At 63.6% G+C, this 459,708-nt stretch carries 414 protein-coding genes, 2 pseudogenes and 4 riboswitches (2 of these 420 only partly in view); of the genes and pseudogenes, 201 read left to right on the top strand and 215 right to left on the bottom strand.

The genetic code is table 11. From position 1 onward, the window contains the following. The 13 genes from IB279_RS16430 to IB279_RS16370 all read right to left on the bottom strand — a co-directional run. Window positions 1-545, bottom strand: the beginning of a protein-coding gene (locus IB279_RS16430) for a DNA translocase FtsK (protein WP_060601668.1). Its footprint begins 2,323 nt before the window's first position; 545 of the gene's 2,868 nt are visible here — the first part of the coding sequence; its start codon is at window positions 543-545; the stop codon falls past the left edge of the window. A 341-nt stretch (window positions 546-886) separates the two neighbouring features. Next, on the bottom strand, window positions 887-1,963 hold the full coding sequence (gene repB, locus IB279_RS16425) for a plasmid partitioning protein RepB (protein WP_192339356.1): 1,077 nt from the start codon (window positions 1,961-1,963) through the stop codon (window positions 887-889). Between the two features lie 5 nt (window positions 1,964-1,968). Next, window positions 1,969-3,228, bottom strand: a complete 1,260-nt coding sequence (gene repA, locus IB279_RS16420; RefSeq protein ID WP_034805794.1) for a plasmid partitioning protein RepA — start codon at window positions 3,226-3,228, stop codon at window positions 1,969-1,971. Between the two features lie 250 nt (window positions 3,229-3,478). Continuing rightward, a complete protein-coding gene (locus IB279_RS16415; RefSeq protein ID WP_060601676.1) occupies window positions 3,479-4,918 on the bottom strand; it encodes a M20 family metallopeptidase in 1,440 nt (479 codons plus the stop codon). A gap of 113 nt (window positions 4,919-5,031) precedes the next feature. After that, complete coding sequence (locus IB279_RS16410) at window positions 5,032-6,576, bottom strand: ABC transporter substrate-binding protein (protein WP_192339355.1); 1,545 nt, start codon at window positions 6,574-6,576, stop codon at window positions 5,032-5,034. 37 nt (window positions 6,577-6,613) lie between these two features. Continuing rightward, the gene (locus tag IB279_RS16405) at window positions 6,614-7,471 is read right to left on the bottom strand and encodes a serine hydrolase (RefSeq protein ID WP_060530444.1); all 858 of its coding nucleotides are present in this window, start codon (window positions 7,469-7,471) and stop codon (window positions 6,614-6,616) included. A 1-nt stretch (window position 7,472) separates the two neighbouring features. Further along, window positions 7,473-9,101 carry an ABC transporter ATP-binding protein gene (locus tag IB279_RS16400; RefSeq protein WP_192339354.1) on the bottom strand — a complete coding sequence of 543 codons (1,629 nt, stop codon included), beginning with the start codon at window positions 9,099-9,101 and terminating at the stop codon, window positions 7,473-7,475. Next, window positions 9,098-9,916 carry an ABC transporter permease gene (locus IB279_RS16395; RefSeq protein WP_034805777.1) on the bottom strand — a complete coding sequence of 273 codons (819 nt, stop codon included), beginning with the start codon at window positions 9,914-9,916 and terminating at the stop codon, window positions 9,098-9,100. The genes IB279_RS16400 and IB279_RS16395 overlap by 4 nt, the downstream gene beginning before the upstream one ends. Continuing rightward, window positions 9,913-10,857 carry an ABC transporter permease gene (locus tag IB279_RS16390; RefSeq protein WP_034805773.1) on the bottom strand — a complete coding sequence of 315 codons (945 nt, stop codon included), beginning with the start codon at window positions 10,855-10,857 and terminating at the stop codon, window positions 9,913-9,915. Before IB279_RS16390 ends, IB279_RS16395 begins: the two co-directional genes overlap by 4 nt. A gap of 215 nt (window positions 10,858-11,072) precedes the next feature. After that, complete coding sequence (locus tag IB279_RS16385) at window positions 11,073-12,191, bottom strand: NAD(P)-binding domain-containing protein (protein WP_113187107.1); 1,119 nt, start codon at window positions 12,189-12,191, stop codon at window positions 11,073-11,075. A 57-nt stretch (window positions 12,192-12,248) separates the two neighbouring features. Beyond that, window positions 12,249-12,737: a GAF domain-containing protein gene (locus IB279_RS16380; RefSeq protein WP_034805770.1), complete on the bottom strand. Its 489-nt coding sequence runs from the start codon at window positions 12,735-12,737 to the stop codon at window positions 12,249-12,251. Window positions 12,738-12,826: 89 nt separating this feature from the next. Continuing rightward, window positions 12,827-13,729: a LysR family transcriptional regulator gene (locus IB279_RS16375; protein WP_034805970.1), complete on the bottom strand. Its 903-nt coding sequence runs from the start codon at window positions 13,727-13,729 to the stop codon at window positions 12,827-12,829. Between the two features lie 157 nt (window positions 13,730-13,886). Continuing rightward, entirely contained in the window at window positions 13,887-14,273 is a 387-nt protein-coding gene (locus IB279_RS16370) for a hypothetical protein (RefSeq protein ID WP_034805768.1), read from the bottom strand. 396 nt (window positions 14,274-14,669) lie between these two features. Here IB279_RS16370 and IB279_RS16365 point away from each other — a divergent pair, with 396 nt between their 5' ends. Both IB279_RS16365 and IB279_RS16360 read left to right on the top strand, forming a co-directional pair. After that, window positions 14,670-15,887: an SfnB family sulfur acquisition oxidoreductase gene (locus tag IB279_RS16365; protein ID WP_060522015.1), complete on the top strand. Its 1,218-nt coding sequence runs from the start codon at window positions 14,670-14,672 to the stop codon at window positions 15,885-15,887. Window positions 15,888-15,966: 79 nt separating this feature from the next. Continuing rightward, a complete protein-coding gene (locus tag IB279_RS16360) occupies window positions 15,967-17,364 on the top strand; it encodes an LLM class flavin-dependent oxidoreductase (protein ID WP_113187108.1) in 1,398 nt (465 codons plus the stop codon). 79 nt (window positions 17,365-17,443) lie between these two features. On the opposite strand, the gene IB279_RS16355 is transcribed toward IB279_RS16360, so the two are convergent. The 3 genes from IB279_RS16355 to IB279_RS16345 form a co-directional block, all read right to left on the bottom strand. Then, window positions 17,444-18,670 carry an acyl-CoA dehydrogenase family protein gene (locus IB279_RS16355; RefSeq protein WP_113187109.1) on the bottom strand — a complete coding sequence of 409 codons (1,227 nt, stop codon included), beginning with the start codon at window positions 18,668-18,670 and terminating at the stop codon, window positions 17,444-17,446. A 145-nt stretch (window positions 18,671-18,815) separates the two neighbouring features. Next, entirely contained in the window at window positions 18,816-19,391 is a 576-nt protein-coding gene (locus tag IB279_RS16350) for a class I SAM-dependent methyltransferase (protein WP_113187110.1), read from the bottom strand. 57 nt (window positions 19,392-19,448) lie between these two features. Next, window positions 19,449-20,075, bottom strand: a complete 627-nt coding sequence (locus IB279_RS16345; protein ID WP_192339353.1) for a Crp/Fnr family transcriptional regulator — start codon at window positions 20,073-20,075, stop codon at window positions 19,449-19,451. A gap of 51 nt (window positions 20,076-20,126) precedes the next feature. On the opposite strand from IB279_RS16345, the gene IB279_RS16340 reads away from it, so the two are divergent. Next, window positions 20,127-20,840, top strand: coding sequence for an SDR family NAD(P)-dependent oxidoreductase (locus tag IB279_RS16340; RefSeq protein ID WP_113187111.1), 714 nt, complete (start codon window positions 20,127-20,129; stop codon window positions 20,838-20,840). Window positions 20,841-20,912: 72 nt separating this feature from the next. On the opposite strand, the gene IB279_RS16335 is transcribed toward IB279_RS16340, so the two are convergent. The 6 genes from IB279_RS16335 to urtA form a co-directional block, all read right to left on the bottom strand. Continuing rightward, entirely contained in the window at window positions 20,913-21,371 is a 459-nt protein-coding gene (locus IB279_RS16335) for an Rrf2 family transcriptional regulator (RefSeq protein WP_060522010.1), read from the bottom strand. 307 nt (window positions 21,372-21,678) lie between these two features. Next, the gene (gene urtE / locus IB279_RS16330; protein ID WP_029742910.1) at window positions 21,679-22,374 is read right to left on the bottom strand and encodes an urea ABC transporter ATP-binding subunit UrtE; all 696 of its coding nucleotides are present in this window, start codon (window positions 22,372-22,374) and stop codon (window positions 21,679-21,681) included. Window positions 22,375-22,409: 35 nt separating this feature from the next. Then, complete coding sequence (urtD, locus tag IB279_RS16325) at window positions 22,410-23,174, bottom strand: urea ABC transporter ATP-binding protein UrtD (protein ID WP_060522009.1); 765 nt, start codon at window positions 23,172-23,174, stop codon at window positions 22,410-22,412. Window positions 23,175-23,178: 4 nt separating this feature from the next. Next, a complete protein-coding gene (urtC, locus tag IB279_RS16320) occupies window positions 23,179-24,339 on the bottom strand; it encodes an urea ABC transporter permease subunit UrtC (RefSeq protein WP_034805744.1) in 1,161 nt (386 codons plus the stop codon). Beyond that, the gene (urtB, locus tag IB279_RS16315) at window positions 24,336-25,952 is read right to left on the bottom strand and encodes an urea ABC transporter permease subunit UrtB (RefSeq protein ID WP_060530434.1); all 1,617 of its coding nucleotides are present in this window, start codon (window positions 25,950-25,952) and stop codon (window positions 24,336-24,338) included. Before urtB ends, urtC begins: the two co-directional genes overlap by 4 nt. Window positions 25,953-26,122: 170 nt before the next feature. Then, the gene (urtA, locus tag IB279_RS16310) at window positions 26,123-27,415 is read right to left on the bottom strand and encodes an urea ABC transporter substrate-binding protein (protein WP_113187112.1); all 1,293 of its coding nucleotides are present in this window, start codon (window positions 27,413-27,415) and stop codon (window positions 26,123-26,125) included. A gap of 326 nt (window positions 27,416-27,741) precedes the next feature. Between urtA and IB279_RS16305 the strand changes: the two genes are divergently transcribed. Further along, window positions 27,742-29,052, top strand: coding sequence for an adenylate/guanylate cyclase domain-containing protein (locus tag IB279_RS16305; protein ID WP_060522005.1), 1,311 nt, complete (start codon window positions 27,742-27,744; stop codon window positions 29,050-29,052). Here IB279_RS16305 and IB279_RS16300 read toward each other — a convergent pair. Both IB279_RS16300 and IB279_RS16295 read right to left on the bottom strand, forming a co-directional pair. Beyond that, window positions 29,039-30,973 carry a DUF5054 domain-containing protein gene (locus IB279_RS16300; RefSeq protein WP_113187113.1) on the bottom strand — a complete coding sequence of 645 codons (1,935 nt, stop codon included), beginning with the start codon at window positions 30,971-30,973 and terminating at the stop codon, window positions 29,039-29,041. The two genes, IB279_RS16305 and IB279_RS16300, sit on opposite strands and share 14 nt — an antisense overlap. 11 nt (window positions 30,974-30,984) lie before the next feature. After that, window positions 30,985-32,025 (bottom strand): LacI family DNA-binding transcriptional regulator, encoded by a 1,041-nt coding sequence (locus IB279_RS16295; protein ID WP_029742798.1) that lies wholly within the window; start codon window positions 32,023-32,025, stop codon window positions 30,985-30,987. Between the two features lie 232 nt (window positions 32,026-32,257). On the opposite strand from IB279_RS16295, the gene IB279_RS16290 reads away from it, so the two are divergent. The 7 genes from IB279_RS16290 to IB279_RS16260 all read left to right on the top strand — a co-directional run bounded on the left by IB279_RS16290 (window position 32,258) and on the right by IB279_RS16260 (window position 42,477). Beyond that, window positions 32,258-33,619 carry an extracellular solute-binding protein gene (locus tag IB279_RS16290; RefSeq protein ID WP_029742799.1) on the top strand — a complete coding sequence of 454 codons (1,362 nt, stop codon included), beginning with the start codon at window positions 32,258-32,260 and terminating at the stop codon, window positions 33,617-33,619. Between the two features lie 116 nt (window positions 33,620-33,735). Next, window positions 33,736-34,644, top strand: a complete 909-nt coding sequence (locus IB279_RS16285; protein WP_057251755.1) for a carbohydrate ABC transporter permease — start codon at window positions 33,736-33,738, stop codon at window positions 34,642-34,644. Then, window positions 34,644-35,474: a carbohydrate ABC transporter permease gene (locus IB279_RS16280; protein WP_029742802.1), complete on the top strand. Its 831-nt coding sequence runs from the start codon at window positions 34,644-34,646 to the stop codon at window positions 35,472-35,474. The genes IB279_RS16285 and IB279_RS16280 overlap by 1 nt, the downstream gene beginning before the upstream one ends. A 13-nt stretch (window positions 35,475-35,487) precedes the next feature. After that, window positions 35,488-36,591 (top strand): ABC transporter ATP-binding protein, encoded by a 1,104-nt coding sequence (locus tag IB279_RS16275; RefSeq protein WP_029742803.1) that lies wholly within the window; start codon window positions 35,488-35,490, stop codon window positions 36,589-36,591. 7 nt (window positions 36,592-36,598) lie between these two features. Continuing rightward, the gene (locus tag IB279_RS16270; protein WP_192339352.1) at window positions 36,599-38,002 is read left to right on the top strand and encodes a CehA/McbA family metallohydrolase; all 1,404 of its coding nucleotides are present in this window, start codon (window positions 36,599-36,601) and stop codon (window positions 38,000-38,002) included. Between the two features lie 172 nt (window positions 38,003-38,174). Next, window positions 38,175-41,561, top strand: a complete 3,387-nt coding sequence (locus IB279_RS16265) for an ATP-binding protein (RefSeq protein WP_192339351.1) — start codon at window positions 38,175-38,177, stop codon at window positions 41,559-41,561. Next, window positions 41,554-42,477: a response regulator transcription factor gene (locus IB279_RS16260; RefSeq protein WP_060601704.1), complete on the top strand. Its 924-nt coding sequence runs from the start codon at window positions 41,554-41,556 to the stop codon at window positions 42,475-42,477. The genes IB279_RS16265 and IB279_RS16260 overlap by 8 nt, the downstream gene beginning before the upstream one ends. 141 nt (window positions 42,478-42,618) lie before the next feature. Here the strand turns inward: IB279_RS16260 and IB279_RS16255 are convergent, their stop codons facing one another. Together IB279_RS16255 and IB279_RS16250 are read right to left on the bottom strand one after the other, a co-directional pair. Beyond that, window positions 42,619-43,521 (bottom strand): hypothetical protein, encoded by a 903-nt coding sequence (locus tag IB279_RS16255; protein ID WP_309142283.1) that lies wholly within the window; start codon window positions 43,519-43,521, stop codon window positions 42,619-42,621. Window positions 43,522-43,785: 264 nt separating this feature from the next. Further along, window positions 43,786-43,956, bottom strand: a complete 171-nt coding sequence (locus tag IB279_RS16250) for a hypothetical protein (RefSeq protein ID WP_192339350.1) — start codon at window positions 43,954-43,956, stop codon at window positions 43,786-43,788. A gap of 68 nt (window positions 43,957-44,024) precedes the next feature. Here IB279_RS16250 and IB279_RS16245 point away from each other — a divergent pair, with 68 nt between their 5' ends. Beyond that, on the top strand, window positions 44,025-44,525 hold the full coding sequence (locus IB279_RS16245) for a hypothetical protein (RefSeq protein ID WP_034805724.1): 501 nt from the start codon (window positions 44,025-44,027) through the stop codon (window positions 44,523-44,525). Between the two features lie 63 nt (window positions 44,526-44,588). On the opposite strand, the gene IB279_RS16240 is transcribed toward IB279_RS16245, so the two are convergent. Continuing rightward, window positions 44,589-45,200 (bottom strand): glutathione S-transferase family protein, encoded by a 612-nt coding sequence (locus IB279_RS16240; RefSeq protein ID WP_034805722.1) that lies wholly within the window; start codon window positions 45,198-45,200, stop codon window positions 44,589-44,591. A gap of 92 nt (window positions 45,201-45,292) precedes the next feature. On the opposite strand from IB279_RS16240, the gene IB279_RS16235 reads away from it, so the two are divergent. Next, a complete protein-coding gene (locus tag IB279_RS16235) occupies window positions 45,293-46,012 on the top strand; it encodes a YafY family protein (protein WP_089042836.1) in 720 nt (239 codons plus the stop codon). Between the two features lie 78 nt (window positions 46,013-46,090). On the opposite strand, the gene IB279_RS16230 is transcribed toward IB279_RS16235, so the two are convergent. Next, complete coding sequence (locus tag IB279_RS16230; protein WP_034805703.1) at window positions 46,091-47,416, bottom strand: dicarboxylate/amino acid:cation symporter; 1,326 nt, start codon at window positions 47,414-47,416, stop codon at window positions 46,091-46,093. 228 nt (window positions 47,417-47,644) lie between these two features. Between IB279_RS16230 and IB279_RS16225 the strand changes: the two genes are divergently transcribed. The 4 genes from IB279_RS16225 to IB279_RS37680 all read left to right on the top strand — a co-directional run bounded on the left by IB279_RS16225 (window position 47,645) and on the right by IB279_RS37680 (window position 54,010). Further along, the gene (locus tag IB279_RS16225) at window positions 47,645-49,513 is read left to right on the top strand and encodes an ATP-binding protein (protein ID WP_083523548.1); all 1,869 of its coding nucleotides are present in this window, start codon (window positions 47,645-47,647) and stop codon (window positions 49,511-49,513) included. A 3-nt stretch (window positions 49,514-49,516) separates the two neighbouring features. Next, entirely contained in the window at window positions 49,517-50,881 is a 1,365-nt protein-coding gene (locus tag IB279_RS16220) for a sigma-54 dependent transcriptional regulator (protein WP_060581032.1), read from the top strand. A gap of 97 nt (window positions 50,882-50,978) precedes the next feature. Then, window positions 50,979-51,107, top strand: a riboswitch (TPP riboswitch). Between the two features lie 90 nt (window positions 51,108-51,197). After that, a complete protein-coding gene (gene thiC, locus IB279_RS16215; RefSeq protein ID WP_034805694.1) occupies window positions 51,198-53,021 on the top strand; it encodes a phosphomethylpyrimidine synthase ThiC in 1,824 nt (607 codons plus the stop codon). Between the two features lie 455 nt (window positions 53,022-53,476). Further along, window positions 53,477-54,010 carry a hypothetical protein gene (locus IB279_RS37680; RefSeq protein ID WP_113187116.1) on the top strand — a complete coding sequence of 178 codons (534 nt, stop codon included), beginning with the start codon at window positions 53,477-53,479 and terminating at the stop codon, window positions 54,008-54,010. Window positions 54,011-54,182: 172 nt separating this feature from the next. Here the strand turns inward: IB279_RS37680 and IB279_RS16205 are convergent, their stop codons facing one another. The 3 genes from IB279_RS16205 to IB279_RS16195 are packed head-to-tail and all read right to left on the bottom strand — an operon-like array spanning window position 54,183 to window position 57,834. Next, complete coding sequence (locus IB279_RS16205) at window positions 54,183-55,421, bottom strand: Zn-dependent hydrolase (RefSeq protein WP_113187117.1); 1,239 nt, start codon at window positions 55,419-55,421, stop codon at window positions 54,183-54,185. A 29-nt stretch (window positions 55,422-55,450) separates the two neighbouring features. Continuing rightward, window positions 55,451-56,626, bottom strand: coding sequence for a M20 aminoacylase family protein (locus IB279_RS16200; RefSeq protein ID WP_113187118.1), 1,176 nt, complete (start codon window positions 56,624-56,626; stop codon window positions 55,451-55,453). A 2-nt stretch (window positions 56,627-56,628) separates the two neighbouring features. After that, entirely contained in the window at window positions 56,629-57,834 is a 1,206-nt protein-coding gene (locus IB279_RS16195; RefSeq protein WP_192339349.1) for a diaminopropionate ammonia-lyase, read from the bottom strand. A gap of 155 nt (window positions 57,835-57,989) precedes the next feature. Here IB279_RS16195 and IB279_RS16190 point away from each other — a divergent pair, with 155 nt between their 5' ends. After that, the gene (locus tag IB279_RS16190) at window positions 57,990-58,472 is read left to right on the top strand and encodes an Lrp/AsnC family transcriptional regulator (RefSeq protein WP_034805679.1); all 483 of its coding nucleotides are present in this window, start codon (window positions 57,990-57,992) and stop codon (window positions 58,470-58,472) included. Window positions 58,473-58,524: 52 nt separating this feature from the next. Here IB279_RS16190 and IB279_RS16185 read toward each other — a convergent pair whose 3' ends face one another. Then, window positions 58,525-59,337 carry an anti-sigma factor gene (locus IB279_RS16185; protein ID WP_192339348.1) on the bottom strand — a complete coding sequence of 271 codons (813 nt, stop codon included), beginning with the start codon at window positions 59,335-59,337 and terminating at the stop codon, window positions 58,525-58,527. Then, window positions 59,334-59,876: an RNA polymerase sigma factor gene (locus IB279_RS16180; RefSeq protein ID WP_034805673.1), complete on the bottom strand. Its 543-nt coding sequence runs from the start codon at window positions 59,874-59,876 to the stop codon at window positions 59,334-59,336. Before IB279_RS16180 ends, IB279_RS16185 begins: the two co-directional genes overlap by 4 nt. 133 nt (window positions 59,877-60,009) lie before the next feature. Between IB279_RS16180 and IB279_RS16175 the strand changes: the two genes are divergently transcribed. After that, on the top strand, window positions 60,010-61,416 hold the full coding sequence (locus tag IB279_RS16175; protein ID WP_162765869.1) for a S8 family serine peptidase: 1,407 nt from the start codon (window positions 60,010-60,012) through the stop codon (window positions 61,414-61,416). Window positions 61,417-61,440: 24 nt separating this feature from the next. On the opposite strand, the gene IB279_RS16170 is transcribed toward IB279_RS16175, so the two are convergent. The 3 genes from IB279_RS16170 to IB279_RS16160 form a co-directional block, all read right to left on the bottom strand. Beyond that, on the bottom strand, window positions 61,441-62,148 hold the full coding sequence (locus IB279_RS16170) for a class I SAM-dependent methyltransferase (protein WP_113504686.1): 708 nt from the start codon (window positions 62,146-62,148) through the stop codon (window positions 61,441-61,443). Between the two features lie 140 nt (window positions 62,149-62,288). Beyond that, window positions 62,289-63,461 (bottom strand): glycerate kinase, encoded by a 1,173-nt coding sequence (locus IB279_RS16165; RefSeq protein WP_113504687.1) that lies wholly within the window; start codon window positions 63,459-63,461, stop codon window positions 62,289-62,291. 172 nt (window positions 63,462-63,633) lie between these two features. Then, complete coding sequence (locus IB279_RS16160) at window positions 63,634-65,112, bottom strand: SLC13 family permease (RefSeq protein WP_246801958.1); 1,479 nt, start codon at window positions 65,110-65,112, stop codon at window positions 63,634-63,636. A 228-nt stretch (window positions 65,113-65,340) separates the two neighbouring features. Between IB279_RS16160 and IB279_RS16155 the strand changes: the two genes are divergently transcribed. Then, window positions 65,341-65,790, top strand: a complete 450-nt coding sequence (locus tag IB279_RS16155) for a pyridoxamine 5'-phosphate oxidase family protein (RefSeq protein ID WP_113504688.1) — start codon at window positions 65,341-65,343, stop codon at window positions 65,788-65,790. Window positions 65,791-65,836: 46 nt separating this feature from the next. Here IB279_RS16155 and IB279_RS16150 read toward each other — a convergent pair whose 3' ends face one another. From IB279_RS16150 to IB279_RS16120, 7 genes are all read right to left on the bottom strand, one after another. Continuing rightward, the gene (locus IB279_RS16150) at window positions 65,837-66,673 is read right to left on the bottom strand and encodes a universal stress protein (RefSeq protein ID WP_090296811.1); all 837 of its coding nucleotides are present in this window, start codon (window positions 66,671-66,673) and stop codon (window positions 65,837-65,839) included. A gap of 250 nt (window positions 66,674-66,923) precedes the next feature. Next, entirely contained in the window at window positions 66,924-68,168 is a 1,245-nt protein-coding gene (locus IB279_RS16145; protein ID WP_060521983.1) for a Gfo/Idh/MocA family protein, read from the bottom strand. An 81-nt stretch (window positions 68,169-68,249) separates the two neighbouring features. Continuing rightward, window positions 68,250-69,269 carry a LacI family DNA-binding transcriptional regulator gene (locus IB279_RS16140; protein WP_113504689.1) on the bottom strand — a complete coding sequence of 340 codons (1,020 nt, stop codon included), beginning with the start codon at window positions 69,267-69,269 and terminating at the stop codon, window positions 68,250-68,252. Continuing rightward, window positions 69,266-70,222, bottom strand: a complete 957-nt coding sequence (locus tag IB279_RS16135; RefSeq protein WP_192339347.1) for an ABC transporter permease — start codon at window positions 70,220-70,222, stop codon at window positions 69,266-69,268. The genes IB279_RS16140 and IB279_RS16135 overlap by 4 nt, the downstream gene beginning before the upstream one ends. Continuing rightward, window positions 70,219-71,211, bottom strand: a complete 993-nt coding sequence (locus IB279_RS16130; RefSeq protein ID WP_034805955.1) for an ABC transporter permease — start codon at window positions 71,209-71,211, stop codon at window positions 70,219-70,221. Before IB279_RS16130 ends, IB279_RS16135 begins: the two co-directional genes overlap by 4 nt. Further along, window positions 71,211-72,716 (bottom strand): sugar ABC transporter ATP-binding protein, encoded by a 1,506-nt coding sequence (locus tag IB279_RS16125; RefSeq protein WP_034805659.1) that lies wholly within the window; start codon window positions 72,714-72,716, stop codon window positions 71,211-71,213. Before IB279_RS16125 ends, IB279_RS16130 begins: the two co-directional genes overlap by 1 nt. A gap of 164 nt (window positions 72,717-72,880) precedes the next feature. Next, window positions 72,881-73,906, bottom strand: a complete 1,026-nt coding sequence (locus IB279_RS16120; RefSeq protein ID WP_034805952.1) for an ABC transporter substrate-binding protein — start codon at window positions 73,904-73,906, stop codon at window positions 72,881-72,883. A gap of 451 nt (window positions 73,907-74,357) precedes the next feature. Here IB279_RS16120 and IB279_RS16115 point away from each other — a divergent pair, with 451 nt between their 5' ends. From IB279_RS16115 to IB279_RS16090, 6 genes are all read left to right on the top strand, one after another. Continuing rightward, the gene (locus tag IB279_RS16115; protein WP_034805657.1) at window positions 74,358-75,176 is read left to right on the top strand and encodes a DUF3100 domain-containing protein; all 819 of its coding nucleotides are present in this window, start codon (window positions 74,358-74,360) and stop codon (window positions 75,174-75,176) included. A gap of 15 nt (window positions 75,177-75,191) precedes the next feature. Continuing rightward, window positions 75,192-75,704: a hypothetical protein gene (locus IB279_RS16110; protein WP_034805654.1), complete on the top strand. Its 513-nt coding sequence runs from the start codon at window positions 75,192-75,194 to the stop codon at window positions 75,702-75,704. Window positions 75,705-75,809: 105 nt separating this feature from the next. Beyond that, window positions 75,810-76,967, top strand: coding sequence for a M20 aminoacylase family protein (locus IB279_RS16105; RefSeq protein WP_060530416.1), 1,158 nt, complete (start codon window positions 75,810-75,812; stop codon window positions 76,965-76,967). 24 nt (window positions 76,968-76,991) lie between these two features. Further along, window positions 76,992-77,909, top strand: coding sequence for a LysR family transcriptional regulator (locus IB279_RS16100; protein ID WP_244495306.1), 918 nt, complete (start codon window positions 76,992-76,994; stop codon window positions 77,907-77,909). Between the two features lie 179 nt (window positions 77,910-78,088). Further along, window positions 78,089-78,973 carry an NAD(P)-dependent oxidoreductase gene (locus IB279_RS16095; protein ID WP_113504691.1) on the top strand — a complete coding sequence of 295 codons (885 nt, stop codon included), beginning with the start codon at window positions 78,089-78,091 and terminating at the stop codon, window positions 78,971-78,973. An 18-nt stretch (window positions 78,974-78,991) separates the two neighbouring features. Continuing rightward, window positions 78,992-80,533, top strand: coding sequence for an aldehyde dehydrogenase family protein (locus tag IB279_RS16090; RefSeq protein ID WP_060530414.1), 1,542 nt, complete (start codon window positions 78,992-78,994; stop codon window positions 80,531-80,533). A 75-nt stretch (window positions 80,534-80,608) separates the two neighbouring features. Here IB279_RS16090 and IB279_RS16085 read toward each other — a convergent pair whose 3' ends face one another. The 4 genes from IB279_RS16085 to IB279_RS16070 form a co-directional block, all read right to left on the bottom strand. After that, window positions 80,609-82,891 carry a TonB-dependent siderophore receptor gene (locus tag IB279_RS16085; RefSeq protein WP_371814115.1) on the bottom strand — a complete coding sequence of 761 codons (2,283 nt, stop codon included), beginning with the start codon at window positions 82,889-82,891 and terminating at the stop codon, window positions 80,609-80,611. A 671-nt stretch (window positions 82,892-83,562) separates the two neighbouring features. Further along, window positions 83,563-84,522 carry a 3'-5' exonuclease gene (locus IB279_RS16080; RefSeq protein WP_192339346.1) on the bottom strand — a complete coding sequence of 320 codons (960 nt, stop codon included), beginning with the start codon at window positions 84,520-84,522 and terminating at the stop codon, window positions 83,563-83,565. A 253-nt stretch (window positions 84,523-84,775) separates the two neighbouring features. Further along, window positions 84,776-86,677 (bottom strand): methyl-accepting chemotaxis protein, encoded by a 1,902-nt coding sequence (locus IB279_RS16075; protein WP_060530412.1) that lies wholly within the window; start codon window positions 86,675-86,677, stop codon window positions 84,776-84,778. A 292-nt stretch (window positions 86,678-86,969) separates the two neighbouring features. Continuing rightward, window positions 86,970-90,590 carry a hydantoinase B/oxoprolinase family protein gene (locus tag IB279_RS16070; RefSeq protein ID WP_113504692.1) on the bottom strand — a complete coding sequence of 1,207 codons (3,621 nt, stop codon included), beginning with the start codon at window positions 90,588-90,590 and terminating at the stop codon, window positions 86,970-86,972. A gap of 121 nt (window positions 90,591-90,711) precedes the next feature. Between IB279_RS16070 and IB279_RS16065 the strand changes: the two genes are divergently transcribed. The 9 genes from IB279_RS16065 to IB279_RS16025 all read left to right on the top strand — a co-directional run bounded on the left by IB279_RS16065 (window position 90,712) and on the right by IB279_RS16025 (window position 101,455). Next, a complete protein-coding gene (locus IB279_RS16065) occupies window positions 90,712-91,296 on the top strand; it encodes a winged helix DNA-binding protein (protein ID WP_034805630.1) in 585 nt (194 codons plus the stop codon). 13 nt (window positions 91,297-91,309) lie between these two features. Beyond that, complete coding sequence (locus tag IB279_RS16060) at window positions 91,310-93,142, top strand: dipeptide ABC transporter ATP-binding protein (protein WP_309142282.1); 1,833 nt, start codon at window positions 91,310-91,312, stop codon at window positions 93,140-93,142. Window positions 93,143-93,232: 90 nt separating this feature from the next. Continuing rightward, window positions 93,233-94,720 carry an ABC transporter substrate-binding protein gene (locus IB279_RS16055; protein ID WP_370689612.1) on the top strand — a complete coding sequence of 496 codons (1,488 nt, stop codon included), beginning with the start codon at window positions 93,233-93,235 and terminating at the stop codon, window positions 94,718-94,720. A gap of 63 nt (window positions 94,721-94,783) precedes the next feature. Next, on the top strand, window positions 94,784-95,707 hold the full coding sequence (locus IB279_RS16050) for an ABC transporter permease (protein ID WP_060581038.1): 924 nt from the start codon (window positions 94,784-94,786) through the stop codon (window positions 95,705-95,707). Window positions 95,708-95,711: 4 nt separating this feature from the next. Beyond that, window positions 95,712-96,566: an ABC transporter permease gene (locus tag IB279_RS16045; RefSeq protein WP_060644790.1), complete on the top strand. Its 855-nt coding sequence runs from the start codon at window positions 95,712-95,714 to the stop codon at window positions 96,564-96,566. Further along, the gene (locus IB279_RS16040; protein WP_113504694.1) at window positions 96,563-98,302 is read left to right on the top strand and encodes a peptidase M14; all 1,740 of its coding nucleotides are present in this window, start codon (window positions 96,563-96,565) and stop codon (window positions 98,300-98,302) included. The genes IB279_RS16045 and IB279_RS16040 overlap by 4 nt, the downstream gene beginning before the upstream one ends. Window positions 98,303-98,617: 315 nt before the next feature. Next, complete coding sequence (locus tag IB279_RS16035; protein WP_060521968.1) at window positions 98,618-99,292, top strand: response regulator transcription factor; 675 nt, start codon at window positions 98,618-98,620, stop codon at window positions 99,290-99,292. After that, window positions 99,289-100,626: a HAMP domain-containing sensor histidine kinase gene (locus IB279_RS16030; protein WP_060521967.1), complete on the top strand. Its 1,338-nt coding sequence runs from the start codon at window positions 99,289-99,291 to the stop codon at window positions 100,624-100,626. Before IB279_RS16035 ends, IB279_RS16030 begins: the two co-directional genes overlap by 4 nt. 202 nt (window positions 100,627-100,828) lie before the next feature. After that, window positions 100,829-101,455: an outer membrane protein gene (locus IB279_RS16025; RefSeq protein WP_051659706.1), complete on the top strand. Its 627-nt coding sequence runs from the start codon at window positions 100,829-100,831 to the stop codon at window positions 101,453-101,455. Window positions 101,456-101,530: 75 nt separating this feature from the next. On the opposite strand, the gene IB279_RS16020 is transcribed toward IB279_RS16025, so the two are convergent. From IB279_RS16020 to IB279_RS15985, 8 genes are all read right to left on the bottom strand, one after another. Continuing rightward, window positions 101,531-103,060: an FGGY-family carbohydrate kinase gene (locus IB279_RS16020; RefSeq protein WP_090296791.1), complete on the bottom strand. Its 1,530-nt coding sequence runs from the start codon at window positions 103,058-103,060 to the stop codon at window positions 101,531-101,533. A gap of 119 nt (window positions 103,061-103,179) precedes the next feature. Next, entirely contained in the window at window positions 103,180-103,998 is an 819-nt protein-coding gene (locus IB279_RS16015) for a class I fructose-bisphosphate aldolase (RefSeq protein ID WP_180316482.1), read from the bottom strand. Then, on the bottom strand, window positions 103,995-105,743 hold the full coding sequence (locus IB279_RS16010; RefSeq protein ID WP_192339344.1) for a glycerol-3-phosphate dehydrogenase/oxidase: 1,749 nt from the start codon (window positions 105,741-105,743) through the stop codon (window positions 103,995-103,997). Before IB279_RS16010 ends, IB279_RS16015 begins: the two co-directional genes overlap by 4 nt. Before the next feature lie 12 nt (window positions 105,744-105,755). Then, window positions 105,756-106,751: an aldo/keto reductase gene (locus tag IB279_RS16005; protein ID WP_090296784.1), complete on the bottom strand. Its 996-nt coding sequence runs from the start codon at window positions 106,749-106,751 to the stop codon at window positions 105,756-105,758. Beyond that, window positions 106,748-107,758 (bottom strand): sugar-binding transcriptional regulator, encoded by a 1,011-nt coding sequence (locus IB279_RS16000; protein WP_034805596.1) that lies wholly within the window; start codon window positions 107,756-107,758, stop codon window positions 106,748-106,750. Before IB279_RS16000 ends, IB279_RS16005 begins: the two co-directional genes overlap by 4 nt. A 2-nt stretch (window positions 107,759-107,760) precedes the next feature. Beyond that, window positions 107,761-108,750, bottom strand: coding sequence for an ABC transporter permease (locus tag IB279_RS15995; protein ID WP_060521961.1), 990 nt, complete (start codon window positions 108,748-108,750; stop codon window positions 107,761-107,763). A gap of 28 nt (window positions 108,751-108,778) precedes the next feature. Next, a complete protein-coding gene (locus IB279_RS15990) occupies window positions 108,779-110,320 on the bottom strand; it encodes a sugar ABC transporter ATP-binding protein (RefSeq protein WP_060581047.1) in 1,542 nt (513 codons plus the stop codon). Window positions 110,321-110,379: 59 nt separating this feature from the next. Continuing rightward, window positions 110,380-111,408, bottom strand: coding sequence for a substrate-binding domain-containing protein (locus IB279_RS15985; protein WP_034805587.1), 1,029 nt, complete (start codon window positions 111,406-111,408; stop codon window positions 110,380-110,382). Window positions 111,409-111,643: 235 nt separating this feature from the next. On the opposite strand from IB279_RS15985, the gene IB279_RS15980 reads away from it, so the two are divergent. Beyond that, window positions 111,644-112,630 carry a LacI family DNA-binding transcriptional regulator gene (locus IB279_RS15980; RefSeq protein WP_060521959.1) on the top strand — a complete coding sequence of 329 codons (987 nt, stop codon included), beginning with the start codon at window positions 111,644-111,646 and terminating at the stop codon, window positions 112,628-112,630. A gap of 64 nt (window positions 112,631-112,694) precedes the next feature. On the opposite strand, the gene IB279_RS15975 is transcribed toward IB279_RS15980, so the two are convergent. The 6 genes from IB279_RS15975 to IB279_RS15950 form a co-directional block, all read right to left on the bottom strand. Continuing rightward, a complete protein-coding gene (locus tag IB279_RS15975) occupies window positions 112,695-113,960 on the bottom strand; it encodes an ABC transporter substrate-binding protein (protein WP_113504696.1) in 1,266 nt (421 codons plus the stop codon). A gap of 24 nt (window positions 113,961-113,984) precedes the next feature. Continuing rightward, a complete protein-coding gene (locus tag IB279_RS15970; protein ID WP_113504697.1) occupies window positions 113,985-114,818 on the bottom strand; it encodes a carbohydrate ABC transporter permease in 834 nt (277 codons plus the stop codon). Further along, window positions 114,815-115,777 (bottom strand): carbohydrate ABC transporter permease, encoded by a 963-nt coding sequence (locus tag IB279_RS15965; protein WP_083523550.1) that lies wholly within the window; start codon window positions 115,775-115,777, stop codon window positions 114,815-114,817. Before IB279_RS15965 ends, IB279_RS15970 begins: the two co-directional genes overlap by 4 nt. A gap of 106 nt (window positions 115,778-115,883) precedes the next feature. Further along, a complete protein-coding gene (locus IB279_RS15960) occupies window positions 115,884-117,050 on the bottom strand; it encodes an ABC transporter ATP-binding protein (RefSeq protein ID WP_060581051.1) in 1,167 nt (388 codons plus the stop codon). Continuing rightward, the gene (locus tag IB279_RS15955; RefSeq protein ID WP_060581052.1) at window positions 117,047-117,889 is read right to left on the bottom strand and encodes a metallophosphoesterase; all 843 of its coding nucleotides are present in this window, start codon (window positions 117,887-117,889) and stop codon (window positions 117,047-117,049) included. Before IB279_RS15955 ends, IB279_RS15960 begins: the two co-directional genes overlap by 4 nt. 192 nt (window positions 117,890-118,081) lie before the next feature. After that, entirely contained in the window at window positions 118,082-119,008 is a 927-nt protein-coding gene (locus IB279_RS15950; RefSeq protein ID WP_060581053.1) for a LysR substrate-binding domain-containing protein, read from the bottom strand. A gap of 63 nt (window positions 119,009-119,071) precedes the next feature. Here IB279_RS15950 and IB279_RS15945 point away from each other — a divergent pair, with 63 nt between their 5' ends. From IB279_RS15945 to nrdF, 7 genes are all read left to right on the top strand, one after another. Further along, a complete protein-coding gene (locus IB279_RS15945) occupies window positions 119,072-119,452 on the top strand; it encodes a hypothetical protein (RefSeq protein ID WP_162731770.1) in 381 nt (126 codons plus the stop codon). Window positions 119,453-119,470: 18 nt separating this feature from the next. Further along, a riboswitch (cobalamin riboswitch) is annotated at window positions 119,471-119,690 on the top strand. Between the two features lie 99 nt (window positions 119,691-119,789). After that, window positions 119,790-122,144, top strand: coding sequence for a 5-methyltetrahydropteroyltriglutamate--homocysteine S-methyltransferase (gene metE, locus IB279_RS15940; protein ID WP_113504698.1), 2,355 nt, complete (start codon window positions 119,790-119,792; stop codon window positions 122,142-122,144). Further along, window positions 122,141-122,941 (top strand): acyl-CoA thioesterase, encoded by an 801-nt coding sequence (locus IB279_RS15935; protein WP_113187132.1) that lies wholly within the window; start codon window positions 122,141-122,143, stop codon window positions 122,939-122,941. Before metE ends, IB279_RS15935 begins: the two co-directional genes overlap by 4 nt. Before the next feature lie 150 nt (window positions 122,942-123,091). After that, a riboswitch (cobalamin riboswitch) is annotated at window positions 123,092-123,318 on the top strand. 387 nt (window positions 123,319-123,705) lie between these two features. Beyond that, complete coding sequence (gene nrdH / locus IB279_RS15930; RefSeq protein ID WP_034805557.1) at window positions 123,706-123,927, top strand: glutaredoxin-like protein NrdH; 222 nt, start codon at window positions 123,706-123,708, stop codon at window positions 123,925-123,927. 12 nt (window positions 123,928-123,939) lie between these two features. After that, entirely contained in the window at window positions 123,940-124,356 is a 417-nt protein-coding gene (nrdI, locus tag IB279_RS15925) for a class Ib ribonucleoside-diphosphate reductase assembly flavoprotein NrdI (protein WP_060644618.1), read from the top strand. Further along, the gene (gene nrdE / locus IB279_RS15920) at window positions 124,326-126,479 is read left to right on the top strand and encodes a class 1b ribonucleoside-diphosphate reductase subunit alpha (RefSeq protein ID WP_060601750.1); all 2,154 of its coding nucleotides are present in this window, start codon (window positions 124,326-124,328) and stop codon (window positions 126,477-126,479) included. Before nrdI ends, nrdE begins: the two co-directional genes overlap by 31 nt. 129 nt (window positions 126,480-126,608) lie before the next feature. Then, window positions 126,609-127,583, top strand: a complete 975-nt coding sequence (nrdF, locus tag IB279_RS15915; RefSeq protein ID WP_113504700.1) for a class 1b ribonucleoside-diphosphate reductase subunit beta — start codon at window positions 126,609-126,611, stop codon at window positions 127,581-127,583. Between the two features lie 80 nt (window positions 127,584-127,663). On the opposite strand, the gene IB279_RS15910 is transcribed toward nrdF, so the two are convergent. Continuing rightward, window positions 127,664-128,860, bottom strand: coding sequence for a multidrug effflux MFS transporter (locus IB279_RS15910; RefSeq protein ID WP_060521947.1), 1,197 nt, complete (start codon window positions 128,858-128,860; stop codon window positions 127,664-127,666). A gap of 189 nt (window positions 128,861-129,049) precedes the next feature. Between IB279_RS15910 and IB279_RS15905 the strand changes: the two genes are divergently transcribed. Next, window positions 129,050-129,718: a TetR/AcrR family transcriptional regulator gene (locus IB279_RS15905; RefSeq protein WP_192339343.1), complete on the top strand. Its 669-nt coding sequence runs from the start codon at window positions 129,050-129,052 to the stop codon at window positions 129,716-129,718. 30 nt (window positions 129,719-129,748) lie between these two features. On the opposite strand, the gene IB279_RS15900 is transcribed toward IB279_RS15905, so the two are convergent. Continuing rightward, on the bottom strand, window positions 129,749-130,033 hold the full coding sequence (locus IB279_RS15900) for an acylphosphatase (protein WP_060530400.1): 285 nt from the start codon (window positions 130,031-130,033) through the stop codon (window positions 129,749-129,751). A gap of 259 nt (window positions 130,034-130,292) precedes the next feature. Between IB279_RS15900 and IB279_RS15895 the strand changes: the two genes are divergently transcribed. The 6 genes from IB279_RS15895 to IB279_RS15870 all read left to right on the top strand — a co-directional run bounded on the left by IB279_RS15895 (window position 130,293) and on the right by IB279_RS15870 (window position 137,153). Next, window positions 130,293-131,183 carry a substrate-binding domain-containing protein gene (locus IB279_RS15895; RefSeq protein WP_192339342.1) on the top strand — a complete coding sequence of 297 codons (891 nt, stop codon included), beginning with the start codon at window positions 130,293-130,295 and terminating at the stop codon, window positions 131,181-131,183. A gap of 111 nt (window positions 131,184-131,294) precedes the next feature. Further along, window positions 131,295-132,806: a sugar ABC transporter ATP-binding protein gene (locus IB279_RS15890; protein ID WP_192339341.1), complete on the top strand. Its 1,512-nt coding sequence runs from the start codon at window positions 131,295-131,297 to the stop codon at window positions 132,804-132,806. Continuing rightward, window positions 132,803-133,765 (top strand): ABC transporter permease, encoded by a 963-nt coding sequence (locus tag IB279_RS15885; protein ID WP_192339340.1) that lies wholly within the window; start codon window positions 132,803-132,805, stop codon window positions 133,763-133,765. Before IB279_RS15890 ends, IB279_RS15885 begins: the two co-directional genes overlap by 4 nt. Window positions 133,766-133,787: 22 nt before the next feature. Then, window positions 133,788-134,729 (top strand): sugar kinase, encoded by a 942-nt coding sequence (locus IB279_RS15880; protein ID WP_192339339.1) that lies wholly within the window; start codon window positions 133,788-133,790, stop codon window positions 134,727-134,729. A gap of 5 nt (window positions 134,730-134,734) precedes the next feature. Further along, entirely contained in the window at window positions 134,735-136,015 is a 1,281-nt protein-coding gene (locus IB279_RS15875) for a D-tagatose-bisphosphate aldolase, class II, non-catalytic subunit (RefSeq protein ID WP_192339338.1), read from the top strand. Between the two features lie 121 nt (window positions 136,016-136,136). Beyond that, a complete protein-coding gene (locus IB279_RS15870; RefSeq protein ID WP_034805926.1) occupies window positions 136,137-137,153 on the top strand; it encodes a LacI family DNA-binding transcriptional regulator in 1,017 nt (338 codons plus the stop codon). Between the two features lie 79 nt (window positions 137,154-137,232). Here IB279_RS15870 and IB279_RS15865 read toward each other — a convergent pair whose 3' ends face one another. After that, the gene (locus IB279_RS15865) at window positions 137,233-137,850 is read right to left on the bottom strand and encodes an isochorismatase family protein (protein WP_192339337.1); all 618 of its coding nucleotides are present in this window, start codon (window positions 137,848-137,850) and stop codon (window positions 137,233-137,235) included. A gap of 125 nt (window positions 137,851-137,975) precedes the next feature. Between IB279_RS15865 and IB279_RS15860 the strand changes: the two genes are divergently transcribed. Beyond that, the gene (locus tag IB279_RS15860) at window positions 137,976-138,947 is read left to right on the top strand and encodes a GlxA family transcriptional regulator (protein WP_113504707.1); all 972 of its coding nucleotides are present in this window, start codon (window positions 137,976-137,978) and stop codon (window positions 138,945-138,947) included. A 21-nt stretch (window positions 138,948-138,968) separates the two neighbouring features. Here the strand turns inward: IB279_RS15860 and IB279_RS15855 are convergent, their stop codons facing one another. The 5 genes from IB279_RS15855 to IB279_RS15835 form a co-directional block, all read right to left on the bottom strand. Continuing rightward, the gene (locus IB279_RS15855; RefSeq protein WP_113504708.1) at window positions 138,969-140,231 is read right to left on the bottom strand and encodes an MFS transporter; all 1,263 of its coding nucleotides are present in this window, start codon (window positions 140,229-140,231) and stop codon (window positions 138,969-138,971) included. Next, on the bottom strand, window positions 140,231-142,588 hold the full coding sequence (locus IB279_RS15850; protein WP_246801956.1) for a TonB-dependent siderophore receptor: 2,358 nt from the start codon (window positions 142,586-142,588) through the stop codon (window positions 140,231-140,233). Before IB279_RS15850 ends, IB279_RS15855 begins: the two co-directional genes overlap by 1 nt. Before the next feature lie 211 nt (window positions 142,589-142,799). Beyond that, window positions 142,800-143,750, bottom strand: coding sequence for a FecR family protein (locus IB279_RS15845; RefSeq protein ID WP_060581063.1), 951 nt, complete (start codon window positions 143,748-143,750; stop codon window positions 142,800-142,802). Window positions 143,751-143,847: 97 nt separating this feature from the next. Beyond that, a complete protein-coding gene (locus IB279_RS15840; protein ID WP_034805502.1) occupies window positions 143,848-144,354 on the bottom strand; it encodes a sigma-70 family RNA polymerase sigma factor in 507 nt (168 codons plus the stop codon). Between the two features lie 213 nt (window positions 144,355-144,567). Next, entirely contained in the window at window positions 144,568-145,485 is a 918-nt protein-coding gene (locus IB279_RS15835; protein WP_192339336.1) for a LysR family transcriptional regulator, read from the bottom strand. 91 nt (window positions 145,486-145,576) lie between these two features. Here IB279_RS15835 and IB279_RS15830 point away from each other — a divergent pair, with 91 nt between their 5' ends. From IB279_RS15830 to IB279_RS15810, 5 genes are all read left to right on the top strand, one after another. After that, window positions 145,577-145,984: a glyoxalase gene (locus tag IB279_RS15830; protein WP_113504711.1), complete on the top strand. Its 408-nt coding sequence runs from the start codon at window positions 145,577-145,579 to the stop codon at window positions 145,982-145,984. Continuing rightward, entirely contained in the window at window positions 145,971-146,642 is a 672-nt protein-coding gene (locus IB279_RS15825; RefSeq protein WP_060644787.1) for an SDR family oxidoreductase, read from the top strand. The genes IB279_RS15830 and IB279_RS15825 overlap by 14 nt, the downstream gene beginning before the upstream one ends. 59 nt (window positions 146,643-146,701) lie before the next feature. Beyond that, complete coding sequence (locus IB279_RS15820) at window positions 146,702-147,802, top strand: alkene reductase (RefSeq protein ID WP_192339335.1); 1,101 nt, start codon at window positions 146,702-146,704, stop codon at window positions 147,800-147,802. Window positions 147,803-147,843: 41 nt separating this feature from the next. Next, the gene (locus IB279_RS15815; RefSeq protein ID WP_060581068.1) at window positions 147,844-148,860 is read left to right on the top strand and encodes a zinc-binding alcohol dehydrogenase family protein; all 1,017 of its coding nucleotides are present in this window, start codon (window positions 147,844-147,846) and stop codon (window positions 148,858-148,860) included. Between the two features lie 349 nt (window positions 148,861-149,209). After that, window positions 149,210-150,016: an arginase family protein gene (locus IB279_RS15810; RefSeq protein ID WP_268088223.1), complete on the top strand. Its 807-nt coding sequence runs from the start codon at window positions 149,210-149,212 to the stop codon at window positions 150,014-150,016. A 28-nt stretch (window positions 150,017-150,044) separates the two neighbouring features. Here the strand turns inward: IB279_RS15810 and IB279_RS15805 are convergent, their stop codons facing one another. Continuing rightward, window positions 150,045-151,094: a serine hydrolase gene (locus IB279_RS15805; protein WP_034805481.1), complete on the bottom strand. Its 1,050-nt coding sequence runs from the start codon at window positions 151,092-151,094 to the stop codon at window positions 150,045-150,047. 97 nt (window positions 151,095-151,191) lie between these two features. Then, complete coding sequence (locus tag IB279_RS15800) at window positions 151,192-151,764, bottom strand: TetR/AcrR family transcriptional regulator (protein WP_112985521.1); 573 nt, start codon at window positions 151,762-151,764, stop codon at window positions 151,192-151,194. An 89-nt stretch (window positions 151,765-151,853) separates the two neighbouring features. Between IB279_RS15800 and IB279_RS15795 the strand changes: the two genes are divergently transcribed. From IB279_RS15795 to IB279_RS15780, 4 genes are all read left to right on the top strand, one after another. Then, window positions 151,854-152,762: an SDR family oxidoreductase gene (locus tag IB279_RS15795; protein WP_034805465.1), complete on the top strand. Its 909-nt coding sequence runs from the start codon at window positions 151,854-151,856 to the stop codon at window positions 152,760-152,762. Window positions 152,763-152,891: 129 nt separating this feature from the next. Continuing rightward, the gene (locus tag IB279_RS15790; RefSeq protein WP_034805462.1) at window positions 152,892-153,146 is read left to right on the top strand and encodes a hypothetical protein; all 255 of its coding nucleotides are present in this window, start codon (window positions 152,892-152,894) and stop codon (window positions 153,144-153,146) included. A gap of 333 nt (window positions 153,147-153,479) precedes the next feature. Further along, window positions 153,480-154,469 (top strand): murein L,D-transpeptidase family protein, encoded by a 990-nt coding sequence (locus tag IB279_RS15785; protein WP_060530479.1) that lies wholly within the window; start codon window positions 153,480-153,482, stop codon window positions 154,467-154,469. A gap of 83 nt (window positions 154,470-154,552) precedes the next feature. Beyond that, entirely contained in the window at window positions 154,553-155,392 is an 840-nt protein-coding gene (locus IB279_RS15780) for a L,D-transpeptidase (RefSeq protein ID WP_082566580.1), read from the top strand. 48 nt (window positions 155,393-155,440) lie between these two features. Here IB279_RS15780 and IB279_RS15775 read toward each other — a convergent pair whose 3' ends face one another. Together IB279_RS15775 and IB279_RS15770 are read right to left on the bottom strand one after the other, a co-directional pair. Next, window positions 155,441-156,157 (bottom strand): L,D-transpeptidase, encoded by a 717-nt coding sequence (locus IB279_RS15775; protein ID WP_060530387.1) that lies wholly within the window; start codon window positions 156,155-156,157, stop codon window positions 155,441-155,443. 184 nt (window positions 156,158-156,341) lie between these two features. Continuing rightward, a complete protein-coding gene (locus tag IB279_RS15770; protein ID WP_060581085.1) occupies window positions 156,342-157,100 on the bottom strand; it encodes a L,D-transpeptidase in 759 nt (252 codons plus the stop codon). A gap of 115 nt (window positions 157,101-157,215) precedes the next feature. On the opposite strand from IB279_RS15770, the gene IB279_RS15765 reads away from it, so the two are divergent. After that, complete coding sequence (locus IB279_RS15765; protein WP_034805456.1) at window positions 157,216-157,878, top strand: response regulator transcription factor; 663 nt, start codon at window positions 157,216-157,218, stop codon at window positions 157,876-157,878. Next, window positions 157,878-159,251, top strand: coding sequence for an ATP-binding protein (locus IB279_RS15760; protein ID WP_113187141.1), 1,374 nt, complete (start codon window positions 157,878-157,880; stop codon window positions 159,249-159,251). The genes IB279_RS15765 and IB279_RS15760 overlap by 1 nt, the downstream gene beginning before the upstream one ends. A 66-nt stretch (window positions 159,252-159,317) precedes the next feature. On the opposite strand, the gene IB279_RS15755 is transcribed toward IB279_RS15760, so the two are convergent. The 10 genes from IB279_RS15755 to IB279_RS15710 all read right to left on the bottom strand — a co-directional run bounded on the left by IB279_RS15755 (window position 159,318) and on the right by IB279_RS15710 (window position 171,478). After that, the gene (locus IB279_RS15755) at window positions 159,318-160,988 is read right to left on the bottom strand and encodes an ABC transporter ATP-binding protein (protein WP_113187142.1); all 1,671 of its coding nucleotides are present in this window, start codon (window positions 160,986-160,988) and stop codon (window positions 159,318-159,320) included. Next, the gene (locus tag IB279_RS15750; protein WP_113187143.1) at window positions 160,985-161,929 is read right to left on the bottom strand and encodes an acetamidase/formamidase family protein; all 945 of its coding nucleotides are present in this window, start codon (window positions 161,927-161,929) and stop codon (window positions 160,985-160,987) included. The genes IB279_RS15755 and IB279_RS15750 overlap by 4 nt, the downstream gene beginning before the upstream one ends. Window positions 161,930-161,989: 60 nt before the next feature. Then, window positions 161,990-163,609 carry an ABC transporter substrate-binding protein gene (locus tag IB279_RS15745; protein ID WP_034805443.1) on the bottom strand — a complete coding sequence of 540 codons (1,620 nt, stop codon included), beginning with the start codon at window positions 163,607-163,609 and terminating at the stop codon, window positions 161,990-161,992. Between the two features lie 29 nt (window positions 163,610-163,638). Then, window positions 163,639-164,559, bottom strand: a complete 921-nt coding sequence (locus IB279_RS15740; RefSeq protein WP_034805440.1) for an ABC transporter permease — start codon at window positions 164,557-164,559, stop codon at window positions 163,639-163,641. Between the two features lies 1 nt (window position 164,560). After that, window positions 164,561-165,409 carry an ABC transporter permease gene (locus IB279_RS15735; protein WP_034805438.1) on the bottom strand — a complete coding sequence of 283 codons (849 nt, stop codon included), beginning with the start codon at window positions 165,407-165,409 and terminating at the stop codon, window positions 164,561-164,563. Next, on the bottom strand, window positions 165,409-165,990 hold the full coding sequence (locus IB279_RS15730; protein ID WP_060581078.1) for an ANTAR domain-containing response regulator: 582 nt from the start codon (window positions 165,988-165,990) through the stop codon (window positions 165,409-165,411). The genes IB279_RS15735 and IB279_RS15730 overlap by 1 nt, the downstream gene beginning before the upstream one ends. Continuing rightward, a complete protein-coding gene (locus tag IB279_RS15725; RefSeq protein ID WP_060581079.1) occupies window positions 165,987-167,123 on the bottom strand; it encodes a transporter substrate-binding protein in 1,137 nt (378 codons plus the stop codon). Before IB279_RS15725 ends, IB279_RS15730 begins: the two co-directional genes overlap by 4 nt. A gap of 305 nt (window positions 167,124-167,428) precedes the next feature. Continuing rightward, window positions 167,429-169,921, bottom strand: a complete 2,493-nt coding sequence (locus IB279_RS15720; protein ID WP_192339334.1) for a TonB-dependent receptor — start codon at window positions 169,919-169,921, stop codon at window positions 167,429-167,431. Between the two features lie 94 nt (window positions 169,922-170,015). Beyond that, the gene (locus IB279_RS15715) at window positions 170,016-170,957 is read right to left on the bottom strand and encodes a FecR family protein (protein WP_162741114.1); all 942 of its coding nucleotides are present in this window, start codon (window positions 170,955-170,957) and stop codon (window positions 170,016-170,018) included. Then, complete coding sequence (locus IB279_RS15710) at window positions 170,954-171,478, bottom strand: RNA polymerase sigma factor (protein WP_113187172.1); 525 nt, start codon at window positions 171,476-171,478, stop codon at window positions 170,954-170,956. The genes IB279_RS15715 and IB279_RS15710 overlap by 4 nt, the downstream gene beginning before the upstream one ends. A 280-nt stretch (window positions 171,479-171,758) precedes the next feature. Here IB279_RS15710 and IB279_RS15705 point away from each other — a divergent pair, with 280 nt between their 5' ends. After that, on the top strand, window positions 171,759-172,193 hold the full coding sequence (locus tag IB279_RS15705; RefSeq protein ID WP_034798487.1) for a GFA family protein: 435 nt from the start codon (window positions 171,759-171,761) through the stop codon (window positions 172,191-172,193). 59 nt (window positions 172,194-172,252) lie between these two features. Here IB279_RS15705 and IB279_RS15700 read toward each other — a convergent pair whose 3' ends face one another. Continuing rightward, the gene (locus IB279_RS15700) at window positions 172,253-173,923 is read right to left on the bottom strand and encodes a SulP family inorganic anion transporter (RefSeq protein WP_192339333.1); all 1,671 of its coding nucleotides are present in this window, start codon (window positions 173,921-173,923) and stop codon (window positions 172,253-172,255) included. Window positions 173,924-174,230: 307 nt separating this feature from the next. On the opposite strand from IB279_RS15700, the gene IB279_RS15695 reads away from it, so the two are divergent. Next, window positions 174,231-174,548, top strand: a complete 318-nt coding sequence (locus tag IB279_RS15695) for a potassium channel family protein (RefSeq protein WP_034798484.1) — start codon at window positions 174,231-174,233, stop codon at window positions 174,546-174,548. Between the two features lie 43 nt (window positions 174,549-174,591). Here IB279_RS15695 and IB279_RS15690 read toward each other — a convergent pair whose 3' ends face one another. From IB279_RS15690 to IB279_RS15680, 3 genes are all read right to left on the bottom strand, one after another. Further along, window positions 174,592-175,194: a nitroreductase family protein gene (locus IB279_RS15690; RefSeq protein ID WP_060521914.1), complete on the bottom strand. Its 603-nt coding sequence runs from the start codon at window positions 175,192-175,194 to the stop codon at window positions 174,592-174,594. Window positions 175,195-175,256: 62 nt separating this feature from the next. Continuing rightward, window positions 175,257-175,520, bottom strand: a complete 264-nt coding sequence (locus IB279_RS15685; RefSeq protein WP_309142281.1) for a hypothetical protein — start codon at window positions 175,518-175,520, stop codon at window positions 175,257-175,259. A gap of 165 nt (window positions 175,521-175,685) precedes the next feature. Further along, window positions 175,686-175,880, bottom strand: coding sequence for a hypothetical protein (locus IB279_RS15680; RefSeq protein ID WP_034798505.1), 195 nt, complete (start codon window positions 175,878-175,880; stop codon window positions 175,686-175,688). A gap of 106 nt (window positions 175,881-175,986) precedes the next feature. Between IB279_RS15680 and IB279_RS15675 the strand changes: the two genes are divergently transcribed. The 4 genes from IB279_RS15675 (at window position 175,987) to IB279_RS15660 (ending at window position 180,776) form a co-directional block, all read left to right on the top strand. Then, the gene (locus IB279_RS15675; RefSeq protein ID WP_192339332.1) at window positions 175,987-176,886 is read left to right on the top strand and encodes a LysR substrate-binding domain-containing protein; all 900 of its coding nucleotides are present in this window, start codon (window positions 175,987-175,989) and stop codon (window positions 176,884-176,886) included. A 129-nt stretch (window positions 176,887-177,015) separates the two neighbouring features. Continuing rightward, window positions 177,016-177,840 carry an N-formylglutamate amidohydrolase gene (locus tag IB279_RS15670; protein ID WP_113135650.1) on the top strand — a complete coding sequence of 275 codons (825 nt, stop codon included), beginning with the start codon at window positions 177,016-177,018 and terminating at the stop codon, window positions 177,838-177,840. Beyond that, on the top strand, window positions 177,837-179,720 hold the full coding sequence (locus IB279_RS15665; protein WP_113504718.1) for a flavohemoglobin expression-modulating QEGLA motif protein: 1,884 nt from the start codon (window positions 177,837-177,839) through the stop codon (window positions 179,718-179,720). The genes IB279_RS15670 and IB279_RS15665 overlap by 4 nt, the downstream gene beginning before the upstream one ends. A 9-nt stretch (window positions 179,721-179,729) precedes the next feature. Beyond that, entirely contained in the window at window positions 179,730-180,776 is a 1,047-nt protein-coding gene (locus IB279_RS15660) for a glutathione synthetase (protein WP_060529375.1), read from the top strand. Window positions 180,777-180,794: 18 nt separating this feature from the next. On the opposite strand, the gene IB279_RS15655 is transcribed toward IB279_RS15660, so the two are convergent. From IB279_RS15655 to IB279_RS15640, 4 genes are all read right to left on the bottom strand, one after another. Then, a complete protein-coding gene (locus IB279_RS15655; protein ID WP_060644571.1) occupies window positions 180,795-181,271 on the bottom strand; it encodes an RbsD/FucU family protein in 477 nt (158 codons plus the stop codon). Window positions 181,272-181,416: 145 nt separating this feature from the next. Further along, the gene (locus tag IB279_RS15650; protein ID WP_192339331.1) at window positions 181,417-182,430 is read right to left on the bottom strand and encodes an ABC transporter permease; all 1,014 of its coding nucleotides are present in this window, start codon (window positions 182,428-182,430) and stop codon (window positions 181,417-181,419) included. Between the two features lies 1 nt (window position 182,431). Next, on the bottom strand, window positions 182,432-183,994 hold the full coding sequence (locus IB279_RS15645; RefSeq protein WP_060529386.1) for a sugar ABC transporter ATP-binding protein: 1,563 nt from the start codon (window positions 183,992-183,994) through the stop codon (window positions 182,432-182,434). Between the two features lie 117 nt (window positions 183,995-184,111). Continuing rightward, complete coding sequence (locus tag IB279_RS15640; RefSeq protein ID WP_192339330.1) at window positions 184,112-185,044, bottom strand: sugar ABC transporter substrate-binding protein; 933 nt, start codon at window positions 185,042-185,044, stop codon at window positions 184,112-184,114. Between the two features lie 297 nt (window positions 185,045-185,341). Here IB279_RS15640 and IB279_RS15635 point away from each other — a divergent pair, with 297 nt between their 5' ends. Continuing rightward, complete coding sequence (locus IB279_RS15635) at window positions 185,342-186,343, top strand: LacI family DNA-binding transcriptional regulator (RefSeq protein ID WP_089042872.1); 1,002 nt, start codon at window positions 185,342-185,344, stop codon at window positions 186,341-186,343. 51 nt (window positions 186,344-186,394) lie between these two features. Here the strand turns inward: IB279_RS15635 and IB279_RS15630 are convergent, their stop codons facing one another. From IB279_RS15630 to bioB, 5 genes are read right to left on the bottom strand one after another with little or no spacing between them, the layout of a single operon-like run. Next, complete coding sequence (locus tag IB279_RS15630) at window positions 186,395-187,384, bottom strand: beta-ketoacyl-ACP synthase III (protein WP_113135648.1); 990 nt, start codon at window positions 187,382-187,384, stop codon at window positions 186,395-186,397. Then, window positions 187,381-188,649 carry an adenosylmethionine--8-amino-7-oxononanoate transaminase gene (locus IB279_RS15625; RefSeq protein WP_113135647.1) on the bottom strand — a complete coding sequence of 423 codons (1,269 nt, stop codon included), beginning with the start codon at window positions 188,647-188,649 and terminating at the stop codon, window positions 187,381-187,383. The genes IB279_RS15630 and IB279_RS15625 overlap by 4 nt, the downstream gene beginning before the upstream one ends. Beyond that, window positions 188,646-189,284, bottom strand: coding sequence for a dethiobiotin synthase (gene bioD / locus IB279_RS15620; protein WP_113135646.1), 639 nt, complete (start codon window positions 189,282-189,284; stop codon window positions 188,646-188,648). Before bioD ends, IB279_RS15625 begins: the two co-directional genes overlap by 4 nt. Then, window positions 189,281-190,426 (bottom strand): 8-amino-7-oxononanoate synthase, encoded by a 1,146-nt coding sequence (locus IB279_RS15615; RefSeq protein ID WP_113187146.1) that lies wholly within the window; start codon window positions 190,424-190,426, stop codon window positions 189,281-189,283. The genes bioD and IB279_RS15615 overlap by 4 nt, the downstream gene beginning before the upstream one ends. Further along, a complete protein-coding gene (gene bioB, locus IB279_RS15610) occupies window positions 190,423-191,439 on the bottom strand; it encodes a biotin synthase BioB (protein ID WP_192339329.1) in 1,017 nt (338 codons plus the stop codon). The genes IB279_RS15615 and bioB overlap by 4 nt, the downstream gene beginning before the upstream one ends. Before the next feature lie 425 nt (window positions 191,440-191,864). After that, a riboswitch (TPP riboswitch) is annotated at window positions 191,865-191,985 on the top strand. Between the two features lie 161 nt (window positions 191,986-192,146). Here bioB and thiO point away from each other — a divergent pair. From thiO to IB279_RS15590, 4 genes are read left to right on the top strand one after another with little or no spacing between them, the layout of a single operon-like run. Continuing rightward, window positions 192,147-193,118 carry a glycine oxidase ThiO gene (gene thiO, locus IB279_RS15605; RefSeq protein WP_060521900.1) on the top strand — a complete coding sequence of 324 codons (972 nt, stop codon included), beginning with the start codon at window positions 192,147-192,149 and terminating at the stop codon, window positions 193,116-193,118. Further along, the gene (thiS, locus tag IB279_RS15600; protein WP_034798454.1) at window positions 193,115-193,312 is read left to right on the top strand and encodes a sulfur carrier protein ThiS; all 198 of its coding nucleotides are present in this window, start codon (window positions 193,115-193,117) and stop codon (window positions 193,310-193,312) included. Before thiO ends, thiS begins: the two co-directional genes overlap by 4 nt. A gap of 3 nt (window positions 193,313-193,315) precedes the next feature. Then, window positions 193,316-194,089, top strand: coding sequence for a thiazole synthase (locus tag IB279_RS15595; protein ID WP_060521899.1), 774 nt, complete (start codon window positions 193,316-193,318; stop codon window positions 194,087-194,089). Further along, entirely contained in the window at window positions 194,086-194,691 is a 606-nt protein-coding gene (locus IB279_RS15590; RefSeq protein ID WP_113504720.1) for a thiamine phosphate synthase, read from the top strand. The genes IB279_RS15595 and IB279_RS15590 overlap by 4 nt, the downstream gene beginning before the upstream one ends. Before the next feature lie 34 nt (window positions 194,692-194,725). Here IB279_RS15590 and IB279_RS15585 read toward each other — a convergent pair whose 3' ends face one another. Next, the gene (locus IB279_RS15585; protein WP_090296652.1) at window positions 194,726-196,456 is read right to left on the bottom strand and encodes an amidohydrolase family protein; all 1,731 of its coding nucleotides are present in this window, start codon (window positions 196,454-196,456) and stop codon (window positions 194,726-194,728) included. Between the two features lie 126 nt (window positions 196,457-196,582). Here IB279_RS15585 and IB279_RS15580 point away from each other — a divergent pair, with 126 nt between their 5' ends. The 3 genes from IB279_RS15580 (at window position 196,583) to IB279_RS15570 (ending at window position 203,484) form a co-directional block, all read left to right on the top strand. After that, window positions 196,583-200,698: an AAA family ATPase gene (locus tag IB279_RS15580; RefSeq protein ID WP_162741115.1), complete on the top strand. Its 4,116-nt coding sequence runs from the start codon at window positions 196,583-196,585 to the stop codon at window positions 200,696-200,698. Further along, window positions 200,695-202,254, top strand: a complete 1,560-nt coding sequence (locus IB279_RS15575) for a radical SAM protein (RefSeq protein WP_113187149.1) — start codon at window positions 200,695-200,697, stop codon at window positions 202,252-202,254. Before IB279_RS15580 ends, IB279_RS15575 begins: the two co-directional genes overlap by 4 nt. A gap of 168 nt (window positions 202,255-202,422) precedes the next feature. Then, window positions 202,423-203,484 carry a GH25 family lysozyme gene (locus tag IB279_RS15570; protein WP_034798446.1) on the top strand — a complete coding sequence of 354 codons (1,062 nt, stop codon included), beginning with the start codon at window positions 202,423-202,425 and terminating at the stop codon, window positions 203,482-203,484. A gap of 43 nt (window positions 203,485-203,527) precedes the next feature. Here IB279_RS15570 and IB279_RS15565 read toward each other — a convergent pair whose 3' ends face one another. After that, on the bottom strand, window positions 203,528-205,006 hold the full coding sequence (locus IB279_RS15565) for a patatin-like phospholipase family protein (protein ID WP_113187151.1): 1,479 nt from the start codon (window positions 205,004-205,006) through the stop codon (window positions 203,528-203,530). Between the two features lie 225 nt (window positions 205,007-205,231). Here IB279_RS15565 and IB279_RS15560 point away from each other — a divergent pair, with 225 nt between their 5' ends. After that, entirely contained in the window at window positions 205,232-205,906 is a 675-nt protein-coding gene (locus IB279_RS15560) for a response regulator transcription factor (protein ID WP_034798445.1), read from the top strand. Further along, window positions 205,903-207,273 (top strand): HAMP domain-containing sensor histidine kinase, encoded by a 1,371-nt coding sequence (locus IB279_RS15555; protein ID WP_113187152.1) that lies wholly within the window; start codon window positions 205,903-205,905, stop codon window positions 207,271-207,273. The genes IB279_RS15560 and IB279_RS15555 overlap by 4 nt, the downstream gene beginning before the upstream one ends. Window positions 207,274-207,387: 114 nt before the next feature. Here IB279_RS15555 and IB279_RS15550 read toward each other — a convergent pair whose 3' ends face one another. The 6 genes from IB279_RS15550 to IB279_RS15525 form a co-directional block, all read right to left on the bottom strand. Beyond that, a complete protein-coding gene (locus IB279_RS15550; protein ID WP_113187153.1) occupies window positions 207,388-208,761 on the bottom strand; it encodes an alpha-glucosidase/alpha-galactosidase in 1,374 nt (457 codons plus the stop codon). Between the two features lie 23 nt (window positions 208,762-208,784). After that, on the bottom strand, window positions 208,785-210,458 hold the full coding sequence (locus IB279_RS15545; RefSeq protein WP_113504723.1) for an ABC transporter ATP-binding protein: 1,674 nt from the start codon (window positions 210,456-210,458) through the stop codon (window positions 208,785-208,787). Between the two features lie 12 nt (window positions 210,459-210,470). Then, entirely contained in the window at window positions 210,471-211,598 is a 1,128-nt protein-coding gene (locus tag IB279_RS15540) for an ABC transporter permease (protein ID WP_090425958.1), read from the bottom strand. After that, on the bottom strand, window positions 211,595-212,605 hold the full coding sequence (locus IB279_RS15535) for an ABC transporter permease (RefSeq protein WP_192339328.1): 1,011 nt from the start codon (window positions 212,603-212,605) through the stop codon (window positions 211,595-211,597). Before IB279_RS15535 ends, IB279_RS15540 begins: the two co-directional genes overlap by 4 nt. A 69-nt stretch (window positions 212,606-212,674) precedes the next feature. Continuing rightward, on the bottom strand, window positions 212,675-214,759 hold the full coding sequence (locus IB279_RS15530; protein WP_113187155.1) for an ABC transporter substrate-binding protein: 2,085 nt from the start codon (window positions 214,757-214,759) through the stop codon (window positions 212,675-212,677). A 110-nt stretch (window positions 214,760-214,869) separates the two neighbouring features. Continuing rightward, window positions 214,870-216,333 carry an alpha-glucosidase/alpha-galactosidase gene (locus tag IB279_RS15525; RefSeq protein ID WP_090425966.1) on the bottom strand — a complete coding sequence of 488 codons (1,464 nt, stop codon included), beginning with the start codon at window positions 216,331-216,333 and terminating at the stop codon, window positions 214,870-214,872. 188 nt (window positions 216,334-216,521) lie between these two features. On the opposite strand from IB279_RS15525, the gene IB279_RS15520 reads away from it, so the two are divergent. Beyond that, on the top strand, window positions 216,522-217,463 hold the full coding sequence (locus IB279_RS15520) for an AraC family transcriptional regulator (RefSeq protein WP_034798432.1): 942 nt from the start codon (window positions 216,522-216,524) through the stop codon (window positions 217,461-217,463). Between the two features lie 12 nt (window positions 217,464-217,475). Here IB279_RS15520 and IB279_RS15515 read toward each other — a convergent pair whose 3' ends face one another. The 3 genes from IB279_RS15515 to IB279_RS15505 form a co-directional block, all read right to left on the bottom strand. Further along, entirely contained in the window at window positions 217,476-217,973 is a 498-nt protein-coding gene (locus IB279_RS15515) for an EVE domain-containing protein (RefSeq protein ID WP_159415747.1), read from the bottom strand. Between the two features lie 126 nt (window positions 217,974-218,099). Continuing rightward, a complete protein-coding gene (locus IB279_RS15510; RefSeq protein ID WP_113187156.1) occupies window positions 218,100-218,819 on the bottom strand; it encodes a GNAT family N-acetyltransferase in 720 nt (239 codons plus the stop codon). Between the two features lie 188 nt (window positions 218,820-219,007). After that, the gene (locus tag IB279_RS15505; protein WP_112946222.1) at window positions 219,008-219,154 is read right to left on the bottom strand and encodes a DUF1127 domain-containing protein; all 147 of its coding nucleotides are present in this window, start codon (window positions 219,152-219,154) and stop codon (window positions 219,008-219,010) included. Window positions 219,155-219,414: 260 nt separating this feature from the next. Here IB279_RS15505 and IB279_RS15500 point away from each other — a divergent pair, with 260 nt between their 5' ends. Beyond that, window positions 219,415-220,125 carry a GntR family transcriptional regulator gene (locus IB279_RS15500; protein WP_034798498.1) on the top strand — a complete coding sequence of 237 codons (711 nt, stop codon included), beginning with the start codon at window positions 219,415-219,417 and terminating at the stop codon, window positions 220,123-220,125. Window positions 220,126-220,238: 113 nt separating this feature from the next. Then, window positions 220,239-221,201 carry a dihydrodipicolinate synthase family protein gene (locus tag IB279_RS15495; protein ID WP_034798428.1) on the top strand — a complete coding sequence of 321 codons (963 nt, stop codon included), beginning with the start codon at window positions 220,239-220,241 and terminating at the stop codon, window positions 221,199-221,201. 102 nt (window positions 221,202-221,303) lie between these two features. On the opposite strand, the gene IB279_RS15490 is transcribed toward IB279_RS15495, so the two are convergent. After that, window positions 221,304-222,341 carry an Ldh family oxidoreductase gene (locus IB279_RS15490; protein ID WP_034798426.1) on the bottom strand — a complete coding sequence of 346 codons (1,038 nt, stop codon included), beginning with the start codon at window positions 222,339-222,341 and terminating at the stop codon, window positions 221,304-221,306. A 156-nt stretch (window positions 222,342-222,497) separates the two neighbouring features. Between IB279_RS15490 and IB279_RS15485 the strand changes: the two genes are divergently transcribed. The 11 genes from IB279_RS15485 to IB279_RS15435 all read left to right on the top strand — a co-directional run bounded on the left by IB279_RS15485 (window position 222,498) and on the right by IB279_RS15435 (window position 236,529). Then, window positions 222,498-224,015 (top strand): aldehyde dehydrogenase (NADP(+)), encoded by a 1,518-nt coding sequence (locus IB279_RS15485; RefSeq protein WP_112986007.1) that lies wholly within the window; start codon window positions 222,498-222,500, stop codon window positions 224,013-224,015. A 223-nt stretch (window positions 224,016-224,238) separates the two neighbouring features. Then, window positions 224,239-225,045 (top strand): transporter substrate-binding domain-containing protein, encoded by an 807-nt coding sequence (locus tag IB279_RS15480; RefSeq protein ID WP_034798420.1) that lies wholly within the window; start codon window positions 224,239-224,241, stop codon window positions 225,043-225,045. 71 nt (window positions 225,046-225,116) lie between these two features. Next, window positions 225,117-225,782 (top strand): amino acid ABC transporter permease, encoded by a 666-nt coding sequence (locus tag IB279_RS15475; RefSeq protein ID WP_034798417.1) that lies wholly within the window; start codon window positions 225,117-225,119, stop codon window positions 225,780-225,782. Window positions 225,783-225,795: 13 nt separating this feature from the next. Beyond that, the gene (locus tag IB279_RS15470) at window positions 225,796-226,446 is read left to right on the top strand and encodes an amino acid ABC transporter permease (protein WP_034798414.1); all 651 of its coding nucleotides are present in this window, start codon (window positions 225,796-225,798) and stop codon (window positions 226,444-226,446) included. Then, window positions 226,439-227,161 (top strand): amino acid ABC transporter ATP-binding protein, encoded by a 723-nt coding sequence (locus tag IB279_RS15465; RefSeq protein ID WP_034798411.1) that lies wholly within the window; start codon window positions 226,439-226,441, stop codon window positions 227,159-227,161. The genes IB279_RS15470 and IB279_RS15465 overlap by 8 nt, the downstream gene beginning before the upstream one ends. A 7-nt stretch (window positions 227,162-227,168) precedes the next feature. After that, on the top strand, window positions 227,169-228,416 hold the full coding sequence (locus IB279_RS15460) for an FAD-binding oxidoreductase (RefSeq protein ID WP_034798409.1): 1,248 nt from the start codon (window positions 227,169-227,171) through the stop codon (window positions 228,414-228,416). Window positions 228,417-228,429: 13 nt separating this feature from the next. Next, on the top strand, window positions 228,430-229,431 hold the full coding sequence (locus tag IB279_RS15455) for a 4-hydroxyproline epimerase (protein ID WP_034798407.1): 1,002 nt from the start codon (window positions 228,430-228,432) through the stop codon (window positions 229,429-229,431). Continuing rightward, window positions 229,428-231,119: an aconitase X gene (locus IB279_RS15450; RefSeq protein ID WP_113187157.1), complete on the top strand. Its 1,692-nt coding sequence runs from the start codon at window positions 229,428-229,430 to the stop codon at window positions 231,117-231,119. Before IB279_RS15455 ends, IB279_RS15450 begins: the two co-directional genes overlap by 4 nt. Before the next feature lie 555 nt (window positions 231,120-231,674). After that, window positions 231,675-233,624, top strand: a complete 1,950-nt coding sequence (locus IB279_RS15445) for a PrkA family serine protein kinase (protein ID WP_034798403.1) — start codon at window positions 231,675-231,677, stop codon at window positions 233,622-233,624. A 25-nt stretch (window positions 233,625-233,649) separates the two neighbouring features. Further along, the gene (locus IB279_RS15440; protein WP_060521878.1) at window positions 233,650-234,969 is read left to right on the top strand and encodes a YeaH/YhbH family protein; all 1,320 of its coding nucleotides are present in this window, start codon (window positions 233,650-233,652) and stop codon (window positions 234,967-234,969) included. A gap of 12 nt (window positions 234,970-234,981) precedes the next feature. Beyond that, window positions 234,982-236,529 carry a SpoVR family protein gene (locus tag IB279_RS15435; RefSeq protein WP_034798401.1) on the top strand — a complete coding sequence of 516 codons (1,548 nt, stop codon included), beginning with the start codon at window positions 234,982-234,984 and terminating at the stop codon, window positions 236,527-236,529. A 132-nt stretch (window positions 236,530-236,661) separates the two neighbouring features. Here the strand turns inward: IB279_RS15435 and IB279_RS15430 are convergent, their stop codons facing one another. Next, window positions 236,662-237,579, bottom strand: coding sequence for a LysR family transcriptional regulator (locus tag IB279_RS15430; RefSeq protein ID WP_051659435.1), 918 nt, complete (start codon window positions 237,577-237,579; stop codon window positions 236,662-236,664). A 321-nt stretch (window positions 237,580-237,900) separates the two neighbouring features. Between IB279_RS15430 and IB279_RS15425 the strand changes: the two genes are divergently transcribed. Then, a complete protein-coding gene (locus IB279_RS15425) occupies window positions 237,901-240,357 on the top strand; it encodes a penicillin-binding protein 1A (protein ID WP_113187158.1) in 2,457 nt (818 codons plus the stop codon). A gap of 1 nt (window position 240,358) precedes the next feature. After that, window positions 240,359-242,095 (top strand): penicillin-binding protein 2, encoded by a 1,737-nt coding sequence (locus IB279_RS15420; protein ID WP_051659434.1) that lies wholly within the window; start codon window positions 240,359-240,361, stop codon window positions 242,093-242,095. 52 nt (window positions 242,096-242,147) lie between these two features. Here IB279_RS15420 and IB279_RS15415 read toward each other — a convergent pair whose 3' ends face one another. Further along, on the bottom strand, window positions 242,148-242,834 hold the full coding sequence (locus IB279_RS15415; protein WP_113187159.1) for a TetR/AcrR family transcriptional regulator: 687 nt from the start codon (window positions 242,832-242,834) through the stop codon (window positions 242,148-242,150). A 144-nt stretch (window positions 242,835-242,978) separates the two neighbouring features. Here IB279_RS15415 and IB279_RS15410 point away from each other — a divergent pair, with 144 nt between their 5' ends. From IB279_RS15410 to IB279_RS15400, 3 genes are read left to right on the top strand one after another with little or no spacing between them, the layout of a single operon-like run. After that, window positions 242,979-243,989, top strand: a complete 1,011-nt coding sequence (locus IB279_RS15410) for an efflux RND transporter periplasmic adaptor subunit (RefSeq protein ID WP_113187174.1) — start codon at window positions 242,979-242,981, stop codon at window positions 243,987-243,989. A 7-nt stretch (window positions 243,990-243,996) separates the two neighbouring features. Then, entirely contained in the window at window positions 243,997-245,238 is a 1,242-nt protein-coding gene (locus IB279_RS15405) for an ABC transporter permease (RefSeq protein ID WP_113187160.1), read from the top strand. Further along, the gene (locus IB279_RS15400; protein WP_060521876.1) at window positions 245,235-245,957 is read left to right on the top strand and encodes an ABC transporter ATP-binding protein; all 723 of its coding nucleotides are present in this window, start codon (window positions 245,235-245,237) and stop codon (window positions 245,955-245,957) included. Before IB279_RS15405 ends, IB279_RS15400 begins: the two co-directional genes overlap by 4 nt. 11 nt (window positions 245,958-245,968) lie before the next feature. Here IB279_RS15400 and IB279_RS15395 read toward each other — a convergent pair whose 3' ends face one another. The 5 genes from IB279_RS15395 to IB279_RS37675 form a co-directional block, all read right to left on the bottom strand. Next, window positions 245,969-248,017, bottom strand: coding sequence for a calcium-binding protein (locus IB279_RS15395; protein WP_113187161.1), 2,049 nt, complete (start codon window positions 248,015-248,017; stop codon window positions 245,969-245,971). Window positions 248,018-248,336: 319 nt separating this feature from the next. Beyond that, the gene (locus tag IB279_RS15390) at window positions 248,337-248,732 is read right to left on the bottom strand and encodes a cupin domain-containing protein (protein ID WP_244546757.1); all 396 of its coding nucleotides are present in this window, start codon (window positions 248,730-248,732) and stop codon (window positions 248,337-248,339) included. A 187-nt stretch (window positions 248,733-248,919) separates the two neighbouring features. Next, window positions 248,920-249,324 carry a DUF1236 domain-containing protein gene (locus tag IB279_RS15385; RefSeq protein ID WP_060521874.1) on the bottom strand — a complete coding sequence of 135 codons (405 nt, stop codon included), beginning with the start codon at window positions 249,322-249,324 and terminating at the stop codon, window positions 248,920-248,922. Between the two features lie 607 nt (window positions 249,325-249,931). Then, a complete protein-coding gene (locus IB279_RS15380; RefSeq protein WP_034798488.1) occupies window positions 249,932-250,117 on the bottom strand; it encodes a hypothetical protein in 186 nt (61 codons plus the stop codon). Between the two features lie 77 nt (window positions 250,118-250,194). After that, window positions 250,195-250,317 (bottom strand): hypothetical protein, encoded by a 123-nt coding sequence (locus IB279_RS37675; protein ID WP_255381169.1) that lies wholly within the window; start codon window positions 250,315-250,317, stop codon window positions 250,195-250,197. Between the two features lie 128 nt (window positions 250,318-250,445). Between IB279_RS37675 and minC the strand changes: the two genes are divergently transcribed. The 3 genes from minC to minE all read left to right on the top strand — a co-directional run bounded on the left by minC (window position 250,446) and on the right by minE (window position 252,386). Then, window positions 250,446-251,198: a septum site-determining protein MinC gene (gene minC, locus IB279_RS15375; protein ID WP_060521873.1), complete on the top strand. Its 753-nt coding sequence runs from the start codon at window positions 250,446-250,448 to the stop codon at window positions 251,196-251,198. A 115-nt stretch (window positions 251,199-251,313) separates the two neighbouring features. Beyond that, window positions 251,314-252,129: a septum site-determining protein MinD gene (gene minD, locus IB279_RS15370; RefSeq protein WP_113187162.1), complete on the top strand. Its 816-nt coding sequence runs from the start codon at window positions 251,314-251,316 to the stop codon at window positions 252,127-252,129. Continuing rightward, window positions 252,126-252,386: a cell division topological specificity factor MinE gene (minE, locus tag IB279_RS15365; protein WP_034798387.1), complete on the top strand. Its 261-nt coding sequence runs from the start codon at window positions 252,126-252,128 to the stop codon at window positions 252,384-252,386. The genes minD and minE overlap by 4 nt, the downstream gene beginning before the upstream one ends. Before the next feature lie 100 nt (window positions 252,387-252,486). On the opposite strand, the gene IB279_RS15360 is transcribed toward minE, so the two are convergent. The 10 genes from IB279_RS15360 to IB279_RS15315 form a co-directional block, all read right to left on the bottom strand. Next, a complete protein-coding gene (locus IB279_RS15360; RefSeq protein ID WP_192339327.1) occupies window positions 252,487-253,338 on the bottom strand; it encodes a cupin domain-containing protein in 852 nt (283 codons plus the stop codon). Window positions 253,339-253,406: 68 nt separating this feature from the next. Continuing rightward, on the bottom strand, window positions 253,407-253,973 hold the full coding sequence (locus IB279_RS15355; protein ID WP_043618747.1) for a TetR/AcrR family transcriptional regulator: 567 nt from the start codon (window positions 253,971-253,973) through the stop codon (window positions 253,407-253,409). Between the two features lie 34 nt (window positions 253,974-254,007). Beyond that, window positions 254,008-255,093, bottom strand: coding sequence for a Gfo/Idh/MocA family protein (locus tag IB279_RS15350; RefSeq protein WP_060521871.1), 1,086 nt, complete (start codon window positions 255,091-255,093; stop codon window positions 254,008-254,010). A 34-nt stretch (window positions 255,094-255,127) separates the two neighbouring features. Continuing rightward, window positions 255,128-255,967 (bottom strand): carbohydrate ABC transporter permease, encoded by an 840-nt coding sequence (locus IB279_RS15345; protein WP_060521870.1) that lies wholly within the window; start codon window positions 255,965-255,967, stop codon window positions 255,128-255,130. A gap of 1 nt (window position 255,968) precedes the next feature. After that, entirely contained in the window at window positions 255,969-256,877 is a 909-nt protein-coding gene (locus IB279_RS15340; RefSeq protein WP_246801952.1) for a carbohydrate ABC transporter permease, read from the bottom strand. Window positions 256,878-256,881: 4 nt separating this feature from the next. Beyond that, window positions 256,882-257,955 (bottom strand): ABC transporter ATP-binding protein, encoded by a 1,074-nt coding sequence (locus IB279_RS15335; RefSeq protein WP_060521868.1) that lies wholly within the window; start codon window positions 257,953-257,955, stop codon window positions 256,882-256,884. Further along, window positions 257,952-258,878, bottom strand: a complete 927-nt coding sequence (locus IB279_RS15330) for an ROK family protein (protein ID WP_060521867.1) — start codon at window positions 258,876-258,878, stop codon at window positions 257,952-257,954. Before IB279_RS15330 ends, IB279_RS15335 begins: the two co-directional genes overlap by 4 nt. Further along, window positions 258,878-259,675 carry a 6-phosphogluconolactonase gene (locus tag IB279_RS15325; RefSeq protein WP_060521866.1) on the bottom strand — a complete coding sequence of 266 codons (798 nt, stop codon included), beginning with the start codon at window positions 259,673-259,675 and terminating at the stop codon, window positions 258,878-258,880. The genes IB279_RS15330 and IB279_RS15325 overlap by 1 nt, the downstream gene beginning before the upstream one ends. Further along, complete coding sequence (locus IB279_RS15320) at window positions 259,672-260,547, bottom strand: sugar phosphate isomerase/epimerase (protein ID WP_162741116.1); 876 nt, start codon at window positions 260,545-260,547, stop codon at window positions 259,672-259,674. Before IB279_RS15320 ends, IB279_RS15325 begins: the two co-directional genes overlap by 4 nt. Window positions 260,548-260,613: 66 nt before the next feature. Then, on the bottom strand, window positions 260,614-261,873 hold the full coding sequence (locus IB279_RS15315; protein WP_060522064.1) for an ABC transporter substrate-binding protein: 1,260 nt from the start codon (window positions 261,871-261,873) through the stop codon (window positions 260,614-260,616). A gap of 194 nt (window positions 261,874-262,067) precedes the next feature. Between IB279_RS15315 and IB279_RS15310 the strand changes: the two genes are divergently transcribed. Then, window positions 262,068-262,403, top strand: a complete 336-nt coding sequence (locus IB279_RS15310) for a MurR/RpiR family transcriptional regulator (protein WP_226020779.1) — start codon at window positions 262,068-262,070, stop codon at window positions 262,401-262,403. A gap of 5 nt (window positions 262,404-262,408) precedes the next feature. On the opposite strand, the gene IB279_RS15305 is transcribed toward IB279_RS15310, so the two are convergent. Beyond that, window positions 262,409-263,500 carry a citrate synthase/methylcitrate synthase gene (locus tag IB279_RS15305; protein WP_060522061.1) on the bottom strand — a complete coding sequence of 364 codons (1,092 nt, stop codon included), beginning with the start codon at window positions 263,498-263,500 and terminating at the stop codon, window positions 262,409-262,411. 75 nt (window positions 263,501-263,575) lie between these two features. Between IB279_RS15305 and IB279_RS15300 the strand changes: the two genes are divergently transcribed. The 3 genes and pseudogenes from IB279_RS15300 to IB279_RS15290 form a co-directional block, all read left to right on the top strand. After that, window positions 263,576-264,706: a citrate synthase gene (locus tag IB279_RS15300; protein WP_060522062.1), complete on the top strand. Its 1,131-nt coding sequence runs from the start codon at window positions 263,576-263,578 to the stop codon at window positions 264,704-264,706. Between the two features lie 327 nt (window positions 264,707-265,033). Beyond that, a complete protein-coding gene (locus tag IB279_RS15295; protein ID WP_060521864.1) occupies window positions 265,034-265,480 on the top strand; it encodes a hypothetical protein in 447 nt (148 codons plus the stop codon). Window positions 265,481-265,675: 195 nt separating this feature from the next. Then, window positions 265,676-266,854, top strand: a pseudogene (locus tag IB279_RS15290) (Do family serine endopeptidase); the annotation flags it as partial. 81 nt (window positions 266,855-266,935) lie between these two features. On the opposite strand, the gene IB279_RS15285 reads toward IB279_RS15290, so the two are convergent. Continuing rightward, complete coding sequence (locus IB279_RS15285) at window positions 266,936-267,967, bottom strand: AraC family transcriptional regulator (RefSeq protein ID WP_192339326.1); 1,032 nt, start codon at window positions 267,965-267,967, stop codon at window positions 266,936-266,938. Window positions 267,968-268,149: 182 nt separating this feature from the next. Here IB279_RS15285 and IB279_RS15280 point away from each other — a divergent pair, with 182 nt between their 5' ends. Beyond that, on the top strand, window positions 268,150-269,211 hold the full coding sequence (locus IB279_RS15280) for an alpha/beta fold hydrolase (protein WP_089042894.1): 1,062 nt from the start codon (window positions 268,150-268,152) through the stop codon (window positions 269,209-269,211). A 126-nt stretch (window positions 269,212-269,337) separates the two neighbouring features. Here the strand turns inward: IB279_RS15280 and IB279_RS15275 are convergent, their stop codons facing one another. Continuing rightward, window positions 269,338-269,979 carry a dihydrofolate reductase family protein gene (locus tag IB279_RS15275; protein ID WP_060521862.1) on the bottom strand — a complete coding sequence of 214 codons (642 nt, stop codon included), beginning with the start codon at window positions 269,977-269,979 and terminating at the stop codon, window positions 269,338-269,340. Between the two features lie 107 nt (window positions 269,980-270,086). On the opposite strand from IB279_RS15275, the gene IB279_RS15270 reads away from it, so the two are divergent. After that, window positions 270,087-270,410, top strand: a complete 324-nt coding sequence (locus IB279_RS15270; protein WP_060521861.1) for a helix-turn-helix transcriptional regulator — start codon at window positions 270,087-270,089, stop codon at window positions 270,408-270,410. Window positions 270,411-270,419: 9 nt separating this feature from the next. Continuing rightward, on the top strand, window positions 270,420-270,899 hold the full coding sequence (locus tag IB279_RS15265; protein WP_034801716.1) for an SRPBCC family protein: 480 nt from the start codon (window positions 270,420-270,422) through the stop codon (window positions 270,897-270,899). 141 nt (window positions 270,900-271,040) lie between these two features. On the opposite strand, the gene pcaD is transcribed toward IB279_RS15265, so the two are convergent. From pcaD to IB279_RS15220, 9 genes are all read right to left on the bottom strand, one after another. Further along, entirely contained in the window at window positions 271,041-271,826 is a 786-nt protein-coding gene (gene pcaD / locus IB279_RS15260; protein WP_060584584.1) for a 3-oxoadipate enol-lactonase, read from the bottom strand. A gap of 165 nt (window positions 271,827-271,991) precedes the next feature. After that, a complete protein-coding gene (locus IB279_RS15255; RefSeq protein WP_082566574.1) occupies window positions 271,992-273,326 on the bottom strand; it encodes an MFS transporter in 1,335 nt (444 codons plus the stop codon). A 36-nt stretch (window positions 273,327-273,362) separates the two neighbouring features. Further along, window positions 273,363-274,151 (bottom strand): benzoate diol dehydrogenase BenD, encoded by a 789-nt coding sequence (gene benD, locus IB279_RS15250; protein ID WP_034801719.1) that lies wholly within the window; start codon window positions 274,149-274,151, stop codon window positions 273,363-273,365. Then, window positions 274,148-275,176 (bottom strand): benzoate 1,2-dioxygenase electron transfer component BenC, encoded by a 1,029-nt coding sequence (gene benC, locus IB279_RS15245; RefSeq protein WP_060584586.1) that lies wholly within the window; start codon window positions 275,174-275,176, stop codon window positions 274,148-274,150. The genes benD and benC overlap by 4 nt, the downstream gene beginning before the upstream one ends. A 34-nt stretch (window positions 275,177-275,210) precedes the next feature. Then, window positions 275,211-275,699, bottom strand: coding sequence for a benzoate 1,2-dioxygenase small subunit (benB, locus tag IB279_RS15240; protein ID WP_034801721.1), 489 nt, complete (start codon window positions 275,697-275,699; stop codon window positions 275,211-275,213). Continuing rightward, window positions 275,696-277,054 carry a Rieske 2Fe-2S domain-containing protein gene (locus IB279_RS15235; RefSeq protein WP_060529334.1) on the bottom strand — a complete coding sequence of 453 codons (1,359 nt, stop codon included), beginning with the start codon at window positions 277,052-277,054 and terminating at the stop codon, window positions 275,696-275,698. Before IB279_RS15235 ends, benB begins: the two co-directional genes overlap by 4 nt. Before the next feature lie 100 nt (window positions 277,055-277,154). Continuing rightward, window positions 277,155-278,093, bottom strand: coding sequence for a catechol 1,2-dioxygenase (catA, locus tag IB279_RS15230; RefSeq protein ID WP_034801723.1), 939 nt, complete (start codon window positions 278,091-278,093; stop codon window positions 277,155-277,157). Between the two features lie 75 nt (window positions 278,094-278,168). Continuing rightward, complete coding sequence (catC, locus tag IB279_RS15225; protein ID WP_034801725.1) at window positions 278,169-278,459, bottom strand: muconolactone Delta-isomerase; 291 nt, start codon at window positions 278,457-278,459, stop codon at window positions 278,169-278,171. 10 nt (window positions 278,460-278,469) lie between these two features. Then, window positions 278,470-279,651, bottom strand: a complete 1,182-nt coding sequence (locus IB279_RS15220) for a muconate/chloromuconate family cycloisomerase (RefSeq protein ID WP_060584588.1) — start codon at window positions 279,649-279,651, stop codon at window positions 278,470-278,472. Between the two features lie 152 nt (window positions 279,652-279,803). Between IB279_RS15220 and IB279_RS15215 the strand changes: the two genes are divergently transcribed. Continuing rightward, the gene (locus IB279_RS15215) at window positions 279,804-280,745 is read left to right on the top strand and encodes a LysR family transcriptional regulator (RefSeq protein ID WP_113187164.1); all 942 of its coding nucleotides are present in this window, start codon (window positions 279,804-279,806) and stop codon (window positions 280,743-280,745) included. On the opposite strand, the gene IB279_RS15210 is transcribed toward IB279_RS15215, so the two are convergent. From IB279_RS15210 to IB279_RS15185, 6 genes are all read right to left on the bottom strand, one after another. Next, window positions 280,738-281,619, bottom strand: coding sequence for a xylose isomerase (locus tag IB279_RS15210; protein WP_089042900.1), 882 nt, complete (start codon window positions 281,617-281,619; stop codon window positions 280,738-280,740). The genes IB279_RS15215 and IB279_RS15210 overlap by 8 nt on opposite strands. Beyond that, window positions 281,619-282,824 (bottom strand): NAD(P)/FAD-dependent oxidoreductase, encoded by a 1,206-nt coding sequence (locus IB279_RS15205; protein WP_034801729.1) that lies wholly within the window; start codon window positions 282,822-282,824, stop codon window positions 281,619-281,621. The genes IB279_RS15210 and IB279_RS15205 overlap by 1 nt, the downstream gene beginning before the upstream one ends. A 222-nt stretch (window positions 282,825-283,046) precedes the next feature. Beyond that, a complete protein-coding gene (locus tag IB279_RS15200) occupies window positions 283,047-283,991 on the bottom strand; it encodes a substrate-binding domain-containing protein (protein WP_060529331.1) in 945 nt (314 codons plus the stop codon). A gap of 79 nt (window positions 283,992-284,070) precedes the next feature. Further along, window positions 284,071-284,382: a MocE family 2Fe-2S type ferredoxin gene (locus tag IB279_RS15195; protein WP_034801776.1), complete on the bottom strand. Its 312-nt coding sequence runs from the start codon at window positions 284,380-284,382 to the stop codon at window positions 284,071-284,073. An 8-nt stretch (window positions 284,383-284,390) separates the two neighbouring features. Beyond that, window positions 284,391-285,425 (bottom strand): sterol desaturase family protein, encoded by a 1,035-nt coding sequence (locus tag IB279_RS15190; RefSeq protein WP_060584590.1) that lies wholly within the window; start codon window positions 285,423-285,425, stop codon window positions 284,391-284,393. Window positions 285,426-285,571: 146 nt separating this feature from the next. Continuing rightward, window positions 285,572-286,573, bottom strand: coding sequence for a LacI family DNA-binding transcriptional regulator (locus IB279_RS15185; RefSeq protein ID WP_060521854.1), 1,002 nt, complete (start codon window positions 286,571-286,573; stop codon window positions 285,572-285,574). Between the two features lie 150 nt (window positions 286,574-286,723). Between IB279_RS15185 and IB279_RS15180 the strand changes: the two genes are divergently transcribed. After that, on the top strand, window positions 286,724-287,449 hold the full coding sequence (locus tag IB279_RS15180; protein WP_060584592.1) for a glutathione S-transferase: 726 nt from the start codon (window positions 286,724-286,726) through the stop codon (window positions 287,447-287,449). A 12-nt stretch (window positions 287,450-287,461) separates the two neighbouring features. Here IB279_RS15180 and IB279_RS15175 read toward each other — a convergent pair whose 3' ends face one another. Beyond that, window positions 287,462-287,704, bottom strand: coding sequence for a hypothetical protein (locus IB279_RS15175; protein WP_060521852.1), 243 nt, complete (start codon window positions 287,702-287,704; stop codon window positions 287,462-287,464). 150 nt (window positions 287,705-287,854) lie between these two features. Further along, complete coding sequence (locus tag IB279_RS15170; RefSeq protein WP_060521851.1) at window positions 287,855-288,814, bottom strand: MBL fold metallo-hydrolase; 960 nt, start codon at window positions 288,812-288,814, stop codon at window positions 287,855-287,857. A gap of 91 nt (window positions 288,815-288,905) precedes the next feature. Between IB279_RS15170 and IB279_RS15165 the strand changes: the two genes are divergently transcribed. Continuing rightward, entirely contained in the window at window positions 288,906-289,817 is a 912-nt protein-coding gene (locus tag IB279_RS15165; protein ID WP_060529329.1) for a LysR family transcriptional regulator, read from the top strand. 61 nt (window positions 289,818-289,878) lie between these two features. Here IB279_RS15165 and IB279_RS15160 read toward each other — a convergent pair whose 3' ends face one another. Together IB279_RS15160 and IB279_RS15155 are read right to left on the bottom strand one after the other, a co-directional pair. Then, window positions 289,879-290,259, bottom strand: a complete 381-nt coding sequence (locus tag IB279_RS15160; RefSeq protein WP_060521849.1) for a DUF427 domain-containing protein — start codon at window positions 290,257-290,259, stop codon at window positions 289,879-289,881. A 78-nt stretch (window positions 290,260-290,337) separates the two neighbouring features. After that, complete coding sequence (locus IB279_RS15155; RefSeq protein ID WP_082566573.1) at window positions 290,338-291,090, bottom strand: DUF599 domain-containing protein; 753 nt, start codon at window positions 291,088-291,090, stop codon at window positions 290,338-290,340. A 200-nt stretch (window positions 291,091-291,290) separates the two neighbouring features. Here IB279_RS15155 and IB279_RS15150 point away from each other — a divergent pair, with 200 nt between their 5' ends. The 11 genes from IB279_RS15150 (at window position 291,291) to leuB (ending at window position 302,507) form a co-directional block, all read left to right on the top strand. After that, the gene (locus tag IB279_RS15150; RefSeq protein WP_034801749.1) at window positions 291,291-291,974 is read left to right on the top strand and encodes a GntR family transcriptional regulator; all 684 of its coding nucleotides are present in this window, start codon (window positions 291,291-291,293) and stop codon (window positions 291,972-291,974) included. After that, complete coding sequence (locus IB279_RS15145; RefSeq protein WP_060529327.1) at window positions 291,971-293,416, top strand: aldehyde dehydrogenase family protein; 1,446 nt, start codon at window positions 291,971-291,973, stop codon at window positions 293,414-293,416. The genes IB279_RS15150 and IB279_RS15145 overlap by 4 nt, the downstream gene beginning before the upstream one ends. Before the next feature lie 80 nt (window positions 293,417-293,496). After that, window positions 293,497-294,243, top strand: a complete 747-nt coding sequence (locus IB279_RS15140; RefSeq protein WP_060584596.1) for a glucose 1-dehydrogenase — start codon at window positions 293,497-293,499, stop codon at window positions 294,241-294,243. Between the two features lie 56 nt (window positions 294,244-294,299). Beyond that, complete coding sequence (locus IB279_RS15135) at window positions 294,300-295,775, top strand: ABC transporter substrate-binding protein (protein ID WP_113187165.1); 1,476 nt, start codon at window positions 294,300-294,302, stop codon at window positions 295,773-295,775. Window positions 295,776-295,912: 137 nt separating this feature from the next. Beyond that, complete coding sequence (locus IB279_RS15130) at window positions 295,913-296,863, top strand: ABC transporter permease (protein WP_034801757.1); 951 nt, start codon at window positions 295,913-295,915, stop codon at window positions 296,861-296,863. Beyond that, on the top strand, window positions 296,863-297,723 hold the full coding sequence (locus IB279_RS15125; protein ID WP_060584597.1) for an ABC transporter permease: 861 nt from the start codon (window positions 296,863-296,865) through the stop codon (window positions 297,721-297,723). The genes IB279_RS15130 and IB279_RS15125 overlap by 1 nt, the downstream gene beginning before the upstream one ends. Continuing rightward, window positions 297,720-298,736 (top strand): ABC transporter ATP-binding protein, encoded by a 1,017-nt coding sequence (locus IB279_RS15120; protein ID WP_113080354.1) that lies wholly within the window; start codon window positions 297,720-297,722, stop codon window positions 298,734-298,736. Before IB279_RS15125 ends, IB279_RS15120 begins: the two co-directional genes overlap by 4 nt. Continuing rightward, window positions 298,733-299,707 carry an ABC transporter ATP-binding protein gene (locus IB279_RS15115; protein WP_082566572.1) on the top strand — a complete coding sequence of 325 codons (975 nt, stop codon included), beginning with the start codon at window positions 298,733-298,735 and terminating at the stop codon, window positions 299,705-299,707. The genes IB279_RS15120 and IB279_RS15115 overlap by 4 nt, the downstream gene beginning before the upstream one ends. A 10-nt stretch (window positions 299,708-299,717) precedes the next feature. Further along, entirely contained in the window at window positions 299,718-301,106 is a 1,389-nt protein-coding gene (locus IB279_RS15110) for an amidase (RefSeq protein WP_060521842.1), read from the top strand. Window positions 301,107-301,117: 11 nt separating this feature from the next. Beyond that, window positions 301,118-301,333: a hypothetical protein gene (locus IB279_RS15105; RefSeq protein ID WP_162741117.1), complete on the top strand. Its 216-nt coding sequence runs from the start codon at window positions 301,118-301,120 to the stop codon at window positions 301,331-301,333. A gap of 64 nt (window positions 301,334-301,397) precedes the next feature. Beyond that, entirely contained in the window at window positions 301,398-302,507 is a 1,110-nt protein-coding gene (leuB, locus tag IB279_RS15100; RefSeq protein WP_192339325.1) for a 3-isopropylmalate dehydrogenase, read from the top strand. Window positions 302,508-302,623: 116 nt separating this feature from the next. On the opposite strand, the gene IB279_RS15095 is transcribed toward leuB, so the two are convergent. The 10 genes from IB279_RS15095 to IB279_RS15050 all read right to left on the bottom strand — a co-directional run bounded on the left by IB279_RS15095 (window position 302,624) and on the right by IB279_RS15050 (window position 312,649). Then, window positions 302,624-303,373: an SDR family oxidoreductase gene (locus tag IB279_RS15095; RefSeq protein ID WP_060517845.1), complete on the bottom strand. Its 750-nt coding sequence runs from the start codon at window positions 303,371-303,373 to the stop codon at window positions 302,624-302,626. Between the two features lie 20 nt (window positions 303,374-303,393). Next, window positions 303,394-304,236 (bottom strand): fumarylacetoacetate hydrolase family protein, encoded by an 843-nt coding sequence (locus IB279_RS15090; protein WP_060517844.1) that lies wholly within the window; start codon window positions 304,234-304,236, stop codon window positions 303,394-303,396. A gap of 42 nt (window positions 304,237-304,278) precedes the next feature. After that, the gene (locus tag IB279_RS15085; RefSeq protein WP_034787909.1) at window positions 304,279-305,301 is read right to left on the bottom strand and encodes a hypothetical protein; all 1,023 of its coding nucleotides are present in this window, start codon (window positions 305,299-305,301) and stop codon (window positions 304,279-304,281) included. Continuing rightward, window positions 305,298-306,191: an SMP-30/gluconolactonase/LRE family protein gene (locus tag IB279_RS15080; protein WP_060517842.1), complete on the bottom strand. Its 894-nt coding sequence runs from the start codon at window positions 306,189-306,191 to the stop codon at window positions 305,298-305,300. Before IB279_RS15080 ends, IB279_RS15085 begins: the two co-directional genes overlap by 4 nt. A gap of 9 nt (window positions 306,192-306,200) precedes the next feature. Next, window positions 306,201-307,313 (bottom strand): mannonate dehydratase, encoded by a 1,113-nt coding sequence (locus tag IB279_RS15075; RefSeq protein ID WP_192339324.1) that lies wholly within the window; start codon window positions 307,311-307,313, stop codon window positions 306,201-306,203. Between the two features lie 19 nt (window positions 307,314-307,332). Further along, window positions 307,333-308,118: an SDR family NAD(P)-dependent oxidoreductase gene (locus IB279_RS15070; RefSeq protein WP_034787900.1), complete on the bottom strand. Its 786-nt coding sequence runs from the start codon at window positions 308,116-308,118 to the stop codon at window positions 307,333-307,335. A gap of 108 nt (window positions 308,119-308,226) precedes the next feature. Beyond that, entirely contained in the window at window positions 308,227-309,219 is a 993-nt protein-coding gene (locus tag IB279_RS15065) for an ABC transporter permease (protein WP_034787896.1), read from the bottom strand. Continuing rightward, window positions 309,216-310,760 carry a sugar ABC transporter ATP-binding protein gene (locus tag IB279_RS15060; RefSeq protein WP_082566297.1) on the bottom strand — a complete coding sequence of 515 codons (1,545 nt, stop codon included), beginning with the start codon at window positions 310,758-310,760 and terminating at the stop codon, window positions 309,216-309,218. The genes IB279_RS15065 and IB279_RS15060 overlap by 4 nt, the downstream gene beginning before the upstream one ends. A 74-nt stretch (window positions 310,761-310,834) precedes the next feature. Beyond that, entirely contained in the window at window positions 310,835-311,794 is a 960-nt protein-coding gene (locus IB279_RS15055; RefSeq protein WP_051659114.1) for a substrate-binding domain-containing protein, read from the bottom strand. A gap of 111 nt (window positions 311,795-311,905) precedes the next feature. Next, window positions 311,906-312,649 carry a FadR/GntR family transcriptional regulator gene (locus IB279_RS15050; protein WP_051659113.1) on the bottom strand — a complete coding sequence of 248 codons (744 nt, stop codon included), beginning with the start codon at window positions 312,647-312,649 and terminating at the stop codon, window positions 311,906-311,908. A 201-nt stretch (window positions 312,650-312,850) separates the two neighbouring features. Here IB279_RS15050 and uxuA point away from each other — a divergent pair, with 201 nt between their 5' ends. Together uxuA and IB279_RS15040 are read left to right on the top strand one after the other, a co-directional pair. Beyond that, window positions 312,851-314,041, top strand: a complete 1,191-nt coding sequence (gene uxuA / locus IB279_RS15045; RefSeq protein WP_034787871.1) for a mannonate dehydratase — start codon at window positions 312,851-312,853, stop codon at window positions 314,039-314,041. Window positions 314,042-314,049: 8 nt separating this feature from the next. After that, window positions 314,050-314,742, top strand: a complete 693-nt coding sequence (locus IB279_RS15040; RefSeq protein WP_034787868.1) for an RraA family protein — start codon at window positions 314,050-314,052, stop codon at window positions 314,740-314,742. A 33-nt stretch (window positions 314,743-314,775) separates the two neighbouring features. Here IB279_RS15040 and IB279_RS15035 read toward each other — a convergent pair whose 3' ends face one another. After that, window positions 314,776-315,258: an Lrp/AsnC family transcriptional regulator gene (locus IB279_RS15035; RefSeq protein ID WP_034787865.1), complete on the bottom strand. Its 483-nt coding sequence runs from the start codon at window positions 315,256-315,258 to the stop codon at window positions 314,776-314,778. Between the two features lie 100 nt (window positions 315,259-315,358). On the opposite strand from IB279_RS15035, the gene IB279_RS15030 reads away from it, so the two are divergent. The 6 genes and pseudogenes from IB279_RS15030 to IB279_RS15005 all read left to right on the top strand — a co-directional run bounded on the left by IB279_RS15030 (window position 315,359) and on the right by IB279_RS15005 (window position 321,968). Next, window positions 315,359-316,855: an aminotransferase class V-fold PLP-dependent enzyme gene (locus tag IB279_RS15030; protein ID WP_082566296.1), complete on the top strand. Its 1,497-nt coding sequence runs from the start codon at window positions 315,359-315,361 to the stop codon at window positions 316,853-316,855. After that, entirely contained in the window at window positions 316,848-317,723 is an 876-nt protein-coding gene (locus tag IB279_RS15025) for an MBL fold metallo-hydrolase (protein WP_060517836.1), read from the top strand. The genes IB279_RS15030 and IB279_RS15025 overlap by 8 nt, the downstream gene beginning before the upstream one ends. A 28-nt stretch (window positions 317,724-317,751) precedes the next feature. Continuing rightward, complete coding sequence (locus IB279_RS15020; RefSeq protein ID WP_034787855.1) at window positions 317,752-318,513, top strand: sulfite exporter TauE/SafE family protein; 762 nt, start codon at window positions 317,752-317,754, stop codon at window positions 318,511-318,513. A 157-nt stretch (window positions 318,514-318,670) separates the two neighbouring features. Further along, window positions 318,671-319,657 (top strand): SLAC1 anion channel family protein, encoded by a 987-nt coding sequence (locus IB279_RS15015; RefSeq protein WP_192339323.1) that lies wholly within the window; start codon window positions 318,671-318,673, stop codon window positions 319,655-319,657. An 8-nt stretch (window positions 319,658-319,665) separates the two neighbouring features. Beyond that, on the top strand, window positions 319,666-320,625 hold the full coding sequence (locus IB279_RS15010) for a GlxA family transcriptional regulator (RefSeq protein ID WP_060517832.1): 960 nt from the start codon (window positions 319,666-319,668) through the stop codon (window positions 320,623-320,625). 45 nt (window positions 320,626-320,670) lie between these two features. Next, window positions 320,671-321,968, top strand: a pseudogene (locus IB279_RS15005) (amidohydrolase family protein). A gap of 17 nt (window positions 321,969-321,985) precedes the next feature. On the opposite strand, the gene IB279_RS15000 reads toward IB279_RS15005, so the two are convergent. Both IB279_RS15000 and IB279_RS14995 read right to left on the bottom strand, forming a co-directional pair. Next, window positions 321,986-322,843: a MurR/RpiR family transcriptional regulator gene (locus tag IB279_RS15000; protein ID WP_034787843.1), complete on the bottom strand. Its 858-nt coding sequence runs from the start codon at window positions 322,841-322,843 to the stop codon at window positions 321,986-321,988. Between the two features lie 76 nt (window positions 322,844-322,919). Further along, window positions 322,920-323,999 (bottom strand): spermidine/putrescine ABC transporter substrate-binding protein, encoded by a 1,080-nt coding sequence (locus IB279_RS14995; protein WP_234852724.1) that lies wholly within the window; start codon window positions 323,997-323,999, stop codon window positions 322,920-322,922. Window positions 324,000-324,161: 162 nt separating this feature from the next. Between IB279_RS14995 and IB279_RS14990 the strand changes: the two genes are divergently transcribed. The 4 genes from IB279_RS14990 to IB279_RS14975 are packed head-to-tail and all read left to right on the top strand — an operon-like array spanning window position 324,162 to window position 328,119. After that, complete coding sequence (locus tag IB279_RS14990; protein WP_113189127.1) at window positions 324,162-325,253, top strand: ABC transporter ATP-binding protein; 1,092 nt, start codon at window positions 324,162-324,164, stop codon at window positions 325,251-325,253. A gap of 1 nt (window position 325,254) precedes the next feature. Next, window positions 325,255-326,154 carry an ABC transporter permease gene (locus IB279_RS14985; protein ID WP_113189126.1) on the top strand — a complete coding sequence of 300 codons (900 nt, stop codon included), beginning with the start codon at window positions 325,255-325,257 and terminating at the stop codon, window positions 326,152-326,154. After that, window positions 326,105-326,992 carry an ABC transporter permease gene (locus IB279_RS14980; protein WP_234824461.1) on the top strand — a complete coding sequence of 296 codons (888 nt, stop codon included), beginning with the start codon at window positions 326,105-326,107 and terminating at the stop codon, window positions 326,990-326,992. The genes IB279_RS14985 and IB279_RS14980 overlap by 50 nt, the downstream gene beginning before the upstream one ends. 2 nt (window positions 326,993-326,994) lie before the next feature. Further along, window positions 326,995-328,119 (top strand): P1 family peptidase, encoded by a 1,125-nt coding sequence (locus IB279_RS14975; protein ID WP_113189144.1) that lies wholly within the window; start codon window positions 326,995-326,997, stop codon window positions 328,117-328,119. A 36-nt stretch (window positions 328,120-328,155) separates the two neighbouring features. On the opposite strand, the gene IB279_RS14970 is transcribed toward IB279_RS14975, so the two are convergent. Then, the gene (locus IB279_RS14970; RefSeq protein WP_060517825.1) at window positions 328,156-329,034 is read right to left on the bottom strand and encodes a helix-turn-helix domain-containing protein; all 879 of its coding nucleotides are present in this window, start codon (window positions 329,032-329,034) and stop codon (window positions 328,156-328,158) included. Between the two features lie 94 nt (window positions 329,035-329,128). On the opposite strand from IB279_RS14970, the gene IB279_RS14965 reads away from it, so the two are divergent. From IB279_RS14965 to IB279_RS14955, 3 genes are all read left to right on the top strand, one after another. Then, on the top strand, window positions 329,129-330,691 hold the full coding sequence (locus tag IB279_RS14965; RefSeq protein WP_192339322.1) for a 4-hydroxyphenylacetate 3-hydroxylase N-terminal domain-containing protein: 1,563 nt from the start codon (window positions 329,129-329,131) through the stop codon (window positions 330,689-330,691). Between the two features lie 8 nt (window positions 330,692-330,699). Further along, window positions 330,700-331,212 (top strand): flavin reductase, encoded by a 513-nt coding sequence (locus IB279_RS14960; RefSeq protein WP_034787824.1) that lies wholly within the window; start codon window positions 330,700-330,702, stop codon window positions 331,210-331,212. 148 nt (window positions 331,213-331,360) lie between these two features. Next, the gene (locus IB279_RS14955) at window positions 331,361-332,614 is read left to right on the top strand and encodes a sensor domain-containing diguanylate cyclase (protein WP_113189124.1); all 1,254 of its coding nucleotides are present in this window, start codon (window positions 331,361-331,363) and stop codon (window positions 332,612-332,614) included. Window positions 332,615-332,698: 84 nt separating this feature from the next. Here IB279_RS14955 and IB279_RS14950 read toward each other — a convergent pair whose 3' ends face one another. Together IB279_RS14950 and IB279_RS37940 are read right to left on the bottom strand one after the other, a co-directional pair. Then, entirely contained in the window at window positions 332,699-333,406 is a 708-nt protein-coding gene (locus IB279_RS14950) for a YitT family protein (RefSeq protein ID WP_034787819.1), read from the bottom strand. A 165-nt stretch (window positions 333,407-333,571) separates the two neighbouring features. Beyond that, a complete protein-coding gene (locus tag IB279_RS37940) occupies window positions 333,572-335,299 on the bottom strand; it encodes an amidohydrolase family protein (RefSeq protein ID WP_210187446.1) in 1,728 nt (575 codons plus the stop codon). A 176-nt stretch (window positions 335,300-335,475) separates the two neighbouring features. Between IB279_RS37940 and IB279_RS14940 the strand changes: the two genes are divergently transcribed. Further along, entirely contained in the window at window positions 335,476-336,378 is a 903-nt protein-coding gene (locus tag IB279_RS14940; RefSeq protein WP_060582286.1) for a LysR family transcriptional regulator, read from the top strand. 45 nt (window positions 336,379-336,423) lie between these two features. Here IB279_RS14940 and IB279_RS14935 read toward each other — a convergent pair whose 3' ends face one another. Together IB279_RS14935 and IB279_RS14930 are read right to left on the bottom strand one after the other, a co-directional pair. Continuing rightward, a complete protein-coding gene (locus IB279_RS14935) occupies window positions 336,424-337,902 on the bottom strand; it encodes an aldehyde dehydrogenase (RefSeq protein ID WP_113189123.1) in 1,479 nt (492 codons plus the stop codon). 71 nt (window positions 337,903-337,973) lie between these two features. Beyond that, window positions 337,974-339,425, bottom strand: a complete 1,452-nt coding sequence (locus IB279_RS14930; protein ID WP_090296560.1) for an APC family permease — start codon at window positions 339,423-339,425, stop codon at window positions 337,974-337,976. A gap of 297 nt (window positions 339,426-339,722) precedes the next feature. Here IB279_RS14930 and IB279_RS14925 point away from each other — a divergent pair, with 297 nt between their 5' ends. The 6 genes from IB279_RS14925 to IB279_RS14900 are packed head-to-tail and all read left to right on the top strand — an operon-like array spanning window position 339,723 to window position 346,092. Continuing rightward, complete coding sequence (locus tag IB279_RS14925) at window positions 339,723-340,505, top strand: IclR family transcriptional regulator (protein WP_089042919.1); 783 nt, start codon at window positions 339,723-339,725, stop codon at window positions 340,503-340,505. Next, window positions 340,505-341,758, top strand: a complete 1,254-nt coding sequence (locus IB279_RS14920) for a Tm-1-like ATP-binding domain-containing protein (RefSeq protein ID WP_089042920.1) — start codon at window positions 340,505-340,507, stop codon at window positions 341,756-341,758. The genes IB279_RS14925 and IB279_RS14920 overlap by 1 nt, the downstream gene beginning before the upstream one ends. Next, window positions 341,755-342,429: an HAD family hydrolase gene (locus tag IB279_RS14915; protein WP_371589957.1), complete on the top strand. Its 675-nt coding sequence runs from the start codon at window positions 341,755-341,757 to the stop codon at window positions 342,427-342,429. Before IB279_RS14920 ends, IB279_RS14915 begins: the two co-directional genes overlap by 4 nt. A 2-nt stretch (window positions 342,430-342,431) precedes the next feature. Next, window positions 342,432-343,787: an aspartate aminotransferase family protein gene (locus IB279_RS14910; protein ID WP_113135784.1), complete on the top strand. Its 1,356-nt coding sequence runs from the start codon at window positions 342,432-342,434 to the stop codon at window positions 343,785-343,787. Window positions 343,788-343,790: 3 nt separating this feature from the next. Next, complete coding sequence (locus IB279_RS14905; protein WP_113189122.1) at window positions 343,791-345,074, top strand: aspartate aminotransferase family protein; 1,284 nt, start codon at window positions 343,791-343,793, stop codon at window positions 345,072-345,074. Between the two features lie 10 nt (window positions 345,075-345,084). Next, window positions 345,085-346,092, top strand: coding sequence for a phosphotransferase enzyme family protein (locus IB279_RS14900; protein ID WP_090296678.1), 1,008 nt, complete (start codon window positions 345,085-345,087; stop codon window positions 346,090-346,092). A 20-nt stretch (window positions 346,093-346,112) separates the two neighbouring features. Here the strand turns inward: IB279_RS14900 and hpaR are convergent, their stop codons facing one another. Next, window positions 346,113-346,601, bottom strand: a complete 489-nt coding sequence (gene hpaR / locus IB279_RS14895) for a homoprotocatechuate degradation operon regulator HpaR (RefSeq protein ID WP_034787802.1) — start codon at window positions 346,599-346,601, stop codon at window positions 346,113-346,115. 108 nt (window positions 346,602-346,709) lie between these two features. Between hpaR and IB279_RS14890 the strand changes: the two genes are divergently transcribed. The 14 genes from IB279_RS14890 to IB279_RS14825 all read left to right on the top strand — a co-directional run bounded on the left by IB279_RS14890 (window position 346,710) and on the right by IB279_RS14825 (window position 361,511). Further along, entirely contained in the window at window positions 346,710-347,102 is a 393-nt protein-coding gene (locus IB279_RS14890) for a 5-carboxymethyl-2-hydroxymuconate Delta-isomerase (RefSeq protein ID WP_034787798.1), read from the top strand. 64 nt (window positions 347,103-347,166) lie between these two features. Beyond that, window positions 347,167-348,684, top strand: coding sequence for a 5-carboxymethyl-2-hydroxymuconate semialdehyde dehydrogenase (gene hpaE, locus IB279_RS14885; RefSeq protein WP_113189121.1), 1,518 nt, complete (start codon window positions 347,167-347,169; stop codon window positions 348,682-348,684). Window positions 348,685-348,717: 33 nt separating this feature from the next. After that, entirely contained in the window at window positions 348,718-349,698 is a 981-nt protein-coding gene (gene hpaD / locus IB279_RS14880) for a 3,4-dihydroxyphenylacetate 2,3-dioxygenase (RefSeq protein WP_113135787.1), read from the top strand. Window positions 349,699-349,748: 50 nt separating this feature from the next. Then, window positions 349,749-351,185, top strand: coding sequence for a pyridoxal-dependent decarboxylase (locus IB279_RS14875; RefSeq protein ID WP_113506015.1), 1,437 nt, complete (start codon window positions 349,749-349,751; stop codon window positions 351,183-351,185). Continuing rightward, window positions 351,182-352,051: a fumarylacetoacetate hydrolase family protein gene (locus IB279_RS14870; RefSeq protein ID WP_060643624.1), complete on the top strand. Its 870-nt coding sequence runs from the start codon at window positions 351,182-351,184 to the stop codon at window positions 352,049-352,051. The genes IB279_RS14875 and IB279_RS14870 overlap by 4 nt, the downstream gene beginning before the upstream one ends. Window positions 352,052-352,054: 3 nt before the next feature. Continuing rightward, window positions 352,055-352,858, top strand: coding sequence for a 2-oxo-hept-4-ene-1,7-dioate hydratase (hpaH, locus tag IB279_RS14865; protein WP_090296585.1), 804 nt, complete (start codon window positions 352,055-352,057; stop codon window positions 352,856-352,858). An 8-nt stretch (window positions 352,859-352,866) separates the two neighbouring features. Beyond that, entirely contained in the window at window positions 352,867-353,673 is an 807-nt protein-coding gene (hpaI, locus tag IB279_RS14860; protein ID WP_113135789.1) for a 4-hydroxy-2-oxoheptanedioate aldolase, read from the top strand. A 134-nt stretch (window positions 353,674-353,807) separates the two neighbouring features. Continuing rightward, window positions 353,808-355,040, top strand: coding sequence for a peptidase T (gene pepT / locus IB279_RS14855; protein WP_060517793.1), 1,233 nt, complete (start codon window positions 353,808-353,810; stop codon window positions 355,038-355,040). Window positions 355,041-355,136: 96 nt separating this feature from the next. Beyond that, the gene (locus IB279_RS14850; protein WP_113189119.1) at window positions 355,137-356,069 is read left to right on the top strand and encodes an AraC family transcriptional regulator; all 933 of its coding nucleotides are present in this window, start codon (window positions 355,137-355,139) and stop codon (window positions 356,067-356,069) included. Window positions 356,070-356,296: 227 nt separating this feature from the next. After that, complete coding sequence (locus IB279_RS14845; protein WP_082566294.1) at window positions 356,297-357,574, top strand: sugar ABC transporter substrate-binding protein; 1,278 nt, start codon at window positions 356,297-356,299, stop codon at window positions 357,572-357,574. A 90-nt stretch (window positions 357,575-357,664) separates the two neighbouring features. After that, window positions 357,665-358,525 (top strand): carbohydrate ABC transporter permease, encoded by an 861-nt coding sequence (locus IB279_RS14840; RefSeq protein WP_060529313.1) that lies wholly within the window; start codon window positions 357,665-357,667, stop codon window positions 358,523-358,525. Then, window positions 358,525-359,346, top strand: coding sequence for a carbohydrate ABC transporter permease (locus IB279_RS14835; RefSeq protein WP_060517787.1), 822 nt, complete (start codon window positions 358,525-358,527; stop codon window positions 359,344-359,346). The genes IB279_RS14840 and IB279_RS14835 overlap by 1 nt, the downstream gene beginning before the upstream one ends. A 32-nt stretch (window positions 359,347-359,378) precedes the next feature. Further along, on the top strand, window positions 359,379-360,425 hold the full coding sequence (locus tag IB279_RS14830; protein ID WP_060529311.1) for an NAD(P)-dependent alcohol dehydrogenase: 1,047 nt from the start codon (window positions 359,379-359,381) through the stop codon (window positions 360,423-360,425). Between the two features lie 3 nt (window positions 360,426-360,428). Then, window positions 360,429-361,511: an ABC transporter ATP-binding protein gene (locus tag IB279_RS14825; RefSeq protein WP_060643622.1), complete on the top strand. Its 1,083-nt coding sequence runs from the start codon at window positions 360,429-360,431 to the stop codon at window positions 361,509-361,511. 40 nt (window positions 361,512-361,551) lie between these two features. Here IB279_RS14825 and IB279_RS14820 read toward each other — a convergent pair whose 3' ends face one another. Next, complete coding sequence (locus IB279_RS14820) at window positions 361,552-362,859, bottom strand: hypothetical protein (protein ID WP_246801951.1); 1,308 nt, start codon at window positions 362,857-362,859, stop codon at window positions 361,552-361,554. Between the two features lie 276 nt (window positions 362,860-363,135). On the opposite strand from IB279_RS14820, the gene IB279_RS14815 reads away from it, so the two are divergent. Then, entirely contained in the window at window positions 363,136-363,594 is a 459-nt protein-coding gene (locus IB279_RS14815; protein ID WP_034787769.1) for a hypothetical protein, read from the top strand. A gap of 53 nt (window positions 363,595-363,647) precedes the next feature. Here IB279_RS14815 and IB279_RS14810 read toward each other — a convergent pair whose 3' ends face one another. Together IB279_RS14810 and IB279_RS14805 are read right to left on the bottom strand one after the other, a co-directional pair. Further along, on the bottom strand, window positions 363,648-364,289 hold the full coding sequence (locus IB279_RS14810; RefSeq protein ID WP_034787767.1) for a response regulator transcription factor: 642 nt from the start codon (window positions 364,287-364,289) through the stop codon (window positions 363,648-363,650). A gap of 5 nt (window positions 364,290-364,294) precedes the next feature. Beyond that, on the bottom strand, window positions 364,295-365,680 hold the full coding sequence (locus IB279_RS14805) for a sensor histidine kinase (protein ID WP_034787765.1): 1,386 nt from the start codon (window positions 365,678-365,680) through the stop codon (window positions 364,295-364,297). Window positions 365,681-365,958: 278 nt separating this feature from the next. On the opposite strand from IB279_RS14805, the gene IB279_RS14800 reads away from it, so the two are divergent. The 7 genes from IB279_RS14800 (at window position 365,959) to IB279_RS14770 (ending at window position 372,447) form a co-directional block, all read left to right on the top strand. Beyond that, window positions 365,959-366,711 carry a hypothetical protein gene (locus IB279_RS14800; protein ID WP_176960302.1) on the top strand — a complete coding sequence of 251 codons (753 nt, stop codon included), beginning with the start codon at window positions 365,959-365,961 and terminating at the stop codon, window positions 366,709-366,711. A gap of 75 nt (window positions 366,712-366,786) precedes the next feature. Next, on the top strand, window positions 366,787-367,554 hold the full coding sequence (locus tag IB279_RS14795; protein WP_089042932.1) for an EAL domain-containing protein: 768 nt from the start codon (window positions 366,787-366,789) through the stop codon (window positions 367,552-367,554). A gap of 355 nt (window positions 367,555-367,909) precedes the next feature. Continuing rightward, window positions 367,910-368,218 (top strand): hypothetical protein, encoded by a 309-nt coding sequence (locus IB279_RS14790; RefSeq protein ID WP_051659110.1) that lies wholly within the window; start codon window positions 367,910-367,912, stop codon window positions 368,216-368,218. 244 nt (window positions 368,219-368,462) lie between these two features. Further along, a complete protein-coding gene (locus tag IB279_RS14785) occupies window positions 368,463-368,843 on the top strand; it encodes a hypothetical protein (protein WP_060517777.1) in 381 nt (126 codons plus the stop codon). Between the two features lie 66 nt (window positions 368,844-368,909). Then, entirely contained in the window at window positions 368,910-369,584 is a 675-nt protein-coding gene (locus IB279_RS14780) for a response regulator transcription factor (protein WP_034787757.1), read from the top strand. Next, the gene (locus IB279_RS14775; protein WP_090296593.1) at window positions 369,581-371,050 is read left to right on the top strand and encodes a HAMP domain-containing sensor histidine kinase; all 1,470 of its coding nucleotides are present in this window, start codon (window positions 369,581-369,583) and stop codon (window positions 371,048-371,050) included. The genes IB279_RS14780 and IB279_RS14775 overlap by 4 nt, the downstream gene beginning before the upstream one ends. 143 nt (window positions 371,051-371,193) lie before the next feature. Beyond that, window positions 371,194-372,447 carry an adenylate/guanylate cyclase domain-containing protein gene (locus IB279_RS14770; RefSeq protein WP_089042934.1) on the top strand — a complete coding sequence of 418 codons (1,254 nt, stop codon included), beginning with the start codon at window positions 371,194-371,196 and terminating at the stop codon, window positions 372,445-372,447. A gap of 64 nt (window positions 372,448-372,511) precedes the next feature. On the opposite strand, the gene hutC is transcribed toward IB279_RS14770, so the two are convergent. After that, a complete protein-coding gene (hutC, locus tag IB279_RS14765) occupies window positions 372,512-373,291 on the bottom strand; it encodes a histidine utilization repressor (RefSeq protein WP_192339378.1) in 780 nt (259 codons plus the stop codon). A 140-nt stretch (window positions 373,292-373,431) separates the two neighbouring features. Next, window positions 373,432-373,623: a hypothetical protein gene (locus IB279_RS14760; protein ID WP_087510694.1), complete on the bottom strand. Its 192-nt coding sequence runs from the start codon at window positions 373,621-373,623 to the stop codon at window positions 373,432-373,434. Between the two features lie 287 nt (window positions 373,624-373,910). Between IB279_RS14760 and repA (IB279_RS14755) the strand changes: the two genes are divergently transcribed. The 4 genes from repA (IB279_RS14755) to IB279_RS14740 all read left to right on the top strand — a co-directional run bounded on the left by repA (IB279_RS14755) (window position 373,911) and on the right by IB279_RS14740 (window position 379,438). Continuing rightward, window positions 373,911-375,107 carry a plasmid partitioning protein RepA gene (gene repA / locus IB279_RS14755; protein WP_034787965.1) on the top strand — a complete coding sequence of 399 codons (1,197 nt, stop codon included), beginning with the start codon at window positions 373,911-373,913 and terminating at the stop codon, window positions 375,105-375,107. Window positions 375,108-375,110: 3 nt separating this feature from the next. Then, window positions 375,111-376,112 (top strand): plasmid partitioning protein RepB, encoded by a 1,002-nt coding sequence (gene repB / locus IB279_RS14750; protein ID WP_034787738.1) that lies wholly within the window; start codon window positions 375,111-375,113, stop codon window positions 376,110-376,112. A gap of 155 nt (window positions 376,113-376,267) precedes the next feature. Next, the gene (repC, locus tag IB279_RS14745) at window positions 376,268-377,536 is read left to right on the top strand and encodes a plasmid replication protein RepC (RefSeq protein ID WP_090296596.1); all 1,269 of its coding nucleotides are present in this window, start codon (window positions 376,268-376,270) and stop codon (window positions 377,534-377,536) included. Between the two features lie 735 nt (window positions 377,537-378,271). Then, window positions 378,272-379,438, top strand: coding sequence for an RHE_PE00001 family protein (locus IB279_RS14740; protein ID WP_090296598.1), 1,167 nt, complete (start codon window positions 378,272-378,274; stop codon window positions 379,436-379,438). Between the two features lie 43 nt (window positions 379,439-379,481). Here IB279_RS14740 and IB279_RS14735 read toward each other — a convergent pair whose 3' ends face one another. The 9 genes from IB279_RS14735 to IB279_RS14695 form a co-directional block, all read right to left on the bottom strand. Beyond that, window positions 379,482-379,697 (bottom strand): hypothetical protein, encoded by a 216-nt coding sequence (locus IB279_RS14735; RefSeq protein WP_034787730.1) that lies wholly within the window; start codon window positions 379,695-379,697, stop codon window positions 379,482-379,484. Window positions 379,698-379,752: 55 nt separating this feature from the next. Next, window positions 379,753-380,448, bottom strand: a complete 696-nt coding sequence (locus IB279_RS14730; RefSeq protein ID WP_159415707.1) for a helix-turn-helix domain-containing protein — start codon at window positions 380,446-380,448, stop codon at window positions 379,753-379,755. Between the two features lie 89 nt (window positions 380,449-380,537). Beyond that, window positions 380,538-380,933 (bottom strand): hypothetical protein, encoded by a 396-nt coding sequence (locus IB279_RS14725; protein WP_113189117.1) that lies wholly within the window; start codon window positions 380,931-380,933, stop codon window positions 380,538-380,540. Window positions 380,934-381,113: 180 nt separating this feature from the next. Further along, window positions 381,114-382,619, bottom strand: coding sequence for a tripartite tricarboxylate transporter permease (locus tag IB279_RS14720; RefSeq protein WP_113189116.1), 1,506 nt, complete (start codon window positions 382,617-382,619; stop codon window positions 381,114-381,116). 10 nt (window positions 382,620-382,629) lie between these two features. Next, window positions 382,630-383,091, bottom strand: a complete 462-nt coding sequence (locus IB279_RS14715) for a tripartite tricarboxylate transporter TctB family protein (RefSeq protein WP_034787711.1) — start codon at window positions 383,089-383,091, stop codon at window positions 382,630-382,632. A gap of 219 nt (window positions 383,092-383,310) precedes the next feature. After that, the gene (locus IB279_RS14710; RefSeq protein WP_034787709.1) at window positions 383,311-384,288 is read right to left on the bottom strand and encodes a tripartite tricarboxylate transporter substrate-binding protein; all 978 of its coding nucleotides are present in this window, start codon (window positions 384,286-384,288) and stop codon (window positions 383,311-383,313) included. A gap of 228 nt (window positions 384,289-384,516) precedes the next feature. Further along, window positions 384,517-385,302, bottom strand: a complete 786-nt coding sequence (locus tag IB279_RS14705; protein WP_090426128.1) for a pseudouridine synthase — start codon at window positions 385,300-385,302, stop codon at window positions 384,517-384,519. A gap of 78 nt (window positions 385,303-385,380) precedes the next feature. Further along, window positions 385,381-386,943, bottom strand: coding sequence for a D-aminopeptidase (locus IB279_RS14700; protein WP_113189114.1), 1,563 nt, complete (start codon window positions 386,941-386,943; stop codon window positions 385,381-385,383). Between the two features lie 97 nt (window positions 386,944-387,040). Continuing rightward, window positions 387,041-388,759: an ABC transporter ATP-binding protein gene (locus tag IB279_RS14695; RefSeq protein WP_034787702.1), complete on the bottom strand. Its 1,719-nt coding sequence runs from the start codon at window positions 388,757-388,759 to the stop codon at window positions 387,041-387,043. Between the two features lie 335 nt (window positions 388,760-389,094). Between IB279_RS14695 and IB279_RS14690 the strand changes: the two genes are divergently transcribed. Continuing rightward, window positions 389,095-389,388 carry a DUF6074 family protein gene (locus IB279_RS14690; protein ID WP_034787698.1) on the top strand — a complete coding sequence of 98 codons (294 nt, stop codon included), beginning with the start codon at window positions 389,095-389,097 and terminating at the stop codon, window positions 389,386-389,388. A gap of 10 nt (window positions 389,389-389,398) precedes the next feature. On the opposite strand, the gene IB279_RS14685 is transcribed toward IB279_RS14690, so the two are convergent. The 3 genes from IB279_RS14685 to IB279_RS14675 all read right to left on the bottom strand — a co-directional run bounded on the left by IB279_RS14685 (window position 389,399) and on the right by IB279_RS14675 (window position 393,425). Further along, window positions 389,399-390,619 (bottom strand): adenylate/guanylate cyclase domain-containing protein, encoded by a 1,221-nt coding sequence (locus IB279_RS14685; RefSeq protein ID WP_034787961.1) that lies wholly within the window; start codon window positions 390,617-390,619, stop codon window positions 389,399-389,401. A 68-nt stretch (window positions 390,620-390,687) separates the two neighbouring features. Then, window positions 390,688-392,754 (bottom strand): pyridoxamine 5'-phosphate oxidase family protein, encoded by a 2,067-nt coding sequence (locus IB279_RS14680; protein ID WP_113189113.1) that lies wholly within the window; start codon window positions 392,752-392,754, stop codon window positions 390,688-390,690. A 59-nt stretch (window positions 392,755-392,813) separates the two neighbouring features. Further along, a complete protein-coding gene (locus IB279_RS14675; protein WP_090426137.1) occupies window positions 392,814-393,425 on the bottom strand; it encodes a glutathione S-transferase family protein in 612 nt (203 codons plus the stop codon). A 147-nt stretch (window positions 393,426-393,572) separates the two neighbouring features. On the opposite strand from IB279_RS14675, the gene IB279_RS14670 reads away from it, so the two are divergent. Beyond that, entirely contained in the window at window positions 393,573-394,466 is an 894-nt protein-coding gene (locus tag IB279_RS14670; protein ID WP_090426140.1) for a LysR family transcriptional regulator, read from the top strand. Window positions 394,467-394,476: 10 nt separating this feature from the next. Here IB279_RS14670 and IB279_RS14665 read toward each other — a convergent pair whose 3' ends face one another. From IB279_RS14665 to IB279_RS14655, 3 genes are all read right to left on the bottom strand, one after another. Further along, window positions 394,477-395,280 carry a LytTR family DNA-binding domain-containing protein gene (locus IB279_RS14665; RefSeq protein WP_034787682.1) on the bottom strand — a complete coding sequence of 268 codons (804 nt, stop codon included), beginning with the start codon at window positions 395,278-395,280 and terminating at the stop codon, window positions 394,477-394,479. Then, entirely contained in the window at window positions 395,277-396,365 is a 1,089-nt protein-coding gene (locus tag IB279_RS14660; protein ID WP_060517863.1) for a sensor histidine kinase, read from the bottom strand. The genes IB279_RS14665 and IB279_RS14660 overlap by 4 nt, the downstream gene beginning before the upstream one ends. Window positions 396,366-396,487: 122 nt before the next feature. Then, on the bottom strand, window positions 396,488-397,582 hold the full coding sequence (locus tag IB279_RS14655) for a sensor histidine kinase (RefSeq protein ID WP_210338644.1): 1,095 nt from the start codon (window positions 397,580-397,582) through the stop codon (window positions 396,488-396,490). A gap of 229 nt (window positions 397,583-397,811) precedes the next feature. Here IB279_RS14655 and IB279_RS14650 point away from each other — a divergent pair, with 229 nt between their 5' ends. Both IB279_RS14650 and IB279_RS14645 read left to right on the top strand, forming a co-directional pair. Continuing rightward, entirely contained in the window at window positions 397,812-400,865 is a 3,054-nt protein-coding gene (locus IB279_RS14650) for an autotransporter domain-containing protein (RefSeq protein ID WP_192339321.1), read from the top strand. After that, the gene (locus IB279_RS14645; protein WP_034787678.1) at window positions 400,865-401,401 is read left to right on the top strand and encodes an invasion associated locus B family protein; all 537 of its coding nucleotides are present in this window, start codon (window positions 400,865-400,867) and stop codon (window positions 401,399-401,401) included. The genes IB279_RS14650 and IB279_RS14645 overlap by 1 nt, the downstream gene beginning before the upstream one ends. 168 nt (window positions 401,402-401,569) lie before the next feature. Here the strand turns inward: IB279_RS14645 and IB279_RS14640 are convergent, their stop codons facing one another. Next, entirely contained in the window at window positions 401,570-402,148 is a 579-nt protein-coding gene (locus tag IB279_RS14640; RefSeq protein ID WP_192339320.1) for a flavin reductase family protein, read from the bottom strand. Window positions 402,149-402,367: 219 nt separating this feature from the next. Here IB279_RS14640 and IB279_RS14635 point away from each other — a divergent pair, with 219 nt between their 5' ends. From IB279_RS14635 to IB279_RS14625, 3 genes are read left to right on the top strand one after another with little or no spacing between them, the layout of a single operon-like run. Continuing rightward, complete coding sequence (locus tag IB279_RS14635) at window positions 402,368-402,691, top strand: helix-turn-helix transcriptional regulator (RefSeq protein WP_034787670.1); 324 nt, start codon at window positions 402,368-402,370, stop codon at window positions 402,689-402,691. Further along, entirely contained in the window at window positions 402,688-403,098 is a 411-nt protein-coding gene (locus IB279_RS14630) for an SRPBCC domain-containing protein (RefSeq protein ID WP_113189111.1), read from the top strand. The genes IB279_RS14635 and IB279_RS14630 overlap by 4 nt, the downstream gene beginning before the upstream one ends. Before the next feature lie 42 nt (window positions 403,099-403,140). After that, window positions 403,141-403,356: a hypothetical protein gene (locus IB279_RS14625; RefSeq protein ID WP_034787664.1), complete on the top strand. Its 216-nt coding sequence runs from the start codon at window positions 403,141-403,143 to the stop codon at window positions 403,354-403,356. Window positions 403,357-403,375: 19 nt separating this feature from the next. Here the strand turns inward: IB279_RS14625 and IB279_RS14620 are convergent, their stop codons facing one another. Together IB279_RS14620 and IB279_RS14615 are read right to left on the bottom strand one after the other, a co-directional pair. Further along, window positions 403,376-403,630, bottom strand: a complete 255-nt coding sequence (locus IB279_RS14620; protein ID WP_034787662.1) for a helix-turn-helix domain-containing protein — start codon at window positions 403,628-403,630, stop codon at window positions 403,376-403,378. 65 nt (window positions 403,631-403,695) lie between these two features. Next, window positions 403,696-404,589: a LysR family transcriptional regulator gene (locus IB279_RS14615; protein ID WP_034787658.1), complete on the bottom strand. Its 894-nt coding sequence runs from the start codon at window positions 404,587-404,589 to the stop codon at window positions 403,696-403,698. A 122-nt stretch (window positions 404,590-404,711) separates the two neighbouring features. Between IB279_RS14615 and IB279_RS14610 the strand changes: the two genes are divergently transcribed. Continuing rightward, window positions 404,712-405,407 (top strand): type 1 glutamine amidotransferase domain-containing protein, encoded by a 696-nt coding sequence (locus tag IB279_RS14610; RefSeq protein ID WP_113189140.1) that lies wholly within the window; start codon window positions 404,712-404,714, stop codon window positions 405,405-405,407. Between the two features lie 241 nt (window positions 405,408-405,648). Here IB279_RS14610 and IB279_RS14605 read toward each other — a convergent pair whose 3' ends face one another. Then, window positions 405,649-406,122: a VOC family protein gene (locus IB279_RS14605; protein WP_090296625.1), complete on the bottom strand. Its 474-nt coding sequence runs from the start codon at window positions 406,120-406,122 to the stop codon at window positions 405,649-405,651. Between the two features lie 254 nt (window positions 406,123-406,376). Here IB279_RS14605 and IB279_RS14600 point away from each other — a divergent pair, with 254 nt between their 5' ends. Continuing rightward, window positions 406,377-407,039: an SDR family NAD(P)-dependent oxidoreductase gene (locus IB279_RS14600; RefSeq protein WP_246801950.1), complete on the top strand. Its 663-nt coding sequence runs from the start codon at window positions 406,377-406,379 to the stop codon at window positions 407,037-407,039. Window positions 407,040-407,319: 280 nt separating this feature from the next. Next, window positions 407,320-408,057 (top strand): glutathione S-transferase family protein, encoded by a 738-nt coding sequence (locus tag IB279_RS14595; RefSeq protein ID WP_060582312.1) that lies wholly within the window; start codon window positions 407,320-407,322, stop codon window positions 408,055-408,057. A gap of 75 nt (window positions 408,058-408,132) precedes the next feature. Here IB279_RS14595 and IB279_RS14590 read toward each other — a convergent pair whose 3' ends face one another. The 3 genes from IB279_RS14590 to IB279_RS14580 all read right to left on the bottom strand — a co-directional run bounded on the left by IB279_RS14590 (window position 408,133) and on the right by IB279_RS14580 (window position 409,983). After that, window positions 408,133-408,510, bottom strand: coding sequence for a hypothetical protein (locus IB279_RS14590; RefSeq protein WP_034787648.1), 378 nt, complete (start codon window positions 408,508-408,510; stop codon window positions 408,133-408,135). A gap of 10 nt (window positions 408,511-408,520) precedes the next feature. Beyond that, window positions 408,521-409,435, bottom strand: coding sequence for a glutathione-dependent disulfide-bond oxidoreductase (gene yghU, locus IB279_RS14585; protein WP_089042952.1), 915 nt, complete (start codon window positions 409,433-409,435; stop codon window positions 408,521-408,523). A 128-nt stretch (window positions 409,436-409,563) separates the two neighbouring features. After that, window positions 409,564-409,983: a GNAT family N-acetyltransferase gene (locus IB279_RS14580; RefSeq protein ID WP_090296628.1), complete on the bottom strand. Its 420-nt coding sequence runs from the start codon at window positions 409,981-409,983 to the stop codon at window positions 409,564-409,566. A gap of 238 nt (window positions 409,984-410,221) precedes the next feature. Between IB279_RS14580 and IB279_RS14575 the strand changes: the two genes are divergently transcribed. After that, entirely contained in the window at window positions 410,222-411,190 is a 969-nt protein-coding gene (locus tag IB279_RS14575; protein ID WP_210333184.1) for a TerC family protein, read from the top strand. Window positions 411,191-411,326: 136 nt separating this feature from the next. Here IB279_RS14575 and IB279_RS14570 read toward each other — a convergent pair whose 3' ends face one another. Further along, window positions 411,327-412,742, bottom strand: a complete 1,416-nt coding sequence (locus tag IB279_RS14570; RefSeq protein WP_090296631.1) for an aldehyde dehydrogenase family protein — start codon at window positions 412,740-412,742, stop codon at window positions 411,327-411,329. Between the two features lie 96 nt (window positions 412,743-412,838). Here IB279_RS14570 and IB279_RS14565 point away from each other — a divergent pair, with 96 nt between their 5' ends. From IB279_RS14565 to IB279_RS14520, 10 genes are all read left to right on the top strand, one after another. Then, entirely contained in the window at window positions 412,839-413,780 is a 942-nt protein-coding gene (locus IB279_RS14565; RefSeq protein WP_090296633.1) for a LysR family transcriptional regulator, read from the top strand. Window positions 413,781-413,897: 117 nt separating this feature from the next. After that, a complete protein-coding gene (locus IB279_RS14560; protein ID WP_034787638.1) occupies window positions 413,898-414,440 on the top strand; it encodes an RNA polymerase sigma factor in 543 nt (180 codons plus the stop codon). A 165-nt stretch (window positions 414,441-414,605) separates the two neighbouring features. Beyond that, entirely contained in the window at window positions 414,606-415,604 is a 999-nt protein-coding gene (locus IB279_RS14555) for a FecR family protein (RefSeq protein WP_090296636.1), read from the top strand. Window positions 415,605-415,721: 117 nt separating this feature from the next. Further along, window positions 415,722-418,028: a TonB-dependent receptor gene (locus IB279_RS14550; protein ID WP_192339319.1), complete on the top strand. Its 2,307-nt coding sequence runs from the start codon at window positions 415,722-415,724 to the stop codon at window positions 418,026-418,028. A 110-nt stretch (window positions 418,029-418,138) separates the two neighbouring features. Beyond that, the gene (locus IB279_RS14545) at window positions 418,139-418,429 is read left to right on the top strand and encodes a DUF2218 domain-containing protein (protein ID WP_192339318.1); all 291 of its coding nucleotides are present in this window, start codon (window positions 418,139-418,141) and stop codon (window positions 418,427-418,429) included. Between the two features lie 102 nt (window positions 418,430-418,531). Beyond that, window positions 418,532-420,316: an IucA/IucC family siderophore biosynthesis protein gene (locus IB279_RS14540; RefSeq protein WP_090296642.1), complete on the top strand. Its 1,785-nt coding sequence runs from the start codon at window positions 418,532-418,534 to the stop codon at window positions 420,314-420,316. Further along, window positions 420,300-422,036 (top strand): IucA/IucC family siderophore biosynthesis protein, encoded by a 1,737-nt coding sequence (locus tag IB279_RS14535; protein WP_192339317.1) that lies wholly within the window; start codon window positions 420,300-420,302, stop codon window positions 422,034-422,036. The genes IB279_RS14540 and IB279_RS14535 overlap by 17 nt, the downstream gene beginning before the upstream one ends. Further along, window positions 422,033-423,313 carry an AMP-binding protein gene (locus IB279_RS14530; RefSeq protein WP_090297140.1) on the top strand — a complete coding sequence of 427 codons (1,281 nt, stop codon included), beginning with the start codon at window positions 422,033-422,035 and terminating at the stop codon, window positions 423,311-423,313. The genes IB279_RS14535 and IB279_RS14530 overlap by 4 nt, the downstream gene beginning before the upstream one ends. Beyond that, window positions 423,310-424,620 (top strand): DUF6005 family protein, encoded by a 1,311-nt coding sequence (locus IB279_RS14525; protein WP_090297137.1) that lies wholly within the window; start codon window positions 423,310-423,312, stop codon window positions 424,618-424,620. Before IB279_RS14530 ends, IB279_RS14525 begins: the two co-directional genes overlap by 4 nt. After that, window positions 424,617-425,462: a sugar phosphate isomerase/epimerase gene (locus IB279_RS14520; RefSeq protein WP_060529013.1), complete on the top strand. Its 846-nt coding sequence runs from the start codon at window positions 424,617-424,619 to the stop codon at window positions 425,460-425,462. Before IB279_RS14525 ends, IB279_RS14520 begins: the two co-directional genes overlap by 4 nt. Window positions 425,463-425,519: 57 nt before the next feature. Here the strand turns inward: IB279_RS14520 and IB279_RS37935 are convergent, their stop codons facing one another. The 5 genes from IB279_RS37935 to IB279_RS14495 form a co-directional block, all read right to left on the bottom strand. Beyond that, window positions 425,520-427,343, bottom strand: a complete 1,824-nt coding sequence (locus IB279_RS37935) for an adenylate/guanylate cyclase domain-containing protein (RefSeq protein WP_162766018.1) — start codon at window positions 427,341-427,343, stop codon at window positions 425,520-425,522. Between the two features lie 117 nt (window positions 427,344-427,460). Next, complete coding sequence (locus IB279_RS14510) at window positions 427,461-428,645, bottom strand: glycoside hydrolase family 5 protein (protein ID WP_090297133.1); 1,185 nt, start codon at window positions 428,643-428,645, stop codon at window positions 427,461-427,463. Between the two features lie 232 nt (window positions 428,646-428,877). After that, entirely contained in the window at window positions 428,878-429,633 is a 756-nt protein-coding gene (locus IB279_RS14505; protein ID WP_060517720.1) for an alpha/beta fold hydrolase, read from the bottom strand. A gap of 161 nt (window positions 429,634-429,794) precedes the next feature. Continuing rightward, complete coding sequence (locus tag IB279_RS14500; RefSeq protein ID WP_113506013.1) at window positions 429,795-432,182, bottom strand: 1-deoxy-D-xylulose-5-phosphate synthase N-terminal domain-containing protein; 2,388 nt, start codon at window positions 432,180-432,182, stop codon at window positions 429,795-429,797. Between the two features lie 50 nt (window positions 432,183-432,232). After that, on the bottom strand, window positions 432,233-433,252 hold the full coding sequence (locus tag IB279_RS14495; protein WP_113506012.1) for a 1-aminocyclopropane-1-carboxylate deaminase: 1,020 nt from the start codon (window positions 433,250-433,252) through the stop codon (window positions 432,233-432,235). Window positions 433,253-433,394: 142 nt separating this feature from the next. Between IB279_RS14495 and IB279_RS14490 the strand changes: the two genes are divergently transcribed. Next, entirely contained in the window at window positions 433,395-433,871 is a 477-nt protein-coding gene (locus IB279_RS14490; protein ID WP_034787587.1) for an Lrp/AsnC family transcriptional regulator, read from the top strand. Between the two features lie 93 nt (window positions 433,872-433,964). On the opposite strand, the gene IB279_RS14485 is transcribed toward IB279_RS14490, so the two are convergent. Both IB279_RS14485 and IB279_RS14480 read right to left on the bottom strand, forming a co-directional pair. Further along, window positions 433,965-435,800, bottom strand: coding sequence for an ABC transporter ATP-binding protein (locus IB279_RS14485; RefSeq protein WP_112771509.1), 1,836 nt, complete (start codon window positions 435,798-435,800; stop codon window positions 433,965-433,967). Between the two features lie 47 nt (window positions 435,801-435,847). Next, on the bottom strand, window positions 435,848-437,047 hold the full coding sequence (locus tag IB279_RS14480; protein ID WP_113506011.1) for an aminotransferase class V-fold PLP-dependent enzyme: 1,200 nt from the start codon (window positions 437,045-437,047) through the stop codon (window positions 435,848-435,850). A gap of 202 nt (window positions 437,048-437,249) precedes the next feature. Between IB279_RS14480 and IB279_RS14475 the strand changes: the two genes are divergently transcribed. Further along, window positions 437,250-438,056 carry an IclR family transcriptional regulator gene (locus IB279_RS14475; protein ID WP_034787939.1) on the top strand — a complete coding sequence of 269 codons (807 nt, stop codon included), beginning with the start codon at window positions 437,250-437,252 and terminating at the stop codon, window positions 438,054-438,056. A gap of 15 nt (window positions 438,057-438,071) precedes the next feature. Here IB279_RS14475 and IB279_RS14470 read toward each other — a convergent pair whose 3' ends face one another. The 5 genes from IB279_RS14470 to IB279_RS14450 form a co-directional block, all read right to left on the bottom strand. Next, window positions 438,072-438,587, bottom strand: a complete 516-nt coding sequence (locus IB279_RS14470) for a RidA family protein (protein ID WP_051659103.1) — start codon at window positions 438,585-438,587, stop codon at window positions 438,072-438,074. 22 nt (window positions 438,588-438,609) lie between these two features. Next, window positions 438,610-439,821 (bottom strand): amidohydrolase/deacetylase family metallohydrolase, encoded by a 1,212-nt coding sequence (locus tag IB279_RS14465; protein WP_112771508.1) that lies wholly within the window; start codon window positions 439,819-439,821, stop codon window positions 438,610-438,612. 3 nt (window positions 439,822-439,824) lie between these two features. Beyond that, complete coding sequence (locus IB279_RS14460) at window positions 439,825-440,694, bottom strand: ABC transporter permease (protein WP_034787571.1); 870 nt, start codon at window positions 440,692-440,694, stop codon at window positions 439,825-439,827. Continuing rightward, entirely contained in the window at window positions 440,694-441,635 is a 942-nt protein-coding gene (locus tag IB279_RS14455) for an ABC transporter permease (RefSeq protein WP_162766017.1), read from the bottom strand. The genes IB279_RS14460 and IB279_RS14455 overlap by 1 nt, the downstream gene beginning before the upstream one ends. Window positions 441,636-441,750: 115 nt before the next feature. Continuing rightward, the gene (locus IB279_RS14450) at window positions 441,751-443,280 is read right to left on the bottom strand and encodes an ABC transporter substrate-binding protein (protein WP_060517714.1); all 1,530 of its coding nucleotides are present in this window, start codon (window positions 443,278-443,280) and stop codon (window positions 441,751-441,753) included. Window positions 443,281-443,502: 222 nt separating this feature from the next. Between IB279_RS14450 and IB279_RS14445 the strand changes: the two genes are divergently transcribed. Continuing rightward, window positions 443,503-444,201, top strand: a complete 699-nt coding sequence (locus IB279_RS14445; RefSeq protein ID WP_060517713.1) for an aspartate/glutamate racemase family protein — start codon at window positions 443,503-443,505, stop codon at window positions 444,199-444,201. Between the two features lie 36 nt (window positions 444,202-444,237). On the opposite strand, the gene IB279_RS14440 is transcribed toward IB279_RS14445, so the two are convergent. Both IB279_RS14440 and IB279_RS14435 read right to left on the bottom strand, forming a co-directional pair. Then, window positions 444,238-444,531 carry a hypothetical protein gene (locus IB279_RS14440; protein WP_034787562.1) on the bottom strand — a complete coding sequence of 98 codons (294 nt, stop codon included), beginning with the start codon at window positions 444,529-444,531 and terminating at the stop codon, window positions 444,238-444,240. Between the two features lie 233 nt (window positions 444,532-444,764). Next, window positions 444,765-445,712, bottom strand: a complete 948-nt coding sequence (locus tag IB279_RS14435; protein WP_034787561.1) for a LysR substrate-binding domain-containing protein — start codon at window positions 445,710-445,712, stop codon at window positions 444,765-444,767. A 140-nt stretch (window positions 445,713-445,852) separates the two neighbouring features. On the opposite strand from IB279_RS14435, the gene ycaC reads away from it, so the two are divergent. Then, window positions 445,853-446,479: an isochorismate family cysteine hydrolase YcaC gene (gene ycaC / locus IB279_RS14430; protein WP_034787558.1), complete on the top strand. Its 627-nt coding sequence runs from the start codon at window positions 445,853-445,855 to the stop codon at window positions 446,477-446,479. Window positions 446,480-446,556: 77 nt separating this feature from the next. Here ycaC and IB279_RS14425 read toward each other — a convergent pair whose 3' ends face one another. Further along, window positions 446,557-447,738 (bottom strand): MFS transporter, encoded by a 1,182-nt coding sequence (locus IB279_RS14425; protein WP_113506019.1) that lies wholly within the window; start codon window positions 447,736-447,738, stop codon window positions 446,557-446,559. Between the two features lie 309 nt (window positions 447,739-448,047). Then, window positions 448,048-448,464, bottom strand: coding sequence for a DUF2000 domain-containing protein (locus tag IB279_RS14420; protein ID WP_113506010.1), 417 nt, complete (start codon window positions 448,462-448,464; stop codon window positions 448,048-448,050). A 142-nt stretch (window positions 448,465-448,606) separates the two neighbouring features. Between IB279_RS14420 and IB279_RS14415 the strand changes: the two genes are divergently transcribed. Then, window positions 448,607-449,092: an Lrp/AsnC family transcriptional regulator gene (locus IB279_RS14415; protein ID WP_192339315.1), complete on the top strand. Its 486-nt coding sequence runs from the start codon at window positions 448,607-448,609 to the stop codon at window positions 449,090-449,092. A 12-nt stretch (window positions 449,093-449,104) separates the two neighbouring features. Here IB279_RS14415 and IB279_RS14410 read toward each other — a convergent pair whose 3' ends face one another. Then, window positions 449,105-450,010: a LysR family transcriptional regulator gene (locus tag IB279_RS14410; protein WP_034787550.1), complete on the bottom strand. Its 906-nt coding sequence runs from the start codon at window positions 450,008-450,010 to the stop codon at window positions 449,105-449,107. A 130-nt stretch (window positions 450,011-450,140) separates the two neighbouring features. Here IB279_RS14410 and IB279_RS14405 point away from each other — a divergent pair, with 130 nt between their 5' ends. The 3 genes from IB279_RS14405 to IB279_RS14395 are packed head-to-tail and all read left to right on the top strand — an operon-like array spanning window position 450,141 to window position 451,891. Further along, window positions 450,141-450,620, top strand: a complete 480-nt coding sequence (locus IB279_RS14405; RefSeq protein ID WP_034787548.1) for a carboxymuconolactone decarboxylase family protein — start codon at window positions 450,141-450,143, stop codon at window positions 450,618-450,620. 56 nt (window positions 450,621-450,676) lie between these two features. Beyond that, entirely contained in the window at window positions 450,677-451,429 is a 753-nt protein-coding gene (locus tag IB279_RS14400) for an SDR family oxidoreductase (RefSeq protein WP_113506018.1), read from the top strand. Window positions 451,430-451,483: 54 nt separating this feature from the next. Continuing rightward, complete coding sequence (locus IB279_RS14395) at window positions 451,484-451,891, top strand: cupin domain-containing protein (protein ID WP_113506008.1); 408 nt, start codon at window positions 451,484-451,486, stop codon at window positions 451,889-451,891. 135 nt (window positions 451,892-452,026) lie between these two features. On the opposite strand, the gene IB279_RS14390 is transcribed toward IB279_RS14395, so the two are convergent. Beyond that, window positions 452,027-452,515, bottom strand: a complete 489-nt coding sequence (locus tag IB279_RS14390) for an Rrf2 family transcriptional regulator (protein WP_034787539.1) — start codon at window positions 452,513-452,515, stop codon at window positions 452,027-452,029. Between the two features lie 113 nt (window positions 452,516-452,628). Between IB279_RS14390 and IB279_RS14385 the strand changes: the two genes are divergently transcribed. Together IB279_RS14385 and IB279_RS14380 are read left to right on the top strand one after the other, a co-directional pair. Further along, entirely contained in the window at window positions 452,629-453,531 is a 903-nt protein-coding gene (locus IB279_RS14385; RefSeq protein ID WP_113506007.1) for a M23 family metallopeptidase, read from the top strand. An 85-nt stretch (window positions 453,532-453,616) separates the two neighbouring features. Further along, on the top strand, window positions 453,617-454,261 hold the full coding sequence (locus IB279_RS14380; RefSeq protein WP_060517700.1) for a LysE family translocator: 645 nt from the start codon (window positions 453,617-453,619) through the stop codon (window positions 454,259-454,261). Between the two features lie 59 nt (window positions 454,262-454,320). Here the strand turns inward: IB279_RS14380 and IB279_RS14375 are convergent, their stop codons facing one another. Beyond that, a complete protein-coding gene (locus IB279_RS14375; protein WP_192339314.1) occupies window positions 454,321-455,592 on the bottom strand; it encodes a GGDEF domain-containing protein in 1,272 nt (423 codons plus the stop codon). 203 nt (window positions 455,593-455,795) lie between these two features. On the opposite strand from IB279_RS14375, the gene IB279_RS14370 reads away from it, so the two are divergent. Further along, complete coding sequence (locus IB279_RS14370; RefSeq protein WP_375292947.1) at window positions 455,796-456,353, top strand: methylated-DNA--[protein]-cysteine S-methyltransferase; 558 nt, start codon at window positions 455,796-455,798, stop codon at window positions 456,351-456,353. Between the two features lie 128 nt (window positions 456,354-456,481). Here IB279_RS14370 and IB279_RS14365 read toward each other — a convergent pair whose 3' ends face one another. Beyond that, entirely contained in the window at window positions 456,482-457,747 is a 1,266-nt protein-coding gene (locus tag IB279_RS14365; protein ID WP_082566288.1) for an alkyl sulfatase dimerization domain-containing protein, read from the bottom strand. A 122-nt stretch (window positions 457,748-457,869) separates the two neighbouring features. After that, on the bottom strand, window positions 457,870-459,708 hold the 3' portion of the coding sequence (locus tag IB279_RS14360) for an AsmA family protein (protein WP_192339313.1). 1,218 nt of this gene lie beyond the right edge of the window; the window shows 1,839 of its 3,057 coding nt (coding positions 1,219-3,057); its start codon lies off the right edge, out of view; the stop codon is at window positions 457,870-457,872.

Below are 459,708 nucleotides of genomic sequence, written 5' to 3'. Positions count from 1 at the left end.
TCAGCAGCAACGGCCGAAGCTTCCGTCTGTACCGGCTCGACCGTGGCCGTCGCGACGGGCTCAACGGTTTCCACCAAGACCGGAGCAGGCTCCGCCGCCACCGCGACGATCGCCTCTTCGACTTCGGTTGCCGTTTCGCCTTCTTCGACCTGCGGCGCGCGTCGCTTCATGAATTCGCGCTCGGGCGTGCGGGTGAAGCGCACGTTCGGCGCCAGGAAGAAATGGCTCTCCCAGGTGGAATCGCCGTAGTGGCCGGCAATCTCCGAAAGGGTCGGCAAGGGTTCGCTCATCGTCGACGTCACCTGTGCAGGAGCGTAGGCGGAACCCTGTCCATAGAGGCGGGTCGCACGGCTCGTGGTTTCAGCCTGCTGGTTCGCCGGCCGGCGAGGCGCCGCCGGCGCCTCGTACAACTGATAGGGGTCGGCGGGTTCCGCCTCATGGGTGGGCATACCGCTCAACGCATCATCCTGCGGACCATCGAAATAATCCGCCTGGTTTGCATCATGCAAAGCAGCCTGTGAGAAGTTTGTCCTGGGAATACGCATGGGTCCTGGAAGAGCTAGAGACATCGCCGCGGGGCCTTCTAAGCGATAGGAAATGAAGGTTAACAAGTCCCTTCCAACGCCCCGTTTCGAACCGGGATCCGTGGTCGATTGCTGCCTTTCTGTGGGCTCCATGCAACGGCAATGCCCGACGCCCCAAGGCCGCCGCGACATCCCGTCGCCGGCCTCACACGGCCGAAAATATTTCTTGGATGGGGGCGACAGCGGCGATCGCACGGGGATGCTCGCGGCGGCCTACCATCGGCTCCGCCGGGAAAACGAATCGGGCCTGCGTGAGAGCGTCACGCAGGCCCGATTGGAACTTTCAGAAGGGCAGACTTCGTTCAGCCTTCGCGGCCCGCCGCGAACACCGCATGCTGCTTGGCAAGCAGTTCGACGACCTCGTCGATGAAGGCTGGATCGACATCGACTGAGAACTCGATGCGGGCATTCTTGCCGTCGCGCTTCAGCTTGGCAAAGGCGCGTCCGCCGGCGTCGACCAGCGTCTCCGGCTTGGCCGCTGCGTCCGGCTTCGGTTTGCGCGACAGGCGCGCGAAGACGATCTGGAACCGCTGGTCGCTTTCGGCTTCGAGGAAGCGGCGCGAGCGGCACTCCTCCTGCGCCAGTTCGACGGTCACCATGTCCTCAAGCAGCGCGCCGAAGGCCATCCAGCGTTCGCGGCCGACCTTCGGTGCCGGGCCGATCGCGCGGGCAATCGCCGGCGGCACGCCTTCGGCCACCTGCAGGAGGCGCGACAGCTCGCTCTTCTGCACGGCGAGCGCCTCGCCGATCACCTTCCGGTGGAAGCCGCGGTCGGCGAGCGCCGACGCAAACATGGCACGCTCGATGAAGGACAGGTTGCGCCGCTCGGCGTTTTCCTTGCCCTGCGCCAGCACCAGCTCGTCGTCAGTCAGCGGCCGGACGATGGCCTTGACCTTGGTGCCGAGGCTGCGCACGGCATTGAGACGACGATGGCCGTAGGCGGTCTGGTAGCGGCCTTGCTTCTGCGGGTGCGGGCGCACGAGGATCGGCGACTGCTGGCCGCTGTCGCGGATACTGTCGGCGAGCGCCAGGAATTCCGGATCGTCGGTCTCGCCGTCGGTCAGGCGGTCGCCGACGAAAGACGCATCGATCAGCTCCGGATCAAGCTCGACGACGCGCTCGCCCTGATGCAGGGCCTCGCGCAGCGCGCGGGCCTCTTCCGCCTCGCGGGTGATACTCCCAAGCGAAAGCCCCATGGCCTTGATCGCGCCGGAGGCGGCCCGCGGCACGTCGGCCTGGGCGGCGGGGACCACGACTGGCTTTGCCGGCTGCACGCTTGGTGCGGCGGGCGCCTTGTCATCCGCTTCCGCGGCAGGCGCCGCCGGGGCGACATTGCCGGAAAAGAGTGCGCGCAGTTCGTTCTTGCGGTTGCCAGCCATGTCGGTCAGCGCCCCCAGGCCGCGTGAATGAGCGTTTCGATCTCGCCGTTGACGGCGTTCAGCGATTCGATCGCGCGGTCATAGGTGGCGCGGGTAAAATTCTCGCGTCCGACCTCGTAGAGCGTCTGCTTCGTCAGGCCGGCATCGGAAACCGCGGTGGACTTCACCATGGCCGAGGTCAACACCCGGTCGCCGAAGAGCGAACGCATGAAGCCGACAATCTGGGCCTGCGGCCCGTCGTTCGGCTCGAAGCGGGTGACGAGGTAGCGCAGGAAGTCGAAGTTGAGTTCGCCACCGGCCTCGCGCACGACGCTCAGGAGGTCCGACGTCATGTAGAGAAACTGGTTCATCGAGGCGACGTCGAGCATCTGCGGATGCACGGTGACGACGACGGACGTCGAGGCGCAGAGCGCTGACAGCGTCAGATAGCCGAGCTGCGGCGGGCAGTCGATGATGACGACGTCATAGTCGTCGGCGACGCTCGCAAGGGCGGCCTGCACGCGGGCGAAGAACAGCGGGCCAGCGTCCGTGCCATTGTGACGGGCGCTCAGTGCCTGCGGCGTCGTGTGCTCGAACTCCTGCAGTTCGAGATTTCCCGGCACGAGATCGAGACCGTCGAAATAGGTCTTGCGGATGATGTCCTTCAACGGCCGCGCCTCGGCGTCGTAGCGGATCGCGCCATAGAGCGTGTCGTTGCCGGTTAGGTCGAGTTCCGGCTGGTAACCGAAGAGTGCGGACAGCGAGGCCTGCGGGTCGAGGTCGACGGCGAGCACGCGGTGGCCGGTCAACGCCAGATATTGCGCGATATGCACCGACGATGTGGTCTTGCCGGAGCCGCCCTTGAAGTTGGTGACCGAGATCACCTGCAGGTGTTCGCCTGCTTCCGCATCGCGCCACTTGAGATAGCTGCGCGCCTTGGCGGCGTTGCCCTTGGCAAGCGCCTGTTCGGCCAAGTGCCGGCGAAGCGCATTGATGTCGGAGAGTGAATAGGAGCGGCGGCCGCCAAGCCCGGTATCGGGCTGCGGGCCTTCACCGGCAAGCGAGAGCTGGCGCAGATAGCCGTCAGAAACGCCGATCAGCTTGGCCGCCTCGCCCGAGGTGAAGCTGCGCAATGTCTTCATCGCCGTCGGCGCGAACAGGCGCTCGCGCATCGCCTTCAACTGTTCGGAAAGCGCGCGGGCATCGGCCGCGATCGCTTCGTCGGCCGGACGGCGTGCCTGGGAGTGACCCGCGTCCTGTCTTGCCTGGGTTGCCGTCATATTCATTCTGCCATACTCCTTGCGCGTGTCAGCGGCCCAACGGCGCCACATCACGCTAACAGAGATTCAATTCAAATACGGCCAATCGGCACTTATTCGGAAAACTCCGTAACAGAGATGCCGGAGCCTGCGATTCGCGTCAAGAGTCTGGCGCCATTCAAAGGCGCGTGCACTCGCCGGGCAGACGTTCCGGACGCCGACAAAACGAAACGCCCGCGGGGTGGCGCGGGCGTTTGCAGGCATCGAAAAAATGATTTCAGAGTTTCGGACCGATATGATCCGGGATCGGGCATTGGTAGGGCTTGCCCTCGGTCTTTTCACGCCACTCGGCCTTTGCCCGTGCCAAAAGATCGGCATCGAGGATCAGGTCGAGGCCGGTCGTGGCCAGTGATTTTGCCGCGTGGGCGAAAGCCTTGTGGGCGGCCGGGCTCTTGCCCTGCGCCACCACCTGCCAGGTGTGCGGCGCCGTGCCGATCGCCCAGGCGGGCGCCCAGCATTGCGCGGTCGGCGTGATCCAGCTGACGTCGCCGACATCGGTCGAGCCGGCGCGGAAATGCGACTGGCCCTCGAAATCGCGAAGGCCGAGATGCAGACCGGTCGAACCGTCCATGCGGCTGTTCGCAAAAACATCGCCCTTGATTTGGTAAAGCCGGATGCTGCTCGAGATTGCTTCCTGCGTCAGCGTCTTCTGGATGTCCTTGGCAAAGGCGATATCGGCCTCGTCGAAGGGAACCGGCCCGAGCGCCACCATGTTGTCGTGGATCGCCGTTTCCAGCGCGATGTTGGGCAGCAGGTTGGTCGCCGCCCGGTCAAAGACGATCTCGACCTCGGTTTCGGTCATCATCGCCGCCCCCTTGGCGATCTTGTCGATGCGGGCAGCGAGCGCTAAGGCCTCCGGCATCTGCGGCGCCCGCACGAGATAGAGCGCCTCGGCGCGGGCCTGGACGACGTTTGCCGCCTTGCCGCCGGCATCGGTGATCGCATAGTGCACGCGGCAATCCTGCGGCATATGCTCCCTCAGGAAGTTGACGCCGACATTCATCAGTTCCAGCGCGTCGAGCGCGCTGCGGCCGAGATGGGCACCGTTCGATGCGTGCGCGGCGACGCCCTTGAAGCGGTAATAGATTTCAAGAACGGCGAGATTGTTGGTCGAGCGTACGCCGTTGAAGGGTGCCGGGTGCCAGGTCAGCGCCGTATCGACATCAGCGAAGATGCCGGCGCGTGCCATGAAGGTCTTGCCGGAACCGCCCTCCTCGCCGGGGCAGCCGTAATAGCGCACCGTACCCGGCAAGTCGTTTTCCTTGAGGTAGCGGGCAAGCGCGACGGCAGCGAGCAGCGAACCCGTGCCGAGCAGATTGTGACCGCAACCATGGCCCGTACCGCCCTCAGTGAGCGCTTTCGCCTCGGCGACGCCGGCCACCTGGCTCAGACCCGCAAGCGCGTCGAACTCACCAAGAAAGGCGATCACCGGCAGGCCCTGCCCGCTCTCGCCGACGAAGGCGGTATCGATGTCCGCCAGTCCGCGCGACACGCGAAACCCATGCTTCTCCAGCATGGCGATCTGCGTCGCTACCGACTTTTCCTCATGAAAACTCAGTTCCGCATGGTCCCAGATCGCGTCGCTCATTTCGGCGAATTCGGGCTTCAGCGCTTCGATCGTGTCGACAAGGGCGGTCCGGGCGGCTGGATTTGGCATCAATCATCCTTTTGCGACGGCGCGGGGCGCGGTCGCATCAGCAGTTTTGTCTAAGGAGGTGCGGAGGGCGACAAACGGCCGCCATCCGCTGGAGAGAAAGGACTACGCCCGCATCAGTCGTCGAGCGTCACTTCCCAGAGGCGGGTGTTGGACTGCCAGACCGGCTGGCCGTGCAGCTTCTTGGTGGCGCCCCAGATGTCGACCATGTCGTACATGAAGATGCCGGGGACCTCGTCGAGCATCAGCTGGTGGAACTCGTCGAAGATCGCCTGGCGCTTGGCCTGGTCGGCCTCGACATAGGCTGCCTTCATCAGTTCAACCGCCTTCGGGTTGTCCCACATCAGCGAGGCGTTCTTGTCCTTGTTGCCGACATAGAAGCTGTACATCAGCGCCGGATCGAGACGCGGCGACACCGACTGCGAGATCACCTGATAGTTGCCGGAGCGGCGGCGATCGACCTGGGTCGCATAGTCGAGCACTTCGATCTGCACGTTGAGGCCCACCTGCTGCATCATCGCCTGGGCGACGACGGCAGCGGGGAAGCTCGGCACGTTGCCGCGCTTGTTGGCGATGATGGTGATCGGCTCGCCGTTGTAGCCGGCATCAGCCAGGTTCTTCTTCGCTTTTTCGAGATCCATCGGGATCTTCTTCTTCTGGACGTCGGAGTAGAAGATCGAGTCGGCCGAGACCATCGATGCGTTGGCTTCGCCGGTGCCGTTGGAAACAGCGGCGACGAGCTGGTCGAGGTCGAGCGCTTCGGCCATCGCGCGGCGAACCGCAACGTTGCTCAGGATCTTGTCGCGGGTCTGGAAGTAAAGCAGGTTCTTGCCGTTGTTGCGCTTGACGATGAGTTGCATCGTGTCGCTGTCCTTGAACTCGGCAATGAGATCGGCCGAGACTTCGGCGGTGTCGAGCGCGCCCGAAAGCAGGCCGGTCTTCACGGTCGAGGCGTCCGGGATCACCATGAACTTGATGCCGTCGACGAGCGGCCGCTTCGAGCCGACCATGCCATCGGGCTTGCCGTCATTGGCGGGTGAGACGTAGTCGGCGTTCTTTTCGAGCCGGACATATTCGCCCTTCTTCCATTCCGCCCACTTGAACGGGCCGGTGCCGATGGGCGCAGTGTAAGCGCCGTCTGCGCCGACGGAATCTTGGGAGACGATGCCGGTGTAGCCGCATTCCGGCCGGGCCATCAGGCCGAGAAAGACGGCCGAAGGCTTCTCGATACTCATGGTGACGGTGGAGGCGTCGGCTGCGGCGACGCTCGTCACCTTGATCGACTTGCTGCCGTCGAAGTCGCCGGCGCAGGTCCACTTGGTCTCCGGCTTCATGTAGCGGTTCCAGTTCCAGACCACGTCTTCCGCGGTCAGCGCCTTACCGTTGTGGAACTTCACGTCGTCTCGCAGCTTGAACGTATAGGTCAGGCCATCGGGCGAAACCTCGAAGCTTTTCGCGAGCAGCGGCTTCACTTCGCCGTTCTCGGCGTAGCCGACCAGACCTTCGACGATGTGGAAGATCACCGAGTCGGTGTTGCCGTCGCGGTTGACGCCGGGCTCGTTGCTGCGGATGTCCGAGCTCTGGGCGACCGTCAGGTCACGCGCATGGCCGAACGCGATCGCGCTCATCAGCATGGTTCCGGCAAGAAGTATGGTTTTCATGGTTCCTCTCTCTTTTCTGATTGTTGGTGTTGTCGGTTCAAAAGGCGCGCCAGCAGGCCTGTGACAGCTTGCCGATGGTTTCGAGCGCGATGGTGTAGCCGGGCGTGCCGTCGGGCATCAGCGCGGGTACGCCGTCGGTGAAGGCGGCGATCGCATAGAGCGGCTTGCCGTCGCGATAGACGACGCCGGCATCCATGCGGCCGCGTTTGCCGCGACCACCCTTGCAGGCGGCGACCGTATCGAAGGGCAGCCGCGAGCGGATGCCATAGCGCAAAACCTGGTTCTTCAGCGTCTGCACAGCGAAGGCGGCGAGCTCGACCGTGATGCCAAGCCTGGCGGCAGCAGCGGCATCGTGCTCGGCGGCGAGGATCAGTTCCAGCAGCATCACCTGGTCGGCAGCCGTCGTCGTCGTGACGTCGGCCAGCGAATGATCGGGTTTGAGCGCCAGCGGCGGAATGAGGAAGCGATGGTGCGTGCCCACCATGCCGAGCGCCTTGCAATAGCCGTCGACCTCTTCAAGCGTCAGCCGCTCGAACACCATCTTGGTGCAGACATTGTCGCTCAGAACCATCATGCCGACGATCGCGTCGCGCAGCGAAATGACGATTCCAGGCGTCAGGTAGCGGAACATGCCGCTCGCCACTTCCTGGGCGAGCCGTGCTTCGTAGGTGATGCGCTCGTCAAGATGAAGCCGGCCTTCTGCCACCGCCTTCAGCGCCGCCATCATGATCGAGGTTTTGCGGGTGCTGGCAGATGGTGTTTCCTCACCCTCGCCACGGCCGATGGTTTCACCGGTCTGGAGATTGCGCACGAGGAAGCGGGTGACGAAGGGCTCCGCGTCGGCGATCGCGTGGAGTTCGGCCGCGATCGCACCGGTCTTGATTTCCGTGCTCATCTCAGGCCTCCAGCCGCCATTTGAGGGTGACGCCACCGGTCTGGTTGAGATCGAGCGCCGGGATCGCCGAAAGCAGCTTGCGGGTATAGGCATCCTTCGGCGCATCGAAGATCCGGTCGCGGTCGCCTTCTTCGATGATGCGCCCGTCCTGCATGACGATGACGCGGTCGGCGACCTGCTCGACGACGCCGAGGTCGTGGCTGATGAACAGGCACGAGAAGCCGTAGCGCTTCTGCAGGTTCGAGAAGAGTTCCAGCACCTGCGCGCGAACGGTTACGTCGAGCGCCGACACCGGCTCGTCGGCGATCAGGAATTTTGGCCGCCGTGCGATGGCGCGGGCGATAGCCACACGCTGGCGCTGGCCGCCCGAGAGCTCATGCGGATAGCGATTGGCGAAATCGGCGCTGAGCCCGACTTCCTCAAGCGTTTCGAGCGCACGGCGACGCTTGGCCGGCGTATCGAGGTCCGGCACCAGCCGCAGCGCTTCCTCGACGAGCGCCTGAATGGTCATGCGCGGATCGAGCGACGAATAGGGATCCTGGAAGACCATCTGGCAGTTCAGCCTATAATCGCGCCAGTCGGCGCTGCGCTCGCGGCCCTGGAACAGGATGTCGCCTTCGGCCTGCTGGACGAGGCCTGCGATGGTGCGGCCGAGCGTCGTCTTGCCAGAGCCGGAACCGCCGACCAGTGCCACGACCTCGCCGACATGGATATCGACGCTGACGCCGTGCAGCGCGCGCTTCGGCTCGTGCCTGCGGAAGAGACCCTTGCGGCCGGGATACTCGACGACAATATTGCGCGCCGAAACCATCGGCGTGCGGGTCATGTCGAGCTCACGCGCAGCACCACGGAACGGCAGCGACGAAAGCAGCTTGCGGGTATAGGGATGCTGCGGTGCTTGCAGGATCTCCTCGGTCAGCCCCTGCTCGACGACGACGCCCTTTTCCATCACCACGAAACGGTTGGTGTAGCGGGCGACCATCGGCAGGTCGTGGCTGATGAGCAGCACTGCAGTGCCCTCGGCCTGGGTCAACTCGACCATCAGCTCCATGACGTCGCGCTGGACGACGGCATCGAGCGCGGTCGTCGGCTCGTCTGCGATCAGCAAGGCTGGCTTCAACAGCATCACCGAGGCGAGCATGATGCGCTGGCGCATGCCGCCGGAGAACTCGTGCGGATAGGCGGTCAACGCCCGCTCCGGCTCGCGTATGCCGACGCGACCAAGCATCGAGAGGATCACCGTGCGGCGCTCCTCGACCGACATCTTTGTGTGCAGGATCAGCCCTTCCTCGAGCTGCCGGCCGATGGTCATCGACGGGTTGAGCGAGGTCATCGGCTCCTGGAAGACGACGCCGACCTCCCCGCCGCGAAGCTGGCGGAGATCCCGGTCCTTCATGCCGAGCACATCCTTACCCCGGTAGAGGATCGTGCCGCCGATACGGCGGACGGCCGGCGGAATGAGCCCGATGATCGCGCGTGTCGCCAGTGTCTTGCCGGAGCCGCTTTCGCCGACGATGCCGACGATTTCGCCGGGCGCGACGTCAAAGCTGACGTTCTTCACTACCTGGTTGCCGGAGTGAGTGACGGCAAGCGAAAGGCGCTGGACACTGAGAAGAGGATTGCCGGTCATTTCAGGCCTCGCATGCGGGGGTCGAGACGGTCGCGTAGCGCGTCGCCCAGAAGGTTGATGCCGAGCAAAGTGAGAGCGATGCAGAGACCAGGGAAGAAACCGAGCCAGACGGCCTGTTCTATGAAGGGGCGGCCGGCGGCGAGCATGTTTCCCCAGGTGGGTGCCGGTGGCGGCACGCCGAGACCGAGGAAGGAAAGCGCGCTTTCCGAGAGGATCGCCCAGCCGAACATCGAGGTGGCAAGCACCGTGATCGGCGCGACGCAGTTCGGCAGGATATGGCGCAGCATCGTATATATCTCGCCATTGCCCATCACCCGCGACGCCTCGATGAACTCGCGTTCGCGCAGCGACAGCACCGCTCCGCGCACCACGCGGGCCATTGACGGCGTATAGGCGATGCCGAGCGCGAAGATGATGCCGTACTGGTTGGCGCCGAAGACGGCGAGCAGGCCGAGCGCCAGCAGGATGCCGGGGAAGGCCAGGAGCGCGTTGTTGATCGCCATGATCACGCCATCGACCCAGCCGCGCGCATAGCCGCTGACGATGCCGATGAAGGTGCCGAAGACGACGGCGAAGGTGACGGTCAGGAAGCCGATCCAGACGCTGGCACGGGCGCCGACCATCAGGCGGCTGGCGACATCGCGGCCGAACTCGTCGGTGCCGAGCCAGTGCGCTGCACCGGGTGCGGCAAGCCGCGCGGTGAAGCCGAGCGCCATCGGATCATAAGGCGTCCAGAAAAGGCCGATGAGGGCGGTGATGACCAGCAGGCCGATCAGGCCGCCGCCGATGGCGCCGTTGAAAGTGAGCTTTCTCATTCTGCCACCACCCGCGGATCGAAGAGAGGATAGAGGAGGTCGACCACCAGATTGACGACGACATAGGAGAAGGCGACGAGCAGCAGGCAGCCCTGGATCACCGGATAGTCGCGCTGGAAGATCGCATCGACCATTAGACGGCCAAGACCCGGAATGGTGAACACCGTCTCGATGACGGCGATGCCGCCGAGCAGGTTGCCGAGGATCAGGCCAATCATCGTCCAGGTCGGGCCGAAGGCGTTCTTGAAGGCGTGGCGCCAGAGAACGGCACTTTCCGAAAGCCCCTTGGCACGGGCATGGGTGATGTAATCGAGCCGCAGCACTTCGAGCGTAGAGGCGCGGGCCATGCGGATGATCACGCCCATCTCGTGGATGACAAGCGTCATGACCGGCAGCACCAGATAGAGAAGGCCGGCCTTCCAGTTCTCCGAGATCGGCACGTAGCCAAGCACCGGCAGCCAGCCGAGCTTCAGGCCGAAGGCGAGCAGCAAGAGAAGACCGAGCCAGAAGGTTGGGATCGACAGAAGCACGGTCGCCGAACCGACAAGCGCCAGGTCGGTCAGGCTGTTCTGCCGCCAGGCGGCGATGACGCCGGCCGGAACCGCGATCAGGCTCGCGAGAAGCACGGCGATGACGACGATTTCGGCGCTGACGAAGAAGCGGCTGACGACCAGATGCAGCACCGGCTCGCCGGTGACGATCGAGGTGCCGAAATCGCCGGAGAGGATGTTGCCGGCCCAGATGACGAATTGCTCCGGGATGCTGCGGTCGAGACCGAGCTCCGCGCGCAACGCGGCAATCTGCTGCGGTTCGGCCATATCGCCGAGCATCAGCGCTGCCGGATCACCGGGAATGAGGCGGATAAGCGTGAAGACGGCAACCGAGACGATCACGATCGTCGGTATCGCCATCACGAGACGATTGAGAATGAATTTGATCATGGGTTCCCCGTACTGAGGCAGGCCGCACGCGTTACCGCGATTCTCCTGCCCGTCGGCTCTCTTGTTGCAGGGACTATGATCGATTGGAAAAAATCGTGCAATATTATGAGTAAATGTCATACCTCTATGAAAAGGGCATGCAACTTCATCGCGACCGGGTGGGCGCTGCCCGGCTGCTCGCTGGCGAGGAAGCCGGCGCGATCGCGCCGGCTTCCTCAGGTCAGATGAAGAAAATCGGCCAGTTCGCGGGCGGCAGCGCCTCCTGCCCGGTTCGCACCGATGGTGGAAGCCGACGGCCCGTAGCCGACGAGATGGATGCGCGGGTCTTTTGCCACCTGAGTCGCCAGCCGACCGGTCATCAGGATACCGCCGTCAGCATTGCGCAGTTGCAGCGGCGCCAGGTGATCGAGCGCGCTTCTGAAGCCGGTGCTCCAGAGGATGACGTCGACGGCCAGTTCGCGCCCGTCGGACCAGCGCACGCCGTTTTCGGTCATTTCGGCAAACATCGGCTGGCGCTCAAGCGCGCCGCGTGCACGTGCGGCCATGATCGCAGGTGTCACCGGAATGCCCGTCACCGAGACGACCGAGCCCGGCGGCAGGCCGCGGCGAACCCGGTCCTCGACCATGGCTACGGCGGCGCGTCCAACCTCTGGCGTAAACGGTTCGTCGCGGAAGGCCGGCTCCTCCCGCGTTACCCACGTGGTCGATGTCACCTGCGATAATTCATCGAGCAGCTGGATGGCGGAGATGCCGCCGCCGACGACCAGCACATGCTGCCCCGCGAATTGCGCTGCCGACTGATAATCCTTCGTGTGCAGCTGGTGCCCCTTGAAGCGCTCCGCTCCCGGATAGGGCGGGATATAGGGGGCCTCCCAGGTGCCGGTCGCGTTGATGATGCCGCGGGCAGCATAAGCCCCGTCGTCCGTCTCGACCCTGAAGCGCTCGCCCCGGTCACACACGACCTTGACGGCCACCGGCCGGCGGACCGGCAGACCGAATGCCTTCTCATAGGCGCCGTAATACTGCGGCACGGCGACGGCCGCGTGAACCTCGCCCTTGCTGGTATCGACCGCTTCGGAAAATCTCATGCCGGGAAGATCGTGAATACCGTTGACCGTATTCAAGGTCAGCGACGGCCAGCGAAACTGCCAGGCCCCGCCCGGCTGCGGCGACCGGTCGATGACGACATATTGCCTGTGAGGCGCCAGCCCGAGCCGGCCCAGGTGATAGGCCGAAGACAATCCCGCCTGCCCGGCGCCGATGACGACGATGTCGATCTTGCGGGCCACGCGCGCATGCGTTTCGACATCGACAGGCTGAGCCGCATCCGTCATGGTGCGGCCCGAAGCAAAAGCCTGTCAGTCCTTGCCAGATCATCCACGGCGGCGGCCCTATGCAATTGCCGCTGCGAAGATCGCCGCAAGTTTTTCGATGCCGATCTGGTCGTCGCGGTCGAAGCGTGCAGGCTCCGGGCTGTCGAGATCGATGACGCCGATCACCCGGCCGTCACGCCGCACCGGAACCACGAGTTCCGAGCGCGAGGCCGCATCGCAGGCGATGTGCCCCGGAAAGGCATGGACGTCTTCCACAAGGATCGAGCGGTCTTCCTTGACGGCCGTTCCGCAGACCCCGCGGCCGACGGCGATGCGCACACAGGCAGGCTTGCCCTGGAACGGTCCCAGCACGAGTTCGTCGTCGGTTTCGAGGAAATAAAACCCCGCCCAATTGAGGCTCGGCATGGTCTGGAACATCAGCGCCGACGTATTGGCCGCGTTGGCGATCAGGTTCGGCTCGCCATGAAGCAGCGATTCGAGCTGCTGGGCCAACTCCGCATAGAAAGCGCGCTTGTCGCCTGTGTCGATGGTGGCTGCCTGAAACATGATCTTATCCGCTCTAATGTTCGTATCGGCCGGCAATGTAGTGTCGCGCCCGTCCCATTGCCAATGGCCGCAACCTTGAGGCCATTGTCTCACGGCTGCTGCGAAGCGGCGACCTGCCTTTTGAGGCAGTCAATCATGGCTTGGGCTGCAAGCGACAGCGGTACGCCAGCCGCCGTCGCGACGCCGAAATCCTGGGTGAGGTGCGGCGAAAACGGACGGATCTCGATCGGTAGGTGCCGGTGCAGATTGGCAAAGAAGCTGCTGATGATCGCGACCCCAAGGCCGTAGGCCGCGTAGGCGCAGGCCGAGCTGTTGCTGTGGGTCTCGATCTTGACCTTTTGCGGCACGCCGGCCTTGCGGAAGATCTCGTCGAGCATGACCCGCGTCGGCCGGCGGCGGCCGATCAGGATCAAGGGCACGCCGCGCAGTTCCTTCGGCGTCACGGTTTCGTGCTGCGAAAGCGTGTGCCCCTTTTCCATGACGCAGACGCTGAGGCCGGTTGCGACCGGCTGCATTTCGAGGCCGGCACTCAGCTGCCCCTCATAACGCAGGAAGCCGAAATCGATGATGCGCTGCTCGACGAGGCGGGCGATCGCAACGGTCGTGTCGAAGAAGGTTTCGACGCGCACGCCGGGAAAATCCTTGGCATAGTCGGCGAGCATCGCCGGGGCGAAGGTCTCGGACATGCTGTTCGGCAGGCCGATGCGCACGACCTCTGGGCCGACTGCGCCGCTGCGCAGGTCCTGCGCCAGATTGGTGAACCGGTCGATGCCGAGCAAGATATGCTCCGCATCCTCGGCGAGCTTCATCGCCTCGGGCGTCGCAATCAGCCGGCCCTTGTCACGGGCAAAAAGCGTCAGCGACAGCTCTTCCTCGAGCTGCTGCAACAGCCGGCTGACGCCGGACTGGCTGAGCCCCATCGTCTTGGCGGCCGCAATCGTCGATCCGGTCGCCAACAGCGTGCGCAGCACTTCCAATTGTCGAAAATTCACGCCGCCCCCGGTCCGCTCGAACATCCGCTTGCTCTCCCCTCGTGTTTACGGGAAGGCGATGCTTCAAGGAAGGGGTCGGCAAGGTGCGGGGAAATCCGTGACGGATACCCGCCGGGAACGAGGAGCGCGCACGCGCGCTCCTCTGAGGTCACCGGTCTCACGCGCTGGCGTGGACCGGATGGTTGAAGCGGTCGGCGAAGATCTCGATCGAGCCGCGACCGAAGCTGCGCAGCTGCCGCCGCGTCAGCACCGACATGACACGCGCGGCCGTCGAGACGGTCATGGCGTCGAGCGGCCCTTCACCGCTCCACGGCTTGTTCAGTCGGTCGGTTACGATGCCGATGAGGTTTGCCGGCATGATGTCGCTGCAAGGTTTCATCCAGTCGAAGACCTCGCTGATGGGAATGCGCTTGCCTTCGAACGCAACGATGGGCTCGGGCATGTTGGCGCCCCAGTCATCATAGGCCTCCAGAGCATCACGAAACAGGTTCTGCAGCGTGATGGAGGCGTGCCCTTCATGGAGAGCAGGCAGGAAATTCGTCATTTGTGTCTCCTTCAGTGGTTAAGGCCGGGAAACGCGAATGGCCAATTCTGTCAGCATATGTTTGTGTTCGTGCCGGGTGGCCGATACTCTGGGGCCACACGACGGGTCAAACTGCAGGCGATGAGGCAAATGCACAAATCGGGCGATGGTTCCCTGAGCCGCAGTCAATTTTGGCGGGAAATCGGTGAGCATACACGCCGCCGACCGTCACCAGGGTCCTCTTCCCTGGCCTTCCCCCGAATCGATCTTACCCATCCCGACCCGAAGGTAAACACCAAGTCGCCATCAAGGCCGAAACGAAATACTCAAATCGATAATTTCTATAGAATATACTATCTTACCCGATCAGGCCAGATAATTCACTGATATGCACCTCAATCGACAGGGAGCAGTCACATGGGAACGATCTCGCGGCTTTCCGAGAAAACTAGAGCCCCGGCGCACCGGATCGAAAGCGAAGAGGAAGCGCTGTCGATCGCGCGTGAGCTGGCGGCGGAATTTGCAGGGAGTGCCAACGAGCGGGACACGGATCGCATTCTGCCCTTCGACGAGCTCGATGCGCTCGCCCAATCCGGCCTGCTGGCGATCACCGTGCCGCCGGAGTATGACGGCATAGACGTCTCCAATGCCGTTCTTGCCGAAGTCACCGCCATCCTTTCGGAAGCGGATTCCTCGATCGGCCAGATCCCGCAGAACCATTTCTACATTCTCGAGGCGCTGCGCACCGATGGCACCGAGGAGCAAAAGGCCTTTTTCTTCGGCCGGGCGCTTGCCGGCGACCGTTTCGGCAACGCCCTTTCGGAGCGTGGCACGAAAACCGTCGGCGACTATGAGACCCGGCTTTCCTCCGACGGCCCCGGCTTCCGTCTGAACGGGCGCAAATATTATTCGACCGGCGTGCTGTTTGCCGAATGGATCGTCATCTTCGCCCTTGATCCGAACGACAAGCTGACCATGGCCTTCGTGCCGCGCGGCGCGGAGGGCTTGCAGATCATCGACGACTGGGACGGCTTCGGCCAGCGCACGACCGGCAGCGGCACGACCGTGCTGCAGAACGTCTATGTGGCCGCCGATGCGGTGGTGCGCCATCACCGCGGCTTCGAAAGGCCGACGACGATCGGTAGCGTCGGCCAGATCATCCATGCCGGCATCGATCTCGGCATTGCCCGGGCAGCCTTTGCCGAAACCCTCGACTTTGTCCGCAATCATGCGCGCCCCTGGATGGACAGTGGCGCCGAACGGGCGGCCGACGATCCGTTGACGATCGCCCGCATCGGCCAGCTTGCCATCCGCCTGGAGGCGGCAACGGCCACGGTGGAGCGTGCCGGCAAAAAGGTCGACGTCGCCCAGATCAACGGTACCGAGGAAAGCGTGATCGAAGCGACGCTTGCCGTTGCCGCGGCAAAGGTCCTGACGACCGAAATCGCCTTGGAAGCGAGCAACACGCTCTTCGAACTCGCCGGCACCGCATCGACGAAGATCGGCCTCAACCTCGACCGCCATTGGCGAAACGCCCGCACCCACACGCTGCACGACCCGGTGCGCTGGAAGCATCACGTTGTCGGCAACTACCACCTGAACGGCATCAAGCCGCCGAAGAACGGCGCACTCTGAGCCCATCGACCGCGCGCGATCGTCCCGAGGCGTGACCGGCGCTTTGGGCAACGCCCAACCTTGCCCGAAGGAGAGCCCCATGAGCCGCGAAATCCGGCTGAATGCCTTTGACATGAACTGCGTCGGCCACCAGTCGCCGGGGCTCTGGACCCATCCGCGCGACCAGTCCTGGCGCTACAAGGATCTCGATTACTGGGTGCATCTGGCAAAAACGCTCGAGCGCGGCAAGTTCGACGGCCTGTTCATCGCCGACGTGCTGGGCGTCTATGACGTGCTGAACGGCAATGCGGATGCAGCCCTTCGGCATTCGGCCCAGGTCCCGGTCAACGACCCGCTGCAACTGGTGCCGACCATGGCCTACGAGACCGAGCATCTCGGCTTCGGGCTGACGGCGTCGCTCTCCTTCGAGCATCCCTATACCTTCGCCCGCCGCATCTCGACGCTCGACCATCTGACCCGGGGGCGTGTCGGCTGGAACATCGTCACCTCCTACCTCAACAGCGGCGCGCTCAACATCGGCCAGGCGCAGCAGGCGCGCCACGACGACCGCTATGATCTCGCCGAGGAATATCTGGAGGTCTGCTACAAGCTCTGGGAAGGAAGCTGGGAGGACGGCGCCATCGTGCGCGATCGGGCAAGCGGTATCTTCACCCATCCGGAAAAGGTGCATCCGATCAACCATCACGGCCGCCACTTCACTGTTCCCGGCATTCACCTGAGCGAACCGTCGCCGCAGCGCACGCCCGTGCTCTACCAGGCCGGCTCTTCGAGCCGCGGCAAGGACTTTGCCGGGGCGCACGCCGAATGCATCTTCGTCGCCGCGCCATCCAAAACCGTATTGAAGCGCTATGTCGCCAATGTCCGCGAGGCAGCCGCGCGCGCCGGCCGCAACCCACGCGAAATCCTCGCCTTCAATCTGCAGACGGTGATCCTCGGCGAAACCGACGCGGAGGCGAAGAAGAAGTTCGACGAATACCGCAGCCACGTGTCCTACGAGGGTGCCCTGGCGCTGATCTCCGGCTGGACAGGCATCGATTTCGGCCAGTTCGCCCCGGACGAGCCGCTTCGCCACCGTTACACCAACGCGGTGCAATCGGCCGTCGAGACCTTTACGACCATCGACCCGGACCGGGTGTGGACCGTGCGCGAAATGGCCGACTGGGTGGGTATCGGCGGCTTCGGCCCCGTCTTCGTCGGCTCGCCCTCGACGGTCGCCGATCTCCTGCAGGAATGGGTCGAGGACACCGATGTCGACGGCTTCAACCTTGCCTATGCCATCACGCCCGGGACCTTCGAAGACGCCGTCGACCTGCTGGTGCCGGAACTGCAAAGACGCGGCGTCTACAAGACCGGCTACCGCGAAGGCACGCTCCGCGAAAAGCTCTTCGGCGCCGGTCCGAGACTTGCAGCGCCGCATCCGGGCGCCGGCTATCGCGACCTCGCCGGCCAGCGGCAGACGATCGCGGCCTCCGCTTAAGCGAAGACATCAAAGAAACGCCGCCGGAACCTTTGTTCAGGCGGCGTTTTTCTACGCACAGTCACCCTATGCGTCAGGTTCAGCTGTAGAGGCTTATCGGCGGGATCCGTCCGTTGAGCGCAAAGTCGCCGACCTCGCGCGCCTTGTAGGCGACCGGGTCATGCAGCGTGTGGGTGCGGACATTGCGCCAGTAGCGGTCGAAGCGATAGTGCCCAGCCGTGGCGCGCGCGCCCATCAATTCGAACACCCTTGCCGTCACGTCGAGCGCCACGTGGGTGGAATGCACCTTGGCCGCATAGGCCTCGATCGCCGCCGCGCCCCGCGCCTCGGCCGTTACCGAGCTGCCCTCGGACAAGGCCGCTTCGACCGCTGCCGCAGCCGCATCAGCCAGCGCGACCGACGCCTTCAGGTTCGTCTGGAGCTCGCCGATCGCCTCAAGGATATAGGGGTCGTCGCCGGCACGCTCGACGCCGGACGTCACCCAGGGACGCGTTGTGCTGCGGACGTAGTCGAGCGCTGCTGCCAGCGCCCCCTGCGCCGTGCCGAGATAGAAATTGACGAAGACGAGCTGGATCAGCGGCGTGTTGAAGGTCGCCTGCACCGGTGGCGGATCTAAGGGTTCGGCAAGCGCCTGGATGAAGTCTCGCCCATAAACCGGAAAGTCGCGGAACTCGACGCTGCCGCTGTCCGACAGGCGCTGGCCGATATTGTCCCAGTCGTCGTTCGCGATATAGCCGGGACGGTCGGTGGGCACGACGAAATTGGCGATCTTGCCGTCGAGCGTGGCATTGACGTTGATGCGGTCGGAGACATGCGCGCCGGTCGAAAACGTCTTGCGGCCGTTCAAGACGTAGTGCGCGCCGCGCCGCTCGAGCGTCAGGCCGGGGTCGCGCGGGTTGACAGCTGCACCCCAGTAGAGCTGCCGCTCGACCGTTTCGGCGCCCAGCACCCAGGCTTGCCGGGGATCGGCGGCGGCCCAATAGACGTATTGGCTGTTGACGTAGTGGTAGCCCAGCAATTGCCCGATCGAGCTTTCGCCGCGCGCGACGACGCGCACCAGCCGCAGCCCGTCGATCCAGCTCAAGCCGGCCCCACCGATCTCCGGCGAATGCAACGCCGTCAACAGACCAGCCTGGCGGAGCGCCTCGATCTCCTCGCGCGGCGGCGCGCCCACCCGGTCGAGTTCGGCGCCCCGACGGGCAAGATCGATTGACAGCGCCTCGGCACGGGCAAAAAGCTCCCGTCGCCTTTCGTCATGTTCGGCGTTCACCGGCGCCGGTTCTCTGAGGAAGTGTACGTTGCTCATCCGCCTCTCCTTGGTTGAGGCGTAATAATGAACTTATTCTATAGACAATGACAGCAAATGGATTTTGACTTGGGCGGAAGCCCGAGAAAGTCTTACCTGCCACCCGGTGCCGCCCACGCGCCGGCGGGAAACGGGGCCATCGCGCTCAGGCACTATTCCGGGAAATGCGATAGACGCTGGCAGGCGGCAGGTTGAGCGGCACCCAGCGCCGAAAGGAGGCCTTGAGCCCAAGCTCGCCCAGAACCTGGAGCGAGATCGGGCATCGCGGTCCATAGGTGAACTGGAACAGGCTTCCATCCTCGGCAAGGTGATGAAAGACCGAGGCGAGGATCGCCCGCACAGTCTGCGCCGGCATGGACAGAAGTGGCAGGCCGCTGATCGCCGCCCCGACGGACTTCGCCGCCGGCAGGGCCAGGTGCCGGGCGTCGCCCTCGATCAGCGTCGCGCTCGGGAACCGCTCCCGCAGCAGCATAGCGAAAGCCGGATTGCGCTCCACCAGGATGAGATTGTCCTCGTAAACGCCGTTGCGAAGCAGTGCTCGCGTGAAGGCTCCGGTGCCAGGCCCAAGTTCGAGCACATTGCCGGAGAGCGGTCCGATCTCGGTGGTCATGGCGACCGCCAGCCGTCTGCTCGAAGGCGCGATCGCCGCGACCTCCAGCGGTCTCGCCGCCCAGGATCTGAGGAAGAGCAGGAAATCCGATGCCGTTTTCTGTTTGGTCAAGTCGCGCCTCCGTTGTTGCAACGGTGCCTGGTATCGCTCCTTGTCGGATGCCGCGCATTAACCCGGGTTAAGCCTGGTGTCGGCCTCCGCCCGCACTCGCTTGGCGATGCGGCTGAGGCCGACCGGGGTGATGCCGAGATAGCCGGCGAGGTCCTTCTGCGGCACCCGTGCGACCACCTCCGGTTCCTCGACGAGCAGTGCGCGATAGCGCTCCTCGGGATCAAGCGTCAGGAACTGGCGTTCACGGCGCTCCTTGCGCTCAGCAAGCATCATCAGCGCACTTCGGATCATCCGCGACCAGCCAAGGTCGGTGTCGGCCAGCGCCTGCAGCGTCACGAACGGAAGTCTCTCGAGGCGGCTCTCCTCGACCGCAATTGCCGAAAAGCTCGCCCGCCCGGCGGGCACCAGCGCCGAGAGGCTCGCAAAGAACCGCCCTTCGATGGCGAAGGACTTGATCCACTCCTCGCCATTGGCACGCAGATAGGTGAGCTTCACCAGGCCGCGCTCGATCACATAGACATAGGGATGCGGCTCATCCTGATGGAAGACCGTTTCGCCAGCCCTCACGCTGCGCACCTGCATCGCCTCGGCCAGGCGCTCCGCCTGCGCCAGCGGATGCCGGGCGATGCGCTCGAACAGCGAAATCGCAGCGCCCTCTCCGCGCTTAACTTCGGTTAATGCCATCCCCGTCCTCCCGTTGCAGATTCGACTGCGCAACAACGGGAAATAGATCACATGGCACACTACGTCGTCACCGGGGCAAGCTCGGGAATCGGCAGGGAGATCGCACTGCAACTGGCCGCGAGGGGGCACGATGTCTTAGCACTTGGCCGCGACCGGGAGCGACTGGAGGACTTGACGCTGCGAAACCGGAGGATCGAAACGCGGGTGCTCGATCTCTGCGATCGGGCCGCAACCATCGCCTGCGGAGCCAAGATGGCGGGCGATCCGATCGACGGTCTCATCAACAACGCGGCCATCCAGCACAATGTCCGGTTCGACGACCCGCATTACGACGCCGGACAAATCGCGGACGAAGTCGATACCAATCTCGTCGCGCCGATGCTGTTGTCGCGGCTGCTTCTGCCGAAGACGCCCGGGCGCCCCTTCGTCATCGTCAATGTCGGCTCAGCACTCGCCCGTTATCCGAAAACGACGGCGGCGGTCTACAGCGCCACCAAGGCGGGGCTGCGCATGTTTTCGGATGCACTTTCCGTCCAGCACCAGGCAGGCGCAGTCAAAGTGGTTGATGTGTTGCTGCCGCTCGTCGATACCCCGATGACATCAGGGCGGGGAAAGGACAAGGTCAGCGCGGCCTATGCGGCGAAGGAAATCCTGCGTGCGCTCGAGCCGGGCGCAACCCGCATCCATGTCGGCAAGGCGCGATTGCTGCGCCTGCTCGAAATCATAGCGCCGCCTGCAGCCGCCGCGATCATCAGAAAGCTGTGACGCTGCAGTTCCGCGATTGTCCCGCCGCGTCTCGCGATCTCAGGCACCCAGTAAAGAACGGATGCGCGGAGGTCAGCCGGCCTCAGCGTCCCTCAAGGCGACGATCTCGGTCGCGTTGTCGTTGGCGGCGAACTGCTCCAGCGTCATGTTGTCGAGGATCGAGGCGATCGCGTCGCGTACGTTGCTCATCGACTTGCGCACATGACAGTTGACCGGATCGGCACAGTCGTCGCAGGCCTCGAACGCGGTGCGGCTGGCGCAGCGGATCGGTGCCAGGGGACCGTCGAGCGTGCGGATGACCTGGCCGATGCGGATGTCGGAGGCTGGCCTGGAGAGCGAATAGCCGCCGCCCGGGCCCTTCTTCGAGCGCAGGATGCCGGCATTGCGCAGTTCGAGCAGGATCGCGTCCAGGAACTTTTTCGGAATATTGTTCCGCGTGGCGATCTCGGTGATGAAGGCGGTCTCTCCGGGCTCCAGTTGAGCCAGGTCGACAAGGGCCTTGAGCCCGTATTTTCCTTTTTTGGTCAACATGTCACTTCACTTTCCTGAACAAGGAAAGCCGCCACAACGCCCCTTCCCGCGGCATTTACCGGGGGTAACGGGTTGTGACGGCCGCACTCTTTCGCTTAGGATGTCCTACACCCAAACTGCACCATTCTCAATAAAATACGTCAGTTACTGCATAGATTTAGTGATTTTAGAAGGCGCTTTTATGGCAGGGGGGAGAATTTCCGCTCCCTTGAGAAGGTGGTTTTGCCTCAAGAGCCAGCAGTCGCTTGCCTCGGACGCCGCGAAACCCGACGCCGGAGCACCGCAGGTGTAACTGTTCAGGATGCGATCACACCGTCAGATGGCGGCGCGCCTCTGATGTGTCCAGTGTTTCGGCTGCGCCCTCGTGGACCACAGCGCCCCGATCGAGGATGTAGACGTGGTCGGCGAGTTCGCGGCAGAAATCGAGATACTGCTCGACCAAGAGGATCGCCATGCCGGTCGAATCCCTGAGATAGCGGATAGCCCGGCCGATATCCTTGATGATCGAGGGCTGGATGCCCTCTGTTGGCTCGTCGAGCACAAGGATCTTCGGTCGCGTCACCAGTGCGCGGCCGATCGCCAGTTGCTGTTGCTGCCCGCCAGAGAGGTCGCCGCCACGGCGACCAAGCATCGAGCGCAACACCGGAAAGAGGTTGAAGACGTCCTCGGGTATCGAGCGGTCGCCGCGCTTCAGGGGCGCATAGCCGGTCTCCAGGTTCTCCTTGACCGTCAGCAGCGGGAAGATTTCACGCCCCTGGGGGACGTAGCCGATGCCTTCTTTTGCCCGCCGATAGGGCGCCATGCCGGCGAGTGCTGCGCCGTTGAAGTCGATCGCGCCGGCGCTGACCGGATGCTGACCGGTGATCGCCCGAAGCAGGCTCGACTTGCCGACGCCATTGCGCCCGAGCACGCAGGTTATCTTGCCCATCTCGGCCGTGATCGACACGTTTCGCAGCGCCTGCGCGGCGCCGTAGTGAAGATTGACGTTTTCGACGCTGAGCATGGCGCGCCCTCCTTTTGGATTTTCGGTGTGGGTCATCACCGGCCAAGGTAGTTCTCGATCACCTTCGGATCGCTGCTGACAAAGTCGATCGAGCCTTCCGCCAGCACCGCTCCTTCGGCAAGGCAGGTGACCTTGACGCCGAGTTCACGGATGAAGCCCATGTCGTGCTCGACAACCACGACCGATCGGGTCTTGGCGATCTCCTTCAGCAGGATGGCTGTCTCGGCAGTTTCCGCGTCGGTCATGCCGGCGACCGGTTCGTCGACCAGCAGCAGTTCCGGCTCCTGGGCAAGCAGCATGCCGATCTCCAGCCATTGCTTCTGCCCGTGCGAAAGGTTGGCGGCGAGATCGCTGCTGCGCGACGACATGCGGATGGTCGCAAGGATCTCCTCGATCCGAGCCTTGTCCTCTGCCGTCAGTCGGTAAAAGAGTGTCGGAAACACGCCGCGCTTGCGGTTGAGCGCCAGCTCGAGATTGTCCCAGACCGTGTGGCTTTCAAACACCGTCGGCTTCTGGAATTTGCGGCCGATGCCGAGCGAAGCGATCTCCGCCTCGTCCTTTTTCGACAGGTCGATCTCGCCCTTGAAGAACACCTGCCCTTCGTCCGGCCGCGTCTTGCCGGTGATGATGTCCATCATCGTCGTCTTGCCAGCGCCGTTCGGGCCGATGATCGCTCGTAGCTCGCCGGGTTCGATGACGAAGGAGAGCGCATTCAACGCCTTGAAGCCGTCGAAGGAGACGGAGACGCCGTCGAGATAGAGAAGGCTGGTCGGCTTGGTCTGCCCGATTGTCTGGTTCATGTCGTTACTCCGCCGCCATGGGTTCAACGGCCAGATTGTCCGGTGTTTCAGCCGCCCGCGTCTGACGCTCCGCACGCCGGCGGGCGAAGTACGCGCCAGCCGTTCCGACGACGCCCTTCGGCAGGAACAGGGTGACGAGCACGAAGAGGCCGCCGAGCGCAAAGAGCCAGAATTCCGGGAACGCTGCCGTGAAGATGCTCTTGCCGCCATTGACGAGAATGGCGCCGACGATCGGGCCGATCAGCGTGCCGCGCCCGCCGACCGCCGTCCAGATCACCACTTCGATCGAATTGCCGGGCTCGAACTCGCCGGGATTGATGATGCCGACCTGGGGCACATAGAGTGCGCCGGCAATGCCGGCCATCATCGCCGATAGGGTGAAGGCAAAGAGCTTGATGTGCTCGACCCGGTAGCCGAGGAAGCGCGTCCGGCTTTCCGCGTCGCGGACTGCCACGAGCACCTTGCCGTACTTGGAACGCACGATCGCCGACGTCAGGATCAGGCAGAGCGCCAGCATCAGCGCCGAGGCAGCGAACAAGGCGGCGCGCGTGCCGTTAGCCTGGATGTTGAAGCCGAGGATGTCCTTGAAGTCGGTGAGGCCGTTGTTGCCGCCGAAGCCCATGTCGTTGCGGAAGAACGCAAGCAGCAGCGCGTAGGTCATCGCCTGAGTGATGATCGAGAGATAGACGCCGTTGACCCGCGAGCGGAAGGCGAACCAGCCGAAGACGAAGGCGAGCAGCCCCGGGACAAGTACCACCATGAGCGCGGCAAACCAGAACATGTCGAAGCCATGCCAGAACCACGGCAGCTCCTTCCAGTTGAGGAACACCATGAAATCCGGCAGCAGCGGGTTACCATAGGAGCCGCGCGCCCCGATCTGGCGCATCAGGTACATGCCCATGGCGTAACCGCCGAGCGCGAAGAAAGCCGCATGCCCGAGAGAAAGGATGCCGCAGAAACCCCAGACGAGATCGAGCGCCAGCGCCAGCAGCGCATAGGTCAGATACTTGCCGAACAGCGACACAAGATAGGTCGGCACGTGCAGTGGATGATCGGGCGCGGTCAAAAGGTTGAGCGCCGGGACAAGCATGGCGAGGCCGACAAGGATCGCAACGGCGATCAGGATGCTGCGGTCGAACGACCGCATCAGAAATGACGTGATCATGCTTCCACCGCCCTTCCCTTGAGCGCGAAGAGGCCGCGCGGTTTCTTCTGGATGAAGAGGATGATCAGCACCAGCACGAGGATTTTGCCGAGCACCGCGCCGGCATAGGGTTCCAGGAACTTGTTGAGGATGCCGAGCGAGAAGGCGCCGACGAGCGTGCCCCAGAGATTGCCGACGCCGCCGAAGACGACGACCATGAAGCTGTCGATGATGTAGCCCTGGCCGAGATTGGGCGAGACGTTGTCGATCTGCGAGAGCGCCACGCCCGCCATGCCGGCGATGCCGGAGCCGAGCGCGAAGGTGAGCGCGTCCACCCAGGGGGTGCGGATGCCCATCGACGACGCCATGCGCCGGTTCTGGGTTACGGCCCGCATCTTAAGGCCCATCGACGTCCTCTTGAGCAGGAACAGCAGCGCCGCAAATACCGCCAGCGCGAAAACGATGATCCACAGGCGGTTCCAGGTGATGGTCAGCCCGCCAAACTCGAAGGCGCCGGACATCCACGAGGGATTGCCGACCTCTCGATTGGTCGGCCCAAAGATCGAGCGCACCGCCTGCTGCAGGATCAGCGAGATGCCCCAGGTGGCAAGCAGCGTTTCGAGCGGTCGCCCGTAGAGAAAGCGGATGACGCCGCGCTCGATTGCAAGGCCAACCGCGCCGGTCACGAGAAAGGCGAGCGGCAGCGCGATCGCCAGCGACCAGTCGAAGAGGTCAGGATAGGAATTGCGCACCACCTCCTGCACCAGGAAGGTCGTGTAGGCGCCGAGCATGACCATCTCGCCATGGGCCATGTTGATGATGCCCATGACGCCGAAGGTGATGGCAAGGCCGATCGCCGCCAGCAAGAGGACCGAGCCGAGCGACAGGCCGTACCAAATGTTCTGGCCGGCGCTCCAGAAGGCCTGGGTCTGCTCGATCCGGGCGATCGCCGCCTCGATATCGGGTTTAAGGGAAGCATCGGCTGTGGCCAGAGCGGAGGTCAGAACGGCAAGGCCGTTTCGCCCGTTACCTTCGGCAAGCAGCGCGATCGCCTGACGCTTCTGATCGTCCGGGCGATCCGAGACGAGCAGCGTCACCGCGCGGGCCTCATCGAGAACCTTGCGCACGGTCCCGTCTTTCTCGGCCGCGATCGCCGTTTCGATCGCCTCGAGCGCATCGGCATTCGGCGTCTGCAGCATGGATTGCGCCGCCTTTATGCGCGCACTGGTATCGTCGCTGAAGAGCGTGAGACCTCCGAGCGCGCTGCGAACCGCGCGACGCACCGCATTGTTGACCTTGACCTTCTGCATCGCCGCCTTCGGTGCCGCTCCGGCGTCAGCCCCGGTCACGGGATCGACGAGCAGCAGGTCTGCGCCCTGCGCCTTGACCAGAAAGACCTTGCCGTCGGACTTGCGCTGATAAAGTTCCCCCTCGCCCAGCGCCTCAAGCACCGGAATGACCTTCGCGTCGCCGGTCTTGGCCAGCGCCGTTATGTGGTCGTCCATTTCGGAAAGCTTAGCGCTGCCCAGCTGATCGATCAGCGGGCCGAGGTCTTCGGCTGCGCGAGAACCGACCACATGGGCCGATATCACCAGACACAGCGCAACGAACAGGATCTGCAGAATTCGGTACATGGCCCCCTCATCCGGGTCGGTCATGCGGCGCATGCACAAACCCGTCATAGCCCAAGCAAGCTCCCTTCGCTCGTGCGCGCCGCCGAACGAAGGGCATGCTTGCCTCAAGTTTTCGTCATGCAATCACTGTCCGGGCGGCAAGCCGCCCGGTCTATGACTAGGTGATGAAATCAGGAACCCTTGCCGCCGCACTTGCCGGTGGCGACGTTGAAGTTGCCGCAGGACATCGGCGCGCGCCAATCGGAGATCAGGTCCTTGGAGTCCGGCAGATAATCGGACCATTCGTCGCCGACGACGAGGCCGGGTGTTTCCCAGACGGTCTCGAACTGGCCGTCGCCCTGGATCTCGCCGATCAGCACCGGCTTGGTAATGTGGTGGTTCGGCATCATCGTCGAGTAGCCGCCCGAAAGATTGGGGACGGAGACGCCGATCATCGCGTCGAGAACGGCGTCCGTATCGGTCGTGCCGGCCTTTTCGACCGCCTTCAGCCACATGTTGAAGCCGATGTAATGCGCTTCCATCGGATCGTTGGTCACGCGCTTGTCGTTCTTGGTATAGGCCTTCCAGGTCTTGATGAACTCGGCATTGGCGGGTGTGTCGACCGACTGGAAATAGTTCCAGGCCGCCAGATGCCCCACGAGCGGCGTGGTATCGAGCCCGGCGAGTTCCTCTTCGCCGACCGAGAAGGCGACGACCGGAATATCCTCCGCCTTGACGCCCTGGTTCGCCAGTTCCTTGTAGAACGGCACGTTGGCGTCGCCATTGATGGTCGAGACCACGGCGGTCTTCTTGCCGGCCGAGCCGAACTTCTTGATGTCAGAAACGATGGTCTGCCAATCGGAATGACCGAAGGGCGTGTAGTTGATCATGATGTCCTCGGGCTTCACGCCCTTGGAGATCAGATAAGCTTCGAGGATCTTGTTGGTCGTGCGCGGATAGACATAGTCGGTGCCCGCGAGCACCCAACGCTCGACGCTCTCGTTTTCCATCAGATAGTCGACGGCCGGGATCGCCTGCTGGTTCGGCGCCGCCCCGGTGTAGAAGACGTTGCGCTGGCTTTCCTCGCCCTCATACTGGACGGGATAGAAAAGGATCGAGTTCAACTCCTCGAACACCGGCAGAACCGACTTGCGCGATACCGAGGTCCAGCAGCCGAAGACCGCCGAGACTTTGTCGACCGAAACCAGTTCGCGCGCCTTTTCAGCAAAGAGCGGCCAGTCGGACGCGGGATCGACGACGACGGCCTCGAGCTTCTTGCCGAGCAGGCCGCCCTTCTTGTTCTGCTCGTCGATCAGCATCAGCATGGCGTCCTTCAGCGTCGTCTCGGAGATCGCCATGGTGCCGGAAAGCGAATGCAGGATGCCGACCTTGATCGTGTCGTCAGCGGCGAAAGCGCCGCCGAAAGCCGTCGTCGACAGGATGGCGGCCAGGAATGCGCCGGTCACGCTTGTCTTGATAGTCATCTGATGGAACCCCTCTCGTTCTGGAGCAACTGGCCTTTCGGTGCTTCTGGCCGCTGCTTAAGGGGATCATCGGACAGCCACGCTGCACTGCACATACGTCATTCTACGTAGGCGCCGGGGGCAAAGAGGAACGCGATTGATAACCTGGTCGCGGGCGGCTGCAGCGCAGCGATGGTACCTTTCTTGACCTTCCCATCGTTGGAAGCCCTAGAACCTAATCTGGCCGCAGGTCAGCGGGCTTGCGGCCGCGCCACATATTCGACGCGAATCGACTGGTAGCAGAGCGGCTATCGCCGGCCGTCGACGCAGGGGGAATGCCGAAAGACATGACGTCCTCACTTCATCCGCATTGGGATACGGCCCGGGAGAAGCGTTCGCTCACCCTGCGCTTCGTTGCTTTCGCAATCCTGCTGGCAAGTCTGCTGCTCGGCGGCAACGCGGGCGCGGAACGCATGCACGCGGTCGTTGTCGTCAGCTATCTCGCCATCAGCGTGGCGTCGGTGGCAACGGCGCGCTATCTGCCCGGCCGCTCCTGGCTGACGACCCTCTTCGTCGTTCTCGATGCGCTCTTGGTCGCGCTGCTGCTCTACGCCCATATTCTGGCCGGCCCGGTGACAGCGAACCACAATCTGACGACGACCAGCCTCGTCGTCGCCTTCATCCTGCTCGTCCATGTCGGACTCAAGCTGGAGCGACGCCTGGTCCTCCTCTTTTCCGCCATCGTGCTCATAGCCTGGGTGACGATGCTGGCGATGACGGCTGCAAGGCATGATGCCTCCGGACCGCTTTCGCTGCTCGGGGCATTCTTCAATCAGGATCTCGGCCTGACCGTGAGCTTCGGCTTCACCGCCTTTGCCATCTATCTTCTTGCGCGCGACCACGACCGGACGCGCAAGGAAGCCTTGAAGGCCGACCAGCGGCGACAAAATCTCTCGCGCTTCTTCTCGCCGCTAGTCGTTTCCGCCCTGCAGGAGAAAGGCGATGTGCTCGGGCTGGAGCGACGCAGCGCCGCGATCATGTTCGTGGACCTTCGTGATTTCACCCGTTTTGCCGAGGCGGCACCGGCGCCTGAGCTCGCCTTCGTGCTCGCCGAATATCGCCAACTCGTCTCGCAGACGATCTTCGAACACGGCGGCACCGTCGACAAGTTCATCGGCGATGGGGTGATGGCGGTCTTCGGCCAGCCGAGACCGAAGGAAGACGACGCCGACAGGGCACTTGCCTGCGCGCTCGATCTCGTCGACATCCTCACGGACTGGAAGAACCACAACGCGCGCAACAACCACCCGGCCCTCGATGCCGGCATCGGCCTGCACTATGGCACGGTCGTCGGCGGCGTTCTCGACAGCGGCTGCCACAGCGAGTTCACCGTCATCGGCGACGCCGTCAACGTGGCCCAGCGCCTGGAATCCATGACCAAGACGCTGCAGGTGCCGCTTGTCGTCTCCGCCTCGTTGATGTGCCGGCTTCAAGCTCCAGCACCTGAAGCCGCATGGATATCGCACGAGGCGGTCGTGCTGCCAGGTCGTCGCCTTCCGGTCGACATCTGGTGTCTTCACCGGGAGACCGGCTCAGCCCACCCGAACGAGGACGAGCCTTCCGTCGCTCCGCAGCCGCTGACGATCACCGACCGCTGAAGCTAAGCTTGAAGCGCGTGGTGAAATCACCGCCCCACCACATGGGGAAGTTGGTGCCCCATTTGTTGTTGTGGATGTTGAAGCGGACACCGGCGGAATAGTCAGGCAGGTCCTTGCAGAAGGCCATGAACGGCCAGGACTGCGGCGCCACCAGCGGCGTGTCGAGGTTTTCGACCATCAGCTCGACGCCCGGTTCCGAGCGCCCCCTCACCGCCGTGACCGCCTGCAGCTGTGCACCGCCCGCGCGGGCGAAATTGTCGGTGGCGTGCCAGTGCCCCATCTTGCACACATCCCAGGCGGAACGTCCCTCGGGCGTGAACGACAGAAAACTCGCTTCCGGCATACGGTTGGCGTTCTTGCCATAGAGGGACAGCCGGATATCGAGCCCGTCCTTGCCGGCGGAAAATTCGATGGCGATTTCGGCAGGCGCGCCCAATTGCTCCACCGCTTCTGCCGGCATGACTGCAAGGACGGATGTTGCGGTCGTGCCGTAGAGCTTGGGCGCGTAGGCCTGCGAGCGCGCTTCCGCAACCTTCGCAAGCCCGGGCTTGTCGTGGTCGAGCACCGCCCAATCCATCCAATGTGTAAGGTACGTATCCATGTGGCGGCGAACGTCGCCGGCGTCATAGCTTTCGTAGCGATAGGCGATCAGCGAACCGTTGGCGCCACGGACCGTCCGACCGTCGGGCGCAGTCAGCGCGGAAACGTCGCCGGTTACCGGATCAAGCTCGATGATCCAGCCGCCGACATCGAGCCGCGTAGCAGCCTCGGTCGCCTCGGGCCGTGATGGAACGGCAATCTCGGCAAGGGCCGCCTCGGCGCGGACCGCATCCTCGCCGTCCAGCTCTGCAACCGCCTGGTCGAGATAGGCCCGCTGCTCCGCCCAGGACGCTTCGGTATAGTGGAAGCGAGGATCAGTCTTTCGCGCCGCCTCGAAGGCGGGGCGTGCCCAGGCCTTCTCGTCGCGCAGGAAGGATTTGATGTCGACGCCGCAGGTGTGTTCGGCGACCAGCGCCAGCTTGCGGCCGAAGGCCTGGCGGCTTGTGGTCATCCGCTCGCCGGCAAATTGGTCGTAAAGCCGCTGCAGCGCCAGATAGCGGGCGATCTTTTCCGGATCGGTGCCGCTGCCGTGGATCCAGCTGTCGCCGAGTTCCTTTTCCACCACCGGGAAACGCTCGCGCGCCTCCCAAATAAGCTTGCCGTAGTCCTCCAGTGTCGCCGCGCGCACGGCGGCACCTGGCTCGTGTTTCAGGATCTCGCGATAGGCTTCGGCCGTCTGCGACACGCTCTGCGGGCCGATGTTGTCGCTGGTATGCGCGAAGCTCAGGCCGTCGGAGAGACCCTCGGGGAAATAGGTCTCGCCATAGGAGCGCTGGTACATGACGACGATTTCCTCGCCGCCCGCCGCTCGCCAGCGAAAAATATCCGGGATTTCCGGCGGCGGCGAAGCGGAGTTCACGCCGATATGCAGGAAGCGCACGCCGGCTTCGGCCAGCAGCGGCACCATGCCGAGCGTATGGCCGGGCACATCGGTCATCTTGGCGGCGATCGTCTTCAGACCGAAGCGATGGTCCAGCTCCTGCGCATAGGAAAGCCCCGCCTTGAAAAGATCCGGCGACATCAGCTCCGTATGGGTGGTGAAGGGCAGCGCGTGCCAGCGGATCAGGCCGCGCTCGATCGCCTGCTCAAGGCGGGCGACCTCTTCCTTCGAGCGAGAATTCAGGTGATCCCAGATCAGCCAGGCGCCCGTCGTCCAGACGAACAGCGGCTCGTGCGGGTTCTCGTTGTAGAAGTGCGCGCCGGTCTCGATCGCCTGCGGGATGAAGCGCTCGTGATACTGCTTTCGGATCTTCTCGGCGTGATCGGTAAAGCCGATGTCGAGATGGGTCTTGAAGACGACGTGGATGCGTTTTTCGGTCATGTTCGCTACCTTCAGCCGACGGTGCCCCGCACGATCAGGCGGGTGTTGAGTGTCTCGGTAAACGGCTCGGCATCGGGCGCACGAAGCCGCATCAGGATGAGGCGGACGAGCGCACGCACGCGCTCTTCGAGGTCGATGCGCACGGTGGTGAGGTTGTAGCTCTTCCAGTGCGCCTGCGGGATGTCGTCGAAACCGACGACCTTGACGTCCTCAGGCACCGAAAGCCCGAGCTCGTGGCGCAGCGCGTCGATCGCGCCGAAGGCGCCGACGTCATTGGCCGCAAAGATCGCATCGGCACCTTCGCCGATGCGGAACAGATCGAGCGTCGCCTGGTAGGCGGTGTCGTAGGTGTAATCGCCGGCAAGCACGATCGGCGCATCCATGCCGCGCTCCGCGAGCGTCTCCTTCAGTGTGCGCTCGCGCTCGGCATTGGCGAGCGACTGCGCCTTGCCGCCGAGATAGGCGATGCGGCGCGCGCCATAGCCCTGAAGCAGGGCCACCGCCTGCTCGATGCCGTTTTTCTGCCGGACGAGCAGGCGGTCATAGAGCGTACCGGATGCGGCGCCTGCAAACTGCTTCACGTCGTCGTAGATCACGTAGATCGGCACCGCGCGGTCGAGAAAGCCGCAGAGCACATCGGGCAGGATGTTCTCGGTAAAGGCGATCACGGAATCCGGATTGAAGCCGCGCATGTAGGTGAGCAGGCGCGGATCCATGCTGAAATCAGCCTTGGCCTTGAAGAGCAGCGTCGCGAAGCCCTCCGCCTGCAGCGCCGTCGTCAACGCGTCGATCTCCTGGCTCTCCCAGGGGCTGCAAACGTCGGGCACGATCATGCCGACGAGATGCGAGCGACCGGTCACCAGCGAGCGTGCCGCCATGTCGGGCGTGTAGTTCAGCTCCCGCGCCACCTGCAGGATGCGGTCGCGCTTTTCCGGCTTCAGCGACGCATTCGGATTGAAGGCCCGCGAGACCGCCACACGGGAAACATTGGCCTCGCGCGCCACCTGGTCTGCGGTGGCTCGGGCAGCTTTCTTGTCGGCGCGCTCGTTCATCTATCCGTCACAAAATGAAAACGTGTTCATTCACAAAAGAGAGCAACGCGACTATTTCGTCAAGCGGAATAGGTATTCCGCCGATTTTTACCAACGGAACACATGATCCATGTTGACAAAGATGAAAGCGTGTTCATTCTTGACCGTCGTCGAGACGCCGGACCTGGAGGAGGGACGGACTGTCGCAGCCAGACACATAGGTCCTTGAGTGGATCGACCGGGAGGAGAAAACATGCGTACCAGGTTTCATTCCCTATTGCTCGGCGCAGCCGCGGCCATCGCCTTTGCAGCACCAGTGAGCGCCACCGAACTCAACATCACCTGCCGCTGCATCATCGGCGGCGTAAACAGCGGCATGGCCGAGTGGATCGAAAAGAAGGTCATTCCGGCCTTTACCGAGAAGATGAAGGCCGAAGGCAAGGACGTCACCGTCAAGCTCACCCAGTTCGGCGGCGAGGACGAGCAGCTGACGCAGCAGCTCGCGCTCGATTTCTCCACCGGCGCCGGCCCTGATGTCTCCGGCTTCGACGGCTTCCTGATCCCGAGCTTCGTCCAGGGCAATCTCCTGAAGTCGCTCGAGGAAGTGGCCGGCCCAGACGTTCCGAAGTGGGAGGGCTGGCAGCATATCTCCGACGGCACCAAGGCGCTGATGAGCTACCAGGGCAAGCCCTATGGCATCGCGCTCGGCACCGACGCCCGCATGATCTTCGTGCGCAAGGACCTCTTCAAATCGGCTGGGCTCGATGCCGACAGCTGGCAGCCGAAGTCCTGGGATGAGTTGCTCGACGCCGCCCGCAAGATCAAGGCGGCCGCCCCCGACAGCTTCCCGTTGCAGCTCAACGCCGGCGTCTCCATGGGCGAGGCGACCACGATGCAGGGCTACTGGATGGCGCTGCTCGGCACCGGCGAACAGGTCACCGACGACAGCGGCAAATATATCGTTTCGAGCCAGGGCATCCTCGACACGCTGAAGCTCTACAAGACCATCTATGTCGACGACAAGCTCGGCGACCAGCGCGCGCAGCTGCTTGCCGACGGCCGCAACCGCACCTTCGCCAATTTCCGCGATGGCAAGACGGCGATGCTCGTCGAGGGCGACTGGTTCTATCGCTCGGTCACAGCGCCCGGCGCCGAATTCGCCGTCGCCGATCGCGACAACACCATGACCTGGAAGAAGATGCCCGCCGCCGCACCCGGAAAGGGCTTACGCGGCCAGGATTTCGTCACGATGTCCGGCGGCACCGGCTTCGTCATCAATCCGCATACGGACGCGCCTGCCGAATCCTGGGCGCTGCTCTCGTTCATGAACAGCAAGGAGCAGCTCGACGCGTTCCAGGAAATCCAGCCCGCCATCCGCATCCGCGACGACGTGGCGATCCCGAACTCGCCGTTCCTGACGGAAACGGCAACGACGCTGCTGCCGATCACCACGGCCCGTCCGAACGACGCCAATTACAACAAGGTCTCGACCGAGATCCAGCGCATGACCGAAAGCGTTGTTTCCGGCGAGCTCTCGCCTGAGGACGCGATGGCCCAGTACAAGGCGGCCGTCATCGCCATCGTCGGTGAAGAAAACACCGTCAGCACGCTCTAAAGCCAATGCGGGATGTGGCCGCAACGGTGCCCTCATCCCGCTTCGATCCAACGACAGAGCGCCCGGCTGCCATCCGTGGCCGGGCTCCCGATCCAGGATATGGGCATGAAACGCGCATGAAGAAATTCTCCCTGCTTTCGACGCGCGCCGGCGCGCTTTTTCTGGCACCGGCCACGGCCCTCGTCGGGGTCTTCGTCATCGTTCCCTTCTTCTGGGTGATTTTCGTTTCCTTCACCAACCGCACACTGCTCGGCCGCACGGCCGTCGACCCCGATTTCGTCGGCCTGCAGAACTATTTCGCGCTCTTCAATCCGGCGACCTTCTTTACCCGCGGCCAGTTCGGCTTTTCGCTGATCTTGACGATCCAGTTCGTGCTGCTCTCGGCGCTGATCGGCCAGGCGTTGCTCGGGCTGCTGCTCGCCTGGCTCAGCCAGACGGTCACGCCGACGCTCAAATCCTTCCTGCAGACCGCGGTCATCGCCGCCTGGATCCTGCCGGAGGTGGTGATCGGCTTTGCCTGGTTCGCGTTCCTCGATTACGACAACGGCACGCTCAACATGATCCTGCGCGGCCTCGGCCTGCCTCCGGGCGACTGGCTGCTGCAACAACCGTTCTGGGTGATCGTGTTCTTCAACACCTGGCGGGGCGCCGCCTTCTCGATGATGCTGTTCAACTCGGCCTTCCAGTCGATCCCGCCGAGTTATTTCCAGGCAGCTGATGTCGCGGGCGCCACCTCGTGGCAGAAGCTGCGCGACATTGCGCTGCCGCTGATCCGCGGCCATGTCGTCACCGATCTGATCCTCATCACTATGTGGACCTTCAACGTCTTCACGCCGTTCCTGCTCACCCATGGCGGGCCGTCCTATCGCACCGAGATCCTGTCGATCTACACCTACCGCATCGCGTTCAAGGATTTCGAGTTCGGCAAGGGCGCTGCCGTCGGCGTGGTCATCATGCTGATCAATCTCGCCTTCGCGCTCGTCTATCTTCGCCTTGCCCACAAGAAGCCGGTGGAGGCGGAATGATGCAGAAGACTCAGAATATCTTCGTGCGGCGCGCGATCTTTGCCGCCGCCGCCACCTTCCTCGGCACGATCTTCGCACTGCCGCTCGTCTGGTTCATCTTTGCGCCCTTCAATGCCCGTGCCGAACTCGGCCTTGCCATCCCCTCGCCCTTCACGCTTTCTAATTTTGCCACCGTCTTCCAGAACACCTTCGCGATGCAGGCGCTGCTGAACAGTCTCATCCAGGCGGCGGGCGGCGTGGTGCTGGTCGGCGCGGCGGCGACGCTTGCGGCCTATGCCCTCTCGCGCTCACCGATCCCGGGCAAAGGCGCCGTCACCTATATCCTGCTGCTCTTCTCGTCGGTCGTTTCAGGCTCGGCGGCGATGGTGCCGATTTTCCTCATCATCTCCGCGGCAGGCCTGATCGACACCCATCTTGCCGTCATTCTCGTCTTTGCCGGCGGGCTGTTGCCGACGGCGATGTTCATTCTTCGTGATTTCATCGACGCCATCCCGCGCTCCTATGAGGAGAGTGCGATGGTCGCCGGCGCCTCTCCGCTCCAGGCCTTCTTCGATGTGGCGCTGCCGGTCATCCGGCCGGGCATCGTCGTGGTCGTCGTCTGGGCCTTCGTCAACATCTGGGGCAGCTTCCTCATCCCCTTCATCCTGTTGCGCAGCGACAAGCTGATGCCGGCATCCGTCGCGATCTACTCCTTCTATTCGGAGGCCGGCACGCCGATCGTCACGCTGCTGGCTGCCTATTCGCTGATCTATTCGCTGCCGGTCATCGCCCTCTATCTCTTCGTGAATTGGAAATTCGGTTTCCGGTTCTTTGGTGGCATCAAGTCGTAATCGGAAACCCGTCATGGCCTCTGTCGAATTCCAGAACATTTCCAAGACCTTCGGCGCCTTCGTCGCCGTGCCCGACATCAGCTTCCAGATCGCCGACGGCGAATTCATCTGCCTGCTCGGCCCGTCGGGCTGCGGCAAGACGACGAGCCTGCGCATGATCGCGGGTCTCGAAACGCCAACCTCTGGCCGGGTGATGATCGGCGGTCGCGACGTCACCTACCTGCATCCTAAGGACCGAGGCATCTCCATGGTGTTCCAGGACTATGCGCTCTACCCGCACATGAACATCGCCGACAACATCGCCTATCCCTTGAAGGTGCGCGGCGAGCAGGAGACCAAGCGCCACGCCCGCGCCAAGGAAGTGGCCGACGTCCTCAAGATCGGCGACCTGATGAAGCGGCTGCCGAGCCAGATCTCCGGCGGCCAGCAGCAGCGCACGTCGCTGGCACGTGCGCTCGTCTATCCGAGCGAGGTCTATCTTTTCGACGAACCGCTTTCGAACCTCGATGCCAAGCTGCGGCTCGAAGCGCGCGGCTTCCTCAACCACCTGCAGCGCGACATGGGCATGACCGCCGTCTATGTCACGCACGACCAGGCCGAAGCCATGGCGCTCGCAACCCGCATCGCCGTCATGGACAAGGGCCGGATCGTGCAGTTCGCGCCGCCGATCGAGATCTACCGCCGGCCGGCAACGACCTTCGTCGCCAACTTCGTCGGCAATCCGCCGATGAACCTCGTCCCCGTCGAAGCATCGATCGGCGATGGCGCCCTGCACCTGCGCGCCGATGGCCTGAAGCTCGCACCGATCGCGCTCACCGACGCCATCGCCAAGGCGGCGAAATCAGCCAGGATGACCCTCGGTGTCCGCCCCGAACATTTGCGTATCGCGGCCGCAGGCGACCTGAACGTGGTTTCCGGCGAACTCTTCGCCAACGAGAACATGGGGCCGGAGAGCCTCGTCACGTTGGAGCGCGGCGACAATGGTCGCGTCACCGCGCGCATCTTCACCGACGACGAGATCAAGGTCGGAACCTCAGTCCACCTCGCCTTCGACGCCAGGCACATCACCCTCTTCGATGACAGCAGCGCCCGCATTCCCGCGGCAGACGAACGCTGAGGCCGCCATGCAGGAATTTGCCCTGCGCATCACCCGTAAGCATCAGGCGGCCGATCCGTATTTCTATCTGCCCTTCGAGGTGCCCGAAGGTGTAACGCGCATCGACGCGACGCTCAGCTATCCGAAGTCAGAGGCATGCATCATCGATCTCGGCGCGCTTGATCCGCGGGCGACCGAGTATCCGACCGGCCAAGGTTTTCGCGGCTGGAGCGGTGGCGCGCGTGACCGTTTCTTCATCGCCACCGACGACGCCACGCCCGGCTACATTCACGGCGAGATGCCGCCCGGCCAGTGGAAGGTAATGCTCGGCCTCTACAAGATCCCCGAAGAAGGCGCCGAGGTTCGCGTGACGGTCGATTTCGACAGAAGCCCGCGCTCCATCGTGCCGCAGCCGGAAAGAACGTTCCCCGTTCGCAAACAGTCCGGATGGTATCGCGGCGATCTGCACTGTCACACCTTCCACTCGGATGCGGCTGGCTCGCCCGAACTGCTGCACGCCGCCGCCAAACAGGCCGGTCTCGATTTTCTTGCGGTCGCCGACCACAACACCATCACCCAGCGGCGCTACTTCCATCCGCATTCCTCCGCCGACCTCATTTTCATCCGCGCCATGGAAATCACCACCGCCGTCGGCCACGCCAATGTCTTCGGCGTCGACGATTGGGTCGATTTTCGCATGACGAAGCCGGAACATGCCCACACGCTCGCGAGCATGGTGCATGAGCGCGGCGGCCTGCTCTCGGTCAACCACGACAAGCCGACCATCCCCTGGGACTACGAACTGCCTGAGATCGACTGCATGGAGGTCTGGCAATCCCATTGGCTCGCCTGGAACTGGGTGTCGCTCGAGCGCTACCAGCAGCGCCTCGCCTCAGGCCTGAGGATCTCCGCCATCGGCGGCAGCGATTTCCACCAGCCCGCGCGGCTAATGCCGGAGGGACCGCTGGTGCTCGCCCGCCCGACGACGGTGCTCTGGCTCGATGAACTCTCCGAAGACGCCGTGCTCGCCACGATGAGATCGGGCCACGGCTACGTGACGGAAAGCCCGACCGGCCCGCATCTCGAACTGATCGCCAACGGCCAACCGATGGGATCGACCGTGGTTGGCCCAGTGACCGCAGAGGCCTTAGTTCGCGGCGCCAAGGGCGACCGGCTGCTGTGGCTCGACGCTTCCGGCATCGTCGGTGAAGAGACCATCGAAGCTGACGACTGGACCGCCCACTATGCCGGTTCGCCCGATCGGTTCCTGCGGACCGAAATCGCCGCGGCCGCCAACCGGAGCGCGATCGTCGAGACATTCCGGGAGGCCCTCCACGGCAAAAATTTGCCCTGGGCGCTCTCGGAGGACGATCTCTCGAAACAGACGATCCGCCGGGCCATCAGCAATCCGATCTATTGCCGGCCCAACTGACGGCCGCTGCACTCCGCAACTGATCTCATTCTCAAAGTATGGGGCATCCGATTTCGGCACGCTCATATTTTCCGCTTTACCGACACATTTTACGATTGCAGCAATTTTAAGCAGAAAATTTCCGTGCTAAGAAAAAAGGCAGAAACTACCGCGACAGCACGTTAGGACCCCCATGGCGGCACGCCAGCGCATCATTCCCGTCCGGCGGGAATACAATCGTTGGGTCGCCAACCAGACGCTTGAAGACTATGCGCTGCGCTTCACCGCCAAGAGCGCCCGGCGCTTTTCTTCCGAACGCATTTCCCAGACCGCCATCGGCGCGATCTCCTTTCTGGCGCTGGAAGCGATCGGTGGCGCCATCACCATGTCCTATGGCACCACCAATGCGATCGTTGCGATCGTCGTCGCCAGCCTGATGATCCTGACCGTGGGCCTGCCGATCAGCCGCTATGCGATCCGCCACGGTGTCGACATCGATCTGCTCACCCGCGGCGCCAGTTTCGGCTATATCGGCTCGACGGTGACCTCGCTGATTTATGCCAGCTTCACCTTCATCCTCTTTGCGATCGAGGCCTCGATCATGTCGGGCGCACTCGAACTGGCGCTCGGCATACCGCTCTGGATCGGCTACATCCTGAGCGCCGTCGTCGTGATCCCGCTCGTCACCCATGGCGTGCGGCTGATCAGCAAGTTCCAGTTGATCACGCAGCCGTTCTGGATCGTGCTCAACGTCCTGCCCTTCGTCTTCATCGCCTTTGCCGATTGGGAGAAGGTCGGCGCCTGGCTCGCCTATGCGGGCATGCATCACGCCTCGGGTCCTCCGGGTACCTTCGCGCCTTTTGACCTCGTCGAATTCGGTGCGGCCTCTGCCGTCATCTTCGCGCTGATGGCGCAGATCGGCGAACAGGTCGACTTCCTGCGCTTCCTGCCGCCGGACGGACAGCGCAAGCTGCACCACCGCATCGCCGTCTTTCTCGCCGGTTCCGGCTGGGTGATCGTCGGCGCGCCCAAACTGCTCGCCGGCTCGTTCCTGGTGGTGCTGGCGCTTTCTGCCGGTGTGCCTTCGACCAAAGCCGCCGATCCGGCCCAGATGTACTACACCGCCTTCGGCTACATGATCCCCTCCGATACGGCAGCACTTCTCCTGATGGTCGCCTTCGTCGTCGTGTCGCAGTTGAAGATCAACGTCATGAACGCCTATGCCGGGTCGCTCGCCTGGTCGAACTTCTTTTCACGATTGACCCACAGCCACCCGGGCCGCGTCGTCTGGCTGGTCTTCAACGTAGCGATCGCGCTCCTTTTGATGGAGCTCGGCATCTACCGGCTGCTTGAGGAAACACTCGGCGTCTTCTCGATTATCGCCATGGCCTGGCTTTGCACGATTTCGGCCGACCTCTTCGTCAACAAGCCGCTCGGCCTGTCGCCTCCCGGCATCGAGTTCAAGCGCGCGCATCTCTACGACATCAACCCTGTCGGCCTCGGCGCGATGGCGATCTCGGCGACCGTGGCGCTGACGGCGCATTTCGGCGCCTTCGGCGAGATTGCCGCCTCGCTCGCGCCATACATCGCGCTGGTCGTCGCCTTCATCGCCTCGCCGCTGATTGCCTGGGGCACCGACGGCAAGTTCTATCTCGCGCGCAAGCCGCGCAGGAGCTGGGCCAACCGGACGGACATCACCTGCTCGATCTGCGAGCATCCGTTCGAGCCGGAGGACATGGCCTGGTGCCCCGCCTATGCAGCGCCGATCTGCTCGCTCTGCTGCTCGCTCGACAGCCGCTGCCACGACATGTGCAAGCCGAAGGCCCGCTTCAACGCCCAGGTCGCGACCGTCGCCAACACGTTGCTTCCACGCACCGTCACGGAAAAACTCGCGACGCGGCTCGGCCGCTACGCGATCTCTGCGGTGCTGTCGATCGCCGGCATCGGCCTCATCCTCGCGATGATCGCCCACCAGACGGCCGGCACATCCCCCGAGATCGCTGCGGTCGTCGAACGCACCGTCGCCATCGTCTTCTTCGTCTTTGCCGTGCTCGCTGGTATCGTCTCCTGGTTCTACGTGCTCGCCCATGACAGCCGCGTGGTCGCCGAGGAAGAATCCTCGCGCCAGAACACCTTGCTTCTGAAGGAAATCGCCGCCCACAAGAAGACCGACGCCGCGCTCCAGCAGGCAAAGGAAACAGCGGAAGCAGCCAACCGCGCCAAGAGCCGCTATGTCGTCGGCCTCAGCCATGAGCTTCGAACGCCGCTCAACGCCGTGCTCGGCTACGCCCAGGTTCTGGAGCGCGACGAGACGATCCCCCCGGCGCGTCAGGGCGCGATCAAGGTGATCAAGCGCAGCGCCGACCATCTTTCCGGCCTGATTGACGGCCTCTTGGATATCTCGAAGATCGAGGCCGGCAAGCTGCAGGTCTATTCCAATGAGATCAACATTCATGACTTCCTCGACCAGATCGTCGAAATGTTTCGGCCGCAGGCATTGGCCAAGGGCATCAGCTTCGAGCACGAGCGCGCTAGCGGCGTGCCACGCTATGTGAAGACCGACGAAAAGCGCCTGCGGCAGATCCTCGTCAATCTCCTATCCAACGCATTGAAGTTCACCGAGCGTGGCGGCATCCGCCTGGATGTCGCCTATCGCAGCCAGGTGGCGACCTTCACGATTGCAGACAGCGGCCGCGGCATTGCCGACAAGGATCTGCCGCGCATCTTCGATCCGTTCCAGCGCGGCGAGGCCGAACATCTCGGTAGTATGCCGGGCCTCGGCCTCGGCCTGACGATCACGCGGCTCCTGACGCAGACGCTCGGCGGCGAAATCGCAGTCACCAGCACGCCTGGGCAAGGCACCACCTTCCGCGTCCGGCTGATGCTGTCGGCGGTAGATCGTCTGCTACCTCCCGCAGCCCCGCGCCGCATCACCTCCTATCTCGGCCCGCGCCGCACCATCGTCATCGTCGACGACAATGCCGACCATCGCGACCTCATGCGCGAGATCCTCGGGCCGATGGACTTCACGGTGCTGACGGCCGCGTCCGGAGCCGATTGCCTGGCGCTGCTTCAAGACCTCGGCGCCGACCTCTTCCTGATCGATATCTCGATGCCGGGCATGAGCGGCTGGGAGCTTGTCGAGCGGCTGCGCCAGGGCGGGCAGATCGCGCCGATCATCATGCTTTCGGCCAATATCGGCGATGGCTCGGCGACCGGAGCATTCCGCGGCCACAACGACACGCTCGCCAAGCCCTTCCCCGTCGGGCAACTCGCCGACAAGCTCGCCGTGCACCTTGGCCTCACCTGGGTTCACGAGGGAGAGGAGAAGCAAGCACACCCGTCGCCGGCGGCCGAACCGTTGACGCGCCCCGACGCCTATCACGTAGAAGAGCTGATCCGCCTTGGAGAGATCGGCTATGTCAGGGGCATCGAAGCCAAGCTGACGGAAATTGCCCTGCAGCCCGAACACCAGCCCTTCGCCGAGCGCGCCCGCGCCTATGTGCAGGCCTTCGACCTCTCGGGCTACGACGCTTTCCTCAAGAACAACGCAGCCAACGGAGACGACGCCCATGGCTGAGGCCAACGACCGCCGCGACATCGTGCTTCTCGTCGACGATTCCCCGGAGGCGCTCGGTTTCTTGACGGAAGCGCTGGAGCAATCCGGCTTTTCCGTGCTGATCGCGACCTCCGGCAGCGCCGCCCTTTCGATCGCCGAGCGCATCACGCCCGACGTCATTCTGCTCGATGCCGTCATGCCCGGGATCGATGGCTTCGAGACCTGCCGACGCCTCAAGGGCAACGCCGCCGTCGGCCAGACGCCGGTGCTGTTCATGACCGGGCTGACCGAGACCGAACATGTGGTGCGTGCGCTCGAGGCCGGCGGCGTCGACTATCTGACCAAGCCGATCAACATCGATGAGCTGAGGGCGCGCATTCGCGTCCATCTCTCGAACGCGCGTTCGGCCCAGAGCGCACGGGTCGCACTTGACGCGGCCGGCCGCCATCTGCTCGCGGTGCGCAGCGACGGAAGCGTCTGCTGGTCGACGCCGCAGGCGACGCGTCTCGTCAACGCCGCAACCGGCCGCGACGATGGCATGGCGATCGTCACCCGGCGCATCGCGGGCTGGATGGCAAACCGCCTGCGCACCGGAGCGCCCGACGACGGCACCTTCACGCTCGACCAGCCCGAGCAGTCGTCCCTGCAGATATCCTTCCTCGGCTCGATCGGCCCGAATGAACATCTCTTCCGCCTCACCGCCGAAAACCGCCGCTCCGACGATGCGGTGTTGCGCCAGCACTTCGCATTGACCCCAAGGGAATCGGAGGTGCTGCTGTGGATCGCCAAGGGCAAGGCGAACCGCGACATCGGCGAGATCCTCGGCTTGAGCGCGCGCACGGTCACCAAGCATCTGGAGCAGATCTATGTGAAGCTCGGCGTCGAGAACCGGGCGTCTGCCGCGGTGAAGGCGACGCAGGTTCTGCACAGTCTGTAGGCAGGCTGCGGTCCGATTTCCGTCCCGCTTCTTGCTGCCGCACGTCCAGCGTCATGGGCGGGTCAGCACCTGCTGAAAGCGACAGCCGACCGGCACGCGTCGCAAGCAGCAATCTGCACGCGCTCAGGCCGCGCCCGCCGTTCACCTTGCCTGCAACGCTGCCCAGGCGAAGGCCTCATCGAGTGCGGCAAACTTGACCGCTTGCCAATGGCGGTAATCGTCGACCAGGTCACGCGAAATCCAGAGCGGACCGCGGCTGCCGGAACTCTCCCAGCCGAGAACGCCGAGATCACCGGCACGCGCGAAAACCCTCTGCGCATGGGTGCGCGAGATGATGTAGCGGCTGGAGATCTCACCTGGCTTCAGGGGCCCGATCCAAATCCGCTGATCGGGCAGGACGCCCGTCGGCAGCCGCGCCACCAGGTCGTGCAGGATGTTGCTGCCTGACTCCGTCGAGACGAAAGCGGCGATGCTTTCGGGTGGCTCGCACCAGGCGCGATCCGCGATGAGCCGCCGCATCGCACGCGGGAGCGCATGATGCATCAAGGTCGGCTCGGTTTGCGACTGCGCCAGCCTTGTCCCCTCGTCGAGCCTGTCGAGCGACGAAAGGTGCCCCTCGAACCACTGCCGGATCAGGCCCTCGGCGACATCGGAAAGGATCAGGGGCCTGATCCGCTTGTCGCCGCCCTGTTCCGCATCGAGAAGCAGTCGATAGTTGCGCATATCGGCCAGGTGCGCCGCTGCCGTGTTCTTGCTGGCTACGTTGTTGCCGGCGATAAAGTCGATCAGCCTTGCCGCCGTCAGCTCCGCGCGGGATGGGTCGGTCAGACGCTCGAAATGCAGCGTCAGGATGGCCTGGGTGAGCAGCCATTTTCTCAGGCTGGCGGTGTAGCGCACGATGCGCGGAGCGGCGTCATGGATCGCAACCATATGAAGGGCCGCCTGACGCAACGCCTCCCCAAAGAGCGGATCGCCGACGAACCGCTCAGGCGTGAACGGCGTTTCGCCGTCCGGAGATCGGACACATTCGGATCGCGCCGTCACGGGCAGTCTCCAGACAGCGTAACCGCTGTTCGTTGCTTGCGACCGCGTGAAATGAACCGGTGGCTGGCGGGTGCCTTTAGGCGGACCCGGGCACCCGGATCGGTTGAAAAAGGCAAAAAGCGCGTAACACCGAACATAAACCAGTCCCCCTCCCGCCCCGGCGGCCAATAGCTAAATCGGACAGACAGCGCAGATCGAGGTCTATACTTACAAGGTAACGAAGTCTTTACCCGTTTTTACGGATGGGGACGACGAGACGCTGTTTCAGAGAACAACGTTAATACGGGAAATTGAAAACAGCACCGCACGTGCAGGCAAATCTGATACAACAGCGCCAGGGATCACATTTTGATGGCTGCCCGGATGCGTGCCCGGTTGTTGATCGATCGTAAGATCCGGCCAGATAAAGAAGCCAATGAGGAACTTCGCCGCCACATGTTGCGTTGACGCTCATGTGCGGCAACGGGGTGTTGCAGCATCCACGCAAATGGGAGGTGCAAGGCATGTGGCGATGGCTCCTGATGGCCGCACTCATCTTGCCGTCCACGAGTGCCTCACGGGCAGACGAGGGCGCGTTCTTGAAGACCCTTGGCGGCAACTGGGCAGGCACCGGAACGGTGCGCATCCGTGCTCACATGTCGCCGATGAACATTTCCTGCAACTTCAGTTCCAAGGCGAGCGACGCGGCTCTATCGATGGAGGGCGTCTGCCGCGGCATGCTGCTGATCTCGCGATCCATCGACGCGAAGCTGCGCTTTACCGGGTCCACCTATAGCGGCTCCTATCTCGGCCCCCGCGGCGGCCGCGCCGGGCTCAACGGCACACGACGCGGCGATGCGATCAACCTCACCATTCGATGGGCGAAGGAAGTCAATGGCGACCGCAGTGCCGACCTGACCTTACGCAAGGTCGGCACCAACGGGATGCAGTTGAAGACGATCGACGTCGATCCCGCTTCCGGCAAGCGGATCGTCACGAGCGAGATCAATCTCAAGCGAAAATAGCCTTGGGCCACCATGCCCCCTTCGGACCGGAACCGGGGCGGAGTTGGCGCGTTGCCGGCGCCGTCAGGCTACCGCTGCCACCCGGGCATCGAAATCCGCGGTCCATTGTAGCGACGGCCGCGCGCCACAGCGCTCGACCCAGTCCTTGATGACGGCGCTATCCGGTGTTGCCGCGGGATACCAGGCGAAGGGCGAATGCAAGAGCAGGTCGGCCGCCGAGTAGTGCTCGCCCATCAGATAGGGACTGTCCTTCAACGCGTTTTCCAGGCGTGCCGCCATCTCTGTCGGGCCGCGGAAGGTGGCGTCGAAATAGGGGTGCGAAACCCCCGCGGCTTGCGCGATCAGCACCGGCTCGACCACACCGGCATACCAGGCAAGCCAGCTGAGATAACGGCCACGCTGCGGATCGCCAACATGCGGCGCCATCCTCTTTTCCGGGAAGAGGTCGGTCAGGTATTGGATGATCGCAATGGTTTCCCAGAGCACCACACCGTCATGAACGAGCAGCGGCACCTTACCCTCCGGGTGCGGGTTCGCCGGATCCTTTCGACCGCTGCCGTCACCGCGAGTGATGTCGACGATCTCGACTTCCACCTTGTCGAGAGCATCGAGTTCGCGAAGCAGGGTGATGATGCGCGACGAGCGCGAGCGCGGGGCGTGAAAGAGTGTCAGCATAGTCTGGATCCTCGGTTGCGTTTGGCGATGCGGATCTTATACAGTCGGCCAACTGCCAGTTTTCGTCAGTAGGGTTCGTCTATCTTTCATCCATGGCCCGTAGTGATCGTCTGTTCTGCCTGCTCCAGGCGCTGCGCACACTCCCCTCCCCGGTAACGGCGGCCCGCCTTGCCGAGGAAACCGGCGTGTCGTTGCGCTCGCTCTATCGGGACATCGACAGCCTGCGCGCCGCCGGCGCCGTCATCGATGGCGAGCGCGGCTTCGGCTACCGGCTGACGGAGGATATCGCCTTGCCGCCGCAAACCTTTACCCGCCTGGAGATCGAGGCGCTGGTGCTCGGCCTTGCCGAGGTGCAGCACATGGGCGAGCCGGATCTCGCGGCCGCAGCGGGCGCCGTGCTTTCGAAGATAACGGCGACACTGCCCGACAGGCTGCAGCGTCAGGCATTGCATGCCGCTTCACAGGTCTATCGCTTCGAGCGCCGCAACCCGCCTGTCACCGATGTCAGCCTTCTGCGCGAAGCCTGCTGGCAGGAACGTGCAGTGGTGATCGCCTATGTCGACGCGGACCAGCAGCGGACAGACCGGAAGATCCTGCCGTTGGCGATCGTGTATCTCGAGCGGATGCTGGTGTTGCTCGCCTGGTGCTGCCTGCGCCAGGACTACCGCAAGTTCCGCGTCGATCGCATCGTCGATGTCACGATGACGGAGGAAAGCTTCCGCCCGCGCCGAGTTCCGATGCTCCGGGACTTCGTGGCCTACCTGAACGCCGGTGCGCCTGAAACGTCGAAGATGACGTTGAGCGGCCAATAGCTAAAACGACGACGCGGCCCGTGTTGCCACGGACCGCGTTCGGACTGCTTTTTTGCAGTCATGCCTTGGGAGGCAAACTTATTCCGCCGGCTGCAAGGCCGGCTGCGGCAGCGCCTCCGGCGCACGGCCGCCAAGGACCGCGGCCATCTGCGCTTCATCCAGTTCGCCTTCCCACTTCGCAACGACGATCGTGGCGACCGCATTGCCGACGAAGTTGGTGAGCGCGCGGCATTCCGACATGAAGCGGTCGATGCCGAGGATCAGCGCCATGCCGGCGACCGGCACCGCCGGGACGACCGAAAGCGTCGCAGCCAGCGTGATGAAACCGGCGCCGGTGATGCCGGCAGCACCCTTGGAGCTCAACATCGCGACGAGAAGCAGCAGCACCTGATCGCCGAGCGACAGCGGGATATCCATCGCCTGGGCGATGAAGAGCGCGGCCAGCGTCATGTAGATGTTGGTGCCGTCGAGGTTGAAGGAATAGCCGGTCGGGATGACCAGACCAACGACCGAGCGCTTGCAGCCGGCCTTTTCCATCTTGCTCATCAGACCCGGAAGAGCGGCTTCCGACGAGGACGTGCCGAGCACCAGGAGCAGTTCTTCCTTGATGTAACGGATCAGCGCAACGATCGAGAAGCCATTGTAGCGGGCGACCGCGCCAAGAACGACGAACACGAAGAGGAAGGACGTGATGTAGAAGGTGCCGATCAGCATCGCCAGGTTGGCGATCGAGCCGACGCCGTATTTGCCGATGGTAAACGCCATCGCGCCAAAGGCGCCGATCGGGGCGGCCTTCATCAGGATGCCGACGAGCTTGAAGACCGGCAGCGTCAGCGCGTGCAGGAAGTCGACGACGGGCTCTGCCTTCTTGCCGACCATGGCAAGCGACAGACCGAAGAGCACGGAGATGAACAACACCTGCAGGATGTCGCCATCGGCAAAGGCGCCGACGAGCGTCGTCGGGATGATGCCCATCAGGAAGCCGGTGATCGTCTGCTCATGCGCCTTTTCGGCATAGGTGGTCACCGCCTTGACGTCGAGCGAGGCCGGATCGATGTGCATGCCGGCGCCCGGCTGGACGACATTGGCGACGATCAGGCCGATGATCAGCGCGAGCGTCGAGAAGGTCAGGAAATAGATCATCGCCTTGCCGGCGACGCGGCCGACCTTGGCAAGATCGGTCATGCCGGCGATGCCGGTCGCGACTGTCAGGAAGATGACCGGCGCGATGATCATCTTGACGAGACGGATGAAGGCGTCGCCGAGCGGCTTCAGCTCGGTGCCGAGCGACGGATAGAAATGGCCGAGCAGGATGCCGGCGGCGATCGCCACCAGAACCTGGACATAGAGATGGCGATAGAAAGGTGTCTTGCCGCGCGGTTCCGCGGATTGTTCGATAATCATGAGATCCTCCACTGGACCCAGTCCGGCGTCATGCCGGGCCTCCCGGGTCAATTTCCGATGCGCGACAGCGCGGGCTGTCATGAGGATGTCATTTGCAACGGTCGTGCCAGTTGGCCGCGGCAGGAACCAAGCCTTTGAATTGATGAGGATGTTTTGTGCAGGCGGCTCGGTGCGCACAAAGAGTTGAGCGGATTTCCGCACAAGCCATCTGGAAGACTGAGCGAAAAAATGCACAATTGGGCCATGTTCAACGCCCTGTCCGCCCCCCTCAATCTGGCAGATCTCGACCAGTCGATGCGCCGCACCTGGCTGGTCTTTGCCGGCCTTGCCGTCGCGCTGCTTGTCGCCGCGCTCCTGCTTGCCGGCGAGTACGGCCGAAGCCAGGCGCTCGAAACTGTCGATGCCCAAAGCCGGATCGATGCCAATCTGAAGGCCTCGCTGCTGCGCGCCGTACTCGAACGCCAACGCTCGACGCCGCTGGTGCTGGCCGACGATGTCGAGGTGATGGCAGCCCTTTCGACCCGCGGCACAGAGGCGCTGCAACGGCTGAACGAGAAGCTGCAGGCGCTGGCGACCAACACGGACGCCGCTGTCATCTACGTGATCGGCCCCGATGGCGTCGCCGTCGCTGCCAGCAACTGGCGCGAGCCGACGAGTTTCGTTGGCAACGACTATGCCTTCCGCGAATATTTCCGCATGGCGATGCGCGACGGCAAGGCCGAGCATTTCGCCATGGGCAACGTCAGCAAGCGGCCGGGCCTCTACATTTCGCGTCGGGTCCAGGGTCCTGACGGCCCGATCGGCGTCGTCGTCGCCAAGCTCGAATTCGACGATGTGGAAGCCGAATGGCTCGCCTCCGGCAAGCCGGTCTACGTCACCGACCGGCGCGGCATCGTGCTGATCACCAGCTTCCCCTCCTGGCGCTTCATGACGACCAGAACAATTCCACGCGACCGCGTCGCCGCCATCCGCGACAGCCTGCAATTTGGCGATGCCTCGCTGCTGCCGCTGCCCTTCCGCGACATCGAGCCGACCAGCGATGGCTCCAGCGAGTTGCGCGCACTGTTGCCGGGCGACAGCGAACGTCGGTTCCTCCGGGTCGAAACCATGGTTCCGACCACCAGCTGGCGGCTGGAGCAGCTAGCACCGCTCGATGGCGCGATCTCGGCGGCAACCCGCGAGGCCCGGCTGATTGCCCTGGCCCTCCTCGCACCGCTGCTCGCTTTTACCGCGGTCCTCCTGCGCCGCCGCCAGACGCTGGCGCTGGTGTCTGCGCGCGATCGCGCCGCGCGCGACGAGCTGGAGACCCGCGTGGCGGAGCGCACACATGACCTCAGCCTTGCCCGCGATCATCTCGAAACGGAGATCGCCGACCACCGGCGTACTGGCGAGAAGCTGCAGGCGGTGCAGCAGGAACTGGTTCAGGCGAACCGGCTGGCGATCCTTGGCCAGGTGGCGGCCGGCGTCGCCCACGAGATCAACCAGCCGGTCGCGACCATCCGCGCCTATGCCGACAACGCCCGCACCTTCCTCGAACGCGGCCAGCAGCAGACCGCGGTCGAGAACCTTGTCAGCATCGCCGAACTGACCGATCGGGTCGGCACCATCACCGACGAACTCAGAAGCTTCGCTCGCAAGGGCCGCTTCGTCGCCGAGCCGACGCCCATGCGCGACGTGATCGAGGGGGCGATGATGTTGCTGCGCAGCCGCTTTGCCGGCCGCATGGATGCGATCGTCATCGACCTGCCGGAAAATGGCCTCAGCGTCCTCGGCAGCCGCATCCGGCTCGAGCAGGTGCTGATCAACCTTTTGCAAAATGCCCTGGAAGCGCTCGGCACGCGCAGCGGCGCCGAGATCCGCGTGCGCTGCGAGGACGGTCCCTCGGGTACGGTTTTGCTCGTCGTTGCCGATAACGGCCCAGGCATTCCCCTGCACATCCACGAGGATCTGTTCACGCCGTTCAACACCTCGAAGGATGAAGGGCTCGGCCTCGGCCTTGCCATCTCCAAGGAGATCGTCGCCGACTATGGCGGCGATATCACCGTCGAAACCAGCGACAGGGGCACCGTCTTCACGGTTCGCCTGAAGAGGGCCTGAGCGATGCAGCCGACCGTCTATCTCGTCGACGACGACAACCACCTGCGCAAGGCGATGACGCAGACGCTGGAACTCGCCAGCCTCGCCGTTACCCCTTTTGCCAGCGCTGCCGAAGCGTTGAAGACGCTGGATGCGAATTTCGACGGAGTCGTCGTCAGCGATATCCGCATGCCGGGCATCGACGGCCTCGCCTTCTTCCGCCGCATCGAAGCTTTCGACGCGGATCTGCCGGTGATCCTGGTGACCGGCCATGGCGACATCCCGATGGCAGTGCAGGCGCTGCAGGATGGCGTCTACGACTTCATCCCCAAACCCTTTGCCGCCGACCGGCTGGTGCAGAGCGTGCATCGCGCGCTGGAAAAACGCCGGCTCGTGATGGAAAACCGCGCGCTGAAACGGGCCGCCGAGACGGCCGGCGACAGCCTGCCGCTGATCGGCCAGACGCCGGTCATGGAACGTTTGCGCCAGACGATCCGGCACATTGCCGATACCGATGTCGACGTGCTCGTCGCCGGCGAGACGGGCAGCGGCAAGGAGGTGGTGGCGACGCTGCTCCACAATTGGAGCCGACGCCGCAACGGCAACTTCGTGGCGCTGAATTGCGGGGCGCTGCCCGAAACGGTGATCGAAAGCGAACTCTTCGGCCACGAACAGGGCGCCTTCACCGGCGCCTTGAAGAAGCGCATCGGCCGGATCGAGCATGCGAGCGGCGGCACGCTGTTCCTCGACGAGATCGAGGCGATGCCACCGGCGACTCAAGTGAAGATGCTGCGCGTTCTGGAAGCGCGCGAAATCACGCCGCTTGGCACCAACCAGGTTCGTCCGGTCGATATCCGCGTCATCGCGGCTGCCAAAATCGATCTTGGCGACCCGGCGCAGCGCGGCGATTTCCGGGAAGACCTCTACTTTAGATTGAATGTCGTAACGCTGTCGATCCCACCGCTGCGCGAACGCCGAGACGATATCCCGCTGCTCTTCTCGCACTTCCTGACCCGGGCGGCCGAGCGCTTCAAGCGCGACGCGCCTGTGGTCACATCGGCCGTGCAGAGACATCTGATGACGCATGCCTGGCCGGGCAATGTGCGCGAGCTCTCGCACTTTGCAGAACGCGTGGCGCTTGGTGTCGAAGGTCCGCTGGGACAGCCGATTGCGCCCGCCGAACAGCCTGGATTTGCGCTCCCGGAACGGCTCGAACGCTACGAGGCGGAGATCCTGAAAGAGGTGTTGCGGGCTCAGCGCGGCGACGTCAAGGCGACGATCGAGGCGCTCGGCATTCCGCGCAAGACATTCTACGACAAGCTCCAGCGCCACGGCATCAACCGTGCCGATTACGCCGAGCGGGCCGCACCGGAAAAGGCCGGCCGCTAGCGTCAAACCCGAATCCGTCACCACACGCAATAGGTGCATCTTTGTCGGCAGGCGAATTCACGCTTGACGACCCGGGCCGATCGATGGCTATGATCTAGGCATTCACCAGGGGGGTCCCGCAAGGGGCTGAGATTCTGCTGGATGGCCGGCTTGCCGGCTGTGGCGCAGTGACCCGTTGAACCTGATCCAGTTCATACTGGCGTAGGGACGGTGCAGATATCGAAGCCAGGATTCCGTGCGTCCAGCATCTGGCGGAGCGTCTTTCATCTTTCCGGCATCAGAACTGGGTCTCCAATTGCAAACTTGGAGCCTCGTCATGAATATTGCCACCAAACCCGCAGCCCTCACGGTCACGCAAGGACCGCTTCCCGCCTCCCGCAAGATCCACAAGCCGGGCGTGCTTCATCCGGATATCCGCGTGCCGATGCGCGAGATTGCGCTCCACCCGACGTCGGGCGAGCAACCGGTTACGGTCTATGATTCCTCCGGCGCCTACACCGCCGACGACGCCGAGATCCGCATCGAGGACGGCCTGCCGCGGCTGCGCCGCAACTGGATCGTCGACCGCGGCGATGTGGAAACCTATGAGGGACGCGTGGTCCGCCCCGAGGACAACGGCTTTGTGAGCGGCGACAGGCTGACACCGACCTTCCCGTTCCAGCATGCGCCGCTGAAGGCCACGGGCGGCCGCGCAGTGACCCAGCTTGCCTATGCCCGCGCCGGCATCATCACGCCGGAAATGGAGTTCGTGGCGATCCGCGAAAATCTCGGCCGCGACGCGGCGCGTGCGAAAGTCCGCGACGGCGAGAGCTTCGGCGCCCACATCCCCGATCACGTGACACCCGAATTCGTGCGCCAGGAAATTGCCAGCGGCCGCGCGATCCTGCCTGCCAACATCAACCATCCGGAATCCGAGCCGATGATCATCGGCCGTAATTTTCTGGTGAAGATCAATGCCAATATCGGCAACTCCGCCGTCACCTCGTCGATGGCGGAAGAGGTCGAAAAGATGGTCTGGGCGACGCGCTGGGGCGCCGACACCGTCATGGACCTTTCGACCGGCCGCAACATCCACAACATCCGCGAATGGATCATCCGCAACTCACCGGTTCCGATCGGCACCGTGCCGCTTTACCAGGCGCTGGAAAAGGTCAACGGCATTGCCGAGGACCTCACCTGGGAAGTCTATCGCGACACGCTGATCGAGCAGGCTGAACAGGGCGTCGACTATTTCACCATCCATGCCGGCGTCCGGCTGCACTACATCCCGCTCACCGTCGATCGCGTCACCGGCATCGTTTCGCGCGGCGGCTCGATCATGGCCAAGTGGTGTCTGCATCACCATCGCGAGAGCTTCCTTTACGAGCATTTCGAGGAAATCTGCGACATCTGCCGCGCCTATGACGTCTCCTTCTCGCTCGGCGACGGCCTGCGCCCCGGCTCGATCGCCGATGCCAACGACGCGGCACAATTCGCCGAACTCGAAACGCTCGGCGAGCTCACCAAGATCGCCTGGGCCAAGGATTGTCAGGTGATGATCGAAGGCCCCGGCCACGTGCCGATGCACAAGATCAAGGAGAACATGGACAAGCAACTCGCCGTCTGCGGCGAGGCGCCGTTCTACACACTCGGACCGCTGACGACGGACATTGCGCCCGGCTACGACCACATCACGTCGGGCATCGGCGCGGCGATGATCGGCTGGTTCGGCACCGCCATGCTCTGCTACGTCACGCCGAAGGAGCATCTGGGTCTTCCCGATCGCAACGACGTCAAGGTCGGCGTCATCACCTACAAGATCGCCGCCCATGCCGCCGATCTCGCCAAGGGCCATCCGGCCGCCCAGGTGCGCGACGACGCGCTGTCGCGCGCGCGCTTCGAATTCCGCTGGGAGGACCAGTTCAACCTCTCGCTCGACCCGGAGACGGCCCGTAACTTCCACGACGAGACACTGCCGAAGGAAGCGCACAAGGTCGCGCATTTCTGCTCCATGTGCGGCCCGAAATTCTGCTCGATGCGGATCTCGCACGACATCCGCGCAGAAGCGCAGAAGGAAGGCCTGGAGGCAATGGCCGCGAAATACCGCGAGGGCGGCGACCTCTATATGCCGGTGGAAGGGGCGGCTGGCGCGGCCGAGTAGACGACAGAGACTCGTTGAAGGGGCCAGTCACGGCCCCTTCAGTTCACTCAGGGCTGCGCCTCCCGCCTCGGAAGCGGAAGCGGCGATCGCCAAGGCTCTCCTCCTCCGTCATGCTTGGGCTTGAGCCGAGCATGACGGAGGGTGGGAGGCGCGCCAACGACACCGTTCAATCAACAAACATGCAACGTCCTCTGTCCCTCTCGCGACGCCTCAGCGATGAGGGCGATCATCTGTATGTCGTGGCCGCCGCCAGAGGCCCGCACCTTGCGCTCCGTGTCGCCCGTCCCCCCAATAGCTTGTCCCCACATCGATTGAACGATATGCAAGGCGCACGCAAAAGTCGCTGTCGGCGAAATTCATTCGCTGCGGGCAGCCGAACTGTACCCGCGCAAAAGTCCTGCAGGACGACGCAAGAACGCCGTTTGCACAAGGAGAATGACTTGAGGACATGCCTGTTGAGACTGACGGCCTTGTCCATAGGAGCCCTTGCAGCATTCGGCGGAGATCTGCCGCGCCTCAACGGTGACCGGGGCTTTGCCGCGGGCCTTTCCTGGATTTCCGCTGCCCATGCGGACGACGCCGATGCCGGCGGCACGAATGGTGAAGGTGCCGCGGGCGGCAGCGACCAAGGTAGCGAAAACGTCGGGAGCGGCGGAAGCAACGGCACAGAGGGTGGCGGCGATTGGGGCTCCGGCGATGGTAGCGGCGTGGGCGGCGAGCCCGGCGGGACCGGGGCTGGCGGCGGAGGCGGCGCCATCGACGGAAGCGGCCTGAGCGGCGGAGACAGCGAGCGCCACTCATCCTCCTCGCGCGACGGGCGGGATTACGGACCAACCGGCAGCGTATGGCACGGCGGCAGCAGTTTCCTCAATCTTTTCCGCCGGACACCGGAAGAGCCTCCCGAGGGAAGCGGGCCAGAGTCTTCCACCCGGCAGAAGAGCGATGCGGGATCCCGCAAAAGCGCGGGTCACACCAGAACAGAGCCCTGAAGAGATGTCTGCTTCGTCGCGCCGAAGGATGCCGTGTGCTGTTTATCGCGGACATAGAAGCGTCTGCGCCTGGATGCTTGGGCCAAGCCCTGGCGTGACGGAGCAGCGGGAGGCGCGCTATCGATCCCGTTCGATCAACGAACGCGCAACGTCCCTATAGCCCTATAGCCCTCTAGCGACCACTCACCATCCGCTCGACCACATCGAGCAGCACGTTGGCGCCGGCGACCAGATCATCCGGCTCCGTGTGTTCGCGCGGATTATGGCTGATGCCGTCGCGGCTCGGAACGAAGATCATCGCCGTCGGCGCGATGCGGGCGATCATCTGGGCATCATGACCGGCGCCCGAGGTCATGCGCCGGCTCTTGAGGCCTCGCGCCTTCGCCGAAGCCTCGACCGCTGCGACGATGCCCTGATCGAAGGCGACCGGCTGGAAGCGTGCCAGCCGCTCGACCGAGATCGTTACCCCCTCTTCCGCGCCGATGCGCACCAGAAAGTCCGCAAGCGCCGCTTCGAGCGCCTGCAGCCGATCCTCGTCCGGATCGCGCAGATCGACGGTGAAGGCGGCACGCGATGGGATGACGTTGATCGCGTCGGGCTCGAAACGCATGGTACCAATGGTCGCGACACTCGGCGCGTTCGACCGGGCAATATGCTCGCGCAGGAAGAGGCCGACACGCGCGGCCGCGAGACCGGCGTCGGAACGCATTGCCATCGGCGTGGTGCCGGCATGGTTGGCGATGCCATCGATCGTCACGCGCTGCCAGGAAATGCCCTGCAGGTTCTCGACGGCACCGATCGCAAAGCCCTCGCGCTGCAGCACCGGCCCCTGCTCGATATGGAGCTCGACATAGGCTTGGGGCTTGAGGAACCCCGGCTCGATGTTGCCGGCATAGCCAATCCGCTCGAGTTCCGCGCCCAGCGACGAGCCATCCGTGCCGATGGTCGCGAACGCTGCGTCCAGCGGCAGGCCGCCGGCATAGACGAGCGAGCCGAGCATGTCGGGCGCAAAACGCACGCCCTCCTCATTGGTAAAGGCGGCAACGACGATCGGTCGGGCCGGCGTCACGCCACGGTCCTTCAGCGTCTCGATCACTTCGAGCGCGGCGAGTACGCCGTAACATCCGTCATAGATGCCGGCATTGATGACCGTATCGATGTGCGAGCCGAGCATGATCGGCGCTTCGCCGCTGTTCTCCTCGCTGCGCCAGATGCCGAAGATGTTACCAATCTGGTCCACGGCCACATCGAGGCCCGCCGCCTCGATCCAGGCGACGAGGCGGTTGCGGCCGGCCTTGTCGTTGTCGGAGCCGGCCAGCCGGGTCAGTCGCCCTTCTGCATCGCGACCGATTTCGCCAAGCTCGCGGATGCGCCCGATGAGGCGCGCGGCGTCGATGGAAGGAAATGACATGTTAGTCCTGCTTTCATGCGGATTTTGGTTCATGGCCGGCTATCAGCCAACGCCAGTCTCTGCCGGATAATCTCGGCGTGATAACGCGCGCCGAAGATCAGGGCGTCGTCGTTGAAGTCGTAACGCGGATTGTGCAGCGGCGCCGATGTCTCGCCATTGCCGATGAAGACGAAGCAGCCCGGAACGTGCTCAAGGAAGCGTGCGAAATCCTCCGAGCCGGTCATCGGCTCGGCGGCCGTTGCGACATTCCCGGTCCCGAACACCGTTTCTGCTGCGGCAAAGGCGTGGCCGGTCAGGGCCGGGTCATTGATCAGTGGCACGAACTCGCGCGTGTAGTTGACCTCGACCTCGCAGCCATAGGCATCCGCCGTACCCTTGGCGATCACCCGCATCTCCGCTTCGATCTTGGCGCTGACCTCCGGGCGGAAGCTGCGGGCATCGCCGAGGATGCGGGCGAGACCGGGCAGCGCGTTGCGCGTGCCGTCGGTCAAAAGCTCGGTGACCGAAACGACACCGATATCCGTCGGCGAGAGGCGGCGCGACACGATCGTCTGCAGATTGACGACGGTGGCGCAGGCGGCGACCAGCGTCTCGTTACCCCAGTGCGGCCGCGCCGCGTGCCCGCCGACGCCTTTGAGCACGATCTCGAAATTGTCCTCCGCCGACATGATGGCGCCGACGCGGGTTTCGAAACGGCCGACCGGCAGCCCCGGCATGTTGTGCAGGCCGTAGATTTCGTCGAAGGGAAAACGTTCCATCAGTCCGTGGTCGAGCATCGCCAGCGCGCCCTTGCCCCACTCCTCGGCCGGCTGGAAGATAAAGCATGCGGTACCATCGAAGCCGCCGTCTTCGGCGAGCATCTTGGCGGCGCCAAGCAGCATGGCCGTGTGACCGTCATGGCCGCAGGCATGCATGGTGCCGGGCTTCGTCGAGCGATAGGGAAGCTCTCCCTGTTCCGGTATCCGCAGCGCATCCATGTCGGCCCGAAGCGCTATGGCGCGGTTGCCGCTGCCGCGTTTCAGCCGACCGACGACGCCGGTACCACCGACACCTTCCACCACCTCGTCGAGCCCGAATTCCCTGAGCTTTGCCGCAACGAAGGATGAGGTGCGTTGTTCCTCGAAACCGAATTCCGGGTGCGCGTGCAGGTCGCGGCGCCAGGAGGTCATGTCCTTCACAAGCCGGTCAAAATCCATTCCCGCCATGGTCATCCTCTTTCGTTCGATGTGTTGGCGACGGTCTCGGGCGACAGGCCGACCAGGGCAGCATAACGCTCTGGGTCCGTCGCACCCTCGGTATTGATGACGAAGACGCGCGACTGCGCGGTCAGTCCGAGCGTTTCCCGCAGCGCTGGATCGCGGGCAACCGAAAGCAGCCCGGCCAGGCCGACGCCGCCGCTTTCGCCGGACACGATCGCCGGGTCAGAGCCTGTCGGCCGCGCAAGCCGGTTCATCACCGAAACGGCATCCTGCTCGTCGACGGTCATGAAGGCATCGGCGACGCGCGACAGGATACGCCAGGCGACAAGCGACGGCTCGTAGCATTCGAGCATCGCCATGATCGTCGGCTCGCCATGCGCCACCTTGACCGGATGTCCGGCTCTGGCGCTTTCGTAGAGGCAGGCGGCGCGCGCCGGATCGACGACGACGAAACGTGGACGCTCCGCGCCATAACGTAGCGCCAGATGCCCCGCGGTCGCCGCCGCAATGCCGCCAACGCCCGCCTGCACGAACACATGCGTCGGAGGCTCTTCCATCTGCCGCAGCGCCTCGCTCAGCAGCGCCGTGTAGCCCTGCATCACCAGGCCGGGAATGTATTCGTAGCCCGGCCAGGTGGTGTCCGAGACGACGGTCCAGCCATTTTCGTCACAGACCCGCGCGGCCTCCCGGACGGAATCGTCGTAGGTCCCGGCAACGCGGACGATCTCCGCGCCATAGGCCGCGATCGCCTCGATGCGCGTTTCGCTGACGCCTCCGTGCACGAAGATCACCGCTTTCGCGCCGACAAGCCGGGCGCCCATGGCAACCGAGCGGCCGTGATTGCCATCGGTGGCGCAGCCGAAGGTCTGGGCGGCGGCAATTGCCCGAACCTCTGGCCGGTCGAGATCGTCGAGATCGATGCTGCGACCGAGACGCCGTTCCGCCTCCTCGACCACCAGCCGGATCACCGCATAGGAACCGCCAAGCGCCTTGAAACTGCCGAGACCCAGGCGATGGCCTTCGTCCTTGACGAAGACGCCCGCAATACCGAGTTCGTCCGCCAATGCGGGCAAGGCATGAAGCGGCGTCGGCCGATGGTCGGGGCGGCGCGCAAGCTGCTGCTCGACACGGGCGGCGGCGGCAAGCGACAGCATGTCGGCATCCGCGGGCAGTAGCGAGTGGCCGAAATCGGCATGGGAATTGGCGAGAAACATGGTGCAATCTCCGTGGACCACGAAAATCTATTTCATCGTTGCCGAGAAATGCGCTCTAAATGGCCGTCGAGAATGCAAGTTTGTAAAGTTAATGGGGTGCCGTGGCGTGGGGTTCCACCTTCAGGGCCCGGAGAGCAGGAACCGAAAGGCACTGGATGGCACCGTCGAAAAAGCCACAGGTCGAACTGGATCGCTTCGATCTTGCGATTCTCGCCATCCTGCAGAAGGACAATACGACGCCGCAGCGCCAGATCGGCGAGGCGGTCAATCTGTCGGCGCCCGCCGTCCAGCGGCGGATCAAGCGCATGGAAGAAACCGGCGTCATCCGCGCCAATGTCGCGCTGATCGATCCGGTCAGCGTCAATCAGGCGCTGACGATCCTGGTGGAGGTGGAGGTCGAAAGCGAGCAGATCGCCCTGCTCGATGCGGCCAAGGCGGCATTCACGGCGGCACCCGAGGTGCAGCAATGCTACTATGTCACCGGTGACGTCGACTTCATGCTCGTCGTCATCGTGCCGACCATGGCCGACTACGAGGCCTTCACCCGGCGCATGTTCTTCGGCAATGCGAACATCAAGCGCTTCCGCACCTTCGTGACGATGGATCCGGTGAAGGTCGGGCTTTCGGTTCCGCTCTAGGATAAAGCCGGAAGCGCGCAGCGATTGCCCGACGGACGTTGGAATTCACGGTCTATTTCGTGCCGGAGAGCGCCTTCTTCTCGGCGTCCGCATCGAGCGGCTGCCCGGCGCCGATCGACGTCAGAAAAGCATCGACGGTCTCAAGCGAAGAGGCGGGCGCATAGCCGTCTCCGCCTTCCGGTCTGGCCACGGCGAGCCGCGTCTGCCAGGTCGACGCCTTGCGGCAGGCGACCGACACCAGACCGGGCTCACCGGGCTGGGCGAGTTCGTATTCGCGGCAGAGCTGCCCCGAACCGAGCTCGAATGCCGATACCAGCCGGACCGTCCCCTGCCCTTCACCAACGGCGACTTCGTCTCCCGAAGCCGCCTTGTCGAGGATGGCGGAGAGCGCCGGGCCGACAGTGCCGGCCACCTGCATCGCGCCCGGCACCCCGCCTGGATCCGCCAACCCACCGCCGCGAAGCAGGTAGCCGCCAGCGCCGCCGACGACCACCAGCAGCGACGCTGCCATCGCCATCAGAAACCGCGAGGGGCTACCGTTCGGCGACGCCGGCTGATCCGCAGGGCGCCGGAAGGCCACGACATTATCGCCGGCTGCAGCCGGTGCGTCCGCCGCGCGCGCTGCGTCGCCTGCGGCCGCCGCCATGGCCCGCACCTTAGCGACCAGTTCGTCCGGCACCGGCTCGTCGAGCACCGGCTTCAGCGCCTCGCTTGCGGCGGCGCGCGTTTCCATGAACATTGCCACGCGCGCCATCAATTCGTCGTCCGTTTCCAGCGCCGCCTCGACACGGCGCATCGTCTCCTCGTCGAGTTCGCCGTCGGCGAACGCCATCAAGATTTCATCGCTGAATTCCGTGTCGCTCATCTTGTCCCGCCTCTCATGTCCTGTGAACGCGCGACCGGCGGTTCTATTCCCGTTGCCTCCGCAAGATTCTTACGCGCCCGGGCGAGCCTGCTCATGACGGTTCCGATCGGAATGCCGAGAACCTCGGCTGCCTCCTTGTAGGAAAGCTCCTCGACGCAGGTGAGGATCAGTACCTCGCGCTGTTCGAGCACCAGGCCGTCGATCGCAGCCGCCACGCTCTTCAGCGCCATGCGCGCCTCGCTCCCGGCCTCGCCCGAAGGAACGGCGAGTTCGGCCTGCGCCTCGATCTCCTCCGTCGGGCCGGCGGTCTTCTGCCGGCGCAGCTGGTCGATCCAGAGGTTGCGCAGGATGCGGAACATCCAGGCGTCAAAGCGCGTGCCTTCCTCGAAGCGGTCCGAACCGGCAAGCGCCTTTTCGCAGGCCGCCTGCACCAGATCGTCGGCCACGTCGCGCGACCGGCAAAGCGAAATGGCAAAGCGGCGCAGGTTCGGCAGAAACGCGACCAGGCGCTCGCCGAAGACGATGGTCGGATCCGTCATCGGGCGTTCCTTTTGGCGCTACCCTTCGTCACCGGTGGAATAATTTGTCCATTCATCCGTTGAGCGTTATGGGAACTACACCCGAAAGTCACCACTTATGGTCCGTCCGTTCACGGTAAGCTTTCGTTTTCGGATGCCGCTACACAAGGAGAAAACCTTGAAAAAACGCCTGTTTCGACTGACCGTCCTGTCGTTGTGCGGCCTGGCAACCGGTGCTGGGGATCTCTCCTTTGGCGGTAGTAACGATGGCAATTCAACCGTTCGCTTTGCCTCAATCAGTCAGGCCCAGGCGGACGACGACGATGACGATGGTGGCGGTGGCGGTTCGTCCCGCGGCTCAGGCGATCGCGACTCAAGCAACACCTGGCGGGGAGGCGGCAATCTGCTCGATCTCTTCCGCGGAACGCCGGAGCGCCGCGTCGTGCGCCAGCGTCCGGCAGCGCGTCGGGCAACCCATGTTCCCGGTGAAATCATCGCGCTCGGTCTCAACGATGCCGCCATCCAGCGCCTTGCGGAAAGCGGCTTCACAGTGCGTGCACGAAAGCCGCTCGGGCTTTCGACGACAGAGATCGTCAAGCTCGGCGTCCCCCGCGGCATGACGCTCGAGGATGCCCGCCGGCAGGTCGCGGGTGCGACGCCCGGAGCAATCGCCGATCTCAACCACTATTTCGAGCCGAACGAAGGCACCGCCTCACCGGCTCCCTGTGCCGACGGCGGTTGCGCGCTCGTTCGCACCGCCATCGGCTGGCCCGACGCCGGCGCCGCGTGCACGGCTGCCGGCCCGATCGGGCTGATCGACACGGCGATCAACCCCGCCCATCCCTCACTGAAAGACGTCAGGCTCGACATCGTCAGGCTGGCGGAGGAAGAGGCACCGGAATCCGGCCGCCAGCACGGGACTGCGGTCGCAGCTCTCATTGCCGGGCGGAAGGACAGTCGCGCGCCGGGCCTGCTCGGCAATGCCCACCTGATCGCCGTCGACGCCTTCCAGCGAAAGGGCGGCGAGAGCGATATCGCCGAGACCTACGATCTCGTGCGCGCCATCAATCTCCTGGCTTCGCGCAAGGTCGCGGTCATCAACATGAGCCTCTCCGGGCCACACAATCTGCTGCTCGAAAAGACCGTCGCGCTTGTCGCCGAGCGAAACATCATCCAGGTGGCGGCGGCCGGCAACGACGGCCCGCGGGCAAAACCCGTCTATCCGGCCGCCTATCCGGCGATGATCGCGGTCACCGCGGTCGACCGCAACTTCAAGCCCTATCGCCGCGCCGGGCGCGGCGAGCATATCGATGTCGCAGCACTCGGCACGAGTGTCTGGACGGCAGCCTCGATCGAGGGGGCAGCGCCCAAGACCGGCACATCCTTTGCCGCCCCCTTCGTCACGGCTGCCTCCGCCATTCTCAGGGCCTCGCATCCGTCGCTGTCGGCCCAGGAAGTTGCAAAACTCGTCACGGAGACGGCGCAGGACCTCGGCGCGCCGGGCAAGGATCCCGTGTTCGGCTGGGGCGTTCTCAATGCCCGCGAGCTCTGCCGCTCGTAGCAGCGTCGAGCGGGCGGCACTGAACTACGGCTTTTGCCAATCCATGACCAGGAACGGGGGGACCCTTCTAAAGAGGTCCCTTTGTTCCGGTTCGCCGCCACGCGGCAGTGGTTCGTCGAAATAGCGCAACTGCAGGCCCGCTCCCAGCAACAGCGACATGTAGGTGCTGAGCGGCCGGTGCCAGTTCATGACCCGAAGATCGCCCCAGCCGATCCAATCGGACCGTTCATCCATGTAGTGGTCGATCATGAAACTGCGCTTGCCATCGCCGCCATCGCGCCAGCCGGTCGGGTTGCTGGCGCTGTAAAAGCTGGTCAGGTTCGCGATCAGCAGATGACCGCCCGGGCGGAGAACCCGGTTCATCTCGCCAACCGCCCCATCCAGATCGGCGATGTCGATGAGGCTGAGATAGGCAACGACCAGATCGAAAGTCTTCTCGGCGAAAGGCAGTCCTTCGGCCTGTGCGATGCGATAGTCACCATCCGGATGCAGACGCCTCGCCTGACTAACCAGCGACCCGGCGGGATCGATGCCGACGGTGCTCAGCCCCTCCGCCGTAAGCAGCCGGCAGAACCGCCCCTCGCCGCACCCGACATCGAGGACAGCCCTTGCCCCGCTTTGCCGCGCCCTTTCGAGCATGGGCGCATCGAGGACGAAGCGCCGCGCAAAATCCCCCTCGGCGCCCAGCCCGGAAATCCAGGCAGCCGCCGACTCCTCCCATCCATTTGACATTTTACGTTTGGTCCTCGTGATCCGTCCTGCGTTTACGAAGACTGAGAGGACAACCTTGGCGATTGCATGACGATAGCCGCCGCGCGGCTCCGGCGGGAGGCGGTAACGCCACCATCCCGCCAGACCGGTAGATGCGTCAATCAGGCAGCCAGTCCGCGTTCGTTGAGCAGCATGCCGACGCGCACCATGCGCACGGCGTCTTCCGCGGCGCGCACGAGCAGTTTCGGTGCTGCGTTGATGGCATCGTCGAGGGTGCAGGGCGCCTTCAGGATCGAGGCGAAAGCGTCGATGCCGTGCTCGAAATTGAGGGTCACGCCCTTGCCGATCGTGCCGGCGAGAGCGATCACGGGACGGCCCGCCTCCTTGGCCCTGTGCCCGACCTCGGCCGGCACCTTGCCGAACGGCGTCTGCCCGTCGAGGCTGCCTTCGGCGGTGATCACCAGATCGGCCCTGGCGATCATGCTGTCGAGATCGAGATAGCGCATCACGATGTCGTAGCGCGGATGCAGCGCGCCGCCGAGCAGCCCCATGACCGCCGCCCCGAGACCACCGGACGCGCCCGCGCCCGGTGCGTCGCCGACCGCGATGCCGGTTGCCGTCTCGATGGCTGCGGCATAGGTCTCCATCGCGGCCGCGAGCAGTTCCACCTGCTCCGGCGTCGCGCCCTTCTGCGGTCCGAAGACGCGGGCGACGCCGCGCTCGCCGAGCAGCACATTGTGCCAGTTGACGGCCGCGTCGATGCGAACCTCGGCGAGGCGCGGATCGCGGCCCGAAATGTCGATGCGCGCCAGCGACGCCAGCGCCGCACCGCCGGGCGCAAGCGGTTTGCCCTTCCGGTCGAGCAGCTTCACGCCCAAGGCTGCGGCCATGCCGGCGCCGCCATCGTTGATGCCGCTGTCGCCGCAGCCAAGCAGGATACGGCGGGCACCGGCGTCGAGGGCCGCCCGGATCAACTCACCGACGCCGCAGCTGGTGGTGATGCAGGGGTTGCGGCGATCGCGCGGGACCAGCCGCAAACCGGCAGCCGCGGCCATTTCGATGACGGCCGTTCGTTCGGACTGCCCGCCGAGAAACCCGAAATGCGAGGCGACGGGCTCGCCGAGCGGACCGGTCACGGTCAGTTCGTGCAGGCTGCCGCCGGTGATAGCGACGAGCGCTTTGGTGAAACCTTCACCACCGTCGACCATGGGCACCTTGAGGACCTCGGCGCTCGGGCAGGCGCGCAGCACGCCCTTCTCGATGCAGTCGGCAGCTTCTTCCGCCGACAGGCTTTCCTTGAAACCGGACGGTGCAACCAGAATGGTAAGTGACATGTGACAATCTCCTTGCACTTTTGTGACAATGCGGATGCAAGGGAGAAACGGCGGCTCGCCACGTTTATTCCGGCCGAAATGCAGAATTCTTTCTTTTACGAAAAGAAAAAGAAAAAAGCCGAAGCGACAGACGCTTCGGCTCTTAAAATGACATTATATCAGATGCTTATCGTCATGTTGCCAACCCGACTGCCGGCCAGATCAAAAGCGCGAAGAGGGCAAGCAGCGCGATAAACGGAAGGGCCAGCATCAAGGCCAAGCGCAGGAGATCGGAAGGGCTGAAAGCGGGTGGCTCCATACCTCCGAACAGCGCTACGGGCTTCGCCGAAACCATCAGCGTCTGGCAGAAGCCACTACCTATGGCTGTGACCATGATGAGGCTGGCGGGGCTGACCCCGAAGCCCGCCAGCGGCAGCGCAACGGCCGGAATGAGCACCGTCGCGCGAGCCGTTCGCGAGGCAAGGACGACATGGGCAAAGGTCGCGACCGCAATGGCGAGAAGCACGACCAGCCACGCCGGCGGCTTGCCGATCTGGCCGAAGGCACCGATCAGGCGATCGGCAAGTTCCGTCGCCGTGCCGGTCGACAGCAGCGCTTCGCCGATGACGAGCGTGCCGGCAAGAAACAGAAGCAGGTTCCACTCGACACCTTTCAGCGCCTTGCGGAACGGCATGCCGGAGATCTTTTCCGACGCAAGGACAAGAGCGCCGACGAGTGCCACCACCGGCAGCGCGATGCCGTGCAGGTCCGAGGTCGCGAGTGCTGCGACGATCGCAGCGGTCACGGCAAGGATTGCCTTGTCGCGCGCCGAAAACGGACGTTTCTCCGTAGGCGCGGCCGGCAGGTCGAGGCGCGAGTTCCGGTCGGCATCGTCGAGGAAGAAGCGCAGGATCAGGCCGCAGGCAAGGAGGCTCGTCAGCAGCGCGAAGGGCGCGGCAAGCAAGGCCCAGCCGAGAAAACCCGGCGCCTCACCGCCGCTGCGGCGAATGAAATCGACGGCAACGAGATGGGCGCCAGCGCCGGTCAGCGAGGCGGCCGCCGAAAGCAGGATCACCGACGGGAACAGGAGGGCCAGCGCGCGGGTGACGCCAGGGCGGCCGATGGTCGAGGCAAGCCCCAGGAAGACCGGCATGAAGATCGCCGCCCGCGCCGAGGTCGAGGGGATGACGAAGGCAGTCACGAAGATCGTCAGCGTCACCACCCAGAACAGCCGGCTGACATCGCGGAAACGGGCAAGCAGCCGGAAGGCGAGCCGCTCAACGAGACCAGATGCCTGCAGCACCGCCGCGATCACCGATGCCGCCATCATCAGCCAGACGATGTCGTTGCCAAGCGCGGCATAAACCGCCTCTTCGCCGACGGCGCCGGTCACGGCCAAAGCCGCCGCCCCGGCAAGCGCCACCGGCGTTTCCGGCAGGTCGAAGATCGTCCAGCAGATCAGCGTCGTCGCAAACACCATCAGCGAAAGGCGCATCGGCAGCGCCAGGCCGTCGGCCGCGAGAAAGATCAGGACGGCGGCAAAGGCGACGAGCATTGCGCCGACGAGCAGGCGCACCTGGCTCACCGGCATATGGCCGTCAATGCGTTCGGCTACCACCGCGTTCAGGGTGACGAGGTCTTTTTCCGAAGCGATCACCGGGCTGATGGTCATAGCTACGCTCCCTTTTTGCTGGCCCAGGCTCGCGCGGCAACCGCGCCGCACGAAAGCCACCGGGCTGATTTCGTGGGAGGGCAAACGGGGTGTCGGGCGGTTTATTCCGCTCGTGCCCGACAATTTTCGGCGCTGGAGGCCCGAAAGCCCGAATTGAGCGAGATCAATGCCTGTTCTCCTGACAGGCAGAGACTGGTGCCAGATGACCTCTTTCAAAAGGAGAGTTTCATGTTGATCAGGGAAATGTCGCGGCAGGAATGCATCGACCTCGTCGCCGAGAACCACATCGCCCGCCTCGGGTGCGTCCGGGATGGCCAGCCCTATGTCGTGCCCATCCAATATGCTTTTGCCGCCAACAGGCTCTACGGCTTTTCGATGCCCGGGCAGAAGATCGACTGGATGCGGTCCAATCCCCGCGTCTGCATTCAGTTAGACACGGCAACGGACCGGAAGCACTGGCGAAGCGTCGTCATCTACGGCCGCTATCAGGAACTGCCGGATACGAAACAATGGCATCGCGAGCGCATGAACGCCTGGTCGCTTCTCGAACAGCGCGTGAACTGGTGGGAACCGGGCGGTCTGAAGCCTGGCGATCAGGCAATTACCGGCGCCTCGCCGCATCTCTTCTTCGAAATCGAGATCGATGAGGTGACCGGGCGGGCAGCCACTGCGGGGTGATGACCGTCGGCGCGCAGTCAGATGGCTGCGCGCTCGGCCCTGCCGGTCAATGGGCCATCAGCACGGGAACCACTGCGTTTTCGAGCATCGACCGGGTGACGCCGCCAAAGACGCGTTCGCGCATTCTGGAGTGGCCATAGGCGCCCATGACGATCAGATCGGCGGCCACGTCGGAAGCGAACCTATTGATCACGTCATCGACCCGATGCCCGCCGCTCGGCAGCCGCTCGACGGAAACCGAAACGCCGTGCCGGGCAAGGTAGCCAGCGATATCGGCACCGGGTTCCTCGCCGTTCTTGCCGTAGGCGGAACGCGGGTCGACCATCGTCACGTGGACGATCTTGGCGCCCTTCAGCAGGTCGAGCGCTTCGCGCACCGCACGGGCCGCTTCCAGCCGGGAGTTCCAGGCAAGCACCACCGTCTTCGGATCAAGCCGCGCGGGCTTGCCCTTGGGCAGGACGAGGACCGGTCGCGCGGAGTTGAACAGCGTCCCGTCGATGGTGCGCGAGCGCAGCTCCGGGTCCAGCATCAGGCCGTCGCCGACGAGCGTCAGGTCGGCATAGCGTGCGCGCTCGCCGATCTCGTCATCGGCCCAGGCAGCCTCGGTGTATTTCGTTTCGACGCTGAACGAGATGCCTTCCCGGGTGAGAACGTCGGTTGCGCTTGCCACGCAGGATTCGAGCTTGTCTACCTCGCGCTGACGTTCGTTCAGCCAGTCAATCGAGATGGCGGCGGCAAAATCGCCGATCGGCGGAGAAGCGGCGAGCTTGACGATCAACAGGGAGAGGTGAGCGTTTGCCGAAACGCAGACCTGTGCCGCGGCACGCAGATCGTCTGCGGAATGATCGACGCCGACCACGGCGAGAATTGTCTTGTATGTCATCGCGTTTCCTCCTCGCGACCGGACCTAAGAACTGAGTCAGCCTAGGCAACTGCGCACCCGGCGACATTGATCCCCGTCAACCGGGATCATGGAGGAAAGCGTATAATTATTGGGGGGCTCTACGCGCAGGCGTCTAAGCCGACCCCCCTCGTTGCGGGCGGGCCGGCGAGGACGGTCATTGCCTCCGCCGCCCAATTGCTCCGCAATCTCGGCCTCACGGCCTCGACCGCGCGGGCCTGAACTTCAGTCGTCAGGCACCCCGGCGCGCGACGACCGGCACGTAATGTTCGAGCTCCGGCGCCGGGAAGTTGAGCGTCGCGTTGATTTCTGCCGACCGGTAAAGCCCCATCAGCATCTCGACGACAGCAAGGCCGTCCTCGAAGGTTTCGAGCGGCTTTTCGCCCTTGCGGAAGCACTCGACCATGTGGCGGTTTTCGTCGGTATAGCCGTAGACGCCGGCCTCGTCCTCGAGCACCGGCATCAGGCCCTGCTCGGCATTCTGCTTTTCGACGAGATCCTCGCCCTCCGAGCCCTTGACCTCGCGCGACATGAAGATCTTCAGGCCGGTAGAGAGCGAATTGTATTCGAGCGCATATTCCGGTCCGAGCAATTCGAGCTGGATGCGCAGCCCGGCGCCGACATAGGCCCAGGAGGTGGTCGCCTCGATCATCAGCTCGTTGCCGTCCTGGTCTTCGAGCGTCACCGTGGCGCGGGCAAAATCCTCGGACGGCCGGTTGCGATAATCGACCTCGTTGCCGAAGCGATTGCGCAGTTGTTCGGCATAGTGGGGACGCGTCCATTTGAGGTTGGCGACGGTGCCGTTTACCGCCTTGATCTTCAGCGAATTGCGCGGCGCACCGGGCGCCGTTAGCAGGTAGCGCGCGACCTCGACGCTGTGGCACATCATGTCCGAAAGCACGCCGCCGCCCTGCTTGTCGCCCTGCCAGAACCAGGGTTCGTGCGGGCCGGAATGTTCCTCGGCCGCGCGCGCCAGATAGGGGCGCCCGGTGGTCGACGCCGCGCGCCGCCAGATGATTTCCTTGCCACGCAGCACCGGCGTGCAGAAAACCTGGTTTTCCAGATAACCGTGGTTGAGGCCGGCATCCTCGGCCAGCGACAGCATCTCGCGGGCTTCGGCAACCGTGCGGGCAAGCGGCTTTTCGCAGGCAACGGCGAAGACCTTGCTGCGGCCGTCCTTGACGGCCTTGTGCAGCGAACGCATGACGTCGATGCGGGTGTAGTTGGGCGAAAGGATCCAGACCGCGTCGACGTCATCGGCGGTCAGCAGCGCTTCCAGGCTTTCATGCGTGCGGCAGCTGCCGAGACCAAGCGCCTCGACCTCATTTGCAAATTTCTCGCGGTTCTCGGCCTTGCGGCTGAAGACGCCGGTGACCTCGACATTACGCACGCCGATCATCGATTTCAGATGGAAATGGGCGATGAAGCCCGATCCGACGAAACCCACGCGCAGCGTCTGCTTCGGTAGCTGTGTCATTCTCTTCTCCCATTTATCGATTTTGGTAACGGCGGGGTGCGGGCGGAAAACCGCACGCGGCTTTCCGCGTCCCACCTCCGGCTATTTACGTGGCGGCGCGGTGCTGCCACGGATGTTGAGCGTGGTCGGCAGGACGATGGCCGGCTCTGCGGCGACGTCACCATCCGAGAGGACGTTGAGAAGCTGCGACATCGCCGTGCGACCGATGTCGGCGCGCGGCTGGCTGACGGTCGTCAGCGGCGGATAGAAGGCCTTGCTGAGATAGAGATCGTCGAAGCCGACGACCGAGACGTCGCCGGGCACGTCGCGGCCAAGCCGCCGTAGCGCATGGATTGCGCCGTAGGCCATCTCGTCGTTGGCGGCGAAAATCGCGGTCGGCGGCTCCGGCAGGGCGAAAAGGTCCGAGGCACAGGCCTCGCCGCTTTCGAGCAGGTAGTCGCCGCGCACCTCGTACCCCTCGGGGATCGCAAGGCCGGCCGCTTTCATGGCGGCCCTATAGCCGTCGCGGCGGTGGAGCGCCATGACCTCCGGCAGGGGACCAGCGATATGGGCGATGCGGCGATGGCCGAGCGCGATCAGATGGTCGACCGCAGCCTCAGCGGCGGCGACGTTGTCGATCTGCACATGCGGGAAGCCGGACCCCTCGATCATTTCGAGCGCGATAACGACAGGCAGATGCGAGAGATCGGCGCTTTCGCCCGGCTCAGGCGGCGGCAGCTTGCCGGTCATCAGGATCATGCCGTCGGCATGGCCGTCGCGCAGCATGTTGAAATACTCGACCTCGCGGTCCGGGTCGTTCTCGGTGTTGCCCATGAGGACGGCGTAACCGGCCTCGCGCGCCGTCGCCTCCACGCCCTTCAGGATCTCGAGGTAGAAGGGGTTGCCGACGTCGCGCACGACAAGCAGTACCGACATCGACCGGCGCGTTCGCAAGTTGCGGGCGCTGACATTCGGGCGGTAGTTGAGCTCACGCGCCAGCGCGTTGATGCGCTGGCGTGTCTCGTCCGTCACCAGCGACGAGCCGCTCAGTGCCCGCGAAACGGTCGCAACCGAGACACCGGCGCGTTCTGCGATATCTTTGATCTTCGGCCGCTCGCTCATGCGCGCATCGCCCTCCCGCGGCCGTAGGACAGCATGAGCAGCAGCAGCGTCGCGCCGAACACCATCTGACGGCCGGACTCGTCGATGTTCACCGTCGTCAGGATGCCCTGGAGGATGACAAGCAGCAGCGCGCCGGCCATGGTCCCGGTGTAACCGCCCTTGCCGCCGGCAAGCGACGTGCCGCCAAAGACGACCGCGATGATCGACGACAGCATGTATTGCTCGCCGACATTGGCGAAGGACGATCCGGAATAACCGAGCAGGCAGAGCCCGGCGATCGCGGCGAACATGCCCGAGATCATGAAGAGACCGATGCGCATGAGCCGAACCGGCACGCCGGCCATATAGGCCGCGTGCTCGTTGGAGCCGATCGCGTAGATCCGATGACCGAAGACGGTGCGGTTCAGCATGAAGGCCATGAACAGGCCGATCACGATCCAGAGCCAGATGATGCCGGGAATGCCGAGCGCCAGCGGCTGGGTCACGAAGGCGGAGAGGCCGGGCGCGGCGCGACCCGAGGGAATGCCCTGGCGGATGACCACCAGCAGGCCCTGCAGCACGCCCAGCATGCCGAGTGTCATCACCAGCGGCGGGATGCGCAGAAGCGTGACGCCGAGGCCGTTCAAAAGGCCGAAGAAGGCGCCAGCCGCCAGGCAGGCGAGCACCGCCGGCAGGATGCCGCCATCGGCACCGTTCATGACATTGCCGGCGATGATCGCCGAGAGCGACACGACGCCACCCACGGAGAGGTCAATGCCCTCGCGGCCGCCGAGAATGACGACGTTCTGGCCGGCGGCGACGATGCCGAGCAGCGAGGCGACGATCAAGAGCCGCAGGATCTGATCGGCCGAGGCAAACCCCGGCGACAGGCTTTGGCCAAGATAGAGCAGCGCGACGATGAGGATGAGCGCCACGACCAGCGGCTGTTTGAAGAACGACGTAATCCAGCTCATGCGCGTGCCCTCCGACCGGCGAGCACGCCGGCCATCAAGACGATCAGAATGGCGAGGCCCTGGACGAAGTTCTGCCATTCCGACGGCGTGCCCATGAAGAAGACCAGGGAATTGACGAGGCCGATCGTCAGGGCGCCGAGCAGAGAGCCGACCACCGTCGTCCAGCCGCCGGCAAGCGCACTGCCGCCAAGCACGACGGCGGCGACGCTGTAGAGCGTCATCTTGCCGCCGACCAGCGGATCGCCGCTCGCTGTATCACCCGTGAGGCAGAAAGCGGCAAGCGCCGAGAACAGCCCGCACAGAAGGTAGCCCTTGATGCGGACGGCGACGACCGGAAGCCCGGTCTGATAGGCGGCCTGCTGGTCGTCACCGACGGCCAGCAGTTCGGTGACGATGCGCGTGCGCGACAGGAAGTAAAGCAGGACAGCCAGCGCCGCGAGCACGTAGAAGACGAAGGGCAGGCCCAAGAGGCGGCCGCCATAGGTGCGCCAGAACAGTGCCGGCGCCGGCGTACCGGCAACGGGCATGACATAGAGCGCCAGCCCGGTGAAGAAGATGCTGGTCGCAAAGGTGGCGACGATCGCCTGCAGCCGAAGTGCTGCGACGACCAGTCCGTTGACCAGCCCGCAGGCAAGTCCGATGAGGACGCCGAGCGCAAGTGCGAGCAGCACGGCACCGGCGCCGCCGCCCCAGCGCTCCATCAGGACGACGATCGCGACATTGACCAGCGACAGCGTCGCGCCGGCGGAAAGATCGATATCGCCGGCGGAGACGACATATGTCTGCGCGATCGCCAGCATGATCAGCGCCATATAGGTGCTGAGCAGACCCGTCAGCGAGCGGTAGCTCAGGCTGTTGGGTGAAAAGAGGCCGTTCAGCGCCAGCAGCACGATGAGGATGACCAGTGCCGGCAGGAAGGGGTAGCGCTCGAGCCAGGAGCGCAGCCCACCGCTCCTTGGAGAGGAAATGTCTGTCGCGGTCGATGTCATCATGCGGCCTCGTATGCAGCCTGGTAGAGATTGTAGCGGGTGCGATCGTCACCGATCAGCTCGCGTGTCACCGAGCCGCCGTTGAAGACGAGGATACGGTTGGCGTTGCCGAGCAGCTCGGCGTCCTCGGACGAATAGAGCAGGATGCCGAGGCCTTCGGCCGCAAGCTGGCGAATGAGCGCAAAGAGATCGGCCTTGGCCTGGAGGTCGATGCCCTTGGTCGGGTCGTCGAGCAGCAGCACGTCGGGCCGATCGATCAGCCATCGGGCGATGATCACTTTCTGCTGGTTGCCGCCGGAAAGCGAATTGATCGGATGGAAGAGGCTCGCAAACTTGGTGTGCATCGCTTCGAGCGCCGGCATCGCCTTGTTTTTGAGGCTCGAGGGCCGCGCGAGCATCAGCCGGTCGCGAAGATAATGGATCGGCGTGACGTTCTCTATGATCGGACGGCCGCTGATGACGCCGTCGCGACCGCGGTCGCCGGAGACATAGGCGCAGCCACGGCGAATGGCGTCGCGCGGGCTTTTGGCATCATAGCGTTCGCCGCCGATCGTCACCTCGCCGGATGAAACGGTGCTTGCGCCGAAGATGGCCCGCAGCAGCGCCGATTGCCCCTGCCCGTGCAGCCCGCCGAGCCCGAGGATCTCGCCCTTTGCCACCTCGAAGCTGACATCGCGAAAGCCCTTGCCCGAGAGGCTACGTACGGAGATCGCCGTCTGCGCGCCAGTTTCCACCACCGCTGGTGCCGATGACCTTGCAGCCGGCATGTCGCTGGCGCCGCCGACCATCAGCCGGATGACCGTTGCCGGGTCGGTCTCGGAGAGTTTCAACGTCTCGATGGTCTCGCCGTCGCGGATGATCGTCACGCGATCGCCGATCGCGGTGATTTCGTCCATGCGGTGCGAGATGAAGATGATGCCGCGACCCTGGCCTTTGAGATCGCGCAGGATCTCGAAGAAGCGATCGACCTGGGCGCGGTCAAGTGCGGAGGTCGGCTCGTCGAAGATCAGGATCGGCGCTTCGCTGGCGAGCGCCTTCATGATCTCCACCAGTTGCCGCTGGTCCGCCCGAAGGTTGCCGACCAGGGCCTCCGCGTGGAAACCTTCGCCGGAGACCTCCGAGAACAAGGCGATGTAGCGCGCCGCGCGCGCCTTCATTGCCGCCCGGTCGATGAAGAGGCCGGCCTTCACCGGCAGGGCGGAAAGGCAGATGTTTTCCTCGACCGACCGGTGGCTGGCGAGGCTGAGTTCCTGGTAGAAAATGCCGATGCCGGCGGCGCGTGCGGCTTGCGGCCCGGAGATCGTCACGCGCTTGTCGTTGATCAGGATCTGGCCGCCATCCGGCCGCACGCTGCCGGCGATGATCTTGCACAGCGTGCTCTTGCCGGAGCCGTTGGAGCCCATCAGCACATGCACTTCGCCGGCAGCGATCTCAAGGTCGCCGCGGCGTAGCGCCAGCGTTGCGCCGTAAGCCTTGCTCACGCCGTTCAGTCTCAGTTTCGACATCGGCTGTCGTCCATTTGGTTGCTTGCCGCATCTTCAGGGATGCTCGCGCTCGGCACCGGCTCCACTGCAGCAATCTTTCACGCCCGATCGGCCTTGGTCGGTGGCCATCGGCGGCATCGGTCGCCGGGCGGCTCAAGACAAGAGCCGCCCGGCGAAACCCGAACTTACTTGAACAACGCCGTGGCGTCGTCGATCGAAAGCGCGTTGGTGTAGGAGTAATAGCCCGGCTTGCCGTCGAGTTGCTTGGCGGCGTCGCCAAGGTTCTTGCTGTCGATGAACGGGATCGGCAGATACATGGCGTTCTTGTACTGGCCAGCCGTTGCCGGCTCCTTCAGTTCCTTGCCCTGCAGCATCAGCACCGCAACGTTGAGCGCGCTTGCCATGACGCCCGGCGGGTTGACGGTCGCGCCGGAATTCAGCTTGTCCTTGACCCAGAGGTCGATGAAGTCCTTGCGGATTTCGCCGGTTGCGGCGATCTGGCTGGTCTTGCCCGCATCCATGATCGACTTCCAGGCGCCGGCCGCCATGCCGTCCTGAACAACGACGCCGTTGATATCAGGATAGGTTGCAAGGATGTTCTGCATCGCCTGCTGGCCCTGGGCCTGATCCCAATTGGCGTTGACCTCGTTGACCACCTGCAGGTCCGGATAATCCTTGAAGACACTCTTGTAGCCGGCGACGCGCATTTCATTGGCCGGATGGCCGGCGACGCCGTTGATGGCGACCACCTTGCCCTTGCCGCCGAGCGTGTCAGCCAGCCACTTGGCGCCGGCAGCGCCCCAGGCCGTCTGGTCGATGCCGACATAGGTCGCATCCGGCGAGGAAACCTCGGCGTCCGTCGCGATCACCAGGATGCCGGCTTCCTTCGCCTGGGCGAAGATCGGATCGAAGGCCGTCGGGCTGTTGGGGTTGATGATGATGGCATTCACGCCCTCGGCGATGAAGTTGCGCACATGCGCGATCTGCCCGGGCACGTCGACATTGGCGCTCTGGACGGAGACTTCGACGTCGACGCCCTTCTCTTTCCACTTCGCCGCGGCCTCCTTGGCCTCGTCGATCATCTGCGTGCGCCATTCGCTGCCGACCCAGCCGTTGGACAGGCCGATCTTGAAGGTCTCGGCATTGGCGAAAGAAGCGGAAATGGCAATGGTTGCGACAGCGCCAAGCGCTGCGGCGATAAATTTCTTCATCAGATCCTCCCAAATCTTGCGAAAACCATGAAGCCAGAAAATGTAATCGATTTCAATGGGCATTTTCAGGGAATTTTGTGCGGTTTCGTTTTCCGCCGCCGGGAGGATCAAGGAGATAACGGAAAGCGTCGGGCGCGGGCAGAATAGACTTCGGAAAGTGTCTCACCGAGAGAAGCCAATAGTGCTTGGTTCCCCCTCCCCGCTGTGCGACAGCAAGGGCAGAGGCGGTGACGATTCGTCGTTGCGCCAACTGGAATGAACTGCAGGAATGACGCCATGACATGAAGGCGCTGCGGGATTGATCCCAATGGCCGCCCGAACAGCGGCCCGCCCGTTGCTCAAATCGCAACACTTCGTTGCTTGCCGGCCGGCTAGCCGCAATTTGCCCTCACCGCCTACTCTGAACGCTGGGCAAAGAACAACAACTGGCTCCCAACCAGAGGAGAACATCATGACCGGGAAAACCGGAGCCGCCTCGGGCGCGCTCTATCTGCATATCTTTGTGCTGGCGATCGTCATCGCCTCCGAGCTGATCGGCATTCAGCGTCTGCCGATCGGTATCGGCACCGTCATCTTCCTGCCGATCCTTTACGCCTTCGCGCTTGGCATCGCCTTCAATCCGGCCATTTTCAAGGCGACCGGCAAGTTCTTGTCGCGCGATGCGGTCAAGCTTTCCGGCGCGATGATCACCGTTGCCATCATGCCGTTCATCGCCAAGTTCGGAACGACGGTCGGCCCGCAGATTTCGCAGATCATCGAGGCCGGCCCGGCGCTGGTTCTGCAGGAGCTCGGCAATCTCGGCACGATCATCGTCGCCTTCCCGGTCGCAGTGTTCCTTCTAAAGATGGGTCGTGAAGCCGTCGGCGCCACCTATTCGATCGACCGCGAGCCGAACATCGCGCTGATCGCCGACAAATATGGCCTCAACTCGCCGGAAGGTGCCGGCGCCATGGGCGTTTATGCGACCGGCACGCTGATCGGCACCTTCGTCTTCGCCATCATGCCGCCGATCGTTCACGGCCTCGGCATCTTCGACGTGCGTGCGCTCGCCATGTCCTGCGGCGTCGGCTCCGGCTCGATGCTGGCGGCCTGCACCGGCGGTCTTGTCGCGGCGGTGCCGGACCAGAAGGACATCATTCTCGCGCTCGCCGCCGCCAGCAACATCCTGACCTATGCCACCGGCCTCTATGTCGGCATGTTCGTGGCGCTGCCGTTGACGGAGTGGCTCTACAACAAGGCGCGCCCATCCGAGCGTCGCACCGCAGCCTGACCGGGAAAAAGAACCATGACCAACCAGAACACCTCCGCCAACTACGCCGACGATCTCCCGCTGAACCCCGAGGACGAACGCAAGCTCGACGTGATCGGCCATGCCGGCCTGCTGATCATCGCCTGTGCGATCGGCCTTGTCGCCAACTGGGTCGGCACCGGAACGTCGCCGCTCACCGCATTGCCGGGCATGGCGACGCTATATGCCGCCTGTATCGTCGGCCTGGCGCTCGCCCGCTTCGTGCCCTTCTACCTGCCAAGCGTCGCCTGGGTTTCGCTGATCGCGATCCTCATCACCATCCCGGGCGTTCCGGGTGCAGCCTGGGTCAGCGAACAGGTCGAGCACCTCAACTTCCTCGCATTGGCGACCCCGGCGCTTGCCTATGGCGGCCTTGCCTTGACGGCGAACGAGTTCGCGATCGCCCGCCGCTCGGGCTGGAAGATCGTCATCGTCGCGATCTGCGTGATGGTCGGCACCTATATGGGCTCGGTCGTCGTCGCCGATCTCTTCCTGCGTCTCGGCCAGTAACGCGGCACGCAATTCCAGGAAGCGGTTTTCCGTCCGGAATTGTGTAAGAGAAACAGGTCGGCCGCTCTGCGGCCGGCCATCCCCTCAAACGACAGGAAGCACGCCATGACACGCCACGACATCAGCCCCGAGCGCATCGAGGAAACGATCCGCTGGCGTCATCACCTGCATGCCCATCCCGAGCTTGCCTTCGAGGAACGCCAGACCGCGGCCTTCATCGCCGGCCGGCTTGCCGAATGGGGCATTGCCGTGAAGGACGGTTATGGCGGCACCGGGCTTGTCGGCACGCTCAGGCGTGGCACATCGAACCGATCGATCGCCATTCGCGCCGACATGGACGCGCTGCCGATCATCGAGACGAGCGGCGCTGCCTACGCCTCGAAGACGACGGGCAAGATGCACGCCTGCGGCCACGACGGCCACGTCGCCATGCTGCTGGCCGCCGCCCGGCAGGCGAGCGAGATGGACTTCGACGGCACCGTGCATTTCATCTTCCAGCCGGCCGAAGAGGCCGAGGGCGGTGCCCGCGTCATGGTCGCCGATGGCCTCTTCCGTGATTTCCCGGCCGATGCCGTCTATGCGCTGCACAACTGGCCGGCGCTCGACGTCGGCTCGGTGGTGGCCCGCGACGACGCGATGATGGCCGCCTTCGGGGTCTTCGAAATCACCATCACCGGTCGCGGCGCCCATGGGGCGATGCCGCATGAGGGTGCTGACCCGCTCGTCGCTAGCGCCCAGATCGTCACGGCCTTGCAGACGATTGCCAGCCGTAACGTCTCGCCACTCGAAGCGGCCGTCGTCTCCGTCACACAGATCCACGGCGGCGACGCCTGGAACGTGATCCCGGAAAAAGCCGTGATCCGCGGCACCACGCGCTGGTTCGACAAGGCGGTCGGTGACACGCTCGAAAACCGGATGCGCTCGCTCGTTTCGGCCCTTGCCGAAGGGCTCGGCTGCACGGCCGAGCTCGATTATCAGCGCCGCTATCCGGCGACGATCAACGATCCCGCAGCCGCCGCGCTCGCACGCTCGGTCGCCGCGGCAGACCCGGCCTTGACGGTCATCGACGCGCCACCAAGCATGGCGGCCGAGGACTTCGCCTTCATGCTCGACGAACGTCCCGGCTGCTATCTCTGGCTCGGCGCAAGACGCGAGGGCGTTAACCCCGGCCTGCACTCGCCGCACTACGATTTCAACGATGCGATCATCGGCCAGGGCGTAAACCTCTGGACACGCCTGATCGCGACCTCGCTTGGTCGTTGACCCCAAGGGGATTCCGTCGCATCCATGACCACCATGGACGTCCTCGACGCGAAAGCGCTCAGGATCTTTATGGCGGTTGCGCGCATCGGTTCGATCCGGGGCGCTGCGGAGCATATGGGGCTGGCGCCATCGGTCGTCAGCCGCCAGATCGCCGATACTGAACGCGACATCGGCCTGTCCCTCTTCGAGCGCACCGCCCGCGGCACGGTCCTGACCGACGCCGGTGAACTGGTGCTCGAACACGGCAAACGCGTGCTCGAGGACAACGGGCTGCTTGCCGAGCAGCTCGACCAGATCCGCGGCGTGCAGCAGACCCGCATCCGCATTCGCTGCGGCGAAGGTTTCATGGCCGACCTGGTGGAGCACGGGTTATCGTCGTTCTCAAAGGCACATTCCTATGTGCGCTACATCGTCGAACTCGGCAGCACCGAAGACGTCGTCGACGCCATCGCCAACAGCGACGCCGACATCGGCATCGCCTACAATCCCCTGACCGAACCGCGCATCCGGGCGCTGGCGATTGCGCGCCAGCCGCTCTGCGTCATCGTGCCGGCAGGCCATCCCCTGTCCGAGCGCAGCGACCTGAAACTTGCCGATTGCCTCGCCTTCCCGTGCGCGCTGCTCGGCAAGGGCAATGGCGTGACACAACTGGTGGCGCGGGTGGCGGCGGATGCGGGGCTGGCGCTGGCGCCGTTGCTCGAAACCCATTCGATCGAGGTGCTCCGCCGCTTCGTTGCAGCAAGCCTTGGCGTCACCTTCCTGCCGCGCACGTCCGTAACCGTGGAAATTACGCGCGGGTCCATGCAGGCGATCGACCTCGCCGATCCGCTGCTGAGCGAGGCGAGCGCGCATCTGATGGTGCGGGCGCACCGCCGCCTGCCGCTGTCGGTCGAAAAACTCGGCCAGCACCTCGCGCGCGAAATGCAGTCCTTCCAGACTTAGAAGACCGTCCTCGGCTCCATGAAAACCGCGCGCCGCTAACGCTCGTCTGTCCCATCACCGACGGTCGAGCAGACGTTGCCACGCCAGCAACGCATTGTACCAGGCGCGCCGTCTACCCGCTCGCCAGCCCGCATGCCACCTTCGCCGGATCATTCTGATCATACGAGGGTAAGCGGATCATGACGGCGGAACGAACGACAGTGGGCGTGGTGGGTTTGGGCGCCATGGGTCTCGGCATGGCGACGACGCTCGCCGGCAAAGGGTTTGTCGTCAAGGGCTTCGACCTCTCCGGGGCCCGGCGCACGCTTGCCGCCGAAGGCGGGGTGACCCCGGTCGAGGCTCTGACTGACGTCTTCTTCGACACCAACTTCATCGTCTTCTCGCTGCCAACCGCCAAGGACGTGGCAGCCGTCGTCGAGGCCAATCTAGAAGCGCTGAAGGCGGCCGGCCGCCGCGTCGTCATCATCGACACCTCGACCTCCGAGCCGGATGTCTCGCGCGATCTCGCAGCAGCCCTTGCCGGCCTCGGCCACGGCTTCATCGACGCGCCGGTCTCCGGCGGTCCGGCAGGTGCCGCAAGCGGCAAGCTGACGATGATGATCGGCGGCAGCGATCAGGACGTCGCCCTTGCCGGCCCGGTCATCGACGCGATGTCGGCCAAGGCCCTCCATGTCGGCCCGAGCGGCGCCGGCAACGTCGCCAAGCTCGTCAACAACCTGCTCGCCGCCGCCCATATGGTGACGACGGGCGAAGGGCTGAAGCTGGCGCTTGCCGCCGGGCTCGATGCGGACGAGGCGCTGAAGGTGCTCAACGCCGCCTCCGGCAAATCGATGATCAGCGAGGTGCATTTCCCGACCTGGGTGATGAACGGCCGCTTCGACAGCGGCTTCACCATGGGCCTGATGCGCAAGGACGTGCGGCTTGCCAGCGAGCTTGCGGCCCGCACCGGCGCCGATCTGCCGCTCTCGGGCGCGGTCGCCAAGCTCTGGGCCGAGAGCCCGCTCGAAAACGCCGAGGACTTCACCCGCATGGGCGCCTTCCGCCCGGTGGCCAACGACAACTGAGACTTGAAGGGAACGACGATGAACGACATGACCATGCCCGCCAAGGCCGAGCGCATCCGGGCGCTGTTCCACGGCATCATTCCCGGCACCGAGATCGGCAGCTATGTCGACGGCACGCTGGTGCCCGGTTCCGGCGACGAGCAGGCGCTCACCGATCCGGCGACCGGCGAAGTCTTCGCCACCTTCAAGGACGCCGGCGCTGATATCGTCGACGCCGCCATGCAGGCGGCAGCGCGCGCCCAGCGCGAATGGATCTCGATGACCGCTTCGGCGCGCGGCCGGGTGATGAACGAGATCGCCCGCAAGATCCGCGAGCGCGCCGGCGAGATTGCCGAGCTCGAAAGCCGCTCGGCCGGCCGGCCGATCCGCGACATCCGTGGCGAGGCTGTCCGGGTCGCCGAGATGTTCGAATATTATGCCGGCTGGTGCGACAAGCTGCACGGCGAGGTCATCCCGGTCCCGACCTCGCATCTGAACTATACCCGCAACGAGCCGGTTGGCGTCGTCGCCCAGATCACCCCTTGGAACGCGCCGCTCTTTACCGGCGGATGGCAGATTGCGCCTGCGATCTGCGCCGGCAACGGCGTCGTCATCAAGCCGTCGGAACTGACGCCGCTCAGCACGCTCGTGCTCGGTGCGCTCTGCGAGGCGGGCGGCGCGCCCCGTGGCCTCGTCAACGTCATCGCCGGCCAGGGCGTAACGGCGGGCCAGGCGATGGTCGCCCATCCGAAAACGGCACTCGTCGTCTTCGTCGGCTCGGCGCTTGCCGGTTCGGCCATTGCGGCAGCGGCTGCGAAGAACGTCGTGCCCTGTATCCTCGAACTCGGCGGCAAGTCCGGCAACATCGTCTTTGCCGATGCCGATATCGACCGCGCCATCGTCGGCGCCCAATCGGCGATCTTCTCTGGCGCCGGCCAGAGCTGCGTTGCCGGCTCACGCCTGCTCGTCCATCGCTCGGTGCACCAGCAGTTCGTCGAGCGTTATGCCGAGGCTGCCGCGCGCATCCCCGTCGGCGATCCCTATCTCGACAGCACGCAGATCGGCCCGATCAACAATGCACGACAATGGGCGAAGATCGAGGAAATGGTGCGCCAGGGCGTTGCCGAAGGTGCAACGCTTGCAACCGGCGGCGCCAAGCCGGCTTCTCTTCAAGCCTCCGGCGGCTTCTATTTCGCGCCGACCATTCTCGACAACGTCAAGCCGGACATGACGATCGCCCGCGAAGAGGTCTTCGGCCCGGTCGTCGGCGTCACCGTCTTCGATGACGAGGACGAGGCGGTCACCCTCGCCAACGACAACCCGTACGGCCTGGCAGGCGCCGTTTGGACCCGTGATGTCGGCCGCGCACACCGGGTCGCTTCAAGGGTGCGGGCCGGGACCTTCTGGATCAACGGCTACAAGACGATCAGTGTCATGTCGCCCTTCGGCGGCTTCGGCCGCTCCGGCTATGGCCGCTCCTCCGGCCGTGATGCACTGATGGCCTATACACAGACGAAGAGCGTCTGGGTCGAGACCGCGGAAAACCCGGCCGTCGTCTTCGGTTATTCGCCGGAAGCCTGATCGGCACGCCCCCCGAAACGAGAAACGGCCGGCAGAATGCCGGCCGTTTCTTTTTGTGACTGAAGCTCCTCTGGCTCAGAATTCAAACGCAGTCGACACCATGAAGGTGCGCGGCGCGCCGGCGGCAAGGAAGCCACGGGCGGACGAGGCCCAGTAGTTCTCGTCGAACACGTTCTGGACGGTCGCCCGGATTTCCACCGGCTTAGCATTTTCACGCTCGAAGGAGTAACGCGCACCGAGATCGACCCGCGTCCAGTCCGAGACCTTCTGCGTGTTCCTCTGGTCGTAGTAGGTGCTGCCGGTATAAACGAGGCGACCGGTGAGCGTCAGGTCCTCGACCCAGGGTGTGTCGTATTCACCATAGAGGCTGATCGCGGTCGTCGGGACGCCGGGCACACGGTTGCCATCGAACCGCTCTCCTGTTCTCGAGTTCTCTGCCTTATCGAGCTTGGCGTCCATGAAGGTGATGCCACCAAGCAAGCGAACGCCGTCAACCGGTTCGCCATAGGCTGAAAGCTCGATGCCACGGTTCACCTGCAGGCCGTCGACGGCGAAGACGCCGCCGGTTGTCAAACCGTTTGGCTGCCTGATCTCGAACAGCGCTGCGCCGAGCATTACTTCGCCGAGGTCGTATTTGAAGCCGATTTCCTTCTGCTTGCTGACAACAGGAGGGAAAATCTGGTCGCTGTTCAGAGCGTTGGACGGCGCTGACGGCCCTTCGGTCAGAGCTTCCACGTAGTTGCCGTAGACAGAGAAGCTGTCGGTGACGTTTACGAGTGCCGCGACGGCAGGGCTGAACCGGCCTTCCTCGTAATAGTAGGTCTGTTGACCGAGCGGCACGGCGCCGGGACGCGTATTGTACCCTCGTACACGCATTTCCTGATAGCGCCCGCCGACCGTCAGCTGGAAACGGTCTTCGGCAAAGGAAAGCGTATCGGAGATCGCGACGCTGGTCGCGAGCAGGTCCGAAAACGCATGCAGGTCGTTCGAGCGCGGAAGCCCGCCCGTATTGACCCAATCGCTCGGCACATAGATCGGATTGTAGATGTTGGTCATGTAGCTTCTGAAGCCGAGCCTGCCCGGATGGAAGTAGCCGCGGTTGTTCTCGTTGAGCGCTCGGCTCACAGAGACGCTGAGCTGGTGACCGACGGGTCCGGTATCGAACTCCGAGCGGAGACCAACCTCACCCGAGACCCCCTGGATCTCCTGCGGATTGTAGCCGAACTCGGCCAGCGCATCGCCATTGGGATTTTGAATGGTGTAGGACGTGCTCAGGAAGTCCTCGCGGTAGCGGCTGATGCCGCCGGCGGCGTAAACAGTGGTGTTCTCCAGCACGTCGAACTCGACGCGGCCAGCGACCATATTGTGTTCACTGTCATGGTATTCGAACGGGTTGGACGTGTTGATCCGGCCGTCCGGCGCTTCCGGGATCTTGATGCCCGGCGCTGCCGCGTTGAACAGCGAGGCCGGCGCATTGATGTTCTGCTTGGAATGATTGAGGTCGAGCGAGGCACGCACCCGATCGCCGCGATAGTCGAGCCCGAGCGACAGCACGCCGATCTCGTTTTCGTTGTGGTCAAGCGCCGTGTCGCCGCCACGATAGGAACCGTTGAAACGGACGCCCCATTCGCCCTCGGGCCCGAAACGGCGACCGACATCGAGGTGCGACCACAATTGCGAGTCCGACATATAGGTGGTCGTCAGTCGCGTCAGCGGCTCGTCGGTGGCGCGCTTGGGCACCAGATTGATAGTCCCACCGACGCGGCCGACGCCGCCGTTGACCAGCGCGCTCGGGCCTTTCAGGACCTCGACGCGCTCGATACCCTCAAGGGGGCTGCGGCGCGGGTTGGTGATGTAGAAGAGGCCGTCATAGGCCGTATCCAGATTGGTGACCGAGAAGCCGCGAATGAAGAACGAATCACGCTCGCTGAACGCCGGCGCATCCATGCGTACCGAGGGATCGTTGAGGGTGACATCGGCGACCGTTCGCGCCTGCTGATCGCGGATCAGCTTATCCGTGTAGCTGGTGACGCTGAACGGGGTTTCCTTGACAGGACGGTTGCCGAGCGCGCCAAGCCGCGCACCGGTCGCCATCTGACCGCCCGCATAGGGAGCTGACGGCTGGCCGATGGTGCCGGTCTCAGGCGGCTGACCGCCCGCTTGCCCGACGGCCACGATGGGGGCCAGCTGCGTCGCGCCGCCCGAACTGCGTTCAGCCTGGGCCAGGCTTTCGACCCGGTTGGTCTTGCGTGCCTCCTGGGCCGACGCCGCCACGGCGGACATTGCCAGCAGCGACACGCCCGCCAGCACGACTTTGGCTCGCCGACGCGAAACCGAATTGAACCTGCCCCTTGCCATTCTCTTACCCCTGTAACTTCGATTAAGGTGAATTCCGTATCCGCCACTGTCGCCGGCCGAACCCAGCCGCTCAGAACGCGACGCACGCGCCTTGCCCGTTGAACAACGGTGCAGGGCGAGCCCCGGACATTACGTTCAGTTGCGGCTATTTCGACCGACAGACGGGTCTCGTGCGCAGCAGCTCGCTTCGGCAAAGCGGGTGCGTAACCGGCCCTTCGGTCACGGCGCGTTCGGTTGCGCCCATGCAGACTGGCTGCCAGACAAAGTGTCGGCGATCGCGGGTCATCCCACGCTTGGGAGCACTCTCAAAACTGGACGAGATTGCGAACACCGACATTGAAACATCAACTATAACAACAGCATAAAACTTGAATTTCAAAGTCAAGTCTGCGCACGTATAGTCGGATTCGGTCGGGCGTCCACGCTTTTTGTGCGTGAATTCAGCGGTTAACGGTAAACCGGGCGTTGTTTGCCAGATGTGGAAAGACAGGCAAATCGGGGCGTAGCGGGCCGTCAGCCCGCGTCCGGCGCAGGACAGCCTCAGCCTGGCGCCTGCGCTACGATCGGTGGGCCGCGTCATGCAAAGATCGGCGGGAAAAGGATGTTTTAATCGAGCGACGCCCGCGTCACCGAAGGGCTTGCCCTGTCGGCCGCAGCGGCTCGTTCGCGTGTCAGGCCCGAAAGCGGTCGAAAGCGGTCAAGCGCTTGATCGGCGGATCGGCTTCCTTCCAGCGATAGATCTCCGAGCGGAGGTAGCCGAGTTCGTCTTCAAGTGCGGTTTCGGCGACTTCGACCCACCAGGATTTCGGACGGCCGTCACTTCCGTCAGACCAGCGGTAGCCGCGAGCTTTCAGATGATCCTTCATGTCGAAGGGGCTGTTTTCCGCAAAAATGCGGACGCGTGATCGCTGGCTCGCCTCGTAGAGTTCGGCAAAGGGCGTGCTGCCGGAGCCGCCATCCTTGGCAAGGACTTCGAGCAAAGCGAAACAGTCGTCGACCGCCCGGTGGCCGTCGTGGAAGTAACCGGCTAGCCCGATCAGGTAACCGAGCTTGGTGCCTTCGAAGCCGCGGGAAGACCAATCGATCTCGGAGACGGAACAGGCCCATGCCTTTCCTGCAAAAACGGGCGAGAAGGCCTCGCAGAAGGGACGGTCGAAGCCGGCATTGTGGGCGATGACAAGGTCGGCCTTTTCCATCAGCGCCCGCACTTCGTCGAGGTCGATCGTCTTTCCCGCGACCATCTCGTTGGTGATGCCGGTAAGACGAGTGATTTCCGCAGGGATCGGATTGGACGGCTGGCGCAAGCCGCCGAAAACGCCAGTCACGTCTCCCAGGTTTCCCTTCTCATCGAAGGTAAAGGCGATCAGGCCGATCTCGATGATCTCATCCTTGCGATGGTTGAGCCCTGTGGTTTCGGTATCGAGAATGACGCCATGCAGGGGGAAGCCGGGACGCGCAACAGGCACCACAGCGCGCGGCACAAGCCGCTGCAACAGGCGATAGCGACCCGTCGCCTGAAGGTGACGGACCATATCGTCCTCGGTCAGCGATGCCCGCTTGACCGCCGGTCCACCGCCCGCCTTTTTGGAAGTTGCCTCGTCCGAAACAAAGAGGTCGAACTGCTGCGTCATTCGGTTGTCCCGCAAATTAACGACTCACACGTCTGCGTTCCAGAATAGCGGCTAACAGGCATGCTTCCCAGCAAATCGGGAAGAAGGCGCAGGAGCGCCTGGATTTTCAGGCGCAAAAGATGGGGAAACGGTCTCGCGCTTCAATATGCTGCGGCGGCACTGTTGTCCCCGTCCCCGTCAACACGGGGTGCAGAAACGACAGTGCCGCCGCAGCAAGAACTTCACTTGAAGTCGTGGCGATTACGCCGCTCGATCAGGCGGCGCGGCTCCAGCCTTCGCGGGCTGCAGCACCTTCCAGCTTGAACTTCGCCAGCATCGTGCGCAACTGACGGCTCTCTTCGGCGAGCGTGCCGCTGGCGGCTGTCGTCTCTTCCACCATCGCCGCGTTCTGCTGGGTCATCTGGTCCATGTGGTTGACGGAGGTGTTGATCTCCTGCAGTGCGGTCGCCTGCTCGCGCGCCGCCGTCGCGATCGTGTTGACGTGGCCGCTGACATTGTTGACCAGTGTCTCGATCTCCAGCAGCGCCTCGCCGGTCGAGCGCACCAGCGCCACGCCGTTTTCGACTTCCGACGCCGAGCTGTGGATCAGCGTCTTGATTTCCTTGGCGGCGTTGGCCGAGCGTTGCGCCAGCTCGCGCACTTCCTGGGCGACGACGGCAAAACCACGGCCGGCTTCGCCCGCGCGTGCCGCTTCGACGCCGGCGTTGAGCGCCAGCAGGTTCGTCTGGAAGGCGATTTCGTCGATGACCGAGATGATCTGGTTGATGCGGTTGGACGAACCCTCGATGCGGCCCATGGCATCGACGGCGCTGCGCACGATCGCGCCGGAACGGCCGGCGCTTTCCTTGGTGGCGCGCACCATCTCATGCGCCTCATTCGCCCGCTCCGAGGCGGTGCGCACGGTCGAGGTGATTTCGTCGAGCGCCGCTGCGGTTTCCTCAAGCGCTGCCGCCTGCTGTTCCGTGCGCTTCGACAGATCATTGGCAGCCGAGCTCAGTTCGGCGGAGTTGTCGTTGATGGTGCTGGCCGCGGTGCGCACGTTCTGCATGGTCGACCGCAGCGTCACCATCGTCTGGTTGACGTTCGTCTGTAGCTCGGCGAAGGCACCGTGGAATTCGCCGCGCATGTTCTGCGTCAGGTCGGCGTCGGCAAGCGCCGCAATCACGCGGCGGACTTCGGTGACGGTCTGGTCGACGCTGGAGACGAGCTCGTTGACGCTCGATGCGAAGCGGTTGAGGTCGTCGTTTTCATAGTCCTTGGTGATGCGGCCGGTGAAATCGCCGGCAACGGCAGAGGCGACGACGACGCTGATGTTGGACTGCAGGTCGCTGCTGCGCGCATGGAGGGCCGCTTCCTGCGCCTTCATCGCGCGCATGGCGATGCCGTTCTTGCGGAAGACTTCGACGGCACGGGCCATCTCGCCGATCTCGTCCTGGCGGGAAACGTCCGTCGCATCTCCATCCAGTTTTCCGTCGGCAAGTTCGCTCATGGTCGAGGTCAGGTCACGGACCGGCATGACGATGCCGCGGCGGGCAACGACGAGGCTGACGCCGACGCCGAAGAGCACGCAGGCCGCAGCGGCCGCGGCGAGGATTGTCATGGCGACGGACGAGGAATTCAGCGCCTCTTCACGAGCGGCGGAAAGCGCCTCGCCGGAATAGGTGCTGTAGGTCTTGACTGTTGCCGTCACGGTCTTTTGCGCTTCGAGCGCCTTGTCGAGTGCGGCCTTGACGGCACCGGCATCTCCGCCCTTCTCGGCGGCGACGGCGACCATGGCACGGATCTCGTCGAAGTAGCTGTTGAGCGTGAGGCGAATGTCATTCAGCAGCTTGTCTTCGGCATCGTCAGCGACCGCCTCGATCTTGGTCAGGCGGCCGAGCATTTCGGTCGCACGCTTTTCGGTTTCCGCGCCGAAGTCGGCGGCGTTCTCCGGGGCGGCGGCGAGCTGATAGGTCATGCGGCTGATGGCGATGATGTCGACGCGCAGGTCCATTGCCTCGCGCGCTGCTTCCTCACGCGCGCCGACATCGACGATCGTCGCACCGAGCGAGGAAAGACCACGCGCACCGGCAAGCGCGATCAGAATGGAGGATATGCCCATGACCACGACCACAAGGCCGACCTTGGTCAAAATCGAAAGGTTCTTGAACGTCACTGCCGTGACTCCTGTGATGTCGCAATCGCGCTGATGGGAGGGGACATGGTCAGCCAAACCGGCGGGAGGAGGACCGGATGTTTGCGGCCCCGCAAGGGGAGGAACTGGGGCGCGCACTGACCAATAAGTACTTAGTAATTTCGAATTTAAATTCGGGTTAAAAAAGCGATCGCGTCTTTTCGCATATGCAGCAATAGTTGTTGTGCATATGCCGGAACGAAAAACGGGCGGACGATCGCTCGCCCGCCCGCAGACCACCGCAGCAGTCTTGGGAGATTTCAGTCTTTCCGGCCTATGACCGGCCGTATCCACCGCCGGTCGGCGTCACGACGGTAAAGGCTTCGCCAGCTTCGAGAACCGTATGGGCGCAGCCCGACAGTTCCTCCGTCCGGCCGTCATTGCGGCGCACGAGGTTGCGGCCGAGTTCACCCGGGCTTCCGCCCTTGATGCCGAAGGGTGCGACGCGGCGATGGCCGGAGAGGATCGCGAAGTCGAGCGTTTCCCGCGCCCGGATCGTGCGCTTCGTGCCGTTTCCGGCGTGCCACTGGCCGCGGCCACCGGAACCGACGCGAATGTGGAAGTCTTCGAGCACCACCGGGAAGCGGGTTTCGAGGATTTCCGGATCGGTGAGCCGCGAGTTGGTCATGTGCGTATGAACCGCATCGGCACCGTTGTAGCCGGGACCCGCCGGCGCGCCGGAGCAGATCGTCTCGTAATACTGATAATTGTCGTTGCCGAAGGTGAGGTTGTTCATCGTCCCTTGCGCGCCGGCCTGGCTCTGGACCGCGCCGAACAGGCAGTTCGTCACGGCCTGGCTGACCTCGACGTTGCCGGCGACGACGGCCGCCGGATAGCGCGGTGTCAGCATCGTGCCCTCGGGGATGACGATGTGGATCGGCCGCAGGCAGCCGGCATTCATTGGGATGTCTCCCTCGACCAGCACGCGGAAGACATAGAGCACCGCGGCGCGGGTGACCGGGGCCGGCGCATTGAAGTTGTCGCCGCGCTGCTCCGACGTGCCGGTGAAATCGACCGTCGCCTCGCGCTTGTCGCGGTCGACCGTGATCTTGACGACGATGCTGCAGCCCTGGTCCATCTCGTAGGAGAATTCGCCGTCTGGCAACTGGTCAAGCACACGGCGCACGCTCTCAGCAGCATTGTCCTGGACGTGGCCCATATAGGCCTCGACCACGTCTTCGCCGAACTGGGCAATCATCTTCTTGAGTTCGGCGACGCCCTTTTCGTTGGCCGCCACTTGAGCCTTCAGGTCGTTGACGTTCTGAAGGATGTTGCGCACCGGATAGCGCGCGCCATTCAGAAGCGCTTCAAGTTCGGCCTCGCAGAAGCGACCTGCATCGATGAGCTTGAAGTTGTCGATGTAGACGCCCTCCTCCTCGATGTTGGTGGCAAGCGGTGACATCGAGCCCGGCGAAATGCCGCCGATATCCGCATGGTGGCCGCGGCTGGCGACCCAGAAGCGGATCTCTTGTCCGGCATCGTCGAAGACGGGCGTGCAGACCGTGAGGTCAGGCAGGTGCGTGCCGCCGTTATAGGGCGCGTTGATCAGGAACACGTCACCGGGCTTGATCACCGGGTTCTCGCGGATCGCGGTTGCGACCGAGGCGTCCATGGAACCCAGATGCACCGGCATGTGCGGCGCATTGGCGACGAGGTTGCCGCGGTTGTCGAAGACGGCGCAGGAGAAATCGAGCCGTTCCTTGATGTTGACCGAATAGGCGGTGTTCTGCAGCGTCACGCCCATCTGCTCGGCGATCGACATGAAGAGATTATTGAAGATCTCCAGCATGACCGGATCGGCATGGGTGCCGATCGCGCTCTGCTGCTGCAGCGCCTTCACGCGGCGCAGCACGATATGGTCTTTCGCCGTCAGTTCCGCCTGCCAGCCGTCCTCGACGACGACGGTCTGGTTCGGTTCGATGATGATCGCCGGACCGTCGAGCCGCTGGCCGGGGCTGAGTTCAGCGCGCAGCAGGACCGGCGCATCGTGGAACTGGCCTTGCGAATAGAACTGAGTGCGGCGTGAAACGTCGGGCGTGCCTGAGGTGACGGACGCGCCTTCGCGTTCCATCTGGGCAGCACCACCGCCGACCGTCTCGACTTCGACGGCGTCGATCACCAACGCCTTGTTGTCGGCGACGAAGCCGAAGCGGCGCTTGTGCAGCTCTTCGAACTCGGCGCGCAGGCGGGCGATGTCGTCATGCGCCGGGAAGGTCGCATCGACCGCAAGCACCGTATCGGTGCCGGCATAGCGGATATGGGCGCGCAGATGGGTGCGAATTTCGTCGCGGGCAATTCCTTGTGCTTCCAGTTCGCCGAGGCAATCGACTTCCAGCTCGGCGCCCAGCGTGCTGAGGGCTGCCGGCGCCTGGTCGTCGAGCGCGACGCCGAGCGCCTTCTGGCGAGTCGAGCGGATATCGGCAAGGCCCATGCCATAGGCCGAAAGCAGGCCGGACATCGGATGCACGAGAATGCTCTTCATGCCGAGCTGGTCGGCAACGAGGCACGCGTGCTGGCCGCCGGCGCCGCCGAAGCAGCTGAGCGCATAGCGCGTCACGTCGTAACCGCGCTGCACGGAAATCTTCTTGATCGCCTCGACCATGTTGGCAACGGCGATGCGGATGAAGCCGTCGGCCACATCCTCGGGGCTGCGGCCATCGCCGATCTCGGTCGCCATGGCAACAAAACGGCCGCGCACGGTCTCGACGTCGAGACGTTCGTCCTGGTTCGGACCGAACAGCGCCGGGAAGAAATCGGGCATCAGCTTGCCGAGCATGACATTGGCATCGGTGACAGCAAGCGGGCCGCCATTGCGGTAGCACGCGGGGCCCGGGTTGGCGCCGGCCGAATCCGGGCCGACGCGGAAACGTTCGCCGTCAAAGTGCAGGATCGAGCCGCCGCCGGCGGCAACCGTGTGGATCAGCATCATCGGTGCGCGCACGCGCACGCCGGCAACTTCGGTCTCGAACGCCCGCTCATATTCACCATCGAAATGGGCGACGTCGGTCGAGGTACCGCCCATGTCGAAGCCGATGACACGATCGAAGCCCGCGGCTTCGCCGGTCTTGGCAAGGCCGACGACGCCGCCGGCCGGACCGGAGAGGATCGCATCCTTGCCCTGGAACATTTCAGCCGCCGTCAGGCCGCCGGAGGACATCATGAACATGACGCGTGCGCCGGTACGGGCAATATCGAGTTCGCCGGAGACCTGGGCGACGTAGCGGCGCAGAACCGGGGAGAGATAGGCGTCGATGACGGTGGTATCGCCGCGGCCGACATATTTGATCAGCGGCGAGACTTCGTGGCTCACGGAGACCTGCTCGAAGCCGAGTTGGCGGGCGATGCGGGCAACGGCCGCCTCGTGCTCCGGATACTTGTAGGCATGCATGAAGACGATGGCGACGGCCTTGTAGCCCTTGCCCTTCAGGTCTTCGAGGGCCGCGCGCGCCTTCGCCTCGTCGAGCGGCTGCTCGACAATACCGTCGGCCAGCACGCGCTCGTCGAGTTCGACGATATCCTGGTAGAGCGCTTCCGGCTTGATGATTTCGGTCGCGAAGATCTTCTTGCGTTCCTGGTAGCCGATCTTCAGCGCATCGCGAAAGCCCTTGGTCGTCACGAGAGCCAGGGGCTCGCCCTTGCGCTCGAGCAGCGCGTTGGTGGCGACCGTCGTGCCCATGCGCACTTCGCCGATGAGGCCCGTCGGGATCGGTGCACCGGTCGCAAGGCCGAGATGCAGGCGGATGCCTTGCACAGCGGCGTCGCGGTAGGCTTCCGGATTTTCGGACAGCACCTTGCGGGCATGCAGGTTCCCGTGCGGGTCGCGGCCGATGACATCGGTGAAGGTGCCGCCACGGTCGATCCAGAAGTCCCAGCTGCCGGTTTCGCGTGCGCTCATTGTCCATCCCTCTCATTCGCGAGCCGCTTCATTGTGCAAGCCCGGAAATTCATCAAAGCAGTTCGTTGACAAAATGTCGATAAAATGATGACATAAAATCGTCAAGATGAGGAAGAGCTGAATGACGAAGAAGTCGGAGGATAGCTTCGAAGGACGGGAATGGGCCGAAAATGCCCTGCCCGAACATCTAAAGCCGGTCGCGGCCATCGGCCCGATCGTTTCCTCCGCGCACCTTGCTGAAGGCGGCTCTCCCGGCCTCTCCGAGGTCGAATACGGGTTGATCCTCGCGTCGCATGCCTTTCATCGCTGGATGATGCGCTGCATGGCGGCCGCCGGCGTATCCGGTCTTTCCCCGATCGAGATCCTGATCCTGCACACGATCCGCCACCGCGATCGCGGCAAGAAGCTCGCCGACATCTGTCTCGTGCTCGACATCGAGGACACCCATGTCGCGACCTATGCCATCCGCAAGCTCGAAGCCGCAGGCCTCGTGACGACGGGCAAGGAAGGCAAGGAAAAGACCATCCTCATCACCGACAAGGGGTCGGACGCCTGCACGCGCTACGCAAAAATTCGCGAGCGGCTGCTGGTCTCCTCCACCGCCAAAGCGCGTCCTTCCGAGGAGACGCTTTCCGAGATCGCCGCCGTCCTGCGTTTCATGTCGGGCGCCTATGAACAGTCCGCGCGCGCCGCGACCACATTGTAACAAGGAAGACCGCGTGACCGTCGATACGCCTGCGCCCCTGCTCGCCGTTGAGAAGCTTTCCGTCGCCTTCAACGGCAATCCTGTCGTCGAAGACCTGAGCTTCACGGTGACGCCCGGCCGGACGCTCGCAATCGTCGGCGAATCCGGCTCCGGCAAATCGGTGACGTCGCTGTCGATCATGCGGCTCTCGGACATGATGGGCGGCCAGTTTCCGACCGGCCGCATCCTGTTTCGCGGCAAGGACGGCGAAATCGATCTGACGAGCGCCCCGCAGAAGACCATGCGCGCGATCCGCGGCAAGGAGATCGCCATGATCTTCCAGGAGCCGATGACGTCCTTGAACCCGGTCTTTACCATCGGCGACCAGGTCGCCGAAGTGTTGATGCTGCACGAGAAGATGACCAAGGCCGAAGCGCTCGTCGAGACGCGCCGCCTGCTCGACATGGTGCGCCTTCCTGATTCTGCAGAACTGATCGGCCGCTATCCGCACCAGCTTTCCGGCGGCATGCGCCAGCGCGTCATGATCGCCATGGCGCTTGCCTGCCGGCCGAAACTGCTGATCGCCGACGAGCCGACGACGGCGCTCGACGTCACCATCCAGGCGCAGATCCTGACGATCATCCGCGACCTCCAGAAAAAACTCGGCATGGCGGTGATCTTCATCACCCATGACATGGGTGTCGTCGCCGAAATGGCCGACGACGTCGTCGTCATGTGGAAGGGCCGCAAGGTCGAGGAAGGTCCGGTCGGCGAGATCTTCGCAAGCCCCAAGCACCCCTATACCCAGACGCTGCTTTCCGCCGTGCCGAAACTCGGCAGCATGACCGGCGAGGAATTCCCGAAGCGCCTGCCTCTGACCATGATGATCGACGGCGAACCGAAGCGCGTCGGCGAAACCCATATCCAGCGCACCGCCCGCTACGACGCGGCACCGATCCTTTCGGTGCGTGATCTCGTCACCCGCTTCGACGTGCGCAAGAACCTTTTCGGCAAGGCGACGCACCGCGTGCACGCCATCGAAAACGTCAGCTTCGACATTTTCCCGGGTGAAACGCTGGCGCTGGTCGGCGAGAGCGGCTCGGGCAAGTCGACGATCGGTCGCACGATCCAGCAACTGCAGAACGCAACCTCGGGCGAGATCCTCTTTGGCGGTCGCCCGGTCTCGGCCATGAGCTATGCCGAGCGGCAGCGGCTGAAGCAGGAAATCCAGTACATCTTCCAGGATCCCTTCGCCTCGCTCGACCCGCGCAAGACCGTGGGCTTCTCGATCGCCCAACCTATCCGCACCCACGGCCTGATCCTCGGTGAAAAGGACATCGAAAAGCGCGTGCATGAATTGCTGGAGCGCGTCGGACTGACGCCCGCGCACGCCAAGCGTTACCCGCACGAATTCTCCGGCGGCCAGCGCCAGCGCGTCTGCATTGCGCGTGCGCTCGCCTCCCGTCCCAAGCTGATCATCGCCGACGAGGCGCTGTCGGCTCTCGACGTCTCGATCCAGGCGCAGATCATCAACCTGTTCATGGAGCTGCAGGAACAGGAGGGTCTCGCCTATCTCTTCATCAGCCATGACATGGCGGTGGTCGAACGCATGAGCCACCGCGTCGCCGTGCTCTATCTCGGCCAGGTCATGGAGTTCGGCAGCCGCCAGCAGGTCTTCGAGACGCCGTCCCATCCCTATACTCGCCGGCTGCTTTCCGCGGTGCCCGTCGCCGAGCCCGGCAAGGGTCGCGAGCGCGCCATGCTGGAGGGCGAGATCCCGAGCCCGATCCGCCGCGTCGGCGACGAACCCGCGGTGCTGCCGCGCAAAGAAATCGCCCCTGGCCATTACGTGGCCAAGGGTGCGTGAGCCGCTTTCTCTTCTCAGGAAGGCTGTCGAAACAGGAGTGAGTAAATGATCAACAAAAAGGGGATCCACGCCGCTTTCATCGCCCTTGCGATGGCGGGTAGTTTCATGACCGCAGCCCCGGCCTTTGCCGCCGGCACGCTGACGGTATCTTCGCCGCAGGATCCGGGAAGCTGGGACCCGGTCGACACCTTCCTCGTCAACTGGGCGTCGGTTGCCACCAACATCTATGACGGCCTGACCTATCGCGGTCCGGATCTGAAGCTCGTGCCCGGCCTTGCTACTGCTTGGGAAGAGCTCGACGGCGGCAAGCGCCTGCGCTTCACGCTGCGCGAGGGCGTCAAGTTCCACAACGGTGAGCCCTTCAATGCAGAAGCAGTGAAGTTCACCTTCGACCGCCTGCTCGGCGAAGAAGGCTCCAAGGGTCCGCAGAAGTCCAACTATGCCGTGATCGAAAAGGTCGAGATCGTCGACGAAAAGACAGTCGACCTCGTCCTGAAGACGCCGGATCCGGTGCTTCTCACCAAGCTCGCCGGCTATGGCGCGATGATCGTGCCGCCGAAGTACATCCAGGAAAAGGGTGAGGACTACTTCAACGCCCATCCTGTTGGCACCGGCCCGTTCAAGTTCGTCTCCTACGAGCCGAAGGTCGGCATCAAGCTCGAAGCCTTCGCAGATCATTGGGGCGGCGCGCCGAAGCTTTCCAACCTCAACTACCGCTTCATTTCGGAGCCGGCGACCGCCGTTGCCGAGCTGCAGGCCGGCCGCGTCGATCTCGTCATCCCGCCGACCATTCCGATCGGCATGATCCCGACGATCCAGGGCGATAGCAATCTGGAGATCGTCTCCAGCGCCGGCCCGACGGTCTACGCGCTGCGATTCAACACGCGCGACGGCATCACCAAGGATCCGAAGGTCCGCAAGGCGCTGATCCTCGGCGTCGACCGCGACACCATCATCCAGTCGATCCTCGCCGGCCAGGCGGATCCGATCGCCAGTTTCCAGGGCAAGCTCTCCTTCGGCTTCGACCCGGCGATGAAGCCGCTGCCGTACGATCCGGAACAGGCAAAAGCGCTTCTGAAGGAAGCCGGCGTTGCGCCGGGCGCTTCCGTGCAGATCGACGTTCGCGGTAACGACGCGACCTTCAACGAGGTCGTGCAGGCTATCGCAAGCTACCTGCAGCTGATCGGCATCAACGCGACGATCAAGCCCTATGAAACCAACGTTCTCTTGAACGACATCATCCCGGCCGGCAAGACCGGCGCGCTGTTCCAGCAGTCCTGGGGCGGCTGGACGCTCGACTACGACAACACCGCCTACTCGATGTACCACTCGGGCGAAAAGTGGAACCCGTACGACAAGGACGCGGAACTCGACAAGCTGCTCGAATCGCAGCGTTCGATCACCGACCAGGCAAAGCGCGAGGAGATCCTCAAGCAGATCGCCAACTACGCCGCAGACCGTTCGCTCGAAATGCCGCTCTATAACCTCAACGCCATCTTCGGCGTGAGCAAGCGCGTCAAGAACTTCACGCCGGTGCCGGATAGCCGCCTGCGGCTGACGGACGTGACGGTCGAGTAATACAGGCCGGTCCGTCGCCTCACGCTTGAGGCGGCGGACCATTTTTCCAAAAGGGCGGGTCACTTGGCCGGATTTCTGATCAAACGTTTTCTGCAGGCGGTCTTCGTCGTGTTCGTCGTGACACTGACCGTCTCCTATGCCATCCGGTTCACCGGTGACCCCGCGCTAATGCTGGCGCAGGGCGCTGGCAGCGTCACCGAGGCCGACCTCGTGCGCATCCGCGAGGGGCTCGGCCTCAACCAGCCGTTCCTGGCGCAATATGCCGATTTCATCACGGGCATGTTCAGGCTCGATTTCGGCCGCTCCTTCATGGGCGGTACGCCTGTTTCGCAGCTGATCGCCTCTGCGCTGCCGGCGACCATGCTGCTCGCCTTCGCCTCGCTGATGGTCTCGATCGCGATTTCCATTCCGCTCGGCATCCGCGCCGCCGTCGCCCGCGGCAAGTGGGCCGACCAGACAATCCGCATTCTGTCGCTCGTTGGGCTTTCCTTCCCGAACTTCTGGCTTGCGATCATGCTGGTCCTGTTGTTCTCGATCGTCCTCAAATGGCTGCCGCCAAGCGGCATGGACGGTTTTGCAAGCTTCATCATGCCGGCGCTGACCATGGGCATCATCCTGACGGCGACCAATGTGCGCCTGGTGCGCACCGCGATGCTGGAAACCTTGCAGTCGCAATACATCATGGTCGCGCGCGCCAAGGGCCTCAGCGAAAGCAAGGTGCTCTACAAGCACGCACTTCGTAACTGCGCGATCCCGCTGATCACCTATTTCGGCCTGCAGTTCGGCGGCCTGCTCGGCGGCATCGTCGTCGTCGAGCTGGTGTTCAACTGGCCGGGCATGGGCACGCTCGCCTTCGACGCGGTCGCCTCACGCGATTACCCCGTGCTTCAGGCGGTCATAACCGTGCTTTCGCTAATGATCGTGTTCGTCAATCTTCTGGTCGACATCGCCTATGGCCTCGTCGATCCGCGCATCCGGACGGAGTGAGCCGATGTCGTCAAAGGCTTCCAGCACCCGCTTCGCCCGCTTCCGCAACCTCGAATTCATCCTCGGAGCGCTGCTCACCGGCGGCATCTGCCTCGCCGTTCTCTTCTCTGGCGTGCTCTTTCCCGGCGGCGTCGACAAGATCGACCTGATGGCGCGGCTGACGCCGCCCTTCGTCAATTGGGCCCATCCGCTCGGCACCGACCCGCTTGGCCGCGACGTGCTGGCTCGCGTGGTTGCCGGCGGCAAGATCTCGCTGCTCGTCGGCCTGACGTCGGTTGCCGGCGCCGTCGTCGTCGGCGTGGTCATGGGGCTTGTCTCCGGCTACTATCGCGGCTTCTGGGACATGCTCGTCATGCGCTTTGCCGATGTGCAGCTGGCGCTCCCCTTCATCCTGCTGGCGATCACCTTCATCGCCATCGTCGGCGGCGGGCTCGGCAATACCATCATCCTGCTGATCGTCTCGCAGTGGGTGCAATATGCGCGTCTCGTGCGCGGCTCGGTCCTGTCTCTGCGCGAGCGCGAGTTCATCCAGTCGGCCCGAGCCATCGGCGTTCGCGATTACAGGATCCTGTTCCAGCACCTGTTGCCGAACCTGATCGGCCCGGTGATCGTGCTGATGACGCTCAACGTCGCCAACAACATCCTGCTCGAAAGCAGCCTCACCTTCCTCGGCCTCGGCGTCGATCCGCTGATCCCGAGCTGGGGCGGCATGCTGGCCGACGGCCGCACCTACCTGCAGAACGCCTGGTGGGTCAGCGTCTTCCCGGGCCTTGCGATCCTGCTCACCGTTCTCGGCCTCAATCTTCTCGGCGACTGGCTGCGTGACAGCCTCGACCCAACCGGTAGAACTTCACGATGACGACGATTTTCGAAGGCGCCTTCGAGCGCACCCTCGACACGCTTCTGACCACCTACGGCAAGGAGGCCGCCCGCGGAACCAAGCTCGAAGCCTGGCTGTTCGACGATGCCGCCAGCCGTAAGGCCGCCGAACAGAAACTGGCAAGCTTCGGCGTCAAGGCGGCGCTCAGGAGCGCCTACAAGCCGCTGCTGCATTTCTTCCTGGAAGAAGTGGATCGCGCAGCCCTCGCAAGCGTCGTCGTCCACTATCCCCAGCACGAGGGCGCGCCTCAGAACCGCTTCCTGCTCGAAGCCTATCCGCTCGCAGCCCTCGTCGGCGATGCCGAGATCCGCTTCGAGGCCGTCAGCGCCAAGGCCTTCACCTACGATGTCGCGTTGACCTTCCGTGACGGGCGCCAGGAAAACCACGCCGTCTTTGCGCCGAACCGCATCCACACCGACTTCATCGGCGAGACGCTTTTGTCGCCGACCGGCTGGATCCGCCTCGACGAGGGCTGCGACAAGCATCGCGAATGCCACGTCGATACCGACTATGAGCGGCTTTTTGCCGGCACGATGCAGGCGATCTCCGATCATGCCTGGGGTGACAGCGAGCCCTATTTCGAAGAGCTCAACATCCGCGTGACCCTGCCGATCACCGACTTCCGCCTGCCTGTCGGCGAGGAAGTCATCAGCCTTCGCGAAGCGCTGCACGAGGACTTCTATTTCTCGCTGCTCGAAGTCTTCCAGAAGAAGTCCGGCCGCCCGCTCGGCGACCGTGGCCTGAAGCCCGGCCAGATCGTGCCGGAGATCGTCTTCGGCGTCGGCAAGCCCACCGTCGTCGTCAAGGCGCGGCCGCTGCAGGCGACGGATGTCGAAGGCGAAACCCTGCCGCTCGACACCGCCGAGGCACCGCTGGCGGTGGCGCAGATCCATGCCGAACTCGCCGCGATCGACGGCCAGCCCTTCGAGGCCAGGTCGCGTGCCGGCCGGCCGGTGAAGGCCCGCTATCACAAGGGAAGCGATGCGCCGGTCATGATCAGCGGCGGACAGCATCCGAACGAGACGACCGGCATCGTCGGCGTGCTTCGCGCCGCCCAGGCGCTCGCCGCCCGCACCGGTAGCCACTTCACCATCTCGCCGCTCGAAAACCCCGACGGCTATGCCGTGCACCAGCGGCTGCGCGTCGACAACCCGCTGCACATGCACCATGCCGCCCGCTACACCGCCCTTGGCGACGATCTCGAATACCGCACCGGTGCAGCACTCAACGAGCGCGAGATCCGTAAGGAGGCGGAGCGGCTGACCGGCGCGCAGCTGCACGTCAACCTGCACGGCTATCCCTCGCATGAGTGGACGCGGCCGCTTTCGGGCTACGTGCCACGCGGTTTTGCCATGTGGACCCTGCCTAAGGGCTTCTTCCTGATCATGCGCCACCACGCCGAATGGGAAGCGCGCGCCGAACAGCTGATCGCGGAAGTCACCGAGCGACTTGCGGCCGTTCCGGGCCTGCTCGCCTACAACGACGCCCAGATCGCGCTTTACGAGACGCATGCCGGCGAGACCGGTTTCCGCATCATCAACGGCTTCCCCTGCATGATCTCCGTCGACGACCGCCACACGGCACCGCTGACGCTGATCACCGAGTACCCGGATGAGACAATCTACGGCGATGCCTTCATTGCCGGCCATGAGGCTCAGAAGGAAACGGTGCTTGCGGCCTATGATGCGTTCCAGCGGATCATGGCCGTCGCCTGACCTCCGTCATTTGGCCGGTCCGTGCCGCTGCGTACCCTTGCGCAGCGACACATCGTTTGACGGTCTGCGCCTTGCGCGGCAGCGCCCGCCCGGCGCTGCCGCGCAAGGCGATTTTTGAGGGCTCTTTTCCGATCGCTCGCCCCGCAAATGCGCGGCTATTCTCTCCGTCCCATCCGAATACGGTAAGCCCCGGCCGCTCTGCATTGCCGGGCTCCCGTTCTCGCCGCTAGAAAGGCAGCGAAAGGCCGCAACGTTGTTGCAATCCTCGTCCACCAGACGTGAACGAGACACGCCTATCGGATTCGGAGATATTCAATGCGCCTGCTCCTTGTCGAGGATGAGCTGGAAATGGCGGCAGCACTCAGTGCCGCACTCAGCCGCTATGACATGATCCTCGACCATGCACCGTCGATCGACCATGCGATGGCGGCGCTGGCCAACCAGGTTCACGACGGCATCATCCTCGACCGGCAACTGCCCGACGGCGATGGCCTGTCGCTGATCCCGCGGGTGCGTGCGTTACGATCGGGTATCCCGGTAATCGTGCTGACGGCGCGCAGCGCCATCGACGAACGGGTCAGGGGCCTCGACATGGGCGCCGACGACTATCTCGCCAAGCCGTTCGCCGTGGAGGAGTTGCTGGCGCGCATCCGTGCCCTGATGCGACGTTCACCTGATATTGCGCCGATCACCGCCCGCATCGGCCAGCTGATCTTCGATTTCGAAGGCAGACAGGCCCGCGTCGACGGCCGGGTGCTGGACCTGCCGCGGCGGGAACTCCTGGTGCTGGAGGCACTGGCACGACGGCAGGGGCGCACGGTGCAGCGCTCGACGCTGGAGGAATCCGTCTACGGCTATGACGACGAGATCCAGTCCAATTCCCTCGACGCGCACGTCTCGCGGCTGCGCCGCAAGCTCTCGGAAACCGGTGCCGGCGTTGAAATTCACAGCATCCGCGGCGTTGGCTACCTTCTGAGACCCTCTCCATGACGAACGCTTCCACCAACTCGCTGAAGAAGCGTCTGATCTGGCAGATCCTGACCTTTCAGGTGCTGCTGTTGATGGCGGTCATCGCCGGCTTCATGGCCTTGCTGACGCGCGCCGATCTCGGCGGCAAGTTCCTCGACGCCGACGCCGCGTCGATCGCGGCCGGGGCAATCCGGCCGGATCCCGCCGGTGGACTGACGCTGGTTGAGACGCCGCAACTGCTTGCCATGCGGGCCGAGTCCGCCGATTTCTGGTTCGTCGCACGCAACGAACGCGGTGACATGATCCGCAGCGGACCGGTGCCGGACGCCTATCGCAGCATTGGCGAGCACCTCGACCGCATCGCCTTTGGCGATATGCGTGACAGCATCGAGCCCTATACTCTCTCGTCGATCGTGCGCTCGGTAACCACGGACAACGGCACCTATACGGTGCTTGCCGGCGGAGGGCGGCTCTGGAGCGCGTCCTTCGCGGTGTTCATCCTGGCAAACCTTCTGCTTTTGCCGATCGTCTTGATCGTGGTGCTGATCCCGGCCTTCGCGATCCCGATCATCGTAAGGCGCGCCTTTGCCGGTCTTGCCGAAGTTGTCGACCAGGCAAAGACGATCGATGTCGAGCGCCGCGGTGCCCGGCTGCCCGATCATCGCATCCCCGGCGAAGTGCGACCGCTCGTTGAGGCGTTCAACGGCGCACTGCAGCGGCTCGATGAGGGGTACGAGCGCCGCCAGCGCTTTATCCTCGACGCGGCACACGAGCTTCGAACCCCGGTTGCGATCCTGCACACGCGCCTGGAAAGCATGGAGGCCGGCCCGCTCAGGAACCGCCTGCTGATCGATTCCAATCGCATTGCCGGGCTTGCCGAACAGTTGCTCGACCTCGAACGCATCGATCGCGACGGCACGGATTTCGGGCAGCTCGACCTGGTTTCGCTCTGCCGCGACGTGACGGCCGACCTCGCCCCGCTTGCGCTTTCGGCCGGCTGCGACCTTTCCTTCGCTCCGGGCACGGAGCGCGTCGTCGTGCGCGGCGATACCGGCGCCATCGAGCGGGCGGTCACCAACCTCGTGCGCAACGCCATCGAACACGCCGGCGGCCTGATCACGATCCGGGTGGAGCGCGGCGGCGTGATCGAGGTTACCGACGAAGGTCCCGGCATACCGGAGCGGGAACGGGCCCGGATCTTCGAGCCCTTCCATCGCCTGCAGCCGCGGGACCATGGCGCCGGCCTCGGCTTGCATCTGGTCAGCGAGATCATCGGCCGCCACAAGGGTCACATCTCGGTGGTCGATGATCCCAAGGGCGGCGCCTGCTTCCGCATCACCTTGCCTGCCGGCTAGGATTTTCCTCAGTCGGCGTATGGTTAACAGATAACTAACAACAAAATCAGTAACTTAGACAAGTTGCGCAATGTTGGTGCAATCCGTGGGGCCGACAAAGGCCGTGTACCGTCCAAACATCGCCATCCCACCCCAAGGGTGAAGCGCACATGGGAGGACGCAAGCGCCATCAAGGCGCGTTTCCTATGCACGGAGCAAGAAAATGCGGCAGTCCAGCAAGTTTTCCATCTGGTCGGGTCTTACCCTTCTCGCCCTCTGCGGCGCACAGCCGTCCCAGGCGGCTGATTTCTCCGCCCCCACCTATCAGGACCCGCCGGCCTTCAGCTGGAGCGGCGCCTATGTCGGTGCCCATGGCGGCCTTGGCTTTACCGGCAGCCCCAACCCGTTCGCCGACCGCAATGGCGTCGCGCTCGGCGTCCAGGCCGGCTACAACATGCAGGCCGGCCCCGGCATCGTCGGGGCGGAAATCGAAGGCTCCTATCTCGGCGACACCGAGCACAAGGTCAACGGCGGCAAGCTCAAGGAGAAATGGCGCGGCGCCATCAAGGCGAAGGCGGGTCTCACCTTCGACCAGACGCTCGTCTACGGCACGGCCGGCTACGCCATGACCAGCTACAAGAAGGGCGGCGACGTGCGTAACGACGTCGGCTTCAAGGGCGGCTACCTGCTCGGCGCCGGCGTGGAACAGGCCTTTGCCGGCGGCCTTTCCGCCAAGCTCGAATACAACTACATCACGACGCCCGATGTCCGCACCCACACGAGCTCAGGCTCCAGCGAGAAAGACATCAACAGCCACGTCATCAAGGCCGGCATCAACATGCGTTTCTGACGGGTCCGACGGTTTGCGGCGGCGCTGCAACGTTCCTCCCAGCAGCGCCCCGACAGACCGATGCCCCTGCCCTGATCACTCCGCCGCTTCCCGCGCCGATCGCTCGGGCGTTGCAAGCCGGCGCCAGATCGGCGCCATGGCAGCGGCGATCTCGCCGTAAAGCGCAAAGCGCCTGTCATAATGCGCGGCAAGTGCAGGGTTTGGACGGTAGTGGCGCTCGGTCTTGACCATCGCCGCAGCACCGGCGGAGATATCGGCGAAAAAGCCGATGCCGGCGCCAGCCGTAATCGCGGCGCCGAGCGCGCCGGTCTCGCGTGAACGGGCGACCGTCACCGGCACGTCAAGCACGTCGGCGAAGATCTGCGGCCAGATCAGGCTGCGCGATCCGCCACCCGAAAGCACCGCCTCCTCGAAGCGAGCCCCAGCTGCGCGCAACGCCGCGATATGCTGGCGATGGCCGAAGGCGACGCCTTCAAGCACGGCGCGGACCAGATGACCCTTGCCGTGCCAGCCGGCGACGCCGTAGAAGCCAGCGCGCGCGTTGCCGTCCTGCTGAGCGCCATAGAGAAACGGATGGTAGAGCGGGTCATCAGAGGCCGGCGTGACCTCGGCTGCCAGCTGGCAGCAGAGATCGAAGGGCGACCGGCCATCCTTGCCGTCGTGCGGGAAGAGCTCGCGCACCAGCCATTCCAGATTGGCCGCCGACGTGGCACTCGCCTCGATCGCCATGTAGCGCTTGCGATCGAACGTCGAGGACATGAAGAGCGGATGTGAGAGATCAGGCTGGTCGATGATCACCTGGTTGATGCTCCAGGTGCCGGCGATGATCGAGGCAGCACCGGTGCGGGTGACGCCCGAGCCGATTGCCGAAGCGACCACGTCGAAGAGCCCACCGACAACGGGTGTGCCGGCAGCCAGACCCGTCTGCGCCGCCGCTTCCTCGGTAACGCGTCCGACGATATCGGCGCTTTCGGCGAGATCGGGCAGCAGGTCCATGTCTTCGCCGAGGCCATAGGCCTTCATTAATGCCGCATCGTAACGCCTACCGGCGACATCGAGCAGGCCCGCGCCGCTCATGTCCGAGACGTCGCTGACGCGCGCGCCGGTCAGGCGATTGATGACGAAGTCCTTGCAGAGAAACACCGTGCCGATTTTTTCAAACTGGTCAGGCCGATGGCGCTTCAGCCAGGCAAGCAGGGTCGGCGTTTGTGATGGCCAGGGCTTCTGCCCGGCGATCGGATAGGTTCGCTCGCCGACGCCTGCGGCCTGCCACTCCTCGACGAGGCCGGCGGCGCGAGTGTCGAGCGACTGTATGCCGACAAGCGGTTCTCCGTCTCGATCGAGCGCGTAGAGACCGTTGCCGTGCCCGGCGCAACCGATCGCCGCGATCTCGCTGGCATCGATGCCGGCGCGCTCGATGCAGGCGCGGATCACCACCTTGGCATGGCTCCACAGTTCGCCAAGCCCACGCTCGACATGGCCGGGCATCGGCACATGGCTGTGCCCTTCTTCCGCGGCCATCGCGATCTCGTTGCCGTCACGATCGAAAAGTACCGTCTTGATCACGGTGTTCCCGGCGTCGATCCCGAGCAGATACTTACCCATTGCCGAACCCCTCCCCAAGGTCCTTAATCCATTTGCCGGAACGCCGCCGGTGTCCTCACAGCGGCAGCGTTCCTCTTGCGCCGGAGCATCGCTGGTGAAGCGGTTCCGGCTGAGCGATTTCAACCGCGCTGGTAGAGCGCGTAGGCTTCTTCGCCGCTTACATCCTCATGGATGATCGCCATCAGGCCGCGCACAACGGCGCTCGGATTGGCGTGCTGGTAGATGTTGCGCCCATAGACCATGCCCATTGCGCCCTGACGCATCAAGGCCGCCGACTTGTCGAAGACGTTGCGCAAGTCCTCCTTGCCGCCGCCACGCACGAGAACCGGGCAGCGCGCCGCCTCGACGACCCGGTGGAAATCCTCGGCATTGGTGGTCGGGTCCGCCTTGACGATGTCAGCGCCCATCTCGCGCGCAAGCCGGGTCAGCGTCACGATCTTCTCGGCGTCGCCATCGACCATGTAGCCGCCGTGCTCGGTCACCGGCTGCATCACCAGCGGCTCGATCATCAACGGCATGCCGTACTTGTCGCAATCGGCCCGCACGCGCGAGATGTTGGCGACGCATTGGCGGAAGAGATCGGGCTCGTCCGGCAGCATGAAGAGGTTGACGACGACGCAGGCCGCGTCCATCGCCAGCGCGCCGATCAACGGTTCGGCCTCGTTCTGCAACACGGCCCACATGTGCCGGTGGCGGATGCGGTTATAGGGGTTGCCCATGTCGAGACGCATGACCAGCGCCGGCTTGTCCTTGCCCGGCACCTCCTGCAACAGATCCGCCTGGCCAAAATTCATCTGGATCGCATCCGGTGCGGCCGCGACCAGCGCCTTGACCACGGCTGACATGTCTTCAAGACCATTGAGGAAGGAGGGTTCGTTGCAGACGCCATGATCGATCGCGACGTCGAGGCAACGTCCACCGCCGAACAGACGGTTCATCCGGACCTTGCTGTTGTTTCGCATAATGCACTCCTTTGTTCGTTCCGTACGGATAGGGTTTCCTCGTCGACGCCATGGCGCTCGACGAGAAGGGCAAGAAATCGCTTACGCTCGACCGCGACACGCGGCGGCAACCATTGCTTTTCGATGGCAAGCACGGCGAGCACCGCATCCACCATGTCGAGCGAGAGCTCGCCGGTGATTGCGAGCGTCGTGCGGCGCAGCAGCAGGTCCTCGAGATGTTCGACGGCTTCGCTGCGGATCAGGTATTGCAGCTCGCGCGCGGAGTAATCCCGATGCGGCAAGGCATGGTCAGCGCCGGCGGCGATGAGATCGGCAACGTCTCGCGCGCCCGTTCCATAGCGGACGAAAAGCACTTGCATGCGCTCCCGCGAAAGCCCGGTGGCTGCCGCAACATCATCGACCCATCGGTCGCGATCGGAGGGATAGTCTTGCCCGCCACCGATGGCACGTTCTCCGGTGCTGACATGGCGCTGTTTTACGAGCCGTTCCAGGGTGAGGTCGGCCGCCATTTCGCCGAAGGAGCGGAACGTCGTCCATTTGCCGCCGATCATGCAGAGCACCGGCGGACCGCCCTCAACACCCTCCACGAAGGTGCAGAAATGGTCGCGCGGGATGCGACCGGTGAAGCTGTCCTGGCTCGCCGGCAGCGGCCGTACGCCCGAGAACTGGAACACCACCTCTTCCGGCCTGATCCGGATGTCTGGCAGGACGAAGGCGAGCGACTGCAGGATGTAGTCGCGCTCGTCGGCTTCGCAGCGCACGGTTTCGGGATCATCGACACGAATGTCCGTCGAGCCCACCAGCACCTTGCCGAGATATGGAAAGAGGATGCAGATGCGGCCATCCTCGTTCTCGTAATAGATCATGTGGCCGTTAAGCGCTTCCATGAGTTGGGCATTGTCGATGATCAGATGCGAGCCCTTGGTGCCGCCCATCAACGGGGCCGGCTTCGACGTTGCGGGAAACAGTGCGCCGTTGGCGATATCGATCCAGCCGCCGGTAGCGTTGATGATGAGGCCGGGCTCGATCGCAGCGACGGCGCCGGTGACATCGTCCTTCAGTTCGTAGCGTCCGGGTGCGGCCAGCGTCAGTTCGGCGTAGTTCAGCGCCTGCGCGTGAGAACCGGCGGCAAGCCCGTCCTTCAACAGCTCGATTCCGAGACGTTCCGGCTGGCTGACCCAGGCGTCGTAATAGGTCGCGGAACTCTTGATGTCGGGATTGAGCGCCGGCCAGCGTGCAAGCGTCGTGCGCCGCCCGCGGAAGGCATGCTTCGGCATCAGCGCCCGCTTGCGCGTCAGGAAATCATAGATGCCAAGGCCCATCTTTACGGCGACGGCGCCACGGCGGCTTGGCCGCCGCGTCAATCCCAGGAAGCGAACCGCGCCATTGGCAAGGCCCGAGAAGATGTCGAAGATCGGCACGGTCGTGGGCAGCGGCGCCACGTAATGCGGCGCGTTCTTCAGCAGCCGATCGCGTTCGACCAGCGATTCCCTGACCAGGCTGAACTCGCCATTTTCGAGATAGCGAAGACCGCCATGCACCATGCGTGACAGCGCCGCACTCGCGCCCGAACAGTAGTCGTGCTTCTCGACGAGCAGCACGTTCACCCCCTGCAGCGCCAGTTCACGAAAGACGCTGAGGCCGTTGATGCCGCCGCCGAGGACGCACACGTCCACATTCGGGCTCTTGGCGAGCCCGTTGAAAATCTCTTCCCGGTTCATGATGGCAGTCCGTTAGCTGTCCATGTTGACGAGCGTCGCCGCGATGGCCGCGTCGATCCCCGCGAGATCATCGTGATCGAGCCGGATCGTCCCGGCCCTTGCATTGTCGAGCGCTTGCGCCGGATTGCGTGCGCCGCAGAGCGCGAAAGTCACGCCCTCCTGGCAGAGCGTCCAGGCAATGACGATCTGGGCGATTGTCGCGCCATGCTTTTCTGCGACCGGCTGGATGGCCTTGGCAAAGGCCGCGACCTTTTCGCGGTTGCCGACCGAGAAGCGCGGATTGTCGCGCCGCTGGTCGTCGCCTGAAAACACCCGTTCCGGCCCGATGCCGCCGGAGAGAAGCCCGAGCGCCAACGACGAGTAGCTGAGCGTGGCGACGCCGTTGCGCCGCGTCAGCGGCAAAAGCTCCGCCTCGATCTCGCGATCGATCATGCTGAAGCGTTCCTGGATCGCGTCGAGCCCGCCGATCGCGATGTACTGTTCCAGTTCGCTACGGCCGACATTGCTGGCGCCGATCGCCCGGATCTTGCCCGCCTGGCGCAGCTCTTCGAGCGCGGCCATGGTCTCCTCGATCGGCGTCGTCGGGTCCTGCCAATGGGTGATGTAGAGGTCGATGTAATCGGTGTCGAGCCGCTTCAGGCTCTGCTCGACCTCGTGATGGATCGCATCTCGGCCGAGGTAGCGGTGCACCGGCTTGCCGTCCTGGTCGAAGAAGTGCTTGCCCTTGTCCGTATGCCAGACGAGCCCGCACTTGGTGGCGATGATTGCCTTGTCGCGGCGGCCGGCCAAAGCCTTGCCGACGATCTCTTCCGAGCGGCCGAGGCCATAGGCCGGCGCCGTATCGATCAGCGTCACACCGGCGTCCAGCGAGGCCTGGATCGCCGCGATCGATTCCCGCTCGTCCGTGCCGCCCCACATCCAGCCGCCGATCGCCCAGGTGCCGAGCCCGACGGCCGAAGCCTTCACGCCCGATCGGCCGATCTCCCGCATCAATTGATCCCCGCTCATGCCAGAAGTCCCTTTTCGCTTGCCATGGCGAGCACGCGCTCGCCGGTCGCCTCGTCCGTCACCAGCGTGTCGAGGTGGTGTCCCCGCATGACGCTGAGGATCGGTCCGGCCTTGTTCGGTCCACTTGCCACGCCGATCTTCGTCGGGATCGAGGCGAATTCTTCGAGCGTCAGCGAGACCAGCGACCGGTTGAGGCTGTAGTCACAGACACGTCCCTCATCATCGAGCAGATGGGCGAGAAGTTCGCAGCTTGCGCCAGAGCGCTCGATTGCCGCTCGGTCCGTGCTCGAAGACGGATGCAGGTCGTAGTAGCTCGAATCGTCCGAAAGGATCGAACCGATGCCGACCACCGCCACCTTCGCTTCGCGCGCCCTCCCGAAGACATCCGCCACCGAGCGCATGTTGATCAGCATCGCCCGCTCGGCGGCACTGTCGGCAAAGAGCGGCGCGTGGATCTGGAAAGACCGCCCGCCGAGCCGGTCGGCCATCATCGTCGAGACGTGGTTCACATCCGTATAGTGCTTGCCCTGGACGCAGCCGGTGCCGGGGATAACCTCGACATCGAAGCGGCGCGGCGCCTGCAGCCCCGCGACGACGGCACTGACGCCCTTGCCGCCGGTGATGCAGATCGTGTCGCCATCGCCGATCTCTTCGAGCAGCAGCCGGGCTGCCGCCTCGCCGACCGCCTGGAGTGCGGTCTGCTGATTGTCGGAAACGGTCGGCACGACGATCGCCCGGCGGATGCCGCCGATCGCAAGCAACTGCTCTTCCATGTCGACCAAGGGCTCGATCGGCGACTTGATCTTGATCTCTACCAGGCCAAGCTGACGGCCGCGCTTGATCAGCCGGTTAACGGTCGGCTGCGAGATGCCGAGCCGATCGGCGATCTGCGACTGGGTCAGTCCTTCGAGGAAATGCAGGACGAGCGCCTGATGCATCTGCCGCGCGACGACGAGTTCTTCTCGCGCACTTGAGGCCTGGGACAAAATGGGTTTGGCAATCGGCATGGTCAGGCTGCCTTCCGCTTGTGCAGCAGGTGGTCGATGGAAACGGCAGCCAAGAGAATGCACCCCTTGATCATGTCCTGCCAATAGACGGAGACGTCGAGCAGGATCAACGAGCTGGTGACGACCGAGAGAAGAGCGATACCGAGGATGGCGCCGAGGATGGTGCCCGAGCCACCGTTGAGCGAGGCGCCGCCGATGACCGCCGCAGCGATGATGTTGAGCTCCATACCGACCCCGAAGGTGGGCGTCGCGGCGCCGAAGCGCGACATGTAGATGACGCCGGCGACACCTGCGAGCGTCGAGCAAAGCACCGTAACCCAGAACTTCACCTGCTTGGTCTTGATGCCCGAATAGAGCGCCGCCTTCTCGTTGCTGCCGGTATAGAAGACCTTGCGGAAGGCGGTCGCCCGGCGCAGCAGGAAGTCGAAGAGCACGACGACGGCGACGAAGATCAGGATGACATAGGGCACGCCGTGGAAGGTGCCCTGCCCGACCGCCTTGAACGACGCCGGCAGCGTGAAGAGCGACAGCGGCGTGCCCTTGGTGATGACGAGGCAGAGGCCGCGCACGATCACCATCGCCGCCAGCGACGTGATGAAATGATTGAGCCCGACGACGGTGACGAAGAAGCCCATGATCATCCCGATCATGCTGCTGGCGAGGATGCCGACCAGCGAGGCCGTCCAGGGATCGACACCGGCGAGAAACAGCGAACCGGCCAGCACCATGGCGAAGCAGACGACCGAGCCGACGGCGAGGTCGATGCCGCCGACGATCAACAGGATCGTCATGCCGACGACGACGATTCCTTCGACCGAGAAGCTCATCAGCATGGCGCGCATGTTGCCGAAGGTGAGAAAATGCGGCGAGGCAAAGCTCATGATGATACCGAGCGCCAGGATGATCGCGATCAGCCCTGCCTCACGCATCGTGCCGATGCGTTTCCAGGCGGGCGCCTGCGCATGCGTTGCAACCATCGTATCAACAGCCATTTCCGCCTCCCCGGCTCTATCAGTTCTTTCAGGCGACATGATCCACCATCCGGCCAGCCTCGGCCGTTTGCGTCACCCCTGAGGCCAGGCGGATCACCGCCTCCTCGCTCATTTCTCTGTCATCAAGCTCGCCGGCGATCGCGCCTTCGCGCACGACCAGAACCCGGTCGCAAAGCCCGAGCAGCTCCGGCAGTTCCGACGAGATCACGACAATGCCGATGCCGGTTTCTGCAAGCTCGCGCAGCAGCCGGTGGATTTCGGATTTGGCGCCGACATCGATGCCGCGCGTCGGCTCGTCCATCAGGATCACTTGCGGGCGAACGGCGAGCTGCTTGGCAATCGCCACCTTCTGCTGGTTGCCGCCCGAGAGCGACGAGACCGGCATATCGATGCCGCCCATGCGCACGCCGAGCCGGCGGACGAAATCGCGGGCGAGATCGGCCTCGGCCCTGGAATTCAGCAATCCGAGCGGCCCGGTCAGCGTCTTCAGATCAAGCACCGAAATATTCTGCGCGATCGACAGGTCGACGAAGACGCCGGAGCCCTTGCGATCCTCCGAGAGATAGACGATGCCGGCATCGACCGCGTCGCGGTAGTTGCCGATGCGCTGCGGCTTTCCGCGCAGCGTAATGTCGCCCTTCGACTTGGCCCTCAGACCGCAGATCGCTTCGGCGATCTCGGTACGACCGGAGCCGATCAGACCGCCGATGCCAAGAATTTCGCCCCGCTTCAGATCGAAGGAAACGGTGTCGATGCGGTCGTCATCGCTCAAGCCACGCACAGAGAGAATGGTCTCGTCCGTCCGCGCCTCCGGCGCCTGCTTTTGCGGATAGAGCTGGCTGATCTCGCGGCCGACCATGCGGCGCACGACATCGTCAGCAGTCACGTCGGCGATCTTCTCGGTGACCACATGGCGGCCATCACGAAACACGGTGACGCGGTCGCAGAGCGAAAAAATCTCGGCCATGCGGTGGCTGATATAGATGATCGATATGCCCGCGGCCTTCAGGTCGCGGATGATGGCGAACAGCGCCTGCGCTTCTGCTTCCGTCAGCGCCGCGGTCGGCTCATCGAGGATCAGTACGCGGCAGTCGAGCGTCAGCGCCTTGGCAATCTCGACCAGCTGCTGGCTGGAAATGGCGAGGTCGGCGACCTTGCGGCGGACGTCGATCGGCGCCAGCCGGTTCATCACTACCTGGGCTTCGCGTTCGAGCGCGCCGTAATTCATCAGCGGCGAGCGCCGGCGGTTGGTGGCCGCCATGAACATGTTTTCCGCCACCGTCGCATCCGGGCAGAGCGCGATTTCCTGGTGGACGAGGCCGATGCCGAGCGTCTGGGCGGTCGCCGGCGAGGCGATTTTCACGGGCGCTCCATCCACCAGCACCTCGCCGTCATTCGGCTGCAGCACACCGGCAATGATGTTCATCAGCGTGGATTTGCCTGCGCCGTTTTCGCCGCAGAGTGCGTGGATCTCTCCCCGCTCGAGGCGAAAATCCACCTCCGTCAGCGCCTTCACCGCACCGAAATGCTTGGTGACGCGCCGGACCTCCAGAACCGGTTGTGCTGTCATGCTGTCCTCCACCCGCAGTCCTGGCTGCCCGGAAACGACCGGGCAGCCAATTCACAATCTTACTCGTCGATGCCCTTGGTGCCACGACGCTTCAGGTACTTGTCCCAGTAGAAGTCATCGGCATTTTCGGCGGTAACGATCGAAAGGCCGTTGTCGACGAAGGGGATGCTCATCGGGTTGAAGCCGGAACGCTTGGCGTCGTTCATCGGGTCGATCAGTTCCGGGTGCTTGGCCATCCACAGGAGCATGAAGCCCATATAGCCCTGCATGCCCTGGTTCGGGTTGATCGAACCGAAGACTTCGCCGGCCTTGATCATGTCGAGGATGTTGGCGTTCACGTCGGCGCACATGACGAGGACCTTGCCGCCGCTTTCCTTGCTGGCCTGGGCCGCACCGATCGCGGAGTTGGCTTCCGGCATGAACACGGCGCCGAGGTTCGGATTGGCCTGGATGAGGCTCATCAGACCCTGATAGGCCTTGTTCGGATCCTGGTTCGAGGCGGCGCGACCGACGAGTTTCATGTCGGGCCACTTCTCGGCCATGCGATTGACGAAGGCGGTAATGCGCTTGTCGTGGTTGTCCTGGCCGGGGTTTTCAAGAACGGCATATTCGCCCTTGCCGCCCATCTTCTCGGCGATCGCGTCGGCGGCATAGATGCCTTCGCGGGTGTTGTCCGAGGTGATGAAGGAGACGCGCTTCGACAGCGGCGAGTCCGCAGCGAAGGTGACGACTGCCGTGCCCTGATCGATCGCCCGGTTGATCGGCTCGATGAACGGATCGGAGTTCATCGGGTGCACCAGAATGCCGGCCGGGTTCTGGGCAAGCGCCTGGTCGAAAGTGGCGATCTGCTTGTTGACGTCATATTCCGGCGTGCCGGTATATTCGGTCTCGCAGCCGAACTGCTGGCCGGCCTGCTTGAACATTTCATAGACCGGGAACCAGTATTCGACGCCGGATACCATGACGTTCATGACGTATTTTTCGCCGGGCTGGCAGCGAAACGGGTTCGCCGTTTCGGCGCTTGCCGAACCTGCCCAAAACGAAGCTGCAATGACCGCCAGAGCGGTCGTGCTGAGAAATTTGCGCACGCGTCCTCCTCGAGGCCGAAGCCCCTCCCAAAAACCGATAGGGCCGTTTGTTTGCGGCCGCTGAATGTATGAGTTCGCCGGAACTCCTCCTCGACTTCCGACGATTGCGATTTAAGCCGCGGACTCGGCTTATGTCAATATAATTCACAGCATGAATAATAATTCACGCGCGACGTGGAAAACCTCGGGTCCGGTCCTTCAATCAGCTGTCACGCAGACCCGTTAGAGCGCGATCATGGTTACCCTGCAACAGATCGCCTTTCATGCCGGCTGCTCGCTGGCAACCGTATCGCGGGCGCTCAAGGGCGAAGGTCCCGTCAGCGACGAGATGGTGCGTCGCGTGCGCCGGGCGGCGGCCGAACTCGGCTACCGGCCGTCGCCGGCCACGGGACGCGCCACCAACCGCAGCCAGCCCGTCGTCGGCGTGCTGGTGCCAAGCGTCACCAACCCGGTGTTTGCCGCCTCGCTCGGCGGCATCCAGCACCGTTTGCAGGCGGCGAACCATGGCGTGCTGATCGCCCAATCCAATTATGATCCCGCACTCGAGGCGCGCGCCGTGCGCTCGCTGCTCGAACAGCGGCCGACCGGTCTGATCCTGACGCTCTGCGACGCCAAGACCAGCGAGGCGCTTTCGGCGGCGCTGCCGCCGACGGTGCTTCTCAACAACCGGCCGGTCGCACGCTTCGCTGCCGCCGTCACCGTCGACAATTACCGGGCCGGTTTCGATCTCACCCGCCACATCCTCGACCACGGTCACCGCCGCATCCTCGTCGTCTCCGGCCACTTCCGTTCATCCGACCGGGCGCGCCTGCGCTATGACGGCTATTTGGCCGCTATGCAGGAAGCCGGCGCCCGGCCGATGGAGGCGGTCGAGATCCCCTTCGTCGACGGCTATGAAAACCTCGACCTCGCGACGGTTCTTGCGCAGCACCGCCCGACCGCAATCATTGCTTCCAACGATCTGCTGGCGCTCGGCGTGATAGCAGCGCTGCGGCGTGAAGGCCTTTCCGTGCCTGACGATGTCTCCGTCGCCGGCTTCGACGGCATCGCGCTTGGCCGGCTGATGACGCCAACACTCACCACCATCTCGATGCCCGACGGCGACATGGGGCTCGCAGCGGCGGCGCTGCTGCTCGATATGGCCGAGAATGCGTCGGGCTGCCGCCATCTCAATCTCGACTGCCGACTCTACGCAGGCGGGACTGTTCGCCACCTCGCGTGAGCAAACACGAAAACACCGCCTCGAAGTTTCCTTCGGGGCGGCGTCGATCGATTTGGTTACAGGATCAGCTGCGCGGCAGCAGGCTTTCGACTTCGGCCGCGGCCTCGTCCAGCGCTTCCTTCGGCGAGGCCTGCTGCTCGACGATGCGCGACAGGTTCTCGACGATCGTCTGCGTCACCTTCACCCCGTTGCTACCGGGGAAGGCATACCAGGGGCGCATCAGCGCCATCTGCTCGAGACCAGCGCGGAACAGCGGGTTTTCCTTGTAGAAGTTGGCGAGATACTCAGGCGACTTGGCGGCCAGCTCGTTGTTCGGCACATAGCCGGTGCCGGGAACGACAACCGAGGCGCCATAGGGGCCGGCTGCGAACTTCGCGAACTTCCAGGCGGCTTCCTGCTTTTCGGCGTCGCGCGTCAGGATAACGACGGCGTTGCCGCCGGTCGGCAGCTTGCCCTTTGCCGGGTCGATGAGCGGGATATGGGCAGTGCGCAGGTCGAACTTGTCGCCGACATTCTTGATGGTGTTGCGCAGCGCACCCGTCGTCTGGAAGGCGAAACCGACCTTGCCGGCAACGAAGGCCTGCTCGCCGGCCTGCTTGGTCAAAACCGGCAGACCGCCTTCCTTGACCATGCGGTCGAGCACTTCGACGGCCTTCTCACCTTCGGGACCGTTGAAGGCAACCTTGCTTTCGTCTTCGCTCAGCATCTCGCCGCCGGCGCCGAAGAGCAGCGCGGAGAACATCCAGTCATCGCCCTGCCAGCGGAAATCGATGCCCTCGTTGCCGTCGCCAAGCGCCTTGATCTTGCCGCCGAGCGCAATGACCTCGTCCCAGGTCTTCGGCGGGTTTTCCGGGTCGCCGCCGGCTTTGCGCACGAGATCGGCGTTGTAATACATGATCGGGTTGGAGGTGGCGAAGGCAAGGCCCACCTGCTTGCCGCCCACCTGGGCGAGCTTCAGGATGTTTTCGGAAAAGCCCTGCTCGGCCATGTTGCCGTGCTTGGCGATGAACGGGCCGAGATCAACGGGGACGTCGCGCTCGTTGACCATGCGCAGGCGGTTGAGGCCGATGAAGGTGAGATCGGGCATCTCGGCCGTTCCGGCCTGACGCATGATCGTCTGGATGCCTTCCTCATAAGTCGCCGACGGATTGGCGAAGGTGATCTTGATATCCGGGTTTTCTTCCATGAACTTCTTCGAGATCGTATCCATCACGTCCTTGAAGAAGCCGGGCATCGGATAATGCACCGTCAGCTGGGTCTCGGCGTCGGCGGGGGCTGCGAGCATCAGCGATGCGGCAGCCGCGGTGAAAAGCTGTCTCAGATGTGTCATGGGTTGCGCTCCAGGTTGGACCGTTCAGCCTTTGAGACCGGTCATGGTGATGCCCTCGACAAAACGCTTCTGCGCCAGCAAAAACGCGGTCACGAGGGGAAGGGTGATGATGAGGGTCGCGGCCATCAGCGCGCCGTAGTCGTCGCCGGCTTCCGCGGCGCGGAAGTAGAGAAGGCCGAGTGGCGGGGTCGCATAGTCCTGGTTGGTGACGACGATCAGCGGCCAGAAGAGATCGTTCCAGTGGGCGACGACGGAGAAGATTGCAAAGGCGGTGATCGCCGGCCAGGCGTTTGGCACGATGACGCGCGCGACGATGCCGGCTTCAGACATACCGTCGAGGCGTGCCGCATGGATCAGATCGTCGGGCATGGCGCGGAAAAACTGCAGGAAGAGGAAGATCGCGAATACCGAGATCGAGAACGGCGCCACTAGCGCTGCGTAGCTGTTCAGCACCGACAACCTGTCGAAGGCCACGTAAATGGGCAGCGCGGTTGCGTGGATCGGTACCAGGAGGCCGAGCATGACCAGCACCATCATGGTGCGGGCCGCCCGAAACTTCAGCTTCGCCATGGCATAGGCGCAAGGGATGGCGACGACGATCTGGATGACGAAGATCAGCGCGCAGACGACAACGCCGTTGAAGAGCAGGGTCGTCATCGAGACGCGCGACAGCGCCTTGGAAAAGTTCTCGACATAGGACCACTGCTCAGGGATCAGCGACAGCGACGAGGAGAAGATCTCGCTCTGAGCCTTGCCGGCGGTCGAGACCATGAAGATGTAGGGCGCGAGGAAGATGAACGCGCCAAACGAGAGAACGGCGAGGCGAATGAGGCGGGTGACGGAGATGGTGTTGGTCATGCGTAGTGCACCTTCCGGTCGAGCACGCGGTACTGCAAGAACATCAGGACGACGAGGATGGCGAGGAAGACGACGGTCATGGCCGAGGCATAGCCGACGCGCAGATAGACGAAGCCCTCCTGGTAGATGGTGAAGAGCAGCACCTCCGACGCCTTGTTCGGACCGCCCTCGGTCAGCGTCTTCACCGTCTCGAACACCTTCACCGAGTTGATGATGCTGATGGTGGTGACGAACAGCGTCGTCGGCCCGAGCATCGGCCAGGTCACCAGCCGGAAACGATCGAACCAGGTCTTGGCGCCGTCGACTTCGGCTGCGGCATAGAGCTCGCGCGGGATGGCGGTGAGACCGGCGAGGAACAGCACCATGTTGAAGCCGACCGACTGCCAGATGCCGATGATCGACAGGCCGTAGAGCACCGTGCCGGAGGCGCCGAGCCAGTTGGGGCCGGCAATGCCGAAAACGGCCAAGAAGGTGTTGATCGGGCCGATGGTTGGGTGAAACAGGAATTGCCAGACCGTCGCCATGGCGACGAGCAGCGAGGCCACCGGCAGGAAATAGACCGTGCGGAAGAACGCCCGGCCCTTGGTTTCCGCCTCGATCAGCATGGCGATCGCCAGCGCCAGCACGATCGAAACCGGCGTGACGATCGCGGTGTAGATGGTGGTATTCCAGAGCGAGCGCCGGAAGGTGCGGTCGCTGAAGAGTTCGGCATAGTTCTCGAAGCCGACAAAGCGGAAGCTGCCGTAGCCGAGCTCGAAATCGGTGAAACCGAGAACGATCACCGCCGCGGTCGGTAAAAGGATGAAGAGGACGAGCAGCGTGATGGCCGGCAGCGCTAACAGCCAGGCAATGCGGGCCTCGCGGCGATCGGGATCGGTGGCCGCGGCACCGATCGCCGTCTGGGTCCGCAGCCGCTGCGCCGGCTGGGCACCGTCTCGCAGAGATGAATGCTGAGGCATTGCCTCCAGCCGATCTCCCCCCTTGTGGGGGAGATGCCCGGCAGGGCAGAGGGCGGTATCCACGCAATCCGCCGCCCCTGCCGCCGTATCCCGATTGGAACCCGCCTTAGCCATGGATCTTCTCCAGCGTCGCGGCGATAGCGACCCGCTCGGCCGGCAGCCGGGTGCCCTCGCCGTCGAACAGCATCGCCCGTTCCGGCATGAACTCGACGTCAACGGGCTGACCGATCGCGAGCGCCGCGGCCTCGGCAGGTGCTGACTTGGCAGTGACCACCTCGCCGATCGCATCGAGGCGGGCATGGACGATCACCTCAGAGCCGAGGAACTCCATACGCTCGACCCGCGCGCTCAATCGGCCGGCGCTTGCCGCATGGAAGCGCACGAATTCCGGGCGGATTGCGAGCTTCACTGAAGCATCCGGCGCCTGTCCGCGGCTTGCCAGAAGCACCAGATCGCCGAAGCGCACGATGCTCGCCGTATCCGTGCGGGTCTCCAGCACGTTGATCTTCGGCTGGCCGAGGAAGCGTGCGACCTCGATATGGGAGGGGTTGTCGTAGATCTCCTTCGGGGTCGCCAGTTGCAAGAGATTGCCGCCGATCATCACCGCCACTCGATCCGCCATCGACAGCGCTTCCGACTGGTCGTGGGTGACATAGAGCGTCGGCACGCCGGCGCGGCGGTGGAGATCGACGATCTCGCCGCGGGCGTGGACGCGCAGGTTGGCATCAAGATTGGAGAGCGGCTCGTCCATCAGGAAGACGGCCGGGCGGCGCACCATGGCGCGGGCGAGCGCCACGCGCTGGCGCTGGCCGCCGGACATCTGGCCGGGCTTGCGGTCGAGCAGGTGATCGATCTTCAGCGCCAGCGCCATTTCCTTGACCTGGCGCTGGATATCGCTGCGGATCTGCTTCTGCCCCGGCATCAGATTGCCGATCACAGGCAGGCGCTGCGCCGCTGTCAGCCGCCGCATCGCAAGCGGCACGGCGATGTTCTCGCCCGCCGTCAGGTGCGGATAGAGGGCATAGGACTGGAAGACCATCGCGACATTGCGATCGGCCGCGGCCATGCGCGCGACACTGCGGCCGCCGATGACGATCTCGCCGCCGTCGCCATGATCGAGACCGGCGACGATGCGCAACAGCGTGCTCTTGCCGCAGCCGGAAGGACCAACGAGCGCGATGAACTCACCCGCCTCCGCCTGCAGGCTAACCCCCTTCAGGATCGCGTTGCCGCCATAGGACTTGGTGATACCCTCTAGCGAAAGCACGCTCATTGCGCGGCCTCCACACGGACCGTCTTCTTGGCCGCCAGCGGGTAGACCTCTTCGACGATCGGATCGAGCAGGTGGCTGGTCAGTCCCGGCACCGCGATGATCTCGCTTTTGACGTTGACGTCGCTAAACTCGTGTACGACGGCGCCGACCAGCCGCTCGCCCGGCATCGGCCGTTCCAGCGTATCAATGATGAAGGAGGTCGGCGGCGCCCAGACGAGCGACGTCCCGGCGTGCTTGCCCGTCCAGGCCCAGTGCAGGTGGCCGCTTGCATGCAGCGCCACCTCGGCTTCGGCGAAAAGATCAAACAGGCGTTGGCGCTGGCGCGGACGGATGCCCCAGTAGCCGGTGTCGCCTTCGCCCGGATCGTCGACGAAGAGCGGCTTGTGGGCAAAGACGGCCACCCGGCGGCCGTCGCGGCTGAGCAACTGTTCCTCCAGCCAATTAAACTGCCTGTCTTCTTCTTCGTCCTCGAAGCCGATCAGCAGGCTGTTGAGGCCGAGCAGCCGCCAGTCGCCATGGTCGCGGCCCCAGTAGTCCGGACCGGCGAGCCGGCGCCAGCGGGCAAGCCGAACCGGATCCACCGGCTGGTGCGAACCCGGCAGATGGCCGACATCGTGATTGCCGGGAACGATCAGCACCGGCATCGAGAGCTGGCCGATCAGATCGAGCGAGAAGGTGATGTCGTCCTCGTGGTCGGCACCATCGATGGTGACGTCGCCGGTGTGGATGACGAGATCGGGTTTTACCGCCTCGATCCAGGCGCGAACCGGTTCCCAATTGCCATTGAAGTGGCTTTTGGCGGGGCTGAGATGGGTGTCGCTGATCTGGACGATTTTCATGGAAACGGGCCTCCGACGATGGCTTGCGGTATCCGCGTCGGAGGGCTGATACTTCCCTTCTCTGCGGTTGGCCGCAGTCTTTAGGGAGCCGCCATGTCAGTTTGGTAACAGCCGTTCTCAGCTGATTTTCAGTTTCTCCATGAAAGCGTCATCTTCAGAAGACCGACGGGCCGAGTAGGCCCCGTTGTGTCTCTACATTGCGCCGCGGTCGGTCCGACGCGACGCCGGACAGGATTGCTCCATCACGGTCGAAAGCATGGCGTTCGACGCATCGGCCTCGGCGACGACCCAGTCGCGAAAGGCCTGGATCTTCTTCTGCCGCCTGGTGCTTTGCGGATAGACGAGCCAATAGGCGCGGCCGTCGCGCACCACATGCTCGAACGGCCGGATGAGCCTGCCGCTCTTCAGTTCATCCATCAGGAAGGTCGAGACGGCAATCGCAATGCCGTGATCCGCAAGGATTGTGGCGACATCCATCGCCTGCACGTCGAAGATCAATTCGGTGCCATTGCTTGCCGGCGGCTCGACGCCGGTTTCGATCATCCACCGCCGCCACCAGCTGGCGTTGCCGAAACGCCGGACTCTCAGAACGTCCGCGGGCTCCTTGAGCTGGTACTTTTCCAGGAAGGATGGCGTGCAGACAGGCACGTAATCGAGCGGAAACAAGGGAAAGACATCGTTGCCCGGCCAGTCGCCGGCGCCGCTGCGCACCGCGAGATCGATGGCGTCACGTTTGAAATCGACCAACTCGGTCGACATGTGCACCCTGATGCTGATGTTGGGATGCGCGGTCTGAAACGACGCGAGGCGCTGACCGAGCCAGCTCGACACGACGGTTGGCAGCACCGAGATGTGCAGGTGATGTTCGGTCTTGTCGGCGATCTCCGAGAAAGCCGCCCCTAAGAGATCGATCGCTTCGGTCACCTTCGGCGCTAGCTGCCGCCCGGCGCCGGTCAATCGCACCTCGCGCGGAAGCCGAACGAACAGCGGCGCGCCGATGCGATCTTCCAACAGCCGGATCTGATAGCTGACGGCCGCCTGCGTCATGCCGAGCTCTTCGGCGGCGCGGGTGAAACTCAGGTGCCTGGCGGCGGCCTCAAAGGCGCGCACCGCACTCATGGGAGGAATCTTGCTCATGGAACTGAGATAAGCATTCTTTATGCCAGCATGCGAGAAATCGCTTTGCGCGAAACGGCAAAAACCCTCACTTTTTTTCGCGAACACACGCCCTTGAAAGAAGTGAGGATAGCAATGCTTAGCGCAGTGCGATCAACGATTTACCATGTCCTGAACTGGGCCGATAAGACCCTCAACCCTCCGGTTGCCATCGACACGTTCAACGAGTTCCAACTCCGGGATATCGGCCTGACGCGAGATCAAGAGCATATCCGCGCGCGCGTTGGCGACGCGGCGGATCCGTGGCAGTGGCCGGAGGAGGACGCTTCGACCAAACCGCAACCGTCCCGTGAGCGGAAAGCAATGGAAAGACCTCGTCCTGCCATTGTCTCGCCGCGGGCGGCGGCGGGAGAGAATAAAGACATAAGCATTTCTTTATGCGATTGACGAAGAGCTCGGGACAGGGCATTGTCGCCCCATCGTGGTTCTTCGCCCGCCTTTGGAGGGACGGAGCTAAGAGGGAATTCGGTGCGGCGCCAGACAAGCGCCCATGCCGGAGCTGCCCCCGCAACTGTAAGCGGAGAGCGGCCGTTCGAAGATGTCACTGAGGGAGACGCCTCGGGAAGACGGAACGGTCCGTGACGACCCGCAAGCCAGGAGACCTGCCGCGATGAACAACGTCCACGGGCGGGGTGTCCGATGAGGCGCGTTGAGGACGCGGGATCGCTCTCGCGCCGCGGCTGCGTCGCATTCAAGCCTTGCCCATAACCTTCGGGGTAAGGAAATGACCATCAAGACTGCCAATCTCGGTTTCCCGCGCATCGGCCGCCGTCGCGAATTGAAATTCGCGCTCGAACGCTATTGGGCCGGAAAGGCCAGCCGCGGCGAACTTCTCGATACCGGAGCCAAGCTCCGCGCTGAAAACTGGGCCGCGCAGAAAACGCGCGGCATCGACATCATCCCCTCCAATGACTTCTCCTTCTACGACCACGTGCTCGATACCGCCGTGCTTGTCGGCGCAATCCCGCCGGCCTATGGCTGGACGGGCGGCCCGGTCGATCTCGACACCTATTTTGCCATGGCGCGCGGCTCGGCCGGAACGCCCTGCGCCGCCGGCTGCACCCATTCGGGAAGCAGCAGCGGCACTCCCGCGCTCGAAATGACAAAGTGGTTCGACACCAACTATCACTACATGGTGCCCGAGTTCGACAGGGATCAGCGCTTCGAGCTCACCCACAATCGGCCGCTGGAAGCCTTCCAGGAAGCTCAGGCCCTCGGCTATCGCACACGCCCGGTGCTCATCGGCCCGGTGACACTGCTGAAGCTCGGCAAATCGAAGGGCGGCGACTTCGATCCGGTCGATCTGATCGAACGGCTCCTGCCCGTTTACGTGAGGGTCCTGGCGGAGCTTGCTGACGCCGGCGCCGATTGGGTCCAGATCGACGAGCCTTGCCTGGCGCTCGATCTCGCGGACAAGGATCGTCGCGCTCTCGACCTCGCCTATCGCACGTTCGACACCGACGTGCCCGGACTCAAGATCATGCTGGCGACCTATTTCGGCTCGATCGGCGACAACACGGCAACGGCGTTGGCGCTGCCGGTCGATGGACTGCATGTCGATCTCGTGCGCGCGCCGCAGCAGATCGACACGCTCATCCAATCGGCTCCGGCGGACCGGGTCCTATCGCTCGGGGTCATCGACGGCCGCAACATCTGGCGGACCGATCTGGCCGGCCTGTTCCGCCGGCTGCAGCCTCTGACTTCGGCCCACGGCCGCGACCGCATCGAACTCGCACCTTCATGCTCACTCCTGCACGTGCCTATCGATCTCGAGCTGGAGCGTGCGCTTGATCCGGAACTTTCCTCCTGGCTCGCCTTCGGTACGCAGAAACTCGACGAACTCAGCCTGCTTGCCAGCGCCTTCGAGCCGGGGCTTGCCATTTCCGAGCACGTTTTCGCCGCCTCGATCGCGTCCGCCCAGGCGAGGCTCACCTCACTCAGGATCCATGATCCTTTGGTCGCCGGGCGCTTGAAAGCGCTGACGGATGCGGACAGCAAGCGGCAGTCCCCGTTCGCGGGTCGCCGGGCACTGCAGGCGAAGAAGCTGTCATTGCCGCTCTTCCCGACAACGACGATCGGATCCTTCCCACAGACATCGGAGGTTCGGCAGGCCCGTTCACTGCATGCGAAGGGCGAACTCAGCTATGTCGACTACACCGCCTATCTTCGCCGAGAGACCGAACTGGCGGTGCGCTGGCAGGAAGAGGTCGGCATCGACGTACTCGTTCACGGCGAGTTCGAGCGCAACGACATGGTGCAATATTTTGGCGAGCAGCTCTCGGGCTACGCCTTCACCCAGAGCGGCTGGGTGCAGAGCTACGGATCGCGCTGCGTGCGTCCGCCTGTTATCTTCGGCGACGTTTCGCGACCAAACCCGATGACGGTCGAGTGGGCGACCTTCGCGCAGTCGCTGACCGATCGCCCGGTCAAGGGCATGCTGACGGGTCCGGTCACCATGCTGCTATGGTCCTTCGTTCGTGACGACCTGCCACGTTCCGTGGTGTGCCGGCAGATCGCGCTAGCACTGCGCGATGAAGTGTCGGATCTCGAGGCGGCCGGCATCGCCATCATCCAGATCGACGAACCGGCACTGCGCGAAGGCCTGCCGCTGCGTAATGCCGATCGCAAGCCCTATCTCGACTGGGCGGTGGAGTGCTTCCGTCTCAGTGCAGCCGGGGTGGGCGATGCGACCCAAATCCACACCCATATGTGCTACTCCGAGTTCAACGACATCATGGCCGCAATCGCGGCGATGGACGCCGACGTCATGTCGATCGAGACGTCGCGATCGAAAATGGAACTGCTCGGCGCCTTCGCCGACAAGGCCTATCCGAACGAGATCGGCCCGGGCGTCTACGACATCCATTCGCCGCGAGTGCCCAGCGTCGAGGAAATGGTGCATCTCATCGAAAAAGCGACCGAGGGCCTCACGCCGGACCAGATCTGGGTCAATCCCGATTGCGGACTGAAGACCAGGCGCTGGGAAGAGACGCGGCCGGCGCTCGTCAACATGGTCGCCGCCGCCCGCTCGCTTCGAGCGGCTTTTGCCGCCGATACGCGCGAAGCCGTCAAAGCATGACGGGGCAGCACGAAGTCACGACGGCGCCGGGGGAAACCCCGGCGCCACAAACCCTGATCGACATCGTTTTTCCAGGCGATACCAATCACCATGGCACGCTCTTTGGTGGCGCCGCCCTCGCGTCGATGGACCGGATCGCTTTCATCGTCGCCACCCGTCACGGGCGCGTTCCCTTCGTCACCGCATCCTGCGACCGCATCGATTTTCGTGCGCCTGCGCGCATCGGTCAGATCGTCTGCTTCAGCGGCCGTCCGGTTCGTGTCGGGCGCCGCTCGATGGTGGTCGAGGTCGAGATGATCGCGGAAGATATCGCCACCGGCAGCCGCGCCCTTTGCAGCAGGGGCACCTTCACCATGGTCGCGATGCCCCGTGCCGATGAAACGGATTGGATGCTGCCGCCGCTCGATGTGGCAACGGACACGCCCGAAGAGGCGGGCACCCTACGCATGGTCGACATCGTCTTTCCCGGCCAGGCCAACAGCTTTGGCGCCATATGCGCTGGCAACGCCCTCGCGCATATGACGAAGGCCGCATTCGTCGTCGCGACGCGCCGGAGCCGCCGGGCGACCGTCCTTGCCTCCTGCACCGGTATGGACTTCAAGCACCGGATCATGATCGGTTCGATCATCGAACCCATCGCCCGCATTGTGCGGACGGGTCGCAGTTCAGCCACCGTCGAGGTCGAACTCTGGTCGGAAGAGCTCCTCACCGGTCTGCGACAGCGGACTGTTACCGGAACGTTCGCTATGGTCGCCGTCGACGAGGACAACCGGCCCGTGGCCGCTTTCGCTGCTTGATGGAATGGGGCGTCCGCACCAGGGGCGCCCTATCCACAACCTTGGTGCCAACCGGCTGTTTACTCCCCGTTATCCACACTGCAAAAGAAACCACCCTCCTACCCCCGCCTTCCACATACGGAACCTATTGACGCAGATTTGCGATGAACTACTATATCTAGTGTTCGAGGTTCTTCCGATTCGCAAGGATTGGGAGCTAAGACGGGAATACGGTGCGCCGGCGGGTTTCCGCTGAGGCTATGCCGTAGCTGCCCCCGCAACTGTAGACGGCGAGCGACTGTCCGGATTTGGACCACTGAGGCATGAGGCCTCGGGAAGGTCGGGATGGAAGCTTTGACCCGTAAGCCAGGAGACCTGCCTCGATCACCAAACGTCCACGGGCGGGGTGTCCGGAGGGGTTGAGTGCGTGGCAGGATGAGCCTGCCCGATCGTCTCGACGTCTCCCCGGCAGCCCGTCGAAAGCTTCGGGGTGAAGTCATGCCAGTTTCTTCCAGTTCAGATCCACCTTCTGCGGACGGGTGCGCATTGTTGCGCGCCTGATCGAAAGGCCGCGCCTTGAAAACCCGCATCCGCGGAATTCCTGAGCGCCCGACCAAAACGAGCCGGCCCGGTTGCGTAACCGACCTTGGGCCAGCTTGACGACGTCAACTCCGGTCGAGTCGACCGGGGAGCGATGTTTCGTGTCCAATCGCCAACACCACGGTTCGCGTTCGCGCGATCCGACGACTTTTTGCGCCCATTTGCCAGACCCTCACGAGGAACCCATGTCGATCACCGTCTACAGCAAACCAGCCTGCGTCCAATGCACCGCCACAACCCGTGCGCTCGACCGCCAAGGCATCGATTATCGCATCGTCGATATCTCCGAGGATTCCGATGCATTCGCGCTGGTGCAGGGTCTTGGCTATCGGCAGGTCCCGGTCGTCGTCGCCGGCGAGCGGCATTGGGCGGGTTTCCGCCCGGACATGATCAGCGCGCTTTCCTGAAGGACGCGGGCGATGGGCCTGATCGTCTATTTTTCCAGTCGCTCGGAAAACACCCATCGCTTCGTCGAAAAGCTCGGCCTTCGCGCCGCCCGCATACCGCTCAGGGAAAGTATGGACGCACTTACGGTCGCAGAGCCCTATGTGCTGATCGTGCCGACCTATTGCGGCGACGATGGCCGCGGGGCGGTGCCGAAGCAGGTCATCCGCTTCTTGAACGACGCGGGCAACCGCTCTCACATCCGCGGCGTGATCGCAGCGGGCAACAGCAATTTCGGCGCGACCTACGGGATCGCCGGCGACGTGATTTCGGCCAAGTGCCGGGTACCCTATCTCTACCGGTTCGAGCTGCTCGGGACCGACGAGGACGTCGCCAATGTCAAAAACGGGATGGAACGATTTTGGACGTCACGACACTCGAACGCCCCTTGAAGGCGACGGAAGCAGCGCTCGACTATCATGCGCTGAACGCAATGCTGAACCTCTATGACGAAGAGGGACGGATCCAGCTCGACAAGGACCGGCAGGCGGCGAAACAGTACTTCCTCCAGCACGTCAACCAGAACACGGTGTTCTTCCATAACCTCCGGGAAAAACTCGATTATCTGGTGACCGAGGGCTATTACGAGCAGGAAGTGCTGGACCAGTATTCCTTCAACTTCGTGCGCGATCTCTACGATCATGCCTATTCAAAGAAGTTCCGCTTTCCGACCTTCCTCGGGGCGTTCAAATACTACACGTCCTATACGCTGAAGACCTTCGACGGAAAGCGCTACCTGGAACGCTACGAAGACCGTGTCTGCATGGTGGCGATGGCCTTGGCGCGCGGCAACGAGGGGCTTGCCCGCGATCTCGTCGACGAGATCATCTCCGGCCGCTTCCAGCCGGCAACGCCGACTTTCCTCAACGCCGGCAAGAAGAGCCGCGGCGAGCTCGTCTCCTGCTTTCTGCTCCGGATCGAGGACAACATGGAGAGTATCGGCCGCGCCATCAATTCGGCGCTGCAGCTTTCCAAGCGCGGTGGCGGCGTGGCGCTGTCGCTCACCAACATCCGCGAGATGGGCGCGCCGATCAAGCAGATCGAGAACCAGTCATCCGGCGTCATCCCGGTCATGAAGCTGCTCGAAGACAGTTTCTCTTACGCCAACCAACTCGGCGCGCGCCAGGGAGCCGGTGCTGTCTACCTGCACGCCCACCACCCCGACATCATGCGCTTCCTCGATACCAAGCGCGAAAACGCCGACGAGAAGATCCGCATCAAGACGCTGTCGCTCGGCGTCGTCATCCCCGACATCACCTTCGAGCTCGCCCGCAACAATGAGGACATGTATCTGTTCTCACCCTATGACGTGGAGCAGGTCTATGGCGTGCCCCTCACCGAGATTTCGGTGACCGAGAAGTACCGCGAGATGGTCGAGGATGCCCGCATCCGCAAGCGCAAGATCAAGGCGCGCGACTTCTTCCAGATCATCGCCGAGATCCAGTTCGAGAGCGGTTATCCCTACATCATGTTCGAGGACACGGTGAACCGGGCAAACCCGATCGCCGGGCGCATCACCATGAGCAATCTCTGCTCGGAAATCCTGCAGGTGAGCGAAGCGAGCGCGTTCAACGACGACCTCTCCTACAAGCACATGGGCAAGGACATCTCCTGCAACCTCGGTTCGCTGAACATTGCGGCTGCGATGGACAGCCCGGATTTCGGCCAGACGATCGAGACCTCGATCCGCGCCCTCACCGCCGTCTCCGAAATGAGCCACATCTCGTCCGTGCCCTCGATCGAAAAGGGCAACGACGACAGCCACGCGATCGGCCTCGGGCAGATGAACCTGCACGGCTATCTCGCCCGCGAGCGCATCTACTACGGCTCCGAGGAAGGCATCGATTTCACCAACATCTATTTCTACACGGTGACCTATCACGCCATCCGCGCGTCGAACCGGCTGGCGGTCGAGAAGGGCAAGAACTTCGCCGGCTTCGAAAACTCGAAATACGCGTCGGGTGATTATTTCGACAAATACACCGAAGCCGAATGGCTGCCGGCGACCGAAAAGGTGAAGGGCCTGTTCGAGGAAGCCGGCATCTCGATCCCGACTCAGGAAGACTGGCTGGAGTTGAAACGGGCGGTGATAGCTGGCGGCCTTTACAACCAGAACCTCCAGGCCGTGCCGCCGACCGGTTCGATCTCCTACATCAACCACTCCACTTCCTCGATCCACCCGATCGTCTCGAAGATCGAGATCCGCAAGGAAGGCAAGATCGGCCGCGTCTACTATCCGGCCGCCTTCATGACCAACGACAATCTCGAATATTACCAGGACGCCTACGAGATCGGGCCGGAGAAGATCATCGACACCTATGCGGCCGCCACCCAGCACGTCGACCAGGGCCTGTCGCTGACCCTGTTCTTCCGCGACACGGCAACGACCCGCGACATCAACCGTGCTCAGATCCATGCCTGGAAGAAGGGCATCAAGACCATCTACTACATCCGCCTTCGGCAGATGGCGCTCGAGGGTACGCAGGTCCAGGGCTGCGTTTCCTGCGCGCTGTAACCTCGCATTCCAGTAACGGCCCCTCACCCTAGCCCTCTCCCCGCAAGAGGAGAGAAGGTGCCGGCAGGCGGATGAGGGGCACCCCCTCACCGCGCGATGAGGCATACACGATCACAAAGGTTCAACGACATGAACATGCACACCAAACCCGCAAGCCGCATCCGCGCCATCAACTGGAACCGCATCGAAGACGACAAGGATCTGGAGGTCTGGAACCGTCTGACCGGCAATTTCTGGCTGCCGGAGAAGGTGCCGCTTTCCAACGACATTCCCTCCTGGGCAACGCTGAAGCCGGAGGAGCAGACACTCACCATCCGCGTCTTCACCGGCCTCACCTTGCTCGACACGATCCAGAACGGCGTCGGCGCCGTCCGACTGATGGAAGATGCGGCCACCCCACATGAGGAGGCGGTGCTTTCCAACATCTCCTTCATGGAGGCGGTGCATGCCCGCTCCTATTCCTCGATCTTCTCGACGCTCTGCCTGACACCCGATGTCGATGACGCCTATCGCTGGTCGGAAGAGAACGAGTTCCTGCAGAAGAAGTCCGCGCTGATCATGGCGGAGTATGCCTCCGGCGATCCCCTGAAGAAGAAGGTCGCGAGCGTCTTTCTCGAAAGCTTCCTGTTCTATTCCGGCTTCTATCTGCCGATGTACTGGTCGAGCCGCGCCAAGCTCACCAACACCGCCGACATGATCCGGCTGATCATTCGCGACGAGGCGGTGCACGGCTATTACATCGGCTACAAGTTCCAGCGCGCGCTGGAGCGCTTGAGCGAGGAACGCCGCCAGGAGATCAAGGTTTTCGCCTTCGACTTGCTGCTCGAACTCTACGACAACGAAGCGAAATACACCGAGGCGCTCTATGACGACGTCGGCCTGACCGAAGACGTGAAGAAGTTCCTGCACTACAACGCCAACAAGGCGCTGATGAACCTCGGCTACGAGGCGCTGTTTCCGGCGGAAGCCTGCAAGGTCAACCCGGCCATTCTCTCGGCGCTTTCGCCGAATGCCGACGAGAACCACGACTTCTTTTCCGGTTCCGGTTCGTCCTACGTTATCGGCAAGGCTGTGGCGACCGAGGACGAGGACTGGAATTTTTAAGGACGGTCCATTCGGTCATACCTGACAACAAAAGGCCGGCGAGGACGCCCTCGCCGGCCTTTGTTCAGCAATAGCAGCGCCTACTCTGCCGCGACCACCCGGCTGCGGCCGATCGTTGCTTGCGTCAGCAGGAAGGCGGCAAGGGCGCAAGCGGCGATCGCGCCGGCCATCGGTAGGGCCGTTCCGTCGAAGAAGATAGTCGCAACCACCATGGCGACGGCGGCGGTGACAAAGTGCAGCGTACCCATCAGTGCCGAGGCCGTGCCGGCGATCTCGCCGTGGTCTTCAAGCGCCAGCACCGCCGAGGTCGGGATAACCAGGCCGAGCACGCCATAGCCGACGAAGAGGAACGCGGCCATGACAGGCAACTGGTTGAAGCCGAGGCTCATGACGATGAACATCGTGACCATGGTCAGCGCGAAGGCGCCGACGGCAAGATGCATGACCCGCACCAGGCCGAAGCGCTCGCCGAGCCAGCCGGTCGCCTGCGACACAGCGAAGAACGACACGGCATTGATCGAAAAGGCGATGCTGTACTCAGTCGGCGTCAGCCCATAATGGTCGATCAGCACGAAGGGCGAATTGGCGAGATAGACCAGGAACCCGGAAATGCCGAGGCCGCCGATGAAGGTGAGCGTCAGGAAATTGCGGTCGGAGAGAAGCAGGCGATAGGCGGCAAGCGCACTTGCGATACTGCTGTCGGCGCGATCCTTCTTCGGCCGGGTTTCCTGCAATTGCGTCGAGAGCAGGATCAGGCCGATGAAGGCGGCGATCGTCACCGCATAGAACACGCCGCGCCAACCGTAGAAGCCGATGACGGCGCTGCCGGCAAGCGGCGCCAGGATCGGCGAAATGCTGAAGACCAGCATCAGCATCGACATCAGCCGCGCAGCCTGGACGCCCGTGTGCATGTCGCGCACCACGGCGCGCGGAATGACCATGCCGGCGGCACCGCCGATCCCTTGCAGGAAGCGGAAGGCGATCAGGGTTTCGATGTCGGTTGAAAGCGCGCAGCCGATGCTGGCGACGGTGAAGAGGCCGATGCCGAGATAGAGCGGAGCCTTGCGGCCCCAAATATCGGAGAGGGGGCCATAGACAAGCTGCGAGATGGCAAAGGAGATGAAGAACGCCAGCAGGCTGAACTGCACCACGCCGTTTTCGGCCGTCAGGTCCTTGCCGATCGACGGCAAGGCCGGCAGATACATGTCGATTGCAAAGGGGCCGATCGCCGAGATCAGGCCGAGCACGATCGCCGTGCGGAGGAAGGACGTTGTCATGGCAATGAACTTTCAGAAATCGCGGCGCCGAAATCGCTGCCGCCCGGATTGAAACTCAAAGACATCGTCGTGCCAGGATCGAACGTTGGGGATACGCATCCTGCGCTGACTATTCCGTCCATTAATTTGGACATACGTGTCAAATTAGACAGCATTGTCTAAATCGTCAATGGCGCCTATCTTCGGTCCATGAAGAAATTTGATTTGGCCTCGGCTGACGCTCGCCCCCAGAAAGGGCAATTCGCGAAACGCCTCTCGATCCTGGAGGCCGCGGCCGATGTTTTCTGTCGGGAAGGCTTTTCCGGCGCCAGCATCGACGAGATCGCCGTCGCGGCGGGTGTCTCGCGTCAGACCATCTACAATCACTACCGCGAGAAAGAGACGCTGTTCATGGCGGTGATCCAGGACATCATGGATCGCGTGAACGGCGTGCTTTTCTCCATTCTCGCGACCTTTCCCGAAAACGCCGACAACCTCGAGGAAGACCTGGCCGAATTTGCCGTGCGCCTCAACAAGAACTGCAATTGCAACCAGGACGCCAAGTTCATCCAGAAGCTGATCTCGACCGAGGGCAACCGCTATCCGCATCTCTTCCAGTTCTGGCGGGAGCAGGGACCCGGCAAGACCGATCGGGCGCTGGCGGCGCTGTTTGCGCGCCTTGCCCACATCGCACCGCTCGACATCGACGATTTCGACCTCGCGGCGCGCCAGTTCATCGCACTGATCAAGGCCGACCTGCAGATGGGTGGGCTCTTCGGTGAAACGCCGAGCGAAGCAGAGCTGGAGATCAGCGCCCGCAGGGCGGTAAAGACGTTTCTGCGCGCCTATGGCCGGCCGTCAGCGGTTTCGGCAGGCTAACGCCACCCGGCGCCAAAAACCAATCCCGGCCTATTTGGTGATGCGAAAGTCACCGATGTGCCCGGGCGGCTCGACAAATTCGGCAACCACCTTTGAAACCCATGCCGCCGGCGGCCCGTCATGCAGGCGCTCGAGCATGAGGGTGACAGCGTCCTCCGGGCCGCTGATCAAGGCGGCTACCGACCCGTCCGCCTCGTTTCGAACCCATCCCACCAGACCGAGCTTGCGCGCCTCGTCACGCGTCCAGACCCTGAAGCTGACGCCTTGCACCCGCCCGAGAATGCGGACCAACGCCGTCTTGCCGGTCTCAGCCATGGCTCGTCTCCTTTGCCGTTTGTCATAAAATCTGGCGCAAGGCTGCGGAAAGACAAGCCACCCGCAAAAGGACTGAAAGGACGACCGCTGCAACCTAAAAATTTCCACACTGCGCTCCAAATATTTTGTTCGTGTATTTTTAAAAGTTGACGCGCGAAAACTTTTATGATTTTTACGGCCTCACCAAGACGGCGGTGGGAGGGCCTCGCCAGCTTGGCTGAGACACAAGAAGGCCCGCGCCGTTTCCAGGGAGGAAACCATGAACATGTCCCGCATTCTGAAATCTCTCGTCGCCGGCACGGCGCTGTCGCTCCTTGCCTCCTCGGCTCTTGCCGACGGCATCGGCGCGTCGCTTCTGACCCAGCAGCACCCGTTCTACATCGAGCTCGCCGACGCGATGAAAGCCGAAGCTGAAGCCAAGAACGTCAAGCTCGAGGTCTCGATCGCCAACCAGGATCTGAACAAGCAGCTCGCCGATGTCGAAGACTTCATCGTCAAGGGCGTCGACGTCATCGTCATCTCGCCGGTCGACAGCCAGGGCGTGCGCGCTGCGATCGAAAAGGCCGAGAAGGCCGGCATCAAGGTGATCACTGTCGACGTTCCGGCCAATGGCGCGACCGTCACCTCGCATATCGGCACCGACAACTTCACCGGCGGCGTCAAGGCCGGCGAGCTGATGGCCAAGGTTCTCGACAACAAGGGCAAGGTCGCCGTCATCGACTATCCGACGGTCCAGTCGGTGGTAAACCGTGTCAACGGCTTCAAGGAAGCGATCGCCAAGCATCCGGACATGGAAATCGTCGCGATCCAGACCGGCATCACCCGCGCCGAAGCATTGGCCGCCGCCCAGAACATGCTGCAGGCCAATCCTGATATCACCGGCATCTTCGGCTTCGGCGACGATGCCGCCCTTGCCGCTGCCGTTGCGGTCAAGGCTGCGGGTCTCGAATCCCAGGTCAAGGTCATCGGCTTTGACGGCATGAAGGAAGCGCGCGACGCCGTCGACACGAACCCTGTCATGGTCGGCGTCATCCAACAGTTCCCGGACCAGATGGGCAAGCAGGCGGTCGACACCGCCGTCAAGGTTGCCGCCGGCGAGACCGTGCCGGCCGAACAGCCGATCGTCCCCGGCGTCTACACCGCGAAGTAAGTCCTCCCAGGACAGCCGCCGCCTCACCTCAGGGGCGGCGGCAACCCATCAGGGTCCGTTTCCGTCCTCTGGCCGGAGGCGCTGCTCTCGGCTGACCTGAAGGAGGCCGCCATGTTTGGTTCGACCAGCGATACCATTCTCGAAATCGACAACGTCACCAAATCCTTCGGCCAGGTCGCGGCGCTGAAGGGCATGCGCCTCAAGGTTCGGCGCGGCCGGGTGCACACGCTGCTCGGCGAAAACGGCGCCGGCAAATCGACGCTGATGAAGATCCTCGCAGGGGTTCACGAGGCGACCTCGGGGGAAATCGCCCTCGATGGGCGCCCCTACCAGCCGCGCAATCCGCAGGATGCCGCCGCACTCGGTCTTGCCATCGTCTTCCAGGAACTCAGCCTCTGCAGCAATCTGACGGTGGCCGAAAACATTCTCGCCACCCGCGAGCCACGCCGCTTCGGCTTCATCAACGACAAGGAACTGGTCGTCAGGGCCCGCGCGATCGTCGCCGATCTCGGCCTGCCGATCGATGTCAGCGAGAAGGTCGGCAATCTCTCGATCGCCCAGCGCCAGCTGGTCGAGATCGCCAAGGGCTTAAGCCACGAGGCCAAAGTCGTCATTCTCGACGAGCCGACGTCGTCGCTCAGCGACAGCGAAGCCGAGATCCTCTTCGACATCATCGCGCGGCTGAAGAGCCGTGGCGTCGCGGTCATCTACATCTCGCACCGCATGGAAGAGATCATGCGGCTCAGCGACGACATCACGGTCATCCGCGACGGTGAATATGTCTCCACCCATGATCGCGACGACGTCACCATCGAGGCGCTGATCGCGCTGATGGTCGGCCGCCGCATGGACGAAATTTATCCGCCAGCGGCACACAAACAGAAGGCGGATGCCACGCCGGTTCTCTCCGTCGACGACCTCACCCGCGACGGCGAGTTCGAGAACATCTCCTTCGACATCCGGCCCGGTGAAATCCTCGGCTTCTTCGGCCTCGTCGGCTCCGGCCGCTCCGAGGTGATGAACGCGCTCTTCGGCATGAGGGCCGCGACCGGAACTGTGCGCTTCGAGGGGCAACCGGTCCGCTTCCGCTCGCCGGCAGAGGCAATCGCCCGCGGCATCGGCTTCGTCACCGAAGACCGCAAGGAAGAGGGCCTGGTCCTCAGCCACAGCGTCGGCTGGAACATCTCGATGGCGGCGCTCTCCGATTTCACCGGCCCGCTCGGCTTCACCCGCAGCCGCGCCGAACGCACGGCGGCAGCCCAGGAAGTCGGCCGGCTGGCGATCAAGACCCATTCGCTCGACACGCCCTCGGGTTCGCTCAGCGGCGGCAACCAGCAGAAGATCGTGCTCGCCAAGTGGCTGCTGACCCGGCCCAAGGTGCTGATCCTCGACGAGCCCACTCGCGGCGTCGATGTCGGCGCCAAGTTCGAAATCTACAAGATCATCCGCCAGCTGGCGGCCGAGGGGACGGCGATCCTGCTGATCTCCTCCGAGCTGCCGGAAGTGCTGGGAATGAGCGACCGCGTCGTCGTCATGCACGAGGGCGTCATCGGCGCAACGCTTTCCGGCGCCGAACTCAACCCGGAAACGATCATGGCGCACGCAACGGGATTTAAATCATGACGCAGCAATCCGAACTCCACGCCACCTTCCTGCGCGCCCTGAAACAGTATGGCGGCATCCTTTTGTCGTTGGTGATGCTCTGCGTCATCTTCTCCTTCCTCAACCCGCGCTTCATGTCGGTCGTCAACTTCATGAACATCCTGCAGCAGGTGGCCGTGGTGGCGATCGCCGCCTTCGGCATGACCTGGGTGATCCTGCTTGGTGAGATCGACCTTTCGGTCGGCTCGATCATTGCGGTTGCGGGCATGGTCGGCGCGCAATGTTTCGCCTTCGGCCTCGGCTTCGCGCCGGCGCTCGCCATCACGCTTCTTGCCGGCGCCCTGATGGGCATGCTGAACGGCGTACTGACGGCAAAGCTGCTGCTGCCATCCTTCATCGTCACCGTCGCGACCATGGGCATCTACCGCGGCATGGTCAGCCTGCCGACCAACGGCGCGCCGGCGATGATCGAGAACTCGACCTGGACCGCCATCGGTACCGAAAGCTTCCTCGGCCTGCCGATCATCATCTGGGTCGTCGCCGTGCTCTTCCTCGTCAACCACATCCTTTTGAGCAAGACGAGCTTCGGCCGCCGCGCCTATCTGACGGGCGGCAATCGCGAGGCAGCGGTCTACTCCGGCATCAAGGTCGACCGGCTGAAGATCACCATCTTCATGATCTCGGGCGTGATGGCGGCGATCAGCGGCGTGCTTCTCTCCTCCCGCCTGTTCTCCGCCCAGACCAATGCCGGCATGAGCTACGAGCTCGACGCGATCGCGGCGGCAGTCCTCGGCGGCACCTCGCTTGCCGGCGGCGTCGGCACCATGGTCGGCACGCTGATCGGCGCGCTCATCATCGGCGTCATGAACAACGGCATGAACATGCTGTCGGTCCCCTACTTCTACCAGCTCATCGTCAAGGGCCTGGTGATCCTGATCGCCGTCTGGCTCGACGTACGCGCCAAGCAGGCAAAGCGCTGATCTTTCCGAAGAGAACATACCCATGCACAAGATACTGACGATCGGCGAAATTCTCGTGGAGATCATCGCCACCGAAAAGGGCGACGGCTTTCGCCAGGCGACCCCTTTGATCGGCCCCTACCCCTCGGGTGCGCCGGCGATCTTCATCGACCAGGTCGGCAAGCTCGGCCAGGCAGCGGCAATGATCTCGCGCGTCGGCAACGACGATTTCGGCCACGTCAACCTTGATCGGCTCAAGGCCGATGGCGTCGACATCTCGGGTATCGCGGTCGATCCGCTCGGCACCACCGGCAGCGCCTTCGTGCGCTACCGCGCCGACGGCAGCCGCGCCTTCGTCTTCAACATCCGCCACAGTGCCTGCGGCACGATCCGGCTCGACGAGGCGACCCGGGCGCTGGTCGGAACCTGCAGCCACCTGCACGTGATGGGCTCGTCGCTCTACGCTCCAAGCGTGGTCGAGAGCATCATCGCCGCGATCGAGATCATCAAATCAGCCGGCGGCACCGTCTCCTTCGACCCGAACCTGCGGCCGGAAATCCTCGACAGCCCCGGCATGCGCGAGGCGCTGCAGGCGGTGCTCGCCAAGACCGACGTCTTCCTGCCGAGCGGACAGGAACTCTTCCTGTTCACGCAGGTAAAGACCGAAGCGGAAGCCATTGCCGAGCTGCTCGCCACCGGCATCAAGGTGGTCGTCGTCAAGCGCGGCGCCGAAGGCGCCAGCTATTTCGATCGTGAAACGACGCTCTCGCATCCGGGTTTTGCGGTCGAGGAAATCGACCCGACCGGCGCCGGCGACTGCTTCGGCGCGACCTTCGTCACCTTCTGGCTGAACGGAGCCAAGCCCGCTGAAGCACTGGAATTCGCCAATGCCTCGGGCGCGCGCGCCGTCATGATTTCCGGCCCGATGGAAGGCGCATCGACGCGCGCCGATCTCGAAACCTTCATCACCGCGAAAAAGGGCTGACCGCCATGCAACAGAACCTTCTGATCGACATCGCCCGCTGGTCCGAACGCCCCGGCCCGCGCGGCATACCCTCCGTCTGCTCGGCCCACCCGCTGGTGATCGAAGCCGCCATGCTGCGGGCGCTGAAGGAAAATGCCGCGCTTTTGATCGAGGCGACCTGCAACCAGGTCAACCAGGACGGCGGCTATACCGGCATGACGCCCGCCGATTTCACCCGCTTCGTCGCCGGGATCGCCGATCGTGTCGCCTTCCCGAAGGACAAGATCATTCTTGGCGGCGACCATCTGGGCCCGAACCCGTGGAAGCACCTGCCGGCGGATGTAGCGATGGACAAGGCCGAGACGATGATCAAGGCCTATGCCAAGGCCGGCTTCACCAAGCTGCATCTCGATACCAGCATGGGCTGCGCCGGCGAGCCGGTGGCTCTGCCCGATGCGGTGACGGCGGAGCGCGCCGCGCGGCTGGCGGCTGCCGCCGAAGCCGCTATTCGCGGCGAAAACCACACCGCTCCCGTCTACATCATCGGCACCGAAGTGCCGGTTCCGGGCGGCGCACTGGAAGAACTCGACACGCTGGAAGTCACCGCACCCGAGGCGGCGGTCGAGACCGTCTCCATTCATCGCCAGGCGTTTGAAAAGGCCGGCGCTGCCGACGCCTTCGGACGTGTCGTCGGCGCGGTGGTCCAGCCGGGCGTCGAGTTCGGCAACGAGAACGTGATCGCCTATGACCGGGCGAAAGCGGCGAACCTCAGCGCCAGCCTGAAACAGCTCGACGGCGTCGTCTTCGAAGCGCATTCGACCGACTACCAGACACCAGAGGCGCTGCGCGATCTCGTTTCCGACGGCTTTGCCATTCTCAAGGTCGGCCCGGGCCTGACCTTCGCTTTGCGCGAGGCACTCTACGGCCTCGACCAGATCGCCGCCTTCCTTTTCCCCGAGGCGCGCAAGCAGACGCTGGCGGCCGTCACCGAGGAAGTGATGCGCGAGGAGCCGGGCAACTGGGGCAAGTATTACCACGGCTCGGCGGAGGCCCAGCGGCTGCAGCGGCACTTCTCCTATAGCGACCGCATCCGCTATTACTGGCCGCATCCGAAGGTCGCGGCAGCCGTCGAAGAACTTCTGGCACTGCTTGACGGCGTCGTCATCGCGGAAACGCTGATCAGCCAGTATCTCCCCGGCAATTACGAGCGCGTGCGCGACGGTGAAGTCGCGGCTCAAGCAAAACCGCTGGCACTTGCTGCCGTCGATCGGGTTCTCGAGGATTACTTCAAGGCCTGCCGCGCTTAGCGTCAGGCCGGATGTTCGGTGAATATTTGCGAGCCGGTACTGCCTATCCCCTCGAAATGAACCTATAAACGAAATCAAAACAATATGGGGCACAGCGACCGTGGACAGACAGATCAAGACCATGGAGGATTTTTCGGAGTTCGTCGGCCTGTCGCGCCCGACGGTCTCGAAATACTTCAATGATCCAGGCTCGGTCCGCAAGAAGACCCGCGATGCCATAGAGGCTGCGATCAAGCAGTCGGGTTTTCGCCCGAACATCTTCGCCGTCAACCTGAACCGCCGCCGCACCAACATCCTCGGCGTCATCGTCCCGAACTCGACCGACCCTTTCTACATGGCGCTGACGCGCCGGATCGAACACATCGCCAACCAGGCAGGGTTCCTTGCCTTCGTGCTCTCCTCCGACGGGCGGCCGGAAATGGAAGAGCGGGCGATCGAGACCTTCAAGTCGATGAACGTCGCCGGCGCCATCATCGCGCCGCTCGGCGTGCAGTCGCATCACCGGACGCTGACGGCGCTCGGCGCCAGCATTCCGCTGATCTATGTGGACTCGCCACTCGACGACAGCTCGTCCTTCGTCGGCACCGACAACCGCCAGAGCTTCCGTCTGATGGTCGACTATCTTTGCCGCTCCGGCAGCCCGCCCTGCTACTTCGGCATGCCGCCGGTCAACAACAACGCGATGGCCCGGCGCGACGCCTATCTGGAAGCGATGCAGCAGCTGAAGATGGAGCCGGCACTGGTCGAAACCACGCCGAATGCCGCCTGGGATTTCGAAAAATTCGGCTTCGACGAGACGCTGCGCATCCTCGGCTCCGGCGGCTTTCCAACCAGGACGGTGCTTTGCGCCAACGACCGCGTCGCCTTCGGCGTCATTGCCGCCGCCTTCCAGTCGGGTCTCAAGGTCGGACGCGATGCCGATGCGGATCTGCGCGTCGCCGGCCACGACGACCATCCGCTGTCGCGCTACACCTGCCCGCCGCTGACGACGGTGGCGCAGAACTACAACGAGATCGGTCGTCTGGCGATCGAACTGCTTTTGTTCAAGCTCGGGGAAACCACCGACGACGGCGGCGCCTTCCCCGAGGACGAGCGCATTCTCTTGAGCGCCGAGATCATGCTGCGCGGTTCCGCCTAGCAAGGTCGGGCGACCCGTTCTGTCCGAATGCGACGTCTCAGAAGAGCGCGCTCCAGACAGGCCCGGTTGCGCTGCTCAATCAGGACCGGCGCGCCAGCGCCAGCACCTGATCGGTCGTCAGGATATCGCCGAAGGTGTCATCGATCGTCGCCAACGATGCGCGATGCAGCAGCGCATGCGGAACGACGTCACCTTCCCCCGTATCGAGATCGCGTGTGGCGCAGGCATCCGAAGCGACGATGACGTTGAAGCCGAGCGGCACGGCATCGCGCGCTGCACCGGCAACGCAGGCATGGGTCATCAGCCCTGACATGACGAGCGTATCGACGCCAGCCTGCCTCAACTGGGTGCCGAGATCCGTGCTGGCAAAGACGCTGACGGAGGATTTGCGCACCACCGAATGGTTGGCGGCGGGCTGAATGTCCCGGTGAAACGCCGAAGTCTCGCTGTCCTCGGCAAACACCGGGCTGCCAGCCGGCGTGACATGCTTGACGTGATAGACCTTCATCCCATCGGAATCGGCGCGCTGTATCAACCGCTTGGCATTGGCGAGCGCCTTTTCGCCATCGGGGATCGGCATGCGGCCGGCAAAATATTCGTTCTGGAAGTCGATCGCCAGCAGCGCCGTCTTCCTGGGATCGAGGCTGGTGGGGGCAGCGGCACCGGCGATCGTACGGATGGTCGGGTGTTGTGTCATGGGAGGTTCCTTTCGCGTTTCGACGCCCGCGAAGATCGTCAAAGCGGCCTCATCACGAAAGTGGCCTGAATGACAATATGTGATAGGTTCCGGCCAACTTCATTTGCTTGAGTATCGGCCAGCACATGCACACCGTCGCCATCGTCGCCTTCGAGGGCATCAGCCCCTTTCACCTCTCGGTGCCCTGCATCGTCTTCGGCGACGACCTGTTGAAGCTCGGCGCGCCACGTTACCGGCTTGTGATTGCCGGAGAAAAGACCGGTACCGTTCGCACCATGTCCGGTTTCAGCATCGAGGTGGAGCACGATCTCGCAAGCCTGACGGAAGCGGACACGATCATCGTGCCGGCCTGGAACGATGCGGGCAACCGTCCGTCGGAAAGCCTGCTTGAGGCGCTGCGCGACGCCCACGCCCGTGGCGCCCGGCTCGTCGGCCTCTGCCTCGGCACCTTCGTGCTCGCCGAAGCCGGGCTGCTCGACGGCCGGGCGGCCTCGACGCACTGGGCCTGGGCGGACGAATTCGAGCGCGCCTACCCGCAGGTCGCGCTGAACTGGAACGCGCTCTATCTCGACGAGGGCGATATCCTGACGTCCGCCGGAACGGCCGCGGCGATCGACTGCTGCCTGCACATCGTGCGCAGCGACCACGGCGCCGAGATCGCCAACCGCATCGCCCGCCGGCTGGTCGTCGCACCTCATCGTCACGGCGACCAGGCGCAATATATCGAAGCGCCGCTCCCTGCCCCCGGCAGCGGCGACCCGCTCTCAGCGACGATTACCTGGGCGATCGAACATCTCGACGAGCCACTGTCGCTCGAACGGCTGGCCGATCACGCCGGCATGAGTCTCCGCAGCTTCACCCGACATTTCCGCAAGAAGACGGGAACGACGTTCACGCAATGGGTTCTGGCGCAGCGGTTGGCGGTGGCGCAGCGCCTGCTGGAGACCGGCTCCTGTTCAGTCGATCACGTAGCGCAGATGGCGGGTTTTGGCTCCACCGTCTCCTTCCGCCAGCATTTCACCCGCGCCCTCTCCATCTCGCCAGCCAGCTATCGCCGACAGTTCCGCAACCGGCCAGCACGTGCATCCGCGCCCTGACCGGTCCCTTGCCCGTGTACATCAGGGAGCGCCGGCGTCAGGGCAAGGCGCGCTGCGCGTCGGCCGCATCGGCGGCCGCACGAGGAACGCCAGCAACGGCACCGCAACCGTTGAAACCCCTGCCGCGCAAATAAAGAAGGCGGAATAGCCGAACCGTTCGGCGATCCAGCCGGCGCCCAAGCCCCCGGCCATGCTGACAAGGCTGTCCATGCATTGGAACAGAGTGAAATCGACGCCCGCCTGGCGCGGATCGGCCCAGCCCATGAACTGTGCATAGAGCGCGACGAAGCCGATCGCCATGACGCCGGAGGAACTGGCGACCGCAAGCGTCATCACCAGCGGTCGCGAGACATCGCCGGAGGCGCCGACATAGGCGAAGGCGACCAGCATCGTCACCTGCAGGAGCAGCGCGCCGATCAGCACGGCACCGGTACCGCACAGGCGCACGAGCAGACCGCCGAACAAGGCCCCACCGAAGCCGACGAGCATGCTGCCGACACCATTGAGCATACCGACAGAGGCGAGATCGAACCCGTAGTCGATCAGGAAAGGGCCGAGCATGGCAAGGCCCCATTTCTGCGCGGACACATAGATCGCTGCGAGCAGAAGGCCTTTGCGCACCTCCGGCCGGGCGAGCGCGGCCTTGAGCGACGGAGTGTGGCTGCGCGCCTCGTTCGTCGGGCGCGAACCGGGCCCGAGCAGGAAAGGCAGACCGAGCCCCAGCACGACGGCGGCCATGATCCACACCGCCGGGGCCCAGCCGAGCCGATCGACGAGCACGAGGAACAGGCCGGCACCGATCGCCGAGCCGACATAGGAGCCGCCGACTTGGGCGGCATTGCCCCAACCGTGATGCTCTTCGGCGAGCGTCTCGACCGCAAAACCGTCGCAGGCGATGTCGACGGTCGAGGTGAAGAGCGCGATGAACACGAGGCAGGCGAGAACGGGGAAGAGCCGCTCCGGGCCGATGAACCCGAGAACCGCCAGCATCAGCGCCGACAGCGTGCCGCCGACGACAATGATGACCGCCGAGCGGTTGCGACCGACCACCGGCAGGCGGAAACGCTCCACCTGCGGAGACCAGAGGAACTTCAGCGCCCAGGGCAGCACCGTCAGATAGACGAGGCCGATCTGGTCGAGCGGGAGGCCCTGCGTCCGCAAGACCGCGGGCAGGCCGAGCATCGTCAGCCCGCCGATCACGCTCTGCGCGACATAGAGCCCACCGACCGCGAAGAAGATCGCGGCGGGCGACGGCCTTGGCTGGACTGCCTTTTCCGACGCCATCAGAAGCGGTAACGCAGGCTGGCGACCACCTTGCGGCCTTCGTCGAAGTAGCAGAAGCCCGTTGTGCAAAGCTGCTCGACTTCGTCGAAGAGGTTGGTCGCATTGAGCTGAAGCCGCACGCCCTCGAAGTTCGGATTGGCAGCGCCAAGATCGTAGCGCACCGAAGCATCGACAAATGTGCGCGCCTGGTTGTTGAGGACCGGCGTGTGGACGTTGTCGCCGAAGCTCGAGCCGACATAGCGCACGCCTGCGCCGACCCCGAGCCCTTCGAGCGGTCCGGACTGCACCTCGTAGTCCGCCCACAGCGAGAACATGTGGTAGGGCGAGGAGTTCAGCTGGTTACCGAGCGTTTCCGACGTCAGCTTGGTGATTTCGACGTCGTTGTAGGAGTAGGACGCGATGAAGTTCCAGCCGTTGTCGAGCGAGGCCGTGCCCTCGAGCTCGAAGCCGCGTGACTTCAGATCGAGCTGGCGCAGGAGGTTGAGACCCGATGACGTCTCGTAGACGGTGGCGTTTTCCTGGTCGATGTTGAAGACCGCGGCCGTAATCGTCGCGTTCTGGCCGGGGATCTCGTACTTGACGCCCGCCTCCCATTGCTTGCCGAGCGTCGGCATCGCCGGCGTATCGGTGCCGCCTAGATTGAGGATCACGCCCGGGTTGGAAACGAAGGCCGTCCCGTAGCTGACATAGGGCATCATGCCATTCGGCAGCACGTAGCCAAGGGCGGCGCGCGCTGTCGTCTCGCTGTCGTCGCGGTTGAAGCGCCTTCCGTCGACGGAATATTTGTTGTCCACCCAGTCGTGGCGCAGGCCCGCCGTCAGGCGCCAGGCCTCATACTCGATCTGGTCCTGGATGTAGATGCCGATGCCGCTTTGCGACTGCTTCTGGGTCGAAGTCAGCTTCGGCACATAGGTGAAGTCGTCGGTGAAGAGATCCGGCCCGCTGCCCTGCTGCGAGGTATACTTCATGTAGCTGTAGTCGATGCCGGCGATCAGCTGGTGCGCAGCGGCACCCGTGTCGAAGTCGAACTTCAGATAGGTGTCGCTGGCAAGGCCGCTGTTGTCCTCGACGGTCAGGCCCGGATACTTGGCGAACACCCATTCCTGCCGCGTCGAAATGTCGGAGTAGCGCAGCTTGTGGAAGAGCGTGACGCTGTCTGTGAGCTCATGCTCCAGCTCGTAGCCGATGCGCGCCTGCTTCTGGGTGAAATCGTTGAAGCGGGCGTCGCCGCCATAGGTCGGGATCGCGCCGATCGACTTGCCGTCCGGCCCGTAGCGGTTGAGGTAGCCCCAGGTGCCGCCGGTGGTCGAATCCATGTACTCGCCAAGCAGCGTGAATTTGGTGCCCTCATCCGGCTGCCAGGTGAAGGCGGGCGCGATGAACAGGCGGTCGTCCTTCACCGCCTCGATCTCGGTGCGGCCGTCGCGCGCAAGACCCGTCATGCGGTAGAGCATGGTGCCTTCGTCGTCGAGCGGTCCGGAAACGTCAAAGGCGCCCTGCACGCGACCGAAGGAACCGTATTGCACCTCGACCTCGCGCAGCGGGTCGCTGGTCGGGCGTTTCGAGACGATATCAACGATACCGCCAGACGAGCTGGCGCCGTAGATGGAGGCGGCCGGGCCGCGCAACGTGGCGATTGCCTCGACGCCATAGGGCTCCAGCCGGAACAGGCCGTTGGGGCTTGCGATCTGGCGCATGCCGTCGCGGAAGATGCCGGTCAGCGTCAGGTCGATGCCGCGTACCTTGAAGGCGTCGAAGCGCGGCTCGGCGCCGTACTGGCCGACGCGGGCGCCGGGCGTATAGTTCAGCGCCTCCATCAGGTTCTGGGGCTTCAGGTCCTGCAACTGTTTCTGGCTGATCACCGACATCGACTGCGGCGTCTGCATGACCGGCGTATCGGTCTTGGTGGCGATCCTTGCGGATTTCGCCACGTAGCCGTCGGTCTCGACGATGCCTTCGGCGCCGGTCCGCTCGCCGGTCGCGGTGATCTTTTCCAGTTGCGTTGCGCCATCCCTGACGACGGCGCCGGTGGTGATCGTCGCGTCCGCCGGATCGAAGATCTGCACGGTCGTTGCGCTGACGATGCGGAAGCGAAGCCCGGTCCCGTCGAGCAGTTGCACAACCGCCGCCTCGGTCGCGAGCCTGCCTTCAACGCCCTTGGTCACCTTGCCGCTGGTGAGCGCGCTCGGATAGAGCAGGCGCAGGTCGGCCTGCCGGCCGAGCTTGAGAATGCCCGTTTCAAGGGAGCCCGCGGGAACGGAGATCGCTTTGGACGCCGTGATCGCGGACGGTGCCGCCGTCGCCTGCGCCTGCACTGCGCTCGCGCAGGCGATGAAAGAAACACTGGCGAGCGCCAAGCATGCAAAAGACCGGCGTCGCGATCCACGACCCTGCAAAATTCTCATCCGAGATCCCCTACTCCAACTCCGGGCGGGCCACCTCGAACCAGGTGCAGCGCCGCCACTGCTGACTAAGAGTGTGGGGAGCGCGTTCTCCTGACGTCACCGAACGATTTTTGTCAGAAAAGATTCTTGTAAGGCGCGAAACCGCCTTGCCGCCGGCGTCAACCTAACGCGACTGGACGAGGACCATGAGGCCCGAGAGCCGCAAGACACGGAGCGGCAGACTGGCTTCGAGAACGCTCAGTGCGTCGTCGGTATCGTGCAGATCGAAGATGCCCGACACTTCGAGCGCGCCGGCCTTCTCGTCGATGAGCAGGATCCGGCCGCGGCGGTAGCGCTCGAGCGTCGAAAGGACCTCACGGAGCGGCCGACGGGAGAAGACAAGCTTTCCGTCGCGCCAGGCCGTCCCGGCGGCAACATCCGTCTTCGTCAAGGACAGGCGACCCTGCCGGTCGATCGTTGCCGCTTCGCCGGCGCCGAGGATGGCTTTCTGCCCGGCCGCCTCGACTTCGACACGGCCCTCCTCCACTTTAACGTCGGCCGCTCGGTCCGCCCCCGTCGCGCCAACCGAGTAGCGGGTTCCGAGCGCCGTCGCGCTGATCGAGCCGTCTTCGACCACGAAGGGCCTCTGCGGATTTTTTGCGACGGCAAAGAACGCCTCGCCGCGCAGCAGCCGCACCTTTCTTTGCCCCTGATCATATCGGACGACGAGCGCCGTGTCGGTGTTGAGATCCACCTGCGTCCCGTCCTCCAGCGCGATGCGCCTGACCTCGCCGACACCGGTGTAGTAGTCGGCGCGCCAACGGGCGCCATAGGGCGTCGCCAGCGACAGGATCGCGACGCCTGCGGCAAGACAGAGCCCGACAAAGCCACCGACGCGGCGGCGGCGCTGTGCGCGCAACTGCCCGAGCCGCCCTTCGGGGATCGGTACCTCGCCGAGATCGCTCCATAATGCCCGCAGTTCTTCGTAGGCCGCCCGATGATCCGGATGCTCGTCGAGCCAGCGCTCGAATGCCTGGCGGTCGATAACGGTCGCATCCTCGGACTGCAGTCGCGCAACCCAGCCGGCAGCCGCTTGCAGAACGCTGTCATCGATTGTCTGGCGATCGCCACTCATTCCTGTCTTCCGGTCGAACTGAAAATGCCTTCGGGCGGTCCCAAAGAATCGCTCCCATCATCTTAGAGTTGAATGGATGGTTTTGCCTGATGTCGGCTCAGAAAATAATTTCGGCGCGCATTTTCCGGCATTCGAGCAGCGCCCGGATGATGTGCTTTTCGACCATGTTTCTCGATATGCCGAGCTGCTCGGCAATCGCGCCGTTGCTGAGGCCGTGCAGGCGGCTGAGGATGAAGACCTGCTGGCAACGGTTCGGAAGCCCCTCGATGGTGCGCGCCATGATCAAAAGGCACTGGCGGGCGTTGACGATGCGATCCTGGATCGGCCTGTCTTCGGCATGCTCGATGCCGTCCTCGTCGGCAACGAACAGCGCCTGCTCGCGCGCGGTGCGCTCGGCGGCGACCCGCGCGACGGAGCGCGCGACCTGGAACAGATAGGCTTGCGGGTTCTCGATCAGCGTCGAGCGCGATGCCTCCAGCATGCGCATGAACGTTTCCTGCGTGGCGTCGACGGCATCCTCGCGACTTCTGAGGCGGCGGCTGAAGAAACGGCGTATCCTGCCCTCTTCCCGTTCGTGGAGCCCCTGCACCATCGCATCGGTCATCAATCTGCCTCTCCATCGCGGGAGCCGCGCGGCCGCCGCCGGAACCAGCGGTGGCGCCGTGCGCCACCTCTTATGTTGAATGTGTTACTCATGTTTTATAAGTGAAGCCGCGCGCGACCGCAATGCGCTGGCATGCCGCATTGGAAAACGAGGGGCGATACTGTTGCACGACGGCCACGTCGGCAGCGGCCACGGGCGGACGAGTCGCCGGCCCTATGCGTCTCCAATGCGCGTCAGGACAGTCTCGATCGAACCGAGTTCCGAAGCGATCCGCTCGATCAACAGCCGCACCCGGCGTGGCTGGACGCTCGCCGGCGGATAGACGATCTGCAACCCGGTTTCGCCGACCGCAAAATCCTTGAGAAGCTCGACCAGCGCGCCGGAGGCCAGGTCCTCGGCGATGTCCCACACCGACTTCAGGGCGATGCCGTGCCCCGCCCTGCACCACGCCCCCACCAGTCCGCCGTCATTGGCGACGCGACGCCCGCGCACCATGACCTTGTGCGGCTTGCCATCCACCTGAAAGGCCCATTCGCGGTCGAGATTGGCGCCGAAGCGCATGACGATGCAGTCGTGGCGGGAGAGATCGTCGGGATGCTCCGGCCGGCCCATAGCTTCGATATAGGACGGCGCCGCACATACGACGCGCCGGTTCTCCCCGAGCGACCGAGACCTCAGCGTGCTGTCGGCAAGCACGCCGTGCCGGATCGCGAAATCCATGCCCTGGCCGACCAGGTCGAGGTAACCGTCGGTGAGATTGAGATCGACCGTCACATCGGGGTGCTCCGCGAGAAAGCGATCGAGGATCGGTACGATGTAGCGCCGCCCCATATCCTCAGGCGCGCTCAGCCGGATCGGCCCCGAGATCGTGCGCGTGCCCGACCGGATGCCGCTCTCCAGTTCGTCAGCCTCCGCCAGCAGCCGGCGGGCGCCGTCCACCAGCAGGCGGCCCTCCTCCGTCAGGCTGATCGCCCGCGTCGTGCGTTTCAGAAGTGCGGCGCCATAGTGGGCCTCGAGTGCTGCCAGCCGCTCGGAGACGGAGGCTGGCGACAACCCCATCTCGCGGCCGGCGGCGGAAAGCCCGCCCTTTTCGACGATCAGAAGAAACAGAGCCAGATTGTCGAGCAGCATCTTTCGCTTTCTCCGAAATATAATTTTGGAAATAAGCCAATTATCCGGATGCGCCGCAAGCGCTAAATTTGCCGGCGAAAGGAGACGCGTGATGCACATCGACCACGTCACCATCCGCACCACCGATATCGACGCCACACGCGCGTTCTTCGAGACGGTCTTCGACCTGACCGTCGGCGAGCGTCCGGCAGCTATCCGCCGAATCCCCGGCTGCTGGCTCTATGCCGGAGGCAAGCCGATCGTCCACCTCATCGGCAGCCGTGGCGTGGGCTTCGAGCGTGCGGCCGAAGCGATCGATCATGTCGGCTTCCGGTTCGAAGGCTACGCCGCCTTCCGCGCCAAGCTCGACCGGCTCGCCATTCCCTATTCGACCATGGACCTTGCCGACATCGGCGAGCGGCGGCTGTTCCTGCGCGCGCCCGGCGGACCGCTGCTCGAAGCCGTCTTTTGTGAACCCGTCCCCACCCTTCCTCCGGAGAATGACCATGACTTTCACTGACACCACCGTCTCCGTCGTCATCGGCGGCACCAGCGGTATCGGCGCCGCCGTCGCCAAGGCGCTTGCCGAGCGCCCGGGTCGGGTAGAGATCGCCAGCCGCGCCACCGGTCTCGATCTTGCCGATGCCGCGGCAGTGGTCGCCTATTTCCAACAGCTCGGTCCGTTCGATCACCTGATCGTCACGGCTGGCTCCTCGGCGCCGGGCGGCACCGTCGTCGATATCGACCTCGAAGCAGCCAAGGCCGCCTTCGACGTCAAGTACTGGGGCTCGATCCTGCTTGCCCGCGAGGCGGCCAAGAGCATTCGGCCCGGCGGTACGATCACCTTCACCTCGGGTTTTCTCGCCCGCCGAACGGTGCCGGGCACCTTCGTCAAGACGGCGATGAACGCGGCACTCGAAGCAACCGCCAAGGTGCTGGCCAAGGAATTGGCACCGCTGCGGGTGAATGTCGTCAGCCCCGGCCTGACGCGAACGGAAGCCTATGCCGGCATGGCCGGCGAGGCGCGCGACGCGATGTTCGATCGCGCCGCTGCAACACTGCCTGCCGGCCGCGCCGGGCAACCGGAAGATATCGCCAGCGGCTATCTCTTCGCCATCGACAATCCCTTCGTCACCGGCTCGGTCATCGACATCGAAGGCGGCGCACTGATCAACTGACGTGCCTCCCCGTGCTTGGCCCTGCCGCTATGCGACTGCCCCTCACAAAGGATCTCACCATGCCATCGCTCTTTTCTCCGATCCCGCTCGGGTCCTTGACCCTACCCAACCGTATCGCGCTTGCGCCGATGACGCGGGCGCGAAGCAGCCAGCCGGGCAATGTGCCCAACGCCCTGATGGCCGAGTACTATGCCCAGCGCGCCTCGGCCGGCCTCATCGTCACCGAGGCCACCCAGATCTCGGCGCAGGGCCAGGGCTACTCGTTTACACCCGGCATCCACTCTCCCGCGCAGATCGCCGGCTGGCGGCTCGTCACAGAAGCCGTACACCGGGCCGGAGGCCGCATCATGCTGCAACTCTGGCATGTCGGCCGCATGAGCCATGAGAGTTTCCACGACGGCGGACGCCCGGTCGCACCGTCTGCGATTTTGCCGGACGCAAAGGTCTGGGTGGCCGATCCAGAAACCGGCATCGGCGCGATGGTCGACATCCCCTTGCCGCGCGCCTTGGAGCTGAGCGAGATCGCCGGCATCGTCGAAGATTTCCGCCAGGCGGCGGCCAACGCCATCGAAGCCGGCTTTGACGGCGTCGAGATCCATGGCGCCAACGGCTACCTGATCGACCAGTTCCTGCGCCGCTCGTCCAACCGGCGCGACGACCGCTATGGCGGCCCGGCCGAAAACCGCATCCGCTTCCTGGTCGAGGTCGCCGAGGCGGTCGCCGGCGAGATCGGCGCCTCCCGGGTCGGCATCCGGCTGTCGCCCTATATCACCCAGCGCAACATGAAGGACGACGAGATCATCCCGACGATCCTGAAGGCCGCGGGCGAAATCGACCGCATCGGCCTTGCCTATATCCATCTGGTGGAAGCCGACTGGGACGATGCGCCCGTCATCCCCGACGACTTCCGCCGCGAGCTGCGCGCCACCTATTCCGGCCGCATCATCGTCGCCGGCCGCTATGATCGTAAGAAGGCCGAGGCGATCCTTGCCGCCGGTCTTGCCGATATCGTCGCCTTCGGCCGCCCGTTCATCGCCAATCCGGACCTGCCGCGCCGACTGAAAGACGGGCTGCCGCTCGCAAGCTTCGACGGGGCCACGCTTTTCGGCGGCAGCGCCGAAGGCTACTCTAGCTATCCGGCACTCGAGCGCGTGGCATGACCGCGGCAATCACACCTCTTCACCCCACAAAGGAGCAACTCATGAAAGCTGTCGCCCTCACCCGCTATCTCCCGGTTTCCGACCCGGAGAGTTTCCTCGATGTCGAGCTCCCGAAGCCGGAGCCCAAAGGGCATGATATCCTGGTCGCGGTCCGCGCCGTCGCGGTCAATCCCGTCGACGTGAAAATGCGCGCGCCGAAGGACAAGGTCGAGGAAACGCCGCGCGTGCTCGGCTGGGACGCAAGCGGCGTGGTCGAGGCCGTCGGTGCTGATGTGACGCTGTTCCAGCCGGGCGACGCCGTCTACTACGCCGGCGACCTGACTCGATCGGGATCCAACCAGCAATATCAACTGGTCGATGAGCGCATCGTCGGGCGCAAGCCGAAGAGCCTGTCCTTTGCGGAAGCGGCCGCCCTGCCGCTGACGACGATCACCGCCTATGAGGCCTTCTTCGACCGGCTCGGCATCGACCGGGACGGCGCCGACCACGGCCAGTCGATCCTCATCGTCGGTGGCGCCGGCGGCGTCGGCTCGATCGGTATCCAGCTGGCAAAGCGCGCCGGCCTCACCGTCATCGCCACCGCCTCGCGGCCGGAAACCATCGCCTGGGTCAAGGAACTTGGCGCCGACCACGTGGTCAGCCACCGTGAACCGCTGGTCGCGCAGGTCCGCGCGCTCGGCTTTCCCCATGTCGACCACATCGCCATCTTCAACGACATGCGCCACTGGGACGACGCTGTCGAGCTGATCCGGCCGCAAGGCGGCATCGTTTCGATCGACAACACCGACGTGCCGATGCCGATGGCCGGCATGAAGACCAAGGCGGCGAGCCTGCACTGGGAGTTCATGTTCGCCCGCCCGATGCACCAGACGCCCGACATGATCGAACAGCATCGTCTGCTGAGCTTCGTCGCCGACGAGATCGATGCCAGACGGCTGAAGACGACGCTTGCCGAGGTGCTGTCGCCGATCAACGCGGCGAACCTGCGCGAAGCGCATCGCCGCATCGAAACCGGCGCTGCCAAGGGCAAGATCGTCATTGAAGGCTTTGCCGGCTAAGTGCACCAGCTGCCGATTTAAACGAAATCGCTTGCCGCGACATAGATTGCGGCAAGCACCTGTCACCTCTGAAATTTCCGCGGCACCCGCGCCGCGCCAAACGGCCGAGCGACATTGGCGATCGCCGCGACCCGCGTCGCCATGTGCACGGCAAATCGCATCAACGCTCGCCTCGATGAAATTGCGATCGCGGCGCGATATCGATATATCCACGTAGATATATCGAATCTTCGAGGCTTCCCTTTCAAACCAATCCCGCAGATCCCCTCGAAAACGCTGAAACAGGCGGGCTTTGCAGGTGCGCCCAATACCGGCGTTAACGCCCACCGAAAATGCAAGGAGAATGCCCGTGCCCTATGAACTCGTCGTCTCCCAGGGACGCATCGCCGACAGAACGTCCGGCGCCATCCCCGGGGCGGCCCTGACGGCCGAAGCGCTGAGCAAGCGCACCGGGCTGCAGCCGACCGTTATCGGCAGCCCGTCACCGGCAAAGGAAGACGACTGGTCGGCAAGCCTGCCTGAGGCCGGGGAGACCCTGGCCGCTTTGCAGGCGGCGATTGCCGCAACACTTGCGCGTGGCAACAAACCACTTTTCATCGCCAATACCTGCTCCGCCAGCCTTGCGACACTGCCGGTCGTCGCGCGGGAACGCGCCGACGCGGTCTTGCTCTGGTTCGATGCCCATGGCGATTTCAACACGCCGCAGACCACCGAAAGCGGCTATCTCGGCGGCATGGTGCTGGCTGCCGCCTGCGGGCTCTGGGAGAGCGGCCACGGCAGCGGGCTGCACCCGGCAAAGGTCGTCATCGTCGGCGCGCGCGACATCGACCCCGCGGAGATGGATTTGCTGCGGCAGGCAGGCGTGTGCATCCTTTCGCCGACAGAAGCGACGCCGGAAGTCATTCTTTCGTTGATCGGCGATGCGCCGGTCTGGATCCATGTCGATTGGGACGTGCTCGAGCCGAAGCATGTGCCGGCCGCCTATGCGATCGGCGGAGGCCTCTATCCGCAGACCTTGCGCGCCATCTTCGCGGCAATCCCGAAAGAGCAGATTGCCGGCATCGAGCTCGCGGAATTCGAGGCGTCTGAGGCGGCGCTGAAGAATGAAGCTGCGATCGAATGCCTGCTTGGCGTCGTGGAACCGTTGCTGGCTTGACGCGGAGCGGCGTCGAGCCGGCGCCCTGTCACCCGTCCGTTTCCGGATCGGCCTTTACATTCGTGATGATCTCGCCGAGCACCAGATGCAGCGCGTCGCGGTAGCCGTTGCGGGCCGACGGCCCGCTTTCGGCCGATGTCATCACCACCGTCAGATCCAGGTTCGGCACGATGTAGAGCATCTGGCCGCCATAACCCCAGGCGAAATGCACTTCTTCACCGGCGATCTGGCGCTCGAACCAGCCATAACCGTACTCGTCGCCGGAGAAGCGCGAATTGGTTCGATGCTGCCAGGAGGCCGCGACCCACCCTTCCGACACCAGTTGCTGGCCTGACGCCGTGCGGCCGCCATTGCGATAGAGTTCGCCGAAGGCAAGCAGGGAGCGCGGGCTCATCGCCATCTGGTTGCCGCCAAGGTAGATGCCTTGCGGATCGCGATCCCAGGCCCCGATGCGGAAGCCCTCGAGCGGCCCCAGCCACGCGCGCGCGAGCGCCAGGGTCGACTTGCCGCTGACCTTCGTCAGGATCGCCGAAAGCAGATGGGTCGAGGCGGTGGAATAGAGCATCTCACCACCCGGATCGTCGTCGAAGGGCTGGGCAAGCGCCGTGCGCACCCAGTTCCGGCTGGCGACCCATCGCCCATAGTTCGGGCCCGAGAGACGGCCGAGCCCGGCCTGCATCGAAAGCAAATGACCTATGGTGATGTCGTTGATGCGCGGATCAGGCGAGGCCGGCAGGTCCGCCTTCAGGATCGGCGCGATCTTCTGCTCCGGACCTTCGAGCAGCCGCTTGTCGATGGCGATGCCGACCAGCGCCGAGATGATCGATTTCGACGCCGACTTGATGTTGGTCGAGTCCGTCACGCGGTTGCGGCCGTAACCACGCTCAGCGACGATCTTGCCGTCGCGGGCGACGATCACGGTCTTCAGGGGATCAAGCTCTGACCGTGAGGCCAGTTCGTCCAGCAAGGCCGAAATCGGCGATGGCGTCTGAGCCGCGACCGGCAAGGCGACAAGCGTCGAGACGACGAGTGCCAAAGTGGAGATGCGGGCAACGAGGACTGCGACAAATCTGATCATGGATCAGCATCTAAGACCAGCTTGCGCCGCCGTCATCCACCGCACGGCCATCTCACGGCGATTTGACAGACCGGTGAGCACGCCACTGCCGCAGTTGTCAGCCTGCCGGCCGTCTCGCAAAAGCTTCGACGAAGCGCGTCAGGCTCTGCTCGACAAAGACCGTGACCGGCACCTGCGGGTCGAAGCTCCACCAGAGCAAGGATCCCTGCCATTGCGACGCCATCAGCAGACCGAGCCCCGGGCTCGCAGCGGGAAGGCCGGCGAGGCATTCGTCGAGCACGCCTGCGAGCACGTCGCGCCACTTTGCGCCGCGGGCACGGAGCAACGGATCGCGCAGGTCTTCCCGCAGAATCCTGAGGTCGTCGGCATAGCTGTCGATACCGCCATAATCGCCCGAGAGGCCGACGAGCAGTGCGATGGCGCCCTCCGGCGTCCGCGGTACGCTCGCCATCAGCTCCGCCGTCTGCCCGTCCAGCCCGTCCCAGGCCTGGCTGAGCGCCCGCTGGATCAGCTTCGCCTTGTTCTCGAAGCGCTGCACCAGCGTGGCGCCGGAAAGGCCCGTACGTGCAGCCAGCGCCGCGAAGGTCAGGCGATCTGGACCATCGGCCCGCATCAATGCGAAGGCGGCGGCCAGCAGCTCTTCGTCAGGCATGGTTTTTGGGCGAGGCATCTTGACTCTCATTTATAACCGAACAATCATTTATATATCACCCGAGCAAGAAAACGCCAGTCGGCAAGCGGCCGCGAAGGAGAAGAATCATGACACTCGAAGGAAAAGTCGCCCTCGTCGCTGGCGCGACGCGCGGCGGCGGGCGCGGCATCGCGACCGAACTTGGCGCCGCCGGCGCCACTGTTTACGTAACCGGCCGCACCACGCGGCAACAGCAATCCGATTACGGGCGTCCCGAAACGATCGAGGAAACCGCCGAGATCGTCACCAGCCTCGGCGGCAAGGGCATTCCCGCCCAGGTCGACCATCTGCAGCCGGCGCAGGTACAGGCGCTTGTCGAGCGCATCCGCAGCGAACAGGGACGGCTCGACATCCTCGTCAACGACGTCTGGGGCGGCGAGTTGCTGTTCGAGTGGAACAAGCCGGTCTGGGAGCACAATCTCGAAAACGGGTTGAAGCTCCTGCATCTCGGCGTCGATACGCACCTGATCACCGCCCACTATGCCCTGCCGCTGATGATCGAGAAGCCCGGCGGCCTCTTGGTCGAGGTGACCGACGGCACCGCCGAATACAATGCCGAGAACTACCGGCTGTCGCCGTTCTACGACCTTGCCAAGGTTTCAGCGAACCGCATGGCCTGGGCCCACGCCAAGGACCTTTCGCCGCACGGCGCAACCGCGGTTTCGATCACGCCCGGCTGGATGCGGTCGGAGATGATGCTCGAACATTTCGAGGTCGGTGAAGACAACTGGCAGGACGCCACAAAGAACCAACCGCACTTCGTCATTTCGGAAACACCACGTTTCGTCGGCCGCGCCATCGCGGCGCTCGCGGCCGATCCGGACAAGTCCCGCTGGAACGGCCAGTCGCTGTCGAGCGGCGGGCTGGCGCAGGTCTACGGGTTTTCCGATCTCGACGGCTCGCGGCCCGATTGCTGGCGCTACATGCGCGAGGTGATGGAGGCGAACAAGCCGGCCGACGCAACCGGCTATCGTTAGGCGTTGCCGCCAAAACCCGTCACCGGCAAACTTGAAACGACGGGCGGCCTCCTATAGTTCGGTGTTTCGGGCAACCAAGCGCCGCCGCCCGCCATCCGGATGTGGCAGCGCTATCGAGTGTGATTGAACATGGCATCGCGGGATCGGTATTCGAGAAAGCTGGAATGCGCCAAATGCGGAGCCGCCGGCTTCGCCGAAGCGTCGGAAAACGACAAAGGCAAGGGCAGCAATCGCGGCTTTACCATCGACGTGATGCCCAAGGGCTTCTCGACTGAACGCACCTCTCCCGACCCCGCCAAGCACATGGTGCGCTGCCGCTGCGGCAACGTCTTTGCCTTCAAGCAGAAGACCGTCTATGCGCCCGGCAGTGAGCCGCGGGACTGACGCATCGGGACTTTTCCGGCGCCCGCGTTGAGAAAAAATTCACCATCTTGTCTCAACATCGACCCAATCGGCGGTCAGCTATGGCAGCGCGCGTTCAAAAATTTTTGATCGCGAGCGCCAGGGACAAAGGCTTGCAGCCAGGGCTGTCACCGCTTAATCGCTGAACTTGAGGCTGAACCGAACTGCGTCGAACGCAACCGGCCGGCACACACGCCACACGAAGGACGCTTGGTGGCGGAAGCATTTCCAGGAGCCCGCATGCGGCGCGAGACGATCAAGAGCCCTTCTTCCGAGACACCTCAGGCCGGCAGGATATTCGCGCAGGTGCGACGGATGCGGCATGCCTTGGCGATCGGCGCGATGGCCCTGGCGCTGTCCGGCTGCATGGCGCTCGACGCCGACGACGTGCGCGAGCCACCGCCGATCCCGGCCAAGCTGATCGCCGCCATGGCGAAGAACGGCAGCAAGCCGGAAAGCCCGGTGTTGATCCGCATCTTCAAGCAGGAAAGCGAACTCGAAGTCTGGAAACAGAATAAGCAGGGCCAGTACGCGCTGCTGAAGACCTATCCCATGTGCCGCTGGTCGGGAAAGCTCGGCCCGAAGATGAAGTCGGGCGACCGCCAGGCGCCGGAGGGCTTCTACCACGTCTCCGCCGGCATGCTGAACCCGAAATCGCAATATTTCCTGTCGTTTAACCTCGGCTACCCGAACCGGCTGGAATCGGCGCTCGGCTACACCGGTGAAGCGCTGATGGTGCACGGCGCCTGCTCGTCGTCCGGCTGCTACGCCATGACCGACCAGGGTGTCGGCGAAATCTATTCCGTGGTGCAACGCGCGCTCGCCGGCGGCCAGGGCACGTTCCAGGTTCAGGCCTATCCCTTCCGCATGACGGCGGAGAACATGGCCAAGCACCGCGGCGACCCGAATTTCGACTTCTGGAAGAACATCAAGCAGGGCTACGACATCTTCGAGGCGACGAAGCGTCAGCCGAAGGTTTCGGCCTGCGGCCGCCGCTACGTCTTCAACACCGATTTCGCCGATGGCGAACCGTCCGACCCGCTTGCCGCCTGCCCGGCGGCGATCTCCACGCCCGATGCCGGGCTGGTGGCGCGACTGCAATCGGAGGACGCGAAGCTCGCCGGCATGATGACCAACCAGACGTCGGCGCCGCTGAACGCCTATGTCGATGGCGGCATGCATCCGAGCTTCCGGGCGCTTCTTGAGAAAAACGGTGCTGAAAAGCTGGCCGCGAAGATCTCGGGAACTAAGTATCCTATCAGCCGACCCGAAGCGGCGCTGGCGGACCCCTACGCCGGCCTGTGATCGTTCCGTCGGCTGGCGACGCACAATTGACTTAAAAGGTCGGTTGCATCGCCGGTAGCGAATAGAGGACGATCGAGGATTACATGCCCGAAAGAGAGTTCCGCCGCCGCGCCTTCCTGCAGCTTTCCGCCGGGTTGGCGGCCGTTGGTCTCGCCGGCTGCGCCTCGCCGCGGCCTACTGTGACGCGCTCCTATGCGCCGGAACCGGTTCCCGAGACCAACACGTTCCTGGCCGACATGTACGGCGAGAAGCCGAACGAGCCCTACCCGCTGCCGGCCATTCCCTACGAGAAGATCGATCCGCGCTTCTACCGCCAGATGGTCGCCGATCCGACCGGCGAAAAGCCGGGAACGCTGGTCGTCGACGTCGGCAGCCACTTTCTCTATAGGGTCTATGAAGGCGGCCAGGCGATGCGCTACGGCGTCGGCCTCGGGCGTGCCGGTTTCGCCTGGGCCGGGCGCGGCGTCATCCAGTACAAGCGCGAATGGCCCCGCTGGAAGCCGCCGAACGAGATGGTGGCGCGCCAGCCCGAGCTGCAGCAATTCAGCATCGAGGCGGGCGGCATGGATCCCGGCCTCAAGAACCCGCTCGGCGCCCGCGCCATGTACATCTTCCAGAACGGCGAAGACACGCTCTACCGCATTCACGGCTCGCCGGAATGGTGGACGATCGGCAAGTCGGTGTCGTCGGGCTGCGTGCGCATGATCAACCAGGACGTCGTCGATCTCTACAACCGCGTGCCGAACGGCACGCCGATCGTCGTCACCGATCTCTCGGGCGGCGGCATGGTGCAATCGCAGCCGATGCAGGACGCGCAGCCCCTGCCGGATGGGCAACCATTGCCGGACTCCCAGCCGGTGCAGCGGTCGCCCGACTATATGCTGATGGGGCCGGACGGGCTGCCGCTTCCGCAGCCACTTTGAGGCAATCCGTCCGGCAAGGGCGCAGAAATTACGCCAGATTGTCGCCCATCACAGGACGAGCAGCGGCGTCTTGCCTCTGACGCGATCATAGAGATCGATCGCGTCCTGCTGCAGCATCCGCACGCAGCCCGCCGACGCGTTCTTGCCGATCGAGCGCCACTGCGGCGAGCCGTGGATGCGGTAAAGCGTATCCTGGCCGTCCTGGAAGATATACATGGCGCGGGCGCCGAGCGGATTGTCGAGGCCCGGATCCATGCCGCCGGCATCAATGCCGTATTTCTTGAGGTGCGGCTGGCGTGCGACCATGTCGTCGGGCACCGTCCAGCGCGGCCACTTGCGCTTCCAATGCACGACGGCACGCCCCTTCCAGGCGCGGCCGGCCGCACCAAGACCGACGCCGTAACGGATGGCGCGGCCGCCGGGCAGGACGTAGTAGAGGAACATCGTCTGGGTATCGACGACGATCGAATGGGGCGGCTCGTTGGTGGCATAGGCCACTTCCTGGCGCAGGAACTGCGGCTTGATCTCGGTGTGCTGGATGCCCGGGACGTCGTAGCCTTCGTCCTTCACCGGCGCGTAGATCCTGGCATAGTCGAAGGTCTTCGTCGGCACGCCCGCCGCATCCGCCGCCTTTTCCGGCGAGCCGCCATCACCGCCGATCGGCTCGATCAGCTTCGGTTTCGGTTCGGGTTTCGGGATCTGCGTGCAGGCGCTCAAAACAGAGCTGGCGATCACCGCGAGCAGCGACCGGCGGGACAAATTCATCGACACTGTATTCAATTCCAGGGTTGGAGATTTCGGTTGGGAGGTCCGAGGGGAGGCCCAAGGCTGTTGGGCCGAACCGTGACCGAAATGTGGTGAAAATCTTTCTTTGGCGTGGATCGCTTGCGCGAGGCGGTACTCGTTTTCGAAGTGTTGCAGAATTCCCGCGCTCGCTGCCTGCCCTCACCTAACCGATCGCCATGTCGCCCTTGGTCGGATCCGGAATGACGACGATGGTGCTGCCGTCGCGGACCTGATCATGGAGGTAGACGACATCCTGATTGAGCAGGCGAATGCAGCCGGAAGAGACCGCCTTGCCGATCGAAAATGCCTCGGGACTGCCATGGATGCGGTAGAGCGTGTCCTTGCCGTCCTTATGGATATAGAGCGCGCGGGCGCCGAGCGGGTTCTTGATGCCCGGGGGCATGCCGCCATTGGCGATGCTGTAGGGCTGGAGTTTCGGCTGACGCGCGACCATCTCGTCGGGCGGCGTCCAGCGCGGCCATTTGCGCTTGTAGGCGACGATCGCCCGGCCCGACCAGGCAAAGCCCTCGCGCCCGACGCCGATGCCGTAGCGCATCGCCCGCCCGCCCGGCAGCACGTGATAGAGGTATTTCGCGGGCGTATCGACGATCAGCGTGCCGGGCCGCTCACTGGTCGGATAATCCACCTCCTGCCGCCAGAACTTCGGATCGACCTCGGCGATCTTCACCTCGGGGATCGGAAACTGCTCGTCGGGCATCGCATAGTACATCGGCGGCACCGTCCGGCCGGCTGAGGGGCGGACGGGCGTGACGGCTGCCGGCACCACCGCCGGCGTCGGGCGGGCGGTCGCGCAGCCGGTGACGAACAGCGAGGCCGCGCCGACGACAAGGCTGCGGCGGGTCAGCGTGATGCCGGTCTTGTGATCGGCCGTGGAGGAAGAAGGCTCGTGTGCTTCGGTCATATCGGGCATTCAACGATTCGATTGTTGCAATGCCGCCTCAGAGGGAAGTCCTACCTTAAGGCTGCCTTAAGGGAGCGATTAAAGGATCGCGCTCTCAGAAATGTTAGGAGTAGCGATGCGAGTCCTGATCGTCGAAGACGACGATATCCTTAGAGACGGCCTGAAGGTCGGCCTGGCGCTGGCGGGCTTCACCACCGATGCCGTCGGCACCTGCGATGCGGCCGCGACGGCGCTTGCCGCCAACGGCTTCGACGCGGTCGTGCTCGACCTGATGCTGCCCGACGGCTCCGGTCTCGACATTCTGCGGGACCTGCGCGCCAGGCAGAGCGACATTCCGGTGCTGCTGTTGACCGCACGCGACACCGTGCGCGATCGCGTTGCCGGCCTCGACACTGGCGCCGACGACTATCTCGGCAAACCCTTCGACCTCGACGAGGTCGCCGCCAGGCTTCGGGCGCTGGCGCGACGCTCCAGCGGCCGGGCGAGCGCCGCGCTGGAATGGTCGACGCTCAGGCTCGATCCGGCCAGGCAATCGGTGGAACAGGCGGGCAAACCGGTGCAACTCTCGCGGCGCGAATATTCCATCCTGCATACGCTGATGTCGCACCCGGGGGTGATCTTCTCCAAGACCAAGCTGGAGGACAAACTCTACGGCTGGCAGGAGGAAATCGAGAGCAATGCCGTGGAGGTACACATCCACCATCTGCGCAACAAGCTCGGCCCGGGACTGATCGAAACCATCCGGGGCATCGGCTACCGGCTGGGCGGAGCCGGCTGATGCAATCGCTGCGCGCCCGGCTTTTCGCCATCCTCCTGATCACGACGGGGCTCCTGTGGCTATCGGCCACCGTCTGGATCTTCCTCAGCACCCGCGCCGAAGTCGAGCGCGTGCTCGACGCGCGGCTGATGGAGGCGGCGCGCATGGTGAATTCGCTGATCGTCAGCCCAGACATGATGAAGGAAGAAGGCGACACCCATGCCAACCGCCCGGCACAGAGCGCAATCAGCATCCCGCTGCTGGAGCACCCGCATTACGACCGGCAGCTCTCCTGCCAGATCTGGTCGCTGGACGGAACTCTGATCGGCAAGTCGGACAGCGCGCCCGACACAACGCTTGCACCCCACGCCATGGGCTTTTCCGAAACCGTCATCAACGGCGAGACCTGGCGTGTCTTTGCGGTGGAGAATGCGAGCCTCGGCGTGCGCGTTCTCGTCGGTGACAACCTGCGCATCCGCGACCGGCTGGTCAACGACCTGGTCAAGGGGCTGTTGCTGCCGGCGCTGCTGATCATTCCGCTTCTGGCCGTGCTGATCTGGCTCTGCGTCGGGCGTGGCCTCGCGCCGCTGCGCAAGCTTGCCGGCGACCTTGCCGCGCGTGAAGCCTCCGACCTGCACGCGATCGAGGACACCGGCACGACGCGCGAGATCAGCCCGGTCTTGAAGTCGCTGAACGGCCTTTTTGCCCGTGTCGCCGGCGCCCGCGAGCGCGAGCAGAATTTCATCGCGTTTGCCGCCCACGAGCTGCGTACGCCGCTGGCGGGCCTCAAGACGCAGGCGCAGGTGGCGCTCGCCAGCGACGACGGCGAAATCCGCGAGAAGGCGCTCGGCCAGATCGTCGCCGGTGTCGACCGGACCGGCAAGCTGGTGCGGCAACTGCTCGATATCGCCTCGGTCGAAGCCACCGAGAGCGGCAGGCCGGCGGCCGGTTTTGATGTCGGCGAGATGCTGACAAGTCTTCGCACCGAACTCGCCGGCCAGGCGCGTCGCGTCGATGTTGTCGTCGACGGGGCGATGTCCGGTCTCAGGATCAATATGGATCCGGACCTCTTCCGGCTCGCGGCGCGCAACCTGCTCGAAAACGCCATCAACCATTCGCCACCGGGCGCAACGGTCTCTTGCCACGCCGAGATACGAGGCCAGCATCTGGCAATCGCGATCGACGACGAGGGGCCTGGCATCCCCGAGGAGGAAATGCCGCGCGTGACCGAGCGCTTCTTCCGCGGTCGGTTCAAGGCGGCGGCCGGCAGCGGGCTCGGCCTCAGCATCGTCGAGCGTGCGCTTGACCGAACCGGCGCCGAACTCGAACTGCGCAACCGACCGACCGGCGGCCTCTCGGCTCGCATCGTATTGTCGCAAGCGCTCGCGCCGTGATCGATCGCGATTGTTTCAAACAGAGGGGGATGCGGGCGGAGACCGCACCCGTTTTGTCATCTCGCTCTAAGCGCTTTTCCGCATCGGCGGGTCCGGCAGCGGCACCGCGGCCATCAGCGCCCGGGTGTAGGCGTCCTGCGGATCCTCGAACACGGCGCGGCGCGTTCCCATCTCGACGATGCGGCCGCCGCGCATGACGGCGACATGGTGCGACATCCGCTCGATCACAGCCATGTCGTGCGAGACGAAGAGATAGGCAAGACCCATCGTCTCCTGCAGTTCGAGCATCAGATCAAGCACGCGTGCCCGCACTGACACGTCGAGCGCGGCCACGCTTTCATCCGCGACAATCAGCTTCGGATTGACCGCCAGCGCGCGGGCAATGCAGATGCGCTGCCGCTGTCCCCCGGAGAACTCGTGCGGATAGCGGCTGGCAGCATCGGGCCCAAGCCCGACACGGCGCAACAGATCGGCGACGCGATCCGTGCGTTCGCTGCGATTGCCGATGCCATGGATGAGCAGCGGCTCGGCGATCGCCGCCCCGACCGCCATGCGCGGGTCGAGCGAGGCATAGGGATCCTGAAAGATCATCTGCGCGGAGCGGCGCACGGGCCGCATCTGGCGTTGCGACAGCGCGCCGATCTGCTGGCCGTCGATCGCCACATCGCCATCGAATGGAATGAGGCCGAGCACCGCCTTGCCGGTGGTCGACTTGCCCGATCCGCTTTCGCCGACGAGCCCCAGCGTCTCACCGGGGAAGATGTCGAAGGAAACGTCGCTGACGGCGGCGGCCAGCTTCTTTCCGCCCAACAGTCCGCTGGGCTTTTTTCCGTAGTGGACGGCGAGGTCACGCACGGACAGGACCGGGCTCGCCGCCCGCGAGACGGATGCCGCAGCCGTTGCGGCGATGCGCGGCGGGCCGTCGGTGCCGGCATGCGCCCCCAGCCTCGGCACGGCCGCCAATAACTCCTGCGTGTAGCGCTCGCGCGGCGAGCGGAAGATCGGCAGTACGTCGCCCTGCTCGACGATGCGGCCCTGCTGCATGATGACCACGCGGTCCGCCATCTGCGCGACCACGCCCATGTCATGGGTGATCAGCACAATCGAAGCGCCGAATTCCCGCTTCAGTTCCTTCATCAGCGTCAGGATCTGCGCCTGCACGGTAACGTCGAGTGCCGTCGTCGGCTCGTCGGCGATCAGCACCTTGGGTCGGCACGAGAGTGCCATCGCGATCATCACGCGCTGCCGCATGCCGCCGGAAAGCTCGTGCGGATATTGCGTCATGCGCCGCGCCGGCTCGGTGATGTGCACCGCATCCAGCATGCGCAGGACGACGGCACTCGCCGTTCCCCCCTCGGAACCCTGATGTTCGCGAATGGCCTCGGTCAGTTGCTCGCCGATCGACATCACGGGATTGAGCGATGTCATTGGCTCCTGAAAGACCATCGCGACATCGCCGCCGCGCACGCTGCGCATCGCACTGTTGGAGAGCTTCGAGAGTTCGCGCCCTTCGAGCTTGATGCTGCCGGAGGCGATCCGCAGCGAGGCTTTCGGCAGGAGCCCCATGACAGCAAGCGAAGTCACGGATTTGCCCGAGCCGCTCTCGCCGGCAATGCACAGCGTTTCGCCGCTCATGAGGTTGAAGCTGACGGCATCAAGGACCCTTCGCGGCCCTTGCGGCGTCAGCGCATCGACGCAGAGGCCATCGATGCCGAGCACGGGTGCTGCCGTTGTCACGAAAAGACGATCCTCGGGAAGTAGAAGGAAACGACCCAGTTCGGAGCGTCGACGATCTCGCTGATGCGGAGGTCGCCGCAGACCGAGCAGAGCAGATAGGCATCGACCGGACTCAAGCCGTGTTCGGCGCCAAGCAGGTCGATCATGCGCATCAGGCTTTCGCGCGCGCCGGTCATCAGATCCGGGCCGATGCCGGTCGTCACCTCGTAACCGGCAGCATCCAGATGACGGGTCACCGGACCCGGCGTAGTGAACCGCGGGCTGGCGAGACGGGAATCCTTGACGAGCTCGATCGTGGCTTCGACCTCCATTTGGCTCTCGATCGCGGTGCCACAGACCTCGCCGTCGCCCTGGGCTGCGTGGGTGTCGCCGATGGAAAACAGCGCGCCCTCCACCTCGACCGGCAGATAGAGGGTGACGCCCGATGTGAGATCGCGAATGTCGAGATTGCCGCCGACCCGGCGCGGCGGCACCACCGAATGCAGGCCCGGTTCGGCCGGCGCGACGCCGATCGTGCCGGCGAAGGGCTTCAGCGGCACGCGGCCGCCCGGTCCATAGAGCGCCGGTGCCATGGTATTCGCATCATAGGACCACATGTGCAGCGCCGGATCGGTGAACTGATCGGCGAGCAGGCCGAAGCCCGGAATGTTGGCCGTCCAGCCAACGCCCGAGGGCACGAAGCGGCGGATCGTCACCTTCAGCGCGTCGCCGGGCGCAGCACCTTCGACATAGACAGGCCCCGTCACCGGATTGATCTTCTCGAAATCGAGCGAGGCCAATGTCTCAAGCGTTGAGCCAGCGCCGAGCTGCCCGCCGGAAGAATCCAGGCATTCGAAATGGATGGTCTCACCGGGCTTGGCGATCAGCGTCGGCTCGAAGTCGCGGTTCCAGCCGAAATGATGCTTGGCGCGATGGATGGTGTGTGTGCAGGCAACGCACATGAAATCTCTCCCAAACTCATGAAGAGGCTCCCCGAAGACGACCTCCGGAGAGCCCGACGCTTATTGCTTCACGAAGATCGCGTCGTAGTTGATGACCCGGGTCGGATCGACGTAGATCTCGCCCTCGCCACCCATTCGCGGCGACTTGGCGACGACGCGGCGCTCGTTGGTGACGGGCACCCACGGCGCATCGGCCATAATGTCGGTGAAGATCTTGCCCCATTCCGCCTGCCGCTCGGCCGCCTTTGCCGGATCGGACATGGAATCGGCGGCAACGGCGCGCTTGTCGAGTGCCTCGTTGCAGTACCACGACCAGTTCCAGCCGCCCTGGACCGCACCGGAGCAGCCGAGGATCGGGCCGTAGAAGTTCGACGGGTCCGGGAAGTCGGCGATCCAGGCCATACCACCCGACCAGATCATCGGCGCTTCGCCTTCGGTGCCGCCGGCGGCAATGACGTTGGCCTGGGCCAGCGCCCGCACCTCCGCCTTGATGCCGATGGCGGCCAGATCCTGCTGGATCGCCTGGGCGATGCGCGGCTGCGGGTCGGTGTTGGTCGAATAGAGCACCGTCTCGAAGCCATCGCCATGTCCGGCCTCGGCGAGCAGGGCCTTCGCCTTCTCGACGTCATAGTCATAACCGGTGAACGCCTTGTCGTAACCCGGCATCAGCGGCGGCAGCGGCTGGTTGGCGGGCGTCGCGCGACCATTGAGGATGCGGGTGATACGCTCCTTGTTGATCGCCATATTGACGGCCTGACGAACCTTTACGTCGTCGAAGGGCTTCACCTTGGTGTTGAGCGTGACATAGCCGGTATGGAGCTGCTGTCCATCCACGATAATCTCGGCGCCTTCAGGCGAATTCTTGATTTCGAGGAATTTTGCCGGCGGAATACCGTCCCCGGCAATATCGACCTCCCCCTTCTGCAGTCGCAGCAGCGCCACCAGCGGCTCCTGGCCGACCTCGACCGTGAACTTGTCGATATGCGGCATGTCCTTGACGAAATAGTCGGGGTTGCGCTCGAAGGTCAGGCTCTGACCGACGGTCCAGTCCCTAAGGACGAAGGTGCCGGAGCCGACCGGCTTCTTGCCGAAGTCGCCGGCGGCAGCCTCGACCGCTTCCTTTGGCACGACCGAGGCGAAGTTGACGGCGAGCACGTGCAGGAAGGTTGCGTCCGGGCGCGACAGGTGGAAGACGACAGTCGCATCATCCGGCGCCTCAATGCCTTCAAGCGTCGCCGCCTTGCCGCCCGAGAGATCGTCGAAGCCCTTGATCGCGCCGAAGAAACCGGCGCCCGGCCCCTGCGTCTTCGGGTCGACCGCCCGTTCGATCGAATACTTCACGTCCGAGGCGACGATCTCGCGGCCGTTGGTGAATTTCACGCCCTTGCGCAGCTTGAACGTATAGGTCAGGCCATCCGGCGCGACGTCGAAGGTTTCGGCGAGCGACGGCACCAGCTCGGTGGTACCCGGCTTGTAGTCCATCAGGCGCGAGAACAGGCTCTTGATCATCGACCAGTTGACCCAGTCGTAGCCGATGGCGGGATCGAGCGTGGCGATATCGTCCTTGTAGGTGATGACGATATCTCCGCCCTGTTTCGGCGCATCCTGTGCAAGGGCCGAGAGCGGTGCTGCGAGCAGTGCCGCAGCGACGGTTGAAGTTCGAAGCCAGCTTTTGAACATTGTTGTTCCCCTTTTTGGTTGGTTTCGGATTAGCGGGCGCGGATGCGCGGATCGATGAGCGGCGCGACGAGGTCGGCAAGGAGGTTGCCAAGCACGATCGCGAGCGCCGAGACGAGCGTCACCCCCATGATGATCGGAATGTCGACCTGCTGGATCGCCTGCCAGGCGAGCTGGCCGATGCCTGGCCAGCCATAGACGGCCTCGACGACAACGACCCCACTCATGAATTGGCCGATATCGATGCCGATCATGGCGATGACGGGTAGAAGCGCGTTCGGCAGCGCATGGCGGAAGATGATGCGGAACGAGGACAGGCCCTTGGCACGTGCGGTGCGCACATAATCCTGGTTCAAGACGTCGATCATCGCCGAGCGCACCATGCGCGCATACCAGCCGGCACCGAGGATGCCGAGCGTCAGCGCCGGCAGGACCACATGGGCGAAGCTGCCGAAGCCGCTCATCGGGAACCAGGCGAGCGTGACCGCGAAGACATAGAGCAGCAAAAGGGCCGCAACGAATTGCGGTGCCGAGACGCCGACGAAGGATGCCATCATCACGAGCCGATCGACGAAACCGCCGCGCCGGATGGCCGCGACGACACCGAGAAACACGCCGAGCAGGACTTCGACGAAAATTCCGGCCGCCATCAGGATCAGCGTTGCCGGCAGGCGCGCCGCGATCAAGGTACCGACATCGGTCTTCTGCGCGTAGGAGCGACCGAGATCGCCCTGCACCAGCCCCTGGAGATAGCTCCAGAACTGAACGAGCAGCGGCTGGTCGAGCCCGAGTTCCCGACGAATGTTGGCGACCGTCTGCGCCGTTGCGCTGCGCCCGGCGATCATGCGCGCCGGGTCGGCGGGAAGCGCATAGAGCAACAGGAAGGTGATGGCGGCAACGCCGAGCAGGATGAGCGCGGTCTGCACGAGACGGCGCAGCAGAAGGAATGCCATCTCAGCCCCTCCCGCGTTGCGTCGGGTCGAGGATATCGCGGAGCGCATCGCCGACCAGATTGAAGGAGAGCGCGGTCAAAAGGATGACGGCGCCGGGGATGAACACCAGCCAGGGCGCGGCCTGGAAATAGCTCTGGCTCTCGAAGATGATGTTACCCCAGGAGGGTGTCGGCGGCTGGACGCCGATGCCGAGGAATGAGAGCGTCGCTTCGAGCAGCACCGTGGTTGCGATGCCGAGCGTGCCCCAGACGATCGCCGTCGGCACCAGATGCGGCAGGATGTGGTGAAACAGGATGCGCCCGTGGCCGGCGCCGAGTGAGCGCTCGGCGAGGATGAAGTCGCGTTCGACCAAGCCACGGGTCTCGGTATAGACGATGCGGGCGACCTGGACCCAGTTGACGAGCGCGATCACCATGGCGACGATCCAGAGACTTGGGCGCAGCAGTGCGGCAAGGACGATCGCCAGCAGCAGCGCCGGAAAGGCCATCATCAGGTCGGTGAAGCGCATCAGTGCGCTGCCGATAAGGCCCCGCATGTAGCCCGAGAGAATGCCGATCATGAGCCCGATCGAGACGGCAACGCCATTGGCGACGAGGCCGATGACAAGCGAAGTTCGGGCGCCATAGAGCAGGCGCGAAAAGAGGTCGCGGCCGAGCGTATCGGTACCGAGCAGGAACTGAGCACTCGGCGGCAACGGCGCTCCTTCGAGCGTCAGCCCGTCGAACATCTGTTCGTCCGGGCTATAGGGGGCAACCAGCGGAGCGGCCAAAGCGAGCATGACGACCAGTGCAACGACGACGAGACCGAACAGCGCCGCCGGCTGCCTGAACATGGATTTCAAAACCTGCATCAACCGGCCTCCGGCAAGGGCTCGGCACCGCCGAGGATGGAACCGGCGATCTGCTCCATCGACAGGCGCTTTTTCATCGCGCAATTGCGCAGGATTCCATAGGCTTGTTCTTCGTTGACATGGCAGGCCTGACCGATCTTCTGCACGGCGGCATGAACGAGCGGGCGCATGCGCACCCGTTCTTCGAGATGGGCGATCTTGTCGGCGACGGCGCGGCGCTCCTCGTGGATCCCAACCGCCAACACCAGGGCCGGGTAGACCGCCGAGGACGCGACCGGCTTGGCGATGATGGCCGCAACCCCCTGCCCCATCGCCCAGGCGACCCGGCCCGGTGCTTCCGAGCCGAGCAAGGCGATCAGCGGCCGTGGCGCCTGTTCGTCCTTCCAGGGCAAGAGCCCGCTCCAGCCCTGGTCAGCGTCGACGAGGATGATATCGGGCAGGTCGCGCGCATCGAGCGGCCGCCATTGTACGGTGACGTCGAAGCCGAAGAGCTTGAGCTGTCGCACGAGCCGCTCCGTCGTCTGGTCTTCGCGGTGCAGGATCGCCGCACGCCAGCCGGTGAAGTTCGGTGTTTCCCTCATGAGACGATCCGCAATTGGGGCGCCTTGCGCTTGCGCTGGCCGGTCAGATAGGGGTCGGCGGCAATTGACGGCAGCGATGTGACGATGTCGAAGCCTCCGTCGTCGCTGATGCGGCCGAGATGGAACGGCAACGCCGCATGGTGGGTCTGCGGATCGATCCTGAGCGGGCCGAGCACACTCTGATGCGCCGCTGCCGAAACAAGCTGCGTGATCGTCGCGGGATCGTCGACGCCCGCCTCGATGATCGCCTCGGCGCAAAGCTTGACGGAGGCATAGGCGCTGGCAAACAGGCTGGAGATGCGTCGCCCGGGGCCGAAGCGACTGGCAACGCGCAGCTTGAAGGCCGCATTGTCGGGCGAAACCACCGTGTCGAAATAGGAAGCGGCGCAGAGCTGGCCGGTCGCGACCCCGAGGCCAATGTCCGTCAGCTCGCACTCTTGCAGGTCGCAGCTGACGACCGGGCAATTTTCCGGCCGGAACCCCGGATCGCGCACGGCGAGCGCACGGATCGCCGCGTGGAAGGCGTAGCTGGAAGGACCGACGAGATTGTTGAGGATGAAGCTCGGCCGGCGCTGCTCGATTTCGGCGACGATCCGCTCGACCGCGGTTTCCTCGAGCGGCAGGTAACGCTCGCCGAGGATTGCGCCGCCGGCTTCCTCCACCAGCTCGCGCGCCAGGCGGTTCATTTCCCAGCCCCAGACATAGTTTGCGCCGATCAGATAGGGCCGGTTGCCGAAACGCGGCAGCAGATAGTCGAGCAAGGGCAGCAAATGCTGGTTCGGGCAGCCGCCCGTATAGATCACGTTGTCGTTGGCCTCGAAGCCCTCATAGGGGCACATGTACCAGAGCAGGCCGTCGTGCTTTTCGACAAGCGGAATGACCTCCTTGCGAGCGAGCGAGGTGATGGTGCCGATGATGTGGCGGCATCCGTGGTCGCGCAGCAGCGATTTGGCGCCTTCTAGATAACGGTCGATATTGGCTTCCGGATCGATGAAAACCGGCTCGATCCGGCCCGGATGGCTTGCCGCAATCTCCTCGATCGCCAGTTCCGCGCCATCGCGACAGTCGCGGCCCATCGTCCCGTAGGGCCCGGTCGTCGAATAGAGGATGCCGATCTTTACCGCGCCGCTCATGTACCCGCCAAAAGCCAAAAACCCCACGACGCCGGGCCCATCGAAGATGGGGGCATCATGGGGCGAAACTGCCCGTCGACCATCGAGGTCATGTGAATGGATTGATCATGCTCAATCTGAGAGCATGATTAAGATACGGGCAATCGACGGCTGTCAAGCAAGGATTGGCAAGCTCGCAACCTATTATACGCAACTTTACAGACAGAGGCGGGTGGAGCACCGCAATCAAGCGCCACTGCTGCGCGGAGGCGCGTAGGAGGACATTCGGCCGGCCCGCATGCCGGCCGGCCGGGTCCATGTTCCGCTCAGAACTTGCGGCTGATCGCGATCTTGAAGTTGCGGCCGGGCATCGCCGAGATCCCGTCGCTGAGATAGGGCTCGTAGTATTTGTCGAAGATATTGTCGACGGCGAGATGCACCTCGCCACCCTCCATGAAGCCTGATGTCGGCGTCCAGTCGAGGAAGAGGCCGTGCACCGCATAGCCGGCACTCGGCGGGCGCGCGTAGGTCTGTCCGCCCTGATTGTAGGGCGTGCGGTTCTGGTCGTCGACGAAGGTGCCTGTCCAGCCGAAGGCGAGGTCCTGATCCGGTACCTTGATCCCGGCCGTCGCGATCACGGTCAGGGGCGCCAGATCGTTGATATAGGTGTCCGGTCCCCAGACGTTGTTGACGGCGCCGGTCCGCTCGCCGGTCATCCAGGACACGCCGAGATCGGCGAACATACGCTCGGTCTCGTAGTGCGCCTGCCACTCGATGCCGCGGATATCGTAGGACGGCGTGTTCCAGTAAAATGGCACGTTGCCGGTAACGTCGGCGAGGTTGGCCGTGCCGAACCGGCGCGTTACCGGATTGGAGACGTGGTTGTTGTAGACCGAAATACGCGTCGACAGCATGTCGTCGGTCGTCAGCACGTCGTTGAAGCTCAAGTCGACACCAATGTTGAAGGTGCTGTTACGCTCGACCTCCAGATCACGGCTGGTGCCGGAAGCCTTGGTAAGCACGCTCTGGGTCGAATAGATTTCGTCAATGTTGGGCACCCGCATCGCATAGGCCCAGTCGGCAAAGAACCGCACCGACGGCGTGGCTTCCCATGACAGGCTGATCGCCGGCGTCACACCCTGGTGCGACACGGCGGAATAGTCGTGCCCGGCCAGCGGATTGTTGAACCGCGGCGCCTCGTTCGGCACGCCCTTCGAGCGCACATGGTCGTAGCGCAGGCCCGGCGTCACGGCAAACGTGTCCGTCAGTTCGATCCGATCGCGAACGAAAGCGGCAAAGGTCTTCTGCGAGCCCTCGGGCATGAACCAGGGGGCGTAGTAGCCGTAGTTGTACTGCGCCTGGGTGCGGTTGGTGATGTCATACATCCAGATGTCCCGGTCATGATCCAGGTACTGAATGCCATAGTTCAGGCTGTGCGACAGTCCGCCGAGCGTGAAGTTGGAGGTATTCTCCGCTTCGAACTTGATGTCGGTGTAGGTGGCATCGTTTTCGTAGCCGCCGACGGATGCGCTGGGGTTGAGCCCCGGAATGTCGGGCCGCTTCGCATGCTGGCTGGTCGACGAGAAGCTCCCCATCATGCGGTAGTTCACCAGGTCGCTGTCGCCCGTATAGCTATAGGTAAGCGTCGAGGTGAAATCCTCGATTTCACGCCAGGTGAGAAGCCGGCGCATCGCTTCCTTGTAGCCGTAGCGGGTGATGTTGTAGTCCGACGGCGCCGACTGGCCGCGGATGGCGGCCACGGGTCCCCAATTGTCGTTTTGGCCGTAGGCGACCGTCCCCCTGATCTCGTGGCCGTCATATGCGGCACCGACATTGGCAAGCAGGGTGGTCAGCTTCGAGTTGGAATAGTTGTAGACCTCGCCGCCGCCGACGCGCATGTCGTCGCTTTTGCGCCATGTGCCGGCCAGAAGGCCATCATAGGTGATGGGGCCGCCGAAATCCGACTTTCCGTAGAGCGCGCCGGTTTCGAGAAACTGCTTGTTGGCACTCTGGAAACCGGACTTGGCCCAGACGCCCCATTCTTCGCCGGGCCTGAGCATGTCAGCCGCGTCCTTGGTCTCCATCAGCACCGTGCCGCCGAAGCCGCCATTGCCATAGCGCACCGATGTCGCGCCCTTTTCGATCTCGACGCGCTTGAGCAGTTCCGGCTCGATGAAGACTGTGCCCTGGTCGTACTTCTCGAAATTCTTCGGCGCGCCGTCGAGGATGATCCGCACGTCAGACTGCCGGGCAAAGCCGCGGATGGCGAGCGTCTGTCCTTCGATGCGCACGCCACCGCCCATCGACACGCCGGGCGTCTTCTGCAGCAATTCCGGAAGGCTCGATGCCTGGGCCTTTTCGATGTCCTCGGCATCAAGGACCGCGATGTTCGGCGCGCGGTCACCGTCCTTGGCGTCGCCGCGGGCGACAATGGGCGCGAGCTTCGTGCCTTCGCCGTCTGCCGGCGTCGCGGCTTCCACCGCACCCATCAGCTTCACCGTCGAGCTGCCGACGAAACGATAGCGGACGCCCGTTCCGCTCAGCAACCGCGCCAGCGCCTCTTCGGCCGTCATGTCGCCGGAAAGGCCTGGCGTGGTGACCCCTGAGGCGACCGAGCTGTCGAACACCACCTGCAGCTTGAGCTGTGAGGCCAGGCGGTTGACGGCCGTCGTCAGCTTGCCCGCGGGCACGTCGACGTGATTCCGCACCGCAGCTTGCGCAAGGGCGACGGTGGTGGTGAGGGCAAACACGGTGCCTGCCATCAGCAGGCTGAGAATTCCGGATTGGCGGCGGCGGCCGGTCGTATTCCAATATGACATGATGGTTCCAGACAGAGAGATGGCCGAAAAGGCCGGGGTCTGGTTTCTGGACGAACGAGGTGCCGGTTCAGGGACACCTCGTCCTCGATTTTTTTTAGCGCAGGATCGTGACGTAGGGTCCGATCCGGGTGACCTTGACGTCGAAGGCTTCGGCAAGACCTTGCAATGCGCCGACGGGATCGGAGAGATCGAAGCTGCCGGACACCCGCCTGGCGCCGACGCTGGCATCGGCGATCAGGATCTTGCCGGGAACGTAGCGCCCGATTTCCTCGACGACGGACGCGATCGTGCGTTCCTCGAAAACCAGGCGCCCCTGCCGCCATGCCGCCGCCACGAACGGATCGACCGGCGTGACAAAGCCGAGCCGGCCGTCATGGTCGTAGCTGACCTGCTCGTTGACCGCGACGCGGCGCGGCGGCATTGCCGCGTCCGTCGCGACCGATACGGCGTGTTCGAGAACGGTGACGCTGGTGCCGTCGTCGGTGAGGTTGACGTCGAATGCCGTCCCGAGTGCCGTTGTCGTGCCGCCTCCGGCCTTAACGACAAAGGGCCGTTGGCTGTCAGCCGCGACCTGGACGAAGGCCTCGCCACGCAGCAGCACGATCCGCCGCTCGGCGGAAGTGAACTGATAGGCGACGGCCGACTGGGCGTTGAGCTGCAGTGTCGAGCCATCCTCAAGGGTAAGGATCGGCCTTTCACCCTTGCCGGCGATAACGTCCGCCTGCATCCACAGGGCGCCGTCGAGCGCAACAAAAATGCCGGCGCCGACGCTGACGATGGCCGCCAGCGCTGTTGCGGTTTTTCGCCGCGTCCCTGTCCGCTTCACCGCCCTTTGGGCGAATTCCGGTTCGCGCCGGATCAAGAGCGATGCGTCACCGATCGCCCTTTGAGCGCGCGCAAAAATCTCGGCATGGGCAGGATCCTCCGCGCGCCAGCGTTCGAAGGCGAGCTGCAACGCTTCATCGTCGGGATCACCCGTCAGGCGGACGAGCCAATCCACCGCCTGCTCGCGCATCCTCCTGTCGCGCGCCGTCACAACACCTCCTCCAACCGGTCGAGGCAATGCAGATAGGCCTTGCGCAGATGCCGGTCGACCATGTTGCGACTGATCCCTGTGCGCATGGCGATTTCGTCCGAGGTGAGGTTGCCGATGCGGCTTGCGAGAAAGACGCGCCGCCGCTGCAGCGACATGTCCATGATCGCCCTCTTCAGGATCGCCAGCCGCCGGGGAAGATCGATGTTGGCATCAGGCGCAGTGATATCGCTGGCGACAGCCAGAGCGTCTTCTTCGCTACCGGAGAAAAGCTTGAACTCGAAGCGGTCGCGCCGCAGCCGGTCGATACCGAGATTGGCACAGGCGCGGCGCAGAAACGCCCTGAGCGACGACTTGCCCTCAAGCGGCGTGCGCCGATCGACCAACCGAACATAAAGCTCGTGAACGACCTCGTTCGCGGTTGCCGCCTGGTGACCACGCCGCCGCGTCATCGCGCAAAGCTCGTCGTAGTAGGCGACGATCGCGTCGTCGAGCATCAAATGCGAAGCTGATTTCTCTGGCATGATAGGTTTCAGGGCCGATCAGGAGCCGTCGGCAGAGCGAAGATGAGAGACAGGGCGCGGTGCAGACGAGGCAGCGCCGGCGTTCATTAGCGCGTCCGTGCGGTGTGCACAACAAATATGAGTATTGTACTCATCTTTAATTTCCGAGGCCGTCAGCAGTGCAACTAGCTCGAAAGGAGGCGTTGACCTCAGGGCTCAGAGTGAGACCCTCAGGCAGGGTTCACGCCGGTTATCAGCAAGAGCCAGATTTCCGGGCGACAAGAACCGAAAGGAGAAAGTCATGGCAGCGAACGGCAGCCTCAACGGAAAGTGCTTCTGCGGCGCAGTCGAGATCGAAGTGAGCGGCGATCCGGCCGCCATGGGTTATTGCCATTGCAGTTCCTGCCGAAGCTGGTCGGCAGGCCCGGTCAACGCCTTTACGCTCTGGCCACCGGAGAAGGTCAAGATCGTCAAGGGTGCGGACAATCTGGTTGGCTACCAGAAGACGGCAACGAGCGTGCGCAAATGGTGCAAGGCCTGCGGCGGGCATCTCATGACCGAACATCCGCTCTGGGGTGTCACCGACGTCTTTGCAGCGGCAATCCCGTCGCTTGCCTTCAAGCCGATGCTTCATGTCAACTATCAGGAGACGGTGCTGCCGATGAAGGACGGCCTGCCGAAGTATCGGGACTTCCCGCCGGCCTTCGGCGGAACGGGCGAGATGATGGCGGAATAGCTCATTTTCTGAGCACAATTCCGGACGGAAAACCGCTGTGCGCTTTTCCTGGAATTGCTTTACGCCTGCGCGGCGCCGGCCAGATAGTGCTGGAGCGCCGTGCGGGTATTGACGAACAGGCGGTCAGGGCCGAGCTGATCGGCAAAGCCGGATGCGCGCACATAGGCAAGCACGTCCGGGTTCAGCTCGGCCAGCCAGACGGTGACGCCGTGTTCGCTGATGCGGCGCTCGCCCTCCATCATCATCTGCAGCGCCGAATATTCGATGTCGAAAACCCGGCTCATGTCGAGCACGACAACTCTGGGCTTCTGCTTTGCGACCAGCATCTGCGCCTGGTCGGCCACCTGCTGGGCATTGCCAAAAAAGAGCCGACCCTCCGGGCGTAGGATCAAAAGTCCCTCGAAGGTCTCGTCATCGGGGTGCGCGGACGAGAGCGGCCGCAGCCGATCGGTGCCGCGCTTGCGGCCGACGACATAGACCTTCGCCGAGGCCGCCTGGCGCGCGAGCCCGATGAAGGACAGCACGATTGCAACGATGATGCCCTGCAGCGTGCCGAAAAACAGCACGCCGAGAAAGGCGGCCAACGCCCAGTGAAACTCCATCAGCCGGACCTTGCGGACGGAGAGGAAGTCCGCGGGCTTGATGAGCCCGACCGAGTAGACGATGACGATCGCCGCAAGCACGGCCTGCGGCAGCAGGCCGAGCAGCGGCGCCAGGACCAGCATGGTCGCAGCCGCAGCCGCCGCGGTGACCAGAGACGCCATCTGGCTGTGGCCGCCGACCGCTCGCACCACGGCGGTTTGCGACGTGCCGCCGCCGGCACTCATGGCACCGAAAAAGGCGCCCCCGAAATTCGCGGCACCCGTCGCCAGCAACTCGCGGTTCGCCCGGATCGGCGGGTCGGACGGAGCGGCAAAGGCCCGGCCGGCGGCAATGGTCTCGGTGAAGCTCATCAACGCGATGCCGAGCGCGCCCGGCAAGAGTTCCTGAACAAGACCCAAGCTCGGAAGTGTCAGCGAAGGCAGCGATTGCGGGATGAAGCCGACGGTGGAAACGCCGAGCGCGGCGAGACCCGCGAACCAGGAAAGCGCGATGCCCGCGGCCACCGCCAGAAGCGGCGCCGGCGAATGCGGCCAGAGGCGCTCCATCGCAAGCAAAGCCACCAGAGCCGCGGCCGCAATCGCGAGCGTGAGCATCGAGGTCTCGGACAGGTGCCCGGCGATGCTGAGGATATCGCGGAAGAAGCCTTCCTTGGTGATGTAAATGCCGAGCAGCTTCGGCACCTGGTCGAGCACGATGACAAGGCCGATGCCGGCCTTGAAGCCGATCAGCACCGGCGACGATATGAAATTGGCGACAAAGCCGAAACGCAGCAGCGATGCCAGGAACAGTAGCGCGCCGGTGAGCGCCGTCAGCGTCGCGGTCGCCGTCAGCAGCTTGGCCGGATCGCCATCCGGGACGGCAAGGCCGAGCTGCGTGCCGGCGAGGATCGCAAGCGTGGTGGTCGACGAGACGCTGAGAACGCGCGACGTGCCGAGAAGCGCGTAGATGATCATCGGCACGAAGGCGGTGTAGAGGCCGACACTGACGGGCAGGCCGGCGACCGTGGCATAGGCCATCGCCTTGGGCAGGACCACGGCGGCGGCCGTAAGACCTGCGATCACGTCGAGCCGCAGGCCCGCGGAGAGAGAGCGGCCGTCGCCGGCAAGTGAATGCTCATGCGATGCCATCCGGGTTGTCCTTTGGCAGGAGCTTTCATGAGATTATTCTAAAGCGATAGCACTCGGCCAAAGCGGTTGCAAGAAATGCAACTGACGGCATCGCATCCCGTTTGCCGGCCGGAAAACAGGCGCTGGAAGCCGACCCGACTCAGGGCTATCTTCAGAGCGGCGGCGGTGCGTTTGCGAAGGGATTTCGGCGGCGGCAAGCGAGCCTTGGGCCGATCGTCTTGGGGGCGCGGCTGGTTCGCCTTCCAGGCCTATCCGCGAGAGGGAGGATTGCGTGGCGGAATCTCAACGCCGGCGGCAGACGAAGAGAATGCGACGCCGGTTCTTCTCCAATCTCTACCAGCAGCTTCAGCTGCTCTGGCCGATCTTCTCAGCGATCCTGATCGTAATGGCAGGAACCGGCGTCGTCATCGGCCGCATCGAAGACTGGCGGCTCGACGAAGCGTTCTATTTCACCTTCGTCACGGGCCTGACCATCGGCTACGGCGACATCACGCCGAAGCATCTGAGCGCTCGGGTGCTGGCGCTGGTGATCGGTTTTTCCGGCATCGTACTGACCGGCCTCGTCGCTGCGGTCACCGTGCAGGCGCTGAATGAGACTAGCCGGGATGAGACCGACGACCACTGAGGGGGCAAGCCGGCAAGCCTTGCCCGCCCCCTCGTTTGACGGGTCAGCCGGCCACGAACCGGCCTTCGGATACGATCTCCGACAGCGCCTTGCGCGGGCTTGGCTGCTCGCGCTGCTGCAGCGCGTGCGGAAGCAGCGCCTTGTCGCCGAGACGCCCGATCGCGACGGCCGCTTCGATCCGATAGTTCTCGGGCACGCCGAGCTCCGTTCGCGCGCGCTCATAGTCGAGACCGGCCATACCATGCGCCTGCCAGCCGGAATGCGCTGCCTGCAGCGCAAGCGCACCCCAGGCGGCACCGGCATCGAAGGAATGGGTGTAGGACGCCACCTCTTCGCTACCGCCGGGCGGCAACAGTGAAGTCTTCGACAACACGAAGATCAGCGCCGATGCCTCCGCCGCCCAACTCCGGTTGAACTCGTTCAGGAGGCCGAGCAGCCTCTCCCAACCTTCACTGCCGCGGCGCGCATAGACGAAATGCCAAGGCTGGGCATTGTAGGCGGACGGCGCCCAGCGAGCAGCCTCAAGAATCTCGAACAGCTCGGGCTCGGAAATCTCGGCACCCGAATAGGCGCGCGGAGACCAGCGCTCGAGAAAAAGCGGGTTGATCGCATAATCTGCGACGCGGGAATTTACATGCAACGTCATGGGGATGTTCCATTCATCGACGGCGTGCCGCCGTCACTTCAGGTAATTGATGGCGGATTTGGTCACTGACGGCCGAAGCTTTGATAGCGTCCGCAGCGGCTTTTCAAGGTCGAGATCTCATCGGAAAGTTCGGCAATGCGATCCTTAAGCTCATGGACCGTGCCATCCTCGATATCGTCGAAACCAAAACAATCGCGTGCCTCGTGCAGTTCCAGCCGGCCCTGCAGGACCTCGCGGATTGCACTCAAACGCTCGTATTGCCGCAACATGCTCATCATGGACCTCATCTCAGGCGGCCGCCGCAAACTCGCGCCGGCCGACACCACCGAGATTATCCACTTAAACAGTAGATTAAAGGAATTCTGACCCAAAGAGCGGGCGGGACGTGGAAAACTGCTCCGCCCGGGCGACGACGCTGCGTCGCGGGCAAGAAAAGACCCGGGCGGTGGGAGGTCCGCCCGGGTCTGTCGAAATCAAGCGGTCGGACGAAATCATGCGGTCGGGAGGTCGTGCCCGTCGGGGCGGTTGCCGTCGAGAAAGCCCATATCCCGCTTCAGGTGATCCGACAGATCCCTGACGTCGACGACATCGGTCGTCCGGCTCTTCCTCGCGAACAGGAGCGCCAGCCAGGAACCGACGGAAAAATCGTTTGTCGACGAAAAACTACGTACTTGAATGGTCGTCATAGCCGTCATCCTCTTCATCAATCCGTCTAATGGACGGACCTTGAAAATGGTTGTGGACGGCATCAACTTCCAATCGAATATCGGTCACCATGCATAAGGCCATTTGATGCATAAGACACTTCCGCTTCCCCCATTGACGGCGATACGGGTCTTCGAGGCGGTCGCGCGCCATGGAAGTTTCACCAATGCCGCAAGCGAACTCGGCATGACGCAAGCTGCGGTGAGCTATCAGATCAAGGTGCTGGAAGATCGGATCGGCGCACCCCTGTTCCTCCGCCGCCCACGCCAGATCGCGCTCACCGAGGTCGGCCAGCGGCTTGCACCCGTGGTGACGCAGGTCTTCGAGCAGCTCAGCGAAGCCTATGTGAGCGCGCGCGGCGGCGCCCAGGGAACACTGGTCATCAGTACGATCGCGACCTTTGCCTCCAACTGGCTGGCGCGGCGCCTCGGCTCGTTTCAGATCACTCACCCCTCGCTTGCCGTGCGACTTCAAACCGAGCCGCATCTCGTCGACTTCAGTCGCGAGGAGGTCGATATCGGCATTCGCTCAGGCCGCGGCGAGTGGCCGGGACTTGCCGCCCACCGTCTGATCAACGCCGATTTTTCGCCGATGTTGAGCCCAGGCCTTGCGGCCAGCATCGGTGGAGTGAAGGAACCGGCCGACCTCCTGCACCTGCCGCTTCTCGACCCCGGTGATCCCTGGTGGGCGCAGTGGTTTGCCGCCGCCAACGTGCCGGTGGAAGGGCTTGCGAGCCGGCCCGGCTCCAGCATGGGCGCCCAAGTCTATGAGGGAAATGCGGCCGCGGCCGGACAGGGCGTGGCGATCCTGACGCCGGCCTTCTTTGCCGCGGAACTCGCCGACGGGCGTCTGATCCAGCCCTTCGATCTGCTCTGCGACGAGAGCCAGGCCTTTTGGATGGTCTATCCGGAAAGCCGGCGAAACGCCCCGAAAATCAGCGCCTTCCGCCAGTGGATTCTCGGCGAGATCGGCCAGCAAAAACGTTGAGGGCGGCTGTCGGAGCGGGGTGGCCTTGCGTCCCGACCGCCCCGGAAATTTCTTCCGTTCTGGAACCCTTCGGGCCACCGGGGAGTTGCACCCCCGTAGCGACCAGAGCGAGGGAGTGCGGGAGCGAAGATGCAAAGCGAGCCGACGGAACAGTTCCGCTCAGCCAGCGAAACCACCTGGTGGACCGCACACCGCGGCGATGGGCCGATCGTCGGCACGGCGATCCACAACGGGCACGCGATGCGCAGCGACGCCCGCGCGCTCACCGCCCTGACGGACGAGGAACGGCTGCGCGAGGAGGATCCGTTCACCGAGTTCGTCATCCGCGATCTTGCCAACCGCATCGTCGTCCACAGGTCCCGCTTCGAGGTCGACCTCAACCGTGCCCGCACGGGCGCGGTCTATCTTCAGCCGGCGCAAGCCTGGGGCCTTTCCGTCTGGCGGGAACATCCGCCCGTCGAGATGATCGAGGCGTCCCTCGCCGTCCATGACGAGTATTATGCCATGCTGCATTCGATGCTGACGGCGATCGAGCGCCGCCACGGTCGCTTCATCGTGCTCGACATGCACAGCTACAACCACCGGCGACAGGGACCGGACGCCGCGCCTGCGGCTCCCGACGAAGCCCCGGAAATCAACATCGGGACCTCCTCGATGGATCGGCCCAGATGGGCCGGCGTCATCGATACGCTGATGTCGGCGCTCGGCACCGCCTCTATCGACGGCCGGCCGGTGGATGTACGCGAGAACGTCGCCTTCCAAGGACGCGGAGAGCAGACGCGCTTCATCCACGAGCATTTTCCCGAGACCGGCTGCGCGATCGCTATCGAGTTCAAGAAGACCTTCATGGACGAATGGACCGGCAAGCCGGATATCCGGGCGCTTCGTTCTCTGCGGGCACTGGTCTCTTCCCTCGTCCCGATCCTGACAGAAACGTTGGCGAGGCAGCGATGACGGAGGAGAAAGCGACGCCCGTAAGTCCGGCCCCGGCCTGGCTCGACGAAGCCATCGGTCGGCTGACGGATGGCCGCGCCGTGCGGCGCGATTTCGGCGAGGGCGGACGGCTGCACATCGACCGCCTCGTTCCCTTCCTCTGTGTGCACATCGCCGCCGAGCACCAACAGCCGGTGGCGCGCGACATCGCCCAGGCGAACGCCGCCTATCTACTGGCGCCCGACATCGATACCGCCGCCGCAATCATCGAACGTGTCGGGCGCGTAATCGAACAGCGACTCGGCCTTTTCATCGTGCTCGAATTCGGCGAGCTCGAAAGCGATGAACCGCCGGCCAAGGACGCGCCCTTCCTGCCGCCCTTTTTGATCGAGGTGGTCGCCGGCGCGCGTGCCGCCGAACAGGTCGCCGCCAAGGCCTTGATCGAGACGGCGGCAACGATCGAAGGAAAATTCCGCACGCCGCACGTGACGCTCGTCGAGCGCCCAGCGGCGACAGCGACAGGCCGAAAGGCCCTTGCGCTCGACGCCCCACACCTGACGGTGCGCTTCGCGCCGATCTACTGCGAGCCGGGAACGCGCCGCATCTATCCGCAACTGCGCGAGCGGCTGGTCGCGAGCATCTTCGACGCGGGGCTGAGAGCCGTTGCTGCTTTCGCCCGCGCAAAATCGGACAGTTTTCGGTTGCCGACGCACCGCGCCTTCGGCCGAAAGGCCTTCGTCGATGCCGTCGTGCGCGCCGACCGCGGCATCGACGAGATTGCCTCCAGCTTCGACTTCCTTCTGGCGGTGACGCCAATCAACGCCGAAGCCGCTTGGACGGAGTTCGCTTCGGGCGGCTTCTCCAAGAGTCCGCGCCTCTACTACCGGCCGCTGACGCTGCAGATCGAGACGGCCAAGCGGAAGCTCTTTTCCCTCAACTTCGAACATCTCGAAGATCCGCTGCTCTACGCCCTCTACCGGGAAAAGCAGCAGGAGGTAGATCTGCAGCTGTCGATGATCTCGGCGCGGGAGACGCGCACCTTCGTCGAGTTCGGTCGCGCCCTCTATGGCCCGGTGGAAGCCACGCTTCATGACGCCGCCTCCGAAATCCTGGCGCGCACTGCACCCGACCGCGATGCACGGTCTTCGGCCGCAGACAGGCGCGATTGCGAGTACATAAGGGAGCGCGCCCAGGCGATGATATCGGCCTATCGGCGCCAGTCGGCCGATTTTTCCGCCTCCGTCGACATTCGCGACGACCTGCCGGCTGGCTTGCTCGTTTCGCGCGGCCAGCTTTTGATCGCCAGGAGTTCCGCGCTCGACGCCGATCGCGTCGAGGCGCTGCTCAACCACGAGATTGGCGTGCATCTGCTGACCTATTTCAACGGTTCGGCCCAGGGGCTGCGTATCCTTCGCTCCGGACTGGCCGGTTACGAAGGCATGCAGGAGGGGCTCGCGGTCTTTGCCGAATATCTGAGCGCCGGCATGACGATAGACCGGCTGCGCGTGCTGGCGGCACGGGTCGTCGGCTGCGCCGCCATGCTCGACGGCGCACCCTTTCCGCAGACCTACCGGCTGCTCGTCGACGGTCACGGCTTTGCGGCCACCGAGGCCTTCAACATCACGCTGCGCATCTATCGCGGCGGCGGGCTGGTCAAGGACGCGATCTACCTGCGCGGCCTCTTGCAGCTTCTCGATCACCTCGCCGGCGGCGGCACTCTCGAACCGTTCTGGATGGGCAAGATCGCCGCCTCCCATTTCGGCGCGATCCAGGAACTCAGCCTGCGCGGCCTCCTTGGTACCGCAGCGCTCCGCCCTATCTTTCTCGATGAGGTCAAAGCGCGCGACCGACTTCAGCGAGCCCAAAGGGGACTGTCCCCGCTCGACTTGATCTCAGAGTAAGGAAACCGAATGCGCATTGCCTTTCTCGTCAACTCCATCGAGGGCGAAGAGACGTTCTATGCGACGACGTCGCTGGCACTCGCAGCCCTCGCCCGCGGCCATGAGATCGTCTACCTCACGCCAGGCGATTTCGTTCTAACACCCGACGGCCGCCTGATCGTCCATGCGCTTTCTCTCGGAACCGCAAAGCCGCGCAAGGCTGAAACCTTCATTGCGGCACTGCGGGGTGATGCGACGCGGCGCGAGGTCCTGGACATTACGGATATCCAGATCCTCTTTCTGCGCAACGACCCCTCGGAGGATGCCGCAACGCGTCCCTGGGCGACCCAGGCCGGCATCATCTTCGGGCGGCTCGCCGCCGAGCGCGGTGCGATCGTCGTCAACGACCCGGACGGATTGGCGGCAGCACAGAACAAGCTCTATCTGCAGGGTTTTCCCGAGGTCGTCCGTCCAACCACGCTGATCACGAAACACATGGAGGAGGTCCGGTCCTTCCTCGACGCCCATCCCGAAGGCGTCATCCTGAAGCCGCTGCAGGGCTCCGGCGGCAAGAACGTCTTCAAGGTCGGCTCCAGCCATGAGACGAACCTCAACCAAATCTTCGAGGCCGTCAGCGAGATGGGCTATGTGATCGCGCAGGAATACCTGCCGGCGGCGACGGAGGGCGATGTCCGCCTGTTCCTGATGAACGGCCGACCGCTCAAGCGTGGCGACACCTATGCCGCCGTGCGGCGCGTTCCGGCGGAAGGCGAGTTGCGCTCCAACATGCATGTCAACGGCCGGCCCGCCGCGGCCGTCGTCACCCCGGCGATGCTTGCCGTCGCCGAAGAGATGCGCCCCAAACTGGTGCGCGACGGCATGTTCCTGGTCGGCCTCGACGTCGTCGGCGACAAGCTGGTGGAGGTCAATGTCTTCACGCCCGGCGCCCTGCCCGAGATCGCCGAGCTGACCTCGATCGATTTCAGCGAAGACATCGTCGCCGAGCTCGAACGGAAGGTCGAGATAAGGCGGGCCAATGATGGCGTGCTTTCCAATCGGGAGCTTGCGACCCTTTGATGGCGGCCAAGGTGGCTCTCACCCGGCGACGGCCTCGTGCCAGTGGCTGGCCGGCGGCACCACGCCCTTGGTGAAGAGGAAGCTGCCGAAGCGGCGCGCCTCGCCCGTCACGATGATACAATAGGCGCGCTTCGCTTCCTCGTGGAAGGCGAAACGCTCGATCGCATACATCTTCGAAAGAATACCATCCGCACGCACGAGCTCGGCCTGCACCTCGCGCTGGACGTCCGGCAGTTCGCCCGCCTCTCCGTCCGGCGTCAGCCGCGCCGCCGAGGGCTGCAGCGGCGTGTCGAGCGGCATGACGGAAAGAATGGCGCGCACCGCACGCGCGGCCGAGACATTCGCAATGTGCAGCGGTAGGCCGAGCCGGGTGTGGCGGGCGATCGTGTCAGCGGGAAAATTCGCGTCAACGATCGCGATCCGGTCTCCATGTCCCATTGAGCGTAGTGCATGCAGCACGTCGGCGTTTAGCGCCGGATCGATGTTCTTGAGCATCAGCCTAACCTTCCCCATTTGCTTCTGCGTGAAAACCAGGCCGCAGAGATCCCCGCGGGCGGGTCTATCGACCCGACCACCTTGTCCTTCACCGCGTTTCGTCGATTGCGGCGGGCGGCGATCCGTCCGCACGTGGCTCCCGGTCTTAGATACCGGTCAGCCGTTCGCGATATTTATCTATGATGACGGCGAGGATGATGACGACACCGGTGATCATCTGCCGCATGAAATCGCTGAGCCCGAACAGGATGAGGCCGTTGGCAAGCACCCCAGTGATGCAGGCACCGAGCAGGGTGCCGATCACCGTGCCGCGGCCGCCGTTGAGGCTCGTGCCACCGATGATGACGGCGGCGATCGCGTTCAGCTCGAAGCCGATGCCGATGATCGGGCTCGCGATGTTAAGGCGGGCCATGTAGACCATGGCGGCGATGCCGACGAGCGCACCGGCAATCGTGAAGGCCGCCACTTTGTAGAACATCAGCGAATGGCCGGCGAGACGCACGGCCTCCTCGTTGTTGCCGATGCCATAGAGCAGCCGGCCGAACACCGTCTTTGACAGTACGAACCAGGCGATCGCGACGAGCAGCAGCGCGATCAGGAAGACGACGGGGATGCCGAAGATCATCTGCGAGCCGAAGGCGTTGAAGCTCGGCGGAAACGAATAGATCGTGCGTGCGTCCGTCACCTGCAGCGCGGCACCGCGGGCGATGTTCAGCATGCCAAGCGTGACGATGAAGGAGGGCAGCCCCCAGAAGGCGCTGATCCAGCCATTCAGGAAGCCACAGACGACGCCGGTGCCGACAGCGGCGAGCGTTGCCAGCGCCACGGCCTGGAACACCGAGCGATCGGGTATCGTCAACACCGTGCCGCCGACGACGGCGCAGAAGGCCAGCATCGAGCCGACGGAAAGATCAATGCCGCCGATCAGGATGACGAAGGTCATGCCGACGGCGAGGATCAGGTTGATGGTGATCTGCGTCAGGATGTTGGAGATGTTGTTGGCCGTCAGGAAGTGGTCGGTCGAGACCGAGAAGAAGAGGATCAAAAGCAGGAGCGCCAGGCCGATGCCGGCATCGCGCAGGAGCACCTTTGGCGACCAGCCCGGCAGCTGGCGCGCATGGACGGTTTCGCCGGCTTGTGTCTTTTCGAGTGCTTGCATCTTACTGCCTCGCCTGTTGCTGCTCGCCCTGGTAGGCAAATTGCAGAATACGTTCTTCGGAGAATTCCGGCCGCGACAGCTCGCCGACGACACGGTGCTGCGACATCACGAGGATGCGGTCCGACAGGGTCATCAGTTCCGGCAGCTCCGACGAGACGATCAACAGCGCCAAGCCACGTTCAGCGAACTGGCGGATCAGGGCATAAATCTCGGCCTTGGCGCCGACGTCGACGCCGCGTGTCGGCTCGTCGAGCAGCAGTACCTTCGGATTGCGCGCCAGCCATTTGGCGAGCACCACCTTCTGCTGGTTGCCGCCCGAGAGCGTCGCGGCATTCTTGCCGGGTCCGCCATATTTCAGCTTGAGCTCGGCGCCGAGCCGTTCCGTCACTTCGATTTCCGCCTTCCTGTCAAGGATGCCGGCACGCGAGACGTCCGAGAGGGACGCGAGCGTGACATTGGCCGAAATCGGCATGTTGAGGATCAGGCCTTCCTCTTTCCGGTCCTCGGTCACGAAGCCGATACCGGCATTGATCGCCTCGCGCGGCGAGCGGAAGGAGGCGCGCTTCCCCTCAAGGAAGAGCTCACCGGAGAGCGGCCGTTGAGCGGCCGCGATCGCCCGCAGAAGCTCGGTGCGGCCGGAGCCGACAAGCCCGGCGATCCCCAGGATTTCGCCCTTGTGCAGGTGCAGTGAAATGCCCTCGGCATGCGGCGATTGCGGCGGGCGAAACCGGGCAAGCGACAACGCCTGTGCCGGCCGAGCAAACGAGACCACTTCGCTCGCCATCTGCTGCTGCAGCTTGCGGCCCACCATGGCGCGCACAAGTTCGTCCTGATTGGTCTCGACGATCGGCCGCGAGAACACCGTCTCGCCGTTGCGCAGCACCGTCACCCGATCGCAGATGCGGAAGACCTCGTCGAGATGATGCGACACGAAAACGATCGAGACGCCGCGACGGCGAAGGTCGCTGACGATCTTGAACAGCCGCTCGGTTTCGCGCGACGTCAGCGTCGCCGTCGGCTCGTCGAGGATGAGAATACGGCTTTCCGTCATCAGCGCGCGCGCCACCTCGACCAACTGTCGGTGGGCGATGCCGAGGCGCGCGACCGGCCAGCGCACGTCGATGTCGCTGAGGCCGATGGCGTCGAGTGCGGCTCGTGCGCCGGCATGCATCTCCTGCCGTCTGACGACGCCGAACGCATTGCGCGGCAGATGCTCGATGAAGATGTTCTCCGCCACCGACAGATGGGGCAGAAGGTTGAATTCCTGGTGCACCACCTGGAGACCGTTGGCCTTGGCCTCCCGGGGCGTGGCCGGCGCATAGGCCCGGCCTGCAAGATTGATTGCGCCCTCGTCCGGACGGACGATACCGCAGAGAACCTTGATCAAAGTCGATTTGCCGGCACCGTTCTCGCCGATGAGGCCGTGCACTTCGCCCGGCTGAATGGAGAGGCTGACGCCGTTCAGTGCCTTGGTACCCCCGAAGGCTTTCTTAACATCGTGCAGTTCCAGAACCGGCGGCATCGAGACGCCAGCCGCTTCCGCCTGCACGGTTTGCGTGTTCATCATGACCTGGCCCTTTTGAAACGCAGCAATTGCGCAAGCAAACCATTGGCCTGCGGCGGATGCTGTCCTTGCCGACGCGCACCGGGCAGCGCCCGGTGCGCACGCGCGGCCTCAGAGCTATTTCACGTTGTCCTTGGTCACGAGCTCGATGTCGGTCTTCACCCAACCTTCGAGCTTGGGCCCGCCGGCCACGACTTCGAGCGCCTTGTCGATTGCGTTCGCCGCCATCTGCGAACCGAACTGGTCGACCGTCGCCAAAAGCTTGCCGTCCTTCAGCATGGGGGCGACCGCCGGCACATTGTCGAAGCCGACGACCTTGATGTCGTTTCTGCCAGCCGCGTCGAGCGCCTTGACGACACCGATCACCATGGAATCGTTGGCGGCGAGCACACCCTGGATATCGGGATGCGCCGTCAGCATGGTCGAGAAGACGGAATTGGCCTCTTCCGTTTCCCAATGCGCCGTCCGAGAATCGAGGAGATCGAGCTTGCCCGCCGCAATCGCATCCTCGAAACCGAGCTTGCGCTGCGCTGCATTGTCGGCGCCCGGATTGCCCTCGAGGATCACGACCTTACCGCCGGCGCCGAGATCCTTGGCGAGCGCATCACCGACCATTTTGGCGCCGCCTCGATTGTCAGGGCCGACGAAGGCCAGATCGACACCGGCATCCTTCTTTGCCTGCTCGTCGAGCGAAACGTCGAAATTGATGACGACAATACCCGCATCCATCGCCTTCTTCAGCGGCGCGACCATTGCGCGGGAGTCGGCCGGCGCAATCACGATCGCATCGACGCCCTGGGTAATGAAGTTCTCGACGCCATTCAGCTGGCTCTCGAAGTCGGTCTCGTTCTGCATGCCGATGGCTTTAAGCTCGTAGTCGCCACGCTTCTGCGCATGTGCTTCGGCGCCTTCCAGCATGTTCTTGAAGAAGTCGTTTGCAAGCGACTTCATGACGAGGCCGACGACGGGTTTATCGGCAGCCATGGCAAGTGTCGGCAATGCGGTGGCAACGGTAAGTGCGACGATAGACGCATACAGGGAAAATTTCATGGGTTCTCCTCCGGTGAAAAGATGGTCCTCCAACCATCAATGAAACGTTTCATCACATGAACATGCGTGGCCCGCTTCGACCTTTAGAAGATAGAAAGGCGGTATCACTGTCAATATGAAACGTTTCATCACTGAGAAATTTATGCTGGAAGCCGCTACCGGTTCGCGGCATTCTCTGATCTAAGAGGAAGGCCAGCTGCCGTCGGGCGGATCCGCGGTTGCTGGCGTAAGACTTTGATCCGTTGCATGATTTTTCCCTCCTGATCGATGCAGCGAACGTGACAGGGAGCCGACCGTTTGAACCCGACGATCAAGGATGTTGCCCAGCGCGCCGGGGTGTCCGTCGGCACGGTTTCGCGTGTGCTTGCCAAGAACAAGACGGTGAGCGAGGACATCAGGGCGAAGGTCGAAGCAACGATCGACGCGATCGGCTACCGACCGAACATTCTCGGTCGCAGCCTCCGGCTCGCCAAGACCGACATTATCGGCCTCGTCGTGCCTGACATCACCAACCCCTTCTTTGCCGAGCTTGCCAAACAGGTGGAGATGTTGGCTTCCGCCGAAGGCTACTCGGTGCTGCTTGCCAACACCCATGACGACCCGGACGCCGAGAAGCAGCAAATTGAAACCCTGCTCGGACGGTTGCCGGCCGGGCTGATCCTCGTTCCCGTCAGCAACAGCCTCGCCGATGGATTGGCGTCGCGCACGCGCACGGTGACCGTCGACCGGCCCTTGAGCGGCCATGCGCTCGTCTCCGTCGACAATCGTCAGGGCGGTTATCTCGCCGCGGACCACCTGCTTTCGCTCGGCCATCGTCGGCTTGGCTATATCAGCGGTCCGGGCACGACCGAAGTCTCCGGCGAGCGCCGCGGCGGTTTCGTTCAACGGCTCGAGGAATTCCAGAAAAGCCACCCAGGCGACTACGTTCCGCCGCAGATCGTCGAGGGGCACTTCGACTACCGCTCAGGTGAAGAACTTGGTAAGCAGCTGCTGACGCAACCCGTAGCAAGTCGCCCGACTGCGATCGCCACCGCCAGCGACCAGCAGGCAATCGGCTTGCTGCGCGCCGCCGACGACATGGGGCTTCGGGTCCCGAACGACCTTTCGATCGTCGGCTTCGACGACATTCCTCTGGCTTCGCTGGTGCTGCCGCGGCTCACCACCATTCGCCAGCCGATCGACGAGATCGCCCGGCTGGCACTCGAAGGCGTGCTCGGCAGCCATGCGCTGCAGGAGGAATACAAGCTGCAGCCAATGCTGATGAAACGCGGCTCTTGCGCCGCGCCCTCAACACCCTGACATCACGGCGCGCGCCCCAGGTTACGCGGCGTGGCTGCCGTCGACGCGTCATCAGATCGCGAGCACTGCCGCCCCTCCCGCAAGCCCCGCGCCGGCCGCCGTCAGCAACAGCTTTTCGCCGGAGACGAAGGGTTTTTCTCGGTGCGCCAGCGATAGCGACAGCGGGATGGTCGCGGCCGACGAATTGCCGTAGTCCGAGATCGTGCGCACCGTTTTCGACGGCGCGATGCCGAGACGATCGCAGACGGCGTCGAAAATGCGGGCATTGGCCTGATGCGGCACGAAGCGGCTGATGTCCGGGGCCACGCAGCCGGCGGCGCCCATGGCGTTCACGGCACAGGCCGTCATCATCTCCACCGCCTGCGCGAACATCTCGCGCCCGTCACGCATTGTCATCAGCAGATCCTCGGGCCTGGTGTCGGCGGAAAACGGCCTGTTGCTGCCGCCGGCGGCAATCGAGATCAGATCGTAGCGACTGCCGTCGGCGGCGAGGTCAACGCCGACGAGGCCGGTTTGCGGGTCATCGGACGGCGCGACGACGACGGCGCCGGCCGCATCGGCAAAGAGCACGGCGCTCGCCCGCTCGGCCAGATTGATCCTGCGGCTCAAGATGTTGGCCGCCACCACCAGCACCGGCTTTCCCTGAGCCCGCGCGAAACCATCGGCAAGCGTCAGCGCGTAGAGGAAACCCGAGCAGGCGCCGGCAAGGTCGATCGCACCAGCGTTGGAAAGGCCGAGACGATGGGCGAGCAGGGGTGCTGAAGGCGGCAGCAGGTGATCGGGCGTCGAGGTCGCAAGCAGGACCAGGGCGATATTGGCGGCCGGGGTGCGGGCATCTTCGAGCGCCATTGCGCCCGCCTTTGCCGCAAGCCCCGACAGCGTGTCTTCAGACGCGGCCCAGCGCCGCTCGCGAATGCCGGTGCGGCGCTCGATCCAGCCGGGCTCAAGCCCGAGCGTCGTCTCGATTTCGCCGTTGGCGACACGCCGCTCCGGCACCGCATGGCCGAAACCGACGATCCGGGATGAGCGAACGAGCCTCATAGCTGCCCTGCCCCGAAGAGCGACGCCGCCTCGTCGATCGCGTCATAGGCCCGCCCGAGATCGGCATCGGTGACGCAATAGGGCGGCATCAGGTAGATGACGTTGCCGAGCGGACGGATCAGCAAACCACGCTTGCGGAAAAACGCCCTGAGCTGCGGGCCGACCTCGGCGAGATAGCCGCCGGACGGCACCGTGAGGTCGAGGGCTGTAATGGTGCCGATTTGGCGAACGTCGACGAAGCGAGGATCGTCGGCGAAGCGCGCCAGATGTCGACGCTGGCGCGCGACCAAGGTTTCGATACGCGCGCCCACCGGCTCCTGTCTCCAGACGGCGAGATTGGCAAGTGCCGCGGCACAGGCGATCGGGTTGGCCGTGTAGGAACTCGAATGGAAGAAGGTCTTGCGTCGGTCGACCGAAAGATGCGCCTCGAAGATCTCCGAGGTGCAAAGCGTCGCGGCCAGAGGAAGCGCGCCGCCGGTCAGCCCCTTCGAGGTGCAGAGAATATCGGGCGCGATCCCGGCCTGCTCGCAGGCAAACAGGCTGCCCGTCCGCCCCCAACCGGTCATCACCTCGTCGGCGATCAGCAGGCTGCCATGCCGTTCGGCAATGCGTTTCAGCTCGGACAGCACGGAAGCCGGATAGGTCTTCATGCCACCGGCGCCAAGCAGCAGGGGCTCGATCAACAGGGCGGCAACCTCGCCGGAAGCGCAAGCCTGTTCGAAGGCGTCGAGCGTTGCCTGCTCCCGGCCCGGCTCCGGAAAGGGCAGGCGATCGACGGCGAAGAGCAGCGGCGCGTAGGCGGCATTGAAGACGCCTCTTTCGCCGGCCGACATCGTGCCGATCGTGTCGCCGTGATAGCCATGCTCCAGCACACAGATCCGGCTCCGCGGCTGGCCGCTGTTGTGGAAGAACCCGAGCGCCATCTTCAGCGCGACCTCGACCGCAGTCGAACCGCTATCGGAATAAAACACATGGGAGAGCCCGGGCGGTGCGATCTCGATCAGCCCGCGCGCCAGGTCTTCCGCCGGTGCGTGAGTATATTCGGCGAAGATGATCTGGTCGTAGGTCTCCGTAGCCCTGCGGATCGCCTCCATGATCGTGGGGTGACGGTGGCCGTAGGTGATAACCCACCAGGACGAAATCGCATCGAGGATCGACGCGCCATCTTCGTCGACGAGATACGCTCCTTCGGTGCCGACGATGCGGCGCATCGCCGGTTCGAGGGCATGCTGGGTGAAGGGATACCAGACGGCGGAGCTCTTCATGCCGGCATCCCTCGAAAATCGGCGATGTTGAAATTCTCGGCGAAGGCGTGGCGTAGGCGGTCGGGCGTCAGCGGGTCGAGCCGCGGCAGCCGCCCGAGCCGGCGCACCCCGCCAAGGCGCGCGATGATCGCTTCGCTGTCCTCCTGCGCGTCGCCGATGAAGGCGACGCCGAGAACGGGAATGGCGCGGCGGCGCAGCGCTTCGAGCGACAAGAGGGTGTGGTTGATCGTGCCGAGCCCGGTGCGAGCGCAGACAACCACCGGGATCAGCCAGCGCGCAAAGACATCCGCAAAGACCGTGTGCTCCGTCAGCGGCACCAGAAGCCCGCCTGCGCCTTCGATCACCAGCGGTCGTTCCACCGCCTGCGGGGAAAGATGCTCCGGGTCGATGGTGACGCCGTCGATCCGTGCTGACAGGTGCGGCGATGCCGGTGTTGCGAGCCTGTAGGCTTCGGGCAGGACGCGGTCAGACGACAACCAGCCAAGCCGGGCGACGGTTTCGCTGTCGGTTTCTTCGTCGAGCCCTGACTGCACAGGCTTCCAGTAGCAACCGTCGAGCGCATCGGTGAGGGCTGCGGAAAAGATGGTCTTGCCGATGCCGGTATCGGTACCGGTGACCACAATACGGGTTTTCATGGCCGCTCCTTCGCGATCGCGATCTTCAACTGCTGCAGCATCTGCACGATTGCGGCCCGGTCGACGTTGAGGGTGATGGCGATCCGAAGACGCGCGGTGCCTTCCGGCACCGTCGGCGGGCGGATTGCCCTGACATCGTAACCCTCGGCGCGCATACGGGCGGCGATGCGGACCGCTCGGCCGTTATCACCGATCGGGATGGGCAGGATCTGCGAGCCGCTGCCTTCGATGCCGAGCACCTCGGCGAGCGCCCGGTTGGCGAAAGACCTGAGGCCGTCGAATGCGGCGCGGCGTTCCGGCTCGTCGACGAGGGCGGCGAGTGCTTCACGCACCGCGGCCGCGATGAGTGGCGAGGGCGCAGTCGAATAGATGAAATTGCGGGCGCGGTTGACGATATAATCGCAAAGCACGGCGCTTGCTCCGACCAGTGCGCCGGAAACACCGAGCGCCTTGCCGCAAGTATGCAGCATGACGACGTTCTCCCGGTCCTCCAGCTCAGCGGCGAGACCGCGACCTTCCGGCCCGAAGACGCCGGTCGCGTGCGCCTCGTCGATGACGAGAAAGCCGTCATGCTGCGCGGCAAGCGCTAAGAGGTCAGCGAGCGGCGCCCGATCGCCATCCATCGAATAGAGGCTTTCGACGGCAATCCACGGGCGCCCTGTGCCGCCGGCGCAGCGCCATTGGCCGATCGCATCGGCAAAGGCGTCGATATCGTTGTGCGCTGCCGCAACCGAATCGGCCTTGCTCGCAGCGATGCCTTCATGGGCGCTCGCATGGATCAGGGCATCGTGGACGATGAGGTCGTCGCGCTGCGGCAGCGTCGAAAACAGGGCAGCATTGGCGGCATAGCCGCTGCCGAAGAAGAGCATTCGTTCCGCGCCGAAGAAGGTGGCCGCTTCCGCCTCAAGCGCCTCGTGTTCTTCGTGATTGCCGCGCAACAGCCGTGAGCCGCCGGAACCGACCGGCACGCCGCGCGCGATGGCACTCGTTATCGCCGCCTTCAGCCGCGTCGAAGCGGCGAGCGCCAGGTAGTCGTTCGAGGTAAAATCCAGGCCGCCAGCGGTGGCAAGTGCGCGCCGGCGGCCCTTGCGATCAAGGCCCTCCAGCGTCTTCTCATAGCGCGCAAACAGACCCAGGGTCATTCGGCCGCATCCTGCCTTGCCACCGGAGCCATCGGCTTCAACCCCAGGCGTCGGAAGAGCGCCGCATCATGGTCCTCGCCGGGATTGTCGGCGGTCAGCAGGGTTCCGCCGACAAAGATCGAATTGGCGCCGGCGAAGAAACAGAGCGCCTGCGTCTCGTCGCTCATGTCGGTCCGGCCGGCCGAGAGCCGGACATGCGATAGCGGCATCAGGATGCGGGCAAGCGCGATGGTGCGGACGAAATCGATCGGATCGACGGGCACTGCATCGGCCAGCTTCGAGCCCGGGATCGGGATCAGCATGTTGATCGGCACGCTTTCGGGCGGCACCGGCAGATTGGCGAGCGTCACCAGCATGGAGATCCGGTCGTCGGCGGTTTCGCCCATGCCGAGAATGCCACCGGCGCAGACCTTGATGCCGGCGTCGCGGACATTCGCGAGCGTCTCCAGCCGGTCGGCAAAGCTGCGGGTGGTGATGATCTCGCCGTAGAAGCGTTCGGAGGTATCGACATTGTGGTTGTAGTAGTCGAGCCCGGCCTCGGCGAGCCGCACGGACTGGGCCGGCGTCAGCATCCCGAGCGTCATGCAGGTTTCCATGCCAAGCGCCCGCACACCGCCGATCATGGCGACGATCGCGTCCATGTCGCGGTCCTTCGGGCTGCGCCAGGCGGCCCCCATGCAATAGCGCGTCGCACCGCCGTCGCGCGCCTGTCGCGCCTCGGCAAGCACACGCTCGACCTCCATCAGCTTCGATGCCTTGAGCCCGGTCGGATAGTGGGCGGACTGGCTGCAATAGCCGCAATCCTCGGCGCAGCCTCCGGTCTTGATCGAGAGCAGCCGGCTCATCTGGATGGCGTTGGGATCGAACTGCGCACGATGGACCGTGTGTGCGCGGTAGAGCAAATCGTTGAACGGCAAATTATAGATTTTTTCAGCTTCCGCTTGGGTCCAGCGGGATTCGCCCGCGTCGCCCGGGGTAAAATTAGCGCCAGTTGATAGGGTTCCGTCCAGCATTTCGGCTCGTCCTCCAGGTCATCGCAAACGCGAAATAGATAGAATCTAATATTATCTATAATTTTATCGACCAACAAAGTTCGCAAGCACCCAGATGGAGAGTTTCTGTTCGTACATACCCTTATGGTTGTATTTTTGACCGTGAACGAATCTGGAAACCGCCGACACGGGACAACAATCACCAATCAATCGGTCGCATCTCCCATTTCCGAAATCGGGCGTACCGCACCCGAGAAACAAGGACGAGCCCGGGCTTCTCCGGTATTTTTCGACCCGCTCTGCCCGCCTGACACTCCTCCCCTCAGCACGCCGCCAACGCTTCCGCTTTCTCGTCGCAAAATTATAGATAATTTTCTCGGCAGATGAGATCACATCGCACACGAATGCTGGCTCTTGACAAAAACCGCCCCGAACGGTCAGCTTGGAGCATTCACCAGGGGTGTCCCGCCAAGGGGCTGAGATTCTGCTATGCGGTTTGCGCGGCGCAGTGACCCGTTGAACCTGATCCAGTTCATACTGGCGTAGGGACGGTGCAGACATCGCTGCCGCAAACGTCGCGTTCACGCGACCATTCAACGGCAAGGCGTCCTTCCCCTTCCTTCGCTCGCGAACTGGGTCTCCACAATCGGAGCCTCGGCATGCACACCGCCAACACCATCCCGCTTCCCTCACGACGGCCCGCCCACGCCTCTCGGGAACACTGAGCCATGCGGATCCTCGTCAAAGGTGCCGGCGTCGCAGGGCTCTGTCTGGCGCATGAACTTAGCGCCCGCGGTGTCGCGGTGACGGTTGTCGAGCAAAAACCAGGCTTTGCCGGCGCGGCCTCCTGGTTTGCCGGCGGCATGCTGGCACCCTGGTGCGAACGCGAGAGCGCCGAAGAGGTGGTGCTGACGAAGGGCATCGGCGCCATCGACTGGTGGGACGACGCCCTGCCGGGCGAGGTTTCCCGAAACGGCACGCTTGTCGTCGCCCCGCCACGGGATGCGGGCGAACTCAAGCGCTTTGCCTCACGCACCTCCGGCTTCGAATGGCTCGACGCCGCCGCGATCGAACGGCTGGAACCGGCGCTTGCCGGACGTTTCCGCGAGGCGCTGTTTTTTCCCGGTGAGGCGCATCTCGACCCGCGCCGGGCGCTGAGCCGGTTGCGGCAGAAGCTTGTCGATCACGGCGTCACCTTCCTCGATGAGACGAGCGACGATGGCCACCACGATCTCGTCGCCGACTGCGCCGGCGCGGCACGCATCGGCGAAACGCGGGGCCTGCGGGGCGTGCGCGGTGAAATGCTCTACCTGCAGACAAGCGACGTGGAACTGTCGCGGCCGGTCAGGCTCATTCATCCCCGCATCCCGCTCTACATCGTGCCGCGCGGCGGCGGCCTCTTCATGTGCGGGGCTACGATGATCGAGACGGATGACGGCGGACCGATCACCGCCCGCTCCCTCATGGAACTGCTGAACGCCGCCTATGCGCTGCATCCGGCCTTCGGCGAAGCGCGCCTCGTCGAAACCGGCGCCGGCGTCCGCCCCGCCTTCGCCAACAACCTGCCGCGCGCCCTGCGCACCGGGCAGACCATCACGATCAACGGACTTTACCGCCATGGCTTCCTGCTTTCGCCGGCCCTGGCGGCGGAAGCAGCCGACCTCGCGCTTGCGCAGGACCTGAAGGGAGATGCCGCATGAGACTGACCGTCAATGGCGAGGATCACGACCTCGCCGTCACCACCCTCACCGAGCTTCTGGCCGCCCTTGATTTCGAAGGCGACTGGCTCGCCACCGCCGTCAACGGCGAACTGGTGCACCGGGCCGACCGTTCGGGTCATGCGCTCAGCGACCGGGACCGGATCGAAATTCTCTCGCCGATGAAAGGAGGCTGAGACATGCTGACGCTTTATGGACAGGACCTGCGCTCACGGTTGCTGCTCGGCACCGCCCGCTACCCCTCCCCCGCCGTTCTGGAAGATGCGGTGCGATCGTCAGGCACTGAGATCGTCACGGTCTCGCTCCGGCGCGAAACCGCCGGAGGCCGCCAGGGCGGCGCCTTCTTCGAACTGATCCGGGCGCTCGGCGTGCACGTGCTGCCGAACACCGCCGGCTGCCACTCGGTGTCAGAGGCGGTGCTGACGGCCAAGATGGCGCGCGAGGTCTTCGGCACCAACTGGCTGAAACTCGAAGTGATCGGCCACCACGATACGCTGCAGCCCGATGTCTTCGGCCTGGTCGAGGCGGCGCGCATCCTCTCGGCCGAAGGGTTCGAAGTCTTTCCCTACACCACGGATGATCTCGTGGTTGCCGAACGGCTCGTGGAAGCCGGCTGCAAGGTGCTGATGCCCTGGTGCGCGCCGATCGGCAGCGCCATGGGGCCGCAGAACATCCAGGCGCTCAGGGCAGTGCGGGCCAACTTTCCCGATGTGCCGCTGATCGTCGATGCCGGCATCGGCCGGCCCTCGCACGCAACGACGGTGATGGAGTTCGGCTACGACGCCGTCCTGCTCAACACCGCCGTCGCCGGCGCCGCCAAGCCCGCACTGATGGCCGCTGCCTTCGCGGGCGCGATCGATGCCGGCCGGCAGGCCTTCGAGGCGGGCATGCTCGAACCGCGCGATTTTGCCGTCCCTTCCACCCCCGTCATCGGAAAGGCGGTGTTTGCGTGAAACTTGACCCCTTCTATCTCATCGTCGACAGCGCGGATTGGATCGAGCGGCTGGTGCCGCTCGGCGTCAAGCTGGTGCAGCTACGCGTCAAGGATCGTACGGAAGCGGAGATCCGCCGCGAGATCCGCGCGGCCAAGGCCGTTTGCGACGAGCAGGGCTGCCAGCTCATCGTCAACGACTACTGGCAACTGGCGATCGCGGAAGGCTGCGACTTCGTCCATCTCGGCCAGGAGGACCTGGCGGAGGCCGACCTTGCTGCAATCCGCGCCGCCGGCCTGAAGCTCGGACTCAGCACCCATGACGAGACGGAACTGGAGACAGCACTTGCTGCCAAGCCCGACTATGTCGCGCTCGGACCGGTTTATCCGACCATTCTCAAGGCTATGAAGTGGGCGCCGCAGGGACTGCCGCGCCTTGCCGCCTGGCGGAACCGTGTCGGGTTGCTGCCGCTGGTCGCCATCGGCGGCCTCAACGTCGAGCGGATCGCCGGCGTCTTCGAGCACGGCGCCGACATCGCCGCCGTCGTTACCGACATCACCCGCAATGCCGACCCGGAAGGCCGGACGCGCGACTGGATCGCCAGAACCGCACCGTGGCGATAGGCACGTGCCGGGCCGCGGGTAGCAGTCTCCGCGGTCAGGCGATCTCCAGCTGCGAGAGCCAGGAGGCGTCCAGGCCACGCTTGCGACAATAGGTGGCGAGCCGCTGGCGGGTCGGCCCCGGCCGGTCGAGGCCGAGGTAACGGGAGGCGTTCTTCCAGAAGATGTTCTGCTGGTCCTCCTCGCTGACATTGGCCTCCTTCAGTTGCTGGGCAATCCGCGGGACGTAGGCGTTGTAGTCCTTCTCCAGCGCCATCATCGACCAGTCGGTGCCGAACATCAGATGGCGCGCATCGGGATCGTAGTCCCGCAGCCACTTGTCGAGCAGCGCGCGGATTTTTTCGTGCAGCCCGGGCGTGTTGTCGGTGACGAGCTCGCTCAGGTAGCTCAGGTCGGCAAACAGGTTCGGCCGGCGCCCGTGGCCGATCGTCTTGCCAATGATGTCCTCCCAGGTCGGCGGACCGGAGAATTTGTCCTGGGCGCAGGACACCATGACCCCCGTCGGTGCGCCTGGGCGAATGACTTCATCGAAAGCGCCGAAATGCGCCAGATTGATCCGCAAGTCATTGTAACGGTTGGTGTCGAGCAGCTTCTTCCAGTAGGCGGGGCTCGCCATATTGCCATAGCCGCAGCCGGCGCCGATGCTGTTTTCCGCATGCGCCATGATCGGCACGCTGTTGTCGCGGCACCAGTCGTAGAGCCGCTTCAGCGCCGCATCGATCGCCGGATCCGCATTGCCCCATGCCTTGAAGCCCATCGGCGGGTAGATCTTCACGCCGATGAAGCCCTTTTCCATGATCGCGTAGCGGACGTTTTCCAGCGACGAGCCACGCTTCTGCGCCTCCCGGTGCGGATCGAAGCCGACGAAGCTGTGCATGTGGATGCCGTGCCGCTTGATCACCAGCTGCTGGATCTCGTCCATCACGTCGATCTGGTCGTGCTGCGGCGATGCCCTGCCGCCGATCGACTTCTCGAAATCGAGGATGCTCGGCGTGATCATGGAAAACCGGCATTTCGACGCGAAGATCCGGGCATAGGTTTCCGCCAGGTTTTCGCGGTAGTCCTGCATGAGGCGCACGAAGGAAAGGTAGTTGCCGATCTGTTCGTGGGCCTTGGCGGCCGACGCCAGGGCATCGACATCCGTCTCCTCCACGCTGCCGGAGCGCCGCTGCAAGCCCTGCGGCAGGCCGGGGGTGCCGCCGATCTGTTCCAGCAGGCCTTGATAATCCGGCGTTTCGGCGCCGCTTCGTGCGGTCAACGATGCGCGCTGCTCGCCGGCTAGCGCGACCAGTTGCTTGACGGCGATGCGCAACTGCTCGTCCTTCTGCCGCTCGAACTCGGCGTCGGAGGGGCGCGGCACCCGCTTCTTGAGAATAGCGTCCTCAGCCTTGGCCTTGGGCGCGACGTCGCCAAGGGCCGTCACGAGGAAAACCACCAGGGCGTTTTCCAGACGCTTCGACTGCAGCGGATCGGCGGAGAGTTTTGCTTCCGGCAGTTTCTCCCGCAGCGCCACATAGCGCACCAGCCCTTCCACGGGCACATCGGCCGCGTTGAAGAAATGGCAGTGAACGTCGACGATCGGGTAAGGAAGCTCGCAGGCCGCGGCCGGTGGCCAGTCGTGTCGACACCCGGAAAGCACATTCGCCATCACGCCTGCCGAGAACAGCCGCAAGACATTGCGGCGTGTCACGGCGGCGACCGGACCAGCCCAGTCGACCCCCATCATCCCCTCCTGTTGCGAGACCCCCTCGAACAATCGGGCAAACATTACTCCGTTCGCAAGCGGCGTGGAACAGATATTTACTTGCCGTTACTGGAAACCCATAGGTCAACACGGGCGGCCTTTAAGTGCGAAAGGAGGCATGTTACTCTAAAATCTTGGGGAGAATTTTGCGTGGTAGGTGGCGCCGGCAAGAATGAATTCCAACGTTACCTGTCGGGAGCCCTGGTTCGATGGTCTGCCCCGGCGGCGACGGATTCGGCTGGCCCGACGCGCGAGGACTTTCCCGGCGCCTTGCTGTTCGCCGACATCTCCGGTTTTACCCGCCTGACCGCCAAATGGTCCGAAAGCGACCGCGCCGCCGGCGCCGAACGGGTGAGCCGGCTGCTCAACGGCTACATGGGGCCGCTCGTCCGGCATATCGAGGAACATGGTGGCACCGTGTTGAGCTTTGCCGGCGACAGCCTGCTTGCCGGCTGGCAGGCTGCCTCCGACAGCGAGCTGGAGCAGGCCGCCTGGCGCAGCTGCTATTGTGCCGGCCGCATCCGTGAAGAGATCGGCGGCCCGGGCGGGCCGGAGGACGCGCTGCAGCTGCGCATCGCCGTCGGCGTCGGCACCATCACCCTGCTGCACCTCGTTCCCCGCATCGACCAGCGCTGGCTGATCGTCGGCGGCGACTGCCTGGCGCAGGCGGACCATTGCGGCCTTTTGAGCGATGCCGGCGAAATTCTCGTCTCCGACGCCGTGTGGCAGCTGATCGGCAAGCGGGCAACCGGCCGGCCCGGCCGGGAGGGCACCGCCCGCCTCGAACGCATCGATCCCTATTCGACCGCAACCGGGCAGCCCCACCCCCTTTCGGGCTTCGCCAGCAAGCGGCTTGAAGCCTACCTGCCGCTTTCGCTGCGCGGTCGGCTTCTATCGCCGCTTTCGGAGTGGCTGGCGGACCTGAGAACCATTACGGCCCTGTTCGTGCATATCGTTGGCCCGGACCTCGAGAAAGATCTCGATCGGCTGAACCAGCTCGTTGCACGGTCGATCGCCGTTGTCGGCCGCACCGGCGGGGAAATCCTCCATACGGCCCTTCACGCAAACAGTCTCGAGATCTTCGCGGTCTTCGGTCTGCCCGGCCCCAAACATGCCGACAATGCGCGCCGCGCGATCGTTGCGGCGCTGCGTCTTTCAGGCGAGCTCGACGATCCCGATATCGGCCTTTCGGCCGGCATCTCCACCGGCGAAAGCTTCTGTGGCGCGCTCGGCGCCAGCCACCGCGCGGACTACACGGTGGTCGGCGCCGCCGTGAACATGGCCGCGCGCCTGGCAAGCGTTGCCGCCGGGCGCATCCTTGTCGACCAGGCGACGGCAAAGGAGACGGCCAGCCAGATCGCCTTCTCCGGACCGTGGTCGCTGGCCATACCGGGCGTGCGCGGCGGCGTGTCTGCCTTCGCGCCGATTGCCGAGACGGTCGCAACGATCGACACCAAGTCACCGGCACTCCTCAACCGTGCGGCCGAAATGACGGCCCTTTCCGCCTATCTCGAAAGCGCGCCCAGGGGGCAGTCCGGCATCATGATCGTCAAGGGCGATTCCGGCGTCGGGAAGTCGGCCCTTCTGCGCGCCTTCGTCGAGCGCTGTCGCGACCGCGGCAACCGCGTGCTCGTCGGCAATGCCGACGACATCGAAAGCGACGTCCCCTATTTCGCCTGGCGTGGGGTTATCCGCGACCTGCTCGGTATCGGCGATCTGCGCGGCGCCGAGGCCACGGACCAGGTGGCGCTCTTCTTTGCGGAAAGACCGGAGCTTGCTTCCCTCGCGCCGCTGCTCAACGATGCCATCAACCTCACTTTGCCGGACACGCCGGAGACCCGGGCCATGTCCGGCGACGGGCGCTCCCATCGGCTGCGCGAGCTGCTGAGCGAGCTCATGGCCGACAGTCTCGCCGGGGGACAGGGCTTCGTCGTGCTCGAAGATGTGCACTGGCTCGACGAGGCGTCCGGCCAGCTGCTCGGGCGGCTGGTTTCAGGGGCGGCACCCGTGCCGGTGGTCGTATCGACCCGGACGACCCGCACGCAGGAAGACCTGACCCGGTGGACCGGCCTGCACCACAACGGCGCCCAGACGCTCGATCTTTTGCCGCTCGACTTCGAGGGTACGATCGCGCTCGTTCGCGCATCAATCGGCAGCAACTCGCCCGCCGACGGCTTCGGCGAGGCGGTCTATGCGCAGTCGGCCGGAAACCCGCTGCTGATTTGCGAAATCTGCCGGATGATCGGCGAGCGCCGGCTGCCCAAGGCGGCCGAGCCTGCCGCAGCCGTCTCGCTGCTCTCCGAGCCCCGCTCGAACGATGCGACCCTGCTCAATACCGCCAAGGTTACCGTGATTGCCCGGACCGACCAGCTTCCGGCGGAGCTGCAGGTTCTCCTGAAGATCGCAAGCGCCATGGGCGCGACCTTCTCGCTTGCCGAGCTTGGCGCGCTGCCGCCGATCAGGAAGACGGCACTGGACATCGAGGCGAGCATCGAGCGGCTGCGGGCGGCGCATCTGATCAAGCCCGCCGACGACCGCCCGGGCCGGTTCATGTTCAGCCATGCCGTCATCCGCCAGGCGATCTACGAAAGCCTGCTGTCGGAACAGCGCCATGAAGCGCATCGCGCGATCGCCAAGGCGATGGAGGAAGGCGGGCAGCCGGACAATGCGGAAAACCTGCCGCGCGTGCTCAGCCACTGGGAGCGCGCAGGCGACGCCGCGCAGGCCTTCAACTATCTGGACCGCGTTGCCGAACTGCGGCTGCGCCAGTTCGACAACGCCGCCGTCGTCGATCTGATCGAGCGCTTCTTCAAGACAGCGCGCGACCTTTCGATCACCATTCTACCGGCAAGACGGGCGGCCGCCTGCTTCCTGCTCGGCGAAGCCAGCCTCAATCTTGGCCGCGCCGAAGCGGCCCGCCATGCCTATGAGGAAGGCCTGCGGCTTTCCGGCCTGCCGCTGCCGCGCACCTCTGCCGGCCTCGCGCTGCATCTCGTACTCGATCTCGCCGAACAAGTGTGGCGGCGCACCATCCACCGCGACGCGGACTGGATCCTGAAGCGCGAAATCTCGCGATCGCCGTCCGATCCCTTCCTGCTTGCGGCGAAGGCGCATGAGGACCTGACGCGGATCTATTACTTCACCAGCGAGAAGCTGCGGCTGATCCATGCGACGCTGAGGGCGACGAACCTTGCCGAAAGAAACAAATACGTCTCTCCGACGACCGCCGCCAATTATGCCAGCCTCGGCGCCATATGCGGCGTGATCCCGCTGCACAGCCAGGCCGAACACTACAGTCGGCTGGCGGCAGCACTTTCCGAACGCGTCGACCAGTTGGGAACGCGCGTGCGGGTCGACTTACTGTCGGGCATGTACCAGATCGGCATCGGTCATTGGCACGCGGGCAAGCGGGCGTTCGAGGCCGGCCTGAACAATGCGGCGACGGTCGGCGACCTGAGGCGCTGGTGCGAAGTGGCGGTCGGGCTGGAGACGATTTCCGGCCCTTGGCTTTTGACCTCCGCCTTCGAGGGCATCGCGCCCTGGGAGATCCTCGTGCAGCGGATCTGCGAGGAAGGGCGCCGGCGCGGGGACATGCAGGTGCTCGGCTGCGGCCTGCTCGGCCGTCTCAGGGGCCACGCAGCACTTGGCCGCTGGAACGCGATCGACACCGACCTCGACGAACTCGAACAGATCCTTCGCGAAAAGGGTGACGGGCTGGAACTCGTCCATTCGATCGAAGGCGCATCGCTTCTGAGCGAGGCCGCCCGGCGACGGGGCAACAGCACGGAGGCCGCAAGCTGGCTCGAGCGCGCGCTTTCCTGGTGCGAGACGCTCAACCCGGCGATGAAGACGCGAACGCTACCGGCGCTCGCCCGTCTCTTCGATGTCGCCAGCGACCCTGACGGAGGCGACCTGCTGGCCGCACAGCTCGTCCTTAGAAAACTCGAGCGCTTTGCGCGGGTTTACCCGATCGGCCGACCGGTGGCAGCGCTCGGCGAAGCGACCCTGCATCTGCGCCGCGGCCAACAACGCCGCGCCGAGCGCGTCACCCAGTATGCCCTCGCGGAGGCGATCCGGCTGGAGATGCCGGCCGTCGCGCTTGCCGCCCTGCAGCATGCCGCCGGACCGAGAGACGCCGAAGCGCGCCAGGCGTTCGAGACGATGTTTTCGCTGCGCCGGGCCACGTGGTGCGAGGTTCTTCCGCTTGGCCAAACCGACCAAACGCCGCATGTCCAGTTTGCCAGATCTCAGGGGAGCCGCGCATGAACCGTCCCAGTCCTCCCCGCATCCTGATCGTGCTAGCCCATTTCGACGAAACCCGGAACCCCAGGGGCCGCCCCGACTTCATCCCCCAGGGAACCGGCCACCTGTTCCTGGCGGGCGCCTTTGCCCGCGACCGCGTGGACCTTCGCGCCTACAGCGAATTCCATGACGGACCGCTCGTCGACGAGGCAGCCTTTGCCGACCTCGACATGCTGGTGTTGACGGGCGTGACCGCAGCCTTCGACCGGATGCAGCACCTGACGGCCTATGCCCGCACCAAGTCACCCGGTTGCGTCGTCGTCGCGGGCGGGCCGGTCGTGCGCAATCTACCGGTTTCGAGCGCCGAAACCTTCGACTACGCCTGCGACGGTGACGTCGAGGAGATGCAGGCGGTCATCAGGGAGGTGTTTGGCGAATGGGCCGTCTCCGAGACGACACTGCCGCGCTTCGACCTTGCCAATTGGCGCGGTCCGGTCAGCTACATCGAGACGAGCCGCTACTGCAATTTCAAGTGCAGCTTCTGTGCGCTAACCGCCGAAGGCAGACGCTATCACAGCTACGACCCCGCCTATATCGAGGCGCAGCTGCGCAACGCCCCGCCGAAGAAATACGTGCTGTTCATCGACAACAACTTCTACGGCAACAGCAAGGACGTCTTCTATGACAAGCTCGAAGTGATCCGATCGCTGTGGCGGGAGGGGCTGTTTCAGGGCTGGATTGCGCTCGTCACCGGCGACTTCTTCCGCGATCCCGCCAATCTGGAAGCCGTGCGGGCGGCCGGCTGTCTCGGCCTTTTCAGCGGCGTCGAAACGCTGAACGAAGCGCAACTGAAACGCTACCAGAAAAAGCAGAACCTGGTGGTGCCGCAACTGGAGGCGATCCAGACCTGCCTCAACGCCGGCGTCGCCTTCCAGTATGGCTTGATGTTCGATCCGTCGTCGCAGACGATCGAGGCTATGCAGGAGGAGCTCGCCTTCATCACCGGCGAAACCACGATGCCTCTGCCGGCGTTCCTGAGCCTGACGATCCCGCTGCTCGGCACGCCGCTCTTCGACGAGTGCGTCGCCGACGAACGCTTCCTGCCCTCGGCCAAGCTGCGCGACATGGATGGCTTCACCCTGATGACCCGTCCGCTCGATGGTCTTGAGGACGTGGCCCTCTTTGCCCGCAAGTTGTCGCGCCTCGACGGCAACCGCGCCCGTATCCTGCGCCATTGCCTGGGGTTCTACCGCAACTACCGCCACTCGCTTTCCGGGCGGCAGATGATCCACCTGCTGGCCAACAGCCTGCGCCTCGCGCTTCCTTCGGTCCTGCATCGCCACGGCCTGCCGACGCGCTCGGGAAGCGACGAAAATCTCACCTATGTGACGACGACACAGCCGCTCGGCCCGCTCTACACACCAGCCTTCCGGGTCGGCGAGGGTTTCCGTTCGCATTTTGCGCCGACGATGATCACCGACGCGTCCGGCGCGCTCGACGACACCATCGCCCGCAACCTCGAATTCCGCACCAGCCGCCGGCAACGGACAGGCACCGGCATCGAACATTCGTCCAGCTGACAGCGCCACCACGCCTCGTCAAAGTGCCCGGCCCGATGCAACCTCCAGTGCGTGAAATTGGGTTCGCTTGGTAAGATTGGATTCAAACTTTTTGGGTAAGCTTCCGTTAGCTATTTCACACCTGTCGGCCGGCGATCGCCGTCGACCTTGTTTTGCGTACGGGTGCCCATGCGTCTTTCAGCTGCGACCGCAATCCTTTTTGCCGGCCTCATTTCGGGCTGCTCCTCCAGTTCGAGCCTGGACACCATCGCGCCGCCCTCGCGCGAAACGACGAGTTCGGTCGCGATGTCGGCCGCACCGGTGCCCGCCGCCAATGTCGGCGCGCGGGTCGCACAGATGACGCCGCCGCAGAACGTTCAATCGGCACCGCCCCAAGAAATGCTCGCCTGGGCCGGACCGGTCCCGGAGCCGGAAGCCTTTGCACCCGCGGCAAACACCACGACGACGCTCGCCGCGCCTGTTCCGGACGCGCGGCCGGTCGCTTTCGTCGCGCCGGAAAATCCGGTGACCCAGGCGATGCCACAGGGCCGCTCGCGCATCTACGGTCATCGTTTCCGTGACGCCAAGCCGATCAACTTCGGCCGCGCCAAAAATCCGCGCAAGATGGCCGTGCATGGCGTCGACGTCTCGCGCTGGCAGGCTGACATCGACTGGGCTCGGCTGCGTACACAAGGGGCGAACTTCGCCTTCATCAAGGCGACCGATGGCGGCGACCACCTCGACCCGATGTTCAAGAAGAACTGGCGCGCTGCCAAGGCGGCCGGCATCCGCCGCGGCGCCTATCACTTCTTCTACTGGTGCCGCACGGCCGGCGAACAGGCCGACTGGTTCATCCGCAACGTTCCGCGTGAACCGGGCGCGCTGCCGCCTGTCATCGACGTCGAATATAATGGCGAATCGAGCTGCAAGCGTCGCCTGTCGCCCGAGCGCGTGCGCGAAAAGATGCAGGTGTTCATGGACAAGCTCGAGGCCCATTACGGCCAGCGTCCTATCATCTACACGGCGCCGGACTTCTACGCCGACAACCTGCAGGGCGCTTTCAAGAACTATCCGTTCTGGCTGCGTGCCGTCGCCCAGCACCCGTCGATCGTCTACCCGAACCGCAAGTGGCTGTTCTGGCAGTATTCCGGTTCTGGCCTTTCTCAAGGGGTCGATGGCAAGATCGACCTCAACGTCTTCCACGGCAGCGAGGACCAGTGGCACGACTGGCTGGAGGCACGGGCGAACTGAGCCGGCAGGCTCTCGCTAACCTGCCTTCTCAGTCTGCAACCTCTCAACCCGCGCGGGCCAGGTTCGGCCCGCCATGGTTGACGCGGTCGAGGAACCGCCGATAGCCGGCATTGTCGCGCAACAGGCGCCGGCCGAGATCCGCAAGAAAATCGACGTCCTTTTCGTTGAGGCTCAGCCGATTGTGCAGCCCGAGGATCCGCCGCGCCAGCACCGGTTCGGATACATCCGACAGCGCCAGCCGGATGATATCGACATCGAGATCGCCGCAGCCCCGCTTGGCGCCGCTGCTGCCGCACCGCCAAGTCACGAAGCTTTCCCGCCAGGCCGGCAGATGATCGCGCAGCGCATCGAAGCTCTGAAGATTGGGAATATTGATCATCGCGTCGATGGCGGCGACGATCGCATCGGGAGCCTTGGGGCTGTCGACTGTCTTCGAGATGTCCCCGCCGATCCGCGTGGAGGCATCGACGACGATGACAACCAAATGCCTGAGACGGAAGGCGCGCTCCGCTGGGATGGGTTCCGGAGCACCCCGGCCCATCAGGTGCAGCAGGCTTTGCGTTCCGATGCCATCGACCAGGCCGCCATCGTAGAGTTTCAGATAGTTGAGATCCCTTGCCGTTTCATAGCGCCTGAGGGAGCCAGCGTATTCGCGCGCAACGAGCGAGCCCGGCGCGCGAACCCCTGTCTTCTGTGTTTTCGCTTCCGGCAACGCCTCGCAACCGCTTCGGAAGTTCTGCAAGGTCAGCGGCGCGAAAACGACCGGGACGGCCGCCGAGGCCGCAACCGCATAGGCGAGCGGATAGTCGTCGTAGCTGCTGCAGATGGCGGTGAACGAGGCACGGTCGAAGATGAACGGTGAGCGGTTATAGAGATCGGTCGCGTGGATCACCAGGCGTGGATGGCCGGAGCGCGAGATGTTGCCGAGCGTTGCGCCGTTAAACAGGTTGGCGTCGAGCCAGGCCGGAAAACCGGAGAGATCGTTCACCCCGCCGCGATAGCCGCGCAGGATATTGGGTGGTGAAAACGACGTCCTGAGCGAGGCCTCGACATCGCGTCCGAGAAACCGTTTGCGGAAATCCTCAAGGCCCGCGCGGCCGTTCAAGGCAAAATAGGAGGCGAGCACAGCACCTCCGGAGACGCCGGCAACAACCGCGACATCGTCGGCAAGCCGGCGCCCTCGCCCGCCCGGGGACGGCGCCTCGGCCAACGCCGACAGGACGCCGTAGCCGAAGGCAGCGGAGCGGGCGCCGCCACCGGAAAAGGCAAGGATGATGCCGGTGTCGCTCACATCAAACGTCGACTGCGCAAGCGACACGGCACCCGTCGTCAGTTCAAGTCGTCTGTTGGTGGGCGTCACGTCCGGGCCGGCGCAGCCGGCGGTGGCAAAAGCGAGCGCCAAGGTACCGTGACGCAGGAAACGACCTGCGCGCGCAAGTGCAACCGGATGCGCTGCACGCCAGCCAGCCGGCCTTTCCCTGCGTTGTCTGAGTGTAGGCGACGTCCGTTTGCTGAATGTCATGCGCCGTGATCCGGGTTGGCTTTGCCCGCGAACCCCGTTCTTGAGGTTTCACTGCTGCACAGCCTAAGGATCAAGATTGAGACAGCATGTCATGCAGGGCGCCCGCAACGAATGATTGTGCGGCGACAAAGATCGGGATTACCTTGCGGCGGGATGACAGGTTCCCTCAATGAAGCGGCACTAGGATCGCGCGCGTAGGCACGTTGCACGGGGTAAAGCGCATTCATGCGGGTCTTGCTGGTCGAAGATGAGAAGGAGCTCGCGGGGGCGCTCAAGGCCGCGTTGAGCCACCACCGGATGATCGCCGATCATGCGCGCGATCTCGCTGAGGCCGCGCTGATCCTCAACGACGCCGTCTATGACGTGGTCGTGCTCGATCGCAAGCTGCCCGATGGCGACGGGCTCTCGCTCATCCCCGTGATACGGGCGCGCGGCAACACCGTGCCGGTGCTGATGCTGACTGCGCTCGACGACCTCGCCGACCGGGTGGCGGGGCTCGATGGCGGCGCCGACGACTATATCGGCAAGCCCTTCGCCTTCGAGGAACTGCTGGCGCGGCTGCGCGCGCTTGCCCGTCGCCCGGTTCCGGTGCAATCCGATGTCGTCACCGTCGGTCGGCTCTCCTTCGATCTCGCCCATTGCGAGGCGAGTGTGGCCGGCACGCCGCTGAAGATGCCGCGGCGCGAGCTTCTGGTGCTTGAAACGCTGACCCGTCGCATGGGACGCATGGTGCTGCGCGCCGCCCTGATGGAAGCCGTGTTCGGGCTCGACGACGAGATCCAGTCCAATGCGCTCGACACCCATATCTCGCGCGTGCGCCGCAAGCTGGCGGACGCAGACGCGGGCGTGACCATCAACGGCATCCGCGGCGTCGGCTATCTTCTCAGAGAAGACCAATGAGCGGCCGCGCTTCCCATTCCTTCAAATGGCGGCTCGTCGGCTGGCTCGTGCTGTTCGAAACGGTGGCCACCCTCATCGTTATCGCCATTGCGGTCGGCCTTCTCTGGGTGACCGGCTATCTCATCGACGGCTACGAGAATGGCAATGTTGACGTCTTGAAGGACGCGATCACCCGCAAAGCCGATGGCGGGCTCGAACTTCAGGAAACGCCGGAGCTGCAGGAGCTGCGCCAACAGGCGGGAAAGATCTGGTTCATCGTTCGCGACAGACAAGGGCACAGCCTCTCGGAGGGCACGGTGCCGGAAGAATTCGCCTTTGCGGTCGCCGGGCTCGAGCGCATGAACGACGCCCGCCTCCGGCTTTCGCCCGACAAGAACGCCCGTCCGGAAGCGGTCGTCAAATGGCTCGAGTCGCCGGCCGGCATGGTCCAGATCTTCAGCGGCACGGACGGACAATTGACGCTCGGCCGCCTGCTGCTCAGCACCACCGGCGCCTTCCTCAGCATCTTCGTGCCGATGCTGCTACTGCTCGCCTTTGCGACCGTGGTCGTCACCCCGATCGTCGTTCGAAGGATGCTCTCGGGCCTGTCGCACGCGGCCTCGCATGCCGCCCACATCGAATATGACCAGCGCGGCATCCAGATGCCGGTGACGGGTGTTCCCAATGAGTTTCTGCCGCTGGTGACGGCCGTCAACGATGCGCTGACAAGGCTCGATGACGGCTATACGAGACACAAGCGCTTCCTGGCCCAGGCGGCGCATGAGTTGCGCACGCCGGTTGCCATTCTCGGCGCTCGCATCGCCTCACTGCCGCCGGGACCGGACAAGACCCGCCTCAACGAGGACGTGACGCGCCTTTCCATTCTGGCGGGCCAGCTTCTCGATCTCGAACGTCTCGACGCCCAGAGGGATGATTTCAGGCCCATCGATCTCGCAGCGCTTGCCGAGCGGGTGATTGTCGCGCTCGCGCCACTTGGCTTCGGAGCAGGTTACGAGATGACATTCGAGGCCGTTCAACGCCCTGTCATGGTGACGGGAGACGAGGCGTCGCTGGAGCGAGCGCTCACCAATCTCGTGCAGAACGCCATCGACCACGGCGGAAGGCGCGGCACAATCACGGTCAAGGTCGATCCTCAGGGCGTGATCGATGTCTGCGACGACGGCGACGGCATTCCGCGCAGCGAAACCGACCGGATCTTCGAGCCGTTTCAGCGGCTGAACAAGGACGGCAAGGGCGCGGGCCTCGGCCTCAACCTCGTGCAGAAGATCGTGCACCTGCATGGCGGCTACGTCGACGTCTCCCGCTCGGCGTCCGGCGGCGCCTGCATGCGGATCGTGTTGCCGCTGGCGGCAGCCGTAACGGCTTGAGAAGAACAAGCCCCGGAACCGGCGCTGTCGGTCTTGCCCCGTAAATCGGCTAGGACATGGGGGAAAGACGACATGCGGTTCCGGGGCTCGACGCGGCCTGACCGGGAGAAAAAGTCAGGCTGCCTGGACCTTTTTCGACACGCGCGCCCATTCCGGGATCCAGTCGCGATGCGCGACGAGCAGGTCGTCGACGAGCGACCAGATCTGGTCGAGATCGAGTTCGGCCGCCGTGTGCGGATCCATCATTGCGGCGTGGTAGAGATGCTCGCGGTTCTCGGTCATGAGCGCCTGAACCGTCAGCTCCTGCACGTTGATGTTGGTGCGGATCAGCGCCGTCAGCTGCGGCGGCAGATCGCCGATGAAGGTCGGCTGGATACCCGAGGCATCGACCAGGCAGGGAACTTCAGCGGCGCAGTTTTCCGGCAGCGAGGTGATGCAGCCGTTGTTCCTGAGGTTGCCGTAGATGACGGAGGGTTCGCCGGTCCAGACCGAGTTCATGATCGAAGACGCGTATTCGTGGCTCTCGGCCACTTCGATCGTCTCGGCTTCCTTGAAGGCCGCCGCCTGCCCCTTCCAGCGCTCGATCTGCTCGACGCAGCGCTTCGGGTACTCGTCGAGCGGGATGCCGAACTTCTCGATCAGGTCGGGACGGCCGTCCTTGATGAAATAGGGCGTGTACTCGGCGAAGTGCTCGGAGCTTTCGGTGACGAAATAGCCGAGCCGCGTCAGCATCTCGTAGCGCACCTTGTTGGGGCAGCGCGGGTTCCAGTGGCTGGGCTTGGGGAAGCGGCCTTCGCGGTAGCCGCGCACCAGATCCGGATAGAGATCGCGGAAGCTGCCGTCGGCCTGTTTGTGTTCGAACTTGAGGAAGAAGGCCATGTGGTTGATGCCGGCGGCGCGGTAGCGGATCTCCGAAACCGGGATGTCGAGATCGCGTGAAAGCTCGTAGGCCGTGCCCTGGACAGAATGGCAAAGGCCGACCTGACGGATCGTCGGAAACTTCTCGGAGATCGCCCAGGTGTTGATCGCCATCGGGTTGACGTATTGCAGCAGGATCGCGTTCGGGCAGACCTGCAGCATGTCCTCGCAGATCTTCCAGAGATGCGGCACTGTGCGAAGGCCGCGCATGATGCCGCCGACGCCGAGCGTATCGGCAATGGTCTGGCGCAGGCCGTACTTCTTCGGCACCTCGAAATCCGTGACCGTGCAGGGCTCAAAGCCGCCGATCTGGAAGGCGACGACGACGAAGTCCGCACCCTCCAGCGCCTTTTTCTGGTTGGAATGGGTCTCGATATCAGCCTTGACGCCGAGCGTGCGCACCAGCTTGCCGGCGACGACCTCGCTTTCGCCGAGGCGCTCGGGGTTCACGTCCATCAGCGCGATCGTCGCGGCCGACAGCGCCGGACGCTGCAGTACGTCGCCGATGATGTTCTTCATGAAGACGGTGGAGCCGGCGCCGATGAAGGTGATCTTGGGTTGTCTGGTCATGGATTGCCTCTGCTTTCTAGCGGTCATGCTGCCACATCGAAGGCGGCTCTCACGAGCCTTTCGGTGTAGGCGGTCTTGGGATTGGACAGAATTTCGCTCACCGGCCCCTCCTCGACTATTCTGCCGTGCTGCATCACCACCACCCGATGGCAGAGCGCGCGCACGACCTTGAGGTCATGGGAGATGAAGAGGTAGCTCAAGCCCCGCTCGTCCTGCAGCTTGCGCAGCAGTTCGATGATCTGGGCCTGGACCGAGAGATCGAGCGCCGAAGTCGGCTCGTCGAGCAGGATGAATTCAGGCTCAAGCGCGATGGCCCGGGCGATCGCAATGCGCTGGCGCTGGCCGCCGGAGAACTCATGCGGAAAGCGCGACAGGATGTTGCCCGGCATGCCTGCGGCGTTAAGCGCATCCACCACCCGGTTGAGCCGGTCCTTGCGGTTCTCACCGATGCCGTTGACGACCAGCCCCTCCTCGATGATCTGGCCGATCGACATGCGCGGGTTGAGCGAGGCGAAGGGGTCCTGAAAGACGATCTGGATGCGCGAGCGCAGAGGCCGCATCTGGGTCCGGTCCTTGTCGTGGATCGGGATGCCGTCGAAGTAGATCTCGCCGCCGTCGGGGTTGAGCAGGCGGATCAGCGCCTGGCCGAAGGTCGTCTTGCCCGATCCGGATTCGCCGACGAGCCCCAGCGTTTCGTGCTTGCGCAGATTAAGGCTGAGCTTGTCGACCGCGACCAACTCAGAAAACTGCGAGCGGAAAAGACCGCCCTTCTTCAGCATGAAGGAGACCTTCACGTCCCGCCCGTCGAGCATGATCGGGGCGTTGTCCGGTAGCGTTTTAGCCGCACCCGACGGCTCCGACGAGAGCAGCCGTTTGGTATAGGCATGCAACGGGTTGGCGAAGAGCCCGGCCGTGGTGTTGTGCTCCTTCACCTCGCCGTACTGCATGACGTAGACGTAGTCCGAGAACTGCCGAACCACCGTCAGGTCGTGGGTGATCAGGATCACCGCCATGCCGAGCTCGCGCTGCAGGTCTCGGATGAGGTTGAGGATCTGCGCCTGGACGGTGACGTCGAGCGCCGTCGTCGGCTCGTCGGCGATCAGCACATCCGGATCGTTGGCGAGTGCCATCGCGATCATCACCCGCTGGCGCTGGCCGCCGGAGAGCTGGTGTGGATACTGATTGATCCGAAGCTCCGGGTCCGGGATCCGCACGTGGCGCAGGAGCTCCAGCGCCCGCTCGGTCGCGGCGCGTCGGCTTATCCTGCGATGCGCCCGGATCGCCTCGATGATCTGCGTGCCGACCGTGTAGACCGGATTGAGCGAACTCATCGGCTCCTGGAAGATCATCGCAAGGCGATTGCCACGCAAACCGCGCCGCTCACGCGGCGAGATTTTCAGCACGTCCTTGCCGTCATAGTCGATGCGCGATTGCGGGGCGATCGTGGCACGCTTGGAGAGCAGCCCCATGACGCAGCGCGCGGTAACCGATTTGCCCGAGCCGGACTCGCCGACGATGGCGATGGTCTCGCCGCGGTAGAGCTGGAAGGAAACATCCTTCACCGCCTCCACCGTGCCATGTTCGACCTTGAATCGAACCGCGACATTGCGGGCGTCGATGACCGGCCGGCCATCGCGTTCGGCAAGGTCCCTGCGCTCAAAGGGCGCGGCAGTGAGGACGTCGATTGTCTCTGTCATGATGCGTCCTCCTCAATAGGGATCGATGGCGTCGCGCAGGCCGTCGCCAAGCGCATTGAAGGCGAAGACTGTGACAAGCACGAAGGCCACGGGCGACAGGATCCAGGGATAGGACCCGATGACGGAATAGGTGGAGGTATCCTGCAGCATCAGCCCCCAGGAAATGAGCGGCGGCTTGACCGCAAAGCCGAGGAACCCGAGGAAGGATTCAAGCAGCACCACCTGCGGGATCGACAGCGTGACGGCGACGATCACATGGCTCATCACGTTCGGCAGGATATGCTGGAAGATGATACGCCGGTCGCTGGCGCCGACGGCGATCGCCGCCCGCACATAGTCGATGCGGGCAAGCGCCAGCGTCTTGCCGCGCACCTCGCGCGACATCTGCGCCCAGCCGAGCGCCGACATGACGATGATGACGAAGGCGAGGAAGACATTGGTCGGCGCCGTCACCGGGATCAGCGACGTCAGCGCCAGGTAGAGCGGCAATTGTGGGAAGGCGAGCACCAGTTCGACGAAGCGCTGAGTCCAGACGTCGAAGCGGCCGCCGAAATAGCCCGACGCCATGCCGACGGTCGTGCCGACGATGGTGACGATCGAGACGACGATGAGGGCGATCATCAACGAGATGCGCGAGCCGACGAGAATGCGTGACAGCACGTCGCGGCCAAACTTGTCGGTACCGAGCAGATGCACCGGCGAGCCATCGACCGCGCCAAAGAAATGGCGCTCGGCCGGGATCAGGCCGAAGAGACTGTAGGGCGCGCCCTTGACGAAGAAGCCAAGGATCTGCGGATTGTCGTAGTCGGGGCCGATGATCGGCTGAAAGGTGATCGGGTCGAGTTCCGTACCTTCGCTGAGCGGATAGCTGCGCGGCGAGAAAACGAGGTTGCCGTCCTTATCGGTAAAGCTGATCGCCTGCGGCGGCGCAAAGGCGACGCCCGTGGCCTTCGGATCGACCGGCGACAGGAAGTCGGCAAAGACCGCCATGAAGAGCAACAGGCCAACGAGCACGAGGCCGAGCATGCCGGTCCAGGAGCGCTTCAGCCGGCGCCAGACGAGCGCAGGATAGCTTTCGTTGTGCTGCTCGTTCTTGGGTTCGACGACGAGCGGAAGGGTTGTTTGCATCTCGACGGTCATGCTGGGGCTCCTCCGAGACGCACGCGCGGATCGAGTGCGGCCAACAGCATGTCGGCGATGATGTTGCCGAGGATAAGGGTCGCCGACAGAACCAGCATGAAGGTGGCGGTGACATAGACGTCGCCCACCCACATGGAGCCGACGATGGCCGGTCCGACGGTCGGCAGCGCGAAGATGATCGCCGTCTCGATCTCGCCGGTCAGCATGTAGGGCAGCACAACGCCCTGGTACATGATCAGCGGATGCAGGGCATTCGGCACCGCATGGCGCATGACCACCGCGCCTTCGCTCAGGCCCTTCGCCCGGGCGGTTTCGACATATTGCGCGTTCAGCGTGTCGAGCAGATTGCCGCGCATCACCCGCATATTGTAGGCGAGGCCGCCGAAAGTGGCGATCGCCACGACCGGCCAGACATGTTTGACGAGGTCGACGAATTTGTCCCAGGACCAGGGCGCACCGCCATAACGGGCCGAGTGGAAGCTGTTGATTTCGCTCACATTGAAATGGAAGACGAGGATGTAGACGATGATCAGCGCCATCAGGAAGCGCGGCACCGTCATGCCGAGGAAGGCCACCGTCGAAAGCAGGCTGTCGATCCACGAATACTGCCGTGTCGCGGCGATGATACCGAAGGATATGCCGATGATGGACGCCAGGATGTGGCAGACGAGCGCCAATGCCAGCGTGCGCGGCAGGCGTTCGCCGACGACATCGGCAACAGGCTTGTTGTAGTAGAGGCTGTGGCCGAAATCGCCGCGCGTCAGGATGCCGGTCATCCAGTTGACGTATTGAACCGGCAGCGGCTTATCGAGGCCATGCTCGTTGCGATAGGCCTGCGCCTGGGCTTCGGCTTCCTCATAGGATGCGCCACCCTGGTTGATCAGCTGCGAGCGGATGTAATCGCTGTAGTCTCCGGGCGGCGCCTGGATGATGGCGAAGGTCGCCACGCTCAAGACAAGCAGCACCGGAATGGCAGAGGCGATGCGGACAAGCAGAAACCTGAACATGCCGTTTCCTTCTGTCGGTTAAGATGAGGCGCCGCCCCTCCGGCTTGAGGCCGGAGGGGCGGCCTTCGATCAGTTGCTCAGGCTCTTCTCGCCGGGCTTGCCCGGGAGCTGCTCGGCGAAGAGCTCGAAGTCACCCTGCTTGTCGGCGGGGACAAAGAGACGCTCGCGCATGATCGTGTCCTCGGCCCAGTTGAACATGAAGATCGGCGCTCCTGTCGGCACGTTGGCGAAGCGCTTGTTGATGATCAACGCGCCCGGATATTCGGTAAGGCCGACTGTATCGAGATTCGTCGTCGCGACCTTCTGGTACTGCTTCATCAAGTTCGCGCGCTCGGCATTGTCGTTGGTGGCGATGAACTTGTTGATGATGTCGACGAGTTCCTGTTCGAAGGGCATCAGGTCAAGCTGACCGCCTTCCGGTGCACGGTGGTGCCAGCTGGTGCGCGGACCGGCGGCCGCCAGCTGCGGCGTGTTCTGCACGACGGAGGCATATTCGGCGGCGTTGCGGTGAACCATCCAGTCGAACTTGCCGGCGTAATTGGTCGCGTCCCGCTGCTTGCCGTCCAGCGAGTTCAGAACCACCCGGAGGCCGAGCTTTTCCATCTGGCCGATAAGACCCTCGGCCAGGTTGCGGTCGGTCGCATAGCTGTTGTCGATCAGAAGCACGATCTCCACGTCCTTGCCGCCGGCCTTGCCGTCCGCGAAGTTGACGAAGCCGTTGCCGTCGGTGTCCTTCAGCCCCGCCTTCTCAAGCAGCGCCTTCGCGCCATCGATGTCGAAGGGATAGTAGACGGTCGATTCCCGGTCGTAGAAGCTGGTGCCGGAGGAAAGCCCGCCGGGATAGATCGCGGTAAAGGGGCCCTTTACGAGCGCCTCGCCGAGCTTCTTGCGGTCGACCGCCATGGTCACCGCCTTGCGGAAATCCTCTTTGCGGTTGAGTTCACGCACCGCCTGGGCGCGTTCGTCCGGCTCCCCCCAGCCATTGGCCGAGAAGTTCATGTGCAGATTGTAGCCGATGAGGCGCGGGCCGAAGGCAAGCCGGGCGGGGGCCGTATCCTGGGCGGCGCGCTTCAGCGACTCCACGAAGTTTTCCGGCTGCTCGAGATTCGAGAGATCGGCGGAACCGGCAATCGCCTGTACGTCGCGGTCGGCCCAGGTCGAGAGCTTGTAGTGCAGCTCGTTGATGTAGGGCAGCTGGTTGCCGGCCTCATCGACCTTCCAATAGTACGGGTTCCGGCGCAGCACGATGATATCGTCGGGGCGATAGGCGACAGGGACCCAGGCACCCATGACCGGGATGTTCATGTACTCGGGCGGGAAGGCGTTCTTGTACTGGTCGTAGGTGGTGCCGGCGTATTTCGGATGCTTGGCCTTGAGAATATGCGACGGGCCGGGGCAGAAGGTGCCATAGGCCATGGCATAGAGATGCTGGCGCGGGAAGGCCTCCTTGAAGGTCCACTCGACCGTATACTGGTCGATCTTCTTCAGCGTCGTGCCAGCGCCGAAGGTCTCCGGCGTCGCGCCGTTCAGCGGCGTCACGCTCGGGTCGAGCACGTTGTCTTCCCAATAGAACATTACGTCATCGGCATCGAAGAGGTCGCCATCCGACCACTTGGCGCCCTCGACCAGATGCATCGTCAGCTTGTGGCCGTCAGAAGACCAGTCCCAGCTCTTGGCAAGGTTCGGCAGAGGCTCGACGTCCTTCGCTTCCACCTGGAAGAGCGGCGCCGTACGCGTCAGGCATTCGGACATGCCGATATCGATGCCCCCCCAACCCTGGCTCTGGCCGGCTGAGTAGTTCCAGCCCTCGGGACGACCGCCGATGACGTGGCGCAGCGTGTCGCCATAGACACCGACGCCATCAGGCATGTTGCCGGTCTTGAAGACCATCGGCTCCATCGGCAGCCGTTCGGCGACCGGCGGCAGCTTGCCGGTCTTGACGTATTTCTCCGTGACCCAGGCCGGTTCCTTATATTCCGGCAGCGCCTTGAACTCGGCGATCGAGTCGCGCGGCACATAGGTGATCTTGCCCTCGGCGGGAAAGGCCGGCTGCTGGGGCACGACGGTCGGCTCGGAAGCGGTCGCCTCCAGGGCAAGGGTCGAGATGCCGACAAGCAGCAGGCTCGCCATTTTCATCAGTCTGTGGCTGGTCATTGGCTTAGATTCTCCCTCTTTGCCGCGCCGGGACGCGGCCTCCTCCTTGAAAAGTCTGCACTTCAGGCAGCGCTGCCCACGTCTCCTCACGGAAGCAGCGCTGCAATCGATCAGCCGGCGGCGCGGACCTGACGCTCGGCGCGCAACTCGTCGAGCGAACGCACCTCACGCCGCGCAGCGCCCTTCCATTCGCGCGTCTTGACGGTTGCGCGGCCAAGTCGCTCCTTGGCGCCGTCGATGGCATGGGCGTATTGCGGCAGCCACTGGCTTTGAGCGACCACCATCTCGTCGACCATCTGCCAAACCTCCTCCGGTGTGCAGATGGCGCCGACCAGCGGATCATGCAGCATCGCCAGCTTTAGAAGATCGAGATCGCCGGTCACGGCCGCATGGACCGACATGCGCTGGACGTTGATCGAGGAAAGGCAGGTGGCGGCACAGGCCTCGGGAAGGGTGATGCCCGAGACCATGTTGATGCCGAAGCGATCGACGAAGCCGGGGGATTCGATGATGGCGTCGGCAGGCAGGTTGGTGATCACGCCATTGTTCTTGACATTGAAATGGCCGCGATAGACCCGGCCCGTTTCCAGGGCCTCGAGAATATGGCTCGCATGTTCGTTCGAGCGCTTCTGATGGTCGAGCGGCCGGCCGGCTGCTTCGAGGAACTGCGGAAACTCGGTTTCGAACCAGTTGCGCGTCTCGGTCGAATGCCTGAGATAGCCGCCGGTCTCGCCGTGGATCCAGTCGGACATATCGATCCAGCGGGTAATTTCCTCCGGGCGCTTGCGATACCAGGGAAGATATTCGGAGAGATGGCCGTTGCTCTCGGTCGAATAGACGCCGAACCGCTTCAGCACGTCGATGCGGAGCTTCTCCTGCTTGGAGAACACCGGGTGCGCCTCGAAGGCCGCAACCAACTCGTCCTTGCCGATCCTGCGGCCCTTCAGCCTCACGTCGACGAACCAGGTCTGATGGTTGATACCCGAGCAGATGTAGTCGAGTTCGCCCTCGCCGGCTCCCAAGATTTCGGCGATCTGCTCGCCGCCGTGCTGAACACCGTGGCAGAGCCCGACCGTATCGACCTTGCCGTATTCGATCGCTGCCCAGGTGTTCATCGCCATCGGGTTGGCATAGTTCAGGAACTTGGCACCCGGTTCGGCGACCGCGCGGATATCCCGGCAGAAGTCGAGGATGACGGGGATGTTGCGCTGGCCGTAGAGGATGCCGCCGGCGCAGATCGTATCGCCGACGCATTGGTCGACGCCATATTTAAGGGGGATGCGGATGTCGTCGGCATAGGCTTCGAGCCCGCCGACACGGACGCAGCTGATGATGTAGCGGGCGCCTTCGAGCGCTTTCAACCGGTCGGTGGTTGCCGTCACCTTCGTCGGCAGGCGGTTGACTTCGACAATCCGGTCGAGGATCGCCTTGATCATCTCCAGATTGCGGGCGCTGAGATCTGTCAGCGCAACCTCGATGTCGCGCAATTCCGGCACGGCGAGAATGTCGGTGAAGAGCTTCTTGGTGAAGCCTATGCTGCCGGCGCCGATGATGGCGATCTTGAATGTTGCCATGCCCTCACTCCTCATGAACTGCATGCATCTCTGACAAAGGGTAAAATCAATTCACGGTTTTTCACCGTCTCTGCGCGCAACTTCGATGCATCCCCTCATTTCTTACGGGCCAAAAGCACCGCCTGTTGCGCTGTTGGTGGTCATTATGTGTATAATCGCCGACCCCGCCAGAGCGGTATTGTGCTTTCATGGGTAATTTTATGCTGCAAGAATTGATCGACAACGGCCCGGTTATGCGCACCGTTTCGCTGCCGCGGGGACGCCAGAGCCTGCACGCGATGCCGACCAGCACCGGCTATGAAATCCGCAACAATGCGACCTATGACTGGGACGGCAGAAAGCGCGGAAACACGCCCTTTACCGTGCTCCAGCATACGATCGCGGGTGCCGGAAACCTGCGATACGAAAACCGCAGCTATCGGGTGCGCGAGGGCGAGACGCTGCTCCTGCTCGTGCCGCACAATCATCGCTACTGGCTGGAAGACGGCGGGCGCTGGGAGTTCTTCTGGATCTCGATGAACGGCGACGAGGCGCTGCGCATCCACCGCGCCCTGCTCGCCGTGACCGGTCCGGTATTGAAGCTGCAACCGGAAACGATCGAGCATCTGGCCGACTGCAGCCTGCGGCTGATCCGCGGCGGCGAGACGCCAGGCAGAGCCTCGGCGATTGCCTACGAGGCGGCGATGGCGCTCTACGACGACGTCTTCGGCTCGCACCCGGTGTTCAGCCATGAACACAGGACGATGCACCGGGTCGTCGACCACATCATGAACAACTTGCAGAACCCGCTTCCGGTGGAGGAACTGGCACGCGTGTCGGGCTTGAGCCGGGCGCATTTCTCGCGCGTCTTCGCCGCCAGCGAAGGCATGGCGCCCGCCGAATATGTGCTGCAGAAGCGCTTGCAGCGTGCGGTAAAACTGCTGACGAAAACCGCAAGCCTTCCGGTCAAGGAAGTGGCCATTCTCTCGGGCTTCGAAGACCCCAACTATTTCGCCAAGGTGTTCCGCCGCTCCTTCGGTCTGAGCCCGACGGAATTCAGAACCACCGGCATGTATGCCAGCATCGCCGCCGGCTCGGTGGAGCAAGCGGTCGACACGGCGGAGGACGCAACGGTGCTGCTGCCGGGTTGAAGACGCGAACGATCAGCCGGCGAGTTGCTGCCGAAAGGCCGGCACCCTCGGGAAAACCATGCCGAGGTCTGCATGCATGGCCCGCGCGATCACACGGAAGTCACGCTCGCTGATGGCAAGATGACCAAGACGAAGCTTCTGGTCCCAGTTACGGTTGCCTTCGGCAAATTCAAGGCTGTCGAGCCACGGCCGAACCGGCGCCTCCATGCTGTCGGCCCAGTCGATGTCGCCGCGATGCGGGGCGACACCGCCCATGGCAAAGAAGTAGGGCGGGCGCTCCTTGACGACACCGATGGCGGCAAAACAGGCAAGCCCCGCCCTGCCGTTAAAGGCGGCGTTGGGCGCATAACCGATGAAGCCATCACCCGCCTTCATGCGCGTCATCGCCTGGACATTGCCGTAGCCGTAGCCAAAGCGAGAGAAGCCGTCTTCGGCGGCATGCTGCAGGTCATCGCCGGAAACAGCGCCGATCCAGAAATTGCGCTCGCCCGACCTGTTTGCTGCACCCATCTGAAACATATCCTGCGCCGACATCTGCAATCCCTCGATCTCTTATCCTGGGACCACTTTACGCGCGACCCCTGCCAGATTCTGTCAGCATCGTTTTGACGGCCCGGCATACCGTCGAGCCGCGTCTCAGCCGTCTTCGGAGGGCGCTTCCCATTGGCCGAAAAGCGTCACGCCTACGGCTCCCGCAAGCGCCACCGACGCGTGGTTGTCGAGTTGGCAGCGATATTGCGGTTGGTAGCCCTTTTCGAGGGCGGCCCTGCTGATTGCGCGCACGACCTTGCGGGCGTGGCCCTTACCCCTATCGGACACAAGCGTCAGCACACCGAGATCGGTGATCTGCCGCTCCTGCCAGGGATACATGCTCGCGGCACAGACCAGCCTGTCACCATCGAAGGCTCCGTAGACCAACCAGTGATCCAGTTCGACATAGGCTGCATCGAGATCCTCTTCCGAGGCGGAGCCCTGGAACAGGGCGAACGCGGCCGCATCCTTCGCCGTGAGCGCGCGCACATGGGCGCCTGAATTCTCCCGCAACAGCACAGCCTTATCCGCTTCGGTGAAGTAGAAGAGGTTGTCAGCACCGTTCAGGACGATGCCGGCATCGCACAGCCCTTGGCGAAGGGGCGCTTCGGTGAGCACCTGCCCCGCCGCCGACGACAGCGCGGCGCCGAGCGCCGGGGACAGGGCCACGATCACGCCGTTTTCAGCAGTGTGCAGCACCATGGCCGGGCTCTCCTCGTCGAGGTCGGGATTGACCACGACGGTAAACCGATCCGCGCTTGCGAGAACATCGCCCGCAAAGGACGCGTTCCAGAAATCGGTAATCTCAGGGGAAAACGGCGGCATGGCACTCAGTCTCTTGAACGAACACCGCGCCTGTCGGCGGCAAGCGGCGCGATTAATGGAGTAGTCGATTAATCAAATCGCAGTGCCAGCGATGTGTGGGACGACAATGGCGCAATGAAGGCGCCAAAAAGCAAAAGCGCCCGCAGGAGATGCAGGCGCTTGGCAATTATTCAGTCTTTAAGATCGCCTCAGCGGGCGAAGGCCGTACGTGCGACGCGGTCGATGTCGACGCGTTCGATGCCGAGGTCGCGAAGTTCGCGGTTCGACATGCGGCCCAGTTCGGTGACCGTCTGACGGTACTTGCGCCAGTTGTTGATGGAGCGTGCGATGTTCATTTGATCCCCCTTTCAATGGGCTTTCGAAGCCTGGCTGCCAGTCCGTGGCGCCTCGTTTCGCTTCGATGAACACCTTATAGCTCAGGCTTTCCGTAAGTTGCAGCGCTCAAAACTCAGCGCTCCCATGTGGGAAACGCATGGGTCGCCACAACAACCTGTGCACGCAGATGCGGATAACAGCTTCGCGCAATGACGGCAGCGGAAACTGTTGATCCCGGCGACAGAGACAAGTATTTCTTTTGTCGACAAAGGAATCTGACATGACCGATATCGACACCGACAACAGCCCCATCCCCGAGCGCAAGCGCGGCTCCGGCGTGAAGATGGTCTATGACCTCTTGCGCGACGAGATCCTCGACCTGGTGCTGCCGCCGGGCAGCCCGATCGACGAAGTGCAGCTTGCCGAGCGGCTGAAGATGTCGCGCACGCCGATCCGCGAGGCGCTGGTGCGTCTTGCCGGCGAAGGGCTGATCGACACGCTGCCGAACCGCTCGACGATGGTCGCGAACATCGACTTCCTCAATCTCAATCCGTTCTTCGACGCTCTGGTGCTGATGTACCGCGTCACCACGCGGCTTGCGGCGCAGAACCACCGCCCAGAAGACCTGGCGATCATTCGCGGCTTCCACGAAGACTATGCGGCAGCCGTGCAGACGCGCGACCCGCTCACGATGATCGCCACCAACGCCGCCTTCCATGCGGCAATCGCGGAAAGCGGACGCAACCCCTATTTCACCAGCCTGTTCCGCCGGCTGCTGGACGAAGGGCGGCGCATTCTCCGTCTCTATTATCAGTCCTATGACGAGCAGTTCCCCCAGCGCTTCGTCGACGAGCATGCGGCCATGATCGCCGCGATCGCCGCGCGCGACGTCGAGGCTGCGGATCGGCTGGGCAAGGCGCATGCTGAGCAGATCGTCGAGCAGGTGCAGAAGCTTTTTGCCCGCAACAACAAGCTCGATATCGCTTTGTAGCGACCTTTGTATTTTTCTTGTCGACAAATAAAATACAAACAGCTATTGTCTGGATCAAAGGCAAGGGCGCAGGTGCGCCGCTGCCCTGAACACAAAGCCGAGAGGAGTTTCAGATGAAGGCTCAGATTTTCACCGGCGTCATCCCGGCGCTGATGACCCCCTGCAAGGAAGACCGCACCCCCGATTTCGACGCGCTGGTGCGCAAGGGCAAGGAGCTGATCGCTCAAGGCATGTCCGCCGTCGTCTACTGCGGCTCGATGGGTGACTGGCCGCTCCTGACCGACGAACAGCGCATGGAAGGCGTCGAGCGCCTCGTCAAGGCCGGCATTCCGGTTATCGTCGGCACCGGCGCCGTCAACACTGCTTCGGCCGTCGCTCACGCGGCACATGCCGAGAAGGTCGGCGCCCAGGGCCTGATGGTCATCCCGCGCGTGCTTTCGCGCGGCTCGGTTGTCGCTGCCCAGAAGAACCACTTCAAGGCCATTCTCTCGGCCGCCCCGAGCCTGCCGGCTGTCATCTACAACAGCCCGTACTACGGCTTCGCCACCCGCGCCGACCTGTTCTTCGCGCTGCGCGCCGAACATCCGAACCTCGTCGGCTTCAAGGAGTTCGGCGGCGCTGCCGACATGCGCTATGCGGCCGAGAACATCACCAGCCGTGACGATGGCGTTTCGCTGATGATCGGTGTCGACACGGCCGTTTTCCACGGCTTCGTCAACTGCGGCGCGACCGGCGCGATCACCGGCATCGGCTGCGTTCTGCCGAAGGAAGTCATCCACATGTGCAACCTGTCGCGTGCCGCCGCCGAAGGCGACGTCGACGCACGTCTGCGCGCACTGGAACTGGAACAGGCGCTCGCCGTTCTCTCGTCCTTCGACGAAGGTCCGGACCTCGTTCTCTACTTCAAGCATATGATGGTGCTGAAGGGCGACAAGGAATACACGCTGCACTTCAACGAGAGCGACGTTCTCTCCGACAGCCAGCGCGGCTACGTCGAAGCCCAGTTCAAGCTGTTCAACAGCTGGTACGCCGAGTGGAGCAAGCTCCCGGGCGCGGTGCAGAAGTACAAGGCCTGATCGCTCGATCGGCACTCAAATAGAAAAGGCCCTCCCGTTGGAGGGCCTTTTTCGTTTGGCAGTCTCGACGGGTCGATGACCGACGAAAAGGTTAGCCGTCGCTTACGCGACGGCGTCCAGTCCAAGAGCAAGCAGCCGCTCGAGCTGCTCGATTTCAGCCGTGTTGAGAACGACACCTTCGACTTCCGACTTGGCGCGCGCCACGAAGCGACGCTGCGACGGCAGGCGGGCGCCCTGGCCGACGATCGCCTCAAACAGCACTTCCGCACGGGCGAAGGGATTGCCCGGGCGTCCGGCTGCAAATTTCTCCGGCGAGAAGGCGACGATCAGTTCGCCGTGGAACGGTGCAAGCGTCGTGGTGCCGAGATAGTCGAGCACTTCCGGGCTCGTCAGGTCGCCGATCATGATGCCGGCAAGAAGCTCGACCATGGTGCCGATCGCCGAACCCTTGTGGCCGCCGAAGGGCAGCATGGCGCCGGCAAGCGCTGCTTCCGGATCGGTCGTCGGATTGCCTTCGGCATCGATCGCCCAGCCCTCCGGCAAGGGCTTGCCGGCACGGCGGTGCAGTTCGATCTCACCGCGGGCGGCAACCGAGGTGGCGAAGTCGAAGACGTAAGGCGGCTTGTTTTCGCGCGGCCAGCCGAAGGCGAAGGGGTTGGTGCCGAGCAGCGGCTTGTTGCCGCCGGTCGGCGCAACGGTCGCATAGCTCGGGCACATGACGAGGCCGGCAAGTCCCTCGCCGGTCAGGCCTTCGACCTCAGGCCAGAGCGCCGAAAAATGGGTGCAATCATTGATGACGAGCGCGGCGATGCCCAGCGAGCGAGCGCGTTCGGCGAGAACCGGCAGGCCGAGCTCGAAGGCGGGATTGGCAAAACCGCCCTTGGCGTTGACCTTGACGATAGCGGAACCTTCGCCCGCTTCGAGCTCCGGTGTTGCATCCGGCTTCACCTTGCCCGCCTTGACGGTGCGAAGCGCTCCTTCGATGCGGTAGATGCCATGCGACTTGCAGGCATCCCGCTCGCCGGCGACGATCACGCGGGCCAGTGCACCGGCCTGAATGGCGTTGAGCCCCGCCTTCAGGAAGATCGCCTCAACGCGCTCGAAAAGTGCTGCGATCGTCAGGGTGTTGGTTTCGCTCATCTCTCTCCCTCTCAAATGCTGCGCCTGATCCGGAAGGGCCAGTCAGGCGATTGATGTTCTGCATACATATAGTATACAAAGATCCGACAAGTGCAATTCAGCCATGATCCCCTCTGCCAGAAAAGGCAATCCGGGATCGAACGAAAGGATCGGCAGATGGCCTTCACCCCCAAAGGAAAACACCTTGTCGCCGGCGAATGGCTCGACGGCGCGGGCACCTTCGCATCGGCACCCGCCCACGGTCCGGTCCATCAGTTCGCCACCGGCACCGTGGAACTGGTCAACCGCGCGGCTGAAGCCGCCGAAGAAGCCTTCCTGAGCTATGGCTATTCGACCCGGACCGAGCGCGCCGCCTTCCTGCGCGCCATCGCCGACGAGATCGAGGCACGCGCGGAGGCCATCACCGAGATCGGCACCCAGGAAACCGGCCTGCCGGAAGCGCGCCTGCAGGGCGAACGCGGCCGCACTACCGGCCAGCTCCGTCTCTTTGCCGACCACATCGAAAAGGGTGAATATCTCGACCGCCGTTTCGATGCGGCCCTGCCCGAGCGTCAGCCGGCGCCGCGCCCGGAAATCCGCCTCATCCAGCGCCCGATCGGCCCGGTCGCCGTCTTCGGCGCCTCGAACTTCCCGCTGGCCTTCTCGACCGCCGGCGGCGACACGGCTGCCGCCCTTGCTGCCGGCTGCCCCGTGGTCGTCAAGGGCCACTCGGCCCATCCGGGCACCGGTGAGATCGTTGCGCAGGCCGTCGAGGCCGCGATCCGCAAGACCGGCGTTCACCCGGGCGTCTTCTCGCTGATCCAGGGCGGCAACCGCCAGGTCGGCGAAGCACTTGTCCAGCATCCGCTGATCAAGGCCGTCGGCTTCACCGGTTCGCTCGCCGGTGGCCGCGCGCTCTTCAATCTCTGCGCCGCACGTCCGGAGCCGATCCCGTTCTTCGGCGAGCTCGGCTCAGTCAACCCGATGTTCCTGCTGCCGGAAGCACTGAAGGCACGCGCCGAGACACTTGGCCAGGGTTGGGCCGGTTCGCTGACCATGGGTGCCGGCCAGTTCTGCACCAACCCCGGCATCGCCGTGGTTGTCGAAGGTGCTGACGCCGATCGCTTCACCACGGCCGCCGTCGAAGCGCTCGGCAAGGTCGCGCCGCAGACGATGCTGACCGACGGCATTGCCAAGGCCTATCACGAGGGCCAGGCGCGCTTTGAAAGCCGCAACACCGTGAAGCCGCTGCTGACGACCGAATCGTCCGGCCGTTCGGTCTCGCCGAACCTGTTCGAAACGACCGGCGACCAGTTCCTGGCCGACCATGCGCTCGGCGAAGAGGTGTTCGGTCCGCTCGGCCTCGTCGTTCGCGTCGGTTCGACCTCTGAAATGGAACAGCTTGCCCGCGGCTTCGAGGGACAGCTGACCACCACCATCCACATGGATGCGACCGATCTTGAGACCGCCCGTCGTCTGCGCCCGATCCTTGAGCGCAAGGCAGGCCGGGTGCTCGTCAACGGCTTTCCGACCGGCGTCGAGGTGGTGGATTCGATGGTGCATGGCGGACCCTATCCGGCCTCGACCAACTTCGGCGCAACCAGCGTCGGTACCCTGTCGATCCGCCGTTTTCTGCGCCCGGTCGCCTACCAGAACATGCCGGAAGGCCTGCTGCCCGAGGACTTCCAGGGCTAAGGCACTCGCCGACAGCTGCGGGCGCCTGCCGCCCGCAGCCGCAAGACACGACAGATCGCTGCGCAGGCATCCCATTTGACGAAACAAATGGGATGCCTGCGCGCGTTCTGCGTTATGAACTTATACTTTTTGTATACTAATTGTATTTTTCTATTGATTTGTGCTGTCTAAAACGGAATAGTGGCTCAGCCGTCAAACGGCACTCATTTCAGGGAGAGAGAAAATGAAGACTTCGGTGCTCGCGCTCGGCCTCGTTGCGGCCGCTGCTCTGACCAGCCAGGCCCATGCCGACAAGCTGGATGACGTCATCGGCTCGGGTACGCTGCGTTGCGCAGTCGTGCTCGACTTCCCGCCGATGGGTTCTCGCGACGAGAACAACAACCCGATCGGTTTCGACGTCGACTACTGCAACGACCTTGCCAAGGCACTCGGCGTCACCGCCGAAATCGTCGAGACCCCGTTCCCGGAGCGCATTCCCGCTCTGATGTCGGGCCGCGTCGACGTCGGCGTTGCCTCGACCTCTGACACGCTTGAGCGCGCCAAGACCGTCGGCATGACGATCCCCTACTTCGCCTTCGAAATGGCGGTCACTGCCAACGAGAAGTCGGGCGTCAAGTCCTTCGAAGACATGAAGGGCAAGGTTGTCGGCGCGACCGCCGGCACGTTCGAAGCGATCGCTCTCGAAAAGCAGGTCAAGGAATGGGGCGCCGGTGAGTTCCGTCCGTACCAGACCCAGGCAGACGTCTTCCTCGCGCTCAGCCAGGGTCAGATCGACGCTACGGTTTCGACCTCGACCGTCGCCCAGGCCAACGTGAAGGGCGGCAAGTTCGCCGGCATCTCCGTCGTCGGCAAGGCTCCGTTCGACACCGACTACGTCGCGCTCTTCACCAACCGCGAAGAATACGGCTTCATCAACTTCCTCAACCTCTTCATCAACCAGCAGGTCCGCACCGGCCGCTACGCTGAACTTTACGAAAAGTGGGTCGGCGGCGAACTTCCGGACCTTACGGCTAAGGGCGTTTACCGCTAATATGCCGTTTATCTGGCGGCGCGAAGTTTAGCTTCGCGCCGCTATTCGTTTCCGAAGAGGTGAGACGAAACATGTTCAGCTATACCTTTCATTGGAACCAGGCGCTGAAAGCCCTGCCACAGATGCTCGATGGAGCGCTGGTCACCCTGCAGGTGGCTCTGCTCTCGATGGTCATCGGCCTGGCACTGGCGCTCGCGCTGACGGCTTGCCGCCTGTCGGGCAATCGCATCCTCGGTGGTTTTGCGACCGCCTGGGTCGAAATCGCCCGCAACACGCCGGCGCTGTTCCAGATCTACATGGCCCATTTCGGCCTCGGCAATTTCGGTATCCACCTGAGCCCCTATACGGCGCTGCTCGCGGGGATCGCCTTCAACAATGCCGGTTATCTCGCGGAAAACTTCCGCGGTGCCCTCAAGGCCATTCCCGATACCCAGGCGCGGGCCGGCCGCTCGCTCGGCATGACCCCGGTGCAGGCCTTCCGCTACATCGTGCTGCCGCAGATGCTGCGCATCGCCTTCCTGCCCGTCACCAACCAGATGGTCTGGGCGATCCTGATGACCTCGCTTGGCGTTACCGTCGGCATGAACACCGACCTTGCCGGCATCACCCAGGAACTGAACGCCCGTTCGTTCCGCACCTTCGAATTCTTCGCGATCGCGGCGATCATCTATTACCTGATCGCCAAGGCCGTGACGCTAGGCGCGCGCCTGCTCGCCGCGCGCATGTTCCGCTACTAAGGAGAGGTGAGAGATGTTCAATACCGCCCTCACCCTCGCTGATCTCGGCTTCCTGCTGCAGGGCGCCTTGATGACGCTCGCGGTCACCGCCGTCTCGGTTACCGCCGGCACCGTGCTCGGCATCATCTTCGGCGTCGTGCGCAACCAGGTCGGCCCCTATTGGGCCGCTCCGCTCACCTTCGTGCTCGACATCTTCCGTTCGGTGCCGCTGCTGATCCAGCTGGTTCTTGCCAATGCCTTCCAGGCGATCGCCAAGCTCGGCTGGGCACCGTTCACGACCTCCTGCGTGGTGCTGTCGCTCTATACCGCCGCCTATTGCACCGAGATCGTTCGTGGCGGCATCTCTTCCGTGCCACCGACGACGCGCCGCGCCGCCCGCTCGCTCGGCATGACCTGGTGGCAGGACATGCGCTACATCGTGGCGCCGCTTGCGACCCGCGTTTCGCTGCCGTCCTGGATCGGCCTGACGCTCGGCGTCATGAAGGACTCCGCACTCGTCCTCTGGCTCGGCCTGATCGAACTCTTGCGCGCCTCGCAGGTGCTCGTCACCCGCCTGCAGGAACCGCTGCTGATCCTTCTGATCTGCGGCGCCATCTACTTCCTTATCAGCTTCCCAATCGCCCGGCTCGGCGGTTACCTTGAAAAACGGTGGTCCAATGATTGAGATCCAGAACGTTCGCAAATCCTTCGGCTCGCTGGAGGTTCTCAAAGGCATCGACCTCACCGTCAACAAGGGCGAGGTGCTGACCATCATTGGCGGCTCCGGTTCCGGCAAGTCGACGCTGCTGACCTGCATCAACGGTCTCGAGCCGATCGATGCCGGCCGCATCCTCGTCGACGGCACCGAGGTCCACGCGAAATCAACAAACCTCAACAAGCTGCGCAGCAAGCTCGGCATCGTCTTCCAGCAGTTCAATGCTTTCCCGCACCTGACCGTGCTTGAAAACGTCATGCTGGCGCCGCGCAAGGTGCTCGGCCTCTCCAAGGAAAAGGCCGAGGAGAACGCCGTCAAGCAGCTCACGCACGTCGGCCTCGGCGAGAAGCTCGGCGTCTATCCAACCCGCATGTCGGGCGGCCAGCAGCAGCGCATGGCGATCGCCCGCGCACTCGCAATGTCGCCGGAATACATGCTGTTTGACGAAGTGACCTCGGCGCTCGATCCGCAGCTCGTCGGCGAAGTGCTCGACACGCTGCGCATGCTGGCCTCCGAGGGCATGACGATGATTTGCGTCACCCATGAAATGAAGTTTGCCCGCGAAGTTTCCGACCGCGTCGCCTTCTTCCACAAGGGCGTGATGGCGGAAATCGCCGCACCGGAAGCGCTCTTCGGCGCGCCGAAGGATCCGGAACTCCAAAAGTTCCTCGCAGCGACGCACTGAGCCGATCATGAAGGATGCAGTTCAGCCTGACGTCATCGTCATCGGCGCCGGCGTTGTCGGCCTTTCTGCGGCGATCGCCGCCCAGGCACGGGGACTTTCCGTCACCGTGCTCGACCGGGAAGGCCCGGCAGCAGGTGCCTCGGCGGGCAATGCCGGGGCCTTCGCCTTCACCGACATCCTGCCGCTCGCGTCACCCGGCATCCTGAAGAAGGCGCCGAAGTGGCTGCTCGACCCGCTTGGGCCCTTGAGCGTGCCACCGGCCTATGCGGCACAGATCGCGCCGTGGATGTTCCGCTTCTGGCGCGCCTGCTCGGCAAGCCGCGTGGCCCATTCGACGACCGCCCAGACGGCGATGATGGACCTCTCCAAGGCTGAGCTCGAACCTTTCCTCGCCGAGACCGGCACCCTGCCGATGCTGCGCAAGGAAGGCAATCTGCAGGTCTATGAAAGCGAAGCCGAGCTGAAGGCCTCTCTTCCCGGCTGGACCGCGCGAGCCGAACACGGCATCGAGTTCCGACACATGGGCGCGGCCGAGATGGCCGAGATCCAGCCTGGTCTCGCATCGCGCTTCACCCATGGCACCTTTACCCCCGGCTGGTATTCCATCGCCGATCCCAAGCTCTACACGCTGGCGCTGGCAGACCATTTCCGCGCCAAGGGAGGTGTGATCGAGCGTGCCGAAGTTACGGCACTGAAGCCGATCGAAGGTGGCGTCGAACTGACGGCCGACGGCAAGACGCGGCGGGCAGAACAGGTCGTGCTTTCAGCCGGCGCGTTCTCGCACCAGGTCGCCCGTACGCTCGGCGAGCGTATCCCGCTCGAAACCGAGCGCGGCTACAACACCACGCTGCCGCAGGATGCCTTCGATCTGCGCACCCAGGTAACCTTCGGCGGACACGGCTTCGTCGTCACCAGGCTTTCGACCGGTATCCGCGTCGGCGGCGCCGTCGAACTCGGCGGGCTGAAGCTGCCGCCGAACTTCCGCCGCTCGGAAGCCATGCTGAAGAAGGCGCAAGCCTTCCTGCCGGGCTTCAAGAGCGAGGGCGGCGTGCAATGGATGGGCTTCCGCCCGTCGCTGCCCGACAGCCTTCCGGCGATCGGCCGCGCCCGCGCCACCGGCCGCGTCGTCTACGCCTTCGGCCACGGCCATCTCGGTCTCACGCAATCGGCCGGCACCGCACGGCTCGTTGCCGACCTGCTCACCGGCCGGCGGCCGGCGATCGATATCAGTTCCTTCTCGCCCCAACGTTTCTGACAGAGTTTAGACCATGGCCAACCACACCTTCTCCTGCATCGACGGCCACACCTGCGGCAATCCGGTCCGCCTCGTTTCCGGCGGCGGGCCAAGACTCGAAGGCGCCAACATGCTGGAGAAGCGGGCCCATTTCCTGCGCGAGTTCGACTGGATCCGCACTGGCCTGATGTTCGAGCCGCGCGGCCACGACATGATGTCGGGCTCGATCCTCTATCCGCCGACCAGGCCCGACTGCGATGTCGCCGTGCTCTTCATCGAAACGTCGGGCTGCCTGCCGATGTGCGGCCACGGCACGATCGGCACCATCACCATGGCGATCGAAAACGGCCTGATCACGCCGCGCGAACCGGGCAAGCTTTCAATCGACGCGCCGGCCGGCAAGGTCGACATCACCTATCGCCAGGAAGGCCGCTTCGTCGAAGAAGTGCGCCTCACCAACGTTCCGGGCTTCCTCTACGCCGAGGGGCTGACGGCTGAAGTCGAGGGTCTTGGCGAGATCGTCGTCGACGTCGCCTATGGCGGCAACTTCTACGCCATCGTCGAACCGCAGAAGAATTTTCGCGACATGGCCGACCATACGGCCGGCGAACTTGTCGGCTGGAGCCCGAAGCTCCGCGCGGCGCTCAACGCCAAATACGAGTTCGTGCATCCGGAGCACCCGGAAATCAAGGGCCTCAGCCACATCCAGTGGACCGGCAAGCCAACGCAGGCAGAAGCGCATGCGCGCAACGCCGTCTTTTACGGCGAAAAGGCGATCGACCGCTCGCCCTGCGGCACCGGCACGTCGGCGCGCATGGCCCAGCTTGCCGCCAAGGGCAAGCTCAAGGTCGGTGACGAGTTCGTGCATGAATCGATCATCGGTTCGCTGTTCAAGGGCCGTGTCGAGGCAGCGACCAAGGTCGCCGACCGCGACGCCATCATCCCGTCGATTGCCGGCTGGGCCCGCATGACCGGCATCAACACGATCTTCATCGATGACCGCGACCCCTTTGCTCATGGATTTGTCGTAAAATGAACCAATCGATCTCCGCCCGCAGCATTCTTTCCGGCTCCGCCGATGGCCCCATCATCGACACGGAGGAGGCGCTGAGCTTCTGGGGCGGGGTCGATCCGGCAACGGGTCGGGTGATCGACGTGCACCATCCGCTGCACGGCCTCTGTCTGACCGACGGCATCCTGATGATGCCGTCGAGCCGCGGCTCCTGCACCGGTTCGGGCGTGCTGCTCGACATGGCGCTGACCGGCCGTGCGCCGGCGGCCCTGGTCTTCTCGGAAGCGGAAGACGTGCTAACGCTCGGCGCGCTGATCGCGGCCGAAATGTTCGGAAAATCCCTGCCGGTGCTTCGGCTTTCGCGCGACGCCTTCAAGGCGCTGGCGCAGGCAAAGACCGCGCGCATCAGCGATACGGCAATCGAAGCCGATGGCCTGACAATTCCGGTCGCTCCGCCGGCAATGACGGCGCTTGATCTCACCGACGACGATCGCGCCATGCTCGACGGTCGTGACGGCATCGCCGTGCAACAGGCGATGCGCATCATCGCGGCGATGGCGGCGCAGCAGGGTGCGGAAAAGCTCATCGACGTGGTCCAGGGCCATATCGACGGCTGCATCTATGCGAGCCCGGCAAACCTCACCTTCGCCGAGAAGATGGCGGACATGGGGGCCAAGGTTCGCGTGCCGACGACCATGAATGCGATCTCGGTCGACCGTGCCAACTGGCAGGCGCAGGGCGTGCCGGAGAGCTTCGGCGATCCGGCAGCAAGGCTTGCCGACGCCTATGTGCGCATGGGCTGCCGCCCGACCTTCACCTGCTCGCCCTATCTGCTCGACAGCGCGCCGAAATCCGGCGAAGCCATCGCCTGGGCGGAATCGAACGCCGTCATATTCGCCAATACGGTGCTCGGCGCGCGCACGGCCAAACACCCGGACTTTCTCGATCTCTGCATTGCGCTCACCGGTCGTGCACCGCTCTCGGGCGTCTATCTCGACGCGCCGCGCAAGGCGACGCGCGTCATCGACGTGGAACTGCCTGAGGATATCGACGATGCCTTCTGGCCGCTGATCGGTTATCTCGCCGGCAAGGCAGCACCCGACCGCATCCCGCTTTTGCGCGGTCTTGCATCGGCAAAGCCCTCGCGCGACGACCTCAAGGCGCTTTGCGCCGCCTTCGGCACCACGTCCGCATCCCCGATGCTGCATGTGGAGGGCGTGACCCCGGAAGCGGAAGGTGCCGCCGCCAAGGATGCCGACCACACGACGATCACGCGCGCCGACATGGCCGCGGCCTGGTCGCTCCTGAACGACGGTCCGGCGGAGGTCGAGCTTGTCGCCATCGGCAGCCCGCATGCGTCGCTCGAGGAATGCCGCGCGCTGGCCACAGCCTTCTACGGCCGCAAGCGCGATAGCAACGTCGCCGTGATCGTCACCGCCGGGCGAGACGCGATAGCGGCAGCGCGGGACGAAGGTCTGCTTGCCCGCCTTGAGGAGAGCGGCATCCAGGTCCTGCCGGATCTTTGCTGGTGCTCGATCTCCGAACCGGTCTTTCCGACCAAGACCCGGGCGCTGATGACCAATTCCGGGAAATACGCCCATTACGGTCCCGGTCTTTCCGGCCGCGCCGTGCGCTTCAGCAACCTCGCCGACTGCGTCGAGGCAGCGCTCACCGGCCGCGTTCCGGCGCGCCTGCCAGCCTGGCTGGCCTAAAGGCTCGTTCCCTGGCTCAGGCGCCGCTGTGCGGCGGCGCTATCGAGGCGCCGAGCTCGTCGCCTCTCGACCCCAACTGATCGGCGTGGGGCTCGATGAATCCCTGACGCCGCCTCAAGCGGTGGAACGCACCTAAGGCGAGACGCAGGGCCTATCGGCCGGCCGCCGTCGAAGACAACTTATCTTTGGTTGCAGCGCCGGGCATCGGCCATGTCGAGACAGCGACCATGCGCGACGCGGTTCTGGCCCTTCTTTTCCACCACCTCGGCGGACCCGGCGGCGGCTGACGCAACCGAACGTGGCGCTCGCACAGAAAACGCCTGGGCGCATGCGGCGCCAATCGCGCACGCCGGCGCTCAACGCCTTATGACCACCGCTTCGATCAGGTTTTCGTGATGCCACAGTCACGATTTTTCATTCATTGAAACAACCCCTTCGAGAATCACGAGAAAGCGAGTACTCTGAAGGAACATTGCGCATGGGACGCCGTTTATTCGAATGAGCGAGCCGATAAGCAGCGATCCCCGTCTCAGCCAGCGGCCGCGGGAGAGCATGATGCAAAAGAGCGAATGCGACGTCTTTGATCTCTTCTCGGAGATCTATACAAGTGCAGCGCAAGAAGAAATCAGTCTTCAGGAATACCTTCTGGCATGTCGCGACGACAAAAGTATGTATGCCACCGCACAGGAGCGGATGGTTACAGCCATAGGTAATCCAACCCTCATCGATACCAGCGCGGACGAACGTCTCGGCCGCATCTTCTCAAACCGGACCGTCAAGATCTATCCATCCTTCGCCGACTTCTACGGCATGGAAGATACGATCGAGCGCATCGTCGGCTACTTCCGCTATGCCGCGCAGGGGCTGGAGGAGCGCAAGCAGATCCTCTACCTGCTCGGCCCGGTCGGCGGCGGAAAGTCGTCGCTCGCCGAGCGCCTGAAAAAACTGATGGAACTTCAGCCGATCTACACGCTGGCGGTCGGCGGCAAGGTCAGTCCCGTCTTTGAATCACCGCTTGGCCTCTTCCATCCCGACCGCATGGCCGACCTGCTCGAAGACAAATACGGCATCGGCCGACGCCGTCTGACCGGCCTGATCTCGCCCTGGGCTACGAAGCGCCTCGACGAAGTCGATGGCGACATCTCCAAATTCAGCGTCGTCAAGCTGATGCCGTCGCGCCTGCGCCAGGTGGCGATCGCCAAGACCGAGCCCGGAGACGAGAACAATCAGGACGTTTCCTCGCTGGTCGGCAAGGTCGACATCCGCCAGCTCGAAAACTATAGCCAGGCCGATCCCGATGCCTATTCCTATAGCGGCGGCCTCAACCGCACGACGCAAGGCTTGCTCGAATTCGTCGAGATGTTCAAGGCGCCGATCAAGGTGCTGCATCCGCTTTTGACCGCAACCCAGGAAGGCAACTACAACGGCACCGAAAGCTTCGGAGGCTTCCCCTATCAGGGCATCGTTGTTGCGCACTCGAACGAGTCCGAATGGCTGCAGTTCAAGAACAACAAGAACAACGAGGCCTTCCTCGACCGCATCCTCGTGGTAAAGGTGCCTTACTGCCTGCGCGTCACCGAAGAGCGGCAGATCTACGAGAAGCTGCTGCGCGAAAGCGAACTGACCAAGAGTCCCTGCGCGCCGGAAGTGCTGGAAAGCCTCAGCCGCTTCACCGTCTCCACCCGCCTTGCCCGTCACGAGAATTCGCCGCTCTACACCAAGATGCGGGTCTATGACGGCGAGAACCTGAAGGACACCGATCCCAAGGCGAAGTCCGTTCAGGAATATCGCGACGCCGCCGGCGTCGACGAGGGTATGACCGGCATCAGCACCCGCTTTGCCTTCAAGGTTCTGTCGGAAACCTTCAACTACGACACCAAGGAGGTCGCGGCCGATCCCGTGCACCTCATGTACATTCTGGAACAGGCGATCCGCCGCGAACAGTTCCCGAAGGAGACGGAAGCGAGCTACCTCGACTTCATCAAGTCCGAGCTGGCATCGCGCTATGCCGAATTCATCGGCCACGAAATCCAGAAGGCCTATCTCGAATCCTACAGCGAATACGGCCAGAACCTGTTCGACCGTTACATCGCCTATGCCGACGCCTGGCTCGAAGATCAGGACTTCAAGGACCCGGATACCGGACAAATCCTCAACCGGGAGATCCTCGACAGCGAACTGTCGCAGATCGAAAAGCCGGCCGGCATCGCCAATCCCAAGGACTTCCGCAACGAGGTCGTCAAGTTCACCCTGCGCGCCCGCGCCAAGAACCATGGGCGCAACCCCTCCTGGACGAGCTACGAAAAGCTTCGCGACGTGATCGAGAAGCGCATGTTCGGCCAGGTCGAAGACCTGCTTCCGGTCATCAGCTTCGGCTCGAAGAAGGACAGCGCATCCGAGAAGCAACACGCCGAGTTCGTCCAACGCATGACGGAACGCGGCTATACGGAGCGTCAGGTCCGGCGGCTGGTCGATTGGTATATGCGGGTCAACAAGGCGGGCTGACGATGCCGAAGCAGGGGATTGGTATATGCCGAATTTCATCGACCGGCGGCTCAATCCGAAGGATAAGAGCCTCGGCAATCGACAACGCTTTCTGAAGCGGGCCCGCGAAGAGCTCAAGCGGGTCATCAAGGATCAGGTCAAGTCGGACAGGATCATCGACGTCGACGCCGCGCATGGCGTGCCGATGCCGACTGATGGTGCCAGCGAGCCCACGTTCCAGCCGTCCCGCGGCTCCGGCGAACGCAACTACGTGCTTCCCGGCAACAAGGAGTTTTCGGCAGGCGACCGCCTGCCGAAACCGGAAGCGGGCGGCGGTGGCGGCGGCAAGGGCAAGCCCGGAACCGGCGAAAGCGACGATGATTTCCAGTTCATCCTGTCGCGCGAGGAAGTACTGGACCTCTTTTTCGAGGATTTGGAGCTCCCCGACATGGTCAAGCTCAGCCTCAAGGAAACGGTCACCTTCAAGCCCCGCCGCGCCGGCTTCGCCACGGCGGGAACGCCGACGAACATCAATGTCGGGCGCACGATGCGCAACAGTTTTGGCCGGCGCCTGGCGCTGCACCGGCCGAAGGAGAAGGAACTGACCGCGGTCACCGACGAGATCGCGCAACTGGAAGTGGAGCCGGAGCCGACGGCGAAGAGCCGACAGAGGCTCAAGGAACTGCGGGTCGAGCTGGAAAGGATCGAGAAGAAGCGGCGGCGCATCCCTTACGTCGATCCGGTCGACATCCGCTTCAACCGCTTCGAGCAGCAGCCGCTGCCGAACGCCAACGCCGTCATGTTCTGCCTGATGGACGTCTCGGCCTCCATGGGCGAGCGCGAGAAGGACCTCGCCAAACGCTTCTTCGTGCTTCTGCACCTGTTTTTGAAACGGCGCTACGAACGCATCGACATCGTCTTCATCCGCCATACGGACGAGGCGCGCGAAGTCGACGAGGAGACCTTCTTCTACAGCACCCAGAGCGGCGGCACGATCGTATCGACCGCGCTCGAAGAGATGATCAGGATCGTCGAGGACCGCTACCCCTCGCAGATCTGGAACATCTATGCGGCCCAAGCCTCCGACGGCGACAACATCATTGGCGACAGCGAACATTGTGCGGCACTGCTGCGGGAAAAACTCACGAAGCTCTGCCAGTACTATGCCTATGTCGAGATCATCGACGAGCGCGAGACGGAAATCTTCGGCTCGACGGACAACGGCACCGCGCTCTGGCGCGCCTATCGCACGGTGGACGGCGAGAAGTCGAATTTCCAGATGACCCGGATCGCCAAGCCCGCCGACATCTACCCGGTCTTCCGCAGGCTTTTTGCCCGGCAGCCGGCCGCACGCACCCGGAAGTGAGGGGGAGACCGGATGGCACGACGCACGACCTCAGGTCTCCTGTTCCAGGGGTCCGACTGGAATTTTGCGACGCTGTCGCGTGCTTACGACGCGATCGAGCAGGTCGCGCTCGAAGAAATGGGCCTCAGCGTCTACCCGAACCAGCTGGAGATCATCACCTCCGAACAGATGCTCGACGCCTATTCCTCGGTCGGCATGCCGCTCATGTACCAGCACTGGTCCTTCGGCAAGCGCTTTGCCTATGAGGAGCATCACTACCGTAAGGGCCACCGCGGTCTTGCCTATGAGCTGGTGATCAATTCCAATCCCTGCATCACCTATCTCATGGAAGAAAACACCATGGCGATGCAGGCGCTGGTGACCGCGCATGCCGCTTTCGGCCATAACCACTTCTTCAAGAACAACTATCTCTTTCGCCAGTGGACCGATGCCGGCGCGATCCTGAGCTATATGGATTTCGCCAAGAAATACGTGACCAAATGCGAGGAGCGGCACGGCACTGCCGCCGTTGAAGCCATTCTCGATTCCGCCCATGCGCTGATGGACCAGGGCGTCTTCCGCTACCGCCGCCCGCCACGCCTCTCCTCTGAAAAGGTGCGCGAAAGGGCGCGCGAGCGGCTGGAATATGAGGAGCAGACCTATAGCGACCTCTGGCGGACCCTGCCGCAGGTCGCCGAGAGCCGTGATCCGGCCGAGGCCGAGCGCGACGCTTCGGAGCGCAAGAAGGTGCTCAACCTGCCGGAGGAAAACCTGCTCTATTTCCTCGAAAAACACAGCCTGATCCTGGAGCCCTGGCAGCGCGAGCTGCTCAGGATCGTGCGTGTCATCGCGCAATATTTTTCACCGCAGCGCCAGACGAAGGTCATGAATGAGGGCTGCGCCACCTTCGTGCATTACACCATCATCAACCGCCTCTACGACCAGGGCAGGATTGGCGAAGGTCACATGCTGGAACTGTTGCAGAGCCATTCCAACGTCGTGTTCCAGCCGGATTTCAACGACCGGCGCTACCCGGGCATCAACCCCTACGCGCTCGGCTTTGCGATGATGCAGGATATCCAGCGGATTGCCACCGAACCGACGGAGGAAGACCGCGACTGGTTCCCGTCTTTCGCCGGCAACGGCGACTGGATGGAAACGCTGCGTGACGCCTGGGCGAACCATCGCGACGAGTCCTTCATCCTGCAGTATCTGAGCCCGGCGGTGATGCGCAAGTTCCGGCTGTTCCAGCTCTCCGATCGCTCGTCGGATCGTTTCGTCGAGGTTGCCTCGATCCACAACGAGCGCGGCTATTCCGCGGTCCGTTCGGCGCTCGCCAACAGCTACGACGTTGCTGCCAACCAGCCGGACATCCAGGTGATGGACGTCGATCTGCTCGGTGACCGGCAATTGCGGCTGCAGCACAATGTCAAGCACGGTATCCTGCTCGACGAGGGCAGCCGCGACGCGACGATGCGCCATATCCGCCATCTCTGGGGCTATGAGGTGAGCCTCGCCGGCGTCGATGCCCAAAGCGGGCGCACGGTGTACGAGTGCTCGACGGCAAAATCGTCCGAGTGAACGGATAAAAGCCGTGGGTCGTGGCCATCATTAGAATTGGTGGCAGGCATTAGAATTATTTGGTCATCAAGACGCGCCGCCGCGGGACCCGGTTGAGGCGCAGCTTGCGCTGCACGGCCCTGTGGCGGACGTTCAGCCTGCGATAACGTCGGGCGTGGCCGGCAAGGCCGCTGCCTCCTGCTCGGCCGCCGCAGCGAGCCAATCGTGGAAGGCGGTCATCGCCGGCGTGACGGGACGCGATTTCAGCCGCGTCAGCCAGTAGCTTCCCATCGAGGTGTGAACGTCGAAGGGCTGGCGCATCGTGCCGTTCGACAGCAGCCGCGAGAACATCAGTGGTGGCGCCAGCGCCACGCCGATCCCCTGGGCCGCTGCCTCCATCATCGCCAGCGAACTATCGAAGACGATGCCCTTGAGCAGGGGCGCCGGATAGGCGATGCCGGCTGCATCGAACCAGGTCACCCACTCGTCGGCCCGATAGGACCGGAGCAGCGTTTCGTCGAGCAGATCGGCCGGCGTCTTCAGCCGCTCGGCGATCTCGGGGATGCAAAGCACGGATAGCGGCGCCTCGAAGAGCCGCGTCGCCTCGATATTGTGCCAGGAGCCGCCGCCGAAGCGGATAGCGAAATCCAGCCCCTCGGCCGCCATGTCGACGCGGTTGTTGTTGGTGGAGAGGCGAACGTCGACAAAGGGATATTTCGCCTGGAAATCCGCGAGCCGCGGCAGCAGCCAACCGACCGCAAACGTGCCGACGGCGCCGATCATCAGCACTTCGCGAATATGCCCCGCCTCGAAGCGGTCGAGCATGTCCGCCATCCGGTCGAAGCTATCGCGCAGAACCGGCAGCAACGCCTCGCCCTCCGCCGTGATCATCAGTCCGCGCGGCAGCCGCTTGAACAGGGTCACGTTCAGGCGGTTTTCGAGAAGCTTGACCTGATGGCTGACCGCGGCTTGCGTAACGCAGAGCTCGATTGCCGCGCGCGTAAAGCTCAGATGCCGCGCTGAGGCTTCGAAAGCGCGCAGCGCATTGAGCGGAAGATATGGCCTGACCATGAATGCCCTAACTCACCTAATGGGTCTCGCAAATAAACGTGGTTTGTTGCGTAAGCACAATCCCTTTACGGTGAACTTTATCGGCGGTGCGTGCCGTTGCCGGAAGTCGCCAACTCAGGAAAGGCGCGGTCAGCCGCACCGCTTTCGGAGACCTGATCCATGCGCCGTTTCATCTGGCCCTAGCGGCCGCAGGCACCGTCACCGAGCCAACGTCCGCGGACGTAGGCGCACCCCGATACTCCGCTCCGCATGCGCTGCCCGCCACACGAACACCTGTGTCGGCGACGCTGCCTGCTGCCATGAAGGTCCGCTCTGCCCGTTATGAAGCTCCTCGTAAATCTGCTCGGCACATGCCTCAATCTTACTGTCGTCGTCGCGCTGGCCGCCGCCTCGCTCGTCGCAGCCCTGACGCGACACCTGCCCGATCACCGCACGCTCGCCAACTGGGAGCCGGCGGTGACCAGCCGCCTCTATGCCGCCGACGGCACGATGGTCGCGGAGCTCGCGCGGGAACGCCGGCTGTTCCTGCCCATCGCCACCATCCCCGCACGCGTGCGCCAGGCGTTCCTCTCCGCCGAGGACAAGAACTTCTACACCCATCCCGGCATCGACGTTGCGAGCATCGGCACGGCGCTGCTCGCCAACCTCACCAACTACGGCTCCGGTCGCCGCATGATCGGCGGCTCGACGATCACGCAGCAGATCGCCAAGAATTTCCTGCTGACGTCGGACCGAACTGTGGAGCGCAAGCTGCGTGAGGCGATCCTTTCGCTGCGGATCGACCAGACCTATTCCAAGGACCGCATCCTCGAACTCTATCTCAACGACATCTATCTCGGGCGCGGTGCCTATGGCGTGGCGCAGGCAGCGCTCACCTATTTCGACAAGCCGGTCAGCGAGCTCTCGGTCGCGGAGGCAGCCTTCCTCGCAGCCCTGCCGAAGGCGCCCAACAATTACGACCCGGACCGCCAGGCGGAGCGGGCAACCGGCCGCCGCAACTGGGTGATCGACCAGATGCGGCAGAACGGCGTCATCGACACCGCTGCCGCCGCCAAGGCATCCGCTTCCTCACTCGGCGTCAGGCAACGCCAACAATCGCCCGCGGTCGCCAGTTCCGACTATTTCACCGAGGACGTCCGCCGCCAGCTCAACGCCCGATACGGCGATGCTGCCCTTTATACGGCCGGCTTCTCCGTGCGCACGACGCTCGATCCGCGATTGCAGGTCGCCGCCATGACGGCGTTGCGCAAAGGCCTCGTCGCCTATGACCAGGCAAAGGGCTACCGCGGCCCCGTCGCCAGGCTCCCTTCGACCGGAAACTGGGCGCCGGCGCTTGCCAGGCTCCAGCCGCTCGCCGACGTGCCGGAATGGCGGCTCGGCGTGGTGCTGGCGACCGACAAGGATGGAGCAGAGATCGGGCTAAGGCCGACGGTCGCGGAACGAAGCGGTGCTCTTGGCACCAACGAGACGATCCGCCTTGGCCGGGCGGGCATGGCCTGGGCGCTCTGCCGCTCGGCCAAGGCAAAGCGGGGCTGCGCCGCGGGACCCGACGGGGCTCTGGCGCCCGGCGACGTCGTCTATGTGGAAAAGGCGGGCGACGGCTACTTGCTCCGGCAGCCGCCGCTCGTGCAGGGCGCGCTCGTTTCCATGGACCCGAACACCGGCCGGGTGCTGGCGGTCGCCGGTGGTTTTTCCTATGCCCAGTCGGAATTCAACCGCGCAACCCAGGCCTATCGCCAGCCGGGCTCGTCGTTCAAGCCCTTCGTCTATGCCGCCGCCCTCGACAACGGCTATGCGCCGACGACGCTGGTGATGGATGCGCCGATCGCCCTTGCCGACGGCGCCGGGCGAATGTGGAAACCGAAGAACTACGACGGTCGCTTCAGCGGTCCCTCGACGCTGCGCGTCGGGCTCGAAAACAGCCGCAACCTGATGACCGTGCGCCTTGCCCGCCATCTCGGCATGGATCTGGTCGCCGACTACGGCAAGCGTTTCGGCATCTATGACGAGCTGAAGCCTTACCTGCCGATGTCGCTCGGCGCCGGCGAAACGACGCTGCTCAGGCTGGTCTCGGCCTATGCGGTCATCGCCAATGGCGGCAGGGCCGTCACGCCTTCGATGGTCGATCGCGTCCAGGATCGTTACGGCCGCACGATCTTTCGCCACGACCAGCGCAAGTGCGACGCTTGCAACGCCTCCGACTGGACCGGCCAGGAAGAGCCCATGCCCGTGGACGACCGCGACTACGTGCTCGATCCGATGACAGCCTATCAGGTCACTTCGATGCTGCGCGGCGTTGTCGAACGTGGCACCGCTCGAAATGTCGGCTCGCTCGGCGTGCCGATCGCCGGCAAGACCGGCACCACCAATGACGAGAAGGACGTCTGGTTCGTCGGCTACACGCCCGATATCGTCACCGGTGTCTTCCTCGGCTACGACACGCCGAAGCCCATGGGCTACGGCGAAACCGGCGGCGGCCTCGCCGCACCCATTTTCATCGATTTCATGAAGGTGGCTCTTGCGGGGCGGGCCGCGGCCGATTTCCACGCGCCAACAGGCATGATGGTCGAGGCGATCGACCGGAAGAGCGGCCAGCCGGTCCCGGCGGGCACGCCGGGTGCCATTCTCGAATCCTTCAAGCCGGGCACAGCCCCTTGCGCCGGCGGCTGCCCGGTCATCGACGGCTTCGAGACGGCGAGCACATCGGCCACGGCCGATGCGGACCTTACGCCCGAACAGCGGGCGAAGCTTCTTACCAACAGCAACGGACTTTATTGAGATGGCACGCAAGGCTCAGCTCCGGCCGGATCCCCGCGGCCGCCTTCTCCTCGTCATCGGCGCGTTCGCGCTCGTCTTCGGCCTCATGCTCGCGCGTCTCGTCCAGCTCGGCGCCGCCGACTACGAGCGCACCGGCTACATACCGCCGCCGCCGTCGCTCGGCCGTCCCTCGATCCTTGACCGCAACGGCAATCTGCTGGCGATCGACGTGCCGAGTTCCGGGCTTTACGCCGAGCCTCGACTGATCGTCGATGTGGACGAAGCAGTCGAGAAACTGACAGCGATCTTCCCTGATCTCGACGGGCGCGACCTCTATCGTCGGCTGAAGAGCGGTGCGGCGTTTGCCTGGATCAAGCGGCAAGTGACGCCGGCCGAAGAGCAGGCCGTCTGGAACGCCGGCCTTCCAGCGATCGGCTTCCAGCGCGAGAAACAGCGCTTCTATCCCAACGGCACGCTTGCCGCCCACGTGCTCGGCGCGGTCGATATCGACAATATTGGCATCGCCGGCATCGAGCGCTGGATCGAGGGCCAGGGGCTGGAGGTGCTTCGCCAGAGCGGCATGGATCTCTCCCATCGCAACCTCGAGCCGGTGAGCACGACGCTCGATATCCGCATCCAGCATGCGCTCGAGGTCGAGTTGCGCAAGGCGATCGCTAAGTTCAGCGCCAAGGCCGGCGCCGGCCTGGTGCTCGACGTCACCAATGGCGAGATCCTGGCGCTCGTTTCTTACCCGGATTTCGACCCGAACCTGCCGGTGGACGCGCTGAAGCCCGACCGTATCAACCGCATCGCCGCCGCCACCTTCGAGATGGGCTCGACCTTCAAGGCACTGACGACGGCCATGGCGCTCGATTCCGGCCAGTTCACGCTCCGCTCCGTCATCGACGCCAGCAAGCCGCTCGCCTTCGGCCGCTTCCGCATCAACGACTACCGCGGCCAGCATCGACCGCTGACGGTGCCGGAGGCCTTCATCTATTCGTCAAACATCTCGATGGCGAAAATGGCGATATCCGTCGGCCCGGAGAACCTGCAGGCATTCCTGACGCGCTTCGGGCAGATGTCGCGGCTGACGACGGAACTGCCCGAAAGCGCCCATCCACAATTGCCGCGACGCTGGGGCGAGATCGAAACGGCGACCGCCTCCTACGGCCACGGCATCGCCGTGACGCCGCTGCAGGCGAGCATCGCGGTGGCGGCGCTCGTCAACGGTGGGCGCCTTATAAGGCCAACTCTGATCAAGGGTGCGGCGCTCGACGAACGCATCATCGCGCGCAATCTGATCAAGCCGGAGACCGGCGAGGCGCTGCGCTATCTGCTGCGGCTCAACGCCAAGACCGGCTCGGCAAAGAAGGCGGAGGTCAAAGGCTATTTCATAGGCGGCAAGACCGGCACCGCCGAAAAGGTGGTCAGCGGGCGCTACTCGAAGGAGCTGAACATCACATCCTTCATGGGCGTCGTTCCCGTCGACAATCCGCGCTATCTGCTTCTCACTTTGCTCGACGAGCCCAAGGGTCTGAAGGAGACCTATGGCTTCCGCACCTCCGGCTGGAATGCAGCACCGCTGGGCGGCGCGGTTTTCGAACGGATCTTGCCGATGCTTGCGCTCATGCCCGATTTCGAAATCGCAGACGTCAGCTTCCCCGAGATCAGCAGCCAGGGCGCCTTTGGCTCCCAGCTCTTTCCGTCGCCGACGAACACAGGCGAGCGCAACAGCGGCGCGATCGACGGAGCGCTTTGATCCCTGCCGCCGCGGCAGGCAATGACGCGCGAGCCGGCAACCGAACCGTCGGCTATGCCTCAAGGAAAGCGCGGGAGAAACCCGGTTCGGTCACTTCGATCGTTCCATCCGGGAGCTTCAGAAAGCGCTCGATGGCGGTGCCGTAGGTTCGCATCCAGCCGTCGAGCATCGCAGCCGCGCCGTCGAGGTCGCCGGCCTCCTGTCGCTGCAAGGCCTTGTGCATCACTTTGGCGACACTCAGCCGCAGTTGCAGCAACATCAGGGCGGAAGCTTCCGGATCGGGCGCATCGAGCGTTCCGTCCGCGTGCCCACGCCGCAGCATTTCGGCGACCAGCGGTAGGCTGACGGCCATCAGCGCCTCGTCGATACGGTGATAGAGCGCGACATTTTCGGGCTTGAAGAGGGCGTTGAAGCTGTTCTTCAGCTGCGGCGCCATGTCGAGCTTCAGCCGCCGCGAGCCGGCGAAAAGCGCATTCAGCTGGCCGACTGCATCGAGCAACGGATCTTCGAAAAGCGGCTGCAATTCCTTCAGGTTCCGCTCAGCCAGGCGGGTCGCGACCGCCTCCAGCAAGGCCTCCTTCGAGACGAAATAGTGGTAGAAGGCACCCTTGGATAGATTGGCCTCGCGGATGACGTCGTTGACCGTCGTATTCTCGTAGCCGTGCAGAAAGAACAAGCGCTCGGCGCAATCGATCAACTCGTTCGATCGGACTTCCGGCGATTTCTTCGTTCTGACCATGAGCGCTCCCAGGACGGCGGCTTAGCACGGGTTTTCGGCGCGGTCCACGACGCTCCTGGAGGTCGAGGAAATCGGCAGCCTTGAAACAAACCGACCGTCGGTCTATTTATACAGAACGGATTGGAAGCGTTCAAGGAGCGTCTCGTGCGGCTCACTCGTTATGCAATCGGAGCGGCCGTTGTCGTTGCCGTCGGTGCGGCAAGCGCCTGGTATTTTCTTCGCCCGGTTCCCGTCTCCGTCATTTCGCCGAAACGCGGCGATGCAGCGGAGATCATCTATGCGGATGGCGTGGTGGAGCCGCGCACCTGGGCGAAAGTCACCCCGACGGTCGCCGAGCGCATCGTCGAGCAGTGCAATTGCGAGGGACAGCGTGTCGCCAAGGGTGACGTGCTCGCCCGCCTCGACGACACCGAGGCACGGGCGGCGCTTGGCGAACTACAGGCGCGGCTGACGCTGGCGCAGGAGGAATATCGGCGCAAGCTGGCGCTCGCCGAACGCAGCACGATCAGTGAACAGGAAGTCGACCGGGCGCGCAGCGAACTCGGCCAGCTCGAAGCGCTCGTCGCCGGCCGCCAGGCGCGGCTCGCGACCTATGTGCTGCGCGCACCGAGCGCCGGCCAGGTCCTCAGGCAGGACGGCGAGATCGGCGAGGTCGCGGATCTCGGCACGGTGCTCTTCTGGGTCGGAGAGCCGAAACCGCTGATCGTCACCGCCGACGTCAACGAAGAGGATATCCCGCGCGTCGAAGTCGGCCAGAAGGCGCTGCTCCGATCGGATGCCTTCCCCGACCGCAAGCTGGGAGCGACGGTCGACAGCATCACGCCCAAGGGTGATCCGGTAACGAAGACCTATCGCGTGCGCTTTCGGCTGCCCGACGACACGCCGCTTCGGATCGGCATGTCGACCGACGTCAACATCATCGTGCGGGTCGCCAATGGCGCCTTGATCATCCCGACCGTGGCGCTGGAAGGAGCGAAGGCCGCCATGATCGACGGCAATCGCGCACGGATCCGAGAACTGAAAACGGGCATCCGCGGCGCCGACGGCGTCGAAGTCCTCTCCGGCCTCAAAGACGACGCGCGCGTCGTCTCGCCCTTCCCGACCGGTCTTGCCGATGGCACGCGGGTGAAGGCCACCCCTTCGCCGGAGAAATGAGCCCGCCATGCGCCTCATCCTCGACATCGCACTGACGCACATCACCGGCCGAGGCCGACAGACGATCGTCGCGATGCTGGGCGTGGCGGTCGGCGTCGGCTTCTCCATCGCCATGGCAGCGCTGATGCAGGGCGGCCAGGACGACTTCGTTCGCCAGCTCGTCGACACGATGCCCCATGTGCAGGTGACCGACGAGCAACGCACGGCGCGCCGCCAGCCGGGGGAAGACCTGTTTAGTGCCGCGGCCATTTCCGGCCTCAGGCCACGCGACGACCGCCGCGGCATCATCAACCCAACGGCAGCGCTCTCCTGGCTCGACGGCTGGATCCCCGGCCGCTTTGCAGCCACCCTCAGGGCGCAGGGCGTCCTTCGCTATTCCGGTCAGGAGGTCGGCGCCGCCGTCATCGGCATCGATCCGCAGGCGGAGCCGCGGGTCTCGCCGATCATCGGAGATTTCAGGGCGGGCAGCTTCGCCGCCCTTGCCGCCGGCGGCAACAATGTGGTGATCGGCGATACCATGGCCTCCCGGCTCGGTGCCAAGATCGGCGACACGATCACCGCCGTCTCTTCGGAAGGGCTCAGCCGCCGCTTCAAGATCGTCGGCCTCTTCCACACCGGCACGACGGCGCGCGACGAGGGCGAGGCCTATGTGCTGCAGAAAAACGCCCAAATCCTCTCAGCCCGGCCCAACGCGATCAACGTGATCAACATCAAGCTCGACGATCCGAACGCCGCCCCGACCGTCGCCCGGCGTATCGAGGCGGAACTCGGCTACAAGGCGATCGCCTGGCAGGAGGCCAACGAGTCGATCCTCGAGGCGCTCGTCGTGCGCAACGTCATCATGTACACGGTCGTCGCTGCGATCATGCTGGTCGCCGGCTTCGGTATCTTCAACATCATCTCGACGATCACGCACGAGAAGGCGCGCGACATCGCCATCATGAAATCGCTCGGCTTCACCGAGACCGACATGCGCATCCTCTTCGTGCTCGAAGGCGTGGCGATCGCGACAGTCGGCACGCTTGTCGGCTGGGCGTTCGGCTTGGCAATGATCTATGGCCTTTCGCTCGTCCGCTTCGAGCTCGCCGCCACCGGCCAGGAGATGACCCGGCTACCGATCGCCTGGAGCATGTTGCACTATCTGATCGCCGCCGCTTTCGCGCTCGGATCGGCAGCGGTTGCCGGCTACCTGCCGGCGCGGCGCGCGGCCCGGGCAAATCCCGTCGATATCATCCGGGGCGCGACATGAGCACGCTGATCGAAACCAAGGATTTGACGCGGATCCTCAGGGAGACCGTACCTGTCACGCTGGTGAAGGACATATCGCTCACCATCGGCGAGCGGGAATTCGTCGCTGTCACCGGCCCCTCCGGTTCCGGCAAGTCGTCGCTTCTCTATCTGCTCGGCCTGCTCGACCGGCCGACGGGTGGCACGCTTATGATCCGCGGTCGCGACACGGAGCGAATGGACGAGAACGAACGAGCAGCCACGCGGCTCGCCAATATCGGATTCGTCTTCCAGTTCCACTTCCTGTTGCCCGAATTTACCGCCCGCGAGAACGTCGAAATTCCCATGCGCAAGCTCGGCCGCCTCGGCCGGAGCGAGATGCGTGGGAAGGCAAGCGAGCTGCTTGCGGCACTCGGGCTTGCCGATCACCTCGACAAGCGGCCCGATCAGCTCTCGGGCGGCCAGCGCCAGCGCGTGGCGGTCGCCCGTGCACTCGCCAACGACCCGCCGCTGATCCTCGCCGACGAACCGACCGGCAGTCTCGACAGCACGAGCTCCGAGCAGGTCTTCAGGATCCTGGAAACGCTGGTGCGCGAAGAGGGCAAGACCGTGGTCGCGGTCACTCATGACCTGGATATGGCCGCGCGCATGGACCGGCGCCTTCATCTCATCGATGGGCACCTGACCACGGAGACGATCAATGCCGCGCGCCAAGACGAAGGCGCAGCTCCGGAGGCCTGACGAACGAGGCCTCAGCCGAAGACGAGATCGCTTTCGGAGAGAACCGAGAGCGAGCTATCCTCGATCAGAATGCCTTCGGTTTCCGAGCCATTGAAGGAGACGAACACGCCATCGGCCGTGTCGCGCGCTGCGGCAAGGAAATCCGCATAGCTGTGAATACCCGTTGTGTCCTGGGCCTCGTGGGAAAAGGCGATGCGGTCACCCTGCCGGCCATCGAAATCGAGAATGCGATCGAGGCCCACCTCGCCGGAGGTTTCCGACGACCAGTAAAAGGTGTCCGCGCCGCGGCCACCCGTCAGCAAATCACTGCCGTTACCGCCGCTCAATAGGTCGTTCTCGGACCCTCCATCGAGGAAATCCGCCCCGTCGCCGCCGAAGAGCTGGTCGTTTTCCGACGCGCCCGTCAGCTTGTCATCCCCGCCGCGCCCCTCGAGGATATCGTTGCCGCTCGAGGCGTAAAAAGTGTCGTTGTCGTCGCCGCCGCGCAGTACGTCGTCGTAGCCCCCGCTCGAAACGTTGAAATATTCGATACCGGTGAACGTCAGGCCGGTATGGGTGACACCCCGTGCCGCGTCGAAGTCCATCGCCTCCGGCAGGCCGCCATAGTTGAGGTTCAGGAGGTCCCGGCCTTCACCGCCATCGACCTCGCCGACGTATCGGGCATTGATCGTGTCGTTGCCCGCGCCGCCGCGCAGGATCGACGCAACACCGAGGCTGCCACCGCCGGGGAAGGTGTCCTGCAGCCAGTCGTCTCCGGCGCCGCCATCCAGCACGTCGCTGCCGCCGGTATTGGCTAGCGTGTCCATTCCATCGCCGCCATAGGCCACATCGTCACCGGCGCCCGTGACGATCGAGTCGTTTCCGGCACCCCCGTGAATGTAATCATTGCCGTCTTCGCCATAGAGCGCGTCCCCTCCGGCGCCGCCCTCGAGGTGATCGTTTCCAGCGCCGGCCTCGACCACGAGATAGGTCAGATCGCCGGCGATCACCCGATCGTTGCCGCTGCCGAGCATGAGGCTCGCCTCCTCGATGCCGCTAATGACGGTGCCGGTCGAGGCCCGTCCGGCGGAGAAGTCGACCGTCAGGTCGCTCGTGCGCTGCGTTTCCTTGATCCATAACCAGTCCTGGCCCGCCCCACCGTCGATTTCTGCCGAATACAGCGTCGAGGTGATCTGATCGCGGCCGTCACCGCCAAACAGGCGATTGGCGCCGAGCCCGTCGATGATCGTATCGTCGCCGGCACCCGCGTCGATGAAGTCGTTGCCGCCGCCGGTCTGGATGACATCGGAAAGCGTACTCCCCAGGATCCGGTCGTTGCCGCTTCCCGTCGTCACTTCGATCTTTTCGATGCCGTCATAGGTGACGAAGATATGGCGCTCGCCCGATGTCTGATGACCGATGATGCCGTGGCCGTTTTGCAGGTTGAAGACGACGGGGGCTTTGGCGGCGACGAGATCGATAGCCAGCGTATCGGTGCCGCTGCCGCCGGAGACGGTGCTGCCGGTACCGATGAGAACGAAGCGGTCGTTGCCGGCGCCGCCATTGAGACGATCGTGACCGCCGCTGTTGGTGATGAGATCGTTTCCGCCACCGGCGTAGACGACATCGTTGCCGGCGCCCGTCGAGATGTTGTCGCCTGAGGCGGTGCCGGCGATCCGGTCGTCGCCGCTGCCGGCAAGCACCCGCAACCACTCGATATCGTGGAAGAAGACGTGGCGCCCGGCGAGCGCAGGATCTCCGACATAACCGTGGCCGGACCCGCCGTTGAACACCATGCGCTCGGAGGTTTGTGAGAAATCGACCACGAGACCATCATAGCCGGCCCCTCCGGTGACCGCACCGCCGGTCCCGTTCAGCACGATCTGGTCGTCGTCGGCACCGCCGTCGAGCCGATCGTAGCCGCTCGAGCTTATCAGGGTATCGCGCCCGCCGCCGCCGCTGACGAAATCATCGCCAGCGCCGCCGTCGATCGTGTCGGCGCCGAAAAGCCCCCAGATGCGGTCGCTTTCCGCGGTACCCTTCAAAACGTCGTTCCCATAGGAACCTACGATCCTCGCCATGCGATCACTCCCCTTCAAACAATTTTCAAGAATACTTTGCCACGGAAATATCGACACTTCTACGCGGACTGTATTTATATAAACGCGCAAAGCAATACCGAATAAATACTCGAAATACGGGCAATATAATTCGAGATTTATATTAGTTGTTTCGCGCGTATATTTTCATCGTCGGCGCCGTACGTCCCTCGGCACGAGAAACACGCGTGCGGGCTTTTCGGGAAGGCGGAGCCCAAGCCACGAGCCTCGATAGCCGGTCGCTTGCCGGACACGACGGCTTTGCCCGAAGTTCGGGTGGTGGCCTAAGGGAGGTGCCGGCCTATCCCTGCACCGGCGCGGCTGCCCAGCGCCTGGTCGCCTCCGCTGCACCGTCAAAGCTTGCCTCGAAGGCTGCGGAAGCAAGCACAGCGCGAATGTGGAGCGTTTCGCCGCCGACATTTGCAAACCCGTGCCAACGCAATTTCGGCACGATCAGCGATTGATTGCTGGTGAGGATGAAACGTTCGTCGTCGATCCACATTTCCGCCTGCCCCGCCACCACCGTCAGCACCTCTTCGACGGGATGGCTATGGGTGGGCGCGCCGGCGCCGGGCGCGATCCATTGTTCGAACAGGCACAATCCGGAAGCGCCATTGAGCGCGGAGATGAGCATGCGGGTCTCAACCCCCAGGCGCCACATCTCGATCGGCCAGTCTTCATGCGCGACAGCTCCCATGACGTGCTCCCCGCCGATGAAATCCGGCCAGCAGTTTATCAGGTTGAGCCAATCGACACGACCGATCCCGCTGTATGAAGCGCTCAAGGGCACTTGATGCCTCGCCTTACGATAGCTGGGCAAAAGCAAGGGGCGGCGCGGAACGCCACCCCTCCCTGAGAGACTACGGTATGAAGACCGCCTACGGTCAGTTGATGACCTGGACCACCGTTCTCGACTGCGGCTCGACGATCACGCGGTGCTCGTTTACGACCGCATAGGCGTAGCGCGGATTATCGGGTACGGGCGTCAGGACGACGGCTTGCGGGATGGGTTTACCGATCACCACCTGCTCCTGCACGACAACCGAAGGCGGTGCGGGTTGCTGTTCGACATAGGTGATGACTTCCGGCGGCGGCGGCGTCAGCGCTCCACCGAGCGCGCCACCGACCACGGCACCCACACCGGCACCGATCGGCCCGCCGACGACGGCACCCGCCGTCGCGCCGCCAACGATACCTGCGGCCGTGCCGGCTTTCTGGTTGGCATCCTCAGCAAATGCGGATCCTGCCATCAAAGAAACAACAGCCGCGGCGATTATAAGCTTCTTCATGATCTAGTCCTTTCGTTTGATCACCACATCAACGAAAGGAATAATAATTTGTTCCGAATCCACGCTAATTTCAGCGCATCACGCTTGATAAATTTCATTAACAATCAATATATGATCGACATCAACGCCATGCAAATCCACGACGTATCGACCAATACCGATTCTATACTACAAAGAACGGAGATTCACCCTCTATGTGACTAAGAGCGCACTTCGTGCACTCACGGCAAACCCATCTGCCCCCGCCACGCTTTCTGCCCGCACCACCATTAGTCCCGGGGCAACCGGCCAAGAAGCAGTTTGTTCCCTTCCCTGTTGCCGCAGCGTACGCATTTCAGCGCCGGCCCGATGGAATTGAGAGAGACGCCCCATCCGCGCCTGTTTGCAACAAGCCGGCGATCGATCCGCCCCCGGTGGCGGCATTTCCCGCATTTCGCCACGAGCACGTACCATTCCGGCAAGAGTTCCAGGGTCGCCCCGTCATCGGCGGCGTCTTCGCGCGGCATCAGGTCGATGCTTCGACGATGCCTCATGTTCATTCCTCTCGAAGCTTCGACTCGCTTCGCCCGTCATCCAGCTGCCGGGCCTTGAGCGGCCCGCTCCTTCGTCAGCGTGCGGAACCGTCGAGCCGAAGCGAAAGCTGGACACCGCCACGCTTCAGCCGCGGCAACGGCGGCGCCATGTCGATGCGGCCGAAGGTGCGCTTGCGCCATTCGGCCTCGCGTTCCCGCTTCTTTCGGGCGGCCGCAACGGCGGCCATGGCGCGTTCGATCACTTCTTCCGTGTGGGTCATGGTCTCCATCCGACTCATGGGAACCTCCGCTTTGTTCTTGTTATGTTCTTATTTTAGCGTTCCAATGTCAACTCCCCTCATGAGCCCGGACGAATCGCTCTTGCCGTATCGAGGCTTTCTGCGTCGCTCGGCGCCGGGCGCAGGGTCTGATCGGCCGAAGCCAAGGCGACGATAGGCAAAAGAGCGGCTTTTTCGGCCACCCGATTTTCCTTGTTTTCCAGCGGCCGGCGACCGGTCCTCAGCGCCGCCTCATTAACCTTCGCATTGCCGAATTAACCATTTGTTAACCATTTGATCGATACACCGAAGCAACGGAAAATTTACCAAGATGAATGATGTGTTAACCGAATCCCGGCCGATCCGCCTCAAGGGGCGATCCTTCCTTGCGCTAGCGCTGACCCCCGAGCTTCCGCTCGAGGATTGGCTCACCCGCCTCGACCATCTCGCCTCCCGATCCGCCGGTTTCTTCCTGCGGCGCCCGGTCGTGCTTGATGTCGACGGCCTTGATATCGACCGGTCGCAACTGCGCGAACTCGTCGACCAGCTCGGCAAGCGCAATGTGCGCATCATGGGCATCGAAGGCGCGCGCCAGTCTCTGCTCGGCGCTGACCTTCCTCCCGCGATGACCGACGGTCGCCCGGCGGCGGACTACGAAGCCAAGATGGCGGAACAGGCCGAAAAGAGCGAGACGCCGGAAGCGGAAGCAGCCGCGGAAACCGTGATCACGGCAGAACCGCTTGCCACCAAGGCGACGCCGTCGATCGTCGTCACCCAGCCGGTGCGCTCCGGCCAGTCGCTGTTCTTCCCCGAAGGGGACGTGACGATCATCGGCTCGGTCGCCTCGGGCGCCGAAGTCGTCGCCGGCGGCTCGATCCACATTTACGGCGCGCTGCGCGGCCGGGCGATGGCCGGCACCACGGGCAATGCTTCGGCGCGGATCTTCTGCCGCAAGCTCGAAGCGGAACTGATTGCGATCGACGGCTTCTACAAGACGGCCGACGACATGGAGCAGAACCTGCGTGGCAAGGCCGTGCAGATCTGGCTCGACGGCGAAGAGCTGAAGGCGGGAACGCTCGGTTAGGCCGAGGCAAGGAAAGGTGTGGATGCTTGCCATCCGCATCTGGTGATTCAGGTCGATCCGGCCGGGGTCACGAGGACGTAGGCGAAGGCGAATTCTTAGATACTTGGAGAGACGAATGGGCAAGGTAGTCGTAGTTACATCGGGCAAGGGCGGCGTCGGCAAGACGACGTCCAGCGCCGCACTGGGCGCCGCACTCGCTCAGAACGGCGAGAAAGTCGTCGTCGTGGACTTTGACGTCGGTCTGCGCAATCTCGACCTCGTCATGGGCGCGGAACGCCGCGTCGTCTATGACCTGGTCAACGTGATCCAGGGCGAGGCCAAGCTGTCGCAGGCGCTGATCCGCGACAAGCGCTTGGAAACGCTCTATCTGCTGCCGGCCTCCCAGACCCGCGACAAGGACAACCTGACGCCGGAAGGTGTCGAGAAGGTCATCGCCGCCCTTCAGAGCGCCTTCGACTGGGTCATCTGCGATAGCCCCGCCGGCATCGAGCGCGGCGCGACGCTGGCCATGCGCCATGCCGACACCGCGATTGTCGTGACCAATCCGGAAGTCTCGTCGGTGCGCGATTCCGATCGCATCATCGGCCTGCTCGATTCCAAGACGCTCAAGGCGGAAAACGGCGAGCGCATGGAAAAGCACCTGCTGCTCACCCGCTACGACCCGGTACGCGCCGAGCGCGGCGACATGCTGAAGGTCGACGACGTGCTCGAAATCCTGTCGATCCCGCTGATGGGCATCATCCCGGAAAGCGCCGACGTGCTGCGCGCGTCCAACGTCGGCTCGCCGGTCACGCTGGCCGACACCCGCTCGGCCCCGGCGCTCGCCTATTTCGAGGCGGCTCGCCGACTGAAGGGCGAGGCCCTGCCGATCAACATCCCCGGCGAGAAGCGCAGCTTCCTCGGCAAGATCTTCGGAAGGAAAGCGGCATGAACCTTTTCCGTTTCTTCTCCCGCACACAGTCAGCGCCGGCGGCCCGCGAACGGCTGCAGGTACTGCTCGCCCATGAGCGCGCATCCGCCGGCGATAGCGATCTCGTCACCAAACTGCGCGACGAAATCCTCCAGGCGATCTCCAAGCACATGCAGATCGACGACGACAAGGTCCGCGTAACGATGGAGCGCGGTCCCCAGGTCTCGACGCTCGCCGTCGATATCGAGATCCCCTTCGACGCAAAGAAGGCGGCCTAAGGGCCGCCAACTTGTTTGGGAAGCAACGTTCCTCTCGGCCGACTTCCTGTTTTCAGATACGGCAGCATCCAGCGGGTACTGCCGTATTTTTTGTCTGAGATCAGTACTCCGGGGCGACACCGAAGACGAACCCCACCTTGTCGCCCGTCATGTTGAAATACTGGTGATCGAACCCCGCCGGAATATAGAAGCCATCGCGCGGGTTGAGCTCGAACCAGACCTGGCCTTCGGCATCGGGCACATGGATGTTCAAGATACCCGACACCACGTAGAGGCATTCGTCACCCTTGTGGCGCTCCATGCCGGTGCGTTTTCCCGAAAGCAGCGTCGTCTTGCCGACGGTGAGCTGATCGGTCGCGCAATAGAGGCCAGTATAGGCGCCCTGCGTTTGCCGATCGAGGCTTAAGAGCAGATCGGCATCGCGCATCGGATGGATTGTCCTGGCCTTCCGCTGGGCGTCGGCGTCCATCGGCCAGCGACCGATGAACTCGCTCTGGCCATAGCGCGATTGCTCGATCTCGATATAGGGCTTGGTGCGCGCATAGGGGCCTGACGTGCCCTTGGCCGGCGGCGGCGCGAAGAATTCCAGCACGCGGACCTGCTCGTTGCCAAGGTTGAAACCGTGGTGCCAGGTGTCCTTGCGGAAGAACAGCGCCTCGCCTTCCTTCGCGACGCAGAATTCACCCGTCTCGGGGTTGGCAAGGCCGAGTGTACCACTCAGCACGTAGAGAACCTCGTCCGCCCCGAAGATCGTGCGGAAGGCCTCCGTATGCTTGAAGCAGCCGCCGGGCTGCATGCCGAAGACAATCTGGTGAATGCTTTCCGTCGAGGCGTAGATCCAGTCGTCGACGAGACCGGCATTTTCCTCGCCCCAGAGATGCCGCGTGACGCCGGCATAGGGGATGTGGCTAGGACGATCGAAGACAGGACGGGGAGACGGCTTGTATCCCATCGGAAAACTCCTTGGTTCTGGGCGCGAAGCGGCGCGCCGATGTGGGGGATGTCAGCGCGCGAAACGCGCTATTTCGGCGGCGCTTGCGCGTGCGTCCGCTCCAAAAGCCGGGCGGTGACGGCGCGCTTCATCTCGGGGTCGAGGTGCATGACGTTGAAGACTTCCGCAAGCCACATGCCCTCGACCGCCAGTCGCGTGATCGTCGCCTCGACAGGGTCGAGGCCGTCATTTTCGACGGATGCCTGGCAGCGGATGTTCTGCTGGCGCACGATCTCCAGAAGGTCGGGGAAGTTCGACAGCGCCGCGGTGATGCTGGCACCGAGGCGGTCGTACTGATCGCCGGTGCTTGTGGCCTCGCCGAGCGTGGCGCGCACATAGGCGCGTGTATAGCGGCCATGCGGGTCCTCGTCCTCGGTTTCGAGGCCGGAGAGACCGGTCTCAAAACGGTAGACGAAACGTTCGACCATCGCCCGCACCAGCGCGTCTTTGCTGGCGAAATGGTAGAGGATGCCGCCCTTGCTGAGGCCGGTCTGCTCCGCCACTTCGTCGAAGGTGAGGGACGACACGCCCTTGCCGACGACGATCGCTTCGGCGGCGGTGAGGATACGGTCACGTGCGGTTTCGCGTTTTGCCATGTCGATACAACTCAAGTGTGTGAAACGTGTCCTGCTATAGCCCCGAACTCTCGCGCAGGCGACCGACGATCTCGGCCATCAGCGCCAGATCCTGACGCGAATCCGAGAGTGTCGTCTTCGGCTTGGTGCCGTTGACGAGATGATCGTGGAAGGCGCGCAGCTCCAGGGCGAAGGGGTCGGTGTAATCAGGGCCGAAGGTGCGCGTTTCGGTCTCGGTGTCGGTGCTGTCGATCACTTCGAGCGCAGTCGGCAGGTTGCGGATATAGGGCGTGTCGTAGCTGACGCGCAGCTGCCGGCGATCGGAAAGCACCTCTATTCGGGCATCGAAACGGGCGACGTTGTCGATCATGGCTTCGTAGATCGCGGTGAAGTGGCCGTAGTCGAACAGAGCGACAATGGATTCGCCGTTGCATTTGTGATGCGCAGCAATGACCCGCTTCGGCAGGCCGATCAGTTCGCGCATCGCCGAAAGGCTGTGCGACGAAAGCCCTGTCAGCACCTGATAGGCACGCATCAGATCGGCGGGCGCATCCTCGCCAACCACCTGCTTCAAAAGCGCCGTCGTCTGGGCGCGCGATTCCGCCAGGAACGCCTGGTCGAGATCCGTGGGGTAGAAGATATTGCGGGTCTGGCGGATGAAGAAGGGACCTTCGCAGATGATGTCGCGGACGCGGACGTAACGCACATCGCTCTCAGCCGGCATCATCGCCTTGGCGCGCAGGAAGCTTGGCGAATAGCGGCGCATATAGGCGACGAAGAGGAGCCGGTCCGTGGCGTCGGCCAGCGGCGCGACCGCGTCGATTTCGCCGAGCGTCAGGCAGGCGGGCTTTTCCAGGAAGACGTGTTTCTTCGCCTTCAGCGCCATAGCCAGATAGAAGCTGTGCGTCTGGTCCGGCGTCAGGATGAAGACGGCATCGATATCAGGCGCGGAGACGAGCGCTTCCGCGGTTTCATACGTCTTCGCCCCCGGATAACGGGCCGAACAATAGGCCGTCAGGCTCGGCGACACGTCATAGACGCCGGCGATTTCGAACAGATGGCGATGATCGGCCAGGATCGGCAGATGCATGAGCTGGCTGACTTCGCCAAGCCCGATCAAACCAACACGAACGACACGCATGTGAGTACCCTTTCCGCCTCGAATGGAGGCCATTTCAACCCTTGACCGCACCGGCCGTCAGGCCGGAGACGATATGTTTCTGGAATATCAGCGCGAGAATGATCAGCGGCACCGTGACGATGGTCGAGGCGGCCATGATCGCCCCATAGGGGAATTCGTAGCGGCTCGACCCGGAGATCAGCGCGATCGCCACCGGCACGGTGCGGTTCTCGTCGGTGAGGATGAAGGTCAGCGCGAACATGAACTCGTTCCACGAAGCGATGAAGGCAAGCAGCCCGGTCGAGATCAGCGCCGGCCCCATCATCGGCAGGAAGATGCAGCGCACGATCCGCAGCGGCGAGCAACCGTCCATGATCGCCGCCTCCTCGATCTGTTTCGGCAGGTCGCGCATGAAGGTCGTCAGCACCCAGATGTTGAAGGGCAGCGTGAAGATCATATAGGCGAAAATCAGAGAGCCGATCGTGTTGTAGAGCCCGAGCCAGCGGATCATCTCGAAGAGGCCGGAGAGCAACGCGATCTGCGGAAACATCGAAACGGCCAGCACGAGCAGCATGATCGGCGAGCGGCCACGGAAATCGATGCGGCCGAGCGCGTAGGCCGCACCGACCGCCAGCATCAGCGACAGCGCCACGACCGAGAAGGCGACGATCAGCGAATTGAGCAGCGAGCGCAGGAAGACGCCGTCCGAAAGGATCGCCGCGTAATTGTTGAACTTCAGGTCGGGCAAGAAGGTCACGTCGAAGATCGCTTGGCCCGACTTCATCGACGAGGCGATCATCCAGTAGAACGGGAACAGCGTATAGAGCGCGACGATCCCGAAGAGGGAGTAGATCGCTATTCTGTGCAGGCGTTTGCCGGTGTTGCTCCTGACCATGTCAAACTCCCATGAGGCGGCGCTTGAGACGGAAGACAGTGACGTAGATGGCGGTCACCAGCGCGATCATCAGGAAGACGGCGGTGCTGGCGGCCGAGCCGACGCCCATGTCCTGGAAGTTGACGAGCACTTCGCGGGCGTAGATCGAGACCGTCTTGGTGTCGTCGCTGTTGGAGGAGAGCACATAGCTCAGGTCGAACATGCGCAGCGCGTCGAGCAGGCGGAAGAGCACAGCGACCGCGATGCTGGGGGCAAGCAGCGGCAGGGTCAGTGAGGTGAACTGCTTCCATGCCGGCACGCCATCGATCGACGCTGCCTCGTAGATGCCGCGCGGCAGCATCGACAGCCCCGCGAGAACGAGGAGCACCATGAAGGGCGTGGTGATCCAGACGTCGACGGCGATGATCACGGGCATCACCAGCGCCGAATTGGCAGTCCACGCAACCCCACTTTCAATCACGCCGGCAAGCTTCAAAACGTGGTTCACGATGCCGAACTGGTCGTGCAGCATCCATTGCCACATGCGCGCGCTGACGACGACCGGGATCGACCAGGGGATCAGGATAATCGCTCGCATCATGCCGCGCCCGGCAATATGGGAATTGAGGAGCAGCGCGATCGTCAGGCCAAGTACCGTCTCGATCGAAACGGAAATGACGGTGAAATAGAGCGTGTTGCGCACCGACTGCCACCAGAGCGGATCCTCGAACAGCGCATAGTAGTTGTCGAAGCCGACATAGCTATAGAAGTCCGGCTCGGTGAGCAGGGCGTCGGTGAAGGAAAAGAGGAAGGTGCGGCCGAGCGGCCAGAGCGCCACACCGGTCAGGACGAGCAGGCTTGGCGCGAGAAAGAGCCAGGCGGTGCGAACCCGCGCCTGCCGCAGTCCTGTTGATCGTGAACCCGCCATCATGGCCTCACGCTCCCTTGGCCGAGAGCGCCATGTCGTCGGCACCGAAAATATGCGCCTTCGACGTCAGCCAACCGACGGTGACGTCGGCATTCGGCTTCAGATCGGGTTTGCCCTGCGCCTTGACGACCAGCGACTGGCCGTTGCCGAGACGCGCGTGAACCAGCGCCTCGCCGCCCAGCGGCTCGACAAGCTGCACGGTCGCCGGCAGGCGGACATCGCCGCCGCCGAGGATCAAGTCTTCGGGCCGGATGCCGACGCTGACTTCGCCTTCATAGCCAAGGTGCCCAAGCCCATGGCGGGCGTCGAGCACGTCGAGGCGGCTTCCCCCGGCGTCATTGGCAAGCGTCCCGGCAAGAAAATTCATGCGCGGCGCGCCAATGAAGCTGGCAACGAACTTGTTGGCCGGCCGCTCGTAAAGTTCCATTGGCGTGCCGACCTGCGAGATGCGACCGTCCTTCAGGACGACGATGCGGTCCGCCAGCGTCATCGCTTCGAGCTGGTCGTGGGTGACGTAGACGGTGGTGGCTTTGAGCTCGCGATGGATGCGAGCGATCTCCACCCGCATCTCCATGCGCAGATCGGCATCGAGATTGGACAGCGGCTCATCGAACAGGAACAGCTTTTGCGAGCGGACGAGCGCGCGGCCGATGGCGACGCGCTGCTGCTGGCCGCCCGAAAGTTGCGCCGGACGACGCGCGAGCAGATGTTCGATCTTGAGGAACCGGGCAACCTTCGCTACCCGCTCCTTGATTTCGCCGCCGGCAAGCCGCGCCGTTTCCAACGCGAAGCCGAGATTGCGCTCGACGCTCATATGCGGATAGAGCGCGTAGGACTGGAACACCATGGCGATGCCGCGACGTGCCGGCGCCGTCTCGTTCATGCGCGCGCCGCCGATCTGCAACTCGCCGTCGGTAATTTCCTCGAGCCCAGCGATCATGCGCAAAAGCGTCGACTTCCCGCATCCGGAGGGACCGACGAAGACGACGAACTCGCCTTCTGCGACCGAAAGGTTGACCTTGTCGATCACGGTCAGCGCACCAAAACGCTTGACGACATTGGTAAGGGCAATTCCACTCATTGGCGCACCGTCTGGTTGGCAGTCCTGTTTGCAAGCGCAGCCACGCCGATGGCGCAGGCCGCATCACCGAGGAGGCTTGGAACGATCGGCATGTCGCGCGCGCCATCGGCCCAGATGAATGGCCGCGTCAGCGTGGCGAGCCGCGCATTGACCGACGGGTCGCCGCCGATGCCGCCGCCGAGAATGAGCACGGCCGGATCGAGCGTGTTGACGAGCTGGCCAAGATAGGAGGCGAGCGACAGGAGGCCGTCGGCCACCATCTGTGCGGCCCGCGGGTCCTGAGCTTCGGCTTCGAAGAGCTGCAGCGCGCTTGCGTCCGGTCGGCCAATCATACGGCCATAACGCTCGCCCAAGGCCTTGCCGCTCGCAAAAAGCTCGAGGTTGTGGCGAACCGCCTGGTCCTGCCCTTCGCCCGAGAAGGCGACGAGATCGCTGCCCGAGAAATGGATGGCGAAGCCACGGGCTCCTGCATAGGGCGCGCCGCCGATCACCAGCGAATGGGAAAGCCCGGTGGAGATGGTCACGTAGACGAACGGATCGATACCGCGGCCTGCGCCAATCCAGCCTTCGGCGAAGGCGGCGGCGCGCACGTCGCTGTCGATATGCAGCCGCCCGAAACCGCTGAGACGACCGTGATAGTCGAGGCCGCGCCAGTCGAAGTTCCAGGCGGAGGCCGGCTCGCCGGCGCCGGTCACCAGTTCCGGCAAGCAGACGCCGAGACCGGTCGTCTCGACGCCAAGCGCTTCGCCTTCGTGGCGAATGGTCTCGGCGAGCGCGGCCACCAGTTCCAGCACGGCAGCACCGCCCTCCTGGCAGCGGGTCGGCTCGGTGCGCTCGGCGATCACGGCGCCGTCGGCGAGACGAACAAGGCAGGCCTTGGTCTTCGTTCCCCCGACATCGATGCCGATGGCATGCTGGCCCATCACCGCGCTCCCCACTCACCGGCAGCGTCGGCATCGGCGTAGAGTTCGGCGCTCCGGCATTCGACGGCGATGGTGGCCGGCCAGCTTGGATCGTAGGCACGCGCACTGGTCAGGCGATAGAAGGCGTGGCGCTTTCCCTGACCCCAGACGATCATCGCGACGGCATTCGACTGTTCGGCGATCGAGCCGATGCCGATCGTCACGCCATGGGAGGGCACGTCGTCGATGCCTGAAAAATCCGGGAAGGTCGCGAGATTGTCGCGCCGCGTCTGTTCGGCAAGGGCAACGATGCGGGTGCCGCTGTCGCGGGCAGAGCCCGGCGGGTTGAAGGCGATATGACCATCACCGGCGCCGGAGGCGAGCAGGAAAAGATCGATACCGCCGGCGGCAGCGATGCGCTGATCGTAGCCGCCAGGTGCCGCGATATCCGGCATCCAGAAGTTTTCGGATGGAATGCGGAAGTGGTCCGGCAAGGACGCATTGATGCGGCCGACGATCTCGCGTTCGCCGAAGCCACGGCAGGAGTAATGCGCCTCCGACGGCGGCGGAGCGAAACTGCCACCCTCTGCGGGGCGGAGATATTCGTCCATCATGACGATGATCAGCCGCGAGCAATCGACGGGCTCGCCGGCAAGACGGCGTCCGAGCGCCTCATAGATCGGCAGCGGACTGCGCCCACCCGGGCAGCCGAGAACGTAGCTTCGTCCCGCAACACTCGCTTGCCGGATACCGGCAATGATCCGCTCCGCAAGGCGATCGCCGATGGCAGCGGGCGTATCGTGGATTTCGACCTTCATGCGCCGGCCCCGTTCACAAGGAGCTTCGAGACGAAGTCATGGTTGCGCCGGGCGATCGTTTCCGGCGTATCGGGATGGTTCAGTGCCAGATCCTGCTCGACCACCAGCGGGCCGTCGTATCCGGTCTCGCGCAACACCGACAGGAAGGCGGCGATATCGACGACGCCGCGATCGAGATCGGTCATGATGCCCTCTTCGAAGGCGCGGTCCGAGTGGATGCCTTCGGAAAGCACGCGCTCGCGGAAGGCACCGTCGACATTCTTCAGATGCACCGAATTGATGCGGTCGCGGTGGCGTCGATAGAAGGCGATCGGGTCGGCCTTCCAATAGGCGTGATGGCCGGTATCGAGGCAGAGCCCGACGAGATCGGGATCAGTATCGGCAAGCAGCCGCTCGATCTGCTCCTCTAGCTCGACACAGGTGCCGACATGCGGGTGGAAGCTGAACTGCAGCCCGTGGCTGCGGGCGATCTCGGCCGCCCGGTTCGTCTGGTCGATCATCGCGCGCCAGCCGGCCCCGTCGACGACCCCCATGCGGGCCTTCGGATAGAACTCCGATTCGTCCATCAGGATGAAATGCGTGCCGCCGTTTTCGGCGAGCAACTTGCAGATCGCCTGCGCCTTTTCCTCAAGCACCGGCCAGGTGGATGCATCGGCAAGCGTATGCACATGCGCGGCCGCGACGACCTTGAGGTCGCGGCGCGCCAGCTCAGACGAAAGCACCTTGGCATCCGTGGAGAAGTAGCCGTAAGGGCCGAGTTCGGTGTGCCGGTAGCCGGCCGCATGGATGCGGTCGAGATAATCGGTCCAGCCGAGATCATTCCCCTGGGGCCAGTAGATGCCCCAGCAGCACGGTGCGATCGCAATATTCACGTTAGTTTCCTCAGATCCTGTGGTGGCGGGGTCCGTCACGCCGGACCCCGTATCGTCGAGGCGGGCTTACCAGCCCCGCGCCTTCAGCCGCTCCAGATCGCTGCTGACCTTGACGAGTGCATCCGCAGCACTTTCCTTGCCGCTCAGCACATTGTGCACGCCATTGAAGATCCGCTGCGAAACGCGGTTGTAGGAAGCGCCGGTCACCTGTGACGGCCGGGAGGCGCTTTCGGCATAGGCCTTTTCGGCAAACGCGAGCGACGGATTGGCGGCGAGGATGTCCTTGTCCTCGTAAAGCGCCTTCAAGGTCGGGCTATAGGCCTGAAGCGCGCGGCGCTTCTGTTCTTTCGCGCCAGTCAGGTAACGCACCAGGCTGACAGCCGCATCGACATCGTCGGCATATTTGGAAACGCCAAGCAGGCCGGCACCGTAGCAGCCACTCGACTTCTGGCCTTCCGCCCCGACCGGCAGCGCCATGACGCCGATCTTGCCGCGCAGCGAGGAGTCCTCAGCCTGGGTCGTGCCCCAGACATAGCTCCAGTTACGGTGGAAGACGGAATTGCCAGCCTCAAAGACGCCGCGCGAGCCTTCCTCGTCATAGTTCAGCACGCCCTCAGGGCTGATGTTGCCGATCCAGGAACGGGCGAGATCAAGCGCCTTGACGGCCTCGGGATTGTTCGCGGTGATGGTGCCGTCCGGCGAGATGAAGTTGCCGCCGCCGAAGGAAGCGACCCATTCGAGCGCGTCGCAGGTCAACCCCTCATAGGCGCGGCCCTGCCAGACATAGCCCCACATATCGGGGCTACCGCCGGCGCGTTCCTTGTCCTGGATGAACTTCGCCGTCTCGGTCAATTCCTGCCAGGTCTTCGGTTCGCCCTTGCCGTACTTTTCAAGCAGATCCTTGCGGTAGAACATCAGGCCGGCATCGACGAACCAGGGCATTGCCAGAAGCTTGCCGCCAATGGTGGCGTCGGCGAGCGAGGATTCGAAATGGGCGGAGACTTCGTCGGCCGGAACCTTTTCGCGCAGGTCGACCAGATGCGGCGCCAGCGTTCCGACCCAGATGTTGTCGAGCGTGAGAACGTCGACGTCGCCGGACTTGCCGGCGAGCAGCTGCTGGTAGAGCGGCAGCGCCTCGCCCCAGTTGGCTGGCATCTTGTTGATCTTGACGGTGTTGCCGGTTTCCTTGGCCCAGGCCTCGGAGGCCGACTGGCAAAGCTCGAGCTCGGCGCCGGCCGAGCTGCAGAAAATCGAGACTTCGGCCGCAGCCGCCGGCATGGCGGCAAAAGCGACACCGGCCATGGCGGCCGCCTTGAAGCACTTCATCCAACGCATTCTCGTCTCCTCCCCAGAAAACGTGTTGTTGCGATCAGCGATGATTGATTTACTATACCGTCCGGACGGTACAGTAAAGCGAAAAAACATGGAGGCGAGCAGGAGGGTGGGGAAACAGCCCGCATCCGGCCGTTTTCGAGAGGATGCACCCACCCTGCCTGCGAGGCGAGTTGAGGAGGAATGTGATGGAGAGCACCACCGTGTCGACAAGCCATGGAAATGCGGTTGCCGAAACGAACGCGGCGCAAAGGCGCCCCGGCGACATGGGGGAGCTAAAGAGGATGTTTGCGTCCAGGGCGCTCAGACTTCCGCGGCAGCTCGAACAGATCGCCCTGGTCGCGCTGGCAAAGCCGGACCTCGTCGCCTTTGGCAGCGCCCGCTCGATCGCGCTTGCCTGCGCCGTCTCGCCGACGACGGTCGCCCGTTTTGCGACCGTCCTTGGTTTCGATGACTTCCGCGACCTGAAGGCGTTCTTTCAACAACACCTGCGAAATGCGCGGATGGTCTCCGCCTCAGCATAGAACACTCACGCGGCCTGTTGCGGCAGCGGCCCGACATAGAGCGAACGCGGCCGGATAAGGCGGCCTTCCAGCGCCTGCTCGCGGGCATGGGCGATCCAGCCGACGGTGCGACCGATCGCGAACACGCCGGTGAAGGCGTCGCGCGGGAAGCTCAGCGCATCGAGCAGCAGCGCCGTGTAGAACTCGACGTTGACGTCGAGCGGGCGGTCGGGCTTGCGCACCTTCAGGACGGCGAGCGCCGATTGTTCGACCTCTTCTGCCAGTTGAATGCGATCGCGGTTGGCCGGATGCGCAGCGATCAGTCGTTTCAGCGCGCCCTTCAGCGCATCGGCGCGGGGGTCGCGGACACGATAGACACGGTGGCCAAAGCCCATCAGCCGTTCGCCGTGGTCGAGCGCGTCGGAAAGCCAGGCCGCCGCATTCTCAGGCGTTCCGATCGCGTCCAGCATGTCGAGCACCGGACCAGGCGCACCGCCATGGAGCGGCCCCTTGAGCGCCCCGATGGCGGCAAGCACCGAAGAGGTGAGACCGGCCTTGGTGGAGGCGACCACGCGCGAGGCGAAGGTCGAGGCGTTGAGGCCGTGGTCCGAGATCGTCACCAGATAGGCGTCGAGCGTCGCCACTTCTTGTCTGCTCGGCACCTTGGCACAGAGCATCGCCAGGATATCGCCGGCGTGCGACAGCGCCGGCGTCGGCGCGACCGGAGCTTCACCGCTCTTCATGCGCAGCGCCGCCGGCAGGAAGACGGCCGGCGCGGCGAGCAGACGTAGGGCCGTATCGAGGTCCTCCCCATCCGGGAGCCGGGCGATGAGCGCGCGCATGATGTCGACCGGCGGCAGTTCCAGCAACGCATCGTCGATGGCGCCAATATGGGCGAACACTTCCGCTCGCTTCTCACCCAGACGCTTCGCGAGTTCAACCCGGTCCGGCATCGGCCCCAGCAGCCCCTCGAACAACAGCGCCACGACATCCTCATAGCTTGCGTGGCCGGCCAGGTGATCGAGCGAGACGCCGCGGATGATCAACTGACCCGCCTCGCCGTCAACATGGGAGAGCTGCGTTTCGGCGGCGACGACGTCTTCAAGTCCGTTCTTCATCATCAAGTTTCTCCTTTACGCCGAGGATGATCCGACCTAGACCTATTGACGTCAATCTTGATGCAATTGATCAACATGAATACACTCTGGATCACCGCCGAAGAGGCGCTCGCCAAGCTCGGCAGCAAACGGCAGACGCTCTATGCCAATGTCAGCCGCGGCCGCATTCGCGCCAAGCCCGACCCTGCCGACCCGCGCCGCAGCCTCTACCAGGCCGACGACGTGCACCGGCTGGCCGAGCGCCACGCCGGCAGGCGGCAGGCGGCGGTCGTGGCGGCCGAGACGATCCGCTGGGGCGAGCCGGTACTGCCAACGACGATCTCCAGCATCGCCGGAGGGCAGCTCTCCTACCGCGGCAGCAACGCGATCGAACTTGCCACCACAGCAACCCTGGAGGAGGTCGCCGCCCTGCTCTGGCTGACACCGGCGGCGGTTGTTGTTCCAGCGCACGATCCCGGCAGCAGCCAATCGCGGCTAGCAACGACCTTTACGCTTCTCGCCGGGCGCATCGAAGCCGACCTGCCGGCGCTCGGACGCAGGCCCGCCATCCTGAAGGCCGAGGCCGCCGAGGTGCTGGCGACCGTTGCCGCCGGGCTTGCGCCGTCGCGGGAAACCGTGCCGCTGCACGAGCGCCTGGCGCAAGGCTGGGAGCGGCCGGAGGTGGCGGAGCCGATCCGTCGATGCCTGGTGCTGACGGCGGAACACGAGCTCAACGTTTCCGCCTTTGCAGCACGGGTCACCGCGTCGTCCGGCGCCGCACTTTCCGCCGCCACACTTTCGGGTCTTGCCACCCTCACCGGCCCCAGGCACGGCGGCGCCTGGCTGAGCGTCACGCGGCTTGCCGAACAGGCGGCCGTGGGCGGGGTGCGCGAGGCGATCCGTACCATGCTGTCTTCGGACGGCGTGGTCCGGGCTTTCGGCCACAGGCTCTATCCGGACGGCGACCCGCGCGCGAAGGCCATCATGTCGAGCTTCGACGTGCCGCCGCTCTATGCCGCGCTGGCCGAGGCCGGCGAGGAACTGCTCGGAGAACCGGCCAATCTCGACTTCTCTCTGGCGGCGCTCGCTGCCGCCTATGATCTACCCGATGACGCGCCGATGGTGATATTCGCCCTTGCACGCACCGTCGGCTGGCTCGCGCACGCGATGGAACAGGTCGTCAGCGGCGATCTGATCCGGCCGCGCGCCCACTATGCTGGATCGTAGCTCCCTCCTCCGCGCCCTCAGCCCTAGGCTCGATTGACTAGAAAAGGCGCGGGCGGGCGGCCGCAAAAGGGCCACAATACGCGCTTGGGGAAAGAATATCCGTCAATCGGGAGCGAATTGGCCTTTATTAAATAATGTTAATGAAGCGGATTTCCGGAGATGTTTGCCGAAATATTACGCGTTATTAACATGACGGCGGCGCATGGAAGTAATACCTTCATTCTCGAGGCTGAATATTGCCGGCGACCGCTTCGGCCGTGACGCGACAATAGGAGACAGCCTCGAACGGAAGCGCGCGGCGCTTCCTTCAATTCAGGAGATGCAGTCATGCGCTCGCCTTTCAAGACCACCACCATCGCAACCGTCGCCCTCGTTCTCTTAAGCGGTGCCGCCTTTGCTGCCGATCACCACGATTTCGGCCGCGACAACGACAAGGGTGCCTATACCGGCGATTACTACCAGGGCATTTTCGCCCAGGACGACATGGCAACCCCGGCCATGCCGGTCTACCGGACACCGACCCACATGGCATCGACGCGGCTCGATCACGTCCTGCATGAACTCCGGGTCGACAACCACCGCATCAACGCCGACCGCGAACAGGGCAAGCTGACGGCAGCAAACTACAGGAAGCTTGAACGCGAAGACGGTGCTGTGCGCGCCGACGCCGTCAAGACCGCCGCCGCCCATCACGGCATGCTGCCGGCCCAGTCCTACGCCCGGCTCCAGGGTGACGTTCGCCATCTCGACCGCGACATCGCCCGAATGGCTTGACCGACACGTTGAGGCTCACCCGGTTTCGGGTGAGCCGTAACCGATGGGGCCGGGCCCGCTCAAGGGCCTGGTCCTTCGGCAACCAGACCGCCCACTTAATCCAATGCCGGCCGACGGTGCGCCGCAGACCCGACCTGGCTCGGGCTGCGTCCGGCCAAGTTCGTCCGGCAAACAGGCAGCGAAAGGAACAGGATCATGTCAAACATTCTCACGAGGTATCGAGCTGCCGCCCTCCTTGGCGCAGCCGTCATCATTGCGCCCTTGTCCGTAGCAGCCTTCACAGGCCATGACGTGGTCGCTGCGGCGGCCAGTCCGGCCGTTGCAGTCCCGGCCACATCCGGCGGATCCTTCGCGCCGGTCGTGTCGGCAGACAAGCCGGCGGTCGTCACCGTGACGACCGTGATCAAGGCCGACAACGTGGGCACGAGCGAACCGACGCAACCGGGCGGAAACTCGCCCTTCGACGAACAATTCCGCCAATTCTTCCACGATCAGGGCATCCCCTTGCCGGACCAGGCGCCTGAGCAGCGTCAGCCTCAACGGGCCGAAGCGCTCGGCTCAGGTTTCATCGTGACCGCGGACGGCTACGTCGTCACCAACAACCACGTCATCGACAAGGCATCGAGCATCATGGTGACGCTCGACGACGGCACGCAAGTGCCGGCCAAGCTTGTCGGCGCCGACCCGAAGAACGACCTCGCGGTCCTGAAGATCACGGCGCCGAAGCCGCTCGCAACAGTTGCCTGGGGTGATTCCGACACCTTGCGGGTTGGCGACCAGGTGCTGGCGATCGGCAACCCGTTCGGCATCGGCACGACGGTCACCTCGGGGATCGTCTCGGCGCGCGGCCGCGACCTGCACAGCGGTCCCTATGACGATTTCATCCAGATTGACGCCCCGATCAACCACGGCAATTCCGGCGGACCGCTGGTCGATGCAAAGGGCCAGGTGGTCGGCATCAACACGGCGATCTATTCGCCGAACGGCGGTAGCGTCGGCGTCGGCTTCGCCATCCCCTCGGACCAGGCGCAGAAGGTCGTCACTGAATTGATGAAGGATGGTTCGATCCAGCACGGCTTCATCGGCGTGCAGATACAGCCGGTCACGGCTGATATCGCCGACGCCATCGGCCTTGCCCAGCCGGAGGGCGCGCTCGTTGCCGGCGTCAATGGCGGAACGCCCGCCGCCAAGGCCGGCATCAAGGCCGGCGACATCATCATCGCGCTTGGCGGCAACCCGGTGAAGTCGCCGCGTGACCTGTCGCGCATGGTCGCCGACCTCTCGCCCGGCACCTCGAAGAACCTGAGCCTATGGCGGACCGGCAAGACGAAGGATGTTGCGATCACGATCGGCGACAATGCCGCAGACCAGCAGTAACCGTCGCAAGTACGTCACCGCACACCTTGCCTCCAACCAGCCCGGCCGCACCGCGGCCGGGCATCGCCATGGCATCAGTCAGGCGGCAAGCGCTCCGGTCCGGTTCTGCTCGCGCCAGGCGACGGGGCTCAAGTCGGTGACGCGGAGAAACTCGCGATTAAAATTCGATTTCGTCTGAAAGCCGGATTCCAGCATGGCCGCGGTCACCGACATGTCGGTTTCGCGCAACAGCCGGCAGGCCTCAGCAATCCGGATATCGTTGATGTATTGCGAGACGTTCTTGCCCGCCAGCCGATTGACGGCGGTCGATATCTGCCGGGCGGGCAGGCCCGCGCGCCGCGCCAGACGTGACAAGGTGAGGTTTTCGTCGCGGGCCAGTTTCTGACTGACGAGCAGTTGATCGATCCTGTCGAGGATTTCGCGGTCCTGCGGCTTTGCAACAGGATCCTCGTCGGTGACCGCGCCGGCGGCCGGAAGCGCACGCGCACGGTCCGCGACCATGGCTGTCAGCCCGATGAAGAGCAGGCCCAGCAAGTTCGCGTTACTGACGATGAGGCCGATATTCGCGCCCCTCGTCCATTCGAAATCCAGAAGGATCGCAAGATCGAAGAGCGCCGAAAGGCAGAGCGAGAACGCGGCAATGAGCAAGGCGCGGTGCGCCGCGGCCGCACCTTCGAAGCGCGCTTCCTCCAGCGCATCCGTACCGACGCGCGCCAGGTTCAGGAGCGCCAGCGCGTATCCGACATATTCGACGATCAAGGCGAAATCGATGTAGCGCGGCGCGAACAGCACGAGCGCGAACATACCGATCGTCGGCGCCGCATGGACCCACCCCGCCGCAGCAGCACTGCGCTCGTCTCTGCGGATCAGGCTGTGGAAACTCGCAAGCACCAGCGGCGGCACACCGCTCGCAAGCACCGGCAGCGCAAACTTCAACGCAGTGACGTCATAGCCCCAACGCAGCCCGACGATCACCGACTGGAGCGCACAGAGCGCCACCAGAGCGAGGAACGGCCGGTTGCGCCGCCCTGGCTCGTCGCCATGCAGCATGAACGCAAGCAGGATAAGAAGCAGCAAGGCGACGACGAACGGGAGCGGCAGAAAGATCAAGGCATGTCCTTCAGACAAAGGCGAGCAGACAAACGGCAGGCAGGCGAGCGGCAAGCAGGCATTTCGATGGGCGGATCATTGCCCAGATCGCGATTCGGGACGACCTCAATCGCGATCGAGGACGCGGACAAGCGGGGCGTCGGTGACGATCGGCCGTCTTTTCCAACACAGCGAGATGCCCAATGCCCCTCCTCCAGTTCATTCCCGCCGCTGCCTTCCTTCTGAGCCTGGCCGCCTCGGCGCAAGCCGATGACGTAGGCGTCCGCGAGATCGACGTTGCCGCACCGAAGCGGGAACGCCAACTCGCCGTCACCGTCTGGTATCCCGCCAAAGCCGGCGGTGAGCCGGTGCTTGTCGGCGACAATCGCATCTTCGAGGGATCGCCCGCAGCGAAGAACGCCCCCTTGCGCGAGGGCCGGTATCCGCTGGTGGTTCTGTCCCATGGTTCGGGCGGCCGCGTCGAGGCGATGAGCTGGCTTGCGGCCGAGCTCGCGGCGGCCGGCTTCATCGTCGCCGGCCCCAACCATCCCGGCACCACCAGCGGCGACTCGACGCCTGCCAACACGCCGAAGCTTTGGGAAAGGACGGCCGACCTCTCGGCATTGATCGACACGTTCACCCGGGATCCGCAATGGAGCGCTGCAATCGACCCCGGGCGGATCGCCGTCCTCGGATTCTCTCTCGGCGGCTCGACCGCCATGGAGATTTCAGGGGCAAGAGCGAGCCTCGAGGCCTATGCCGGCTACTGCGACAGCTACGGCAAGTGGGATTGCGCCTGGTTCGTCGGCGGCAGGGGCTATGTCGACGACACGCCGGTCGACGTCGACAAGCTCGATCTTCGCACCGTCGACAAGGCGCGTTTCGAGCAGTCGAACCGGGATCCTCGGATCAAAGGCGCCGTACTCGTCGACCCCGGCCTCGCCCAGGCCTATGTGGAAGACAGCCTCAAGGCGATCGCGATCCCGATGCATTTCATCAATCTCGGCAGCAAGGAGACGATCCCGCTTGCGGTCGCTTCCGAGCCGCTGGCGGCGCTGACGCCGAAGGGCTCCTATGCCACGGTCGCCGGAGCGGACCACTTCAGCTTCCTGCCGATATGCAAGGACGGCGCTGCCGAACTGCTTAAATCCTTCGGCGAGGTCGATCCGATCTGCGAACCGACGGAACGGCCTCGCGTGGAGATCCATGCGGATATCGCCAAGCTTGCCCGTGAGGCCCTGCAGAAAACACTGGCGGATCGATAGCATCGTCATACTGACCACAGGGCGATGACACGCGTCGCCCTGCGCTCGGTCTGTTCGATTTCGGTCTTGCCCGGAGAGATGGCATCGTCCGAGGAGACGAGAAGCTGCCATCGCTCTGGTCCGCTGCTAGCGCTGAAACGTGAGGTGGACGGTCCCACTCTCGGCCGTTTCTGCCTTGACGGTGTAGCCGGCCTCCAACCCGCGCAGATCGTCCCAAAGACGGATACCCCGCCCGAGCAGGATGGGTGTGATTGCCACATGCAAGCTATCGACAAGGCCTGCCTTGAGATATGCGCGCACGACCGTGGGTCCGCCGCCAATACGGACATCCTTACCGTCCGCGGCGCTCGTCGCCTGCTGGAGTGCATCGGCAAGGGACGTGTTCAGAAAATGAAATGTGGTGCCTCCGGCCATCTCGATCGGAGGCCGCGGCTTGTGCGTGAGCACGAAGACCGGGACGCGAAACGGAGGTTCTTCCCCCCACCAGCCGCGCCAGTCGGGATCGTTTGGGTGAGCGTGAAATCCAAACATGGCGGCGCCCATAATCTCAGCACCGATGTTTGAGAAGTATGACTGCGCATATTGCTCATCGACGCCCGTGGTGCCCGCTCCGGACGTGTCCTTGAACACGCGCTCCCGCATCGTTCGGGTCGCAGCATAGGCGGCAACCAGACGCGGCCAATCAGCGCCAAACGGATTGTCCGGGGTCTGATCTGTGGTTGTCGCGAAACCGTCCAGGGAAATGTTGAGATCGACACGAACTGACATTGGCCTCTCCTAATGGTAAGGTAGATGCCTTATTAATTTCACCCGAATACAAAGGCAAGTACCTTATTATCATTGACGCGCGTGCGCGGTCCGCTTTAGTGTGGCGCATGCCCTATCATTCGACCCCGCTTGACCTTGCCTTCCATGCACTCAGCGACCCGACGCGCCGCGCCGTTGTTTCACGGCTTGCGGACGGGGAGATGCCCGTGAGTGTCCTTGCCGAGCCCTTCGACATGGCACTGCCCTCCTTCGCCCAGCACCTCAAGGTGCTTGAAGATTGCGGACTTATCGCAAGCGAGAAACGTGGCCGCAGCCGCTGGTGTCGACTGGAGCGGGGGCGCTTCGAAGAGGCGGCAACCTGGATGGAAGCGGAGCGACGACGTTGGGCCGAACGGCTCGACCGATTGGAAGCCTATCTGGACAAGACGTAGGGAACGGCAATGGAACCGATTTTTGAGACCTGGTCGCCCGACCGCGAAATCGTTTTGGTCAAGGTGCTGAAGCACCCGCGACAAAAGGTTTTCGCCGCCTGGATGGACCCGCAAGCGCTGGCACAATGGTATGGCCCGGCTGGCTTCAGCATCGAGAACCATGAGGCTGACATCCGTGAGGGCGGGGTATGGCGCTTCGACATGGTGGGCGAGTTTGATGGTCGGCAGCAGCGCTTCCCCAGTCTGATGCGCTTCCTGAAGATCGTGCCCAACGAATTGATCGTAGTGGACTATGGCACTGCTGAGCCCGACGACCCCGATCGCTTCTATATGACGATTACTTTCGATGAACAGGCCGACGGCAAGACCGTGCTGACCCTGCGCCAGCTTCACCCAAGTCGCGAGCGCCGCCAAGCGGTCATCGACTTCGGCGCGGTGGAGTACGGGCTGCAGACGCTTGACAGTCTGGCCGCCTGGCTCGATGGCTGACGCGGCCCGCCTGGACGTTGGTCGCCGCCTTCATGATTGACCGCTTTCAGGATTGTTCGGAGCCACGTCTGAGCTTGCGACTGGCACCGTCGGCGAAGCCGTCGCCGCTCGTTCCGATCAAGTGACGGATCTGCGCGGCACCTATGGCCGAAGGAAGTCGAGAAGCTCCGAATTGAAGGCCTTTGCCGACTCGATATTGACGATATGCCGACCAGGCAGCGACAGGTGCCGGCCTCGCTGCACCCGGGCGGCGATATATTCGAGGTCCGCCGGCGGGCATACCGGATCGCCGTTGCCGGAGATGGCGAGCACGGGGTTGGCAATCGCTACGATCTCCTCCCTCAGGTCCGCGCCGGCGAGCGCGGTGCAGCCGCCGATGTAGCCGTCCGTCGAGGTGGCGGTGAAGGCGCCCAGAATGCGATCGACGGCTTCTGCATGGCTGGCTGCAAACTGCGGGCTGAACCAGCGTTCGGCCGTGGCCGCGGCGAGCCCTGCGAGACCGTCCGCCCGGACGCTATCGATGCGGGTGCCCCAGCTCTCGGGCGTCCCGATCCGCGCCGCCGTGGCACAGAGCACGATCTTGTCGAGACGTTTGCCGGCATGGATACCTAGCCATTGTCCGGTCAGGCCCCCGATCGACAGGCCGCAGAAATGTGTCCGCTCGATCCCCAGGCCATCCATGAGCGCGAGCACATCCTGGCCGAGGTCGGACAGCGCATAGGGCGGCGGCGGCGCCGAGGACTGGCCATGACCGCGGCGATCGTAGCGCAGCACGCGGAAATGGGGCGACAGATCGGCGATCTGCGCGTCCCACATGGAGAGGTCGGTGCCGAGCGAATTGCAGAAGAGCAGCCAGGGCGCGTTGCCGTTCTGGTCGCCTTCGATGCGGTAGTGAAGGCGATGGCTGGACAAGTCGAGATAGGCCATGAAACAGGAACTCCAATCGGGAAAGCCGCCAGCAATGGCGGCTTTGTCGTTCTTGGCGCAACATCGCGCCTCGGGTGGTACGCGCGCTGCAATAGGTAGATATCGACAGCGCGCGCTCAAGGGGCGGCAACCGATCCCTTCGCGGCCCGGCCGCCTCGCCTCGATCTATGCCGCCGCCAGTCGCGCGATCTCCACGCGGCGGGCGTTGCTGACCGCGAAGACCAGCATGGCGACAGCCGAGATCGCCGCCGGTACGGCGAAGATCGCGAAGTTCTGCTGCAGCGGAAGCTCCTGCGCCAGGAGCACGCCGCCGAGCGTCGGGCCGACGATCGCGCCGATGCGACCGACACCGGAGGCCCAGCCCAAACCGGTGGAGCGAACCGACAGGTTGTAGAGCTGCGCCACGCTGGCATAGAGCAGGATCTGCGTGCCGATCGTGGTGGCGCCGGCAACAAAGACCATCAGAAACAGGACACCCGTCGGCGGATTGAAGCCGATCAGCGCGATCGAGAAGGCGGCGGCAACGAAGAAACCGACCACCACCTTGGGCAGGCCGAAGCGGTCACCGAGCCAACCGCCGGCAATGGCGCCGACCATGCCGCCGAAATTCAGCGAGAACAGGCTGAGCAGGCTCGCCTTCTCGGCATAGCCAGCTTCCTGCAGCACCTTCGGCAGCCAGGACGACAAGAGATAGACGAGCAGTAGGCAGCAGAAGAATGCGACCCAGAGCATCACGGTGCGCAGGGTCCGCTGATGGCGGAAGAGTTCCAGCACCGATGCCGAGGCCCCCTTCCTCTCGGAGAAGACCAGCCTGTCGGTGGTACCGAGACGCGCGTTCGGATCGATCTTGGCATAGATGCGTTTGGCCTCTTCCTGCTTGCCCTGGCGGATAAGGAAGCCGAGCGATTCCGGCAGCTTCCAGAGGATCACTGGCAAGAGGAGCAGCGGCACGGCGGCGATGAAGAACATCGGCTTCCAGCCATAGGACGGGATGAGGCCGATACCGAGGCCGGCAGCGACCATGCCGCCGACGGAATAGCCGGAGAACATCAGCGCCACCAGCGTGCCGCGCAGACGCTTCGGCGCATATTCGTTCATCAGCGCCACCGCATTCGGCATCAAGCCGCCGCAGCCGAGACCGGCGAAGAACCGGAAGATCTTGAATTGCTCCGGCGAATTGGCAAAGCCGGTCAAAAGGGTTGAGAGCGTAAACAGCAGGAAGCTGATGGCGATTCCCTTCTTGCGGCCGATCCGGTCGGCGAGCGGGCCGAAGATCAGCGCCCCGAACATCATGCCGAACAGCGCCCAGGCCTGCAGCGCGCCGGCCTGCGGCTTGCTCAGGCCCCATTCGGCAATCAGCGTCGGCAGCACCGTGCCGGCGACGAAGACGTCGTAACCGTCGACGATCAACAGCAGCGCCGAGAGCACTACCACCATCCACTGGAAGCTCCCAAGCGGGCTCCCGTCAATTGCTTCATTCACATCGATCGTGCGCATCATCTCCTCCCCAGGTGTTAGCGCGTTGAAAAAGGTCCGTCAGCCGAGATCGCCGCCGGCGACCGGCAGAACACTGCCGGTGATGTAGGAGGCCTCGTCGGAGGCCAGGAACAGGATCGGCGCCGCTTGCTCTTCGATGCTGCCGTAGCGTTTCATGAAGCTCGACTGCTTCACCTGGGCGACGACGTCGCCCATCCAGGCCTTCTCGGCCTCATTGTCGCCTTCGGCATTGCGCGGGATGCGGCGCGGCGGCGCCTCGGTTCCGCCCGGTGCTGTGGCAACGACGCGGATGTTGCGGTCGGCAAGCTCCATCGCCAGCGACTGGGTGATGGCATTGACGCCGCCCTTGGCCGCCGAATAGGGCACGCGGTGAATGCCGCGTGTGGCATTGGACGACACGTTGACGATGGTGCCGCCACCGCGGGCAAAGAGATGCGGCAGCACCGCATGGCAACAGTAGAGGGTCGGCATCAGCGAGCGGCGGATCTCTGCATCGATCTGCACCGGTTCGAATTCGGCAAAGGGACGCATGCGGATGGCGCCGCCGACATTGTTGATCAGGATGTCGATGCCGCCGAATTTTTCCGCGGCAAAGTGCATTGCTGCGGCTGCCCCCTCGTGCGTTTCAAGATCGGCTACGAAGGCAGCCGCCCATTCACTGCCGGCCTCCGCCGCCACCTCGGACACGAAATCGGCACGGTCGACAAAGAGAACCTTGCCGCCTTCAGCCACGGCACGCAGCGCCACGGCGCGGCCGATCCCTTGCGCGGCACCGGTGACGACGATTGCCTTGCCGGCAAACCGTCCTTCGAAACGAGCGGAGGTCATGCTGTCTCCTTCGCCACCGCATTGGGCGTGAACTTCTCATAGTGGAAACTGTTGGGCCTTACGCCGGTGTCGTCGAGATGCTTGCGCACTGCGTCCACCATAGGCGGCGGGCCGCAGAGATAAACGTCGACATCGCCGCCGTTCAGCACGTCCTCGGGCATGTGCTGGGTCACCCAGCCCTTGCGCGGATGGCTGGAGGCGACATCCGCCACCACCGTGTCAAAGGTGAAGTTGGCAAGCCGCTTGGTATAGGCTTCGATCTCGTCGACAAGCACCAGATCGAGGTCGCGGGTGACGCCGTAGATCAGATGCACTTTCTGCTCCGGGTTGGTGCGGGCCAGAACCTCAAGCATCGACAGGAACGGCGCAAGACCGGTGCCACCGGCGAGGAAGAGCAGGGGGCGCTGAACCTCGCGCAGATAGAAACTGCCGAGCGGCCCGGTCAATTCCAGTTTCGTGCCGACTTCGGCGTGTTCCAGCCACGTGCTCATCAGCCCGCCCGGGATCTTCTTGATCAGGAAGCCGACGCGCGTCTCGCCCGATGCCGAGGAGAAGGAATAGGAACGGCTCTGGCCGCTGCCGGGCACGTCGATGTTGACGTACTGCCCCGGCAGAAAGGCCGGCGCTGCAGCGCCCTCGATATCCAGTTCGAGCACGATCGCCGCATCGTTGTGCGGGACGACGCTTGCCACACTCGCCGTAAACTTCTGCTGTCCGGTCTTACAGGCCGCTGCTGTCGTCGGCACCGCGATGACGCAGTCGCTCGACGGCTTCATCTGGCAGGTCAGCACCAGTCCGCTTGCCGCCTCGTCCGCTGTCAGCGCATCGTCGATGAAGTCGTCGCCGAGGTCGTAGGCGCCGCTTTCGGCGCGGCACTTGCAGGTGCCGCAAACCCCGTCCGAACAGTCCATCGGCAGGTTGATCTTGTTGCGGAAGGCGGCGTCGAGCACCTTCTCATCGTCCCTGCATTCGACGAAGCGGGTGACGCCGTCCTCGAAATTCAAAGCGATCCTGTAGCTGGCCATGGTTGTTCCTCCCATTCCTGTCAGGCGACGGCCGTCAGATGTGGTAGACGTCGATGACCTGGCGGATGTAGTCGTTCTTCAACACGATCTTCTTCCGTGAGATCAGCAGTTCACTGCCGCTCTTGCGGAGCGTGACGAACATGGTCCCGAAGAAGTGGTCGGTGACCTTGTAGCGGTGGTTGAGCGTGTGGAAGTTGTAGCGGAAGTCCGCCTCCTCGCCGCGATCGGCCACAAGCTCGACATTGGTGACGTTGTGGCTTGTGCGCGGCTCCGGCGTGGACGCTCCAGAGCGTTCGGTCTTGATGCGAAAGACGCGATCTTCCAGGCCATCGCGGCTCGGGTAATAGATCAGCGAGATCTGCGACTGCGGATCTTCGGTCAACTGATCGTCGTCGTCCCAGGCCGGCATCCAGTAGCTGACGTCCGGCGCATAGCAGGTCAGCCATTCGTCCCATTGCCGGTCGTCGAGCAGGCGCGCTTCGCGATAGAGGAAGGCGCAGGCGGTGTCATAGGAGATCGTCATGCGACCGCTCCCTGCTTTTCGGAGGCAAGTGCTGTGCGCATCACCTTCGCCCAATATTCGTGCTGGCGGACAAAGAGGCCTTCGTCTTCGCTGCGCTCGCCCGAGAGCAGCGGTGCGATGCCCATGCGCCTGGCGTTCTCATCCGGACCGTCGATCCAGAGCGGCGCACCGCGAGAGAGATCGTTCCAGAGCGCGGTGATGCCGGCGTAACCCTGCTGGCAGGCGCGGAACTCCTCGAGATCGTCGGCCGTGCCCATGCCGGAGACATTGAAGAAATCTTCGTATTGGCGGATGCGCAGCGTGCGATCGGCCGCATTTTCACCCTTCGGCGCGAAGCAGAAGATGCTGATCTCGGTCTTGTCGACGCTGATCGGACGGGTGACGCGGATCTGCGTGCTGAACTGGTCCATCAGGAAGACGTTCGGATAGAGGCAGAGATTGCGGGTCTGGTTGACGATGAAATCCGCCTGCACCTCGCCGACGCGCGCCTTGATCTCCTCGCGGTGGCTGTAGATCGGCCGGACCTCCGGGTTCATGGTGTTGGTCCAGAGCAGGATGTGGCCGTTGTCGAAACCGTAGACGCCGGCTATCGAGCGGCTCCAGCTCGAGGCATCGACCGCCTTTGTGCCCTCCTCGTTGCGCCGGCCCATAGTGGCGGCATAGTTCCAGTGAACGGAGCTGACGTGATAGCCGTCGCAGCCGTTCTCCATCTGCAGCTTCCAGTTTCCGTCGTAGATATAGGAGGAATTGCCGCGCAGTACCTCGAGACCGTCAGGCGCCTGGTCGACGATCTGGTCGATGATGACTTTCGTTTCGCCGAGATAGTCCTCGAGCGAGGTGACATCAGGATTGAGGCTGCCGAACAGGAAGCCGCGATAGCTCTCGAAACGGGCAACGCGCTTCAGGTCGTGCGAACCGTCTTTGGCAAACTGCGGCGGATACTGCGTCGTCTTCTCGTCCTTCACCTTCAGGAGCTTGCCGGTGTTGGAGAAGGTCCAGCCGTGGAAGGGACAGGTGAAGCTGCCCTTGTTGCCGTGCTTGCGCCGGCAGAGCATGGCGCCGCGATGGGCACAGGCATTGATGACGGCGTGCAGTTCGCCCGTCTTGTCACGGGTGACGACAACCGGCTGCCGGCCGATATAGGTGGTGTAATAGTCGTTGTTCTCGGGGATCTGGCTCTCGTGGGCGAGATAGACCCAGTTGCTCTCGAAGATGTGCTTCATCTCCAGCTCGAAGAGGTCTTCGTTGGTGAAGATGTCGCGGCGGCAGCGGAACGTGCCGGCCTCATGATCGTCCTCGACCGCGGTGGCGAGCAGGTCGTCGAGGGCTTGGGCTTTGTCGATAACGGCGGACATGGTTCTTCTCCAGCAAACGGCTGATCCGTGCTCGGCTCTAGCGATTGCAACAATGTCTGATGTCAGGGGGCGGCGGCTCAGTCGGCCGCCGCAGAGGTGATCAGGCGGCGGCGCGCTTACGCTGCTCGTTGATCTGGTTGTCGACGCCGTTCACCAGTGAGGTGAGATGGATGTCGAATTCGATCTCGGCGAAGGGGCCGGAGAGGTTGTTCGCCTTGATGCTCGCCTCGTCGGTCCGCTCGGTGACGTCAGGCACCAAGCCATCCCTCGTCGCATAGGCGAAGTCGTCGTTGACCAGCGGGTCGCCGGCGATGTTGATCTGGGTCGTCAGCTTGCGGTGCCCATCGGCGCTGATGAAGAAATGGATGTGGGCCGGGCGCTGGCCGTGACGGCCAAGGGCGGAAAGCAGCTGCTCTGTCGGGCTTCCCGGAGGCACGCCGTAGCCGTGCGGCACGATGCTTTGAAACTTGTAACAGCCCTTGGCGTCGGTGACGATCGTGCGGCGCATGTTGAACGGCGCCTGCAGGCCGGTCGGGTCGAAGTGCGAATAGAAACCGCGGGTGTCACAGTGCCAGACTTCGACCGTCGCGCCCTTCAGCGGCTGGCCGTCGGCATCATAGACGGTGCCGTGCATGATCAGCGTCTGGCCATTGGTGTCGCGGCCATCGTCGAGACGGGCGAAGCCTTCCGAGGCCGGTGCGCCGGCGACATAGAGCGGACCTTCGATGGTGCGCGGCGTCTGATTCTCGATGCCGAGCGCTTCGTCGATCGCGTCGAGACGTTCATCGAGGAAGTGATCGAGGCCGAGGCCGGGCGAGATCAGGCCGGCCTGGCCGGCAGCGCCGATCTCGTTCAGCCAGGCAATACCGGTCCAGTATTCGTCCGGGGTGATGTCGAGATCGTCGATCGCCTTGAACAGGTCAGACATCAGCCGGTGCACGATCTCTTTGACACGCGGGTTGCCGCCGTCCTTGTCGAGGCCGCTCAGAACCTTCAGGAAAGCTTGAGTCTCCGGCTTGTCGAAAATCTTCACGTTCATATCAATTCCTCCACTTGGATTGTCTTGAAGCTCAAGCCGCTTGCCAAACCTCCCGGCCGCGGCACGCACAAATTCTCAGCTATCGTCCTCGCGGATCGAGGATGGGTGCCGAAGCAGCGGCGTGACCTCGATCTGCATGAACTTGAACAGCGGCAGCCCCGAGAGGATCTCGTGCAGCTCGGCATTGTCCTTCACGTCGAAGACGCTGTAGTTCGCGTACTGCCCGGCGATCCGCCAGATATGCCGCCACTTGCCGCTCTGCTGCAGCTGTTGCGAATAGGCCTTTTCCCGGGCGAGGATCTCCGCCGCCTGCTCGGCAGGCAGATCGTGGGGAATGCGAACATCCATTCTGACGTGAAACAGCATGGCTCAGTCCTTACTTCGCAACGCTGATCGTCTTGCGCAGCCCGTCGCGCGCGAAGAATTTCAGCCGATCTTCATCGAGTTCGATCCCGAGCCCTGGAGCATCCGGCACCGTCAGCTCGAAGTCGCTGTAGTCGAGCGGCGTCGCCAGAATTTCCTCGGTCAAAAGCAGCGGACCGAAGAGCTCCGTGCCCCATTGCAGCTTGGCGAAGGTGGAAAACACGTGGGCTGACGCCACTGTGCCGACACCACCTTCCAGCATCGTGCCGCCATAGAGTTCAATGCCCGCGGCATCGGCGATGACCGCCACGCGCTGCGCATTGAACAGACCTCCGCTCTGTTCGATCTTGACCGCGAAGACGTCGGCCCCCTTGGTCTTGGCGATCTCGAAGGCGCTCTCGGGTCCGGTGAGGGACTCGTCGGCCATCAGCGCCAGCGGGAAACGGCGGACGAGGCGACCGAGCGCTGCGGTCGAAGCCACCGGCTGCTCGACCAGCTCACATCCGGCATCGGCGAGCGCTGCCATGCCGTAGGCGGCCTCAAATTCGCTCCAGGCCATGTTGACGTCGACGCGCACCGCCCCGCGCTCGCCGAGCGCCTTCTTGATCGCCGCCACATGGGCGATATCGTCCTTCAGCGGCCTGGCACCGATCTTCAGCTTGAAGATCCGATGACGGCGTAGCTCGAGCATCTTCTCGGCCTCGGCGATATCCTTGGCCGTGTCACCCGACGCCAGCGTCCAGGCGACCGCCAGGCGCTTGCGCAGTGCCCCGCCGAGCAGTTCGCTGATCGGCAGACCCAGGCGCTTTCCATGGGCGTCGAGCAGCGCCGTTTCCACCGCGCTCTTGGCGAAACGGTTTTCCTTGATCGCCTTGCCGATGCGCGCCATCAGCGCCTTCACGTGGGTCGCGTCCTCACCGACCATGACAGGCGCAAAATAGGTATCGATCGCAAGCTTCATGCTTTCCGGGCTCTCGCCGCCATAGGCAAGCCCGCCGATCGTCGTACCCTCGCCAATGCCGACCGTTCCGTCGCTGCAATGGACCTTCACCAGCATCAGCGTCTGGCCGGTCATGGTCGCGACCGACAGCTTGTGCGGCCGGATGGTCGGCAGGTCGACCAGCATGGTCTCGACCCGTTCGATCACGGGGAAGAGGGCTGCTGTCGGGGCGATGGGTGCAAGGGTCGTGTTCATGACCTGAATGTGCGCCCACGCAGCGGGTGACGTCCAACACCAAATAGGTTACCTATGATACCTTGACGGTATAGTATGGCAAAGATTACGCGCATTCATGCGCTTGCCGCACTGCAACATACCGCAACGGTAGGAAAATGGGGGCTGTAACATTGGATCTGCGCCAGCTTCGCTACTTCGTCGCCGTCGCCCGCGAGCGCAACTTCACCCGCGCTGCCGAGCAGCTGCACATCGCCCAGCCGCCCTTGAGCCGGCAGATCCAGCTTCTTGAGGAAGAACTGGGCGTGCCGCTGATCATCCGCAAGAGCCGGCCGGTGCGGCTGACGGAAGCGGGGCGATTGTTTTACGAACAATCGCTGCAAGTGCTCGGCCGGGTGGAACAGATGGTAGAGACGACCCGCCGCGTCGGTCTCAACCAGAACCGCGTGCTGTCGATCGGCTTCGTCGCGTCCACGCTCTATGGCGGGCTGCCGACGCTGGTGCGCAAGCTCAGGCAGAACGCGCCGGAACTCGATATCCGGCTGTTGGAGATGGTGTCGGTGCAGCAGATCGCGGCGCTGAAGGAAGGCCGGATCGATGTCGGCTTCGGGCGGCTGCATCACAACGATCCCAATGTCGCCGGCATCCTCATGCGGGAAGAGCGCCTCGCCTTGGCGATACCGCAGGGCACGCCGTTTGCCGATGACACATCTCCGCTTCCGTTGAGTGCGGTTGCCGGGCAAAAACTGATCGTCTACCCGAAGGAACCGCGCCCGAGCTATGCCGATCACGTGTTGAGCCTGCTCCACGCGCAGGATGTGCGCCCGGCCGAGGTGCATGAGGTGCGTGAGATCCAGAGTGCGCTTGGCCTCGTCGCCTCGGATGCCGGACTTTGTATCGTCCCGTCCTCTGCGCGTCAGGTCCGCTCCGATCTGCACTATCGCATGATCGAGGGCGAGCGGGCGACCTCACCCGTCATCCTCAACCATCGGGTCGGCGACAATTCCCGTTACATCGAGCTGATCAAGGCGCTGATCGTGGAAATGTATGCGGAAAACCCGCCCTGGCTCGGCCTCGAGCACAATCTGCCGTTCCGGCCGTCCTTCGTTAAATGACGAGTTCAGGCGTCCTCAGATCCCGTGCTTCACCCGTCGGGGAATTGGCACTTTCCGCCCAGATCTCGCAGGCCATCTCGCGAAGCAAAAGCGCCTCGGCCCAGCGATCAGTCGTATCGTTACCGTCCCTGTCGGTGATGGCATAGGGCCTTGGGCCGAGTTCGCACGTCATGACCAGCTCGGCATCGTTGGCAGCGTGGGAGCGCCAGTGCCGGAAGCCGTAGTCCCACCACTCGCGGAAGAGAGCGACCCAGGGCAGATGGTGGGGAAAGGAAAGCTCGATCTGGATCTGCTGGCAGGAGCCGATACGGCCGTGGAAGGCGCCGGCGTTGCGCAGAATGCGTTGGATCTGGGCGTGGCTTTCGTCTTCCACCGGAAAGGCGAATTCCCGGCCAACGAGATAGTGCGAGAGGTCGGCCAAGAGCGGCAGATCGGGCCGCCGGTCGAGCAGGTCGAGCGTGAAGAGGAGGTCGTTGGTGATCCGGTGACGGTGGGTTTCGATATAGACGGGAACATCCATTTCCTCAGCAAGCCTGGCCCAGCCGTCAAGCAGCGGCAGGCAATCCTCGACCCGGCGCGGGCGAACATCGGCCTGCAGATCGATGTGGCTCACCGGAAACTCCGAGGCCAGTTCCAGCGTCAGGCGCAAATCCTCGACGCTTCGAGGAAAACAGACGCCCTCGATCTTCAAGCCCGTTCCGCGGATCACGGCATTGAGGTGCTCGACATCGCGCCGATTGGTATAATGCGCGCTGATGCCGTCGAACCCGGCCTCGACGATCATTGCGATGTTCTCTTCGAGACTGCGCTCAAAGCCGTCCGCATGCCGGCGCTCCATCGCCCAGAGCGATTGAAAGACAAGCAGCTTCTGCATCAGGCGGCCCTGGCACTTTTGAGCAGCGCCTTGAGGTTCACGCTGGCGTCGGCGAGCGCTCCCGGATCGGGACTGACGCCGGCAGCAATCAGCATTTCCGAGAGCTTGATATCCTTGGCGAGACCATTGCCGAAACCGAGGCCAGCGGCGGCGACGAGACGCCCGCCATCGAGGTAGAATTCGAGTTCGCCACCATCGAGCTGGCGTGTCACGCTTTGATGGTCCGGATGGGGCAGGCCCGCCACCTGCAGGCCGAGATCGTATTGATCGGTCCAGAACCAGGGGATGGCAGAAAAAGCCTCCTTGCCGCCGGCCATGTTGAGGGCCGCGACCTCGGCCTGGGTGCGTGCATTGCGCCAGCTTTCGAAGCGCACATACCCGCCACCCGGCTGGGCCACGGCGGCGCAATCGCCTGATGCATAGATGTTCGGATCGCTGGTGCGCAGATAGCCATCCGTCAGGATACCGTTGCCGACGGCAAGCCCCGCCGCCTCCGCGAGTGCTGTATCCGGCTGGACGCCGATGGCGGCGACGGCGATATCGGCCGGCACCGGAGTGCCGTCGGAAAGAACAACCGCATCACCGGTGATTTCGGCGATCCCCTGCCCCAGATGGAAGGTGACGCCTTCATCCTGATGCCGGGCATGAAGCTTCGCGGCAAAACGCGGCGGCACCGCGCGACCGAGCGGCTTCGGCGCCATTTCGATAACGCTAACCATGATGCCCTTGCCGCGCAGCACCGCCGCAAGCTCCATGCCGATCAGTCCACCGCCGATGATCGCAACGTGTCTGCCGGCTTCGGCACGGGCGAAGATCGCCGCCGCATTGGCGTAGGTGCGGAAATCCAGTGCGCGCTCGGCCCCTATGCAAGCGAGGCGCCTCGGACGGGCGCCGGTGGCGAGCAACAGCTTGTCATAGGTGAGCGTCCGGCCATCGCTCAAGGTGACGGAGCGGTCACCGGCATCCAGTCGGGATGCAGAAACACCTTGCCGGTAGTCGATACCGGCGGCCTCCAGCGCCTCAGCGCCGCAGATCGGCTTCATCTGTACGGCGCCATTGAGCGGCTTCGACAACGGTGGCCGCTCATAGGGCAGATGCGGTTCCGTGCCGATGAGCGTGACGCTGCCGGCAAAGCCAGTTTCACGCAGGGCAAAGGCCGCGCGCGTGCCGGATTCCCCGGCGCCGATTATGACGATGCGATCCATGGCTTGCTCCGTAGATCATGCGTTGACGTGCGGGGCGGTCGCAAAACCGCACGCAAGATTTGTCAGCCCGTTCAAAAAGGTGGCCGGCGCAGGCAGGAGAAGTGCGCCGGCCCACAGCGCCGCGCATCCGTTCAGACGCGCAAAGGTCGCTGTAAAACTCTGAATTCCTGCATGTTTCTGTGCTTCAATCGGCGACGATTAAGGAAACATGCAGGAGGAGGATCAGTTGCGCGCCGCGTAATCGGCCATGTTTTTCGGCGTAACGAGCTCGAAGGGAACCCAGACGTTCTTTTTGACGCTTTCACCGCGCACCAGCGAGACGGCCGTGTCGACGGCGCTAGCCGATTGCCCCTTGGCGTTCTGGAATACGGTTGCGTCGAGGTCGCCGGCGGCCATGGCGGCAAGCCCGTCCTGGGTCGCGTCGATGCCAACGACGATCACGTCGTCCATCGATACACCGGCGGCCTTCAGCGCCTGGATGGCGCCGATCGCCATTTCGTCATTGTTGGCAAAGACCACGTCGATCGGCTGTCCGGCGGTGATCCAGTTGGTGGTGAGATCCATCGCATTGGTGCGCGTCCAGGCGGCCGACTGCTCGTCGGCAATCGTCGCACCCTTGCAGTCGCCGGCAGCGAGCGTTTCCTTGAACGCCGAGGTGCGGTCGCGCGAGGCCTGGTGAGCAAGGTCTCCCATCAGGATATAGACCTGCGCATCACTGGCCTTGCCCTTTTCCTTCAGCAGCGAACAGGCAGCTTCCGCACCCAATCTGCCGGAGTCCGTTTCTTTCGAGCCGACATAGGCCTGCTTTTCCGGCAGCTTGCCGAGGTTATCCGGCTCTAGATTGAGATAGACGAGCGGAATACCGGCCTTCTCAGCGGCTTCGCTGATGCCGGGGGCGGCCGAGGTATCCGTCAGCGTCATGATGATCGCGTCGACGCCGCCCGCGATGAAATTGTTCACCTGGTTGAGCTGCTTGGAGATGTCGGTCTGTGCGTCTTCGATCTGAACGGTGGCGCCGTTGACTTCGGCAGCGCGGGCATTGATGCCCTCACGCAGCAGCGTCTGGAAGTTGTTGTCGAAGCTCTGCATCGAGACGCCGATCGTCTCCGCCGAGGCAGCACTTCCCATCAAGGCGGCAAGCGCAGCCGCCAGGTACATGGATTTCATGATTTCCTCCCGAGGGTGCCGGATCACCCGATCGCATTCCGGAGGCCCGATGGGCCTGATCAATGCTTGCGTGGTGGCCTTAGCCGAGCGCCACACGAACCTCGCCGTCGACGATTTCGGCGGGATAGGTCTTGAGATTCTCGCAGGCCGGAAGCCTGATGGCTTCACCGGTGCGATAATCGAAGGCGCCGGAATGCTTGGGACATTCCACCTCGTAGTCCATGACGAGGCCATCAGCGAGGTGAACGGCCTCGTGGGTGCAGAGCCCGGCGGTGCAATAGACGCTATCGTCGGGACCGCGGTAGACGGCGTAGGTTCGGCCGCCATGGTCGAAGCGGATCGCCCCTTCCTGTTCGATATCGTCCAGCTTGCAGGCTGGTACCCAGGTGATCACGTTGCTCATTCTGCTGCCTCCCCGATGGTGTTGCGTGCCTTGCGGGCTGCGAGTTTTTCCTTGCGTTTGCGGTAGCGCTCCTGCATCCGCGCCTCGCCCTCCTTGGAGCCGTCGTGCCAGGTGCCGAACCAGCGATCGAGCGGGATCAGGGCGTCGCCGTAATTCACCTCGAAATACTTGTGGTGCAGGTAATGCGCATAGGCGTGGCTATCGACGAGCGTCTCTTCACCGACCTCGACCTTGTCGAAGCCGACATGGCCGGGAATGGCACCGAAGCCCGCGTAGTGCAGCTGGTAAAGCATCAGGATCGGGTTGGACGGCAGGATCAGGTGATAGAAGGCGGTGGCGAAGTAGAGCAGGTGCTCGACCGGATGCATCGACAGCGACGACCAGGGCGACGGGTTCACCGAATTGTGGTGGACCGAATGCACCCACTTGTAGAGCAGCGGCGTGTGGATGAGCCGGTGGATGCAGAAGAAATGGAACTCGTGGATAACAGGCACCACCAATGCGACGAGCGCGAGCGTCCAGGGATTGTCCGCGAAGCTCAGCCACGGCGCATAGCCATTGGCGTAGGCCCAGAGCATGGCGACTTCGACGGCGGTCCAGATCGTCACGCCTGAGAGGAACGTGCGCAGGATGTTGTCGAGATTCTGGCTTTCGAACCAGAAGGCTTTGCTCTTCTGCTCGGCCGGAAACTTGCCGTTGTACTTGAACCGGTTTTCCTGCCGTTTCAGCACATAGAGATGCAGCTCGAAAGCGCCGTAGAAGAAGAAGACGCAAACCGCGTTGACCGCATAGAGCCAGGCGATCCAGCCGACGCTCAAGCTCTGCATCGCCTCGACCGGCGGGATCACCCAGGCCCAATAGACGACGGCCGACGCCGCGAAGATCGCATTCCAAGGAAAGAAGTAATGCGGCAGCCACTTGACGAGCGCCAGCAGTTTTGGCGGGAAGGCAAACAGCGGCGCCGTTTCGATCGGCTCGTTCGGCGCCCAGTCGCCGCGCTTGTTGCGCGTTCCATATTTCAGATCGTCCATGGCGCTCTCCTCCCGGCGGATCGCATGCGCTCCGCCCTAAATCCTTCGAAGGAGGTTGCTTTCCGGGTCTGTCGGAGCGCCTCCTTCTTGATAAAAATCTAGCAGGAGGCGGTCGGAACGGCGAAAGCTTGTTTGATCAAATCAGATCAAAGGCTTTCGGCTGTGATGGTAATGAAGCGAATGGGGGCGGTGTCCGGCTCCATCTCGGAAAGCCCGATCCGCCGCAGCATCAGGTCAAGCGAGCGACGGGCCTGTGCCTCCGGCGCCTGGTCGAGCACGACGTCCATGATGCCGTCGCTAAGCGCCTTGCGGGTGTAGTCGGTCAGCTCATGGCCGACGAAGAAGATTTCGGTGCCACGCTTATGTCGGCGAAGCACGTCGATCAGGGCCGCATTCGCGCCGCCGGCATTATAGAGCCCGGCCATATCCGGATACATGTCGAGCGCCCATCGCAACGCTTCGGCGCCATAGTGCTCCTCGTCGCGGGTAAAACCCAGCCACTCGAACCGGCGGTCGCCCGGATGCCCCTCAAAATAGTCCGAGAAGCCACTGAGGCGGTCGCGATGGACCTGATAGATCGGGTGGCAGAGCGCGACGACGGGCCCCGCCTTGCGCGCCATGCGCGCGATGAAGAGTGCCGCCGTTCGTCCGGCCGCGTGATTGTCGATGCCGACGAATTCGCCCAAGTCGTGCGAGGCCCTTGTCACGACATGGACCACCGGCACGCCGCGCACGATCACGGCTTCGACAGCGGCGCTGATCAGCGGATGATTGGGCACGGCCAGGATCAATCCGGCGCGGCTAACCTCGGCTGAAAGGATGCGCCTGGCGATCTCCTCCGGCTTCATTTCCTCGGTAAAGCTGCGATGCACGACGACGAGCGGATCCAGCGTCTCGGCGATCCGCTGAAAGGCCTGCGACAGGCGGCGATAGAAGGTCGTCTCCGGCCGCACCATCAGCACATCGATGCGCAAAAGCCCGCGATGGGTCTCGGGAAGGGTTCGCGGATAATTCAGCGCGCGCGCCGCAACGACGACTTTTTCGACGAGGTCCGGGCGAACACCACCGCGGCCGTTCAAGACCCGCTCGACCGTCGCGGTACCGACGCCTGCCAGTTCAGCAATGTCGCGATAGTTCGGCTTGCTCACCTGGACTACTCCCCACCACACGTGTTCATAGCGCCTTAGCATGTGATCGCCCCTGTTCGACAGAGCAGGCGTCCGAAGTCAGGGCCTCCCCTCGCCGCCGCTGCCGCGGCGCCTATATCAACCGGGTATCGAGAATGGGATCGAGGCATCATGACCTATGAATTGTACTACTGGGACGGCATCCAGGGGCGCGGTGAATTTGTCCGACTGGCACTCGAGGACGCCGGCGCCGCTTATGTCGATGTGACGCGCGCGCCGGGCCGCGGCACCGGGGAGATGCTGAAGCTGATGGAGAGCGCCACCGAGGCGCACGTGCCATTTGCGCCGCCCTTTCTGAAAGATGGCAACCAGATCATCTCGCATGTCGCCAACATCCTCTTCTACCTCGGCCCCAAGCTCAGCCTTGCGCCTGACGGTGAGGCGCTGCAGTGGTTCGCCAATGGCCTGCAGCTCACCGTCACCGACTTAATCGCCGAAGTGCATGACACGCACCATCCGATCGCGACTTCGAAATATTATGAGGAGCAGAAGGCGGAGGCGAAGGACCGCGCATTCGAATTCGTCACCAACCGCATCCCGAAGTTTCTCGGTTATTTCGAGCGGATTCTCGCGCAAAACCCTGATGGCAGCGGCCATGCAGTCGGGAACGCCGTCACCTATGTCGACCTTTCGCTGTTCCAGGTGATCGAGGGGCTACACTATGCCTTTGCCAAAGCGATGCGGCACTATGAGGAGGACTACCCCAATCTCATGAAACTGCACGCCTCGGTGAAAGCCCGGCCGAACATCGCCGCCTATCTCGCCTCATCGCGACGGCTGGCCTTCAATGAAGACGGCATCTTCCGCAATTACCCGGAACTGGATATCGCGCCCTGACGGAAACTCCCCTCAGGCGGCCGCCGCCTGGTGCTCCCGCAGGAACGCGGAGACGCGCCTCAAGCCTCCGCGTAGAATGCCTTCGTTGTTGGCGTAGCCGATCCTGAGATAGCCTCCCATGTCCATGGCGCTGCCCGGCGTGAACATCACGCCGGTTCGCTGTAGCAGTTGCAGGCAGAATGCCTCTGAAGTCATCGGCAGGTCGTATTTCAGAAGCGCCGTCGTGCCCGACTGCGGCTTGATCCAGGCGATCAACGGCTAAGCACCCACTCAGTCCGAGAGAATGGCGAGGTTGGTGCACCGTCTACAGCTCGGCGCAGGCCTATGCCTACATCAATGACGGCGACGGCGTCGTGACCTTCGTCCGCAACGTCATCTCGTAGACAAGGCCTAAGCTGCCACCCGCTACTCGACGTAGTTCCAGGGGACGAAGCGATAGAGCGTCTCGTCGCGCGCCACATGGCCAACACCGGGGAACGGCAGATGCGCACCGGCGACGAGGTATCGCCCATCGGCCGCATCCGCCAGCGCCACGGCACGCGTCGCTGCCGCCGCGGTGCCGTCGACGTCGAAGCTGACGAAGACGTCAGGCGTGTCGAACTGGATGTAGTCGCCGTGAATGACGTCCCCCCAGAATACGAGGCGCTGGCCGTCATCCGCTTTCAGCACGATCGCGGAATGCCCGGGCGTGTGCCCGGCGCGCAGGGTCGATCCGAGGTTCGGCAAGACGTCCGCGTCGTCGGCGAAACGCTTCACTTTTCCGGCGGCGATATAGGGGGCCAGGGCATCGTGCGCTCGCTGAAAGTCGGTCTTCTGCGCCTCGGTCAGCGCCGTCACGCCCTCCCGCTCGATCCAGTAGCGGTATTCGCGCTCGGCGAGATGGATCTCGGCATTCGGGAATTGTGCTTTGCCGTCGATGGTGAGGCCGCCCGAGTGGTCGGCGTGCACATGGGTCAGGATCACCGCGTCGACCTGGTCGGCGCGATAGCCGGAGGCCGTGAGATGCCTCAAGAGCTTGCCGGCGGCAATGCCGAGCAGGCTCCCCGACCCGGCATCGATCAGCACCAGCCGTTCGCCGTCGTTGACGAGATAGGCGTTGATCGACAGATGCGGCTCCTTGCCGAGGAAGTTTTCGTCCAGCCTGCGCTGCAGCTCGCCTTCCGGTTCGTTCTGATAGATCTTTGTCATCGGCAACGCCAAGGTGCCGTCCGACAAGGCGGTGACTTCGAACTTTCCGAAGCGGAAGCGATAGTAACCGGCATTGGCGACGGTCGATAATGGCGCGGCGGAAAAGGCGATCCGCGGTGCGAGCGGCAACAGGGCCGCGGCGGCAAGAAGGCCCAAAGCTTGTCTGCGAGTGGTCATGATCGGCTCCTTCGATTGGATGCCGAGACGCTATCAATTCAACCGTCGGTCGATTATCCTGCGATCGTGGAAGTAATTGTTCCGGAAACGCATGAAATCCCCCCAATCTGCCGATCTCAACAGCCTCAGGATTTTCCTCGAGGTCGCCCGCTCAGAGAGCTTTTCCTCAGCTGCGCTTCGCCTGCACCTGCCACCGAGCACGGTCAGCCGGCGCCTGGGCGAGCTTGAGGCAGCGCTTGGCGTCGCCCTGCTGCTGCGCTCCACCCGCCGGGTCTCCTTGACCGAGGCCGGAAAGCATCTGCTGGAATCGGTCGGGGGCGCCGTCGAGCTCATCGACCGCGGCATCGCCGGCTTCCAACCGGCCGACGGTACGGCGCGCGGGCGCCTAAGGGTCGCGACGTCAGTCGCCTTTGCCCGTACCTTCCTGCCACCGATCCTGAAGCGCTATGCGGAACTCTGCCCAGAAGTCCAGGTCGACATGCAGACCACCCACCAAAATGTCGATCTGATCGGCGAAGGCGTCGACGTGGCCTTAAGGATGGGCGAACCCGTCGACAGCGAGATGATCTACCGCAAGATCGGAACGATCGAGCAGCGCCTCTATGCCTCTCCCGCCTATTGCGCAGGATTGGCGCTGTCTTCGCCCGAGGACCTCATGCACGTCGCCCTGGTGGCACACCGGACGCGCATGCGACGGGAGCTTGCCCATTGGGTGCTGTCAGACGGCAACAGGCACTTTACGCTCGAGCGCCCGCCATCGGTCGTCGTCGACGATCCGGCGATCAGCGAGCGGCTGATCGCCGAGGGCCTCGGCATCGGCATGCTGAGCGATGCGCTCGCCGCCGATGGCGTCTCCGCCGGACGGCTCGTTCCGGTTCTTCCCGAGTGGTCGGGGCCATCCACCCATCTTTACTACCTCTTCCACCAGCAACTCGGCGATCTGCCGAAAGTGGCAGAATTCTTGAAGGCCGTGCGCGAAACGTTTCGGATTCGCGACGCGTGACCTCGCGGCCAGGGCACCGTGCGTTCGAACGAGCGCAGTAGCCCTCACTTGAGCGCGGATGCTAGGGCTGGATCTCTTCGATCTTATCCACCCGATCCGGATAGAAGGCCAACCGGTCCTTGATGGCGGCCACCGCCGCGTGCGGGTTTTCATAGGTCCAGACGGCGTTGCGCGACCGCTCGCCGCCCAAGGGGATGCTGAAATAGGAGGCGTCACCCTTATAGGGACAATGGGACGAATGATCGGTGCGCTCAAGCAAGGACATGTCGACATCCTCACGCGGGATGTACTGCACAGCGGGATAGGTTGCCTCGCGCAGAGCCAGCGCATCGCGGGTGTCGGCAATGACGCGCCCGCCGAGGGTGACGACGACACGGGCCTGGTTTCTCTCGGTGGTGATCGGATGATCGGGACCGGGGATCTTGATCGGATTGTCTGACATGGGCGACCGCCTCCAGAACGTTACGGATACTAGGTGGTTACCTCGCCGGCCAATTCCAACCGGTCACGCCAAAAACCCTCAGCTGTTTGCCGCCGGAGAACGGACGGCTGTTGAGGGTTCTACCGCGGCCGCCGTCGGATGGCTCTCGTCGAGCAGCTTGCGCACCTCCATCACGCCCTTGGCCGTATCCGACCAGCTGTGTCTCCAGACGAGAAGCGCGACCGAGCCGACGATGGCGATAAGAAAGGCGATCGGCCCCAGGAACCAGAGCGCGGCGGCAACGGTGAAGTAATAGGAGCGGACACCCTGGCTGAAGGATCGAAGGGCCGGATTGATCATCAGCGACAGGGCGTGGGCCCATGCGGCGATGTCGCGGGCTTCTTCGCGCGAAGGGCTCGCTCCGATCGCTGCGAGGCAATAGTTGATCTGCCGCACCGCCCAGATGAATTCGGACAGCCCGCGCAGCAAGGTCGCCATGACGAGCAGCACCTTGCATTGAAACAGCCACAACGGCTCGATCGGCGCGAACATCGCGATGATGCCCGACTGAAGGCCAATCGTCGGCTGGATGAAAAGCGCACTGCTCATGGCGACGATGACGATGAGATTGGCCGAGCCGAAGAACGAGGCCGAATTGATCGTGTGACCGAGAATGGCGGCGTCACCGATGAAGTTGGTATCCCGCGTCAGCACCTCGCGCATCCAGGCCTGCCGGACACGCACCATGTCCAGCATCAGGCTGTCTGTCCGGCGCGGCCAACCAAGCGCCATCATCGGCTCCAGTCCCACCCAGGTCACGAGGAACAGGATAATCGCAATCCAATCAAGCATCTGCACGGCCAGCCTCCCACCATAGCAGTTCCTAATAGAAGCCGCGGCGAGCGGCGCGTCAACGCGGCGGCGCAAGTCGGGACTGCCGAAGCCGACGGCGTCGCCAGCACTTGCTGACAATCCCTGGGACTTATGTGTCATCACCGGATTGACTCGGCCTGTATCCTGGATACAATTTGCCTCGATCTTGGGAGGGATCGATGAACCAATCCTTTGAATGGCGAAGCCAGTCACGCTTGCTCGACGAAGTGGCCCAGGCCCTTCGCGAACGTATTTATGCCGGCGTCTATGCGCCGGGCGCGACGCTGCGCCAGGAAAAGATCGCCGCCGAGTTCGGCATCAGCCGCACGCCGCTGCGCGAGGCGCTGCGCGTGCTCGAGCGCGACGGGCTGGTCGTCAACAAGCCGGGCAGCGGTGTCCGGGTCGCAACCGCCGACCTGCCGAAACTGCTGGATGCCTACGCGGTGCGTGAGGCGATGGATGGCGTGGCGGCCCGCAACGCCGCCGAGCGGGCGACAAATGCCGAGATCAAGGATCTGGCAAAGCAGGTGGAGCGCCAGCGCAAGACCGTCGAAAACTGGGATCCAGGCGCCTACACACAGTCCAACGTCGTCTTTCACGAGGCGATCGTTGCGGCCTCGCGCAATGCGTCGCTGGCGCCGCTCGGGCCGCTTCTGCGCATGACCTCGCAGGTTTTTGCCCCAGCCTTTTCGCTTTCGAGCGAGCGGGCGAGCACTGCGGTCGCCGAACACGGGCTGATCGTCGAGGCGATCGCCGCACGGAACCTTGATGAATCCGAGAAACTGGCCCGCGCCCACATCAACGCGACGGCCATGAGATTGAAGGCGCTGCTTGAAGAGCGCGGGACTGACAAAGAGGCATGACTGTGAAGACCTACGGCAATTTCATCGCGAACAAGTGGCAGGACGCAACGGGCGGCGAGTTCATCGCCGTCAGGGATCCTTCCAACGGCCTGGAATTTGCGCGCATCGCCCGGGGCACTCGGGACGATATCGATCTCGCCGTGCGTTCGGCACGCGCGGCACTCTCAGGTGAGTGGGGACGCCTGACGCCGACCGAGCGCGGCCGGGTGCTGACCCGGATTTCGGCCGGTGTGCTGCGCAACATCGACCTTCTGACGGAGCTCGAAGCACGCGATGTCGGCAAGCCGCTGACCCAGGCGCGCGCCGATGTCGTGGCGCTTGCGCGCTATCTCGAATTCTATGGCGGCGCCGCCGACAAGGTTCATGGCGACACCATCCCCTATCAGAACGGCTTCACCGTACTGACCGTCTACGAGCCACATGGCGTCACGGGCCATATCATCCCCTGGAACTACCCGATGCAGATCCTCGGCCGCAGCCTCGGCGCGGCCCTTGCCATGGGCAACGCCGCCGTCGTCAAGCCGGCCGAAGAGGCCTGCCTCACCATCTTGGAGTTCGCCCGCATCGCCGAAGAAGAGGGCTTGCCCTCGGGCGCGCTCAACATCGTCACCGGCTTCGGCTCGGAGGCGGGCGCAGCGCTTTCGGAACACCCCGATGTCAACCACATCTCCTTTACCGGCTCGGTCCGCACCGGCGAGATGGTGCAGGCGGCGGCGGCGAAGAACGCCGTGCCGGTGACGCTGGAACTCGGCGGCAAGTCGGCGCAGATCGTCTTTGCCGATGCGGATCTCGACCGCGCGGTCCCCTTCCTCGTCAATGCCGGCATCCAGAATGCCGGTCAGACCTGCTCGGCCTCGTCTCGCATTCTGGTCGAGCGTGCCGTCTATGAAGAAGTGGTCGCGCGGATGAGCGAACGGTACCGCGCCCTGAAGGTCGGTCCTGCTGGCAGCGATCTCTCGGTCGGCCCGGTCGTCTCGCAGCGGCAGAAGGCGATCGTCGAGGGCTTCCTTGCCGACGCCGCCAAGGATGGCCTGAAGGTCGCGGCGCAGGGCGAGATCGTCGCCGACGCGCCGGCCGAGGGCGCCTATGTCGCGCCGACGTTGCTGCGCGACGTGCCGCACCAACACCGCACGGTGCAGGAAGAGATCTTCGGCCCGGTTCAGGTGATCATGCCCTTCGACGGCGAGGAGGAAGCCATTCGACTTGCCAACGGCACCGCCTATGGCCTCGTCTGCGGCGTCTGGACCAATGACGGCGGCCGGCAGTTGCGCATGGCGCGCGCCGTGCACGCCGGCCAGGTCTTCATCAACAATTACGGCGCCGGCGGCGGCGTCGAGCTGCCCTTCGGCGGCGTCAAGAAATCGGGCCATGGCCGCGAGAAGGGTTTTGAGGCCCTCTACGGCTTTTCCAGCATGAAAACCATCTCTGTCTACCACGGCTAGAGCGCGCAAAACCGCAGGCGGCGTTCCACCCGCATCGCGCTCCAACCCATGATCTAAGTCTCCTTTGGAGGAACAACAAAGTGTCACTGGAAGGTAAAGTCGCTCTCATCACCGGCGCAGGCTCCGGTTTCGGCGAAGGCATTGCCAAGCGCTTCGTCGAAGGCGGCGCCAAGGTCATCGTCGTCGATCGCGATGCCGCAGGCGCAGAGCGCGTCGCCAAGCAACTCGGCAACAATGCCATCGCCGTGGTTGCCGATATCGCCAAGGAGGCCGACGTTAACGCGGCCGTTGCGGCGGGTCTCAAGCAGTTCGGCCGCATCGACATCCTGGTCAACAATGCCGGCATCGGCCACAAGCCGCAGAATGCCGAGCTGGTCGAGCCCGACGAATTCGACCGTATCCTCGGCGTCAATGTGCGCGGCGTCTACCTGATGACGCGGGCGCTGCTGGCGCACATGAAGGAAAACAAGGCGGGCGTTATCGTCAACATCGCTTCGACCGGCGCCAACCGGCCGCGTCCGAACCTTGCCTGGTACAATGCGACCAAGGGCTGGGTCGTTTCTGCCACCAAGGCGCTCGCGATCGAGCTCGCGCCCTTCAACATCCGCGTCGTCGCGCTCAACCCGGTTGCCGGCGAAACGCCGCTGCTGACCACCTTCATGGGCGAGGACTCCGAGGAAATCCGCAAGAAGTTCCGCGATTCCATTCCGCTCGGACGCCTTCTGAAGCCGGAAGACCTTGCGGAGGCCGCCTTCTTCGTCGCCTCGCCGCAGGCGTCGATGATCACCGGCGTGGCGCTCGACGTCGACGGCGGACGCTCGATCTGATTATTTCGACCTGATTTCTGGGACCATAAACAACGAAACCGCAAAGCGGGGGAACCATGATGAATTTGACGAAACTGGCGCTTGCCTCGTGCTTCATTGCCGCGTCGCTGACGCCGGCGATGGCCAAGGATACGATCACCGTCGGCCAGGTGCTCGAGCCGCCGGGCCTCGACCCGACCGCGGGCGCCGCCGCACCCATCCGCTACATCACCTACGGCAACCTTTTCGAAGGTCTCGTCCGGGTGGTGGAAGACGGCACGGTGAAGCCGCTGCTCGCCGAGAGCTGGACGATCTCCGACGACCAGAAGACCTACAGCTTCAAGCTCCGCCAGGGCGTCAAGTTCCATGACGGCGCGGCTTTCGACTGTTCGGTGGTGAAATTCTCCTATGAGCGCGCCGTCTCGGCCGATTCCACCAATGCGCAGAAGGGCCTGTTCGAGCCGATCGAAAAGACCGAATGCCCGGATCCGGCAACCGCGGTCGTGACGTTGAAGCGCCCGGCCTCCAACTTCCTCTTCAACATGGCCTGGGGCGACGCGGTCATGATCGCGCCGTCGTCGGCCGCCGACAACAAGACCAAGCCGGTCGGTACCGGCCCGTTCAAGTTCAAGGAATGGGCGAAGGGCGACAAGGTGGTGCTGGAAAAGAACGCCGACTATTGGGGCGAACCGGCCAAGCTCAGCGAAGTGACCTTCAAGTTCATCAGTGACCCCTCGGCTGCAGCGGCCGCCGTTCTTGCCGGCAACGTCGATGCCTTCCCGATGTTCCAGGCCGCAGAACTGGTCAGCCAGTTCCAGAGCGACCCGAACCTGCAGGTTGAGGTCGGCAGCACCTCGGGCAAGGTGGTGCTTGCGCTCAACAATGCGAAGAAGCCCTTCGACGACGTGCGAGTGCGGCAGGCGCTTGCCCATGCGATCGACCGCAAGGCGCTGGTCGAAGGCACTTACTCGGGCTTCGGCACGACCATCGGCTCGCATTATTCGCCGGTCGAACCCGGTTATGTCGATCTGAACGAGACCTACCCCTATGCCCCCGGCAAGGCGCAGCAACTGCTGCAGGAAGCGGGCGTTCAGAACCTCGAAATCACCATCATGCTGCCGCCGCCGGCCTATGCCCGCCGCGGCGGCGAGATCATCGCGGCCATGCTCAGCGAAGTCGGCATCAAGGTGAACCTCGTTCCGATCGAGTTCGCACAATGGCTGGATCAGGTCTTCAAGAACTCGAACTTCGACGCAACGATCATCGCCCATGCGGAAGCCCGCGACCTCGATATCTATGCGCGCGACAAGTACTACTTCAACTACCAGAACCCGGAATACAAGGCGCTCTACAAGTCCTACACGCTGGCTGCGACCGAGGCCGAGCAGATGGACCTGATCGGCCAGCTCCAGCGCAAGCTCGCAGCGGACGAACCGAACGTCTTCCTCTACGCGCTGCCGAAGATCGGCGTCTGGAACAAGAAGGTGAAGGGTCTCTGGAAGAACATGCCGGTGCCGGCCGACGACCAGACCCAGACCTATTGGGAAAACTGATCGACTTTCATTGAGCGGGATGCGGACGGAAATCCGCACCCCGCTCCAGCATCTGCCCCTCGTTGGGGCGGACGCAGATCTGCCGTTGATTGACGCACCCGGCGCCGGTCAACGCTCGCTCTTTCCGGGAGGTTGATGTGATTTCCTTCATTGGCGGTCGCCTCGTGTCGCTCTTGCTGACGACGCTGGTCGCCTCAGTCATCGTCTTTCTGCTGATGCAGGTGCTGCCCGGCGACCCCGCCGTGCTGATGCTCGGCATGAATGCCGACGCAGATGCGATCGCGGCGCTGCACCGGCAGCTCGGCCTCGATCAGCCGATCTGGATCCGCTACCTCCACTGGATCGGCGGCTTCGTCGTCGGCGATTTCGGCATGAGCCTCACCTATTCGGTGCCGATCCGGGAGCTGCTTGGCCCGCGCATCCTGGTGACGCTGCCGCTGGCGCTGCTCTCCATGGCAATCTCGGTCGCCGTCGCCATCGCCATCGGCGTCTATGCCGCCGCCAACCGCGGCAAGGCCGGCGACACCGTCGTCATGGGCATCGCCCAGGTGGGCGTCGCCATCCCGAACTTCTGGCTGGCGCTTCTCTTCATCCTGCTCTTCGCGCTGAAGCTCGCCTGGTTCCCGGCCTCCGGCTTTGCCGGCTGGGAAGGTGGCATCTGGAACGGCCTGCATTCGCTCATCCTGCCGGCGCTCGCACTCGGGCTGCCACTTGCGGCCATTCTCGGACGCGTCACGCGCTCGGCCGTCATCGAGACGCTCGGCGAGGATTTCATCCGCACCGCGCGCGCCAAGGGGCTTAGCCGTTCGGGCGCTCTCTGGAAGCATGCGGTGCCCAATGCGCTCATTCCGGTCGTCACCATTATCGGCCTGCAATTTTCCTTCCTGCTTGCCGGCACGATCATCATCGAAAATGTCTTCAACCTGCCGGGTATCGGCCGCCTCGTCTTCCAGGCGATCGCGCAGCGCGATCTCGTGACGGTGCAGACGCTGGTGACCCTGCTTGCCGCCTCCGTCATCACCATCAATTTCCTCGTCGATCTGGTCTACGGTTACCTCGATCCGCGCCTGTCGAGGGGAGGCCACTGATGACCGCTCCTGCAACCGCCGCGCAACCCAGCCTCATCTCCAAGCTTATCGGCAGCCGAAATCTGACGATCGGGGCCACCGTCACCGTCATCCTCGTGGCGATGGCGCTCGTCTCCTATGTCTGGACGCCCTATTCGCCGACGGCGATGAACTTCCGCGACAAGCTGCAGGGGCCGAGCCTTGCCCATTGGTTCGGCACCGACAACTTCGGCCGCGACATCCTGTCGATGATCATGGTCGGCGCCCGCAACTCGATCAGCGTCTCGATTGTCGCGGTGCTCGTCGGTGCCGGCATCGGCGTGCCGCTTGGCGCTTGGGCGGCTGCTCGCGGCGGTTTTGTCGATGGTCTCGTCATGCGCATGAGCGACCTCGCCTTCGCCTTCCCGGCGCTTCTGACCGCTGTCATCATCACCGCGATCTTCGGTCCGGGCGCTACCAACGCGATGATCGCGATCGGCATCTTCAACATACCCGTCTTTGCCCGCGTCACCCGCGGTGCCTCGATGGGCCTCTGGAAACGCGAATATGTGCAGGCCGCGCGCTGCGCTGGCCGCGGCGACGTCGCGATCACGTTTCTGCACATCCTGCCCAACATCAACCACGTGCTGCTCGTTCAGGTGACGATCCAGTTCGCCTTAGCGATCGTTGCCGAAGCCGGCCTTTCCTATGTCGGCCTCGGCACGCAGCCGCCGATGCCGAGCTGGGGCAAGATGCTGAACGACGCCCAGACCTTCATCTATCAGGCGCCCTGGCTCGCGATCTTCCCGGGACTGGCGATCACCTTCGCCGTGCTCGGCCTCAACCTGCTCGGCGATGGCCTGCGCGACATTCTCGACCCGCGCGTGAGGCGGCAACGATGACCAAACCCTTGCTTCACATGGCCGGCATGTCGGTCGAACTCACCGCGGGCAAAAGCACGGTCGATATCGTCTGCGACATCGATCTCGAACTCAACCGCGGCGAACGGCTTGGGATCGTCGGTGAGTCCGGCAGCGGCAAGTCGATGACAGCCCTTGCCGTCATGGGCCTGCTTCCGCGGCGCATGCGGGTGCGCGGCGAACTTTCCTTCGACGGCCGCAATCTCGCGGGCTTGGACGAAGCCGACTATTGCGGCTATCGCGGCCGGCGCATGGCGATGATCTTCCAGGAGCCGATGACGGCGCTCAATCCGGTCAAATCGATCGGCGCGCAGATCGCCGAGGGACGGCGGCTGCATCTCGGCGAAACGAAAGCCGATGCGGAGAAGAAAGCGCGTGCGCTGCTCGACCGCGTCGGCCTGCCGGCGCCGCGCTTCGACCTCGATCTCTACCCGCACCAGCTCTCCGGCGGCCAGCGCCAGCGCGTGATGATCGCCATGGCGATCGCCTGCGAACCGGATCTGCTGATTGCAGACGAGCCCACGACGGCGCTCGACGTTACGGTGCAGGCGCAGATCCTTGATCTGCTCGACGAGCTGATCGAAGACACCGGCACAGCGCTGATGCTGATCACCCACGATCTCGGCGTCGTCTCCGAGATGACCGACCGCATCGCGGTCATGTATGCCGGCCGCATCATCGAAACCGGGCGCACGGACGATGTCTTTGCGCGCATGGCGCATCCCTATGCCCGCGGCCTTTTCGCCGCGTCGCCGCATGGCGCAGCCCTTGACTCCCGCCATCAAGGCGGTGGGCGCCCGCGGCTGAATGCCATCCCCGGTATCGTTCCGGATCCCTTTGGCCGTCCATCCCACTGCTCCTTTGCGGACCGCTGTTCCTTCGCTGAGGCCGACTGCCGTCAGGCGATCCCGGCACTCGACCTGATCAATACCGATGGAAATGTGCAGCATCGCGCCGCCTGCTTTCATCCGCGCGAAAGGATGGTGGCACCATGAGCGAGGTGATCCTCAAGACCACCGATCTGGTGCGCGAATACGACCTGCCGCGCCCGTCGATCTTCTCGAAACAGAGCCGCCTGCGCGTGCTCCATGGTGTCAGCGTCGCACTCGCCGCCGGCCAGAGCCTCGGCATCGTCGGCGAAAGCGGCTCCGGCAAGTCGACCCTGGCCCGCGCCGTGATGGGGCTGGAGCGGCCGCAATCGGGCCAGGTGTCGATCGCCGGCAAGGATATCTACGCGCTCGATCGCGCCGGACTGCGAGAGGCGCGCAAGGGGTTTCAGGCGATCTTCCAGGATCCCTACGGCTCGCTCGATCCGCGCCACACGGTTCGGACGATCATCTCCGAGCCGATCGTTTCGCTGGAGCGTGGAACGGGCACCACGGAGCGCAACCGGCGCATCGCCGAGGTGCTGGAGGCCGTCGGCCTACCCTTGGCGTCGGCCGACAAGTATCCGCACGAATTCTCCGGCGGCCAGCGCCAGCGCATCGCCATCGCCCGCGCGCTGATCACCCGGCCGGCCCTGATCGTCGCTGACGAGCCAGTGTCTGCACTCGACGTCTCGATCCAGGCGCAGGTTTTGAACCTGATGATGGACCTGCAGGAAAGGCTCGGCCTTTCCTATCTGTTCATCAGCCACGATCTCGGCGTCGTGCGCGCCATCACCGACCGGGTTGCCGTCATGCATCTCGGCCGCATCGTCGAGGAAGGACCGACGGCCGAGGTCTTCGACAACCCGCGCCATCCCTATACTCAGGCGCTGGTCGCTGCCGTGCCGAAACCGTTTTCCGGACGGCGCAAGCGGGTGCGTTCCGCTGGGCCGCCGCAAACGCCCGTCCATACCGCAACGACCGCAGCCGGCTGCGCCTATGCTGCCGTCTGTCCCCGCAGGCAGGAGATCTGTCTGACCCGAACGCCTGAGGCCAAGCCGGTGACGCCGGCCTGGTCCGCCCGCTGCCATTTTGCCTAGGAAGTGCCCCATGTCCGAACTCGCCGATCTCTCCGCCGTCGATCTCGTCGACGCCTACCGCTCGAAGAAGCTTTCCCCCGTCGAGGTCACCGAAGCGGTGATTGCCCGCATCGACGCTTCCGAGCCAAAGCTGAACGCGCTTTGGGCCTATGACCCGGCCGAGGCGCGCAAGGCCGCCAAGGCATCGGAAGAGCGCTGGGCAAAGGGTGAACCTCTGGGCGCAATCGACGGCGTGCCGGTGACGATCAAGGAAAACATCGCAACCAAGGGCACCGCAGTGCCGCTCGGCTGTGCTGCCGTGTCGCTGACGCCTGCAGCCGCCGACGCGCCGCCGGCAGCCCGCACCCGCGAGGCGGGCGGCATCCTTCTCGCCAAGACCACCATGCCGGACTACGGCATGCTGTCTTCCGGCCTTTCCAGCTTCCACAAGCTGGCCCGCAACCCCTGGGACCTCTCAGCCAATCCGGGCGGCTCGAGCGCCGGTGCGGGTGCTGCTTCGGCCGCCGGTTATGGTCCGCTTCACATCGGCACGGATATCGGCGGCTCGGTCCGGCTGCCGGCCGGCTGGTGCGGCATTGTCGGGCTCAAGCCTTCGGCCGGCCGCGTGCCGATCAACCCGCCCTTTATCGGCCGCGTTGCCGGCCCGATGACCCGGACGGTCGTCGACACGGCACTCTACATGTCGGTGCTGTCGCAGCCAGACGCCCGGGACACGATGTCCTTGCCCTATGCCGATCTCCCCTGGCTCGATCTTGATCGTGATCTGAAGGGTCTGAAGATCGGCCTCTGGCTCGACGCCGGCTTCGGCCAGTCGGTCACGCAAGAAACGGAACAGGCGGTCAAGAAGGCGGCACAGCTCTTTGCCGATGCCGGCGCGATCATCGAGCCGATCGGCCCCTTCCTGACGCGCGAAATGATCGACGGTCTCGACCGCTTCTGGCGGGCGCGCGGCTGGGAAGACGTGTCGCGCCTCTCGCCGGAAAAACAGGCGCAGATCCTGCCCTATATCTTCGACTGGATCAAAACGGCCGAGAATTTCTCCGGCCGCGAGGTCTATACCGGCTTCGCCCAGATCGACGCCATGCGCAACGCGCTGCATGCGGCACTTTCCGGCTATGATTTCATCCTGTCGCCGACGGCCCCGACGGCCTCCTATCCGGCCGAATGGGCCTCGCCGGTCAACGACCCGCAGAAACCGTTCGAACACATCGCCTTCACAGTCGCCGTCAACATGGGCGGCCAGCCGGCAATCTCGCTCAACTGCGGCTACACCTCGGGCGGCCTGCCGATCGGCCTGCAGATCATCGGCCAGCAGTTCGACGACATCGGCGTGCTGCGCCTCGCGCGTGCCTTCGAGACAATGCGCCCTCAGCAGCGCCCATGGCCAAAGGTCGCATGATGAGCAACACCATGCGTTACACCATCGAAAGCGGCGATCTCGAAAACATCGTTTCCCGCCTGCTCGAAATCGTTCGCCGGCTCGGCGTCAGCGTCTCGAAACTCGCGATCGAGGTAGACGGCGGCAACGCCAATCTTGAAATCGCCCTCGCTCCGGCTTCGCAGGCTGTCGCCAACACGCTGCGAGAGCGCATCGGACAGATCGAAGGCGCGAAGGCAGCGGTCTAGCCCGCATCATTATCAACGCGGCCGTGCCGCTTTACACCGACTGAAAACCACAGGAGTGCCGACAATGGCCCGCAAACTTTTCATCCTCCCCGGCGACGGCATCGGCCCGGAAGCCATGGCGGAAGTCCGCAAAATCATCGCCTACATGAATGCCGAGCTTGGTGCCGGCTTCGTGACGGACGAGGGCCTGGTTGGCGGTTCGGCCTATGACGCCCACGGTCAGGCGATCTCGGAAGAGGACATGAAGAAGGCGCTTGCCGCCGATGCGGTGCTGTTCGGCGCCGTCGGCGGTCCGAAGTGGGATGCGGTGCCCTACGAGGTGCGCCCGGAAGCCGGTCTGCTGCGCCTGCGCAAGGATCTCGAGCTCTTCGCCAACCTGCGCCCGGCGATCTGCTACCCGGCGCTTTCCGCCGCCTCGTCGCTGAAGCCCGAACTGGTCGAAGGCCTCGACATCCTGATCGTGCGCGAGCTGACCGGTGGCGTCTATTTCGGCGAACCGAAGGAGATCATCGATCTCGGCAACGGCCAGAAGCGCGGCATCGACACCCAGGTCTACGACACCTACGAGATCGAGCGCATCGCCGGCGTCGCCTTCGAGCTGGCCCGCACCCGCAACAACCGCGTCTGCTCGATGGAAAAGCGCAACGTCATGAAGTCGGGCGTGTTGTGGAACCAGGTGGTGACCGAGACGCACAAGGCGAAATACTCCGACGTCCAGCTCGAGCACATGCTGGCGGACGCCGGCGGCATGCAGCTGGTGCGCCAGCCCAAGCAGTTCGACGTCATCGTCACCGACAACCTGTTCGGCGACATGCTGTCGGACGTGGCGGCGATGCTCACCGGCTCGCTCGGCATGCTGCCCTCGGCCTCGCTCGGCGCGCCGGATGGTGTCAGCGGCAAGCGCAAGGCGCTCTATGAGCCGGTGCACGGCTCGGCACCCGACATTGCCGGCAAGGGCATCGCCAACCCGATCGCGATGATCGCCTCGTTCGCCATGTGCCTGCGCTATTCCTTCAACCTGGTGAAGGAAGCCGACAATCTGGAGAAGGCGATCGCCACCGTGCTCGACCAGGGCATCCGCACCGGCGACATCATGGCCGAAGGGGCGAAGAAGGTCGGCACCACCGAGATGGGCGACGCCATCCTTGCCGAGTTCAAGGCGCTGTCGGCGTAAGCGACAACCCATCCTGAACGGCGTCACGCCGACGCCCACAAGCCTACGAAAACCAACACCTCCGGAGCGCATCCGGAGGTGTTTTGCGTTTCACGGCCTTGCGAGAATGCGGCGTCTCAGATCGTGATGCCGCCGTCTATGTTGATTGCCTGGCCGGTAATGAAGGCCGCCTCGTCGGAGGCGAGGAAGGCGCAGATGGCGGCGACTTCTTCGACCGTGCCGAACCGGCCGGCCGGCTGGCGGCTGATGAAGGACCGGTAGGCCTCATCCCGGCTTCCAAGCTTTTCGCCAAGTTCGCCGATGCGCTCTTCCAAGGAGGGTGACGCGACAGTGCCGGGGCAGACCGAATTGCAGCGAATGCCCTGAGAAACGTAGTCAGCTGCCACCGCCTTGGTCAGGCCTATGACGCCACCCTTGGCGGCGCCATAAGCGGCACGCCGCGGGAAACCCTTGATCGAGGAGGCAACCGATCCGATGGTGATGATGCTGCCGCCATTGGCCTTCATCTTCGGGATTGCGCCGGCAATGACGTTGTAAGCGCTGTCGAGCGTAATGTTCACCGAGCGCCGCCAATCGGCGGGCGAGCATTCCTCGATCGTGCCCTGATGCACGTAGCCGACCGCGTGCACGAGGATATCGACCCGGGCGAAGGCGTCGAAATAGGCACCGACCGCCACATGATCCGTCGCATCAAGCCGCGTCGTTGTAACCCCTTCGAGTGTGGCGAGCAGCTCGGCATTGATGTCGCTGGCGTGGACCTCGGCGCCTTCAGCCATCAGTCGTTCGGCGACCGCGCGGCCGATGCCTTGGCCGGCAGCCGTGACCACGGCAATGCGCCCGGTCAAACGTCCCGTCTTTTCCTTCATGGTGAGACCCTTCTGCATGTCTAGAGGGATTGAACGACCTGACGCTGGCGGCCGAGTCCATCGATACCGAGTTCGACCACGTCACCGGGCCCAAGATAGCGCGGCGGCTTCTTGCCCATGCCGACGCCGGGGGGCGTGCCGGTGCAGATGAGATCGCCGGGCTCCAGCACGCAGAACTCGCTCATGTAGGAGACGATGGTCGCGACGTCGAAGATCATGCGCGCGGTCGTACCCGCCTGCATGCGCTCGCCGTTGACGTCGAGCCACATCGACAGGGCCTGCGGGTCCGGAACCTCGTCTTTCGTCACAAGCCAGGGGCCCGTCGGGCAGAAATTCGGGAAGCTCTTGCCCTTCACCCACTGCCCGCCACGCTCCATCTGCCAGGCACGTTCGGAGACATCGTCGACGATCGTGTAGCCGAGGACATGGTCCATAGCCTCGGCGCGCGATACGTTGAGCGCCCGCTTGCCGATGACGATGCCGAGCTCGACCTCCCAGTCCAGCTTCGACATTTTCTCGGTGTGGAGAAGCGGTGCGTTCGGGCCGCAATAGGTGCCGGCCGCCTTGTTGAAGAGGATCGGTTCGGACGGCACTGGCAGTCCCGCCTCTTCCGCATGGTCGGAGTAGTTGAGGCCGACGCACCAGATTGTACCGGGCCTTGCGACCGGCGGCAGGATGTCCGCATCGACCACCGGCATCACAGGGAGCGCCGCGAAATCGGCGCCGGAGAGCACTGCCAAGACACCAGGCAAAGTCTCCGCCGTGAAGTCCTGGACGAGCGAAGACACGTCCCGCGCCTTGCCCTCGCCATCGAGGATGCAGGGCACGGCAGAGCCGTCGACGGTGAGACGCAACAATTTCATTCTCTTGGCCTTTCAGTTGGATATGTCTCAGCGAGCGACCATTCAGCCGATCGGAGCGGCTTCGACGGAAAGCCGATAGCGGGTGGTGAAGGTCTGATCGGGTTCGAAGGCAATCGCCGTTGCAACGCCGGATCCCGCGATGGGGCTGTCGCCCGTGGAGACAGCCGGTCCGAGATCGAAGGCGGATGCGATCGGCTCGACGCCGAGCGCCACGTGCCGCCCATTCCAGGGGTAGGCCTTGCGACCGCGGTTGCTGTACCAGAGCAGCAAGCTTGGGAAATGCTCGTTCTGCCAAGTGAGCCGCGCGCGAAAACCCTCGTCGCGATAGTGGAGCGCGAGGCTGCCGTCGATGCCCGAGAGCTGCAGCAGGTCCTCGGTCTCCTCGACAAGCGGCACCTGCGACGCATCGAGCATGACACCTTTGCGCGTCTCGACCTTGCCGAGCGATAACCATTGCCGATCGGGCGAGAACAGAGCCGCGCCCGGTTCGACATCGCCGGGAAAACTCCAGACGCGATCATGGGCGCCGGGTTCGATCGTGACCGAACCGGGACGGCTCGGCAGTCGGAACGTCGGATGCAGGCCGATCGGCAGGCGGCACGGACGCCGGGCCTCGATTTCCAGGGTGATGTCGATGGAGGGCGCATTTGGATCCGGCACGATCTGCCGCCGCAACAGTCGGATCGGATGGTTCTCCGGATAATGGCATTCCATCGCTATCTGGCGGTCGTCGCAGGCACCCCACGCCCAATGGACATTGGAGCTATGGCCATGCGGCACGCCGGCGCCGTCGAAACTCTCACCGTCTACGGACCAGCCTGCAGGAAGCGTGCGGCTGGCGTCGCTGCCGAAAGGCACACACGGCCACTCGCCACGCAATTCCTTCAGGATTTCCGGCAGCGTCTCGCGCTCGGGATCGTTGCCCCAAGGCGCAACTTGCAAGGGGCTGACTTGCCGCCCGTCCGGAAGCAGGAACAGCACCGGGCCGAGCATGCCGCCGAGCGACTGCACCGAGAGGCAGCCATGCGCCCAGGCGAGCGCGCGCCGTGTGGTCTCCGCGCTCACTTTGTAGCCGCCCCGAACCGGTTTTCCGGCATGCCGGCGACCGTGACGCGCATGGCATAGAGGCTGCCGGCGAGACGCTCGGCTGGCCCCGCACCGGCCGTGGTGATGTAAAGCGTCTTCAGGTCGGCGCCACCGAAAGTGCAGGTGGTGATGTTGGTGATCGGCATATCGATCGTCTCGGCAAGGCTGCCATCCGGCGCAACACGGGCGATGCAGCCACCGCCATAACGGCAGTTCCAGAGGAACCCCTCGCTGTCGATCGCCGAGCCGTCGGGCGCGCCGCGATCGAAACCGGTGAAGAAGGGTCGTTCGCCGGAAATCGAGCCGTCCACGGCATGATAGTCGAAGGCGTAAATCTCGTTTGCCAGCGTATCGCCGAAGTAGAAGGTGCTTCGATCCGGGCTCCAGCAGAGCGTGTTGGAAATGCCGAGGCCATGCCGCCATTCGGTGACGGTGCCATCGGGTGCGATCCGGTAGAGGATGCCCTCGCCCGGGGCAACGTCGCCAAGCTGGCCATCCGGAAGCACGTTGTTCTTCATCGAGCCGACCCAGAAGTTTCCGAGGGGATCGGCGCGACCGTCATTCAGCCGAACACGCGGTGAACCGGGCAGGACGAAGCCGTGATCCTGCCGCCGGTCGGTTTCGGGCCACCACCATATGAGCTTCGAGCCGAGAGCGATGAGCAGACGCCCATCTTCACGGGTCAGCGAGATCGCCACCACCGGCTCGTCGAAGAGCCACGTCCTGACCGCGCACGTCGCCTCGTCATAGCGGTGGATCAGAAAGCGGTTGATGTCGGTCCAGTAGAGCGCCGCCTCTTCCGCCGACCAGACGGCGCCCTCGCCGCAGCGGTCGCCGACGGGCGCGACACAGACGAGCTCACGGGCCATCTCCGCCTCCTATTCCGCTGCGATGCTTGTCGGGATCGAACGCGCGGGGCCGAGCGCCTCGGCATTCTGCACAAGCGCCTTCATGTAGCCGAGCGCAAAGGCCTTGCCCGCATGCCAGGAGGCGCCGCAGGTCATGGCCGGCGTATGGTCGGGGATCATCACACCCTGGTAGTTTTCGTCGCGCAGGATGCGGATGATTTCGGCCATGTCGATATCGCCCTCGTCGACGAAGGTCTCGACATAACGCGGCATCTTTCCGCGTACGTTGCGGAAGTGGATGTAGCCGATGCGGCCGGAGCGGGCGAAACGACGAACGTGCTCGTAGATATCCCCTCCCGGCATTTCCTGCAGCGAGCCGAGGCAGAGTTCGAGCCCGTTCGAGGGCGAGTCGACGATCGCCATCAGCCGGTCGTACTTCTCCGGACGGTTGACGAGCCGCGCGGTGCCACGCAGTTCCTCGGCTGGCGGATCGTCCGGGTGAGCGCCGAGCACCACGCCCGCCTCCTCGGCGACCGGCACGACCTCCTTCAGGAAGTGGCTGAGGCGGTCCCAGAGCTCCGCCGAGCTGACGGAAACGGAGGCAGCGCCGGCGACGCCACGACGATAGCGCATGTTCCAGACCATGCCGTCTGGAATCGGCGCATCCGGGCTTGGCGCGATGCTGTTTTCGACGCCGAAGCCGACGGATTCCGCACCGCCGCGGGCATAGGGGCCGCGGGTCCAGCCATAGACGCCGGCAAGCGAGAAATTGTAGCCGATGCAGGGAATGCCGGCGCGACCGGCGTCGCGAATGAGCTGCTTCAGCCCCTCGATCTGCTGCGCCCGCTCTGGCCCGTCGAGCAACACGTCATGCCAGAAGCGCGGCGAGAAGTTCTCGATCGCCGCCACTTCCAGCCCACCGGCCCGCACGTCCTTCACCAGCGCCGACAGCTCTTCGTAAGTCCAGAGCCGGTCACCGGAGCAATCACCCCAGCCGCCCTGGTCGCCACTTTCGATCTTCGGATCCTTGCCGGCGAAATAGTTGGTGAGATGCGCGACGACGTGGGTCGCGCCCGCCTGCAAGGCAAACTGAAAGTTATCCGGGGTGAGTTGCTCCCGGTAGAGCCCAAGGCCGATTTTCATCTTGTCGTTTCCTATCCGATTATTTGACGCCGATGCCGGCGGTGAGGCCGCCGTCGATGCGGAAGTCCGAGCCGGTGACGAAGGCGGCGCGATCCGAGGCGAGATAAGCGACCAGCTCGGCCACCTCCTCCGGCTCGCCGATGCGGCCGATCGGGTGTGCCGCGCCGAAGCGGGCAAAGGCTTCCGCCTCGCTGACGCCCTCGCCCCCATAGGTGCGGGCTGCAAGCGATAGCAGCGGCGTGCGCACCGAGCCTGGGCTGACCGAATTGACCCGGACCTTCGCCGCCGCATGATCGAGCGCCATGGCGCGGGTCAGCGCATGGATCGCGCCCTTGGAAGCGACATAGGCGGCGACGTTCTGCTGGCAGGCATGACCCTGCACCGAGGAGATGTTGACGATCGCGCCGCCGCCGCGCTTCATCATTTCCGGAATGCCGAAGCGGCCGGTGAGATAAATCGAGCCGACATTGACCGACAGGCAGCGCGCAAAGGTCTCGGCGCTGGTGTCGAGCACGGTGCCATAGGGGTGAACGGCGGCGGCATTGACGATGATGTCGAGGCCGCCGTGGCGCAGCACCGCCTCGCGCACGGCCGCCTCGACCTCTGCTTCCACGGCAACGTCCGTCAGTCGGGTCGACATCGGCAAGTCGCGCTCTTTGGCTATGCGGTCGAAGATTTCGTTGGTGGCGACGTCGTTGCCACAAGCAAGCACGGTCGCGCCTGACGAGGCGAGCCGGATCGCCGAGGCAAGCCCGATCCCGGACGTGCCGGTGACCAGCGCGATCTTTCCCTTGAATTCAGTCATGATTGTCTCCGCGATGGATCGCGATGATCCGGGCCGGCGTCGACCCGAGATCATAAGCGTGATCGTTGGTCATAAGGGGGAGCGGGATGCGGACACCCCGCGCCGGTCTCAGCGCACCCGTTCCAGAACCTGGTTCAGGAGCACGGCGCCGAGGATGATCCCGCCGCGCACGACGTATTGCCAATATTCGCTGACATTCATCAGCGTCATGCCGTTGGAGATGCATCCAAGGAAGAGCACCCCGATCAGCGTGCCCCAGATCCGGCCCTTGCCGCCGAAGAGCGAGGTACCGCCGATGATGACGGCCGCGATCACGTCGAGTTCCATGCCGGTCGCCGTCGTCCCGGTGCCGGCCCCGATCTGCGAGGCGATCAGCGTGCCGGAGACGGCGGTTAGCGCGCCGGTCAGGCCCAATGTCAGCGCCTTCACCTTCCAGATGTCGATGCCGGAGAGACGTGCCGCCTCCATGTTGCCGCCGACCGCGTAAACCTCACGGCCGAAGCTTGTGTACTTCATCAGGAAGTGCATCGCCGCGAAGGTCAGCGCAAAGATATAGACCGGGAACGGAATGCCGAAGAGATAACCGCCGCCGAGGAAATCGAAACCGAGCGGGAAGGACGACATCGGGAAGCCGCCGGTGATCAAATTGGCGACACCGCGGAGTGCCGCGAAAAGCGCCAGGGTGGTGATGAAGGTCGGCACGTTGAACCACTGCCGGAAACGGCCGGTGAGATAGCCGAGCGAGAAGCCGAGCAGAAGTGCCACCGCAAAACCGACGGTGACCGCGCCCCAGTCACCGAACGTGTCGGTGAAACGGTCGGCGAACCAGGCAACGATGCAGCCGGCGAGCGCGGCACCGGCGCCGACCGAGAGATCGATCTCCCCGCTGATGATAACCGCCGTCATGCCGAAGGCGATGATGCCGAGCATCGAGACGGTGCGCAGCACGTTCAAGACGTTGCTGGTGGAGGCGAAGCCCGGTGCGACGAAGATCAGGAAAATCACCAATGCGGCGAGAATGATCTCCATCGGGTAGGTTTTCAGAAACTTGAGCGGCGTGTTCTGTCCGCCTGTTTCCGTGGTCTGGCTCACGAGTGTCATTGCTTGGCCCCTTCCATGCACAGGCCGTAGAGTTCGGTCAGGTCGGTTTTCGTCGGATCCACTTCGGCGACGACGGCGCCGTGATGCATGACGAGGATGCGGTCGGCGACTTCCAGCACCTCCTCGAGCTCGGTCGAGACAAAGAGGCTGGCAAGGCCATCGGCGGCCTGTTGCCAGATGATGTCGAAGATCTGGCGCTTGGCCTGGACGTCGACGCCGCGGCTCGGCTCATCGAAGAACATCACCGACGGCTGCCGGTTCAACCATTTGCCGATCACCACCTTCTGCTGGTTGCCGCCCGACAGCGACGACACGGGCAGTTCCGGATCGCCGCACTTGATGTGCAGATCGGCGATCTGGCGGCGCACGTGCGGCTGTTCGCGGCGGCGCGAAATGAAGCCTCTGTTGGAGATCGGGCCGAGGCTCGCCATGCAGAGATTGTCGGCGGTCGAAAGCGACTGCACGAGGCCGACCTCCTTGCGATTTTCCGGCGTGTAGCCGAGTCCCGCCTTGCGCATGTCGCGTGGGCTGGCACCGGTCATATCGCGACTGTTGAACGTCACTGAACCGCTGTCGATCCGGTCGGCGCCGAAGATCGCCCTCATCAGTTCGGTGCGCCCGGCGCCGAGCAGGCCGGCGATTCCGAGGATTTCGCCCGGATAGAGATCGAAAGAAACATTCTGAAAATGCCCGGAGCGGCTGAGATCCCGCACCTCGAGCACCGGCCGGGTGCGATCGAGCGTGCGCCGCGGCGGCCGCGTTGCGCGGGCGGCATCGCCGAACATCATGCCGACGATCGCCGAAGGCGTCGTCGCCTTCATCTCGACCGCGCCGATGTAATGGCCGTCGCGGATCACCGTGCAGGTATCGGCAATCTCGAAAAGCTCGCTCATCCGATGGGTGATGTAGATCATCGTCACGCCGCGGGCGCGCAGCCGTTCGATCAGTGCGAAGAGCTGCTTGACCTCGCGCGACGCCAGCGCCGAGGTCGGTTCGTCCAAGAGCAGGATCGACGGGTTGAAGGACATCGCCTTGACGATTTCCACCACCTGCTGCTGGCCGACGCTCAGCGCCGAAACCGGCTGGCGGGAATCGATCGCAAGCCCCATGTCGGCAAGCAATTCGCCGGCGCGCTTGTGCAGGCCCGCCCAGTCGACGACGCTGAAACCGGCGCGACGCCGATGCGGCAGCCGGCCGAGAAAGATGTTCTCGCCGACAGAAAGCTCCGGCACCAGCGAGAGCTCCTGGTGCACGGTGACGATGCCGGCGGCAAAGGCATCATGCGGCGAGGTGAAATGGCGATCCTCGCCATTGACACTGATCGTGCCCGATGTCGGCTCGGTGACGCCGGCAAGCAGCTTGACGAGCGTTGATTTGCCCGAGCCGTTCTTGCCCATCAGGGCATGCACCTGGCCGGGGGCGAAGCTGTGGGTGAATTCGGAGAGGGCGACAGTCGGACCGTAACGCTTGGTCACGGCCCGAAAGTCCAGCCGTCCCTGCACCCCTTGCAACGCGGCTGAACTCGGTTGCGGATAGCTCATGCGGATTTCCTGCTGTGCAAGACGAGGGAGTGGCGGGCGCGATGTCCCGCCGCTCGGCTGACGTCAAAACCCAATCACTTCAGCGCCTTCAGGCCTTCCTTGTAGGCCGCGACCGCCTGCGTATCGGCGCGCGTCAGAGGCAGCACCGGCACGTTGACCTTGGTCTCGATCTTCTTGCCGTCGAGCAGGTTCTGTGCCGCTTCGATCGCCTGCTTGCCGACCTCGAGCGGCTGCTGCGCCGTCGTTGCCTGCAGTACGTTGTCGGAATTCAGCAACATGTTGGCGAGCTGCTCGGAACCGTCGGTGCCGAAGACGAAGACCTTGCCTTCGAGGCCTGCCTTTTTCACGGCCTGGACCGCACCGATCGTGCCGCCCTCGTTGGCAGCGTAGATCACCTGGATATCGGGATTGGCCGTCAGCATGTCGCTTGCGACCGCGAGCGCCTTTTCGGCAAGCCAGGCATCCTGCTGGGCGACGATATCGACCTGGTCCTTGACGACGCTTAAGAACCCGTCGACGCGGGCGTTCGACTGTTCAGGCAGCAGTGCCTTGAAGGCGAGCGTGCCGATCTTGACCTTGCCACCATTGCCGAGGGTCTTCAGGAAGTCGGTTGCGGCGTTGCCTGTGCCGATGCCGATATCGCGGTCCGAGCTCGTCACCGTCGCCTGGGCGACGTCGCCATTGGCCGAAGTGCCGTAGGTGACGACCGTGATGCCAGCATCACGCGCCTTCTTCAGCGCCGGCACCGAGGCATCGGCCGAAAGCGGCGCCACGACGATCGAGTTCACGCCGCGAGCGATGTAGGTGTCGATGAGCTGCGCTTCCTTCTCCAGCTTGCTGTCGCTGTTGCCGGCGAGAAGCTCGTCGCCGGCGGCTTCCGCAGCCTTCTCCATGCCGATCTGGATGCCGCGGAAATACTGGTCCTGCTGGAAGACGATGCCAGCGATCGCCTTGCCGCCAGCAAAGGCTGCGCCCGGCGCAAAGCTGACGGTGGCAAGAAGTGCGGCAAGCGCCAGACGTTTCATGTTGCTCATATTGGTTCTCCTCCCAAGTGCCCTGTTCGTGCCGCCGGACCAACGGGCGAAAATCCGGCAAATGGCTGCCCGCACCGCGTGAAGCGCGGTTCGGACCCAATCTCCAAATGTTTATCGTGGCTGCGAGCTGCCCGGCACGGCATCGACGAAGCGGATGCCGAACTCCAGATGACGGCTCATCAGGTAGACATAGGCGATGCGGTCGCGCGCCCTCAGCGCCCGGATGATCTCGGCATGCGCCTCGAAGGTCGCCGCGTGCACCGGACGTTCGGCCTTGCCGAGCCGCATGACCTCCTCGATCACCGAACGCAGCATGTGATAGGCGGCAAGCGTCGTGCGGTTGCCCGAGAGTTCGACGATCGCCGAATGGAACTCATAGTCGCACTGTGCGGCTGCCTCGACGCTCTCGGCCTCAAGGATCCTGGAATTGATCGCATCGAGCCGGTCGAAATCGGCGTCGCTGGCCGTCAGGATGATGTGTTCGCCGACACCGGTCTCGATGATGCGGCGGAAGCCCTGCAGGTCATGAAACGAGTCCGGTGAGATACCGTTGTGAAAGGCAAAGAGCCGGCGGATCGCCTCGCCGTGGCCACCGCTGATCACGGCGCCCACCTTCGGCCGGGTCTCGACCATGCCATAGGCGCGCAGCACCTGCAGCGCCTCGCGCACGGTGTTGCGGCCGGCCTGGAACTGTTCGCCGAGATCACGCTCGGTCGGCAACGCGTCACCGACACCAAGGCCACGCTCAGAAATCATGTCGCGGATCTGCTCGACCAGCCGATCGACGGCCGAGGTCTTGCCCGGCTCCACGGCCTCGACGCCCGACAACACCTCTTCCCTTACCGAACTGCTCACCGGCTCTCCTCCCTGCGATGCCTTATTTGTTGGTCCAGATTACAGTTTCCGTCAAGCGAAAATTTGAAGGCCTCAGCTTAATCGGTGATTTTCACGCGAAATCTCCGCTTTCAGACTTGAATTGTTGGACCAATGGGACATTATTGCCGGGCGTGGTCCAACAATAGCCACGGAAGCGGGTAGGAGTTCTGCATGAGACTGATGGAAGAGTGCTTTCGCTGGTACGGGCCCAACGATCCGGTGCCGCTCAGCCACATCCGGCAGGCGGGCGCCACAGGGATCGTCTCGGCGCTGCATCACATTTACGACGGCTCGCCGTGGTCCGATGAGGCTATCCTTAAGCAGAAGGCGCTGATCGAGGCGGCCGGCCTGCGCTGGAGCGTCGTCGAGAGCATTCCGGTGCACAATTCTATCAAGCTCGCGACGCCAGATAGCGATCGCTATATCGGCTGGTACAAGGATACGCTTCGCGCCCTGGCACGTTCGGGCATCAGCATCGTCTGCTACAACTTCATGCCGGTGGTCGACTGGACGCGCACGGAACTGATGCAGCCTTTGGCCAATGGCGGCTTTGCGCTGCGCTTCGATGCTGTCGATTTTGCCGCTTACGACCTCTTCGTCCTGCAGCGTCCGCATGTGGAGGACAGCTACTCAACGCAGCAGATCGCCGCCGCCCGCCAGCGTTTCGACGAGATGGACCAGGCGAAAATCGACCGGATCGAACGCAATCTGATCGCCGGTCTTCCGGCCACCGAGCGCCAGTTCAACCGGGCGAGCTTCCTCGCAGCCCTCTCGGAATATAATGGCGTCACCGCCGACATCTTGCATGAGAACCTCGCGCGCTTCCTCAGGGAGATCGTGCCGGTCGCAGAAGAAGTCGGTATCCGGCTCTGCATCCATCCGGATGACCCAGCCTTCTCTCTCTATGGCCTGCCGCGGATCGTTTCGACGCCGGCCGACGTCCGGCGCATTCTCGCTGCCGTCGACAGTCCGGCCAACGGCATCACCTTCTGCACCGGCTCTTACGGCACACGCGCCGACAACGATTTGCCGGCCATGGTGCGCGAATTCGGCCCGCGCATCCATTTCGCCCATCTGCGCAACGTCCAGCGCGAAGAAGACGGATCCTTCTACGAGGCCGACCATCTTGGCGGATCGAGCGACATGCCCGCGGTGATATTGGCGTTGATGCAGGAGCAGGAGCGCCGCGTCCGCGAGGGTCGCACCGACTGGCAGATCCCGCTTCGGCCCGATCACGGCCATCTGCTCGCAGACGACATCGGCAAGGAGCGGATCAACCCCGGCTATTCGCTGATCGGGCGCTTGAAGGGTCTCGCAGAAATCAGAGGCGTCATGCAGGGCATTGCAACGGCCATGGCGCACAAGGATTGAGGGAAGACATGAAACATTTTGAAGACGATACCGAACTCTTTACCGCCATGCGCAGCCGGCTGTTCACGGCCGTGGTCGGCGACATTCTCGACACGATGGGCCTGCAGCACCAGTTCCTGCCGCCGCAGATCAAGGCGCTGCGCGACGACATGGTCGCTGTGGGCCGCGCGATGCCCGTGCTGGAGGCGGATTTTTTCGCGACCGCTGAGGCCGGCGGCCATTCGGAATTCAGCGCCAAGCCTTTCGGCCTGATGTTCCATGCACTCGATAGCCTGAAGGAAAACGAGATCTACGTCTGTTCCGGCTCGTCGCCGCGCTATGCGGTCTGGGGCGAACTGATGTCGACGCGAGCAATGAAACTCAAGGCGGCCGGTGCGATCTGCGACGGCTATTGCCGCGACAGCGCCGGCATTCTCGCGCTCGATTTCCCGACCTTCTGCTACGGCTCCTACGCCCAGGACCAGGGCCCACGCGGCAAGGTCGTCGACTACGGCATCCCGATCGAGATCGGCGGCATCCGCATCCGGCCGGGCGACATCCTCTTCGGCGACCGCGACGGCGTGCTCGTCATCCCGAAGGAGGCGGAGCGCGAGGCGATCGCGCTGGCGCTGGAAAAGGCCGAGACTGAAAACAAGGTGCGGCTGGCGATCGAGGCCGGCATGAGCACCGTCGAGGCCTTCGAACGCTTCGGCGTCATGTAACGACAGAATGATGAGGTGCCGGGAGACGGCGCCTCACCTCAACCGGCTCAGATCCACGGGGCGACCGTTGATGATCGCCTCCATCGAGAAGAAGCCGGTGACCGTGGCGAGGTCGAAATTGGTGATGAGCTTCTGGTAGAAGGTGTCATAGCCGCGCATGCCGCGGGTCACCACCTTGATCAGATAATCCCAATCCCCGCCGATGCGATAGAAATCGATCACCTCCGGCAACCGCTCGACATGCTGCCGAAAACCGTCGCTCCATTCCTTGGAGTGATGGCGGGTGCGGATCATCACGAACACGGTGAGATCCAGCCCCAAAGCGTCGAGATCGATGTCTGCATGCGAGCCCCGGATCACACCGATTGCCTGCAGGCGCTGGAGGCGCCGCCAGCAGGCGTTTTGCGACAGGCCGACCTTTTCGGCCAGATCCCGCTGCGACAGCGACGAATCTTTTTGCAATGCGGTAAGAATGTTCAGATCGAAAGCATCGATTTTGAGCGACGATTCGATCATTTGACACAATTCCTCGATGAAACCGCAGAAGATAGGTGAGGTTTTCGACCCTGGACGGGATTACAATTGCTGTCAATGTCCGCTCCGAGGAGTAAGCGCGATGATCGTGCCCGCCGTCCACCAACCCTGCGAGGCGCTCTCGCCGCTCGCCCGGTTCCGCCAGTCCCTGAACCGGCCGGGTCTCGTCGCCGAGCTACGCGACGACCTGGTCGGAGCGAAGGCGCGGATCGCCGGTCCCTACGGCACGAAGGCACTGGTCTATGCCGACTACGTCGCCTCCGGCCGCGCGCTGCGCGTGATCGAAGATTTCGTGCTCGAAGAGGTCCTGCCTTACTACGCCAACAGCCACACCGAAGCCTCCTATTGCGGGGGCTTCATGACCCGGATGCGGCGGGAAGCGCGGGCGCTGATCGGGGAATTCTGCGGCGCCACGGCCGACCATGCCGTGATCTTCACCGGCTCCGGTGCGACCTCCGGCATCAACCGTCTGGTCAAGCTCGTCGGCGTTAGCGACGCGGTTGCTGCCGGCCAAACCGTCCGCGTCATCATCGGCCCCTACGAGCACCACTCCAACATCCTGCCCTGGCGCGAAAGCGGCGCTGAGATCGTTGAGATCGCCGAATGCCCGGCGGGTGGACCGGACCTCACGGAACTTCGCAAAGCGCTGAGCGTTGGCTCGTCCGACCTGACAGTCTGTACCCTCTCGGCCGGCTCGAACATCACCGGCATCACCAGCGACGTGGCCGCGATCACCCGCATGGTCAAGGCTGCCGGTGCGAAGATGATCTGGGACTATGCCGGCGCCGGCCCCTATGTTCCAATCGCCATGTCTCCCGTTTCCGGTGCCGAGATCGACGCCATCGTCGTCTCGCCGCACAAGTTCATCGGTGGCCCGGGTGCTTCCGGCATCCTGATCGTTCGCCGCGACAGTGTCACGACCGACAAGCCGACCTGGCCGGGCGGCGGCACGGTGAAGTTCGTTTCGCCGGATACACACGACTACAGCGCCAACATCGAGGCCCGCGAAGAGGCCGGAACGCCGAACGTCGTCGGTGACATCCGTGCAGCCCTTGCCTTCATCGTCAAACACGCGATCGGGCTTGAGAGCATGGAGCGGCGCAACCGCGAACTGGCGGAGCAGGCGTTTGCCGCCTGGAGGGCCATTCCGCAACTGGAACTGCTCGGCTTGCAAGAACCGGACCGGCTGCCGATCTTTTCGTTCCGCATCAGGAACGGCAAGGGCGGCTATGTCCACCAGCAGCTCGTCACCCGCATGCTGAGCGACCGCTTCGGCATCCAGGCGCGCGGCGGCTGCGCCTGCGCCGGACCTTACGTTCATCGGCTGCTGTCGATCGATGCCGAGCACTCCGAACAGATCCGCCAGGCGATCCTTGCCGGCGAGGAAATCGAGAAGCCGGGTTTCACCCGGCTGAACTTCAGCGTGCTGCTTTCGGAAGACAAGGTGAAGTACATTCTCGATTGCGTCACGCAGCTCGCCGCCGACGCGCCGAGCTTCGAAGCCGATTACGATTTTGACCCCGCCCGCGCGATCTTCTTCCCGTGCGCCGCGGCTGAAGAGGCCCTCGCCTATGCATAAGCCCGATGTGACCGGCTTCTACGATCCCCGCACCGGCAGCATCCAATATGTCGTCGCCGACCCGGCGACGGGCAAATGCGCGATCATCGATCCGGTGCTGGACTTCGATGAAAAGTCCGGCTCGACCGCGACGCGGAATGCCGATGCGATCCTCGACCATATCGCCGCCAAGGGTTTGACGGTCGAGTGGATCCTCGACACCCACCCGCACGCCGACCATTTCTCGGCGGCGCGCTACCTCAAAGCGAAGACCGGCGCGCCGACGGCGATCGGCGAACATGTGAAGGGCGTGCAGCGGATCTGGAAGGAGATCTACAACTGGCCGGACTTCGCCTGCGACGGTTCGCAATGGGACCGGCTGTTTGCCGACGGCGAGACGTTTCAGATCGGTGAGCTCAAGGCCCACGTCATGCATTCGCCGGGACATACGCTCGCCTCGATCTCTTACGTGATCGGCGACGCCGCCTTCATTCACGACACGCTGTTCATGCCCGACAGCGGCTCGGCCCGCGCCGACTTTCCGGGCGGAAGCGCTGCCGACCTCTGGCGCTCGATCCAGGCCATTCTGGCACTGCCGGACGAAACACGGCTCTTCACCGGCCACGACTATTGCCCCGGCGGCCGCGAGGCGCGCTGGGAAAGCACGGTCGCCGAACAGAAGGCCACGAACCCGCACGTTGCCGGCAAGTCCGAGGCCGATTTCGTCGGCCTGCGCGAGGCGCGCGACCGCACCCTGCCGATGCCGAAGCTCATCCTGTACGCGCTGCAGGTGAACGTGCGTGGCGGCGAGCTCCCTGTCGCCGAGGACAACGGCCGACGCTACCTGAAGATACCGCTCGACGCGCTGCCCGGTTCGGTCTGGGGGTAGCGGCATCGTGGCGGACCCCTTCCAGCAGATGCTGCTTGCGATCGGCTCCGGTTCGCTCACCGGCTTCACGCTCGGCCTGATCGGCGGTGGCGGCTCGATCCTGGCGACGCCGCTCCTGATCTATGTCGTCGGCATCCGCGACGTGCACACCGCGCTCGGCACCGGAGCGCTTGCGGTTTCCGCCAATGCCTATCTCAACCTGATAAGCCACGCGCTCCGCGGTCATCTCTGGTGGCGCTGCGCGCTGATCTTCACGGTCGCGGGTTCGCTTGGCGCCTTTTTCGGCTCCAGCCTCGGCAAGCTGATCGATGGCCAGCGATTGCTGTTCCTCTTCGGCCTCGTGATGATGTTCGTCAGCTTCGCCATGCGGAAGGTCAGGTGCGACACGGCGGCGACACCGCAGTCGCTTTCGCTCGGCACACACGGCAAGACCGGCTTGACAGCGCTTCTGACCGGCACCTGTTCCGGCTTCTTCGGCATCGGCGGCGGTTTCCTCATCGTTCCCGGACTGCTGCTTGCGACCGGCATGCCGCTCATCAACGCTGTGGGCACGTCGCTGCTTGCTGTCGGCACCTTCGGCCTGACGACCGCGATCAACTATGCCGCCTCTGGATTGGTGGATTGGCGCATCGCCGGCTACTTCATCCTGGGTGGCGTCGCGGGTGGCGTGATCGGCACGATCGTTTCGACGCAGCTTTCGACCCAGCGCGATACGCTGACCAAGATTTTCCGTGCGATCATCTTTTCCGTCAGCCTTTACGTTCTCTGGCGCAGCTACGGAGCCGTGTGACCGGCTTCGCCGTCCGCAATCCATATGACGGCGCGACTGATCGGTCCTTGGCCGGAAACATACGCAGCGAGTCCGGAATCGTACTATCTGGATCATTCAAGACAACGGCGTGGCGTGTTTTAATCCTGTCAGCACTCTTTCGGACAGGAATAATCCAATGACCGTTCAATCCATGGACCTCTCGAACAGCACGCCGTTGACCCGCAGGTCGATCTCGCAGCTTCCGATCAACCTGTTCGCCTCGGTAATGGGCATAACCGGCCTGAGCCTCGCCTGGCGCGAAGCCACCAGGACGATCGGTCTGCCGGCCCTTCCCGGCGAATATGTCGGCTGGCTCGGGACTTCGATCTTTCTAAGCCTTGCGCTCGGCTACGCTTTCAAGTGGCACCGCCATCCGGCCTCGGTCGCCGCCGAATTCGCCCATCCGGTTCAAAGCAACTTCTTCGCAACGGTCGCAATCGGCTTGCTTCTGCAGTCAGCTTTTCTGAACCGCTATAGCCCGCTGCTGTCAGAAGTCGTCTGGACGGCTGCGTCGGCGCTGACCTTCGCCCTCGCTTATGTCGTCGCCAGGGGCTTCCTCGGCCGGCAACAGTCGCGCGATACGACGCTGCCGCCGCTGCTCATCCCCGGTGTCGCCACTCTGGATATCGCCGTTACCGGCCACGCCATGCCGTTCGCCTGGGCACATGAGGTCAACATGCTTGCCTTCTCGGTCGGCAGCGTCATCGCCGCAGTCTTCATTGCGCTGATCTTCTCGCGGTTGCGCCATGAAGATCCGCTTCCGGCGCTGGCAAGGCCGTCTCTCATGGTTCTGGTCGCCCCCTTTGCCGTCGGCTTCCTCGCCTATACCAATGTCACGGGTTCGGTTGATCTCTTCGCCACGGTCCTGTTCTACTTCGCGCTGTTTCTGATGCTCGTCCTGTCGCCGATGGTATTCCGCTCCCATGTCCCCTTCAGCGTCGCCTGGTGGGCGATCAGCTTCCCGCTTGCTGCGCTCTCGATCGCCTTCTTCCGGTATGCTGCGTCTGCCGAGAGCACCGTCCTCACCGGGCTGGCTGGACTGTTCTTTCTGTTTCTGGCTGGCGCGATTGCGGTTGTCTTCTATCGGACGATCAGCATCATCCTCACCGGCAGATTGTTCTAGGTTCGCTAATGGCCGTTCACAAAGTGGCGATCGTCGCAATGCAGGGCGTCCAGCTCCTCGACGTTATCGGCCCTTCGGACGTGTTCGCGGAGGCCAACCGTCAGAGTGGCACCGACCATTATTCGGTGGAGGTCGTCAGCGCCTCCACCGCCCCGGTGCGTGGGTCTTCCGGGCTGACCCTCCTTCCCGACCGTGCGATGGATGACGGCATTGCCGACATCGATACCCTGCTGGTTGCCGGGGACCCGCTCATTCACGAACGACCGCTTCCGATATCGCTTCTGACTTGGGTGAAGGACGCATCCGCCCGTGCCAGTCGCTTCGGATCGGTATGCTCCGGCGCCTTCGTGCTCGGCGAAGCGGGCCTGTTGAACGGCAGGCGGGCGACGACGCATTGGTCGCAAGCGGCGGAATTCGGCAAGCGCTTTCCGGAGGTGAAGCTCGAGCCCAACCGCATCTTTACCAAGGACGGCAATGTCTGGACCTCGGCGGGCGTGACAGCCGGCATCGACCTCGCACTTGCCATCGTCGAAAAGGATCTCGGCCTGGACATCGCCTTGAAAGTCGCGCGTGAACTTGTTGTCTTCCTCAAGCGACCCGGCGGCCAGACCCAGTTCAGCACGCTCCTTGCCGGCCAGCTTGCGCAGAAGACCCCTATTCGCGCGGCGCAGGACTACATTGCCGACAACCTCTCTGCCGATCTCGGTGTCGGGGCGATCGCCAGGCGCACCGGCATGAGCGAGCGAAACTTCTCCAGGCAATTCAAGCAGGAGGTGGGCATGACGCCGGCTGACTATGTTGAGAGCATGCGGCTTGAGGCGGGGCGCAGATTGGCCGAAGACACAAGCATCCCGCTCAAAAAGATTGCGACCGATATCGGCTTCCATGACGATATCGCCTTCCGTCGTTCCTTCGTTCGTCGATTCGGCACGTCGCCGGCGGCTTATCGAAAGAGCTTCGGCTCCTAAGCCTCGCTCAAGGCCCGCGCCGTTACCGCCACCGGAGAAACCAGCATGTTCGACCTGATCATCCGCAATGCCAATCTTCCGGACGGACGGCTTGGCGTCGATGTCGGCGTCAAGGGCGGCAAGATCGCAGCGATCGAGATGGCTCTTGCCGCGACAGCGGGCGAAGAAATCGACGCCACCGGCCGCCTGCTCAGCCCGCCTTTCTGCGACCCGCATTTCCACATGGACGCGACGCTGTCGCTCGGACTGCCGCGCATGAACGTCTCCGGCACGCTGCTGGAAGGCATCGCGCTCTGGGGCGAGCTGCGCCCGATGTTGACCAAGGAGGCGCTGGTCGCGCGGGCGCTGCGCTATTGCGACCTCGCCGTCAGCCAGGGCCTTCTTGCCATCCGCAGCCACGTCGACACCTCCGATCCACGGCTGGTGACGGCCGAGGCACTGCTGGAGGTAAAGGAGAAGGTCGCGCCTATATCGACCTGCAGCTCGTCGCCTTCCCGCAGGACGGCTATTTTCGCGCGGCCGACGGCGAGGCTTCACTGAACCGCGCACTCGATATGGGCATCGGCATCGTCGGCGGCATCCCGCATTTCGAGCGCACGATGGAAGATGGCACCCGCTCGGTGGAAGTGCTCTGCCGGATCGCCGCAGACCGCGGCCTGCCGGTCGACATGCATTGCGACGAGACCGACGATCCGATGTCGCGCCACATCGAGACGCTGGCGGCTCAAACGGTCCGTTTCGGACTTCAGGGCCGCGTCGCCGGATCGCACCTGACTTCGATGCACTCGATGGACAACTACTATGTCTCCAAGCTGATCCCGCTGATGGCGGAGGCGGAGATCAACGTGATCCCCAATCCGCTGATCAACATCATGCTGCAGGGACGCCACGACACCTATCCCAAGCGCCGCGGCATGACGCGGGTTCGCGAGTTGATGGCGGCCGGCCTCAACGTTTCCTTCGGGCACGACTGCGTCATGGATCCCTGGTACTCGATGGGTTCGGGCGACATGCTGGAAGTGGCTCACATGGCCATCCACGTGACGCAGATGGGCGGGATCGAGGACAAGCGCAAGATCTTCGACGCCATCACCGTGAATGCAGCGAAAACCATGGGCCTTGAAGGCTATGGCCTCGACGTCGGCTGTAAGGCCGACCTCGTCCTGATGCAGGCGGCCGATGTCAGCGAAGCGCTGCGGCTGAAACCGAACCGGCTCTGCGTGGTCAAGGACGGCAAGGTCATCGCCAGGACGGCGCCGCGCATCAGCGAACTGCTTCTCGACGGCCGGCCGGCCTCCATCGACATCGGGCTGGATTACATCCCGCAGACGTCGGCGCCCTGAGCTTTCGGACTTCGATTTCAATCCTCGAAGTCGCCGAAGACGTTCTGTAGCCGAGTAAGCTGGGCGACGCGCTCGCCGACCTCGTCGCCGAGGACGACGATGATGTTGCTCAGAAGCAGGTCCATGACCGCGACGGTCGTTGCTGCTCCATCCCAGAGCGGACCATGGGACCCGGGCACGACGAGGCAGATGTCGGAGACCTCCGGCGCCCAGGGGCAGAACTCGTCGGTGAAGAGGATGACCTTGACGCCGGCCCGACGCGCCTCCTCCGCCAAGGGCCGCGCCTTGGCGGCGAAGCGGCGTACGTCGTGCAGGAACAGCACGCGTCCCTCGACGGAACCGTCGAGCAGCTCGGCATAGGTGCCGTTGAGGCCATCGACGAACTGCACCCGCGACCGGGTATAGGATAGCTGGCTCGCGAAATACTGCGCGATGCCGCGTACGTTCTGGTAGGCAGCGACATAGACCTCGCTGGCAGCAATCAGAGCGTCGATCGCCTGCTGCCATTCCGGCGCGGTCGTCAACTCATAGATCATGCCGAGATTGTCGATCTGCTGCTGGATCAGGCCGGCAAGCAGCTTGCCTTCGCGGTTGTCGTCGCGCAGACGGCCAACCGATCCCTTCACCTGCCAGGCAGGATTGTTGGAGCCGTCGCGCCGAAGCTCTAGTTTCAGCTCGTCGAGACCGTCGAAGCCCATGCGCCGAAGATAACGCCCGACCGTCATCGGCGAAACTTCAAGCCGGGTCGCGATCGAACGCGCCGTCTCGAAGGGAATGTCGGCCAGATTACGCTCGATGTAGTTGGCGATGAGCTTATCAGATTTCGAGCGTCTGAGCTCGTCGCTGCGCACCAGCTTCAGGATTCGCTGCGCCACGTCCCCTCCCCTTGCATGATCGGAGCGGGACGCCGGCAAGCTAGCGCCGCATATCCCGCTCCGTCGCATCGCCTGTTTATTGCGCCGTCTTCACCTTCGTCCAGACCCGATCGAGCTGGCGCACGCCGGGGCCGAGATCTTCGAAGATCTGCAGCTTCTGCATGGTTTCCGGCGGCGGGTTGATTTCCTTGCTATTCTTGATCTGCTCGGGGGTCAATTGCCGCGCAGGCACGTTGGCCGTGCCGTTCGTCTGCTGCTCGATGTTGAGCGCCGCCACTTCGGGACGCGTGTAGAACTGCATGAACTTTACGGCGTTCTCCTTGTTCGGCGCGGTCTTCAGAACGCAGATATCCTCCTGATACATCGTCGCGCCTTCCTCCGGGATCACGTAGCCGAGATCCTTCGGATTGCCGAAGACGTCGACCATCGAGCCGACGAAGAAATGACCGGCCGCCACATCGCCGGCCGCGACCATCGGGCGGGTGTCATAGGTGAAGGCGGCGACATCCGGCTTCATGGCGATGATCGTATCGGCCGCCTGCTGCAATTCGGCAGGGTCGGTGGAATTGACCTTGTGGCCATTGAGGATGAGGCCGACCGACAGCACCTCGCGCATGTCGTCAAGCAGCGTGAATTTCAGGCCTTTGGCCTTCACCGTCTCGATCAGGTCGCGCCAGCCGGTCACGTCCTTGCCGAGCAGGGTGCGGTTATAAAGGATGCCGACCGTACCGAAGGCATAGGGCAGGCAATATTCGCCCTTCGGGTCGCTTTTGGCGCGAAGGAACGTCGGGTCGATGTTCTTGAAGCCCTCATAGGTGTTGATGTCGGTCTTTTCGAGCAGGTCGAGCTTGGCCATGATGTCCTGCATGTGCACCGACGGGAAGACGATGTCGTAGCCCGTGGCGCCACCCTGGATCTTCGCCAGCATCTCCTCGTTGGAGGAATAGGTCGAGAGGTTGACCTTGATCTGGGTCTCCTCCTCGAACTTCTTGAGGACAGCCGGATTGATGTATTCGCCCCAGTTGTAGATGTTGAGCTCGGCCGCTTGCGCCGTGCCGAAAAGGGCTGTCAGCGTCGCAAGGGACAGTGCCACTGTGCGTGCACGGGTCGCGAAGGCTCTCCTGCCCCCGCGGGTCGTCCCGTTTGTCATCGTCATCGAAATTCTCCTCTGATGGTTCTGGCCGGACGGCCTGACACGACCTTGACCGGCCGCTTCCGGATCACGGCTTCTCGTGGCCGTTGACTCCGATAGGCAAATGGTATCCATATATCGAAAACGCACAAGCGTTATTTGCATAACATTTTGGGGAACAGAAGTATGCAGAATTCCATCGTCCGGCTGGTGGAGGCGAGCAAGGCCTTTACCACTCCGGAAGGCGGCACCGTGACCGCTCTCGACCGTATAGATCTCGATGTCCGCCGCAACGAATTCCTGACCTTGCTCGGTCCCTCCGGTTGCGGCAAGACCACACTGCTGCAGGCGATCAGCGGCTTCGTCGAACTCGACGGCGGCTCGATCCTGATCGACGGCGAGGACATGACCGACCGGCCGCCCTATCGTCGCCCGGTCAACACCGTCTTCCAGAACTACGCGCTGTTTCCACATATGACCGTCGGCGAAAACGTCGCCTACTCGCTGGAGGTGGCGGGCGTTGCCAAGCCGCAGCGCCGGGAAAAGGTCGCGTCCGCCCTGAAGATGGTCGGGCTCGAAGGCATGGAAGCACGCAAGCCGCGCCAGCTCTCCGGCGGCCAGCAGCAGCGGGTGGCGCTCGCCCGCGCCATCATCGCCCGGCCGAAGCTGCTTTTGCTCGACGAACCGCTGTCGGCGCTCGACAAGAACCTGCGCCAGGCCATGCAGATCGAACTCAAGACGCTGCAGAACGAGCTTGGCATCTCCTTCATCTTCGTCACCCATGACCAGCAGGAAGCGCTGACGATGTCGGATCGCGTTGCCGTGCTATCAGGCGGGCGCATCCAGCAGCTCGATACGCCTCGCGCCATCTACGACCATCCGGTCAACACGTTCGTTGCAACGTTCATCGGCGCCAGCAATCTGTTCGAAGGCAGGGTCGACGGCGACCGACTGATGACGGCTGACGGCATGGCGATCCGCCACCGGCCCTGCGAGCGGAAGATTTCGGCAGAGGCAACGGCGCTGATCCGTCCGGAACAGTTCTTCCTCGTCGAGGACAACGCTCCCTTCCCGACGATCGACGTCGATCTCGACCAGATCGTCTTCGTCGGCTCCACCTTCGAGCTGTTCGGTCGCACCGCCGAGGGCCGCAAGGTCGTCGCCGAGATTCCGGCCAACCGCCGCAGCCTCGTCGGCGCGGTCGAGCAGACCCGCAAGGCGCGACTTGCCTATGATCCAGCGGCCGTGCACCTGATTGGCGAAAGCGCAGGTGCCTAAGATGACGATCGCCAGTCGCCGCCGCTTCCAGCTTGCACTCCTGCTCGGGCCCGTCTCGGCCTTTCTCGCCGTCTTCTTCCTCGGGCCGCTCGCGATCATGATCGTGACCAGCTTTCTCGCACCCGGCCTTTATGGCGGGGTGGAATGGACCTTCTACCCGCATAATTTCGGCCGCATTCTCGGCTTCGCCGATCCGATGTTCGAGGAGTTCGATCCGATCTACATCTCGATCTTCCTACGCTCGATCGAGATCGCCGCCCTGACGGTGCTCGCGACCCTCCTCGTCTGCTACCCCGCTGCCTTCTGCATTGCCCGGCTTTCCGACCGCTGGAAGAACTTCTGCCTGTTCCTGATCACACTGCCCTTCTTCACCAGTCTGATCGTGCGGCTGTTCGTCTGGGTGCTGATCCTGCGCCAGACCGGCCTCGTCAACGAAGTGCTTCTATCCACGGGGCTGATCGAACGGCCGCTCGACCTGATCTACACCAAGGGCGCGATCATCCTCGGCATGACCTATGTGTTCATTCCCTTCATGTTCATGCCCGTCTATGCCAGCGTCGAGAAACTCGACTGGACGCTGGTGCGCGCCTCGCTCGATCTCGGCGCCGGCCCCGTGCGCACCTTCTTGCGCATCATCCTGCCCTTGACCGCACCCGGCATTGCCGGCGGCGCCGTCATCGTCTTCATCCCGGCGCTCGGCAACTTCGTCGTGCCGGCGGTGCTTGGTGGCGCCAAGGTGATGATGTTCGGCAACCTCATCGAGCAGCAGTTCCTCGCCGCGCGCAACTGGCCCTTCGGTGCTGCACTGGCGATGATGGTGATGAGCGTCATGCTGATCATGATGATCGCCCATGTCATCCTTTCCGGACGGCGCGGCGCTGCCGCCGCACTGGCACGGTGAGGCGCCCATGAAGATCGCTCGATCCCTTTTCACCGGTGGCCTGCTTGCCTACACCGGCCTGTTCTTCGCCTTCATCTACATCCCGCTCGTGGTCATCGCCGTCTATTCGTTCAACGCCAATCCGGTGAACATGATGACCTGGACCGGGTTTACCACCGAATGGTACGCTCAGGTTCTCGGCTTCAAGACCAAGGTCTCCGAGAGCGCGCTCTACATCGAATCGACGGGGCAGCTGCTGCAGGCGGTATGGAACAGCCTGGTCATCGCCGCCTCGACAACGGCCATTGCGACCGTCTTCGGCACGGCGATCGCGATAGCGCTCTACCGCTTCGAATTTGTCGGCCAGCGCTTCTACCGGGTGGTGATGTTCATGCCGATGCTGATGCCGGATATCGTGCTCGGCATCGCGCTCCTGATCTTCTTCGTCAATTCCGGCATCCGGCTGGGCCTGACGACGATCATCATCGGCCAGTGCACCTTCCTGATCTCCTACGTCTTCATCGTCGTCTCGGCCCGTCTTGCCGGCATGGACCGGACGCTCGAACACGCGTCGGCCGACCTCGGCGCCAACGAATGGATGACCTTTCGTCGGGTGGTGCTGCCGCAGCTTTTCCCGGCGATCGTCGGCGGCGCGCTGCTCGCCTTCATCATCTCGATGGACGATCTCGTCATCACCTATTTCATCGCCGGCGTCGATGTCACGACGCTGCCGATGTTCATCTTCTCCATGCTTCGGCGCGGCATCAAACCGGAGATCAACGCCATCGCCGTGATGATGCTGACCTTCTCCTTCGTCGTCGCCTCGCTTGGCCTTTACCTTCGCTCCCGGCAGAAATGATCATGAACGACAAGACCTCCACGCCCTCCTCCGCCCGCGCCCGCGATATCGGCCTGCCCTTTGCCGGCCGCACCGGCCGCTTCAACGCCATCACGGATGTCGAAGGCATTGCCGTCGGCTTCCGCACTATCGAGGAACAAACGCCGCGACCCGGCCGAAAGCGCCCGGTGCGCACGGGCGTCACCGCCATCCTGCCGCATGCCGGATCGGAAACACCGGTCCCGGTTTATGCCGGGGTGCACCGCTTCAATGGCAACGGCGAAATGACCGGCACGCACTGGATCGAGGATGGCGGCTTCTTCCTCGGACCCGTGATGATCACCAACACCCATGCGGTCGGTATGACCCACCACGCCACCATCCAATGGATGCTGGAGCGCTACAGGACGACCTACGACACCGACGATTTCCTCTGGCTGATGCCGGTGGTCGCCGAAACCTATGACGGCGTTTTGAATGACATCAACGGCCAGCCGATCACGGAATCCGATGTGCACGCCGCACTCGACGCTGCCGCGTCCGGCCCGGTCCAGGAAGGCAATTGTGGTGGCGGCACCGGCATGATCGCCTATGGCTTCAAGGGCGGCACCGGCACCGCCTCGCGCGTCGTTGAATTCGGCGGCCGCGACTACACGATCGGCACGCTGGTCCAAGCCAATCACGGGCAACGCGACTGGCTGACGATCCGCGGCGTTCCGGTCGGCGAACACATGCGCGACGGCACGCCGCAAAGCCAGATGCAGGAGCGCGGCTCGATCATCGTCGTGATCGCGACCGACCTGCCGATGGCACCGCATCAACTCAAGCGCCTGGCGCGACGGGCGGCGATCGGCATCGGCCGCAACGGCACGCCCGGCGGCAACAATTCCGGCGACATCTTCCTCGCCTTCTCCACCGCCAACACCCAGCCGATGGCCCACAGGGCGCCGCCGCGACTGTCGCTGGAAATCGTCAACGACGAGCTGCTTGACCCCGTCTATCTCGCGACCGTCGACAGCGTCGAAGAAGCAGTGGTGAACGCGATGATCGCGGCCGAAGATTCCGGCGGTACAGCCCATGATCGCTTCAAGATCCAGGCGATCCGGCATGAGCCTCTGATGGAGGTTATGCGGGCCTATGGCCGATAACCGACGGACTTGGCGATACCTCTCGGAGCCGGTGACTTAGCCGGCTCCAGGCGAGTTCAACCGCGCACGGCGCCAGTCGCTCGGGGCTTCGCCGACCCTCAGGCGGAAGAAGCGCGAGAAATAGGCGGCGTCGGCAAAGCCGATCTCATAGGCAATGTCTTCGAGTGGCCGGACCGTAAAGAGCAGTAGGCGCTTGGCCTCGAGCAATCGCCGCTCGTTGATCAGTTCCTTCACCTGCATGCCGAAGGCATCCCTGCTCGCCTTGGCAAGCAGGTGCGGCGTCGTGGCGAGCGCATCGGTGTAGTGCCCGACGCTCCAGTTCTCGCGGAAACGCAGATCGATGAGCCGGCGCAGTTCCGTGGCCAGCATCGCCTGTGTCGGCTGGGCGGTGGGCGGTGCTGCGGCTGCCAGGCGAGCGATCTGGGTCAGCACGGCGGCGACCAGAGATGCCAGCATCCGCTGCGTGCCCGTGGCACCGCCGGCGTACTCATCAGCGACGATATCGAGCAGTTCCGCAAGACGGCGCCAATGCCGGTCTTCACCGTCGCCACGGATCATCATGGGCGTATCGAGCGCCAGCGTCGTTTGCTCGCGGATAGAGAGCAGCGCACCATCGGCAATCGAAACGACAATCGCGTCGCTCGTCTCTGGATCGACTGAAAACCCGTGCACGATGCCGCTCGGCACGAAGCTGATGGCGGGTGCGGAAAAGTCCAAAGGCTTGTCGTCGATGAAGTAAGTTCCCCCGCCGCTCAGCCAGTAGGTGATCTGTCCCATCTGGTCGTGCTTGTGCGCCTTGACCTGGCCCTGATGCAGGTTCCGCCGCGCCATCACCGTCTCGACATGGAAGAACCCGGGCTCGACCTTCTGCTCCGGTTCGCCATAGACGAAGAAACTTGGAATGCTGCTGCTCATGTTCCACCCGAAAAAGTTCAAGTCATTTTGCCATTCTGTCCATGGCCGCTGCCGATTTCAACGCCTAGCCTTGACGAAACTCAAGGAGGAGAAAATGAGAGCAGAGGATTTCCGCGCCGACAGGGCGCGGCCCTTCACCGGCGCCGAATATCTGGAAAGCCTGCGCGACGGCCGCGAAGTCTATATCAATGGCGAGCGCGTCCACGATGTCACCAGCCATCCGGCCATGCGCAATTCCGCCCGGTCGCTCGCAAGGCTCTATGACGCGCTGCACGACCCGGCGAAGAAGGATATCCTGACGTCACCGACCGACACGGGCTCGGGCGGCTACACCCACAAATACTTCCGCGTCGCCCGCTCCTCCTCCGATCTTGCGGCACAGCAAGGCGCGATCGCCGAGTGGGCACGCATGTCCTATGGCTGGATGGGCCGCACCGCCGACTACAAGGCGGCGCTGATGAACACGCTGGGCGCCAATGCCAACTGGTACGGGCCGTTCAAGGACAATGCGCTCGCGTGGCACAGACGCGCCCAGGAAGCCGCCCTCTTCATGAACCATGCGATCGTCAATCCGCCGATCGATCGCCACAAGCCGGCGGATGCGGTGAAGGACGTGTTCGTCCACATCACCAAGGAAACGGATGCCGGCATCTACGTCTCCGGCGCCAAGGTGGTCGCAACCTCCTCTGCGCTGACGCACTACAATTTCCTCGCACAGAGCTCGGCGACGGTGACCGAGGATCCCTCGCTCTCCGTCATGTTCATCGTTCCGATGAACGCGCCGGGCATCAAGATGTTCTGCCGGGTCTCCTACGAGCAGACGGCCAACACGGTCGGCCATCCCTTCGACTATCCGCTGTCGTCGCGCTTCGACGAGAATGACGCGATCCTGGTGCTCGACAATGTCTTCGTGCCCTGGGAGGATGTTCTGGTGCTGCGCGACGCCGCCAAGATCCTCTCCTTCCACCCGGCCTCCGGCTTCATGCACGGCTACTGCTTCCAGGGCTGCACCCGCTTCGCGGTGAAACTCGACTTCCTCGCCGGCCTGCTTGCCAAGGCTTTGAGGGCGACCGGCGGCGACGCCTTCCGCGGCAACCAGGCGGCGCTCGGCGAGGTCATTGCCCTTCGACACATGTTCTGGAGCTTCTCCAACGCCATGGCGCATAACCCCATTCCCTGGGCCGACGGCGCGGTGCTGCCCAATCTCGAAGCTGCGCTTTCCTACCGCACCTTCATGTCGGAGGCCTATCCGCGCGTCGTCGAGACGATCCGCAGGGTCGTCGCCTCCGGCCTGATCTACCTGCCCTCCTCGGCGCGCGATTTCGGCAATCCCGAGATCGATCGTTACCTGGCGCAATATGTGCGCGGCTCCAACGACATGGGCCATATCGAGCGCATCAAGATCATGAAGCTGCTCTGGGACGCGACCGGCACCGAGTTTGGCGGGCGGCACGCGCTTTACGAACTCAACTATGCCGGTGCACCCGAAGAGGTGCAGCTGCAGGTGTTGAAGGGCGCCGAGCGCGGTGGGCGCCTGAAGGAGATGGAGGCGCTCGTCGATCAGTGCATGGCCGACTACGACGAGAACGGCTGGACCGGCAATACCTGGCTGCCGCCGCTCGACGACAACGCCACCCTTCGCAGCGCAGCCGAGTGAGGCCTGCCATGGAACCGCTCGTTTCAAAGACCGAGTTTCGCAATGCGATGGCGCGGGTCTGCGCGCCGGTCAACGTCATCACCACCAACGGACCCGCCGGACGCGGCGGGTTCACGGCCACCGCCATGTGCTCGGTAACCGACGAGCCGCCGACGCTGCTTGTCTGCATGAACCGGAACTCCACCCAATGCGGGCTGTTCATCGACAACAGGCGCTTTTGCGTCAACGTGCTCAGCCACGACCATCGGGATCTCGCCGGCCATTTCGCCGGCGCGACGCAGGACATGGCCGCGCGCTATGCCGCCACCGACTGGGTCGAGATGCAATCGGGCAGCTTCGCCGTCAAGGATGCGATCGTTTCGCTCGACTGCGAACTGGCCGAGGCGCGGCTCTTGGGAACGCACCATATCCTCATCGGCCGGGTCGTCGGCATCCGCTCGCGCAGCGATGGTAATGCGCTGCTCTACTTCGACCGCAACTATGTACACGTGCCGACGCAGCTCGGAAGTTTCGGCGGGTAAGCACGGACGCAGCGTCGCTGGTTCGGTGCAAACACGGCATCTTTCGCCACAGAGCCGGCGCAATCCACATCCAGTTGCTGTTCAGCGCCTTTTGTTTTTTCCCTAAAACGCGTCTATTGCCGGGCGTGGAATGAGAAAGGAAAACGGAATGGTGGTTGCTGAGCCAGCCGGACGTCCGACGACGGACGCGAAAGGCAGGGAATTCGATCGCTTGGCCGCCCTTGGACATCTCGATATCCTCGACACGCCAAGGGATGAAGGCCTTGAACGGGTCGTACGGCTGATCAAACAGGTCTTCTCCATAGAGATCGGCATCGTCTCCTTGGTCGATGCACATCGCCAATGGTACAAGGCCTGCTCCGGCCTTTCGGCCGACGAGGTCCCGCGCAAAGAGACCTTCTGCCGATATGTCGTCGTCGCCGAGGAGCCTCTCGTCGTCCACGACGCCACGAAGGATGCACGCTTTTCGCAGCACCCGGCCGTGGCCGGTCCCGAACATGTTCGGTTCTACGCAGGCGTCCCGCTGAAGACGCGGGACGGGCATACAGTTGGGACCGTGTGCGCGATCGATCGCGCGCCACGACAGTTCACTGAGACGGATCTTGCGATCCTGATGGAGTTGGCTGGCGTGGCGATGGACCGGATCGATCTGCTCCGCTCGGCCGCGACGGATGGACTGACCGGGACGCTGACGCGGCGCGCCTTCCGCGACGAAGCGGACAAGCTGATCTCGCTCGCGGTGCGGCACCAGCATGACCTGTCTTGCATCGTCCTCGATGTGGACCATTTCAAGCGGGTCAACGACACACACGGGCATGCGGCAGGAGACGAGGTCTTGAAGGCCGTTGCCTCCATCTGCCAGTCCAATCTGCGAGCAAGCGACCTCTTTGGGCGGCTCGGCGGCGAGGAATTTGCCGTCATGCTGCCGCATGTCGACGCGACAGGCGCGCTGACGGCGGCGGAAAAACTGCGGGCAGCGATCGCCGCTCAGACGATCCACGGTGAATTCGGCCAGCTCGCGGTGACTGCGAGCTTCGGCACCGCCGCCCTTTCGGCCAATAGCAGGGATAACGCCACCTTGCTCGCCCAGGCGGATGCGGCGATGTATCTCGCCAAGGCCGGCGGACGAAACCGCTGCGTCGAATGGAGCAGTCTCGAAGCCGGCTATCCGCTCGGTCCGCGCCAGCGCGTGCTGAAGGCCGGAACCATTCTCTTCGACGACAGGCATTCACGGATCGACTGCACGATCCGGTCGCTGGGCGCCGATGGCGCGGCGGTTACGGTTTCGAATTCCGCCGGCATACCACCGGAACTCGTTCTGGTGGTCGCCGGCGACGGTTTCGAAACCAAGTGCCAGGTGGTGGCACGGGACCGGCAGAACCTCGAACTCGCTTTCGGATAAGCCTGTTCGCCCGTAAGCAGAGATCACGACACATGATGAAGGGGCGCCGGTTGGGCGCCCCTTCTCGCATCTTTGCGCGGGATGCTATTCCGCGGCCGCTTCCAGGCCCTTCGGCGAAGGTGTCGCCTTGCCCTGGAACTTCCTGAACAGGAAGAAGTAGAGCTTGATGTACTGCCCGACGAGAATGGCGTTCAGGATCGTGCCTTCGCGGATGAACTTGACCTCTGCGAGGAAGAGCAGACCGATACAGGCCGACAGAACCAGCAGCGTGCAGTCGAAGCCGGTCTTGATGTTGCCCCACTTCCAGCCGGTGCGCTTGAAGATGGTGTTGACGAACATGTCGATCGGCATCAGCACCAGATTGGCGCGGATCATCAGGAACAGGCCGAAGGCGAGCGCCGCATCGGCAAAGACCAGCAGCGCCACCCGTAGCGGATAGGCCTCGAGCTTGATGAACTCGGTGATCCCCAGGTTGAAGTCCAGGAAAACCGCCAGCACGAAAGCCGGGATCAGCGAGGCGAAGTTCTTGAGCTTGAAGTCCTTGGGCAGGACCAGATAGGTCAGGAACAGCATGATCAGTTCGAGCATGAAGTTGTAGGTGCCCTGGCTGAAGGGCGGATAGACCAGCGTCATGGTCCGCGTCAGGCTGCTCTGGGGTGAAATGCCGATGCCGGCCCGGATCGCCAGGCTGACACCGAAGGTCAGCACATAGATGCCGACGACATACATGATCCAGCGTCGCGTCAGGCTGCCGGTATCGACGATTTCGGCTTCCGCCGCATTGTGTGCCATTGTTTCCTCCCTCGAAACGATGCGGAGCTCCTTACCCCGCCGGCCCATCGCCCCCTCAGCGATGCGCTTTTATATCTTTCGGCATGTCCCGCCCATTGTCGCGGAAGCACGCCACTTTCCAGGCAGACGGACGCCGAAACGCCCGTCTCCTTTTTCTGAATGGCTCTAGGCCATGAAGCGGAACCGGTGCAACGAGATGAACAGGCTGAGCAGCTTGTTGACCACCGGTTCGCCTTCGTTGCGGTTGCCAAGAGCTTCGAGCGCCGCATCGATCGCAGCGGCACTGGCCGTCAGTTGCTCGACGCTCATGTTCGCCATGACCCCGTAGATCTCCAGCGGCATGACGGCCTTTTCCACCCTGTCGTCGGTGACGATGCAGGCGCCGGCATGGGTATCGACCCGCTTGAGGCAATGGCACATCTCGGCGCTGTCCTGACCGACGACGACGAAATAGGGCTTCGGCGCCGGCCAAAAGGTCGCCACTGCGCCACGATCGACATGAACGCCCTTGAAAAGCCCGTTCACCACATGGCGTTTGCCGTCGGCATAGCGCTGGACGACCGACAGCCGGCTCATCTTCTTGCCCTCATGCTCGACAACGACCTTGCCATCCTTCAGCGGAACCCAGATTTCCTGGTAGAATTTGGCGTGGCCGCGGCCGTAGACATCGAACAAATAGACCTTGGCCTGCGTGCCGTCTTCCGACACTTCCAGGGGCACGATGTCCAGTTGCTCCGGCGAGAGATCGGCGAGGCCGGAAACGCCGTCCTTGCACATGCCGGAATAGTCGATGTCGGCATTCTTCAGCAGCTTACGGTCTCGCGCGACCAGTTCGCCATCCTTGAACACGTAGAGCGGATTGATCTTCGACAGGCTGTCGGTCAAGACGATATCGGCGAACCGGCCGGGCGTCAGCGAACCGATCTTGTCTTCCATGTGGAAAGAACGCGCGGTGTTGTAGGTCGCCATCTTGATCGCGTGGATCGGGTTGATGCCCATTTCGGCTGAGAGCGAAATGATCCAGTCCATGTGGCCCATGGTGAGCAGTCGCTCGATCGAGATGTTGTCGGTGCAGAGCATGAAATTGTCGGTCGGCCATTTGCGGTCGACGATCGCGCGCAACAGCACCTTGATCACCTCGCTGCTGCCGACCCCGAACTTGATGTGCGTCGGGAAGCCGTAGCGAATGCTCTTCTCGATATCCTTCTCGTTCCAGACGTCGTGATTGTTGGAGACGCCGATCGCCGGCAGGTAGTTGAGGATCATGTCGGAGAGCGCGGTGACGCCCCAGTGGCCGTTCATAAAGCCGCCCTTGGCGCGGACCCAGGCCGCCTTGCGGAAATCGTCGTCGTTGCCGGAACTGTAGGTGAAGTGCTCGAACTCCCCGAGGCCGATCACCGGTTCCATCTTGAGCACGGCTTCCGTCACCGATGCCGCCGTCTTCTTGCCCGGTGCGAAGGCATAGAGCCGGTAGGGCAGCTGCTCGTAATCCCGGAAAAGGCTCTCGGCCGCTTCGATGCCTTCCTTGCCCGCGGCGCTGAGCAGATCCAGGCACTCGGCATAGATCGTCGTCGTGCCGCAGGGAACCATCGCCTCGGCGAGCGCCGTCGGGTGCGCGAGCTGGGATTCGAAATGGATATGCGCGTCGATCAGGCCGGGGATCGCATAGAGGCCCTTGCCGTCGAAGACTTGCTTGACCTTCAAGACCGTCTCGTCGGGGTTGAGCGCAACGATGCGCTTGTCGTAGACGAGAATGGACCCCTGGTAGACGGTCTCTCCGTGAACATCGAGGATGTTCAGGTTCTTCAAAAGAAGATCCGCCTCCCGCTCGCCGTTCAGGATATCGAAGATGGCGCGCACCTTTTCGTAATGCGCGGCTTCAGTCTGGTTCACGAATAGTCCTCCACTTTCAGAGTCGTCGGCGCCTGCCCATAACCCGCCATATTCAGCGGGTGCAGTGCCGGCAGCGCGCCCCTCGCCAACCATAAGAAGTCATTGCACCGCTTCCGAAAAGCAGTATTTTATGCTCGTACCGTTCGCTTTTCGAGAACGATTAAATGGGGAAGACCATGCTGCATTCGCGCGTGCTGCGCTATATCGACGAGGTGGCGCGCTCAGGCTCGATCCGCGGGGCGAGCGAACGGCTGAACGTCGCTGCCTCGGCCATCAACAAGCATGTGTTGCAGCTTGAGGAGGATATCGGCGAGCCGCTGTTCGAGCGGCTGCCGCGCGGCCTCAGGCTGACGCCGGCCGGCGAAATCCTCGTCGCGCATGTGCGCCGGACCATGAAGGAATACAGCCAGGTCGAAGCCGAAATTCGCGATATCAAGGCGCTGCAGAGCGGCGAGGTGATCATCGCCACAATGAACGGCCTTGCCGGCGGCATCGTGCCGAAGGTGGCTGCGATCTTCGGCGCACGCCATCCACGCCTCAAGATCACGATCCGGGTAATGTTCGCCCGCGAGATCGTTCAGGCGGTGGCCGGTGGCGAGGCCGACCTCGGCTTTGCCTTCAGTCTCCCGCCGACGCCGCAGATCGAGACACTCTGGAAGATGGACACCCGCCTCGGCGCGGTCGTTGCTCCTGAACACCCGCTCGCCGGCATGGAATCATTGCCGCTGGCCTATTGCCAGCCCTACCCGCTGATCTTTGCCGACAAGTCGATGCAGATCCATGGCATCGTCGCCGACGCCTTCGCTGAGGCCGGGCTGACAGTCGAGCCGAGCTATCTCACCAATTCCATCGAGGCGATGAAGTTCCTGGCCGCGGCCGGCGACGGCATCGCTTTCCTCAGCAAGTTCGACATTACCGAGGAACAGCGAAACGGCGTCCTGACATACCTGCAGATCCGTGACCGGACTTTTGCAAAGAACGTGCTTTCGCTGGTGCAGCGGGAAAGACGCGGCCACGGCCTGGCCGCCGCCATGTTTGCCGAAGAGATCATCCGGGCCTTGCGGGCGACGATGGAATAGCCGGCTTACCCGGCCCAACGCCGATACGGTTTGTCGTCCCGGGGGTCAGAGCTGAATCCAGGCGGTCTTCAGATCGATGTATTTGTCGAGCGCGTGCAGCGACTTGTCGTGACCATTGCCGGACTGCCTGACGCCACCGAGCGGCACTGTGTTGTCGGCGCCGCCATAGGTATTGACATGCACCACGCCGGCGCGGATGCCGCGCACCATGCGGTGCGCGCGCGACAGGTTCGCAGTCCAGACGGCCGACGCCAGACCGTAGTCGGTCGCGTTGGCGATCCGGAGTGCGTCGACCTCGTCATCAAACGGTATGACCGCAAGCACGGGGCCGAAGACCTCCTCCTTCGCCAGCTTCATATCCGGCTGAACGTCGAAGACAGTCGGCTGCATGTAGGAGCCACCGGTTTCTTCGAGGATGCGCTTGCCGCCGGAGCGCAGCCTTGCACCTTCAGCCTCGGCCTCTCTGACGAAATCGAGGTTCTTCTTGAGTTGAACCTCGCTCGAAATCGCACCGGCCTCGGTCGCAAGACGCAGCGGGTCGCCGACCTTCACGGATCCTGCGATCGCTGCCACCTTCTCGGCGAAGGCTTCGTGAATGGAGCGCTCGACAAGCAGCCGCGAACCGGCAACGCAGACCTGGCCGGAGTTGCGGAAGATGCCATAGGCGGAAATGCGCGCGGCCTGGTCGAGGTCGGGTGCGTCGGCAAAGACGACGTTCGGCGACTTGCCGCCGAGTTCGAGATAGACGCGCTTCAGGTTCGAGAGCGCGGAATATTCGAGCAGCCGACGACCGACGCCGCCGGATCCGGTAAAGGCGAGAACATCGATATCGCCATGAAGGCCGATCGCCTCGCCCGTGGTCGCGCCGCGACCAGTGACGACATTCAAGACACCCTCTGGCAGACCGGCCTCGGCGCAGATCTCAGCGAGCCTGAGCAGGCTGAGCGAGGCGCCCTCGGCCGGTTTCAGCACCACGGAATTGCCGGCGGCAAGCGCCGGCGCGATCTTCCAGGCGCCGATCATCAGCGGGAAATTCCAGGGCACGATCGCGGCGACCACGCCAATCGGTTCGCGATGCACGAGACCGAGAATATTGTCGGCCGACGGAGCGATCTCGCCATAGACCTTGTCGAGCGCCTCGGCATAGTAGCGGAAGGTGCCGGCGGCGCTGCCGGGCTCGGCCTTCAGCGCCATAGAGATTTCCGTGCCATTGTCGCGTACGCCGAGAACGGCCAGCTCGAGTGCCTGCGCCTCGATGATCTCGGCAATGCGCGTGAGAACCTTTTTGCGCTGGGCCGGGGCAACCCTCGACCAGCTTCCCTTCTCGAAAGCGGCGCGGGCGGCCCGGACCGCGGCGTCGACATCACCGGCTGCCGCGTCGGCGATCGTCGTCAGGTGCCTGCCGTCGATCGGCGAGGCGACATCGAGGCTTTGACCGGAGAGGCTCTCCTGCCAACGCCCCCCGATGAACAATTTTTGGGCCGCAACGGGCAGGTTGCGCAATTGATCGATCTTGTCCTGCATCGTGTCCTGTCCCGTTTGGTTTGCAGGGATGGCGGCGGGCCGCCATCCCCAAAAGCGATATTCCCGAGAGATCAGATCTCCTGGCCGGCACCCAGGCGGGCGAACTCAATCGGATTGCCCGATTTCAGCGAGGCCGCCAGGAACAGCCCGATGACCCCAAAGATCACGACGAGCCCCGGCAAGAACACCGCGAGCATGCCGGTAGCGCCGGCGAGATCGCCGAAATTGGCCGCGATCGCGATGATGACGGCAACGAGGATCAGACCGGTGACGACGGGAATGACCTTGGTGACCAGCGGGTTCGTTTCAAGCCCAGGATTGCGGTTGAAGAAGGCGACGATCGCAAAGGCGGTAAAGGCCATCAGCGTCATGACCGCAAGCGTGCCGACGTTGGTCAGCCAGGAGAACAGCGCCAGCACCGGGTCCTGACCCGTTGCCGCAAAGAGCGCGACGATTAGCACGGCAATAACCGTCTGGATCAGCGAGCCGACATGCGGGCTGTGGTAGACAGGATGTGTGACGCCGATCGAGGAGGGCAGCAGGCGCTCGCGGCCGGCGACGTAGAGATAGCGGGCGACACCGTTGTGGAACGCCAGCACGCCGGCAAAGAGGCTCGTGACGAAGAGCACGTTCATCAACGGCGGCAGCCAGCCGCCGGCATAGCGTTCGGCGAGGCCGAAGAGAAAAGTGGTCGGATCGGCAAGGCCCTGCAGTTCGGGCACCAGCTTGTCCGCGCCGGCGGCGTTCACCATCAGCCACGAGGTGAACATGTAGAAGATGCCGATGATCAGCACCGAGATATAGGTCGCAAGCGGCACGGTCTTCTCCGGATCGCGGGCTTCCTCGCTGTAGATCGTCGTCGCTTCGAAACCGATGAAGGCGGCGAAGCAGAAGAGAATGCCGATCGACGGCGAACCGGAGAGGATCGCCGAGGGCGTGAACGAAACCGTCGTCAATCCGCCGTCGCCGCCCTTGGCGAGGATCGCGACGTCGATGACGAGCACGACCAGATATTCAAGGATGACGAGGACAGTCAGCACCTTGGCGGAGAGATCGACGCGGCGATAACCGAGAATGCCGACCGCAGCGATGCCGATAAAGGTCCAGACCCACCAGGGCAGATCGATCCCCAAGCCGGCGAAAAGCCCCGCCGTTGCCGCGCCGAAGAGGCCGAAGACGCCGATCTGCATCGCGTTATAGGCAAGGATCGCGATCATCGCTGCGGCACCGCCCATCAGCCCGCCGAGGCCCTGTGCCGTATAGGCATAGAAGGCGCCGGCATTGCGGATATGCCTCGCCATGGCGACATAGCCGACCGAGAACAGAAGCAGGATCGCGGTGACGATCAGGAAGGTGCCGGGAATGCCCGCACCGTTTCCGAGCATCATCGACAATGGAACGCCGCCGGCAACCGCGGTTAGCGGTGCAGCGGCGGAAACGACGAGAAAGGTGACGGCGCCGACGCCGAGGGCGTTCTTGCGCAATTGGTTCGCCCCGGTCACGGGCGCAGGCGAATTGGTCATGGTCTTGGCTCCCCTTGCTGGCGCGAACGCCTTTTCGCCTCCGGTCCTTCTCTCCGTCGGCGGCTCCCCGAAGCGGACTTGAGGCGCGGGGCTTGCTTTTTGTCTTTGCCGCGCAAGTCTTTCGGTTCATTATTTGAACCTTAGCTTCAAATATAGACTTGCAAATTGCATCTGGCCCTGTCAAGTTATTTCGCATGTTAAGTATCTCGACCCAGAACGACCGGGAGAGCGGGTCTACCGCTCCTTAGGAGGGAACAGGCGAGAGGACTGACGGGGCGCTCGACAACGGAGGAATGGATGAGCACCATCGGTAAGGCCCTGACTTTGCTCGACGCGATCTCGCGCCTTGAGAAAGAGGCGGGGTTGAGCGACATCGCCCGCCACTGCGGGCTCGACAAGGCGACGGCCAGACGCTTCCTCGTCGAACTGGAAAAACACGGTTTCGTCGAGCAGGACGTGGAAACGCGCCGTTATCGCCTTGGCGGTGCACCGGTGCGGCTCGCCCGTATCCGCGAGGCGCGCTTTCCCTATCTGAGCGTGGCGACCCCTTTTGCGCGGGAACTCGCAGGCCTTGCGGGCGAGACCGTCCACCTCTCCGAATACGCCGCCGGCCGCCTCTCGACCATTCATGTGGAGGACTCGCAACGGGCGCATCGTGTCATCGTCGACGTCGGCAGCATCCTGCCCTTCCACGCGACCGCATCCGGCCTCGGCTTTCTCGCCTTCTGCCCGCAGAAGGAGATCGACGCGGCCCTGTCGGCACCGCTCCAGGCCTTCACCGACCACACTCTGACGGATCCGGCCGCACTCCGCCAGACGCTCGGCGAGACGCTCCGGCGCGGCTACTCGATCTGCCATCACGGGCTTGAGACCGGCGTCGTCAGCGTCGCCGCCCCGATCCGTGCGCCCGGCACAACGCCGGTCGGCACCATTGCCATCGCCGCACCTGCAACGCGTGCCGACAAGGAGACGGTGGAACAGATGGGGCGCGCCGCTATGGCTGCGGCAAGACGCATTTCCGAAAGACTTTTCGGGTTGGAGCAGGTTGCTGCCGATCCGCTGGCAAGGAGGGCCGGCTGATGAATGCAATGAACCGTCTCCCCAATATCCTGGTCGTGGGTACGGGAGACACCAAATGCGACGAACTCCAGTTCATGGCGTCCGTCATCCGCGAAGCCGGCGGACTGCCTGTGATGATGGATGTCAGCATTCTCGGCGACCCGCCCTATCAGCCTGAATACTCGCGCCACGACATTGCCGAAGCAGCCGGCGCCTCGATCGCGGCCATCGCATCCAGCGGCGACGAACACAGCGCCATGGCGCTGATGGCAACAGGTGCCGCCGCCCTTACCCGTTCGCTCTACGAGGCCGGCCAGGCCGATGGCGTCATCATTCTCGGCGGCTCCATGGGCACCGATCTGGCGCTCGACGTCACCGCGGCGCTACCACTCGGCGTGCCGAAATTCATCGTCTCGACGATTGCCTATTCGCACCTCTTGCCGCCCGAGCGCATCGCGCCTGATCTGATGATGATCCTCTGGGCTGGCGGGCTCTATGGTCTCAACGGCATCTGCCGCTCGGTGCTCTCCCAGGCCTGCGGCGCGGTCGTCGGTGCTGCGCGGTTCGGTACAAAGCCGGATGGATCGCGGCCGCTGATCGGCATGACCTCGCTGGGATCGAGCTGCCTCAAATACATGAAATGCCTGAAACCCGAACTCGAGCGCCGCGGCTACGACGTCGCCGTCTTCCATTCGACCGGCATGGGCGGGCGCGCTTTCGAGGCGATCGCGGCCGAGAAGGGTTTCACGGCCGTCTTCGACTTCTGCATCCAGGAGGTCAGCAACCACCATCACGGAACGGTCGTCACCTCAGGGCCGGACCGGCTTGAAAATGCCGGGCGAGCCGGCATCCCCCAGATCGTCGCGCCCGGCGCCGTCGACATGGTCGACCTGCCGGCTTGGCAGCCTGTTCCGCAAGCCTTCGCCGACCGCCCCTATCACGCCCACAACCGGCTGCTCGGCTCGGTCACCACGTCAGCCCATGGGCGGCGCGAGATCGCTCGCGTCATCGGCGGCAAACTGGCCGGCACCGGCGCCGAAGTCGCCTTCATCCTGCCGCTTCGGGGCATCCAGGAATGGGACCAACCGGAGGAGCCGCTGCATGAGCCGGAAGCCCTCGACGCCTTCATCGACGAGATGCGCCGGTCGATCCCTTCAGGCGTCGCGCTGCATGAGGTCGACAGCCACATCAACGCCCCGGAATTCTCGAAAGCAGCACTTGCGATCTTCGACGACTGGGTGTCGCGCGGCATCGTGCCCGGGGGTCGGCCATGACGAAGAACATGACCGACAAGGCATTGATCCTCGACTTCGGCGGCGTCGTCACCCGAACGCTATTCGAGACCCACGATGTCACCGAGCGCGCACTTGGCCTTGCGCCGGGCACGCTCACGTGGCGCGGCCCCTTCGATCCGGCGACCGACCCGCTCTGGGCCGCCATGCAGCGGCGCGAGATCACCGAACGGGACTACTGGACGACACGCACGCGCGAGGTCGGACAGTTGCTCGACGAAGACTGGAGCGACATGAAGACCTTCGTGCAGCGGGCGCGCGGGGCCGAACCGGAGCTGGTGCTCAGGCCCGAGGCACGCGACGCGATCCTTGCCGCTCACAGGGCCGGTGTCCGGCTCGCCATCCTCTCCAACGAACTCGACCTCTTCTACGGCGTCGCGTTTCGCGAGCGTTTCCCGCTGATCGAGCTCTTCGAGATTATCGTCGACGCCACCTACACCAACATCCTGAAGCCCGATCCGCGCGCTTACGAACTGGTGCTGAGCCAGCTCAGTTTGCCGCGCGAAGCCTGCGTCTTCGTGGATGACCAGTTGAAGAACATCGAGGGTGCGCGGGCCGTCGGCCTGCCTCACGTCCATTTCGACGTCACCCGCCCCGCAGAAAGCTATGCCAGAGCGCTTCGGATGCTCGGCCTCGAACTGACAGGAGCATGAGTATGCGCGAAACCAACTTCCTCATCGAGAACAACGCCCGCCACCTCTGGCATCCGATGGCGCATCCGGCCGAGATGCAGGCGACGCCGCCGCGCATCATCAATGCCGGCGAGGGCGTCGAGATCGTCGACATTCACGGCAAGAAGGTGCTCGACGCGGTCGGCGGTCTCTGGAACGTCAATCTCGGCTATTCCTGTGAACCGGTGAAGGAGGCGATCCGCCGCCAGCTCGACGACCTGCCCTATTATTCGACCTTTCGCGGCACCACCAATTCGCCGCTGATCGAGCTGTCCTACGAGCTCGCTGAATGGTTCCGCGAGGACGGGCTGACGCGCTCGTTCTTCACCTCGGGGGGCTCGGATTCGGTCGAGACCTGCCTGCGTCTCGCCCGCCAATACCACAAGCTCAACGGCCAGCCGGAGCGCACCAAGTTCGTCGCCTTGAAGAAGGGCTATCACGGTACCCATTTCGGCGGCGCCTCGGTCAACGGCAATGCCAATTTCCGTCGCAACTACGAGCCGCTGCTGCCCGGCGTCTATCATCTGCCGGCGCCCTATACCTATCGCAACCCGTTCGACACGACCGACGGCGCTGTCATCGCCAAGTCGATCGCGCGACTCTTCGAGGACGAGATCGCCTTTCAGGGCGCCGACACCATCGCGGCGCTGATCATGGAGCCGGTGCTTGGCGCCGGCGGCGTGATCGTGCCGCACGAGACCTTCATGCCGCTGATGCGCGAGATCTGCGACCGCCACGGCATTCTGCTGATTGCCGACGAGGTGATCACCGCCTTCGGCCGCACCGGCGCCTGGACCGGCTCACGTCTCTGGGGCGTGAAGCCAGACTTCATGTCGACCGCGAAGGCGATCACCAATGGCTACTATCCCTTCGGCGCAGTGATGATCGCCGACAAGGTGGCCGAGGCTTTCGAAAGCAACAAGACGGCTGCCGGATCGATCGGCCATGGATACACCTACTCCGGCCATCCGGTCGGTGCTGCGGCAGCACTCGCAACGCTGAAGGAGACGCGCAAGCAGAACGTGGCGGCGAATGCGGGTGCCCGCGGCGAGGAACTCATCGCCGGTCTCGAAGCGCTGAAGGAGCGGCACGAACTGATCGGCGACGTGCGTGGTAAGGGTCTGATGTGCGCGCTCGAACTGGTCTCGGACCGCGCGAAGAAGACCGCTGCGGCGAAGGATGTGGTGCAGAAGGTCCAGGACGTGACCTATGACGCCGGCGTCATGGTGCGAACCTCGGGCGCCAATGTCATCCTCTCGCCGCCACTCGTCATCACCGCCGGCGATGTCGCCCGTATTCTGACGGCGCTGGACGCCGGCCTCACCGCCGCACGGGGATAAACCATGACAGGCAACGCGGATCTGATCGCGCGCCGCGAGCGGCTGCTCGGGCGCAACATGTCGCTGTTCTACGAGGAGCCGGTGCATCTGGTGCGCGGCGAAGGCGTCTGGCTCTTCGACGCCGATGGCCGCCGCTATCTCGACTGCTACAACAACGTGCCGCATGTCGGCCATTGCCATCCGCGGGTGACCGAGGCGATCGCCCGGCAGGCCTCAACCCTCAACACCCACACCCGCTATCTGCACGAAGGCATTCTCGACTATGTCGAGCGGCTGACCGCGACCTTCGACAAGAGCCTCGACGCGGCGATCCTCACCTGCACCGGCAGCGAGGCGAATGACGTGGCGCTGCGCATGGCTCAAGCCGTGACCGGCAAAACCGGGGTGATTGCCACCGACCACACCTATCACGGCAACACCGCGGCCGTGTCGCAGCTTTCGACCCGAATGCCGCCGGTCGGCGGCTTCGGCGGCCACGTGCGCCACGTGCCAGCACCCGACAGCTACCGACCGCTCGGCGGCGAGCCGGGTGACGCATTCGCTGCGGCCTTCACCGCCAAGGTCGAAGAAGCGATCGCCTCGCTTGAGCAGAGCCCGCACGGCTTCTCGGCGCTGATCATCGACCCCTTCTTCGCCAATGAGGGCTTTCCGGAGTTGCCATGGGAATTTCTCGACGGGGCTGTCGCCGCGGTCAGAAAAGCCGGCGGCCTCGTCATTGCCGACGAGGTCCAGCCGGGCTTCGGCCGTACCGGCGGCCATATGTGGGGACACCAGAAGGCCGGCATCGTGCCCGATATCGTCACGCTCGGAAAACCGATGGGCAATGGCCATCCGATCGGCGGCGTGATTGCCGGCGCCGACACGCTCAACGCCTTCCGCAAGGCGTTTCGCTACTTCAACACCTTCGGCGGCAACCCCGTATCCTGCGCTGTCGCCATGGCGGTGCTCGATGTGATCGAAAGTGAGAAGCTCATCGAGAACGCCGCTGCCGTGGGCGCTTACGCCAAGGCGGGTCTCGCGGGGCTTGCGGACAAACATGACGTGATCGGCGACATCAGGGGCAGCGGCCTGTTCTTCGGTGCGGAACTCGTCACCGATCGCAGCGAGAAAACACCGGCGAGCGGTCTCGCGACAAAGGTGATCAACGGCATGCGAGAGCGAGGCGTTCTGATGGGCAAGCTTGGTATCCACCAATGCACGACGAAGATCAGGCCGCCGATGCCGTTTACCCGCGAGAATGCCGACCTCATGCTGTCGATGCTCGACGACGTGCTTTCGGGTCTGTGAGCCGACGATGATGGCCGATCTGCCTCCGCAATTTCGCGCCGCGCTCGACGCGCGCGCCCGTCAGGCGCTCGCCCATTGGGGCGTCGCCGACCAACGGCCGGAACTGTTGAAGTATCGGGAAAACGCGGTGTTTCGCGTATGCCTCGCCGATGGTCGGTCGGCGGCGCTGCGGCTGCACCGCGCCGGCTATCACGGCGAAGCGGTCCTTCGCTCGGAACTGCAATGGATGGCAGCACTCGGCGATGGCGGTCTCGCGGTGCCGCGGCCGATCGCAACGGCGGACGGATGCCTGCTTGTTGCCCTGCCGGAAGATGAAGCGTTTGCCGCGCAGCACGCCGATATCATCGGCTGGATGGACGGACAGACGCTCGGCGAAAGCGGAAAGCCGCTGTCCCACACACCCGAAAAGCTCGGCGCGATCTTCTCGGCACTCGGCGCCACCATGGCCGAGATGCACAATCTCGCCGACCGCTGGACGTCGCCGGAGGGATTCTGGCGCCCCGCCTGGGATGCGGAAGGACTGCTCGGCGAGCGGCCGCTCTGGGGACGGTTCTGGGACTGCGACGGCTTGTCTTCGGCGCAGGTAAGAGCGCTTTTGGCGTTGCGCCATGGTCTCCGGCAGCGCCTGGCAACGCTACCGACTCCGGCGCAAGATTTTGGGCTGATCCATGCGGATCTGGTTCGGGAGAACGTGCTCGTCACCGCAAAAGGCGTGACCTTCATCGATTTCGACGATGCCGGCTACGGCTTTCGCCTGTTCGACATCGCGACCGCACTTCTGAAGAACCGGCGCGAGCCGGCATATGAGACGATCGAGGCTGCGCTGATCTCAGGCTATCGAAGCCGCCGTGCCCTGCCGGACGAAGCGCTTTCCTGCCTGCCGCTGTTTCTCGTGCTTCGCAGCCTCACCTATATCGGCTGGTTTGCCTCGCGGCCGGAGTTGCCCGGAACGCACGAGCGCGTCCTGCGTTATGCCGACGAGACGCTGGCGCTTGCCGAAGAAATAGGCTTCCGATGATCGGGGCGCTGTCGAAACACTCAATCGTTGAGGCTGGCAAGTTCGTCCAGCATATCGAGCAGGACCTCGACGCGCTCGTGGCCGTAGCGAGCTTCGAGCTCCTCGTAGATCGCGCGGCTTTCCGGGCTGACGTCGGCGATCACCCGCATGCCCTCGGGCGCGATCTCGAGCAGAACGCGCCGGCCGTCGTCGGCGTCCTTATGCTTGGTGATCAGGCCGCGCTCCTCGAGCGAGCGGATGATGCGCGTCAGGCTTGGCGCCAGGATGAAGGCCTTGTCGGCCATCTCGGACGCATCGACCCGGCCGGCTTCGGCGAGAATGCGGATCACCCGCCATTGTTGCTCGGTAATATCGTGACGCGCCAGCATCGGTCGAAAATGCGCCATGACGGCTTCGCGTGCGCGCAGAAGCGCGATCGGCAGCGAACGGCGCGTGTTGTGCGGCAAAAGGGCGTCGTGGCCCAGGTCGGTGGGAGGCTTTTCGCGGCTCATAGGCGTTCTATCGGACATTTTCTTTCGTTCTGCAATCGACAGGCGCAGCTGCGGGAAACGGGCTGCTTGACACTGTCGGCAATTTCATTAACGTGTTAAATATATGAGAGCGCATCGGGAGGAAAGATGCCGCATCTGACAATCGAATATTCCGGTAACCTCGACACTCGCGTCGACTTTGCCAAGCTGTGCCGCACGGTGCACGCGACCATCCTCGGCACCGGCCTCTTCGAGCTTGGCGCCATCAGGGTGCGCACGATCCAGAGCCGCGACTATGCGATCGCCGACCTCCTGCCGGAAAACGGCTTCATCGACCTGTCCTTCCGCATCGGCCGCGGCCGCACGGAAGCGGAGAAGAAGGCGACCGGCGACGCGATTTTCAAGGCCGTCAGCGAAGAACTCTCGACGCTCTTCTCGACGCCGCATTTCGCCCTCAGCCTGGAGATCCGCGAGATCGATCCGGAGCTGAGCTGGAAGAAGAACGCCATTCACCCCAGGCTGCGCGCCTCCAACGGCTGAGCGCGGCCCTCCCACAAAAACACAGCAGTGCGCGGCGAAGTCTGCGCCAGCATCGGAGACCATCATGTCCAAGCTCGCCGAAAACCTCGCCAAGGCGGAACGCTATCTTGCCCGCTTCAGACGCGAAGGCGTGCTCAACCACATCAACGGTGAAGCCCTTCCCTCGCTTGATGGCGAGACTTTCGAGACCATCTCGCCCATCGACCTGAAACCGCTGGCGAAGATCGCGCGCGGCAGGGCTGCAGACATCGACCGCGCCGCCAAGGCCGCGAAAGCAGCCTTCGCCGAATGGGCGTCCATGCCCGGCGATACGCGCAAGAAGCTCCTGCATAAAATTGCCGATGCGATCGTCGCGCGCTCCGAGGAGATCGCCTTCGTCGAGTGCGTGGATACCGGACAATCGCTGAAGTTCATGGCCAAGGCGGCGCTGCGCGGTGCGGAAAACTTCCGCTTCTTTGCCGACCGGGCGCCGGAGGCACGCGACGGCAAGATGCTGCGCGGCGGCAACCAGATCAACATGACGACGCGCGTGCCGATCGGCCCAGTCGGCATCATCACGCCCTGGAACACGCCCTTCATGCTGTCGACCTGGAAGATCGCCCCGGCGCTCGCCGCCGGCTGCACGGTCGTCCACAAGCCGGCGGAGTTCTCGCCGCTGACCGCACGGCTGCTGGTGGAGATCGCCGAGGAGGCCGGGCTGCCGAAAGGTGTCTGGAACCTGGTCAACGGTTTCGGCGAAGACGCCGGCCGGGCGCTGACCGAACACCCCGATATCAAGGCGATCGGCTTCGTCGGTGAAAGCCGCACCGGCTCGATGATCATGAAGCAGGGTGCCGAGACACTGAAGCGCGTCCATTTCGAACTCGGCGGCAAGAACCCGGTGATCGTCTTTGCCGATGCCGATCTCGAACGCGCGGCCGACGCCGCCGTCTTCATGATCTATTCGCTGAACGGCGAACGCTGCACCTCGTCCTCGCGCCTTTTGGTCGAAGACAGCATCTATGACCGGTTCACCGCGCTCGTCGCCGAGAAGGCCAAGCGCATCAAGGTCGGTCATCCGCTTGACCCCGAGACCGTCGTCGGCCCGCTCATTCACCCCGTGCATGAGAAGAAGGTGCTCGACTATATCCGAATCGGCCGCGAGGAGGGTGCAACCATTGCTGCCGGCGGCGAGAAATTCGACGGTCCGGGCGGTGGCTGCTATGTGACCCCGACGCTCTTTACCGGCGCCAATAACCGCATGCGCATTGCCCAGGAAGAAATCTTCGGGCCGGTGCTGACGGCGATCCCGTTCAAGGACGAGGCGGAGGCGCTGGCGCTTGCCAACGACACGCAATACGGCCTGACCGGCTATCTCTGGACCTCCGACGTCACCCGCGCGTTCCGCTTCACCGATCATCTGGAGGCCGGGATGATCTGGGTGAACTCGGAGAATGTGCGCCACCTGCCGACGCCGTTCGGCGGCGTCAAGAGCTCGGGCATTGGCCGCGACGGCGGCGACTGGTCGTTCGATTTTTACATGGAAACCAAGAACGTCGCCTTTGCCAGCTCGGCGCACGCGATCGCCAAGCTCGGCGGCTGAGCGCGCTGGCAAAAAAATCTGGAGGAGACATCAATGCCCTTGCCGAAACCGAACCTCTACCCGCCCTTCAACATCGTGCGGCTGAGCCATGTGGAGCTCGCCGTCACCGATCTCGCCAAATCACGCGCCTTCTATGTCGACGTGCTGGGCCTGCAGGTCACCGACGAGATGGCGGACACGATCTATCTGAGGGCCATGGAGGAACGCGGCCACCACTGCATCATTCTGAAGAAGGCGTCGAGCGCAGAGGCTCGCGACCTCGGCTTCAAGGTCTTTGGCGAAGAGGATCTCGAAAAGGCCGCGCATTTCTTCAAAGCGAAAGAATTGCCTGTCGAGTGGATCGAACGCCCCTACCAGTCACGCACTTTTCGCACCCGTGACCCGCAGGGCATCCCGCTCGAATTCTATTCGAAGATGGACCGCCTGCCGCCAATCCACCAGAAATACGCGCTCTACCGCGGCGTCAAACCGCTGCGCATCGACCACTTCAACTGCTTCTCGCCCAATGTCGACGAAGCGGTCGCCTTCTACAACGAGATCGGCTTCCGGGTAACGGAATACACGGCCGACGAGGAGACGGGACGTCTCTGGGCCGCCTGGACCCATCGCAAGGGCGGCGTGCACGACATCGCCTTTACCAACGGCCGCGGCCCGCGCCTGCACCACACCGCCTTCTGGGTACCGACGCCGCTCAACATCATCGACCTGCTCGACCTGATGTCGACCTCCGGTTGGCTCGCCAATATCGAACGTGGCCCCGGCCGCCACGGCATTTCCAACGCCTTCTTCCTCTATGTCCGCGACCCTGATGGACACCGCATCGAGATCTACTGCTCCGACTACCAGACCGTCGATCCGGATCTGGAACCGATCAAGTGGGACCTGAAGGACCCGCAGCGCCAGACGCTCTGGGGCGCGCCGGCACCGAAATCCTGGTTTGAGGAAGGCAGCGCCTTTGCCGGTGCCGAGGCGAGGGACTCGATCCTGAAAGCCCAGCCGATCGTCGCGCCGTGACGTTTGGCGAGTGGATCGGGTAAGGGCCTCGCATCGAACGGGAGTAGAAAATGGACGAAAAGAGTTTCACCGAATGGTCGCTGAAGGCGGCGAAATGGGGTGCGGACTATCGCGCCTCGCTGCGTGACCGCCCCGTGCGGGCGCAGACGGCACCGGGGGCAATTGCCGCCCAGATCCCGGCGCAGCCGCCGCGGACCGGCGAGGACATGCAGGCGATCTTCGAGGACTTCGAAAAGATTATCCTGCCGGGCATGACACATTGGCAGCATCCGCGTTTCTTCGCCTATTTCCCCGCCAACGCCGCCCCCGTCTCCGTCGTCGCCGAGTATCTCGTTACCGCCATGGCGGCGCAGTGCATGCTCTGGCAGACCTCGCCGGCGGCGACCGAGCTCGAGACCAAGGTCCTCGACTGGCTGCGCCAGGCCATCGGTCTGCCCGAGGGCTTCTCCGGTGTGATCCAGGATTCGGCGTCCTCGGCGACACTCTCGGCCGTGCTTGTCATGCGCGAGAAGGCGCTCGGGTGGAACGGCAACAAGAAGGGCCTCGCCAGCCAGCAGCAGCTTCGCATCTATTCCTCCGATCAGGTTCACACCTCGATCGACCGGGCGATCTGGGTCTCGGGGATCGGCGAGGAGAACCTCGTGCGTATCCCGGCGAACGGGCCGCGGCGGGCGATGGACTGCCAGGCGCTCGAAGCGGCAATCCTCCGCGACAAGGCAGCAGGCCTCGTGCCGGCGGGCGTGATCGCCTGCACCGGAGGGACAAGCACGGGTGCCTGCGACGACATCGCCGAGGTTATACGGGTCGCCCATGCGCACGGCCTCTACGTCCATGTCGATGCCGCCTGGGCCGGTGCCGCGATGATCTGCGAGGAGTTTCGCGAACTCTGGGCCGGCGTCGAAAACGCTGACTCCGTCGTCTTCAATCCGCACAAGTGGCTGGGCGCGCAGTTCGACTGCTCGGCGCATTTCATCCGCAGTCCCGATGATCTGGTGAAGACGTTGGCGATCCAGCCGGAATATCTGAAGACACACGGCCGCGACGGTATCATCAATTATTCCGAATGGACGATCCCGCTCGGCCGGCGTTTCCGAGCTCTGAAACTTTGGTTCCTGCTGCGCTTCCATGGTCTCGAAGGCCTGCAGACGATGATCCGCAACCACGTGCGCTGGTCCCGGCAACTGGCGGAGCGGCTGGCCGAGCACCGGGAATTCGAGATCGTGACCGCACCGATGCTGTCGCTGTTTTCGTTCCGCCATCTGAGCCAGGGGGATTCGGACACTCACAACATCGCGCTCGTCAACGCGATCAATGACGACGGCCGTATCTACCTGACCCAGACCCGCGCCGATGGTCGCGTGGCGATCCGTTTCCAGGCGGGCCAGTTCGACATGACGCAAGAGGATGCCGAGACGGCGTTCGAGGTCATTGTCGAGGTCGCCGCCGCGCTCGACGGACAACACGAAAAAACGAAGGCTTCCCGATGACACCTCCCCGTTTCGTCACCTTTTCGGCCGGAAACAGGCGGGGCTACGGCCTCGTTTCCGGCAATGGATTGATCGACCTTAGCACACGATATGGATCGACCTTTCCAACGCTGCGCGAGGTGATCGAAGCCGGTGCCCTTACCCGGCTTGCCGACGAAGCGGCCGGACTGCCGGCGGACATTTCGCTCGACGATATCCGCTACGAGATCCCCATACCGGCACCGGAAAAGATCATTTGCGTCGGCGTCAATTTTCCGGACCGCAATGAGGAATACAAGGACGGGCAGGCGGCACCCTCCAACCCGTCGCTGTTCATCCGTTTCCCGCGCTCGTTTACCGGCCACAGTCAACCGCTGATCCGCCCGCCGGAAAGTCCGCAGCTCGATTATGAAGGCGAGATCGTCATCGTCATCGGCAAGGGCGGTCGTCGTATCCCCGAGGCGACGGCGCTCGACCACGTCGCCGCGCTTTCGCTCTCAAACGAAGGCACGATCCGCGACTGGGTGCGCCATGCCAAGTTCAACGTCACCCAGGGCAAGAACTTCGACCGCACCGGCTCGATCGGTCCTTGGCTGGTGCCATTCACCGACGAGGCCCAGCTTGCCGACATCAAGCTGGAAACCCGCGTGAACGGCGAGGTTCGCCAGCAGGACCGCACCAGCCGGATGATCTTCTCCTTCCGCAAGATCATCAATTACGTCTCTACCTTCACGACGCTGGTGCCCGGCGACGTCATCGTCACCGGCACGCCGACCGGCGCCGGTGCCCGTTTCGACCCGCCAATCTGGCTGAAGCCTGGCGACATCGTCGAGGTCGAGGCCCAAGGCATCGGCACGCTCATCAACCCAGTTGCCGACGAGGCCTGACCCATGCTCGACAAGAACCAGATCGAGGCAGCCGCGACGGCACTCGACATCGCCGAACGCGAGCGCGTCCAGACCGGACTGCTGTCGCTCCAGCATCCCGACATGACCATGGACGACGCCTATGCGGTGCAGGCCGCCTGGGTGAAGAAGAAGATCGCCGCTGGACTCCGGGTGATCGGCTGGAAGATCGGCTTGACCTCGAAGGCGATGCAATATGCGCTCAACATCGACATCCCCGATTCCGGCGTGCTCTTCGATGACATGCTGTTTGAGGACGGCGCGCGCATTCCGGGCAATCGTTTCATTCAGCCGCGCATCGAGGCCGAGATCGCCTTCGTGATGAAGGCGCCGCTTTCCGGCCCCAATGTCACCGTCTTCGACGTGTTGAACGCCACCGATTACGTGACGCCGGCGCTCGAAATCCTCGATACGCGGATCCTGCGCGTCGATCCGGAAACGAAGAAGGCGCGCACGATCGTCGATACCATCTCCGACAACGCCGCCAATGCCGGCATCGTGCTTGGCGGAAGACAGATGCGGCCCGATGCGATCGACATGCGCTGGATGGGCGCGATCGTCTCGCGCAATGCCGAGGTCGAAGAGACAGGACTGGGCGCCGGCGTGCTCAACCACCCGGCCCGCGGCATCGCCTGGCTCGCCAATCGCCTGGCGCTCTACGGCGACCGTATCGAGGCCGGCCAGATCGTGCTTGCCGGCTCCTTCATCCGCCCGGTCGAGGCGCGCCATGGCGACACCATCGTCGCCGACTTCGGCCCGTCCGGCACCGTCAGCTGCTTCTTCGAATAGGACCGACCATGCCCGCTCCGCGCAATCCGTTCAAACAGGCCCTCACTGACAAGCGCCCGCAGATCGGCCTCTGGCTGGCGCTCGCCAATCCCTATACGGCCGAGATCTGCGGCGGCGCCGGGTTCGACTGGCTGCTGCTTGACGCCGAGCATGCGCCGAACGACGTGCCGCTTCTGGCAGCACAGCTCCAGGCACTCGCCGCATCGCCAAGCCACGCCATCGTCCGGCCGCCGATCGGCGAGACCTGGATGATCAAGCAGATCCTCGACATCGGCGCGCAGACGCTGCTGGTGCCGATGGTTGAAAGCGACGAACAGGCCCGCGCCCTGGTGGGCGCCGTGCGTTATCCGCCCCATGGCGTGCGTGGAGTCGGTGCCGCCCTTGCCCGGGCATCGGCCTTCAACCGTATTCCCGACTATCTGCAGACCGCCAATGACGAGGTCTGCCTGCTCGTGCAGATCGAAAGCCGCGCCGGCCTTGCCGCCCTCGACGAGATCACGACCACCGACGGCGTCGACGGTGTCTTCATCGGCCCCGCCGATCTTGCCGCAGACATGGGCTTTCTCGGCAAGCCCGGTGCGCCGGAGGTACAGCAAGCAGTCGAGGCGGCGCTCCTTCGCATCCAGTCGCACGGCAAGGCGGCCGGTATCCTGACCTCCGATCAGGCCCTTGCCCGCCGCTACCTAGAACTCGGCGCGACCTTTGTGGCGGTCGGCAACGATGTCGGCCTGCTGGTCGGCGCCACGTCGAAGCTGGCAGCGGAGTTCAAGGGTACCAGAGGCGAGACCGAGACGACGGCTGGAAAAATCTACTGATCGGCATCGTCTGCGCCGCGACCGGAGGAGCCAGTCGGGCCACCACCAACCGCATGCGTTGGGCGGTCACGACTTTCCCTCGTCTCTGTCTGGGGGTATAGCGGTCTGACGCCCACCAGCATTGGATTCCCGCCATGACCGATACCGTTCTCGACCGCTTCCTTCGTTATGTCGTCATCGACACCCAGTCCGACGCCAAGTCGAAGACGCAGCCGTCGACGGAAAAGCAGAAGAACCTCGGTCGCGTGCTCGTCGAGGAACTGCTGACGATTGGCCTTGCCGACGCCCATCTCGATGAAAACGGCTACGTCTATGCCACCATTCCTTCGAACGTGGACAAGCCGGTGCCGGTCATCTGCTGGTGCTCGCACATGGACACGGCGCCGGATTTCACCGGCACGAACGTCAAGCCGCAGATCGTCAGCAACTACCAGGGCGGCGATATCCGGCTCACGGGAGATCCGCAGCAGGTGATCCGCGTCGCCGACCACCCGGTTCTCAACGACCAGATCGGCAATGACATCGTCACGACCGACGGCACGACGCTGCTCGGCGCCGACGACAAGGCCGGGCTTGCCGAGATCGTCGCGGCCGCTCAAGTTCTCGTCGACAATCCCGAAATCAAGCACGGCACGATCAAGCTGCTCTTCACCACCGACGAAGAGATCGGCCGCGGCGTCGACAAGGTCGACTTGAAGAAGCTTGGGGCCCAATTCTGCTATACGGTCGATGGCGAAACCGCCGGCCATATCGAGGACGAGACCTTTTCCGCCGATGGCGTCGAGATCGTCATTCATGGCGTCGCCATCCACCCGGGCTTTGCCAAGGACAAGATGGAGAACGCCATCAAGATCGCCGGCAACATCATTAGCCGGCTGCCGCGGGAGGTTTCGCCCGAGGGCACCGAGGGCCGCGACGGCTTCGTGCATCCGACCGGCGTGACCGGCTCGATGGACAGGGCGCAGCTCGGCCTCATCGTGCGCGACTTCGACGAGGCGGGCCTTGCCTCGAAGGAAGCCATGCTCGAAGGCATCGTCAAGGACGTGATGAAGGCCTATCCGGGCTCCACCTACAGTTTCGAGGTCAAGCAGCAGTACCGCAACATGAAGGCCATCCTCGACCGCCATCCGGAGATCGTCGAAAACGCCATCGAGGCGATCCGCCGGGCCGGCATGCAGCCGGTGCGCGGCAGCATCCGCGGCGGCACCGACGGTTCGCGGCTCTCCTTCATGGGTCTGCCTTCGGCCAACCTCTTCGCCGGCGGCCACGCCTTCCATTCGCCGCTCGAATGGGTCAGCCGCCAGGACATGGAGCGCAGCGTAAAGACGCTGGTCGAGCTCGCCAAGATCTGGGCCGAACGCGCCTGACATAGTCCGGAAAACGGGGCGGCTTGGGTGCAATAGCCAGCCGCTCCTTCTCCAAAGGAGACGACCGATCGACACGACGCGAAGGAGGGTCAGGCGATGAGTACGGCGCGGGGCCCAAAACGCGCGCCGGCAAAGCCCGCTTCGCTGGCAACCAACCCGCCGACCTTCGAGCACATCGTCACCGGCGTCAACGAGACGTTCCTATGGCGTCTCGACAACTATCCCTGGGAACGGAACGTCTGGAACTTCCATCCGGAGATCGAAATCCATCTCATCCGCAAGGCCTCGGGCCTTGCCTTCGTCGGTGATCATATCGGCCAGTTCGGTCCGGGTTATCTCACCGTCATCGGCAGCAACCTGCCGCATGACTGGGTAACGGTTACCGAACCCGATGAGATTATCGAAGGCCGTGACATCGTCATGCAGTTCCACCCGGATCGCATGCGCGAGATCACCGACGCCCTACCGGAATTTGCCGAGCTTGAGGCCTTCTTCGCCCGCGCCGAGCGCGGCCTGGTGTTTCATAACGAAGCCCGCGCCAAGGGCGCCGATCTGATCGAACGTATGGGCAGCCTGAAAGGGCTCTCGCGCTTCTCGCTGTTCATCCAGCTGCTCGATCTGCTGGTCAACACCGAAGAATACGAGTTGCTCTCCTCGCCGGAATTCGCGCCAGAACTCGACCAACAATCGCTTGACGTGCTGCGCGGCGCTCTGGCCTTCATCTACGAGAACATCGCCACCGACATTCATCTTGCCGATCTTGCCCGGCAGGCCGGCATGAGCGAAACGGCCTTTTCCCGTTTCTTCAAGAAGAATACCGGCAACACCTTTACCGACCACGTCAACAAGCTGCGCATCTGGCAGGCGTGCAAGCTGCTTGCCGAAACCGACGTCCCGATCACCGACATCTGCTTCGAGGTCGGCTACCTCAACATCTCCAATTTCAATCGCACCTTCCTGCGCCAGCACAAGATGACGCCTTCGGCCTACAGGCGGCTGACAGGCCAGCGTCGTACTTCCCGTTCTTAGGCGCGTTTCACCCACCCAGGCGATGAATCCTTGCGTTTGCTGCGCTGCAAACGGCTGGCATCTGGAAATTTTCTGCAAGAAAGTACAGAATTGCCGCATCGCGCACGCTAGTTCGGCAGAGCGTAAGGCCTATCATCGAACCCAGCGAAACGGTTCGCTATGAGGAAAACGCACTGGATCTGAGGAGTATCCGGCGCGCATCGCAGACCTGGGGAGGTCTTTTCACAATGAAAAAAGCCAAAACGCTCGTTTCGAGCATCGCCTTCGCATGCCTTCTTTCCACAGGCCTGACGACTGTTGCGGTCGCTGCCGAATGCTCCGGCACGATCAAGGTGCTCGCCCAGCCGCGCGACGGCCTGACGCTGCTCGAAGACTACAAGTCCGAATTCGAGAAGCTCTCGGGCGGCGCATCCTTTGAGATCGACTATCTCAACGAAAACGACCGCCGCGCCAAGACCAAGGCGGACGCCTCGACCATCGGCAAGTACAACGTCTATTACATCGACGAGGCAAATGTGGCGCTATTTGCGTCGGCCGGCTGGGTCGCGCCGCTGATGGACTATTATCCTGATGACTACGACTACGCCGATTTCGATCCGGGCCGCCAGAAGGTCGCGACCTATGACGGCAAGGTCTGGTTTGCGCCGGTCACTGGCGGCGGGGACCTCATGGTCTACCGCAAGGACTTGCTCGAGGCGGCCGGCATTACGCCGCCGAAGACGCTCGACGAATATGTTGCCGCAGTGAAGAAGCTCAATCAGCCCGACCAGGGTATCTACGGCACAGCCCTTCGCGGCCAGCGCGGCTCGGGCGCCAATGTCTGGCGCTGGATGCCCTTCTTCAAGGGCTTCGGCGGCAACTGGTTCGACGGCAAGACGCCGGTCTTTGACGGCGAACAGGCGGTCAAGGCGACCGAGACCTATCTCGAACTCTTCAAGTACTCGGCACCGGGCAGCCAGACCGGCGGCTGGGACGAGGCGGTTGGTGCTTTTACCTCCGGCCAGGTGGCGATGCTGATCGAATCCACCCCGCTCGTCGGCATGGCGATCGATCCGAAGTCCTCGAAGGTGGCCGGCAAGGTCGGCTACCTGCCGCCTCCGGCACCGTTGACGGGCGGCGGCTACGGCCATGGTCTGGCAATCGGCATGAAGGCCAACAAGGATGAGGCCTCCAAGGCCTGCGCCGGTCTGTTCGTAGCTTGGGCGACCTCGAAGGAAAACGAGGCCCGGCGGCTCGAAGCCGGACAGTTCAGCGAACTCAATCGCACCAGCATCATGACCAGCCCGAAATTCGCCGAGCTCTACGGCCCCGATCTCGGCCAGGCGCTTGCTGATACCGGCAAGGTCACCGCCGTCAACTTCTGGCAGAACCCGCAATGGCCTGATCTTGGCGACCGCTGGGGCATCATCCTCGAGGAGCTGATCACCGGAACGCGCACCGACATCAAGGAAGGCCTCGACGAACTCGACGGCTTCGCCAAAGACCTGGTTGCCCGCAGCCAGTAAGCCGGTTCCTCCCAAGGGCCATCGGCCGGCAAAGCCGCCGGTGGCCCGCACCATCGGGGGCGTTCAAAGCCCAGCCGTAGGACTGATCACATGAAGCAGAAAAACAGCCTGCCGGCGGTGTTCCTCACCCCGGCCATGGGCATCCTTGCCGTTCTCGCCCTCGTGCCGACGGCCTATGCGATCTACATATCGTTCCAAAACCGGGAACTCAGCCGTCCGGACGGCAGCTTCGTCGGTTTCGCCAACTATATCGACCTTTTCTCGGACCGCCGCTTCATCAATGCGATCGGCGTCTCCCTGACCTGGGAAGCCGTGACCGTCGGTATAACGCTCGCCATCGCCGTCGGCCTTGGCATCCTGCTGTTCGAATGCGTCTCGCCGCGCACGCGCAACCTGCTGGCGCTCCTGTTTCTGGTACCGGTGATCCTGCCACGCGTTTCGGCCGCCTTCGTCTGGAAGTTCGCCTTCCATCCGCTCTATGGCATCGCCACCTATCCCTACAAGGCAATCACCGGTCAGCCACTCGATCTCCTGTCCAATCCGGCGACTGCACTTGCGACAGTCGCATTGGTCGATGTCTGGCAATGGGGCCTGTTCTTCGCCGTCATCGTGCTGAAGCTCCTGGAAACGCTGCCGCCCCAGCCATTCGAAGCGGCACGGCTGGACCACGCCCGCACCTGGGAGATTTACGCCTTCATCGCGCTGCCGATGCTGAAGGCGCCGCTGATCTCGCTTGCCTTCGTCAAGATGATCGAGTCGCTGCGCGCCTTCGACCTGATCTACGTAATGACCCGCGGCGGCCCCGGCATCGCGACCGAAACGCTCGACATGTACGCCTTCTCGCAAGGCTTCATCGAGTCCGGCCGGATTTCCTACGCCTCCAGCATGGCGGTTCTGATGATGATCGCCACCTCGATCGCCTTCACCTTCATCTGGAAGAGGGTTCAGTGATGACCGCCCACGCCCTTGGCCGCTTCATTGGCCGGCTCATCCTTGCCGCCGCCGCCTTCTCTGCCGTGTTTCCGATGTTCTGGACCGCGCTCAATGCCTTCAAGAACCGGGTCGACATCGTGACACCGACCCCGCTCTTCTTCTTCGAGCCGACGCTCGACAACTTCGCCTATGTGCTCGGCCGCGAAAGCGTCTTTGCCGGCCTCGTCAATTCGCTGCTGATATCGGGCGCTGCGGTGCTGATCGGTGCCGCTCTCGGCCTGCCCGCCGCCTATGCGATCGCGCGCTATCCCAACCGCTGGTCCCGCGACATTCAGTTCTTCGTTCTGTCGCTGCGCTTCCTGCCGCCGGTCGCGATCGCCATTCCGCTGATGGTGATCTGGCTCGATTTCGGCCTCTATGACACCCGCCTGTCGATGATCGTCACCTATTCGCTGCTGACGCTCGCGACCATCATCTGGCTGAGCGTCCCGGCCTTTGCGCGGGTGCCGAAGGAAGTCGAGGAGGCTGCCCGCGTCGATGGCTACGGTCCTTATGCGATCTTCTTCCTTATCGCGCTGCCGATTGCCCTTCGGTCGCTGATCGGAGCTGTCGCCTTTGCCTTCGTGCTCGTCTGGAACGAATTCCTGATTGCGCTGATGCTGACGACGTCCGACGCCAAGACGTTGCCGATCGTCGCCTCGGAGCTGACGCAACTCGGTCGCGACGTGCCCTGGGGCATCCTCAACGCCTCCGTCGTGCTGCTCTCCATCCCGCCGCTGCTCTTCATCGGGGTTCTAAGTGGCATGCTCAACAGCGCCTTCAAGCGCAAGACCCAATGAATCCCAAGACTGGAAAAACAAGGAAATCCTTCATGCAAGCGTTGGTCCTCGAGCAAAAAGGCAAGCTCGCAATCCGGGAGATCGATCTCCCGCTGGAACTTGGTCCCGATGATGTCAAGATCGCCATCGACACGGTCGGCGTCTGCGGCAGCGACGTACACTACTACACCCACGGCGCCATCGGCCCCTATGTGGTGCGCGAACCGATGGTGCTCGGTCATGAGGCGGCCGGCACCGTCGTCGCGGTCGGAAGCAATGTCGAAACGCTCGACGTCGGCGACCGGGTCTGCATGGAGCCGGGTGTTCCAGAACTGACCTCCCGGGCTTCCAAGCTCGGCATCTACAATGTCGATCCCAAGGTGCGGTTCTGGGCAACGCCGCCGGTTCATGGCGTGCTCGCTCCCTTCGCAGTCCATCCCGCCGCCTTCACCTACAAGCTTCCCGACAACATCTCCTTTGCCGAAGGCGCGATGGTCGAACCGTTCGCCATCGGCATGCAGGCAGCCGCCCGCGCGCGGATTGCACCGGGCGATGTCGCCGCGGTGATCGGCTGCGGGCCGATCGGCATCATGGTGGCGCTCGCAGCCCTTGCCGGTGGCTGCAGCCGTGTCTTCATCTCCGATTTCAGCGCGGAGAAGCTGGCGATCGCCGCTCAGTATCCGGGCATCATCCCGGTCAACATCGCCGAGCGGCCTTTTGCCGATGTCATCGCCGCGGAAACCGGCGGCTGGGGCGCCGATCTCGTCTTCGAGGCGAGCGGCAGCGCCAAGGCCTTTTCCGGGATATTCGATCTGGTCCGCCCGGGCGGTGCCGTGGTTCTGGTGGGCCTGCCGGTCGAACCGGTACAATTCGACGTTCCGGGCGCAATCTCCAAGGAAGTCCGGATCGAAACGGTGTTTCGTTACGCCAACATCTTCGACCGCGCCCTGCAATTGATCGCGTCCGGCAAGGTCGATCTGAAGCCGCTGATCACTGAAACCTTCCGCTTCGAAGACAGCATCAGGGCATTCGAGCGGGCCGCATCCGCCCGACCGACTGATATCAAACTACAGATCCACATGGACAGTGGGAAGGATTGAGCCATGGCGAACATCGTCTGCTCCAATGTCGACAAGCAATACGGCGCCGTTGATGTCATCAAGGATTTCAACCTCGATGTCGCCGATCATGAATTCATTGTGTTTCTCGGTCCATCCGGCTGCGGCAAGTCCACGCTGCTGCGCATGATTGCCGGTCTCGAAGACATATCCGGCGGCATCGTCTCGATCGGCGGGCGGGCGGTCAACGACCTGCCGCCTCGCGACCGCGGCGTTGCCATGGTCTTCCAGAACTATGCGCTCTACCCACACATGACGATCTACGACAACATCGCTTTCGGACTGAAGCGCATGAAGGTGCCGAAGGCGGAGATCGATACGCGGATTCGCGCTGTTTCGGGAACGCTCGGCCTCGAGCCCTATCTCGCCCGCAAGCCGACCGAGCTGTCCGGCGGGCAGCAGCAGCGCGTCGCTATCGCCCGCGCGATGATCAAGACGCCGCGGGTCTTCCTCTTTGACGAGCCGCTCTCCAATCTCGACGCGAAGCTGCGCAATCACATGCGGGTCGAGATCGCCCGGCTGCACCAGAAGCTGAAGACCACGACGATCTATGTGACCCACGACCAGTTGGAGGCGATGACACTTGCCGACCGGATCGTCCTGATGAAGGGTGGCGCGATCGAGCAGGTCGGAACGCCCGCCGAGATATACGAACGTCCGCGCACGCTCTTCGTCGCCGGCTTTATCGGCACACCCAACATGAATTTCATCGACGTGACGGCCGAAAAGACCGAAGGCAGCTGGCTGTTGCGCAGTGCGGGCGGCAGCTTCGCGATCTCGGACGACAGGTTCACGCTTCGCCATGGCCAGACGCTGGTGCTGGGCATACGTCCCGCCGACCTGGCGCCGGCGGAAAGCGGGCTCAATCGTGTCGAGGGCATCGCCGACCTGGTCGAGTTTCATGGTAACGACGCGCTCGTGACCTTTCTGTTTGCCGGCAAGGAAATTGGCGCACTGGTCAAGGCCAGCGGCTGCCCCAGGCCGGGGGAAGCGGTATCCTTCACAATCGAGCCAAACGGCTTGCACCTGTTCGACCGGGAGAGCGGTCTCTCGGTGCTGAGTACGTGAGCGGCAAGCAACAGCCCTGCCCCGACAGGACTGTTTGCCTTCAGGCCGCGTTGGCGAATGAGGCGGCCGGGAGCGGCCCGGCCGTCATCATCGTAAAATCGAAGGGCGCGCGAACGTCGGCATCGAGCACGTATTGGCGGTGCACACGCAGGAAGTCGCGCTTGATCCGGCCATAGCGCTCCGGTGACAGCATATGCTTGAGCCGGATGTAAACGATGGGCGGCTGAGGCGCATCGCCGTGTCCGGCAAGCGCCACCACCTGGCATCTGTAGAAATTGATCGCGTCGGTCAGGCACTGGACGTCGAACCAGAAGATATCCTTCACCCGGGCGATGGCGCCGACGCGCGCGCGCAACACTTCGGCTGAGCGCAGCAGCGCACATTGCAGGATCGCGCCGCCGAGCGTGACGAAGACGATGCGTTTTCCGGCAAAGAGGCCTGGCTCCCGCTCCACCAGGGCGCCGATCACCTGGGTGGCGATGCTGGAGCCCATGCTGTGAGAGCTGATGACGTACTCGTCGGCCGGTTCGTTGAGCGCGGCCCGCACGGATGCCAGGCTGTCTTCAACCCATTGCTTTAAATATGGTTTTTCCAGACGTGCAACGGCAACCGCCAGCTCCCAGTCGGAAAAGAGATGCAGGGTATGCCACCGCTCCGACCAGGGGAGAAACAGCTTGAAAAAGACCAGGTAGGCGACGATCGCGCTCAGGACGAGAAGCGATGATTCAAGCGCAAGCCAGTAGGGGGCGGTGCCGATCAACACGCTCCCCGCGACGCCAATTGCCACCAGCAGGAACGGAAAGAGAAAGAACAGGCCGAACCGCCAGGCATGCCGGAAGTAGCCGAATGCGCCGCCTTCCCAGACGACGCGCAGGGCGCTCAGGTAGCCCGCGACCATTCGATGCAGCGTGCCCCGGCCATTCAGGCGTCGGACGATCTCGTCGTGATCGAAGATGTAGACGCGGCTGGCCGTCTGCCAGTAGGCGCCCTGGCTATCCACGTCGAAATAGCGGCCGGGTCCCTCGCTCTCCACCTGCCCGACCTGAACATCGAAATCCTGAAGTCTCGCCGTCTTGACCGCCGATCGCTTGTAGCGCGCCTGATGCTTGACGGCATCCAGCGGCTCGAAGCCCGGAAAATGCAGCACGATGCGTTTCTTGACGTGCCCGGTCGATTTGTCGTGTGACAAGTGTTGATCTTTCAAAAGGCGGAAAACGCCCGCCCCCGGGCCTCCGAAGAGGCGCAGGAGCGGGCGCTCGATGAGCGCCGGGTGGTCCCAGCCTGCCGGAGACGTCAACGATCTCGGTGTCGAGAATATGGCCAAATGAAACGATGCAACGGCGTGCATGACAATTTCAATCGCGCCATCGCCTGACTACCCGTCACGCCACGGTCGCTGCTCGGCAAGAGCGCAGGCCACAGCCGCCAAACGACGACGCATTGAACCCGACTTTGGTCCTAAGGGAATCCGACGATTGTCCGGCCGTCGCCGGGGAAAGGTCTGGGAAAGCGTAACCAGCGCAGACGCGCGTTGACTGGCCATGCCGGCCATGAGCAAAGTCGAGCTTGCCGGTATCCGCCGGAGCGTGCCCACCCTGTGCCGCGACATCGCCAGAGGACTGAAATGCCCAATCGCCGGATTTTTCTTGCTGCATTCTTCTGGCCCGCGGTCCTGTTGGTGACGACCCTTCCCTACAAGCTCGATCTGACCCGTGCAGGCCTGTCGATGACCGAGACGGTCGCCCTCGCCAAGAACGGCAATAGTGGCGGCGGCAACGGCGGTGGAAATAGTGGTGGTAATGGCGGAGGGAACGGGAACGGCGGCGGCAATAACGGCAATGGCGGTGGCAACGGCAATGGAAACGGGAATTCCAACGAAAACCGTTCCGGCGGAAACTCCAAGGCCTCCCGTGCAAATGAAGACGCCACCGACGATGGCGAAACCGGTATCCGTCACAAGGGCGGCATAACCGAGCAAGTCAGGAAGGGGCGCTACATCATGAAGGATGCCCGCGGACGGACGATCATCAACCGGCGCGCGACATCAGCCGACAAGCAGCGCATGGAGACCCTGGCGCATTAGCACGCGCCGCCGATCAGCGTCGGCGGTGCGACGGTATCGGTCGGTCTCAGAGACTAAAGCTCGCGCGCGTCGCGCAGAACCATTGCCGCTTCGGTGCGGTTTGCGACCCCGAGCTTCGTCATGATCTGCGTCATGTGATGCTTCACGGTCTTTTCCTGCAGGTCCAGCTCGATGGCGACATGCTTGTTGCTCATGCCGGCGGCCACCAGGTGCAGAACCTCTTTCTCGCGGGGCGTCAGGGTTGCGACCAGACCGGATTTTCCAGGCTGGGCCGGGCCCTTCGTCGACAAAAGCTTGGCCGAAAGGGTCGGCGCCACGTAACGCTCGCCCGAAGCGACAGTGCGAATGACCTCGGCGAGCGCCGAGGCGCCGACCCCCTTCAGCACATAGCCGGTGGCACCCCGGTCGAGCGCCGTGGTCACGTCGTCTCCGTCTTCGGAAACCGTGAGCATGATGATCTTCTGCGACGGAGCGACCTCCAGGATCGCCGGTATCGCCTCCAGCCCGCCGCCCGGCATGGAGATATCCATGAGCATCACATCCGGTCCGAGGCTTTGCGCGATCCCGGTCGCGTCGTCCTTCGAACTGCCCTCGGCGACGATCTCAAACCCCTCGATCTCCGACAGGCTCCGGGTCACGCCTTCGCGAAACAGAGGGTGGTCGTCGACCACGGCAACGCGTATCCTTGACGTCATGATTGTCAGATCTCCTTGACGCTGGTCGTCATGCGAACGGTGGTGCCGGTCGGCTCGATGATGAGCTCAAACGTTCCGCCGAGACTTTCGATCCGTTCGCGCAGGCCGGCAAGACCAAGACTTGTGGGCGGAACTTTGTCCGGATCAAATCCGGGTCCGCCATCGGCGACCTCGATGGTGACACGGTCGCCGACTGTTCGTTGCGATACCTGCTGCCTCACGCCGCCGGCATGCCGGTAGCCGTTGTTGAGGGTTTCCTGCACGAAGCGGTAGATGCAGATCTTTGCCGCCTGCGACAGACGGTCCGGCGGATCGGCCAGGGCGAGCTCGACCGCCGCCCCTGTGCGCTGCTGATGGGCCTTCACGCAACGCTGCAGGATCTCTGCCAGTCCGGCCGTCTCGATCTGCGGCAGGACCAGGCCGCCGCAGATTGTGCGGATCTCCTGCATCGCCTCGTCGAGGCTCGCCTTGATCGCGCCGATCTCGCGCGCACGGGTGGCCGCCGGCGTCGCGTCGCGCTTCAAGGTCTCGCTGCCCAGTCTTAGCGAAGCATAGGCGACGAGTTGGGCGGGGCCATCATGCAGGTCCGCGCCGATGCGCCTCAGATAGCTTTCGTTCAACGCGGTGGCGCGCTGCGATGCGCGCTGCAGCCGGCCGCGCAACGTTTCGTTCTGCGCCAGCGATGCCGAAAGCTCGTCGACGCGCTGGGCGAGCGCATGCCGCTGGCTCTCGATCGTCTTGCTGCCCCGAAGCACGATCGCCGACAGCACGACGAAGAAGGCAAGCGTGAAGGCTGCGACCGCCAACCAGGTGTGTGCGCGCGCCTGATTGAGGCTTTGTTCGAAATCATTGGCCACCTCGTGAAATTCCGACACGGCCACCACCTGGCCGGACCAGGGCTGGAGCACCGGATTGTAGATGGCAAGCGCCGGCTCGGCCGTAGCCCTGTCCGCCGTCCCATCCCCGGCCTGGTCGAAGCGGGCGACCATTTTGCCTGAAAATGCCGTCTGAAGTTCCTCGCTTGGCTCCACCTTGGTGCCGACGGCCGCCTGGTCGCTCGAATAGAGAAGCGTGCCATCCGCACGCCAAAGGCGGAACGAGAGGAGGCGTTCGCCGAGCGCGCCCTGGCCAAGGGTCTCGTCCAGCGCACGGGCAACCGTTTCATCGAGCACTTCATTCGTCTGCATATCGGGCAGCAACGGCGCGATCACGCTGTCGACGTAAAGCGCCGTCGTTGCGGCGGAATTCCGGGTGACTGCGTCTTCGATCCTGTTCGATACGAAGGCGCCGACCAGAACCATCGCACAAGCGGCGACCGCTCCTCCGATCAGCAGGAACTGGGTGGCTAGAGATTGAGAATTCCAGCGGGTGATAAGCTGTTGGACGCGCACCAGGTCTCTCGGATCGGGCCGCCGGCTCGTGCGGCGCGACGATTGTAGCAAGGCCGCGCCAACCTAACCACTCTCATGACAGGGTCAATGGCGCAGCCATCGCGACCGAACTGTTCGGACCTTTGATGCTGCGGAATAGGACCTAGGTCCTAGGCGAAAAGGCAATGGTCGGGGGCCGATGGCGCCGTCTCGGAGGCGCAGATATCGTCTTCACATCGAACGTCGTGTCTCGATCCGTAAGCAAATGAGAACGACCAGTTGGAAATGAGGAGATTTCTATGCCTGTGACGAAGCTGATCGCCCGGAGCATCATGGCGCTGACGCTGGCAGTCGCGCCAATGGCTGCCGGTTCCCTGAGCCTGATCGATTCCGCCTACGCCAAAGGCGGCAATGGCGGCGGTGGTGGCAATGGTGGCGGCGGCGGTAACGGCGGGGGCAACGGTGGTGGCAATGGCGGGAGCCACGGTGGCGGTTCCGGCCACAGCAAATCCGACACTTCCCGCGGAAGCAAGGAAACGAGCACTGGCAAGTCCAGTGGAAAATCGCAGCACAAATCCGGGACCTCCGGCAGCAAGACCAAGGCGACCAAGGCAGCCAAATCGGCAAAAGCCGAGAAACCCGCCAAATCGGTCGTGGTTGCATCGGACCCGGTGGTCGATCCGGTAGTCGATCCCGTTGTGGCGCCCGGGTCTAAGCGAGGGTTCAACTCGCTCAACCGCAACTACCACGCCTATCTCAATTCAAACGATCCGAAGATGGCGGCCGTTTCCGCTTACGCAATCGCCTATGCGCAGTTCGAGGCGGAAAATGGCGTCGACGCCATCCCAGCCGATCCTGCGCTGAGCGACGAAGCGCTGCGCCAGGCGCTAGCGGGCTTCACCAAGGATGGCGTGGTAACCGACGACATGGTCGACGAAGCCAAGGGGATTCTCGGGGTCGGCCCCGCCGTTGGCAAGATCGACGAAATCCGCGGCACGCTGCCGCCGCAGACGGTGGTTGTTGTCGAACCGGAGCCGGAGACCGCCCAATAACGAGGAACTGGCCACCGGCTCACTTGGTGAGCCGGTGGCTGCATCCGGACCCGCGTCCAAGCCAATGGAGTTTAAATGTTTGACCGTGTTGTGGAAATCTTCGACCACGCAGCAAAAGAAGGGCGCGTCGGGTTTTCACTTCAACACGTCAATGCCGTCGCCGATGTCGGCACCGTGCTCTATTCGGAGTGTCTGGGAAGGATCATCCGACCCGACGGCGAGGTCATGACCGCCAGCGAGTTCATACGCTATCTGGAGGCGGCCGGCCGCATTGCTGCGCTGGACAGGCACATGCTCACGCTCGCCTTCGACTGGTTGGCGCATCATCCAACCGGCGACCTCGGCTGCAACATCTCGGTCGAAAGCATCTGCGATGAACGTAACCGGACGCTGCTCCTGGATCTGCTGTCGACCCATCGGGGGCTGGCATCGCGCCTCGTGCTCGAACTCGCCGAAAGCCTGCCGATCTCAGCGCTCCCGACGGCCGGGTGTTTCGTTCGAAGCGTACGAGAGCTTGGATATCGGGTCGCCGTCGATGACTTCGGAACGGGATTTTCGACGCCGGAGGCACTTTTGTCCCTGCCCGTTGACATCGTGAAGATCGACGGCTTCTTCCTGCGGCTCGGACGTCCCGACGCGGAGCGGTTCCTTCTGCACATGGTGGGTCTGGCGTCCTGCGTCGCTCCCGTCGTTGTGGTCGAAGGTGTTGAAACTTATGCACAATTTGAGGCCGCGCAAGGCGCCGGGGCAACGCACGTGCAAGGGTTCCTGCTCTCCGAACCGACCCTCAGCCCGCTGTTTGGCGGCGAGTTGCGTCCAGCTCAAACCGCGATGCTCTGCTAGCGTCGCGCGCAATCATCCAAGCGCACTGCACTCCCTCCCCTTATGCTTTTCTGATCTTCCCATCCCATCTTCCCAGGCGAAATCCTATGCCGATCCGCGCGATAGAAGCAGCGGGCGGCAATGTGCCTGTAGGTCGTTTTGCCTCAGGCATGCTGCCATGCTGGTGCCGCTTTTGGATGGCTTGAGACGTGCCGCGCCGCAACACCCGGTGCCGCAGCATTCACCTTTCCTGTGATCGGCCGGATTTGCGTTGGCGGCAACCCACCCGGCTTCGGACGCGAAAGCAACAGAACAGCGCAGACGCTTGCCAGTACCGGCATGTCCGGTTCCGAAGGCGTCACAGACGAGCAAGACTATGAAATTCACAAACGGGTTCAAACTCTCCTCCAGAGCCAGCCGCCGTCTGCCGACGGAATATTTCATGCTGGTGGATGTCGCGTTCGAGGGCGACGTTATCGGCTCTCTGGGCAGTTGTCCGATACGGGAATCCGTGCGCGACGGAGAGGGCCTTGTCTATCGTTTCGTCGGCGTGGCACCGCGCCTGGTGAGCGGCGGCTTTGATGTACTGGCACTTCGCACGGGCGAGTGGATCGTCAAGCCGGGCCTGGTTTACGCGGCTGATCCCAAGGTAGCGCAAACACGTGACACAGACCGCGCTGCCTAGGAAGTATGCAGCGCTTCTTCGGCAGTAACGACATCCGTTGCCCCCGCCACCGGCTTCGTCGGCGCAGCTTTCGCCAGCTTTGCGCCGGCCCTGCAATGCCCCTGTAATCTTGGCCCTTTAGCTCCCGGTCAGCCGTCGCATCGCTCCGGATCGCAGTCGTTCCGGACGGGCGGCACGTCAACGACAACTGCTGGCTTCGCGCGTCCCGTGGACGACTGGCGCTGCAGGAAAACCGGGATCCGTCATGCTCTCCATTAAGGGGTTTTGCACCCTCGCCTGCTTCGCCGCCACCGCCGCCCTGCTGGCCGGCTGTGCATCCGATACGATGAAGACCTATATCGGCCAGCCGGTCGAATCCGTCATCATCGACTATGGTCCGCCCACCAATGTTCTCGATCTCGGCTGGAACGAGCGCGCCTATCAATGGCGCAAGATCTCAACGAATGTCGTCTCCGGCACATCCAGCGGCGAAATCAGGGACACCCGGCGCGGAATGCGCTACGAGGAGTATTCGACGCCGGGCTATGTCGAGGAACAGGAGTGCTTCTATAGCTTCTACGCCCGGATGCAGCACGGCCGCTGGTACATCACCAACTTCCGCCAGCCGAAGCTGGAATGCGAGTGACGCCTCGGGCAGTCGACGTGACGGATCAGCGACCCGCATAGATGCGGGCACAGAAGGGAAAGTGGCATGCGCATCTTGCTGCTGGAAGACGAGCCGGAGATGGCCTCGGCCCTCAAGGCTGCCCTGGCGCGGCGCCAGGTGATCGTCGATCATGTCTCGACGCTCGCCGACGCCGAGGCCGTTGCCGAACTCTGGCCCTATGACGTGGTCGTGCTTGACCGCCGGGTGCCGGATGGCGAGGGGCTGGATCTTATCCCGAAGCTCAGAAGCCTTGGCGTCGAGGCGCCGATCCTGATGCTGACGGCATTGGGATCGATCAACGACCGGGTCAGCGGGCTCGATGCCGGTGCCGACGATTATCTTTCCAAGCCTTTTGCCGTCGAGGAACTGATGGCGCGGCTGCGCGCGCTTGCGCGCCGTCCGGTCACGCTCAAATCGGAGCAGACCAAGGTCGGGCGGCTCATCTACGACTTCCGCCACCGGGAGGCCGCCGTCGACGACAAGCCTCTCGACCTCCTGCGCCGGGAACGGCTTGCGCTCGAAGCGCTGATGCGGCGGCCCGGCCGAACCGTGCTCAGGGCGACGCTGGAAGAATCGGTCTACGCCATGGAAGACGAGATCGAATCCAACGCGCTCGACTCCCATCTTTCGCGCCTGCGCCGCAAGCTAGACGACGTCGGCGCCGGCGTCGAAATCCGGGCGATCCGCAATCTCGGCTATCTCCTGCGCGCGACGACATGATCAAGGTTCGTCCGCGCTCGCTGCAATGGGTCCTCGTCCGTCGGCTGATCCTCCTGCAGGCGGCCACGTTGTTCGTCTTCATCGGCCTGCTTTTCCTGGGCGTGTTCATCGCCCAGCCACGGTTGCTCGTCGACAACGAAGCCGCCTTGGATGTGCTCGACCGCGCCGTCGGTCGCGACGCGAACGGCGTGCTGGCCGTGCACGAGACCGAGGACCTGCGCGAGCTTCGCCAGTCCTATCCCAATCTCTGGTACATCGTCCGCGACGCCGCCGGCCAGGTCGTGCGCTACGGAAACGTCCCTGCCCCCTATGAAGAAGCCGGCGGCGACCTGCTGCAACGGGTGGAGGGGGCGAAATTGCTTTTCGAAGAAGGCGGCACGCTTCCGGACGCTGTCCTCCACAATGTCGAGACCGAAGCCGGCCGGGTCCAGATCCTCGCCGCGACCGTTTCCTCCCGCCGCGACAATGAGCCGTTGGACGTGCAGATCAGCATCAATGTCGATATGGCGCGCGACCTCGACGGCAGGACGGCGTGGATGGAGGTCATGCCGACGCTCGTGCTTGTTGTGCTCTGCTTCCTTTTGCCGATCGTCTTGGTCATGGGCGTCTCCACTCTGCTGACGACGCCGGCCGTCGTGCGCCGTTCGCTCGCGAGCCTCGTCTCGACCGCCGACCAGGCAGGGCGCATCGACATCGACAACCGCGCCGTGCAGCTCGAAACCGAGGAAGTGCCGACCGAAATCGCCCCTTTGGTGCGGGCCTTCAACCGGGCCCTGGCGCGACTGGGAGAGGGATACGACCAGCGCAACCGCTTCCTGACCGATGCGGCCCATGAATTGCGCACCCCGATCGCGATCCTGCGGACCCGCGCCGAGCTTCTGCAGGAAGACCCCGAAACCACCCGCCTGAGGCTCGATATCGAGCGCCTGTCGCATCTCGCCCAGCAGCTTCTCGACCGGCAAGTCCTCGAACATGCCGGCGGCCCGCTCGAGGTGGTCGACCTCGTTTCTCTCGGGAGGGTCATGGCAGCGGACTTCGCACCGCTTGCGTTCGAAGCCGGCTACGAGCTGGCATTCGAAGCCGAAGCGCCGGGCGCCCTGGTCAGCGCGCGGCCGCGGCAGATCGAGCAGGCTGTCGCCAACCTTCTGCGCAACGCCATCGAACATGGCGGCGGTGCCGGCACGATCACCGTTCTGGTCGATGCCGCCGGCGGGCTCGAAATCCACGACGAAGGCCCCGGCATTCCGGTAGAGGAGCGCGATCGCGTCTTCGAACCTTTCTATCGCTTGCGTCCGCGCTCCACCGGCGCCGGGCTGGGGCTCAATCTCGCGCGTGAGATCGCCCGGCTCCACGGCGGCCGTATCGACATTCTCACCGGTCCATGGCGTGGCACGCGGGTGCGCCTGCACTTGCCGCTGATCGACGGAAGCCGGCCTGCGGCCGCGCCGGCACGCCCGATCGTCTGACAGAAGCGGCGGCATGTCGCCCCAGATTTCTCAAAAGCTTTTCAGGTTGCCCCTTATCAAGGCGGTGCCGATGCTCCACATTTGCTGCGATACATCGTTCGGCTTACGCGGCTTCACCCGCTTGAGCGCCATGGAGAACAGCAATGCAGACCCCATCTGAGGCCCCCTCGCCTTCACCCGAGGATGGCAGCTTTCCGGCTCGACGCCAAGGCGTGCTCGACTGGCTGATCATCGAAACGCGCAACGAGCGCTTCATCGACAATATCCTTGTCGAGTTGGGCGAACGGCTGCAGGGCGCCGGTATTCCGGTTGCGCGCGCCACGTTGCACTTCCGCATCAACCATCCGCAATGGCTCGGCGCTCGCATCCTGTGGCGCAAGGGGCTGGCCGAGGGCGAAATCGATCTCTACGACTATGGCACCCAGAACACCGCTCTCTACCTCAACAGCCCGCTCTACGTGATCAATAACGGTGGCACCGAGGTTCGAACCAACCTCGAGGACTTGACGGAAGAGCAGGAACAGAGCTCGCTCTATGTTGACCTCAGGGCCGAGGGCCTGACCGAATACATCGCCTGGCCGCTTGAGCACACGCTCGGCAAACGCCACATCGTCACCTTTGCCAGCGACCGGAAGGGCGGCTTCGAAGACGAACATCTGGCCTTTCTCGCGAAGATCGTGCCGGCGCTGGCGCTGGTTAGTGAAATCAGGCTGAAGAACCGTTTCGTCCGAACGCTGCTCGAAACCTATGTCGGCCCGCACGCGAGCGAACAGATCCTTGCCGGCGCCACCACACGGGGCAGCGGCGTCACCGTCGGTGCCGCCATCCTGATCTGCGACCTGCGCAATTTCACAAAGCTTTCCGATCTCTGGCCGCGCGACGACGTGATCGAACTGCTGAACGCCTATTTCGACGCCATGTCGGAACCGATCGAGCGCCATGGCGGCGAGATCCTCAAATTCATGGGTGACGGGCTGCTGGCAATCTTTCCGCTAAGCAACCCCGACGCCGCGGAGAATCTGCTCCAGGCGATCCGGGAGGCGGAGGCAGCCATCGCCGTCCTGAACCAGGACAACCTCTCGAAAGGTCGCGAGCCGCTCGGCTACGGCATCGGCGTGCATGTCGGCGACGTGATGTATGGCAATATCGGCTCGCGCCGCCGGCTCGACTTCACCGTCATCGGCCCCGCCGTCAACATCGCCTCAAGGCTTGAGAGCCTGACCAAGGAAACCAAACGCCCGGTGCTGTTGTCGCGCGCCTTCGTCGAGCTGGCCGGCTGCGCCTCGAGCATGGAGCATCTCGGCGCCTACCCGGTCAGGGGCATCGGTGAACCCATCGAGGTCTTCGCTTTTTCCGGCAACGAACCGGCACCGAAGCTGCGCCTCGCCGCAGGATAATCGGCGCGGAACCGCCGATCGAGGGCCTGCTTCATCGGTTGCCCGCGGACAACCGATCCTTCGACTAGCCGATGGGGCTGGGCGCGAACTGCGCAACGAGTTCGTGGCGGTCGCCGGGATAGGTGAGCCGCACATGCGTGACCGGCGCCCGTCCGCTCCAGGTCCGCCGCTCGATGACGAGGCAGGCTGTGCCGGTGGCGATATCGAGCGCCTGCGCTGCCGATTTGCTGGCCGCCACGGCACGAATGCGGTGTTCGGCCGTGCTCCACGGTACCTTGCCGAGCAGCCACGAACCGGGCGCCGCGGTCTCGAATGCTTCCTCTTCGGCCTCCGGAACCGCAGAAAGGCTGATCAACCGCTCCTCGAAGCAAAAGGGACGCGAGCCGGCAAAATGCCGGCACGTTACATCCAGCAGCTTGCCCGAGCTCGGGAGATCCAGGCGTTCACGATCCCGGCCTTCGACCTTGCGCACTTTTCGCTCATCCACGCGGAAGCTGTAATCGAGCCCCAGCGACTGGACTTCGAGTTTAACGTCGTGGATCTCCATGACGGCGGACTGGACCTGCGGAAAGGTAACGTAGCTTCCCGACTTGCGCCGCCGCTCGATCAGCCCGCGTTTGACGAGTTCGGTTAGGGCCTTGTTCACCGTCATGCGCGAGCAGTCGTATTGCTCGGTCAGTTCGTGCTCGAACGGGATGCGGTGTCCGGGTGGCCACTCCCCGGAAAGAATGCGCCCTTCGACGTCACCGAGGATGCGCTGGTGCAGCGATAGCACCTGCCCCTGATTGTCGGCCGCATCGCCAGGCGGGTCACTTGAAACGGATCGATCTTGCTTGGTGTCCATGACAGCGAACTTAATCAATTCGCCGCCGCGAAACAGCCCTTCCCTCGCCGATTTGCGCTTTTCCACGGCGGCTGAAACGGCTCTCGCCGTTGACAGCTGTCAACGCTTGGGCGGCGCAGTTCGGCGCCACGCCTCACTCCTCAGTAAAGGAGGTGCCACGGCGTCAGGAACGCGCGCGCCCATTCCTGATTACGATCGGACTCTTCGCACGCCGCCTTGTCGAGCGTCGTCGAGGCGACATCCACTTCCGCCTGCCGCTTTGCCTTCATCGCCTTCGGCAAAGGCGGGGGCGGCTCAAGATAGCCAAGGGTCATTCCACCGAGATAGAACATCAGGAAGCTCCATGCATCCAATCGCCAACTTAACACAATCCTGACACAATCAGACCTGCTGTCAATAGTCTATTAAATCTATGCTCTAATTGGAGATGCGCGAACGTGCCCGAAGGGAAGTTGTCCGCGGACAACTCGACCGCTTCACAAGCTCGCTTTCCACCGCAAGGGCAGCACCTCCGCCAAAACGCTATGCATTTGTAAAACCGCGCCGAATCGGAGCATAGTGCATCTGCGCATATTGTCCGGATATGACGATTTTTGCGCAGTTTTCGGGGATATCAATGTTGCAGCAAAAAATTCAAAGCCAGGACGCACAGGAGCATCTGCCGACGCTTCTGGCTGCCGACGCTTTGGAACTTGCCCATCAGCTGCAGCAGCACCAAAAGAAAATCTTTCCCCCGCAAGCGCAAAAGCAGATGCGTCTCTTCAGCCCTGCCGAAGCGGCAGCCTTCATCGGAATCGGCGAAGGCTATCTGAGGCAGGTGGCCTCAGAGGGCCACGGCCCAGCGCCCTTGTCAAACGGTCGGCGCATGTATGCCGTTTCCGACATCGAACGCATTCGCCGCGTTCTCGACGATGGCGGCAAGTCGGGCAAATATGTCCCGCACCGGCGCGGCGATGAAAAGCTGCAGGTCCTGTCTGTGATGAACTTCAAGGGCGGGTCGGCTAAGACGACGACCTCAGCCCACCTCGCCCAATATCTGGCACTTCGCGGCTACCGCACGCTCGCGATCGATCTCGATCCGCAGGCTTCGCTTTCCGCCCTCTTCGGCCATCAACCGGAGTTGGATGTCGGAGAAGGCGAGACGCTTTACGGCGCGATCCGCTATGACGCCCCGCGGTCGATCGCCGATATCGTGCGGTCAACCTACACCGCCAATCTGCATCTCATTCCCGGCAATCTCGAACTCATGGAATTCGAGCACGAAACGCCGAAGGCGATGATGACGGGCGGGGCTGCAGAAACCCTTTTCTTCGCCCGCATCGGCGATGTGCTCGCCGATATCGAGAGCTTCTACGACATCGTCGTCATCGATTGCCCCCCGCAGCTCGGCTTCCTCACCATGTCGGCGCTCTGTGCCGCAACGTCCGTCCTGATCACCGTGCATCCGCAGATGCTCGACGTCATGTCGATGTCGCAGTTCCTGTCGATGACGAGTGAGTTGATGAGCGTCGTCGAAAAAGCCGGTGGCCGCACCAGCTATGACTGGATGCGCTATCTCGGAACACGGTTTGAGCCGAACGACGGCCCTCAAAGCCAGATGACCGGTTTCATGCGCGCCATTTTCGGCAATCGCATGCTGCAGAACGCCATGGTGAAGTCGACAGCTATCTCCGACGCCGGCGTAACGAAGCAAACGCTTTATGAAGTCGAGCGCTCGCAGTTTGTCCGCGGCACCTACGACCGCGCAATGGACTCTCTCAACCTCGTCAATGGCGAGATCGAGGACCTGGTCCGCAAGGTCTGGGGGAGGAAGTAATCCATGGCCCGTAAGAACCTGATCGGGATATCGGAGGAACGCGTCGACGATGCCAACGGCGCACCGGGCAACGACCGCCCGATCGCCGGGCTGATGGCCGGTGCCCGCCCCCCGACTGCTGTCGGTGGCATCACCCGGTCGCTGTCGAACATCACGCAGAAGGTCGAACGCGCCCAGGAGCTCGAGCGGCAACTTGCCGAAGGGCAAGCGGTCGTCGAACTCGATCCGGCGCTCATCGACGCATCCTTCATCGTCGATCGCCTCGGGATTGCGGCCGACGCGCAACTGAGCCTCGCTGAACAGATGCGAGAGCACGGACAACAGGTGCCCATCCTGGTCCGGCCGCATCCAACCATCGAGGGGCGATACCAGGTCGCCTACGGCCATCGCCGCCTGGCTGCTGCCCGCGACATCGGTAGCAGTGTTCGTGCGGTCGTTCGCAATCTCAATGACGAGCAATTGGTCGTCTCGCAGGGACAGGAAAACAACACCCGTTCCGACCTCTCCTTCATCGAGCGCTCGCTCTTTGGCAGCCGCCTTGAGGATCGCGGGTTTTCGCGTGAGATCATCATGTCGGCGCTGGGTGTCGACAAAGCCGCCCTGTCGAAGATGATTTCTGTTGTTCGCCGGCTACCGATTGCGCTGGTCGAGGCCATCGGACCGGCACCATCGATCGGACGGCGCCGTTGGTTTGAACTCGCTGAGCTTCTCGCACAAGATGGCAAGCCGGAGGCCGCAGCCGCCTTCACGCAAAGCCGAGAATTCCAGAAGGCCGGCAGCGATCAGCGTTTCGACGCCTTGTGCACTTTCTTAAGCGCCTCCAGGGCGCGTGCCCGGCCTATCCCATGGCTGGCGCCAGACAACACAACCCCGGTGCGTATCCGTGAAACGGACGTCGAGACGACGCTTGCCTTCAACAGCAAGACGGCACCAGGCTTTGCAGATTTCGTGAGGCAGAGGCTCAAATCTCTGTACCTCGAATATCAAGAGGAAACAGGAGACTAACTGAGCAAAAGAAAAAGGCTTCCGAACGACTAGCGCTGCGGAAACCCTTCTCTCGTGTAGCAACTAGAGAATCCCATTTCCGCGAATCGGTGTCAAGAGTTTTCAACGTCGTTTCGGCGAACGGATTTCTTTTGCCTTGGAAAAGGTGAAGAAGAATGGATCGTGGGATTGTCACGACGCCCTTCGGGCGGCGGTCGATGACGCTTGGGATGTTGGCATACCAACTTTCCAGCGCTCCGGCCGTCGACGACGGGAGCGTCGACAAGTGGAAATTGTTTCGAACGGTGTGTGCCGCCAAGACAAGCCTTGGGGTTTCCGACCGTTCGCTTGCGGTGCTGAACGCACTGCTGTCCTTTTACCCAAAGAGCGAACTCGACCCGGCCGCCGGCCTCGTCGTGTTTCCGTCGAATGCGCAGCTTTCGCTCCGTACGCACGGCATGGCCGAGACGACGCTGAGGCGGCATCTGACGGCGCTTGTCGAGGCTGGGCTCATCCTCAGGCGCGACAGTCCCAATGGCAAGCGTTACGCCCGACGTGACCGCAAGGGCGCGATCGGCCAGGCCTTTGGCTTCGATCTCGCACCGATGCTTGCACGGGCGTCCGAGTTCGCAGCGGAAGCGGCACGGCTGGAAGCGGATCGTCGCTACCTGCAGGTGATGCGCGAACGTCTGAGCCTTTGCCGGCGCGACGTCGTCAAGTTCGTCGAGCTCCTGCGCCAGTCCGATGTCCTCCAAGCGGAAGAAGCGGAAACGCAGTGCCAGGCGGTCTACACGGCACTGTCGCGCAAGCCGCTGATCACCGAAGTGGAGCGCGCCCTCGCCGTTTTGTCGGCACTCCGCGACAATCTGACTAATTACCTGGAAAACTTGCTGAAAACGCAGAATACGGCTGCCAATGAACGCCAGTATGAGCGGCACATACAGAGTTCAGAATCCGATTATCAATCTGAATCTGAAAACGCTTGTGAAAGACCTGAAGCGGCATTTTCGGATCTGGCTGGCACCAAGACGTCATGCACTGCGGATGATGATACCGTTGCAGGCAGTGCAAAGTCGCCCGGCCTTTCTCGCCTTCACGATCATATCGGCGCGCTGCCGGTGGTGCTGAAAGCCTGCCCGCAGATCCGTGACTATGGACCAGCGGGGCGAATTGGTAACTGGCGGGACATGTTCCTAGCCGCAACCGTTGTCAGGACGATGCTCGGCGTCAGCCCGGAGGCCTACGACGAGGCGTGCACGGTGCTTGGTCCCGAAACGACGGCAACGGTACTCGCCTGCCTTCTTGAACGGTCCGAGCACATTCATTCGGCCGGGGGCTATCTGCGGGACCTGACGCGCCGCGCGAGAAACCAGACATTCACCGTGTCGGCGATGCTGTCGGCGCGCTTGCGAGCCCAAGCCGGAGTGGTCGCCGTGAGCGGATGAACAGCGACAGGGGGCATGAGCGTCTCCTCTCGCGGAAACGCTTTGGCTTGTCTGTGACGTTGAAATGCGGGACACTGTAAGTGCAGGGATTCGTTGACATCTCTACGTTATTCTTACGTCTGAGATTGTTTTCAGACTCTGGCCACCCATCAGAAAACATTGCTGTTTCTCCTTCTTTTGGAAAGGAAGGAGCGGTTCAGTTCCGTTGCGCGGACTCAGCGTACAAGACTTCGAATTTCTCGATCTCGAGCCGAATGATTGAGCGTCCTCCCTTGTTAGAGCCCGTTCTAGCGGCAGAATCCGTTCAGGTGGCGAACTCGCGGGCTGTTGCCAGCTGGCAACAGGTTACTGGTTTAAAGCCGAGCGCCCTCCCCCCAAAAAGCTGGGTCGCGAAAGGGTAAACTAAAGCGACAAAGCACCAAGCATAGTTGGATCTCACTGCCGCGTGATTGCGAACACGGCATGGCTGGGGGAAACAGCGAGTATGGTACTCAACTCACTGACCGGGTTTGGCGTTGATAGACGAGACATCAACACGGTTGACAGCTGTCAACACATTGGCGTGCGCCGAGACACATGCAAGTCCTGTTTGAATAGAAATATTCGCCGTCGTCGTTTGCGAAATCAGGTGGCGCAGCTTGCCGGTCTTCAAGCGGTGGAGAAAGCGTCTCCTGCCTGTGGGGGAAGTGATTCTCGTGCTACGTTCCACATCCGCAGGAACCGTTTATTCTCAAAATGCGATACCAGTCTCCCGATCCCTACCATCCAACGCTGATCCCGCTGATGATTTCGGCGGAAGACGCCTTGGCGCGGCTCGATGAGCGCACGAACCGTCATGTCGTCGAAGACGGGTACCGCGAGCGCGGGCATTTCTTCGATGCGACTGCAGCACTTTGGGTGGCCGGCGAACTCGTTCATGTCGAGGATCTTGTGCTGCACGATGCGCACATGGACGCCCGAGCGCCGACCCACGAGTTGACCATCGCCCATTCGGTCCTGAAAGTCCGCCGCCGCATCTGGCTCGGCGAGCCTGGTTGGGCCCTTTCTGCCCAGGGGCTTGCAACACTCAGCGGCGAACAAAGCCCGGCCCCGGAGCTCCATATCCCTTCACTTGCGCCGGCCGAAACACGTCAGGCGGCGGGTGTCGATCGTGAGCCGGAGCGTGGCGAGCCGGAGGACGACGGCGACAGCAATCCGATGGCGGCCGAATTCGCGGCCATCGACGCCGCCATCGCTCGCTCGCAACGCCTGCTCGATGCGCATGACCAGGACACGCTGGAAGTCGCAGAACGGACGGCGTTAGCGACAGCCCGCGAGCCGATGGGACAGCTCGGCCTGCTCTTCGACGAAGAGTGGGATGAGGAAGCGCGTCTTGACGAATGGCGCCAGATGGTGGCAGCGGCAGATCAGCTGCCGCCCTGTCTTGGAGCCGCCTTGCTCTTCGATGCCTGGGAGCGGAGGGAGCCTCTGCGCCGTCAGCATTGGCTGGGGTCATTGTTGGTCGGTGCTTACCTGCGCTCCAGAGGCAAGGTCACCTCGCACCTGCTGTCGTTCAACACCGGGCTAAAGACCATCCGCTATGAGCGACGGAGGTCCAAGGACGCACTGACCCGCTGGAGCGCCTTTCTGGAGGCGATGACGGTGACGGCGGATCTCGGTCTCAAGGAACTCGACCGGCTGTCGCTTGCGAAGACCCAGATGGAAATGCGCATTCGCGATCGTCGTTCCAACAGCAGTCTGCCGGCCTTGATCGACCTGGTTCTGTCGCGGCCGATCGTATCGGCAGCTTTGGTCGCCAAGCATGTCGGGGTGACGCCGCGCGGCGCGCTGAACCTCGTTCGCGAGCTTGGCATCCGCGAGATGACCGGCCGCGGGCGTTACCGCGGCTGGGGCGTGCTTTGAACCGGCGGCAGCGCGGAAAGCTTGCCGCCGGGCCGTATCGGCGTCAGCCCATCGTGATCACGATCAACAGAACGAAGATCACCGGCACCAGCGTCAATGCCGGAATGATGATCGCCGGGTAACCGAAGGCGACGATGGCGAGCAGCCAGAGCAGCGCGCAGTTGATCAGAAACAGCACCTTGGCCGTCTGTGAACCTTGCACGGCCTCCTTGAGCATCCAGCCGAACACCGGCACGTGGTAGACAAGTCTCGCAATCATGGTTTTTCCTTCGCGTGGGTGGCCGCATTGGGGGGACAGGCGGCGCGGGTTTTATTCAAGGGCGTGTCGTCTCGCCGGTCTGTTGTCGGGTGAAGCCTGCGGTCGCTTCGAGGCGTTCGGGATCGAGGACACGCATTGTCTTCGGGTGGCTGAAGTCGATCAGGCCCTCGCGCTTGAAACGGTTGAGACAGCGGCTGACCGTTTCGACGGTAAGGCCAAGCCAATCCGCAAGGTCGGCGCGGGTGAGATGGAGATGAAAGCTCAACCGGGCAGCGCCGTTACGGCCGGTCCGATTGAACAGGCGCGATAGTTCCACCAGCGCACTGGCGACTTTCTCGCTGGCGGTCTTGCGACCAAGCAGCGTGGCATGGATCTGCATGCGGTGCAGCGTCGTCTTCAACTCGCTGGCGACGGCCGGATTGGTGGCGTTGAGATCCGCGTCACCCAGAGGCTCGATGCGCGCGATACTCAGCGTTTCGGCGGTGGCGATGTTGCGGCCGTCGATAGTGAAGCCGAAGAGCCGGCCCGGTCCGAGCACGTCGGTGATCTGGCGGCGACCGTCGTCGAGAAGTTGCGAAAGCACGACGCAGCCGTCAACGACACGGTAGAGCGCGCGGTTGCGTCCGCCCTCATAGAGCAGGGTCAGGTTTTCGCCGACGACACGACTACGCGAGGCCGGGCGAGGCGGCCTTATCGAGGACGCGCGAGGGGGAGCCGCTGGCGCGGCAGTGGTGATCAGGGTTTCTGGCATGAAAAACGTCCGCATGACCGACGCAAGGAGGCGTGATGCCCCGATGCCGACCGGCGTCGAAGGAGGATGTTGACAGCTGTCAACGGAGGTCAAAGCCGGATGACGACCTGTGGCGGGCCTCGCGGACGGGCATTGGGCGCGTGAACTTGTGGCATCGGTCGAACTGCCGCAACCCGGATCGCAGGTATGCGGCTTGCCTCCAGGCGCTCGCTGAAAGAACCGTCCGGCGGCGTCAGCAGCACCCAGAAGAACCGACAGGCGCTGCAAACATGTTTATGGCCGGGCTGGTCTTTGCCGTCTTCACCCAAACCGGTCTGGCAAAAATCGGGCAGGGACCCGTCGGGCAGGGCATAGAGCGCCAGTTCGGCCGCCGGCAGGCGAGTGGCCAGGGCAGGGCCGAGATGGGCAAAACCAAGCAGGAACAGCGCCGCGGCGCAAAGCATGCGCACGGCATTGTTCCATCTGGTCTTCTCGCGACGTGTCATCGCCCCGGCTCGTTCCTGTTTCGATGGGGCAGAGATAGGCGACCGGCTTGATAAAGCTCAATGTGGCAAACCGCGCAGGGGCAGAATGCCGCAGCCAGAAGAACGCCGCGCCTCCGATTGGGGCGCGGCGATTAACCTATTGAATTATATTGTTATTGTTGCGAAACTGGCGAGCAGGGATCAATCCTCCTCGACAAAAACCTCGTGGCGCTTGGCCTTCACACTCGGCAGGAACACGACGACGAGCACCAGGGCTGCGATCAGAAGCAGGATGGCGCTGATCGGTCGAGTGACGAATGTCGTCGGGTCTCCGCGCGATAGGATCATGGCGCGGCGGAGGTTTTCTTCGAGCAGCGGTCCGAGCACGAAGCCGAGCAGCAGCGGAGCGGGTTCGCAGCGCAGCTTCAACAGCAGGTAGCCGACGAGGCCGAAGAAGGCGACGGCATAGAGGTCGTAGACATTGGAGTTGACGCTGTAGACCCCGATCGAGCAGAACGCCATGATGATCGGGAAGAGCACGTAATAGGGGATCTTGAGCAGCTTCACCCAGAGCCCGATCAACGGCAGATTCAGGACCACGAGCATCAGATTGCCGATCCACATCGAGGCGATGATGCCCCAGAAGAGGGCGGGCTGTTCGGTTGCGACGTTCGGACCAGGCACGATGCCCTGGATGATCATCGCGCCGATCATCAGCGCCATCACCGGGTTGGCGGGAATGCCGAGGGTGAGCAGCGGAATGAACGAGGTCTGCGCGCCCGCATTGTTGGCGCTTTCCGGACCGGCGACGCCGGCAATCGCACCGTGGCCGAACTCTTCGGGGTGGTCCGAGACTCGTTTCTCCACGGTGTAGGAAGCGAAGGCCGCAAGGATTGCGCCGCCACCGGGCAGAATGCCGAGCGCCGAACCGATGATGGTGCCGCGCACGACCGGCGCGAACATGCGCTTGAAGTCGTCCCTGGTCGGCATCAGGTCGGTGACCTTGGCCATCAGCACCTCGCGGGTGCGTTCGTTTTCAAGGTTGCGCAGGATCTCGGCGATGCCGAAGACACCGACGGCGAGCGCTACGAAGTTCAGGCCGTCGGCATATTCCCGGATGCCAAGGGTAAAGCGCGGCGTGCCGGAATAGATATCGGTGCCGACGAGGCCGAGCAGGAGGCCGAGGGCGACCATGGCCAGCGCCTTGACGATCGACCCGTGCGCGAGTGCGATCGAGGAGACGAGGCCGACGATCATCAACGAGAAGTACTCGGCAGCGCCGAACTTCAGGGCGATTTCGGTCAAGGGCGGTGCGAAGACCGCGACGAGGAAGGTCGAGACGGTGCCGGCAAAGAATGAGCCGAGGGCAGCGATCGCCAGGGCGGCGCCGGCCCGACCCTTGCGGGCCATCTGGTAGCCGTCGATCGCGGTGACGGCTGACGACGATTCGCCCGGCATGTTGATGAGGATCGCCGTGGTCGAGCCGCCATACTGCGCGCCGTAATAGATGCCGGCGAGCATGATCAGCGAGGAGACCGGCTCGAGCTGGAAGGTGATCGGCAAGAGCATGGCGATGGTTGCCGTTGCGCCGATGCCCGGAAGGACCCCGATCAGGGTGCCGAGAAGCACGCCGATGAGGCAGAAGAGCAGGTTGGCGGGGGAACCGGCGGTCACAAAGCCGAGCGCGAGATTGTTGAAAAGATCCATTGCGCGTCTCCTAGAATTGGACCCAGGGGCCGAAGCGCTGGAAGGGCAGGCCGAGACCATAGCTGAACACGGCGACGGAGAAGGCCGTCAGCGCTGCGGAGAGCGCCAAAGCCATGAGCGGCGTCATGCGGCCGGAGGCAAAGCAGGCGATGAGTGCCGTGAAGAACAGTGCCGGGACGAAGCCGAGACCGCGGACCGTGAGGCCGAAGAAAACCGGCGCCGGCAAAATGAAGAGCATGCCACGCAGCGCAATCGCGCCGATCGGCTCCCCCTGGACGCGGGTGGACTGTACGAGGATCACGATGCCGAGGAGCGTCAGGATGATCGCGAGCACGAGGGGGAAATAGCCGGGTCCCATGCGGAAGGCCGTGCCGAGCTCGAGGTTGAAGGCCTGCCAGGCGAAGAACAGGCCGACCGCGGTCAGGATCCCGCCGCAGAGCGCATTGGTGCTATCGAAGGAGAGTGATTTCATCGTGTCCCCATTTGTTTTCGCGGGGTAGCCGGGCCGAGGCGTCGTCGGCCCCCCGCATTGGCATTGCCGGCTCGCGCCGGGTTCGCACATTGGGCAACGTCGCGTTGACAGCTGTCAACCGCTGTTGACGGCGCCTGTCCGGACACCGTCGGGAACATGCCCATGTCAGAACCGCCGCGCCCCGAGATGGCTCGAGAGCGCGGCGCGATGAGCGGTGGATTAGTCGGCGTACTGGCCGGCCGCTTCGATCACCGGCTTCCAGCGGGCGATCTCGCCTTCGAGCTTGGTCTTCAGCGCGGCGGGGGTGGCGTCGGCGTCCGAAGACGGCTCGGTGCCGAGTTCGCCGAAGCGGGCAACCACGTTCGGATCCTTGAGCGCCACCTGCAGCGACTTCGACAGGCGTTCGGTCACTTCAGCCGGCGTACCCTTCGGCGCGTAGACGCCGTGCCAGATGCCAACCTGCAGGTTCGGCAGACCGCCTTCGGTGGTCGTCGGCAAGTCCGGGAAGACCTTGAGGCGTTCGGGCGAGGTGACGGCGTAAGCCTTGATCGTGCCGCCCTGAATCTGCTTGGTGGTGTTGGTCGTCTGGTCGCACATGATGTCGACCTGACCGCCGAGGAGATCGGTCATCGCCGGACCGGTGCCCTTGTAGGGAACGGTGGTCAGCGGCGTTTCGATGGCGCTCATGAACATCATGCCGCAGAGGTGCGAGGCGGCGCCGATGCCGGCATTGGCGACGGTGACCGTGTCCTTGTTCGCCTTCACATATTCGACGAGACCCTTGAGGTCGGTCGGCTCGAGGTCCTTGCGCGCGACGATGGTCATCGGCACTTCGGTGACGAGGCCGACATATTCGAAGGCGTTCAGCGTGTCATAGGCGAGTTTGCGGTAGAGCGTCGCGCTGGTTGCCATGCCGATGTGATGGAGCAGCACGGTGTAGCCGTCCGGATCGGCCTGGGCGACGCGACCGGCGCCAAGCGTACCGCCGGCGCCGCCGACGTTCTCGACGATGATCTGCTGGCCGAGGTCCTTCGACATGGATTCAGCAACCAGGCGCGCAACCGTGTCCGTCGGGCCACCGGCGGAGAAGGGCACGACCATGGTGATCGAACGTTCGGGGTAGGTCTGTGCGTTGGCGGAAACGGCAAAAATGGAAAGGGCGGCAACGGCGCCGAGCAATGCGTTGAGGGTTTTCATCTTCTTCCTCCCGGATGAAATATGGCCAGCCGGCAAGGTTTCCTCCCACGCCGGTGCTGGATGCCCCCATTTGCGGACGCAATCTTAGCACAGACAACGGGCTGTCCGCACGATCCGACGCATTTGTCAGGAGCCTGGATCGGCTTTGGGTGGATTCGGAAACATGGCGGTGCTCGCGTGGGTGGATTTCCACCCATCGCGCGTTTGGCTGCGCGCCGCGGGAAGGGCCTAGAGGCCGGTGCGCCGCTTCAGATCGGCGATTTCGTCGGCGGTGAGGTTACGCGCAGCACCCTTCGGCAAATCACCGAGAGCGATCGTCCCGATCGAAACCCGCAGCAGCCGCAGCACTTCGAAGCCGAGCGCATCGAGCATGCGGCGAATCTGGCGGTTTCGACCCTCTTCGAGTTCCACCTCGATCCACATGTTGCGGCCGCCCACCCTTAGGCGTTCGGCCCTGGCGGCCCGCAACATCTCGCCGCCTTCGTCGATGCCGGCGACCATTTGCGCAAGCTGCGCGTCGTCGATCTGCCCGGTCAGTTGCACGTGATAGACCTTGCCGACATGGGTTTCCGGATCGAGCAGCCGCTGCGCAAGCACCGTGTCGTTGGTGAACAGCAGAAGGCCCTCGCTCGCCTTGTCGAGGCGTCCGACCGGCGACAGATGGGTGGAGTCGATGTTCTTCAGGCAGTCGAAGACCGTCGGCCGGCCCTCCGGGTCATGCCTGGTCGTCACCAGCCCGCGCGGCTTGTTCAGCATCAGGTAGACCTTCTCTTCGGCAAGCACGGCCTTACCGTCAACGGCGAGACGGTCCTTGTCGACATCGACCCATGCGGTGAGGTCAGTTGCCTTGCGCCCGTTGATGCTGACGCGGCCTTCAAGCACCAGTTTCTCGGCCTGCGTGCGCGAGCAGTAACCAAGCTTGGAAAGGGCGCGGGCGACCGTCACGCGTTTTCCCGTATCGGCCGTGGGGCGGCGGCCGGTATCTCGGGCGGCTGTCGGTCGCTTCTGTTTCACGTTCTGGTCTTCCGGTTGCTGGTCATCTTGTGCAGCATGGTCCCGCTTGCGAGCATCGCCGGCGGCGCGATCTCGACATCAGCCGATCTTGCTATAGTCGATCCGCCGGGCGAGCCAGCAGCCGATCGTCAGCCCCGTCACCTTGCCTTCTGCGTCACGCGAAACGACTACGGTCCAGTCTCCCGGTGCCGGCGCGTCCATCGAGCGTTTGCAGCGCAGCAGCCAGACATCTTCGGCGAGCGGCCGCAGGGCGTGCATGACGCCTCTGCCAAGCGAACCGTCGAAACCACCATAGAAGACACCGTTGGTGGAGACGATGTCGAGATGGGCGTCGAGTTCTGCCGCATGGTAGCGGCCGGCGATATCAGGCTTGGCGGCGCCAGAGATGCGCGCGGCGTGAACCGTCAGGTTCTCACGCGGGCGCTCCATGTGCAGCGAGGCGCCTTCCACGCGAAGGGTAACGGCCGCTGACTGCGCGCTGCCATCCGGACCGACCGCAAGCGTCTCGGCACCCGTGGCGAAGTTCAGCGCGACGCGGGATTTGCCGATGCGCCTGGTGACGAGTGCGAGGCCCGTTTCCGGATCCAGATAGCTGCCGGTGCCGTCGGCATCCCAGGTGCCCGTCGCTGGCTCGGTGTCGCTGTGGCCAAGGGCGACCTTCATCAGTGCGGTCGCCGCCGCATGGGCGTCGGCTTCATGGTTGAACATCACCACGACCGAAAGGCGCTCAGCGGGCGCGTAGAGCCTGCGGCTGCGGAAGCCGCGCAGCGCGCCGCCATGGCCGGTGATGGCGACGTCGCCGATCTTTTCATGCGCAAGGCCGAACCCATAATGGGCCGGGCGGCCATCGGCATAGGTCTGCGGTACGGACAGGCGGCGATAGAGACTGTTTTCGTCATTCCGCGTCCGGTCGATGAAGCATTCCCAGGCGAGCATATCGTCGAGCGAAGCGGAAACACCGGCGTCGCCCGCCCAGTAGATGTTGTTGACCGCCTCGAAATAGCCAGCCGTCTCATTGCCCTCGTGGCCGACGATACCGTCGGGGGGCAGGCTCGTATCGGCGGTGAGGGCAGCGGTCTGCATGTCGGCCGGGCCGAACACGGAACGCCGATAGAGCTCGGCCATCGAGCGCCCGGTATGCGCTTCGATGAGGTCGGCGAGAATGCGGAAATTGCCGTTCGAATAGGAGTAGCGCGTGCCCGGCTCGAAATGGGTCGACCGCGCGGAGGAGAGCAGGGGCCGTGCGTCCTCGCGGCGGAAGGCGCCGTCGTGCCTGGCGCCTTGCAGCACAGTCAGCGCCCAGTAGTCGCGCAGCCCCGACTGGTTGTGACAGAGATGGGCCACGGTCGGGCGCTTGCCTTCAAGCAGAGGCAGGTAGGCGTCGAGCGCGCGGTCGAGCTTTGCCGGTTCGCCGACGGCGTCCAGAAGCACGGCGCAGGTCATCTGCTTGGTGATCGAGCAGATCGGTACGCGGGTTGTTGCCGTCATCGGCCTGCGGGCGGTCAGGTCGGCATAGCCCCAGCTGTGGCTGAGGATCACCTGACCATCCCGGACTACACCGGCGACGCCGCCGGGACCGGGATAGTGTTGGGGCAGGGCTTTTAGGGCGCGTTCGAGAGCGGAGAGTTCGGAAGTGGTCATGGCGCTGAAGGATCGGTCCGACGAAGGGCAGGGCGGTGTCTGCCTTCGTTCGTACCGTCCCCTCCCGGCACTTGCAATGCCGCGCCGACAGCTCTCCTCAGCCGGCGCCTGCCTGGGCGTGATAGAGGCGGCTGTAGGCGCCCTTGGCGGCCAGCAGCGTTGCATGCGGTCCCTGTTCGCGAATGCCGCTACCGTCGACCACGACGATGCGGTCGGCATCGCGGATCGTTGCCAGCCGGTGCGCGATGATCAGCGTCGTGCGCCCCTTGGAAAGCTCGGCGAGCGACTGCTGGATTGCTCTCTCGGTTTCCGTGTCGAGCGCCGAGGTGGCCTCGTCGAGAATGAGGATCGCCGGGTTTTTCAGGAACATGCGGGCGATCGCCAATCGCTGTTTCTGTCCGCCGGAAAGCTTGACGCCGCGTTCGCCGATCACCGTGTCCATGCCGTCGGGCAGGGCCGCGATCATGCCGTCGAGCCGGGCGCGCCGCGCCGCTTCCAGGATGTCGGCTTCGTTTGCTCCGAGCCGGCCATAGGCGATGTTGTCGCGAATGGTGCCGGCAAAAAGGAAGACATCCTGCTGCACGATGCCGATCTGGCCGCGCAGCGACGACAAGGTGATGTCGCGGATATCTGTGCCGTCGACAGTGATTGCGCCTTCCATCACTTCGTAGAAGCGCGGCAGAAGCGAGCAGATCGTCGTCTTGCCGGCGCCCGACGGGCCGACGAAGGCGATCGTCTCGCCGGCGCGGATCGTGAGGTCGATATTCTGGATGATCGGCTTTTCGGCGCTGTAGCCGAAGGAGACGTTGCTGTAGGTGATGTCGCCCTTGAGATCAGCGACGTCGGTCGCACCGGGACGATCCTCGATATCGGGCTCGGTTTCCATCAGTTCGAGGAAGCGCTTGAAGCCGGCGATGCCCTTCGGATAGGTCTCGATCACCGAATTGATCTTCTCGACCGGCCGGAAGAAGACGCCGACCAGAAGCAGGAAGCTGACGAAGCCGCCATTGGTCAGCTCGCCCGTCAACACGAAGTAGCAGCCGGTAATCATCACGATCAGCTGCGTCAGCCGCATGCTCATGTAGCTCAGCGACGTGCTGGCCGCCATGATACGGTAGGCCTCAAGCTTGGTGCGGCGATAGTTCTGGTTGTCGGTCTCGAACAGGCTGCGCTCATGGGCCTCGTTGGCGAAGGCCTGGACCACGCGCATGCCACCGACATTCTCCTCGATACGGGCGTTGAAGTCTCCGATCCGGCCGTAGAGATTGCGAAAATTCCGGGTCATGCGCCCGCCGTAGCGGCTGGTTACCCAGGCGGTCAGTGGCACGACGGCGGCGGTAATCAGCGCCAGCTGCCAATGCACCATCAGCATCAGGATCAGCGCACCGATGAAGGTCATGACGGCAATGAACAGATCCTCCGGACCGTGATGCGCGACCTCGCCGATTTCTTCCAGATCCTTGGTGAGGCGGCCGACGAGATGGCCGGTCTTCTGGTTGTCGAAGAACGAGAAAGAGAGCTTCTGCAGATGATCGAAGGCCATGCGCCGCATGTCCGTCTCGATATTGATGCCGAGCATGTGGCCCCAATAGGTGACGGTTGCCATCAGGCCGGTGTTGAGCAGGTAGACGATCAGCAGCCCCACGGAGGACAGCAGGATCAGTGTCCATTCCTGGCTCGGCAAGAGCTGGTCGACGAACAGCTTCACCGCAATCGGGAAGCCGAGTTCGAGCAGGCCTGATAGTACGGCGCAGGAAAAGTCGAGAATGAACAGGCCGCGATAGGGGCGGTAGAACGCGAAGAAACGCTTCAGCATGCACGTGCACTCACTGGGGGCGGGGGCGCCATGGGCGCTGATAGAAAGATGATTTTTAATGTCATGTTTTTGGATCGAAACCAACCCAGAAAAGCGTGAAAGCGTGTCGGCCACGTGACGCGACCGATGTCTCGTGCACCTGCGAGACGCAATCGGTTCACTTCGGCACCGGTGGGAAGGAAACGTTAACCATAGGCTTCGTAGAAATGGAATCAGCAGAGCAAATCGCCTTCGGTTGGGGACACCGGAAGCGGAGCCATTGCTCGATATCACTACGCGTAGGGCGTCTTTGTGCGTTCGCGTCAACGCACGAAGTCCAGGGGGCAAACGAGACGATGGCAAGCAATCAATCAGTGGAAGCCACGGAAACCAACACCATTGTTCCGTTTCCGGTGGTCAGGAGATTGCATGCCATTCGCAGTGCTGCCGCCGAGCTTGAAGATCTGCACGGTGCCGAAGCGCTGCAATTCTGGCGCCGCCGCTGCCGCGCTCTAGCGGATGAGCTCTTTGCCTGCGGATGTTCAGAAGACGAAGTGCGCCATCAGGTTCTGGTTTTTCAGGACGAGGTGCAGATCGAGCTGCAGCATCGCCACCTCTCGCGTCTTTCTGCAGGCGCGATGAGCCAGTAGCCGCTGCGTCTCAGGCCACCGGCAATTCCGGATCCCAGGTAAACAGCTCCTTGGCCCTCGCGATGCCGCGCAGCGCAAAGCGGCCGAGCGAGACTGCGTGGACCCGTTCATCCGGCGGGCAGGCTTCGACGAAATCAGACGACATGATCATGTGGCGCTCGACGGAACGGCACATCGAGGAAATGCGGCTCACCTCATTGACCGCCGGGCCGACCACGGTGAAATCGAGGCGGGTCTGGCTGCCGATATTGCCATAGAAAACTTCGCCGATATGGAGCCCGAGATAGACCTCGGTGGTCGGCTTGCCTTCGGCCTGCCGGCGGGTGTCGAGTTCCGCAAGCATGCGGCGCAGCTGCCGTTCGGCGGCGATTGCGTTGGCGCAGGCGGTCCCCGGATCGTCGGCATTGAAGATCGCCAGAACACCGTCGCCGATCAGCTTCAGCACGCTGCCGCCATGGTCGTGAATGGCGGTGATCACGGTTCCTGAATAATCGTTGAGAAGCGGGATGATCTCGTCGGGTGCTGCGGTGTCGGAGATGCGCGTATAGCCGCGCAGGTCGGAAAACCACATGACCGTTTCGATGCGTTCGGCCGAACCGCGGGCAATGCTGCCTTTGACGACGCGCTGGCCGGCATCGGCGCCGAGATAAACGTCCGCAAGCGTGCTGATGATCCGCACGCATGAGCCTGCCTTCACCGCCAGCGCAAGCGTTGGCAGCAGGATACGGAGTGCTGCGATGTCATCGTCGCTGAAGCCACCGTCGTTCCGCGTCGTCCAATAGGAATAGAAACAGTCCATCTCGCCGACGCGGCCCTGGTCGGTGAAGTGGTGGATCATGCTGACGCAGTCGGTGTGGCCTTCGTCTTTCAGCTTGTCCAATATGTTGTAGGTGGTGCCCTCGTCGGAGGAAAGCCGGATGCGGCGCTCCGCGGTTCGGTCGCAAAGCATGTGGTAGAAGATCGAATTCTGCCAGTTCAGCAGCGCCTCGCCCGTGGTCGTCGAGCCGTATTGGATGACCTCCGGCGTGATCTCGCTTTCGTCGTTCCACTGGAACGCGCGCCCCTCGAATTCGGGATGCAACGTGTCGATCAACCCGAGCGCGCGGGCAAGGTCGAGACCGGCTGCCCGACATTGCTCGCAGAAGCCGGCAAACAGCTCCGGCTCGTCCAGTCCCTTCAGGCCCTGTTCTGAAAGCCAGAGCACGATATCGCGTAGCTGTTGGTCGTTCATGGCGCATCCCGCTCGGCCGAGGTCGACTGCCTGATGATGTGGTGCATCATCCATAGCCGAACCAGGGCTCAGAGCGAAAGATGCAGTTTGCCCGTTTCGCTCTCCGCCGGCACGGCGCAACAGATCAGCGCTTCGCCTTCGCCGACCGGGAAGGAGGGCTGCGAGGGGTAGGTCACCCTGCCCTCCAGCACTGGCGTCCGACAGGTGCCGCAACTGCCGTTGCGGCAGCCGTATTCCGGGTTCAGGCCACGCGCCTCCGCCAGATCAAGCAGCGTGCCTTCGCCCGGCTGCCAGCGCGCCTCCTTGCTCGACTTGGCAAAGACGACGTGAACCGGGGCGTTCGCCGCCGGTACCATCACCGGGGCAGAACCGCCGTCCGGCCTCCGGGTCAGCGACGACAGCCCGAAGGCCTCCGCATGGATGCGGGCATCGGCGATGTTGAGCGCCCGCAAGCCGTCATAGAGCGACTGGGTGAAGGCGGCCGGGCCGCAGAGATAGAAATCGTAGTCGTCGAAGGGCAGGGTGGCCTTGAGATGGATGAGATCGATGCGACCGGCAATGTCATAGTCCCGGCTTTCGATGGCCGTTGCCGGCTGGCTCAGCGCCCGCACCAGACGAATATTGCCCTCGCCTTCCGCGACCAGGTCGGCGATCTCCCGATCGAAGGCGCGCTCTTCCGGCGAGCGGGCGGCCTGAAAGACCCAGGTCGGGCGCGTGCGCCGCTTGCGGCGGCTCTCGGCGACGATATGCTTGAGCATGGCAAGGATCGGCGTGATGCCGACGCCGGCGCCGATCAGCACGGCGGGCCGCCGCTCGGTTCCATCGATCGTGAAGCTGCCGGCAGGCGCCCGCGCCTCGATCCGGTCTCCAGGCATCAGCCCGTGCAAGTGCCGGGAAGCCACGCCGTCCTTCTTGACGCTGATGCGGTAGAGACCATCCGTCGGCGCCGAGGACAGCGTATAGCTCCTGACGATCGGTCTTTCGCCGTCTCCGACGTTGATGCGGATCGGCAGGTGCTGGCCGGCCTGATGGGCCATGAGCCCGACGCCATCGTCCGGCGCGAGGTAGAGCGAGCGGATCGTCGTGCTCTCGTCCTCAACGCGGGCAATCCGGAACGGGCGCCACGCATCGGCAAGGGCCGCGGCCTCAAGCCGGACCTTCGCCTGATCCCAGTCGCCGGTGGAATTGAGACTGGGAGACCAGCCGCCCTCCTCGAAGGCCCAGCGAAGCGGCAGGCCGTCCTCGCGATAAATGACCTTCTCCGGCCGGAAGCGCCACAGGCGTTCGGCGCCCTGAAATGCCGCGACCTCCGGAGAAGACAGGATCACCTCGGCGCTGCCGGTCATCTGCAGCATGTCGCCGGTCGCAAAATCGACGAACAGCAGTCCTGCGCGCGGGTTGACCATGAAATTGCCGAGCGTGTTGAAGAACAGGTTTCCGGAGAAGTCCGGAATCGTCAGCACGCCGTCCTCGCCGGTCTGTACGAAACCCGCCTTGCCGCCGCGATGCGAGACGTCGACCTGGCGCTCGCCGCTGTCGCGATCGACGTAGGACGCGACGAAGAAGGTGTCGGCCTTGGCGATGATGGCCCGGGCGCGGGCGTCGAGCACGCGACCATGCACCGGGCGCACCGAGGCCGGCTGGTGCGGGTCGCGAACGAAGGCGAACTGACGAAGCTGGATATATTGCGGGCAGTTGCCGAAGCTCTGCCGGACGCGGAGCGTGAAGCCGTCGTCGGCATCGCGCAGGATCGCGCCGTTCAACCGGTTCCTGCGCCGGGTTTCGAGCTGGATGCCGAGCATGCCGATGGAGTGCGCGTCCTCCATGCCGGCATCGGCCGGATCATCCCTGTCACGCGGCAACCGTATATCGAGGTTCCAGGCGTCCGGCGCCTGCATGAAGCCGGGGGCTGCCGCGCGCATCGTCGCCCAGACATCGCCGCTCGCGTCGACGGCCCCGAACATGGCGAAGGGCAGCATCGGGAAGAATTGCTGGTGCTGCTCCGGCATGAAGCTGCGCACGAAATTGCGCCCGGTCGCATCCATGCGCTCGGCGACGCCGAGGCTGCGCTGGATGGCGAGTTCGCCTTCGTGCCACGGCGAATCCGGCTTTTTCTGCTGTGCGTTGTCCGGCATGGTCGGGTGTCCCGGTTGGAAGGGGGCCGGGGCAGCGTTGCCGCCCCGGGGAGCTTGGATCAGGCGGCGAGGCCGACGGCGGTCTTCTCAAAGCCGACGAAGCCGGGCAGGTGCTCGATGCGCGAAAGCCAGGCACGAACATGGGCGTAGTCGGAAAGGTCGACATTGCCTTCCGGTGCTGCCGACACGTAGCTGTAGAGGGCGACGTCGGCGATGGTCGGCCTTGCGCCCACGAGGAAGTCGTGGCCGGCAAGCTCCGCATCGATCTGTGCAAGCACCCGGTGGGCCCTGGAGATCGCCCCTTCTGCATCCAGATTGGCGCCGAAGACCGTGACGAGACGCGCGGCTGCCGGACCGAAGGCGATGTCGCCGGCGGCAACCGAGAGCCATTTCTGCACCTTCGCCGCCGCGGCCGGATCTTCCGGCAGCCAGTCGATGCGGCCGAGCTTCTTGGCGAGGTAGACAAGGATGGCGTTGCTGTCGGCGATGACCGTGCCTTCGTCGTCGAGCACCGGAACCTGACCGAAGGGATTGAGCGCCAGGAATTCCGGCGCCTTGTGTGCGCGCGCCTTGAGGTCGACGTCGATCAGCTCGTGCGGCACGCCGAGCAGCGACAGGAAAAGCTGCGCCCTGTGCGAGTGGCCGGAGAGCGGATGGCGGTAGAGTTTCATGGGAGATGTCCTCGAAGAGCTTGAGAACCGTCACGGCCCTCCGGCGGTTCGGAATGAACCGCCTTCGAGATCAATCTATGACTTTCCAATTTTCGGCAGTAGAATGCGATTTCGATAGTCTGATTTCCGAATTATGGAAGGATAAAAGTGGACCGTCTCGACGCCATGGGGGTTCTGATCGCCGTCATCGAAAACGGCAGCCTGTCGGCCGCCTCCCGGCACCTCAAGGTGCCGCTGGCCACGATCAGCCGGAAGGTTTCCGAGCTTGAAACGCATCTGGGCGCGCAACTCATCACCAGGACCAACCGCAGGATCCAGCTGACCGAGGCCGGCCGCGTCTATGTCGGGGCTGCCAAGGAGATCCTTGCCCGCGTCGAAGAGGCGGAACGGGTGGCAGCCGGCGAATACAGCACGATCAAGGGCGATCTGACGGTCTCTGCGCCCATCGTCTTCGGACGCCTGCATGTGCTTCCCGTCGTGGTCGATTTCCTCAAGGCCCATCCCGAGGTCGATATGCGGCTCGCCTTGGGCGACCGGTTCGCCAATCTCGTCGACGATCACATCGACGTGGCGCTGAGGATCGGCAACCTGCCCGACAGCAATCTCGTGGCGACGAAGATCGGCACGGTGCGCCGGGTGGTCTATGCAAGCCCCGATTATGTCGCGCGGCATGGCGTGCTCCGGCACCCGAGCGAACTTGCCGATCACGATTGCATCACCTTCGAAAACGTTACGGCCGCCCATGTCTGGCGTTTCCTCGACGGCGGGCGCGAGCTGGCCGCGCCGATCCGGTCGCGGCTTATCGTCAATACGGCGGAATCCGCCGTCGACGCGGCGATATCCGGTCTTGGATTGACGCGGGTGCTTTCCTATCAGGTGGCGCGCCAAGTGGCGGACGGCCTGCTCGTACCGCTGCTGGAAGACTTTGAGCACCCGGCGCTGCCGGTCCAGCTCGTCTATCTTCCGCAGGGGCTGGTGCCGATGAAGCTCCGGGCCTTCGTCGACTTCGCCGCCCCGCGGCTGCGCGCGGTCCTGCGATAGTGGGCGGCGGCTAGTCCGGCTGGCTGCGTTCGCCGGTCGTCGGGCGGATGTGTCGGGCGTAGGTTCGGCCGACGCGGATCTCGCTGCCGTCGGAGAGAAGGGCGATGAGCGCGGCGAAGGGGGCCTGCTTCAGCCCCACGATACAGTCCCGGCGCACGATCGAGCTGCGATGCAGCCTGAGGAATTCTGCGGGATCGAGGCGACGCTCGAGCGAGGCGAGGCTTTCGTGGTGCAGATAGGACCGGCCCTCGACGTGAATGCGGACATAGTCGCGTTCCGCCTGAAAGCGCACGACCCGGTCGAGCGCGATCCGCACGAATTCTCCCCGGGCCTTGATCCAAAGGTCGCCGGTCTGGGTTTCGTGCTTGCGCAGCGCCTGGCGCAGCGCCGTCACGGTTTCGTTGAGTTCGAGCACCCGCTCGGCGCTCGTGCGTGCGGCGATTGCGAGGCGGGCTCGCTCGATCGCGGTGCGCAGGCGGCTGGATTCGATCGGCTTGGTGACATAGTCGACCGCGGCGGCTTCGAAGGCGCGCAGCGCATAGTGGTCGAAGGCGGTCACGAAAACGACTGCGGGTGCGTGGTCGCCCAGCCGTTCCAGGACATCGAAGCCGGTGCCGCCCGGCATCTGGATGTCGAGCAGGATCGCGTCCGGCGAAAGCTCGGCAACCATGGAGCAGGCCTGCTGCACGTTGCCGGCCGTTCCCACCACCTCGACCGCGGGCATGGCGCCGAGCAGGCGCAGCAGGCGCCGCCGCGCCAGCGGCTCGTCGTCGATGACGAGGATTGAAAGCGGAACAGTCTGGATTTCATTCATGCAAGCCTCAGCGGCATTGTGATTGCAGCTCTGAAACGACCGGGCGTGACGAGACCCGAAACGCAGGCGCCGACGCCGGGAAAACGGGCCTGGACGCGATCGGCTACATTCTTGAGGCCGATCCCCGTGCCCGGTCTCCGCTCGGTTTCGGGAGTTGCCGCAATGTCGTTTTCGACGGAGATTTCCAGCGCATGGCCCACTTTGGCGGCGCTGATGACGATTTCCACCTGATCCGGCGAGCGGCTGACCCCGTGCTTGACGGCATTTTCGATCAGCGGCTGCAGGATGAGGCTTGGCACCAAGGCCTCCTCGAGACCGGTGTCGATGTCCATTCGGAGCCTCATGCGGTCGCAATAGCGCTCGCCCTCGATATGCAGGTAACCGGCCTGGAGCGCGAGTTCGTCGGCAAGCCGCACGTCGTGCAGCGGGTCAAGCTCCAGCGTCGTGCGCAGAAAGTTGGACAGCGACATCACCATGCGCGTCGCGGCAAGGGGCTGCCCCTCCTCGATCAGGCCGGTGATGGAGTTCAGTGTGTTAAACAGGAAATGCGGGTTGACCTGGTAGCGCAGCGCCCGCATCTGTGCGGCGAGTGCCTCCTCGCGCGTGATCGCCAGGCGTCGCTCGCGCTCGCGCAGTTCGAAGCTGTAGAGCAATGCCACGAAGAAGAAGGACCAGCCGACGAAGGTCGCCATGCTGTAGACCAGCGTGTAGCCGATGCTGGTCCAGTCCGGCGTGATCGGGTCGGGACGCACGATGAAAAGATAGAGAAGAAAGTCGACGCCGGTATTGGCGATCGCAGCCATCAGAGCGGTCGTAAAGCCGACGACGATCTTCAGCGCGATGTGTTGATGGCGGACGCCGAACATCGCAGCGGCGATGCCATAGGAAAAGACCATGCCGCAGGACATCAACAGGAGCTTGCCTGGCGCGGACATGATCGGGTCGATCCCGAGGATCGCCCAAAGAATGCTGCTGATGAGGAATTCCACGAACCAGTAGAGAAAACCGAGCCAGAGCGTCGCGCGCCGCACGCTGGCGATGTAAGCGCTCTCGTCCACCGATCTTGCGTCGTCCTCAGGTTTCATGGCCATTTTTATCCTTCAACCGGCCGCCGATGTCGATTGCCGTTCGTCGGCCAAATCGAGCGGTTTGCAGAAAGGCCCGGACTTTCGACCTTTGCCGGCCGTCGTTGGCCGGAGAGCGGCGATCAGACCAGCCGCAGCGGCATGGTGATCGCTGCCCGAAACCGGTGCGGTGCCACGAGGCCGGATATGAAGGCTCCGACCTCGGGGAACCGGGCCTTGATGCGGTCGGCGACATTCCTCAGTCCGGTGCCGGTCCCGGCAGGTTTATTCGCCGGGCGGGGCGGCTCGTTCGCCATGTCGTTTTCGACGGAAAGCTCCAGCGTCTCGCCTTGCCTTGCCGCCCGGATCACGATCTCGACCACGCCGATCGAACCGCCGACGCCGTGCTTGATCGCATTTTCGATCAATGGCTGAAGGATGAGGCTCGGGACCAGCGCCTGCTCCAGGCCCGGTGCAATGTCGAGCTTGACCCGCATGCGGTCGGAGAAGCGTTCGCCCTCGATGTTGAGATAGCCGAGCTGCAAGGCCAGCTCGTCGGCAAGGCAAACGTCCTGCATCGGATCCAGCTCGAGTGTCGTGCGCAGGAAGGAGGAGAGCGAGAGCACCATACGGCGGGCGGTCGTCGATGCGCCCTCTTCGATCAGCCCGGCAATCGAGTTCAAGGTGTTGAACAGGAAGTGCGGATTGACCTGGTAGCGCAGCGCCCGCATCTGCGCCGTCAGCGCTTCCTCCCGTGTCACGGCAAGCCGGCGTTCCCGCTCGCGCAGTTCGTAATTGGCGAGAAGGGCGATGTAGAGAAACGCCCATCCGTGAAACAGCGCCATGCAATAGATGAGGGTGTAGCCGACATTGGTCCATTTGATTGGGCCCGGATCGCCATGCTCGATCAGGCCGTGACTGAGGAGATCGACGCTGGCATTGATCGCTGCGGCGACGAGCGCCAGGGCGGAGCCGAGCAGAAGCTTGAAGAGGATGGACCTGCCCCGGAAGCGAAAGAGTGCCACTGCCATCGCATAGGACATGAGTGTCCCGCTCAGCATCAGGATCAGGGTGATCGGCGCGATCGCAATCGGGTCATATCCAAGGAAAGCCCTGAGCGTACTGCTGATGACGAACTGCATGAACTGGTAGAGGAGCCCGAGGAAGAGCGTCGCCCGCCGAACGCTTGCGGCATATCCAGCCTCGTCAGGCAAAACCGTCTCATGTCCTCGCGCCATGCGAGGTTTTATCCTTCAAGTCCATATGGTTGTCGACCGCCGTTCGTCGCCGAAAACAAGCCGTTTGCAGAAAGCCACAGCCCTTCGACGCCGCAATCTGCCGTTTGCAGAAAGCCGAATTCTCGCTTTTTGCGGGCTTGCTATAGCCGCCCCACGACCCGTGCTTTCCCGGCGAATCCGTTCGCCTGGGATTTGTACGCCCACGAATGAAAAGGAAAAGGGGCAGACATTGAATACCTGTGCGAAGGCGGACGTTTTGAGGATCAACCTTCTGAGTTCGACGGCGCTCGGTCGCGCCGGCCTGCTCTCGCTGGCTCTGGCCGCCGTGCCACTCGTGCCGTCGCCCGCAAAGGCGGCCGGATTGTTGGTTCCAAACGACACAACGTGGTCCAGCGACCATACGATCAACGGCAATCTCGTTATCCGCGGCGGGCCGGGTGGCGCGACACTGACGATCAACAATGGTGCCAAGGTTGAGAGTACCGATGGTTACATCGCAGACAGTCGCGGCAGCGTCGGCACGGTCGTCGTCTCCGGGCCGGGCTCGACCTGGGACATCGTCGATGCCAATCCCAACGGCGACCGCATGCTCTTTGTTGGCGGCTTCGAAGGCGGTATCTATGGCGGCAAGGGCACGCTGATCGTCGAGAACGGCGGCAAGGTTTCGGCTAAGGAGACCTATGTCGGCGCCCTGCAGGAGGGCGACGGAACGCTCGTGGTGCGCGGCGCGGGTTCCATGCTAAACACCGAGTTCCTGGGGGTCGCTTACGGTGCACTGACGCTCAACACCGCTACAGTTCGGATCGAGGACGGCGGCCTCGTCAACACCAACAAGACCTACTTCGAAAATGGCACGGTGCTCGTCACCGGCGACAATACGCGCTGGGTCAACACCGGTGAATTCACGATCGGCGACAGCTTTACCGTCGAAAAGGGCGCTGTCGTTTCCACCAACACCGCGATCCTGCGTGAGGACGAGAGCACCGACACCATCCAGGCCGTTATCGACGGCGCCGGCAGCGAACTCAAGGTGGCCGACAAGCTGACGATCGGCGAGGCTGGTCGCGCCAATCTTTCGGTCGCCAACGGCGCCAAGCTTTCGGTTGGTGGCGACATCGTGCTTTCGGGCGTCGGCGGTATCAACAATGAGGGCATGGGCAATCTGACGATCGGCGGTGCCGTCGATCTGAACAATATCGCCGAACCCGTTGCACGGCAGGCGCAGGGCGCCGGCACGGTCAACTCGTCCTCGAAGATCGATTTCGGGCCGCGCCGGGGCTACGTCAACTTCAACCATACGAACACCGGCTACGAGTTCGGCAATGTCATGGTCGGCAAGGGCATGATCTCGAATTTCTCCGGCGAGACCATCCTTACCGGTGACCTGTCGAAGTTCTATGGCAAGGTGAACGTTTCCGGCGGCAAGCTGGTGGTGAAGGGCAACGTCGACACGATCGACAATGACCCGGATAACGGCCCCTTGGACTATAGTGAGACCAACTTCGAGGTCACCAACGGCTCGCTGATCGTCGACGGTGCGACGGGACGCATCGAGGGCGACCGTTTCTATACCGGTGAAGTGAACGTCTGGGGTGAATCGAGGAGCAGTTCGGCCTTCGGCCGGCTTGGCGGCTCGGGCACGGTGGGCAACACCTATATCGACAAGAAGGCGATCATTTCACCCGGCAACAATTCCACTGGCACGCTGACGATCATGGGTCGGCTGGATATGGCGACCGGTTCGATCTACGAGGCCGACATCGCCGGTGACGGCCGCTCCGACCGCATCGTTGTCAAGAGCATCGGCACCAACGACAACACCGGTATCGCGAAGATCGGCAGCGGCACCAATGTGCAGGTGACGGCGCTCGATGCCAACACCAGCTACAAGACCGGCCAGACCTATACGATCCTGACCGCCGACCGGGCAATCGAAGGAAAGTTCGCCGAGGCGATCTCCAAGTCCGCCTTCCTCGAAGTGTCGCTCGACCAGCAGGAAAAGCAGGTCGATCTCAAGATCAAGGTCAAGAACGGCGGCACGAAGCCGGGAGAAGAACCCAAGCCGGGCGAAGAGCCCAAGCCCGGCGAGCCGAAGCCGGGTGAGCCCGAACCCGGTGTCTTTGAAGGTGAGGCGAACACCGGCAACCAGCGACAGACGGCGCTTGCCCTCAACACGCTCGCCCAGAGCGGTCCCTCGCTCGGGCTCTACAACGCCCTGATCCTTCAGGATGGAGATGCAGCACGCCGCGCCTTCGACCTGTTGTCCGGCGAGGTCCACGCTTCGGCGCAGACGGCGCTGATCAACGACAGCAGTCTCTTGCGCAACGCCGCCAACAACCGCATTCGCGATGCATTTGGCGACGTGGGTGCCGCGAACGTTCCGGTTCTCGCCTATGGTCCCGAGGACAAGATCACGACGGGTGCTGTTGCCGCCGTCAACGCTGTACCCGTCGCGCCGCCGGCAATGGTCGGCTGGGGACAGGTGTTCGGGTCCTGGACCAACACCGACGGCAACGGCAACGCCGGTGCGCTCGATCAGTCGACCGGCGGTTTCGTTACCGGTTTCGATGCGGCTATCTCGGACAATGCGCTCGTCGGTATCATGGCCGGCTACAGCCGGACCAACTTCGACGTCGACAGCCGCTCGGCGAGCGGCAACAGCGACAATTACCACCTTGGTGTCTATAGCGGCAGCCGGTGGGGCGACGTCGCACTGCGCTCGGGCCTTGCCTATACCTGGCATTCGATCAACACGTCGCGCAATGTCGCCTTCCCGGGCTTCAGCGATCAGTTGAAGGCCGATTATGACGCAGGCACCTTCCAGGCCTTCGGTGAAGTCGGCTACCGCATCGACCTGCCGAGTGTCGCGCTCGAGCCGTTCGCCAACCTCGCCTATGTCAGCCTGCACACCGACGGCTTCACCGAGCGCGGTGGTGCGGCGGCCCTTTCGAGCCGGAGCAACACGACGGATACGACCTTCACGACGCTCGGTCTTCGCGCTTCGGCTCCGCTCAGCCTCGGCACCACGGAAGCGAAGCTGCGCGGCATGCTCGGCTGGCAGCATGCCTTCGGCGATACGACCCCGTTCTCGGCGATGGCGTTCGGCACGGGCAGCGCCTTCTCGGTCGCCGGAACGCCGATCGCCGAGGATGCGGCGATCATCGAAGCCGGCATCGACTTCGCGCTGACCGGCACTGCGAGCCTCGGCATCACCTATACCGGCCAGTTCGGTTCGGGCACGACGCAGAACGCGGTCGACGCCAAGCTCGACGTGCGCTTCTGATGCGAAGGTTCGTCTGGCTCTCGACAATGCTGATGGCGACGTTCGTCGCCATCACGCCGCTTCATGGGGAAGACGCCGCCGGCAAGCCCGCGGCGCCCTCCCAGCTTTCGGAGACCTACGAGGACTGGAGCGTCGCCTGCGCCGAGATCGAGGGAAAGAAACATTGCCTCCTCTCGCAGCGCCAGTTCCACAAGAGCGGTCAGCATGTGCTGACGATCGAGCTTCGCACGGCGGCCGAAGCCGGGCTTGAGGGGAGCCTCGCGCTCCCCTTCGGTCTTTATCTGGATAAGGGCGTGACGCTTGGCGTCGACGACGCGACCGGCGGCAAGCCGACCCGCTTCCGCACCTGCTTGCCGCTCGGCTGCATCGTGCCTTTGACCTTCACCGAAGCGACGGTTGCGCTGCTTCGTAGCGGCACGGCATTGAAGATCGGCGCGTTCGCCAGCGACAGCCAAAAGGACGTGGCGTTCGCTGTCTCGCTCAAGGGCTTCGCTGCAGCACTCGACCGGGTGATCGCCCTGTCCGGAAAGAGCTGAGGCAACGTCACGGCCTTCGCTTCACCGCCAGGCTTTTGGCCGGTTTTTTTAAGATGCGTAGCCTCCCGGGGCGGGCCCGGTCGTGCGAAAGAGCGCGGCCGGGTCTTCTCCATGGGGGGAACCGAGTGTCGCCATCCGGACGCGCCACCGTTGGTGGGCGCTTTCGGCCTATCGGGAGGACACGTCGATCGCATCGCCGATGGCGTAGAAATGCCCGCCCGCCACATAGTGCAGGCTGCGCAAGGCCGGATCGGCCGTCTCGAACATCCAATGCCCGTCGCGAAACACGCGATCGTCGGCCCAGGCCGCGAAGACTTCGCCGATGAACAGGTCGTAGCGGCTCTCGATCGACGGCTCGCTGATCAGCCGGCAGGCGAGCCAGGCGGAGCAGCCGGTAACAAGCGGAAGATCATAGTCCGGCATGTCGAACAGTTTGACGCCGGCGTTGCGAAGTTTGTCGGGATCGTCGTGAAGGCTCGTGGTGCCCACCGCATGGGTCAGCAGCGCCTGGGCGGCGGTCGGCACCTGGATGACGAACACGCCCGCTTCCTCCGCGAGGCTGCGGGTACGGGTGGCGCTGTCGAGCACGACCGTCAGCTTGGGCGGATCGTAATCGAGCGCGCAGGCCCAGGCTGCCGCCATCACATCCTGAACGCCGCCATGGCGGGCGGAAACCAGGACTGTCGGGCCATGGTTCAGCAGCCGGTATGCCTTGTCGAGAGGAACGGCACGAATATGCGAAACCATCAGACTACCTCACCGCCATTGGCGGACATTGACCGATCATGCCTCTTCTATAGGGGCGCTGCATTTCGCCAACAAGCGCAAGCTTTCGCGGTGCCGGAGGGGCGGTACGGCAGCGGCTGCAAGGCACTTGAAAGGGATGGGGGCCGACGAAACATAAGCGTTTGACAAACGCATACCCGATTGGCTATATATCATCTCATAGCCAATCGGGTATGAGACATGACTGAGTTGCAGGACGCGGTTTTTCGGGCGCTCGCCGATCCCACACGCCGTGGGCTCTTCGAACACCTTTGCCGCCAGGGGGATACCACGGTCGTCGGCTTGTTGGCCGATGCCGGGGTTTCGCAGCCGGTCGTGTCCAAGCATCTCAAGATCCTGAAGGCTGCAGGGCTCGTGCACGACCGGCATGAGGGCCGCTACACCTATTACAGCGCCCGGCGCGAAGCGCTCGCGACGCTGGTTGACTGGACGACGGAGATGGCCGGCTTCTGGCAGGACCGCTTCGACGATCTCGATGATCTCCTGAAGAGAATGGACCAATGATCGAAACAACGGAAACCACCCGCTCTGTCGTCGTCGAACGCGACTTTCCCTATCCGCCGGAGAAGATCTGGCGCGCGCTGACGCAGCCGCATCTGATTGCCGAATGGCTGATGCGCAACGATTTCATTCCCGAAGTCGGCCGTCGCTTTACCCTTTCCGCCGATTGGGGCCAGGTCGATTGCGAGGTTCAGACGATCGAGGCGAACCGCTCGCTCGCCTATCGCTGGGACACCAAGGACTTGACCAGTGTCGTCACCTGGACGCTCGCGCCCGCCAGGGGCGGCACGAGCCTGCGCATGGAACAGCGCGGCTTCAGAGCCGACCAAAAGGCCTATTTCCAGGGCGCGACGGTCGGATGGCCACGCTTCTTCACCCACCTGGAAGACGTCGTCGCGAAACTCGACTGATCGCAGCCATTGACGACCGTTGCTCAAACCCAAGGTGCCAGAATGACCGCCCTGATCCGGAAAATCCATCGCTGGACGTCGCTGCTCTTCTCCCTGGCCGTTGCCGCCATCTTTGCCGGCATGCCAGTAATGACGCTCCCCGAATGGGTCTACTACCTGCCCCTGCCGCCGTTGGCGGTGCTGCTGCCGACCGGCATTTACCTTTTCGTGCTGCCCTATCTGGGCAAGCCCGAGGGCAGGATGCAGGCGGCGGAGTAGGGAATAGCGCCAGCCCGGCTCAATCCGCGGACAGAGCCGGGCTGGCAAAGCGCTTGCGATATTCGGCCGGCGTGACGCCGACATGTCGCATGAAGGCGCGCCGGAGCGTATCGGCATCGGCAAAGCCGCAGCGGGCGGCGACCTGCTTGGGGGCGTCCTGCCCCTGCTCGAGCAGGCGCCTGGCCGCCGCGACACGTGCTTCTACGATCGGCCCAACATCGGGCATAAGCGACCAGCGAAACAGATAGGGCGCAAAATCGCTGCTGATTGTCATACTGCGGATCCGCTGATTGCGCGCGGTGGCACCACGGCCACGGCGCGAACTGACGAGCGCTTCCCTCAGGCCTGCTCCACGAGGCAGTCGATCAATGCTCGGGTCGCAGCCGGTAGGTTTCTGTGCGGCGGATAAATGAGGGAGAAGGGGCGCGACCGGCCACCGAATTCCGGCAGAAGCTCGACCAGGCTGCCGCGCGCCAGGCGGTCGCGCGCGATGAAATCATAGGTTTGGCAGATCCCGAGGCCTGCCTCCGTCAACGAGACGGTGCCGAGCACGTCGTCCTCCACCTGGATCGGGCCATGGGGTATCCAGTCGAGGTCGGCTCCGGCGACGCGCAACAGCCATGGGGCCGGACGCCCGCTGCTCGGCATGATGAAGGGCAGGCAGGTATGTGCTGCGAGCTCGTCGACAGAACGCGGCATGCCACGCCGCGCGACGTAATCGGGCGAGGCGACCAGCCTCAACGGCGCGTCTTCGAGCCTTCTGCCGATCATGCCGCTGTCGGGGAGCTGGCCGAGGCGTATGGCAAGGTCGTAGCCCTCGGCGACCAGATCGACATTGCGGTTGGCAATCGACAGCTCGACGGTGACGGATGGATGCCTCGTCGCGAAGCGGGTCAGCTTTTCCGGCAGCTGGAAATGGCCATAGGTCGTGGGCGCACTGAGCCGAACGCGTCCGGCAACAACGCCGTCGCCTTGAATGGCGCGTTCGGCCTGATCGATTGTCTCGAAGGCTGCCCGCACCTGATCGAGGTAGACCCGCCCGGCGTCGGTGAGGCTGATGCGCCGTGTCGTCCGCCGCACCAGCTGCGTGCCGAGTTTCGTCTCGAGCCTGGTGATGGCGCGGCTCAGCACGGAAGGCGTCGTGGCCAGCGCGACGGCTCCTGCGGTCATAGACCCCTTGTCCATGACGGTGATGAAAGCCTCGACATCGGCGAGGTGATCGAAGCGACGCATTTTTGCCTCTGAAGACCAGATCATTTCCTGCGCGGCGCATTTATCGCCGCAGATGGGAGCAATAAATAAGCAGCATCAATTGAGAGCCGCAATGTCAGGCTCGCTTCAACCAGGAGAAAATGATGCCAGAGACGACATCCGTTCCGAAAAAGCCTGTGCTCTTTGTGCTCACCAGCCATGGCACCAAGGGGGAGGGCGGCCAACCCACCGGCTTCTATCTTGGAGAGGTCACCCACCCGCTTGCCGCGCTCGAAGCGGCCGGCATTGCCGTCGAGTTTGCTTCGATCAAGGGCGGCGAGCCGCCGGTCGACGGGCTCGACCTCAATGACGGGACCAATGCCCGCTACTGGAACGACGAAGGGTTCCGTGCCGCAATCCGCACGACGGTTCGGCTCGATGATATCGATCCCGACCGCTATGCGGCCATTTTCTTCGCCGGCGGTCATGGCGCCATGTGGGACCTGCCACAAAGCCGCGCCGTCGACCGGGTGACGCGTTCGGTGTTCGAGGCCGGCGGTGCTGTCGCGGCGGTCTGCCACGGACCGGCAGCCCTCGTAAACGTCAAGCTCTCCGACGGCCGCTATCTGGTTGCTGGCCGCAACGTCAGCGCCTTCACCGATTCCGAAGAGCGCGCCGTCGGCCTCGACAAGACGGTCCCGTTCCTGCTCGCAAGCACGCTTGTCGAGCGCGGTGCGACGCACCATCCGGCCGCGGACTGGACATCGAAGGTGGTTGTCGATGGCAGGCTGATCACCGGCCAGAACCCGCAGTCGGCGACTGGGGTCGGCGAGGCGCTTCGCGATATCCTGAGTGCCTGATCCCGCGTAGCCGGGCACTTGGAAAGGTTCGGCAAGTCTGTCCCGATCGTGCTGCCGGCGATGCGTCGCCGACAGCGTGAGGCGAACCGGACAGGTGGGGCGCTCGACTGCCATTGCGTTGGCCATGGCGGGAAACCGGAAAAACCGCCATGTTCACCATCCCTGTCGCGTCCGGTTGACACGGCCCGCACACCATTGGGTAAGCCGTGTCGGGCCGGAAAGTTCCGTCGCAGCGGAGGCTTCAGCCGCGCCGCGCCGCCTCGATCGCAGCGACGTCGATCTTGCCCATGGTCATCATCGCCTCGAAGGCGCGCTTTGCTTCGGGGCCGCCGGCCGCCAGGGCATCGGTCAGGACCCTTGGCGTGATCTGCCAGGAAATGCCCCACTTGTCCTTGCACCAGCCGCAGGCACTCTCCTGTCCGCCATTGCCGACAATGGCGTTCCAGTAGCGGTCGGTCTCCTCCTGGTCGTCGGTGGCGATCTGGAACGAAAAGGCCTCGTTGTGCTTGAACATCGGCCCGCCGTTGAGGCCGAGGCAGGGAATTCCGGCGACCGTAAACTCCACCGTCAGCACGTCTCCCGCCTTGCCGGACGGAAAGTCGCCGGGCGCGCGATGCACGGCGCTGACCCGGCTATCGGGAAAGATCTCGGCGTAGAAGCGAGCGGCCGTCTCGGCCTCCTTGTCGTACCAGAGGCAGATCGTGTTCTTGGCCATGACGCGTCCTTTCGTTTTGAAGCCGGAGGGGCCGTTTCCTTCGCCACCTGCTCTGCGAGATAGGTCGGTGCCTCCGTTTCTCCACCCTGAAATCTTCCCGCACTTGCCTTTGCCCGGCGGAACGCGCGTCGAAGGCATGTGCGCCGGGTCGTCGCATCCGGCGCTTTCCCGTTGGAAATTCAACCGCTGATACCTAATTGTGCAGCCTCGATACGCGCGCGAGGCTTCTCTTCGCGCGCTCCTAGGGGATGCGGATGATACAACTGAATGGAACTGTTGCGGTGGTAACAGGTGCTGGTCGCGGCCTCGGAGCGGCCCTGGCCTACGCATTGGCCGAAGCGGGCTGCGATCTCGTGTTGTGCGGGCGCAGCCAGAGCGCGCTCACGGACGTGGCCGAACCGATTGTCCGTGCTTTCGGGCGACGGGTACAAACCGTTGCGCTCGATCTTGCGGATGCGAAAAGCGTGGCTGCGGCAGTCGAGGGCATCAAGGCCGAGAACGGACGCATCGATATCCTCGTGAACAACGGCGCCATGTGGCTCGAGGACAGTGACGAGGATCATCCTGACGACGCGGTGCTCGGCGTCGTCAACGCGGCGGTTACCGGGACCTTCCTGTTCACCCAGGGGCTGCTGCCTTTGCTCGCTCACTCGCCCCGGCCGGATATCGTCACGATCGGCTCGATCAGCGGCCTGCCCAACGCAGCGCTCCAGACCGTGTCCGTGCCCTTCTATGCGGCCAAGCGGGCGCAGGCCGCCCTGGCCGATGGCCTGCGCCAGAAGCTTGCCGGTACGCCCACCCGCCGTACATTGAGGACATCTCGCCGCTTGATGGCGCATGGGAGGCGGCCGGCAGTCGACGGAAGGGCGAGGCGGCGACGAACCGGGACATCGCCGAGGCAGTGCTGTTCGCGCTGACGCGGCCGCGGCATGTAACCTTGTCGATCACCGTCGATGCCGACGAAGGCGGCCTCTATCCGTCTCCGGCTCGCTCCGCCTAGCGGCGGGGCCCTGTCAGAGACCGATCCGATACATTGCCGAACGCCCCAATGGCGTTCGGCGAAAATCAGGCATCGTTCGCCGAGATCCTTCAATCTCGATCGTCCACATATGCAGACGATAAGTCCAATTTAGGCCGACTACAGAGGCGCCGTCCACGTCGATATATCCATGACATCAACAATGGAGAAACGACATCATGCACAGTGTCTCTGAACCGATCTTCACCTCAGGCTTTCCACTCGGAAGTTCCGCCGGCCTGGTCACCGCCTTGGAATGGCTCGGCCAGCCCTATCGCCTCACCCGCGTCGACATGCTCGGGGAAATGCGCACCGACGCCTATGAGCGCTTCAACGGTCGGGTCGAAACGCCCGCTCTCGTGACCGACAAGGGCGACGTGCTGACCGAGACCATGGCGATCGCCTTATGGCTGGAGGGGCGCGATCAGGAGCGTCGCATCAGCTTCGCCCCGGGCACTTTCGAGGCGGACCGCATGCACCAGTTCATCGCCTTCCTCAACACCGGCTTCACCGGCGCGTTCTTCTCGATGTGGGTGGCGCTGGAATCCGAAGACGCCACGGAGGAATACCGCGAAACCTTGCGCGCCTTCGGCCGCGAATTCGTCGCCAAGCGTCACAAGCAGCTCGAAGCGATGATGGGCGACAGCGATTACCTCATCGGCGACCGGCCGACGCTTGCCGATGCGGTCTTTGCCGGCGTGGCCCGCTGGGTCGATTTCCATGAGGCCATCGATCCGAAGGACTATGCGCGCAACTATCCGCGCATCCACGCGCTGCGCCAGCGCATCGAGGCCGATCCGGCCTTCCGCTTCGCAGTGGCGATCGAGGATGGCGAGCCTGTTACCGGCAGCGGTGCGATGAAGGGCCTCGTCCCGCTCGAGGATGTGTTGCGGATGACGGGCGCACTCCGCGCGTGATTTAAGAAAGTGAGGTGGCGCACCGGCAGGCGGTGCGCCACCTCAAACAGTTGGAGCGGCCAGCCGCCGCCGACATCACACCTCGAATACGTCGACGAACGATTCCGGGAAGCTTTGCCGGGCAACCTTCTCGTTGATGACGAGCAATGCTTCGTAGGACACGGGATCGAAATCCTTGTCGACCGGCAGCACCTCGCGTCCGAACAGGAGGTTCAGCCGGGCGGCATCGAGATTGCCGCGCTCGAATGGTTCCGCGCCGAAATGATGCCAGAGGGCGTGGAGGAAGGCCGCATCGATGCGGTGCGCCCCGGAGCCGGGCCGGGCATGGCGGGGCAACGCCTTGATCGGCGTTGCTCCCTTGGGGTTGGCCCGACGGATGACGAACTGGATGCCCGTGCCCGGCATGGCGTAGGGAAAACCCCGGTGTTTCGTCATATCAGCCAGCTTGGCCATTCTATTCTCCTTAGGCGGTCTGCTTCTCGACGATCTTGTCCTCAGTCTTCGTATCGAAGTCGGAAGCGTCGTGACGCTCATGCAATTGTTCGGACGGGTTGCCGCTCAAGCGGTTGACCATGCGGCCACGCTTGACGGCCGGCCGGGCGGCGATCTCGGCCGTCCAGCGCTGGACGTGCTCGTAGCTCTGAACCTCGAGGAAAGTACCGGCATCGCCATATACCTGCCCGAGCGCCAGATTGCCATACCAGGGCCAGGTGGCCATGTCGGCAATGGTGTATTCCGAGCCGGCGAGGAAGCGGTTCTCCGCGAGATGGCGATCGAGCACGTCGAGCTGGCGCTTCACCTCCATCGCGTAGCGGTCGATGGCGTATTTGATCTTCATCGGCGCGTAGGCATAGAAATGGCCGAAGCCGCCGCCGAGGAACGGTGCCGAGCCCATCTGCCAGAACAGCCAGTTCAAGGTCTCGGTGCGGGCGCGAAGCTCGCTCGGCAGGAAGGCGCCGAATTTCTCGGCGAGATAGGTGAGGATCGAGGCCGATTCGAACACGCGCACCGGCGCGCCGCCGCCCTTGGGCGCATGGTCCATCAGCGCCGGGATCTTGGAGTTCGGGTTGACGTCGACGAAGCCGGAGCCGAACTGGTCTCCGTCTCCGATGCGGATTGGCCAGGCATCGTATTCGGCGTCCTTATGGCCCGCCGCCAGCAGCTCTTCGAGCATGATCGTGACTTTCACGCCGTTCGGCGTCGCCAGCGAGTAGAGCTGCAACGGATGCTTGCCGACGGGCAGATCCTGATCGCGCGTCGGGCCGGCGGTCGGACGGTTAATGCTGGCAAACGCGCCGCCATTGCCCTTGTCCCAGGTCCAGACCTTGGGAACGTCATAGCCGGCGGGGAAATTGTCAGCGGGGGATTTTTCGGTCATCAAATCTGTCCTTGTCTTGGCGGAAACCTCGAACGTCGTGTTCGCTTATATAGGAAGTTTATCAAGCCACCACATCGACTTGGCTGCGAGGACGACCATGCTCAAAGGCCAGATGCTGGAGAATTTTTTTATCGAAGTTGGATGAGACCGGCATCCGTCGGCACGAAACCGCACCGATCGAGGTAAAAATCGCGACGCTCAGGATCGAAGTCCACATGCAGCCATTCGCAGCCCGAGGTCTTGGCCTGCGTTACGGCCTCTTCGACGAGCAGCGCGGCGTAACCCTTACGCCTCAACGGTAGCGTCACCATCGTATCGAGCAGGAAAGCATGCACGCCACCGTCCCAGGCGACATTGACGAAGCCTGTCAGTGCGCCCGAGATCCGCATGGTGACCCAGCCGAGGCTGAAGCGGTTGACCTGGCTCCACCAGTCGTCATCGGTCAAGGCGTGCTCGAAGCATTCGGCGTGCAGGGTATTCAGTTCCTTGTTTTGAAATGCGCCGCGCCAGGCGAACGCGGGTACTTCAGTCGGATTCTCTGCCGTCACGGTTCAACCTCAGAGTTTGCCGGGATCGATTTTGACCACAAGGGCTCGGCTGCCAGCAAGCGCGGCCGAGTTCTTGAAAAAATCATGGGCCTCCCTTGATACCGGAAAACCGAGCTCCTATCTGCCGCCTAACCCGCTGGTCCGGGCCCCTCTGGCGAGAGCTTCGGCACTCTTGCGATGTCGGACCTTATTCCGACAACATGTGCCGATTGGGGACCCGTCTGTGGACTTTTCCTTCATGTCTGTAGTGTGGCTGGGAACGCCACTGTGGCTGTGGGCGAGCTTTTTCGCCCTCGTGATCGCTATCCTGTCGTTCGACCTTGGCATTCTCCATAAGGAGAACAAGGAGATCAACGTTGCCGAAAGCGTCAAGCTTTCCGCCTTCTATATTGCCCTCGGCCTGAGCTTCGGCGGCTTCGTCTGGTGGTATCTCGGTGCCGAGTCCGGCCTTGCCTATATGACCGGCTTCGTCGTCGAAAAGACCCTGGCGCTCGACAACGTCTTCGTCATCGCCCTCATCTTCTCCTTCTTCGCCGTCCCGCGCATCTACCAGCACCGCGTGCTCTTCTGGGGTATCCTTGGCGTTATCGTGCTGCGCGCGATCATGATCGGCGTCGGCGCGACGCTCGTCGCCGAATTCTCCTGGGTTCTCTATATTTTCGCTGCGTTCCTGGTCTTTACCGGCATCAAGATGCTGGTGATGAAGGAGGCCGAGCCCAACGTTTCGGACAACGCGCTCGTGCGCTTCATGCGCAGCCGTTTCAACGTCACCGAGGAACATCACGGCGAGCGCTTCTTCGTGAAGCTCGTCAACCCGAAGACCGGCAAGATGACCTGGTTCATCACGCCCCTTTTCATGGCGCTCGTCATGGTCGAGGTGGCCGACGTGATCTTCGCCGTCGACTCGGTTCCCGCGATCTTCGCGATCACCACGGACCCGTTCATCGTCTACACCTCGAACATCTTCGCTATCCTCGGCCTGCGCGCCCTCTACTTCGCGCTCGCTGCCATGATCCATCGCTTCCGCTACCTGAAGCCGGCGCTGGCCGTCGTCCTGATCTTCATCGGTTCGAAGATCTTCGTCGCCGATCTCCTGGGGCTAGAGAAGTTCCCCGCGGCCCTGTCGCTCGGTGTCACCTTCGCGATCATCGCTTCGGGTGTTGTCTGGAGCCTGGTCAAGACCAAGGAAGAGCAACTGCCGGCATAACGCCCGGGCTCATCCGACCGTGACGAGAAACGCGGCGGCCTTCGAAAGGGGGCCGCCGCGATCTTTTTGGCCTTGCCGAACGTGGGGTTGACCCTCGCCCGGACGACCCGTCGGGTCGAGCCGTCCGGGCGAGGCATCACCCGATGATCGCCTTCGGTTCGAGGAAGGCGTCGAGGCCGAAGGGACCGAATTCGCGGCCGATGCCGGATTGCTTGAACCCGCCGAAGGGCGCTTGAGCGTCGGCCGGGGTTTCGTTGATCACCACGCGCCCCGCCTCCAATTGTCGGGCGATGCTGCGCATACGTTCGGCGTCGGTGCCAAGAACGTAGGACTGCAATCCGTATTCCGTGTCGTTGGCAATCGCGATCGCCTCCGCTTCCGTTTCGTAGGAAAGAACGCTGAGCACGGGGCCGAAGACTTCCTCGCGCGCAATCCGCATATCGTTGGTCACACCGGAAAACACGGTCGGGCGGACGAACCATCCCCGTTGCAGCCCTTCCGGCCGGCCTTCGCCGCCGACAAGAAGCGTCGCACCCTCTTCCTGCCCCAGGCGGATATAGGCCTGGACACGCTCCCACTGCCGGGCGCTCACCATAGGGCCGATGTCGGAGGCCGGATCGCTCGAAGGTCCGGGCCGCAGCGCGGAAACGGCTTGCGCAAGGCGCGATATCACCTCCGTATGTCTTCGCTTCGGAACAAGAAGCCGGGTTCCGGCGATGCAGGCCTGCCCGCTGTTGCGGAAGGCCGATGCCAGAACATGCGGGATCGCCCGGTCGAGGTCCGCGTCATCGAGCAGGATCTGCGGCCCTTTTCCGCCAAGTTCGAGCGTCACGCGCTTGAAGCTTTCCGCTGCATTGCGCAGGATCTCCCGACCGGTCGTGGTGGAGCCAGTGAAGGTGATCTTGGCGATGTCGGGATGCCGGCTGAGTTCCGCGCCGACCACGTGGCCGTAGCCGTTGACGACATTGAGGACGCCATCGGGCAGTCGCGCTTCGTGCAAGACTTCGAGCAGCACCTGGGTCTGGATGGCGCTCATCTCCGACGGCTTGATCACGATGGTCGTGCCGGCCGCGATCGCCGTGGCGAGTTTGGTGCAGATGAAGCCGATGTTGCTGTTCCAGGGTGTGATTGCCGCGGCCACGCCCACGGGTTCCATCACCACCTCCGCATTGCCGATACGACGGGTGAAGGCGTAGTCGGCCACGGTCCTTGCCGCGACGTCGAACACGTTCGCGGCGTGCGGCACGGAGAATGCGAGGAACGACTGCGGCGCGCCGTATTCGATGGTCATGGCCGCACGAAGCGCATCGGCGTTGGCGGCGACGGCCTTCGCCAGCGTTTGCAGCATGGCGATGCGTTCGGCCGGTGTCGTTTGCCGCATGGCCGGGAAGGCCCGTTTCGCGGCAGCAATGGCCGCGTGCGCATCCCGAGCGTCGCCCAGCCGGACCTCGCCGATCTTTTCCTCCGTGGCGGGATTGAAAAGCGCGAAGCGCTCGTCGCCGTGAGGCGCAACGAAAGCGCCATCGACATATATCTGCTCAATGATCTTCATCGTCCGATTTCCTGTTGCGATGAAAAGGATATGCATCGGAACGATCGTCAGGATAAGATCATCAATAACAGACACTCTGATGAGGAAAATAGCGCAATGAAGGTGAGCCTGTCCGAACTGGAGGCGGTGGCGGCAATCGCGCGGCTCGGCGGCTTTCGGGCCGCTGCCCGGGAACTCGGGGTTTCGTCCTCGTCGTTGAGCCATGCGGTCCTGGCGCTGGAGGCGCGCCTCAATGTGCGCCTGTTCAACCGCACGACGCGATCGGTGGCGCTGACGACGGCAGGCGAGGCTTTCGTTGCCGAGATCCTGCCGGCTCTTGCCGCCATCGACGGCGCCGTCGAGCGGGCGACGGAGTCTCAGGCACGACCGACCGGCATGCTGCGGCTCAACACCTCCCCGGGAGCGGCGAAGATGGTGTTGCGGCCGCTACTGATCGAGTATCTGCGGCGATATCCAGAGATGGCGCTGGAGGTTGCGACCGACAATGCGCTGGTGGATATCGTAGCGCTCGGTTTCGACGCCGGGTTTCGTCTCGCCGAGGCGGTTCCTCCGGATATGGTCGCCGTTCCGGTCGTGCCTCAGTCGCGCATGATCGTCGTGGGTTCGCCGGACTATTTTCGCGAAAGAGCGGTGCCGCTGCGGCCGGGCGATCTGAGGCAGCACGCCTGCATCCGGGCGCGCATGGCAAGCGGCAGGATCTATCACTGGGAGTTTTCCCGGCGCGGGGAAAGCGTCGAAATCGATGTGCCGGGACCGCTCATCCTCGACGACAGCGAACTCATGCTTCAGGCGGCTCTCGGCGGGGTGGGACTGGCCTATCTCTCCGATCATCACGTCCGCGACGACGTCGAGGCCGGGCGTCTGGTTCCGGTGCTGGAAGAGTGGACGCCGCCCTACGATGGGCTATGTCTCTATTTTCCTGGCCGCCGGCACGTACCGGCGAAATTGCGTGCCCTGATCGATCTGGTTCGGGAACTGCGTTCCGGCGGCCCCCGCGCGCCCGCTCACACCCCGCATTCGCCAGCCTTGAAATTTTAACATGAGTATTACAGACAAGTTTATTTCTGCGTGCTAAGAGACACGGCGCTCGATTGGTCTCTTGGCCATAGATCGCCTCTCGGCAGGGGTGCGCACGCCGCGCCAAATCGAAATTATATGATCGGATCAGACACAGTGGTCGACATCGATACGCGCCATCAGGTCTATTTCGCCAACCGTACTGCCCTGGTCGCCTATGCCACGCGGATCGTCGGATCGCGGGAAACGGCCGAAGATATCGTGCAGGAGGCCTTCATTCGATTTGCGCCGGCAAACACCGGCAATCCGCCTTCTGCCGGACCGTCCGGGCTTTCGCTCGCGTATCTCTACAAGATCGTCCGCAACCTGTCCCTCGACCTCTTGAAGCGCCGCAAGATCGAAGCGCGGGAAGAGCAGAGCGAGCCGCCGTTCTGGTCGATGCCGATCGAGGTGCCGACGCCCGAGGACATCATTCTCGTCAGCGACGAAATCAGACGCATCTCCGGCATTCTCGAAGACCTTCCCGAGGAAGTGCGGGTCGCGCTCGAGATGCACCGTTTCGGCGGCTACACCCTCGAAGAGATCGCCGCCCATCTCGACATCTCCGTCGCGACGGCGCACCGCCACGTGCGCGCCGCCATGATGCGGGTCGCGACAACGCTTGCGGGTGGGGCCTCCTAGAATTTCAGGGGTCCCCGTGTGAAAAAAAATCGGGTGCTGGTCGTCTTTATGACAGAGCGAAAGTACCACGGAAGCGTCCCGCTTCCCGGTGACGCCGCTTGACGGGGTTGGGGGCTACAGAAACAAAGTGCTAGGGCGTCGAACATCCAAGCGGCAGGCAGGGCTTTGACCAAGGACAACCACATATCGGAGGCGCTGCTCGAAGAGGCCATGGACTGGTTCCTCGAGTTGAAGGCGCGCCCGAACTGTCGCGACACGCAAGCCCGGTTCCGCGCCTGGCTGGGCCAGTCGGAATTGCATGGCCAAGCCTGGCAGACGGCGTTGCGGACCTGGCAGCTGCTCGGTGAGGTGCCGCCGGTGCACGAGCATCTATGGCGTGGGGCAAGGCCGTCCGTTTTCGTCGAGCCACCGGTCCGCGAACGCCGCCGGATGGGAACGGCCGGCTTTGTCGCCGGCGTGGCGCTGGCGCTTGCTGCCTGCCTCGTCCTCTTCGTCTCCCTGCCGTCGCTTCTCGTGTGGTGGCAGGCCGATCACGTGACCGAGACGGCGCAAAACAGGACGATTACGCTTGCGGACGGGACGATCATCGAAATGGGCGGCGGCAGCGCCATCGCTACCGACATCAGCGCCGGCACCCGCCATGTCAGGCTGCTGAAGGGCGAAGCCTATTTCAACGTCGCCCGCGATCCCTCGCGTCCCTTTGTCGTCGAGGCGGGTGGCGTCGAGGTGTCCGTGCTGGGGACTGCGTTTGATGTGCAGCTGGCGAGCACGGAGACGACCGTCGAGCTGGCGCACGGCACGGTGGCCGTCTCCTATAGCGCAAACGCACACAAGCAGAATTTCGAACTGGCCCCGGGAGAAATGGCGACGGTGAGCCATGCGACCGGCGCAGTCTTGCGAAGCGCGATCGCGGCGGATGATATCGGCGCCTGGCGAAGCGGCAGGATGTTCGTCAATGATGTCACGGTCGCCGCTGCCGCCGAGCGGCTGCAGCGCTACCATTCCGCCTGGATTTCCATTCCGCAGCCGGATCTGGCAGGGCGGCGTGTAACCGGAGTCTACGATCTGAAGGATCCGGATCGGGCGCTCCAGGCGCTGGTGCAGCCTTTCGGCGGCAAGGTACGCGAGGTGACCCCCTATGGCCGCATCCTGACGCGGTTTTAATTGGAGTAAAAAAATCAGGAAAAAATCGCGCGCCGGTGAAAAAAAATCCGGGGCCGGTCGTCTTTGGTTGGAAACGCGCGCCCGCAAGGCCGCGTGGAATGCCGAGACGGGGGTAAAATGCGTTCGCCTAAATGCCGCAAGGGACATCTGAAATTCGATACGGGACGTCGCCGTGAAAGACGGCGCCTGCTGACGACGACGGCGATCGCCGCGTTTTCCTCCCTCGCGCTGATGCCCGTTTCCACGGCCTCCGCCCAGCAGACCACGTCGCGCGTCAGCAACGCCCGCAGCTTCGACATCCCGTCGCAGCCGCTTTCCACCGCGCTCAACGCCTTCGGGCGGCAGTCCGGCCTGCAGGTGACCCTGGCGGCTTCCACCTCGCAGGGGCTTCGCTCGGCGACGGTCAGCGGAACGATGACGGCGGACCAGGCGCTTGCCCGGCTTTTGTCCGGAACGGACATTTCCTACAGGATATCGGGCGGCACCGCGCTGGTCGGCTCGGCCGTGTCGGCGGGTGGCAGCGCTGCTGTCGCTGCGGACGGAGCAACGGTCCTCGATCCGATTTCGGCCTTCGGTGCCGGGCCGCTCGGCGCCGGCGAGATCGTCATCTCGTCGGAAGACCTGAAGCGAAAGAACCCCGCCAACATTGCCGACGTGTTTTCTGGCGAGCCCGGCATTTCGGTCGGCAGCTCGTTGCCGATGTCGCAGAAGGTCTACGTCCACGGCATCGAGGAAACCAGCCTCGCCGTGACGATGGACGGCGGCCGACAGAACAACAAGGTCTTCCACCACAACGGCACCAACCTCATTGACCCCGGCCTGCTGAAGGCCGTCAACGTCGATGCCGGCGTTGCGCCGGCCGATGCCGGTCCCGGGGCGCTTGCCGGCGCGATCGCTTACGAGACGATCGACGCGCGCGATCTGCTCGATGGCGACGGCTTCGGCGGCTTTGTCACGTCGAGCTACAATTTCAACAGCGACACGGTGACGACCGGGATCTCCGCATACGGCATGCGCGACGGGCTCGAGTTCCTCGGCTACTTCAATTTCGGCAACGGCAACGATTTCACCGCCGGCAATGGGCAGGACGTGGAAGGCACCTCGACAGACGTGTTGAGCGGGCTTGGCAAGCTTGCCTACGAGTTCGACAGCGGCGACCGTTTCGAGATCAGCCACGACCGCATTCGCGACGACGCGCCGCGTCCGTTTCGCGCTAATATCGGCTTTATCGACGGACGCCCACCATGGGAGCCGCGCGTGCGCGACTACATGCTCGACCGGCAGAACACGGTGTTTACCTATACCGACAGCACGCCGGAGGGCTGGTGGGATCCAACGCTGATGCTCGCCTACTCCAGGACGGAGGTCGAAATTCCGATCATCCTGCCGCCGCGCCTCAACATTCCGCCCTATCCCGCCACCGGCACCACGAGCAGCTTCAACGGCAAGTTCGAGAACAAGTTCTCGTTCGACATGGGTAACGTCATTGCCGGCGTTGACTTTTATGACGACAAGGCTGACCTCGACGACATGCTCGATGCCAGCACCGAGAAGGCGCGCAATGTCGGCATCTATGCCCAGGCCCGGCTCGAGCCCTGGGAGAGAACGCGCCTCTCCTTCGGTGCGCGCGGCGACACGCAGCAGTTTACCGGGACGACGGGAGAAGAGTGGAACAATTCGGGCCTCAGCGGCAACGTCTCGGGCGAGTACGACCTCATCGAGGACCTGCTGACCGCCAAGGCGGGCTATTCGCACGTCTGGGCAGGCATTCCGCTCGCCGAAAACTTCATCATGAATCCCAACTGGAACTATGGCAGCGGTCCGAAGCCGGTGACGGCGGACAACTATATCCTGGGCCTGGAGGCGAACTACAACGACTTCACCGTCGAGGGCAGCGTCTTCCAAACCGATATCGATGACGCGCGCACGCCGCGTTATGCGGTCACGCGCGGGATCGAAGCGCATGACGTCCGCTCGCGCGGCTTCGAGATCGGCGCCGGCTACAGCTGGGGCGATGGTTTTTTCAAGGTGAAATACGCCAATATCGACGTGGAGATCGACGGCAAGCCTGCCGATTCTGATCTCGGCACCTATCTGGCCGCGCCGGCCGGCCAGATCATCACGCTGCAAGCGGTCCACACGCTGACGGACTGGGGCGTCACTTTCGGGGCCGACGCGGAAATTGCGCTCGACTACGACGACGTTGCCGACGGCAGCAAGCCCTTCGAGGGCTACCAGGTCTTCAACGCCTTTGTCGAATACGTACCGCCGGAGCGGCCGAACCTGTCGCTGCGCGCCGAACTGAAGAACATTTTCGACGAAACCTATTCGGACCGGGCGACCTACGGTCAGGAGTTCGGAACGGTGACGCCGCTCTACGAGCCGGGCCGTTCCTTCATCCTGACCGCCAAGGCGACTTTCTAGGGCGTCCGCGACCGCAACGGCCGCCTCCTCCAGGTGGCCGTTGCCTCAACAAGCGGAGGCGGCCACCCAAGCGCCGCCCACGCAAGCGAAAGCCGAAACAGGAGTTCCAGATGCAAGAAGCCACCACCCATTTTGCGACGGAAGACGGCCAGAAATACCTGACGCAGCTCTGCAAGCATTTCGCCCACAAGGTCGACGTCGAACAGGAGGGCCCGCGCGCCGAGCTCAGGTTTTCCTGCGGCACCGGCTACCTCCATGCCACATCAGAAGGCTTGAGCATCCGCGCCCGCTCACCCGATGACGCCAACCTTGCGAACACGAAATCGGTGATCGAAAGCCATCTTCTGCGCTTCGCGTTCCGGGAAGAGCCCGATCCGCTTGCCTGGCAGCCCGCCGGCTAAGCGAACCGCTCGCAAGCTAGTTCCGACAAGAAAATTCAATGTGTTGGTCGAAAGCGCCCAACGCAATTGCGCGGCTATGCGTGTCGCGTGCCGAGGATCAGGATGCAATCGTCTAGGCAAATAGCAGAAATCGCCACCTTTCAAAGCTTCGCAAACTGCTACCTGCGCGAAGTCAATCCGGGCATCCGGGCCATGCATCGCGCCGCAGGCGGCGCCGTCGATTGCGTGGAATGGTCTCTTCCCAGGCAGCAGATGATCCTGCGCGCCGAGGTGACGTCGCCGTCGCTCTGCGGCCCACACCATTTCGGCAGGGTCTGGGGCAGGGGCGTGTCCGACGCCACCTGGCGCCATATCGAACTGATTTCGGCGCTCCATATCCTGGTGCACGAATGCTACCGCCAGGTCGACGAGGCCAAGGCCGACGTTTTGCGCGGCTTCGAGCTCGAACTCTTGATGCGCGTGCTCGAAAGTTACCAGCAGACGGCACTCTATATCGACAGGGCCGCGCCGGAGCCGGCGGACGGCGGTCATTTCATCGAAGCGGAGCAGTCGCTCGTCTTCGGCCATTGGCAGCACCCGACGCCGAAGAGCCGCCAGGGCATGACCTATTGGCAGCAGGAGAGCTACGCGCCGGAACTGCGCGGCCAGTTCAGGCTGCACTACTTCGCGGCAAAACGCGGCGACATCAGGCACGATTGCGCGCGCGCGGTTGCAGCGCCCGAGATCGTGCGGTCCCTCGTCGGGTCGGATGCTAACGGCATCGCGCTCGGAGACGACGAGTATATGTTGCCGATGCATCCGCTTCAGGCTGAAGCCCTGCTGCTTGATCCCGATATCCGCGGCATGCTGGGTGAGGGGCGGCTGCGGCATCTCGGCCCCGCCGGCCCGGCCTTTACCGCGACCTCGTCGGTGCGCACGGTTTACGGCGCCGATGCCGGCTGGATGCTTAAATTTTCCCTGCCCGTGCGCATCACCAACTCTGTGCGTCTCAATCGTCGTCAGGAGCTCGAAGCGGGTGTCGCCATGGCGAAGCTGATCGACCGGATCGGTTTTGCCGAACGCTCGCGAAACTTCCGCATCATTCAAGACCCCGCCTATATCACGCTCGAGCTGCCGGGACGCAGCGAGAGCGGCTTTGAAGTCATCCTGCGGGAGAACCCATTTGCGGACGGCGGTGGGCGGGGCGTCGTCACCGTCGCGGCCCTGACGGCCGATCCGCTACCGGGGCAGGTTTCGCGCCTCGAACGGCTGGTTCGGACGGTCGCCGCCCGCACGGGCGAGAGCCTGCTCGATGCGACGCACCTCTGGTTTCGCCGGTATCTCGATTGCGCCGTCGAGCCGCTGATCCGCCTCTATGACGACTACGGTATAGCGCTCGAAGCCCACCAGCAAAACAGCCTGCTGGACGTCGGCACCGGCTATCCGTCCGTCAGCTACTATCGGGACAATCAGGGCTTCTATCTCTCGGAGCGGTACCGCAGCCTGATTGCCGGCCATGTGCCCGAGACGCAAACGATCGCGTCCCTCTATTTTGCCGAGAGCGAAATTCGGGATCGCTTCGCCTATTACCTGATCGTAAATCAGGTCTTCTCGGTGATCAGCCGCATGGGCCATGACGGGCTCTGCGACGAGAGCCTGCTCCTGCGCGAACTGCGCGCGCATCTCGAGCGCTATGCCACCCGAATGAGTGGCGCCGGGCGTGACTTTGCCCGTCACGTGCTCGACATGCCGACGATCGTCTCCAAGGCCAACCTGACGACGCGTCTCTACGACGTCGACGAACTGCAATCCAGCAACGCGCCGTCCCTTTATCGCCCCGTGCCGAACCCGCTGAGGGCGCCGGCTGTTCTGACTGCGCCGAGGACCGACCATGCCATTGCCTCTTGATCTCAAGGGCGGCCCGGACGAGCGGGTGCTTCGCCAGCTCGTTGCCGCGCTGCTGTTCGAAGGTATCGTTGAGGCCGGCGAGCACACGGACGGGGATGTCACCACCTTCCACTGGTCGATCGGCGGCCGGCAGTTCCGCTGCCACGGCGCCATCGGCCCCTTTGGCCGGCTCCGGCTGGCTGCCGGATCGGTAGAGATGCGCGATGATGCGGACGGCTGGGTCGTGCCGTCGCTGGCGCAGCTGGTATCCGTCCTGCCGGGCAGCGGACCGACGCGCGGAAAGCTGCTCAACGAACTCACGCAGACGATCGCCTTCAGCGCCTGGAACGAGCGTCAGGTACCGGCGCGGCTGCGCCGCACTTTGTCATTTGCGGAGTTGGAGGGAGCGCTTGAGGAGGGTCATCCCTATCATCCCTGCTACAAGGCGCGTACCGGCTTTTCCGTCGCCGACCATGCAGTCTATGGACCCGAAATGGGAGGAGCGTTCCAGCTCGTCTGGCTTCTGGTGGCGCGCAAGCATCTTCGCTGCGCGATCCCCGGTGACGAGGATGCCTTCTGGGAAGCGGAACTGGGGGAGGAAACCTGGTCCGAACTCCGGGCGAAGCGGCAGGAGCGCGGTGCTTCGCCTGATGCGTTCGGTCTCGTACCGCTGCATCCCTGGCAATGGCGCGAACTCCGTGAGAGACAGCTTTCTGGCTGGATCGCCGTGGCCGAAGCCTTTTGCCTCGGTCCGGCGGGGGACCGATACACGGCGACGCAGTCGGTTCGCTCCCTGTTGAACCGGGACCGGCCGTTGGCCGCGAGCGTCAAGCTGCCGCTCAACATCGTCAACACCTCGTCGCGCCGCACCCTTGAGGCGCATTCGGTGTGCACGGCGCCGGTGATCTCGCGCTGGATCGCCGAGATGGTTGCCGGCGATCCGGCCTTTCGCGACCGCTATCCGCTCACCGTCCTGCAGGAATATGCCGGCATCGTCGCCGACAGCGAGGGCCCTTTGGCCGGACAGGTCGCAGCCATCTGGCGCGAGAACGCGGAAGCGACGCTTGGCTCCGGCGAGGCCGTCATTCCCTTCAACGCGCTGATGATGGTCGAAGCGGACGGGCGTGCCTTCGCCGACGACTGGATCCAGCGCTTCGGCCTGATGCCCTGGATCAACCGCCTGATTGAAGTCGCGGTCCTGCCTGTCTGGCACCTGCTGGTGCACCATGGGCTTGCGGTAGAAGCGCACGGGCAGAACATGCTGCTCGTCCATCGCGATGGCTGGCCGGCCCGGCTGATCCTGCGCGATTTTCACGAGAGCATCGAGTTTTCGCCGGGCTTTCTGCGCGCGCCGGAAAAGGCGCCGGATTTCCTGTCGCTCGAGCCGATCTACCGGGAGGCGGAGCCCGACCAGTTCTATTGGACGGACAACCTGGATTCGCTGCGCGAATTGGTGATGGACACGCTGTTCGTCTACAATTTGAGTGAGATCTCCCACCTTCTCGACCACTGCTACAACCTGCCGGAAACGCTCTTCTGGCAGCGCGTTCAAACCGTGCTTGCCGCCTACGAGGCGGAGCACGGCGCGACGGAGCGGCTGGCGCAGCTCGGCTGCGACCAGCCCCGCATCCTGACCGAATCCCTGATGACGAGGAAGCTGCTCGCGCTCAAGCCGGAATACCACCACGAGGTGGCGAACGCCTTGGCCGCAAGGATGCTTCAACGAAGGAGAAAGCCATGATCCGTATCGATGACAGGCTCTATGACGAGGCCTATTTCAGCACCAGATCGGCCGAACTCGCAGCCGAGATCGGGCTTGGCGCACAGGACACCGGCCGCTACGCCGTCTGCTTCCCGGAGACGGTCGATTGGCTGGCTCTGTTCTTTGCCATCCGCAAGGCGGGCGCGAGCGTGCTGCCGATCCATCCGGGCACACCCTATCCGGCCGCGCGCAAGCTCGCGATCGGCGCCGGCTGCGACCGGCTGTTCTACAACAGCCTGACGGCCGAAGTTCTCGAACCATCCGACCTGCTTTCGGCTGAGGGCACGCTGTTGCAGATGAGCTCCGGAACGACGGGCGCGCCGAAATGCGTGGCGCGCAACTGGACGGAAATCGATGCCGAGATCGAAAGCTATGTCGCCACCTTCCGCGAACCGGGGGACATGACGCCGGTCGTCGCCTGCCCGACCACCCATTCCTACGGCCTGATCTGCGGCATCCTGGTGGCGCTGAGGCGTGGGCAGACGCCGGTCATCGTCAACACCGCGAACCCGAAATATCTCCTGAAGGTCCTGCGCGAGATCGAACGGCCGCTGCTCTATTCCTCGCCGGCGATCCTGCACACGCTGGCGCGGCTGACGCCCGCGGGCGAACAGATCCATGCGACGATGACGTCGGGCACGCTGCTTCCCGATCCGTGGTTTGCCGACATTCGCACCAAGAGCCGGTTCATGTTCCAGCAATATGGCTGCTCGGAATCCGGCTGCATCGCCATCAATCCGGATGTGACTTCCGCCGGTGACATGGGCTTCGTCCTGCCGCATCTGATCGCCGCCACCGGCAACAGCGCCGAGGACGCGGGTGAGATCGTCGTTAGCAACGGCGACGGCGCGCCGATCCACACGCGTGACCTCGGCTACCGGCGCGCCGACGGCATGCTGGTCTTCGTTTCCCGCCTGGACGACATGATCAACGTCTCCGGCCTCAACGTCTATCCGAAGGACGTGGAGGATGCCGTCATGGCGATGCCGGCGGTCACCGACGCCGTGGCCTTCCGCAAGGCCGATCGTTTTGCCGGCGAGCGCGTGGCGCTGCTCTTTAGCGCCGAGGCGCCGGTGGCGCCGCAGGCCGTGCGCGAATGGTGCAGCCGACACCTCGCATCTCACCAGCTGCCGATGGAAATCATGCAGATCGATGCAGTTCCGCGCCAGGCGAACGGCAAAATCAGCCGCCGCGATGTCGCGGCCCGTCATCTGGCAGGCGAATTCAACAAACCGATTGCGGGAGCCGCATCATGACCGAAAGCGAAGTTCTGGCGGCGATCGAGGCCGTCCTGACCGACAAAATGGCGCATGGACATATGGACGGCTTCGGCCTCGATGCCCGTCTCAACGAAGATCTCTATCTCGACTCCGTGCTGATCCTCGAAATCTTCCTCAATCTCGAGCTCGAATACGGGTTGTCGGTGCCGGAAGAGGCGATCGCAAAACGGGAGATCGAAACGGTCGCCGATCTCGTCGCGCTCTATGTGCCGAAGCCGACCGCCGCCATCGTGCCCGCCTTTCCGCTCACCGGCGGGACGACCGACGAGGGGGTGCACGGCGAGGCCTATTACGACATCAAGGTCCATTGCTTCGTCAGTTGCGTCTCGGACGGCCTGAAGCGAAACGGGCTCGATCAGCGGCCGTTCTATTTCGGTGTCTGGGACGCGAAGTTCGCGGTCAGCGAGCGTTTCGAGCTTCTCTATCATGCGCCCAATATCACCCAGGAATTCTTCCGTGGCTGGTTCGAGCGGCTTTACGGCGTTTCCGTCGTCGAGTGGTACGATCCGCAGCGCACCAAGCTCGACAACCTCGCAGTGCTGCTCGGGCTGATGAAACAGCGCGGCGAAACCGGCTCGGTCATGGTCATGCTCGACATGTTCCACCTGCCGGAGCGGGAGAACAAGTTCAACCAGAACCCCTTCCCGCACTATCTGATGCTGCAGGAAACGGCCGATCCCGACACATGGTTCGTGCACGATCCCGACTATCGCTGGGAGGGCGAGATTGCCCGCGAGAAGGTCGTTCACGCCATCATGCAGCCGACTGTCGGCGGCGGTTATGTCTTCGACAATGCCGAGGCGCGCGCGCCGTTTGCCGAAGATCTGAGGGCCTATTTCGAGGCCTGCTTCGTCCGGGACCGCAATCCGCTGGTCGATGCCGTCAGAGCGATCGTCGCCGCGCATCTCGACGGGACGAACGGTGTCGCACTCACTGATCTCGGCGCCGCGGTGCGGGAACTGCCTGTTATCACCATCCGAAAATACGCCTATGAGCACGGCTTTGCCTTCTACTGGCGGGTGCTGAAGTTGCCGGCCGCCGAGTTCGAGGGCTGGTGCGGGGAGATCGAGGCGCTGGTTCAGTCGCTGAAGACGCTGCACTACGCCTGCATGAAGCTCGCCCAGACAGGCGATCGCTCGCTGTTGGGCGCCGTCATCGAGCGTCTCGACGAAGCCGACCGGCTGGAGACGAAGCTGAAGGTCAAGCTCGCAGAGGTCTTCGATCTCTGGTGCGATCTTGCCATCCCCCAGGAAATCCGTCCCTTGAAGAGAATTGCGCGATGAGAGTTTCGCTCTGCACCATCACTTTCCGCCACCATCTGATCTCGCTCGACGAGATCGCCGCCTGGGCCGAGGCCAACGACTTCCAGGGTATCGAACTCTGGGGCGCGCATGCGCGCAACCTCTCGCCGCGCGCGGATCGCAACGCCGAATGGCTCGACGGCTACGGCCTCTCGGTGCCGATGATCAGCGATTACCTGCCGCTCGACGGCGACGTGGAAGCGCTGCGGCACAAGGCGGTCGAGCTTTGCCGACTGGCGCGCCGGTGGCGCACCCGCAAGATCCGCACCTTCGCGGGAAGCCGTGGCAGCCTTGACGTCAGCGCTGACGAGCGGCGGGAGATTGTCGAGCGCCTGAAGGAGATCTGCACCATTACCGCAAGCTACGGCATCCAGCTGCTTGTCGAAACGCATCCGAAGACGCTCGCCGACACGGCGGCCTCGACGATGCGGCTCATCGAAGAGGTGGACCATCCCTCCTTCGCCATCAATTTCGACACGCTGCATGTTTGGGAAGGCGGCGACGACCCGGTCGCCGTGCACCGTGCGATGAAACCGCACATTCGCCACTACCACCTGAAGAACATCGTCGGCCGGGCAGAACTTTCCGTCTTCGAGCCGGCCAATGTCTATGCCGCGGCCGGCAGCCGGCGCGGGATGACGCCGCTCTTCGAAGGGGTTGTGGACTACGAACGGTTCCTGACGGAGATCGCCGATGAGCCGTCGGTCGACGCGTCGCTTGAATGGTTCGGCAACGATTGTTTCGAGACCCTGCGTCGCGATCGCAGGCAGGTCCGCGAGGCGGTTGACGGGACCGAGCCGAACCGCCGGGCCGCCGGCCAATAGGCGTTACGCATCATGATGGCCCGGAGGTCTGCGCGCCGGCTCGTGTCGGCTCGGGGCCTATTGTGTCTGAAGCCTGTAGATCTCGGTCTCTTCGCTTCGGCCGGCCAGACAATGTTTGCCGAGCTGGGCGAGATCGGAGCGATCGTCATCAGCCACCAGACCGAAGGTTTCGCCGCTCAGGAGGATCATTACCTCTTCACTTGGCGCGATCGATTTGCCGAGCTGCTCCAGCCGGTTGCAGGCGTTCACCGTGTCGCCGACGATCGTATAGGCCGACCGACCGGTCATGCCGATATTGCCGGCAACGACCGACCCGGAATGGATGCCGATGCGCACCCTGAGGGGCGGCAGGCCCTTTAGGCGTCGCTCGGCGTTGTCGCTGGCGATCGATTTGGCGATCGCCCGCGCTGCCCGGATTGCCCGATCTGCATGGTCCATTTGCGCGTCGGGTGCGCCCCAGAAGGCCATGACGCAATCACCGATGAACTTGTCGATGGTGCCGCCTTCGCTTTCGATGCAGTGGCCGAGCAGGTCGAAGTGGCTGTTGAGCAGTGCCGCCACGTCGCCGGCGCTGGTCTTTTCTGCCGTCGCGGTGAAATCGACCACATCGGTGAACATGATGGTGACGGTGCGCTGGGTGGATGCCAGGTCCTCACGACCGATCAAGTGGCGCACGAGCTTCTTCGGCACATAGGTCTCAAGCCAGCGCAGCCCAGTCAGCATCGTGTTGTAGGCCTTAGCCTGCTCATCGAGTTCGGTGAAGAGGCTGCCGGGAAGCGGCCGCAGAGCGGCAAAATCGAGCATGCCGACGGCACGGACCTCACGCGCCATGCTGGTGACCGGGCGAACGATCAGGCGACCGACAACCCACGCGATGACGATCGCGACGAACAGCACCGCGAGGCCGGCAATGCCGGCCCGCAGCAGGTCCCACACCGGCTTCTCGACCGCTTCGATCGGAACCTCGACACCGATAATGAGCGGAGAGGGAGCGTAGCCGCGGATCTCGCGCGTCAGGACGACCCGTCCGTCGTCCCCGAGCTTGACCGCGCGTATCTCCATGTCCGAATCGTCGAAGGTCTCGGCCGGTTCTTTCCACAGTGCGGCGAGAAAAGGGTCGCCCAGTTCGTCGAGCTTCGGCAACCGATGCTCCGCCGAGAGAAGCGGGTGGCCCGCAGCCATCAAAGGATGGGCAAGCACCTGATCGCGGCCGTAGAGAACGAAGGGGGTTGTCCCGGGGTTCGTGACGGCAATCTGGCGCAGGAAGTCGGACATGGTGTCGACCGTGATCGTGGCGCGGAAGACGCCCGCAAATTTGCCGTTGAGGTTCGCCGGCTGCTGCAGGTTCGTAACCGACGTGCGGATCGCCGGATCCGGCACGAAATAGACAGGTCCCCAGTGCGCCGTGCCGCTGCGTTGCGCTTCCTCGATCTCCGAACGCTCGTTGTCACTCGTGACCTTGTCGGTAAAGAAGAAGACACCCTTCGGACCTTGCGTTACGCCGTAGATATCGCCGTTGGGTCTGACGAAAGACAGCACACGAACTTGCGGGGTCGCTGCCAGAGCGCCGGTCATCACGCGCTCGAACTCCACCGGATCGGTCGGGTCGAGACGGCCGGCGCCGACCTCTCGCGCCAGAAAGGCGAGCTGATCCTCTACGGGAGAAAATCGGCTGCCGATTTGCGTCTGGACCGCCTCCAGGCCGAGATGCGCCGATTGCACGAGCAGATCGCGGGTCGTTCCGACCGACATGAACCAGACGACGGAGAGGATGACGGCCGCGGTCAGCGCGACCAGGGCTGCCATCACGATCGCCAGCGTGCGCGACAGGGAAATGGTTCGGTTTCGTGTGCCGGCCTCAGCCGCCGTGGTCGTCTGCACCAGCATGCCTCATGTTGCAGCAGGTGCTCGCCATTCGCGCGGCCCCGCAAGGAATGCACCCTCTTCTAGCTGTTTTGGGCTTTTTTCCAAGCGTGCAGCGACCTTTCCCGTTCTGCGTCAATCTGTCCCTTGCAGCCGCCGGCTGATCGGCTCGAACTCGGGGGTCGCCTTGCGCGGAGTCGTGTCACGCTCGTTGGCCTCCATCTGCTGCCAGTATTTCCAGCCGACCTTTTTCGCGCCGAGCTCGTAGTCCATGCCGTCCCAGGCATCCTCGCGGAAACTGTAGAAGGCCCAGTGCAGATCGTCCTTGTGGAGCGCGGTCAGCACGTCCTCGAGGTAGGTCTTGCAGCCGGACCACAGGCGCATGCAGCCGAACTCGCCGGCAACCAGCCGATTGAGCGGCACGCCCTTGTCTTTTGCCCATCGCACCGGCTCTGCGAGATAGGCATCGACCCGCGCCCGGTCCCACGTCTCCTCGCCGTCGCCGAAGGGCACTTTGCCGGGATAGACGTAGGGCTTGTCGCGCTTCATGTTCGGTGCGCTCGTTGCGGCATAGGGTTCGTACATGTGGAAGCTGTAGAGCACTTTCTGGTCCGTCAACGCGGCTGGCCAATAGGAAAAGGCGTCGGCAGCCGCATACCAGCCGGCATCCGCCATGATGGGCGTTGCCGGGTCGACCGCCCGGATGGCGGCGATCACCGTCTCGTAGAAGGCCCTGAGGTCCGAGGCGCTGCCCGCCTGGTCGCCGTACCAGGCTTGCATCGTCTTTCGGTCGGCATGTTCGGCAAGGCCGTTCCTCTTTTCAGGCGCCGGCTCGTTGACGATGTTGTAGGCGGCGACCGCGGGATGATCCTTCAGCGCGCGGGCCAGATCCTGCCAGAAGGCTGCTGCCTGGCCCCACCAGATCTTGTCCTGCCAGAGACGGCCGTCGAACCGGTTGCCGTTGTTCTGCGCCCAGCGCATGCCGGGCAGCGACAGCGGCGCGATGACGACCTTGAGGCCCGCCTTGTCGGCCCGGTCGAGGGTCTCCTTCAGCGTCTTGAGGTCTGCCGCCGGTATGCCTTCGTATTTGTCGGCGTCGCCGATCAGATAGTCGCGCTTGGCCGGCTCCCACTTGTCGTAGGACAGGCGCACCCAGGTGGCGCCGTAGCCGGCCAAGGCCCTGAAATAGGCGTCGTCCGGGGGCAGCCGGTTGAAGCTGTTGCCGCCATGCTGCGGCTTGTCCCAGAAGGTGATGAGATCGGCGGCACTGGCGGAGCCCGCAAGGCTGCAAGCGAGGAGGGCGGAGGCAATCAGGCGCATTCGGTCGGTCCTTCTGGAGTTCTTGGCCTTCGCGGCTCTTGGTTTGGCGCGGCCAACCTACCGGCGGATCGTTTCGCTGAAGTTCCCTGGGAAACAGCGTCAGGGTTCAAAGCGAGTTTGCGAAACCCATTGGCGGTGACTGATGCCGAGCGGTTTCGTTCTTCGCGAGAAAAAGGCCTCGCAGCGGATCAGTGATCCGCTGCGAGGCCCGCTTGCCTGGATATCTTCGCGATCAGTCGGAAAGCGCTGTCGCCGCCTTCTCGATCAGTTCGGCGACGGCGGCCGGCTGGGACAGAAAGACCGCATGACTTGCCTTGACCTCGACCGTATCGCTGCCGGCACGCTTGGCCATCGTCCGCATCAAGTCCGGATGAATGGCCCGGTCTTCGGTCGCAATCAGCGCCCAGCTCTTCTTGCCCTTCCAGGCCGGTGCCGTGATCTTCGTCTCGAAGGCAGATTTTGCCGGGAAGACCTGGGAATGAGCCATGAAACGGGCTTCTACCTCGGGAACGTCGGCGGCGAAGTCCGCGGCGAAGACTTCCGGATCGAGATAGAGATATCCGTCGTCCGTTGCCGCGATGCCCTTGGTTGCAGCCGGCTTCCTGGCTGCCAGGTCAAGCAGAGTTTCGCCAGCATCCGGCTGAAAGGCTGCGACATAGACGAGGCCGGCGACGTTTTCGGAAGTCCCGGCTTCGGTGACGATCATGCCGCCATAGCTGTGGCCAACCAGGACCGATGGGCCGTCCTGAAGGTCGAGGATGCGTTTGGTTGCGGCGACATCGTCGCCAAGCGAGGTCATCGGCGGTTGGACGACCGTGACGGTGAAGCCTTTGGTGGTCAAAAGGTCGAAGACCTTGCGCCAGCTCGAGCCGTCGGCGAGTGCGCCGTGCACGATGACGACATTCTTGACGGGTTCGGCCAGGGCATGCCCAAGCGGGGCCGCCGCCAAAGCCAGGAGTGTGGCAGCCAGGATTCTCATCTTTCGCATTCTTAGGTTTCCTTTCCTTGAGAGCGGAGTGATTGTTCCCCGACAAGCGGCGTCTTCTTCGGGTGACGCTTCTGGATTTTGGAAGGCGCACGCATGCTCTGGCCGCGGGGTCCGCGGCGCATGATGGTGCGTCTTCGATAGTTCGGACGGCGATTGCCGAACTATGGGAAGAGGAGAGCCGCTTGTCCGGCAGCGGTTCGCCGGCCTGCCGTCAGCGCCATTGCGGATGCCGCGAGCGCGTTGCGGTCGAGCCGGAAGTGGCGGTAGAGATCGCCGATCGTGCCGGTCTGGCCGAAATGTTCCACGCCGTGCGCGATGGTGCGGTGGCCGGCGACGGCACCGAGCCACGAGAGCGCTGCCGGATGGCCATCGAGCACGGTGACGATCGCGCAGTGGCCGGGCAGCGGATCGAGCAGCCGCTCGATATGGCTTTTCGCACGGGGGTTGCCACGGGCGCGTTCGCGCTGGGCGGCCGTCCAACCGGCATTGAGACGGTCAGCCGAGGTGACGGCGAGCACGCCAATGTCGCGGCGGACCTCGCCTATAAGTCCGGCAGCGGCAATCGCCTCGTCGGCCACCGCACCCTGGTAGGCAATGACGACATCGCAGTTTGGCCCTGGCTTGCGCAGCCAATAGGCGCCGTCGATTGCACCCTGGCCAAAATCATCGTCGACGCGCTTCAGCGGCTGTTCGAGCGGCTTGGTGGTGAGCCTCAGATAGACGGAGCCGCCGGTCTCGTCGCGCAGCCAGGTGCGCTCGTCCGGATCGTTGTCGCCATCGCGCTGCATGTAGTCGAAGGCCCATTCTATGATGACGGCGAGTTCGTCTGCAAAGGCTGGTTCGAACGCTGCCAATCCGTCCTGGCTGATCCCGATCAGCGGCGTGCCGATCGACTGGTGCGCGCCGCCTTCGGGCGCCAGCGTCACGCCCGAGGGCGTGCCGACGATCATGAAGCGGGCGTCCTGGTAGCAGGCATAGTTGAGCGCATCGAGGCCGCGGCAGACGAAGGGGTCATAGACAGTGCCGATCGGGATCAGTCTTTTCCCGAAGAGCGAATGGCTGAGGCCGGCGGCGCCGAGCAATAGGAACAGATTCATCTCGGCGATGCCGAGTTCCACATGCTGGCCCTCCGGCGTGAACTCCCACTTTGCCGTCGATGGAATGCGGTGCTCGATGAAGGCGTCGGCGAGCGGCTGGCGGGCAAAGAGCTTGCGCCGGTTGACCCAGGCGCCAAGACTGGTGGTGCCGGTGACATCGGGCGACGTCGTGAGGATGCGTTCGGCCAGGTCCGACTTGCCCTTGGCGAGATCGTCGAGGATCTTGCCGAAGGCCATCTGCGTCGACACCTCGCGCTGGGTCTCAAACGCGATCGGCGGCACCTCGAGTCGGTGCTCGGCGTGGCGGCGTATGCCTTCGGCAAAGAAAGGGACCGCGGCGAGGAACGCCTGGAGCGCTTGACGATCCGCCACTCCGGCGAAAGGCTCCCATTCCTCGCCGCGCCCGACACCCATATGCGCCTGCCATTCGGCGAACTGGGTCGTCGTCATCAGGCCACCGTGATTGTCCTTGTGGCCGGCAATCGGCGTGCTCCAGCCCTTGATGGTATAGGCAAGGAAGCAGGTCGGCCGATCATGGTCGATCGCTGCGAAGGTTTCGGCCATCGTCTCGACGCAGTTGCCACCGAGGTTCTCCATCAGCGCTGAAAGCTCGGCATCGCTGCGCCGGTCGATGAGCGCCGAGACGTCACCCTGGTCGCCAAGATCGTCGGCAAGCCGCTTGCGCCAGACGGCACCGCCCATGAAAGTCAGCGCCGCATAGTCCTGATTGGAGCAACCGTCGATCCAGTCGCGCAGCTTCTCGCCGCCCGGTTCGGCAAAGGCCGCGCGCTGTAGCACGCCATATTTCACCCGCACCACGTCCCAGCCGAAGGCGTCGAAGATTTTCTCGACGCGCTCGAACAGGCCCTCGCGCACGATCCCGTCGAGCGACTGCCTGTTATAGTCGATGATCCACCAGCAGTTCCTGAGGTCGTTCTTCCAGCCCTCCTGCAGCGTCTCGTAGACGTTGCCTTCGTCAAGCTCGGCATCGCCGACGAGCGCGACCATGCGGCCGATCTTGCCCTCGCCCCATTGTTTGGCACGGACGAAATCCTGGACGATCGAGGCGAGCGCGGTGATGCCGACGCCGAGACCGACCGAGCCGGTCGAAAAATCGACATCGTCGACATCCTTGGTCCGGCTCGGATAGCTCTGCGCCCCGCCAAAGCCGCGGAAGTTCTCAAGTTTCTCGCGCGTCTGTCGGCCCATCAGATAGTGCATCGCGTGGAAGACCGGCGCCGCATGCGGCTTGACGGCAACACGATCCTCCGGCCTGAGCGCCGAGAAATAGAGCGCGGTCATGATCGAGACGACCGAGGCGCAACTGGCTTGATGCCCCCCAGTCTTGATGCCGTCGACCTTCGGCCGGATGTGGTTGGCGTGATGGATCATCCAGTGGGAGAGCCAGAGCAGACGCTTTTCAATGGTCTTCAGATGGGTCGTGTCGGTCATCGCCAGGTTCCGATGGAGAAGGACGTAAGGTGACAGTCTAGGCCAAGGACTCAGCCGTCCTTGTAGTAGTAGCTGTAGCCGTTGAGCGCCGGTGCGCCGCCGAGGTGGGCGTAGAGAACGCGAGACCCCTCCGGGAAGAATCCCTTGCGGGTAAGGTCGATCATCCCCTGCATGGATTTGCCCTCATAGACCGGGTCGGTAATCATCGCTTCGGTGCGAGCCGCGAGCCGGATCGCCTCGTTGGTTTCCTCTGATGGTACGCCATAGGCGGGATAGGCGTAATCGGGATTGATCACGATCTCGTCTTCGCGGATCGCCCTGCCGAGGCGAACCAACTCGCCCGTCGAGTCGACGATCTTTCGAACCTGGGAGCGGGTCTGCCCGAGCGTGCCCGATGCGTCGATGCCGATCACCCGATTGGCGCGGTCCTGTGCGGCAAAGCCGACGATCATGCCGCCCTGGGTGGAGCCGGTGACGACGCAGACGACGATGTAGTCGAAGGTGAAGCCGAGCTCCTTTTCCTGTGCCGCCACCTCTTCGGCAAAGCCGACGTAGCCGAGTGCGCCATACTTGTGCACCGAGGCGCCGGCCGGGATCGGGTAGGGCTTGCCGCCGGCATCCTTAACCGACTGGATCGCATCTTCCCAGCTCTTCCGAATACCGATGTCGAAACCGTCGTCGACGAGTCGACTGTCCGCCCCCATCAGCCGTGTCATCAGGATGTTGCCGACGCGGTCATAGACCGCATCATAGTGCGGCACCCATTTTTCCTGGATGACGACGCATTTCATGCCGATCTTGGCAGCAGTGGCGGCGACCATGCGGGTGTGGTTCGACTGCACGCCGCCGATCGAGACCAGCGTATCGGCGCCCGAAGCGATTGCGTCGGGCACGATATACTCAAGCTTCCGGAGCTTGTTGCCGCCCGTGGCGAGGCCGGAATTGCAGTCGTCGCGTTTGGCGTAAATCGCGACCTTTCCGCCGAGCGCCGCCGTCAGTCGCGGCAGATGCTCGATCGGCGTCGGGCCGAAGGTGAGGGGGTAGCGTTCGAACTTCTCAAGCAGTGACATGATCCAGGCCTCCGTGTGAAAATTGTAGGAGAAGGATAGGCGAAGTATCGTGAAAGGTGCTCTCTAAATTGCTGTCCAAATTTCGCTGGATAGAATATAGTTCCGAACAAGTTTTGATTTTCTTCAATAAACGAGATAGATAATGAAAGATTCTTCCGATGATGATTTTGACCGGATCGATCTCAAGATCCTGCGTGCCCTGCAATCCGAAGGACGGCTGACCAACGCCGACCTTGCCGAGCGGGTAAACGTCAGTCCGGCGACCTGTCATCGGCGAACACAGAGGTTGTTCGAAGAGGGTCATATCACCGGTGTGAGGGCGGAGGTCGCGCCGGCAGCGGTCGGTCTCGGAGCGTTGGTGATGGTCGGCGTTGTGCTCGATCGTTCGACGCCCGAGAGCTTTGCGGCCTTCGAGGGCGCGGTGCTGGAGATGAAGGAAGTGCTCGACTGCAATCTCGTTGCTGGCGACTTCGACTATCTTTTGAAAATCCGGGTCCGAGACATGGCGGACTTCAACAAACTGCACGGTCAGAAGCTGATTGCGCTACCGGGGGTACGCCAGACGCGCACCTTCTTTGTGATGAAGGAAGTCAAGGAGAACGCCCGGCTGCCGTTCTGACGGTCGTCGAACGATTGGCCTTTCGCATCGAAGGGCACGCGAGACCCGGTACGTCTTCAGCGTGCCGGATGCGGCCCGATAGGTGCAACCCGGTCAGACCTGGACGAAGTGATCGTCTGCGACCTGCTGATAGCGCCGCGTTTCCGGAACGTAGTTGGGCGCGCGCAAGGGGCTCTTCAGCTCGTCGCTCGCGACATTGCGGCGCGCATGGCGTCGGGTCGGATCGGCGATTGGGACGGCGGCCATCAACTTCCTCGTATAGGGATGCTGCGGATTCTCGAAAACCTGCGCGCGCGAGCCGATCTCGACGATCTCGCCGAGATGCATCACGGCGACCCGGTGGCTGACGCGCTCGACGACGGCCATGTCGTGCGAGATGAAAAGATAGGCAAGGCCGAGGCTCGCCTGCAGGTCGAGCAAGAGGTTGATGACCTGTGCCTTGATCGAGACGTCGAGTGCCGAGACAGACTCGTCGGCGACGATCAGCTTCGGGTCGAGCGCCAAGGCGCGTGCGATGCAGACGCGCTGGCGCTGGCCGCCGGAGAACTCGTGCGGGTAGCGGGCGGCCATGTCGGCCTGCAGGCCGACGCGTCCGAGCAGATCGGCGACCTTCTCACGCGCCTGCCGTGTCGTGCCGAGCTTGTGCTCGAGATAGGGTTCGGCGATCGCAGCGCCCACCGTCATGCGCGGATTGAGGCTCGCGAAAGGATCCTGAAAGATCATCTGCATGGTGCGGCGCATTTCGCGCAGCTGCCTGCGATCCATTTTGAGGACGTCCTGGCCGTCGAGCGTCACGGAGCCGCTTTCCGGCTCGATCAGCCGCATGATGGCGCGGCCGGTCGTCGACTTGCCGCAGCCGGATTCGCCGACGAGCGACAGCGTCTCGCCCGGCTGCAGACTGAAGGAGACGTTCTCGATGGCGTGGACGCGGCCTTTGAGCTTGCCGAGCAAGCCGGCGTGGATGTCGAAGCGCTTGACGAGGTTCTTGACCTCGAGGATCGGCTTGCGGCCGGCCTGGACCGTATCGGTGGCTTCCGCCGTCGCCGAAGGCAGCCCGGTCGCGGCGTCGATGACGGGAAAACGCATCGGCTGGCTTTCGCCCTTCATCGAGCCGAGCATCGGCACGGCCGAGAGCAGTGCGCGGGTATAGGGGTGTTTCGCCCGAAGGAAGATGTCCTCGGTGTTGCCGGTCTCGACCGCGTCACCGCGGAACATCACCACCGTGCGGTCGGCGATTTCGGCGACCACGCCCATGTCGTGGGTAATGAAGAGCACCGAGGTGCCTTCCTCCTCCTGCAACACCTTGATCAGGTCGAGGATCTGGCCCTGGATGGTGACGTCGAGCGCCGTCGTCGGCTCGTCGGCGATCAGGAGCTTCGGCCGGCTCGCGAGCGCCATGGCGATCATCACGCGCTGGCGCATGCCGCCGGAGAAGCGGTGCGGGTATTCGTCGAAGCGCGAGGCGGCGGAGGGAATGCGGACCTTTTCGAGCAATCGGATGGTTTCCGCCCGGGCGTCGGCCTTCGACATTGGCCTGTGGCAGAGAAGGGCCTCGGAGATCTGGTCACCGATCGTGAACAGCGGATTGAGGCTGGTCATCGGCTCCTGGAAGATCATCGCGACATCGTTGCCGCGCACGCGTCGCATCTCGCTCTCGGGCAGGTCGAGGATGTTGCGACCGCCCATCATCACCCGTCCTTCGACGCGGCTCGTCTCCTTCTGCAGGAGCCGCATGATCGAGAGCGAAGTGACGCTCTTGCCCGAGCCGGATTCGCCGACGATCGCCACGGTTTCGCCGGGCGCGACGGTAAACGATATGTCCCGAACGACAGGCTTCCAGGCGCCGTCGACCAGGAACGAGGTCGTCAGGTTCTCGACGGAGAGAACGGGCGCCGTCGAACGGTCCGGCTGGGCTTTGGTCTCGGTCATCTCGTTTCCTCAGTCAGATGCTGCGCGTATCGTAGTTGGTCGTCGGGTCAGTCGGGCCAGCGCAGCAGGCCGGCGAAGCGGCGTGCGTTGCGTTCGGCGAGCGACGTGGCGATGATCTCGTTCGAGGCTCTCGCCTTGTCGAGCTCCTCGGCGAGGCGGCTGGCGACGATCTTCTCCTGGCCCGGATGCAGGTTGCAGGGGTCGAGGTAGAAGTAATTGTGCTCGGCCTCGTGGTCTCGCACGATGATCGGCGGCGCGCCGCGGGCCAGCGCATCGGCGAGATCCCAGGCGGTGATATGGGCTTCCTGCGGGTCGATGTTGACGCGCAGCCGGTCGAGCGGGTTGTTGGTCGGGTCGGCCTCGATCACCGGCTTGATGCCGGGACGGCCGTCGAGCGTCTCGCGCCAGAAGTTCAGGTAACCGGTTTCGCGCTCGCGGATGCCGGCATGGTCGCGGGTTTCCCAGGCTTGAAGTGCCGCCATCACGCCGAGCATGCTTTCCTTGCCCACCTTCATGCCGCGGCCGATGCCGAGGTTCTGCAGGAAGGTGTTGCGCACCATTTCCTTTTTGCCGGCGACGATGCCGGACGTCGGGCCGCCCAGGAACTTGTGGCCGGAATAGAGCACGATGTCGGCGCCCTCATCGAGGAAGATGCGCAGGTCGTATTCGGAAGCGGCGTCGACGATGACCGGCACACCCTTCGAATGGCAGACCTCGGCAAATTCCCTGAGGCCGACGAGACCGTATTGCACCACGTGATGCGAGACGACGTAGACGGCGCAAGCGGTGCGCTCGTTGATCGCGCCTTCGATATGGTAGCGATAGGCCGACGTCGCCTGGCCGACGATCACCGGCTTGGCGCCGGCAAGCCGGATCGCCTGGTCGACGGGCGCGCCGTAGCTGACCACATGGCCCATCTGCAGAATGACTTCATTCTTGAGGCCGGTCGTATCCGGCAGGCGCTCGATGGCGGCAAGGTCGCTTCCGGTCATAGTGCCGGCAATGGCGAGGCTGATGCCGGCGGAGCAGGACGCCGTGATGAAGCCGGCCTCGGCACCCGTCAGCCGAGCAATCACCGGGCTCACCTTGCGCTGCAGGTCGTTGATCTCGACGAACTGCGGCAGTATGCCTGTCATGGCCGCGATCGCTTCCGGGACCACGATCGATGCGCCGAGGCTGGTCATCGTGCCGGAGACGTTGATAACGGGACGAAGTCCGAGAGCTTCGCGAATGTCACGGTCAGGCATAGTGGTCTCCATATGATTTTCTGGCGGTCGAAGCGGGTAGACTATTCCGTCTTCGCGGAATATCTACCATAGTAATGAAGTATGAGTGAGGCTTTGCGCTATCTGACGCGGCCGCCATCGGCGGCGCGGCGGCAGCGGAAGCCGAGATTTTACCGGCAGCACGCCCTTCGAGCGGTGCAGGAGTGAAGCAGTGGACAAGACGATGACCGGCGTCGAGCCGACCGACGATATGGAAACGACCGGCAAGCCGCGCCGCTCGCGCGTGAGCGGCATGGATCGCGCCTTGCAGGTGCTCGATTTCCTTTATGAGACGGGTTCCCCGAGTGGCGTCTACGCGATTGCCAAGGCTGTCGGCGCGCCGCTGTCGACCGCTTATGTCATCGTCGACGACATGGTCGAAAAGAACCTGCTTAGCCGCGATGCCGATGGGCTCGTCTGGCTCGGCGACCGGCTCTATCACTATGGCCTTGCCTATGCCCGCTCGCTCGATTTCCTCGGCGTCGCCACCCGCGAGATGCACGACCTCGGCCGTGAAGTTGCCGAGACGATCCAGCTTTGCGGCCGCGACGGCGACTACATGCAGGTGCTCGCCATGGCCGATGGTCCCGGCCATTTCCAGGTGACCTCGCGCGTCGGTACCCGCGTGCCGCTCAACTGGACGGCGTCGGGCCGTCTTCTGGTGGGGCATCTGCCCGCCGACGAACGGCTGGAGCTGTTCCGCCGCTGCGCACGAACCTCGCCGACCGGCCGCGCCGATATCGATCCGGCCGCGCTCTCCGCCCAGGCTGAAAGCGCGCTTTCCGCAAGGCTGTCGATCCAGGCGGGCGAATCCGACTATGCCGTCGCCTGCGTCGCAGCCCCGATCCTCGACGATAAGGGCAATTGCGCTGCCACGATCTCGATCGTCCTGCCCGAGCAGAAAATCCTCGACGACCGGGCGTTCTACGCCGATCACGTCAGGGTTTCCGCCGAGCGGATCGAAAAAATGATGGGCTGGCGCAGCCACTGATCCGACCTCCCGTCGTCACTCGTGCAGAGCGACGATCGCCTCGATCTCGACGGTGATGTTGCCGGGTAACGACCCGAAACCCACCGCCGAGCGCGCATGGCTGCCGGCCGCTCCAAAAACGTCCATCATTAGGTCCGAGCAGCCGTTGATGACGCGCGGATGTTCGGCAAAATCCGGAACGGCATTGACCATGCCCAGGATCTTGACGATGCGCTTGACCTTTCCGAGGTCTCCGAGCGCATCATGCATGACCGCAAGCAGGTTGATGCCGGTTAACCGTGCGTGGTCATAGGCGCTGTCGATGTCGACATCGCCGCCGACCTTGCCGGCGTAGAGATGACCGTCGGGCTCGCGTGGGCCCTGGCCGGAGAGATACAGGATGTTGCCTTCGCGCACATGCGTCACGAAATTGGCGATCGGCGGTGGCGCAGGCGGCAGGTTGATGCCGAGGGCCTGAAGGCGTTCGTAGGGTGAGACAGCGACGGGGCTGTCGTTTTTCGGGTCCATACTGTTCACGCGTTGTCCTGTCATTTCTGTATTCTGTCGCCCTGGCTTAGCGGTAGCTGAAGCCGTGGCTGTGGTCCGGGCATTCTATATGCTGCGGCTGGTAACGATTGGCGGCAACCACGTGGGTGCCCATGACCGCGTAGCGCGGCTCGAAGAGGCGGTTGAGGTGCGCTTCGGCGCCGAGTGAATCGAAGACCCGAAGCTCGCTATCGACCAGGTCGAAGAGGGTGAATTCGGCGCGGGCGCCGACGGTAAGCAGATTGTCCATCGGCAGGCGGATGACCGAGGCGGGCGCTTGGGTCACGGCCTCGACCACCTTCTCGAACGGCATTCCGACGCTCAGGAGCTTCGACATGGTGGTGCCCAGGTCCCAGACAGACTGGTTCATGCTGCGCAGGTGCACGTCGGTGGAGATCGAGAAGGGGAGCAGACCGCGGGCGATCGCCACTTCCGCCACGCGGAAGGAGAACGAGGCGCCGCCGTGGCCGATGTCGAGGCGGATGCCTTCGCCGGCGCAGCGTTCGGCAAGCTCAAACAGGTCCTCGTCCTCGATGATGCTGGAACCGGCCTTGCCGTTGAAGCAATGGGTGACGATGTCGCCGGGCCCGAGGATTTCCAGAACCTCGTCATAGAGCGCCGGCGGTTCGCCGACATGCACCATCATCGGGATCTTCAGGATTTTGGCGATCTTCTTGCCGAGCTTCACCGGCGTCACGCCCCAGGAACCGGTGATGACGTGGCTGGCGCGCACCTTCAGGCCGACGATGTGCTCGCGGTTTTCCTGGTAGCAGGCGATGATACGGTCGATGTCGATCGAGCGGATGTCGGAGAGTTCGCTGACGCGGTTGCAGGCGACAAGCCCGATCGAGCCGAGATTGAGGAACGCCTTGATGCGCTCGCGCGACGGCTCGATGATGTATTCGCGAAAGCCGTGGAAATTGGCTTCACCGGCCGAACCCGCGTCGACGATAGTGGTGACGCCGCGCTCCATGCCGCAAAGCTGCGGGCGCACAGAAATGTCGGTGCCGCCGTGCCAGACGTGGGCGTGCAGGTCGATCCAGCCGGGCGAGATCCAGGCGCCCTTGCCCTCTATGCGACGTACGTCGCCTGATGCCTCAAGGTTAGGGCCGAGGGCCGCGATGCGGCCGTCACCATCAACGAGGATGTCGACGGTCTCTGCCGGTGCGGCCATGCCGAAGGCGACGGGCTTCACCTGCCGGAGCAGGACCGCGCCGTTGCTGCTGGTTTCGTTAGCCATGACTTACAGATCCTTTCTGAGGCGGGGGTCGAGCATGTCGCGCAGGCCGTCACCGACCATCTGCAGCGACAGCACCGAGAGCACGATGGCGATGCCGGGGAAGAGCGTCACCCAGTCGGCCTGGCCGATATATTGCCGACCGGAGGCGATCATCGTGCCCCAGGTGGGGATTTCCGGGCTGACGCCGACGCCGAGGAAGGAAAGCCCGGCTTCGGCAAGCATCGCATGGGCGAAGAGGAAGGTGCCCTGCACGAGGACGGGCGAAAGCAGATTGCGCAGCACGTGACGCGTCATGATGTGTGGCGTCGAGATCCCGAGCGCGCGGGCCGCCTCGACATAAGGAAGCTCGCGGATGACCAGTGTCGAGGCGCGCACCACGCGGGCGAGCCGCGGCGCATAGACGATGCTGAGCGCGATGATGACGGTCGTCAGCGAGGGGCCCAAGGCCGCGACCAGCGCGATCGCAAGCAGGATGTCCGGGAAGGCCATCATCGCGTCGATGACGCGGGCGATCGGCGTGTCGAGCTTCGGAAAGAAGCCGGCGAGCAGACCGAGCACGACGCCGATCACGGTTGCAAGCGTGACGACCGCCGCACCGACAAGCAGCGACAATCGGCCGGCATAGATGGTGCGGGAGAAGACATCGCGGCCGAACTCGTCGGTGCCGAAGAACCATTGCAGGCTCGGCGGCTGCAGCCGGTTGACGATCGACAGCTTGCCGGGCGCATAGGGTGCGATCAGCGGCGCGAAGACGGCAAGCAGCACGAAGACGGTGAGCACGATCAGGCCGAAGGCAACGGTTTTGCGCTTCAACAGCCGGCGGACGAACTTGCGGCCTTCGCTCTCGGTGGGGGCAGATACGGTGATAGACATCAGTAGCGCACCCTTGGATCAACGAGGAGATAGAGCATGTCGATCGCGAAATTGATCAGCACGTAGAGCGCGGCAATGACGAGCAGCGCGCCCTGGATGACGGGATAGTCGCGGCGAAGCACGGCGGAGACGACGAGATTGCCGACGCCGGGCAGGCCAAAGACGGTTTCCGTGACAACCGCACCCGAGATCAGCACGGCGGCGGTGAGGCCAATGATCGTCAGGATCGGGATCAGCGCGTTTTTCAGTGCGTGCTTCATCACCACCTTGCGTTCGCCGAGGCCTTTGGCGCGGGCGGTGCGGATGAAATCGTCGCCGAGCACGTCGAGCATCGATGCACGGGTAAAGCGCAGGATCAGCGCCGAGGAGACGACGCCGAGCGCGATCGCCGGCAAGGTCAGGTGATACATGCGCTCGGTGAAGGAGGATCCGGGGCCGCCATAGCCGGAGACCGGGAACCAGCCGAGACGCACGGCAAAGACCTGGATCAGGATCAGGCCAAGCCAGAAACTCGGTATGCTGGCGGCGAGCATGGCAAGCGTTGTTGCCGCCTGGTCGACGAAGGAGCCGCGCCTGTAGGCGGCATAGATGCCGATCGGCAGCGCGATGGCGCAGGCAATCACGATGGAAAACAGGGTCAGGAAGAAGGTCGGCTCGGCACGCTCCGCCAGTGCTGACGTGACCGGCTGGTTGAGGAAGATCGACTGGCCGAGATCGCCCTGCAGCAGTTGTCCGATATAGTAAACATATTGCAGGCCGAGCGACTGGTCGAGGCCAAGCCGGCTGCGCAGCGCCGTAATGTCTTCCTGGGTTGCTTCCGGACCGAGCATGACGGCGGCGGGATCGCCGGGCGTCACGCGGACGATGACGAAGACGATCGTGACGACAATCGCCATGACGACGATCATGCCCATCAGCCGTTGGAAGATGTAGCGTAACATGGTGGCCTCGAACCTTTCCTGTGCGCTCCGCCGCAAGGGTGGAGTGACGCGCCCCTTCGAGCGGGCGCCAGGCGCATGGCCCGGCTGCCCGCCGAAGTCCCTTGGGAGGGGGAGCTTACTTCTTGATCGAAGCGTTCCAGAAGTACGGCCACGGGGCCGGCGAGACGCCGTCGAGCGACTTCGACTTCGCCGAAAGCGCGTTGAAGTCGCCGATCTTGATGAACGGCACTTCCTCGAAGATCACCTTCTGCACGTCTGCCCAGAGCGCCACGCGCTTGGCCGGGTCGGATTCGGCGTTGAAGGCATCGACCGCCTTGGCGCGCGCAGGCGTATCCCAGTTGCCGGGCGCCTTGGTCGACATCATGCCGATGAGGGCCGGTTCCGGCAGGAAGGGGCTGTGGGTGATGTAGATGTCCCAGAGCGTCGGGTCGGCGCGGCGCTGGGTCAGCGTCGCCCAGTCGACCACCTGCAGATCGACGGTAAAGCCGGCGAGCTTCAGATATTCGGCCGCGACCTGCGCCATCTTGTAGTGGAACTCGTACTGGCGGCTCGTCAGGATGCGCAGCGGCTCGCCCTTGTAGCCGGCGGCCTTCAGGAGTTCGCCAGCCTTTTCCGCATCGGCGATGTTGTAGGCGCCTTCGGTGCCGGCATCGGTCCGCCAGGTAAACTGCGACGGGTAGAGAGCGGCGTCGAGCGCATAGAAGTCTGTGGTGCCGAAGGCTGCCGCCATCATGTCTTCCATGCTGAGCGAAGCGCGGATCGCCTTGCGCAGGTCGAGGTTCTTGGTCATGCCGTTGCCGGAGTTCAAAACAAAGACCGGCCAGCCGAAGGGCTGCAGCATGACGGGTTCGGAAGCGCTCGAACCCTTGACGCGTTCAAAGGATTCGACCGGCAGAGAATCGACATAGTCATACTGGCCGGAAACGGCCGCTTCGACGCGGGTGTTCGGGTCCGGAACCGGCACGAAGCGGATTTCGTCGGCATATTGGTGGCGGGCGCCGCCATAGCCGTTGGCTTCGCCTTCCGGCGACTTGTAGGCATCGTAGCGGGTGAGCTGGATGTACTGGTCCGCCTTGCGTTCCTTCAGCTGGTAGGGGCCGGTGCCGACGAAATCAGTCATCGGCTCGGCCTGCTTTTCGGACGGGAGGACGATTGCCGCGGAGTTGTTGAAGGCGAGCAGCGAAACGAGCGGCGCGTAAGGGGTGGTGAGCGAGATCTTCACCGTCAGCGGGTCGATCGCTTCGATGCCGGAAATCGTCGTTGCCGTCTGCTTGCCGCGCGAGGCGACCTTGGTCCAGCGCTCGAGCGAGGCGACGACGTCCTTCGAGTCGAGATCGGTGCCGTCGTGGAACTTGACGCCCGAGCGCAGCTTGATCGTGTAGGTCTTGCCGTCGGCGCTGATCTCCGGGAGTGCTGCCGCCAGAAGCGGGGTCGGCTTCCAGTCCTTGTCGAAGGTGTAGAGCGTCTCGAAGATGTGTTGCGAGACTATGCCGACCAGGTCGGCCGTCGATGCCATCGGGTCGAGGGTCGGCGGCTCACCGACGGTCGCGACGTTGATCACGCCGCCCTTTTCCTGCGCAAAGGCGAGAGTTGCCGATGCCACCAATGCGGTTCCAATAAGCAATGCGAGTTTAGTCGATTTCATATTTGCTCCTCCTCATATTCCATAGTTATGCTATGTCGTTCTTTATTTTGGAATATAAAAAGGCACAAAGCCGGAAATGTCAACCGGCTGTCGTCGTCGTGTCACAACCGCCGGCAGCGGCGGGCCGGAACCCTTGTCCTGGAGGGTGCATAAGTGGACGGGAGCTATCGGGAAGGCGCGGGATTTGTTAGCCCGGAGTCCGGATTGAAAAGGGAGAAGAGAATGAAGGTCATCGGCCTGATCGGCGGCATGAGCTGGGAGAGCTCGGCGGAGTATTACCGCATCATCAACGAGACGGTTCGCGCGCGCCTGGGCGGCGTCCACTCGGCGAAATCGCTGATGTGGTCGATGGACTTCGGCGAGATCGAGCGCCTGCAGCATCACGGCGACTGGCCGGCCCTGACGGGAGAGATGATCGCCGCAGCGCGACGTCTCGAGGCAGGCGGCGCCGATTTCCTGATGATCTGCACCAACACCATGCACAAGATGGCGGCGGACGTTTCGGCAGCCGTCTCCATTCCGCTGCTGCATATCGCCGACCCGACGGCGGAGAAGATCAAGGCGGCGGGCCTTCGCAAAGTCGGCCTGCTCGGAACGGCCTTCACCATGGAACAGGACTTCTACAAAGGTCGCTTGGCGGAAAAATTCGGTCTCGATGTGCTGGTGCCGGAGGTGGAAGACCGGGCGAAGGTGCACGAGATCATCTACCGCGAACTCGTTGCCGGTATCGTCAAAGACAGCTCGCGCGACGCCTATCGCGCTATCATCGCGCGGCTTGTCGATGCGGGCGCGGAAGCGATCATCATGGGCTGCACCGAGATCATGCTTTTGATTTCACAGGCTGATAGCCCGGTCCCGGTGTTCGATACGACCGAGATCCACGCGCTTGCTGCGGTCGACCTCGCGCTCGGGGACGCCTGACCACGGCCGACTGGCCGTCGGCCGTGGTTGCAAGGGCTAGTGCAAGGTGAATTCCCGGGGTTCGCCCGGAAACAGGCTGAGAAGTGCTATGCCCTGCTGCAAAAGCAGTTCGGCGGCTGGCAAGTCGCCGACCACCAGGTCGTCCGCACAGCCGATGATGATGTTGGCGAGGCTGATCGAGTTCTCGGCGAACCGGTCGTCGCCGATCTCGTAGGCCTTCTCGGCCGTTGCCTCGAGCGCTTCCGCTACCAGCGCCATCATGTTCGAGCGTTCATCCAGCGTCATGGCATCCAGTGTCTTGGCGTCGGGAGTTTTGGCAGTTGTCTGCATGATTACCTTCCCTATTGTTCAAGCCGAAATGGCCGCGCCGGCCGAAGCCGGGGGAAAAGTCTACGACTGGGGTGAGTCCAGGAGGGGAGCCGGCGTCGAACGCGGCTTCTCCATTAAGATCGTGCGTTGCGGTGCGATATGCAAGGAATGGCTACTATGCGGCCGGCGCATGGGTCCGCGGAGGGCGGCCGCCGGGGTAGCACGTCAATGGAGCCCGTTGACCGCCGGATGCGTTAGGCCGTGATATGGGGTGGCCTTGCCGGCCATGCCAGGCTTTCGTCGATCGCCAGGCGATCGGCGGCGCATTCCTGGGCAAGAAAGTCGATGAAGGTGCGAACGGAGGGCAGTAGCCCGCGCCGCGAAGGAAAGACGGCGTGCACGACGCCGGACGCCGGGCGCCATTGCGGCAGCACCGGCACGAGCGTGCCGGCTGCCAGGTCCTTCCAGATCATCATCGTCGGCAGTTGCACGATGCCGGCACCGTCGAGCGCCGCTTCGCGTAGCGCCGCCATATCGTCGGTCAGGAAACGTGGCTCGTGGCGGATGACGGCCCGTTCTCCATCGGCGCTTTCCAGCCGCCATTCATAGGTGTGTGTGGCCGAAGTCCAGGCAAGACTCGGCAATCCCGTCAGTTGCGCGGGCTCAGCGATCGGCGCCTTCAGAAATCCGGGCCTGGCGACGAGATATTGCGAACTGTCGTCGAGCTTGCGCATCACCAGCTCGCTTTTTTCGAGCGGCGGGAACCGGACACGGATCGAAACGTCGAAACCTTCGGCGATCACATCCACGCGCCGGTTGGTGCTTTCCAGCTGCAGGCCGATCCGCGGATGGGCGGTCATGAACCGGGCAAAGAGCCGGCCGAACTGGAACGAGATCAACGCGGTCGGGCAGCTCACCCGGATGATGCCCTGCGGCTCTCCCTGATGCTGCGCGATGAAGGCATCGGCCGCTTCCGCCTCGATTAACACCGCGACGCAGCGCTGGTAATATTCGCGGCCGACATCGGTAACGAAGAACCGACGCGGCGAACGCTGGATCAGCCGAACCCCGATCCGGTCTTCCAGCATCGCAATGCGCCGGCTCAGCCGGGATTTCTGCGTACCGGTTGCCCGTGCCGCAGCCGCAAAGCCGCCATGATCCACGACTTGGACAAAATAATAGAGGTCGTTCAGGTCCTGCATCGTTCTATTCATAGGACGCTGCGTCGAAATTCACAATCTTTTTGCGGCGACGGTCCTGCAGTAGCTTACGTTCAATCACAGCAGATCGGCAACGAAGGCCGCTGGCGGTGATGAAAACCAAACGAAGGAAAGGACTTCCGATGACCAAGCCCTACGTACGCCTCAACAAGGATGATGTTGCCGTCCTGCTCGTCGACCATCAGACCGGCCTGTTGTCGCTGGTGCGCGACTTCGACCCGGACAAGTTCAAGAACAATGTTCTGGCGCTCGGTGATCTCGCCAAGTACTTCAAGCTGCCGACGGTTCTCACAACCAGCTTCGAGGATGGCCCGAACGGCCCGCTGGTTCCGGAGCTGAAGGAACAGTTTCCCGATGCGCCCTTCATTCCCCGTCCGGGCCAGATCAACGCCTGGGACAATGAGGATTTCGTCAAGGCGGTGAAGGCCACCGGCAAGAAGCAGCTGCTGATCGCCGGCGTCGTGACCGAGGTCTGCGTGGCGTTTCCGGCGCTTTCGGCGATCGAGGAAGGCTTCGAGGTCTTCGTGGTGACGGATGCTTCCGGCACCTTCAACGAGGTGACCCGCGATTCCGCCTGGTCGCGCATGACCGCCGCCGGCGTTCAGCTGATGACCTGGTTCGGCGTTGCCTGTGAGCTGCATCGCGACTGGCGCAACGACATCGAGGGTCTCGGCACGCTGTTTTCGAACCACATCCCGGACTACCGCAACCTCATAACCAGCTACAACACCATGGCGGCGCGCAAGTAAGACACGCCAGACGATGAACGACGAAAGCCCCGGCCTGGGATGGCCGGGGCTTTTCGTGTTGTCTGTTGCCGTGGCCTTTATGCGCGGCTGGCGGCCTGCTGGGCGTCGTCTTGTACGTCCAGACGGGCCGCGGGCTTGAGCCGGCCGGTCAAGAGCAGGCTGACGGCGAGGAAGGGCACGAGCACGCCAAGACCGAAGCGCATGTCGCTGTATTCGGCAATCAGGCCGATCAGCGGCGGCCCGAACAGGAAGCCGAGCAGCGCGATGAAGGACAGAATGGCGACGCTCGCGGCCGCCGGCCGGTCCTTCTGGTCGGCAGCGGCTGTGACGGCGAAGGGAAAGCCGACGGATACGCCGAAGCCCATGGCAGAAAAGCCGAGAAGTGCTGCCCAGGCGGCGGGGCTTACCACCACGAGAATGAGCCCGCTAATGCTGGCGATACCGCAGGCACGTGCCACCGCGACCGGGCCGTAGCTCGCCTTCAGCCGGTCGCCGGCAAAGCGCCCGGCAGCCACCATGAAGGCGAAGATCGAGTAGCCGAAACCGGCGCTGGCGCTGGAAAGCCCGAAGATGTCGCGCAGGAAGACCGCCGACCAGTCGGCGACGGCGCCTTCGGTCATGGTGATGCCAAAGACGAAGAAGCAGACGCCAAGCAATGCCCAGCCCGGCAGCTTGCGTCTGGAGGGCGACGCTTCGGCAGCTGCGGCCTCGCCGGTCTTTAGGAGCGGCAGCTTCCGGGCGAAGTAGACGCTGATCGGCAACATGCCTGCGGCCGTCAGCGGCACCGCCCATTCCGGTGCCACGTGCAGCGCCGCGAAGCCGACGCCAACCAGGCTGCCGGTCATGATGCCGAGGCTCCAGAAGCCGTGGCAGGTGCTCATGATCAGCTGCCCGGAGTGCTTCTCGATCGCGTCGGCCTCGACGTTGAGGCCGAGTTCGAGCGTCGTCAGCGCTGCGCCGACGATGGCGAGCGCCACGAAGAGCACCTCGATGTTCGGGGCCCATGTCGGCAGCCAGACGAGCGCCAGAAAGACGACGAAGCCGTAGAGGATGGTCGCACGGCCGCCGATCCAGGCGACAAAACGGCCGGCAAACGGCAGGGTCAGCAGAATGCCGACGGGCATGCCGAGTAGCGCGATCGCCAGTTCCGCCGGGCCGAGGCCGAGCCTTTGCTGCACGTCGGGAATACGCGGCAGCCAGGCGCCGAAGGCGATCGGTTGCAGGAAGAAGATCAGCATGATGAGCCGTTGGTTGGTCATGCGCATTGTTCCCCGGATAGCGTGTCGCGCGATGCACCCTCGGCAGCGGCGGGAGCCGTCGAGCCGATGCGGTATGTGAAGGAATTCTGATATTCTGAAAATTGTTTTCAGAGCTTGTCGCGCAGGGCGGGTCCCGTCAAGGCGAGAAGAGGCCGTCAAGTCGGAAAGCGCTGCCTCTCCGAGCGAATGGCTGTTGGTGTTGCGAATGTGTCGCCACCAATCCTGACATTGGTCTGGTTCCGGTGAAAAAAATGTACACGCCGGAAGCGGCGGGGCCCGACCCGCTGTGCCGTTGCGCGTGCTTTTGTCCTATCGCAGCAATTTCAGCGATCCCGTCAGCGATCTGACCCACTTCAGGTCGCCGGCAAGACCGACGCCGTCAATCGTCTCCTGCCCGAGATCCCGTTCCGGAAATTGCGTCTCGTAGTCAGCATAGCTGTGCAGCGAACGCGCGAAGGCTGGAAACGGCACGACGACACGATCGTCTTCTTTCGGCAGTGCCTTCAGGAGCAGTGCACGGATCGTCGCGCCATCGGCCTGGAGGATCGGCACGGGCCGGTTGGAGCTGATGTCGATGGTGTTCTGCCTGCTGTCCGTCAGCCGCTGGTTGCCGAGGCCGGGCATCGCCGAGCCGATGCCGATGGAAATCGCGGCGATCGTGTTGGCGAGATGACCGGGTGTCAGTTCGGGATTGACGATGATGGCGAGGCGGGTGTCCTGAAGCACGTGGTCTGTTTCCTCTCTGTTTCTCAAAGGCTGTGTCGGCCGGGAGAGTAGACCGTGTGGCGGGGTAGTTTCTTTCGGATGTTGCGAGAAAATATCAAGATAAGGTAGATTCATTCCAGTATTGCCGAAAACGAGATAGAAGATGCCCGCCGCCCTGACACCCGCCGATGTAAAGATCCTGACCGCGCTGCAAAGTGACGGGCGCCTGAGCAACCAGGCGCTTTCGGAGGAGGTTGGCATGTCGACCTCGCCCTGCTGGCGGCGGGTACGGCAACTGGAGGACGACGGCGTCATCCAGGGCTACATGGCGGTACTCAATCGCCGGGAAATTGGCCTTGGGGTGCTCGCCTTCATCCGGGTAAAGATCGACAGCCATACGGAGGCGGAGGCGGACGCCTTCGCCGAGGAGGTGATGAAACTCGACAGCGTCGTTGCCTGCTACAGCATTGCCGGCGATGCGGATTTTCTCCTCCAGGTCGTCTCTGCCGATCTCGATTCCTATTCGGATTTTGCCATGAAGGTCGTGCGGCGCCTACCGTGCATCAAGGAGATGCAGACGACCTTCGTGCTGAAGGAGATCAAGGCCTATGGCGGGCTGCCCCTGCGCGCCTCGGCCGGCCAGCGCTGACCCAAACCACGGTCAGGAGGCGGAGGCCATCAGCGGGTCTTCCCGGACCACCTGGACAAGGAAATCGAGAACGGTGCGCACGCGTAGCGGCACGTTTCTGCGCGAGGGATAGACGACGCTGATCGGCAGGCGCGCCGGCGGGAATGCCGGCATGACGTTGACCAAGCGGCCAGCCTCGATGTCCGGGCAGGCGAGGATATGGGAGAGGATCGCAAGGCCGTTGCCGGCGAGCACCGCGCGATGCACGGCCACGGCACTGTTGGCGACGAGCCGGGGCGCGATGCGCACGAAAACGTCGCCGGAGCCGTCGGAAAACGTCCACTGGCGGCCGTCGCCGGCGCGGCTGTAGCAGATGCATTCATGCTTCCCGACGTCGTCGGGAATCTTTGGCGCGGGGCGCCGGTTCAGATAGTCGGGTGCCGCCACCAGAAACGCGGTCGTCCAGCCGATCCGCCGGCAGATCAGGCCGCCCTCCGACACCGGACCCAAGCGAACCTCCAGATCGATGCCCTCCCCAACCAGTTCCGATGGTTCCTCGCGAAACAACATCTCTACGGAAAGCCCCGGATGACGGGCGAGCAGGGCGGCCAGGCGATCGCTCAGATAGAGCCCGAGCGGCGCGGGCACGGTGAGCCGCACGCGGCCCGCCACGAGGCCGGTCTCGCCGCAGGAAGCCTCGTTCAGAGCATCGACCGCCTCGACAACTTTGAGCGCCATCGGGATCATGTGTTCCCCCTCGGCGGTCAGCGCCAGCGCATTCGTCGTCCGGTGCAGAAGACGCATGCTCAGGTGCTCCTCGAGTGCCGAGACCTGGCGTGATACCGCCGGCTGGGTCAGGCCGAGATCGTTGGCAGCCGCGGAAAACGAGCCGGTCTCCGCCACCCGCAGGAAGGCTCTGAGCGCAGAAACGATGTCCATCCGGCTTCCCCCAAACGTTTCGACATAAGCCTTATGCGCCGAGTTTACCCCCGGCGCGCTTTACTGTCCATCGATTAAGGATATCTTGTATCCATAAGGATAACAGATGTCCTTAATTAGGAGCAAAGCCATGACCCAGCGCCTCAACTACGCCCAGCAGTCACCCGAGTTCTTCAAGAAAATCTCCGACTTCAGCCTCAGCCTGAAGGACAGCGTCATCGAGCAGACAATCCGCGATCTCGTCAATCTGCGGGCTTCGCAGATCAACGGCTGCGCGTTCTGCGTCGACATGCATGTGAAGGAGGCGAAGATCCACGGCGAGAGCGAATTGCGCCTCTACCACGTGGCAATCTGGCGGGAATCGAACCTGTTTGCGCCGCGCGAACGCGCAGCACTTGCCTGGACCGAGGTGCTGACGAAATTGCCCGAGGGCGGCGTTCCGGACGAACTCTATGAGCGCGTGCGCGGCCAGCTTTCGGAAAAGGAGATCTCCGATCTGACCTTTTCCATCATGGCCATCAACGCCTGGAACCGCGTCAGCGTCGCGTTCAAGTCCGTGCCCGGTTCGGCCGACAAGCTCTATGGGCTCGACAAGGCCGGGCTCAACTGAGCCCGCAGCAACCGTCATGCACGGCGGCGCGATGGGCGCCGCCGATGGAGGATCCCATGAAAATCGTCATCATCGGCGGAACCGGCCTCATCGGTTCGAAGACGGTCGAACGCCTGCGCAAGCGCGGACACGAGGTGATTGCCGCCTCCCCGAACACCGGCGTAAATACGATCACGGAAGAGGGGCTCGCCGAAGCGCTCAGCGGCTGCGACGTCGTCGTCGACCTCGCTAACTCCCCCTCGTTCGAGGACAGGGCGGTGCTCGAATTCTTCGAGACGTCGGGCTGCAATCTGCTTGCCGCCGAAAAGGCTGCCGGCGTCAAACACCATATCGCGCTTTCCGTGGTCGGAACCGAGCGGCTGCAGGAAAGCGGCTACTTCCGCGGCAAGCTTGCGCAGGAAAAGCTGATCGAGGCCGGTGGCATCCCCTACACGATCGTGCACTCGACCCAGTTCATGGAGTTCCTGAGCGGGATCGCGCAATCGGGAACCGTCGGCGACCTCGTGCGCCTGTCGCCGGCCTATGTGCAGCCGATCGCGTCAGACGATGTTGCCGATGCCATGACCGACGTGGCGCTCGCCGATCCCGTCAACGGCACGATCGAGATTGCGGGTCCGGAGCGCTCGCGCCTCAGCGATCTCGTCGCCCGCTATCTCAAGGCGATGGGCGACAATCGCAAGGTCGAGCCGGACCGGGAGGCGCGCTATTTCGGCGCTCTGCTCGAGGATGGCTCGCTTGTTTCCGACAACAATCCCCGCCTCGGCCGCATCACCTTCGAAGAGTGGTTCGCAACGGCACCCCGCAAGTAACCGAACAGGAGGCGCGCGCGTCGCGCATCTCCCTCATCTGAAAGGATTTTCGACATGATCAAGTCTCTCCTCACCACCCTCGCCGTTACCGCAACCCTGTTCGGGACCGCCGTCGCCGGTGACGCTGCCAAGGTGACGCACGTCTATGAGCATGAATTGCCGAACGTTCCGGGCAAGAGCATCAAGGGCGTTCTGGTGGAATACGGGCCTGGCGGCTCGTCCGATGCGCACACCCATGCGAGCACGGCCTTCATCTATGCGACGGTGCTCGAAGGCTCGATCCTCAGCCAGGTCAATGATGGTCCAGTCAAGGAATACAAGGCCGGCGAGAGCTTCTCCGAGATGCCGGGCGACCGTCACGGCGTCAGCGCCAACGGCAGCAAGACCGCGCCCGCCAAGCTGCTGGCGGTCTTCGTCGTCGACACCGCCGAAAAGGAACTGACCTTTCCGATGACGAAGTGACGCCATGCCAAGGGCCGGCTGCCAATCGCGCAGCCGGCCCTTCTTCGGCCCAACCGTTGGGGCCAGCCAAGCTTGCCGAGCATCTGCCGGCGCAGGCCTATCTCTACGCTTCGCCTGCTGGCGGCCGGGCGCCGCTCATCCGGCGCGTTCTAGCACCCAGGCAAAGCTTCGCTTCGAGAGATCGGCGGGAATTTCCTTCGAGAGGATTTCCATCAGGTCGGACAGGCGCACGCTTCGCAGCTTGTCGCGCCAGGCTTCGTCCGCCTCCCACATGATGCGCGCCACCGCACAGGGGGTCTCGTCGCAGTAACCGGGCGCCCGGCAGGGATTGTTAGCCCGGATATTGGTGCAGACGAAGGTGCGTGACCTGCCTTCGACCGCCTCGACGATATCGAGGAAAGTCAGTTCCGCCGGCGCTTTCGCCAGTCGGTAGCCTCCCGAAGGACCGAGGGTCGTGTGGACGAGGCCCGCCTGTGACAGGCTCTGCAGCGCCTTCGACAGATACTCCTTCGGAAGTCCGTGGAATTCGGCCAGCGCCTTGGTCGATAGGTAGCGGCCCTCGGGCAGGCCGGCGAGAATGGCGCAACAGTGCAACGCCCATTCGACTTGGCTCTTAAGGATCATACGCTCTAACGATCTTTTTCGTCCGGCAGATGCCGTCCGCATCTATTAAGGACAAAAAATATCCCTATTTTTTCCCTGTGTAAACAGCGCCGTCATGTGCAACAGGAGGGATCATGGTCGTTGTCGTCGGTTTTCTGCTTGTTCTCAGCATCCTGCTGCCGCTTGCCTTCATCTGGCGACTATGGCGGTTGAATGAACCGACGCGGCTTGGCTGGCTGCTGGCGCTTGCAGAGACCGTTGTGCTGCTCACCCTGATAGGGCTTCTCAGCCGCTGGGACATCGCCGGCTTCTGGACCCGGGCGGCGCTGGCCGCGCTCGCGGTCGCGGCATCTTTGGTGTCGTTGCCCCGACATTGGCGCCGGCCCTGGCTGTCGCTGGATCGCGGAGCATTGGCGCGCAGCCTGGTGCCGACCGTAGCCTCTCTTTTCGTCTTCGGAGCAGCACTCGCCTATGTCGCTTGGGGCATCGGCGCGCGGCACGATCCGCGCGGGCTATCGTTTCCGCTGGCCGGTGGTCGCTTCGTCGTCGCTCAGGGCGGCGGCATCGGCGTGCTCAATCATCACAGCGATCACCCGGTGCAACGGCATGCCCTCGACATCACGGCGATCGGCGAGACCGGCTTCCGGGCGTTCGGACTGTTGCCTAGGGATCCCGCCGACTACGCCATCTTCGGCAAGACCGTCGTCAGCCCGTGCGAGGGAGAGATCGTCGCGGCAGTGGATGGGCTGCCCGACCTGCCCCCGCCCGAGGCGGATCGGGGCAACCCGGCTGGAAACCACGTGATCGTTGCCTGCGACGGCATGCGGGTGGAACTGGCGCATCTGCGCAAGGGGAGCGTGACCGCCTTGATCGGGGCGCGGGTTCTCGCCGGCGATCCGATCGGCGCTGTCGGCAACTCTGGCAACAGCACGGAGCCGCATCTGCACATTCATGCCGTCGATGCCGGATCCGGAAAGGCTGTTCAACTGTCCTTCGACGGGCGTGTTCCTTCCCGCAACGCGCAATTCGCCAGGTGAGAACCGATGCGTGGTTGAGCGGGCGGTGCTTTACACGTTCGATCTGAACGGCCAAAGATAGGCCGCTCACGGGAGGAGTTCGTTCATGGACATCAGCACCATGGCTGCCTTTGCGGCCGTCACCTTCATCGCGGTGGTCACGCCCGGCCCGGACGTGATCCTGGCGATGGCCAATGGCTCTCGTTTCGGCATGAAAAAGGCGGTTGCCGGGATGATCGGCGTGCTCCTTTCCGACTTCTTCCTGATCGCCGCCGTGGCAGCCGGCCTCGGTGCCATCCTTGCCGCGTCGGAGTTCTGGTTCTCGGTCGTCAAATATGCGGGTGCCGGCTATCTCGCCTGGCTCGGCTACAAGATGCTTCGGCCCGGTAGAGCCGAGAAAGCGGAAACGCAAGGCGCCGAAAACGGCGATCTCGTTCGCACGGAATCCGCGCTCGCGATCTGCCGCCACAGCATGATCGTGGCCATCACCAACCCCAAGGCCTACCTGTTCTTCTCCGCATTGCTGCCGCAGTTCATCAACCCGGCCGCGCCGCAACTGCCGCAGTTCCTGGCGCTTACCGCCGTGTTCACCGTCGTCGAGTTTGCCGTCATGTTCGGTTACGCTCTTGTCGGCTTCAAGACGACGCAGTTTGCCGCCTCGTCGATGCGGCGCTGGATGGAACGAGGCTGCGGCGGCGCCTTGCTTGTCTCGGCTGCCTCGCTCGCGCTGGTAAAGCGCGTCAACGGATAGGCGGCGGGTCGCGATAACGGGGTGCCCGGCCGATCGTTCGTTTTCGGGATGCGGAAGGTTCAGGAGCCGGTGGGCCGCCGTGTCGCAGCACTGCTTCTGGCAGGGCTTAATGATAGAAACGTCGCCGCCGCTTCGGCGGGTGCGATCGAGCCCGCTGCAAACTGCGGCACGCCCGACGGATCTTCCGACCAAACGCTGTTTCTGCCGGCGGCCTTCGCGGCATAAAGCGCGGCGTCGGCGGCGGAAATGATCGCGTGCACATCCTCGTGCCGGTCGGCAAAGGCAATGCCGATGCTGACCGTTGCCGACAGCACGCCCTTGGTCGTGCTCAGCCGGCGCGCTTCGAGCGCGGTGCGAATGCTGTCGGCAATGGCGATCGCGTCGGCGCGATCCGCCTGCGGGAGGCAGGCGGCGAATTCTTCCCCGCCCATGCGCGCGATCAGGGCGTCACGCGGCACGGCCTTCGAGAGGATCCCGGCAAATTCCACGAGCACCTGGTCGCCCACCGCATGGCCGTAGCGATCGTTGATCACCTTGAAGTGGTCTATGTCGAGATAGAGCAGTGCTCCCTTGGCCGGTTGCGTGGCGAGATGGGTCTCCAGCTGCGCAAGGAACGAACGGCGGTTCGGCACACCCGTCAGCGCATCGGTCTCCGAGGCGAGCTTGTAGCGTTGCTGGGTTCGCTCCTTGACCATGGCGAAGAAGGCGAAGCCACCGGCGAGGCTGTGAAAAAACAGCTCGAAGGTCAGCAACTGGTACCAGAGCGGCTGCGAAGTTCCCGCGGCCGTGTTGCCGGCGAGCGGCCAGATCAGGATCAGCGGGATGCGGGCGAGATAGAGCAGGCCATGGGTGGCGAACACGAAGGCGACGATGTAGGAGCTCGGGAGCTTGCGGAAATTCTCCGAGCGGAAGATCTCGTGCGCGATCAGCGCCGAATAGGCGAAGATCAGGATCGAGTAGAGCACGATCCGGCTTGTGACGCTCTCGCGAACATAGTCTGAAGAATAGGTGACGACGATCCACAGGAGCGGCCCGATGAGCGCGGAGGCGATCTTGAGCGGCTGATTGTCAAAGGCGCGCAAGCCCAGCCAGATCATCGCGAGCCCCAGCACCGCGAGCGCGTTGCCGAGCGAGATGGTGATGAAGTTGTAGCCGTCGCCGCGCAGCGTCAACAGGACGAAGCCGACTGCGCCGATGGCGAAGGCCAAGGACCACAGAAGCAGTTCGAGGCTTTTGCGCTCCTGCCGCCAGGCAAAACCGAAGAAAGCGGCGAAGATCACCAGCGTTACGAACGAACTGAGCATGATCGTCGGGGTATGCAGGATGTCCACCATCGTCTCCTGATGTTCGCGCGAAACCATGCCCGACAAGCGTAAAGCTTTCGCAAATGACGGCATTCGGCGGCCTGTCCGGCACCGGGCAATCTGCGCCAAAACGGCGGTCGCGTAGGCAGGAAACGGGTTGAATTCGGCGGCGTCCTGCACGATTTTTGAGGGTAGACGTACAAGTGGAGGCGAGGCCGATGGGTCAGGCGATGCATCGTTATTTCATCTTTGAGACCGTGGCCGGTTTCTGCGGCATCGCCTGGAACGATGTCGGCATCACGCGCTTTCAACTGCCGACCGGCACGCTAGAGGCGACCGAGCGGCTGTTGCTGCGGCGGCTGCCTTCCAGCGAGGCGTCGGAGCCGACGCCGGTAATCCGGGCGGCGGTGGAAGCCGTGCGGCACTACTTCGAGGGCAGGGAGGTTGATTTCTCCGGCTTCGCGGTGGATCTGCAAGGCCAGGATGAATTTTTCCTGCGCATCTATGCGGCCGCGCGGGCGCTGCGCTGGGGCCAGACCACGACCTATGGCGCGCTTGCCAAGGAATTGGGTGTCGGGCCGGAAGCAGCACGCGATGTTGGCCAGGCCATGGCGAAGAACCCGGTATCGCTGATCATCCCCTGCCACCGGGTGCTGGCCGCCGGCGGCAAGATCGGCGGGTTTTCAGCGCCGGGCGGTTCGACCACCAAGACGCGCATGCTCGAACTGGAAGGCGTCCATTTGGAGGAGCAACAGGCCAAGCCCGCACAGCAGTCTTTCGGCTTCTGAGGTGAGGCTGCTCCAGCGCGTGGCGCCCAAAGCCTGTCGCGTCACAAAGGATTCACACGCCAGACAAAGCTCTTGTTTTTATGCGTCTCGTTGCCGCAAGACCGATGCACAGTTTTGCGCGACATGCATTAGCCTTTGGAGCGCTGCTCGGCCTCGCGTGCGTAAACCGCGAGGAAGGCCTTCCCCATCAGCGAATTCTCGTTCTCGATGCTCTTTCGCAGGACCGCGGCCCGAATTGCCTGAATGGCCCGGTCGTCGGGTGCGGCTGCGCTGGCGAATTCCACGAGTTGCACCGCGAGGCGAAAATTCCCGGCCTCCGATAGGTGCGTGGCCCGCTCCGCAAGCTTTTCGGCGCCGCCGGCAAGAGCGGCCAGTTCCGATGCGAGATCGGCAGTCCTCGGCGGCTTGAGATGGGCCGCGTCACCATCGAACCAGCCGGCATAGAAGTGATAGATGCCGCGGACGAGGAATTCCGGGTCGTCGTACTTCGCTGCCAGATAGGGCTTGCCCAGATATGCCTCGGGCACCTTCACCGCATGCAGAACCGCGTCGAGGCTGGCGCCCCTGTTGAGGAGCGCGAGCGTTTCACGCACGAGATGCTCGAGCGCCTCTGCCCCGTGGCGCAGCATCTCGGCCGCGCGCTCTTCGCCAAAGACGACGGGACCGTGACCGGGAATGAGGACCGCCGGAGCGAGCGCCTCCATCCGCCGAAGTGCCGTCGCCCAATCGGCTGCATAACGCTGCACCTTGCGCGGATTGCCGGCGTTCGGAAACACCCAGATGACGAAATCGCCGCTCGCAAGGACGCGTCGTTCCGGCAGCCAGACGAACGTGGCATCGTCGGTTTCGCCTCTGCCATGAAAGAGTTCGATCCGCTCGCCACCGACGGACAGTGACAGGGTATCGTCATAGACCGCGTCCGGTCGCCGCTGACCGATTGGGTAGATGTAGCCCGGTTTGTTGAACTGCTGGCTCTGCGCGATGCTGTTGTAGCCATGCGAAGCCTCGTAGCGCTCCATCCGCCGCTTCACGTTGCGGTGGGCGACGATCCGCGGGCGCGCTAGCCCACGCGCATCCGCTTCCTGGTCGATAACCGTGATCCCGCTGGTATGGTCGATATGGCCATGCGTGAAGATGACGGTGTGTATGGGGCTGTCGTCCCAGGAGCGTATGACGTCGAGGGTCTGCTTTGCCGTTTCCGGCTTCGCGGTGTCGATCAGGACCAGACCTTCGCTGGTACGGATGGCCGTCACGCTGCCGCAGAAGTAGGTCGTGTGGACGGTGATGATGTTGTCGGCGACATGGGTGATGGCGCCGTGCGAGACCGCGGCGGTCCATTCTTCCATCTGAGCCGTGCCGTCCCACAGACGCTCGAACAACGGATCGTGTCTCATGGTCTTTCTGTCCTCGAAGCAATCGCCGACAGCTTTAGCATTGCCGGCCGTGGTTGGAAGCCGGCACGTGTGGTCTTGTGGACATGCCTCAGGTTTTGGGCTGCATCATCTGAGACGGTCGCTCATTGAAGAAGCTTGAACAGCTTGCCCAAGGTGCCGCTGTCCTGCGCCGGCGGCTCGGCTTCTGCAGCGGGTTGCTGATCCGGCTGCGGCGTCTCCGGCGCGGGCTGTTCCACCGCCGTGTCGGGCGGAACTTGCCCATCGACGGGCGGTGCCGCCTCGGGCTCGGTGCCGCCACCGCCGATGATCTGCTCGATGGAGAGCTCGCTGCCTTCGTCCTTCGGCTGCTTGCCGATCGCACCGCTGAGGATGTCGCGAAGCTTTCCTCCCTTGCCGTCCCCGGACAGAAGCTCATCGAGCCCCAGCTTGCCGGTCGGCAATCCGAGCTTCTTCAAGGTCGAAAGCGCGGCATCGGGGTTTTTCAAAAGGCCCGAAAGGTCGGGATAGATGCGCGGAGCGGCAAACGACCCTTCGATGACGACTGGCACGCCGATGCCTTCGGTGGCGATGTCGGCACCCTGGCCCTGCAAGGATGCGACCACGCGCGGATCGAGGCGGAAGTTCAACTGGTCCTCCGGCAGGTTTGCCTCGCCTTTGCCGCTCATCCGCACGAGGGGGCCGACGAGCTTGATGTCGTCGGTGCGCGCAACGCCGTTCTCGATGGCAAAGGATGCCCCGAGTTCGGTAAAGCCGGTCGCCTTGTTGTCGTTCTGCTTGAAGCCGGAGGACATCAGGCCGACGAGATTGTTGTAGACGTCGGCAACGTCGATCCCGCGAATGGCGCCGTCGGAGAAACGGACCTCAGCCGTGCCCTTGAGCGATCGCTTGAGCGTGCCGGTCGTGCCGCCGGCGCCTGCAATGTCGAACGTCGTCTGCAGCGCGCCTTCGAGATGCTTGAAGTTCGCAAGGTCGGTGAGCAGTGGTGCGGCCGAGGCGCCCGATATCGAGGCCTTCACGGCGATAGACGGCTCCGTGCCGGATCCGTCGGCGGTCAGGCTCGCGGCCACCTGGCCGCCATAGAAGGGGCTATCCGGAATGTCGAGGTTCGCAATGCCCTCGGAGATCTTCAGGGAGGTTGCGACCGGCCCGGCGACGACGCTGCCGTAGGCGAGCTTCTCGGCATCGACCTTGATGGAGGCATCGATGGAGCGAAGCGCGGACAGGTCCAGCGGAGCATCCGTGGCAGGGCCTCCGCTTGATTTGCCCTTGGCCTTCGCCTGCGGCGCGGCCGAAGGCGCGCCAGCCAGTCGCGCGAGGTCAAGTTCCTTGAAACGGAGCGCGCTCGAAATTTTGAGCGGTGTCCCGAGTTCGACCGCGCCGTTGCCGCTTCCCTCGACCCCGTTGACCGAGAGCGTGGCCTTCTGGAACGCAACGCCGGCAGTGCTTGCCTGCACGTCGCCATTGAAGGCGAATTGTGCGATGCCGCCCGCGTCGGCCTGACCGATCCAGGCAAGAAGCGCCCGCAGGTCTGCGGCCGCGAAGTTCACCTTGCCGGCGTAGCTGCCCGCAAGCGCCGCCTTGCCATCCAGCGCAAGCGTCGCTTCCTTCGTGCGCAGGTCGAGCTTCAGCGGGATGTCGCCCGCACGGGCATTGGCGTCCATGAGCAGGTCGCGGACCGGTAGGGTAAGATCGATCTCGGCCGGTTTGCCCCGCCACACGAGGCTGCCCGCAAGACGCATTGGCTTGGCCAGGCCCTCGATCTTGAGGGCGAGTTTCTTTGCCTTCACCTCGGCCATGGCCGGATCGGCGATGCCGGGAATGACGATGGTCGCGTCACGCAGGCTTGCGCCGCCGGTCACGTTGATCGTCTTGCGCACAGAGTTCGCGCTTAGTCCGCGAAACGCGAAGGCCGTGTCCATCGTCACGGTTCCCGACAGCGGTACCGATTGGCCGGCCAGAGC

This window comes from Ensifer sp. ENS06 (assembly GCF_014852205.1).
GTDB classification, from domain to species: domain Bacteria; phylum Pseudomonadota; class Alphaproteobacteria; order Rhizobiales; family Rhizobiaceae; genus Ensifer; species Ensifer adhaerens.
The sequence above is the reverse complement of the archived record's forward strand: the minus strand, read 5'-3'. Positions and strand labels throughout refer to the sequence as shown.

Coding starts and splice junctions, on each gene's coding strand:
- IB279_RS15315 (WP_060522064.1), bottom strand. CDS start 261,873: ATGAAGTGCTTCAAGGCGGCCGCCATGGCCGGTGTCGCTTTTGCCGCC.
- IB279_RS15060 (WP_082566297.1), bottom strand. CDS start 310,760: ATGAGCTATCCGCAACCGAGTTCAGCCGCGTTGCAAGGGGTGCAGGGA.
- IB279_RS16155 (WP_113504688.1), top strand. CDS start 65,341: ATGTTGATCAGGGAAATGTCGCGGCAGGAATGCATCGACCTCGTCGCC.
- IB279_RS14995 (WP_234852724.1), bottom strand. CDS start 323,999: ATGACGATGACAAACGGGACGACCCGCGGGGGCAGGAGAGCCTTCGCG.
- IB279_RS15155 (WP_082566573.1), bottom strand. CDS start 291,090: ATGCTTGATTGGATTGCGATTATCCTGTTCCTCGTGACCTGGGTGGGA.
- IB279_RS14720 (WP_113189116.1), bottom strand. CDS start 382,619: ATGGATCTTTTCAACAATCTCGCGCTCGGCTTTGTGACCGCCGGTTCC.
- IB279_RS15890 (WP_192339341.1), top strand. CDS start 131,295: ATGTTTGGTTCGACCAGCGATACCATTCTCGAAATCGACAACGTCACC.
- IB279_RS16070 (WP_113504692.1), bottom strand. CDS start 90,590: ATGAGCGCACGCGAAACCGGCAGCTGGGACTTCTGGATCGACCGTGGC.
- IB279_RS15565 (WP_113187151.1), bottom strand. CDS start 205,006: ATGACATTCAGCAAACGGACGTCGCCTACACTCAGACAACGCAGGGAA.
- IB279_RS15445 (WP_034798403.1), top strand. CDS start 231,675: ATGCAAAAGAGCGAATGCGACGTCTTTGATCTCTTCTCGGAGATCTAT.
- IB279_RS15120 (WP_113080354.1), top strand. CDS start 297,720: ATGACCAAACCCTTGCTTCACATGGCCGGCATGTCGGTCGAACTCACC.
- IB279_RS14615 (WP_034787658.1), bottom strand. CDS start 404,589: ATGCGTCGCTTCGATCACCTCGCCGATGTCGAGGCTTTCATCACCGTC.
- IB279_RS15875 (WP_192339338.1), top strand. CDS start 134,735: ATGCAACAGAACCTTCTGATCGACATCGCCCGCTGGTCCGAACGCCCC.
- IB279_RS14595 (WP_060582312.1), top strand. CDS start 407,320: ATGCACAGTGTCTCTGAACCGATCTTCACCTCAGGCTTTCCACTCGGA.
- leuB (WP_192339325.1), top strand. CDS start 301,398: ATGGCCCGCAAACTTTTCATCCTCCCCGGCGACGGCATCGGCCCGGAA.
- IB279_RS15450 (WP_113187157.1), top strand. CDS start 229,428: ATGAACCAATCGATCTCCGCCCGCAGCATTCTTTCCGGCTCCGCCGAT.
- hpaH (WP_090296585.1), top strand. CDS start 352,055: ATGCTCGACAAGAACCAGATCGAGGCAGCCGCGACGGCACTCGACATC.
- thiO (WP_060521900.1), top strand. CDS start 192,147: ATGCGGATCCTCGTCAAAGGTGCCGGCGTCGCAGGGCTCTGTCTGGCG.
- IB279_RS14800 (WP_176960302.1), top strand. CDS start 365,959: ATGCCTGTGACGAAGCTGATCGCCCGGAGCATCATGGCGCTGACGCTG.
- IB279_RS14365 (WP_082566288.1), bottom strand. CDS start 457,747: ATGAGACACGATCCGTTGTTCGAGCGTCTGTGGGACGGCACGGCTCAG.
- IB279_RS14740 (WP_090296598.1), top strand. CDS start 378,272: ATGCGATACCAGTCTCCCGATCCCTACCATCCAACGCTGATCCCGCTG.
- repB (WP_192339356.1), bottom strand. CDS start 1,963: ATGGCTGGCAACCGCAAGAACGAACTGCGCGCACTCTTTTCCGGCAAT.
- IB279_RS15475 (WP_034798417.1), top strand. CDS start 225,117: ATGTTCAGCTATACCTTTCATTGGAACCAGGCGCTGAAAGCCCTGCCA.
- IB279_RS16035 (WP_060521968.1), top strand. CDS start 98,618: ATGCGCCTGCTCCTTGTCGAGGATGAGCTGGAAATGGCGGCAGCACTC.
- IB279_RS15760 (WP_113187141.1), top strand. CDS start 157,878: ATGCAATCGCTGCGCGCCCGGCTTTTCGCCATCCTCCTGATCACGACG.
- IB279_RS15960 (WP_060581051.1), bottom strand. CDS start 117,050: ATGAGCGTGCTTTCGCTAGAGGGTATCACCAAGTCCTATGGCGGCAAC.
- minE (WP_034798387.1), top strand. CDS start 252,126: ATGAACCTTTTCCGTTTCTTCTCCCGCACACAGTCAGCGCCGGCGGCC.
- IB279_RS16360 (WP_113187108.1), top strand. CDS start 15,967: ATGAGCCGCGAAATCCGGCTGAATGCCTTTGACATGAACTGCGTCGGC.
- IB279_RS15440 (WP_060521878.1), top strand. CDS start 233,650: ATGCCGAATTTCATCGACCGGCGGCTCAATCCGAAGGATAAGAGCCTC.
- IB279_RS14825 (WP_060643622.1), top strand. CDS start 360,429: ATGGCGAACATCGTCTGCTCCAATGTCGACAAGCAATACGGCGCCGTT.
- IB279_RS15830 (WP_113504711.1), top strand. CDS start 145,577: ATGCACATCGACCACGTCACCATCCGCACCACCGATATCGACGCCACA.
- IB279_RS16195 (WP_192339349.1), bottom strand. CDS start 57,834: ATGTTTCTCGCCAATTCCCATGCCGATTTCGGCCACTCGCTACTGCCC.
- IB279_RS14530 (WP_090297140.1), top strand. CDS start 422,033: ATGATCCGTATCGATGACAGGCTCTATGACGAGGCCTATTTCAGCACC.
- nrdH (WP_034805557.1), top strand. CDS start 123,706: ATGTCGATCACCGTCTACAGCAAACCAGCCTGCGTCCAATGCACCGCC.
- IB279_RS16230 (WP_034805703.1), bottom strand. CDS start 47,416: ATGATTATCGAACAATCCGCGGAACCGCGCGGCAAGACACCTTTCTAT.
- IB279_RS15505 (WP_112946222.1), bottom strand. CDS start 219,154: ATGAACATCGCACGCTCCATCAACAACTGGCGCAAGTACCGTCAGACG.
- IB279_RS14935 (WP_113189123.1), bottom strand. CDS start 337,902: ATGCAGGACAAGATCGATCAATTGCGCAACCTGCCCGTTGCGGCCCAA.
- IB279_RS15030 (WP_082566296.1), top strand. CDS start 315,359: ATGATCGTGCCCGCCGTCCACCAACCCTGCGAGGCGCTCTCGCCGCTC.
- IB279_RS16170 (WP_113504686.1), bottom strand. CDS start 62,148: ATGTCAAATGGATGGGAGGAGTCGGCGGCTGCCTGGATTTCCGGGCTG.
- IB279_RS16105 (WP_060530416.1), top strand. CDS start 75,810: ATGACACGCCACGACATCAGCCCCGAGCGCATCGAGGAAACGATCCGC.
- IB279_RS14975 (WP_113189144.1), top strand. CDS start 326,995: ATGAACGACAAGACCTCCACGCCCTCCTCCGCCCGCGCCCGCGATATC.
- IB279_RS14630 (WP_113189111.1), top strand. CDS start 402,688: ATGATCGAAACAACGGAAACCACCCGCTCTGTCGTCGTCGAACGCGAC.
- IB279_RS16265 (WP_192339351.1), top strand. CDS start 38,175: ATGGCGGCACGCCAGCGCATCATTCCCGTCCGGCGGGAATACAATCGT.
- IB279_RS15795 (WP_034805465.1), top strand. CDS start 151,854: ATGACACTCGAAGGAAAAGTCGCCCTCGTCGCTGGCGCGACGCGCGGC.
- IB279_RS15865 (WP_192339337.1), bottom strand. CDS start 137,850: ATGACACAACACCCGACCATCCGTACGATCGCCGGTGCCGCTGCCCCC.
- metE (WP_113504698.1), top strand. CDS start 119,790: ATGACCATCAAGACTGCCAATCTCGGTTTCCCGCGCATCGGCCGCCGT.
- IB279_RS15035 (WP_034787865.1), bottom strand. CDS start 315,258: ATGATCGAATCGTCGCTCAAAATCGATGCTTTCGATCTGAACATTCTT.
- IB279_RS15525 (WP_090425966.1), bottom strand. CDS start 216,333: ATGGCAACATTCAAGATCGCCATCATCGGCGCCGGCAGCATAGGCTTC.
- IB279_RS15630 (WP_113135648.1), bottom strand. CDS start 187,384: ATGAGGCTCGTTCGCTCATCCCGGATCGTCGGTTTCGGCCATGCGGTG.
- urtC (WP_034805744.1), bottom strand. CDS start 24,339: ATGATCACGTCATTTCTGATGCGGTCGTTCGACCGCAGCATCCTGATC.
- IB279_RS14500 (WP_113506013.1), bottom strand. CDS start 432,182: ATGACCGACACGACCCATCTGAAGACCATTGAAAAGCGTCTGCTCTGG.
- IB279_RS14480 (WP_113506011.1), bottom strand. CDS start 437,047: ATGCCTGACCGTGACATTCGCGAAGCTCTCGGACTTCGTCCCGTTATC.
- IB279_RS14835 (WP_060517787.1), top strand. CDS start 358,525: ATGACCGCCCACGCCCTTGGCCGCTTCATTGGCCGGCTCATCCTTGCC.
- IB279_RS16225 (WP_083523548.1), top strand. CDS start 47,645: ATGCACAATTGGGCCATGTTCAACGCCCTGTCCGCCCCCCTCAATCTG.
- IB279_RS15540 (WP_090425958.1), bottom strand. CDS start 211,598: ATGACCGTCGAGATGCAAACAACCCTTCCGCTCGTCGTCGAACCCAAG.
- IB279_RS15725 (WP_060581079.1), bottom strand. CDS start 167,123: ATGAGCGGCGCGGTAAAGATCGGCATCCTCTATTCGACGACCGGGCCC.
- hpaE (WP_113189121.1), top strand. CDS start 347,167: ATGTCCAAGCTCGCCGAAAACCTCGCCAAGGCGGAACGCTATCTTGCC.
- IB279_RS15970 (WP_113504697.1), bottom strand. CDS start 114,818: ATGACCAACACCATCTCCGTCACCCGCCTCATTCGCCTCGCCGTTCTC.
- IB279_RS16190 (WP_034805679.1), top strand. CDS start 57,990: ATGGCACCGTCGAAAAAGCCACAGGTCGAACTGGATCGCTTCGATCTT.
- IB279_RS14810 (WP_034787767.1), bottom strand. CDS start 364,289: ATGACGTCAAGGATACGCGTTGCCGTGGTCGACGACCACCCTCTGTTT.
- IB279_RS15675 (WP_192339332.1), top strand. CDS start 175,987: ATGCATAAGACACTTCCGCTTCCCCCATTGACGGCGATACGGGTCTTC.
- IB279_RS15415 (WP_113187159.1), bottom strand. CDS start 242,834: ATGGTCAGAACGAAGAAATCGCCGGAAGTCCGATCGAACGAGTTGATC.
- IB279_RS15655 (WP_060644571.1), bottom strand. CDS start 181,271: ATGCTCAAGAACATCGATCCGGCGCTAAACGCCGACGTGCTGCATGCA.
- IB279_RS15125 (WP_060584597.1), top strand. CDS start 296,863: ATGACCGCTCCTGCAACCGCCGCGCAACCCAGCCTCATCTCCAAGCTT.
- IB279_RS16010 (WP_192339344.1), bottom strand. CDS start 105,743: ATGAACCGGGAAGAGATTTTCAACGGGCTCGCCAAGAGCCCGAATGTG.
- IB279_RS15680 (WP_034798505.1), bottom strand. CDS start 175,880: ATGACGACCATTCAAGTACGTAGTTTTTCGTCGACAAACGATTTTTCC.
- ycaC (WP_034787558.1), top strand. CDS start 445,853: ATGACCAAGCCCTACGTACGCCTCAACAAGGATGATGTTGCCGTCCTG.
- IB279_RS14590 (WP_034787648.1), bottom strand. CDS start 408,510: ATGGCCAAGCTGGCTGATATGACGAAACACCGGGGTTTTCCCTACGCC.
- IB279_RS14440 (WP_034787562.1), bottom strand. CDS start 444,531: ATGCAGACAACTGCCAAAACTCCCGACGCCAAGACACTGGATGCCATG.
- repC (WP_090296596.1), top strand. CDS start 376,268: ATGGATCGTGGGATTGTCACGACGCCCTTCGGGCGGCGGTCGATGACG.
- IB279_RS16145 (WP_060521983.1), bottom strand. CDS start 68,168: ATGACACAGCTACCGAAGCAGACGCTGCGCGTGGGTTTCGTCGGATCG.
- IB279_RS15640 (WP_192339330.1), bottom strand. CDS start 185,044: ATGAAATTTTCCCTGTATGCGTCTATCGTCGCACTTACCGTTGCCACC.
- yghU (WP_089042952.1), bottom strand. CDS start 409,435: ATGACCGAAAAATCCCCCGCTGACAATTTCCCCGCCGGCTATGACGTT.
- IB279_RS14450 (WP_060517714.1), bottom strand. CDS start 443,280: ATGAAATCGACTAAACTCGCATTGCTTATTGGAACCGCATTGGTGGCA.
- IB279_RS14460 (WP_034787571.1), bottom strand. CDS start 440,694: ATGTCTATCACCGTATCTGCCCCCACCGAGAGCGAAGGCCGCAAGTTC.
- bioD (WP_113135646.1), bottom strand. CDS start 189,284: ATGAAAACCCGTATTGTGGTCACCGGTACCGATACCGGCATCGGCAAG.
- IB279_RS16095 (WP_113504691.1), top strand. CDS start 78,089: ATGACGGCGGAACGAACGACAGTGGGCGTGGTGGGTTTGGGCGCCATG.
- IB279_RS15330 (WP_060521867.1), bottom strand. CDS start 258,878: ATGGGCCAGCATGCCATCGGCATCGATGTCGGGGGAACGAAGACCAAG.
- IB279_RS14930 (WP_090296560.1), bottom strand. CDS start 339,425: ATGACCAATTCGCCTGCGCCCGTGACCGGGGCGAACCAATTGCGCAAG.
- IB279_RS15665 (WP_113504718.1), top strand. CDS start 177,837: ATGACGGAGGAGAAAGCGACGCCCGTAAGTCCGGCCCCGGCCTGGCTC.
- hpaR (WP_034787802.1), bottom strand. CDS start 346,601: ATGTCCGATAGAACGCCTATGAGCCGCGAAAAGCCTCCCACCGACCTG.
- IB279_RS14475 (WP_034787939.1), top strand. CDS start 437,250: ATGACCGGCGTCGAGCCGACCGACGATATGGAAACGACCGGCAAGCCG.
- IB279_RS16355 (WP_113187109.1), bottom strand. CDS start 18,670: ATGAGCAACGTACACTTCCTCAGAGAACCGGCGCCGGTGAACGCCGAA.
- IB279_RS16020 (WP_090296791.1), bottom strand. CDS start 103,060: ATGGGTAAGTATCTGCTCGGGATCGACGCCGGGAACACCGTGATCAAG.
- IB279_RS16410 (WP_192339355.1), bottom strand. CDS start 6,576: ATGAAAACCATACTTCTTGCCGGAACCATGCTGATGAGCGCGATCGCG.
- IB279_RS14735 (WP_034787730.1), bottom strand. CDS start 379,697: ATGATTGCGAGACTTGTCTACCACGTGCCGGTGTTCGGCTGGATGCTC.
- IB279_RS15145 (WP_060529327.1), top strand. CDS start 291,971: ATGACTGTGAAGACCTACGGCAATTTCATCGCGAACAAGTGGCAGGAC.
- IB279_RS15300 (WP_060522062.1), top strand. CDS start 263,576: ATGAATACACTCTGGATCACCGCCGAAGAGGCGCTCGCCAAGCTCGGC.
- IB279_RS15625 (WP_113135647.1), bottom strand. CDS start 188,649: ATGAAGAGCTCCGCCGTCTGGTATCCCTTCACCCAGCATGCCCTCGAA.
- IB279_RS14910 (WP_113135784.1), top strand. CDS start 342,432: ATGCGCGAAACCAACTTCCTCATCGAGAACAACGCCCGCCACCTCTGG.
- IB279_RS14380 (WP_060517700.1), top strand. CDS start 453,617: ATGGACATCAGCACCATGGCTGCCTTTGCGGCCGTCACCTTCATCGCG.
- IB279_RS15205 (WP_034801729.1), bottom strand. CDS start 282,824: ATGGATCGCATCGTCATAATCGGCGCCGGGGAATCCGGCACGCGCGCG.
- IB279_RS16015 (WP_180316482.1), bottom strand. CDS start 103,998: ATGAACCGTCTGTTCGGCGGTGGACGTTGCCTCGACGTCGCGATCGAT.
- IB279_RS14600 (WP_246801950.1), top strand. CDS start 406,377: ATGATACAACTGAATGGAACTGTTGCGGTGGTAACAGGTGCTGGTCGC.
- IB279_RS15595 (WP_060521899.1), top strand. CDS start 193,316: ATGCTGACGCTTTATGGACAGGACCTGCGCTCACGGTTGCTGCTCGGC.
- IB279_RS15355 (WP_043618747.1), bottom strand. CDS start 253,973: ATGGCAAAACGCGAAACCGCACGTGACCGTATCCTCACCGCCGCCGAA.
- IB279_RS15295 (WP_060521864.1), top strand. CDS start 265,034: ATGCGCTCGCCTTTCAAGACCACCACCATCGCAACCGTCGCCCTCGTT.
- hpaI (WP_113135789.1), top strand. CDS start 352,867: ATGCCCGCTCCGCGCAATCCGTTCAAACAGGCCCTCACTGACAAGCGC.
- IB279_RS15615 (WP_113187146.1), bottom strand. CDS start 190,426: ATGACCCTGGGTCTGTTTGCGCGCTATGAGAAGACGCTGGAGGGCCTT.
- IB279_RS14795 (WP_089042932.1), top strand. CDS start 366,787: ATGTTTGACCGTGTTGTGGAAATCTTCGACCACGCAGCAAAAGAAGGG.
- IB279_RS16005 (WP_090296784.1), bottom strand. CDS start 106,751: ATGAGCGGGGATCAATTGATGCGGGAGATCGGCCGATCGGGCGTGAAG.
- IB279_RS16065 (WP_034805630.1), top strand. CDS start 90,712: ATGACGAAGAAGTCGGAGGATAGCTTCGAAGGACGGGAATGGGCCGAA.
- IB279_RS15405 (WP_113187160.1), top strand. CDS start 243,997: ATGCGCCTCATCCTCGACATCGCACTGACGCACATCACCGGCCGAGGC.
- IB279_RS14415 (WP_192339315.1), top strand. CDS start 448,607: ATGCCCGCCGCCCTGACACCCGCCGATGTAAAGATCCTGACCGCGCTG.
- IB279_RS14725 (WP_113189117.1), bottom strand. CDS start 380,933: ATGACACGTCGCGAGAAGACCAGATGGAACAATGCCGTGCGCATGCTT.
- IB279_RS15255 (WP_082566574.1), bottom strand. CDS start 273,326: ATGATGCGCACGATCGATGTGAATGAAGCAATTGACGGGAGCCCGCTT.
- IB279_RS15495 (WP_034798428.1), top strand. CDS start 220,239: ATGAAGGCTCAGATTTTCACCGGCGTCATCCCGGCGCTGATGACCCCC.
- IB279_RS16045 (WP_060644790.1), top strand. CDS start 95,712: ATGTCGTCAAAGGCTTCCAGCACCCGCTTCGCCCGCTTCCGCAACCTC.
- IB279_RS15650 (WP_192339331.1), bottom strand. CDS start 182,430: ATGCAAGCACTCGAAAAGACACAAGCCGGCGAAACCGTCCATGCGCGC.
- IB279_RS16110 (WP_034805654.1), top strand. CDS start 75,192: ATGACCAACCAGAACACCTCCGCCAACTACGCCGACGATCTCCCGCTG.
- IB279_RS14605 (WP_090296625.1), bottom strand. CDS start 406,122: ATGGCCAAGAACACGATCTGCCTCTGGTACGACAAGGAGGCCGAGACG.
- IB279_RS15670 (WP_113135650.1), top strand. CDS start 177,016: ATGCAAAGCGAGCCGACGGAACAGTTCCGCTCAGCCAGCGAAACCACC.
- IB279_RS14485 (WP_112771509.1), bottom strand. CDS start 435,800: ATGACCGAGACCAAAGCCCAGCCGGACCGTTCGACGGCGCCCGTTCTC.
- IB279_RS15040 (WP_034787868.1), top strand. CDS start 314,050: ATGAAACATTTTGAAGACGATACCGAACTCTTTACCGCCATGCGCAGC.
- IB279_RS16345 (WP_192339353.1), bottom strand. CDS start 20,075: ATGGCATTAACCGAAGTTAAGCGCGGAGAGGGCGCTGCGATTTCGCTG.
- IB279_RS15570 (WP_034798446.1), top strand. CDS start 202,423: ATGCGTCTTTCAGCTGCGACCGCAATCCTTTTTGCCGGCCTCATTTCG.
- IB279_RS15480 (WP_034798420.1), top strand. CDS start 224,239: ATGAAGACTTCGGTGCTCGCGCTCGGCCTCGTTGCGGCCGCTGCTCTG.
- IB279_RS15820 (WP_192339335.1), top strand. CDS start 146,702: ATGCCATCGCTCTTTTCTCCGATCCCGCTCGGGTCCTTGACCCTACCC.
- IB279_RS15730 (WP_060581078.1), bottom strand. CDS start 165,990: ATGAGGGAAACACCGAACTTCACCGGCTGGCGTGCGGCGATCCTGCAC.
- IB279_RS14955 (WP_113189124.1), top strand. CDS start 331,361: ATGGTGGTTGCTGAGCCAGCCGGACGTCCGACGACGGACGCGAAAGGC.
- IB279_RS15075 (WP_192339324.1), bottom strand. CDS start 307,313: ATGAAAATCGGCCTTGGGCTCTACCGGGAGCAACTCACCCCGGATAAC.
- IB279_RS14395 (WP_113506008.1), top strand. CDS start 451,484: ATGATCAAGTCTCTCCTCACCACCCTCGCCGTTACCGCAACCCTGTTC.
- IB279_RS14545 (WP_192339318.1), top strand. CDS start 418,139: ATGCAAGAAGCCACCACCCATTTTGCGACGGAAGACGGCCAGAAATAC.
- IB279_RS16405 (WP_060530444.1), bottom strand. CDS start 7,471: ATGAGCACGGAAATCAAGACCGGTGCGATCGCGGCCGAACTCCACGCG.
- IB279_RS15170 (WP_060521851.1), bottom strand. CDS start 288,814: ATGACCACTCGCAGACAAGCTTTGGGCCTTCTTGCCGCCGCGGCCCTG.
- IB279_RS15765 (WP_034805456.1), top strand. CDS start 157,216: ATGCGAGTCCTGATCGTCGAAGACGACGATATCCTTAGAGACGGCCTG.
- IB279_RS15860 (WP_113504707.1), top strand. CDS start 137,976: ATGCACACCGTCGCCATCGTCGCCTTCGAGGGCATCAGCCCCTTTCAC.
- IB279_RS15135 (WP_113187165.1), top strand. CDS start 294,300: ATGATGAATTTGACGAAACTGGCGCTTGCCTCGTGCTTCATTGCCGCG.
- IB279_RS15700 (WP_192339333.1), bottom strand. CDS start 173,923: ATGGCATCGCATGAGCATTCACTTGCCGGCGACGGCCGCTCTCTCTCC.
- IB279_RS16305 (WP_060522005.1), top strand. CDS start 27,742: ATGACGTCCTCACTTCATCCGCATTGGGATACGGCCCGGGAGAAGCGT.
- IB279_RS16245 (WP_034805724.1), top strand. CDS start 44,025: ATGTGGCGATGGCTCCTGATGGCCGCACTCATCTTGCCGTCCACGAGT.
- urtA (WP_113187112.1), bottom strand. CDS start 27,415: ATGACTATCAAGACAAGCGTGACCGGCGCATTCCTGGCCGCCATCCTG.
- uxuA (WP_034787871.1), top strand. CDS start 312,851: ATGGAAGAGTGCTTTCGCTGGTACGGGCCCAACGATCCGGTGCCGCTC.
- IB279_RS14820 (WP_246801951.1), bottom strand. CDS start 362,859: ATGCACGCCGTTGCATCGTTTCATTTGGCCATATTCTCGACACCGAGA.
- IB279_RS14660 (WP_060517863.1), bottom strand. CDS start 396,365: ATGAAACCTGAGGACGACGCAAGATCGGTGGACGAGAGCGCTTACATC.
- IB279_RS15350 (WP_060521871.1), bottom strand. CDS start 255,093: ATGCGTGTCGTTCGTGTTGGTTTGATCGGGCTTGGCGAAGTCAGCCAG.
- IB279_RS15910 (WP_060521947.1), bottom strand. CDS start 128,860: ATGACAACGTCCTTCCTCCGCACGGCGATCGTGCTCGGCCTGATCTCG.
- IB279_RS14900 (WP_090296678.1), top strand. CDS start 345,085: ATGGCCGATCTGCCTCCGCAATTTCGCGCCGCGCTCGACGCGCGCGCC.
- IB279_RS15025 (WP_060517836.1), top strand. CDS start 316,848: ATGCATAAGCCCGATGTGACCGGCTTCTACGATCCCCGCACCGGCAGC.
- IB279_RS14840 (WP_060529313.1), top strand. CDS start 357,665: ATGAAGCAGAAAAACAGCCTGCCGGCGGTGTTCCTCACCCCGGCCATG.
- IB279_RS16395 (WP_034805777.1), bottom strand. CDS start 9,916: ATGAGAAAGCTCACTTTCAACGGCGCCATCGGCGGCGGCCTGATCGGC.
- IB279_RS15740 (WP_034805440.1), bottom strand. CDS start 164,559: ATGGCATTCCTTCTGCTGCGCCGTCTCGTGCAGACCGCGCTCATCCTG.
- IB279_RS15745 (WP_034805443.1), bottom strand. CDS start 163,609: ATGTTCAAAAGCTGGCTTCGAACTTCAACCGTCGCTGCGGCACTGCTC.
- IB279_RS14565 (WP_090296633.1), top strand. CDS start 412,839: ATGAAGGTGAGCCTGTCCGAACTGGAGGCGGTGGCGGCAATCGCGCGG.
- IB279_RS15855 (WP_113504708.1), bottom strand. CDS start 140,231: ATGGCGTCGGAAAAGGCAGTCCAGCCAAGGCCGTCGCCCGCCGCGATC.
- thiC (WP_034805694.1), top strand. CDS start 51,198: ATGAATATTGCCACCAAACCCGCAGCCCTCACGGTCACGCAAGGACCG.
- IB279_RS14490 (WP_034787587.1), top strand. CDS start 433,395: ATGAAAGATTCTTCCGATGATGATTTTGACCGGATCGATCTCAAGATC.
- IB279_RS14985 (WP_113189126.1), top strand. CDS start 325,255: ATGACGATCGCCAGTCGCCGCCGCTTCCAGCTTGCACTCCTGCTCGGG.
- IB279_RS15955 (WP_060581052.1), bottom strand. CDS start 117,889: ATGAAAATCGTCCAGATCAGCGACACCCATCTCAGCCCCGCCAAAAGC.
- IB279_RS15785 (WP_060530479.1), top strand. CDS start 153,480: ATGCGGCATGCCTTGGCGATCGGCGCGATGGCCCTGGCGCTGTCCGGC.
- IB279_RS14695 (WP_034787702.1), bottom strand. CDS start 388,759: ATGCTGAAGCGTTTCTTCGCGTTCTACCGCCCCTATCGCGGCCTGTTC.
- IB279_RS14505 (WP_060517720.1), bottom strand. CDS start 429,633: ATGCGAAAGATGAGAATCCTGGCTGCCACACTCCTGGCTTTGGCGGCG.
- IB279_RS16175 (WP_162765869.1), top strand. CDS start 60,010: ATGCCGCTACACAAGGAGAAAACCTTGAAAAAACGCCTGTTTCGACTG.
- IB279_RS14850 (WP_113189119.1), top strand. CDS start 355,137: ATGAGTACGGCGCGGGGCCCAAAACGCGCGCCGGCAAAGCCCGCTTCG.
- repB (WP_034787738.1), top strand. CDS start 375,111: ATGGCCCGTAAGAACCTGATCGGGATATCGGAGGAACGCGTCGACGAT.
- IB279_RS14965 (WP_192339322.1), top strand. CDS start 329,129: ATGAGAGCAGAGGATTTCCGCGCCGACAGGGCGCGGCCCTTCACCGGC.
- IB279_RS15340 (WP_246801952.1), bottom strand. CDS start 256,877: ATGATGGCGGGTTCACGATCAACAGGACTGCGGCAGGCGCGGGTTCGC.
- IB279_RS15780 (WP_082566580.1), top strand. CDS start 154,553: ATGCCCGAAAGAGAGTTCCGCCGCCGCGCCTTCCTGCAGCTTTCCGCC.
- IB279_RS15485 (WP_112986007.1), top strand. CDS start 222,498: ATGGCCTTCACCCCCAAAGGAAAACACCTTGTCGCCGGCGAATGGCTC.
- IB279_RS16300 (WP_113187113.1), bottom strand. CDS start 30,973: ATGACCGAAAAACGCATCCACGTCGTCTTCAAGACCCATCTCGACATC.
- IB279_RS14830 (WP_060529311.1), top strand. CDS start 359,379: ATGCAAGCGTTGGTCCTCGAGCAAAAAGGCAAGCTCGCAATCCGGGAG.
- IB279_RS16365 (WP_060522015.1), top strand. CDS start 14,670: ATGGGAACGATCTCGCGGCTTTCCGAGAAAACTAGAGCCCCGGCGCAC.
- IB279_RS14540 (WP_090296642.1), top strand. CDS start 418,532: ATGCAATCGTCTAGGCAAATAGCAGAAATCGCCACCTTTCAAAGCTTC.
- IB279_RS15070 (WP_034787900.1), bottom strand. CDS start 308,118: ATGACTGAATTCAAGGGAAAGATCGCGCTGGTCACCGGCACGTCCGGG.
- IB279_RS15380 (WP_034798488.1), bottom strand. CDS start 250,117: ATGACCCACACGGAAGAAGTGATCGAACGCGCCATGGCCGCCGTTGCG.
- IB279_RS15585 (WP_090296652.1), bottom strand. CDS start 196,456: ATGTTTGCCCGATTGTTCGAGGGGGTCTCGCAACAGGAGGGGATGATG.
- IB279_RS14980 (WP_234824461.1), top strand. CDS start 326,105: ATGTCATCCTTTCCGGACGGCGCGGCGCTGCCGCCGCACTGGCACGGT.
- IB279_RS14400 (WP_113506018.1), top strand. CDS start 450,677: ATGAAAATCGTCATCATCGGCGGAACCGGCCTCATCGGTTCGAAGACG.
- IB279_RS15555 (WP_113187152.1), top strand. CDS start 205,903: ATGAGCGGCCGCGCTTCCCATTCCTTCAAATGGCGGCTCGTCGGCTGG.
- IB279_RS16120 (WP_034805952.1), bottom strand. CDS start 73,906: ATGAAGAAATTTATCGCCGCAGCGCTTGGCGCTGTCGCAACCATTGCC.
- IB279_RS14775 (WP_090296593.1), top strand. CDS start 369,581: ATGATCAAGGTTCGTCCGCGCTCGCTGCAATGGGTCCTCGTCCGTCGG.
- IB279_RS15010 (WP_060517832.1), top strand. CDS start 319,666: ATGGCCGTTCACAAAGTGGCGATCGTCGCAATGCAGGGCGTCCAGCTC.
- IB279_RS15935 (WP_113187132.1), top strand. CDS start 122,141: ATGACGGGGCAGCACGAAGTCACGACGGCGCCGGGGGAAACCCCGGCG.
- pcaD (WP_060584584.1), bottom strand. CDS start 271,826: ATGGCCTATCTCGACTTGTCCAGCCATCGCCTTCACTACCGCATCGAA.
- IB279_RS15065 (WP_034787896.1), bottom strand. CDS start 309,219: ATGACACTCGTGAGCCAGACCACGGAAACAGGCGGACAGAACACGCCG.
- IB279_RS16290 (WP_029742799.1), top strand. CDS start 32,258: ATGCGTACCAGGTTTCATTCCCTATTGCTCGGCGCAGCCGCGGCCATC.
- minD (WP_113187162.1), top strand. CDS start 251,314: ATGGGCAAGGTAGTCGTAGTTACATCGGGCAAGGGCGGCGTCGGCAAG.
- IB279_RS14370 (WP_375292947.1), top strand. CDS start 455,796: ATGCATCGTTATTTCATCTTTGAGACCGTGGCCGGTTTCTGCGGCATC.
- IB279_RS16090 (WP_060530414.1), top strand. CDS start 78,992: ATGAACGACATGACCATGCCCGCCAAGGCCGAGCGCATCCGGGCGCTG.
- IB279_RS16140 (WP_113504689.1), bottom strand. CDS start 69,269: ATGAGCGAGCGGCCGAAGATCAAAGATATCGCAGAACGCGCCGGTGTC.
- IB279_RS16055 (WP_370689612.1), top strand. CDS start 93,233: ATGGCGGGTAGTTTCATGACCGCAGCCCCGGCCTTTGCCGCCGGCACG.
- IB279_RS14625 (WP_034787664.1), top strand. CDS start 403,141: ATGACCGCCCTGATCCGGAAAATCCATCGCTGGACGTCGCTGCTCTTC.
- IB279_RS15515 (WP_159415747.1), bottom strand. CDS start 217,973: ATGGGTGCAGCAAACAGGTCGGGCGAGCGCAATTTCTGGATCGGCGCT.
- IB279_RS15550 (WP_113187153.1), bottom strand. CDS start 208,761: ATGACCAGACAACCCAAGATCACCTTCATCGGCGCCGGCTCCACCGTC.
- IB279_RS15560 (WP_034798445.1), top strand. CDS start 205,232: ATGCGGGTCTTGCTGGTCGAAGATGAGAAGGAGCTCGCGGGGGCGCTC.
- benB (WP_034801721.1), bottom strand. CDS start 275,699: ATGACGATCTCCTATGACACCGCCTGCGCCTTCCTCTATCGCGAAGCG.
- IB279_RS15115 (WP_082566572.1), top strand. CDS start 298,733: ATGAGCGAGGTGATCCTCAAGACCACCGATCTGGTGCGCGAATACGAC.
- IB279_RS14915 (WP_371589957.1), top strand. CDS start 341,755: ATGACGAAGAACATGACCGACAAGGCATTGATCCTCGACTTCGGCGGC.
- IB279_RS14455 (WP_162766017.1), bottom strand. CDS start 441,635: ATGTTACGCTACATCTTCCAACGGCTGATGGGCATGATCGTCGTCATG.
- IB279_RS14385 (WP_113506007.1), top strand. CDS start 452,629: ATGGTCGTTGTCGTCGGTTTTCTGCTTGTTCTCAGCATCCTGCTGCCG.
- catA (WP_034801723.1), bottom strand. CDS start 278,093: ATGAACGTGAAGATTTTCGACAAGCCGGAGACTCAAGCTTTCCTGAAG.
- bioB (WP_192339329.1), bottom strand. CDS start 191,439: ATGCTGGACGGAACCCTATCAACTGGCGCTAATTTTACCCCGGGCGAC.
- hpaD (WP_113135787.1), top strand. CDS start 348,718: ATGCCCTTGCCGAAACCGAACCTCTACCCGCCCTTCAACATCGTGCGG.
- IB279_RS16390 (WP_034805773.1), bottom strand. CDS start 10,857: ATGATCAAATTCATTCTCAATCGTCTCGTGATGGCGATACCGACGATC.
- IB279_RS16340 (WP_113187111.1), top strand. CDS start 20,127: ATGGCACACTACGTCGTCACCGGGGCAAGCTCGGGAATCGGCAGGGAG.
- IB279_RS15280 (WP_089042894.1), top strand. CDS start 268,150: ATGCCCCTCCTCCAGTTCATTCCCGCCGCTGCCTTCCTTCTGAGCCTG.
- IB279_RS16100 (WP_244495306.1), top strand. CDS start 76,992: ATGACCACCATGGACGTCCTCGACGCGAAAGCGCTCAGGATCTTTATG.
- IB279_RS14905 (WP_113189122.1), top strand. CDS start 343,791: ATGACAGGCAACGCGGATCTGATCGCGCGCCGCGAGCGGCTGCTCGGG.
- IB279_RS16030 (WP_060521967.1), top strand. CDS start 99,289: ATGACGAACGCTTCCACCAACTCGCTGAAGAAGCGTCTGATCTGGCAG.
- IB279_RS15965 (WP_083523550.1), bottom strand. CDS start 115,777: ATGCCTCAGCATTCATCTCTGCGAGACGGTGCCCAGCCGGCGCAGCGG.
- IB279_RS15950 (WP_060581053.1), bottom strand. CDS start 119,008: ATGAGTGCGGTGCGCGCCTTTGAGGCCGCCGCCAGGCACCTGAGTTTC.
- IB279_RS16260 (WP_060601704.1), top strand. CDS start 41,554: ATGGCTGAGGCCAACGACCGCCGCGACATCGTGCTTCTCGTCGACGAT.
- IB279_RS15190 (WP_060584590.1), bottom strand. CDS start 285,425: ATGGACGATCTGAAATATGGAACGCGCAACAAGCGCGGCGACTGGGCG.
- IB279_RS15270 (WP_060521861.1), top strand. CDS start 270,087: ATGCCCTATCATTCGACCCCGCTTGACCTTGCCTTCCATGCACTCAGC.
- IB279_RS15110 (WP_060521842.1), top strand. CDS start 299,718: ATGTCCGAACTCGCCGATCTCTCCGCCGTCGATCTCGTCGACGCCTAC.
- IB279_RS15200 (WP_060529331.1), bottom strand. CDS start 283,991: ATGAAATCCATGTACCTGGCGGCTGCGCTTGCCGCCTTGATGGGAAGT.
- IB279_RS15430 (WP_051659435.1), bottom strand. CDS start 237,579: ATGGTCAGGCCATATCTTCCGCTCAATGCGCTGCGCGCTTTCGAAGCC.
- urtE (WP_029742910.1), bottom strand. CDS start 22,374: ATGCTCAGCGTCGAAAACGTCAATCTTCACTACGGCGCCGCGCAGGCG.
- IB279_RS15435 (WP_034798401.1), top strand. CDS start 234,982: ATGGCACGACGCACGACCTCAGGTCTCCTGTTCCAGGGGTCCGACTGG.
- IB279_RS14690 (WP_034787698.1), top strand. CDS start 389,095: ATGGCAAGCAATCAATCAGTGGAAGCCACGGAAACCAACACCATTGTT.
- IB279_RS15220 (WP_060584588.1), bottom strand. CDS start 279,651: ATGAACACGACCCTTGCACCCATCGCCCCGACAGCAGCCCTCTTCCCC.
- IB279_RS15545 (WP_113504723.1), bottom strand. CDS start 210,458: ATGACAGAGACAATCGACGTCCTCACTGCCGCGCCCTTTGAGCGCAGG.
- IB279_RS15735 (WP_034805438.1), bottom strand. CDS start 165,409: ATGCAGGTTTTGAAATCCATGTTCAGGCAGCCGGCGGCGCTGTTCGGT.
- IB279_RS14925 (WP_089042919.1), top strand. CDS start 339,723: ATGAGCACCATCGGTAAGGCCCTGACTTTGCTCGACGCGATCTCGCGC.
- IB279_RS14685 (WP_034787961.1), bottom strand. CDS start 390,619: ATGAACGACCAACAGCTACGCGATATCGTGCTCTGGCTTTCAGAACAG.
- hutC (WP_192339378.1), bottom strand. CDS start 373,291: ATGGACACCAAGCAAGATCGATCCGTTTCAAGTGACCCGCCTGGCGAT.
- IB279_RS14445 (WP_060517713.1), top strand. CDS start 443,503: ATGAAGGTCATCGGCCTGATCGGCGGCATGAGCTGGGAGAGCTCGGCG.
- IB279_RS15465 (WP_034798411.1), top strand. CDS start 226,439: ATGATTGAGATCCAGAACGTTCGCAAATCCTTCGGCTCGCTGGAGGTT.
- nrdF (WP_113504700.1), top strand. CDS start 126,609: ATGAACATGCACACCAAACCCGCAAGCCGCATCCGCGCCATCAACTGG.
- IB279_RS14405 (WP_034787548.1), top strand. CDS start 450,141: ATGACCCAGCGCCTCAACTACGCCCAGCAGTCACCCGAGTTCTTCAAG.
- IB279_RS14550 (WP_192339319.1), top strand. CDS start 415,722: ATGCGTTCGCCTAAATGCCGCAAGGGACATCTGAAATTCGATACGGGA.
- IB279_RS16150 (WP_090296811.1), bottom strand. CDS start 66,673: ATGACATACAAGACAATTCTCGCCGTGGTCGGCGTCGATCATTCCGCA.
- IB279_RS15840 (WP_034805502.1), bottom strand. CDS start 144,354: ATGACCGATGCGATGGTGCAGGGGCTCCACGAACGGGAAGAGGGCAGG.
- IB279_RS14640 (WP_192339320.1), bottom strand. CDS start 402,148: ATGGTTTCGCATATTCGTGCCGTTCCTCTCGACAAGGCATACCGGCTG.
- IB279_RS16025 (WP_051659706.1), top strand. CDS start 100,829: ATGCGGCAGTCCAGCAAGTTTTCCATCTGGTCGGGTCTTACCCTTCTC.
- IB279_RS16285 (WP_057251755.1), top strand. CDS start 33,736: ATGAAGAAATTCTCCCTGCTTTCGACGCGCGCCGGCGCGCTTTTTCTG.
- IB279_RS14870 (WP_060643624.1), top strand. CDS start 351,182: ATGACACCTCCCCGTTTCGTCACCTTTTCGGCCGGAAACAGGCGGGGC.
- IB279_RS15900 (WP_060530400.1), bottom strand. CDS start 130,033: ATGGCTGAGACCGGCAAGACGGCGTTGGTCCGCATTCTCGGGCGGGTG.
- IB279_RS14520 (WP_060529013.1), top strand. CDS start 424,617: ATGAGAGTTTCGCTCTGCACCATCACTTTCCGCCACCATCTGATCTCG.
- IB279_RS16295 (WP_029742798.1), bottom strand. CDS start 32,025: ATGAACGAGCGCGCCGACAAGAAAGCTGCCCGAGCCACCGCAGACCAG.
- IB279_RS15815 (WP_060581068.1), top strand. CDS start 147,844: ATGAAAGCTGTCGCCCTCACCCGCTATCTCCCGGTTTCCGACCCGGAG.
- IB279_RS15535 (WP_192339328.1), bottom strand. CDS start 212,605: ATGTTCAGGTTTCTGCTTGTCCGCATCGCCTCTGCCATTCCGGTGCTG.
- IB279_RS15975 (WP_113504696.1), bottom strand. CDS start 113,960: ATGACACATCTGAGACAGCTTTTCACCGCGGCTGCCGCATCGCTGATG.
- IB279_RS16160 (WP_246801958.1), bottom strand. CDS start 65,112: ATGACCATCAGCCCGGTGATCGCTTCGGAAAAAGACCTCGTCACCCTG.
- IB279_RS15980 (WP_060521959.1), top strand. CDS start 111,644: ATGGTTACCCTGCAACAGATCGCCTTTCATGCCGGCTGCTCGCTGGCA.
- IB279_RS15095 (WP_060517845.1), bottom strand. CDS start 303,373: ATGAAGGAAAAGACGGGACGTTTGACCGGGCGCATTGCCGTGGTCACG.
- IB279_RS16085 (WP_371814115.1), bottom strand. CDS start 82,891: ATGGCAAGGGGCAGGTTCAATTCGGTTTCGCGTCGGCGAGCCAAAGTC.
- IB279_RS15390 (WP_244546757.1), bottom strand. CDS start 248,732: ATGGGAGCTGTCGCGCATGAAGACTGGCCGATCGAGATGTGGCGCCTG.
- IB279_RS15360 (WP_192339327.1), bottom strand. CDS start 253,338: ATGGGATACAAGCCGTCTCCCCGTCCTGTCTTCGATCGTCCTAGCCAC.
- IB279_RS14730 (WP_159415707.1), bottom strand. CDS start 380,448: ATGCCAGAAACCCTGATCACCACTGCCGCGCCAGCGGCTCCCCCTCGC.
- IB279_RS16380 (WP_034805770.1), bottom strand. CDS start 12,737: ATGTTTCAGGCAGCCACCATCGACACAGGCGACAAGCGCGCTTTCTAT.
- IB279_RS15345 (WP_060521870.1), bottom strand. CDS start 255,967: ATGGTCAGGAGCAACACCGGCAAACGCCTGCACAGAATAGCGATCTAC.
- IB279_RS14680 (WP_113189113.1), bottom strand. CDS start 392,754: ATGCCGGACAACGCACAGCAGAAAAAGCCGGATTCGCCGTGGCACGAA.
- IB279_RS15335 (WP_060521868.1), bottom strand. CDS start 257,955: ATGAGTGGAATTGCCCTTACCAATGTCGTCAAGCGTTTTGGTGCGCTG.
- IB279_RS15800 (WP_112985521.1), bottom strand. CDS start 151,764: ATGCCTCGCCCAAAAACCATGCCTGACGAAGAGCTGCTGGCCGCCGCC.
- IB279_RS14990 (WP_113189127.1), top strand. CDS start 324,162: ATGCAGAATTCCATCGTCCGGCTGGTGGAGGCGAGCAAGGCCTTTACC.
- IB279_RS15460 (WP_034798409.1), top strand. CDS start 227,169: ATGAAGGATGCAGTTCAGCCTGACGTCATCGTCATCGGCGCCGGCGTT.
- IB279_RS16240 (WP_034805722.1), bottom strand. CDS start 45,200: ATGCTGACACTCTTTCACGCCCCGCGCTCGCGCTCGTCGCGCATCATC.
- IB279_RS16415 (WP_060601676.1), bottom strand. CDS start 4,918: ATGCCAAATCCAGCCGCCCGGACCGCCCTTGTCGACACGATCGAAGCG.
- IB279_RS16220 (WP_060581032.1), top strand. CDS start 49,517: ATGCAGCCGACCGTCTATCTCGTCGACGACGACAACCACCTGCGCAAG.
- IB279_RS14715 (WP_034787711.1), bottom strand. CDS start 383,091: ATGAAATCACTCTCCTTCGATAGCACCAATGCGCTCTGCGGCGGGATC.
- urtB (WP_060530434.1), bottom strand. CDS start 25,952: ATGTACCGAATTCTGCAGATCCTGTTCGTTGCGCTGTGTCTGGTGATA.
- IB279_RS15510 (WP_113187156.1), bottom strand. CDS start 218,819: ATGCCGCCGTTTTCCCCTGAGATTACCGATTTCTGGAACGCGTCCTTT.
- IB279_RS15325 (WP_060521866.1), bottom strand. CDS start 259,675: ATGAAGGTCGAAATCCACGATACGCCCGCTGCCATCGGCGATCGCCTT.
- IB279_RS15845 (WP_060581063.1), bottom strand. CDS start 143,750: ATGAGTGGCGATCGCCAGACAATCGATGACAGCGTTCTGCAAGCGGCT.
- urtD (WP_060522009.1), bottom strand. CDS start 23,174: ATGAACCAGACAATCGGGCAGACCAAGCCGACCAGCCTTCTCTATCTC.
- IB279_RS15080 (WP_060517842.1), bottom strand. CDS start 306,191: ATGGCCCGTGAGCTCGTCTGTGTCGCGCCCGTCGGCGACCGCTGCGGC.
- IB279_RS14760 (WP_087510694.1), bottom strand. CDS start 373,623: ATGTTCTATCTCGGTGGAATGACCCTTGGCTATCTTGAGCCGCCCCCG.
- IB279_RS14655 (WP_210338644.1), bottom strand. CDS start 397,582: ATGGCGCGAGGACATGAGACGGTTTTGCCTGACGAGGCTGGATATGCC.
- IB279_RS15020 (WP_034787855.1), top strand. CDS start 317,752: ATGCTGCTTGCGATCGGCTCCGGTTCGCTCACCGGCTTCACGCTCGGC.
- IB279_RS15690 (WP_060521914.1), bottom strand. CDS start 175,194: ATGACGTTGCATGTAAATTCCCGCGTCGCAGATTATGCGATCAACCCG.
- IB279_RS15990 (WP_060581047.1), bottom strand. CDS start 110,320: ATGACAGCACAACCGGTTCTGGAGGTCCGGCGCGTCACCAAGCATTTC.
- IB279_RS14665 (WP_034787682.1), bottom strand. CDS start 395,280: ATGAATGAAATCCAGACTGTTCCGCTTTCAATCCTCGTCATCGACGAC.
- IB279_RS15400 (WP_060521876.1), top strand. CDS start 245,235: ATGAGCACGCTGATCGAAACCAAGGATTTGACGCGGATCCTCAGGGAG.
- IB279_RS16235 (WP_089042836.1), top strand. CDS start 45,293: ATGGCCCGTAGTGATCGTCTGTTCTGCCTGCTCCAGGCGCTGCGCACA.
- IB279_RS16205 (WP_113187117.1), bottom strand. CDS start 55,421: ATGTCATTTCCTTCCATCGACGCCGCGCGCCTCATCGGGCGCATCCGC.
- IB279_RS16335 (WP_060522010.1), bottom strand. CDS start 21,371: ATGTTGACCAAAAAAGGAAAATACGGGCTCAAGGCCCTTGTCGACCTG.
- IB279_RS15150 (WP_034801749.1), top strand. CDS start 291,291: ATGAACCAATCCTTTGAATGGCGAAGCCAGTCACGCTTGCTCGACGAA.
- IB279_RS14960 (WP_034787824.1), top strand. CDS start 330,700: ATGGAACCGCTCGTTTCAAAGACCGAGTTTCGCAATGCGATGGCGCGG.
- IB279_RS15835 (WP_192339336.1), bottom strand. CDS start 145,485: ATGCTGCTCGACAATCTGGCTCTGTTTCTTCTGATCGTCGAAAAGGGC.
- IB279_RS14920 (WP_089042920.1), top strand. CDS start 340,505: ATGAATGCAATGAACCGTCTCCCCAATATCCTGGTCGTGGGTACGGGA.
- benD (WP_034801719.1), bottom strand. CDS start 274,151: ATGACCTCCGCTCGTTTCGAAGGACGGTTTGCCGGCAAGGCAATCGTC.
- IB279_RS16040 (WP_113504694.1), top strand. CDS start 96,563: ATGACGACGATTTTCGAAGGCGCCTTCGAGCGCACCCTCGACACGCTT.
- IB279_RS15310 (WP_226020779.1), top strand. CDS start 262,068: ATGGAGAGCACCACCGTGTCGACAAGCCATGGAAATGCGGTTGCCGAA.
- IB279_RS15895 (WP_192339342.1), top strand. CDS start 130,293: ATGAACATGTCCCGCATTCTGAAATCTCTCGTCGCCGGCACGGCGCTG.
- IB279_RS14410 (WP_034787550.1), bottom strand. CDS start 450,010: ATGGACATCGTTTCTGCGCTCAGAGCCTTCCTGCGGGTGGCGGAGACC.
- IB279_RS14790 (WP_051659110.1), top strand. CDS start 367,910: ATGAAATTCACAAACGGGTTCAAACTCTCCTCCAGAGCCAGCCGCCGT.
- IB279_RS15880 (WP_192339339.1), top strand. CDS start 133,788: ATGCACAAGATACTGACGATCGGCGAAATTCTCGTGGAGATCATCGCC.
- IB279_RS14535 (WP_192339317.1), top strand. CDS start 420,300: ATGCCATTGCCTCTTGATCTCAAGGGCGGCCCGGACGAGCGGGTGCTT.
- IB279_RS14620 (WP_034787662.1), bottom strand. CDS start 403,630: ATGACAATCAGCAGCGATTTTGCGCCCTATCTGTTTCGCTGGTCGCTT.
- benC (WP_060584586.1), bottom strand. CDS start 275,176: ATGGCCAGCTACAGGATCGCTTTGAATTTCGAGGACGGCGTCACCCGC.
- IB279_RS16180 (WP_034805673.1), bottom strand. CDS start 59,876: ATGACGGATCCGACCATCGTCTTCGGCGAGCGCCTGGTCGCGTTTCTG.
- IB279_RS16000 (WP_034805596.1), bottom strand. CDS start 107,758: ATGCCGATTGCCAAACCCATTTTGTCCCAGGCCTCAAGTGCGCGAGAA.
- IB279_RS16185 (WP_192339348.1), bottom strand. CDS start 59,337: ATGAGCGACACGGAATTCAGCGATGAAATCTTGATGGCGTTCGCCGAC.
- IB279_RS15695 (WP_034798484.1), top strand. CDS start 174,231: ATGCGACGCCGGTTCTTCTCCAATCTCTACCAGCAGCTTCAGCTGCTC.
- pepT (WP_060517793.1), top strand. CDS start 353,808: ATGACCGATACCGTTCTCGACCGCTTCCTTCGTTATGTCGTCATCGAC.
- minC (WP_060521873.1), top strand. CDS start 250,446: ATGAATGATGTGTTAACCGAATCCCGGCCGATCCGCCTCAAGGGGCGA.
- IB279_RS15180 (WP_060584592.1), top strand. CDS start 286,724: ATGACCTATGAATTGTACTACTGGGACGGCATCCAGGGGCGCGGTGAA.
- IB279_RS15455 (WP_034798407.1), top strand. CDS start 228,430: ATGGCCAACCACACCTTCTCCTGCATCGACGGCCACACCTGCGGCAAT.
- IB279_RS16200 (WP_113187118.1), bottom strand. CDS start 56,626: ATGGCGGGAATGGATTTTGACCGGCTTGTGAAGGACATGACCTCCTGG.
- IB279_RS14970 (WP_060517825.1), bottom strand. CDS start 329,034: ATGAGCAGCAGCATTCCAAGTTTCTTCGTCTATGGCGAACCGGAGCAG.
- IB279_RS14610 (WP_113189140.1), top strand. CDS start 404,712: ATGCCAGAGACGACATCCGTTCCGAAAAAGCCTGTGCTCTTTGTGCTC.
- IB279_RS14890 (WP_034787798.1), top strand. CDS start 346,710: ATGCCGCATCTGACAATCGAATATTCCGGTAACCTCGACACTCGCGTC.
- IB279_RS16275 (WP_029742803.1), top strand. CDS start 35,488: ATGGCCTCTGTCGAATTCCAGAACATTTCCAAGACCTTCGGCGCCTTC.
- IB279_RS16385 (WP_113187107.1), bottom strand. CDS start 12,191: ATGACGGATGCGGCTCAGCCTGTCGATGTCGAAACGCATGCGCGCGTG.
- IB279_RS14950 (WP_034787819.1), bottom strand. CDS start 333,406: ATGGCACACAATGCGGCGGAAGCCGAAATCGTCGATACCGGCAGCCTG.
- IB279_RS14465 (WP_112771508.1), bottom strand. CDS start 439,821: ATGGCTAACGAAACCAGCAGCAACGGCGCGGTCCTGCTCCGGCAGGTG.
- IB279_RS14390 (WP_034787539.1), bottom strand. CDS start 452,515: ATGATCCTTAAGAGCCAAGTCGAATGGGCGTTGCACTGTTGCGCCATT.
- IB279_RS15885 (WP_192339340.1), top strand. CDS start 132,803: ATGACGCAGCAATCCGAACTCCACGCCACCTTCCTGCGCGCCCTGAAA.
- IB279_RS15490 (WP_034798426.1), bottom strand. CDS start 222,341: ATGAGCGAAACCAACACCCTGACGATCGCAGCACTTTTCGAGCGCGTT.
- IB279_RS14470 (WP_051659103.1), bottom strand. CDS start 438,587: ATGACAGGACAACGCGTGAACAGTATGGACCCGAAAAACGACAGCCCC.
- nrdI (WP_060644618.1), top strand. CDS start 123,940: ATGGGCCTGATCGTCTATTTTTCCAGTCGCTCGGAAAACACCCATCGC.
- IB279_RS14575 (WP_210333184.1), top strand. CDS start 410,222: ATGTCTGTAGTGTGGCTGGGAACGCCACTGTGGCTGTGGGCGAGCTTT.
- IB279_RS14845 (WP_082566294.1), top strand. CDS start 356,297: ATGAAAAAAGCCAAAACGCTCGTTTCGAGCATCGCCTTCGCATGCCTT.
- IB279_RS16400 (WP_192339354.1), bottom strand. CDS start 9,101: ATGACCGGCAATCCTCTTCTCAGTGTCCAGCGCCTTTCGCTTGCCGTC.
- IB279_RS15265 (WP_034801716.1), top strand. CDS start 270,420: ATGGAACCGATTTTTGAGACCTGGTCGCCCGACCGCGAAATCGTTTTG.
- IB279_RS15055 (WP_051659114.1), bottom strand. CDS start 311,794: ATGAGCAACATGAAACGTCTGGCGCTTGCCGCACTTCTTGCCACCGTC.
- IB279_RS16135 (WP_192339347.1), bottom strand. CDS start 70,222: ATGAGCTGGATTACGTCGTTCTTCAAACAGCCGCTGGTCGTGGCGCTC.
- IB279_RS15235 (WP_060529334.1), bottom strand. CDS start 277,054: ATGTCCGCCGTTATCGACAAAGCCCAAGCCCTCGACGACCTGCTCGCC.
- IB279_RS14780 (WP_034787757.1), top strand. CDS start 368,910: ATGCGCATCTTGCTGCTGGAAGACGAGCCGGAGATGGCCTCGGCCCTC.
- IB279_RS14635 (WP_034787670.1), top strand. CDS start 402,368: ATGACTGAGTTGCAGGACGCGGTTTTTCGGGCGCTCGCCGATCCCACA.
- IB279_RS14560 (WP_034787638.1), top strand. CDS start 413,898: ATGATCGGATCAGACACAGTGGTCGACATCGATACGCGCCATCAGGTC.
- IB279_RS15015 (WP_192339323.1), top strand. CDS start 318,671: ATGACCGTTCAATCCATGGACCTCTCGAACAGCACGCCGTTGACCCGC.
- IB279_RS15275 (WP_060521862.1), bottom strand. CDS start 269,979: ATGTCAGTTCGTGTCGATCTCAACATTTCCCTGGACGGTTTCGCGACA.
- thiS (WP_034798454.1), top strand. CDS start 193,115: ATGAGACTGACCGTCAATGGCGAGGATCACGACCTCGCCGTCACCACC.
- IB279_RS14570 (WP_090296631.1), bottom strand. CDS start 412,742: ATGAAGATCATTGAGCAGATATATGTCGATGGCGCTTTCGTTGCGCCT.
- IB279_RS15660 (WP_060529375.1), top strand. CDS start 179,730: ATGCGCATTGCCTTTCTCGTCAACTCCATCGAGGGCGAAGAGACGTTC.
- IB279_RS15500 (WP_034798498.1), top strand. CDS start 219,415: ATGACCGATATCGACACCGACAACAGCCCCATCCCCGAGCGCAAGCGC.
- IB279_RS16130 (WP_034805955.1), bottom strand. CDS start 71,211: ATGACATCGACCGCGACAGACATTTCCTCTCCAAGGAGCGGTGGGCTG.
- IB279_RS15165 (WP_060529329.1), top strand. CDS start 288,906: ATGAAATCCCCCCAATCTGCCGATCTCAACAGCCTCAGGATTTTCCTC.
- IB279_RS15825 (WP_060644787.1), top strand. CDS start 145,971: ATGACTTTCACTGACACCACCGTCTCCGTCGTCATCGGCGGCACCAGC.
- IB279_RS14710 (WP_034787709.1), bottom strand. CDS start 384,288: ATGAAAACCCTCAACGCATTGCTCGGCGCCGTTGCCGCCCTTTCCATT.
- IB279_RS16280 (WP_029742802.1), top strand. CDS start 34,644: ATGCAGAAGACTCAGAATATCTTCGTGCGGCGCGCGATCTTTGCCGCC.
- IB279_RS15870 (WP_034805926.1), top strand. CDS start 136,137: ATGGAGGATTTTTCGGAGTTCGTCGGCCTGTCGCGCCCGACGGTCTCG.
- IB279_RS14510 (WP_090297133.1), bottom strand. CDS start 428,645: ATGCGCCTGATTGCCTCCGCCCTCCTCGCTTGCAGCCTTGCGGGCTCC.
- IB279_RS15775 (WP_060530387.1), bottom strand. CDS start 156,157: ATGAATTTGTCCCGCCGGTCGCTGCTCGCGGTGATCGCCAGCTCTGTT.
- IB279_RS15385 (WP_060521874.1), bottom strand. CDS start 249,324: ATGAAGAAGCTTATAATCGCCGCGGCTGTTGTTTCTTTGATGGCAGGA.
- IB279_RS14425 (WP_113506019.1), bottom strand. CDS start 447,738: ATGACCAACCAACGGCTCATCATGCTGATCTTCTTCCTGCAACCGATC.
- IB279_RS15470 (WP_034798414.1), top strand. CDS start 225,796: ATGTTCAATACCGCCCTCACCCTCGCTGATCTCGGCTTCCTGCTGCAG.
- IB279_RS15105 (WP_162741117.1), top strand. CDS start 301,118: ATGCGTTACACCATCGAAAGCGGCGATCTCGAAAACATCGTTTCCCGC.
- IB279_RS15530 (WP_113187155.1), bottom strand. CDS start 214,759: ATGACCAGCCACAGACTGATGAAAATGGCGAGCCTGCTGCTTGTCGGC.
- IB279_RS16270 (WP_192339352.1), top strand. CDS start 36,599: ATGCAGGAATTTGCCCTGCGCATCACCCGTAAGCATCAGGCGGCCGAT.
- IB279_RS16370 (WP_034805768.1), bottom strand. CDS start 14,273: ATGACGAATTTCCTGCCTGCTCTCCATGAAGGGCACGCCTCCATCACG.
- IB279_RS15090 (WP_060517844.1), bottom strand. CDS start 304,236: ATGAAATTGTTGCGTCTCACCGTCGACGGCTCTGCCGTGCCCTGCATC.
- IB279_RS16115 (WP_034805657.1), top strand. CDS start 74,358: ATGACCGGGAAAACCGGAGCCGCCTCGGGCGCGCTCTATCTGCATATC.
- IB279_RS16080 (WP_192339346.1), bottom strand. CDS start 84,522: ATGACGCAGCAGTTCGACCTCTTTGTTTCGGACGAGGCAACTTCCAAA.
- IB279_RS15750 (WP_113187143.1), bottom strand. CDS start 161,929: ATGTGCGTTGCCTGCACACACACCATCCATCGCGCCAAGCATCATTTC.
- catC (WP_034801725.1), bottom strand. CDS start 278,459: ATGCTGTTTCACGTCAGAATGGATGTTCGCATTCCCCACGATCTGCCT.
- IB279_RS15420 (WP_051659434.1), top strand. CDS start 240,359: ATGGCACGCAAGGCTCAGCTCCGGCCGGATCCCCGCGGCCGCCTTCTC.
- IB279_RS15210 (WP_089042900.1), bottom strand. CDS start 281,619: ATGCAGAAGCTGCTTGTCTTTCAATCGCTCTGGGCGATGGAGCGCCGG.
- IB279_RS14700 (WP_113189114.1), bottom strand. CDS start 386,943: ATGACCACTTCCGAACTCTCCGCTCTCGAACGCGCCCTAAAAGCCCTG.
- IB279_RS15520 (WP_034798432.1), top strand. CDS start 216,522: ATGGGTAATTTTATGCTGCAAGAATTGATCGACAACGGCCCGGTTATG.
- IB279_RS14495 (WP_113506012.1), bottom strand. CDS start 433,252: ATGTCACTGCTTGAGAAGTTCGAACGCTACCCCCTCACCTTCGGCCCG.
- IB279_RS14940 (WP_060582286.1), top strand. CDS start 335,476: ATGCTGCATTCGCGCGTGCTGCGCTATATCGACGAGGTGGCGCGCTCA.
- IB279_RS14675 (WP_090426137.1), bottom strand. CDS start 393,425: ATGAAACTCTACCGCCATCCGCTCTCCGGCCACTCGCACAGGGCGCAG.
- IB279_RS15995 (WP_060521961.1), bottom strand. CDS start 108,750: ATGGCTGTTGATACGATGGTTGCAACGCATGCGCAGGCGCCCGCCTGG.
- IB279_RS14435 (WP_034787561.1), bottom strand. CDS start 445,712: ATGCAGGACCTGAACGACCTCTATTATTTTGTCCAAGTCGTGGATCAT.
- IB279_RS15705 (WP_034798487.1), top strand. CDS start 171,759: ATGGCAGCGAACGGCAGCCTCAACGGAAAGTGCTTCTGCGGCGCAGTC.
- IB279_RS14785 (WP_060517777.1), top strand. CDS start 368,463: ATGCTCTCCATTAAGGGGTTTTGCACCCTCGCCTGCTTCGCCGCCACC.
- IB279_RS15575 (WP_113187149.1), top strand. CDS start 200,695: ATGAACCGTCCCAGTCCTCCCCGCATCCTGATCGTGCTAGCCCATTTC.
- IB279_RS15770 (WP_060581085.1), bottom strand. CDS start 157,100: ATGACCGAAGCACACGAGCCTTCTTCCTCCACGGCCGATCACAAGACC.
- IB279_RS15790 (WP_034805462.1), top strand. CDS start 152,892: ATGGCATCGCGGGATCGGTATTCGAGAAAGCTGGAATGCGCCAAATGC.
- IB279_RS15720 (WP_192339334.1), bottom strand. CDS start 169,921: ATGTCATATTGGAATACGACCGGCCGCCGCCGCCAATCCGGAATTCTC.
- IB279_RS16125 (WP_034805659.1), bottom strand. CDS start 72,716: ATGTCGAAACTGAGACTGAACGGCGTGAGCAAGGCTTACGGCGCAACG.
- IB279_RS15305 (WP_060522061.1), bottom strand. CDS start 263,500: ATGAAGAACGGACTTGAAGACGTCGTCGCCGCCGAAACGCAGCTCTCC.
- IB279_RS15710 (WP_113187172.1), bottom strand. CDS start 171,478: ATGCCAGAGAAATCAGCTTCGCATTTGATGCTCGACGACGCGATCGTC.
- IB279_RS14875 (WP_113506015.1), top strand. CDS start 349,749: ATGGACGAAAAGAGTTTCACCGAATGGTCGCTGAAGGCGGCGAAATGG.
- IB279_RS15425 (WP_113187158.1), top strand. CDS start 237,901: ATGAAGCTCCTCGTAAATCTGCTCGGCACATGCCTCAATCTTACTGTC.
- IB279_RS15905 (WP_192339343.1), top strand. CDS start 129,050: ATGAAGAAATTTGATTTGGCCTCGGCTGACGCTCGCCCCCAGAAAGGG.
- IB279_RS15805 (WP_034805481.1), bottom strand. CDS start 151,094: ATGATCAGATTTGTCGCAGTCCTCGTTGCCCGCATCTCCACTTTGGCA.
- IB279_RS15395 (WP_113187161.1), bottom strand. CDS start 248,017: ATGGCGAGGATCGTAGGTTCCTATGGGAACGACGTTTTGAAGGGTACC.
- IB279_RS14525 (WP_090297137.1), top strand. CDS start 423,310: ATGACCGAAAGCGAAGTTCTGGCGGCGATCGAGGCCGTCCTGACCGAC.
- IB279_RS14645 (WP_034787678.1), top strand. CDS start 400,865: ATGCGAAGGTTCGTCTGGCTCTCGACAATGCTGATGGCGACGTTCGTC.
- IB279_RS14815 (WP_034787769.1), top strand. CDS start 363,136: ATGCCCAATCGCCGGATTTTTCTTGCTGCATTCTTCTGGCCCGCGGTC.
- repA (WP_034805794.1), bottom strand. CDS start 3,228: ATGAATATGACGGCAACCCAGGCAAGACAGGACGCGGGTCACTCCCAG.
- IB279_RS15160 (WP_060521849.1), bottom strand. CDS start 290,259: ATGTCAGACAATCCGATCAAGATCCCCGGTCCCGATCATCCGATCACC.
- IB279_RS15645 (WP_060529386.1), bottom strand. CDS start 183,994: ATGAACACGCAAACCGTGCAGGCGGAAGCGGCTGGCGTCTCGATGCCG.
- IB279_RS14770 (WP_089042934.1), top strand. CDS start 371,194: ATGCAGACCCCATCTGAGGCCCCCTCGCCTTCACCCGAGGATGGCAGC.
- IB279_RS16165 (WP_113504687.1), bottom strand. CDS start 63,461: ATGTCACTTACCATTCTGGTTGCACCGTCCGGTTTCAAGGAAAGCCTG.